This is a genomic window from Trinickia sp. NRRL B-1857 (assembly GCF_050470685.1).
GTDB lineage: Bacteria > Pseudomonadota > Gammaproteobacteria > Burkholderiales > Burkholderiaceae > Trinickia.
On record NZ_JBFLUK010000001.1, the window covers coordinates 917,790 to 1,379,162 of the forward strand.

Here is a 461,373-nt window from a genome sequence, read left to right on the forward strand (position 1 = left end):
GGACCGCCGCCGCGCGCGGCAGCCCCCACCTAAGGGGCCGCCCGCGGCTTGCGTCACGCTTCGCGGCTCATGCGCGCCGGCTCGTGGCCGCTCGCCGCCTTCAGGTCGCGAATCGCTTGGAGAAAGCGCTGTTCGATGTCTTCCACTTCGGCTTGATCGAGCTTCAAATCGCGCCGCATGACCCACGACACTTCTTTCTTGCGCGCTTCGGTCATGACGGAGAACAGTTTGTCGACGATCGCCTGGTCGCCCGTCGAGGCCGCCAGTTTCGCCAAATCGTACGTATCGGTCGCGCTGACCGCGTCGAACAGCGTGCGGTGATCCACGAACTCGATGTCCTCCAGCGATTTGATCTCTCCGCTGCCGCGTGCGCGTTTGGCGAAGTAGCTCACGCCCTTTTCCTCGACGTAGTGGAGCACCTTCGTTTTGCGGAAGGCGAACACATCCTCGGCGATCTCGTCGTGCGACAGCTTGTTGAGCAACATCTTGCGCTCGACGCCGACCAACGCTTCTAGATCGGCGAGCTCGATCAGCTCCAATTCGCTATTGATCGCGATGTCGAGATCCTGGTCGGCCACTTGCTGAGCCCGCTCGGTAATGCGCAACGGATCGAACGTCACCACGTGGCGGTTCGAAGCGGGATCGCCGCCGAGGCGGGAATTGCCGCTCAGATGTTCCGCGCGCCCCGTCCCCAACGAAACGAGGTTCAGCTTTTCCATGCGGCCGAGCATCGTCATGACGTGCGGCCGCGAATGGCCCGCGATCGCGCGGCATTTCTTGATGACCTCGGGCAACGGCACCGCCACTTCGTCGGGCTGGCCGCGACGCATGCGTCCGTCCATCGAATCGGCGTTGTCCACGTTCGCCATCAACGCGAGCACGTGCGCATACGACACGACACCCGGCAGGAAGTCGGCATGGGTGTAGGTGGCGAGCAGATCGTCTTTTTTGCGGCCGCGGCGGATCGTCGTCCGCACGATGTGCCGCAATAGCGGCGACGCGCGCTCTAGTTCTTCTTCGACCATGCTCGCGTGCACGACGGTCAACTGGCAAAACGACAACGCCTTAGCCGTATGCGCCCGCGGTTCGGCTTGAAGCAGCACCGCTTCGCCGAAAAACTCGCCCTTGCCGATCGTCGCGAGCACGACCTTCTTGTCGTCGCAGCGCGTCGACAATTCGACCTTGCCCTCGGTGATGACGTAAAGGACGGCCTCCCCGGCGAAACCTTCGGAATAGATGACTTCACCAGGCGCGGCCGTACGCGTCCAGGACGTTCGTTGCTGATTCAAGGTACTTTCCCCGTAGCGATTCTTGTTTGCTCTCGACCCGCAGTGCGAAGCGGGCGAGACAGCGAGCCGCGTTCGATCGGCTCATGCTCGCGTTAACGACTTCTCAGCCAGGATTCTTTAGATTTCGACGCCGATTTGTGCGTTGTTTTCGGATCAGGTAAACGCGCATCGACGCGATGCGCACACCGGTGCAATGATCTGACGGATCGGCCCCCGTTTGCGGCCGACCGAGCGCATCGCGTTGATTTGGATCAAGAGGCGATGGGCGTTCCGGGGCTCGTCGACCATGCATGCGCGAGGCCCCGCGAACGTTCGCGTCCGGCGCGTTTAGATCCGCATCAATGATGCGCGTGGGCACGCGCGGCGCGGGTGCGAGCGGCTTTCTTCGCGGCGGCCGAGCGTACGGCGGCGCCCTTCGTTTTTGCGGCCTTTTTCGCGGCGGCGGAACGGCTGGCGGCTGGGCGTTTAGCCGCAGCCGATTTCGCCTGTTTCGACACCGCCTCGTGCGACGCGCCGCGCCCGCTTTCGCGTTGCAAAACGGCCGTCGTAGTGCGCGAGCGTTTAGCCTTCGTCTCTTTGTTCGCTGACGGGCGCGCCTTGCCCTGCCCCGCGGCAGTATCTTTCTCGGCTTTCTTCCGTGTCGCCTCGCTCGCCGCGCCCTTGTTCGGCGGCTTCAACTCGACGCCGGCGCGCCGTGCCTTGGACAAGCCGATCGCGACGGCCTGTTTCGCGGAGCGCACACCGTGCTTGCCGGCACGCACGCGGTCGATTTCCTCTTTGACGAATTCCCCCGCTTGCGTCGACGGGGACTTGCCGGCGCGCTTGTCCGCTTCTGCGCGCGCGAGCGTTTTGCGTTCTGGCATGAGGCACCTCCTATACAAGATGGCAAAGATGGCTGACGGCCAAGCTCATCGCTTGCTTCATTCCAGCGGCCGCAAGGTGCATGCCTACCGCGCTTGCGCGCGATCGATCTCCAATAAAAAACTGCCCGCGCGCGAAAAAAACGCGCGTGGGCAGCGGTGACGACCGGCGATGCGAAGCGGTTACTGCTGACGCTGACGTTGTTGCAGGTACTGCTTGACGTCGCTCATCGTGACGCGTCCGCTATGGCTCGTGTCGATCTCGTTGAAGTGATTGGCGATATAGCCGAGCCCGTTCGCTTGCGCTTGGGACTTCGTAATCGCCGCGCCGTTGCTGAACACGGTGTTGGCGCCTAGACGCGCGTCGAGCCGCGCCTGTGCCTGCTGTTGAAGTTCGCTGCCCGTGGTGGGCATAACCGCCGTGACCCGCTTGCTCGGGAAATACGGGCCGTCCACGCCGCTGCCGCGATGCGGCAACTGCACGGGCGCGACCGATTGCAGCGTCGCGCCGTGGGCCGCGCTCGCCAGCACGCCAAGCGCGATCCAAGGGGTAAGGCGTCTTAGCATATCGATAGGTGACATGATCCGCTCACAAGTAAAAGGTAGCCGAAGTAACGAGCGTTCGCCAGTTACCGAGTCGTGGTTTGGGCGGCCGCCAGCGTCGGCGTGCCCGCCGGGCTTTCGTCGCTCCACGGCGGCGGCAACATCCACAACCCGAGCGCGGTAGGCGCCGGCCGGCCCGCGTAGAAGTCACGCAGATCGGCTTTCATCTTCGGACGCGCATGATCGTCGAGGTAGATCATGTGCCCACCGGGATAGAACGTCACCTGCAAGTTCGGATTCAAGCCTTGCACCGTCTGCAACCGCGCGAGTTGCTTTTCCGTGCTGAAGAACGGCGTAGCCAAATCGTGATACCCGTTCAACGCCATCACCTTCAACTGCGGATTGAGCTCGATCGCCGCCAACAAGTCGGGCACCGTATCGGGCAGCGGCTGGCCGTCATGCGAGAAATCCCAGACGTTGATGATGTTGTCGTTCAGCGGCAGGTACGTCGCGTTCGGCGCGTTATAGCCCAAGTACGTCGGCATCTGAACCGCGAGGGCCGTCGTGAACGGCTGCGAAATCAGAATGTCGGACGGGTCGCCGTCCGTTTGCAGCCTCGGATCCGAGTTCGGCAGCGAGACGCGGCCGTCGTAACGGCCGATCGTCGTCCCCGGCAGCAACATCGAATTGAACGGGTTCACATTGAAGTAGCCCGTCAAAGACTGCATCGACAAACCCGACGCCCACGTCCACGAAGCCAGCGTCGGCGCGCTCGGGAACACCGGCGGGCCGAGGAAATCGGGCACGCCCAATTGGCTCAGCACCCACGACTGCGCGTATTGCTTGAACGCATGATAGTGCGTCGAGGCGAACAGCTCCGATTGGAACGCGAACAGCGCGGGATCGGGCTGGATGCTCGGCATCGCCAGTTGATTGAAGTAAGCCGATACCGCGGCATAACCCGGGTAGTAACCGCTTAGCGTGTCCGTATCGAGCTTGAGCGCGTTCATATCGATCGTATTGCCGCTCAGAATCGCCACGGCCTCGATCGCATCGGCAAAATAGTTCAGGATCGACGATTGCAGCATGATCCCCGTCAGCGGCACGCCGGCCGATTCGAGCGAGAGCGCGAGCATGTCGGTGCGCGGTGTGCCGTACGATTCGCCGTACAAGTACAGCGGCGCACTCGTGCGGTGGTTCACCGCGATATAGCGACGGATGAAGTCGCGCATGACGCTCACGTCGGGATCGCTGCCCCAGAATTTTTGATTCTTGTTCGGCGCGATCGCTTCCGACAGACCGGTCCCCGGCGGATCGATGAAGACCATGTCGGTCGTATCGATCAAGCTCTGCTCGTTATTGACGAGCGGGAAGTTCGGCCAATTGGTCATGAGCGGGTCGGGCGTCGCCACGCGTGTGGGCGCGAACGAGCCGAGCCGCAACCAAATCGACGATGAGCCGGGGCCGCCGTTATAGAAGAACGTGACCGGACGCGGCTTGCCGTTCGTGCTCGGTGCCGTGTAGGCGACATACGACATCGTCGCCTCGGCATTGCCGCCGAGATCGGATGCCGTCAAGTGTCCTGTCGTGGTCGTGTAGTAGACGGTTTTCTTGCCGGACGTCCACGTGTGATGCATGACCGCCGCTTTTTCCGATACGAGCGACGGGTCGAGGCTATCGGTCGCGTTGCCCGAATAGGCGACCGGGTCCGTATAAGGCTGATCGGTCGAGCAATTCTGCATTGGCTGACCTTGCGCATTGGCGACGGGCGAAGCCGCCGCCGTGGCCGCCTGCTGCGCGTTCGCGCTCGTCACGGCGGACGAGCCGCCGTCACCGCCGCCGCAGCCGGCCAACACAAGCACCGCCGCCGCGATCGCACCGAGCCATAGACCGCCGCGCGCATGACGCGGGGCTACCTGGATACCACTCCTATCTCGCATCTTCATTGTTGTCCTTGGTGTTTGAGTTGCCGTTTCTCGATGACCGGGCCGTCTCTCGCACGCCGTTTTGCGACACGCAATGCACGACAACGGTCGACATCCAGCCCTCTTCTCGATCACGACCAAGAGCCTGACTATCAAACCGAACGAAATAATTACCGTTTGAAACGAACTGCCGATGGAGCTTTTTTACTGCCGGATTTCGGAGGGTAATTCGAATGAAAATGTGCCGACGACATCGGCGGTAAGAAACTATGCGCGAATAATATGCTTGTCAAGGCACGGCGCGCGAATCGGCACGGACGGCCGTGGCGCACGCCTTTTTCGACTACGAGTGATCGCGGGAACTTTTTTTATTTTATTTAGCAATCCATATATCCATTGAGTTCGCACCATTAGTAAGGCAAACGTCAATTAAGATATAAAGATCGTTCTATTCAATGCGCCCGAAACTTTCTAATTCATTTCAATTGGACGTGCGACTTCAGAAAAAACGGCCAACCGAGTCGAGGGACATTACCTAGGGCGCGCGGCACGTGGATTGCGCGCCGTCTTCATCGTCAGTACTCCTACGGAAACGCCACGATCATGCCCCAGAACGAAACGCGCAGCGTAGCGTCTGCCGACACCGCGCGCGGATAGCGAGGCGCTCACGCCAGCGCCGCGACTCCCTCTGCGACCGCGCGCGCGTCGGTCGGGCGTACGACCCGCGCCACCTCGACCCCGTCGCGCAAGAAAATGAGCGTAGGCCAGAGTTTGACTTTGAACGAGCGTCCGAGCGGACGCCCGGGGCCGTCCTCTATCTTCAGGTGATTGAGATTGAGCTGCGGCGCGCGCGCAAGCGCCTCGGCGATATGACGCTGCGCGCCCTGGCAGTACCCGCACCAATCCGTGCCGAATTCGAGCACTGCCGCCCCCATAAGCGCATCCACCTCGGCGCGCGTCGGCGCCGTCTTTGCGTAACCGTTCTCTTGCGTCATGACTGTCCCTTTCCAACTCAACTGCCGCGATCCACGCCGGGCCGCCTATCGCGCCACCGGCGCACGCAGCGTTCGTCGCGCTATCTCTATCGTTGCGAGCAGGCATTGTGCCCCAGTGCTCGGCATGGCGCTTGCGGCCCCGTCCCAAAGCGGTATTCGCATCCTTTGAACACTGGAGGCCACGATGAAATTGAAAGATAAGCGCGCGCTCGTCACGGGCGCCGATTCGGGCATCGGACAAGCCATCGCCGACATTTTCGCGCGAGAAGGCGCCGACGTCGCCGTCGTCTATCACACCGATCGCGACGGCGCGGAGCAAACCCGCCGGCGCGTCGAAGCCGCGGGACGCCGAGCCCTCGTCATGCAAGGCGACGTCGGCGATCCGGCCAGCGTCCAACGCTGCTTCGACGAAGCCGTGCGCGAGTTGGGCGGACTCGACATTCTCGTCAACAACGCGGGCGTCGGCGCAAACGCGGCACCGGTGGCTGAGATCGACGATGCCGAACTCGAGCGCGTGTTGCGGACCGATTTAATGGGGCCGCTCTTTTGCTGCCGCGCATTCGTCAAACTCCGTAAGCAAAGCGGCGGCGGAGGACGCATCGTCACCATTTCCTCCGTCGCTCAACATTTGCCGACACCGGACAGCGCGCCTTACGGCATGGCCAAAGCCGGTGTGGGCTCGTTGACGCGCAGCCTTTCGCGCGAAGTGGCGGAAGACAAAATCAACGTCAACAACATCGCCCCCGGGCTCATTCAAACACCGATGACCCAGAGCCGGCTCGACGATCCGGCCAAGCGCGACAAGTCGTTCGGCGTGATTCCTTGGCATCGCGCCGGACAGCCGGAGGAAATCGCACGCGTCGCGCTATTTCTCGCTAGCGACGATGGCGATTACGTTACTGGGCAAACATGGACGATCGACGGCGGCCTCAGTATGCAATGGGGCGGCGCGTAATCCTGCCACTCGGGGCACGCGCGATGCTGGACCGGAAACGGACTCGCCCCCGCGTTCGCGGCGGGCGCAATCGAACCGCGATTCACCGGAGACTCCCATGAAGAGCTTGTTGAACAGCATCGCGACGCTCGCCGCGGGCGCGGCAGTCATGTACTACCTCGATCCGCAGATGGGACGGCGGCGTCGAGCGACGCTGCGCGACAAACTCCGCTCAGGTAAGCGCAGCGCGACGAATTTCGCCGGCACGCAAGCAAAGCGCACCGCCGATCAAACGCGCGGCCTCTATGCCAAGGCGCAGGCGCGAATGGACGGAGGCGGCGAGCCGGTCGGCGACACCATCTTGGCCGAGCGCGTCAGAAGCCAACTCGGCCACCTAACGAGCCGCCCGGGTGCCATCGACGTCACCGCCAGCGGCGGTTGCGTCGGACTGTCCGGGCATATCCTCGCCGCCGAGCATACGCCGCTCGTGCAGACCATCAGCGCGATCTCCGGCGTGGACGAAATCGACGACCGCCTCGTCGTACACGATCGGCCCGGCAACATTCCAGAGCTACAAGGCGGCGTGCACAGCCAAGGTTGAACACACGCTCGGCTTGCTGCGATTTAACTTATTCGAGGAGGACCTCTGCCATGCGTCTATCCGCCAGCGATCCCACTACCCCGCCGATCCCCGATCAGCCAGTGATCCCCGACGCACCGAACCCCGGCTCGCCCGACGACGTTCCCGACGTCGGCACGCCCGAGCCCGAGCCGGATCAACAACCGGGCCGAACCGGCAATTGACCGGCGAAATAGCACAGCGACCGATTACGGTCCGTGGTGCGTGAAGAACGTGTCGCGTTCGAGCACGATGAGCGCGGCACGCTTGTGCGGGAAGTCGAACTCCTTAAGCGTATAGGCTCCCAGCCGATGCATATACGCGATGTGGCGCGTGTTGTCGATGCGCGGTTCGCCGACGATTCGCTGCGTGCGGGGATCGTCGAGGAACATGTAATGCAGCACGCCGTTGAACCACGCGTGCAGTTTGCCCGGTCCGTGCGCATCGCGCTCCCCGACCAACAGATGCAGCCCGCGGTCGAAGTCATGCGCATCGTAAAACGGCGCGATGCGGTCTTCCTTCGCCCAATACACCTCGAAATAGGCGAAGGGGCGATCGTCGAAGCATCCGATGAGCGGGTGGACATGCGCGTCGGCGCATTGCGCTTCCAGATAAGCGGCGTGTTCCTCGCGCGTACCGCGCAGTCCCCAAAACCGCGCGACGCGCTCCGAGTTCATCCACCTATGAAACCGCTCGGTATCTTCGCTCACGTCCACTGTGCGCAATGAAAACGTCGAGGCGAGTGCCGGCAGGTAGCGCCGATAGACGGTCCCCGTCGGCTTGGGCGGTCGCGACGGGTAGCGGCGCCCGCCCTGCGTCACGTAGCGGAGCGCCGCACCGCCCGAGGACGGCGCCGTCAGCCACGGCGACGGATGTTGCCAGAACGTCGCACGCGAAGTCGAAACGAGCAGCGTGTCACCATCGCGCGTAACACGGTCGGCCACTCCGGCACGTACGGCCCGCATCGCAAACGACGCAAGCCGCTTTTCCGCATCCGTTGCCCCATGCGTTGCTGCATCCTCGCACCGCAAAGCGATCGTTGCCGTTTTGCGATCTCGCTCGGCGCCGAACCACTCGGCCAAGCTCGGCAGCAAAGCGGCCGGATCGTCGCACGGCGGGTACGGTAAGCGGATCGCGCTCGCGTGGACGGTGTCATGCATAGCTGCCGGCTCGTTCATCGAAATTCCTCTCCTCGTTACCAGTCGTAGCGCGCCGTAGCGATAACGGTACGGCCGTTGCCGTAAAAGCAGGCGGCATCGCTCTGGCACCCCGTCACATAGCGCCGGTTGAAAAGATTCGTCGCATTGACCGCGAAGCGCCAATTGCGTACGTCGTAATGGATAGCCGCGTCGAATAGCGTGTACGCCGGCACCTGCAAAGCGTTGTCGGCACCGCCCGCGGCCCCGCTCGTGTAGCGCACGCCGGCACCCAGTCCCAAGCCGGAGAGCGGCCCGGTGTGCCAAGTCCAGTCGCCCCACACCGAAGCCGTTTCGCGCGGCAGCGGGATCGCGACGGGCCATTTGTCCAACGAAACATCGTTCGCCTCGACGTTCTTGACGTCCTGATAGGCATAGGCCGCCGCCACGGTCAGATCGCGCGTCACATTGCCCACGGCGCTGAACTCGATGCCGCGCGAGCGCACGCGGCCCGTCTGCACGCTGTTCACGTGCGTCGGATCGTTCGGATCGGGCGTGAGCACGTTGGTCTGGTCGATCTGATAGACGGCCGCCGTCAACATCAAGTTTTTCGCCGTAGGCTTCCAGCGCAACCCCGCTTCGATCTGCTTGCCGCGCGTCGGCGCGAACGGCGTCCCACCCGCCGTCACGCCGATGGTCGGGTTGAACGATGTCGCGTAGCTCACGTAGGGAGAAAGGCCGTAATCGCCGAGGAAGACGAAGCCCACGCGGCCCGAGAACGCCGTGTTGCGTTGGCTTTGCTCGGTGCCGGCGACGACGTTGTCGGTACGGGTACGGCTGATGTCCTCGCGCCCGCCGATCGTCACGACCACGCGCGGCGTCAATTTGATCTGGTCTTGGGCGTACAGGCCGAAGCTATCGAGCGTGCTGCGCACGTCGGTGGGCCCGAACGAGGTGGGCCCCGAGAAAATCGCCGACGACACCGGCGTATACACCGGGTTGTACATGTTCAAGCTCGGCGCCAACGCTGCCTGCTCGCTGTCGGTCGACAACTGCCGGCTATACGAGAATCCGAATAGCACCGTGTGCGCGATCGATCCCGTCCGGAACTGCGCCTGCGCCTCGTTCACGAGATCGAACCGCGTGTAGTTGGGCTGGAACAACCCCGCATAACGCGTCAGCGTCGCCTGCGTCGGATCGGACGTGTCGAGCCCGCCGCCGTACACGGTCTCGTTGTTTAGCGACAAATGCGCATAGCGCGCGTTTTGGCGCAGCGTCCAGACGTCGTTCAACCGCTTCTCGAAGGCATAGCCGACCGACCATTGCCGCTTGTCGTATCGCGAGAACGACGGATCGCCCGTGTAGAGATCGCGCGAAATCGCGCCGTTCGGATTGTTCAAAATCGTGCCGACGGCCGGCAAGAAGTTGTCGGATACATCGGTGCTGTCGTGCAGGTAGGTGGCCGAAAGCGTCAGCGAGGTATCGGCATCGGGCCGCCATTGCACCGACGGCGCGAGCATCAAACGCTGGTCTGCGTTAGGCCCGGTCGGCATATTGCCGTCGCGCCCCACGCCGACGAACCGATACGTCAGCGTTCCATCGCGATTGAGTTTGCCGCCGAGATCGAGGCCGATTTGTTTGCGCGCGTCGTTGCCCACTTGGACCTCGATCTCGTGGATCGGCTCGCTAGTGGGCTTTTTCGTTTGCACGTCGACGAGCGAACCCGGATCGCCTTGGCCGTAGAGGACCGACGTCGGACCGCGCAGGACGGTCACGGTATCGATTTGATACGGATCGACGCGCCAAGCGGCGAGGTTCATCGTGCTCGGCACGGGCAAGCCGTCTACGTAGACGTTCGGTGTAAAGCCGCGCAGCGCCGTGTACCAGTCCGAACGCGTACTCGCGCCGTAAGACGAAAAGCCCGGAACATACCGCAATGCCTCGTTGATCGAGCGCGCGCCTTGCGCCTCGATTTGGGCCGAGGTCACCACGTTCACCGTTTGCGGAATCTCCTCGAGCGGCGTGTCGGTTCTCGTCGCCGTGCTCGTACGACGAGCGACGAAGCCGCGCACGCTATCTTGCGCGCTCGAACCACGCACGCGCACGGCCGGCAATGTACCGCCCTTCGTGACGGGGCCCGCATTGTTCGCCCCGTTCAACTGATTCGGCTGGGCCGATGTCCCCGGCGCCGTTTGGACGCTCACGCCGCCCGCTCGCTCGTCTTGTCCTTGCGCGGATTGCGCATGCGCGTAACTTTGCGCCCCCGCCCACAATGCGGCACTCGCGGCCACAGCAATCGCTCGCCGTTCCTTGCCGTCAAACCACTCCATCGATGACTCCGTTCTTTTCACTAGTTGGTGCCGCGCAGCGCTCCCGCCGCAACGACGGTCGATTACAGAGCGAAGGCCTCGCGGCTGTCGCTCACACCCGTTGCGCGCTTGCGCGCGAATGTCTTTCGTCGTTCGGTACCCGGCCGTCGCTTGCAACAGCGAACCGGCGATCTCGTCCGCCCGGCAGGCGAGGACCGACAGCAGCGTGTCGCTGAGCCCGTGCGTATCCTCGCAACACCCTTGCAAGTAAATGCGCGGCTGGAAGTGCTCGCCCGTTTGCAAGCGGTACTCGCGCGTCACGTCGCAGCTTGCAGGCGAAGCGCCGAGCGCATCGGCCAGTCCTTCCAAGAGCGCCCAATGACCGTCGCGTCGATAACCCGTAGCCAGCACGACGGCATCGAAGCGTTCGACCGATCGCTCGGCATCTACTGCGCTGCGCAGGAGCAACTCGATTTCGCCGCCCGCGCTTGCGCTCGAATCGATGCGTCGCGCCGAGTCGATCGATGCATTGGCGATCAATCGGTGGCGCGCGTCCCCACGTACGCGCTGCATATAGAAGAGTTCATAGATCGATTCGATCAGCGGGCGATCCACGACCGAATAGTTCGTACTCCTGAACGCATCGAGCGTCGCGCGTCGGGCGTCGCGCGGTTGCGCGTAGACGATGTCGGTAAAGGACGGATTGAAGATCTCGTTGACGAACGGACTATCGTCGGCGGGCCGCAGCGCGGGCGCGCGCATGATCAATGTGGCGTCCACGTGAGGGAAACGGCGCGTCAAATCGACGAATACCTCGGCGGCACTCTGACCGCCGCCGATCACGGCCACCCGTTTGCGCACGGCCCCGTCGCCCACCAAGCGGCCGATCGAGGACAGGTAAGCCGACGAATGCACGAGCGCCGGATCGCGCCGCGACGCGAGCGAGGCGAACGGCGCAGGCACCGCCGGCGCTCCGCCGATCCCGATCGACAGCGCATGCGCGTTGCGGGCCCGCGCTTGCCCCGATGCATCGGTCGAATGCACGCGCAAGTGCGTGACGACACGACGATCGACAGGATCGAGGATGGGTTCGATCGACGTGACGTTCTCTCCGTAGCCGACCAGATGATCGAAGCCGCGTGCCACCCAGCGCAGATAGTCTTCGAATTCGACGCGCGTCGGATAGAACTGCTTCAAGTTGACGAAGTCCTGCAAGCGTCCCTGCTCGAACAGGTAGTTCACGAACGTGAAACGGCTCGTCGGATCGCGCAGCATCGCAAGATCTTTTAGAAACGAAATCTGCATGCGGCTATCGTCGAGCAGCATGCCGCGATGCCAGCCGAACTCGGGCTGACGTTCGAGGAACGTCGTTCGCAACGGCGTTGCCCTCTCTTCTTGCGCCAAGCGCACGGCCAAGGCGAGATTGGATGGACCGAAGCCGACGCCGATGAGGTCGTACGCCTCGTCTCGTTTGGTCATGACAGTTCTCCTAGTCAAGATGTTTTTCCGTCAGATGGGCCGCGCATCGAAGAAGGACTCGCGGAGGGTGCGCATTAATAGCGCGCGCTTATGCGGAAAATCGAACGGCCGCACTGCGGCGAAGCCGTGCTCGCGCAGATAAGCGATCATGCGAACGTTGTCGTGGCGCGGCTCGCAGACCACCGCTTGCGTACGCGGATCGTCGAGAAACAGGTAATGCACGAGCGACGGCAGCCACGCGGCTACGCACCGCGCCCCGCGCCAACGCGTTTCACCGACGAGCATGTGCAAGCCGCGATCGTGTTCGCCGGGCTCGGCGAAGGGCGAGATCCGATCCTCCTTGGCCCAATACGCCTCGAAATAGCCGAACGGCTCGTCGTCGAAAGCGCCGATCAACGGATGCACATGGGGCGACGCCAATTGACGTTCGAGGTAAGCACGGTGCGCATCCAGTTCGCCCGCCTCTCCCCAGAACAGATTCACGCGAGGCTCGTTCAGCCAGCCGTGGAGCAAGGCCAGATCGGACTCGATCGAGGCGGTTCGCAGCGTGAAACGGTGGCCGAATGCGGGAAGCTCGCGGGTATAGACGATGCCGTCGCGGTAAGGCGCGCGGCGCGGATGGCGAACGCCGCCGGTCATCTCGTAGCTGAGCGCCGTCGGCGGTAGCTGAGCGGCCTGGGTCAGCCATAGGTCGGGCTGCTGCGACCATGTCTCGCGTAGACATAGCCCATCCGAGGTCAATACGCCGCAACGGCGCAACGCATCGAGTGCGCGAGGGCTTAAGCGCTCTGTGTCGAGGCGCACTGCGCGGCACGCACGATCGGCCGCGAATGCCCCCGCTAATGCGGCCAACAGCGCCGGATGCTGTATCGCATGGTCCGCCGCGTCAGCCCAAGTCAGTTGGGCAAGTCCGCCTTGCGGTTGCCACCGCGCGTTCAACACAGTCGCTTCCGCCGATCTCTCGCTTCCCGTAGCGACGGTTCGATTCACGGTAAGCGTCTCGCCGGCCCATGAGACGGCGAGTTCAGGCGTGCCTTCCATCCCCGAAAACACGATCGATAGGTTCGCTTCGGACAACCGATCTTTCTTATTCATTGCTGTTCCATGTGTGCCGAGCCCACCGTCGAAGCGGCGAGAATCGCCTTCGTCACACGCGCCGCCGGTTGGTCGGCCAGTTGCTCGACGGCGACCGTGTAAACCTTTGCGAGACGCCGTGCAAAAACCGCATCGACTCGCTCGTGAGCAAACGACAATGCACCGCGCAAATTTCCTTGGGTGTCTTCGGCAATATCGAGCTCGAGTTCGAAGAGCATGCGGCGGCGTATGTCGTTGAACGGTGCCGCTCGAACGGCGCCCCATTGCATCGGCTCGGCCTCGGCTCGGACGTAGTTGAAAAGCGCCGCCAGCAGCGGATGGCCGTCGCCGCCCTCCTCGCGCATCGCACCCAGCACCGTCGTGAGCGGCGTCGCCATATGTTCGTAGGCCGAGAGCGTCGCGTCGCGCACCGCCGCCACGACATCGCGCAGCGTCGCGTCCTCGCGCATCCGAGTGCGCACGATCAACGTTTCGACGAACAGGCCCATCTCGTCTCTATTGCCGGCGTCTCGATTCGACGCGAGCACGCCCACGGGCTGATCGAGCACGGCTAGCTCGCGTGCCAACGCGATGTTCAGCGCCGCATGCATGAGCATCGGCAACGTCGCTTTGGCGGCTTGCGCGCACGCCCTTGCGCGATCCACGACCGCGCGATCGAATGCGAAGGCGATACGCGTCGCGGCCCAGCCCCCCATCGATTCGACTGATACGGGCTGTGTCGGCTGCGGTAGCCGCAACGGCGCGGCGTCGAGCAACTGCCCGCGCCAATAGGCTATGTCGCGTTCCGTGGATTCGCCCGTATCGGGCGCGGTGCTCGTTAGGCCGGCGACCGGACCCGCATCCGGTACCGTGCGTGCGATCGCTGCCCCCTCGATACCGACGCAATAGGCTTCTCGCAACGCGTCGAGCCACAGTGCGATCGACTGACCGTCGGCGCAAACGTGATGAACGACCAGCGACAAAACATGGTCGTCATCGTCGAGACAGATCAAGCGTGCCCGCCACAGCGGTGCCCCGTTCATTGCGAAGGGACGCAATGCATCTTCATCCGTCCAACGCCGTGCGTACGCCACTCGGTCTTGTTCGTGACCCTGCCCGCGTAGATCGTCGAAGACGAACTCGACGGACGCCGACGCCGCCACGACGAGCCGCGGATGCGCTGCATCGACAATGCCCGTGCGCAAAGCCAAAAATCGTCGAGCAGTCGTTTCGAGCGTCTGTTGCAATGCCGAAACATCGAACGGCCCGGCTAGCCTCATCGCCACCGCGATGTGATGCGAGGCCGTCGTGGGCGCGGCACGCCATAGGAACCAAAGCGCGGACTGCGCATGGGAGAGGCGTCCGTCCTGCTCCGGCTGTCGAACCGCATGCGCCGTAGAAGAGTCCGATTCGACGCCTCGCTCGCTAGCCACGCGCGACGCCGCCGCCTTCACCCGCAGCGCGTATGCGGTAAGCGTCGGCGCCTCGAACAGCGCCCGCACGGGCACGTCCTTGCCGAGCCGCTCGGCCACGCGCGCCGCGACTGCAACCGCTTTCAGCGAATGGCCGCCGACGGCGAAGAATTCGTCGTCTCGACCGATGCGATGAGTACCGAGCACCTCGCACCAGATCTGAGCGAGCGCCGTTTCGATACCGGGCGCCGGCGCCTCGAAGCGTCGCTCGCGCGCCTCGGGCGCCGGCAGCGCGGCCCGATCGATCTTGCCGTTGGGCGTGCGCGGCAGCCGCCCCAAGACAAGCACGCGCGACGGCACCATGTAATCGGGCACGACGCCCCGCAGGTAAGCGCATAGCATGTCGCCGTCCACCAGCGATGCGGCACCGAGCGGCTCGACATACGCCAAGAGCTGAGCGTCGCCCGCAGTACCGCGGACAAGCGCAATCGCATCGCGCACGCTCGGATGAGCGATCAACCGCGACTCGATCTCGCCGAGTTCGATGCGCAAACCGCGCAGCTTGACCTGATGATCGATGCGGCCGATGAACTCGAACACGCCGTCGGCGCGGCGACGCACGAGGTCGCCCGTCCGATACAAACGCGTCCCCGGCTCGCCGAACGGATCGGGCACGAAGCGCTCTGCGGTTAGCGCCGCGCGGGCGTGATAACCGCGGGCAACGCCGAAGCCGCCGAGATAGAGTTCGCCGACCGCCCCGATCGGCAATAGGCCCATGCCGGCATCGAGCACGTGCGCCGTGCGTGCACCGACGGGCGTGCCGACCGGCAGATAAGCCGACCCCTCGGTGACCGGCGCCTCGTCGCCGCTGTCGATCATCCACAGGAGCGGCGTGACCACCGTTTCCGTCGGGCCATAACCGTTGACGATACGCACGCGCGGGAACGCTGCGCGTAACGTCGCGCAGGCTTCGAGCGACGTGGCCTCGCCGCCGACGGTCAGCGACCGCAACGAAGCCGGGGCACCATGACGCGCTGCCCATTGCGCGAGTTGCAACGCATAGCCCGGGGTGAACGCGGCGACCGTGATCGATTCGCGCGCAATCGTCGAAAGCGTCTGCTGCGGCGACCACAGTGCATCGTCGCTAAGACGCACCTGAGCGCCCGCGGCAAGCGGCGCCATCCAACATTCGTGTGCGCCATCGAAATTGATCGACGCGACGTGCAGCACGCGATCGCCGTCGCGCATCCCGTAACGAGCGGCAATCGCCTCGCAGTGCATGGCGATCGCCCCGTGTTCGACGACCACCCCCTTGGGCGTGCCCGTCGAGCCCGATGTGTAAATCAAATACGCCGCTTGCCGCGGATGCGGTATGGCGTTCACGACAACCTCGTCGTCCATCGATACGTCGCACTGCGCCATATCGTCGAGCAACCATAAGCGCATCCGCGGGCGCAACGGCAACTTGGCCGCGTGCTCGGTCTGCGTCACGACAAAATCGATTCGCGCGTCGTCGACGATATGCGCGGTGCGGTCGATCGGATGCGAAGGATCGAGTGGAACGAACGCCGCGCCCGCCTTCAAAATCGCAAGCAAAGCCACGATCAGCTCGACCGAGCGCCCCAGCGCGATACCCACGCGCACTTCGGGGCCTACGCCGGCTCGCATCAATTGCCGGGCAAGCGCGTTGGCCCGCGATTCGAGCGCGGCGCGCGTCAACCTCACCGAGGAATCGGCGAGGGCCCACGCCTGCGGCTCGGCTTTTGCGAGCGCGGCGAGCCGAGCGTGAATCGGCACGAACGCCGACGCTTGCACCGCGACTTGCTCCGAGATGGGTGCCGCAGCGCCGTTACATCCATCGATTTCGCGCCGGTCTTCGTCCGTCAGCCATTCGAGATCGCCGATCGCGGTCTCGGGTGCCGCAAGCGCATTCGTCAACCAATGCGTATACCGGCTGGCGAAGCGCTCGATCGTTCGCGCATCGAAAAGGTCTACCGCATAGACGAAGGCCGCATCGAAGGCGTCGTCCTCGCGAGCCTCGAAACCCATCGCCAAGTCGAACTTCGCGTAGCACAGGTCGGTGGGCAGCGACATTGCACGCGCGCGTCCGAACCGAGGCAGCGGCTGCGCCGCGCCGTAGGTCGCCATCATTTGAAACAACGGATGGTGGCTCGCATGACGAGTTGCGCCCAACGCCTCGATAACCTGATCGAGCGGCACCTCTTCATACGACTGCGCATCGACGAGTGCGCGCTGAACCTGATCGACGAGCACATCGAATCGGCCCCGCGGCACCACATCCACCGGCACGACCACCGTATTGACGAAACAGCCGACCAGGCCGACCGTTTCCGCGCGGGCCCGATTCGCCGCGGGCACACCGATCTGGATGCGCCGCTCACCGCACGCTCGGGCGATCAGCGCCTGCAATGCGGCGAGCAAGACCGCGAAGGGCGTCGCTCGTCGAGCTTGGGCTAACGCACGCACACGTTGCCCCAAGGTGGCGTCGAGCACGAAGTGGTGGCGCGCGCCTTGCGCGTCGCGCTGCATCGGCCGCGGACGAGAACCGGGCAGCGAAAGCGCGCCGGCCGCCGGATCCAGGCACTGCCGCCAAAACGCCAACTGACGTTCGCTCTCGCCCGCTTCGAGCCACTGCCTTTGCCATTGCGCGTAGTCCGCGTACGAAATCGGTAGCGCAGGCAGCAAAGACGATACGGACGCATCGCCGTTCGACGCGAGCAATGCCGCGTAGAGCGACGACAACTCGCTAAGCACGATATCGACCGACCAGCCGTCGGCCGCGATGTGATGGATCGTCACCACGAGCCAATGCAAGTTCGGCGAAAGGGCGATCAAGTGTGCGCGAAGCAACGGGCCGCGCGCGAGATCGAAAGGTTCGGCCTCTTCCGCGCGAGCGATGTCAGCCGCAGCGCGCGCGGCATACTCCGCACGCTGACCGCTCACGTCGCTCATGTGCCACGGACACAGGGCGCATTCCACGACATGCTGCTCTAGCCCGCCGCCGGGCGACTCCACAAAGCGTGTGCGCAACGCCTCATGGCGTGCGATCAACGCATCGAATGCACGCTGCAATGCGCCACGATCAAGTTCTCCGTCCAGTTGCAGACGCAAGGCGATGTGATAGGCCGCCGGCTCGTCGATCAAGCGCGCATGCAGCCAAATTCGCGTCTGCGCATACGACGCGCGCGAGACAGCCGGCACCACGCCGGCCGGGATCGGCAGCAAGCGAAAGTCGATGCCCGCATCGCGCAACTTGCCGACGAAGCGTGCGCGCTGTTCGGTCGGCAGCCGAGCGAATCGCTGCGCGAGTGAGGACAGCTCGGCCTCGGAAGGCATTGGCCGAAGCGGCGGCGTATTGTTTGATAGTGAATTCGTCATCGAATACCCTCGCCTCAACTCGCTTCGAGTTCGTCGAGCAATGCGCCGATCGTTGCGTACGCATCGCCTTGCCCTTGCCGTTCGCGCGCGGACAACTCGGCGTCGATCAAAGCCGCGCACCGTTCGAGCGTGCGGGCCTCGAACAGCGCACGCAGCGGCAAGGCCAACGACCACCGGCGATTCGTCCTTGCATGCGCGGCCGCTGCGAGCAGCGAATGTCCGCCCAGCAAGAAGAAGTCGTCGTGTCGGCCGATTCGGTCTAGGCGCAGCACTTGCGCCCAAATCTCGGCCAGCACCCTCTCGGTCTCGCTGGCCGGCGCGGCGAATTCGGCCTCGGTGGCCGGCGACGGCAAAGCCGCCCGATCGCATTTGCCGTTCGGCGTAAGCGGAAGCGCGTCGAGTTCGATCAAATGCGCGGGGACCATGTAGGCGGGCAAATGCGCTTGCAGCCTTGCGAAGACATCGTCTCGGTCGAGCCGAGTCGATGCCGCACGTACGACATAGCCGATCAGTTGTTCCTCGCGCACGATCACGACGGCATCGTCGATGCCGGGCTGCGCGCGCAACACTGCCTCGATTTCACCCGGCTCGATGCGCTGTCCGCGCAATTTCACTTGCTGATCGGCGCGCCCCAGATACTCGAGTGCACCGTCCGGTCTACGCGTCGCGAGATCGCCCGTGCGATACAGTCGTCCGCCCGCCGAGAACGGGTCGGGAACGAAGCGCTCCGCCGTTAGGGCCGGTCTGCGGTGATAACCGCGCGCCAGCCCCGCGCCGCCGAGATACAACTCGCCGACCGCCCCTTGCGGCACCGGCTGCAACGCTGCATCGAGTACGTGGAGCTGCGTGTTGGCGATCGGGATTCCGATCGGCACGTTCGCGGTGCCGGACGACGAAGCCGCATCGCAGGTCCAATGCGAGACGTCGATCGCAGCCTCTGTCGGACCGTAAAGGTTATGGACGACGGCGTGCGGCATCAATGCGTTCGCCTTCGCGACGAGTTCGCCGGGCAGCGCTTCCCCGCTCGACGCGATCCGTACGAGCGAGCTGCAATGCGACGCCGCGCCGAACGATTCGAGGTGCGATAGAAATGCGGCAAGCATCGACGGCACGAAGTGGATCGTCGTGACGCCGAGCGTTTCGATCTCGTCGATGAGTCGCGCCGGCTCTCGATGGGCGCCGGGCGCCGCGAGCGCCAAGGTCGCGCCGGCCGAGAGCGGCCAGAGAAATTCCCAAACCGACACGTCGAAGCCGAACGACGTCTTTTGCAGCACGACGTCGTTGCGCGTTAGCGCATAGGCCTGCTGCATCCAAGCGATCCGATTCGCGAGTGCTCGATGCGTGTTGCCGGCGCCTTTCGGGTGCCCTGTCGAGCCCGACGTATAGATCAGGTAGGCGAGTTCGTCGGTGGCGGTCTCGGCCGCATCGATGCGCAACGGCCCGGCAGGCTCCGGCGACGACAGCGGCAAATCGAGCGCATCGACGCAATACAGCGCGACGCCGCCATCGGCCGCGGCCGGCGCCACGCGATCGAGCAACGCGCGCTGTGTCACGACGCATGGGGGCCGCGCGTCATCGAGCATGTAGGCGATTCGCGCCGGCGGATAGTCGGAATCGATCGGCAGCCATGCCGCACCGGTTTTCATGACGGCAAGCAAAGCGACGACCATCTCCGCCGAACGCGTCAGGCAAAGCGCGATCGGCGTATCGGGCTTCGCGCCGGCCGCACGCAACGAAGCCGCCACGCGATTCGCGCGCGCGTCGAGTTCCGCGTACGTCATGCGCCGCGGCGGCTCGCCGGGAGGCGCCTCTTCATCGCGCCAGCGCAATGCCGTGGCGTTCGGATGCGCGGCCGCCTGCCGCTCGAACTGACGATGTAACGGTGCGCGTTGCCGCTCGGGCCATACGCGCGACGTCGCGTTGCATCGAGCAAGCCGCGCGAGATCGTCCTCGGCCGCAATGCACACGCTGCCGAGCGGCGCTTGCGCATCGGCCACGAATGCCTCGATGCATCGAACGAACGCGCCATGCAGCGCTTGAACGCGTTCGTCGGTGAGCCGCGCGCGATCGAATCCATAGTCGATCGCAAGCCGATCGCCCGCTTGCACGACGAGCGTGAGGGCGAAGTCCGTCGCATCCACGTTACGCGTATCAGAAAAGCGCAACGCGTCGGCGCCTAGGCTCGACCAAGCTTCGTCGACGGGGTAGTTCTCGAAGACGATCAACGTATCGAACAAGGCGGAACCGGTACGGCCGGCCCAGCGTTGAATCTCGAACAACGGCGTATGCGCATGCTCCGCGCATGCCGCACTTTCGCGTTGCAGGGCCGACAGCCAATCGGCGATTCGTACGTTCGGCGCCGGCGTGGCGACGACCGGCACTGTGTTGATAAACAAGCCTAGCGTGGCGTCCACCTCGGGCAACGCCTCGGGACGGCCGGCCACCGTCGCGCCGAAGGCGACGGTACGCTGATTCGTCATGCGTTGCAGCGTCAGCGCCCAAGCGGCCTGCACGACGGTGTTCAGCGTCACATGCGAGCGCCGGGCGCACGCAACGACCGCTTCGGTGACCGACAGGTCCAGTTGCGCATGCCATCTTCCATAGCGGCTATCGACGGACGATGAAACGACCGGGGCGGCCACGAGCGTCGGGCCGTCCAGACGCGCCAACCGCTCGCACCAGAACGCCCGGTCGCTCGCCTCGTCACGCCCGGCGAGCCAAGCGATGAAATCGCGATAGCGCGTGCCACGTCCCGTCCGAAACTTCGGGGCTTGCGTCCCTTGTGCATACTCGCGCAGCACTTGCGCGAACAAGCTGGCCGTGCTCCATCCGTCCAGCAGCAAATGATGGCGCGTCCAGACGAGCCGCCACACGCACTCGTCGATCCGGATCAAAGTCAGGCGCATCAGCGGCGCGGCGGACAGCGCGAACCCGCGCGCGCGATCCGCCGTCAGCCATTGCTCGAAATCGGCGTGTGGAGCATCGCGCCAGTCGAGCACTTCAACCGGCAGTACCGCACGCCGATGCACGACCTGAAGCGGGGGGTCGATCTCGGACAGAAAGCTCGTGCGCAAAATGTCGTGCCGGCTAATCGTCCGCTCGAATGCGGCCGCCAAGGGCTCGACGTCTGGCGCGTCGAGCGTGGCGACGAGTTGGTTCACATAGGTCGATTGCTCGGGCGCCAGCAGCGATTGAAACAAGATGCCCTGCTGCATCGGCGAAAGCGGGTAGACGTCGTCGATGGCGCGCCAGTCCAACCGCGTGGAGTCGATCGTCGCCTGCGTCAGGCCGGCATGCTGCGCCAGCGGAAAATCGCCGGGTGTCGCACCTCCGCCTTCGGCCGCTACCCGATTGCGACAAGCTTGCACGAGCGACGCCAGCGCCTGCTCGAAACGTCCGGCCAGCGCGTCGATACAGTCGCTGTCGAACACCTCGGCGCTATAAACCCAATGGATGCACAGCATGCGGGTTTCGTCGACGAATGCATGCACGGCTAGCGCGTTAGCCATCGGCCCTGCGGGATCGCGCTCGCAGCCGACGCCGCCGAAGCGCGCCGCAAAGCGCTCGCCTCGCACGGCTTCGAACCGGCCCAAATAGTTGAATGTGACGCGCGGCCGCGGCAAAGCCGCCAACTGGGCGCGCGTTGCCTCGTCGCCGAGATGGCGCAACACACCGAAGCCCAAGCCACGATTCGGCACGGCACGCATCGCGTCCTTGACTGCCGTCAGCGTTTGAACGAGCGAGGCACCGATCGGCAAAGCCATCGGATAGTGGCTGGTCAACCACCCGAGCGTGCGGCTCGCATCGACGTCATCGAACAACGCCTCGCGCCCGTGGCCCTCGAGTTCGACGAGGCATGACCCGCTCGAGCCTTCGTCGCCGAGCGCATGAGCCAATGCGGTCAGCAAGAGGTCTTGCGTCTGCGTGCGCCAGGCTAGATTGGCGTCGGTCAGCAATGCTTGGGTCAATTGGGCCCCCAAGCCGCGCACGAGCGTACGCGCCGTCTCGTTGCTCGGCCGCGTCGTATCGCCCGCCGTGGCCCACGGCTCGCGCGCGCCGCGCGGCAACGCCGCGACCTTATCGCGCAGCATGAGCCAGTATTCGAGTTCCTGCGCGAACGCAGGCGTTGCGCGCTTCAGACGGGCAGCCCACGCCGGCGCGCCGGTCGACGATGCCGGCAGACGCACAGCAACGTGATCCAGTGCCGCCTCGTACGCCGTAGACAGATCCTCAAGAACGATGCGCCAAGAAACGCCGTCGACGATCAAATGATGAATCGCGACGAACACCCGTAGGCCGCCGTCGGCCAGCGTCGCGACGAGCGCGCGCACGAGCGGGCCGCGCGCCAGATCGATCCCGCGCTGGAGCGCATCGAAACGCGCCAACGCATCTTCATGGTCGCGCGCGTCTTGAACCGAGAGCGGCAGCACATCGAATGCGCTAGCTTCGTACCAGGTGCGCCATCCGCTGCCCTGACGCGATCCCTTGGCGAAGCGCAGGCGAAACACGTCGTGGTGCGACAACACGCTGCCGAGCGCCTGCGCGAACGCATCGACGTCGAACATGCCCTGCGGCTCGAGTTCGACCGACTGATTCCAATGATGCGGTTGCGGGACATCGAGCGCGAAAAAGCGGTGCTGCGCCGGTGTCCATTGCGCGACTTCGGCGCCTGTGCGCTCGTTCGTCGGGACCTTGGCAGCCGCGTTGCCGTCGCTCGACCGGCTCGAATTCAGCACGGCCACGTCGGCCAGTTGCGCAAGCGTGGGATGATCGAACAGTTGTTTCGGGGTGAAGCGGATCCCGGCTTTGCGCGAACGTGCGATGACCTGCAAAGCGATGATCGAATCGCCGCCGAGGGAGAAGAAATTCTCGTCTCGACCCACGCGATCGAGGCGCAAGACGTCCTTCCACACCTGTGCGAGCGCACTTTGCACCCCCTCTCGCGGCGTGTCGAACGAGCTGGCGTTCTCGCGCGCCGGGGCTTTGGCGAGTTCGCGCAAGCACGCTCGATCGACCTTGCCGTTAGGCGTCACGGGCAACGTATCCAAAACGACGATCGATGCCGGCACCATATAGTCGGGCAAACGCTCGGCCAAGCGCGCGCGAAGCTGCGCTCCGTCGATCTCGCGTACGTCTCCAGGTCCGGCGTAGTCGAGCGCCGCGAACGCTACGAGGCGAGTGCCTCGCTCATCTTGCACGGCCAGCGTTTCGGCTTGCATGACCGCTTCGATTTCGACGAGGGCGGCGCTCACTTCGGCGGGCTCGACGCGATAGCCGCGAATTTTGACTTGATCGTCGAGCCGGCCGGCCCATTCGATAACGCCGTCGGCCCCGATCCGGGCACGGTCGCCCGTACGGTAGAGGCGTGCACCCGCTCCGCCGGTGGGGTCCGGCACGAAGCGTTCCGCTGTGGCCGAGGGACGCGACGCGTAACCGCGCGCGAGCCCCGGGCCGCCAAGGAACAATTCGCCGTACGCTCCCGGGGGAACGGGCGCCCCCGAAGCATCGAGCACGCAAGCCCGGACGTTCGGCAATGGCCGCCCCGTCGGTACGAAAGCCCGTCCGGGATGTCCCTTGCCCGCCTCGAATTCGAGCGTCAGCGCACCGACCGTCGCCTCGGTCGGTCCGTAATGATTGACGATCCGGCAGCCCGGTTTGAGCTCGCGGATCTGTATGGCGAGCGCCTGCGGCAACGGCTCGCCGCCGACGACGAGCGCATGGCTCGGCAACGCATCGGCAGGACGCTGCGCCTCGAGTAGCGCACGCAAGTGACTCGGCACGATTTTGAGTACGCCGACATCGCGGCTACGCATCGCATGCGCGAATCGATCGGCGTCGAACGCGCAACTGGGCGACAGCAAATGCAACGTGCGGCCCGCGCACAGCGCGCCGAACAGCGTCGTATGGCCGAGGTCGGCCGCGACCGTCGAGACCATCGCCATGCTCGCGCCGGGTTCGAAATCGAGCGAGGCCAGCATGCCTTGGACATAATCGGCCAGCGCGCGGTGCGATACGATCACTCCCTTCGGCGCGCCGGTGGAGCCCGACGTGAAAATCACATATGCCGCTCGATCGGCGTTGCTCGCCTTCGTGTTCAAAACGTACGATCGCGCGCTTCGCCGCCCCTGTGCCTCCAAATCCGACAGGCGGATCGACGCCACCGGCAGGCTTAGCCATGAAGGCAAAGACTCTGCAACGATCAAGCAATGAGGCGAACACGCGGCGACGCACTGCGCCACGCGCGCGAGCGGTGCCGCCGGATCGAGGGGCACCGCCGCCGCACCGGCCTTCATCGTACCGAGCAACGCGACGACGAAATCGACGGATCGCTCGATGCCGAGCCCAACCGCGCATTCGTCGCCGATGCCGCGTTCGCGCAGCGCCTGCGCCACGGCCGACGAAGCCGCGTCGAGACCGGCGAACGTCAATTCGCCCAGGTCGTCCGACACAGCCATGCGCTCCGGCGTCTGCGCCACATGGTGAGCAAATGCGTCAAGGACGCAGACGAATTCGAATGCCGACGAAGGCCCCCTCAACATCACCGAAGCCGGATCGCCATGGCACTCGAGCGCCGCAACGGGCGTCGACGGCGCGCGCACCGCGTGTTCGACGAGTGCGACGAAGCTCTCGAGCCAGTTACGGCCCGTGACGTCGTCGATGCAATCGGTGGCCCACGCCGCGACGAGCTCGATGCCGGCTGGATCGTCGGTGAAATCGATCGCGAAATCGAAACGCGCGGCGTGGTCGGGTCCCGGCGTTAGGCGCGCCGTCGCGCCGGGCAAGTCCACGCGCTCGTCGTAGACGAATTGCTGGGCGAATTTCACGCGCAGCCAATCGGTGCCGCGCCGCACCGGCGGTGCGACCGCATCCAATACCTCATCGAACGGTACGTCGCAATGCTCGTAGGCACGCAGCGTCGTCTCGCGAACCTGCGCGAGCAAGGCCGAGAACGCCGCGCGCGGGACGACGCCGGCCCGCAGCGCAACCGTATTGACGAACAGCCCCACGAGCGACGCCAAATCGGCCTGGCGACGATTCGCCACGGGCGCCGCGACGACGATATCGGTCGTCCCCGTCAATCGATACAGCCATGCGTGCAGCGCTGACAACAAGACGATGAACGTCGAGGCGTGCGTTTCGCGCGCGATCGAACGGATGGTGCGCGAAACGATGGGACTGAGCCGACGCGTCGCCCGCGCGCCGCGCAGCGATCGTTCGGCGGGGAGCGCGCGATCGACAGGCAGCGCCAGTGCGCCCGGCGCATCGGCAAGCGCGCCGCGCCAGTATGCGAGTTGACCGGCTCGTGCGCCACCGTCCAGCCAGCGAATCTGCCGACGAGTAAAATCGGCGTACCTCAGCGGCAACGCAGGCCACGCCGGCTCGCTGCCCTCGCAAAACGCGCGGTATGCTTGGGCCAGTTCGCCGAAGACGATCCGCGACGACCAGCCGTCGCCGATCGCATGGTGCAGCGTCAGCATCAGGCAATGCCGATGCTCGCTCATCGTCACGAGCGCAGCACGCAACAACGGCCCGCCCGTAAGGTCGAACGGCAGGTCGGCCCACTCGTCGGCCATCGCGCGGGCACGTGCCTCGCGTTCGCTCTCGTCGACGCCGCGCAAATCGATACATTCGATCGGCAAGTCGCGATGCGCGTACACGCGCTGCACGACGTTGCCGTCTTCGTCCTCGGCGAGCGTCGTCCGCCACACATCGTATCGCCGCACGAGCGCCGCGACGGCGCGCGATAGCGCTGTGAGGTCGATGCGTCCTTCGATATGCCAGTGTGCCGCGATGTGATACGCGTGAGCGGCATTGCCGATGCGTGCCAGAACCCAAAAACGCCGCTGGGCAAGCGATGCGGGATGCTCGACGTAGGCACCGTGATAGGCGTCGCTTTCGCTTTCGTCATGTTCAGCGCCGACAGCGGAAGGCTCTTCAACTAGACTCGAATGCTGCTTCGCTTCATTACTCGCGCTCGATGCAACGAGGGTCGTCAGTTGCTCGAGCGTGCGGTCGTCGAATAAGACGGTAAGGGGCAATCGCACGCCCCACTCGGCCTCAATTGCGCTTTGCACCTGCATCACGCCGATCGAGTCGCCGCCGCGCAGGATGAATCGATCGTCAAGCCCGATCGCCGCACCCCCGACGATCGCGTGCCAAATGCGCGCGAGCGTCACGGCCGTGGTTTCGCTCGGCGCGCGATATGCGACATTCGGGGACCGCGTATGAGCGAGCGCGAGCAGCGCTTGCCGATCGAGCTTGCCGCTCAGCGCCCGTGGCAGCGTATCGAGTGCGATCGTACGCGCAGGCATCCATGCTTGCGGCAGGCGGTTGGCCAAGTAAGCACGCAATTGCGCATCGTCGATCGGCGCCTGCGCAGCGAAGAATGCAATCAAGCGCACGTCTCCGTTCGACTTGTCCGAAAGAACGGCCGCGTCGCGAACGTTCGGATAAGCGAGCAACGCCTGCTCGATTTCGCCTGGCTCGACGCGAATGCCACGAACTTGCACTTGGTCGTCGAGGCGACCGAGATAATCGAAGGCCCCATCCTCGCGCGACCGCGCGAGGTCGCCCGTGCGATAGACACGGGCGCCCGCGATACCGGCCTCGTCGGGAACAAAACGTTCGGCTGTCAGTGCCGGCCGGCCGTGATAACCGCGCGCCAAGCAGACGCCGCCAAGCAGCAGTTCGCCCGCCTGCCCTTCGCCATCGGCACCCGCCGCGACGCGGGCCGACCTGGGCCCGATGGGACGCCCGATCGGCAACGAGGCGGAACCCAGATCTTCGACGACCTCATTCGCGTCGATCGGCCATAGCATCGGCGAGATCACCGTTTCGGTCGGACCGTATCCGTTGATGAAACGAACGCCCGGAAACGTCGCTCGCACCCGTTCGAAGCGGTCCCCCGCCATCGCCTCGCCGCCGAACGCGAGCACGCGTAGCGCGCTTGGCACGCCCGACTTCGCCGCCGCATCGGCGAACGCTTGCAGGTACGCCGGCGGAAATGCGGCGACGGTCACGCGTTCGCGCGCCATGAGTTGCAATACCGCCCGCGGTTCGAGCGGGCCGCGCCCCGTGATGACGATGCTCGCGCCCGCGGCCAACGGTGCGAGCCAATATTCATGGGCGAGATCGAAGCTCACCGATGCGAAATGCAATACGCGATCGGACTCGTAGATCGGATAGGCGGCAATGACCGCGTCGCAATGCGCCGCAAGGGGACCCTGCTCGACGACGACGGCCTTCGGGGTGCCGGTCGAGCCCGACGTGTAAATCAAGTAAGCCGCCGTATGCGGATGTGTTTCGTCCATCGCGATCGGCGTCACCGTCGCGTCGAGCGCGCAGCCGACACCGATGCAAGGCACCCCACCCAAGAACGCGCCCTCATCGCCCGATCCCACAATGCAGAGTCGGACGTCGGCATCGCGCGCCATCCACTGCAAACGCTCGACCGGCAGGCTCGGATCGAGCGGCACGAACGCGCCGCCGGCTTTAAGCACGGCGAGCAACGCCACGATGAGATCGCAGGAACGCTCGACGCACACGGCCACGCGCGTTTCGATGCCCACGCCGTGCGAACGCAAGACGGTAGCGAGGCGCGCGGCGCGCAGATCGAGTTCGCCCCGGCTCATACGCGCCGTGTTCGGGTCGAACGAGGCGAGCGCGGGCGCATCGGGGTCGAGACGCGCGAGGCGATGCAAGCGATGGTGCAATGCGGTCGGGAAGGTCGTCATGGGCATCAAGTCCCTCGGTTGGTCCAGTGCGCCGCCTCGAGCCGCGGGCATGGACGAACCGATACGACTCGTCGAGCGCGGCGTTTGCGGCAGCTTCAGACCAATGACGTTTCTCGATCGCAAATTTTTAGGGCCAACGCGCGGCGTCGGCCTTTTTCTCGACCGCCCGCCGTTCGCCTTCGGGTCTGTCCGGCGCCCAAGCGCGAATCGAGTAAAACTTCTTGCCGCTCAATCGTCTATCGATGGACACGCCTCGCGTGACGTCCCGATCCCAACTCGTGAGCCATCGATGACTGCCCATCTTCTCGCACCGCCCTTAGACGCCCCGGCTCCATCGCGACCGGCAACGCAACTGCTGCTCACGTTGCTGCGTCAATCGCGCGGAACGTTCGCGTGCGCGTTGCTCGCCTGTATCGCCAACGGCGCCGCCAGCGTGCTGCTCGTCGCGACGCTCGAACAAGCGCTCGCGACGCCCTCTTCCGGCATGCAACGGCTCGCCCTTGCATTCGCCGTTTGCGCTTGCGTCGCCCTGGCCTCGCGCGTCACGTCGGGCATGCTGTTCGCGCGTTTGTCGCAAGACACGATCGGCAATCTCCGCGCTCACGTCGCCGGGCGTGTCGCCCACGCCGAGTTGCGCGAACTCGAGCGGATGGGCGCCGCGCCCATTCAATCGATCCTGACCGACGACGCCACCAATGTCTCCATGCTTTTTTTCGCGTTGCCCAATCTGGTGATGCACGGCTCGATCGTCCTCGGCTGCCTCGCTTACCTTGCCTACTTGTCCTGGCCCGTATGCCTGCTGGCCGTCTCCGCCATTGCGATCGGCTCGCTCGGCTACCGCCTCGGCGATACGCGTGCGCTCGCCGCACTGGAGCGGGCCGGCCATGCGCAGGATCGCCTGTTCGATCATTTGGGTGCGTTGTTTACCGGCGCGAAGGAGTTGCGGCTGCATCGCGAGCGTAGCCGCCGCTTCCTCGACGACCGACTGGGCACGGCCATCGACGAAGTGCGCCACGCGCGGCGCCGTGCCTTTGCCGCTTATGCGGCCGGTGTCGGTTGGATCGTCTTCTTGTTTTATGTTTTCCTCGGTGTCGCGGCATTCATGCCTTCGTTCGGCGCCCACGCCGATGCCCGCGAGGCCGCGAGCTACGTCATCGTATTCTTGTTCATGCTGGTGCCGCTCGACGGCTTGCTGAACAACATCCCCACGCTCAACGCCGCGCGCCTTTCGCTCGCGCGCATCGAATCGGTTTTGGCCGGCTTTCAAGCACCGCACCGGCTAACGGAGGCTGACGCCGTCAAGGGAGCACCACCCGGTCCGGCGTCGTTTCGAAGCCTCGCGTTATGCAACGTGACCCACGCCTATATGCACGAACGCGAGGAGCGTCTATTTCGCCTCGGCCCGATCGACCTGAGCTTCATGCCCGGCGAGATCGTCTTCATCGTCGGCGGCAACGGGAGCGGCAAGACAACGCTCGCCAAGCTGATCGCCGGCTTGTACGAACCGGAGACGGGCACCGTAGAGGTCGACGGCGTATGCGTCGATGCGGCATCTCGCCCCGCCTATCGCGAGCGCTTTTCCGCGGTGTTCAACGACTTCCATTTGTTCGACACGCTGCTTGGCATCGGCGATTCGAACGGCGCGCACCGCACCGAAATCGACGCCCGGGCCAATGCGTTGCTGGCCAAGCTCGCGCTCGACCATAAAGTACGCGTCGAGCACGGCGCGTTTTCGACGCGCGCGCTATCGACGGGTCAACGCAAACGGCTTGCACTCGTCGTCGCGTACCTCGAAGACCGTCCGTTCTATCTATTCGACGAATGGGCGGCCGATCAGGATCCGTCGTTCAAGGCGGTGTTCTACGAACAGTTGCTGCCCGAGCTGCGCGCGCGAGGTAAGACGGTCGTCGTCGTCACGCACGACGACCGCTACTTCGGGAATGCAGACCGCATCGTCAAGCTCGAAAACGGCGCGGTCGTCAGCGAGGCGAGGCCGTAGCGGCCCCCTGCGCTTTGCCGTCGGGGGCCGGCAGGGCCAATAACGCATCGGTCAACGTGTTGGCCAACCGCAGCGCCGACATCGGCCCGCCGAACCCCCATACATTGCGTTCGATCAGCGCCACCCGCCCATTGCGCCGTGCGGGCACGTAACGCCAAACGGGCGATGAAAGTTTGTCCGCGAGCGTCGAGTCGGCCCCCGTTGCGCTGACGAGCAGCACGCTGGAGCCGCTGCGCCCAAGCAAGTCTTCGGAGCTCACGTAGCGCGTGCCTTCGCGCGTCGCCTGGGCCGGCCATAGCGCGAGGCCGAGTTCGCGCGCGACACCGCCCGCCATGCTGTTACCGGTGTAGGCCCAGTAGCGATCGGCGAGTCCGAGTTCTTGCAACAATACGAACGATTCGCCGCTACGGCCCGCGGCCGCCAAGCGCCGGCGATCGTTCGCCAGGCCTCCGTCCAATGCGTGCTCTACCGCGCTCGCGCGCGCTTCACGCCCGGTTATGCAACCGATCGTATCGAAGATCCGGCGCGACCATTCGAGTTGCGTGGTTTGCGTCGCGTTCGGTTGTCCGTCGGGATTGAAGCGAAACAGCACCGTCGGCGCAATGGATTGCAACGCCCCAAAAATCGGCGAATGCCGAAACCCTACGCCGATGATGAGATCGGGCGAAAGCGCCGCGATCGCCTCGAGACTCGGCTCTTGCCGCGTGCCGACATCGGGCACGGAACGAAAACGTTCGACGTCGTAGCCGATCCACACCGGGTAGTAGGCGGTATCGACCATGCCGACCGGGGTCATCTCGAGCGAGGCCAGCGCCTCGGCAAACATGAATTCGAGTACGACGATGCGCACGGGGCGTGCGGGCAGTTGAGCGCTCGCTTGTACGATCGTCGGATTGGCGGCGATCGGTCCGCACGTCGACACCGTTCCCGCTTGCGCACCGCTCGCCCATCGAGGCAAGCCCACGCAGGCAAGCGCCGCGCAAGCGATTACCGTCAGCGTCGCGCGCCGACGCGTGCGCTGCAAGCGGCGCGGCTTCAATCGATCGCCGTCTGTTCGGCGATCTGTTCGTCGTTCATCGTCAGCAGCAATGGGCAGCTCGCGCACAGTTGTCGTTCTCCGGGAATCTCATAGCGCAGGCAGCAAACGCGGCGTGCGCGAAACGGCGTAGGCAGTAGCGCCGATCGGGGCGTCATCGGACGCACGCTCTCACGCAGCGGATTGCGCTCATCCTCGACGAGGCAGGGCGAACCGAAGATCCAAGCGGCATCGCGCGACGCTTGCTCGCCGTCCGCATCGTCGCAATACGCGTCGAGCAACGCATCGATCAGATTTCCCACGTTGCCCCAAAGCACGCGGGGCGCGATATGGGCGAGCTCGGCGAGGATATCGACGACGACGCGCAGGTGCGCATGCACGAACGAGCGGTAGCGCGGCGCAGGCTCGTTCGTCATGGCCGATAGCGCATCGCTCGGCAGGTACAGCGCGACCGGCATGCCGTCCGCCAGTGCGACCGTGCATCGATCGGCCGGCATCTCGAGCGGGCGTCGCAGCGTCACCGCGGCCGCGATCGCCGCCGGCGCCGCCAAACGAAAATAGAATTTGCTCCACTGCGACAGCAAGGCGCGCCCGTGGTGCGCCGCATCGCCGGCGTATCGCTCGGCCATCGCATCGAGCAGCCGATCGCCCTGGCCGGCCAGTTCATCGACTTTCACATAGACGAGATCGGCATCGAACGCATCATCGCGACGCGGTGCCGTATCCGGCATGCCGAGCCACACGTGCCCGAGCAATCGCGTCAGCGGCGAACCTTCGACGAGCGCCGCGAAGGGCTGGCACGGTGCGGCCTTCATCAACCGGCCCCCGCGCGCTGGCGCCGCGCTTGAACGACTAGCAAGGCCAGCAGATAGGGGGCGCCGATCATCGCCGTCAATGCGCCGGCCGGAATCTCGCGCGGCGAGAGGAGCATACGCGCGCCGATATCGGCCGCCACGGTAATCAGTGCGCCGAATGCGACGGCGAGCAGGAGCCGCGCACGGTGCGTGCGGGCGCCGAGTAGCGAAGCCGCATGCGGCGCCATCAACCCCACGAAACCGATGGGGCCGACGGCCGCCACTGCCGCGCTCGCGAGAAGCGTTGCAACGACGAGCGCGCCCAGACGGACCCACGAAGTGGGCACGCCGAGCGCCGCCGCTTGCTCGTCGCCGAGCGCGAGCAGATCGAGTGGCCGCGCCAGCAGACCGGCGAGCACGACTGCCGCCACGCCCCACGGCAACAATGCGAGGGCATCGTCGAGCCCGCGCCCGTAAGTACCGCCGACGAGCCAGACGACGAAGCGCGCCGGTTGCATGCTCGTTTGGGCGATCAGCCATTGCGCGAGCGTCGTCGCGAGCGTGCCGAGCACGAGCCCCGACAACGCGACCGGGAGCGGCGCGTAACGCGTACGTCGATTGAGCGCGAGCACCAACATAAGCGTCGCCATCGCCCCCGTCAGCGAAGCCGCCAGCGTACCGACATGTCCGACGCGCTCATCGGCCGCCATCGCGATGAGCACGGCAAGCGAGGCGCCCTGCGTCACGCCGAGCACTTCCGGCCCCGCGAGCGGATTGCGCACGACGCTTTGCATGAGCACCCCGCTAGCCGCCAGCAGTGCGCCCGCAAGCAGCGCACATGCGGCACGCGGCATCCGGAGCACGAGCAGCGCGCGCGCGAATTCATCATGGCCGGCGAAACCGGCCCACGCACGTGCCGGATTCACGACGACGGGCCCTATTGCCCCAGCTGCCGCGAGCGCGGCCATGGCGAGCGCCAGGAGCCCGAACGACGTGAGCGGCCAGCGCAGCGCCGGCACGCGCCGCGACCAGCGCTCGATGAAAGCGGGCGCGCGCAACGCCGCGCCGGCTACCCCGCCCGCGCGTGCCGACCAGCTTTCGCCGCCGCGCAGGATCAAAGCGAGCATGAGGGGCGCACCGACGAGCGCGACGGCGACGCCCGTCGAAAGCGTGCCGTCCAGATCGAATGCGAATACGGCTGCGTCGGTGACCGAGACGACGAGCCCGCCGACGAGCGCCGAGCATAGGGCCAGCGGACCGATACGAACGGCGCGCAGGCCCGGCCAGCGCCGAACGAGATTGGGTGCGACGAGACCGACGTAGGACATCGGCCCCGCGATGGCGACGGCCACGCTCGTGAAACCCGCCGCCGCGACGAGCGCGCCGAATCGCACCGCATCGACGCGTACGCCGAGCATCGTGGCCGTCTGTTCACCGAGCGATAAAACATTGAGCGAACGGGCAAGCAACGGCATCAAAGCGAGCGGCGGCGCAAGCCAAACGAGCGCGTATACGAGCCCTTGCGCGCCGGGTTGATAAAGACTTCCGTTCGACCACAGGACGAGGCCCGCGATGCTTTGCTCCGACCAAGCCAGCACAAGCGTCGTGATTGCCGAAAACAGCAACGCGCAGACACTGCCGGCCAACAAGAGCCGCAGCGGCGTAGCGCGCCAGCCGCCCGCGGCAGCCGCCACGGCACCCGCCGCGACGAGTCCCGAGCAGAGCAGCACGACAGGCGTCGCGACACCCGAGAGGGCCGGCCAGAGCATGACGAGCAACAGTCCGAGCTGTGCCCCGCCCGTCACGCCCAGCACATCCGGTGATGCGAGCGCGTTGCGGGCGAGGGCTTGAAAGACCGCGCCGGCCGCGCCGAACGACGCCCCCGCGGCGAATGCCGCCAACACGCGCGGACCGTGCAGTTCGAACAGCATCACGCGCGCGAGCGCGAGCGCATCGCTATGAGCGGAGCCGGACGCATGCGATCCAACGCTCGCGTGCCAGTACCGTGCGAGATCGGGGGCAAGCCGAACCATATCGACGATCGCGACGATCGCGACAATCGCGACCAAAGCAGCCGGCACCGACACGCGGCGCGCACCGCTCTCGCTTCTCGCCGCGGCACCGCCGCCGAGCATGCCACTGGGCAAGCGCGCGTTCATGCAGCCACCTCGGCGCCCGCCGCCCGATCGCCTGCTAGCGCCGGTACGCAGAACGGCACGCCCGTTTGCGGGTGTGCGAGGCGCAACATCGGCACGTCGAACGCCGCTTCGAGATGGATCGGCTTCATGATCTCGTCGGGCGTGCCCTGCGCGACGATGCGGCCTTCGCGCATGAGGACGATTTCGTCGCTGAACGCGGCGGCTTGATTCAAATCGTGCAGCACCCAAACGAGCGTCAGACCGCGCTCGCGATTGAGCCGCCGCAATTGACCGAGTACCTCTAGCTGATGCCGGATATCGAGGTAGGTCGTGGGTTCGTCGAGCAAGACGATCGGCGCGCCCTGCGCGAGCGCCATCGCGATCCAAGCGCGTTGCCGCTCGCCGCCCGACAGCGCGGCGAGATCGCGCGCCGCGTACTTGCCAAGGCCGGTCGCGTCCAACGCTTCGTCCACGGCCTTGCGATCGTCTTTCGTGGGCCCACGCAACCACTTGCCGTGCGCGAATCGGCCGTAGGCCACGAGCTCGCGCACCGACAATCCCACCGGTACTTCGTTGAACTGAGAGAGCATCGTGAGCGTACGCGCAAGATCGCGGCGCCGATACGATGCGAGCGGCCTGCCGGCCACCTCGATGCGGCCGCCGAGCTCACCCTGCAAACCGGCGAGCGTGCGCAGCAACGTGCTCTTGCCGCAGCCGTTGGGACCGCACAACGCCGTCACCCGATGCGCGGGCAGTTCGACGTCGAGTCCGTCGAAGACGACCCGGCCGCCATAGCCCGCGCTAAGCGCGCGTGCCGAGATGGCCGCGCGCGTCATCGGCCTGCGCCGGCCGCAGCCGGGATGGCGCGCGCCTCGGCGAGCGCGCGGACCGCTTGCGCCGCGGCGGCGCGCTCGGTCTCGCTCGCGCGATGATTGCGCGCCATGGCGACGACGACCTTGCGCGGCCCGGAGAACGGCGCGCGCGCATGCGCGCACAGCATGTTGTCGAGCATCAGGACATCGCCTTCGGCCCAAGGAAATACGATTTGCCGCTCGTCCATTACGGCGCGAATCTGCGCAAGCGCTTCGGCCTCGAGTGGCGTACCGTCGCCGTAAAAGACGTTGCGCGGCACGTTCTCGATGCCCACCGTCTCGATCAACGCCTCCTGAACGGGCGCATCGAGCGCCGACAGATGGAACAGGTGCGCCTGATTGAACCAGATCAGTTCGCCCGTATTCGGATGAACGGCCACGGCTTGGCATCGTTCGCGCGTACGCAAGAGCCATTCGCCATCGGTATCCTCGCGCCATTCGCACTCGATCCCGCGCTGATCGCACTGGCGCTGCACGCTACCGCGATCGTCGGTGCCGAATGCACGCTGCCAAGGCAGATCGACGCCTTGCCCGAAATTGCGTACGTACAGCAGCTCGCGCCGGGCGAACCGTTCGACGAGCGCCGGATCGAGCGCGCGCACGATGGCGCGGCTATCGGCGATCGGAGTCTGCCCGCCCGCTTGCGCCGCCGTGACGCAATGAAACCAAATGCGCAGGGGCCACTCGCGCGTGTAAGACTGCTCGTTGTGCAGGGGGATGGCGCGATGCGCCGGGTATTCGGTCGACGTATAGACGGCCCCTTCCACGCGGCTACGCGGCGTCGACGCGAAGGCGTAATCGACGAGCGGCGCGCCGAACGATGCCGCGAAGCGCTGAAAACCATCGACCGAAGGCGGCCCGAAGCCGGTCAGCAGAACGCCTCCCGCGCGTTCGAGGCACTCGTCGATCGCGGCGCGCAAGGCGCCGGCCGCCTCGTCGAGCGTTAGCGCGCCCTGCTCGCGCGGCGAAATCACAGTCGGCAAGCCGGGCTCGATGCGCAAATCCTCGGCGCTCGCAACGCGTATTGTCATAAGCTCTCCGCAAGAGGAATCAGGTCGAACGCCGCGACGCTCAGGCGTCTTGGTGGGCCGCGTCCATATGCCGGCGCAGGCTCGCGGGCCGCATGTCGGTCCAGACGGTTTCGATATGGTCGAGGCAGGCGGCCTTAGGGCCGCGCACGCCGATCTCGCGCCAGCCGGCCGGCACGGTGCGGAACGTCGGCCAAATCGAGTACTGCTCTTCATCGTTGACGACCACCGAGTATTCGATGTCGTCGTCGTTCGCGGAAGTGGACGAATTCATGGCTTTCGAGGTTCTGAGCAAACGTTGAGGGATAGACCGAGCGAAACGCCGCCTCGCTCGGGTTGAGCGCAGCCGTTCACGACGCCGGCGTGCCTAGGTGATTGACGTTCGAGGCGCGCCTTTTTTTAGTCGGCATGGATCGATCGCCGTTGCCTTCGACGCAATCGGCGCAATGACGCGCCGCATCGCGCACCATGAAATGCACCAGGGTTTGCGAAACGCCGAGCGCCCGCGCTGTTTCTTGCAGCGTCTCTTCCCGCAAGCGCACGCGCTCGAAGGCGCAGCGCGTACGCTCGGGAAGCTCGGCGAGGGCATCGAAAGCACTGCGCAGCGCGTCGCGCGTGAGCAGCGCCGCTTCGGGCGAAGGCTCGGGCGAGGCGACGTCGAGCCCCTCCTCCTCGCCGGCATACCAAACGTTTTCAAGCGACTGCCGGCGGCAGGCATCGATCGAGGCGTTGCGCACCATGCGCATGACGTATGCGAGCGGCTGACGAATGTCTTCTTGATTCCGAAATCCCGTCAGCTTGATGAAGACGTCATGCACGACGTCCTCCGCGCGGCTTATGCAGCCGACGAACGAGCGGGCGAATTGGATCAACGAAGCGCGGTGCGAGACGAGCACGTCGAGCAGCGCCCCGCCGCACCGCACGGCCGCCGGGCAAGCCCCGCAGACACCCGGACGATCGCCGTCGTCCGCGGCGCCCCGCCAGCTCACGTGCGCCTCAGCCCATGCGTTTGACATCGGTTCCCTCCATCGGTCGTCGGTCGAATGGCCGGAACTTTAACGTAAACGCGAATCATTCTCAATATTATTCCGCATAACCAGCACGGGATCCGGCAGGCGGGCTCGACGAGTGCACCGTGAAACGCCCCGATCGTTCGTTTCAGCGCGGCGGTGAATAAGGAAAGACGACGATCAGGACGATCCGCAGAAAGGCCCAAGCGAAAAAGAGCGCGCCAACAACGGCTAACGCCGCGACACGGGGCGTCCATTGCATGCGCCATGGCCGCGGCGACCGCACCGATTGCATACACCTGCGCATCCAGTGCAGCGTTGCGCCCCATGCCTCGATGAGCGCGGCCTTGCGCAACGTATCCGACATACGTGCCTCGCAACAAGCGTTTTCGGGCTCATTATTCTTAGCGCATTTAGCAAAATCAAGAACGCAATTTCGTTTAGGTCGTATTCGGTTTGGGTTTTATCGGAGCCATCGATTTATTCTCATATTCGAAGAATCGATCGGCATACGAAAGCGTCCGCCGGCGCCGGAGCCGGCTTCATGAACTAAGCTCTTTACAATAGTTTTGATCGAGGCCTTGTCGCGGCCAATAAGATTCAAGCACCGCGGGGCCGTCGAAGTCGGATCGTCTCGTTCCTTTATATCCACCTGATTCGGAGTCCTAACTATGCGGGCATTGCAACGCTATGTCGCCGAGTTGATCGGCACCTTCTGGCTGGTCTTGTGCGGCTGCGGCAGTGCGCTCATCGCCGCGAATTTTCATGCCTCCGCCGACAGCGGCGGCATCGGCTTGGTTGGCGTTTCGCTCGCATTCGGGCTCGCGGTCGCGACCATGATTTATGCCATCGGCCCGGTCTCCGGCGGCCACATGAACCCGGCCGTCACGATCGGGCTGACCGTTGCGGGGCGATTCGAATCGAAACACGTCGTGCCCTACGTCGCGGCGCAAGTGATCGGGGCGATCGCGGCGGCTTTCGTCCTCAAATTCATCGTCAGCGGTGCACCCGGTTTCGATGCGGCCGCGAGCGGCTTCGCATCGAACGGTTTCGGCGATCGCTCGCCCGGCCACTATTCGATGCAGGCCGCATTTCTATGCGAAGCGGTGATGACCGCCTTCTTCGTATTCGTCGTGCTCGGCGTGACCGACAAACGCGCCCCGGCCGGTTTCGCGGGGCTCATTATCGGTTTGTGCCTCACGTTGATCCATCTGATAACGATTCCCGTCACCGGAACCTCCGTCAATGCGGCGCGTTCGACCGGCCCGGCGATCGTCGCCGGCGGCGCCGCGCTCGATCAGCTTTGGCTGTTCTGGCTGGCACCGACCATCGGCGCCATCGTTGCGGCCGTCGTCTATCCGCTCATCGTCAGCGACACCGAGGCCACGCCGAAGGCTCGGCCAGCCGCGACCCTCGGCAGCGACGAGCAAGGGGTCGCCGCGCGCGGAGATTGACAGCCGCACGCCGATGCGCCATCCTTAGCCGCATGAACTGCCGCCAACCGCTCATCGTCATCATTATTCCCGCCATTCCAAGAATGGTGGGTTAGCGCGCGCAAAGCAGACACGAAAACCCGCCCAACAGGCGGGTTTTTTATTTCCGCCTCATGGGCTTCCTTGCAATACCTAGCGAAACAAGGAGCCTCCCATGCAGACCTCGCTCGCCCCGCGCGCCGTCGATTCGCCCAAACGTCCCGACACGTTGGCCGACTATCTTCAGAAAATCCTGACCGCCCGCGTCTACGACGTTGCACGCCAGACCGACCTGCAACACGCGCCGCGTCTATCCGCCCGGCTCGGCAACACCGTCTTGCTCAAGCGCGAGGATCAACAAAGCGTCTTTTCGTTCAAGCTGCGCGGGGCCTACAACAAGATGGCGCACCTCTCGCGCGAGGCGCTGGAGCGCGGCGTCGTGACGGCCTCGGCCGGCAATCACGCGCAGGGGGTCGCGCTATCGGCAGCCAAACTCGGCGTGCGCGCGATCATCGTCGTGCCGCAAACGGCACCGCGCATCAAAGTCGACGCCGTTCGCGCTCACGGCGGACCGACGGTCGAAGTGATGCTCGTCGGCGAGTCGTATAGCGAGGCCTACACCTACGCCAAACAACTCCAGCATCAGCAAGATCTCACGTTCATCCCGGCGTTCGACGATCCCTATGTCATCGCCGGCCAAGGTACCGTCGCGATGGAAATCGCACGGCAACACCAAGGGCCGATCCACGCGATCTTCGTGCCGATCGGCGGAGGCAGTCTCGCAGCGGGCGTAGCTGCCTATATGAAGGCCGTGCGGCCCGACGTACGCATCGTCGGCGTGCAGACCGAGGATTCTTGCGCCATGGCGCAATCGCTGGCTGCCGGGCGGCGCATCGAACTCGACGAGGTGGGACTGTTCTCCGACGGCACCGCCGTCAAACTCGTGGGCGAGGAAACCTTCCGGCTGTGCAGCGCCTACCTCGACGAGGTCGTCACGGTCGATACCGATGCGCTGTGCGCTGCGATCAAAGATGTCTTTCAAGACACCCGCAGCTTGCTCGAGCCTGCCGGCGCGATGGCCGTCGCGGGCGCGAAGCTGTACGCGCAGCGCACGGGCGTCGCCGGCGAAACGCTCGTCGCCCTCACCTCCGGCGCCAATATGAATTTCGATCGGATGCGCTTCGTCGCCGAACGCGCCGACGTGGGCGAAGCGCGCGAGGCGCTGTTCGCCGTCACCCTGCCCGAGCGGCAGGGTAGCTTCAAGCGCTTTTGCGAGCTCGTCGGCGAGCGGGACGTCACCGAGTTCAACTATCGCATCGCCGACGAGAACCGCGCTCATCTGTTCGTCGGCCTGCAAATCGCGCACCGCGGCGAATCGGTGCAGCTCGCCGGCGCGTTCGAGGCGGGCGGGTTTCCGACCGTCGATCTAACGGGCGACGAACTCGCCAAACAGCACGTGCGCTATATGGTCGGCGGCCGCTCGCCGCTGGCGCACGAAGAGCGCCTGTTTCGCTTCGAATTTCCCGAACGGCCCGGCGCGCTAATGAAGTTCCTGAACTCGATGGCGCCGCACTGGAATATCAGCCTCTTCCACTATCGCAACCAAGGCGCCGATCAAAGCTCGATTCTCGTCGGCATGCAAGTGCCGGCCGGCGAGCGCGACGCTTTCGCGCGCTTTCTTTCGTCGCTCGGCTACCCACATCGCGAGGAAACCGAGAACCGCGCTTATCGCATGTTCCTTTCCTGAAGCGGTTCGCGCAGGAAATCGACGAACGCGGCCTTCGAAGGCATGTGCGGCCCGTTCGCGATGCAGTCTAAGACGCGTGAGCCGCCTCGCCCGCGAGGTGAAAGACGCTGACCGCGGACTCGAGCGATTGCGTTTGCTGGCGCAGTCCCATCGATGCCGCCGCCGATTGCTCGACGAGCGCCGCGTTGCGCTGCGTGATCTCCGAGACCTGCCCGACGGCTTCGTTGATTTGCGCGATCTGCGCGCTTTGTCCGCGGCTCGCCAGCACGATCTCGTCCAACGTGGTCGTGAGTCGCGTGACGAACTGCTCGACGGTGCCCATCGTTTCGCCGGCCCGGCTTGCCGTTTGCGTAGCCGTCGTCACCGTATCGAGCGAGCTCTCCACGAGATCCTTGATTTCCCTAGCCGCCCCCGCCGCGCGCTGGGCGAGATTGCGCACTTCGGTTGCGACGACCGCGAAGCCGCGGCCGTATTGCCCGGCCCGCGCCGCCTCGACCGAAGCGTTCAGCGCGATGATGTTCGTTTGAAACGCGATGCCGTCGATCAGCGAAGTGATCTCGGCGATCTTGCGCGAATGATCGCGAACCTGCGCCATGACCTCCACGGTTTTTTGCACCTCGCGCGCCGCGGTTTCGGCCGACTCGGCTGTTTCATGGCCCGTCGCGTTCGCCCGCTCCGCGCCGACCGCGTTGCGCTCCGCCGTTTCGGTGATCTCGGCGAGGCTCGCCGTCGTCTGCTCGATCGCGCTCGCTTGCTCGTCGGTCCGGTTCGCGAGATCGGTCGTGCCGTTCACGAATTCCTGCGTCGCACGCTCGATCACATCGATCGACACTTTCGCGTCGATCAAAATACCGATGAGCTTCGCGTTCATCTGATTGAGCATGCGCGCCAATCGCCGCGCCTGCGCATCGCCACGCTCCGGAAACAGCGCTCGAATATGGCCGCACAGCACGTTCAGCGCGCTGTCGTTGAGCGCCTTGAGCGGCATCAGCACTTCGCGCATTAAATAAAAGCCGGTCACGGCCGCCATGGCGATGCCGAACATGCCCAGCGCCACACTAAGCGCCTGCCTGGAGACGCCCGGCACGAACGAATACGTCGTCGCGATCGATTGCAGCGCAAAGAGCGTCATCAACAGCGCCATCACGCCCCACAGACGCAGCGCGACCGGCAAGCCCAAGACGCGATCGATCGCACCGCGCACGCCCGTGCGCACCACTTCGCCCCCGGCCAGCCGCACGCGCTGGTCATTAGGATTACTAAGCATCTCGTAAAGATGCTCGGCCTGCTCGATTTGTTCGTCGGTGGGCTTGGTGCGTACGGCCATGTACCCGACCTTGCTGCCCTTCTCGAACACCGGCGTGACGTTGGCGACGACCCAATACGCCTGGCCGTTCTTGCGCCGGTTCTTCAGGAGGCCGGTCCAGGGTTGATCGTGCTCGATCGTATTCCATAGATCGCGGAATACTTCGCTCGGCATGTCGGGATGGCGGACGATGTTCTGCGCTTGTCCCGTCAGCTCTTCGCGCGTATAGCCGCTACTCTTGACGAATGCTTCGTTGACGTAGACGATGCGCCCCGTCGTATCAGTGCGGGAGATCGTCACGTCACGTTCGGACAAGTGATAATCCGCGCCAGCCGTAGCCAGGTTCTCGGTCATGTTGATGGACGGTTTGATAAACCCTCCCACGATACGACAAACCCCTACTGCGTCAGTTTGACGTATGTCAAGCTGACGCGCGGCAGGCATTAGCAAACGTTAAACCGTGGAGACGAAACAACGCGGCGCGGCGACACACGCACTCGCTTGCGGCACGCGCCCGGCCTTCGGGCACTCGCGCCGGGTCAGCGCGGGAGGCGGTAGAAGAAAAAGACCGTGCTGCCGGCAAAGATGCCGAACAGCGAAAGGCCCATTGCCATGGCGAGATCCATGATGGCTCCGGAACGTTTTTGCGGTTGACGCTTCAGCGGACGGCGGCGGCGCACGCGGCGGCCCGCGTCGAGCACGGGTCGCGCCACGGCTGAAAAAGACAAAATATCCGCAGGCGAAGCCATTATGCGCTCGGGCCTGCCCGCCCGGAAGCGGCAATTTCCCCAGCAGGGTTTTTCCGGACGCGAACCCGAGGCACAATCGCATGTCGCCCGCGGCGAAGGCACGGGCATCCCGCCACCCTTTGAACCTCACCGAATACCGCCCCTCATGACCGATTCCTTGCAGCCCGACCTCGTCGACATCGCGCACGGCGCTTCGCGCCTTCAGCTTGCACCGCAATTGGGCGGGCGGCTACTGAGCTGGCGCATCGGCGACGAAACCGTCATTCATTGGCCGGAAGGGGCCGATTGGAGCAACGTGCCGCGCGTGCGCGGGGGGAATCCGTTGCTCTTCCCGTTCCTCGGGCGGCATCGTGTCGATGGCCGCATCGGCGAGTGGCGCGACGCGCAAGGCGTCGTGCGCACATTGCCGATGCACGGCTTTGCGCGCGACTTGCCGTTCGCATGCGAAGTGGATGCCGACGGCCACGGCGTGCGCATGACGCTGACCGATACGGAGACCACGCGCACGCAATATCCGTTCGCCTTCCGCTTCGAAGCCGCGTACCGGCTTGCCGACACCCACACGCTCGAGGTGACGCTCAGCACGGCGAATCTCGGGGATGCCCCGCTGCCCTACTACGCCGGCCATCACTTCTACTTCGCCTTACCGCACACGCTGCGTGGCGAAACGACGCTCGAGTTGCCGCCGACGGAACGCCGCCGGCAACTCGAAGACGGATCGATCGGCGCACCCGAGGCCGGCGCCGTTCGCTATAAGCTCGACGATCGGCTCATCCACGATCGTTTCCATTGCCTGCAAGGCATCCCCGCCACGCCCGTGCGGCTCGACTGCCCGGCGCTGCGCCGGCGCATCGAAATCGACCTCGACTGCGAAGGCTCGGTGCCGTGGTACGCGGTTACGACGTGGACCGAAGCCGACAACTCCGATTTTTATTGCGTCGAACCTTGGCTGGGCCTACCCGATGCGATCCACAACGGCCTCGGGCTACGCTGGCTCGAACCGGGCCGCGTCGAATCGGCGACGCTCGTCATTCGCGTGGCCGAGCTCGACTAAGCGCCCGGCGCGCCGTCGTCGCAGGTCCGATTCGCCGTTTTACGCACATTCGTAAGCTGAGCGCCGTTACAATCGGACGTTTTGTCCGCCGCGCCGCCCTCTCGGCGCGGCGGCGCGTTTAGAGCGTCAAGCGAGGTTCAATGTTGCGCAAAACAATGATGCGGCTCGCATGCGTGCCGCTGGGGGCGGTGCTGGCCGCATGCGGATCGGCGCCGGTCGGGCCCGGGTACTATCGGGTCGAGCGTGGCGACACGGTCACTAAGATCGCGCGCGCCAACCACGAGTCGGTGCAAAGCATCGTCCGCTGGAACAACCTATCGAACCCCGATGCGATCGAAGTGGGTCAGGTGCTGCGCGTCGCTCCGCCCGGCGCTACGCGCACGGCGAGCGCACCGATGCGCACGGCCCCAAGCTCGGCTCCCGCCACTTCCGGTACCGGCGCCGCATCGCGCGCCGCGCCCGCCACCGTCGCCCCCGCCAACGGCATCTCGCTCGTATGGCCCACAACGGGCACGGTCATCCACGGTTTCGACGGCGTCACCTATAAGGGTATCGACATCGCCAACGCGGCCGGTACGCCGATCGTCGCCGCCGCGCCGGGCACGGTCGTGTACGCGGGCAACGGCTTGCGCGGTTACGGCAACTTGCTGATCGTCAAGCACGAAGGCGATTTCTTGACGGCCTACGCGCACAATCGAACGCTGTTCGTGAAGGAAGGCGAACGCGTCACCCAAGGCCAAAAGATCGCGGAGATGGGAGATACCGATAACGACCGCGTGGCGCTGCACTTCGAATTGCGCTACGGCGGACGATCGATCGATCCTTCGCGTTATCTGCCGTCGCGTTAAAGTAAAGCCGAAGTTGCGGCGCACCCCGAAAAAAAGAGGCCCGGACGAGCCGGGCCAACGGGGGTTCGGCGCAGTGAGGCAAAGGACCGGTTCGCCATGCGCCGATTACAAATTTACCGATTTCGCAATACATCCACAATGGATTTATTGCGAAAAGAGCGGTAATTGGCACATAGTGCAGAGATAATGTCATAGAAATAGGGCTTCGCTCGCGAATTGGCCGTCGCGTCGTTAGTAAAAACCCGGAGCGCCGAGCGGGACGCGCCGAGCGACGGGGATGAGCAAGCGAAATTGCAATTGCCTTTGGTCGGCTGATTTACTGCCAATCAGCTGACATAATCGATCGACTTGCAATTGTTCTGCATTTTTGTCGATTTTTTTATCGGCGAATTAGTTGGGTCGACCGAAGATAAGACGATAGAAGGAGACACGGCATGCTTACCCGAACCAACCACTACGAAACGCTCGTCGCCGATTTTGCATGGCGGATCCCCGCACGCTACAACATCGGCGTCGACGTCTGCGATAAGTGGGCCGACGGCTCGCACCGCCTGGCGCTCGTCTATGAGCGGCGCGACGGGACGGTACTGCGCTACAGCTTCGACGAGCTCAAGGCTCTGTCCAATCAACTGGCGCATAGCTTCGCGCGCCACGGCGTGACACGCGGCGAGCGCGTGGGCATCTTCCTGCCCCAGGCACCCGAAACGGCGCTCGCGCATCTGGCGGCCTACAAGCTCGGGGCGATCGCCGTACCGCTGTTCGCGCTGTTCGGCGTCGAGGCCTTGCAGTACCGCCTGTCGAATAGCGGCGCCGTCGCGCTCGTCACCGATACCGCGGGCTTGAAGAAGATCGACGAGATCCGCGATTCGCTGCCCCAGTTGAAGACGATCTATTGCATCGACGGCGACGAGCAGGCGTTGCAAGCGGCGGGCGTCCTGCCGTTTTGGTCCGCGCTCGAGCATGAAACGCGTGTGCTCGAACCGCTCGATACGAGCGCCGACGACCCGGCCGTCATCATCTATACGTCCGGTACCACGGGGAAGCCGAAAGGCGCATTGCACGCGCATCGCGTGCTGCTCGGGCATCTGCCCGGCGTCGAGATGCCGCAAGCGTTTTTCCCGGAACATGCCGGGCTCATGTGGACGCCGGCTGACTGGGCTTGGATCGGCGGGCTGCTCGACGTGCTGCTGCCCGCTTGGCATCACGGTATCCCCGTACTGGCCCGTAGGTTCGAAAAGTTCGATGCCGAAGCGGCCTTCGAGTTGATGGCGCGCCACCGGGTCACCCACGCATTCCTGCCGCCGACGGCGCTCAAACTGCTGCGTACCGTCGAGCGCCCGCGCGAGCGATATACGCTGTCGCTCGTCGCCGTCTCGAGCGGTGGCGAATCGCTTGGCGAAGAGTTGATCGAATGGGGCCGCGCCGCGCTCGGCGTCACGCTCAACGAGTTTTACGGGCAGACGGAATGCAACGTCGTCGTCAGCTCGTGCAGTGAGCTGTTCGAGCCGCGCATCGGTTCGATCGGCAAGGCCGTGCCGGGGCATCGCGTCGAAATCGTCGACGACGCCGGCAACGTGTTGCCGATCGGCACCGAAGGCAACATCGGCATCCATGCACCCGATCCGGTCATGTTCCTCGGCTATTGGCGCAATCCCGAAGCTACCCGCGAGAAATTCGCTGGCGAATTTCTCGTCACGGGCGATATCGGCGTGATGGATGCGGACGGCTTCATTCGCTTCGTCGGACGTAACGACGACGTCATCACGAGTGCCGGCTACCGGATCGGGCCGGGCCCGATCGAAGACTGCCTGCTCGGGCATCCGGCCGTGCGCATGGCCGCCGTGATCGGCGTGCCCGACGCGACGCGTACCGAAATCGTCAAGGCGTTCATCGTCCTGAACCCCGGATACGAAGCCGGCGATGCCCTCGTGCGCGATATTCAGGAACATGTACGCACCCGGCTGGCAGCGCATGAATATCCTCGGGCCGTGGCCTTCGTCGAGAGCTTGCCCATGACGGCCACGGGCAAGATCGTGCGCCGGGAGCTGCGCGCGCTCGGCTGACGCGCGCCGGCATACACGCGATCGCCGGGAGGCATACGTTAAGCCATCCGGCGCAGCACGCGATCGCGCAAGAAGAAATGATGGTAGAGCGCCGCAGCGACGTGCAGGCCGATCACCACGAGCATGACCCACGCGAAGACTCGATGCGCGTCGCCGAGCGTATGGCCGATCGTCGAGCCCTTCGGCGACAATGCCGGCAAATCGATACCGAACAGCGTAACCTGCCAGCCGCGCGAGGATGCGTTGGCCCATCCCATGAGCGGCTGGACAATCAACAGAAGATAGAGCAAACCGTGCGTCAGATAGGCGACGCCGCGCGTGAAGGGCGTGCCGTCGACGACGTCGGGTTCCTTGCGCACCATGCGCCATATCACGCGCACGATCATGACGGCGATGATGAACGCGCCCAGATCCAGGTGGACGACGATCAACCCCTCGGGGCGCGTCCCGCGATGGATTCCGGGCATCGTCCAAGCGACGATGTACTGCGCGATAAGCAAGAGCACAACGAGCCAATGAAGCAGGCGGGCAAACGGGTCGTATTTCGAAACAGCGACGGGGCCGGACATGATTACCTCGTGATCGGACGAAATCGAAAGCGCGCGGGGATTGTAACGCTCGGTGCCTTTGCCACGGGCCGCGGCGCGCGAGCCGACGCACCCGCGGGTGGGCTTCCATGGTTTATAGTGACGACCCCGAGCATGAACCCTGCCATCGCCATGACGTCCCCCGAGCGCCCCGCCGATACCGGCCATAGCCCGCTTTACCTCAAGTTGCTCGCCGAAACGGCGCAGATTGCCTGGCCCGAACTCGAGCGCTTTTTTGCGCGCGGCATGCTGCTGCTCGTCGCGCGCGATATGGATCTCGTGACGGTGGCGACGGCGATCGCCGAGGACGATTCCGCTCAGGTGACCGGTTGGCTCAGCGCCGGGCTCGTGCAACGCATGCAAGCTCAGACGGCCGCCGATTTCGCGGCGCGCGATCCGAACCTTTGGGCCGTCGTCGTCTCGCCCTGGGTGTGCGTGCAAGAGCGCGACTGATACTGCCCTCGCCCCGGTCACTCAATTCGCCCATTTCGTGCAGCGTGTCCTAGTATGTAGGTGCGCGAGTTCACGAAATCGCGAAAGGAGGCTGCCATGGACGCTGAATCGATCGCCGGCCTGGTCGGGCTAGCCGTCGGACTGCTCGTGCTGCTTGCACTGACGATTTTCGAATCCCGCTCGTACAAGCGCGAGCACAACGGCGAAGGGATGATTCATCACTGGCTGTCCGAGCATCACATGCTCGGCTGGCACCGCACGAAGCACTGACGCCACACGTCGCGTCGTACGCCACTGACGCAAGCCGACGCTGCGCGTCGGCCTGCTTCCCGCGCGAGCCGTATCGCGCGGCGGTTAAGTGCGCGCGAATTTGCGCAACGCCACCTGCTCCAACGCCAGCGTCGCAGGCAATTCGTCATGCAGAAAATCTACCCAGGTGCGGATTTTTGCGTCGAGGTATTGCCGGGACGGATACAGCGCGTAGATATTGAGCGGCATCGACGTGTACTCGGGCAATATCCAGACCAATTCGCCGCTTTCGAGCCAACGCATCGCCGCGTAGGTCGGCAAGACCGCGACCCCCATTCCCTCGCGAACGGCCACGGCCATCGAATCCGCGCTGTTCACCTGAAAGGTCGGCGCCGAGACCGTAATCGTCTCCGTGCCCTTCGGGCCGTCGAAATTCCATCGATCGAATACCGACGCCGGCGTCACGATCCGTAGGCAAGCATGATGGGCAAGATCGGCCGGCGTGCGCGGCACGCCGCGCCGCTCCAAATAGGAGGGCGATGCGCAGGCGATGCTGAAGACGCTACCGAGCCGCTGCGAGATGAGCCCGGAATCGGGAAGGTCGTAGCCGATCACGACCGAGACGTCGAAACCTTCGTCGAGCAGGTCCGGAAATCGCTGCGCAAGCGTCAAATCGACGGAGACGTCGGGGTAGCGCTCTTGATAGCGCCCGACCGCGGGCACGATGTAGCGCGTGCCGAAACTCGCCATCGAATGCAATCGAAGCTTGCCCGAGGGGCGCGCGTGTGCGTCGCTCGCTTCGGCTTCGGCCTGTTCGACATAAGCAAGAATTTGCTGGCAGCGCTGCAAGTAGCGCTCGCCCGCCTCGGTCAGCGCGATGCGCCGCGTCGTACGGTTCAGCAACCGCGTATGCAGATGCGCTTCCAGATCCGACACGGCGCGCGAGGCATATGCAGTGGTCGTGTTCAAGTGTTGCGCAGCCGCGGTAAAACTGCCCGACTCCACTACGCGCGCGAATACGCGCATATTTTGAAGCGTGTCCATACCCACCCCTTTGTCCCTGTGCGCCGCGATTGTTGCATATCCCGCAACACCGATTATCTCAAAAGTGGTAAGAATGCCTTACATCCTTACGGCTTATTCGACAATCGACCAAAAAATATAATTGGTTGCACTCAATAACGTCGCCGAAGGGAGAAAATCGTGCGATTGCCGTTCGGCAAGTGGTGTGCCGCAAGCGCATTTCTTGCAGCGTCGATAATAATAGCCGGCTGTGCGAGCAGCCGCGGCATTGCGCCGCAACAATCGCCGATGGATCCGGCCAAGCTCGATGTCGGCGCGGCCGTGAAAGCGGCCGATCTTAGCGCACGCTGGCCCGACGCCAACTGGTGGCGCGCCTACGCGGACCCGCAACTCGATTCGCTGGTCGCCGCGGCGATCGACGGCAATCCGTCGCTTGCCGCCGCCGACGCGCGCGTGCGCGAAGCGCAATCGCTCGCGGGCGTGACCGCGGCCGCGCTGGCGCCGCACGTGACGGGCAATTTGTCGATGACGCGCCAACATTGGGCCGACAACCCGCTCTACTACGGCCCCGGCGAACTCGCCGACCAGAACACCTGGAACAACACCGGCACGCTCGGGTTCTCGTACCGGCTCGACCTTTGGGGCGGCGACGAACGCGCACACGAACGCTCGCTCAACGCCGCACAAGAGCGCGTGGCGAATCGGCGTGCCGCGCAGCTCGAGCTTGAGGTCAATCTCGTGCGTGCCTACGTCGACTTTTCGAAACAATACGCGCTGCTCGACATCGCGACCGATACGCTCGCGCGTCAACAACAGCTCGCGGCGCTGGCGCAGCGGCGGCTCGCAGGGGGCATCGGCACGCAACTGGAAGTGAGCCAAGCGCAGGCGCCGCTGCCCGAATACGAGCGCCGGATCGAAGCCTTGCGCGAAGCGATCGAACTCGATCGCAACGAGCTTGCCGCCCTGACGGGCAAGGGGCCCGGTGCCGGCGCCGCCTTGAGCCGCCCGGCGCTTGCGCTCGATGCGCCGGTCGCCCTGCCCTCGGCGCTGCCCGCGGAGCTGATCGGACATCGGCCCGACGTCGTCGCGGCACGCTGGGCCATCGCCGGCGCTGCGCGCGGGATCGACGTCGCGCACGCCGCGTTCTATCCCAACATCGATCTCATGGCATCGCTCGGCGGTTTTGCTGCCGGCGGCCCGTTGTTCCAATTCCTGCACGCGGCCAACGGCGCCTGGACTGCCGGGCCGGCGCTCTCTCTGCCGATCTTCGAGGGCGGCGCCCTGCGGGCTCGACTCGGCGCGGCGGCGGCGGGCTACGACGAGGCCGTCGATCACTATGACGCGACGGTCGTGTCGGCACTCAAGCAAATCGCCGACCAAGTCGTGCAGTTGCATTCGCTCGCCGTGCAGCAAGGCGATGCCGAGCGTTCGGCCAGCGTCGCCGAACGCAGCTTTCGGCTCGCGCAGGTCGGCTACAAGCGAGGCCTGAACGACTATGTCAATGTCGTCGTCAGCGAAACGCAATGGCTCGGCGCGCAACAAGGCGTCGCTCAGGTGCGGGCCGCACGGCTCGCAGCCTACGCGTCGCTGATGGGCGCCCTCGGCGGCGGGCTCACGGTGCCCGCCGACGGGCCCGAGGCCGAGGCGATGCAACCGGCGCCGCATATCGCGCTCGGCGATCAACTGCTCAAGCATCTCGCACCGAGCGGCGGTCACGCCGCGGCCGCTCGCGAGGCCGGCGAGCCGACCGCCTCGTCGCGCTAGGACGATCGTCATGTCCGATCCCGCCTTGCCTTCGCTACGCTCGCTGCCCGCCCTTCAGGCCGCGTTCTTGGATTGGGCCCGCACGGACGGGTTGACCTGGATCTACCTGTTCAAGGCGCTCGTCGCCGCGTTTCTCGCGCTCGGCATCGCCATGCGGCTCGATTTACCCCAGCCTCGCACCGCGATGACGACCGTATTCATCGTCATGCAGCCGCAAAGCGGCGCCATCCTAGCCAAGAGCTTTTACCGGATCGGGGGCACGCTCGTCGGGCTCGTCGCGACACTCTTGCTCGTAGCCGTGTTCGCGCCGCAACGCGAACTCTTTCTCGGCGCGCTGGCGCTGTGGACCGGCATCTGCACGGCCGGCGCCGCACGCAACCGCAATTTCCGCTCGTACGGCTTTTTGCTCGCCGGTTACACGGCCGCATTGATCGGGATCCCCGCGGCACAGCATCCGGACACCGCGTTCCTATCCGCACTCACGCGCGCGGCGGAAGTGACGCTCGGCGTCGTATGCGCGGGCCTCGTCGGCGCGCTCGTTTTCCCGCAACAAGCGAGCACGCAAATGCGCACGACGGTGCGCGCGCGCTTTTCGGCGTTCGTCGAATATGTCGCGGCGGCGCTGTCGGGGCAAGTCGATCGCGCGCAAATCGAACGGCAAAACGCACGCTTTTTGGCGGAGATCGTCGGCTTCGAGGCCATGCGCAGCATCGCCGTCTTCGAAGGGCCGGAGTCGCGCGGCCGCGGCGGGCGGCTCGCCAGGCTGAACAGCGAGTTCATGACGGCTTCGACGCGCTTTCATGCGCTGCATCAGTTGATGAATCGCCTGCGCGGCGCCGGCGCGACGCAAGCCGTCGATGCGTTGGAGCCGTACTTCAAGGAACTCGCCCCGCTGCTGCATACGGCTGGCGAACCCGTGCTGACTTCGCGCGACGCCGCCGGCTCGGCGCGCAAACTCGAAGCGTTCAAAGCCGCGCTACCGCGGCGCGTGCGCGACCAACGTGCGGTGCTTGCCGACGAGCCGGAATTTCCGCTGCTCGACTTCGACACCGCGGCGGAATTGCTCTACCGCTTCGTCGACGATATGCACGCGTACGCGCTCACGTACGCATCGCTTGCCGCCTCGACGCACGAGCGCGAACGTACGCCCGAGCGCTACGAACCGAAGACCAATGGCGTGCTGACGTTCGTGGCGGGCGTGCGCGGGGCGGTCGTGATGGCGATGCTCAGCGCGTTTTGGATTGCATCGGCGTGGCCGAACGGCTCGATGCTCGTGCTCAATGCCGCCGCTGTATGCGCCCTTGCCTCGTCCTCCCCGCGCCCGACGCGCATGGCTTACCAGATGGCGCTCGGAACGAGCCTGGCGGCGCTGATCGGGTTCATCGTCGTATTCGGCGTGTACCCCTACATCGACGGTTTCCCGCTACTGTGCGTCGCCCTCGCGCCCGCGCTCGCACTCGGCATTGCGTTGACGATACGGCCGAAGCTCGCGGGGATCGGTGCCGGCTATTGCATCTTCTTTTGCGTACTCGCCGGCCCCGACAACCTCGTGCATTACGATCCGGCGGGCTACGCGAACGACGCCGTCGCGCTCATTTTGTCGATGATCGCGAGCGCGCTCGCCTTCGCGGTGTTGCTGCCCCCGTCGACGCCGTGGCTGCGCCGGCATCTGCTCTCGGACTTGCGGCGCCAGGTCGTCTGGGCCTGCCAAGCGCCGCTCGCGCGCGTGCGCTCGCGCTTCGAGAGCCGCGCCCGCGATCTCGCATTTCAAGCGCATGCCTTGTTGGAACACGATCCGTCCGAGCAACGGCGCGCCCTCGCTTGGCTGATCGCCGTGTTGGAAGTCGGGCACGCCGTCATCGATTTGCGCCGCGAACTGGCCGCCCTGCCCAGCGATGCGCGCTATGCGCGCACGATGCCCTGGCGCCGCGCCATCACGCACTCGTCCAAGGCCGTCACCGCACTCTTCGCACGCCCGACGGATGCGCGCCTGGACGCCGCGCTTGCCGCCAATTTCGACGCGATCGCCGCCACCCAGCAGGCGCTCGCGACGTTCGCGCCACCGCGCGAGGACAGACACCGTCTACAACGCATCCTGAGCTACCTGCACTTCGTGCGCACGGCGCTCATCGACCCTCAATCGCCGCTCGCGCGCTATGCGGGCGAGTCTCGGCGCGATACCGCGGCGCCGGCCTGAAGGAGCTCTCACATGTCTCGCGAGATCGCCGTTCTCGGCGCTTATATTCCCGGGCTCATCCCGCTTTGCCTCGCCGGGGCGGCGCTGGCCTGGCTGGCCGATCGCCTGCTGGCGCAGATCGGCCTGTACCGTTTCGTCTGGCACCCCGCGCTCTTTCGTGCGAGCCTGCTCGCTTGCATCTGCGGCGCGCTCGGGCTTGCCGTCTACCGTTGATTCTTTTTTTCGCCGATCGCTTTTTCAACCCGCAATCATGACGCTTCGACAACTCATCGGTTTCATCGCCACAGCCCTGCTGCTCGTGCTCGCGCTGGCGATCGGCCAGCGGCTCTGGGTCCATTACATGGATGAACCGTGGACGCGCGACGGCCGCGTGCGCGCGCAGATCGTCAACATTGCGCCCGACGTCTCCGGCGCCATCGTCGAGCTCCCGGTCGCCGACAACATGTTCGTCAAGAAAGGCCAAGTGCTCATGCGGATCGACCCGTCGCATTATCAAGTGGCCGTCGAGCAAGCCGAGGCCGCCGTGGCCGCGCGCCGCGCCGAGTGGCAAATGCGCCGCGCCGACGCCCAGCGGCGAGCCGATATGGACAGCTTGGTGGTGTCGAGGGAAAACCGCGAAAACGCCTCGAGCGCGGCAACCGCCGCGCAGGCGCAATATCAGCAAGCCGTGGCAGCGCTCGACGCGGCCAAGCTAAACCTGGCGCGCACGACCGTCGTATCGCCCGTCGACGGCTATGTCACGAACTTGCAGGTGTTCCGCGGCGATTATGCGACCGCCGGCACGCCCAAGCTCGCGATCGTCGACAGCCATTCGTTCTGGGTTTACGGCTACTTCGAGGAAACGAAACTGCCGCGCGTGAAAGTCGGCGACAAGGCGGAAATTCGGTTGATGAGCGGCGGCTCGCTTCAGGGCCACGTGGAAAGCATCTCCCGCGGTATTTACGACCGCGACAATCCGCAGAGCCGCGAACTCGTCGCCGACGTGAACCCGACGTTCAACTGGGTCCGGCTCGCCCAGCGCGTGCCCGTACGGATTCATATCGACAGCGTGCCCGATGGCATCGTGCTCGCCGCCGGTACCACCTGCACGGTGGTCGTCACGCCTTCGGCCCGTCCCGAGACGAAGACCGCGCACCCGGCGTCGAACACGCAACGCTAAACGCGCTAAACACCCCGCGACACCTCGGGGCGGCGAGACCGGTCGCCGCCATGAAAATGGGCCGCTTGCGCGGCCCATTTCGTTCCATCGTCCAAACTTAAGCGTCAGTGTCCGGCGCGCAGCTTGAACTGGCCGACCAGACGCTTGAGCGCCTTGGCCTGATCGTCTAGCGAGCGGGCGGCGGCGGTCGCCTCCTCGACGAGCGCGGCGTTCTGCTGAGTGCCGGCATCCATCTGTGTCACGGCGCGGTTCACTTCCTCGATGCCCGCGCTTTGCTCGGAGGAAGCCGCCGATATCTCGCCCATGATGTCGGTCACGCGCTTGACCGCCTTGACCACCTCGTCCATCGTCTGCCCCGCATCGCTGGCGAGACTGGAGCCGTTCGCGACGCGCTCGAGCGAGGTGTTGATGAGCGTCTTGATTTCCTTGGCCGCCGCCGCGCTGCGCTGCGCGAGCGAGCGCACTTCGCCGGCCACGACCGCGAAGCCGCGGCCCTGTTCGCCGGCGCGCGCCGCTTCCACCGCCGCGTTCAGCGCCAAGATGTTGGTCTGGAACGCGATGCCGTCGATGACGCCGATGATGTCGCCGATGCTCTTCGCGCTGTCGTTGATCTCGCCCATCGTCGTAACGACGCGCGATACGACGTCACCGCAGGTGGACGCGATTTCCGACGCGTTGTTCGCCAGCGTGCTCGCTTGCTTGGCGTTATCGGCGTTTTGCTTCACGGTCGAGGTGAGCTCTTCCATGCTCGTTGCGGTGCGCTCGAGCGAGACTGCTTGCTGTTCCGTACGTTGCGACAAGTCGAGGTTGCCCATGGAGATCTCGCCCGCGGCCGACGAAATCGCTTCGGCACTGGCGGCGATCTCGCCGACCGTGGCGGCGAGACCCGTTTGCATCTCCGTGAGGGCGTACAGCACGCTCGAGTTGTCCTTCTTGCCGAGCCGGATATGGTTCGACAGATCGCCGGCTGCGATATGGCTCGCGATTTCCTTGGCGTAGGCCGGTTCGCCGCCCAGTTGGCGCGTCAGACGCCGCACGACCCACTCGCTGACCACGAACGCCACGATAATCAGCCCGACCGTCATAACGGCGATCATGACGAACGACGATTTGAAGATGAAGGCCGAGGCGCTGATCGTCGCCTTCGCCGCGGTACCGCGGCGCTCCACGAGCTCGTCGACGAGCTTTTCGAGCTTGCCCGTCTCGACGAGCAGCGACACGTCTTGCATCCCGACTTGCCAATTCATTTGCGACAGATCGAGCGACTGCGCTTTCACGAGGGTCACGAACGTACGCAGATGGCCGGCCCATGCGCCTACCGCCTGCGCGAACTTCTTTTGCTCGGCGATGCCGTCGGCGTCGGAAGCGTCCGTGTATTTCTGTAGCGTATCGAGTTCGCCGTTGATCGCGGAGAGCCCCTTCTCGACGTCTTCGCCAAGTTCGTCGCGCTCCTTAGCCGTCGTCGCCGTCAGCAGCATTTTTTGCGCGCGGCTCGCGCGCAACACATTCGCGCGCACTTCCTCGACGGCGCGGCTCGCGACGTGTCCCTGTTCGTAGATCGACTTAGTGGAGCCGTTCAAACGCTCGATCTGCATCAGCGAGAACACGCCGATCATGAGCGTACCGACAAGCACGATCGCGAATGCTAACCGCAGCGAGGCTTTGACCGACAACGAATTGAGCCTCGACTTCGCCGCGCGCTTTTGGGACCGACCTCCCGCCCCGGTGCCGTCCGCAACGAACCCCGCGCTCGAACGCCTGCCCAGCGAAACTGCCTTCATATGAAATCCCCTTCTTTTAATCACTCGCCGCCGTGGGTTGGACGACGCAAACCTTAGATGACCTTCTCGGGTCAACGGCATCGCGCACGCACTTCTTTAGTGCGCGATCCCTATGTAAAACCCGGTATCGGCCGCTCATGGCGCGCCGACGGCTCGATGCCGACGCCTTTATAACCTGACAAAAAGACAAAGCGGCGAAAAGCGTCGGCGCGCGCGACCATCGGTCCATGTCCGCCCCGGGGCGAAGGTGGGACGGTTTCGCGGCGCCGACCATCCGGCTTGGTATCGGCATCTGGGCGGTTGCGGCACTGCATGTCTCATTTGCGACAAAAATTGTCCGCTTATTGCTTTCAAGACAAATTACACTCAAAGCACATATCCACTGACAAGTCGATTTCCGCGCGCCGCCCTCCGCGGTGCGCGCTGTTTTTCTTTTTTCTAAAGTGCCCACGATGCAAACGAGTATTCAGAAAAATACCCTTGCCGGGGACCCGGCAACGGCGATACCCCCCGCCGCTCACGCGGCGGCCGGCGCGGTTTCCCGCACCGCCTATACCGTGCTCGGCGCGATCAGTTTCTCGCATCTGCTCAACGACATGATCCAGTCGTTGATCCTTGCGATCTATCCGATGCTGAAGCAGAACTTTTCGCTGTCGTTCGCGCAAATCGGGTTGATCACGCTCACTTATCAGATCACGGCCTCGCTACTGCAACCGCTCATCGGGCTCTACACCGATAAGCGCCCGCAGCCCTACTCCCTCCCGATAGGAATGGGCTTCACGCTATCCGGGCTCGTGCTGATGTCGATGGCGCCGAACTTCGGGGTTCTGCTCGTCGCCGCCGCGCTCGTCGGCTGCGGCTCGTCGGTGTTTCACCCGGAATCGTCGCGCGTGGCGCGCATGGCGTCCGGCGGACGCTACGGGCTCGCGCAATCGCTCTTCCAAGTGGGCGGAAACGCTGGATCGTCGCTCGGGCCGCTCCTCGCGGCGCTCATCGTCATTCCGCACGGTCAACGCAGCATCGCCTGGTTCTCCGTGGCCGCGCTAGTTGCGATCGTCGTGCTGTTCAATATCGGCCGCTGGTACAGCCGGCACCCGGCCACGAAGAAAAAGCCAGGCATGCGGGCCGCGCATCCGTCGCTGCCCAAGTCGCGTGTCGCGCTCGCCGTCGGCGTGCTCGTGCTGCTCGTGTTCTCGAAGTACTTCTACCTTGCGAGCTTGAACAGCTACTTCACGTTCTATCTGATCGACAAGTTCCATCTGTCAGTCCAGGCCGCCCAGATTCACCTGTTCGTGTTCCTGGCCGCGGTTGCCGCCGGTACGATCATCGGCGGCCCGATCGGCGATCGGATCGGCCGCAAGTACGTCATTTGGGCGTCGATCCTCGGCGTTGCGCCGTTCACGTTGATGCTCCCGTACGCCAACCTGTTCTGGACGGGCGTGCTCACGGTCATCATCGGCGTCGTGCTCGCCTCCGCGTTCTCGGCAATCATCGTGTATGCGCAAGAGCTCATTCCCGGCAACGTCGGCATGGTCGCGGGGCTCTTCTTCGGCTTCGCATTCGGCCTCGGCGGCGTAGGTGCGGCCGTGCTCGGCGATTTGGCCGACGCCACGAGCATCGCTTTCGTCTACAAGGTCTGTTCGTTCCTCCCGCTGATCGGCGTCCTGACGATGTTCCTGCCCAATATCGAACAAAAACGCGTAGCGCACGCCTAACCCGCATCGATACCCCGCCCGTGCGCGGGGTTCTTTTTGTCCGAAATCTGCGCCGCGCGAGCCGCTAGGATCTCGAACCGATTACTTTGCGAGCTTCTTTTCCTCCTCGCAAAGGAGTCGCCGATGATCCGATTCGAGCGATGCCGAAGCTTTCGCACCGCATCGAAACGCTCGTTGGCCGCGCGCTACGCGGCCCTCGGCCTTGCCGTTGCAGCCTGTGCCGGCTGCTCCGGCGGCGGCGATCGTCATAGCGCCGGCGCGCCGGTCGCTTCGTCTTCCGCCCCCGAGCGGGCCGATCCATTACTGCCGTTGCAGTGGCATCTCGTGAACACGGGCCAAATCGGCGATCCGGCGCTGCGGCTACGCGGCTCGCCCGGGGTCGATCTGAACGTCGCGCCCGCTTGGCGGCGCGGTTTCGACGGGCGGGGCGTGACCGTTGCCGTCGTCGATAACGGCATTGAAATCGGGCATGAAGACTTGCGCCCGAACATCGCGCCGGGACTCGGCTTCAACTATCGAACCGGCACCCTCGACCCAACCCCGCCCGACCGCAGCGCCTCGCACGGCACCATGGTCGCCGGCGTCATTGCCGCGGCGCGCAACGGCACCGGCGGCGTCGGCGTAGCCCCGGGCGCCAAGCTCGCCGGCCTGAACATGCTCTCCACGCAATATGCTTCGGACGCCGTCGATGCGCTCGGCCGCGGGATTGCCGACAACAGCATCGCGATATCCAACAATAGCTGGGGACCGGACAGCCTTGGCATGCCAGGCCCTATCGATGCCATGTTGGCCGCGATCGTTCGCAAGGGGGTGGACCAAGGCCGCGCCGGAAAAGGCATCGTCTACGTATTCGCCGCCGGCAACAGCGATCTGGACCCGCTCGAGTTCTTGGAATCGAGCGAGGGCACGCCACGCTATACCTCGAGCAACTTCTACGGGCACCGGCCCGCGCAATCGTTGATCGTCTGCGCCGTCAACGCGAACGGCCTCGCTTCATCGTATTCTGCCTACGGCTCGAACCTACTCGTGTGCGCGCCGAGCAGCGAGTCGGCCGACCTCGCCGGCGTACCGCCCACCCCAGGGATCACCACCACCGAGCCATACGGGCGCTATAGCCATACCTTCGGCGGCACGTCAGCCGCGGCGCCCGCCGTGTCGGGCGTAGTAGCGCTCATGCTGCAAGCGAACCCGAACCTGACTTGGCGCGACGTGCGCCTGATTCTCGCGCGCACCGCGCGCATCTTGCCGTCGATGGAGCGTGACCCGAACGCGCAGTGGGTTCGGACAGGTGCGATCAACGCGCACACGGGCAAGCCCTACCGCTACAGCACGCGCTACGGCTTCGGATTAGTGGATGCGAGCGCGGCGGTCTCTTACGCCGAGCGATTCGTGTCGGTGGGCGGCTCATCGCAGGCATTTTGGGCACGGAACTGCAACGTGTCGTTTCGCGAGGGCGGCTCGGCAGGCAGCAGCGAAGCCTCGTCGCGCACCGTCGCGCAAACGCTACCGATTCGATGCGGCGGCCAAACCGTCGAATTTCTGGAAGCCGACATCACGCTGGAACACCCGAACTTCCGCGCGCTACGCGTGACGCTCGAGTCCCCGCTCGGCACGGAAATCGTGCTGAGCCCCGAATACCCGCGGTGCGAGAGGACCTTCCAATTGCGCGGCGAATCGGGTGATTTTTGCGGCACGGCAAGCTTCGGCCATCGATACCGTACGCACGCGGTGACGGCACTCGACGAGCCCGCAAGCGGCGACTGGTTGCTTCGCATCGAGGACACCGCCGGGACGGGCGTACCGGTACGCCTACGCAGCGCCCTCCTTCAGATCACCTAGTCATCCACGTCCATGCGAAAACACGCTTTGTTCACGGCCTGCGCCGCCGCTTTGCTGTGCTCGAACTCATCCGCCTCGTCGGCGCCGCAAGCACACGCGCCAGAACGCTACTGGTACGACGGGGAGACCAAAAGGCCGCTGTATCGCCAGCCGCCATTCGAGCGAAAACACGCACGGCATATTCAAGGAGCGAACGATTCGCTCGCGGCTCGGACACGGGCACAGGCACGGGCACAGGCGACATCGGACGAGAGAGGCGAACAAGCGTTGAACGTCTACACCACCGAACCGCATCCGGGCAAAGGACGGCTCATGACGCAAGCACCGGGCATCCTATTCCTCGTGGCCGACGGCGTCAGTGCGGACCGCGTACACGCTTGGTTGCACGTGCGCGGCTTTCGCGCGGCGCCCATTGCCGATGGAATGGCTCACAAGGTCGGCGCGGTCACGGGAGACAGCGCACTCGAACTGGCGAATGCGCTGTATGAAAGCGGCCTCGTCCAATACGCTCAACCCAACTGGGTGATGGACGTCGGCGCTGCCCGCTAGCTCGCCAGCCCGCGAGCATCAAGGATCAAGCATCGAGCGATGCCGCCGCGCCTTCGGAACTGAATGAACGGCTCAGGCGCGAACGCCAGCCAAAACCGAATAAGCACTCAGGAAACGGCGCAGCACGCCCGAGGAATAGGCGCCCGCGATATCGGTCAAGAAATTCGTAAACGAAGCCGTCGCATGATCGTCGGCCGTATCGGAAATCGTGCGGACGATCGCACAAGGCACGCCGTGCTCGTAGCAGACCTGTGCCATCGCCGCCCCTTCCATCTCGACGGCCATGGCCTCGGGCAACGCATCGGCCAACGCGCGAACTTCGCTCGCGCTCGAGACGAAGCGGTCTCCGCTGATGATCAGCCCGCGATGCACGCGCGGCGCTTGAAAGCCGAAGCGCTCGGCAAGTGCCGGGCCTTCGTCGGCCACGAACGCCTCGCAGGCGGCAGTGAGCGCATCGGCCAACGGCGTGTGGGCGGGAAAGTGCGCGCGCTCGAGCAGCGGCACCTCGTAGCGGGGAAACAGCGGCGAGGCATCGATATCGTGCTGCAACAGCGAATCGGCGACGACGATGTCGCCCACGCGCACATCACGCCCCACGCCACCCGCCACGCCGGCAAACACCATGGCATCGACACCGAACGCATGAATGAGCGCGCTCGCGGTGGCGGCGGCCGCAACTTTGCCGACGCGAGCCAGCGTGACGACGCACGGTACGCCATGCGCATTGCCGACGTGATAGTCGCGCCGCCCCAAGGTAATGGTGCGCACCTCGCCCTCGGCTCGCATCGCCTCCACGAGATCACCTAGTTCTTGCGGCAGCGCCGCCAATACCGCTAGGCGGCGCACAGCGCTGCCGCCATTGCCGCCGTTATCGTTTTGTTCAACCATGCTCATCGGTTTCTTCTTGGGAATAAGGTCACTCGATCACTTGGAGCTTAGCGACCGACAGAGCCAGCCATTTCTCGCCGTGCCGCTTGAATCGCACTTGCGCGCGCGCATCGGCTCCATTGCCTTCGAGCGCCGTGATCGCGCCCTCGCCGAACTTCGTATGGAACACTTGCTGACCGACACGGAAACCCGTGTCCGCTGCGCGCTGCTCGTTCGCGAATGCCGGCAACGGTGCGGATTCGAAACTCGCGGAAGGGCCGCCGCGGTCAGGACGCGCGAACCAATCGCGCCCCCACCCGGCGTTGTCCGACCGGCCGCCCCAGCGCGATCCCGCCTCGGCCTTCGGCGTCAGCCACTTGAGCGTGGCTTCGGGCAACTCGTCGAAGAAGCGCGACCGCACGTTGTAACGCGTCTGCCCGTGCAACATGCGGCTTTGCGCCAACGAGAGGTAGAGCCGCTCCTTCGCACGCGTGATCGCGACGTACATGAGCCGGCGCTCTTCCTCCAGCCCGTCGCTTTCCTTGGCGCTGTTTTCGTGCGGGAACAGTCCCTCTTCGAGCCCGGTGATGAAGACGGCCGTGAACTCGAGCCCCTTCGCCGCGTGCACCGTCATCAATTGCACGGCGTCCTGTCCCGCTTGCGCCTGGCTCTCGCCGGCCTCGAGCGAAGCGTGCGACAAAAAACCCGCAAGCGGCGTCATCGTATCGGGGTTTTGCGCCGGATCGCCGATGCTCGCGGCATCGAGCACGACCGTTTCGTCATCGAGGGAAGAAGCCGCAAGCTCGGGCGCCGCCGTCGCGCCGGGCGCCAAGCGGACCGAGCGCGCGGGCGTATCGAGGCCGTAGCCCTCTTCGCTCACGAACGCCGTGGCCGCGTTGACGAGTTCCTGCAAGTTCTCGAGACGATCCTGGCCTTCTCGCTCGTTCTGATAAAACTCGGCCAAGCCGCTCACGCGCACCACGTATTCGACCGTTTCGGGCAAGCTCATCCGCTCCGTCTCGACGCGCATCTTCGCGACGAGATTCGCGAACGAGCCGAGGCTCGTACCGGCTTTGCCCGTTACGTAAGGAATCGCGGCCGCCATCGAGCAGCCGTAGAGACGCGCCGCGTCGGCCAACTGCTCGATCGAGCGCGCGCCGATGCCGCGCGTCGGGAAGTTGACCACGCGCGCGAACGCCGTATCGTCGTTCGGGTTGTCGATGAGGCGCAGATAGGCGAGCGCGTGCTTGACTTCCTGCCGCTCGAAAAAGCGCAGACCGCCGTAGACGCGATAAGCGATGCCGGCGCTCACGAGCGCGTGTTCGATCGTGCGCGACTGCGCGTTGCTGCGATAAAGCACCGCGATCTCGCCGCGCGTGAGCCCGGTGTTGATCAGCGCGCGAATTTCCTCGACGATCCAACCGGCCTCCTGCGAATCGGTCGCAGCCTCGTAGACGCGTACGGGCTCGCCATGTCCCGCGTCCGTCCGCAAGTTCTTGCCGAGCCGCCGCGAATTGTGCGCGATCAGCGCATTCGCCGTATCGAGGATGTACCCGTGCGAGCGATAGTTCTGCTCGAGCTTGATCAAGTTGCGGACGTTGAACTCACGTTCGAAGTCGAGCATGTTGCCGACGTTCGCACCGCGAAACGCGTAGATCGATTGATCGTCGTCGCCCACCGCGAAAATGGCGTTGCTTTGCCCCGCCAGCAGCTTGAGCCAGGCGTATTGCAGCTTGTTCGTATCTTGGAACTCGTCGACGAGAATCTGCTTGAAGCGAGCTTGATAATGCGCCCGCAGCGGCGCGTTATGCGCCAGCAATTCGTAGCAGCGCAGCAGCAGTTCGGGAAAGTCGACGACGCCCTCGCGCTGGCACTGCTGTTCGTACGCCCGGTACAGCTCCACGAATTTCAGGTTGAAGCTGTCGGTCGCATCGACTTGATCGGGGCGCAGGCCCTGCTCCTTCGCATTGTTGATGAAGTATTGCAGGTTCTTCGCCGGGTATTTTTCGTCGTCGACATTGAGGCCCTTCATCAGGCGCTTGATCGCCGATAGCTGGTCGGCCGTATCGAGGATCTGGAACGTCGCGGGCAGCCCGGCATCGCGATGGTGGGCCCGCAGCATGCGGTTGCACAGACCGTGGAACGTGCCGATCCACATGCCGCGCGTGTCGATCGGCAGCAGCGCCGACAGCCGGCTCATCATCTCGCGCGCAGCTTTGTTCGTGAAGGTCACGGCGAGCACCGTGGCCGGCGACGCGTAGCCTTGCTGGATCAGCCATGCGATGCGCGTGATGAGCACGCGCGTCTTGCCGCTACCCGCGCCCGCCAGGATCAATGCCGGTTCGTTCGGCAGCGTGACGGCTGCGTATTGTTCGGGATTCAGATTGGCGAGCAGTTCTGGCATGGAGGAAGCGGTTCTCAAGCGGGCGGACGGAGCGAAGGAGCGTGTAATGGCCGGATGCGGCCGCATGCGGCAACGCTTTGCGAGCCCAACATTATAAGGCCGCGCGCAGCAGGCATCGCCCCTCCCCTTATAATTGACGGTTTCGGACTTGCAAACCCGAGCCGGCTGTGGCGGGCGCGCAGGTTCCTACCCCGATCATCCACATCACCTCAGGCATTTTTCGGCGGATTTCCAACCATGACCGACACCACGCTGGCGAAAAGTTTCGAGCCCCAGACGATCGAGGCCCAATGGGGCCCCGAATGGGAAAAACGCGGCTACGCACAGCCGACCTTCGCGCCCGACCCGGCGCGGCCTGACGAGGCGCAATCGAACTTCTCGATCCAACTGCCGCCGCCGAACGTCACCGGCACGCTGCACATGGGGCACGCGTTCAACCAAACCATCATGGACGGCCTCACGCGCTATCACCGCATGCGCGGCGCAAACACGCTGTGGCTGCCGGGCACCGATCACGCGGGCATCGCCACGCAAATCGTCGTCGAACGCCAACTCGACCAGCAAGGCGTCTCGCGCCACGATCTCGGCCGTGAAAAATTCGTCGAACGCGTCTGGGAATGGAAGGAGCACTCGGGCTCGACGATCACGAACCAAGTCCGGCGCCTCGGCGCATCGATCGATTGGTCGCGCGAGTACTTCACCATGGACGAGAAGATGTCCAAGGTCGTCAGCGACGTGTTCGTACGGCTTTTCGAGCAGGGCCTGATCTACCGAGGCAAGCGCCTCGTCAATTGGGATCCGAAGCTGATGACGGCCGTCTCCGACCTCGAAGTGGCGAGCGAAGAGGAAAGCGGCCATCTCTGGCACATCCGCTATCCGCTCGCCGACGGCAGTGGCCATCTGACGGTCGCGACGACGCGTCCCGAAACGATGCTCGGCGACGTGGCCGTCATGGTCCACCCCGAGGACGAGCGTTATGCGAGCCTGATCGGCCGCATGGTCAAGCTGCCGCTTTGCGATCGCGAAATTCCCGTGATCGCCGACGACTACGTCGAGCGCGAATTCGGCACGGGCGTCGTCAAAGTCACGCCCGCGCACGATTTCAACGACTACCAAGTCGGCCAGCGCCATGGTTTGCCGCAAATCGAGATCCTCACGCTCGAAGCGAAGATCAACGATAACGCCCCGGCGACCTATCGCGGCCTCGATCGCTTCGAGGCGCGCAAGCGCGTCGTCGCCGACCTCGAGGCACTCGGTCTGCTCGAATCGGTTAAAGACCACCGTCTCATGGTGCCGCGCGGCGACCGCACGGGCGTGGTGCTCGAGCCGATGCTGACCGATCAATGGTTCGTCGCGATGAGCAAGGCGGCGCCCGAAGGCACGTTCCATCCGGGCAAGTCGATCGCGCAAGTCGCGCTCGACGTCGTGCGCAACGGCGAGATCGCGTTCGTCCCCGAGAACTGGACGACGACCTACTACCAGTGGCTCGAGAACATCCAAGACTGGTGTATTTCGCGGCAACTGTGGTGGGGCCATCAAATCCCCGCCTGGTACGGCGAAAACGGAGAAGTGTTCGTCGCGCGCGACGAGGCGCTGGCGCGCGAACAAGCGCAAGCGGCCGGCTACACGGGCGCGCTCAAGCGCGACGAGGACGTGCTCGACACGTGGTTCTCGTCCGCGCTCGTACCCTTCTCCTCGCTCGGCTGGCCGAACGAAACGAAGGAGCTCGCGGCGTTCTTGCCGTCGTCCGTGCTCGTCACGGGCTTCGACATCATCTTCTTCTGGGTCGCGCGGATGATCATGATGACGACGCACTTCACCGGCAAGGTACCGTTTCACACGGTGTACGTGCACGGGCTCGTGCGCGACCATGAAGGCCAGAAGATGTCCAAGAGCAAGGGCAACACGCTCGACCCGATCGACATCGTCGACGGCATCGATCTGGAAACGCTCGTCGCCAAGCGCACGACGGGTCTCATGAACCCGAAGCAAGCCGCGACGATCGAGAAAAAAACGCGAAAAGAATTCCCTGAAGGGATTCCGGCGTTCGGTACCGACGCCCTGCGCTTCACGATGGCGTCGATGGCCACGCTCGGGCGCAACGTCAACTTCGATCTCGCGCGCTGCGAGGGCTATCGCAATTTCTGCAATAAGCTGTGGAATGCCACGCGCTTCGTGCTGATGAATTGCGAAGGGCACGACTGCGGCTTTTCGAAGCCCGGCGCTTGCGCACCCGGCGATTGCGGCCCCGGCGGCTACACGGACTTTTCGCAAGCGGACCGCTGGATCGTCTCGCTGATGCAGCGCGTGGCCGCCGAAGTCGAAAAGGGCTTTGCCGACTATCGCTTCGACAACGTCGCGAACACGATCTACAAGTTCGTCTGGGACGAGTACTGCGACTGGTACCTTGAACTTGCGAAGGTGCAGATCCAGAACGGCACGCCCGAGCAGCAACGCGCCACGCGCCGCACGCTGCTGCGTGTGCTCGAAACCGTGCTGCGGCTCGCGCACCCGGTTATTCCGTTCATCACGGAAGCGCTTTGGCAGAAAGTGGCGCCGTTGACCGATGCCTACCCGCCGGGCGCCGCGAGCGGCGAAGCGTCGATTATGGTGCAACCCTACCCGCGCAGCGAAGAGAAAAAAATCGACGAAAATGCCGAGCAATGGGCGTCGGATTTGAAAGCGGCGATCGACGCTTGCAGAAATTTGCGCGGTGAAATGAACCTATCGCCCGCAACGAAGGTCCCTTTGCTGGTGCACGGCGATGCGGGTCAATGGCAGACGTTCGCACCTTACGCACAAGCGCTCGCGCGTTTGTCGGAAGTGCGCATCATGGCCGACGAAGCCACGCTCGACGCGCAATCGCAAGGCGCGCCGATCGCCATCGTCGGCGGCGGCAAGCTCGCTTTGCTCGTCGAAATCGACGTCGCGGCGGAACGCGAACGGTTGGGCAAGGAAATTGCTCGGCTCGACGCGGAAATCGTCAAGTGCGCGGCGAAGCTCGGAAACGAGGCTTTTGTCGCAAAAGCACCGGCTATCGTCGTAGAGCAAGAGCAGAAAAGGCTGTCACAATACCGGGACACCATTGCCAAGCTCAGCGCGCAACTGGCGCGCCTGCCCGCTTGACCATTTGCATCGATTGGGCACGTGGTCCCACCAGTACAAATAGGGTAACGCCATGCTAAAAGTCACCAAGGCAGTCTTTCCCGTAGCGGGCCTCGGCACGCGCTTTCTTCCGGCCACCAAGGCAAGCCCGAAGGAAATGCTGCCGATCGTCGACAAACCGTTGATTCAATACGCGGTCGAAGAAGCGATGGCCGCCGGCATCACCGAAATGATCTTCGTGACGGGGCGCAGCAAGCGCGCGATCGAGGATCACTTCGACAAGTCGTACGAAATCGAGGCCGAGCTCGAGGCGCGCGGCAAGGAGAAGCTGCTCGAACTCGTGCGCAGCATCAAGCCGAGCCATGTCGATTGCTTCTACGTGCGCCAACCCGAGGCGCTCGGGCTGGGTCATGCGGTGCTGTGCGCCGAGAAGCTCGTTGGCGACAATCCGTTCGCCGTCATCCTCGCGGACGACTTGCTCTACGCCGAGCCGCCCGTCATGAAGCAGATGATCGACGTGTTCGATCACTACCATAGCTCGGTCATCGGCGTGGAAGAAATCCCGCCGCAAGATACGCGCTCGTACGGCATCGTCGACGGCAAGGAGTGGGAAGACGCAATCATCAAGATGTCGGGCATCGTCGAAAAACCGGCGCCCGAAATCGCGCCGTCGAACCTGGGCGTCGTGGGCCGCTACGTGCTCAAGCCGCGCATTTTCGATCATCTGCGCGCGCTCAAGCCCGGCGCGGGCGGCGAAATCCAACTGACCGACGGCATTCAATCGCTGCTCGGCGACGAACAAGTGCTCGCCTATAAGTATCACGGCACGCGTTTCGATTGCGGCAGCAAGCTCGGTTATCTGAAGGCGACCGTCGAGTTCGCCTTGCGCCACCCGGAAGTGGCCGAGGATTTCGAGCACTATCTGCGTACGCGCTCGCCGGTGATGGATAGCTAAAGCGACGCGAAGCGATTGAGGGAAAAGGGGCTACAGCCGGTATCGGCTGTAGCCCCTAAATTTTTTTTGTGGGCGCCGGTCATCGACGCGGCCCAGTCCGATTCGATCGTTCGCGCGGTTGTGGACGAAAGAGTCCGGCAGTCGGTGTTCTGCACCACTCCGATTTCAAAGGCGCGTGCGCGCGGACATACGCGTGTAGGATTCCTCATCCACCGGAAGCGTCCCGTCTACTGACGGTGCTCGTAGTGGTCCCTCAGGATGCGCATCGCGAAACTCGCGATGCTGCTTGTAGATCCTGTTGCTCGCTTCGCCGACGATTTCGATGTTGCGGACCACAGCATCAATCAGAAGCTGATTCGCCCGAAAATCAGCCTTCGACATATCGCCAACGTAGGACTCGACGATCGATGGCTTCCACAATATGGCCGAGATAATCCGGCAGGCGAGGTGCCTTGTTGCTCATACCGGTTGCGCCTGGGCGAGCACTCGCGCCCGGAAGTTATCCGGCAGAGCATTCGGCGTCAGCACGTCTACCGCGACGCCGAGCAAATCGGCCAGCTTGTAACGAATGATCCCAACGTTAATCAATGACATACCCGGCAACGGCTCGACCAACAGATCGAGATCGCTTTCGTCCGTATCCTCACCACGCAGCACCGAGCCGAACACGCGCGCGTTCGACGCGCGATTGTCTTCCACGATCCTGCAAATCTCCGCGCGATACGCGTTCAGTGCGATAGAAGGCTTCACGAAAAGCTCCTGTTGATGGACTCGTCACATACTCCCACTGGGGGAATCTCAAGCCCTTTTTGCGTCCCACTCGAAAATGTCGCGGATATAGGCCCAAACCACCTTGGGCGTGTTGCGAAAATCGCTTGCCCCTGCCGGCGCAAGCCACTTGTCGAGCGTTTTTCTGGCACGCTGATCCGTTGTGCAAACCTCGGCAGGGCTAACCCAAACCGCTGAATCAGGTCCCTCAAGTACGCGTGCTGCGAAAGCATTGAGGACTGCTTCGCCACCATCAAATCACCCCGCTTACGATGGCCAACAGCCGCACTGGATCGCCTTCTATGAGTTTCTTAACGGCAGACAGCGACGAGACCCCATGTCGCGCCACGAGCCGATACGCGAGGTAGTCGTCAATAGCGCGGCAAGTCTTTGCGTTCGCCCACACCAAGGGGCGAGGGTTCCCGTTAAAAGCGATTTCGGCGCGAACGGCAGAGTCGACGCGCACCGCCCCTCGTCAACGATTAGCTGCCTCAGACCGTCGACCATGCGGTGCGCAGGCAGATCCACAGTGCCGCGCAATCGGCCCGGACGAGCATCGTAGACGCAGACAGTCGTTCAGTTAGCGTTCCGATCCCAATCGAAATCGAATACGGATGTGGAGGCGAAATCGATCTGTCGTCTCAAGATCCCATGCAGACTCCAGGCCTCCGCGGAAATGTTTCCGATCCTCTCTTGAAGCCCTCTTATCTCGGCCCGCTCACGCTCAAATTGGCTAGCGCGCCGGCCCAGTTGCTCGTCAAGCTGAGTTAAGTTCGCGAGAAGGTGGTTGGCATTGACGGCCAAATCATGGACCACGGGCCTCGTCTCTTGAGCCACATGGGGATCGGTTCTTCCAAGCACTGCCCTTTCCCGCCGATATTCCTGCATCACATCGGGCCATTGCTGTCGGATAGCGAGTGCCTTTTGTTCTATCTCCGCGGCCGTTCCCCGATGCCTCGCGATCAATTCGTTCACCTCCGCAGGCTCGGGCGTGCGCACGGTCAAGGTGCCCGGCGAGACAAAGGGATTCAGTTGCAGCGTCGTCGGTCTAGCCGCTCGGGGACGCTGCGCAGCGCCTGAAGCGCTGTCGTCGCTTGAGCGACTCGCCTCGCCGCTCGTTGAAGGCGTACTTTTGGTTGCCTCTTGTGTCGCTCGCTGCGACGTCTGGGCGGCTAGCGACGAGGCTGCCTCCCCGGCAGCTTCGCGGGTATTTTCCCCAGCGGTCTCCGATACATCCTTCAACAGGCCGCTCCACATATGCCCGCTACGATCGCTGCGGTTGATAGGATCGGCTGCGCAATAAGCGTACGGATGGATGCCGCCGGCTCCGAACGGGCTCCAGCTATCGGGGGCAGCAAAGCGCATGAGCCAAGGCAGATACCAGCGATATCCGTTGCCGAGCGGTATGGCAAACGTCGCACAATCCCTATATACGCCGGTAAAACCGGCAAGATCACTCGGATTCATGGCCTTGGCCTCGCTATTGTAGGAACGACAATGCAGTACCAGGACTCGAATCGTAGGGACGCGGACTCGGTTCGTCAAAGTCGAATCGACGCATTGATCGAATGCAGTCTTAGATGCTGGCGCTATAAGCGCGAACGGCCCGCAATGGGCCGTTCTTGACTCGACAAGCCGAGCTTAAAAGCGGTGGGCCGAATCCCTCTTCGCGGCGTGCCATCATTGCCAAGCACATTCCGGGAAATCGATGCGAAAGGCGCCCCTCGCCGCACACGAAGGCGAGACGCGATATTCGCCTGCGGAAACGGCCACGACGCGCAAACGAAAGCGCATGCCGTCTGAGGAGGAGAAAGATCAACGCGCGCGCTCAGCGCCGGCGCATCAAAAAGACGAACGTTTTATCCTGCGTCGAAGTCTCGACGATTTCGTTGCCCGTTTGTTTGGCGAATGCGGCGAAGTCGCGCTGCGAGCCCGGATCGGTCGCCAGTACCTTCAAAATCTGGCCGCTGGTCATATCGGCCAAGGCCTTTTTGGCGCGCAAAATCGGCAGCGGACAGGTGAGCCCGCGCGCATCGACTTCCTTATGAATTTCCATCGACAATCGGCCTTTGCAGTAAAGCGCCCCGCTTGCGCTTGGGCGGGGCGCAACCGAGCGCACCGTGCCTAGCCAAAAGACGCAAAAGAAAGGAATTTTACCCTAGCCGCTGGCGCCGCGCTCCGTGGCGCCAGCGCGCGCGGATACCCCCGCCGTGCCCCCTCCAACCCCGCAACGCCGACGATCGGTAGTCGCTGCGCCCGGTCCGCGAAATTCGCCCGGTTGCACTACGAGTGCAACCGTCCTGCGCGCGCCATAGACGATAAATACTTCGTGAAACCGCGCTTTGGATGAGCCGGCAAACCGACCGGGTCTTGCCGCGCTGATCGACCGTTTCACTCGAAAGTATCGGAGCACCCCATGAGGATCGCTATCGACGGCGGCGACGGCACGTTGCCGCAATCGGCGCAATATCCCGCGCCGACCGCGCAACAACCGAAGCCGGCACGAACGGACCCGCCGAACGACTCGACGTCGCCAACCGGCTCCACCACGTCGGCGAACGGCTCGGGCATCGCGCCGCTCCCGCCCAGCGATTCGACTACGGACAACGAAATCGACGTCAAATCCGGCGACACGATCTGGGCGATCTACCGCCAACTCGGCTTGTTCGCCAATTCGAACGATCCCGATCCGATCATCGCCAAGAATTTGCCCGCTACGCCATGGCTCGATCCGAGCGCATTCGGCGATCGCCCGGGCAACCCGGCCAACGCGGTCAAAGACATGCAGATCGGCTCGACGGTCACGGTGCTCGACGGCAAACGGCTCGACTTTCTCTCGGCCGAGCGCAGCGCCTTGCAGAGCTACGAATCGATGAACGGCAAGTTCAAACTGTTCGATTCGCAAGACCGTCAAGATGCGTTCGATTCGATCGTCGCGCCCGTGCAGAGCGAAATCGAATATGCGACGCTCCTCACGCCCGTGCCGACGCAAGCCGATCTCGATCGAATCGCGAACACCATCAAACAGCGCGCGCCCGACGATGTGCACCTCGCGAGCGCCGTCGAGGCGGCGGTCGGCAATATCCAAACGGAGCTCAAAGATTGGGGCCGCACGCCCGATCAACTCGGCAAGATCATCGCCGATGCCAAAGCGGGCAACGCGAAGCAGCTCAGCGCCGATATGCAACAGCAACTCGTTGCCGTGGGCCAGGCGACGCTCGACAGCACGGGGGGCGACGCGGCGCAAGCCGAGACGGCCATGCGGGCACGCGTCGGCGTGTACGCGACTTATCTCGGCGCACAGAACAGCGCGCTGGTGGGCAACGCCTCGAACGCCGCCGAGCAACAACTCTTCGTCAACGCGCCCGCGCAGCGCATCGTCGGCGCCTACAACACCGCGTTAGCGAAAGGCGGCAAGGATGCGGCGGCCAAAGCCGCGGCGGCCGCCGCGCACCAATTGCGCATCGAGCTCGATCCGAACGCGAAGCTGCCGGGAAAAGTCGCGCAAATCGCGGCCGACCCGCAGGTGCAGGACATCATGCGCAAGATCGCCGACAACATCGCCGACGGGGTGCGCCAGTTCGGGGGAGAGACGAATACGATGCGCGACACGGTGCTCGATTTTTCGGCCGCGATGCAGAGCACGTTCGACAGCGACGACCCTTCGATTGGGATGTCGCAAGGTAAAGACACCGTCGACAAGATGGCAGGCTATTTGATGGACGCCATCGACAAAGGCGAAACAATGCCGGGCGTGACCTTGATGGAGCGCGGCAAACCGCTCGTCGATTGGCTCGCGCTCGGACTCGGCAAGGACGGCAGCGCGGCGTTGCCGGCCGCACTCGCGGCGAAAGGCAACGCCACCGGCAACGTGCTCTTCTCCAAGGCCGGCTATGCGGCACTGGCCGAAGGCATCGACTCATACAAGAGCATGTATCTGGACCCGCTGCAAACGCAGGCCGCCCAACTGCTCGTACCGATCGAGCGCGGCCCGGCCAGCAACGAGTGGGGCGGCCTGCAATCGGATAGCGACAAAAACGCGACGGTACAAGCGCTCAAGAACGGGCCGCTGGCCGGCGATCTTAAGGGCATCGTCGACGGCCAGACGAAGGCCATGCAGTACTACGCCAAATTCCAGGGCGTGCTCGACCGCTACGGCAACGCGCTCGGCGGCGAAGGCTACGACTCGCCCGTGGGCACCAACGCCTGGTGGGATTCTCGTTCGAACAGCGTCAAGAGCACGATCGATTCGTTCGTCAAAGGCGCCGGCCTCGACCCCGCCAAGATCCAAGCCACCAGTGTGCCGCTCACGCAATTTTGGTGGCAATCGCGCGTGGCGACGGGCTCGATGAAATTCTTCACGCAGCAGTTGGCCAAATCGGGACTGCCGAGCTCGGCCACCGCGGACGACGGATCGCAAGTGCTCAACGCGCTGTTCGGAAACAGCAAGACGGGAGGGGCCGGCATCGCGCCGCGGCTCATGACCGGCTTCATGTCGGGACTGTTCTACGGCAATTCGCTCGTCGCCGCGAGCGCGGCCACGCAGCAGGCACCGGGCGCGAGCCCATGGGCACAACGCCTCTCGACGATCGACAACGAAGGGTTCGCCGCGCTGTACAGCACGCTCAGCGTCTCGCAGATGATGAACTTCGTAGCACCGAACTGGAAAGAGAGCGTATTCGGTCTGACCACGACCGGTGCGGCTGCGACCCCGCAGCGCAAAGTGCTCGAGGCGGCGCTCGCGAAGGTGATGGCGTCAAGCATGTCCGACGGCAGCAAGCAGATGACCTCGGCCGCATTGAAAACGGCGCTGAGCGGCACCGGCGACCTGGCCGGCGCCGCCGTGGCATGGCTCGGGCTCATCCCCCAGATCATGGAAGACAAGACGACCAACCCCGCGCACGACGTCGCATACGGGCTAGCCGGCGTCGCCGACCTCGGCACCTATTTGGCTCGCTCGGCAATTCAAGGGGCCGGCGAATTGGGGCTAGAGGATGTAGCCGGCGCCACATTCGCGGGCTTGACGGCCGATGGCTGGACCGGTGTGGGGGTCGTTATCAACATCGGCGCCGCGGGTATTCAATTTCTCGCGAACCAGGACGACATCATCCACCAGGGCGATTCCGTCAAACAGTATCTGGAGGTACAAGGCGTGCCGGACAATCTGGCCGATCCGTTCGCACGGCACTTGATGAACGATCATTTCGGCGCGACGAGCGCCGGTCCTTTCCTGACCGCCTATTTCAAGGCCAAAGGCAAGACGAACGCAGACATGATCGCCTGGATGAAGTCGGTCAAGAACGGCGACGTCGCCGATCAGATCGCTACGTTTGCCAAGGAACAAGACATCTACAAGCACGACAAGAGTGGCAACGCGATATTGACGTCCGATCAGTTGGCCGGCTTCGATGCGTTCTTGGAACAAGACATCGGCGCGGGCGGCTTTCAACCGGGCGCAAAGGTGCATCCGTAAGCCTTGGATCGCGCGAGGCGGCGATCTATCGATCCCCGCGCTCCTTCAAAGCATGCGACCCTACAGGACGACCGGCAATCCGCTCGTGCACGCCTGCCTCAGTGCATTGCCGATGCGTGTCGCTTCGAGCGCATCGGCAAGCGTCGCGCCGGCCGGCTCTGTGCTCGCCACGCCAGCCAAACGCCCCGCCACCGCCTGCACGAACGCATACGCCTCATGCAGGAACGCGTCCTCGAAACGGTCGAAGAACGTCGGCGTACTCTCGCTGCGCACGCCGAGCGTGTCGTAGATTTGCACGCGATTGCGGCGCGGATCGTGGCCGATCGACAGCGCCCCACCCGTGCCGATCACTTCGCTTTGCGTGTCGTTGCCATGGGCCATCGTCCGCGACGCATAAAACACCGCAAGTCGGCCGCCCTCGAATTCGACCACGCCCACGCCGTTGTCCACGTCGCCGCACGCGCGTAACCCCTCATGCAGTGCGATCGTACCCGTGGCATACGCACGCGTGGCCCGCGCGCCGCCGAAAAACCAGCGCGCCACGTCAATATCGTGAACGGTGCAATCGAGAAAGATGCCGCCCGAGGTCGGCGCAAATCGCACGAAAAACCCTTCGGGATCGTTTTGGTCGGTCGTTTGCGAACGCACCATGAAAGGCCGGCCGATCGTACCGGCGGCGGCCTTCTCATAGGCATCGCGATAGCTCGGATCGAACCGTCGCATGAAGCCGATCGTCGCCTCCAAATGCGGATGTTCGCGCGCTACGGCCAGCACGCGCTCGCATTCGGCCACGTCGAGCGAGAGCGGCTTCTCGCAAAACACGTGCTTACCGGCTCGCAGCGCCGCGACGATTTGATCGGCATGCAACGAAGACGGCGTGACGAGCCAGACGGCATCGATTTCGCGATCGGCCAGCAATGCTTCGTAGTCCGTATAAAGGCGCGGTTCGTTCAGCGTGTCGCGCGCCCAGCCGAGTTCTTCGTCGACCGGGCTGCACGCCGCCGCCAATACCGCCCCCGGCACGCGGTAGGCCAGGTTCGTCGCATGCCGTTTGCCTAGCCGGCCCAATCCCGCGATGCCGATCCTGACCGGCCCGCGCTTTGCCATCGTCGTCACTTGTCTCGCTCCTTGCAGGTCTTTTTCAGGTCGCGGGCTCGCCGGTCGCGACGCGCCCGCGCCATCTATCTCGCCACCTTATTCGCCTACGGTCACGACGCGCCCTTCCCGCCACGAACGCGTCGCCGCCTCCGCCAATTCGAGCGCTTTGACGCCGTCGGCAATCGTCGTCCGCACGGGCGCGCCTTGCGTCACGGCATCGAAGAAATGCGCGATCTCAGTGGCATACGCCGCGCGATAGCGCTCCAGGAAGAACGCCTCGGGCAGGTCGCTCGATACCGCGCTCGCCGTGTAGGACACCACCTCGGTCGGCCGTACGTTGCCGGCTTGCAGCATGCCCGCGCTGCCGAGCACTTCGAACCGCTGATCGTAGCCGTACGCCGCACGACGCGTCGTATTGATCTGGCATAGACGTCCGCGCTTCGTGCGGATCGTGACGGCGGTCGAATCGACGTCGCCGGCATCGAGGATGGCCGGATCGGTCAAGCAGCTACCGTTCGCGTGGACGGTCAGCGCTTCGTCGTCGAGGATCCAGCGGAAGATGTCGAAGTCGTGGATCAACATGTCCTTGAAGATGCCGCCGGAGCGGCGGATGTACTCGACGGGGGGCGCCCCCGGATCCCGGCTCGTTACGACGAGCATTTCGGGCGTGCCGATCTCGCCCGCATCGATACGCGCTTTGACGGCGGAAAAAGTCGGATCGAAGCGGCGCTGAAAACCGATCATGCAGACGACGCCCGCTTGCTCCACGGCACGTGCGCAGGCACGCGCGCGTTCGAGTTCGAGGTCGACGGGCTTTTCGCAGAAGATATGTTTGCCTGCCGCGGCCGAGCGTTCGATCAAATCGGCGTGCGTATCGGTGCTCGAGCAAATCACGCTCGCGCCCACGCTCGAATCGGCCAGCGCGACATCGGCCTCCACCACCGTCGCGCCGTATTGCGCGGCGAGCTCGGCCGCCGCAACGCGGTTCACATCCACGACGTACTTGAGCCGTGCGCCGGGATGGCTCGCGAGATTGCCCGCGTGAATGCGGCCGATGCGGCCCGCGCCGAAAACCGCGACGTCGATCGCGCCGCTCTTGGTGTCAGTCATCGTATCCTCCTGTGTCCTTGGATTCTTCAACATTCAATTCGAGCCGGTACGCAAGCGCCACGAACAGCGCCTGGCACAGACAAATCGTGCTCGTCAGCGCGCGAAACGCGAACGCGCTGCCTTCCTTCACGAACAATTGCGCGCTCGCGTAGCGTGCGAGCGGCGACAGACGGCTATCGGTGATGACAAGCGTCTGCGCTTGATGGTGATGTGCGATACGCAAGCAGTACTGGGTTTCGCGCCCGTACGGCTCGAAGCTGATGGCGATCACGACGTCGCCCTTCTTCACGCTGCGCATTTGCTCGCGGAACATCCCGCCGAAGCCCGAAACCAGATGCACGCGCTTGGCCGTGTGCTGCAACGCATAGACGATGTAGCTCGCCACGGCGAACGAGCGCCGCACGCCGATCACATAAATGTTTTCGGCGTGCTGGAGCATCGAGACGGCGGCCTCGAACTGCTCGTCGTCGAGCGTCGCTTCGAGTTCGTCGAGGCCGTTGCGGCACGCCGCCACGAACTCGCGCGCCACATTGCCGCCCGACAGACGCCCGGGCTTCTCGTCGATGAGCTTGCGAATGCGCTGCTTGTACGTTTGCCCCGAAGGATTCTGGCCGGCATACGCCTGCTTGAACACTTCCTGCAAATCCGAAAACCCCGAAAAGCCAAAACGCTGAGCAAAGCGCACGACCGCGGACGGATGCACGCCGCAGCTCGCGGCGATATCGCTCGTGCGGTCCACCATCACGCTTGCGCGGTGCTGCTCGAGATACGAAGCCACGCTTTTGAGTTGCCTCGGCAGCGAGTCGTACGACTCGGCCACGCGCTGCATGAGCTCGTCGACGCTCGGCAGCGCTGCGCTAGTGTCTTCCTGCATGACGCTGTGTCCTTTTTTAAGCGGGTAGCGGCACGCCGCCTACCCCGCGACCCCGCCCTCCCGACGATGCCGATTATAGGCACGGTCGACATGAAATGGAATGGATTTTCCATTTTTCATTGCAATGAAATTTTCTTTGCAATCGTAGACAAGTTGGCCTAATCTGTTTCGTGAGCGATGCGGCAAACGCCGTCGTCGCTCCCAACGACATAACTTCGAATAGGTGGAGACAAATGAGACTTTGCACCCGCAAGGCCGCTCTGAGGACGTTCGCGGCGGCATTCACATCCGCGCTCGCATTCGCGTTCGGTCCGTTCGCTGTCCAGTCGGCGCACGCGGCGGACGCGCACTTCGTGCTGATCAGCCACGCGCCCGATTCGGACTCGTGGTGGAACACGATCAAGAACGCCATCAAGCAGGCGGACGAGGACTTCAACGTCGAGACCGACTACCGCAATCCGCCGAACGGCGATTTGTCGGACATGGCGCGCCTGATCGAACAAGCGGCGGCGCACAACTACGACGGCGTAGCCACGACGGTCGCCGATTTCGACGTACTCAAAAGCTCCATCAAGAAGGTCACGGACAAGAAAATCCCGCTCGTGACGATCAACTCCGGCACGCTCGAGCAAAGCAAGCAACTCGGCGCGATCATGCACATCGGCCAGCCCGAATACGTCGCGGGCCATGCGGCCGGCGAGAAGGCCAAGGCAGCCGGCATCAAATCGTTCCTCTGCGTGAATCACTACGCGACGAATCCGGCGTCGTTCGAACGCTGCCGCGGCTTTGCCGAAGCGCTCGGCGTCGACTTCAAGTCGTCCACGCTCGATGCGGGTCAAGATCCGAACGGCGTGAAATCGAAGGTTCAAGCCTATCTGCGCAATCATGCGAATACGGGTGCCGTGCTCGCGCTGGGGCCCCTTTCCGCCGATCCGACGATCCGCGCGCTGAAGGATATGGGCCTGGCCGGCAAGATCTGGTTCGCGACCTTCGATTTCGATAACGACATCGCCGGTGCGATCAAGGACGGCACGATTCAATTCGCGATCGATCAGCAGCCCTATCTGCAAGGTTATCTGGCCGTCGCCGTGCTCGCGATCGTGAAGCAAAACCACACCACCGATCCGCTCAAGATCGAAAAGGCGCTGCAAGGCAATCCGAAGTTCCAAAAGCGGCTCGAAACGTACGGTCTCCAACCCGTCTATCAGCCCGATACGATCCTTTCCGGTCCGGGCTTCATCACGAAAGCCAACATCGAGAAAGTCCAGAAATATGCGGGGCAGTACCGCTGATTCTCGCGAGCACCCATCGCTCGCGGTTTGAAAGAGCGGCCTTTGCAATCAAGAAGCTATAGAGCATGACAGTGCGGCGCGGACCGAGCGGTTCGCCCCGCACTGCCCAAGGAGACATTCGATGGGCGTCGCCGATCACTTCCACGCCAACCTACGCAAGCAGTCGCAGCCGAACCCGCCGGGCGGATCCGGCTCGCTCGACGAACGCGTGCGCCGCGAATCGCGGCTCAAGCAGTTCCTTTCCCGCCCCGAGTTCGCCTCGCTCGCCGGCACCGTCATGGTGTTCCTCGTCTTCGCGATCGGCGCCGGCAACTCCGGCATGTTCAATCTCGACGGCATCATGAATTGGTCGCAAGTCGCGGCCTATCTGGGCCTCATCGCCGTCGGCGCATGCCTTCTGATGATCGCCGGCGAATTCGATTTGTCGATCGGTTCGATGATCGGCTTCGCGGGCATGATGGTCGCCCTGCCGACCATGTATTTCCACTGGCCCATCGAACTGGCGATCGTGTTCGCGTTCGCGGGCTCGATGCTGCTCGGCGCGCTCAACGGCTACCTCGTCATGCGCACGCGGCTGCCTTCGTTCATCGTCACACTCGCCTTCATGTTCATCTTGCGCGGGTTGACGCTGGCTTTGTCGGTCATGTTCGCCGACCGCACGATCATCTCGGGGGTGGGCGACGTCGCCGCTCAAAGCCCGCTGGCCCACGCCCTGTTCCAAGGCGTCGCGTTCCATGGCTTGTTCCGCTGGCTCGGCCACATGGGCCTCGTCAAACTGCTCGATTCGGGCGAACCGCTCGTGCCGGGCGTGCCGAAAGTCATCGTCTGGTGGCTCGCGCTCGCGGCGGTGTGCGCCTTCACGCTCGCCAAAACACGTCTGGGCAACTGGATCTTCGCCGTCGGCGGCGATGCGAACGCGGCCAAGAACGTCGGCGTCCCCGTGCGGCGCGTCAAGATTCGCCTGTTCGTCCTGACCGCCTTCTGCGCGTGCCTGTTCGCCGTGCTGCAAGTGTGCGACATCGGCTCGGCGGCTGCCGACCGCGGCTTGCAGAAGGAATTCGAAGCGATCATCGCGGCCGTCATCGGCGGCACGCTGCTCACGGGCGGCTACGGATCGGTCGTCGGCGCGTGCTTCGGCTCGCTGATCTTCGGCGTCGTGCAAATCGGCATCACCTATACGAGCATCGACTCCGACTGGTTCCGCGTGTTCCTCGGCCTCATGCTGCTCTTCGCCGTGCTCTTCAACCACTATGTGCGCAGCCGCGTCGCGCAATCGCGTTGATCGACGGAGAAAACGATGACTTCCGCTACCCCCATGCAAGATCGAAACGACGACATCATCCTCGCGCTCGAGAACGTCAGCCGCTACTTCGGCACGGTGATCGCGCTCAAAGACGTCACGCTGCGGCTGCGTCGCGGCGAGGTGCACTGCCTGCTCGGCGACAACGGCGCCGGCAAATCGACGCTGATCAAGACGCTCGCCGGCGTGCACCAGCCGAGCGAAGGCCAATACCTCGTCGACGGCCAACCCGTCCAGTTCGCCTCGCCCAAGGATGCGCTCGACTTAGGGATTGCCACCGTCTATCAAGATCTCGCGCTCGTGCCGCTGCTCTCGGTTGCGCGCAACTTCTTCATGGGCCGCGAGCCTAGCAAGAAGCTGTTCGGTCTCATCAATGTCCTCGACATCGAGACCGCTGCAACGACGGCGCGCGAGAAACTCGCCGAGATGGGCATCAACGTGCGCGATCCGCATCAGCCGATCGGCACGATGTCGGGCGGCGAGCGTCAATGTCTGGCGATCGCTCGCGCGATCCACTTCGGCGCGCGCGTGTTGATCCTCGACGAGCCCACGGCCGCGCTCGGGGTCAAACAAAGCTTCAACGTGCTCAAGCTCATTCACAAGGCGCGCGAGCGCGGCATTTCCGTCATCTTCATCACACACAATGTGCACCACGCCTACCCGATCGGCGATTCGTTCACGTTGCTCAATCGCGGCCGTTCGATGGGCACGTTCACGAAGGACACGATCAGCAAGGAAGCCGTCCTCGACATGATGGCCGGCGGCGCGGAAATGCAGAAAATGATTGCCGAGCTCGACGGCGCAACGATCTAACGCGGTTCACGACGCTCACTGAAGGATTCCTTTCATGGCTGCCTCTCCTACCTCTAACATGACCACCAGCCGCTTCGCGCCGGACCGAGGGCGCGACATCATCTGCCTCGGCCGCCTCGCGGTCGATCTGTATGCCCAACAAATCGGCGCGCGGTTGGAGGACGTCACGAGCTTCGCCAAATATCTCGGCGGCTCTTCAGCCAACATCGCCTTCGGCTGCGCACGGCTCGGACTCGCCTCGGCCATGCTCGCGCGCGTCGGCAACGATCACATGGGGCGCTTCCTGACGGAGACGCTCGAGCGCGAAGGCTGCGACGTCAGCCATACGCACACCGATCTCGATCGGCTCACCGCCCTCGTATTGCTCGGCATCAAAGATCGCGACACCTTTCCGCTGATCTTTCATCGTGAGAATTGCGCCGATATGGCCATCGATGAAAACGACTTCGACGAAGCGTTCATCGCATCGAGCAAGGCGCTGCTCATCACCGGCACGCATTTTTCGACGGAGCGCGTGAATCGCGCCAGCCGCCGCGCGCTCGACTATGCGCGCCGCAATCAAGTACGCACTATCCTCGACATCGACTATCGGCCCGTGCTGTGGGGGCTGACGGGCAAAGCCGACGGCGAAACGCGCTTCATCGCCGACGAAAGCGTGACATCGCATCTGCAACGGATCTTGCCGCTGTTCGACCTCGTCATCGGCACCGAGGAGGAATTCCGTATCGCGGGCGGCAAGCACGAACTCGTCGATGCGCTGGCGATGGTTCGCGCCGTAACGCCGGCAACGCTCGTCGTCAAGCGCGGGCCGCTCGGCTGCACGATCATCGAGGGCAAGGTCCCCGCTTCGCTCGACGATGCGCCCACCGAACACGGCATTCAGGTGGAAGTGCTCAATGTGCTCGGCGCCGGCGATGCGTTCGCCTCCGGTTTCCTTTCCGAATGGCTGCGCGATGCGCCGCTCGCTCAGTGCGCGCGCACCGCCAACCTGTGCGGCGCGCTCGTCGTGTCGCGCCACGCCTGCGCCCCGGCCATGCCGACGCCGGCGGAACTCGACTATGTACGCGCCGCGCTGGCGCGCGACCCGGCAAGCATGCAGCGGCCCGACCTCGATGCCAAGCTCGCGCGCCTGCACCGCGTGAGCGTGCCGCGGCCGGTGCACGAAGAAGTACTCGGCTTCGCATTCGATCACCGCAATCAATTCTTCGAGCTCGTGCAGCAAACCGGCGCGAGCATGGAGCGCATCTCGGCGCTCAAACAGCTATTCGTCGAGGCGGTGGCGCAGACCGAACACGCGCTTTCGCTGCAAGGACGCATCGGCGTGCTCATCGACGATCGGTACGGCCAGGACGCCTTGAATGCCGCAACCGGACGCGGTTGGTGGATCGGACGCCCCGTGGAATTGCCCGGCTCGCTGCCGCTCGTGTTCCAGCACGGACGCTCGATCGGCACCGCCCTCGTGGCATGGCCGCACGAGCATGTCGTCAAATGCCTCGTCCAATATCACCCCGATGCGCCCATCGGCGAACGTGTGGAGCAAGAAGCGCAACTGCGCGCGCTCTATGACGCCGTGCAGGCAAGCGGGCACGAGCTGCTGCTCGAAGTGATCCCGCCCAAGCGCGACACCCTCCCCGCAGCTGCCGATACCGTCTATCGCGCGCTCAAGCGGCTCTATAACCTCGGCATTCAACCGGAATGGTGGAAGCTCGCGCCGCTTCCCGCCGACCAATGGGAGGCGATCGATGCGCTCATCGCCGAACGCGATCCGTACTGCCGTGGCGTGGTGCTGCTCGGGCTGTCGGCCGCCGTCGACGCATTGACCGAAGGCTTCCGCCCGGCCGCCGCGTCGAAAACATGCAAAGGGTTTACCGTCGGACGCACGATTTTCCACGAGCCGAGCCGTGCCTGGCTCGCCGGCGAGATCGACGATGCAGCGCTCGTCGCGCAGGTTCGAGGCACGTTCGAAACCCTGATCGGCGCCTGGCGCGCAGCGCGCCATGAAGCGGGCATCGCAACGCAGTCGCACGCGACGCGGCGGGAGGCGGCGTGATGAACGTACGACACGCGCAACCTTCGGCCGGCGCCTCGCTTTCCGGCCAAGACGACGCCGCATCTTCGACGATTCGATTGACGGCTGCTCAAGCGCTGGTGCGCTATTTGGCAGCGCAACACGTCGTGGACGAAGACGGCGTATCGACGGTGCCGATGTTCGGCGGCGTCTTCGCGATCTTCGGCCACGGCAACGTCGCGGGCATCGGCGAAGCGCTCTATCAACATCGCGACGTGCTGCCGACCTATCGCGCTCACAACGAGCAAGCGATGGCGCATAGCGCGATCGCTTACGCGAAAGCGCACTTTAGACGCCGCATGATGGCCGTGACGACGTCGATCGGCCCCGGCGCGACGAACCTCGTCACCGCCGCGGCGCTCGCGCACGTCAATCGGTTGCCCGTCCTGCTGCTGCCCGGCGACGTATTCGTCTCGCGCGCGCCCGATCCCGTCTTGCAGCAGGTGGAAGACTTTCAAGACGGCGGGGTGTCCGCCAACGACACGCTCAAGCCGGTCTCGCGCTACTTCGATCGCATCGTGCATCCGGCGCAATTGCTGAGCGCATTGCCGCGCGCGATCCGCGTGCTGACCGACGCGGCACTGGCCGGCCCCGTCACGCTCGCCCTGCCGCAGGACGTGCAAGCGATGGCCTACGACTATCCGCGCGCATTCTTCGAACCGCGTATCGTCCGCTTTCATGCGCCGACGCCCGGAGAAGAGGAGCTCGAAGCAGCGGTGCAAGCGCTGCGCGGAGCCTCGCAGCCTGTCATCGTCGCCGGCGGCGGCGTGCTGTATAGCCGCGGCGGCACCGAAGCGCTGCGTGCATTCGCCGAACGCCACGGAATTGCCGTCGGTGAGACGCAAGCGGGCAAAGGCGCACTTGCTTGGGATCATCCGCTCAATGCCGGTGCGGTCGGCGTCACGGGTGCGAGCGCGATCAATGCGCTGGCACACGTTGCCGATTGCGTGATCGCGGTCGGCACCCGGTTGCAGGACTTCACGACGGGCTCGAATACCCTCTTCACGCAAGCGCACGTCGTCGGCATCAACGCCAACGCCTTCGACGCGCTGAAACACCGTGCGACAACGGTGCTCTCCGACGCACGAGCCGCACTCGACGCGCTCAGCGAGCGGCTAGGCGGCTGGCAGGCGAATCCGGCTTGGACGGAACGCGCACGCGCCCTGTCGAGCGCTTGGCGCGAGACGGTAACGTCCCGCACCCATGCTTCGCCGACGGCCGGCGCGTTGCCCTATGACGCCGACGTGATCGGCGCCGTGCAACGCTCCAACCCGCGCTCGACGCAACAAGACATCGCCGTGTGCGCGGCCGGCACCCTACCGGCGGAGCTGCACAAGCTTTGGCGCGCCAGCCGACCGGGCGGCTATCACGTCGAGTACGGCTATTCCTGCATGGGCTATGAAATCGCAGGCGGGCTTGGCGCGAAACTCGCGCGTCCCGAACGCGAGGTGATCGTCTTCGTCGGAGACGGCAGCTATCTCATGATGAACAGCGAAATCGCGACCTCGGTCATGCTCGGCGCGAAGCTCATCGTCGTCGTGCTCGACAACCGCGGCTACGGCTGCATCAACCGTCTTCAGCAAGCCTGTGGCGGCGCGCCGTTCAACAACCTGCTCGACGATTGCCTACAAGGCCCGCTCGGGGCGCCGAACATCGATTTCGCCGCTCATGCGCGTTCGCTGGGCGCGCTGGCCGAGCACGCGGCCGACATCGGCGAATTCGAGGCGGCGCTGGTCCGCGCGCGCGCCGCAGATCGCACGTCCGTTATCGTCATCGACACCGATCCGGCCCGCACGACGGACGACGGCGGCTGGTGGTGGGAAGTTGCCGTACCCGAAGTTTCGATGCGCGAGAGCGTGCGTCAAGCGCGCGCCGTCTACGAGGCGAAGGTTGCGGAGCGTGACGGGATGCATGGGACCGAGGACGAGCATGGTCACGCCGGTTGAACGAATCGAACGCGACGATACCTCGGCCTCGCAAACGAACATCGACATCGACATCGCACCAACAAGCGAACAAAGGAACGCAGCATGACCGATTTTCAAGTGCGCATCGGCGTCAATCCGCTCTCTTGGATGAACGACGACCTGCCCTCGCTCGGCGGAGAAACGCCGCTTTCCGTCGCGCTGACCGAAGGACGCCAGATCGGCTACGAAGGCTTCGAGCTCGGCAATAAATTCCCACGCGAGCCCGCCGCATTGAAGGCGCTTCTCGCGCAATACGACCTCGCGCTCGTCTCCGGCTGGTACTCGGGGCGTCTGGCCGAACGCAGCGCCGATGAAGAAATCGAAGCCGTCGGCCCGCACCTCGAATTGCTGGCCAAGAACGGGGCGAACGTCATGGTCTACGGCGAAGTGGCGCAGACCATTCAAGGCGCCCCCTTGCCGCTTTATCAGCGCCCGCGCTTTTTCACCGAGGCGCAATGGGACGCCTACGCCGAGCGCCTCGATCGCTTCGCGCGGTACACGCTCTCGCATGGCGTACGCGTGGCCTACCACCATCACATGGGCGCTTACGTCGAAACGCCGGCCGACGTCGATAACCTCATGAAGCGCACGAGCGATGCCGTCGGGCTGCTGCTCGACACGGGCCACATCACGTTCGCGGGCGGCGATCCGCTTGCGACGCTCGAAGCCTACGCATCGCGCATTTGCCACGTTCATTGCAAAGACGTGCGCCTTGATGTCGTCAAACTCGCGCGCAATCGCGATTGGAGCTTCCTCGAAGCCGTCATCAACGGCGCCTTCACGGTGCCCGGCGACGGCGGAGTCGACTTTGCCGCCGTCATCGGCGCACTAAAGCGCCACGGCTATCGCGGCTGGCTCGTCGTCGAAGCCGAGCAAGACCCGGCCGTCGCGCCGAGCTTCGAATACGCGCAGCTCGGCTATCGAACGCTGCGCAAGCTCGTCGATGCGGCGAATGCGCCCGCGGGCGCGGTGGAGGTCGTATGAGTCTGCTGGTCAAGGCCCAGCGCGAGGGCATGACGATCGCGCGCGTGACGCCGGAAACGGCCGGCTGGCGCTATGTCGGCTTCGTCGCTTATCGGCTCGCGCAGGACGAATTGTTCTACATCGACGAACACGCGCGCGAATCGTGCATCGTCGTGCTCTCGGGCACGGTCACGATCGAAGCCGGCGGCGAGCGCTATACGAGTGTCGGGGCCCGCGACAGCGTGTTCGAAGACACGGCCCCGTACGCGCTCTATGTGCCGCCGCGCGTGCGGGCGACCGTGCGCGCCGAGCGCGATGCCGAAATCGGCGTCGCCAGCGCGCCGGCCGAAGGCCGTTACCCTACTCGCCTCATCGAGCCGTCGCAGATGAAACGCTCCGTCCGCGGCAAAGGCGCGAACACACGGTACGTCTGCGACATCCTTCCGCAAACGGAGCCGGCCGAATCGCTGCTCGTCGTCGAGGTGCGCACGCCGAGCGGGCATTCGTCGAGCTATCCGCCGCATAAGCACGACGCCGATCACATTCCGCACGAAAGCGCGCTCGAAGAGACGTACTACCATCGGCTCAATCCGCCGCAAGGCTTCGCGTTCCAGCGCGTCTATACCGATGCGCGCGACCTCGACGAATCGATGGCGGTCGAGGATCGCGACGTCGTCATGGTCCCGCGCGGCTATCATCCCGTGGTCGTGCCGTACGGCTACGACTCGTACTACCTGAACGTGATGGCGGGACCGCAACGCGTCTGGCACTTCAAGAACGACCCCGCGCACGATTGGATCGCTCAGCGCGATGCCGGTTAATTGCCGATACGGCGGCCCGGCTCGCCCTTGACTCGGCCGGCGCCGCCGAGCGCGATCCACTCTTCCACGATCGCCGCATCGAGTGCGTCCGCGGCGCCGTCGTAGACGATCCGCCCATGCCCCATCACCGCGACGCGATCGGCCACCGCCGCCGCAAGCGTCAAGCGCTGTTCGATCAACAAGACGGCCCCCCCGCGTGCCCGCAGTTCCGTCAAGCAGAGTCGAACGGCTTCGACGGCGGCCGGAGCGAGTCCTTCGGTCGGTTCGTCGACGATGAGCAAGCTCGGCTCGCCCAATAGCGCACGCGCCAGCACCAGCATTTGCTGCTCGCCGCCCGACAGTGCCCCCGCGGGCGTCGAGCGGCGTTGCGCCAGCATCGGAAACCGCGCGAACGAGTCCGAGAGCCGCTCTCGCATACGGCGACCCTGGCCCGGTTTGACGCCGAGCCGCAGATTGTCTTCGACCGATAGCGTCGGAAAGACCTCGCGCTGTTCGGCCACGTAGCCGATCCCGCGCCGAGCGATCTCGAACGTGGGAAGCGCGCTCACCTCCTCGCCCGCGAATCGAATCGAACCGCTGCGCCGCACGAGACCGGCGAGCGCCTTCGCGAACGTCGAGCGGCCCGAACCGTTGCGCCCGCAAAGCAAGACGATCTCGCCCGCATCGACACGCAAATCCACGCCGTGCAGAACCTGCGCCTCGCCGTACCAAGCGCACACCGAGCGCGCATCGAGCAGTATCTTCACGGACGCTCCTTCGCGTGCTGCACGCCGAGATAGGCTTCGCGCACGCGCGCGTCGGCGCGGATTTCATCGGGTGTTCCCGTCGCCACGATCCGGCCTTGCACGAGCACCGACACGCGATCGGCCAGCGCATAGACGGCATCCATGTCGTGCTCGATCACGAGCACCGTCTTGCCTGCGCTTACGCCTTGCAGCCACGCGATGACGTGCGCCGCTTCGTCACGGTTCATACCGGCCGTCGGCTCGTCGAGCAGCAGCGTGCGTGCACCGCTCGCCCAAGCGATGCCGAGGTCGAGCCTGCGTTGGGCTCCGTATTCGAGTGCACCCGCGGGTGTTTGCGCCACCCGCTCCAGCGCTAAATCGGAGAGGACCTGCCAGACACGTTCGTCGATTTCGGGCGAGCGGCGCCACCAGCGCATCCAGTTAGAAAGTGGCGCCGATTTGCCCGCCTGCGTATGTACGGCAACCTCGCCGCACCATAGTGCGCAGCGCACGTTTTCGAACACCGTCTGGCGCGCGAAGACGCGCGTCGTTTGGAAGCTGCGGCCGAGTCCGGCGCGTGCGAGGCGGTGGGGGCTATGCCCGGTCACTTCCTCTTCGTCGAGCCAGATGCGCCCCACATCGGGCCTGAACGTTCCGCCAATGACGTTGAACAGCGTCGACTTTCCCGCGCCGTTCGGCCCGATCAGCGCATGCCGCTCGCCTGCCGCGACCGCCAGATCGACGCCGTTCAAGACGCGCGTCGCACCGAAGCGCCGCGCGATACCTTCGAGCCGCAAAGCGTAAGCCGCCGTCATGATTGCTTCGCCTTTTCCTTGCGACGCAGGCACAAACGCAAAGCGGCGTAAGCGCCGGCCCCGATCGCGGCGAGCATCGCAAGCGTCGTCCATGTCGCCGGCGAGCCGAGGTCGAATGCGACCGATCGAATCCGCCAGACGCCGCCCGCGTCGGCCGCGAAGCGGCGCGCGTAAAGCGACTCGACACCGATGACGAGCGCCCCGATCCACGCCGCCCCCGCGATCGCGCCAAGCGTGTAGGCCAGCGCGAGCAAGCGGGCCCCGTAGCGACGCACACGTGCACGATGCCGTGCCCACCATCCGCTAATGCCTTGCGGCAACCACAAGACGGCGCCGACGAAAGACAAACCCAAATACACCGGCCACGCGCGCGTCACGCTTGCCAGCGCAACGCTGAGCCCCGTCAAGACGAGCGCGCCGATCACCGGCCCGAAAAACGTCGCGGATCCGCCGATCACCGTGGCGATGAGCACGGCCCCCGAGCGCGTCATGGCGACGCTTTCCGAGGAGGCCAACTCGACATCGATGAGCGTCAGCGTGCCGGCGATACCCGCGAAAAACGCCGCGAACACGAACATGGCGAGGCGAATGCGGCGAGGATCGATGCCGAGCGCCGCGACGCGCAGCGCATTGTCGCGCACGGCATTGGCCATTCGTGCGAGCGGCGTGCGCGTGAGCGCGAACATCGCGGCGATCGAGAGCGCCGCCCAACTCGCAATCAATCCATAGGCTTGGCGTTCGGGCCCGAAGGCGATACCGAATGCCGGCGCGGCGCCGCGATCGATCGCGACGCCGGCCGCGCCGCCGAATCCCTCGGGCAGCGACCATACGGCGGCCGCCACCAGTTCGCCGATGCCGAGCGTGATCATGGCGAAGGCCGTCCCTGCCCGCCGCGTCGCGATCAGCCCAAAGATCAAGCCGAAGGCCGCGCCGGCCGCGCCGCCCGCAAGCGGCAACCAGGGCAAGGCGATGCCGCCGCGGTTGAACAGATGTGCGGCGACGAACGCGCCGAGACCCGCGAAGGCGGCGTGACCGAACGAAAGCAACCCGGTCTCGCCGAGCAGCAAGTTGTACGAGAGCGCGAACACGATCATCGCGGCGGCTTGGGCGAAGTAGGCAAGCAGCCAGCTTTCGCGTACGACGATGAGCGGCAGCGCGAGCAATACGGCCAGCGCCGCCCACGGCACCATGGGGACGCCCGCACCGCTTCGCGCAATAGGGGAGATTGGATCACGCATCGTCTTCGCGCTTTCCGAAGAGCCCGCGCGGGCGGCACGCCAATACCGCCACGAGCAGCAAGTAGGGAATGAGCGGCGCGACTTGCGCCATCGAGAGCGCGGCCCATACCGGTGGCAGCCGTACTCCGCCGAACGATGCAATCGTCCCGAGCGATGCGGTACTGCCGACCGCCCAAGTCTGCACGCACCCGATCAATAACGACGCGGCGAACGCCCCGCCGAGCGATCCGAGGCCGCCCACGATGACGACGACGAACACGATCGATCCGACCGCCTCGGCCATGCCCGGCTCCACGACGGCGAGCGGTGCGCCGATCACGCCGGCGAGCGCCGCGAGCCCGGTGCCGACCGCGAACACGAGCGTCCCGATGCGCGCCACGTCGTGCCCAAGCGCCTGCGCGGCGGCCGGATGTGTGAGCGCCGCGCGCAGCACGAGGCCGGTGCGCGACAGGCGCAAGAGCCCGTATAGCGCCGCGAGCGTCGCCACGGAGACCGTCATGACGAACGCGCGATAACGCGAGAACGCCGCATCGCCGAGCATGAGCAGCGGCCCGTCGAGCACCGCGGGCAACGCAATGGAGACGCTACCGAGACCCCATGCGAGCTTCACGAGTTCAGCGAGCAGATAGGCGGCGCCGAAGGTCAGCAGCAACTCGTGCAACGGCCCGCTCGTACGCGCCCGGCGCAGCAGCGTACGCTCGAGCGCCGCGCCCGCGAAACCCACGGCGATCGGCGCGCCGACGAGCGCAACCCCGAACCCGGCGTGGGCGGCAAGGCTGTACCCGAGATAGGCGCCGAGCATGTAAAAGCTAGCATGCGCGAAGTTCAACACGCCTAGCATGCTGAAGATGAGCGTCAACCCGGCCGATAGCATGAACAGCAGCAATCCGTAGCTGACGCCGCTGAGCGTGGAGACGGCAAATGCCTGCACGTTAGGCTTGCTCCTCGTCCGCTTCGCTCGCGTCGACGAGGAGCGCTTCGAGCGCCGAACGCAGCGCCTCGGGCAACGCGCTAACCGGACGCCGGCTCGCCCGATCGACGTAGACATGCACGAAATGCCCTTGCGCGGCGGCCTGCGGCTCGCCTTGCTTGAACAAGCCGACTTCGTAGCGCACGCTCGACGTGCCGATACGCGCCACGCGCAGTCCCGCTTCCACTTGCTCGGGAAAGACGAGCGGCGAAAAGTAGTTGCATTGCGTTTCGACGACGAGACCGATCGTCGTACCGTGCTCGACGTCGAGCACCCCGGCGCGAATCAAGTACTCGTTCACGACCGTATCGAAGTAGCTGTAGTAGACGACGTTGTTCACGTGCCCGTAGACGTCGTTGTCCATCCAGCGCGTGGTGATCGGCAGGAAGTGACGAAAGCCTTGCCTGTCCGACGCTCCAACCTTACGCCCTCCAACGCGACTCGCGTTGCTCTCCATAGATACCTCGTTGCGGTCATCCAAGAACGCGATCATAACCAGACAGTGAACCGAGTTCCAACCGTCCGCGAGTTGACGGTCAACCGCCAATCGTGCGCCGTCGCGATTTCGTTGCATATGGCGAGGCCGAGCCCCGCGCCCTCGTACTCTACGCCGGGCGCGCGCCAAAATCGCGTAAACAGAAACGGAAGATAGTCTTCGCGGATACCGGGCCCTTCGTCGCAGATGGCGATCGATGCGCCGTCGAGCGTCAGCAACACGATACCGTCGACCGGCGAGACATTGATTGCGTTTTCGACGATGTTCTTGAGCAGGATGAACAACGCGCCTTTGTCGGCCCGGATTTCGGGCGGCGCGCCGCTGTCCTCGATTGAGAGCCTGACCTGCTTGGCATCCGCCCGGCGGGTCAGATATTCGACCACGTCGTGCGCCAAATCGGCGGGGTTCACCTCGGCAAAAGCGAAATTCTGCGCCTCGCTGACTTCGGCGAGATGCAATAACTGTCGCACTTGCCGCGACATTAAATCGATCTCTCGAAACAAGAGCGCCTTGGCTTCGATCTCCGGCTGCAACTCGATCTGTCCGCGGATCAAGGTCAGCGGCGTTTGCAGCTCATGCGCCGCCGCCGCAAGAAACTGCTGCTGAACGGCGAAACCCTTCTCCAATCGCGCAAGCGCCTCGTTGAATGCGTTGATGAGCGGTTTGATCTCGCTCGGGACGCCTTCGGCCGATAGGCGCGTTTTCAGATGACGCGGCGTAATCCGAGCAGCCGCACGCGATGCCTCTCGCAAAGGCCGGAGCACTCGGTAGATGGTGAGCGGGAGCACCAAACCGAAAATGACGATCGCCACAAGAAGCACGATCTTGACCATGGCCGGAATCGGTTTGACCTTCAGCCCGATTTCCGCTTCGACGAAACGAGCGCTTGTCGCCGTCTGCACGTAGAACGAGGCGCGGCCCCGCGCAATTCGCCGCGTCGCGATGAAAAACGCCCGTCCATCGACGGACGCGCGAACGATCTTGCCGTCGGCATCGGGAACGCCGACGTTCGTCAGCCAGGGCCCGCCTTTTTCCGCACCGGTCGACGCCAGCACGATGTTCCCTCTTCCGTCCAGCACACGGTATTGGAGTTCGGAGGACACCACCTGGAACAGCCACGCCTCGGGCTCAGGCAACTGCACGGAAACGGGCGTGTCCGCGTTGTCGAAGCGAAGCGCGGCGATCACATTGCGCACGGTTTCGATTTGCTCGTGCCGGCCCAGCGTCTGCTCCGGATAGCGGTCGAACACGAAAATGAGCAGCCCGGCTAGCGCGGTAAGGCCGGCGCCGAGCGCCACCACGGTCGTCACCCAGAGCCGCGCCGACAAACTTCCAATCCAATGATCGAGCATCACACTCTCGCGTAGGCGCGGATCGCGCACGTAGCCGCCGCGGACGTTGCCGTCATCGCGCGACGGTCTCCTCGAGCGCGAAGCCCACCCCGCGCACGTTCGTCAAGCGTACCTGGGTATCGAGCACCGCAAGCTTCTTTCGCAATCGATGGACGGTCACTTCGAGCGCATTCGGCGTGACGGCTTCGCCAAGGCCCCAAGCGGCATGCTCGAGCGCCGCGTGTCGAACGATTCGCCCGGCTGCTTGGACCAGACAGAGCATGATCTGCAACTCGGCGGGCGCGAGCACGACCGAAAACGCACCGCAACGCAGTTGCTGAAGCATCGGATCGACGGTGAGATCGGCGAACGATTCCACGAGCGCCGTCAAGGCCGTCGGACGCCGCATCAAGGTACGCACCCTGGCAACGAGTTCGCTCATCGCGAACGGCTTCGTCACGTAGTCGTCTGCACCGCTTTCGAGGCCGTCCACACGATCGTGCAACGCATCGCGCGCCGTCAACATGAGACACGGCGCCGTCTGCCCCGCGGCACGCAACGTCCGCAGGAACGTCAACCCGTCGCCGTCGGGCAATCCGCGATCGACGATGAGCACGGCGTACTCGGCTTGGCGCAAACCATAGGTCGCCTCCGAGAGGGTTCGAAAAAGATCCGCTTCGATCCCCACCGCGGCAAGCGCACGAGCCACCATCTCGGCAAGACGCGCATGATCTTCGACGATTGCAACTCGCGACATAAGGCGATGGTCACTTGAACCGATAGAGGTATCCGAGCTTGACTTCGGGGATGAATCGCTTGCCGACGAGCGGACTATCCGTGATGCCGCTGCCGAGGTGCGATACGCCGACGTCGAGGAGAACGGTTTGATGTCGAGTCAGCGTGTAATCCACGCTGGCGCCAAGCGTCGTGTTCCAAGTGGCCTTTCCGGCGTAGGCCGGCCGTCCCGCGGTCGCTTCCGACGCCAGCACGCCGTAATAATAATCGACGTACTTCGCGCTGAGCCAATCGACACCCACATGCGGCGTCAACGTCACGTCGCCGAAGTCGAACGATTTACGGTAGTCCACGCTGGCCTGCTCGCCTTTATTGCCGCCCACGAGGTAGTCGGCGGATAGCGTGCCGAACGCGGTGCGCCAGGCAAGCGCGGGACCATACCAAAACGCGTTGCCGTTGCGGTCTTGCATGCCGTTAAGAATCGGCGTGTCGGATTGCTTGTACCCGTCTCCAAGCGAGAATTTTCCTCGCAGCGCCGCGCTCACGCCATACCAGCTTCCCACTTTGACGTCGATCGTCGTGCCGAAAACGTGCACCCACTTGTCGTCAAAAGAGACGATCGGAAGCGGATCGACCTTCGAACCATATCCCTTATAAGGCGACTCGGCGACGCCCACACCCGCGCCGAGCCCCCAGCGCGTCACGTTCGTCGCATTGCTGAGGATCGTGAAGCCTTGATCCGAGGTATCGCCGCGGCCGACGTCGCCACCTTCTGCGCGCGCCGTCCCGGCAAAGAGCGCAAATAGAGCCACCGGCACGAACAAACGCACAGCCAAAGCAGATGTTTTCAATTTCGCTTCCAGGAGGTCATTGGACAGGCGCGACTTTAAAGTGGCCCGACTTACCGGTTACTTACCGGCCCAACGACCTTCGAGAAGCATGCGCCGCGACACCCGGCGTCTAAAGTGGGTGTCGCCCACCCTTCGCTTTACTGCCCTGCCTTCTCGACGAACTCGAACGGCAGACCTTTTCGGCGCATCCAATCGCCGAGGGCTTGTCCGGTCCCCGAGCGCCACGGACGCAACTTCGCCGGCTCGACGAGGCGATACTCGAGCAATTCCGGCGAAAGCTTCACCGAGCCCTCGGCTTTCACGTGATAGGCGATGATGAGCTCGTTCTTGCGGATGAATTCGTAGACGCCGACGAGCTCGGTCTCGCGCACGTGCAGCGACGTTTCCTCGAGCACCTCGCGCGCAATCCCCGCTTCCGGCGTCTCGTCTTTTTCCAAGAATCCCGTGATCAAGGCGAACACGCCCTCGGCCCATGCGGCGTTGCGTGCGAGCAGGATCTTGCCCTCGTACTCGACGACGGCGGCCACGACGGGCACGGGGTTGTTCCAATGCACGTAACCGCATTCGTCGTCGGGGCAGACGCGGCGCAGCCGGCCGCCCTCCTCGACGGCGTCGGGCCGCTCGACGAGCGCGCTCGCGCAGTGTGGACAGAATCGGTAGTCGCTCATAGTGTGTAGATACGCTGCGGGCAAGGGGCGCCGGATGGCTCAAAACGCGCTCATTCTAGCGGCTTTGCCCCTCTTGCAGCGACGACCCGCGCCGCACGACCGCGGTGCGCGTTTATCCGTTCAGCGCGACTTCGCCGCCAGCATCGCCAACCCCGCGGCGCCCAGGATCAGCACACCCGCCGCGAGCCACAGCGCCGGCGTAAAAGACCCTGTATGCGCCGCGATCGGCGCGGCCACGAGCGGTCCGGCGATCTGCCCGATACCGTAGGCCGCCGTCGCGTAGCCCATGAGCCCCGCCGCGTGCTCGCCGTGCAACCGACGCGCCTCGCGCATGGCGAACAACGTGATTGCCGTGAACGGCAAACCGATCAACATGCTGCCGATCGCAAAGCCCAAAGCCGTCGGCAGCACGATGCCCAGCACGATCCCGGCAGCCTGCACAACATAGCTCACCGCGAGCAGCATCCGGTTGTCCCAGCGAGCGGGCAAACGCGCGGCGAAAAGCGAACCGGGAATCAGCGCCGCGCCGAACATCGGCCAGAAGAGATCGGGCCAACGCGATCCCGGCAAGGCATGACGAGCGATGACGGGTAAGAACGTGGCCGTGATGATGTAACCGAAACCCGGCATACCGTAGAGCACGACGAGTCCGATACTTTGCATCCGGCGCTCGCGCGCGCCGATCGGCGCGGCAGAACCCGTCCCGGCCGCAGCCGATGGGCTCGCGGACTGCTTCTCGCTGGGTACGCGCGCCGCGTCGCTTCGCGAACCGGCTCCGGCCGCAGACGGCGCAAGCGTGCGCCAAACCGCGGCCGTTGCCGCAACGCACAGTACGCCGAAGACGATCCAGCCGGCTTTCGCGCCGAGGCTCGCCGCGGCGCTGACGATAAGGCCCGTCGCCACGATGCCGATGCCGGGCCCCGTATAGATCACACCGCCCCAAGCGGGCGCACCGAGCTTCGCGAGCCGTGCGAGCCCCCACTGAGAAGCGAAGACGAACGTCCAAGCACTGACGACGCCGGCCGAAAACCGAATCGCCATCCAGACCGGAAAACTATCGATGAGCCCCATCGCGAGCGTGAGCACGGCCGTCGCCACGAGCCCGGCACGCACCATTCTCGCGTGCTCCACCGGCAAAAACGCGCACGTCAACGCGCCGAGGAAATACCCCGCGTAATTGGCCGAGGCCAGCAGACCGCCTGCGCGCAGATCGAGCGCACCGGCATGCAGCATGAGCGGCAACAGCGGCGTGAACGCGAAGCGCCCGATACCTAGGGCCGCCGCCAGCGTGATCATGCAGGCAAGCGCGACGCGCCCGGGGTGTGCCGTCTCGCCGCCACGGCGCCATGCGGCCGCGCCCGTCGAATCGAAGTGAGCCATGAACTATCCCATTACCGACAAATTGAGCACCGGCTATCGACGAGCACTTTTCGGGCATGCGCCGCGTCGCCGAGAGCCGGTACGGACCGGCCCGCCCTAATGGAAGATTAGCGCCAAGCAAGCATCACGAAAAATGAATAATATTGATGCAATCCATCCCCTGGAGAGAATTATGGATTTGGCCGCCCTGACGATATTTCGGGCCGTGGTGCGGGAAAACGGCGTGACGCGGGCTGCCGCGAAACTGAACCGCGTTCAGTCGAACGTGACCATGCGCATCAAGCAGCTTGAAGAGCAGCTCGACACGCAATTGTTCGTCCGCGAGGGACGGCGGCTCGTACTGACGCCTGCCGGACGAACGCTGCTCCCTTACGCCGAGCGACTGCTCGCGCTGGCCGACGAAGCGCGCCATGCGCTGCGAGAAGATCGCCCGCGCGGCAAACTCGCATTGGGGGCGATGGAAAGTACGGCGGCGAGCCGCCTGCCGCGGATACTGGCCACCTATCACCAGCACTGGCCCGAAGTGGAGCTCGAGCTCGCCACCGGTACGACGGGTTGCCTGATCGACCGCGTACGCGAATTCGAGATCGACGCGGCGCTCATTGCGACGCCGCCTGACGCATCGGTGCTTACGGACGAGTTCGATTCCGTCCCCGTTTTCGACGAGCAGTTGGTCATGGTGACGCCGCGCGGCCACCGGGCGATCCGGGCGGCAAACGACGTCGCGCTCTCCACGCTGGTCGCCTTCGAGCGCGGCTGCGCTTACCGCGGTTATGTGGAGCGATGGTATGCCGAGCACGGTCTACGGCCGGCGCGCACGCTCGAGTTGGGCTCGTATCACGCGATTATCGCTTGCGTGGCAGCGGGTGCCGGCGTGGCGGTGGCGCCGCGCTCGGTCCTCGACTTGCTGCCGGGCGGCGCGCGGGAAGTGGCGATCCATCCGCTGGGGCCGCTCGGCGCCGTGCCGACGCTGCTGATTTGGCGGCGCGGCCACGACTCGGCTGCGCTGCGCGCGTTGCGCGACGCGCTGCTGGCCGACGCGCGTGCCGCGACCGGCTCGAACGAGCAGGCGGAGCGCGCGAACGATGGCGAAGCGCACGACGCTACGGCTGTGTCCGGCTGATCAGCTCGCTAGCTTCTTAAACGTTTCGAGCACGGCTTCGCCCTTGAACGGCTTGACGATCCATCCCTTGACCCCTGCCGCCTTGCCGCGCTCCTTCATGGCGGGGCTGCTTTCGGTGGTCAGCATAATGACGTTGACCGAGCCCATCGCGAGTTCGCCACGCATTTTTTCGACCATCGTCAGGCCGTCCATGTTGGGCATGTTGACGTCGCTGATTACGAGCCGCACGCCCGGGTTCGACTTCATCTTGGCGAGCCCGTCCTTGCCGTCGACGGCCGTGTCAACGTCCAGACCGCTCTTACGCAGAAAGCCGGCCACTTCGTCGCGCACGGTGCTCGAATCGTCCACCACCAGAATCTTTGCCATCTGTAGTCTCTCGAATTGATGTTGATTTAAAACATTAGAAAAGCTCGAGTTCGCCGGCTTCGATCATCGCGTCGACGTCGACGCCGGATCCCGGACACGCCTCGGGCGACCAACTCAAGCTGAAGATGAATCGCTGATCGAGCGCGACGGATGCGCCCGTCGTTTCGTCGGTCAGCCGATACTTGAAACAAAGCTGCGGGTTGTCGGTGCCGAACGAGATGTAGCGATGCTTGTGATTGACGAGCAGCGGCACTTGCACTTGGGCACGCGCGAGCGGCTCGGGCACGCCGAGGAAGCGGTCTTTGAATGCGCCCCAGATCAAATTCGTGAGTTCGCCGAGCAACTCGTTCAAATCGCGAAACTCCACATTGCCGTCGTGCGCAAGTGCGCTGCCGCGTACGACGGCCGCCAGCGGCGCCTCCTCCGTTTGCATCAGCATGTACCCTCGGCACCATGCGCTCTCCAGTGCGATGAGACTGAACAGCTCGCCGAAGATGATGCGGTCGCGCACGATACAAGGCGTTTCCCAACTCACGCTCAAATGCTTGAACATGCCGGCCAGACGCGTCTCCGTGATCTCGGAGATACCGCGCACGAGCGCATTCGGATAGTCGAGGCTAAACAAGTATTCGTCGATCGCCGCAACGAGCGGCGCCGTGTCGTCAGCGCGATAGGTGGCGCAGACGACATCCGCCAACGCGGGCGGCAAGCCGTCGCGCCCCTCTCGCTCCGTGCGCCGCAAGATGATCGGCAGTTCGGGGCGCAAAGCGTCGATGCGGGTCGCCGCTGCCGCGCTTTCGTCCGGCGAGCCGCCGTAGTCTTCGGCAAGCAACACGGCGCCCAGATCGATGTTGGAGCGCAGCACGCTCGTCAGCCGGCTCTTGCGCGCTTTGAGCCCGATGAGATTGTGCTCGTCGCAAAAGCGCCGGATCGCCGCGAGTTGAGCGGGCGAATCCTCGAGCACGAGCACTTTGCTAACGGGCTTATTCATATTCATGTGCAGCTACCTTCTTGATGCCGGACGTTTTAGAACAGCTCGAGTTCGCCGGCGCTTTCTTGCATATCGGCTACCTGGGCAACGAAATCGAGCGAGCCTTGCGCACACACGCACAGCGTCGCTCGCAGCCGGGCCGCGCTCTCGATCGTGATGTCGTAGACGGCGATGGACTGCGGATCGAGCTCGCTCAGATAGCCCATGCAATCGCTCGATAACGCGTAGGGCGTCGACATGCCGAGGTCGGGGAAATGCTCGACGAGCTGCTGATTGATCGCGCCGCAGCACAAGTTGCCGATTTCCATCGCGCTTTCGCGCAGCGAACGGTCGGCGCCTTGGACTGCGTAATAGCCGCGGGTGGCTTCGTCGTCGGCGAACTGCAATAGCAGCACGATGCGAAAGTCGATCGACGCGATCGTCAGTACGATGATTTCGGGGCTCGGGCCGATTTCACCGCGCGCCGCCACGGGCACGATCTCGCATGCATGTCCCGCGTCGACGGTCAAACGCGTGCGCGCCGATTGGAAGAAGATGCGCTCGAGGCTGTCCTGCGCCGCGTGGGTGATCACGTCGCCTTCCGTCCAAGCTTCGATTCGAACTGCGCCGCAAGCGCCTCGACGCTCGCAAGTGCAGCCGTGATCATCTTTCCGCCCGCTTGAATGTCCTGGAAGGTCGCGGTGGTCACGAGATCGTTGCGATCGAGGCTATCGCGATAGCTCTTGGACAGCTCCTGCGATCGCGTGGCGAGCGCGCGCACTTCGCCCGCGACGATCGAAAACCCGCGCCCTGCCGCACCTGCGCGCGCCGCTTCGATCGACGCATTGAGCGACACCATCAACACGTGATTGACGATGCGCGCGAGCTCGTGATTCTTGTTGTGCATGTCCTGGTTTTGGGACATCAGCGAGATCATCTGCTCGTGCCAGCGCTCGAACGTGACCGAGAACTGCTTGAGCCGCGCTGCCTGCTCCTCGATCTTCTTCGCATGCGCCAGCAAATCTTCGCGGTGCGCCTGCGCCGACTCGAGCGCGGCCCGCGCTTCGCCAAGCTGTTCCGATTCGCGTGCGAGCGTGTCCGTCAGACGACCGTTCTCGCCCGCGAGCGCCGCGAGGCGCGCCTCATGCGCGGCGAGCGCCGCGGCCGCCTGCGAACGCGCCTGCTCGTGCGACTCGGTAAGACGGGCGGTCGCTTCGTCTTGCCTACGCGCGGCTTTGGCGCTCGCGCGCCTAGCACCGATCCATGCGGCGAGCGCCGCAAGCGCCACGGCGGCGACCGCCGCCACCGCCCACATCCAATCCGTTAGAACCACAGCTTTCCCCGACTCGAACTGCTTGTCTTGCTCGCTTCATTCATACGCAACGTCCAGCTCGATTATGCGAGCGCGTCGTCGCGCGCCGCCTTCGTATCGTGTCCCACGGGTGCGCCGAGACTGTCCACGGCCCACGATTCGGGCAGATGTACGATCGTTTGGAAGCGGCGGAAATCGGCGCCGCGTCGATCGTCGGTGAAGCGCAGTTCGATGCGGCCGTGCTCGCGTTCGAGCATCTCCTTCACGGCATCCATGCCCACGCCACGACCCGACACCTCCGTGACCGCCTTCGCCGTAGAGAAACCCGCGCGGAAGATGAAACGCGCCACGGTTTCGTCGTCGATCGCTTCGTCGGACGCCATCCACCCCCGCTCGGCGGCGATCGCACGAATCCTTGCCAACGCAAGGCCCCGGCCGTCATCGCTGAGCGTCAACTGCAACGCACCCGCATCGACGCCGACTTCGATCTCGATCGTCCCGGCCTCGCCCTTGCCCGCGGCCGCCCGCTCGCCGGCGGGCTCGATACCGTGATCGACACTGTTGCGCAGCAAGTGCGTGAAGACGTCGCGCAGTGCGGCGCCCGCGTGCCGGCGCAGACGATAACCGTTGTCGTCGATGACGACCGTCGGTGCGCTCTTACCGAGTTCCTTGGCGAGCGAAGGCAACGACTCCAACGGCCCCGACAGCGCTTCGCCGAAGCTTTCGGTATCGAGCAAGCGCAGCGTGCGGCGCACGGCGTTGCGCATCGCGACGAGCCCGGCGATATCGCCGTCGCTCACCGACTCCACGAGATTCAAGCTCTCGTCGATATGCGAGCGATCCACGACCATGTATCGGCCGCCTTGCGCACGATGCGCGGTCGCACCCGGCCCTTTTCGGCCCAGATTGACTTCGTTGATCGTGGCGTAGTGCTCGACGGCTTGCTTCACGCGCGCCAATTCGGCGATCGACGCTTCGCGGTCCCACGCTTCCCCGGCGCCGAGGCGGCGCAATTCGTCATAACGCTGCTCGGCCTCGTGAACGATGCTTGTCAGATGACGCAAACCGTATGTACGGGCATTGCCCTTGATCGTATGCATGTTGCGGAAGAGCTCTGCCACGGCCGATTCGTCGGCATGTTCGTGCTGCCCGATGATCCGCTCGTTCTCGTGAATGAAGCCCTTGGCGCTCTCCACGAACTGATGGAATTTTTCCTGGCTGACGGCCAGAATCTCGCCGATCATCTCGAGCTGGCGCTTTTGCTCGGTCGATTCGGCCGTCAAGCGTCGCAACTCGGTCACGTCGCGCACGCACAGCATCAAGCGCATGACCGTATCGGTTTCGTCGGTGATCGCCGACCAGCTCAAGTCGAGCGTCTTGACACGCCCGTCGGCCATCGTCTTCGCGACCTCGTTCACGAGCAGGTGCTCGTTGAACGAGAAGTTCATGGCGTCTTCGCCGATACAGGCGTGAATCGCGGCTTCGACCTGGGAGCGCGTATCGGCATCGAGGCTCGTATCGCCGAACACGAGCGACATCACGTCGCGCCCCGCGATCTCCTCGGTCTCGAAGATGGCTTCCAAGTAGGCCGAATATTCGCCGTGCACGAGCCCGTGATCGACCACCGTCAAAATGCCCTGCTGCATGTTCTGCAACATCGCTTGAATGTCTGCCGTCTTTTGCTTGAGCTGTAGAGAGCTTTGCTCGATCTTCTCGATCATGTCGTTGAACGCGACGATCGAACGTCCGATTTCGTCCATGCGCGTAACGGGGACGCGGCGCGCGAAGTCCTGGCTCGATGCGATCTCGCTCATTTCCGCCTGCATCCGCGTGAGCGGCCGGGTGATCTGGCGATAGAGCAACATGCCGACGATCGTCAAAAGCGCAATGGCCGCGGCTGTCGCGCCGCCGATGGCGGTCGTCGTCGTCGCGAGCATGCCGTTCAGCGCACCGATCGCGCCATCCTTCTGCCGATTCTTCTCGATACGCATCGTCTCGACGATGCCTTCCAGCTCGTTACGGTATTCGCCGACGTCCGCGAACAGGAACGCTTGCGCGAGCGCGTCCTTGCCCGACGCCTTCATCTGCACCGTCTGATCGATCGCGGAGAAATAGTTCGAGAGGCTTTCTCTCGCCTGCGTGACGAGGCCCTTTTGCGCGTGGCTCGCGGCGGCCTTCGCCTGCACTTCGAGCGATTGGCGCAGTGCGGCTTCCTTCGTCTTCAGTTGTTCTTGGGCCTGCGAGACCATGTTCGCGTCGGGCGCGTAGACAAGCGTCATCGTGGCAAGCTGGACGTCCTTGACTTCGGAGACGAGGTCCGCGGAAGCCAGTGCGCTCGGCACGACGCCTTGCGTGACCGCGCGCACTTCGCCGGCGCTGCGCCGCGCTTGATAGGTGGCATAGCCGCCGATCGCCGCCAACGCGACGAACATAAGCAGCACCAACAAAGTGATGCGATGGCGAATCGTCATTTCGAACCCCGATGCGTGGTGTGTCGCGCGAGCCCTCGCCGCGCTAAACGTTCTTTGTAGTGACTCTTTAATTCTTTTGGCGTGATTATCGGGGTTTCCCTATGACGGATTGATGACCGGCGCAAAGGTGCCGAGTACGTGACGCGTAGGAGAGCCACGTCGCTCGTACGAGCATGCAAGGGAACGAAACGAGCGAGACGCGCCGCTTGGAAGGCACGGCGGATGAGACAGGTGGATGCACCAATGAAAAAGCCGCCCGCAGTGCTCGAACGAGACTGTGGGCGGCCGGAAGGGATCGCAGCGGTGGCGCCGGATCCCGAATACGATTTGGCGGCGGCCGAGCTAACGCCCAGCCGCATCGCTCACGCGATTACAGTTGCCCCTGCACCCAATCCTTCACACCAGCCAACGCGGCCGGCAGCTTCGCGGGTTCGGTACCGCCGGCTTGCGCCATATCGGGACGTCCGCCGCCCTTGCCGCCCACCTGCTGCGCAACGAAGTTGACGAGTTCGCCGGCCTTGACCTTCTTGCTGGCATCGGCCGTCACACCGGCGATCAGACTCACCTTGCCGCCGTCGACCGCGGCCAACACGATCGCCGCATGCTTGAGCTTGTCCTTGAGCTTGTCGACCGTCTCGCGCAACGTCTTCGCATCGGCGCCTTCGAGCGTCGCGGCGAGCACCTGCACACCAGCCACATCGACCGCTTGCGCCGCCAATTCGTCGCCTTGGCTCGACGCGAGCTTCGACTTCAGCGAGGCCAGCTCCTTCTCGAGCGACTTCACTTGATCCTGCACTTGCGCGACGCGCTGCGTGAGCTCCGACGGCTGCGCCTTCAAGGCGGCAGCCACTGCGTTGACGCGGCTTTCGAGCCCCTGTACGTAACGCACGGCGTTATCGCCCGTGATCGCCTCGACGCGGCGGATGCCGGCGGCCACGCCCGTTTCGGCGACGATCTTGAACAAGCCGATGTCGCCCGTTCGATGCACGTGCGTGCCGCCGCACAGTTCGCGCGAGAAACCGAGATCGAGCACGCGCACTTCGTCGCCGTACTTCTCGCCGAAGAGGGCCATGGCGCCGCCCTTCACGGCTTCGTCGTACGGCATCACACGGACGATACCCGGCGCGTTCGCCAGGACCTCGGCATTGACGATGTCTTCGACACGCCGCACTTCATCGTCCGTCATCGGCGCGTTGTGCGCGAAGTCGAAACGCGTCTTCTCGTCGTCGACGAGCGAGCCCTTCTGCTGCACATGACCGCCCAGCACTTCGCGCAGCGCCTTGTGCATCAAGTGCGTCGCCGAGTGATTGCGGGCCGTGCGGGCACGGCGGATGGCGTCGATTTCAGCCTTCACCACGTCGCCCACTTTCAAGGTGCCCTGCTCAAGCAGGCCGTGATGGCCGATGACGTCGGCCTGCACCTTCAGCGTATCGGCCACGGCGAAGCGCACGCTCGCGTTCGCGAGCACGCCCGTATCGCCCACCTGACCGCCGGATTCCGCATAGAACGGCGTGTGATCGAGCACGATAACGGCGTCTTGGCCCGGCTTCACTTCATTGACGGCCGTGCCCTCGACATAAAGCGCAACCACCTTCGCGTCGTCGAAAATCGACTCTTCGTAGCCGTGGAACGTCGTTTTCGCGCCCGAGTATTCGAGCCCTTGCGCCGCCTTGAACTTGCCCGCCGCCCGCGCTTGCTCCCGCTGACGCGACATCGCTTCGTCGAATGCGGGCTCGTCGACCGTCATTTCGCGCTCGCGGCAAACGTCGGCCGTAAGATCGAGCGGGAAGCCGTAGGTATCGTGCAGCTTGAACGCCAACTCGCCCGAAAGAACCTTGCCGCCCTTCGCGTCGAGTTCGGCCAGCGCCGTATCCAAAATCGACATGCCGTGTTCGATCGTCTCGAAGAAACGCTCTTCTTCCTGACGCAGCACGTCGGTGACGCGTGCTTGCGCGTCGGCCAGTTCGGGATAGGCCGAGCCCATTTGCGCAACCAGATCCGCCACGAGCTTGTGGAAGAACGCATGCTTGCAGCCGAGCTTGTAGCCGTGGCGGATCGCGCGGCGCACGATCCGGCGCAGCACGTAGCCGCGTCCTTCGTTGCCCGGAATGACGCCGTCGACGATCAAGAACGAGCATGCGCGAATGTGGTCGGCGATGACCTTCAGCGAATTGTTCGTGAGATCGGCCACGCCCGTCTCGCGCCCTGCTGCCGCGATCAGCGCCTGGAACAGATCGATCTCGTAGTTGCTATGCACGTGCTGAAGCACGGCCGCGATCCGCTCGAGCCCCATGCCCGTATCGACGCACGGCTTCGGCAGCGGCGTCATATTGCCCTGGGCATCGCGGTTGAATTGCATGAACACGAGATTCCAAATCTCGATGTAGCGGTCGCCGTCTTCCTCGGGCGATCCCGGGGGGCCGCCCCAGACATCCGGTCCGTGGTCGTAGAAGATCTCCGAACACGGACCGCACGGACCGGTATCGGCCATCTGCCAGAAGTTGTCGGACGCATAGCGCGCGCCTTTGTTGTCGCCGATGCGGATGATGCGCTCGGTCGGCACGCCGACTTCCTTGGCCCAGATGTCGTAGGCTTCGTCGTCTTCTTGATAGACGGTCACCCAGAGCTTTTCCTTCGGCAGCTTGTAGGCGGTCGTCAACAGCTCCCACGCGTAATGAATCGCGTCGCGCTTGAAGTAGTCGCCGAACGAGAAATTGCCGAGCATCTCGAAGAACGTATGGTGCCGCGCCGTGTAGCCGACGTTTTCGAGGTCGTTATGCTTGCCGCCGGCGCGCACGCTGCGCTGGGCCGTCGTGGCACGCGAGTACGGACGCGACTCCGCGCCGAGGAAGACGTCTTTGAACTGCACCATTCCCGAATTGGTGAAGAGCAGTGTCGGGTCGTTACCGGGCACGAGGCTCGACGAACGGACGATCGTATGGCCCTTCGATTCGAAGAACTTGAGGAATTTCTCGCGGATTTCGGCGGCTTTCATAGAAAACTGAGGGGGACGGTCTCGACTGGAAACCGGCCGCGCCTGACCTGCTCGGCCGCTTTCCCCTAAACGGCTCATTATACGGAATTGTCGCGGTATCGCCCCTGATTGACTGGTTTGGGGGAACACGAGCGGGCCGCGGCGCCCGAGCGGCTTGGGGCGCTCGCCGAAAACCGCTTAACATGCTGGCGACGCCCGCCGCCCGGCCGGCGTCGACCCGATCGAGGAGACAACGTAAGAATGGGAGCGCTCAGCCATCTCCGCGTGCTCGACTTGACCCGCGTGCTCGCGGGCCCATGGTGCGCGCAAACGCTAGCCGACCTCGGCGCCGACGTCATCAAGCTCGAGCGGCCCGGCGCGGGCGACGACACGCGCCATTGGGGCCCCCCGTACTTGAAAACGCCGGACGGCGCCGACACGCGCGAAGCGGCCTATTACCTATGCGCGAACCGGAACAAACGCTCGATCACGGTCGACATCGCCACGCCCGAAGGGCAAAAGATCGTGCGCGAACTCGCCGCCACGAGCGACGTCGTGCTCGAGAACTATAAGGTCGGGCAATTGAAGAAGTACGGCCTCGACTACGAATCGCTGAAAGCGATCAAACCCGACCTCGTCTACTGCTCCGTGACGGGCTTCGGTCAAACCGGGCCGCTCGCCGAGCGCGCCGGGTACGATTTCATCGTCCAAGGCATGGGCGGCTTCATGAGCATCACGGGCGAGCGCGATACCCTGCCCGGCGGCGGCCCGCAAAAAGCCGGCGTCGCGATCGCCGATCTGATGACGGGGATGTACGCCACCGTCGCCGTGCTGGCGGCGCTCGCCCACCGCGATCGCACCGGCGAAGGCCAGGCGATCGACATGGCTCTGCTCGACGTTCAAGTGGCCATGCTCGCCAACGTCGCCTCCAACTACCTGATCGGCGGCAAAGCCCCGCAACGCTGGGGTAACGCGCATCAAAACATCGTGCCGTACCAAGCGTTCCAGACGAGCGACAGCTGGATCATCGTTGCGGTGGGCAACGACGGGCAATTCCGCAAGTTCGTCGAAGTGGGCGGCCGCCCGGAACTGGCGGATGACGAGCGCTTCGCGACGAATCCCGAGCGCGTGCGTTACCGCGATGTGCTTGTGCCGATCGTCGCCGACATGGTCAGAACGCGGTCCAAACGCGAATGGATCGAAGCGCTCGAGGCTGCCGGCGTCCCTTGCGGGCCGATCAACGACCTCGGCGAAGTCTTCGACGATGCCCAGGTACAAGCCCGCGGCCTGCGAGTAGAAGCGCAGCATCCGAGCGGCGCGACGGCCCCGCTCGTGCGCAATCCGATCCGCATGAGCGCGACGCCTCCCGAGGTGCGCAGCGCGCCGCCGACGCTCGGCGAGCACACCGAGGCGGTCTTGCGAGACGTGCTGGGCTACGGCGAAGCGGCGATTGCGCAATTGCGCGGCAAATCGGTGATTTGAGCCCGGCGATACGGGCGCATTGCGCCCGCCGCCTGCGACGGCGGTTCGGTCAGGCCGGCAAAGACGCGAGCAAACGCCGTCCTTCGTCCCAATCGCCGAGGCCGCTGTCCGCATTGATATGACCGCGCGGGCCGATTTCGACGAAGCGGCTACCCCAGGCGCGGGCGCAGCGCTCGGCAAATGCGAGCGAGCCGTACGGATCGTCGCTGCTCGCCACGACGATCGAGGGGAACGGCAACGGCGCGAGCGCCGGCTCCTCGTAACCCGTCGCATCGCGCGGAAATGCCGTGCCGACCGGATCGGGCGGAGCGACGAGCAGCGCGCCGGCGATTTTCGCTAACTGGTCCGGGCCGGCGCAATGCAGGGCCCAATGAGCAGCGGTCAAACACCCGAGGCTGTGCGCCGCGAAGCAAAGCGGCCCTTGCGGCTCGGCCGCGACGGCGGCATCGAGCGCATCGCACCACGCGTGGCGCACGGGATGATCCCAGTCGGGCATCGCGACGCGCACGAAAGACGCATCGCTCGCTTCCCAACGGGTTTGCCAATGGCCGGTGCCCGAATTCGCGTATCCGGGCAGGATGAAAGTCTTGATTCGATTCATGAAGCTTCGACGCTTGGCGTTCGCGCAAACGCCTGTGCGCAGTACGGCGAACGGTATGAAGGTTGGCGCGTAGTATAAGGCGTTGCGTCGCGCCGCCCCGAAACCCGAGATCGTGGCAAAAGCCGAAGCCGCTCGTCAGGTCTCAAGGCGAGACTTCATGGGGAGTCGAGCCGAGAACGGGCCAACCGCGTCGTGGCGACAACGCGGCGCGGGCGGCCCGTGCACGATCAATGCCCGGCGCCGATGATGCCGCCGACGGCCGCACCCGCGATGGTGCCGATCGGACCGCCCGTCAGGACATAACCGATGGCGCCGCCGGCCGTCGCCCCGATGGCGGCGTGCTTCTGGGAGCGCGACATCGAGGAACAGGCGGCGAGGCTCGTCACGACGAGGGCGACGACGGAAAGCTTGGCGAGCGACGAAATCTTCATGGGGCGATGCGGATAGACGAAAAAAACCGGGCGGCCGAAGAGACTTTGGCGACTTTGGCGCGCTATACGGGTCGAATCGTAGAAGAGCCGCCTATGCGCGAGCAAAGCGTTTTACCTCCTGTTACAGCGCGCAACACATGCCGCGCGCGCACCGCGCCGTGGCGTCTCGGGCCAGACGGCCCGTCGTTTAGGTAGAATGATCGGATTGCCGCGGGCGCGCCCCGTGTACTTTCCGCCGATTTCCGACATTCGCATGAACAACGAACGCAACGACGCTGCGGCGGCTTCGCCGTCTAATTTCATCCGCAACATCATCGACGACGACAACCGTACGAGCAAATGGGGTAGCCGCGTCGAAACGCGGTTCCCCCCCGAGCCGAACGGCTATCTTCATGTCGGCCATGCGAAGAGCATCTGCCTGAATTTCGGTGTCGCCCGCGACTACGGCGGCGTCTGCCACTTGCGCTTCGACGATACGAATCCGGAAAAAGAAAGCATGGAGTACGCCGATTCGATCGTCGACGCCGTGCGTTGGCTCGGCTTCGATTGGGAGAAGGACGGCACCTCGCACCAATACTTCGCGAGCGACTACTACGGCAAGCTCTACGAGTACGCCGAGCTTCTGATCCAGCGCGGCAAGGCTTACGTCGATAGCCAAAGCGCCGATGACATGCGCACGAATCGCGGCTCGCTGACCGAACCGGGCAAGAACTCGCCGTTCCGCGATCGCGCGCCGGAAGAAAGCCTCGATTTGTTCCGCCGCATGAAGGCGGGCGAGTTTCAGGAAGGCGAGCACGTGCTGCGCGCGAAGATCGACATGGCTTCGCCCAATATGACGATGCGCGACCCGGTGCTCTATCGGATCCGCTTCGCGCACCACTACCGGACGGGCGATGCCTGGTGCGTGTATCCGATGTACGACTACGCGCACTGCATCTCGGACGCGATCGAGAACATCACGCACTCGCTGTGCACGCTCGAATTCGAAGACCATCGTCCGCTGTACGACTGGGTACTGAACGAGTTGGCGGAGGCCGGCGTCTTCACGCGCCCGCTCCCGCAGCAAATCGAGTTTTCGCGGCTCAACCTGACCTACGCGATCACGAGCAAGCGCAAGCTGTTGCAACTCGTCACGGAAGGCCATGTGCAAGGCTGGGACGATCCGCGCATGCCGACGATCGTCGGCGTACGTCGCCGCGGCTTCACGCCCGAGGGCATCAAGCTGTTTTGCGAGCGTATCGGCGTGACGAAGGTGGACTCGTGGATCGACATGAGCGTCTTCGAAGGCGCGCTGCGCGACGACCTCGACGATAAAGCGCCGCGCACGGTGGCCGTGCTCGATCCGCTGAAGCTCGTCATCGACAACTTCCCGGCCGATCTCGCCGAACCGTGCACGGCGCCCGTGCATCCGCACCACCCCGAGCGCGGTCAACGCAATTTCCCGATCACGCGCGAGTTGTGGATCGAGCGCGAGGATTTCATGGAAGTGCCGCCCAAAGGGTATTTCCGGCTCTTCCCCGGCAACAAGGTGCGGCTGCGTTACGGCTACGTGATCGAATGCACGGGTGCCGAGAAGGACGCGCAAGGCAATATCGTCGCCGTGCATTGCAACTACTTCCCGGACAGCAAATCGGGCACCGAAGGCGCGAACAACTACAAGGTGAAGGGCAACATCCACTGGGTCAGCGCACGACACGCGGTCCCGGCCGAAGTGCGCCTCTACGACCGCCTGTTCAAGGAAGCGCAGCCCGATGCGGGCGGCCGCAACTTCCTCGAAGCGCTCAATCCCGATTCGAAGCGTATCGTGCAGGCGTATTTGGAGCCCGGCGCCGAGGCGTTGCAACCCGAGGATCGCTGCCAGTTCGAGCGCCATGGATACTTCGTCGCCGACCGCTACGATTCGAAACCGGGGCAACCCGTCTTCAACCGTATCGTGGGCCTGCGCGACAGCTGGGGCAAGTAAGCGAAAATAAGCGGTAGACGGCGCGGCACTGCCGCGCCGTGTTACAGCGTTCGATGCAGTTCGGCCAACGAAAGCGCCGTGTCGAAGAGCCGCGCTAAGCTGCGGCTCGCGTAGCGCCCCACGTCGGCGGGCGCTACCCAAATAAATCCATCCATTTCGGGAATCGGCGTGCCGTCTCGCCGGCTCGGAAACATCGACGTGCATTCGCAACACGCGAGATCGACCTCGCCGTCCTCGATTCGCGCCGCGAACAAATGCAGGTCCTTGTCGTGCCGATACGCGAATCGGCCCAGATCGGTCAGCCTCTCGGGTGCAAGAACGATCCCCGTCTCTTCCCACAGTTCGCGCAGCGCGGCCTCGATCGGCGCCTCCCCCTCCTCGCCTTGCCCCTTGGGGATATCCCAATGAGACGTATCGGTCGCGTGCGCCAGAAAAACATCGCCCCGGCGATCGAGCATCACAACGCCGCACGAAACGGTTCGCGCGTTCATCGGCTGGGCTCCAAGCGAATGGCGCACGCCGTGTTCCGGCGGCAGGACGGATCGAATTTCACATGAATCTCGCGCGGGTCTATGCGCTCGCCATGATATACGCGAGCAGACCATGCGCGCGAGGGCCGCACCGATGGCGCGGCGCCCGGCGAACTCAAGGCACGTAGAGCTCGGCCGTGTTCCAGTACTGTTGCGACGACACGTTGTCCCACCCGCCGACGACGAGTACCGTCCCATCCGCGAGCGTCGTCGCCGCGCCCCCGATACGGATCGAATTCATCGGCTTGATCGTAGCCGCGCTCGAATTGGCCGGGTTGGCCGGATCGAACGTATAGATCTCGGCCGTATCGGTGCCCAGTGTCCCCGTATCCACCCCGCCTCCGGCAATGAGCAGACTGTTGCCGTTCAACTGCGCCGACATCATATTGGTGCGCGGTGCAACGAGTCCCGGCACGCTGGTCCATGTCTGCGCGGCCGCATCGTATAGATCCACCGTATCCACCGGTCTGCGACTCGGCCCCATGCCGCCGAACACGAGCGCGGTGCTCGGCGACACCAACCACGCGGCGTATTGAGACCGCGCGCCGTTCGACATGTTGTCCGTGCTCCACGCGTTCCAGGGATTCGACAACGTTTGAGCGATCGACACGGCGGCCAGGCCTCGCGCCGTCCTGGCCGTTCCGGCCGGCACGACAATCCGATCGCCGTCTTGCATCGGCAGCGCGGTCGCAAACATAGTCGCCTGCCCGAGCGCGGGACCCTGGCTCCAACTGCCGTTCGCACCGCTCGACGGCGAATAGACGTCCGTCAAGTTCGTGATCACGATCGAATTCGATGTCGAGATATCTCCGCCGGTTACGACGACGTTTCCGTCGCTCGTGAGCGCGATGGCCCCTTCCGCGTGCGGACTGCTCATCGGCGGAGCCGGCTGCCAAGCTGCGTCCGGGTCGGTAGCCGCCGGGTCGAACGTATCGGCCGAGGCCAACGGCCCGTTCGCCCCCCGTCCGCCGACGACGAGCACTTTGCCGTTCGGCAGCAACGTGGCCAAGGGCGAGAAGCGCGGCGCGCTCATTTGGCCTGCCGGCGAGAAGCGGCCGGTATTCGGATCGTAGATCTCCGCGCTGGCGAGCGACGATTGGCTCGCGCTTCTGCCGCCCATGACCAACACACGCCCATCGGGCAGCGCAAGTTGCGCGAACGCATAGCGCTGGGTCGACATCGTGCCCGGCACCGGTGTCCAGGTGCCCGGCTCCACCACTCGGAACGTCACCTGCGTGGACGCCTTGCCGCCGGGTCCGATAGCCTCGATCGTATAGGTGCGGTCCGTACCGGTCGTCGCGAGCGGCGTGCCGGAAATATCGCCGGTCGCCGGATCGACGGTAAGCCCTGCCGGCAGCGGCTGCGCCGGTGCGTAGGTCTCCACCACGCCGCCGTCATGGTAGGCAGTATTGGCGAAGATCGGCCGCCCTTTAGCGTAGACAGCCCAGGCCCGTTGATAGTGAAACCCGGTAGGCGCCGGGGGCACAGGCGGAGGCGGCAGCGGCGGCACGACCGGCGGTTCGGACGGTTCCGGCACCACGGGCGGCTCGGGTAGCGGAGGCACGATGTTGCCCTGCACGGCGATCGTTAGATGCTCGATCGCCGTCGGCGCGTCGCTCTGCATACGGTTCGGCAAACCGAAGCCCGTCACCGTATAGTCTCGCGCATCGCTCGCTTCGATGGGCGTCCCGCTGATCGTCCCTTGTTCCGTCGAAAAATTCAGACCCGCCGGTAGCGCGGGATCGATGGTGTAGCGAACGACGACGCCGGTCGGATGCGGTCTATTGTCCGCGATGGGTTCGCGCACGTCGTAGACGGCCGAGGTTTCCGTGTAGTTCAAGGCGATCGGCGGTACGGGTTTGTCCGCGACGGTAATGCGCAAGATGGCTTGCACCGAACCGTCCAAGGCGGCGCCCGTCACGATGTAATCGGTCGCATCGCTAGTCGCCTGCGGCGTGCCGCTGACGACGCCGGTTACGGTGTCGAGCGACAACCCTACCGGCAAATCCGGAGAGACCGAATAGCTCGCGATCGCGCCGCCCGAATTGCGCGGCACGTTATCGGGAATCGGTTCTCCGACGACGTATGAAGGCGTACTGTCGCTGTACTGAAGATCCGAGGGCGGAACTGACCCTTGCAGTGCCGAGACGCTTGCACCCCCGCCGCCTGAGCCATGACACGCCGCCAATGACAGGCTACTTAGTAGTACTAATAAAAACAGAAACCGTCGAAGCATGGATTTACCCCTCTGTTGCCGCGTTGGACGCGCCGTGCCGCCCGGATCGACAAAGTCACCCGGGCGCAGTGCTAGGCGCATCGATACGCGACAACGCGCACCTGCGGCCTTTGCTAATCGCTTGTATGTTCGCGCAACAGCAGGCGGTGCCGGGAGCCGAAAATTCTGCATTTTTGAGATGCGCGGCTCCCGCCCGGGGCACAATGCCATTCGTCCGTCGGCGCGGAAGGCCTCATTCGCTCACGGCATCCTCGTCACTGCCGACACGGGACGGGTCGAATTGAAGGGCGATCCAATCGGACGGCCTGTCCGGGACCGTCGTCACGATGGGCAATGAAAAGACTCGTGAGAAGAGCGATGCGGGGGACCCGTCTTTAGATCGGCTAACGGTGTATTGCGCGACGAATTCGCCGGTTTGACCGGCCGGGCCGGTGCCGAATCCGGTCAAATCGTCTTCGTTTAAAACGAGGATGAAACCGGTGGTTAGGTCGGCGGCACCGACGTTGTACTTGACGATCGGAAACTCGACCTTCGGAAACTGCGTGCCTTGGTAGTACCCGGAAACGAACACGTTCAGCGTCACGCGCTGGCCGGCCTCGATACCCTGATACGGCGGCACGCGAATTTGCAATCCGCCCGAAATCGTCGAATCGTCGATGACCCTGACGCCGCCCTGCACCAGCGCGGGCGGCGGTAACGTTCCGCCCTGTGCCGGAGCGGGAATTCGGGCCCTGCCCTCGACTTTGAAATAGACCAAACGCGAGTCCTCGCCGTTACCGTACGAATCGCCGCGGACGCAGCCCGCAGCATTAAACGTGTCGCCCGATACGAAACGCCAACTCGGGATCTCGATCGGGTCGCCGTTCAGCGGCGAACCTTGTCGATAAACGATCGTCGCGATGTCCTCGTTGAGCCAGATCGCGACTTTGCTCGGCTGGCGGGCGCTGACGGGCAACGTGACCGGGACGGTGTCCGGATATTTGTCGAGATCGAGTACGTTGCCGACCAGCGGCAGTCCCAAGGAACCGTCGTCGCCGAGCCCCAAATCGACGGCCGTAAACACGACCTGGTTCTGAAACTCGGTGGAGTTGAGCGCCGGCGCGAACGTCATGATCGTCGTCTTGGCGTTGGCAAATAGGATCGTCGCCTGGCCGAAGTCGTTAGTGGAGGCGGGATAGCCCGCCTCATAGGACGGCGTGGACACCCACTCTAGCGGCTTGAGGGTGCCGAGCAACGTGCGTTCGCGCGCCAGGGTCGCGGCGTTCGGCTCCATCCGCCATGCGAACCGCAGCCCCCGAATCGGCCGGCTTTGCTCGTCCAAGATAGTCGTCGTCGAAACGATGAACTGATCGCTGCTCGGCTGGCTGGTCTGCAACAGCGGATGCGCGAACTTCTGCACGAAGCTCGAAGCTACGCGCGGCCGAACGCAGGCGTAGAGCGTCGACACATGGCGCGGGACCTCGCGCGGATCGTTGGGGTGCGGCGCGGCCCACCACGCGGAAACAGTCAAAAAATCGGGGAGCTTGGGGGATGCCCCCACCCGAATACGTTTCACCGCCACCCCGTCGTCGTCCGTGTAGGTGACCGAATCCGATTCGAGCCGAACCGAAGGATACTCGGCCGGCACCGACCATCCAACCGCTTGGTTGCGCATCGGCGTACCGTCGGCCGATACCAGTCGGACCTTGACGGGGTTATAGCCGACGTCCAATAGCAGCGGCGTGAACGGCAGGCGCTCGACGAACGTCAGCCCGGGCAATGCCGGCTCGTCTTGCGCCGAAATCGGAAACCACGGCGAGCTCGCGAGCATCGTATCGCCGCGGTACGGCGTAACCGATATCGAATAATCGAAACCGGACGAGAACGTATAAGGGAACCCGGCCACGCGGCTCGCTCCATCTTCCACATAAAACGAGCCGATCGACCTTTCGCCGATCCGCACGCCCTGCACCGAGAGTACGAAGCCGGTTGCGCGATCCTCGTCGGAGGTGATCCATCGGACCGTAATGAATCCCCGTGCGTCGTAACTCGCCTTCATCACCCTGCTAATCAACGGATCGCTCATTGCGTCACCTTGCCGGTACCCGGCGTTGCCGACGGGCGAAGCGCAGCTGCCCGCCAATTGTCGAAATCGACGCGCTCAAGTCCACCCAAGCGATACTCGGGCAGTCGCGTCGCAGCCTCGCGTTTCGTTTGTTCGAGCGCGCCTTGCTCGCGGTTGTCGCCAACGACGATCCCGTTGGCGTAGAACAGGGCCTCTTCACGCGCAATCGCCTCGCCGTCCGGGCGCTCGAGCGTCAGGTTGTAGACCGGGTAAGCCGTGCCGGTCACATGCTCGACGGCGAACGGCTGAGGGCGCGGCGCGCTTGCGCCAGGCGTCCACAACACATGCAAGGCCTCGGCCGGGTCCGCTGCGCGCGTCCTCAGCAAATCCTCAGCCTCGACGAGCCGCGGCCTGGATCCCGCCATCGATCGTCCCCCGTCGAGCGCGATCGGATGCGTCTCGGTCACATAGAGCGGCTCCTCGCCGGGTTGAGCGGTGGCGATCTTTACGAATCGCGTATCGGTGCCCGTGGTGACCCCTCGCACTTTCTCTGGCCCGTGCGGACTCGCGACGAGATCGCCGATCCGTACTTGCTCGATAGCCTTGCGGGTACCGTCGGCCATCGTGACCTGGGTGCCGCCCTTGAGACAACCAAGTTGGAACACGAGTTGAGGGACCTTTAGCTCGTTGAGCGTGCTCGCCGGCAGTCGACTCAGAAAGGCTGCGTACACCTCGTAGGCCGGCGCGCCCGCACGATCGAGCGTCTTCACGTGGATCTTGAGCAGGAAGTCCCACAGCGAATTGTTGGCGACCTGCTGCCAGCAGATGTTGCCGAGATCGGCGGGATCGCCCCTGCCGTTAGCGCTCTTGCTCGGCGGCGGCCAATTGAACGAGAGGGTCTTTCGATCGCCGCTGACGGAAAAGTGCGAGAGTAGCGTCTTGCCCTCGATCGGGATGACCGGGCACGCTCCCCCCGTCGCAGGAGGAATGACGGTCAACTCGCCGTAGATGTTCGGCTGGGCCGCATCGCTCGCGTCGAACAACGCGAGCGGATCGTTGTAGACGACGTTGCCGACGACATACACCTGCACGTGCGCGTCGTTGTTGTGCACGCCCGGCATCATCGGACCGTAATCGCAGGCGTTCGGGTACTCGGCCGTTTTATTCGCCCGGTTGATGCAGATGATGATCGGCCGATTGACATCGTTGCCGTACTGAACGCTCGGATCTTTGAGATCCATCGACTTAGGCATGCCATGCACAGGGCCGCTGAGCATGACGAGGCACGGCGAATACGTGTGCGCGGCGCTTCTATAGGAGAACGTGCCGAACACGTTGATGGGACCGCCTGAAGGGTTATTCCCCGGCTTTTTCTCGGTCTGGAAGATTTGCAGATGAGGGTCGAGGCACTGTCCGACCGTACAGCCGCCCGTCGCTTTGGTGAATCCCTCGTCGGTCCCACTCGAGAGCACCCTCTCCCATTTCGCGTCGTAGACGTCGATCATGTCGAGCACATAGGTCGCAGGATCGACCACGGTATCGAGCGCTCTCGCGCTCACGGTCTTGAAATCGGGTGTCGCATCGATATCGAGAATGTCGCGAAAGTCACCTACCTGAGCGGCCGGAACATTCGCGCCTTGCGTCGGCAATTGACAATCGCTCACGCGCACCGGCGAACCGCTCTTGCTTTCGCCTCGTTGCGTTTCGATCGCCCGGTCGAACTGCGCAAAAAGCGCCGGCCGGCTGCTGCGCGTAATACCGTGCATGCGCAATAGAGCGAAATAGGCCAGCCGCTGCTCGGAATCGGTCAAATCGATAGGCGCGCGTCCCGACGGTCCCGCCTTCTTTCGCAACTGCTCGAAGGCCGCACGCTCTTGCGCAGTCATCTGCGCGGTAACGTGCTCCGCCGGGGCCCGGGCTCTCGTTTGCGAACTCGCGCCCTGCTGGGCTTGGGCGAGCGCCGATTGAACCATGCCTACCGCGAAGAGCATCCAAACCGCGATCATCCATCTGCGAATCATCGTGCCTCCAGAGGAGCTCGAACAGCATGTGGCGAACCGGCGGTGAGCACCGCCGGCGCGGATCCGTCCCGGCCTTTTTGCGGCTCGCGGCCTATGGGCGCCACGGCCATGGCGCGACGCTTACGAGGGTCGCGCCATCAAACACCGTGGGTCATATCGACGTCACGAGCGGCCAGCCCGCTTGAGCGTATTGCGAATACCTGCGCAGCGAAGCGAGTTTTTCTTCTTCGATTCCGTCCGGGCCGGCGCTTTCTTTCAAACGCTGATAAAGGATGGGGTCGACGATGAAGTAATCCATCATCAGGTTGCTCGGCCGCCCTCGTGCGTTGCTCGAGAACCCCCAGAGCGCGGTCGCTTCGACTTCGAGCGCCACGACACCCGCCTCGGTGGTGAAGGTCGCCGTGGTCAACGTCTGCTTATCGATCTCGACGGAATTGACCGAATCGTAGCCATTGGCATAGAGCGACAGATAACCTCTCCAGCCCACGGGAACCTTGGATCCGGAAAAATCGATGACGACCGTGAGCTTGTTTTTCCAGATCACGGACAGGTTCACCGTGGTCACGCGCGGAAGCAACGGCATCGGTGCGTTTCTATCCGTAATCGTCGGATCGGGCTCATTGGAGATGCGATTGATATTTTTTATATTGAACTGATTTGCCACACTGAGAATTTGATTGGCGGCCGACGATTCCGACTCCACCAAATAACTCAACTGTGCTTGATCGCCCGGCTCGGTACCGTCGATCGTCTTTTGCTTGAAGGCGATCTTCGGCAATTCGTAGCCCGCGGTGACGAGTTCGTGCATCGTCAACTCATAGGGGCTCACCGGCCTGCCGTTCACGAGCACGACGACGGCGGCTGCCGGCGAAACGCCATTCGGCACCGAGCCGAGTTCGACGTGCGTGGTGGCGAGCCCGGCAAGATCCAACGTCGAACCGAATGTCGTGCGCAAGGGCGGCAAGTCCCCGATATAAACGTACGGATCGACTGTCACGAGTTTGAAGCGGCGCTCCTGCCCCGAGTTCGGAACCGTGACGGTCAAGGGAAAGATGCCCACGCCTCGACTTGCGATTCTGCCGTCTATCGTGCCGAAATGAGGTGCGGTCATCGGGTTGAACGGACTCGTCACATACTCGGCGAACGTCGTCGGATCGCCTTGTCGGCCCGTCTGGGTAACATCCGCTCCATCGGCTGCAAAAAACGACACGTTCCCTCGGTCGGAGCTCACGCGCACCTTGATGCCGCCCACGCGCGCCGGCTCGCCGCTCCAACTCGAATACCGTACTTCCATACTGCCGTTCTCGGTGATACGCCCGCCGCGAACCGCGAAATCGTCGTCGGAGACGACGGTGGGAACGCCGACGCTTCGAATACCGAACACATAGTCCACGGAGGCATCGCGCACCTGAACGTTATGTTCGTCGATGACGTTCAATCTAACAGGCACATCCGGCCGCGGATCTTTCGGACCGTCTTGATAGATGAGCGAGAACTGTCCTCGTCCCTCTTGATCGAGCGTCACGCTCGCAAAGTCTTCGTGATCGATACGAAGCTTTGGATCGCGCACTTGAGGAATGACAAATACCGTCGAGTTTTTAAATTCCGGCACCCGCATTTTGCATATGTACTCGCGCCTCACGAATAGAAAACTCGCCTCCGGAGGATCGAATTCTGGCATTTCGTCGTCGGACTCTGCAATAGTGGAATTCATGCATCCCTCTTGAATGGTCAAGCGATAAAAGACAGTTAGTCAACCTAGGGCAAGATCTCAATATGACAGCGACCTCACGTTCATCCTAGTAAACAAACATGAACTTATTTTTGATAAGCAAGCGATTAAATGAAAACCCCATAGATAGCGCGCTTCAACAAAAAAATACTAAGCCGACTTTTTTCACCGTTCAAGAAATTGGAAGCAATAGCGCCGCGCTTTTCCCTCTACGCTTGCGCCGATCCCAAGATGCAGCACGCAAATGATTTTGCGCACGCGACTGCGCATAACGCGCGTTACGTCTCACTTATCGGGTTGACGTCGCTGCTCGGGCGCGCCCCAGTGTCGGTTGCGTACGAAGCTTGTAGCGCCCGCTCGATTGCGCGGCGCAGCGCAAGCAACGGCGCATCGGTAACACCGCCCTCCTCCAACGCACGTTGAAGGCCGGCCGCCGCTTGCGCCGTCGGCGCAAGACCGAACCATGCAGCCGTACCCGCGATGGCATGTGCAAGCTCGCGCATCTCATCGCGATCGGTGTTCGACGACAGCGTGCTCAAGGCGGCCAGATCGGCGGTCAGCGTGCGCAGCAGCTCGGGCCGGAGTTCGTCGTGAGACGTAGTCGAGGCGATCGTTTGAGCGTCGACATCAAGGCGGTGGCGCGCCAACAAGTCGCGCAGCTGCCCGAGCGAAAGCGGCTTGATGCACAGTTCGTCGGCGCCGGCTCGCATACAGGCGATACGCTGCTGCGGTGTCGCATCGGCCGTCAGCGCGATGAGTACGGTCCGGTGCACGCGTCCCGATTCGCGCTGCCGAATGCGCGCGATCAACTCGGCACCACCCAAGATCGGCATAGCACAGTCGGTGATGACCATCGCGTAGTCGTTCCTCTCGCATGCACTCAATGCCTGCACGCCGTTCTCGGCGAGATCGCAATCGAGCACGTGCAATCGTGCGAGTTGGCGCTTGAGCACTTCCCGATTGATGAGGCGATCCTCGACGAGCAAAATGCGCGGACCGCGACCCGCGTTATTCCGGTCCCCGTCCGCAGCAACTGGGCGAGGACCCGGCGCAAGCGGAGGTGGACACAGGATGCTGGGATCGATCGGCAGGCTCAACGTCACAGCGAACGTCGAGCCCACCCCCAACTCGCTTTCGAGCGCGATGGTGCCGCCCATCCGCTCGATCAAACGCTTGCATATCGCAAGGCCCAGACCCGTTCCACCATAACCGCTTCCGAGCGTGGCACGCGCCTGAGCAAACGGCGCGAACAATCGACCCTGATCGTCGGGGCCGATGCCGATACCGGTGTCGACGACGCGAATCGATATCGTCTGCCGGTCGTCGGATTCGCCGAGGACATCGACGAACAACGACACCCCGCCATGCGCTGTAAACTTCGCAGCATTGCCCAGCAAATTGAGCAGCACCTGGCCCAGCCTGCGCGCGTCACCGAGATGACGTGCGGCGCAAGCAGGCGAGATGTCGAGGCGCATCGTCAAGCCCTTGCGCTCGAGCTGCGGCGTAACGAGGCCGACGGCGTACCGCGCGATCTCCTCCAAGCTCATCGACGCGTACTCGAGCGACAGCTCGCCGTGCTCGCTTTTCGCGAAGTCGAGGATATCGTTGAGAATCAAGAGCAACGACTCCCCGGCATTGCCGGCCATGCCGATAAGCTCGCGATCGTCGGGGGGCAAACCGTCGTGATCGAGCAACTGCAAGATGCCGACGATCCCGCTCATTGGAAGTCGAATTTCATGGCTGACGGTGGCGATCAACAATTCGCGCGCGCGCGCCTGCTCCTCGGCGTCTTGCTTCGCCGCCATCAACGCTGCCTGCGCCTCTTTCGGCTGCGTGATGTCGTGTAGATATCCACTCCACTGCGTACCGCCGTCGTCGCACGTCCTCGGGACCGCTTCCACATGGAACCAGGCTTGCCCGGCATCGCGCCGCAGCAGCATGAATTCGGTTCGCACCGGCTCCTTGGTGATGGCCGAGCGTAGAAATAGCCGTACTAGACGATGCTGCGAAGCGGCGTCGAGCGCGCGCACGAACGCATCGAATACGCCCGTCGTTTCCCCGTCCTGGGCTTCGCCGACGAGTTCGTCCGCGCGCCGGTTCGCGAAGACAAGCGCGAAATTCGGGCGCCGTTCGCGCAGAAAGGACAGTTGGAAGACGACCGACGGCAAGGTCTGGGTCAGCTCGACGAGACGCCGTTTCAACTCGAGTTCACGGCGCTCGGTCCGCCGCAAATCGGAGACGTCGACGAAGGCATACAGCATGGCAGGCCGGTCATCGTCGATCGTGCACGGGCGAGCCCAATACACCGCCTCGTGCATTTGCCCGTCGGGGCCACGATAGCGAAGCTCGCCTTGCGCCGGCTGTCCGGTGCCGACGCTCGTGCGCGCCATGACCGTGAGCGCGTCGGGATCTCGGTGCGTTTCGCGTAGCAGTATCTCGGCGCCTACACCGACGGCCTCCTCGTAGGCGGGATTGACCGCAATGAATCGCTCTTGCGCGTCCTTGACGCACACCGGGATAGGCACCGTGTTCATGAGCAGCGTCGTAAAGCGCGTCTCGGAAACGAGCTCGCGTTCAGTCCGGCGCCGCTCGCGCACCTCTTCGCGCAGCCGGGTCAGGTTGAACCATAGAACCGCCAGAAACAGCATCGTCAGCGTGCCGACCGGCGCCAGAATCAGCCATAAGGTGCGCGGAGCCACGCCGAAGGTAAAGCGCGTCGACAGCCATGTATTTTGAATGTATTCGCGCTCCGTCTCCGGTACCGCAGTTAAGACGCGGTCGATGAGCGGCAACAACGGCGCGAACCGCGGCGCAACACCGAACGACAGCTCTTGGATTTGATCGGCCGGTGCGGCGACCCGCAAGATCCCGGCATAGCGTCCACGCACGATCCGATCGACGACGCCGAGGTTGCCGATATAGCCAAACGCTCGCCCTTGCGCTACGGCCTTTAGTCCCTCCTCGGCGGATCCCACGGTCACCGCACGCAATCTCGGCAAGCCCGCAAATCGCACGCGAACCGTCTGGACATCGCCCACAACGGCCACCTCGGCACCTTCGAGATCGTCTAGCCCGGCAATGAACGGCGCGGTCTCACGCGTAACGATGACGAGGGGATAGCGCACATAGGGCATGGATAGTCCGAAGCCGGGCGCCAGTCCATCGAACGCAGACGCCGCAATAACGATATCGATCTTTCCCGCGTTGGCGAGCCGGACGGTTTCCGCCCACGAGCGAGTAGGCACGACATCGATACGAAGATGTAGCGTGTTGCGAAGAAAGGCGAGATAGTCGGCCGAGATGCCGTCGATATGCCCTTGCGCATCGACGAACGCCATAGGCGACCATAGCGGGTCGACGCCGACCCGCAGTGGAGGTAGCGAGTCGAGATACGTTTTTTCGGCGTGCGAGAGCGGAATCCTAGATCGCCACGATGCGGTTGGCGGCGCGCTGCTGGCCGATTGTCGCGAACAGCCGTACAGCGCACCCGCGAGCAGCAACCACATCAAGAACAGACGCCCGATGCAGCCCACGCTCGGACGCATTGCGATTTTCAAAATGGGCAACTATCGATCGCTAGCCAGTACTCGAGCAATTCCTGGCTAGTCGAAAGCCCGAGCTTATGTTGCGCCCGCATTTTATGCGCGCTGACCGTTTTGACGCTTCGATTGAGCCGCTGAGCGATTTGTCCGGCCGTCAGCTTCTCGTGAGCAAACAGACGCACGACATCGAGTTCGGCTGCCGTCAACGTCGCTTCCTTTCCGATACGCGTTCCGACGAGACTCATATTCGCCAACAGGGCTTCTATACCGGGGCTAACGTATGGTCGGCCTTGCCCCGCCGCGACGAGCGCACTATGCAATTCGTTGATTCCACCCGCTTTCTCGACGATCGCGCTGACGTTTTTCGCGAGCAGTTTATTCAGGATGGCTGCATTGCGCATCGCGGTGACGACGACAATGGGTGTGCCGGGACGAATGCGCTGCAAGCGGTCGATCAAGGGAATACCGTCTCGCGTGAGCGTGCCGGGCATCGACAAATCCGTGACGATGGCATCGAACTCCCGCTCCTTGACGAGCGAGATCAACTCGTCGGAGTTCGACGCTTCCGCGGCGACTTGCGCTATATGACCGGTCTCGATAGCGAGACGAATACCGTATCGGACAATCCCGTGATCTTCCGCCAATATGATCTGCAATGGTGTGTTCACGATGCTTCCATCATCAATCGTCCACCGTGACAGGTTACGTCTCGCACGCCAGACATTTGTGCGCACCGCTTCGCGACAATCTCGAGGCAGGCAACGCGTTTTCGGCATGCATCGAGAAATTGTAGCCACGCTAGACCAAGATGGAATTGTAGGGACGCCGTCCAGCTCCACTCATGAGAAACTTCTCGAATATTGGAACTGGCGCAAGACGTTTCCCATTAATTCAGCATTCGATTAACCTGTCTTCCCCGCTTTCATTTTTTTATTCATTCATGCCTGGGTGCGCCTGGGCATCGTCGGCGGGTTGTCCGTTCGTGAGCAGGGCCGCGCTAAGCGACGCAAAAAGCGCATCGAACGCGATTTCCCAATGTCCGTGTTCCGTTGCGAGACGGCATTGGCCGGGTTGCAACGTGTCGTCGATTTGAACCGGCCACGGATAACGCCCCCCCACAGCCCGGTAGATCGATTCGTCGGCCGCGCATAAGCAAAGGCTTGCAGCGGGCATCGGTCCGGCTGCCTCGTTTAATCGATCGCACACGATCCGCAATCGCTGCGCTGCCGGCAGTTCGGCGCCAATCCGCGTCAGCGCACCGGCGAGCACCTGATCGAGCGTCGCCTCGAAGTCGTCGATCAACGCGCGCCGTGCAAGCCGGTAAGCGTCTTCGAGCGCCGCCGCCCGTTCCACGAATGAGCGATCGGCGTCGCGTTCGAGCGCCAGGCGCCTCGCGGCCGACCTCGCAGTGCGCACTTTCTCGATTCGACGGCTATCCTTGACGATCGAGAACGCCGTGCGCCGCGCGCGGCTGATGACCGCTTCGATATCGCGCCATCGCGCGATGTCCTTCGCTCGGTGGACGGGAAAATCCGCTCTGTCGATCTGCTCGCCGCCGACTAGGATCCGGCGGGCGGTAAAGCTCATGGTTCACCTCGCGACAACGATTCGGCGGCGGCCTGCCGCACGACCGCCCCGCCGATCGTAAGACATCGACCCACATCGACCCGCTCGATCGCGACGGCGCGTGTGTGCGATAGAAAACGCGCAGGATCGGGATCGTCCGACGGTCTCGGCGGCACGAGCATCGCAACGCGCGACTCCACGAGCGGCCAATCTTGCCGCGCCATGAGACTCAACACATGGACGCCTTGCTCGCTGGCGTCGAACGGATTTTGCGTGCCTGCAACGGCGGTCGAGTCGATGCAATTGACCTCACGGTATTTCAACGCGAGCGCCAACCATCGATCAACCGGTGCTCGGCACAACAGCGCGCTTGACACGCCGGCACGGAGCAAAGCGATATGGCCAAGTGCTGCTGCCACACCTTGCAGTATGGGAGGCGGGGCTTGCATGATGGTCAACCATCTCGAATCGGCGGGTGGCCGCCACTCCCGAGCCAAGCCGAAGGACGACCCCCAAGCGCTGTACAGGAGTCTCGCTTCATGGCAATCGAGCTCGCGCGCCGGCCCACCGTATAGACTGCGCCAAGCCGGCGCCGCCCAACGCCACGACTCAGTCCAGAACAACGGAGGGCGGTTACCCGCTTCTGGCGACATCGTCCGCACTCCCGTCGACCGTGCGGCGCCGCAAGCGCCGGAGCCCTCGATCAAGAAAAAAACCGACGGCCATCGAACCGGCGACCAGCAACGCTAGTTGCAACGCCGTACGGACGCTTGACCTCGCCGACCCTACCGGCGCCGTGGGATGGGCAATCACGACGCGTTGCTCGGGCACCAGCATAACGGTGACGTGCCGATCGTCTTCGGCGGCCAGCCCCGGAACCCCGTTCTTGACGAGCCGCGCCATACCCGGCACGAGCGGCGACAAGTCGACGTCGGCACTGTGCTTGACGAGCACGGAGGCGGACGCGGAAGCGAGCGACGCCCCGGGCGCCGGACGCTCGGGCGGCACGACACTCACGCGGGCCGCAATGACGCCGTCGATCTCCATGAGCGTCGACTCCAACTCGCGCTCGATCGCGTGAATGTGGCGAGCGCGCTCCTCCAATTGAGTGGGCGCGATCCCGCGCTTACCGAGCGCTTCGTCGACACTCGGCCGAGCGCTTCGTAACAAACCGGCTTCACGCAGCGCGCGCATGGCACGCGGAAAGTCCGCACTCTCCACTGAAAGCATCACACCGGATTTCTCCGGCTTACGATCGACGAGGATTCCATGACTGGCCAACGCTGCTGCAATTTCGCTCGCCCGGCGCGCATCGGGCGCTAGCTGTAACTCGACACGCTTTTCGCAGCCGGACAGCGCGACGACGACGGCGAGCACCGGCAACCCGGCGCTGACGGCACGACGCACCGCGCCTCTCACCTCGATTTTCATGCCGGCATGTTCACGTCGCCGTCACCAATTGACGTAGCGCACCGGCCGTCAGACCGACGAGCTTCGCGCCCCACATGACGCCCATATTGTAGGAAGCTGTCGCACGAGCCTGGCGATGCATCGATATCGCCAACTCGGGCGTATCGATGCCCGAGGCCCAGGCTCCAGCCATTTGCGCCGATAACGTCTGAGCCTCCACACGGTGGCGCCCGAGCGTATCGAGCTGCCGCGCGAGTGCCCCGAGCGCGGGCCCGCCCATGTTGGACGGCGCCTTAAGCGTTTCCGCCCCCAGGGGCGCCGGAAACACATTCGTCAAATCGACGGTGGCCATTGCCGCCGCAAACGAGCCACGATCGAATCCTGCCGGCGATTCGGGCAACCCCTTGTTTAAAGACGCCACGCTCGCCGCGCCGACCGCCCAAGCCACGCCGTTCATGGGCGCAACTGCTGCCCGATACCGCGCAGCGCATTGATGAGTTCCGTCTTCGCTCGACCGTCGATATGCGCCAATGCCGACTCGGCATCCACTCGCCGCTTTTCGAGCGCAAATGAAATGCCGGTTTGAGCGGCCCATTGCGCCGCCCGCTGCTGGCTCGCCGCATGCGCGACATAGCCTCCCAAAACTTCATTCATGGTTTTGCCTCTGGACGCGAGTGCGGCACGTGCGCGCCGCACTCTCCCATCTAATTCAACACGTTAAAAGTGAATGCCTTGTGCTGCCTTGATACTCGCGTTTTGCACCTTCGCTCCAGAATCGAGATGGCCGCTTGCGATGCTGTTGGCCGTGTCGGCCATCATCTTTTGGATGTTGGCCTCGGTCTGCATTTCCATCGCCCTCAACTGCGCCGCTTCCTGTCGTTTCAGGACACGCTCCATCTGATTCACACCGACGCCGCTCGGTGAGCCCGCCGCACCCGATGCTGCCTCGCCGGACGACCCGGAAAATGCCGAGACGACCGAGGTGGCAAGCGTTGCAAGCGCACCCACCGCGTTAATTGCGGGAACTATGGCTGCTATGGTCATGATTGCGACTCCTTCGCTGACGTTCGAACTTCCGATCTTCCGAAAGGCGAGACGTCGCCCGCCGGAATTGGGAGCTTAGTAACGACGATCGCGAGCCGGTTCCATCCAGGGCGAAGTCGCGTTGTTATCGGTCACGCGAAAAAGGGGGAGGCATACCGAGGGTTATGTCGTCCTATTTTCGAGCCCATCAGACTCGAAAGCACCACGTTGCCGGAATCATGCGGGAATCGTTACGGCATGAGTCACTCGATCCCAAGATGAGCTCGACGCACTTGAATCCGCCCTCTTCGCCCGCCGCGGCGGATCAGTCCGTCCAGTTCGACGACTGGTATCGCGCACACGGTCGCGCGATATATCGATTCATCGCACGCCGCGTACGCAGCGCCGAAGACGCCGCCGACATCCTGCAATCGACCTACCTAGGGGCGTGGGAAAACCGCGCGTCGTACCGCGGCACCGCACAGCCGAAGACATGGCTGACTGCGATCGCGCTCAACGTCGTGCGCAACCATGTGAGTCGCGCATCCGATTACCGCTTCGTCATCGAATCGCTCGACGATCACGAGCACGAACTGCTCGACACGCGAGCCCCCGAGCGTTGCGTCTCCGTCCGGCAAACGTTCTCGCGCTTCCTCGAGTTCGCGCAGTCCCTATCGCCGGAACAGCAGCGCATGCTCGAGTTGCTGTTCGTCGAGAACGTGAGCTATGTCGAGGTGGCGGCCGCGCTCGGTATTCCGGTGGGTACCGTTCGCTCCCGGCTATCGCGCTTGCGTTCGAAGTTGGAGAGGCACTTCGAGCACGCGGGCGCGCTATGACCGATCGGATGCGTACGGTCGCGCCCTCATGGGCGTCGCCCACGGGCGTCGTCGAATGGCCACGCCCATGCTTTGGTCCCTTGTTCGTTCACTCGCCAATCCCCGAATGACCCTCGAACCCAATGAAATCCAATTGCGCAATGCGCTTCGTCACGCCGATCAAGTACGGCGCAAGATGTCGCCCGACCGTCCCGCCGAATGGCAAACGTACGTCGAGGCGCTGCGTGGCGTGTCCTTGGCCAATTGGAGCGCCACCACAGACCTTCAGATGAAGTTCGCATTGTTGCGTACGGTCATCAACGAGATTCGGTGATCGGTATGTTCGCGCGCGTTTGCTTGCGCCTGCCGTTGCTCGCCGCACTGGTACTTCTTACGGCATCGGGCAGCGCCCTGGCCGGCGCCGAGGTGAGCGCAAGCCTCGCAGCACCGTATGCAGTCGAAGCATCTCAGCAAACCATCGTGACGGTGCTCGAGCGCTTCGCGGCCGATCACGGATTGACGATCCGTATTGCCGCGGATACGAAAATGAGCGGCGATTGGAAAACGGCCAAGCTCGACGGATGGATGCGTGCGCCCACGGGGCGGGCGTTTCTCGAGCAACTGTCTCACGCCCATCATTTTTCTTGGTTCGTGGCCGAACGCACGCTCTATCTGAGTGCGGCGAACGACGCCGCCGTGCAACGCGTCGAGCTGGGCGGCATGCCCGCCGACCGCGCGCGCGCCGCCCTCGAGGAAGTCGGCATCTATGACGCCCGCTTCGGATGGGGCGAACTGTCGGGCCAAGACGCCGTGCTCGTCGGCGGCCCAAGCGCCTATCGGGCAATCGTTCGTCGTTTCATGACGAACCAGGCGCGCACGGGCGAGCCGTCAGCAGAGCAGGAGCCGATGATTTTCCCGCTACGTTTCGCTCGAGCCGTCGACGCCGCACCCACCCATACCGGAGCCGCGGTTGGCGCTGGCGCCGCCACGCTGCTGCGGCAACTGCTTGCGCCCGAGCCCCCGGCCGCGCAGCCCAGGTTCGCCCTCCCAGCGCAAACCGATCTTCCTCCGTTGCCGAACGCGCCGTCGCCCGTTTCCCCCATCGGGGCTTGGACAGGATTCGCCGCCGCCATGCCCTCCTCTCCTTTGCCGGCTTCTCTCACGCACACATCGAGAGGGGCCTTATCCGACGCGGCCGAAATAAGGATCGTCGCCGACGAAGGAACAAACTCGGTCATCGTCTGGGCCGATCGTCGGTGGCGTAGCCGAATCGCGCAAATCATCGATGCCCTCGATCGACCTTCGTCGCTCGTCTCGATGGACGTCTTCGTCATCGAGACGGACCTCGCGACCGTCGCCGCGCTCGATGCGGCGAGCCACGGAGGGCGCGAAGCGGCGGCACCGAGCTTCGACGAAGCGATCGCCACGGCACTGGCGGACCGCCGAGCGCGCCTGCTCAATCGCCAAACGCTCGTCGGCCGGTTCAACTCGCACAGCACACTCGCGATCGGCGGCGAAGCATCGCAAACGGCCACCGCACCCGATCAAGCCGTGAGCGAGCAGCGCAACGGCCGGAGCGGCAATGACGGCGATCGTCTCGACCTCGCGGCGCGCCTCGTGCCGTCGATAGGGGCGGCCGCACCCGCCGTCGTCGTCGATATCGATCTGCTCATGGCGCAGCCCACGGGGCTACCGGGGCAAACATGGGCAAATACGAGTAGCGTGAAGTTGGATACCGCGGTCACGCTAGAAAGCGGAGCGCCGCCGCGCTTGGTGGCGAGCTATCCCGTTGCCTCGGCACGCGCCGAACAACGTGCTATTTTCATTGGTGCGAAGGCGTTATGAGCGGGAACACGCGGCTCCGCCATGCTTGAACTTCGCGTCCTAACCGGTCTTCACCGCGGGGCCGCCCTTCCGCTCGAAGGCGACACGATCCGTATCGGCAGCGCAGCCGAGAACGATATCGTGCTGCTCGATCCGGGCATGCCGGCACTAGCATGCGCGATCTATCGCCCGCGAAGTTCAAGTTGGCTATACCGCATCTATAGCGCCGCTTGCTCGGACGACGAAGCGACGGCGAACGGAACCCCGCTCACTGCCGGCGCGCGTTGGTTCGCAGGGCCGGTTCTCATCGGATGCGAAAGCGAAGGCTCGCCTTGGCCCGCCGAGGCTGCACCGATTGACCCTCACGGTCGATACGGGAAAGGGCTCCCACGCTTTAGAACGAAACTGGCGGCGGCGGCCGGCGTCGCCATCGCATCTACGGCCGCTGTCGCCTTACTCGCAATCCCGGGCGAGCCCCCCGCCTCAACCGGTGCCCCACAAGTCGTCCCGCCAGCGGCAACCTCCCCCGATCAGGCAAGCGGGACCGTGCGCATCGCTCGCGGCGCCCTCTATCCGAACGAGGCGGTTCGTCGGGCGCCTTTCTCGATCCGCAGCGCGAGCACGGGGCCCTACGGCTTCGTCGTGACCGATGACGACCACATTCTGGTTCCGGGCAGCCGCTGGCGCGCCTTCACGCTCGTGAGGATCGACGCCAACCGTGCGATCTTCACGGGACCCTATCGCGCAGAGCTGACATGGTGACCGATCAAGCGGCCGCTTCGCGCCCTTGCATAGCGACCGAGGCGCGTGGGCGTCTGGCCACGTGGGCGTCTCGCGCGCGCGATCGATTGGGCCAGGCGCACGCCGTAGCCTGCTACGGGCGCGTGGAGCAAGTCGGCACCATGCTCGTCGTCGCTAGCTTGCCGCGTTGCGCCATCGGTGACCTATGCGAGCTGCTCGTGCCTAACACGGCCGACGCTCCCGTCCTTGCCGAAGTCGTCGGTTTCGAAGGAAAACGCGCCTTGCTCGCCCCCCTTGGGCCGACCGAAGGCATTGCTTCCCATTCGCTCGTCCGTGCGCTCGGAGCGCCGCATAGCGTGCGCGTAGGGCCACATCTGCTCGGCGCGGTCCTCGACGCGTTCGGTCGCGTCATGCAACGGAGCGCTGAGTCGTTGGCTGCCGATTATTCGACGGTGCGCGTGCTCGCGGAGGCGCCTTGCGCCACGCGGCGCCCGCCTATCGACCGGCACATCGTCACGGGGGTACGCGCGATCGATGCCCTGCTGACGCTGGCGCGCGGACAACGCGTGGGCATCTTCGCCGAGCCCGGTTGCGGCAAGAGCACATTGCTCGGCGCTTTGGCGCGCGGCATCGACGCCGATATCGTCGTACTTGGGCTGGTCGGCGAGCGCGGGCGCGAATTGAACGAGTTCATCGGGCGCGAGCTCGGTCCGCAGCGGATGCGCCGCGCCGTCGTCGTGTGCGCAACGTCCGACGCACCGGCGATGGCACGTGCGCGCGCGGCGTTCACGGCAACAGCGATCGCGGAGGGGTTTTGCAATAGCGGCAAGCACGTCCTCTTGCTCATCGATTCGCTGACGCGCTTCGCCCGCGCTCAGCGCGAGATCGGCCTTGCGTCGAACGAGCCGCCGGGTCGTTTAGGGTATCCGCCCTCGGTCTTTTCCTCGTTGCCGCGTTTGATCGAACGCGCCGGCAACCGAGCGGGCGGTGCAATCACCGGCATCTATACGGTCTTGACCGAAACCGAACACGCCGATCCGATCGCCGACGAGGCGCGCTCGCTCCTTGACGCGCACATCGTCCTATCGCGCAAGCAGGCCGAGCGTGGCGAGTTCCCCGCCATCGACATCATCGAGAGTCTTAGCCGTCTCATGTCCGTTGTCGCGAGCGACGCGCACCGGCGTGACGCCGAACACGCACGGACGCTGTTGTCGCGCCACCGAGCGCTCGAATGGTTGATTACGCTGGGCGAGTATGAGCCGGGCCACGATCGCGCCGCTGACGAAGCCGTCGCACGCTACCCCGAACTCGTCGAGCTCATCAAACAAGACCTCCGTACCTCCGCCCCCTGGGAGACAACGCTTGAACAACTCCATGACTGTGTCCGCGGCATATAAATCTCGCGGCGCGTTCGATCGTCAGCTTTACCGGCTACCCGCCGAAGAACCACCCGCGTTGCGCCCACCGCTCGCGTATCCGATCTTGGCGGCGGTATGGGATATTCGTTGCGAGCGCGCCGCTCGCAACCTCGCTCACGCCGAGCGCTACCTGCGTTGCCTACGCCATGAGCAATCCCAGGCCGAAGCCCAATTGGCACGATCGAGCGAATGCGCGAACGAACTCGAACGCGATTGGCATCGCGTGCACAAAGATCGCCAGATGTTATGTCGCGATATCGAGTTCGCGCGCGCAGTGCAGTCGGGCTACGACCGTCTCGTACAGGACCAGGCGCAAGCGCTCGCCGAATACGCGAGAGACGTGGATTCGGCAAGCAAAGCGCTCATTCAGGCACGGCAACGACACGGGACGAGCACCCGCAAAGTCGAAAAATTGCGAATCTTGAGGCAGCGCTTCGACGCTCTGGATCTCGCATGATTCCCCTCGCCACCACGCCAACCGGTCGCCAGCTAGTGTCCGCGCCCGTTGCACGCCCCGTGTCGGAAGCATCGCGCCACATCGGCCCCCACGAACCATCGAGCACGCAATGGGCATACAACGTGGCGCTCGCGTGTGCAAAGGCCACGGTACCGCCGATCCCATTTCGGCAAGGCGGCATCGCAGTCGGCACGACGTACCGGACCACGCTTGCGATACCGGATCTGGGCTACGTCGGCATGACCGTCACGCATGAAAGCTCGCATCTCGTGATTCGGTTGAGCTGCACCTCGAACACAAGCTACGCATGGCTGACGATGAGAAAGCATCGGCTCGAATCCAGCCTGACTCATGTATTCGGCCGAGCCACACATGTCGAACTCGACCATGACGCAAAACGGTGAACTCGGCGAATCACACGCGGCGCCGCGGCGAAGCGCGCCGGTTCGCTTGCGCCGCATCGACGCCGTCGCTAAAACGCGCCAACGCCTCACGCAACCGCATCGCGCACAGTGCCCGTTAGCAGACGGTACTTTCGCCGAGTTGCAGATTCGCGAAAGCGTTCAAAGCACGGGGCAAGGCTTACCGCTTACCACACGCTTCGGCCCCATCATCGCCTTCGAGTACGCTCCCCTGCTTCTCGCTTTTACGGGCGTGGATACGACGCATTGCGCGACGCCATCCGCACACGCTGCGCTTGCACGCTACGCGTTCGCGGCGTTGCCGCCCACGTTCCGGGACGCCCTCGGCGATCCAACCGCCGGCACGGCCCCGGGGTGCGCGCCAATAACCGCCCCCCTCTTGAGCGTCGCCCTGTCGGTCCGCCTGCCCTCCATCGGACTCTCGATGCGACTCGCAATGACGGCTGCAACGTTGGACGCTCTGCTCGATAGCGAGTCGTGGACACGGCTTCCGCAACCCGCCGCCGCGCCCGCATGGCTTCGCCCCCTGGAAGCGCAAATCAGGCTAACCGCAGGCGATTCGATCGTGCCGATTGCCACGTTCGACAGCCTCGCGCACGGCGACGTCGTTCGGCTCACGACAACCCCGTTCGATGTAACAGGTCGCGCGACGCTCAAGCTCGGCGCCCACCTGCTGCGGCTCCGCTGGATCGATTCCTCCCGTTGTTTCGAAGTCGAAGATATGACGCATACGCCCAATCCCCTACACGAAGAACCTCGTGACCACGCTCCCCAAACAACCACTTCGTTTGCGCCGATCGATCCGGCCGCCATTCCGATTCGGCTTTCGTTCTTGCTCGGCACGCTGCGGTTGACGATCGGCGAAATCGCGAACGTGCGCCAGGGATCGCTGCTGCAATTGAGAGACGGAATGCCTCCGCAAGTCGTCATCGAAGCGAACGGGCAGCCGATCGGCGCTGGCGAACTCGTCGATTTGGATGGCAAGCTTGCAGTCGAAGTCACGCGATGGCCTCGCGCCTGCGGGCCCGCCGCAACGTCATGATCCTCGAGCACAATCCCTTCGCCCTGCTTGCGCTGCTCGGACTGCTGTCGCTGTTACCGCTGGTCGCGATCGCCACCACGTCATACCTCAAGCTCTCGATCGTCCTCGTTTTGGTTCGTAACGCGCTCGGCGTCCAGCAAGCGCCGACGACGCTCGCCCTCAACGCAATCGCACTCGTCGGAACGCTATTCGTCATGTCGCCGACCCTATCGGCGTGCATGGCGCAAGCGCAGGGGCTGACGCAGGCCCCTGCATCGGGCGCATCGCAAATCGAGGCGGGGCTGAAGATCGTCGAACCGCTAAAGCAGTTCGTGCTGCGCAACGGTCGCCCGCAAGAGCGCGATCGCTTCCTCGACATGGCACGACAGACATGGCCCGAGCCCGCCCATCGCGCGGCGAAAGCGGACGATTGGAGCATCGCCGTGCCCGCATTCGTCGTATCGGAACTTCAATCGGCATTCGAGATCGGGCTGTTGCTCTTTGTTCCGTTCGTGGTCATCGACATTCTCGTATCGAACATCCTGCTCGCCATGGGGATGCAAATGGTGCCGCCGATGATCGTCGCATTGCCGATCAAGCTGCTCCTGTTCGTGCTGGCCGACGGTTGGGGCAAACTCCTGCACGCGCTCGTGCTGTCCTATCGCGGATGAGGCCATGCCCGAATCGCTGATGTTGCTTCAGCATGCGCTGCTCTTCGCATTCAAGGTCTCCGTCGCGCTATCGCTCGCCGCCGGCTGCGCGGGGATCGTGATCTCGCTCGTCCTGTCGGTGTTTCAGATTCAGGACCAAACGCTGCCGTTCGCGGTCAAATTGGTCGTGGTCGGCGCCGCGCTCGCGATCACGAGCCACGCTATCGGCGCCGAACTCCTTCGATTGATCGACCAGGCGTTCGACCTTGCGAGCGTCGTACGGACGTGATCGGAGTACGCATGACCGGTACGATGGAAGCTGCCTTGCCGTTCTTAGCCGCTCTCGCGCTCTGCTCGATGCGATGGCTACCCGCGATCTTGTTGGTTCCGGTTTTCGGTGGCCATGCATTGAGCGGAATCGCTCGCGCCACCGTTATGCTCGCGCTGGCATTGCCGTCGACGTCCGGCGTTGCCACCGTCCTGGTGCTGGCACCGCTTCCCCTCACGCAATGGCTCGCGTTGGCGTTGAAGGAAGCGGGGCTCGGCATCGTCGTCGCAAGCCTCGTGGCGGTTCCGTTTTGGGCAATCGAGGCGGCGGGGACTTACCTCGACTATCAGCGCGGCGGCAATCCGCAAGCACTCAACCCGGCCGTATCGGTCGATGCGTCGGTTCTGGGCGGAATCCTTCAGCAAGCGCTGATCGTGTTTCTCATTTATAGCGGGGGGCTAGGCTCCGTCATCGAGATCGTCTCGACGAGCTACGCGCTCTGGCCCGTGCTCGCCAAACTACCCGCTCTCGGTCCGCATGCATGGGCGCCGTTCGGCAGGCTGCTTGCCGCAACGATGCAATTCGCGCTCACGCTCGCAGCGCCCTACCTGCTCGCGCTCGGGGCCATCGAGGCGTGCTTCGCGATTCTCTCGCGCGTCAATCCGAAATTCCCCGCGTATGTCGCGGCGCTGCCGTTCAAGAGCGTCGTCGTCATCATGCTCGTCGCGATCACCCTCCCTCGCTTGCTCACGGCCGCCCACGACCTCGTCGGCGAGCATGGGCTGCAAGTGCATCAGGTACTACGCGAGACAATCCCCGCCGATCGGGCGAGGGGCGACCCGCGTCTTCCAACGACCGCTCCCCACTCGCTCACTATCCACAACCAGGAGGAAGCTCGGTGAGCGATAAGCCGTTGCCTCCCACCGAAAAGCGTCTACGCGACGCACGCGCCGAAGGCAACGTCGCGCGCAGCGAAATCTTCGCTGGGTTCATCGGCTGCCTGCTCGCGACCGAGGCAGCGTTCGCGGTGCTCGACATCGGCATCGATCGCTGGCTCATACTGCAAGCGGCGCTATTCGCCGCGCTCGCCGAGCCCGATCGCATCCAAGCATGCCTGCGCCTGCTGCCGTATTGCGTCGCAATGATCGCCGCTTTCATCGGCCTATTCGTCGTCATCTCCGTCGCTGCCGCGCTCCTCGCCGCCTGGGTCAGCGGTAGCCTCAGCTTCGCGCCGAAGACGATCAAACCCTCGTTCAAGCGCTTCGATGCCCTGCGCCACATCAAAGGGCTCTTCGGCATGAAAAACCTCACGGCCGTCGCGCTGGCACTGACGTCGGCCGCGCTTGTCGGCACACTCGCCTATGCGTTGTCGTGCGCGCGATTGCCCTTCATCGGCGCGATGATCGAATGGCAATCGATCTCGTTCGACTTGCGTACAGGCACGGCCGCGCTACACGCCTTCGTCAGAGGCCTGCTGGCGGCGTTAGCCGTTCCGGCCGTCGTCTCGCTCGTTCTCGCCAAACGCCAACACCGTCGAGGCCTGCGCATGACGCATCGCGATCTCAGGGATGAACTCAAGCAAACGTCAGGCGACCCGGGGACGCGAGCCCGGCAGCGCGCCTCGATCACCGAGGCGCTGTTCGCCGCGGCGCCGCGCACGCGCGGACCGAACGGCCGTCGAGCGCTCGTGACCAATCCCGAACACGTTGCCGTCCTGCTCGACTACGGAGGCGACGATGCCGATCCACCGACGATCGCGGCCAAAGCAACCGACGACGACGCGATAAGGATGACGAACGATGCATTGCTCGAACGCGTGACGGTCTTTCGCTTTCGCAAGCTAGCGCGACATCTCTATCGCCGCGGCGACGTACAAGCCGCCATTCCGGACGATTGCTACCAAGCCGTTGCGATCATCTTTCGCATTGTCGAAGAGATCGAAGCGCTCGGCGAGCGGCCCAATACCCCGATCGAAATCGACGATGTCGCTTTCGATTCTCCCTAGACCGTTAAGCGTGGGGCATGCCCTCCCGAGCAAGCGCATCGCCAGCAGGCTGAGCGGTCGGCAACGACAAGCTGCCAAGGACATGCACGCGCTGCGTCGATGCAAGCTCGGCATAAGAGAGGACGTGCGTCTCGGGCAATTCATCGGCCAGCAATCGACGTAGGGGATGCCGCAAAGCTTGCGCCGTCAGCAAGACCGGCGGCGTCGTTTTCTGCGCCCCCGCCTCGCTCAGGGCGCGAACCTGGCGGGCGAGCTCGCGTGCTAAATCGGGCTCGACCGCCAGCGCGACACCGAGCGGGCCGTCCGTCGAGGCGTCGCGCAACCGCGCTTCGAGCGCTCGTTCAAGCAAGCACGCGTGCAATACGCCGCCGTGCGCGAACTCGTCGCAGATCTGCTCGCCCAACGCGACACGCACATGCTCCGCCAGCGCCGCGGCCTCCGGTTCGCGCGGGGCCCACACGATGAGCGTCTCGGCGATTTCTCGCACGTTTCTGAGCGACACGCGCTCGATGACGAGCAGCTTCATGACCTGCGCAAAGCGCGGCAGCGTCAATGCCTGCGCGAGCTCCTTGGCCATGGCGGGCATCTCGCGCTGCAACCAATTGAACACGAGCTGCGCTTCATGAATGCCGACGAAGCGCCCGGCGTGCCGTTGCAACAGCCGGCGTATCAACAATGAAAAGTAGCCGACGGCGTCGAGCGCCATTCGCCGCTCGCTGCCTTGTTCCGGCATCCGGTGCGGCTCGATCCACACCGCCCCCTCGATCAACGGGAACGACTGCGCGACGCCATGCGTTTGCAAGATGCCGCCCGTATCGTCTTGCAAACGCATGCAGACCCGGTCCCAATGCAACACGCCCGAGGCCACGACCACCTCGTGAATCGCGATTTCATACGCGTTCGCCGCTAGTCGCTCGACGTGCTCGATTTCGATGACCGGCACCGTCATACCGTAACGCATGACCAACTCATTGCGTACGCGTCGGATCGCGCGCGTCAGCGCATCGCGATGCCGTTCGGTGCGCTCGGGGTCTTCGCCGGCCGTATGCGACGAGAAGGAAACGACAATGGGCCGTAGCGGCACGATTTGCCGTACGTCGACGTCGTCGGGGACCGCCGTGGAATCGGGTGGCTTCGCGGGAGCAAGCGCGCCGGCCCGCGCTCGCGTATCCCGCCGCAGGCGCGTCACGCCGATCGCGATCATCGTCAACGCCAGTAGCACGAACATCGGCCACGGCATGCCGGGCACGACCGCGAACACGGCCATCACGAACGAGGCAAGCAGCCACGCCGCGGGCGCGCCGATCAATTGGCGCGCGATCTGCTCGCCCACGGTCGACGCCGGCGACGCGGCATCGTCGCCGCCGCGCGTGATCAGGACGGCTGCGGCGATCGCAATCAGCAAGGCTGGAATTTGAGCGATCAGCGCATTGCCGATGGTCAGAATCGAATAGCGCTCGAGCGCTTCGTCGAACGACAACCCGCGACGCGCCACGCCAATGGCGATACCTGCCGTCAGGTTCACCACGACGATCGCCAAACCCGCGATCGCGTCGCCCTTGACGAATCGCATCGCGCCGTCCATCGCGCCATGCATGCGGCTTTCGCGCGCGAGCTCTTCTCGAAGGTATTGCGCCGTTTCGGGACGCGTGAAGCCCGCCCGCAAATCGGCGTCGATCGCCATCTGGCGTCCCGGTATCGCGTCGAGCGTAAAGCGGGCGCCCACTTCCGCAACGCGCTCCGCGCCTTTGGTCACCACTAGAAATTGAACGATCGCAATGATCGAAAAAACGATCAATCCGACGACAAGATCGTCGCCCGCCACGAACCGGCCGAACGTATCGACGATATCGCCGGCATCGGCGTGCAGCAATATCGATCGGCTCGTACTGACTTCGATGCCGAGCCGAAACAGCGTCGTCAGCAGCAGTACGACTGGGAAGCTCGAAAACGAGACGGCACTCGGCAGATAGAGTGCAAGCGAGATCAGCAATACGGCGGCGGCGATATTGACGGCAATCAGCGCGTCGATGACCCATGCGGGCAGCGGCAAGATCATCATTGCCATCACGAGTGCGATCATAACCGCCGCCACCGCGTCGCCGCGCGCACCGACCCGAGCGAGCCAACGTGCGGGACGCCCGCCCAATGCGTGCCGCAGCCGCTGAATCGGCCACGATCTCGCCACCGAGGAAATACCCTTCATAAGCCCGGCCGATGAGGAAAGAATGCGTTGAGTAACCGATCTCGCAACGACGGTTCCAGCGCGCGGCCGACGCTAAAAGCCCGACGGGCAGCGAAACGCGTGCAACGCCGACACCGCGAACGGATTGACCACGCTCGACGCGGCGAGATCGAGCACCACGCTGCGTCCGTCGAGGGCAAACGTCAATACGAACCGATCGGCGGCACGTGTCTCGAGCCGGCCGAGATCCATGAGCCGGAAGAGCGCCCACGCGCCGTGCGTCTCGAAGCCATGGCGACCGTCCGCGCTCGCCGGCGCGAACTCGATGCGCGCGGCGGCCGCTCCGGCGCGGTCGGGCCATTGAAAGCGCGTCGCGCGCGGCGGGTCGTGTGCGTAATCCAACGTTTGAGCGCCGTCGGCGAGGACGAAGCGCGTCAAGCCGGCGTCCATGGCGCGCGGCGTCAGTGTGAAGCGCACGTCCATCGTCTTGTTCGGCCCGGAAAAGAAAGCCTCTCGAATATGCTCCGCGCGCTCGAGTTCGCGCAACGCGGCAATCGACATGCCCGGTGGCGCGACGTTCGGCCGCCAGACCCAAGGCGTCGCCGTAGTATCCACGTACGGTTTCAAATACGTCTGGAAGAAGGCATCGAGCAGGCCGCCGGAGGCGAACAAGTGCGCAAAATCGTCCGGTGTCACGTCGTCGCCGCCGCTGGGGAAGAACGGATAGCGACCATCGATCGCCGCATGGCAGAACGTCCCCACCTCCGAGCGCCATTGCTCGTCGATCCGGCCGCGTTGCGCCGACTGGGCCGAGGTCGTTCCCTCGCGCGCCAGCGAACCCAACATATCGCCCAGCGGCTCCGGCAACGTCACTGCGCTTTGGGTGAGTCGTTCGAGTACGTCGTCGGGGGGCATGGGCAAGCCGCTCGCATGCGCGGCATCGGCCGCGCGAAGATAGACGGCCACTTCTTTGAGCTGCGACTGAACCTCGCCGAGCGCGCTTGACCCGCCCTCGCCCGACGCCGCGACGAGCCGATGCAACGCCGCGAAATGATCGTCGACGATCGAGGCCGATGTCACACCGCCCGACGCGGGCTCGCTCGCCGGCGCCGTTGCCGCGCCTTGCAACCATTGGCGGACCCGGCGCTCGACGATACCGCCGCTTGCCGACGCCACGCGCGCCGGCTCGGCGTTCAAGCTCGTCGTCGTCGTTTCCTTTGCGGCGCGCGCGAGCAATGCTCGCAACGGCGAGTCGCGGCCCGCCAGCAGCGATACGAGCGCGGCGGCTTCGTCCGAATGCGGCAACGGCCGCAACCCAACGTCGTCGATGACCGCATCCCAGGCTTGGACGTAACCGGCAAAGTAAAGACGGTCGACGCTCGCGGCCAACTCGCCGGGTCGCACCGCAGCGGGACGCGGCCGGTTGAGCACCCAGTCGTCGCTGCGGCCCTGCGCGAGTATCGCGTCGCGCACACCGAAGTAACGACGCAGGCCCGCCAAGGTATAAGCGCCCGGTACGCCGTCGCTAAGACGCGCCCCGCTCTTGCGATAAAAGACCAAGGCCGCCGCGGGACCGGCCATGTCGGCCACCGACAGCGGCTCGGGCACAGCCGCGCGAAGGGCCGGCATCACTGCATCGAATAGACGCTGCGCCCGAGGCTGCTCGATCAGACGTGCGCGAACGTCGGCGATCAGCTTGCCGTCGAGCGGCACGCCGGGAGACTGCTTCGCGGTGTCGGCCCACGCCGCGCAGTGTGCGAGCCATGCTGTGCGTTCGCTCGACGAGAGGTCGGCCCGCGATGCGTCGTCCGCGATCCAAGCGAGGACGCTCGCTTCGTCGTAAGCCGATTTTTGGCCCAGCATCAAATAGGCGCGCAACGTATCGAATTGCTTCGACGGCGTCTCGCTCGTGCCGCGCAGCGATGCTTTCATGCGCTCGACGAGATACGGCTGGACCGTTTCGCGGAGCACGGTCGCATAGGCGGTCCTGCACGCCGCCTCCAAATGCACCTCGCGGACCAAACCGAGGCCGACGAGCCAGGCTCCGCCCGGACTTTGCCAAGCCTCGCCGCAAGGCAAGCCGCGAGCCCGATCGAGCAATGCCAGCATTTCCCGAGGCGACCGAAGATCGACGCCGGCTCGCGCAGCGCTCACCAGTGCCGCGGCGGAAGGCGCCGTGGCGGCGACGGCGGCACTGCCTTGCCGGTAAGCCACGATGAGCCCGGCTGCGGCACAAGCGAGCAACACGGCACATGCCGCCGCCATGACACGGGCCACAACGACACGCTGATGCGGCATCGCATGACGAGAGCGGGCAAGGCCACCTTCACAAAACACCACTTCACGAAAAAATCCGTCGACGAAGCAGGCGCGACCGCTGCCAGCCGCTACCGGCGACGCCTGCAAGGCGGGGGACATGGAGGCCGCTGCGGCCGATTTCCTCGGAACGGCGCAGAAATGCACGCCGCGCAGCAACGGCGTTTCGGGAGAACCCGGAGACGCTTCGAAGGCATCGCGCAGGAACTCGCTAAGCGGTGTAGCCAACGCTTTGAACGTTTCGGGAAACCCGAGCGTCATGGCGGCGCCCGAAGCATCCGAACGCACCGGCATGCGCACGACGACCTGCGCCCGCGCCCCGCGCGTCAACGATTCGAATGCCTGCAAGAACCCCGTCGTCCACGCATCGCCGAGCACATTGGCACGCAATGGAAGGACAAGCCCGAGCGGGCTCGCCCGCGCTTGATCCGACAAATCTCCGGCAAATGATTCGAAGCCGGTCAAGCGATCGCATTGCGTGACGAGTACGTACACGGGCACCCGTCGTTTCCAAAGACGCTGACATTCGCCGATGCACGCGCGCACGCTGTCGGCGTAGCCAAGGCGCCATGCGTCGTCGCCGTCTATCAACTTGCGCGCCGAGACGGCAATAACGATACCGTTCGCCGGACACCCCCGGCGCACGCGCCGCATCCTACGAATCAACGCGTGCCAGAGCGTTCGGCTTTCGCCATCGCCGATCGTCGCTTCGAAAAAGACGGCGTCTTTGCCGAACCAGCCGCGTACCGGTGCGTCCTCGTGCGCGTCGACGGCCCGTGTTGCGCGATCTTCGGCGCGCTGCCCCAAAGCGCGCGCGAGCGTCGATTTTCCGGCACCACGCTCGCCTACCACGAGATACCACGGCAGGCGATGGACGCTATGTGCGCCCCACCGCCATGCCGGCCCTCCCGCGCGAACCCAACGCAACGCGGCCGCCACGATCGCGCGCGCCTCCACGCGCGATCGGTTCTCCAATGAGCAGCGGACGGGCCGCTCGTGCGCTCGCGCGGTTCGGGCCGCGCGGGCCTCGTAGGATTTTCGCCGAACGATGCGCACTTCACGAAAGAACCGTAAGGTACGCCGCACGGCAAGCCAAATCGCCGCCGCAAGCAGACATCCACCGATCAGCTTCAGGCGCGCCGAGGTCGTCGCGAACGGCGACCGCCCGTCGAACCCCAAGCGCGGCGCTTGGAACCATATGACGGCGACGGCCGCGCCCCCAAGGACGAGCGCGACGACGGTGCGCGTGGGCACGTATCTCTTTAGTGTTTCTATCATTCTTGGCAGCCTCGCGAACGTGACAGACAAGACGACGATCGCTCGGTCATAGCGCAGCCCCGTTCGCAATGATCGTAATGACGACCCGCCGATTGCGCGCCCGATTCGCCGGCGAGTCGTTCGGCGCCACGGGTTCCGACGCGCCGCGCCCTTGCGCGAGAAAGCGTTCCGGCGCATCGGCTTGCTCCCGCAACAGATTCACGACCTCGGTCGCGCGTGCGAGCGAAAGTTGCCAATTGGTCGGCTTTCCGCGCGAAGGGGCTTCGTCGTCGGTGTGTCCCGCTACGACGATTCTCGCGTCGAATCCGCGCAGCGCAACGCCGACCCGCCGCAGCAAAGCCACACGGCCGAGCAGCACGTGTGCGCTGCCTGACGCAAACAGCGCGTCGCTGCCGAGCGTGAGGACCGCGCGATCGGCGGCGGAATCGAGCACGATGCGCCCGGCGGAAAGATCGTCCGCCAAACGTCGAGCCAGCATGTCCGCGAGCGGGTTGTCCGCGGGTGTCGAGGCCGGTGCGGGGACACTAGCCGGGACAACCGCGACGCGCGTCAACGTATCGATCACCGGCCTCGCCTGCGCGTGTTGTCGTGCTTCGAGCAACACTGTCAGCGACGCGAATGCGGCGAGCGACAGCGCGACGACCGCCCCGCATAAACGCCACCGGCCGCCTCCGCGCCAAAGGTGTTCGCACCCGATGACCGGCCCCGGCCACGCGGGCGGTATGGCGCGCTGTGCGAGGATGAGTCTTCGCAGATCGGTGCGCATCGATTCGAGTCGAGCGGCGCCCCCTTCGAGCAGGCGGTAGCGGCCCTCCATGCCGAGCGCGAGCATGACGTAGATCAGCTCCAGCACGTCGCGATGCGTGCGCGCGTCCTGCGAAAGGTCGTGCAGCAGCGAGAAGAAGCGCTCGCCCCCCGAGGTCTCGCCATGAAACAGCATGAGCAAACTCCGGCTCGCCCACGCTCCGCCTCCGCCCGCCGGCGTCGCGGCAACGATCTCGTCGACGAACGTGCACACGCAGTAACGGGCCGCCATCCGCCCGCGTTCGTCGATCTGCCCATCGGCGAGCGCCTCGTCGAACGCCTCCACCATCGCGCACAACCGGTCGCGCAGCGGCTCCAGCGCCTCTTCGAATTGACGCAAGCGCAGCGTACAGGCGAGCTCCAGTAGCGGTCGAGCCGCCTCGAGCAGCGCGTTGTGCTCGCCGAGCGCTGGGATCGGCGGCACGACGACAGGATCGATCCGCTCGCGCGTCATTGACGAATCGCCCATAGCTGTAGCTCCAAACCAGGCAAGGTGCCCGCAACGTGCATCGCGAGCGCGCCGGAGGACGCCAACTGCGGCCACAGCGGATCGTGGGCGTCGAGCGCGAAATAGCATCGCTGCGCATGGAACGGCAACTGCCGCGGCGCAGCGGGCAACGGACGCAACCCGATACCCGGCAACTGCAAATTCACCAGGTCGTCGATGGTCTCGAGCGGCCCAATTTTCAGATGCTGCGGCAAGACCGCCGCGAGCGTATCGGCGGCCATATCGGCGCACGCGGTCAGAACGAAACCGCTGCTGGCGAATAGGCTCGAGTCCGCGACGCGCGCAACATGCAGGCCGAACGCCCGCGCCTCGAGGCCGATTGCGACCGCTTGCGGATTCATCGCGTGGCTTAACGCCTCACGCACGGTCTCGATCAGCGGCGCGAAGGTTGCGGCGAGTGCATCGTGCCGGTACGGACCGCGTTCGAGGGGCCGCACCGAGCCGCGCGTCAGTCCCGGCAGTTCTCCGGCGAGCGGCAGCAACGCGCAGTAGAGCGTCTCGGGATGAATGCCCTCGCTCTGCGCCCAGTGCGCAAGCAACGGCTCGAAGCGATTGACGAGTTGCAGCAATAGAAAGTCGGCCAACTCGGCCACCGCGCCGATACCCGGTTGTGCGAGGCGTGTCGACAGCATTTGCGCACGCTGCCGTAACAATCCGACGAGTTCGTCGACGAATGCGGACAATGGCGGAGCCACGCGATAATCGAGGCAGGGTGGGATATACGCGGTGTCGAGAACGAGTCGATGATCGGCCCGGCGCTCGACGATCCGCGCTACGCCGATGGCGGTGAACGCGTCGCCGACTTCATCGGCGAACGCAAGACGCAGATGTACACGTGCTACCTGCACGAGCGCGCGTTCTCCTGTGCGTGTATGGCAATCGTCGACGGCATATTCGGCCCGCCGGTACCTTGCATACGAAACCCGATCTCCAGCCGCGCCGGTCTCGTCCGAGTCTTCTTCCACCTCCGGCACGCCCGGCCTGGCAACTGCCAGTGCCAAGACCACGGTCGCCTCGCGCCGGCTCTCCGGCACATCGATCGGCAACGGCAAATCGCCGTTTTCGGGTAGCGAGAACGGCGTCCCATCGGGCATGACACCCTCGCAAGCGCGCAGGGCGAGCTTGCCGAGCGCCAGTTGCCCAGCGTCGAGCTCAAGTACCGAAAAGCCCCATTCGTGCGGCCCCCTCGGCGCGCAGCGCGCACCGACGAGCCAGTGCGTGTACCTATCGTGCTGTTGCAGATGCTGTTGCTGCAACAGCATCCCTTCCGACCACACGACCCTATCGTTACAAAGCATTCGTTTCCCCGAGAATCGTCCAAGTCTTGCACTCGTTTCGATGGATAGGCACGAAGTCCCGATCGCCTTCTTGCGCGCATCTCATTCGCCTGTGCGGCCCATCGATTGCGATAGCTTCTGCCAGAGCGGCTTGATAAACCGCCAAATAGCCCCCTCGTCACGTGCCGGCACGCGTTGGGGGGTCGCGCTCAGTGATATGCGCTCGCCGTCGAAAGCAGCGGCGACCGCAACAAAGCGCGATGCCGTCGGATTTACATCGACGATCGCCCGCCACTCGGCCTTGTCGATACGCTGATAAGCCGCCACTACGGCGAGCGAGCGAGTGCCGGCGTCGAGCGGCTCGACGAAGCGGATACGTTCGCCCGGGCGCAACACGATCACGCTACGCGCAAGCGCCGATCGGCCGAGCACGGCTTGATCGTGGTCATAGAGTTCGAAGAACGTGGCGCGATCGAATGCATCGCGCGCCGAGAGCGCATACAGACGCACGACGAGCGGCGCCGGCCGCGCATGCGCGTCGAGATTGACAGACGACGATGCGCTCAAGGTCCATTGCGCCTGGGCTTGTTCGTGCGCGTGTTCTTGGGTACCGTCACGCGCCGTGTACGCGCATGACGTCAGCAACAGCGCGGCGGCGGCGCACGGCACGGCGATACGCAGATGTCTCATCTCGCTCCGGAGCCGTCGTCGGCTTTTTGGGGTGTGCTCGGTGCCTCAGGCGAACCGCCGGGCGCCGACCCTGCCGCGCCGCCGCTATTCAACCCGACGATCGGACCGCTCACTTGCACGCCGGCGGGCGTGATCGTGACGAAGCTGCCTCCGCACTTGAGCGTCAGCATCGCACCCGCTTCGATGACCACGCTCGCGCCGCCTTTGAGATGAACGATCTCGCCCTGAATGGCGTAGTTCACGCCGGCCGCTTGCACGATATCGACACCCGCCGACAGCGTTGCGCTCGCGCCCACTTTCACGCGCTGGCCGTGATCGACCGTCAGGTCTTGAGCGCCCACCTTGACGCGTTGCCGGCCCTCGACGATCGCGTGCGAATCCTTCCCGACCCAAGCAAGCGAATCGCGCTTCACATAGGTGTCCGCGCGTCCGCCCGTATAGAGCAAGAGCTGTAGGTTCTTATCGTCGAACCGCAACTCGTTGCGCTCCCCATCGCCGGCCAACGACGCGCTGCGAATCGTCGAGATCGATTCGTGCGCGGGCAACGCATAGGGCGGCGGATTGGCGCTGTTGTAAAGCGCGCCGACGACGATCGGACAATCGGGGTTGCCGTCGATGAACTCGACGATGACCTCCTGCCCCACACGCGGCATAAACACCATGCCCCAATTGCGGCCGGCCCATCCTTGCGCCACGCGTACCCAGCAACGATGCAGACGTTTGTCGGCCGAAGGCGGGTCGAGCTGCTCCCAGTGGAACTGCACTTTGACGCAACCGTGCTGCTCGGTCGCCATTTCGTCGCCGTCGGGAGCGACCACGCATGCGCTTTGCACGCCCGCCTGCGGACGAGGCGTCACGCGTGCAGCTCGAAACGGGTAACGGCTCGGCAACGCGTCGAACGTGCAATGGAAAACGGGCGCCTCGCGCTGCGCGGCGTTGGGACTGGGTATATGATCGCCGACGCGAATTCGGTAGTGCGCCTGCGTGACGAGGTAGGCGCCGTTCTGGTCCGCACGCGGGTGGCCGGTCAACGTGATGAGCCGGCCCGAGGCGATCGCCCGCGCCGTCGCCGCTCCGGTCGCACATGCGCTTGCCGCCTGCGATGCATCGATGCGTGCCTGCGCCAAGCGGCGCCCATCGTCCTGCGAGCGGTAGTGCGTCTCGTATTCGGCCTTCACGTAGCGGCGTTCGCCTGCATCGGCCGATGCGCGCGCAACGAGCGCCTGCTGCTGTGCGCTCGCCTTCGCATTCTTGAAGTCGAACGCGGTCAGCTCGGCCGTGCCGGTCGTCAAACGCTGCTCGAAACGCCAGCGATAAATCGATTCCGAAAGCGGCCATGCGTCCATCCGCACGTCGGAAAACGGAATCGCTCCGCTATGGGCCGGCGTGCTCGGCGCATCGGCCAGCACCACCCGGTCGCGCCCATCTTCGTGTTCGAAAAAGTAATAGATGCCGTCGCGCTCGAGCAGGCGGCTCACGAAATCGAAGTCGCTCTCGTTGTACTGGGCGCAATGGTCGAGCGTCGGGTAGCGGCCAGCGCACGTGTTTCTGAAGTCGACGCCGTAGTCGGCCAACACAGTCTCGACGATCTCGAGCACCGTACGCCCGTGAAAGAAGCGGCAATGCGTGCCGCACGTCAGCAGCCACATCGTCGGCCTAACGATCGCCTCGTAGCGAACGAGCCCATGCCGGCCTTCGCCCGCGCCCGGCTCGACGATCGAGAAGCCGGCGACGATGCCGTTGAATTCGCGCACGCGCTCCTTAGCGTCCAATGAAATGGACAAACGCGTACCGAGCAGCGCGTCCGCCCCGAGATCGGCCCGCTCGCTAAGCAGCACGGTGCGCATTTCGAACAGGCGCGAGATCGCGTCGGAGCCGCTAGCCGACGACAGGACCAGCGTATCGTCGCCCAGCGCGGTGGTGACCCGCGCAGCACGCTGTGCTTGGAGTGAAGGGGGCATCGAATACCTCGCGTTAGCTCGTTACGGCACGAGCGTGTGGACCGTGCCGGCCAATGCGACGACGATGCTGCCGCCGAACGCGCAAAGGCAGACGCTGGCGTTCGTCAGCGCCGGCAGGCCGCCGATCAGCACCGTCGGGGCACCGGGCAGCCACGGCGCCTCGGTTTGCGGCAGGCACGGCGCCGGCGTCAGAACGCCCATCGCCGCCGCCGTCGCGGCCGCGACGGCGGGATTCGCAGGTGACGTGCACAGACCGAACGTCGGAATATTGACGAGCGGCGCGTGATCCATGATCGTCGCCGCGGGGCGCGATTCGATTAAGACGCGCGCCTGAGGCAAGACCACGAGCGCGGTAGGCGCCGCGCCGAACGAGCACGTCAGTTCGGCGCCGGCGACGACGGGTTGCGACATATCGGACTCCTTTCTCGCGAAATGTCACGGCTCGATGCGGCAGCCGAATTCGCCGTCTTCGACGGACAGCGTCATCCGCGCAGGCTTATCTTGTTGCGCTCGCCGACACAGCAAGGCTTGGCCGATTTCGGGCAAGATAGCCTCGGCGATCGCCGCGTCGATAAGCCGGGCGCCGCTTTCGCGCTCGGCGCACCGATCGACGATCGCAGCCACGACCGCCTCGTCGTAGGCAAGCGTCGCGCCATGCTCCGTCCGCACTTGTTCGCGCAGCCGCTCGAGCTGCGCTCGCACGATCGAGAACAACGTTTCGTCCGAAAGCGGCAAGTAGGGGATCGTGGTCATACGCGCCAGCAGCGCCGCCGGAAATACCGAGAGCAACGCGTCGCGCAGAGGCGAGCGCAGCGCGTCGAGGGCGGCGGCCGCTGCCCCACCCGCTTCATGCCACGCCTGCAAGATGCGCTCGTCACCCAGGTTCGTCGTAAGCAGAATCAGCGTGTTGCGAAAATCCACGATGCGACCCTGCCCGTCCTCCATCCAGCCTTTGTCGAATACTTGATAGAACAGCGCATGGACGTCGCGGTGCGCCTTCTCGATCTCGTCGAGCAGCACGACGCAGTACGGCTTACGCCGAACGGCATCGGTCAACGCGCCGCCTTCGCCGTAACCGACGTAGCCGGGCGGCGCGCCTTTCAGCGTCGAAACCGAATGCGCCTCCTGATACTCGCTCATGTTGAACGTAATGAGATTGCGCTCGCCGCCATAGATTGCCTCGGCCAGCGCTTGCGCTGTTTCCGTCTTGCCGACGCCGGACGGCCCCGCGAGCAGGAAGACGCCGAGCGGTCGCCCCGGCCGCTGCAACCCCGCACGCGCGGATCGCACGCGTCGCGCGATCCGCGCCGTGGCGTGGGCTTGGCCGACGATCCGTTCATCGAGACGCGCGGCCAAGCCGAGGACAGTATCGACTTCGTCGCGAAGCATGCGGCGCACGGGAATGCCGGTCCAATCTTGAACCACGGATGCAACGGCTTGCTGGTCGACGTTCGCCACGACGAGCGGCGTTTCCCCTTGTTGCTCACACAGTTCCGATTCGAGGCGCGCAAGCTCGGCGCGGCGCGCGTCGTCCGGGCCGCTTGCATCGTCGAGCGCCGCGCGCAACGACAGCACATCGGCAACTCGGCGTGCCTGGCTTTGCCAGCGCCGCTCAAGCTCGGCCGCTTCCTCCCGCTGCTCACCAAGCGCTTGTTCGATCTGCGTCACGCGCATCGGCTCGCCACGGCCGAGCGCTCGCTCGCGCGATACGGCGCGATACTCCGCTGTGAGCGTTGCGACGCGCTCGCGCGCATGATCGAGCAGCGGCGGAACGGCATCGCGACTGGCTGCGACACGCGCGCAAACCGTATCGAGCAAACTCACCGCTTTATCGGGCAATTGCCGGTCGTTGATATAGCGATGACTGAGCGCAACGGCAGCATGTAACGCCTCCTCCAGTACCAGCACGCCATGATGCGCCTCCATCGCCGGCGCAACCGCCCGCAACATGGCGAGCGCGCGCGCCTCGTCGGGCTCGGCGATCGATACGGGCTGGAAACGCCGCGTGAGCGCCGGATCTTTTTCAATGTGACGTTTGTATTCGGCCCAAGTGGTGGCGGCGATCGTGCGCAACGAGCCGCGCGCCAACGCGGGCTTGAGCAGATTCGCCGCATCGCCGGTGCCCGCGGTGCCGCCGGCGCCGACCAACGTATGCGCTTCGTCGATGAACAGAATCACGGGCGGTTGCGCCGCCTGGACTTGTTCGACGATCTGCCACAACCGCGCTTCGAACTCGCCCTTCGCGCCCGCGCCGGCCTGTAGCAATCCGATATCGAGCGAGCGCAGCGAAACCCCACGCAGCGCCTCGGGCACCTCGCCCGCGACGATTCGCTGAGCTAGCCCTTCGACGATCGCGGTCTTGCCGACCCCGGCATCGCCCGTCAACAGCGGGTTGTTTTGTCGACGTCGCAGCAAGATATCGATGACCTGGCGAATCTCCTCATGCCGCCCCACGACGGCATCGAGCTTGCCGTCGCGGGCCAGCGCAGTCAGATCGACGGTGTAGCGCGCGAGCGCGTCCGATTCGGGCAAGGTTGCGTCGCGCGTATCGGTCGCTGCTTCCGGCGAGGTTGCCGCGACGTGCTCGAAAGCGCGCGCGCACGCGCCCTCGTCGAGCCGCGCGAGCGAGGGCGCGTGCGCGGTCAACATGCGCCGAAGCGTCGGCGTGGCGACGATGCCGATCAGCAGATGGCCCGTGCGGACCTGCTGAGCGCCGTACATGAGCGATGCATAAATCCAGCCGCGCTCCGCCGCTTCCAGCACGTCGTTCGACAAGTCGATCGTTTGTCCGGCACGGCTCGGCAACCGATCGAGCGAGCGCTCCAGTTCATGTCCGAGCAAGGTGGTGTCGATATCGAAAAACGACGCGATACGCCGTAAGTCGGAATCGTCATGCCGGACGATTTGCAGGACCCAGTGCGCCAATTCCACGCGCCCATGGCCGCGGGCCTTGCCCAACGCGGTGCCGCTTTCGACGGCTCGATAGGCCAGCGCCCCCAATCTGCCGAACAGTGCGGCGCGACTCAGTTCAGTCATGAAGCTTGTTCCTTACTCAGTGTCCTAACTAGTTCGATATCGCCGCGAAAGCGCAACGCGGGAGCGGCCCCGACCGAGCGCGTCGATCCGAGCCACGTATGCCGCGCAAGCCGCGTCTTCGCGCCGAGACGCATAGCCGGCGCGGCATCGTGCGTGAGCCTCAATTCGAGTTCGAAATCCTGCGTGGGCCCGGCATAGAGGCGAACCCATTGCGCCATGCGCCGCAGCCGAGCCGTACCGGGCTGGAGACGTTCGCATTGCGCGGCGCTTAGCGGGCCGATGACGACGCGAAACTTCTGCTGCCGGTCCCATACGCGGCGCCCCAATACGTATCCGGCGCCAAGCGTGCCGCGATGGCGCGGGCCGAGCCGCACGCCCGCCGTTTCGGGTAGCGGCAGCCATTGCCCGACGAACGACTCGATACGCACCGGTACGTCGAACTCGTCAGACAGCAACGCCGCGAGACCGGACGCATGGCGACGGCGGTCGCCCAGCAATCCCGCCGCACCGAGCCGCGCGCCGTCCCCGATGGCCGAGTGCGGCTCCGAGCCGGCCTCCTCGAGGCCGAGGCCGCACACGCTGCGCACGTAGGTGGCAAACCGGTCGTCGCCCGCGCGATCCAAACCGATGACCGGTTGCGCGTCGGCCCAAGCGCGGTATAGCAAGCTCGACATCCGGTGCTGAAACATGTCGAGAAAGCGCTCGAACGTGCGGTCTTGCCGATGGAGCGCGCGCGCGCGAACGTATTCGGTCAAGTGCAGCGGCATCGGCCCATCGGGTCCGAGCAGCCCGAAATCCAATGCCAGGCGCGCCGGCCGGGTGCTATCGCCCGGTTCGTATGACATCACCTGCGCCGAACTGAAACGCAAATGCGCGTCATGCCCGAGGCGAATCGGCTCGAGCGCCGCCTTGTTGCCGCGGCCCAAGCGGGCATGTCCGGGGTGGGCGCACTCGATCAGCCGCAACGCCTGGAACGATTGGAATTGCTTGGCATCCCGAAGCAATCTTTCGAGGCGAATCAAAGGATCTCGCATCGCCCCGCCTTCGCCGGATACCGGGTAACGATCGATCGCGCGGGCGTGCACACCACGGTCTCGGCGAATTGATTGATCGGCATGTACTCCGCGAGCGCCACGGCCAGCACTGTCCCGAGCAGCGAAGCGCGCGCACCGGCTTGGGCACGCTCGTCGAACGTCAGCACGATTTCCAGACCTCGCCCATAACAAACCGGCCCAGGCAGCGGCAGGCGCCGCGTGATCGTTTTCGCGCTCGCCTTTTGCAACGAAGCGATTTGGTGCCGTCCCACCGCATCGTCGGCGGGACACAACGCGGCCAGCCATTGCCGCAACGCGCGGGCATCGTCCGCGCCCGATGACGGCGCGGCGCCGTTCGCCCCGCCCGAGCCTACGCCGGCAAGCAATGGGAGGCGGCTCGTCGAAAGCATGTCGAGCAAATGCCATAGGTTCGCCGGCTCAGCAAGCGCCGGCCGCGGAGCCGTAGGCCCCGCCAGACAACGAATGTGCTCCACCGCTTGCAATTCGCTATCACCCGTGAAGTCGGTCGCGCCGACGCCTACCGGCATCGATAACGGCAAATCTCGATTCGTGCAAAGTACGTCCGCGCCGAGCTGCCGCAAATCGGCCCGATACGGGGCCTCGTTCGGCGTCACGAGAGCCGCGAACACCTCCGTGCCCGCATAGCGCGAGCGCGCGCCGCGCATGCGCTCGCTCGACGAAAGCAAACGCGGGGCTCGACGCATTTGGAAATAGCCCGGCGCGCGCCCCCCCTCGCCCGGGTCGCGCGCTCGATAAAACGGGGCGAACCTTTGCGGTGCGGCATCCCCCGCCGCATAGCCGTCGATTCCTTCGATCGAAAAGACTTCGAAATCGAGCGGCCGCGTTCGATCGACGACGACGTGGTGCTCGAACCGCCGCTCATCGATCGCAATCCGGTCCGCACGACGCGGAAACAAGTTGATGGCCGGCGTGCAATGCAGCGCGAAGCTCGATGCGTCGACGCTCGTTTGCAATGTCGCGTCATACGCGTCGAGCAACAGCAGGACCTCGAACATGACCTTATCGGCGTCGCCGCCTTCGCCTATCACCGCGGCGAGTTCGTCCAAATGCGCCAACTCGACGAACGCATATCGCTCGGGAAACGCAAAATATTCGCGCAGCACACGGCATCCGCGATAGGTGGCGCTTGGCGCGGATAACAGCGCCTCCGCATCGTCGAATCCTTTCGCCTGCACGCAACGCAACGGAAGCGGCACATAGCGGGCAGTTCGACCGTTCCCGATACGCAAGGCGGCCGCCGCGCAATGACCCGCCATCCGCAGATGGAGCAGTTCCGCCACGCCCTCGCTGCCGCGCAGATAAAGCGGCACGCGATCGAGCAATCGCGTCGTCGCCTGCGCCGCCGGTCCCCACTCGAAGCGCAGCGTCAGCACCGCCTTCGGCGCGGCGTCCAGCCGAGGCATCCAACCCTGCGGCAGGCAATCGAATCCGCGATAGTCGGCATGCGCAAGTCGCAGCGGCAACAGCGTCAATGCGTGCGCGGTCCGATACTCGCAACGCGTCGTCCCGTCGCGATCGAGCTGGCTCGACAGTGCCGTACCACGCGGCACGGCGATGCCGCGCGCGAGCGCCGGATGCGTGCGATCGGGCTCGACTTGGACGACGGCCATAGACGGTGTCGGTGCGAGCAGGCCCGGATAAATCATCTCGGCAAGGTGCTGCGTGAACCGCGGAAACTGCGCGTCCATCTGCATGCGGACCCGCGCGGCCAGAAAGCTGAACCCCTCCAGCAGCCGTTCGACATACGGGTCGGCGCACTCGAACGCGTCGAGTCCCAGACGCGAGGCGACTTTCGGAAACGCTTGCGCGAACTCCCCACCGAGCTCGCGTAGATGGCGCAATTCGTCCTCGTAATACGCCAGCAACGCGTCGTTCATGCCGCACTCACCGACACGCCCGAGTCGGCCCCCTCGATGATGCGCGCCTGTCCCGACTCCAGATCGAGCTCGGTCCTGAAGTAGAGCCGTTCGGGATACGGCTGCGCCCACAGATCGGCCTCCACGAGAAACGCGACTTGCGCGTGCATCGATGCTTGATCGGTTTCGAACGGGACAACCCGCAACGTCCCCGCAACGATGCGGGGCTCGAAGCGCGTAATCGTGCGTTCGATTTCCTGCCCCAATGCGCAGACGTTCAGGCTTGAGCGCACCGTTCCCGTGACGTCGCGCAATCCGTAGTTGAGGACCGAAGCCGCCGCGAGCGGGTGGGCATCGAGCGAGGCGCACCCATACAAAGCATGCGCGTTGAGCAAACTCGACAGATCGCGCAAAACACTCGCGCGCAACTGCTTCGTCGTCATGACGCGTCGCTCGCGCGGCTCGGCGCGCTCATGGGGCGCATCGTCGGACAATCGATCGAGCAACGCCGGCTGCAAGCGGTCTCGGCTCGTGAGTTCTGCCATGGGAAGTCGAAGCGTTGCAATCGCGGATGATGCGAGCGGCGCCGAGCAAGGGCCGGCGCCGCTCGCCGCCAGTGTTTTACGACACCTTCTTCGTCAGGACGTCGAAGCCGGTCTTGCCCTTCGAAACAAGCGCACCCGTCGCCGTGTTCTGCGAGAAATACTCGCGCTCGATCTTCTCGAACGTCAGCTCCAGGTGCTCGCTCGTACCTTCCGCGTGGTACGTATGGATGCGCGCGTTCGTCAGCGTGACGACGACGAACGGCTTAGGCGAGTTTTCACCGTCGGCCTTATAGTCCTTCAACGTCACGGTCCCGATCGGCTTGCCGCTATAGAATTGCGCCTCGATCTTCGGTGTCGATCCGCATACCATCTTGGTCACGCTGACGGGCGAGACGTAGGCTGCGCCGCTTCCCGACAAACCAGGCCCGCGCCCTTCCATCGGAATAGCCGCATCGAACGAAAAACTGAGCACGTCCATTTCATTGCTGGCACCGTCGACTTGCGATTCACCGTCAATGCCGGTCATCTTCATCGTCTTGACGATATTGTCGTAACTCATTAGGACTCCTATTGATGCATCAAAACTTCCCGCGCCGCATGCGCAACATGCATATGAAGCGACGGGTCCGGAAACTTAAGCGAAATTCACTCGCCGCCGACAACCGGCAGCTTGCTCACGAGCCGCAGCGACACGGTCAAACCCTCGAGCTGATAGTGCGGCTTCAAATAAAAGCGCGAGGTGTAATAGCCGGGGCTTCCGGGCACCTCTTCGACGACGACCGACGCGTCGGCTAGCGGCTTCGACGCTTTCGTTGCCTCGGAGGAGTGGCTCGGCATACCGTCGACATAGGTCATGACCCATTGATACAGCCACCGCTGCATCTCGTCTTTGGTTTTGAACGATCCGATCTTGTCGCGGGCGATGCACTTCAAGTAATGAGCAAAACGGCTACACGCGAAGAGGTAAGGCAAGCGTGCCGCCAACATCGCATTGGCCGTTGCCTCCGGGTCGTCGTACTCGGCGCTCTTGTGCAGCGACTGCGCGCCGATGAACGCGGCCATGCCCGAGTGCTTCATATGGACGAGCGGCAAAAAGCCTGCTTTCGAGAGTTCCGCTTCGCGGCGATCGCTGATGCCGATCTCGGTCGGACACTTGGCGTCCACGCCGCCGTCGTCGGTCGGAAAGACATGCACGGGCAGGCCTTGCACTGCCCCGCCCGACTCGACGCCGCGAATGCGCGAGCACCAGCCGTAATCCTTGAACGAACGGTTGATGTTCGCGGCCATCGCATAGGCCGCGTTTGCCCACGTGTAGCGGCTGCTGTCGCCTTCGGCCGTATCTTCCTCGAACGCGAACGCATCGACGGGATTGCTGGCGGCGCCATACGGCGCGCGCGCCAAAAAGCGCGGCAGCGCGAGGCCGATATAGCGCGAGTCCTCCGACTCGCGCAACGCCCTCCATGCCGCGTGCTCCGGCGTTTGGAAGAGCTTGGCGATGTCGCGGGGATTGGCGAGTTCCTGCCATGACTCCATCAACATCACGGCCGGCGAGGCGCCCGAAATGAAAGGCGCATGCGCCGCGGCACAGATCTTGGCCATTTGCGCAAGCAGATCGACGTCCGGGCCGCTGTTGTCGAAATAGTAGTCGGCCACAAGCGCGCCGAACGGATGTCCGCCGAATTGCCCATACTCTTCTTCGTAAAGCTTTTTAAAGAGCGGACTTTGATCCCACGCGGAGCCTTTGTATTTCTTGAGCGTCTTGTACAGCTCGGCTTTCGAAATGTTCATGACGCGCAGTTTCAACTGCTCGTCGGTCTCCGTATTGCTGACGAGATAGTGCAGACCGCGCCAAGCGCTTTCGACCCGCTGAAACGCCGAACAATGCAGGATTTCGTTGATCTGCTCGGTCAGCTTCAGATCGATCGCCGCGATCAAGGCTTCGACCGTGCCGGTCACATCGGCCGAGATGCAGGCCGTATCGACCAACGCTTGCTCGGCCAGCGTTCGCACGGCCTGCTCGACTGCCACTTGGGCGTCGTCCGTTCTCGGTTTGAACGCCTTGTGCAGCAGCGCGCCGAAATCGTCATGGTCGACGGACTCCGCCACGACGTGTCCGCTGGCCGCCGCCGGTTGCATCTGGGTGGCTGCTCTGAGCTCTGACATGGTGAGTGATCCTCAATGCGTGAATTAGGTGCCGGGCAGCGCATCGGTACCGGTTGCGGTATCGGATGCAGCAGCCTCGGTTTCGGCGGTGGCGTTGGGGCTGGCGCATAGCGTGTGCATCAACGCTGGATCGGCCAGCACCTGCGCGACGAGCGCTTCGGCATCGACCTTGCCGTCCATGTAGGTCAGCAGATTCGCCAAATGTGCGCGCGCTTCGAGCAGACGTCGAAGCGGCTCGACGCGGCCTGCAAGCGCGGCCGGCGAAAAGTCGTCCATCGATTCGAAGGTCAGGTCGATTCCGAGCTGGCCCTCGCCCGTCAGCGTGTTCGGGATCATTGCGGCGACGCGAGGCTTCATCGCCTTCAGACGCTCATCGAAATTCTCGCTATCGATCTCGAGAAACTGCCGTTCCGCGACGGGTAGTTGCGGCAGCGTCGATTGACCGGACAACTCGGCCATGACGCCCATCACGAACGGAAGGTTGACCTTCTTTTGCGCGCCGTACACCTCGACGTCGTATTCGATTTGCACGCGCGGTGCACGCGTGCGGCCCAAGAACTTTTGGCTGCTTTCGTTAGTCATGCAAACGACCTCTCCTCTGGTTCGCTCAAACAAAAAATGCCGGCTCGATCACGATTGCGCCGAACCCGCCCAGTGCCTCGCTTGTTCGATGCCGGCCGGCGTTAGATCGGCCACGAGATCGGTAAAGCGCATTCCCACGAGCGAGCGAGCGCGATGCAACAAAATCGGAACGGGACTGGACGGCTCGGCAATGGCGTAATACGCGCACAGGCGCTCGAGCGTGCGGATGACGTCGTCGCGATCCGCGATCCGGCCGGTGTCGCGCTGCACCGGCACACTCGACGACGGCTCGCCCGTCGCGCCCTCGAGCGCCGCTCGAGCCGGGTGCCGCGCGAGTTGCATACCGACGGCCCGCTTCGCATGCCCGAGCACAAGTTCGAGCGCCGCTAACGTCACGGCGCAGCGATGGCCAACCCGCTCGTTCAGTTGCGCATCGATGCGCTTGAGCGACGACTCGGCATTAGCGAGCGCATCGTGGATGGCCGTCACCTCATCGATCGATGCGGCCGCGAATGCGGCATCGATCGGTGCCGTGGCGATCGGCGGTGAATCCGAGCTCGATTCCTCCGCCGCCCGCTCGATGTCGTCCAGACTCACTGGGCCATGCCCCGTGGAAACGATTAGCGGCGCCACTTTCAGGTCACGCACGAAGCCGGTCTTTTCGTCGAGCGAAAGCAACGTATTGATCCGTGCGGTCGGATCGAGATCGTCATCGGTGTCGAGCTGCGGATGCAACGCGTCCCAGTAGCGCGCGAGCAGGCCTTCGATCAAGGCGAGGCCCTCCGCAATCGCCGCGGCGCCGTGGAGCGCGACAAGCGAGCGCGTGAGCCATACGGCCAAGCGCAAGTCGCGGCTTTGAGTCATCAAATCGAGCGTCGCCGCCTTGACGCGCCGCCAGTCCGCCTCGACAGCGGCGACGTGCATGCTGCCGTACTGCACCTCGGGGCTGCCCTCGAGTGCGCGTGCGGCCTCGAGGAAGGCCGGCGAATATTCGAGGTCGGGGCCGCAAGGGGATCCGGCATCGATCGGTTGCAGCAGCAGCGGGACGTCGATGAGAGTCATGTCGAGTCGTGGAAATCAAGCGATCGAAGCATGCGGCGGATACGAGGTGCGATCTGAATCGGGCCGCTACCGCCGGGCTTCTAACAAGGACTCAATTGTTGGCCTTATCGCGCAGACCCTCATCCTGAAAATTCTTAGTCTTAGGACGAGATAACCGTTTGCAAGTACAGATCCTCCGCCGTCGCATTGCGCATCGCCGACGTCTGGCGTGCGATGAGTTGCGCCTCTGCCGCGACGTCGCCCGATCCCACGAGTGCGGAGACGAGTTGGCGCGGATAGTTGAAACCGGCCTCCTTCAAGACGCGATCGGTCAGGTAGACTGCCGCGCCACGGTTCGCGTCGGCGAGCGCCTTCGGTACCTTGCCGAGCCCGGTCACCGCGCAGATCATCTGGTATGCGAGCTTACGCTCGAGCTCGACCTCTTTTAGTCCCGATGCCGTGAGATAACGCAAGCCGTCATTGACGACATAGATCTTTTTTGCGGGTTCGACGACGCCATGCGCACGACCGCCCGGCGAAAGCGCCTGAAAATCGATATCGCCTTCGAGCACGAACTTCCATGGGTCGGCACGCGAGGCTTCGTTCACCGGCATCTTGTCGAACATGCGTCGGAACGTGACGCTCCGGTGGTAAAGGCGGCCGTAAAAGTCGGTGATGACCAGGGCGTCCCCGGCGAACTCGGGCGTCATCGTCCGGTTTTGCACGTAAAAGCCGAAGTTCTCATCGAACTTCTCTTTGAACGTGCTCCACGAGAGGAACACTTCATCGTCCACGGCCTCGATCTCGTCGAGCGCGGCCTTCGTACCGGCAACCGTCAGACGCGACGAGACCGGCGCGCCCGCAACACGGGTCTCGGCTGCGATGGCGCCGCGCTTGGCGTCGACAAGCGTATCCAAATATCCGTTCTCTTTCGCGGCGAGGCGTGCGGCCTGCTTTGCGTTGTACTCGACGGTTTGGTCCACCGGCGTATCCGTCGTCGCGTTGCTGCGGCGATACATGACTTGCTCGGGAATTTCGTAGCCGGCCTCGCTCAAAATCTTATCGGTCAGATAAACGACCGGCCCGCGATTGCGTAAGTCGAATGCGCGCTCCGGATCTCGCCCCCCCGTCAATGCGTGAATCATTTCGTGCAGATAGGCTTGCTCCCGCGTCATCGTTTGCGAGCCGCCGGCGGACATATACGGCATCGCGGCGATGTCGGCATCGTTCGGCATATAGATGCGCTTGTGCTCGAAGTCCGTATAGGCCTTGCGCGGCGAACCGAGCGGCCCGGCCTCGCCTATCACGAACTCCCACTTCTTCCAGCCGTTCGCCGTTGCATTGCTCGCCCGCGAGTCCAATACCGCGTGTCGATTGAACAGCCGTCGGAACGTTCCGCTCGATTCGTAGAGATCGTCGTAAAACGACCTCGCATCGAACCGCGACGTGTTGGCCGGGGGGGCGCGCAAGACGAACGAGTCGGAAAAACAGATATCGAATTCGCGCAGCGCCATATCGTCGGCACGCTCGAGCAGCGCGGCCACGCCTTGGACGGTCATTCGATCTTGCGTCCACGCGCCGCGTGCCGTCGGTTCGCCGAGTCGAGGATGCGCCTCGCGCACATAGCCCTTCCCTGTGCGAGGATCGATGTCGATAGCCGGCGCGTCGGGGACCCGTTGGCGCGTACGCCAATCGACCTCGAAGAAGGCATCGCCGTCGCGAGCGATCGGTATGATTCGATCCTCGAGGTCGAGATGCACGACGTCGTAGTTGCGCCAGCGTATGCTGCGGTTCTCGCGTGCTTGTCGTGCGAGGTCGCGCAAGGGTTCGGGAACATTGGCGTCGGGCCGCGAGATGTGCACCGGATCGGCGCTCATGACGAGCATCTCATGATGGCCCGCGACATTGAACTGCGACGCGTCGACGCGTCCAAGCACGCGTCGCAGCCTCGGCACGACCGGATGCGTTGCCCGCGAGCGTCCGCCCCCTGCCCCTGTCGACAGATCGAACAGGTCGGCACCTAGAAAGAACAATCCGAAGGCGGCGCGCGCCGCATCGCGATGGCGCACGCCCTCCTCGATGTTATAGACGGGCCCGAGGATCGGCACGGTATTGATCCACGTCTCGAACCCTCGCACGAGCGCCCGGTGCGATTCCGTTTCGACGGCCAGGTTGCCGGCGATTTCGTTCGCGACCCGGCCCACCGTCTCGGGCGATACCGGCATCGACTTCCCGCGCAGGCGCTCCTTGGCCGCGGCTACGACCCACGGCTGCATAGACAGTCGTTCGTTGAAGGCCACCTCTTCGCGCTGGAGTTCGTCGCGCGGCGTGAGGTGGGTACGATCGGGCAGCACCATCGAGGACCCGATCAAACCCACCCAATCGGCCCTATCGAGAAATTCGTCGGCGAGATCGCCGAATGCGTTTTTGATCAGGTTCGGATTGTCGCCCGAGATCGCATAGTGCCGGCCATCGAATATCGCCGCGTCGCTCATGCCCGCGCGGCGCAAAACAGCGATCGCCGCTTGGCGTCGATCGAACGCCGGCGGCGCGCCGTAGGCGAGGAGCAACCGCTCGTTCGCATACTCGATGACGGCAGCCGCGCGCGCGTCGAAATCCCCGCCGACGAGCCGATTAGGCGTAAGCACCCCCGTCTCCTTGACCTGCCGTGCGAAGCCGGCGATCGGGCTGCTGTCGTCGTCGGCGGCCACCCTCAACGCTTCGAACAACGCCAAGAACGCCTGTGACCGGCGTGCCGGATCGACATCCTTCCAACTGCCTCCCAGCGGGGCCCATGCCGACAAAAAGCGGCCCACCCATTCGGCGGGTTGGCTGTCGCCGTTTACCATCGAATCCAGCACGCGGTCATTGACCTGGTTTTCGTAGAGCAAATTCAACTGCTCGTTCGAAAGCACTTCGAATCCGCTAGCGCGAGCCAGATGCGCCGCGAACAGCAAACGCGGATGATAGGGATAGGCGTTGCCGCCGATCCACTCGCTTTCTTGTTTCGCGAAAGCGCTAACGACGTCCGCCTCTTTGCCGTATTCCTTGGCGGCGGCCTCGTTGTATTGCTCGATTCGCAACAGCGCCGTCGCCATGGAGTGAGCCGGTGAGCCGATCGCAAACTTCGTCGATTCGCTCATTTCCTCGAACTTGCGCGCGAGCAACGTCCTTCGCTCGCCTTTCGTCAGCGAAGCCAGTGTAGGAGCTGACCAGACTTCTTCTTGGTCGATAAGATCGTCGAACGATTTGCCGCGTGCGTTACGCAACGCGAAACCGTCGAAGTAAGGCACCGTTTGTTTGAAGGACGGACTCGGCACGAACAGCGCGTCCAGCGCACGGCGTATCGGATAGTCGGTGCCTAGTGCGCGCATAAAGGCAGCGCGCAGTTCCGCCAAGGTCGCGCAGGGCCGATCGTTCGATGTGGCCGTGCCCGAAGTGTCAACGGGCACTTGCGGCCGTTGCAATCGCTCATAGAGAACAGCCGCTTCGTCCAACACCGCTTCATCGGCCAAAAGCGACGGATCGAGCGTAGTCGTGAACGCATCGGGGATCACGCGCCGGCGATGGTGCGCCACGGCGCACAGCAAATCGCTCGGGCGGTCGGCATAGCGCCGAGCCTTGCTTTCATCGACCCATGCCGACAACGCGACGTTCAACCGTTCCAGGATCGCTGCGTCCCGCGACGCAACGGTCGACGCTGTCGGCGCGGACGATAAGCCCGCGCCGGCCGTCAGCGCGAGCCCATCGGCCAATGCGCGGCGCAATCGCCGCTCGATCGTCGACGCAGCCGCCCTATGTGCCGCTTCGTCTTGACCTTGCGCGACGCCCTCGGGTGCTTGTCGTGTCGGCGTGCCCGCATTCGACCAGCGTCCTTCGTCAACGGCACGATCGCCGCCAAGCGTCGTCTCGGCGCGTTCGATATCGATCGAACCGCGCTGAACCGAACCGCTCGTCGGCCACCTGACTACCATCCCCATAGCTATGCTCCGCTTCGAAAGTTCGACCGATGTCGGACGATCTTTCAAAAACGGGCGGATATCCTCGCGCGGCAGCGATTCCCGGACTACGTTACAGAAAGGTAAGCGGCTCGCCCCACCGCTGCGCGGCAACGAGCTTGCATCTCACCGCGGCTCGTGCGCTTTCGAGCGTTCGTCGATCAATGCGCGTCTGAGCGCGACGAGCGTCGAGCAAGCGGCTGGCATCGCTAGCCCGATCAGCGACGGATCGCCCAGACGCAGCGCGCGCTCCGCGCAACTAAGCGGTTCGAGCGCGCATTCATCGCTTACAAAAAACGCGGCCGTGCCGGTTAGCCTATGCAACGCCTGAGCCGCAGGCTCCCACTGTTCGTGCTCGAGCGCGCCGTCCAATGCGAGACGTTGGCAATCGAATTCGTCCAGCGCGACGGCAAGCAGCGTACGCAAACCTGCCTCGCCGTACAGCGCCGCCAACTCGGATAGGTCAAGCGGGCACTGTTCGTGCGTTTCGCGCATCTCGCCTACGCGCCGGTTATACGTCGACATCGACCGTCTCTCCCCACTTTTCCAACATGGCGGCAAGCTTGACCCGCGTGATCGGCTTGGCAAGGTAGTCGTCCATTCCGGCTTCGCGGCAGGCGCGCACGTCATCGGAGGTCGCGTTCGCGCTGATGGCGACGATCGTTGTGCGCGGCAGACGCTCGCCTTGCGTGTTGCGGATATTGCGCGCGACGGTGTAGCCGTCCAAGCCCGGCATGTGACAATCGAGCAACACGATGGCCGGCCGCATGCGGCGCCAGCATTCGTAACCTTGTATGCCGTCGGCGGCCTGCATGGCGCTGACGCCGAGCGCGCGAAGTTGTCTCACCACGATGTCTCGATTGACGTCGTTGTCTTCGATGACGAGTACCCTACCGATCGTGCGCGGCGCCTCATGCCCATCCGATAACGCGGCCATGCCGTTTTCGCCGAGGTCGAGGACAGCCGATGAGCGACTGTCCGTGCCGATTCGCTCGACGGCCGGCACACTCGACGCTTCAGCCCGACCGAGCGCCGCGCAGACGGCTTCGACGAAATCGCCGACGAAGCGCACGAGCCGTTGCCGCCCATCGCGTGAGCTCACCACGACGGCGCCTGCCGGATCGGTCGATACCTCGAAGTCGCACTCGCGTCCGCGCGCGACGCAACGAACGCCCATTTTCGCGAGGGAAGCCCGAACGGCCTGATGCATCGCCGGCACCGGCATACTCAAGTTCGCGCGCGCCGGGGCGACGCAGGGCCAAACGCGCAGATCCCCGCCCCAGCGAATCGGCAACCGGACACGCACGTGCGTCCCCTCGCCGACCCGGCTCTCGATATCGATCGTGCCGTCCATGAGGTCGACGAGCCGTTTGACGATCGACAACCCGAGACCCGTCCCGCCGTAACGCCGCGTCGTCGTGCTGTCTTGCTGGGTGAAGGGCGCGAACAGACGCGCGCGATACGCTTCCGAAATACCGGCACCCGTATCGACGACCGACACGATAAGCCACGGCCGTCCACGCACGCTCTTGCGCCGCACCTCCAGCACGACATGGCCTTTGTCGGTAAAGCGAATCGCGTTACTGAGCAGGTTCGTCATGATTTGATTGACACGCACTTCATCGCCGACGAGTTGCCGGTCGAAATGCGGCATGGCCGCCAGATAGAGCCCGAGCCCCTTGCGCGCCGCCAACGGCGCATGCAATTCCGCCGCCGCGGCAGCCAGCGCGCAGACATCGTAGGGCGCCGTCTCGAGCGTCAATGCGCCTTGCTCGATCTTCAAATAGTCGAGCGTGTCGTCGACGACGCGAAGCATCAGCCGCGCGGAATGCTGTGCGATATCGAGATAACGTCGCGGCTCCTCGGGCAACTGCATCGTATCGAGCACGTCTAACACGCCGACGACGCCGTTCATCGGCGTACGGATCTCATGGCTCATCATCGCGACGAACGCCGACTTCGCCCGATCGGCCGCGAGGGCTTGCTCGCGCGCCGCGATCGCCTCCGTCCGAGCGGCCACGGCCGCCGCGCGCGCCGCTTGCGTACGCCGATAGGCCCATGCGAGCGAGCCGATGACGACCAGCGCGATGGCGGCGGCGCTCGATGCAAGCCCGATAACGGCGCGCTTCTCGTAGCCCAATACGATCGTCAGCGGCCTGGCTCGGCTGGCCAGGCGGGCAAGTTCGCGCGGGCTATAGGATGCGAGATACCGATCGAGCATCGCGGCGAGCGGACGATCGGCCGGCTTGACGGCGAAACCGATCCGCTCGACGCCGGCCGTGGCGGGATCGATCGTTAGCTTATGGGGCGCGTAGCGGTCGCCCAGCTCTTCAGCCGCGATCGCGTTGACGAGCGCCGCATCGGCGTTGCCGGCGAGTACGGCCCGCAGCGCATCGGCCGCGGTCGTCCTTGGCACGAGTTCGGCTTCGGCGAGTAACGGCTCGGGCACGACGCGGCGCATCCGCCAGGGCGTCGTTGCAATGCGGCTCGCCTGCGTATCGTCGGGCTCCGCCCGTACGAACGACCAGGGGAAGCTGTCGTACGGGCGCGTCGTCACAAGCGCGTTCGTCGAGGGACCGGGGCCGAGCGGAAACGACGATACGAGATCGACGACACCGTCCCTAAGGGCTCGCGCAGGCTCATGCGCGGCATCGAGCAGTACGGGTTCGAATCGAAGACCTGCCGCTTGGGCGAACTGCTTGAGCAACGTGGCACCGAACCCTTGCCATCGGCCTTGGTCGTCGATGAAATCATAGGGACGGCCCAGCCGCTGAACGCCAACCCGCACTACGGGGTGCCGACTCGCCCACTCGCGCTCGGCATCGGTCATGCGCAGTGGCGCAGCCATCGCGCTGCGCGACGACGCGCCGAGCACCGGTTGAATCTCCATTTCGCTGAACGTCGACGGCGCGATGGCGGCCAGCCCCTCAGCGATCGTCGCCGTCAAAAGCGCGTCGTCCCGGCGCGATGCCAGACACAGAGCAACCGAAACGGGCAGCGCGACCGGCGTCAGCGTGCCGATTCCGCGCATGGCAAGGGCCTCGACATTCAGCGGATGGATGCCGACGAAGGCATCCGCGCGGCCGCTCGCGACAGCCTCGAGAGCGGCCGCGCGCTCGGGCATCGGTTGGACAGGGATACTAGCGAGCTTGGCATGCAAGGTCGCGACGCCGAGGCCCGCGTCCGCAACGACCACGCGCTTTCCGTTCAAATCGGAAAGCGCTTGAAGCGGGCCGTGCCCGCGTGGCAGCACGGCGCCGATTCGCAATGCCGCGTAGGGCTGGGACAGGATTGCTGCGCCTTCCGGCGCCGGATCGTCGCAGGCCACCGGTACGACGTCGATCTCGCCCGTCCGCAGCGCGGACCAAGCATCGCCGACGGACGATACGGCCCGATACTCGAGCCGTACCGCATGGGCGCGGGCGATCGCTCGCAAGACATCCGCGTTGAGGCCATGCCGCACGCCCGCATGATCGACGTAGTCGAGCGCCGCCATATCGCCGCCATATGCACCGACGCGCCACACACTCGGATTGCCTTGCTTCGCGTCCAGAGAGCCAGATAGGCAGGCGGCTGCCATCAAGCCGATCAGTTGCCGGGTCAATCCGGACGATCGGGACCCGACTTGCACGACACGACGCACGAAACGCACGCCCACGCCCATCGCGGCCTCCCTGCGCTCAATACCGGAACTTCTCTTTAAGAAACAGCGCGAGGCCCAGATCGTCGGCAACGCGCAGTTTGCGCATCGCACTGCGTTTATGCGTGCTGACGGTCTTTTTACTGCGCCGCAGCCTCGCAGCCGTTTGCGTCACAGACAACCCTTCGGCAATGTGCCGCAGGATTTCGATTTCGGCCGCAGACAACATGTCCTCGCGCGCATGCGGGATCAATGCCTCGACGCGGCCTTCGCGCATGACGAAGAATTTGCGCGGCGAGGCGACGGCATTGCGGATTGCCTCGGCGATAAGCGGAAGCGGAGTCGACTTTTCGAGAAATGCGTTGGCGCCCGCGCGATGGCATACGCATTCCGCATCGCTTGCCCGCGCGGCCGATAGGACGACGATGGCGAGCGGCGGTGCCTCGACGCGCAACCGTTTGACGAAGGTAGCGCCGTCGAGTCGATCGCCGGGAAGGTAAAAATCGACAAGCGCCACATCGCACGCGCCACGTTCGAGGACGGTGAATAGGTCGTCGATCGTCGAGACGTTCGCAACGAGTTCGAAATCTGCGTGATCGCGCAGATAGGTTGCCACACCGAGCGCGACGATCGGATGGTCATCGAGCACCGCGATACGAATTCGATGCCTGGGACGGGACAACAATAAGACTTGCCGGGGAGTCATGCGTTTCATCCTCGCTATTGCCATTGCGACGTGAAGAGACCGCCGCTCTAATGTATTAAGTCATTGGGCGGGTACGAATTAATGCACGAATAAGCCGAGTAATTATTCCGCCATGTGTTAGGCGATCAATCGCGAATTATCTTCAGGAAAATTCTTAATCAATTCGACGTGACGTGAAATTCACACCACCGGACCGCGAGGCCTCTCAACCTTGGCGTTTCCCGCCACACGCGTACACGGCTCGCTCGATTCTAGCTTAAGCGAACGACGCCAACAACGCTGAAAGACATGCATTTTGTCTGAAATACGCGGAACCAAGCCACGCACCTTCTTTTAGTCCTAAAATCTCACCAAAATAATCTCACGCAGCCAATTTGTGCTTATCAAATAACGATGCAAATCAAATAGCCGCGAGAAAAATCTGAATTTCAATTTGCGTAGAACGCGATGTACAGGATCGACTTATGCGGCCGAACGCGGATGTGAGCTGGAAAGATCGGAACGTGAGCGAGCGAGTGGCCGCAAGGCACCGCATGAGTGTTGCGACTTCGACATGAAGACCGCTGGCCGGCGAGGCCCGGCGCTAGAAGGGAGGCACACTGATACGACTGAATCGACAGCATCCGGCTAGAGCCAGCCTTCGCAAGCCGATATCGCACGCGGCACGCCTCCGGCGCGTACGCCGGAAACGCTACCCGAAACGCTACCCGAAACCGATCTCGGACCCGACCAAGCACCCTTACGCAACGCGTCCGACGTTCGGGCTGGCCAAAGACCGCCCGATAGATGATCCGACGAAGGCGGCTATCGCATGCGCTGCCGGACGCCGCTTGTCAGTGAAACAGCTTGGCCGTCGCGAATACGAGGCCCGTTAAAGCGATGGCCGTTCCGATGAACCATTTCAACAGCGTCGATTCCAGTGTCGTAACGTCGTTTTTCGTTGCTAGATGAAGCAGGCCTGCTTCGACGTGGGCCATGCGCTCGCGGATATCGGTCGTCATTTGTTCAAGCTCGGTGAGGCGTGCGTGAAATGACGGATGATCGCCGGTAAGGACGTGCAAGGGTACGGGGGAGTTGGGAAATCGGACAGATGGCTGGGGACGACGCTGGTCTCGCGCATTCGACATCATTGGGGTAGCTCGCTCGGATTCGTTCGGGGCGCGGCACGAGATCGCCCTCGCGCCGCCGTACCGCCAACGCCGTGCGCGATTGCCGCGTATTGCGGGCGCCAACGTTCACGCCCACACAAGCATCATCGACGATCGGGCCAAAGCGAAAAAGTCGGCCGAACGGCTAATTCGGCACTTCGCGCAGGTGCCGGCATGCGCCATGCATAGACTCAATGCCGCCCCCAATGAGCAAGGATGAGCAATGAAACCCATCTTGAAAATTTCGCTGGTCGTACTGGTGGCCGTTTTGGCCGGCAACCGGATTACCGATTTTCTGTGCGGGGCCCGGCCTAAACAGCAGCGCCTGCCGTTGTGACGAGCCGCGCACCGGCGTGAAACGATCCGGCGCGCGGCATCGTCAACGCGAGACCGCTCAGGCAAGCACCGCGTTAGGCGAGCCTGGCGGCATTGCCCACATGCTGCCAGGCCCGAAATTCCAGCCGGCGAACGATGATGGTATGCCCATCAGCGCCGTGGTGAGGCCGTCGAATAGTGCGATTTGAGTCAGATTCGAGAGCGTGCGATAACTCATAACCGATGTCGTACGTGTAGCGCGCTTGCGCCATTGTATCCAAAAGGATACAATGAAAACTGACCCCGCTCCAATCTTGACCTTGAACAAGATCAACGCCACCGAAGAATTTACCGATTGGGTCAACGCTCTTACAGACGTCAAAGCACGCGCCGCGATCTACCTGCGGATCAAGCGCGCCGAGTTGGGCAACTTCGGCGAGTACAAGGTTCTGGCGGAAGGTGTGTCGGAAATGAAGGTCAACGTTGGACCAGGCTACGGAGTCTATTTCGCGCGCGAAGGTCGTGTGACCTACCTACTTCTGTGCGGAGGCGATAAATCGACACAGAAAGTAGACATTAAGCGCGCCAGGGTCATTTGGAAGGCAATCAAGGAGCAAACATGAGCAAGGGCAAGGACAAGATCAAGATCGCCCGCTTCGACTTGTCGGAGCAGCTAGACAGCGAGGAAGTCATCGCCGCTTACCTCAGTGCCGCGCTAGAGGAAGGCGATCCGGATCTGCTTATGGCGGCGATCGCTGATGTCGCCAAAGCCCGCGGCATTGCCAGAGTGGCAGCCGACGCAGGTGTTGGACGGGAAAGCCTGTACAAGACGCTAGCGCCGGGCTCGAAGCCGAAACTTGAAACCGTCTTCAAGTTAATGCATGCGCTCGGCGTCAAGCTCACTGCTACACCGGAGACGGCGCACGCCTAACGCTCGTCACGGAGAAGTGCGGCATCGCGCGCTCGGCGGCTGGGAAGCCGGCGCCGCAAGGGTCGGCTGATACGATTGCGAAAAAACAAGCAACGGGGAATCACATGCGCGCTCCTTATCTGTTTGCCGCAGTTGCTGTCATCGCTGGCTGCACGACAATCTCCGACGTCACACCGGCCGGCGACGGCAACTACACGGTGACGACGCAAGTGCAAGGTGGGATGACGCCTTGGGGCGAGGTCAAGGCGTCGAGCCTGAAGCGTGCCGACAAATACTGCCGGCAACAAGGCAAGCAGATGCATCCGATCGAGATGAAAACTCACGGCGTTCGCGGATGGACGCCGCAGGAAGCGGATCTGACGTTCTCTTGCGTGGCGGGATGAGCCTCAGTTACAGCCGTACGCCGTGCAGTAATGGCTGTACGATTGTCCCTGTGAATTCGTGCCGTTAATGAGGCGAGTCCCGTTTCCGAAATTCGTGATGTTCTCGTTCCAACTCGCGCCGTTGGCAGCCGTGCCATTGATAATTGTGCGATTGCCGTAGGTGTTGGCGGTTTCGTTCCAAGAGCTACCAGTCTGCGCGTTGTACCCATTGAGCATGGTGGTATTGCCAAATCGATTCACCTGGTACGAGTTGCCGTTGTTGTCCGTGCAAGTCTGCATTGTCGGGCCGCCGAAACAGTTCGCAGATGCGGATACACTAAAGCTCGCAGCGAGCATAGCCGCCGCCGAGAGAAGTATGCGGTTCATAAAATCCCCGTGTGGTCTTGGTCTCCTATGCGATTCATCATATGTTGCAACTGCCAAGACGCAACGGGGAGCAAACCATTAGTGAGTGACCCGTATTACCGCTCGGTGACAGCGACATCCCACATAGCAAGCTTCGCACGCCGTTTCTCGTGAACCGGCTCTAGGCCGCCGCCGATCTGATCTTTGATGGCGGCCCGCTTCTTTCCTAGCGGCCGGCAGCGACACGGTCGGATACACGCCGACGGCATGCATCCGCTTTTGCCATCGACTGGATATTTCAACCGCCAGCACTTGGCGCCGCTCGGCTCGACATGGAGATCCATGCATTGGCCATCGGCCATCCTTGTACGCCTTCTCGCGAAGCTTTGCGGCGCGGACCGCGGCACCAGTCAGGGGCACCGGCAAAGTGGCAGTATCTCAACGCCACTTTGGGTGAAAACGTACCCGCGGCCGACAGGAGGCAATCGCAAAACCTGGCCAACAATGGGAAGCAAAACGGCCACAAGCCCTTGACCGGCTTGGGATTTCGGTAGACCACAGGAAACGTTAGGAGCTTAATTGGCCCCCCCACGAGGAATCGAACCTCGATTTCAGGTTTAGAAGACCCGTGTTCTATCCGTTGAACTATGGGGAGGCGAAGGCGTGATTGTACGATGCTGCGCACCGCCGAGCGATGCGTCCGGTCACGCCGGGCCGGGGGGCGGAATTATACTCGATCCCCCCGATGCGAGATCAAACCGGTTGGCCGTGCGTCACGAACCAAGCGAAGCAAGCCAAGCCGGCGAGTATGCAATACACGCCGAACGAAGCCAAGCGGCCACGCCCTTCGAAATAACGCATCAAGAAGCGCACGCTCAAATACGCCGCAATCGCAGTCAGAACGCCGCCCAGCAGCGCATCGCCGAGCTGCCCCGGCGCGTGGAACAATTTGGGAATTTCCAACAGCCCAGCCGCGAAAATAATCGGCGTGCCCAGCAAGAAAGCGAATTCGGCGGCGCTCTCGGCCGTCAGACCCGCCGCGTTGCCGGCGATCATGGTCAACCCGCTGCGCGAAAAACCGGGAATCAGCGCGCCGACCTGAGCAAGACCGACGAGAAACGCCTGTTTGAACGTCAGTTTCTCAGGCGGCCGGTGTGCCCGCGAGCGCTGAAGACGATCGCCGAGCCAAAGCAACAAGCCGTTCACGACGAGCGCCAGCGCCACGATCCGCAGATCGTGAAAAATCCGCTCGAGCCGCTTTTCCAGCACAAGACCCACGAGCCCTGCCGGAATCGTCCCGATAATGAGCGCCCACATCATGTGGCCCTCTTCGCTGCGCCGGCCGGCCAACGAACCGAACCAGCCCGAGATCAGCGCAACCCAGCGTTTGCGGAAATACCACAGCAGAGCAAGCGCCGTGCCCAAATGCAGCGCGACCAGGAACGGAATCAGTTGCGGCGCATGCTTGTCGATGTGCACGCCCATTAGCGCAGGCGCCAGCAGCGTGTGTCCCAAGCTGCTGACGGGGAACAGTTCGGTGACGCCCTGTAGGACGCTTAGAAAAAACAAAAACCAAAGGCTCACGCGTCGATCCTTTCTTTCTTCAGGTTAGGGGAAATGAAGAACATTCCAGGCGGTAGCCGGCCGGCCAGCGCCCGATCGCGACCGATTATGCCTAGCCATGGAACCTGAGCCAAGCTAAGAAAACATTTTTTTCAGCCCAAATACCGCGCAAAACGGTCATGTCTCAGTCATAATCGACACGGATAATCGTTGCGATGTAAACGTTTTCAGGCCCAGTACTACCGGACTGCATAGACAGCAATGAAACATACGATCAAGGATGTAGCCGCATACGCCGGCTTTTCCATCGCGACGGTGTCTCGCGCGATCAATGCGCCTCATACGGTGAACCGGGTCACGCTCGCGAAGATCCGCGAAGCGATCGAGGCGCTCCAGTTCAGCCCGAGCCCCCTCGGCCGGCAGCTGCGCGGGGAACGCACGCGCCTGATCGGCGTCGTGCTGCCCACGCTCGCGAATCCGGTGTTCGCCGAATGCCTGCAAGGCATCGACGAGCTCGCGGCCGCGCAGGGCTATCGGCTCATGCTGATGACGACGCAATACGACGCCGCGCGCGAACGCCATGCGATCGAGACACTGCTCGCCCAACGCGTCGAGGGTCTCATCCTCACCGTGGCCGATGCCGATACGCATCCGCTGCTCGACGAACTCGATCGCGACGGCAAGCTGTACGTGCTCATGCACAACGACACGGTGCGGCGCCCGTCGGTCTCCGTCGATAACCGGCGCGCTGCCTACGACGGCGTGCGGATGCTGATCGAACACGGTCACGAGCGCGTACTTATGTTGGCGGGTACGCTCGCCGAGTCCGATCGTGCGCGCCTGCGCTACCGCGGCTACGCCGAAGCCATGAGCCAGGCCGGACTCACCCCCGCCCCCGCGCTCGAAGTCGACTTCAATGCCGACGAACTCGCCCCTTCGGTACTTGCGCACCTCACCGCGGGCGCGGCGCGCCCCACGGCGCTCTTCTGTAGCAACGACCTGCTCGCGATGGTCGTCATGCGCGGCCTGCGCCGCGCGCGCTACGACGTGCCCGGCGATATGTCGATCCTCGGCTTCGACGGGCTCGCGATGGGCGAATTGCTGTCGCCGCCGCTCGCTAGCATCGGCACCCCGAACCGGGAAATCGGCTGCGCCGCCTGGCGGCGCCTGATGGCCCGCATCGAAGGCGCCGACGACGGCGAATCGCTCTCCCTCACGTTGCCTCACATGTTGCGCACAGGCGCGACGGTCGCCGCGCTTTCGGGCGCATCGGACGCCGCCAAATCCGCGCATCCCGCCGCCTAAACGGCGGGGCATCCACTCGTATCAAGCGCCGGCCCTCTAGGGCCGCCGCCGCATTTCTACGACGTCCCGATCCGCCCTTTATCGTCCCGCAAGGAGACCTCAAGTGACACGTCGCTCATTCAGCCTTCGCATTCGCGTGGCTCGTCTAGCCGCAATCGCCGGTGCGCTCGTCGCGCTTGCCGGCACGTTCGCCCCGACGGCGCACGCCCAGCAAACGGCCATCTGCTACAACTGCCCGCCGGAATGGGCCGATTGGGCGAGCGAATTGAAGGCGATCCAAGACAAGACCGGCATCCGCGTGCCGTCCGACAACAAGAACTCGGGCCAAGCCATCGCCCAATTGATCGCGGAGCAAAAAAGCCCTGTGGCGGACGTCGTCTACCTCGGCGTGTCCTCGGCGTTTCAAGCGAAGGACAAGGGCGTCATTCAGCCGTATAAACCGGCGCACTGGGACGACATCCCCTCGGACCTGAAAGACCCGCAAGGCTATTGGTTCGCGATCCACTCGGGTACGCTCGGCTTCTTCGTCAACAAGGACGCGCTCGAAGGCAAGCCCGTCCCCCGCTCCTGGGCCGATTTGCTGAAACCTGAATACAAAGGCATGGTCGGCTACCTCGATCCGTCGAGCGCGTTCGTCGGCTATGCCGGCGCCGTCGCCGTGAACCAGGCGCTCGGCGGCTCGCTCGAGAACTTCAAACCGGGCCTCGACTGGTTCGCCAAGCTCAAGGCCAATCAGCCGATCGTGCCCAAGCAAACGGCCTATGCGCGCGTGCTCTCGGGCGAAATCCCGATCCTGCTCGACTACGACTTCGATGCCTATCGCGCGAAGTACAAGGATCACGCCAATGTCGAATTCGTGATTCCGACCGAAGGCACGATCTCCGTCCCTTATGTGATGAGCCTCGTCAAGGGCGCGCCGCACGAGGCGAACGGCAAGAAGGTGCTCGACTTCGTACTGTCGGACGAAGGACAGAAAATCTGGGCGAACGCCTATTTGCGCCCGGTACGCGCCAGCGCAATGAGTCAGGAAGCCGCCGCGAAGTTCTTGCCCGCGAGCGACTACGCGCGCGCCAAACCGGTCGATTTCGCCAAAATGGCCGAGAAGCAGCAAGCATTCGGCGAACAATATCTGAAGGTCGTGCACTAATCGCGCACAAGCCAACCGGCACGCGGGTTACGCATCATCGGAGGGCGTAGGAGCGCGCGGGGCATCGCGCTCCCGCGCCCTCGCGCGATCCGTCCATCTCCTCACCGCCTCTCGAGAAGCGGGCATCACCATGCATGACATCACGTTTCCGCTACGTTGGCGCATCGCTTTGATCGCGCCGGCGCTCGCCGTTTTCATCGCTTTTTGGCTACTACCGATGGCCGTGCTCGTTCAAGTGAGCGGCAACGGTCACGCCTTCGCCACCTATCGCGCCCTGCTCACGAACGGGCGATACATGGACAGCCTCATCGCGACGGTCGCACTCTCCGCCGCCGTCACGTTCGCCACGCTCGTGCTATCCGTCATCTCGGGCCTGCTGCTTGCACGCCGCGAATTTGCCGGCAAACGCACGCTCGTCGCCTTGCTCACGTTTCCGCTCGCCTTCCCGGGCGTGGTCGTCGGCTTCATGGTGATCATGCTCGCCGGCCGGCAGGGCCTCATCGGTTCGCTCTCGCAAAAGCTCACCGGCGATCGCTGGGTGTTCGCCTATTCGATGACGGGACTCTTTCTCGGCTACCTGTACTTTTCCATTCCGCGCGTGATCGTCACCGTCATGGCCTCCGCCACGAAGCTCGATCCTTCGCTCGAGGAGGCGGCCCGCTCGCTCGGCGCCTCGCCTTGGCAAATCATGCGCGACGTCGTCTTGCCGGGGCTCGCGCCGGGCCTCGTCGCGGCCGGTGCGATCTGCTTCGCGACGGCGATGGGCGCCTTCGGCACTGCCTTCACGCTCGCCACCGATATCGACGTCCTGCCGATGACGATCTACACGGAGTTCACGTTGAACGCGAACATGATCACGGCGGCGGGGCTGTCGGTGATACTCGGTATCGTTACGTGGCTCGTCCTCGCGATCGCGCGCAGCGCGACGGGCTCGGCCGTTGCCGCCACCGCGTGAGGTCCGGAATGAATCGACTCGCAAATACCGCCCTCGCCGATCGTCGGCCTTCCGCGTTCGCTCGGTCTTTAGCGCCGCGCACGCTGCTCGCACTCGGGCAATGGCTGGTCACGTTCGGCTTATGCGCGTTTCTCGTGGTGCCCGTCGTCATGTCGGTTTTGGCAGGGCTCACCGTCAATTACTTTCGCGGTCTATCGAGTGGGCTCACGCTGCGCTGGCTCGCGCAAGTCTGGGAGCAGTATCACGGCTCGGTGTTCCTCTCGCTCGAAGTCGCGGCGGCCACGCTCGCCGTCACGCTGGTCACCGGGGTACCGGCCGCCTACGCGCTCGCACGCAGCAAAACGCGGTGGGCGCGCCTCGTCGAAGAACTCCTCGTACTGCCCATCGCCCTTCCCGGCCTCGCCTCGGCGCTCGCGCTCATCGTGGTCTACGGCGGGTTCACGGCGTTTCGCATGAGCATTGCGTTCATCGTCGTCGGCCATGTGGTGTTCACGCTCCCGTTCATGGTGCGATCCGTCGCGGCCGTCGCGGCGAGCGCCGACTTGCGCACGCTCGAGGAAGGCGCCGCGAGTCTCGGCGCCACATTCGCGCAGCGCTTTTTCACGGTCGTACTGCCGAACCTGAAGCCCGGCATCGTTGCCGGCGCGCTGGCAGTCGTCACGCTGTCGATCGGCGAATTCAATCTGACGTGGATGCTGCACACGCCCGAGACCAAAACGCTGCCCGTCGGGCTCGCCGATACTTATGCATCGCTGCGCATCGAGGTCGGCAGCGCCTACACGATTCTATTTTTCGCCATGACGATGCCGCTGCTCGTCGCGATGCAGCGCTTAGGCGGCGGCCAGGTAGAACTCATGCGCCGCGCCGACGCGGCACGCCAACTCAAAGGCAAAGCCGACTAATTTTCGCTCGACTCATCACGATGAACTTCACCCCCGTTCCCATCGCGCTCACGCAATGCGCGAAGACATTTCACGGCACGCGCGTGCTCGAGCCGCTGGACCTTGCCATCGGCGCCGGCGAAACGCTCGTTTTACTCGGACCGTCAGGCTGCGGAAAAACCACGACGCTACGTATCATCGCAGGGCTCGAATCGCCCGATGCCGGCGGCACCGTTCGCTTCGGCGACGATGACGTCACGCATCTGCCGATCGAGCGGCGCCAAGTCGGCATGGTGTTTCAAAGCTATGCGCTGTTTCCGAATCTGACCGTTCGCGGCAACGTCGGCTACGGCCTGAAGATTGCCAAGGCCGAACCGGCCTTCGCGCGCCGGCGCGTCGACGAATTGCTCGCGCTGATGCGGCTCGAAGCGCATGCGGACAAGCCGATTCACCAGCTCTCGGGCGGCCAGCGGCAACGCGTGGCGCTCGCGCGGGCACTCGCCCGCGAACCGCGCGTGCTGTTGCTCGACGAGCCCCTTACGGCACTCGATGCGCGCCTACGTGATACGCTGCGACACGAGATGAATACGCTGCTGCGCGGGCTCGGCGTCACGACCGTCTACGTGACGCACGATCAAGCCGAGGCGATGGAGCTGGGCGACCGCATCGTCGTCATGAGCGCGGGGCGTATCGAACAGATCGGCACGCCGCGCGAGATTTATTATCGCCCGGCCAATCGCGCCGTTGCCCAATTCGTGGGCACGATCAACCGGCTCGTGGGTTACCAACCCGCTGCCGCCGCCGCGACCGAATCCGAAATTTTTTTCCGGCCGGAGGACGGGCGGCTCGTCGATCCGCAAGCGGCATCGCTACGCGGTATCGTCGAAACCGTCGCGTTTCTCGGCGAGCGCACGCGCGTGACGGTGGCGGGCGCCGCGCCGGAACCGCTTGTCATCGACGTCGCAGGGCGCAGCGAGTGGGCGCCGGGCGCGGCGGTCGGCATCGAAATTGCGCCCGAAGGATTGATTTCGTTACCTTGACGACTACCTCAATCGACAATAAGAAACATAGACCAAGGACTCACACATGCTACTCGCACAGATCAGCGATCTTCATATCAAGCGCCCAGGCGCGCTGGCCTATCGGCGCGTCGATACGGCGGCTTATCTCGAACGCTGCGTCGCCCGATTGATCGCGCTCGAGCCGAAGCCGGACGCGCTCGTCATCACGGGCGACCTCGTCGATTTGGGCACGCTCGTAGAGTACGAGGCACTGAAAAAGCTGCTCGCGCCGCTCACGATGCCCGTGTACCTGCTCGTCGGCAATCACGACGAGCGCCAGGCGCTGCGCGCAGTGTTTGCCGATCACGCGTATTTGCACACGGGTGGCGAATTCGTTCATTACGCCGTCGACGTGGGGCCGCTACGGCTCATCGCGCTCGATTCGCAAATGCCGCGGCAAGGCGGCGGCCATTTGTGCGAGACGCGGCTCGCGTGGCTCGACGCGCAACTGGCCGCATCGCAAGGCAAGCCGGTCGTGCTCGCACTGCATCATCCGCCGTTCGTCTCGGGCATCGGACACATGGACCGCCAACGACTCGACCCGGCCTCGGCGGAGCAGCTTGCCGCCATCGTCAGCCGTTATCCGAACGTCGAACGCGTGATCTGCGGCCACGTGCACCGCCCGATCTTCACGCGCTTCGCGGGAACGATCGCGGCCGCGGTGCCCGCACCGGCTCACCAAGTCGCGCTCGACCTGCGAAAAGACGCGCCCTCGGCATTCAGGCTCGAGCCGCCCGCCTTCGCGCTGCATCAGTACGCCCCCGAAACGGGCGTCGTCACGCATCACGCTTATGTCGACGAAGGCGAAGGCCCGTTTCCGTTCTACGAAACGGACGGCACGCTGATCGACTAATCGATGAATCACGCCAGCCGTGCCGACGACGCCGGCCCCTACTCGCGTGCACTATTGCTGCTACTCGCGACGATCGCGGGCGTCTCGGTCGCCAACATCTACTACAACCAGCCTCTGCTCGATCGCTTTCGCGAGACGTTTTCGCTTGACGCCTCATGGGTGGGCGCCGTGCCGGCAGCGACGCAACTCGGTTACGCCGCCGGCATGTTCTTTCTCGCGCCGCTCGGCGATCGGTTCAACCGCAAAAAGCTGATCCTGCTGCAAACAGCGGGGCTTGCGCTCGCGTTGACGGCGGCGGCCGCCGCGCCGTCGCTCGCCGTGCTCGCCACGACGAGTTTGGCCATCGGCGTGCTTTCGACGATCGCTCAGCAAGCGGTGCCTTTCGCCGCGGAACTCGCGCCTCCGGCGCAGCGCGGTCACGCGGTCGGCACCGTGATGAGCGGATTGTTGCTCGGCATCTTGCTCGCACGGACGGCAGCCGGTTTCATCGCACAGTACTTCGGATGGCGAACGGTATTTTGCGCGTCGGTCGGCGCGCTCGCGCTACTCGCACTCGTCGTGATTGCACGCTTGCCCAATAGCCGCCCCACCTCGAACTTGCCCTATGGCAAGCTGCTCGGGTCGATGTGGCATCTCGCGCTCGAGCTGCGCGGACTGCGTGACGCCTCGATCACCGGTGCAGCGCTATTCGCGGCATTCAGCGCGTTCTGGTCGGTCCTCACGCTGCTGCTCGCAGGCGCGCCGTTTCATCTCGGGCCACAGGCCGCAGGCCTGTTCGGCATTGTCGGCGCAGCCGGTGCGCTCGCCGCGCCCATCGCGGGGCGTTTCTCCGATAAGCGGGGGCCGCACGCGGTCATCACGCTCTCGATCGGGCTCGTCGCGCTCGCCTTCGTCATTTTTGCGTTTTCTTCGGCAAGCATCGCCGGTCTCGTGGTTGGGGTCGTCGTGCTGGATATCGGCGTGCAAGCCGCTCAGATTTCAAATCAATCGCGTATCTACGCGCTCAAGCCGGAGGCGCGCAGCCGCGTCAATACCGTGTTCATGGTTTGCTATTTCATCGGAGGAGCGAGCGGATCGGCCGTCGGGGCCTATGCGTGGCGCGCATTCGGGTGGACGGGCGTTTGCGCCGCGGGCGTTCTCTTCGCCTGCCTGGCTGCGGCTCGACATCTGACGGCACCGGCCGCAACGGCGGGCGCACCGCACTAGCGTGCGGTCCGGACGGGAAGGCGCGCACTCGTCGCCCCCTCCCGCCACCCTCGCTTCATATTTGGCCGCACGCCGGCGTTACTGCCCCGTCAGCGCGTTGGTCAATTCGAGCGCAGGCTGCGACGTGTTCCCGCCTTGAGCCACCAGCAAGTGAATCTGACCCGGTTGCAACGTGCTGGCCACGCCGCCCGCCGGAACCGTCGAGATGAGCCAGTCGGCGTTGTTCGCTAGACTAAATTGAGCAGACTCGTAGATCGGCGTCGATGTCCCAGCCACGGTCACAATCGCCATATAGGCGCCGCCGGAAAGATAGAGCGAGTCCTGGCCGCTAGCCGGCACGGCGTTGCCGTACGAGACACCGGCCATGGTCGGACTGACGCCCGACACGCTCGTCGTCCCGGGCGGCACGATGTACACGTCGACGTCGGTAGCATTAGGCGAAGCGTTGAACGAACGCACGCGTGCATCGTTAGACAGCAAGCCTTTGTCGAAAGGGTCGTCGATCAAACCGATACCGTAGCCGTTGCTTGCCGCGATGCTGGGCAGTGCGATGACGGTATATTCGTGGCCGTTCGAAACATTCGCGAATGTCCCGCTAGCCAGCGCGGCGCTCGCGGCCGTTCCCGTCAAGCCGTAGCTCACTTGCGTGCTACCCGTGCCGATGTTCGCGAAATTCGTCACACCTTTATATGGAACGTTTGTCTGTCCCGATAGCGTCGAGCCGTTGACGAACAAATCGAGATTCGGAGCCGCAGCGCCGTTGGGCGCAATCGGTACCGCATTCACGAAATGCACCTCGGGATTTTGCAATCCCACTTCCTTGCCGACGTCGTTCGAGCTGCCGCCGCAACCCGCGAACAACGCCGCGACGCACGCAGCAGCAACCAAACTACGAACCGTCTTCATGTACCACCTCCGAAATTTACAGCTTGGCAGACCATGCCAAGCGTCAATCGAGTACCTCCGAATCGCGGCTTGCGCGTTCGTGGCCTTTTAGGGAGCAAACCCTATGCCGTCCAATTGACTCTGATTCGACTACGCCGGGCCGCGCGCGCAGCACCGTGCGGCAAGCCCAGCCACGCGATTAGAGCCACGCCTCCAGCGTCGAAAGCACCGCGGCGCGCTATCGTTCGCACGCATCCACTTTTACGAATCTGCCCATGCCTTATCCACATTTGCTGTCCGAGTTGGATCTCGGCTTCACGAAGCTCAAGAACCGAGTCGTCATGGGCTCGATGCATACAGGCTTGGAAGATCGGTTTTGGCATTACCCGGCCCTCGCCGAGTACTATCGCGAGCGCGCCAAGGGCGGTGTCGGCCTCATCATTACGGGCGGCATTTCACCGAATCGGGAAGGCTGGCTGCTTCCGTTCGGCGGCACGCTAAATTCGGTATTGGATCTGCACAATCACCGGAAACTCACGCGGGCCGTGCACGAGGAAGGCGGCAAGATCGCCATGCAAATCTTGCACGCGGGCCGCTACGGCTATCACCCTTTCGTCGTCAGCGCATCCGCCATCCGCTCGCCGATCTCTAAGTTCGCGCCGCGCGCCCTCACGCCAGCCGGGATCGAGCGCACCGTGCGCGCCTATGCGCGCACTGCAAAGCTCGCGCAGCGCGCCGGCTACGACGGCGTCGAAATCATGGGCAGCGAAGGCTATTTGCTGAACCAGTTCTTGTGCCGCCGCACGAATCATCGGACCGATAGCTACGGGGGCAGCATCGAAAACCGGATGCGCTTGGCGCTCGACGTCGTGCGGCGCATCCGGGCGGCGTGCGGCGAGCATTTCATCGTCATCTATCGGCTTTCGTTGATCGATCTCGTCGATGGCGGGAACACGTGGGACGAGACCGTACAAGTCGCACGCGGGCTCGAAGCGGCCGGCGTGACGCTGATCAATACCGGGATCGGTTGGCACGAAGCACGCGTGCCGACGATCGTGACGTCGGTGCCGCGCGCCGCCTTCGCGCCGCTGACGGCTCGCTTGCGCGAAGCCGTGCGCGTGCCCGTCATCGCCTCGAACCGAATCAACACGCCCGAGCTCGCGGAATCGCTGATCGCGCAAGGCAATGCAGATCTCGTGTCGATGGCGCGCCCGTTATTGGCCGATCCGCAGTTCGTCCTCAAGGCAAGCGAGAACCGCGCCGACGAAATCAATACCTGCATCGCTTGCAATCAGGCATGTCTGGACCATACGTTCCGCAACGAGCGCGCGAGCTGCCTCGTTAATCCGCGCGCTGCGCACGAAACCGAACTCGTCTACCGCCCTACCGCGCGGGCACGCTCGCTCGCTGTCGTCGGCGCAGGGCCGGCAGGCTTATCGGCTGCGTGCGTGGCGGCGGCGCGCGGTCACCGCGTGACGCTGTTCGATGCGAGCGAAACGATCGGCGGACAGTTCAATCTCGCGCGCCGCATTCCCGGAAAAGAGGAATTCGCCGAAACGCTGCGTTACTTCGGCAGCCAATTGCGCAAGCACGGCGTCGACGTTCGGCTCGGCACGCGCGTGGACGCGGCGCTACTCGCCGGCTCGCCCTATGACGAAGTCATCGTGGCGACCGGCATCGTGCCGCGACGCCCCGCGATCCCCGGCATCGACTCCGCCAATGTGCTGTCGTACGTCGACGTGCTGCGCGGCGCGCCGGTCGGCCGCACGGTCGCCGTCATCGGCGCGGGCGGGATCGGCTTCGATGTCAGCGAGTTCCTCTTGCATCGCACCGGCGATCCGCTGCCGCAACCGCGTGACGCCTGGTGCGCAGAATGGAACGTCGATCTGAGCGTCACCGAGCCCGGCGGCCTTGCGCAAACGCGGCACGAGCAAGCGCCCGAACGCCAAATCTGGCTCTTGCAGCGCAAGAAAGGCAAGCTCGGCGCGGGCCTCGGAAAGACGTCGGGATGGGTTCACCGCGCGACGCTCGTGCGGCAAGGCGTGAAGATGCTCGATGGCGTCGCCTACCTCGAGATCGCGCCGCGCGGACTGAAAATCGAGCGCGACGGCGCGGAGCAATGGCTCGACGTGGAGACGATCGTCGTGTGTGCCGGGCAAGAATCGCTGCGCGAACTCGTGCCGGCCTCGCAGGACGCCGGCGGTCCCCGCTTTCATGTCATCGGCGGCGCCTCGGTTGCCAGCGAGCTCGACGCGGAGCGCGCCATTCGCGAGGGCGCACAATTGGCCGCGACACTGTGAAGGCGAGCGCCTGCGGCGCTAATACCGACGTTTGCTAGTTCGCGCGTCGCCGGTCGAACCAAAACGAAAGCGCAACGCTGGCGAGAATGACGATCGTCGATAGCCACGTTGCACCGGTGACGGGCTCGCCCAGCGTGAGCGCCCCGAGCCCCACGGCCACGATCGGATTGACGTACATGCAGCTGCTGGCGACGATTGGGCTCGTGTGCCGGATCAAAAAGCCGTAGGCGACATACGCGGCCATCGTCGCGACGAACATCAAGTACAAGAACGCGAACAGCGGACCGAAGCCGAGCGAGGCGACGCGCTCGCCGCCCGCCACGGCGATCAGCGTCGATATCGCACCGCCCAGCCCGATTTGCAGCGCGGTGGAAATAAATAAATCGGTCGGCAGCGCGAGCCGGCTCGCGAGATGCGCGCCGGCAGCCCAAAACAAGGCGGCGCATAGGATGACGATCGTGCCGCTCGTCGACGAACTCGACGTGTCCCCTCGGTTCAGTATGAAGATACCGAGCAACCCGAGCGCGACGGCCACCCACTCCCCTTTGGCGATAGGCCGGCCGGCGATCGCCGAAATGATCGTGGCGAACAGCGGGACGGTCGCCACCATCACCGCCGCCGTGCCCGTGCCGACGCTACGCATGCCGAATGCGAGCAATCCGCTGGAAAAGCCGACGAGCATCGTCCCCACAATGCCGGCGTTGCGCGTTTCCATGAGCGTGGGCCAAACGAATGGGCGCCGGGTGGCGAGGGCAAACAAGCCGATGCCCGCGATCAGGTTGCGCAGCCCCGACAACAAGAGCGGCGGAAACGATTCGAGCGCGACGTGCACGGCCAGATAGGCCGAGCCCCACGCCAGATAGACAATGGCGAGCGCAAGGGCGATTCGTCCGCCATGCGTACGCGGCAACCGCAAGCGCGAGACGATCTCGTGCTGCACGGCGCGGGCGAAACGGGCTAGGCGGGGCGGCATTTCAGTCGACGGCCTTCGGGAACGGACGCGAGCGCAACGGGATTTCGCGCAAACGTCGTCATTATGCAACGGTCTTCCCCGAAAAGCGGGTCGCCATGGGGCCGAGGGGATGCGCGCAGGGGCGCCGCCGGTTTCGCGTAGCAACGAGCGTGCGCGGGAAGCCCTCGCGCTGCCCGCCGAAGATCCCGGTTGCCGGTTGCCAAAGCCGGGCCGCCCGGTGTATCTTCTGCGGTGCTAACGCGGGGGTCCTGCGTCGTGCCGTCGCACTCGGTACGCGCGGGTGAGAAATACCCTTTGAACCTGATCTGGATAATGCCAGCGCAGGGAAGCGTAGAAGCTTCGCGGCTTCTCACGCCTTTCTCTCATCCGCTCGACCTTCCTGTCGTCTCCTGCATTAGCGCCCTAAGTCAGGAGATTCGCATGAGTGCCAACCCGAAGTTCATTTCGTCCGAAGCGCGCGTCGATGCAGCCGCCGTCGCCCCGTTGCCGAATTCCCAAAAGATTTACGTGACGGGCTCGCGCCCAGATATCCGCGTGCCGATGCGGGAAATCACGCAAGCCGATACGCCGACCGGTTTCGGCGGCGAGAAGAACCCGCCGATCTACGTCTACGACACCTCGGGGCCCTACACCGACCCGCAAGCGCAAATCGACATCCGTTCGGGCCTGCCCGCGCTGCGTCAGCGCTGGATCGAGGAACGTGCCGACACGGAGCCGCTGTCGGGTCTCACAAGCCAATACGGGCGCGAGCGCGCCGCCGATCCGGCCACGGCCTCGCTGCGCTTCCCGGGCTTGCACCGCACGCCGCGCCGCGCGAAGGCAGGCAGCAACGTCACGCAGATGCACTACGCGCGCCGCGGCATCATCACGCCGGAAATGGAGTTCATCGCGATCCGCGAGAACCAGCGCCGCGCCGAGTACATCGAAAGCCTGCGCGCGAGCGGCCCGAACGGCGCCAAGCTCGCACAGATGATGGGCCGCCAGCATCCGGGCCAAGCCTTCGGCGCAGCCGCATTCGGGGCGAACGCCTTGCAGGAAATCACGCCCGAGTTCGTGCGCGAAGAAGTGGCGCGCGGCCGCGCGATCATTCCGGCGAACATCAACCACCCCGAAAGCGAACCGATGATCATCGGCCGCAACTTCCTCGTGAAGATCAACGCGAATATCGGCAACTCGGCCGTGACGTCGTCGATCGGCGAGGAAGTCGACAAAATGACCTGGTCCATCCGCTGGGGCGGCGACACGGTCATGGATTTGTCGACGGGCAAGCACATCCACGAAACGCGCGAATGGATCATCCGCAATAGCCCGGTGCCGATCGGAACGGTGCCGATCTATCAAGCGCTCGAGAAGGTGAACGGCAAGGCCGAAGACCTGACCTGGGAAATCTTCCGCGACACGCTGATCGAGCAGGCCGAACAAGGCGTCGATTACTTCACGATCCACGCGGGCGTGCTGCTGCGCTACGTGCCGCTGACGGCCAACCGCATGACGGGCATCGTCTCGCGCGGCGGCTCGATCATGGCCAAATGGTGTCTCGCGCATCACAAGGAAAGCTTCCTGTACGAGCACTTCGAGGAAATCTGCGAAATCATGAAGGCCTACGACGTGAGCTTCTCGCTCGGCGACGGCCTGCGTCCCGGCTCGATTTACGATGCCAACGACGAAGCGCAGCTCGGCGAGTTGAAAACGCTCGGCGAACTCACGCAGATCGCGTGGAAGCACGACGTGCAGGTCATGATCGAGGGCCCCGGCCACGTGCCGATGCAGCTCATCAAGGAAAACATGGACTTGCAGTTGGAATGGTGCGACGAGGCGCCCTTCTACACGCTCGGACCGCTGACGACCGACATCGCCCCCGGCTACGACCACATCACCTCGGGCATCGGCGCCGCGATGATCGGCTGGTTCGGCACGGCCATGCTCTGCTACGTGACGCCGAAGGAACACCTTGGGCTGCCGAACAAGGACGACGTCAAGGAAGGCATCATCACCTACAAGCTCGCGGCGCACGCGGCCGACCTGGCCAAGGGGCACCCGGGCGCGCAGGTGCGCGACAACGCGCTGTCGAAGGCTCGCTTCGAATTCCGCTGGGAAGATCAGTTCAATCTCGGTCTCGACCCGGACAAGGCACGCGAATTCCACGACGAAACGCTGCCGAAGGATTCGGCGAAAGTCGCGCACTTCTGCTCGATGTGCGGTCCGCATTTCTGCTCGATGAAGATCACGCAGGACGTACGCGATTTCGCCGCAGCACAAGGCGTCTCCGACGAAGCCGCCCTCGCGAAGGGCATGGAGGAGAAGGCGGTCGAGTTCGTGAAGAGCGGCGCTCAGATCTATACGCGGCAATGACCTAACGCCGCAATACGAAGACGGGCGGCGCACCTCGCGGCGCGCTCGCCTTTGACGACTCGCATGAGGGGCGCTTTTGCGCCCCTTTTTCATTGTGCGCTCGGCGAACGTTCGGGCGGTCCGTCTGCCATCAAATCCTGCCAACGATCTTCCGATTCTTGCCGTTTCATCTCGCGCTGAAATATCCGCCTAGAAGCCGGTGATACCATGCATTTCACTTAAGAATCACATTCCAACAACGCCTATCATTCCGCCCCGAGATCGCCCATGAAACCCAGTCACATCGTCCAATTGCTTGTCCTTGCCGCGCTATGGGGCGCGTCGTTTCTATTTATTCGGGTCGGCGTCGCCGAATTCGGAGTCGCGCCGCTCATGGCACTGCGCGTCTCGATCGGCGCGATCGTGCTCCTGATCATGCTCGCGCTGCGCGGTACGCCACGCGCATCGATCGCGACGCTGCGCGAGCGCGCGGTGCCACTTTTCGTCGTCGGCGTACTCAACTCGGCCGCGCCGTTCTGCTTGTTCGCCTTCGCCGAGCTCACCCTTTCCGCGGGGACGACCTCGGTCATCAACGCCACGACGCCGCTATGGGGCGCACTCGTCGCCTTCGTCTGGCTGAAGGACCGGCTGACGCCGTTGCGCACGCTCGGCATGCTGATCGGCTTCTCGGGCGTGGTTTCGCTCGTCTGGGGCCAAATCGACACGCCCCACGGCGCGCTCGCCCCGTCGGCCACGACACAGGCGCTCGCGGCGCTCGCCGCCACCGGCGCAGCGATGTTTTACGGTATTGCGGCCAGCTATACGAAGCGCCACCTGACCGGCGTCGATTCGCTGACGATCGCAACGGGTAGCATGATCGGCGGCAGCCTCGCGCTGATTCCGTTCGCGATCGCTTCTTGGCCCGCCGGCCCGATCTCGCTGCATGCCTGGGGTGCCGTGCTGAGCCTCGGCGTCGCGTGCACGGGCATCGCCTATCTCATCTTCTTCCACCTCATCAACGTCGCGGGGCCGGCGCGGGCCATCACGGTCACGTTCGTCATTCCCGTGTTCGGCATCCTCTGGGGCGCCTTGTTCCTGAACGAGCAGGTCAATGCCGGCATGCTGGAAGGCTGCGCGATCGTGTTGGTCGGCACCGCGCTCGCAACGGGCGTCGTCAAGCGCATCCCTGGCCTGCGGCAACGGCAGGCTTAAGCCCCCCTCCGGGCGCATCGATCCGCGCCCGGACCGCTCCCCCATCGCTCTTCCCTGCGCTGAATAGTACGGCGCACCACATCCGGTGCGCCCCCCCACGCCCATCTTCCCCGAATCGTCTGTCATCGAACGTTGGCCGCCATCGGCGCGGTTTTACGCTGGGCTCGTTTTCTTCTGCCCACACTGCGCTACACTGGCCTTTCGTCATATGGACTTTCCGCGACATGCCCGATCCTTTCGCTCGCTGCCGTTGGCGCGGCTTGCCGTACGCGACCGGCACGACCTCTTTCCGCGTCTGGCACGGCGCCCGCCGCGTTCGGCCCGGGCACGTGGGCGTGCGTCGCTTGCCATGTCGTCCAGACGGGATCTGACGCTCGCCGGCATTTTGCCGCATCTGGCCCGCGACAGCGGCGGGTGGCATGTCGTCTATCAAGGCGTTACGCTGCGCAGCGCCTTTCAACCGATCGTCTCGATTACGCATAAACGCGTCGTCGGCTACGAAGCGCTGCTGCGCGCCACGGATGCCGACGGCGAGCCGATCGCCCCCGATCAACTCTTCGCCAGAGCCAAAGCTACCGGGCCGGCGCTCGCGCTCGAGCGGCTTGCCCGCAGCGTGCACTTCGCCAACTTCGCCGAGCAAAACGTCGAAACCGGTTGGCTCTTCGTCAACGCGTTGCCGCAGCTACTGCGCGTCGGCCCAAGCCATCGCGTATTCACCGACGAGCTTTGCGATCACTTCGGCATCCCCCACCACCGGCTCGTCGTGGAGATGATCGAGCAGCCCAGCACCGACGAGGCCAGCTTCGATCGCATGGTCGAGGCCATGCGCGAACGCGACTTGTTGATCGCGATCGACGATTTCGGCACCGGCTTTTCGAACTTCGATCGCATCTGGCGCGTGCGCCCCGATATCGTCAAGCTCGACCGTTCGCTCGTCGCCCGCGTCGCGGGGCCGAGCGGCGACCACCAATTCGCGGCCCAACTCGTGACGATGCTGCACCGCGCCGGCACGATGGTGCTTGGCGAAGGCATCGAATCGGAAGACGAATTGATGACCTTGATGGAAGCCGACGTCGATTTCGTGCAAGGCTTTTGGCTAGGCAAGCCGCACGGCTCCATTACGCAGGCCTGCACCAGCGCCCCCGCGCGAATCGACGCGATGTGGCAGCGCTTTCATGCGCGCTCGGCGAGCGTGCCCGGCATGCCCGTCGAATTCGGCAGCGTCGAGGAAGCCGTGCTCGGCGGCGCACGCGCCTATAAGGCCACCGACGACCTGTCGTTCGCCGCGCGGCACACGTTTCGCAGCCCTTGGGCGCGCCGGGTGTTCGTCGTCGATCGTTACGGCAATCAACGGCAACCGTCGATCGCCTCCGAGCCGCAAGCTCAATCGCCGCGTCTCGCTCCGCTCTTTCCCGATACGGCAAGCAATTGGTCGCGGCGCGCCTACTTCAAGCGCGCCCTCGCCGCGCCGGGACGCGTCGCCGTCATGGGGCCACACTACTCGCTCACCGAAGGCAAGGATTGCTATACGGCGGCTGTCACCGTCGAGCGAGCGGGCCAACTGGAAGTCTTTTGCGTCGACTTCGTCGCGAGCGTTCAGTCGCCCCTTCGCGGCGACGAATGAACGTTCGAAGGCACCGCGCCACCCTTGCGCCTACCGCGAGCGAGCCGCCGCGCGTTATTCGACAATGCGCCCACGCCCCGCTTTTACGCTCGAGCGACGCGTCTTGGTGTCGAGGCGACGTGCCGTCGAGGCGCGCGTCGGGCGCGTCGGAATGCGCGGACGGCGCGTCACGCTCACGCTCGCGATCAACTCCTCGAGCCGCGCGAGCGCTGCCGTCCGGTTCATCTCCTGCGTCCGATACTCTTGCGCCTTGATGACGACGACGCCCTCGCGCGTGATTCGGCGGTCCTCGAGCGCGAGCAACCGCATTTTGAGCGTATCGGGCAACGACGATGCGCGGATATCGAAGCGCAGATGAATCGCGCTCGATACTTTGTTGACGTTTTGACCGCCCGCGCCTTGCGCGCGAACCGCCGTCAGCTCGACCTCCTCGGGCAATACTTGGTACCGCAATGTCATCGTGCCTCCTGCATCCGGGCGAATAAGCCGGAATCGCGCCGCGTGGGCGTGGCGATCGCCTCGGCCAATACATCGCGCGCCCCCACAATCCTGACCGTCTTACGGGCGCGTGTAATCGCCGTGTAGACGAGTTCGCGCGCGAGCACGCGGCTTTTCGATGCGGGCAAAATCAGCGCCGCGTGATCGAATTCCGAGCCTTGCGATTTATGGACGGTCAGCGCGAACGCCGTATCGTGCGGCGGCAGCGCGGCCGGCGTCACAGCTCGCACGCCGCCGTCGGCGGTACGGAAGTACACGCGCAGTTGCCCTTCGCGCGTAGGCAGCGCAATACCGATGTCGCCGTTGAACAAACCCAACGCGTAATCGTTGCGGGCAACCATGACGGCGCGACCGGCGAACCAATTCGTGCCGACCATGAGCGGCACGCGGGCCGATCGGCGCACGTACTCGGCCATCTGCACGTTCAACGCTTCGACGCCGCGCGCGCCGAGTCGCGTCGCGCATAGGATCCGGAAAGCATTCAGCGCGTCGAACAACGGCACGCAATCGGGTTGCGGCTCGGCAAGCGCCGCTTTCAAGGCTTGTATATACGGCGCGAATCCCTGCGCCAACCGTTCGAGCGTCCGGCTCGCGACCGACGCCCCCGTGTCTTCGTCGAGCACCGCCGGCGCCTCGGACTGCGCCTGCACGTGCGGCTCGAGCGCACTGAACAAGTCCGGCTCGGCCGGCGCCCGCACATTCAGCGCATCGAGCGCCGCTTCGACGTCCCCGCGCCGGACCGCCAACGACAAACGGCCGATCGCCGAGTCCAGCCCGAAACGATAGTTGCGCTCGAGCCAAACGACACAATCGACGAGCGGAGCATCGCCCGCATCGTCGTCATACCCGGCGTCACGGCGTGTCGCCAGGTTCGTCTCGTCGATGGGCGCCGTGCCGGCCTCCCAGCCGTGCGGCTCGGCAAGATCGGGCACATCCGCTTCCGTGTGCACGCCGTCGCCCGCGTATCCGACGTCGGGTTCATCGAGTCCCGTCCAGGTCAGCGCGTCGTCGATCGAGCCACGCAGATCAAGCTCGTCGAACAACGGAAAAGCCTCGTCGCCGTCCGGCAGCAAATCGGGAGCCGACGTATCGACACCCGCCTCGGCGCTTGGCTCGAGACGGGGCAGCGCTGCTCGCACGCGCGCGCTGTCCACGCCGGTGGCATGCGCGACACGGGCAATACCGGCCTCGCTAAACGACGGCTTCGCGCTCAGTTCGGCGAACACCGCCCCCGCTTCGACGGCCGCGAGCTGATCTTTGTCGCCAAGGAGCACGAGACGCGTCTCGGGCGATAGCGCATCGAAGAGCTGCGCCGCTAGCGCGACGTCGATCATCGATGCTTCGTCGACGACGAGCACGTCGTACGGCAGCGGATTATCGGGACCGTAGCGCGCACGCATCCCTTGCCCGAGGCCGAGCAGCCGGTGCAGCGTCTGAGCGCTGCGCGGCAGGCGGGCCGCGATCTCGCCCGGCAGGCTCGACGCGCGCGCGAACAGCGCTTCTTGCATCCGCTGGGCAGCCTTGCCCGTCGGCGCGGCGAGCGCGATCGTCAACGTGGGATGCGCATCGAGCAGACAGGCCAACATGGCGACGACGGTCGTCGTCTTGCCGGTGCCGGGGCCGCCGCTCACCACGGTGAGCCGGCTCGAGAGCGACAACGCGGCGGCGGCCCGCTGCCAATCGACGTCGCTCGCATCGGGCGGCCCGAAAAAGCGGGCGAGCCGTTCGGCAACGGTAGCGGCGTCAGTGTCGATGGCGCTTTTCGCACCGCGCCCCGACGCATGCCCGACAACGGCGCGCGCCAGCCGGCGCTCGTCGTCGTAGTAGCGCGCAAGGTAGAGCCGGCCGTCGCGATCGACGACGAGCGGTCGCAGCGCCGTGGCATCCTCCGAGCCGTCCGAGACGACGCCGCTCGCTCGGAGCCCCGCCGACGCGGCTTGGAACGTGTCGCCGTAGCGCTCGGCGAGCCGGGCAAGCGACACGCAAACATGCCCCGCACCGGTCGCGCGGCTCGCCGCGAAAGCGGCGCGACGTGCCCAAGTCACGGCAGCCGGGCTGGCACCGAGCCGCGCGGCGAGCGCGGCGATGCGGCGCGCGAAGCCCTCGGCCAGCGCGGCGCCGAATTCCCCGCCCTCGCGAGCGAGCACCGGCCGCGAGGATTGAGCGGCAGTGCTCATCGGAACCTCCGAAGTAATGGGGCGGTCATGACATCCGCCCTTCGCTCATCAAGGCATCGAGCGCCTCGATCAATTCGCGCGTGGGCCGGCGCGCATGGACGCCGGAAGGCAACGTCCCGTCGCGCCAGGTCGGCCGCACGCCCCGCACGAAGAGGTAGCTGTAGCCGCCGATGTGAGCGTCGTAGTCGTAGCTCGGACGACGCGCCTTCAAGTAGCGATGCAGCGCGAGCACATAGAGCAGCGCCTGCAAATGATAGGCGTGGTGCGCCATCGCGTCTTCGAGCGCGGCCGCGCCGTACTCGGCGGGCGATGTGCCGAGATAGTTCGACTTCCAATCGATGACCCAAAACCGACCCTCGTGCTCGACCACCATATCGATGAACCCTTTGATATAACCGGCCAGCGTCCCGGTCTCCAGCGCCACGTCCGGGTAGCCATGGCGCGCGAGCAAGCTTCGTAGCGCCGACAGCTCGAGCGCCGGCGAGACGAACAGGAACGGCCATTCGGTCAGCCGACGCGCGGGATCGAGTGCCGCGAGCGTCATCCCGGGCGCAATTTCGGCCGCGGTGACGTCGGCGATGAGCCGCGCCATCATCGCAGGCAGGCGCGCGGCTGTCTCGGCATCGGCGGCGACGGGCCGCTCGCGCAATGCACGTTCGATCGCTAGCGGCCAGCTCGACGGATCGGAGAAGTCCGCCAATTCGAACATCCGATGCAGACATTCGCCGGCCGCGGCGCCGCGCGGAAACGAGAGAATGTCGTCGGCATCCAGCCGCTGCGCCGCCCCGAGCGACGCCGCAGCCGATACCGGCAGCCAAGCCGGCTCGGCCGCCGCTTGCGCCTGCGCGGCGGCCAGCGCGTCGTGATCGGGCCTCGGCTCGTCGTCGATCGTCTCGCTCGCGTGCCGCGCGCCGGCCGCGGCCAGCGAACTGAAGCTCGCGATACGCCACGATTCGGTCAGCGGGCGATGCGCGGTACGCGCCGCCAGTTGCCCCGCCGACGACGCTTCGCGCGCAAGGGGAATTCGCCTTGCCGGAGCCGGCAGCGGCGCGAGCGTGATCGTCCCGTCGGCCAGCGACGCCCATGCCGCCTCGACCACCGCCTCCTCGGGCGGATCGCCGAACCACGCGTCAAAGGACCGGCCATCGCCGGCCACAAGCCAATTGAGCACGCTGCGACGCGACTCCTTCGTCGAGCGCGACGAGAGATAGACGCCCGCAACGAGGTAGCAGCGATGCACGGCCCGCGTCAGCGCCACGTAGACGAGCCGCGCCCGCTCCGCCGCCTCCTCGCGCGCGGCTTCGGATTCGGCGCGCTCGGCGTCCGCGCCTTCGCAGCCGTAATGAAGCACGGCGCGCGAACCCGATTGCGCGTCGTCGTGATACTCGCTCGCGTCGGGCAAGCCCGTGCTCGCGCCGGCCATGCGGGCGCCGTCGCCCAGGAACGGACAAAAGACGACGGCATATTCGAGACCCTTCGACTTGTGCACGGTCACGATCTGCACGAGATCGCGATCCGATTCGAGCCGCAGTTGCGCTTCCTCGCCGCCGCCGCGAGCACGCTCGGCCGCGAGCCAGCGCAGGGTCGGCGCAATGCCGGGATGCACGGCCGCCCTTGCCTGCGCAAGCTCGGCCAAATGATTGACGTCGGTGAGTCGCCGTTCGCCATCGCGGCCCGCGATCAGCCGCTCGCCGATCGCGAGTTCGCGCATCATCGTTCGCCACATCGTCGCAAAGCCGCGTTCGAGCCAGAGCGACCGGTAACGCGCAAACCGCTCCACCCACGCCGTCGCCTCGTCGGCATGCGCCTGGGCCGGTGCGTCGGCAAGTTGCGCCAGCCGTGCGAGCGCCTCGGCGTCGAGCCCGAACCAATCGGCCGAGAGCGCCGCACGCAAGCGCCGTAAGTCGCCGGGCGAGTCGACTGCCGCCAGCACGCGTTCGAGCTGCTCCGCGTCGAGCGTGGCGAACACCGACGATTGCGCGAGTTCGACGCTGCCCACGCCCCAAGCCGCGAGGACGCGCTTCATCAAGCTGCCTTGCTTATGCGTGCGCACGAGTACCGCGATGTCGGCCGGCGCCAGCAGCCCATCGCCGAGCGCCACGCTGCCCTCGCGCGCCCCGCGCAACAGTCGCACGATCTCTTGCGCACACGCTTCGGCCGCTTGCCGCTGCGCATCGCGCTTGACGAGCGTCGCATCGCCCGAGGGCAACATCCACACGCGCAATGCGCCGTCGGCATGCTGCTCGCGCGCGGGATCGGCCTCGTCGACGAGCGGCAAGCGCGCACGGTCGGCCGCCTGTACGCTCGTGTAGTCGAGCCCTTCGAGCACGAACGCGCGCGGGTTCGCGGAAAAAATCCGATTGCAAGCGGCGACGAGCGGCGGCGTCGAACGTTGGTTCACGGCAAGCGTGTAACGCGCCGTGGCCGCATGCCGAGCGGCCAGATACGTATGGAGATCGGCCGCCCGGAAGCTATAGATCGCCTGCTTCGGATCTCCGACGAGAAACAGCGGCCCCGGTTGCCCATCGCTACCGGGACCGGCGAAGATCCGCTCGAAAATCGCGAATTGGAGCGGATCGGTATCCTGGAATTCGTCGATGAGCGCGGCCGGATATCTCGCGCGCAGCGTCTGCGCGAGCCACGGGTGCTCGAGCAGCGCGCCGTGCAGGTTCGCGAGCAAGTCGTCGAACGACGCAACGCGGCGCGTGCGTTTCATCGCGGCGAGCGAACGCGGCCCCTCTTCGAGCCACAACGCGAGCAAGGCGAGCCAGCGCGTTCGATGGGCCGCGTCGGCGGCGTCCGCTGCGCGAGCGAGCGTGTCGGCCAGCGCGAAGAACGGATGCTCGGGCGGCGTCATCTTGACCTTGGTCGCCTTCGCGAGCGCTGTGGCGGTCAGCTTCAACGCGTCTTTCGCGGGGGCGGCATACGGATCGCCGTCGGCGAAGTAGCGGCTCCATGCATCGAGCGCCGCGCGCACGGCCTCGGGCTTGTGCGACGTCTGCTTAAGCGCCGACTGCGCGCCGTCGAGCAGTCGCTCGATCGATTCGCGCTCCTCGCGCCAAACGTCGAAAGCGGCGTCGAAACGTTCTCGCGCATCGTCGCCGTCCTGCCCTTCGAGCGACGGGGCATCGGTGCCCGACGCCCCCCAGCGCAACTGGGCAAGCGGCTTTTTCAGGCGTCGCGCGAGCTGCGCATCGAGCTCGAGCGGGCTCGCGCCACGCGCGACGAGCCACGCTGCAAACGCCGGATATGCCGCCGCAACCGGTTCGACGCGCTCGCGCCAGAACTCGGCGGCCAACTCGAAACGCAGCGACGCATCGTCGGCTTGCATCTCGAACGCGAACGGCATCGCCGCCGCGAACGGCGCCTCTTGCAATGCGCGCTGGCAAAACGCGTGGATCGTATGAATCGCCGCTTGATCGAACGTGGAGAGCGCGCGCCGAACGCGCTTGCCGGCCATGTCGCGGTCGAGCCCGTCCTTACCGAGCGTCGTCGAGAGGAGCTCGGCGACGAAAGGATCGCCGCCGTCGTCGGCTGTCTCGATGGCGCGGGCCAGTTCCGCAAGACGGCCGCGGATCCGCTCTTGCAGCTCGGCGGTGGCGGCTTTCGTGAAAGTGACGACGAGAATCTGATCCGCGTTTAGGTCTAGTTCGAGCAGCAGCCGAACGTACAGCGCGCAGATATTCCAAGTCTTGCCCGTACCGGCCGAGGCCTCGATCTGATTGACCCCGGCGAGCGCGCATCGGAAAACGTCGAGCGGCGCCGCCGCGCGCTCCGGCGACGACGAAGTGGCGGCGAGGCGATCGTGCACGCTCATGCTTGCACCCCCGTCAGATGCGCGATCAAAGGCTCGAAGACGATGCCCGCGACGGCACCGAACGCCTCGTCGAGCGCGAGGTCGACGCCTCGCCAAGCGATCGTGAGCGCCGGGTCGTCGGATTCGCCGCGCACGCGGTCGCTGATCCATGCCGCGAGCGCGTCCGAATCGCCGCCGTTTGCTTTGGCCCACGCGCTCTTCGGGAAAAACCGCAGCGGCAGCCGGCGCCCGGCCATGTAGAGCGCCACGAGCGGTGCCAGTTGCTCGAGCGGTGCGTCGACTCGCGTAAAGGCGAAGCGCTCGGTAGCCCCATACCACACCGTACGGCATGGGCCCTCGGGCGCGGCCGCGCAGTATGCGAGGTGCGCGAGCCAGGCGTTCAGGTATTCGCGAGCGCTCGGGCTCGCATACCGGTACAGCACCTGGCCGGCGTCGGTCACGCGGTTCAAGGTTCCCTGTAGTTGCACCGGGTGCATCTCCCGCACCCCCTCGCGCAGCGCCGCTTCGTACTCGCCGAAGAGCGCCGTGCCGTCCGTTTCGGGCCAGCGCGGACGCACCTGAAGCGTGAACGGCAACCGCGTCGCCCCCTGTGCCAGCGCCGCGCGCACGCTGCCCGCGAGGCGGCCGAGCGCGCCGAGTTCGCGCCGTTTGAGCACGTCGCCCGTCGCGCCCGCCGGCAACTCGGGGCTCGTTTGGGCGACGCGCCATGCACGCGCACGCGCTTGGTCGTCGTCACGCTCGATGAGCCTCGGCAACAATCGATCGGCAAGCGCATCGCGTCCCGCGTAATCGAGTTCGAACGGCTCGACCTCCAGCAACTCGCCTTGCGTCTTTTCGAGCACGACACCCAGACGCTCACGGAGCAGTGCGCGCGCGGGGTGCTGCCAGAAGCGCTGGAAGTCGGCGTACGCAACCGGGCCGGACGGCTCCGGCGGCAACGGCGCGGCAAAAAACGGCGGCGCCACGGGTGCGGCATCGGCGGCAAGCTGCGAGGCGAGACGGGCACGCTCGGCGTCGTAGGTGAAAAGCGCCGGCCGGCCTTCGAAGTAAGTCGATGCGAACGGCTGCAACGGATGGTCGACGACGAACGAGCGGCGCGCCGCTTCGAGTTCGGCCGGCGTCGCATCGGCGCCCGCCTTCGCCCGCGCCAAATGATCGAGCAATTCGTCGACGAGCGAGGCCGGCGGCAGCGGCGCGTTGTCGCGAATACTGCGACCGGTATAGCTGACGAACAACCGGTCGCGCGCAGCGAGCAAAAGATCGAGAAACAGATTGCGCTCGTCGGCGCGACGCTGACGGTCGCCCAATTGCGGCAACACCGCCATCAAGTCGAATTCGTCGGCCCGCGCGAGACTCGGCAAGACGCCATCGTCCATTCCGATCAAGCAGATCGCGCGATACGGCAGCCCGCGCAGGCTCGTCAGCGAAGAAAACGTCACGCCGCCCCAAGGCACGCCGCCATGCGCCGCGTCGTCGAGCGCCACGGTGAGCGCCGCGCGCACGACGGCGGCCGGCGCAAGCGCGTCGCGCGCGCCGTCGCGCATCGCCTCGAGGGCCCTTTCGACCGCCTCGCGCACGTTCGCGAGTGCGTCGGCATAAGGCGGCGACGCATCGAACAAGCGCGCCAGCGCATCGGCCAATAGCGCGCTCCAGCCGTCGCAGGTCAGCGTCTCGCGCGAGCGGCGAACGAAGCCGTACAAGTCATCGACAAAGCGGGCAAGGCGCCCGAGCAACTGCGCATCCGCGCCGCGCGCGCCGGCCACCGGCAGCCATGCATCGACGGGCGCGCCGTCATCGGGCATCGCGTACCCGAGGAACAGCCGCGTGAGCGCATCGGCGAAGGTGTGGCGCGCGCCCGTCACCGCATGCGCGCCATGCTCGTCCTCACCCGCCGGCGCCTCGTTCGCGAGACCGCGCCGAGCGCCCGCCGCCGCGAGCCATGCTTGCACCGTGTCGAGCGAAAGCGCATCGATGCCGTAGCGCGCCGCCACCGCGTCCACACGCAACCATTCGACGAGCTCGGGCGCGGCGACCCCGCGTTCGGCCAAGGAGAGCCAGTCGAGCAAAACGCGAGCGATCGGGTTCGCCTGCGACGGCGGCAGGCCCGTAATGCGATAAGGGATGCGGCCACGCTCGTCGCTGCGCGTCGTACCGAATACCGCATCGATGATCGGTGCGGCCGTCGCGAGATCGGGGCAGACGACGAGGACGTCCGACGGCCGCAGCCCCGGCAACGCTTCGCCGCGGGCCGCCTTCGCGTCGTCGAACCAACCGAGCAGCCGATCATGCAGGACTTCGAGTTGACGCGACAAGCTATGGCAGACATGAACCTCGATGCCGCACGCACGCTCGCCGGCTTCGGGCTCGCCATCGCGCGGTTCCGGCTCGAGATCGAGCATCGCGTTTTGCACCCGCGCGAGCCAGTGCTCGGATTCGTTGCGCGCGAAGCGGGTCGCCTCGCTCGATGCAGCCCCTTCCGTCAACTCGTGCAGCAAATGCAACTGCGCTTGCGTCTGCCGGCCCCACTCCGCGAGCAGCGGGTGGCCTACCTCGTGGAAGTCGAGCGTATCGGCTGCCTCTAGCGCGAGCGCGCGCTTTTCGGTGACGATGTCGAACCAAAACTGCCGGCACGGATTGAGGACGTACATCCGCACGTCGATCCAGCGTGAGAGCTCGCGCAGCAGCGCGATATAGAGCGGGGCGATCGTGGGCAGCGCGAACACGCTGACGACGCGCGGCCAACCCGCGCGCATGACTGCGTCGAGATCGAGCGTGCGGACGAGTTCGAGGAAACGGTGAGCGGGCGGCGCGGCCTGCGCGATGTCCGGCGCGCCGCTCGCCTCGGCGAGCTCGGCCAGCACGGCACGCCAAAGCGCCGCCTGCCAGCGCTCGTCTTCGCGAGCGGCGGGCGTCGCCCGCGAGGCCGCCGAAGGCGCGTGGCCGCCGTCGAAGATCGACTGTCCGTTCTGCCAGCGCGCAAGCCATTCGGGGCGGTACGTCAGATAGTGGTCGAATACGGTCGCCACGCGCCGCGCGAGTTCGAAGCGCATCGGGGCATCGGCCGCCTCGAGATAGGTGCGCAACCTAGGCGAGGCGAGCCAGAACGTCCCCTCGGTCGTCATATCGTCTTGCGCGTCTTGCCCGCCCTCGCCCGCTTCAGAGCCCTTCCCGCCTTGCTCGAACAACCGATAGCACCGCCAGGCCAGCCGCTCGACGCCGAGCGGCGAATGCGCGGGCACATCGATCACGCCGCCGATTTGCGTCCAAAGCCATTGAGCGAGGAAGCTGAAGTTCACGTTCGCGCAGATGCCGCGACGCGAAGCAAGCTCGAGCTCGAGCCGGCGCCGCACGGCCGCGCTCGGCACGACGATCTCCTCGTTGGTCCATGGATCGGCGGGCATGGCGGCGAGGTCTTCGACGAGCGCTTGAACGAGCGTTTCGTACCGGTTCGAATAGAAAAGCTGGAGCATGAACCCTTGATCGATGAGCCTGCGCCGCGCGCGCGAACGCGGGCCGCCGGCGAAAAACGTCAGGATATCAAAGCCGCCGCCAGCACAGTTCGGGGCCGATGCACGATTCGCCGACAAGCCCTTCGTTGTGCGCCGGGTGGCCATGCCCGGCGTTCGCGAAATACGTTAGACTTTCACGCCAGCCCTCCCCGGCTCTTCCTGCTGCCCGCCTCGAGATCGATGCGCTACTCGAAAGAAATCGAAAAATTTCTCTATAGCCAATATTTTTTCGGTGGACTGCGCGCGGCCATCGGCGTGTCGTTGCCGGCTATCTTGTGCCTCGTCGTCTTTCACAAGGCCGACCTAGGCTTCACGATCGCGACGGGCGCCCTCGGCGCCTGCGTCGTCGATATGCCGGGGCCGCTCAAATACAAGCACAACGAGATGCTCATATGCAGCGTGCTCGGATTTCTCTCGGCACTCGCCACGGGGCTCGCGACCGTTAACATCTTCGCGCTGTGGGGCACGATCGTCTCGCTGACCTTCGTGCTGTCGCTGACCGTGGTCTACGGCAACCGTTGGCCCCAGATCAGCTTCGCGACGTTGTTCATGATGGTGATGACGCTCGAGGAGCATTTCACGCCGTTGCAAGCGCTCATCAATGCGAGTTGGATCTTGCTGGGCGGCCTCTGGTACACCTACTGGGCTACCTTGATTTCGCAGTGGCAAGCGCATCGCATGGAGAAGCAGGCGTTGGCGGAAAACGTCTTCGCGTGTGCCGATTACCTGCTTGCGCGAGCCGATTTCTACGACGTCGACGCAAACCTCGACGAATGCTACGACCGGCTCGTCGAGAAACAAACGGCGGCTGTTGAAATGCAGGATGCCGCTCGCGCCATCATTTTGCGCAACTTACCCAAGCTTAGGCGCGGCAAGCTCGACCCGCTCCGCGTCACGCTTTTCAATCTATTTATCAATACCGTGGATCTGCACGAGCTGTTCGTCGGCGCGCATACCGACTATCCGCTCATGCGCAGCACGTTCGGCAACGCCGACCTCATGCTGTTCTTCCGCGACTTGATCCGCAAGGCGGCCAGCGATCTCGAGGAGATCGGCTTGGCCGTATTGCAAAACCGGCTCCCCGATTCACGCGTGAACGTGAAGGCGGAGATGCGCGCGATCGAGTACGAGATCGAGCTCATGCGCAAGCAAGGGCTGCCCGAGCGCAACCCGGAGGCCTACGCGGCGGCATCCGCCTCGTTCCGGCGCATCTGGAGCGGGGTACGGCAGATCGACAAAATGAAAAAAAACCTCGGCAGCCAAACGGCGAATCTGAAAACCGAGGTACGCATCGACCACACGTTGATGCGTTTTCTATCGAATCGTCGCGTTCCGCTCCGGCAAATTTTCTCGAACTTGACGATGGCCTCGCCGAGCTTTCGTCATGCCCTGCGCGTGACGATCGCCGTCGCGTCGGGTTTTTGGCTCGGGCGCTTGCTGCCGCTCACGAACGCCTACTGGATCGTGATGACGACGCTCATCATCATGAAGCCCGGCTACTCGCTCACCAAGCAACGCAATACGCAGCGGATCGTCGGCACGGCGATCGGCTGCGCGGCGAGCCTCGCCTTGATCTGGTTCGTCAAGGCGCCGGTCGTGCTGCTCGTCTTCATGTTCGCCTCGATGGTGATGAGCTACAGCCTGCTGCTGTTCAACTATGCGGCGAGCGTCGTATTTACGTCGTCGTATGTGTTGCTGCTCTTTCATCTGCTCGCGCCCGGCAACATGCGCATCATCGGCGAGCGCGCGATCGATACGTTTGTCGGCTGCGCGCTCGCGATCGCCGCAAGCCATTTGTTCCCCTACTGGGAATATCGGCTGATGGGCAAGCTCGTCACGGAGGTGCTCGCCGCAACGCGTCAATATTTGGAAAGTGCTTGGTGGTGGGGCAACGCGCCGCGTGCAGGCGCCACGCCCACCGCAGCGCGGACCGGTACGAGCGCCGAAACGAGCGGCACGGACGAACGCGACTTCCGCTATCGCTTGGCACGCAAGAACGTTCACATTGCGTTCGCGAATCTGGCGCAGGCATTCCGCCGGATGATGCTCGAGCCGAAGGCGCACCAGCGCTTCGTACCCGAACTCAACGACCTGCTCGTGCAAAGCCACGTGCTGGCCGCGCATATTACGGCGGCCGCCCCGCTGCTGCGCGGCATGGCCGAGCGCGAGCCCGACGGCTCGCAGGCGCTACAGCGGGCGCTGTCGACGGTACGCGAAAACTTGACGCGCGCGCAAACAGGCGAGGCCCCGCCCGTCGATCAAGCGGAAACGACGAAACAGCTCACGCGCGAACTCGATGCGATGGTCGTCGACATCGAACGCGCCGGCACGCAACCGGCTGAGTTCATCGGCGAAATCAAACTGCTCGCGCTCCAATGCAAGCAAATGCTCACCGCCTCGTTCCTCATTCGCAAGGATGCGGGCGTCATTCGGCTGCCGACGGAGGCCTGACGCCCGTGCGCGGCACGATCACGGCTCGCCCGCGGCCGAACGACGTTATTGCGATGCGCCGGACGCGCTGGCGGCCACGGCCGGAGATGCCGCCGGCGCATTTTGCTCGTCGTACTCGCGCTTGCCCTTGATCGCATTGAAAAGGAATGTGGCAATCCCGATCAGTACGACGACGACGATGATGACGGCGACGCGGGTCGTCGGGTTCGATTTGTTCGAATGGCGAGGATCGTTCATGGATGAATGGGCCGCGGCGCGTCGACGACGAGCCGGCAAGCAAAAATAGCGAGACGAAAGCCGGCATTCTACGCGCATCGCCGCAGGCGTTACCTGACCGGCAGTGCCGTCGAGTACTTGATCTGTTCCATGGCGAAGCTCGAGCTGACGTCGAAGAGCGGCACCGCGCGAATCAAGAGCTTATAGACGCGATCGAAGTCGTCGATATCGGAGACGACGATGCGCAGCAGGTAATCGGTCTCGCCGCTCATCCGATAGGCCTCCACCACCTCCGGAATATCGCGTACGACCTGCACGAACTGCCGCGCCCACTCCTCCGTATGCTGGTTCGTGCGCACGGCGACGAATACGGTCGTGCCGACGCCGAGCTTGCGCGCGTCGCACAGCGCCACTTGCGCTCGGATGACGCCCTCCTCCTTCAACCGCTGAACGCGCTTCCAGCACGGCGTCTGCGAGAGATTGACGCGGCTCGCGAGTTCCGCGATCGGCAGCGTCGCGTCGGCTTGCAACAACTCGACGAGCTTACGATCGATAGCATCCATTCCCATTTCGATCCCCTGATGGAATTTTTTTCTACGTTTACTTGAGATCGTGGAATTATAGGGAAACTATTTTTACGCATAATCCGATATAAATGGGGCCTCGATTCAACCGGGCAACGGCCCATTCACCATGAACGTCCGCTCCGCCGCGCATGAAGCCCTTTCGCTGCCGTTGCCCGAACCCGCACTGAGCGGACGCCGACAGGCGTCGTCCGGCCTCAGTGCGCCAAGCTAGGCGATCAATACGCGACGGTCGCGATGCGACGCACGAAGCGCCCTTGCTCGATCTCGTCCACGAACGCGGCCGCATAATCCTCAGCCGATATCTTGCTCGCGCCGTTCGCATCGGCGATGAGCGAGTCGGCGCCCGTGCGGAACGTGCCGGTCTTCGTGCCCGGCGCGATCATGGCTGCCGGCGCGAAGAACGTCCAATCGACATCGCTGACCGTGCGATAGAGTCCGAGCGCCTCGCGATGTGCGAGCGCAACGGCTTTGTAGATGTCCGGGAATCCTTCGGTATCGACGAGTTGCTTGCCCGGCGCCACCTCCAGCGACCCTGCCCCGCCGACGGCCACGAGTCGTTTGACGCCCGAGATACGTGCGAGCTCGATCAGCGCGCGCGTGGCGTCGATCACTTTGGCCGGGTCTCCTTGAGCCGGACCGTAGGCGCTCGCGATGGCATCGAAACCGGCGATCTGCTTCGCATTGGCCGACGCATCGAACAGATCGCCGGGAAGCACCTTCAGTTGCGGCAAGCCGTCGATGGGCTTCGGCTGGCGGGCGATCGCGGTCACTTCATGGCCGCGCGCGAGTGCTTCGGCCGCGATGCGCGAACCGATCATCCCCGTTGCGCCGAAAAGCGCGATTTTCAAACGTTGTTGCATGATTAGGCTCCTATTCAGCTCAATGTGTAACCTTGTTAGTTACATTTATCGATCAAAAAAAGAGAGGCGATGCCTCTCGCTACCTGCCACGGCCGCTATTGCCGCTATTGCCCCGTGGGCCTCGCACCTGTCGTACCGATCGCACTTTCGGCCTCGATGACCCCTGCCGTGACATCCGCCAACGTGCGCGCCCCGAGCGACGCCTCCATGGCGTGCTGAGCGTCGTCGACGATGCCGACCAGCACGTGCTGAATATGCCGGCCGACCATGCATGCGGGGTTCGGCGATACGCGGTGCAAGCCGAACAACCTCGCCTCATCCACGGCGCGGTAAACATCCACCAGCCGAATCTGCGCCGGCGGACGCGCCAGCAATGCACCGCCCCCGGCCCCGAGCTGCGACGTGGTGAGCCCGGCTTGCGCCAGCATCGACAACAGCCGGCGAATCAGCGCCGGGTTCGTATTGACGCTACCGGCGATGATGTCCGAGGACAACGGCTCGCCTTGCTGCAACGACAGCAGCGCCAAAATATGGACGGCATAGGCGAAACGACTGCTGGTGTTCATCGCTGGAGTTCGGCGTCAAAACTGTAACCATCATAATTACATTTCAGACCCGATGCAACCCCCGGCTTATCGAGCCCATGCAGCGATGCCGCGGGCATCATCGTCACGCTCGAGGAGTACACTGCCCGGTTCGTAGTTCCGTTGTCGTCTAATCCCCCCTCACTGGACAAGGAGCAGGCCATGGCCGCGAAGAAGATTCTATTTCTAACGGGCGATTTCGCAGAAGATTACGAGACGATGGTGCCGTTCCAGGCCCTACAAGCAATCGGTCATACCGTCGATGCCGTCTGTCCCGGCAAGCGGGCCGGCCAGAAGATCAAGACGGCGATTCACGATTTCGAAGGCGACCAAACCTATACCGAGAAACCCGGGCATCAATTCACGCTGAACGCGACCTTCGAGGAAATCGACGCAAACAGCTATGACGCGCTCGCGATCGCCGGCGGCCGCGCCCCCGAATACCTGCGCCTCGACGCGAAAGTCATCGAGCTCGTGCGCGATTTCGCGCGCCGGGAAAAGCCGATCGCCGCCATTTGCCACGGCGCGCAACTGCTCGCAGCCGCGGAAGTGATTCGCGGCAAGCGCATTTCGGCGTACCCGGCCTGCGCGCCTGAAGTGCGGCTCGCGGGCGCCGAGTACGCCGACATTCCGGTCGACGCGGCCGTCACGGATGCGCCGTTCGTCACGGCGCCCGCTTGGCCGGCCCATCCCGAATGGCTGCGCCAGTTCCTGGCTTTGCTCGGAACGCGAATCGAGCTTTAAACGTCGCCGACGAACGGGGTCGTGCGGCCCGCCAACGCGGCGACCACGACCACCAGTTCGAGCGGATCGACGGGCTTGGCCAAATGCGTCTGATACCCGGCGAGCAACGCACGGCGCCGATCTTCGCTGCGGGCGAAGGCCGTCAGCGCCGCGGCCGGGGTGCTGCGCCCGCGCTGTCCCTCCGACGTGCGCAGCCGCCGAATGAATTCGTAGCCGTCCACGCCGGGCAACCCGATATCGCTGACGATGACGTCGGGTGCCTCGACCGCGCACGCATCCAACGCTTCGGAGGCGGAAGCGAACGCGAGCGTTGTCGCGCCGCGCTCTTGCAATACGCGTTCGACGAGTTCGCGTGCGTCCGGCTCGTCCTCCAATACCAGCACGCGCAAGCCGGCCAACGCAGGCGGCGCATGGAGCTCCAGCGCGTCGGCGTCATGCTCGCGCGCCGGCTCCGCCGCGGTGGCGGGCAGCGTGACGACGAACGTCGCGCCGCAGCCGGGACCGTCGCTGCACGCCACGATGCGCCCGCCGTGCATATCGACTAACTGACGCGCGATCGAAAGCCCGAGCCCGAGGCCGCCGTGCTGACGTGCAATGCCCGCGTCTTCCTGGCAAAACCGTTCGAATACGTGCGGCAGAAATTCGGGTTTGATGCCCTGCCCGTTATCGGCGACGATCAGATCGATTTCGCCATCGCGCCGCTGTAGCTTGACCTCGACGCAACCGCCCCGCCCCGTGAATTTGACGGCATTGGAAAGCAGGTTCCAGACGATCTGCTGCAAGCGGGAAGGATCGCCGAGGACCGCGCCGACTGGTTCGAGCAACGACACGAAGCGAATGTCCTTCGCCTGCGCCGCGGGATCGACGGAGCGAATGACGTACTCGACCACATCGACCAAATCGACGCGCTCGGCCTCGAGCCGAAGCTTGCCGGCAAGAATGCGCGAGAAATCGAGCAGGTCGTCGACCATGCGCGCTTGTGCACGTGCATTGCGATCGATGACGTCGAGGCCTTTGCGCAACGACTCCGATACGCTCGCGTCGCGCAGGAGAAATTGGGTCCAACCGACGATCGCGTTGAGCGGGGTGCGCAACTCGTGCGAGAGCGTCGCGACGAACTCGTCCTTCATCCGCGAGGCGCGTTCGGCTTCGGCCCGCGCCACGCGTTCCGCCGCGAGCAGCGCCTCGCGCTCTTCCGCCAGTGCCCGAAAATGCGCTTCGCGCTCCTGCGAGCGCTGCGCCTGCGCCAGCTCGCGCTCGATGCGCCGCTCGCGCAAAACACGCTCGATCGCTTCGGGCAAATACTCCAGATAGCCCTCGCTCTTGGGCACCACGTCGGCTACGCCTGAGCGCAACGCTTCGATCACGCGCGCTTCGTCGGTGAAGCCGGTGCAAAGAATGGCGGGCAGCGCGAGCCCCCCGGCGCGTAGCGCGCGCAGGAAATCGAGCCCGGTCTCGGCGCTGCCGAGCGCGTAGTCGACGACGATGACATCGGGCGCTTCGGCGTCGAGCGCTTGGCGCGCCGCGGCGGTGCTCGCCGCCGTGCTCACGCGGTAACCGGCGCGCGCGAGCGAACGCGCCGCGAGGCGCAACAGCCCTTCGTCGTCGTCGATGAACAGCGCGTGAGCGCTCATCGAGTCGCCGCGGGTAGCTTCACCACCTGCAAGAAGAATCCAAGACGGCGGACGGCTTCGATAAAGGCGTCGTATTCAACGGGCTTCGTGACGTAGACATTGCAGCCTAGTTCGTAGCACCGCTCGATTTCGCGCGGATCGTCCGTCGTCGTCAAGACGATGACGGGCAGCGAGGCCGTACGGCGATCGGCCTTCAGGCGCCGCAGCACCTCCAAGCCGTCGATGCGCGGCATTTTCAGATCGAGCAGGATCACCGACGGCGGCAAATCCTCGCGCAAGAACTGCGAAGGCTCGCTGAAAAAGTAATCGAGCGCTTGTTGGCCGTCTGCGAAACGCGTGAAACCGTTGGTCAAGCCGGCACGCCTCAAGTTTCGCTCGATCAGCGTGGCGTGGCCATCGTCGTCTTCGATCAGGATGATGCTCACCGATTGACCGATATGCGACTGGCCCGTATGAGGCTGACCGGTGTGAGGCTGGCCCGCGGACCCTATGGGGTTATGCATTGTTACTTCCTCGATTCGTTATGCGGCGACGACCTGCTTGGCCGCCTCCGGTAGCGATAGATAGAACGTCGTGCCCTCGCCTTCGGTCGACTCCGCCCAAACGCGGCCGCCATGGCGTTCGACCATGCGGCGCACGAGCGCGAGACCGATGCCTTCGCCGGCGGCGATATTGCCGTGCAACCGCTGGAAAGCGTTGAACAGGCGAGGCATCGCGCCGGCCGGGATGCCCAGGCCGTTGTCCTTCACGTAAAAGATACGCAACGAGCGCACGCCGCCGGGCGGTGCGGGCAACGCGCCGATCTCGATCCGGCCCGGGCGATCGGAATCGAGATAGTTGATGGCGTTGCCGATCAAGTTCGCGAAAATCTGCTCGAGCGCCGTGGGGTCGCCCCATACCGGCGGCAATTCGTCCACGACGATCTCGGCATGGCAAGCGCGAATCGACGCCTGCATCGCGTCGAGCACATGACGCACGACGGATGCGACATCGACCTCTTGGCGCCGGTATTCGACACGTCCGACGCGCGAGAGGCGCAGCAGCGAATCGATGATATGCGCCGCGCGCAATACGGCGCTTTGCAAGTAGCGCAATGCCTCGCCGATGTCTTCGTCGATCAGCCGCTCGATGCGTTCGCGCTCGGCGGCTTCGAGCGACGATGCGCGCACCGCTTCGCGCAGATCGTCGCATGCGTGCGTGAGTTCTTTGGAGAAACCTTGCAGGTTCACGAGCGGTGCGCGCAAATCGTGCGACACGCTATAGATGAACATCTCGTTTTCCTGCGTTTGCTGATGCAGCGTTTCGTTCGTGCGGGCCAATTCGTCGGCCCGCCGCGACAAATCGCTTTGGAAACGTGCTTGCAGCCGTTCGGACTCCAGCAGCCGCCGGCTCGTGTCGTGCAAGATCTCGTCCAGTTGCGCGATTTCGTCGTTGCCTGGCGACGGCGGCCCGAGCGGCGCGCTCTGCGCGAGCCGCGCCGCGTTGTCGGACAGCCGCGCGAGGCGCCCGCGCAATCCGCGCGTGAATAGGAACACGGCCAGCGCGGTCATGACGAGCGAGCCCAGCACGACGGCCGCCGTCAATTGCTGTTGCTGCGCGAGCGCTTGCGCCGCCTGGGCCGAGCGCACGGCGTCCATCCGCAGCTCTTCGTTCTGGAACGCCGTGAGTTGAGCCCGGAAGCGATCGACGACGTCGACGCTCGTTTGACTGCGGAACCGGTCCAGCAGGTCGTTGCGGCGTCCGGTGCGCAGCAAATCTTGCACGCGATCGGACCATTGCCGATAGGCTTGCACGGTTTGGCGAATCTGCGCCGCACGCTCGACCTGGACAGGGTTGTCCGCCACCAAATCGACGAGATGGTCGATTCGGCGATCGAGGTCGATCCACAGCGTCATGGGCGTTGCGGAATCGCGTTGACTCTTGAGCACGGCGCCGCGCATGCGAACCGATTCGATCAGCACGGGCTCGAGAATCGCGTTGGTCTGACGCAGCACATCCTTGCTATGCAACGCCCATTGCTCGGCCTGCTGCGCGTCGTTCTGCGCCTTCACGAGCCCGGAGAGCAACGCGAGCTCGACCGCCGTCGGAATGGCGATCAACAACAAGCCTTTGGTGGTCAGTCTCATTCGCGGTGGAATCGTTTCGGGTGCCCGGCCGGTCGAGCACCGGCGATTGACGCATTATGTCGGCGTTTTTAGCGAATGACAAAGCCGTCGTTAAGTTTTGAGCCGATACCCCGTTTTGAAAATCCATGCCACGATACCGGTGAAAATCGCCAGAAAAACGGCGGTCATGGCAAGACTGACCCCGACATGCACGTCGGCGATGCCGTAAAAGCTCCACCTAAAACCGCTGATCAGATAGACGACGGGGTTGGCGAGCGCAATCGTGCGCCAAACGGGCGGCAAAATTCCGATCGAATAGAAACTACCCCCGAGGAACGTCAGCGGCGTCACGATAAGCAGCGGCACGACCTGGAGCTTTTCGAAGCCGTCGGCCCAGATTCCGATCACGAATCCGAATAGGCTGAACGTCACGGAGGTCAGCACGAGGAACACGATCATCCAGAACGGGTGGTCGATGCGCAGCGGCACGAAAAACGCCGCGGTGATCATGATGATGAGCCCGAGCATGATGGATTTGGTCGCGGCTGCCCCGACGTAGCTCAGCACCATTTCGAAGTACGAGACCGGCGCCGTCAGCAGTTCATATATCGTGCCCGTAAATTTCGGAAAATAAATGGCGAACGAAGCGTTACTGATACTTTGCGTGAGCAGCGAGAGCATGACGAGCCCCGGCACGATGAACGCGCCGTAGCTGATACCGTCGATCTCGCGAATGCGCGAACCGATCGCCGCGCCGAACACGACGAAATAAAGCGAAGTAGAAATAACGGGCGATATGACGCTTTGCATCAGCGTGCGCCAGGTGCGCGCCATTTCGAAGCGATATATTGCGCGCATTGCGTGGAAGTTCATGAACGCTCCTTGACGAGATCGACGAAGATGTCTTCGAGCGAACTTTGCGTCGTTTGCAAATCTTTGAAGAGAACGCGCGCGTCGTCCAAATCCTTGAGCAGCTTGACGATACCGGCACGCTCCGATTGGGTGTCGTCGTACGTATAGGTCAGCGCACCGCCGTCGGCCGACAGCTCCAGCGCGTAGTCGGCCAGTTGCGGCGGCACCTGCGCGATCGGCGTCGCGAGTTGCAGCGTCAGTTGCTTCTTGCCGAGCTTGCGCAACAGCTGCGTCTTTTCCTCGACGAGCACGATTTCGCCGCGATTGATGATGCCGATGCGATCGGCCATCTCCTCGGCCTCGTCGATGTAGTGCGTCGTCAGGATGATCGTCACCCCGGTTTCCTTGAGCGAACGCATCAATTGCCACATGTCGCGCCGCAATTCCACATCGACCCCAGCGGTGGGCTCGTCCAGGAACAGCACTTGCGGCTCGTGCGCGAGGGCCTTCGCAATCAGGACGCGCCGTTTCATCCCGCCCGACAGCGTCATGATCGGGTTGTTGCGTTTGTCCCACAGCGAGAGCGCGCGCAGCACCTTCTCCAGATGAGCTGCGTCCGCCGATTTGCCGAAGAGGCCGCGGCTGAACGCCACCGTCGCCCACACGGTCTCGAACGCGTTCGTTGTGAGTTCCTGCGGGACGAGACCGATCATCGCGCGCGCCCGGCGATAGTCCTTGAGGATGTCGTGCCCGTCGACGAGGACGGTGCCTTCGCTCGGATTGACGAGCCCGCATACGGTGCCGATGAGCGTCGTCTTACCGGCCCCGTTAGGCCCGAGCAGCGCGAAGATCTCGCCGCGGTGGATCTCCAGATTCACACGCTTGAGCGCTTGGAAGCCCGAAGCGTAAGTCTTCGATAGGTTTGAAATAGATAGGATCGTTTGCATTCGTGTGCCGTCCGTGGGACCGAATCCGGCGCTGCGCGCCGGGTTCGGATCGACGCTGACGATAGCAGAACGGCGCAAGCCCTGCCGGCGAGCACAACGAAACGCATTGCGCCGGCCGCTGTCGAACGACAGCGACCCCACTGGATGCGGCGCGGCCGGTCGAATGCACGAAAAAAAAGGCGCCACGTGACCGTGGCGCCTTAAAGAAGTTCTAGCCATTCCGAGGGCCGTGCTAGAACCTGAGAGACGGTATTTCGAAACTGAGATCTCTGCGTGAACCGTAAGTTCGCTCGATCCGCACCAGCTAAGATGCGTCGCTTCGAAATGAGATTCCATTCTTTCCTTTTCGGCTGACGAAGTCAAGATAATTTTTTCCGAAAAGTTAACAGGTACCCCGGAATCGGTATCGATTTCAGTCTATGAAATAAGTAAAAATTACTTGCTTCACGGCGGTGAGATGCTCGCGTAGACTGAACGAAACGTCAGACGTGAAACCCAATTTCAAAAAACTGTCACAGGCCAATAGTGGCGATCTCACCTTCCAGCACCGACACCCGCCCGCGCGCAGCCAAGCCCAATGAAGGCGCCGGCGACGAAATCATCGCGCTCTCGCGCGGTTTGACGCTGTTGCGTCGCGTCGCCTCGGCCGACGCCCCCATCAGCAATCGGGAACTGGCCGAACTCACCGGCATTCCGAAGCCCACGGTCTCGCGTATCACCGCTACGCTCGTCGGGGCGGGTTTTCTCTTTCAGTTGCAAGACAGCGAGCGATTCGTGCTGACGGCGTCCGTGCTCGAATTGAGCAATGGCTTTTTGCGTAATTTCGACATCCGCGCTCGCGCGCGGCCGCTCTTGATCGATCTCGCCGAGCGCACGTCGCTGTCCGTGCATCTCATGGCGCGCGACCGGCTCGATATGGTCGTCATCGAAACCGTTCGTCCACGCTCCGCCGTGCTCGTGTCGCGGCTCGAGGTCGGCTCGCGCGTGGACTTGGCGCGTACGGCCGTCGGCCGCGCCTATTTGGCAGCACTCTCGGAAACCGAGCGGCGCGAAGTGGTGGCCGGGCTGCAAGCCGCCTCGGGCGACGATTGGCCGCATATCCACGCGCGCCTGGCCACCTCGCTGGAGGAAACCCGGACGCTCGGTTTCTCGATTTCGACGGGCGAATGGTATTCGGAGCTCAACGCAATTGCGGCGGGCTTCGTCGGGCCTTCGGGCGTGCGCTACGCCGTCAATTGCGGCGGCGCCGCGCATTTGTGTCCGCGCGAATGGCTGATCGATCATGCCGCGCCGGTGCTGACCGAATGCATCGAGCGCATCGTTCAGGAAATCGGCGGCGGCCCGCACCAGCGGCTCGGAGACTGAGCCGGGGCCGTCGCTCGCGGCGCGGTACGCGCGCCCGCACGTCAATGGCGAGTGTAACGCTCGTAAAAAACCGAAAAATGCGCCACTAGACTCCTCAAGGCGGCGAGACGTAGCATCTTGCATCGACGCGCTTGCGCAACTGCCGGCCGCGACTACTCGCACGATGCGGGCCGCTCGCCGCACCGCGCCCCTCGCGCCGTGCCGGCATGCACGCTGCGCCTCCCCACCCCACGCCGTATTGGCATTGCCGCTAGAAAAATACTCCGATGGCCGAACAAGAGAACCGCCCCTTAGCGCACGAGAACGGCGCACGTCAGCCTCTAGAGACGAACCCGTCTGTCCGTCGTCGCGCAACGCGGCGCCGTATTGCGATCGTCGTCATCGTCTTGCTCGTGCTGATCGCGCTCGTCTGGTGGCGGCCTTGGACTCACCCGAGCGGCGGCGGCGCGGGACCGGCGGCACGAGGCCGCGCCTCCCCCGCAGGGATGGCAAACATGCCCCAACCGGTCCACGTGGCGGCGGCCGCCGCCGGCGATATGCCGAACGTATTGACCGCACTCGGCACGGTCACGCCGCTCGCGACGGTGACGGTCAAGACGCAGCTCTCGGGCACGCTCCAGAGCGTCGCCTTCAAGGAAGGGCAACTCGTGAAGGCAGGCGAGCTGCTTGCCCAGATCGACCCGCGCCCCTATCAAATTTCGCTCGAAAACGCCGAGGGTGCGCTCGCAAAGGACACCGCGCTGCTGCAAACGGCACGCCTCGATTTGAAGCGCTATCGTACGCTGCTCGCGCAGGACTCCATCGCGTCCCAACAAGTGGATACGCAGGCATCGCTCGTGAAACAGTACGAGGGGCAAGTGCAATCGGACCACGCGAGCATCGACACCTACAAGCTCGATCTCACCTACGCGCGCATTACGGCGCCCGTCTCGGGTCGGGTCGGTCTACGTCAAGTCGATCCGGGCAATTACGTGACGCCGTCCGATGCGAACGGCATCGTCGTCATCACGCAGTTGCAGCCGATCAGCGTCATCTTCACGACTTCCGAAGACAATCTGCCCGCCATCCTCAAGCAAATGCACGCGGGCGCGAAGCTTTCGACGACCGCCTACGACCGCAACAATACGATGCCGCTCGAAACCGGCTATCTCGACACGATCGACAACCAGATCGATACCTCGACGGGCACCGTCAAGTTGCGCGCGCTCTTTCCGAACGCCTCGCAAATGCTGTTTCCGAATCAGTTCGTGAACGCGCGTCTATTGATCGATACCATCCGTCAAGCGGTAATCGTACCGAGTTCGGCCGTGCTCAACGGCTCGAACGGGCCGTTCGCCTACGTCGTTAAAGCCGACAACACCGTGACCGTTCGGCCGGTGAAGGTCGGCCCCGTCGACGGCGAGCGCACGAGTATCGCCTCGGGGCTTGCCATCGGCGAGCGCGTGGTCACCGACGGCTCCGACCGCCTGCGCGAAGGCGCGAAGATCACGGTTGCGCCCGATGCGGCCACCGTGCTGCGCGCCGCCTCGGGTGCGACGTCGGCCTCGGGCGCGCACGCGCATCGCCGCAAAAGCGCGTCCGGCGCGGCAAGCGCGCAGTAACGGCTCGCACACACTCGTATGAATCCGTCTCGCGCCTTTATCCTGCGCCCTGTCGGCACGGCTTTGCTGATGGCGGCGATCATGCTCGTCGGTCTCGTCGCGCTGCGCTTTCTGCCGATCTCCGCGCTGCCCGAAGTCGACTATCCGACGATTCAAGTCCAAACGTTCTACCCCGGCGCGAGCCCCGAGGTCATGACCTCGGCGGTCACCGCGCCGCTCGAGCGGCAGTTCGGCCAAATGCCCTCGCTCAATCAGATGTCGTCGCAAAGCTCGGCGGGCGCCTCCGTCATCACGCTACAGTTCAGTCTCGATCTGCCGCTGGACATCGCCGAGCAAGAGGTGCAGGCGGCCATCAACGCGGCGGGCAACCTGCTGCCCGCCGACCTGCCCGCGCCGCCGATCTACGCCAAGGTCAATCCGGCCGACGCGCCGATCCTCACGCTTGCGATCACCTCGAAAACAACCCCGCTCACCGATATCGAGGACCTTGCCGATACGCGGCTCGCCGAAAAGATTTCGCAGGTGGCCGGCGTGGGCCTCGTCAGCATCAGCGGCGGCCAGCGGCCGGCGGTGCGTATCCAGGCCAACCCGCTCGCGCTCGCGTCGTACGGCCTGAACCTCGACGATTTGCGCTCGAGCATCGCGAATCTGAACGTCAATACGCCGAAGGGCAACTTCGACGGACCGACGCGCAACTTCACGATCAACGCGAACGATCAGCTCACCGACGCGGCAGCCTATAACGACGCGATCGTCGCGTACAAGAACGGCCGCCCCGTCATGCTCACCGACGTCGCCAAGATCGTCGACGGCGCGCAAAACACGAAGCTCGGCGCATGGGTCGGTATGGACGGCAAGGTCACGCCCGCGATCTTGCTCAACATCCAACGTCAACCGGGCGCGAACGTCATCCAAGTCGTGGACAGCGTCAAGGCGCTGTTGCCGCAGCTACAAGCCTCGCTGCCCGCCGCCGTCAACGTGGCCGTCGTCACCGACCGCACGACGACGATCCGCGCGTCCGTGCGCGACGTCCAATTCGAGCTCGCAATGTCGGTCGTGCTCGTCGTGCTCGTGATGTACCTGTTTCTCGCCAACGTCTACGCGACGATCATCCCGAGCTTGTCGGTGCCGCTCTCGCTGATCGGCACGCTCGCCGTGATGTATCTATGCGGCTTCTCGCTCGACAATCTTTCGTTGATGGCGCTCACGATCGCAACGGGCTTCGTCGTCGACGACGCGATCGTCATGATCGAAAACATCGCCCGCTACGTCGAGCAAGGCGACACGGCGCTCGAGGCCGCGCTCAAGGGTTCGCGGCAAATCGGGTTCACGATCATTTCGCTGACGGTCTCGCTGATCGCCGTGCTGATTCCACTGCTGTTCATGGGCGACGTGGTGGGCCGGCTCTTTCACGAATTCGCGATCACGTTGGCGGTGACGATCGTCATTTCGGCCGTCGTCTCGCTGACGCTCGTGCCGATGATGTGCGCGAAATTGCTCAAGCACACGCCGCCGCTCGAAAGCCATCGTTTCGAAGCCAAGGCGCACGCCGCCATCGACGCCATCATCGCCCGCTATGCCGTCGCGCTGCGTTGGGTGCTCGCGCGCGAGCGCGCGACGCTCGTCGTGGCCGTCTTGACGCTGGTACTGACGGCCTTGCTTTACGTGCTGATACCGAAGGGCTTTTTCCCGGTACAAGATACGGGCGTGATTCAGGCCATCACGCAAGCGCCGCAATCGATCTCCTACGCGGCGATGGCCGAGCGCCAGCAAGCGTTGGCCGATGCGATCCTCAAGGATCCGAACGTCGAAAGTCTGACCTCGTTCATCGGCGTGGACGGCACGAACATCACGCTCAACAGCGGCCGCATGCTGATCAACTTGAAGCCGCATAGCGACCGCTCCGAAAGCGCGACCGACATCATCAGGGACATCGAGCGCGAAACCGCGAACGTCGCCGGCGTCACGTTGTACTTGCAGCCCGTTCAGGATCTGACGATCAACTCGACCGTCAGCGCGACGCAGTATCAGTTCATGCTGACCGACCCCAATCCCGACGAGTTCGCCAATTGGGTGCCCAAGCTCGTCGAACGCCTCAAACAAGCGCCGGAGCTCGCCGATGTCGCCACCGATCTGCAACAAAGCGGTCGATCGGTCTACGTCCAAATCGATCGGGCGACGGCCGCCCGCTTCGGCATCACCCCGGCAACGGTCGACAATGCGCTGTACGACGCGTTCGGTCAGCGCATCATTTCGACGATTTTCACGCAGTCGAACCAGTATCGCGTGATTCTCGAAACCGACCCGCGGATGCAGCATTACACCGATGCGCTCAAATCGATCTACCTGCCGTCCTCGCAGGGCACGGGCCAGCAAGTGCCGTTGAGCGCGATCGCGACCTTCACGGAACGCCCCGCCCCGCTGTTGGTGTCGCACTTGGGCCAGTTTCCGGCTACGACCGTCTCGTTCAATCTCGCGCCGGGCGCCTCGCTCGGCGCGGCGGTGAAGGCGATCGAGCAGGCACAGCACGACGTCGAGTTGCCCGCCTCGTTCCAAACGCGCTTCCAAGGCGCGGCGCTGGCGTTCCAAGCGTCCCTCTCCAACGAGCTCTTCTTGATTCTCGCCGCCATCGTGACGATGTATATCGTGCTCGGCGTGCTGTACGAAAGCTTCATCCATCCGATCACGATTCTGTCGACGCTGCCTTCGGCCGGCGTGGGCGCCCTGCTCGCGCTGATCGTGTCGGGGCACGACCTCGACATCATCGGCATCATCGGGATCGTGCTGCTGATCGGCATCGTCAAAAAGAACGCGATCATGATGATCGACTTCGCGCTGGAAGCCGAACGCGAGCAAGGCAAGAGCGCGCACGAGGCGATCTATCAAGCATGCCTGCTGCGCTTCCGGCCGATCCTCATGACGACGATGGCGGCGCTGCTCGGTGCACTGCCGCTCATGCTCGGCACGGGCGTGGGCTCGGAGCTGCGTCATCCGCTCGGTATCGCGATCGCCGGCGGCCTCGTGGTCAGTCAGTTGCTCACGCTGTTCACGACGCCTGTCATCTACCTCGGCTTCGATTCGCTTGCGCGCCGCGTGCGCACGCGCTTCGGTGCGAACGAGCGTCAAACCGGCGCCGGCGACGCGGGAGCTTGACATGACTGGCCGATACGCTTTCGCCCGTCCGCCGCGCCTTTCGTTCGCCGGTGATGAGGGGCCGGCGCGATGAACCTCTCGCGCCCTTTCATCTCGCGCCCGGTCGCCACGACGCTGCTTGCGATCGGCATTGCGCTGGCCGGCGTATTCGCGTTCGCAAGGCTACCCGTCGCGCCGCTGCCGCAGGTCGACTTTCCGACGATCGCGGTGCAGGCCCAGTTGCCCGGCGCGAGCCCGGAAACCGTCGCGACGAGCGTTGCGAGCCCGCTCGAGCGCCATCTCGGGCAAATCGCCGACGTGACCGAGATGACGTCGATGAGCGGCGTCGGCCAAACGCGGATCACGCTCCAATTCGGCTTGAATCGCGATATCGACGGCGCCGCGCGCGACGTCCAAGCCGCGATCAACGCAGCGCGCGCCGATTTGCCGACGAGCCTGCGCAGCAATCCGACGTACCACAAGATGAATCCGGCCGATGCGCCGATCCTGGTGCTTTCGCTGACCTCGAAGACAATACCGGCCGGGCAGCTCTACGACGCTGCGTCCACCGTCTTGCAGCAAGCGCTCTCGCAAGTGCAAGGCATCGGCGAAGTGGACGTGAGCGGCTCGGCCAATCCGGCCGTGCGCGTCGAGCTCGAGCCGCAAGCGTTGTTCCATTACGGCATCGGGCTCGAGGACGTGCGCGCGGCGCTGGCCGCCGCCAATGCGAATAGTCCGAAGGGTTCGATCGATTTCGGCGAAAACCGCGTTCAGATCTATACCAACGACCAAGCGAGAGCCGCCGCGCAGTACAAGGATCTCGTCATCGCCTATCGCAACGGCGCCGCGATCAAATTGTCGGACGTCGCCAGCGTCGAGGATTCGGTGGAAGACCTGCGCAACCTCGGCCTCATGAACGGCCAGCGCTCGGTGCTCGTCATCCTCTACCGGCAGCCGGGCGCCAACATCGTCTCGACGATCGACCGCGTGCTGGCCATGTTGCCGCAACTGCGCGCATCGGTGCCGGCCGCGATCGACATCACGCCCGTGGCCGATCGCTCGACAACGATACGCGCCTCGCTGAAGGACACGGAGCGCACGCTGATCGTCGCGGTGCTGCTCGTCGTCACCGTCGTGTTTCTGTTTTTGCGCAACTGGCGCGCGACCTTGATTCCGAGCGTGGCGGTGCCGATTTCGATCATCGGCACGTTCGCCGCGATGTACCTGCTGAACTACTCGATCGATAACCTCTCGTTGATGGCGTTGATCGTGGCAACCGGGTTCGTCGTCGACGACGCGATCGTCGTGCTCGAGAACATCTCGCGTCATATCGAGGAAGGGACGCCGCGCATGCGCGCCGCCTATCTCGGCGCCCGCGAAGTAGGCTTCACCGTCACATCGATCAGTATCTCGCTCGTCGCCGTCTTCCTGCCGATCTTGCTGATGGGCGGCATTATCGGGCGCCTGTTTCGCGAGTTCGCCGTGACGCTGTCGCTCGCGATCGCCGTATCCCTCGCCGTTTCGCTGACCGTCACGCCGATGATGTGTTCGCGTTTGCTGGCCGACGGCGCGCACCGGCCCAAGGACGGCCCGCTTGCGCAGCGTCTCGAACGCGCATTCGCCCGCCTGCAAAGCGGCTATGCGCGCTCGCTCGGCTGGGCGCTCAGGCACCCCGCGCTCGTACTCGCGATTCTCATTGCCACGGTGGTGCTCAACGGCTTCCTGTACGTCGTCGTTCCGAAGGGCTTTTTCCCGCAGCAAGATACTGGGCGTCTCGTCGGCGGCATCCAAGCCGATCAGTCCACCTCGTTCCAAGCGATGAAGGTCAAGTTCGGCGAGATGATGTCGATCGTGCAGCACAACCCGAACGTCGAGAACGTCATCGGATTCACCGGCGGGCGGCAGACGAATTCGGGCTTCATGTTCGTCACGCTGAAGCCGAAAACGGTGCGCCGCGCATCGGCCGATCAAGTCATCGCTCAGCTACGCAAACCGCTCGCGCAGGTGGCCGGCGCGCAGACGTTCTTGCAGGCCGTGCAGGACATCCGCGCGGGCGGACGCCAATCGAACGCGCAATATCAATACACGCTGCTCGGCGATTCGAGCGCCGAGGTCTACAAGTGGGCACCGCGCCTCACCGAGGCGCTCAAGCACCGGCCCGAGCTCGCCGATGTCAACTCCGACCAGCAGCAAGGCGGGCTGGAAGCCTACGTGACGGTCAATCGGCAAAGCGCCGCGCGACTGAAAATCACCCCCTCGCAGATCGATAACACGCTTTACGACGCGTTCGGCCAACGGCAAGTCTCGACGATCTACAATCCGCTGAACCAATACCACGTCGTCATGGAGGTCGCGCCGCGTTATTGGCAAGACCCCTCGATGCTCGATCAAATCTTTATCAGCACGGCAGGCGGCAGCGCGAGCGGATCGCAGTCGACCAATGCGGTCGCCGGCACGTTCACCGCCGCGGCGAGAAGCGCCACGAGCGGGACGAGCGCGAACGCCAGCGCCGCCACGATCGCGGCCGATACGGCGCGCAACTTGGCCACCAATTCGATCGCGGCTAGCGGCAAGACGAGCGCATCGACGGGGTCGGCCGTCTCCACGTCGAAGGAAACGATGATTCCGCTATCGGCCGTCGCTTCGTTCGGCCCCGGCAGCACGCCGATCGCGGTCAATCACCAAGGCCCGTTCGTTGCCTCGACGATTTCGTTCAATCTGCCCGTCGGCAAATCGCTGTCGGACGCCACGCGGGCCATCAACGAGACGGCTGCGGCGATCGGCATGCCGGCGACCGTGCACGGCAGTTTCTCGGGCACGGCGCAGGCATTCCAAAAGTCGACGAGCGACATGCCGATCCTGATTCTCGCGGCGCTTGCGGCCGTCTACATCGTGCTCGGCATGCTCTACGAGAGTTACATCCATCCGGTGACGATTCTCTCCACGCTGCCCTCGGCCGGCGTGGGCGCCCTGCTCGCGCTGCTGCTGTTTCACTCGGAGTTCAGCATCATCGCGCTCATCGGCGTCATCTTGCTCATCGGCATCGTGAAAAAGAACGCGATCATGATGGTCGACTTCGCGATCGAGGCATCGCGCCAAGGGATGTCCTCGTTCGATGCCATTCATCGCGCGTGTCTGCTGCGCTTTCGTCCGATCATGATGACGACGTGTGCCGCACTGCTCGGCGCGTTACCGCTCGCGTTCGGACGCGGCGAAGGCGCCGAGTTGCGCTCGCCGCTCGGGATCTCCATCGTCGGCGGGTTGCTCGTCAGCCAGGTGCTGACGCTTTATACGACGCCCGTCGTCTACCTCTACATGGACCGTCTGAGGGTATGGCGCGAGCGGCGCCGACGCGACGGCACGCCTCAAGTAAGCAGTTGAAACAATTGTGAACGGACTCGTTATGGCACTCGCGCAAGCGATGGCCTAGCCTTGTAGGTGATGCGCCCAAGTCTTCACGGGCGCTTCGAACCGAACAAGGAGTCCATCGTGCGGCGTTTGAACGCTTCGCTCGCTCTCGCGGCCGCGGCCTGTCTAGGCATGAGCGGTGCCGCGCAGGCGGCGCATTGGCGCGTCGGGGTTTATTGGGGCATGCCAGGCCCGTATTACTACCCCTACCCGGCCCCCGTGGTGCCGGCGCCTTATTACTACGCGCCTTATCCGGCTTATGCGCCTCCCGTCATGGTCGCGCCCGACGTCCCCGACACCACGTACATCGAACGTCCGCAACCGGGGGCGGACGGCCAATCGCAAGACGGACCGCCGCAAGGCAGCTGGTGGTATTGCGACAAGACCAAGACCTACTACCCGTACGTCAAACAATGTGCGAGCGGCTGGCGAGAAGTGCCGGCCACCCCGCCAGCACCCGAGCGGTGATGCGATGAACGAATCCCTTATCGGACACGCCAAGCGGCGTGCGAAATGGCTCCCGCTCGCGGCCCTCGCGGGCCTTGGCGCCTGCACGGTCATGCCGACCGGGCCGAGCATCATGGCGCTGCCCGGGACCGGCAAAAGCTTCGACCAATTTAGAGCCGACGATTACAACTGCCGCCAGTACGCGCTCGGTCAAGTCGGCGGCGTCAGCGCCAATCAAGCGGCGACGGCGGCCGGCGTCGGCAGCGCGGCGCTCGGCACGGCCGTGGGCGCGGCGGCGGGCGCGGCGCTCGGCGGCGGACGCGGCGCGGCCGTCGGGGCCGGCGCGGGCCTGTTGACCGGCAGCGCGATCGGCATGGGCACCGCCCAAGGCTCGGCGTACGACATTCAGCGACGCTACGACTATGCCTACGTCCAATGCATGTACGCGGCGGGCGAACGGGTCCCGATGCCCGCGGGCTACGATAACGGCTACGACACGCGACGCTACTACACGCCACCGCCCCCGCCGCCCCCCGGTTATTGAGGCGCGAATTCGGCGCTAACCGCCGGCCCCGAGCGAAACGTCGAGCGTTCCGTCGGGCCGCATCCGCACCCGTCCGTGTGCGACGTCGCGCCGATAGTCATAGAGGTCGAACCGCATGCTCTTGCGGCTACCGCCGTGAATCAGCGTACGCGCATTGACGGCAAGCGAATCGAACATCTTGACGTCGCCGCCTTCGATCCAAACGTAGCTGCCCTGCGCATGGCCCGGCGGATGCGCAACGGCCGCATCGGGGTCACGCGCGAACTTCAGCACGAGGCCTTCGTCGGTCACCTTTGCCCTCTCCAAGCGACCCGCAAGCATGGGCGGCGGGAACACCGTGTACTGATCGAAGACGAGCCGATCGCCCGTCAATTTCGCGCCCTTGCGTTCGAGCGGCGTCAGTGACGCAAGCGGAATCTTCAGCGCATGCAGCAAGCCGCCCTGCGGCACGCCGAGCACCGCCACGCGGCTCGGCGTATAGGCGAGGTGCCGTTCGTCGAGCACGTCGATCGCGCCCGTCATCGACAAAGGCAACCACACGCCGGGCACATGATTCCAAAGCTTGATGCCGCCTGTCACCCGGAGCGCGCCGTCGTGCGCGCTCATCGACACGGCATTGAGCGAGCGCGGCGAGTAATCGAGCAAATAGTCGTTGAAGAGCGCGGCCATCGCGGGCCACGGTTCGACCACCTCGCCGCCGACGATTCTGATCTCGTACTGATTCGGATCGTCGAGATCGACCGGCTCGCCCGCCTGTTTGGGCACCATCTGCACATCGAGCGAGCGGACATGAAAACCGATATTCCCCGTCACGAAGAAGTCGACGTCGGACAAATGCGCGCAGGTCGGCGCGCGCGGCGATGCGCGCTCGTTCGCCGCTTGTGCCGCGCTCGCCGGGTGCCACGAAGCATGCACTTTCACCGGTGCATTGCTTGACACCGGCGCCGCACTCGTTGCGTCCGCAACGATTTCGCCGGCACCGCCATTCGCCGCCGGTGCCGCGCGCCAGATCGCCCTCGCCTTCGCGAGCGCCTGCTGCTGGGTGACGAAGAAGGAATCGTTGTAACGCGCCGAGGCAAGGCCGGGCGATACCGCCGCCGGCATGGCGGCGGACGGAACGAACACGTCGAGCGCGCCGCTCGGCTGAAAGGTCATGTACCCCGCGGACAGTTGATCGCGGTAGCGATATAGATCGAATACGAAGGGACCCCGCGCATCGAGCGGATGCAGCGCAAGGTCGAGATTCATCGGCATCGAGCGCATGAATTTCACATCACCGCCGACGAGCAACATGCCGCGCTCGGGCATCCGCGCGGGCCAGTCGATCGATTTGACCGTCCCGTCGTCGAGCGAAAGCGTCACGCCGTCAGGCGCCACATCGACGCCGACGATCGTCATCGACAGCACGGGCGGCGGCATGAGGCGAGCCGCGCGCAAGACGATGTCGTTGCCTCCCAGCCGCGCGATCGGCGTGTCGATCGTAAGCAAATCGGCCATACGCACATGCGCTGCATGCATGAGCCGATCGGCGTCGACGCCCGCGACGCTGACATGCGTGGCATGAAAGACGAGCGTGCCCGGCGCACCGAGCGTCAGTTGTCCGGCGAGCGCAAACGGCACCCAAGCGCCGCGCCACATGCGCCCCGTCACGCGTAACTCGCCCATACCGGGGCTCACGCGCACATCGCGCAGCGGCGCGCCTGCGTAATCGAATAAGTACTCGCCGAACACGGCGGTCAAGCGGTCGGCATCGAGCGTGACTTCGCCGCGATGAACGTCGATCGCGACGCTCGTCGGATCGTCGAAGACGATGGGCTCGCCGCGACGCGTCGGGGTCATCGTGGCCGCCATCGAGCCAATAACGAAGCCCAAGTCGCCCGTCACGCGAAAATCGACGCCGCGCGCGAACAGCATCGTCGCGCCGATCCCGGAATCGCGCAGCGTCGCCTCGCGCATGCGTGCGAGGGACATGCCGCTTGCCGCCGGCACGCGCAGCCGCTCCTTTTCCTCTTGCTCGAGTTGCCGCGCCTTCAGCGCTTCGATGCGCGGCGGCGGCCCCTGCTCGGCAAGCGCCGTGTCGCCGCAACCGGCGAGCGAGGCAAGCGAGGCGAGCGCCGAGGCCAACGCGGCAATGCCGGCCGCGCGCAGGCAGATACCGATGCGCGCTCGCCCGCGCGCCGATCGCCCCTGTCGTTCGAACATGCCGTCCCCTCCCAGGCAGTCGAACCACGCACCGAATCGCGTGCCGGCGCGGTGGCGAACTGCTCGTTTTCGACGCTTCGATTGTCGTGCTTTATCTGCGCTGCACCGTATCGAAATCGTAGAGGCTCGTCACCAAACGCGGCCGCCGCGAAAAGGCGCTTGCGGGCGCCGCGCCACGCCGAACGTCAAACGCGGGAGAGAAGCAATCCGGCCGCGCGACTATTGCCGCGGATGCTGCTTAGCCCACTCCTGGACGGCGCTCATCGTGTTTTTTACGTGGTTCTCGGGCGATAAGCTCGTGTATTCGTAAATGATCGTGCCATCCGGCGCGATGACGTACGAGACGCGATTGGCCATCGTCTTCACGAGCGGCATGGCGGCGTCATAAGAATCGATGATGTGCCGCTCGGGGTCGGCCGCCACCGGGAATTTGCTGCGGCACTCGCTCACGGAAAACTTCTTGAGGGTCGCAATATCGTCATGCGAGACGCCGATCACCGTTGCACCGTAGCGCTTGTATTCGTCGACGGCATCGGCGAACTCGTGCGCCTCGATCGTGCATCCTTTCGTGAATGCGGCCGGATAGAAATAAAGGACGACCGGGCCTTTCTTCAACGCGTCGGCGAGCGAATACGAATAAGCGTTGCCGCCGAGCGATGCTTGCGTCGTGAATGCGGGTGCCTTGTCGCCCACCTTGAGAACGGCCGACGCATCGAACGAACAAACGGAAAGGACCGCGCCAAGTGCTGCCGCGCACAGGGCGCGGTTCATGCTTCGCTTCATCACGATTCCTCGGTTCAGGGTTGGCGCGCGCAGCCCGCCCCTTACGAAATGCAAGGGCACGGCATGGACCCGTTGGAGGGATTCTCGCGACGCACGCCGTGCTATTGAACCATGACCGCGCATTTGGCGCTGACAACTGCCCGGCAAGCATGCGCGGTCGGCCCGCCCCGGGTCACGCCGCTTCCTGGTGCGCCTGCGCCCACCCTGCGGCTTCGAGATTGATCTCGGCGAAGGCCGACGACGTCAGCGCACCCAATTCCGGATGAATCCGCGCGAGCTCGCGAGCCACGCGTTCGTGAGCGCCTGTCTCGGCCGCCTCCGCGATCGAGAGCAGCGCACCGAGCAATCCGGCGCGATGCACGATCGCATCGCTGATCTCGGCGACGAGCCCGATTTGCACAAGCGAAGCGCTCGGCGCGGCATCGCCGAGCAATACGTGCACGAGCGAAAACACGCCCGTCATGAACGCGCTATCGCCGAAACGTTCGCTATCGGGCCGCACGTGCGCCGCCGCCAATTCCATGAAGCGCGAACGGGCACCCACAAGTTGGGTCAACGGATCGCAGCGCCACGGCAATTCGCCGTTCGATGCGTAAAGGAGCAATTGCGCCCAGCGCGCGATTTGCCGCGTCCCGGCCGCGAGAATCGCCTCGCGCACCGAGGCAATGCGCCGCCCTAGCCCGTAAGCGCTCGAATTGACGAGCCGCAAGAGCTGCATGACGACGTCGGGGCTGCGCTTGAGCTCCTGCTCGAGCTCGCTGAGCGGCGCCTCCGACGCGATCAGCGCGAGCATACGCAGCAACGATTGCCGCGACGGATCGCCACGTCGTGCCGAAAGAACTTGGGGGCGTGCGAAAAAATACCCTTGAAAAAGATCGAAGCCGAGCGCCTGTGCGAGCGCGTAATCGTCCTGCGTCTCGACCTTTTCGGCGATCAGCGTTTTGCCTTGCCCTTTTACGGTCTCCGCCAGGGCCGGCAACCGCTCGCGATCGATCGAGAGAAAATCGACTTTGACGATGTCCACATGCGGCAATAAGGCGACCAGGGCGTCCGACAAATCGGTGATATCGTCGAGCGCCACCTTGAAACCGGCACGGCGCAAATTGTCGATGCGCTCGATCAGCGGCGAGTCGACGCAGACGGTTTCCAGCACTTCCAGAACGAAGCGTTCGGGCGGCAGCACCATGACCGAGTCGTCGAACAACATCTCCCGGCACATGTTCACATAGCCGCGATGCGGCCCGAGCGTCGCGGATACGCCCATGCTGCACATCGTGTTGACGACGACGCGTGCGGTCGCTCGAGCATCGTTGCAGATACGAGCGCGATTCACCTCGCTCTCGCGAAACAACAGCTCATAGGCCTCGAGGCCCCCGCCCCGCGCAACGATCGGCTGACGCCCGAGGTACAGACACTCGATTTCGCATTGGGCGCGTGCATCGCAAACGGGCGGCGCATCCGTGCGTACGATCGATATTTCGGCCATAACTGATCCAGCTTGGTGTAGAACAAACGAGCGCGCAACGACCGGACAGCGCCGTCGCGGCGGCTCGCAAGCAGGGCCCGGACGGATGTCCGGCGAGTGCGCGCCCCATCGCGCCGCCCGGTGCCTAGGATGGGGCCGGATCCTACCGGTTCCCTGCAAGGCGTGGCTCCATTGTCCACAAAATATGTCGCGAAAGCATGTCGGGGCCAATCCCGAGTCGCATTTCGACCAAATTGGCCGCATTGTCCCTAAAGAATTCTTACGCGCCGCCGATAATGAGTCCTGATAGGAGGTATGGCGAGGACAGGCGCGCGCAGCGCTTTCCGACGCCCTCGGTCCGATCGACATCAGTCGCCAGCGAGAACGAATGGAAGCAAAATTGACCGGCGCATCGCGCCGCAGCGCATGGCGCGCGGCTCTTGACCTGTTGCGTGGCCGCGCAGGTAGAGCGCGCACGCACGCCTTCGATTCCGGTGGCGAGCACGACGCACTGACGTTGCAACTCGAAAAAACCCTGGGCGCGGTCGATTTCCTGGCGCACGTCGACAAGCATTTACGCTTTCTTTACGTCTCCGACGCCAGCCTCCGCTTCATCGGATACCGGCGCGAGTACCTGCAAACGGTCACGCTGCACGAACTCGTGCCGAGCGGCGAGATTCAAGCGCTCGATGCGCTGATGGCCCGAGCCGCCGAAAGCGGCCGCGTCGAGCGCACGACCTTGCACTTGATGAAATCGTTGACATACCCGATCGCGGTCGAATTGCGGGTGGTCGCCAGTTCCCACGCGGGCACGGCGGGCTTTGCGATCAGCGCATTCGACGTTTCGGCGTGGCGCGCCAACGAGGAACGGCTCACTTACGAGCTGCACAGCGATCGCATGACCGGCCTCGCGAACGCGCTGGCGCTCGCAGCCGCGGTGAAACGCGCGCAGGAGCAAGCCGATGCGAACGGCACGGGCACCGCTTTGCTGCTCGTCGATCTCGACGATTACCAGCGCGTGAACCGGGCGCTCGGCTACGACGCCGGCGACACGCTGCTGCGCGAGACGGCCCGGCGGCTCGAGGCGCTCGTGACCGCGGACGAAACGCTCGCACGCGTGACGAGCGACGAATTCGCCGTCCTGGTGCGCGCAAATACGCGCGAATTGGCCGCCCAGCAGGCCGAGGCGCTAGGCCGGCGCCTCATGACCGCGGTCCAGCAGCCCTATGCGGTGGACGGCCAGCCGGTTCACCTCTCGGCCAGCGTAGGCGTGGCGCTCTATCCGGATCCCGCACACGACAGCGACGCCTCCGGCTATTACGACCAGTTGCTGCGCCGGGCCGACCAAGCGCTCTCGCAAGCCAAGGCATCGGGCAGCAATACGCTCGCGTTTCACACGGCGCATGCCGATCCGGCCGACGCCGAGCGCCTCAAACTGGAAGCCGACTTATACGACGGCGTGCGCAACGGCGAGTTTTCGCTCCATTTCCAACCGATCACGAGCAGCCAGAGCCGCGGCGTCGTCGGCGTGGAGGCGCTGATCCGCTGGCATCACCCGGTGCACGGGTTCGTCCCGCCGTCCACGTTCATTCCGCTGGCCGAATCGATCGGCCTCATCAATTACCTCGGCAACTGGGTCCTAAAAATCGCCTGCATGCAATTGATGCAGTGGGACGCCCAAGGCATCATTTTGCAGTATGTGGCCGTGAACGTGTCCCCGCAGCAGTTCCGCGACCCGCGTTTCACGCAAAACGTGCGCGACGCGCTGGCCTTGACGGGCGTCGATCCGAGCCGGCTCGTGTTCGAAATCACCGAATCTCTGTTGATGCAGGATCCGGCCCATGCAAAGGTTCTGCTCGAGGATTTGACGACGATCGGGATTCGCTTTGCCGTCGACGATTTCGGGACCGGCTATTCGTCGCTGGCATATCTGCAACGTTTTCCGCTCGCGAAGCTTAAGATCGACCGCAGTTTCGTCGAGAACCTGCTAACCTCTCGCAACGATCAAGCGATTGTGTCCGCGGTGGTCGGCCTTGCGCAAACGCTTGAACTGGAACTCGTCGCCGAGGGGGTCGAGACGGAAGCGCAGCGCGAGCTGCTGACCTCGATGGGCTGCGATCATATTCAGGGTTGGCTGGTTTGCAAGGCTTTGCCGTCCGACGAGTTGGCGAAACGCTTCGAGGACCGAGTGCTCCATTTGCACGAGGCGGCGTGAGCCCCGGCGCGGCACATATAGACAGATATCCGTATGGTTCGAACGAGATTCACATGGTAAAGGCGGCGCTGCTCGATAAGCTGTGGGCGCGTATGAGCGAACGCGGCGACTTCCCGATGCTGTCGCAATCGTTACGCACGACGATGGCCGCCATGAAGAACGACGACCTCGATTTCACGGGGCTCGTGCAAGTCGTGCTGTCGGATTTCGCCCTCACGCAAAAAGTACTGCGGCTCGCGAATTCGGCCATGTACATGGCATTCGGCGGCAACATCACGACCGTCACGCGCGCGCTCATGGTGCTCGGCATGGACGCCGTCGGCCACCTCGTCGTCGGGCTCAAGCTCGTCGATCACTTTCATCACAGCGCGCCGCATCGCATCGACGCGAAGCTGGAGCTCAATCGCACCATGCTCTCGGGCTGCGTGGCTCGCAAACTCACCGAGCAAGGCGACCTGCGGGCGGGCGAGGAAGCCGTCGTATGCACGCTGATGCGGCAGGTCGGCAAGCTGCTCGTCGTGTTCTACCTCGAGAACGAATGGGAGCAGATTCGGCAAAAAGCGGCTAGCTCGGAACTGGACGAGACGCAAGCATGCGCCGCGGTGCTCGGCGTGAGTTTCGAGGAACTCGGGCAAGAAGCGGCCATACGGTGGCGTTTGCCCGATACGATCCGCGCGGGCATGGGCACCTACGAGCCCGATGCCAAGGAGCCGCCGCAGGTGCATTGGCTGCGCGCGGTCACGAATTATTCGACCGAGGTGGCGGGCGTATTGAGCGCGGCCGACATGCCCGAGCATACCCGCGAAGCACAGATCGCCGAATTGGCGCGGCGCTACGGCCGCGCGCTCGGTAGCGAGCCCGAAGAGTTGACGCAGATGACCGTTTCGCTCGCGCGCGAGGAAGCCGGTGAAGGCTTCATGCGCGAAATCGACGAGCTGCGCGCGAACGCGGACGCCATCGCACGAGCAAGCGTCAACGCGGAAGCTCGGATCGCGGCGGGTCTCGAGGATTTGCGCGCGCTCCCCTCGGAAAACGCGCTCGCGCCCGTGCTGGCGCTCGCGTCCGAAACGGTATTGGCGGGCTTGAGCTTTACGCGCACCGTCGTTTTCGTGCGCCAGAGCTCCGGCTTTTACAAGGCGCGCCTCGGCTTCGGCCGCGACGTCGAACGCGCCCTGCCCGCGCTGTTTTTCAAGGAAGCCTTCGAACCGGACGTCTTTCACCTCGCGATCGCCAACTCGGTCGGCATCTTTATCGAAAACGCGCGCGATCCGAAGATGATGGCGCGCTTGCCGATGTGGTATCGCAATGCGTTCGACGATGCGCGGTCATTCGTTCTGCTGCCGGTCACCGCGCATCAATCGACCGTCGCACTGCTCTACGGCGATTGGTCGCTGTCGCAGGAAACCCGCAAGGTCTCGCAGACGCAAATGAGCGCACTCAACGAGTTGGCGCGCGAGTTGGGACGTTTCTTCGCCCACGCGCCCGCACGCGAACTCGAAACGCTCTGAGCATCCCATCGTTGCCGCGCCACGCGGCAACGATGGCGGATCCCCACGGGGCGTGCTGCCCCGCCCGCCTCACTCCTCGATTCGCTCGAGTCCCTCGTTTTCCTTGCTTTGATCGGCCGTGCTGGCCCATGCGGCCGCGGTGATCGCGATTTGGGCCAATTCGCACGACGTGAGCGGCGCAAGCGCGGCGCTTGCGCGATCGAGCGCTTCCCAATCGCCGTGCTCGAGCGCTTCGATGGCGCCGAGCAGCGTGCCGAGCTGTCCTTCGCGGTGCAAAATCGCCGCCCGGATGTGACTCGCAAGCGTCAGCGCTTCGAGCGTGTTTTCGAGCGTGTCGCCGAACACCGCATCGACGAGCGAAAACACCCCCGTCAGAAATGCGCCGTCGACCACCTTGCGGTTCGCATGCGCCACGCGCGCCGATGCGAGTTCCATGAAGCGGGCCCGCGTAGCCGCGAGCTGAACGAGCGGGTCTTGCTCGAGCGGAACCTTTCGGCCGTCCGCGTAAAGCAACAATTGAGTCCAGCGCGCGATCCGATTCGTGCCCGTCGCGTTGATCGCGTCGCGCAACGTCGCGACCTTACGGCCGATGCTCGCCTCGCCCGAGTTGGCAAGTCGCATCAAATGCATGACGAGAACCGGGTTCAGCTTCAGTTCGCCTTCGAGCTGCGCGACGCTCGGATCCGACGACAGCAGGCGCAGCAAATTCAGCAACGCTTGGCGCGGCGCATTTACGCGGCGCCCGCTCTGTTTGCAACCGCGCGCGAAGAAATAGCCTTGAAACAAGTCGAAGTGCAGCGCCTTGGCCTGTTCGAACGCCTCGTGCGTTTCGATATTGAGTGCGATCAAGAGCTTACCGGCCGACTTCAATGCCTTCGTCAGCCGCGCCAACAATTCGTGATCGAATTGCGCCGGATCGATCTTGATCGCGTACGCGTAAGGGAGCAGCTTCGCAAACGTTTCATCGGGTTTGCGCAAGTCGTCGATCACGAACCGGTAGCGCCGCGCGTGCAGCGTCACAAGGCGCGCGATCAACTCCGAGTCGACGCCGAGGTCGGGCGATATTTCGAGGTAGAAACGATCGGGCGCAAGCCGCGCGATCGCGTCGGAGAACAGCAACGGACGACTGAGGTTCAGATAGCCTTGCTGCCCCGAAAGCGCCGTGCGGACATCGCTCGCGCCGAGCGCGTCGAGCAAATGCGCGGCGGCCGCATCTATCGCTTTTCGGACATCGGATTCGTCGCCTGCCTCGACCGGCAACTCGCGCAAGTGCAATTCGAAGCCGCGCAGCAGACCTTCGGCATCGAGAATCGGCGCCCTTGCGGGATATCGCACGTGGCCGGCGCGGGCCGAATCCGATTTGACTTCGGCACCCACCGGGCGCTGCGCCGAGTCGGTCATCGTCCCCATCGCCCCTCTCCTTTCTTTTTCTTACGATTTAGCGGCGCGACGCTGGTCTGGACGTCTTGTTCTCCGCGCAGGTTGGGGGCGATTATAACCGTAAAGTCGTGACCGAAAATCGAGGCCCCGCACCATGCGCAGCGCAGTTTTCGCCGCACCGCCCATGGCACGCACCCTCATCCGTCGACGACTACTTCAGGACCACCTTGACGTCGAAATACTTGGCGGCGATTTTCTCGATCGTGCCGTCGGCCTTGAGCGCTTTTAGTGCGCCGTTCAGTTGAGCGAGCAAAGCCTTATCGCCCTTGCGCACGCCGTAGCCGACGCCCGAGCCGAGCAGCTTCTCATCCGATACCGTGGGACCCGCGAAGTCGAAACCCGCGCCTTGCGGACGCTTGAGGAACCCCTTCGACGCAGCCTCGGAATCCTGGAAGGCGGCGTCGAGCCGGCCCGAGGCGAGATCGGCATAAACCTGATCTTGCGTTTGGTAGGAAACGACGTCGATACCGGCCGGCGCCCATTTGGCCTTCGCATACGTTTCTTGGATCGTGCCTTGCAGCACGCCCACGTGTTTGCCCTTGAGCGAGGCGACGGTCGGCAGCAGGCCGCTGCCCTTCTTGGCGATCAGTTGATTCGGAATCGTGTAGATCGGATCCGTGAAGTCGATCGCCTGCTTGCGCTGATCGGTAATCGTCATGTCCGAGTTGATCGCATCGAACTTGCGCGCTTGCAAGGCGGGAATGAGGCCGTCGAAGTCGTTTTCGACCCATACGCACTTGACGCTCAGCTTGGCACATACGGCGTTGCCGACGTCGACGTCGAAGCCTTGCAGCTGACCCGATGCGCTCTTCGATTCGAACGGCGCATACGATGCCTCGAGACCGAAGCGCAACTGCTTGAGATCCGCCGCGCGGACGCTGCCGGCCGCAGCCACTGCCGTCGCCGCGATGAGTGCGAGCGACACCTTCTTGCGCAAGTTCAATTTCATCAGGTTGATCCTAGACAGAGTTGATACCGAGGTGGAACCAGGCGCGCATCGTCGCCGCGCCAAAATTGCCCTTCAAATGCCCGCGGCGCGGTTGATGCAGCGCACAAGGCAGATGGGACCGGCATTGTACGGGTATCGCGCGCCGCGACGCGCGCAGGGCGGCATGCCGGGTCGGCGGGCACCGGCGGGTACGGACGGTAGTCCTCGACGCAAAGATGCAATTGCGTGTCGCGCGGGGGCAAGTCGCCGGCAGCGCCGATGCCGAATGCGGAATGTCGAATGCCGCCCCGGCAACGCTCGCCTGGCCGCGCTGCGCCTTTGACCCATATCAACGGTTGCGCCCGTGCGCTCGCCACAATCGATTTGCATAAGCGATCGCCGCCGTCGCGGCGTATCGCTAGATCGCATGGTGGAGACGCACGATCATGAACTGGCTGGCCGAATATTTCGCGCAGCGCGCAACCCCGCTCACATTGTCGCTATCGGCTCATCCGCCGCTCGCGATCGGCCCCGACGGGCCCGTCACGCAACCGCTTTATGCATTGCCTTACCCGGGTGCCGAACTCGTCTTCGTCCCCGGCGCGATGCTCGAACAAGGCGGCCACAACTATGAGATGCCCGCGCGCTACGAGACGAGCGGCCATCTGTCGACGCATGCGATCGGCTTACCCCCGAATGCGCCGTGCCCACCGTTCTTCAGCCGCGTCGCGATCTATGCGCCCTCGGCGTTCAACCCGGATTTTCTCGTCTCGGTGAACGACGTCTTTTCGTTCGTCCCCGTCTTCGCCCAAGACGGCAGCCCAGGATTCTTCGGCACCGCATTCGAATTGACCGAAGCCGCGGGCGCCGCGTCGCGGCTGCGCCTGCCCTGGACATTCGAAGGCTATATCAGCATCTAAACGCGGCCCGCGGGGTCGAACGCTCCGCCGTTGGGTGTGCGTCCGTCTGCCGCAACGTCCGAAAGGTCCCTCCATGGAAGCGCTCACGAACGCCCCGACCGTCCTTTGGTTCGGCGAGATCCGTGCCACCGACGTCGCGCGAGTCGGCGGCAAGAATGCCTCGCTCGGCGAGATGGTGGCGACGCTGGCCGATGAAGGCGTCAGCGTGCCGCCCGGCTTCGCCACGACCGCCGATGCCTATTGGCGCTTCATCGACGCCAATGCATTGCGCGATCCGATCGCGGCCACGCTGAACGCGTATGCGGCCGCCAAACTCACGCTCGCGCAAGCCGGCGAGGCGATCCGCCGGTGCATCGCGCAGGGCGAATGGCCCGTCGAAGTCGCCACGGCGATCACGCTTGCGTATCGACAACTATCCGAGCAAGCCGGCGAAGACGACATCGACGTCGCCGTACGCTCGAGCGCGACGGCCGAAGACTTACCCGATGCCAGTTTCGCCGGCCAACAAGAAACGTTCTTGCACGTGCGCGGAGAGCGTGCGCTGCTCGCCGCCTGCCGCCGTTGCTACGCCTCGCTCTTTACCGATCGCGCTATCAGCTACCGCGAAGCGAAGCACTTCGATCATCTACGCGTCGCGCTATCGATCGGCGTGCAACGCATGGTCCGCTCCGATTTAGGCTCGGCCGGCGTGATGTTTTCGATCGATACGGAAACGGGCTGCGACAAAATCGTCGTCATCGATGCGTCGTGGGGATTGGGGGAAAACGTCGTGCAAGGCGCCGTCGACCCGGACGAATACGAGGTCTTCAAACCGCTGCTCTCGGAGCGTACGCTGCGCCCGATCATCGAGAAAAAGTTGGGCGGCAAGGCGCAAAAGATGGTCTATGCGCACGAGGGCGAGCGTACGACGAAGAACGTCCCCACCTCGAAAGCCGAACGCGCACGCTTCGTCCTCGCCGACGACGAGATCGTCTCGCTTGCGCGCTGCGCCTGTGCCATCGAACGACACTACGGTCGACCGATGGACATGGAATGGGCGAAAGACGGCGCGAGCGGCGAGATGTTCATCGTCCAGGCACGGCCCGAAACCGTGCAATCGCGCCGTGAGGCCAGCGCGATCAAGACGTACCGTCTCAAGCAAGCCGGCCCGCGCTTGCTCACCGGCGTTGCCGTAGGCGAGGCCATCGCCAGCGGCCTCGTTTGCGTGATCGAGCATCCGCGCGAGGCCGAACGTTTCGTCGACGGGGCGATCCTCGTCACGCATACGACCGATCCCGACTGGGTACCGTTGATGCGACGCGCCGGCGCCATCGTCACCGACCACGGCGGACGCACCTCGCATGCGGCGATCGTCAGCCGCGAACTAGGCCTGCCCGCGATCGTCGGCACGGGCAACGCAACGCATCTTTTGCACGACCAGCAAGAAATCACCGTGTCGTGCGCGCAAGGCAGCGACGGCTTCGTCTACGCGGGCCGAGCCGAATTCGACATCGAATCCATCGACTTCAGCCAACTCCCGCAGACGAAGACTCAGGTCATGCTGAACCTCGCGAATCCGGCCGCGGCGCTGCGCTGGTGGCGACTGCCCGCCGACGGCGTGGGGCTCGCGCGCATGGAATTCGTCGTCGGCAATGCCATCAAGGTCCATCCGATGGCCCTCGTACGTTACGACTCGCTGCCGGACGACGACACCAAACGCACGATCGCCGCGCTCACGGCCGGTTATGCCGAGCGCACCGAATATTTCGTCGATCGGCTCGCGCGCGGGCTCGCCCGCATCGCAGCCGTCCAATATCCGCACCCGGTGATCGTGCGCCTGAGCGACTTCAAGACCAACGAGTATGCGAATCTAATCGGCGGCGCCGCGTTCGAGCCGCACGAAGAAAATCCGATGCTCGGTTTTCGCGGTGCCTCCCGCTACGATTCGCCTCGCTATCGCGAAGGCTTCGCGCTCGAATGCCGCGCGATCGAGCGCCTCAGAGGCGAACTCGGTTTCGACAACGTCATCGTCATGGTGCCGTTTTGCCGCTCGCCGAAAGAAGCCGATCGCGTACTCGCCGTGATGGCCGAGCATGGCCTCGCTCGAGGGGAGCACGGCTTGCAGGTCTATGTCATGTGCGAGATACCGTCGAACGTGATCTTGGCGCAGGCGTTCGCGCAGCGTTTCGACGGTTTCTCGATCGGCAGCAACGACCTCACGCAACTGACGCTCGGCGTAGATCGCGACTCGGCCGAGCTCGCCGCATTGTTCGACGAAGAAGACGACGCCGTGAAATGGATGATCGCGCGCGTAATCGAATCGGCGCATCGCGCGGGCGCCAAGGTCGGCTTATGCGGTCAGGCGCCGAGCGACCGGCCGGCGTTCGCGCAATTTCTCGTCGAATGCGGGATCGATTCGATCTCGGTGACGCCTGATAGCTTCGTCGCGGTCAAACGGCGCGTCGCGCAAGCCGAGGCCCTATGCTTGGCGCGCGTACGAACGACCGAGGAAGACAGAAGGGACGAGTAAGAGGAGAAAGCGGGGAAGCGGATAACGAGTCGGTGCGTAGGGGTATGCTCAGAGCACGCGAACGCAACACATTGCAGGGCGCGTTTCGGTCGGGGGGAAGACACACCAGGACCCGTCGCCGTGACGAAACAGGAAAATCGAGCGCACGCCATCCGGTGCGCGCATTTCGACGCAGACGTAGCGAGCGCGGTTGCCGACCATCCGGCCGGTGCGAAGCACGCGTGCGGGAGACGCGATCGTCGGCGCAAGCCATTTGTCCACCAACGCCCGTAGCGAAATCTTTTCGGCACCCATCGCTCGTCTCCTGACTCGTTGCCTGGCGCTGCGCGGATAACGACGGCGACGCCCTTGAGCACAGTATCGACAACGGACTCGAAGATCGAAATCAGCGCCTGCCGAGAATCGCGTCAAGCGTTGCCAACGCTTGTCGGAGTTGGACTACAAGCGATTGCGATGCGCACGAAGCCGCGCCCATCCGGCCCCTTGACTGCCGTCAAACGCACGTTCGCACGAACGCCTATGCTGAAAGACAATCGATGCTCGCAGGGAGAGTGCCATGTCCGCAAAGACCTTCGTCGCGCTCGTCGCCGCCGCGATGTTGGCGGCTCAAGTACCCGCTCAGGAACGGCCTCTCGGACACGAATCGGCCGTTGGCCCACATACGGGGGCCCATGCACCGGGCCAGGGTGCGCCGGCTCAAGCCGCGCCCGGCGGCGCGCCGCCCCCTGGGGCCGTAGGCCGTCCCGCGCCGAACAGGATGCCGGGCAACGCGCCCCGTAGCCCCGCATTCGGTCGGCAGCCGGGCAGCCCCGCACCCGCCCCCGCGATGCGGCCGAACCCAGGCCCGGCAGGGGCACCGCGCTTCGATCAGCAGCATGCGCAGCATATGGCGACGCACGTCGTGCCCGGCAGACCGATTGAGCAAGCGCCGCGCGCATTCGGCGCCGTCCCGGCCCCCTATCGCGGCGATATGCACCGCTTCGTCGACCAAGACGCACACGTATGGCGTACGGGCCGCTGGCATCATTCGCATCACGACGGCCGGATCGGCTGGTGGTGGGTCGTAGGCGGGCTTTGGTACTTCTATCCGCAGCCCATCTACCCGTACCCGGATCCGTTCGTGCCCGGCGACGTGGCTTATGCCCCCGGCGGGATGGGGCCCTATTGGTATTACTGCCAGTCGGCCGGACAGTACTACCCGTACGTGACCTATTGTCCCGAGGGATGGGTGCCTGTCGTGCCCGATCAGTAGCGCACTCGTTGCGATCGCCCCCCCCCAAGCGCACCATTCATGCCGCCCCGCGAAACCGCGCAACCGATCAGCGGTTCGGTCCTCGCCGACCGCTACCTCGCCCCGGGGGAGCGCGATTGCCGCGACGTGTTCCGGCGCGTCGCGCGAGCCTTGGCCTTCGTTGAGGCCGAGCCGCTACGCAACCGCATCGCGAGCCGGTTTTACCGCAACATGCTGCGCGGCGCCATCGGCGCCGGCCGCATTATGGCCAATGCCGGCACAGCCCATCGCGGGACAATGGTCAATTGTTTCGTCCAGCCTTTGTGTGCGCCGGGAAGTCGCATCGCTCGTGCCCGCGATTTGGAGCAAGCGTTGGCCGATGCGCGCGCCACGCTCTCGATGGGCGGTGGCGTGGGCTACGATTTTTCGCCCGTAGCGCCCGTGTTCGCCGAACGCGGCGACGTCGATCGCGCGACGAATGGCGATCCGAAGAGCACTCGTCGCGATAACGCGCCGGGGGTATGCTCGGTCATCGACCGTTTCGACGATGCGTGCCGGCGGCTAACGTTCGAAGGTGCGCGGCGCGGCGCGCAAATGGCGGTGCTGCGTTGCGATCATCCCGATCTCGTCGCCTTCGTGCGCGCCAAGCGAGGTAGAACGCGCTGGCATACGTTCAACGTTTCGGTAGCCGTCACCGACGCATTCATGCACGCCGTCGCGAACGACGCCCCGTGGACGCTTTCGCATCGCGCCAAGCCGACCCATCTCGCCGACGCACCTTCGCAGCGCCCCGACGGCACGTTCGCCTACGCGCAAGTCGGCGCGCGCGCCTTGTGGCGGGAGATCGTCGAATGCGCGCGCGACAGCGCCGAGCCGGGGCTCTTGTTCATCGATACGATCAACGCATGCAACGACCTCGCGCCCATCGAAACGATTGCGGCCACGAACCCCTGCGGCGAGCAGCCGCTGCCGGCGTGGGGAAGCTGCGTGCTAGGGCCGATCGATCTGTCGCGGCTCGTGCGTCACCCGTTCGGCGCACAGGGCGAACCCGTTTTCGACTACGCGCGCCTCGCCTCGCTCGTACGGACACAAGTGCGCTTGTTGGACAACGTCGTCACGGCCACACGATGGCCCTTGGCCGCGCAAGAGCGAGAAGCGCTTTCGAAGCGGCGCATCGGCGTGGGCGTCACCGGGCTCGCCGACGCGCTCGCAATGCTGCGCCTGCCGTACGACACACCGGCCGCCCGCACGGTAGCCGCTCGCATCGCCGCATGCATGCGCGATGAGGCCTACATGGCGTCGTGCGCACTCGCGGCCGAACGCGGCCCTTACCCGTTATTCGATGCCGAGCGTCATCTCGCGCCCGGCAGCTTCGGCTCGCGCCTGCCCGAGCGCGTGCGCGACGCGATTGCGCGCGACGGCTTGCGCAACAGTCATTTGCTTTCGTTCGCGCCCACCGGCAGCGTGAGTCTTGCATTCGCCGACAACTGTTCGAACGGTATCGAGCCCGCGTACGACTGGGTGTATTGCCGAGCGATCCGGTTGGGCGGCCACGAGCCGAGCGTCCATCGCGTCGAAAACCATGCGCGGCGCCTTTTCCATGCGATCCACGGTACGCACGCGCCCTTGCCCGCATACTTCCGCCGCGCGGCCGACATCCATGCGCGGGACCATGTCGCGATGCTGGCCGCCTTGCAGCCGTTCGTCGACGCGGCCATTTCGAAGACCGTCACGATCGCCTCGGACAGCGCGCACGACGACGTCGGCGCCCTGCTCTTTTCGGCCTGGCGGGCCGGGCTTAAGGGCATTACGGTATTTCGCCCGGACCCGAAGCTCGACGCGGTCATGCAAGCGCAGACGCCGCGCTGCGCCATCTGCTGAGACGGCGCGCGCGGCGTCTAACCGCTCCAACGAAACTTCAGTTGATTTGCAGATGCTTTTTCGCCGCCGTCGCTTTCTTCGGCAACGTCAACGACAGCACGCCGTCTTGGTAAGACGCCGCCGCGGCTGCTTCGTCGATATCGCTATCGAGCGAGAAAGAACGGCTGATCATGCCCGAGTAGCGCTCGCTGCGAATTACACGCTCGCCTTCCTTGAGCTCCTTGTTGCGCTCCGCTTTGGCGCTGATCGAAACCACGTTGCCGTCGATCTTCACATCGATGTCCTTCTTGTCGACTCCCGGCATCTCCGCTTTGACCGTATAGGCCGTATCCGTTTCGGTGACGTCGACCTTGACGTCCGCGAGCGGCATATCGCCGTTATGCAAGGCCAACGAACGCATGGGCCGGAAAAAGCCTTGGAACAGATCGGGAATCGATTCGATCGAGAACGGATCGTAACGCGTGACATTGCTCATTGCATTGGCTCCTAAAAGGTATGAGGACATTCGAGGGGGTGCATACCTACGCACCACGCACTTCGCCTACTCACTCTAGGACGCGCCGCACAAGCGCCATTGATTTGCGTCAACAGGCCCGCATGGGGGAGCGCGGGCACGTTGCACCTCGATCGCGCAGGCAGCGACAGAGCAATACCCATTAGTTGAGACGATTCATTGCACCGACCGCCGACTCAACCTCGGGCGTTCGTTCGCTCTGCTACGCTGAATCGAAACAACTCATCATTCCTTTGAAGGTTTTCGGCAAGCGATCCTCACGTTCGCGCCGTCAATCGGCACGAAAAACTAAATCCCGACATTCGCGAAAGTGGATACGACTCATCGAAACACGATGAAGGTCTTCTCGCCTCACACACCGAAAGGATGACCATGATGAATTCGATCGAACCAAAAACAAGCGTTAGAGAAAAACTCAAATTGCTTTGCTTGATTCTTGCTCTTGCTTGCTGCACCAACGCCATTGCGGATCCGATCGAGGACGAAGAGGCCGACGATACGCCCACCCCCGAATCGGTCGTCGAATCTCAAGCCCAAACGATCAATCATAGCTTATCGTTTGACAGCAATCCCAAAGCTGCAACCATAAAAACGGGCATCAAGAAATATAAAACATCGAAGACGACGTATCGAGATAAAATTTTCAGAGACGGCACCAACCGAGAAGTCATCTTTCGCGGATGGAATATCTCCGGCATGTCGAAGCTACTCGAAAGCAAGTTGCTGCCGTTCAAATCCGACAAGGATGCCGAGGCCAGCATTTCCAGCATGGCCAACATGGCGGCGCCAAACGTCATACGGTTCTTAATTTCTTGGGAAGCGATCAATCCCAGTCAAAACATAATCGACTACACCTATCTTGATAGCGCGATCAGTCAGATGAAAATTGCGATCGCGCACAACATATACGTATTACTTGACTATCACCAAGACGTATTCTCTCGATATTTATTCCAAAAGGACTCTTGGTACACCGGAAACGGCGCCCCCGCCTGGGTCGTCCCGAACTATCCCAATGAATACTGCGGGCTCGTCTGTACGAGCTGGGCGCAGATGAATCTTACGGATGAAGCCATACGCCTAGCGGCCAGAAATTTCTGGAACAATGCCAAATTCACCACGAAAATCAACAAGACAGACAATCTCCAAACCGCCTTTTTATGGCAAATGCAGCAGTCGTTGACCTACATAAAATCCAAGTTATCCAAGGACGAGTTCGCCTATATCTTAGGGGTCGACCCGTGGAACGAGCCGATCGACGGCGGCATGGAAGGCCTCACGCCAAAAGAATGGGAAAACACGAAGCTTTGGCCATTTTATGAAAACGCGAAGAAGACGCTCGACGAGGCCGGCTGGAAGAAGAAACTCGTCTTCGCGGAGCCGTTGGTATTTTGGAACTCGACGGCGGGGGTTATCGCCCCGGCAACCGGCGGCCAGTTACTCGACAAAAAACCGGGGCCACGCTACGTTTTCAACGCACATTTCTATGACGCGGGCCGTCAAGCAGCCGATTTTCGCAACGTCGATAACGCGAGCTATCTCTTTCATTTCGATCAGATCCGCACCGAGGCCCGTTTCCGGCACAACGCGGCGTTCGTCAGCGAATTCGGCGCGTCCTTGAACGGCACCGGAAGAATGGACACTGTCCGTACGATCCATGCCATGTACCAAGGACTGGAAGCCAGCGATGCGATCAACGGCCGAACCCGATATGTGGATTTCTATTCGCTACCGCTATCGGGCACGGAGTGGCAATGGGATCATTACTACGATAAGCACGCGGAATACCAAAATCAGAATCCCGACAAATTGATCACCAAAGCCGACGGGTGGAACGGCGAGAATTTCTCGGTAGCGCAAGGTTTCTCGAGCGGCTACAACGTCGACGCCAAGTTGGTCGAGCGCGCCTATCCGCGCAAGACTCAAGGCGACCTGATGAGCTTTTACTACAACGACATGTCGCAGGATGCTTCGAACAAGCCGTTGAACTGGGCGGGGCTCCGGCCCGTCGTAGGCGGCACGATTTGGCTGAGAAACAGCCAGTTCGTGCTGACGGTCTGGCGAGGGCGACGCTCGAAGGCCCCGACTGAAATCGTGCTACCCCGAACCTGGAAGGCGACCGATCTGGCCGTGGTGACCGACTCGCAGCTACACGTTGGCGATCTGGTTTCCGGGGCGGCATTCACTCAAACGGCGAATGAAGTCGACCTCGAACCCGATACGATCAGCAAACAGGCGAATCGACTGCTGATTTGGGACGATACGACACCGTTGCATGACAATAAAACGATTCATTTCGCGCTTGCGATCAATCAAGACGCCTCGGGAGATCCGCCGCTCGCGACCACGGATCTCACGAAGTTGCAGACGAGTCTGATCGCGGCGCTATGCAATCAGAAAACCGGCGTCGTCTATATGCTCGGCACCATGATCGACTCCGCCTATCCGCCCGAATGACGCGTTCGCGGACCGCGCCGCTTACGGTTCGAGCCCCGCGAGCGTCTCTTGCGTCGTTTCCACGACGGTCAGGCCGGCGCGCAAGCCCGGCTTTACCGAGCGGTTCGGGAACACGATTCGCTCCTCGTCGTGCGTCACGATGTATCGGTAGTCGCCGTCGCGTGCAAGCACGGCGCCTTTGCCGAACGGCGTGAAGTTCGAGACGTCGTCCGACATGAAAAGCTCGAACGCATCGCTGTGCTTCGTGATCTGGCCGATGACGGTAAACACGCGCGGCATCGGCCTCGCATCCGGCCCCTTCCGGCCGGATACCAACGCGCGTACGGCATCGTCGGCGCCGGCGAAGCGCTCGAGATCGTTCTCGCCGAAGGGCCTTACCTTGCCGAGTTCGAGCGTGCACGCTCGGGCCCCGAACGATTCGGCGGTGAAATGGGTATAGGTGTTGCCTTTCGCCGTATGCAGCAAAACGGCTTCGATACGTGCCTTCGCGAGCCATTCGAACATGGCGCGCGAAGGCGGCTTACCCGTATGCGGCAGCAGCGCGAAGCGCTCGAATACCGATGCCCGAATCGCCGTATGCATGTCGATATGCCAGCGCAAACGCGTATCGCTCGGGGCGCCGGCGAAAAATCGCTCGGCCGCCGCTTCGAGCGCTCGTGCTCGCGGCGCCTCGCGACTCTCGTCCAACTGCGCATGCCGTCCGCAAAACAGCCGGTTTAAATCGTCGTCGAGATAACGAACGCCCGCCCGCATCGCGGCGACGTTGCCGAGCACGATGCCCAACCGGCAGGCGAGCGGCAAATCGCCGCGCGCGATATCGGCGAGCATCCGCGAAAGCAACTCGATCGGCGCGGTCTCGTCGCCATGGACGCCGGCCGAGACGAGGACACTGGGCAATGCCTGCGCATCGAGCTCGGCGCTCGGTGCGAGTTCGATCACGCCCGGCTCGAACCAGCGAAACCGCACACGGCCGCTTGCGGTCTCGCCTTGCGTCTCGCCGGCCGCGGGGCGCTCATCCGATAGCGTGAACGCAAGAAAATCGGCGAGCATCGCCAGCTCAGCGCTGGAAGTCATAGAGCGAACCAAGGCCGAGGATTTGCGTCAACTCGTCCAGCGCCGTGCGCGATTCCACGAGCAAGTTCGGATCGGCGAGATCGCTCGGCGCAAGCCGATCGCGATAGTGTTTGCCGATCCAAGCGTCGAGCCGCGCAAACAACGCGTCGTCGATCCATACGCCCGGGGCCACCGCCCCGCGCTCCGTCTCGTTCAGCACCACGCGCAGCCGCAAGCAAGCGGGGCCGCCTCCGTTTTTCATGCTCTCGCGCAGATCGAACACGAGCACGTCGCTGATCGGACCCGATCCGCTCGCCAGATCGTCGAGATAAGCGGCCACATGCGGGTTCTCGCGGCACTCCTGCGGCACGACCAGAACGTCGCGACCGTCGGGTCGCGTCAGCAATTGGCTGTTGAACAAATACGAGGTGACGGCATCGCTCACGCTCACGCGCGCGTCCGGCACCTCGATCACGCTCAGTTGCCCGCCGGCGAGCGCAAGCTGTGTGCGCAGCTGATCGCAGACCGCGCTTTGTTCGACGAACGCGCGCTCATGACAAAACAACGTCTGCCGGTTGCCCACCGCGATGACGTCGTTGTGGAAGACGCCGGCGTCGATGACATCGGGGCTTTGCTGCGCGTAGACGGTGCCCGCATCCGAGAGCCCGTGACGCTGCGCAACGGCGCGGCTCGCTTCGAACGTTTGACGAGCCGGAAACCGGACGGGCTCGGGGCCGCGCCGATATTCGCTGCGTCCGTAGACGAAGAATTCGACGCCGCGTTCGCCGTATTGCGAGCAAAACCGCGTATGGTTCGCCGCGCCTTCATCGCCGAGTGCGGGGGTGCCCGGCAGCGCCTCGTGCACGACGAAGCGCGCGGGATCGGCGAAGATCGCCGAGAGCGTACGGCGCGTCGCCTCATGCTCGATCGCGCGATGCAGCTTGCTCGTAAGATTCGCCGGCGTGAAATGCACGCGGCCGTCTTGCGTATCGGCAGACGGACTGACGGTTGCCGCGTTGGCGGTCCACATCGCGGATGCCGAGCTCGCCGCAGCCAGCAACTCGGGCGCTTCCTTCGCCGCGCGCTCGATCACCTTGTGCTCGGAGCCGGAGAAGCCGAGTTCGCGCAAGAGCCGCAGCGAGGGCCGCTCTTGCGGCGGCAAGACGCCTTGCAGAAAGCCGAGATCGGCTAGCTGCTTCATCTTGCGCAACCCTTGCTTGGCGGCGGCGAGCGGATTGGCGACCGATTTCTCGTTCGTCTGCGACGCCACATTGCCGAACGACAGTCCCGCGTAGTTGTGCGTCGGACCTACGAGTCCGTCGAAATTGGCTTCCCGTGCTTGCATCGTCGATCCTTCATCGATTCTTAGAATTGAAGACCCGGCGATACGCTCGCGGGCATCGTAAGTTGCGCGCTTTCGACCGACGCCATCGGATAGGCGCAGTAGTCGGCCGCGTAAAAAGCGCTCGGCCGATGGTTGCCCGACCGGCCCGTGCCGCCGAACGGCGCTGCCGAGGACGCTCCGTTCGTCGGCCGATTCCAGTTGACGATCCCCGCGCGAATCGTGCGATGAAACTGCGTCCAGCGCGTCTCGTCATCGGCGAGCAGCCCCGCCGAGAGACCGTAGACCGTATCGTTCGCGCGCGCGATCGCTTCGTCGAAATCGGCGTAGCGCACAATTTGCGCCAGCGGACCGAAGTGCTCTTCGTCGGGCAACTCAAGCACCTGCGTGACATCAAGGATCGCCGGGCTAACAAAGCCCAAACGCTCGTCGCGCTGTTCCATGGGCAAGAGCGCGCGCGCGCCCGCCTCGACAAGCCGCTTTTGCGCGGCGACGAGCCTTTGCGCCGCACGTGCCGACACGACGGCTCCCATGAACGGCTGCGGCTCGGCATCGTAAAGACCGTAGGCGATGCGCGCGGTGACCTCGGTCAAGCGCGCAACGAAGCGATCGCCGAATGCGTCGCGCGGGACGAAGATCCGGCGCGCGCATGTGCAGCGTTGACCCGCGGACAAATACGCCGACTGAATCGTATGGTGCACGGCGGCGTCGAGATCCTCCACATCGGCCACGATCAGGGGATTGTTGCCGCCCATCTCGAGCGCGAGCACGATCTCGGGCCGGCCGCCGAACTGCTTGTGCAACAGCGTGCCGGTGTCGGAGCTGCCCGTGAAGAAGAGCCCATCGATCTGCCGATGATTGGCCAGCGCCACGCCGGTGTCCTTCTCGCCTTGCACGAGATTGAGCACGCCCGCCGGCAGGCCCGCGTCGCGCCATACCTCGACGGTTGCGCGCGCCACGTCCGGGGCAAGCTCCGACGGCTTGAACACCACTGTGTTGCCGGCGATGAGCGCCGGCACGATATGGCCGTTCGGCAAGTGCCCGGGAAAGTTGTACGGGCCGAATACGGCCACGACGCCATGCGGACGATGCCGCAGCACAGCCGTGCCGTCCGCCATCGCCATACGCTTCTCGCCCGTACGTTCGTGATAGGCCGTAATCGAGATGCCGACCTTGGCCGCCATCGCCGCGACTTCGGTACGCGCTTCCCAGAGCGGCTTACCCGTTTCGCGCCCGATCGCGTCGGCAATGCTTTCCTTACGTTCGTTCAAGAGCGCCGCGAAGCGCTGGACGATTTCGATACGCGCCTCGAGCGGCAGCGCGGACCACGCGCCGAACGCGCGGCGCGCGCTCGCCACGGCACGATCGACGTCGCTTGCCGAGGCGCTCTTGCCTTCCCAGACCACCGCATTCGTTCCAGGATTGCGCGACGCGAAAGCCGGGCCGCCGGCCTCGCACCATTGTCCGTCGATAAAAAGTTCGCTCATGTTCTATCGGTCCTTACTGATTCTTCTTGCCTAGCGCCAATACGCGCACGTGATCGCCTTCGCTCACTTCGAGCGCGGCGGCGTCCTCGGCCGATAGGCGCATGACACCATCCGTGATCGACCCCGGCGCGACGCCGACGCGAAAGCCGCACATCGACGTGTTCGAGACCAGCGAGCGCGCCCCCTCGCCGCCCGGCTCGCCGCCCAGAGGTCCGACGACAACCGGCGCGACCTGGCTTTCCCGCACCGTTCGCAGATCGTTGATGTGGCATTCGAGCACCGGACCCGCGTCGAAAATGTCGACGTGGTTTTGATACCGCAGCCCCTCGGCTTCGAGCATCTTGCGCGCCGGCGCCGTGTCGCGATGGGTGAGTCCGATCACCGCTTGCGCCTCGCTCGGCAGCAAATCGGCATAGACGGGATAGCGCGGCATCAGCTCGGCAAGGAACGACTTGCGTCCATGCGCGCTCAGATAATCGGCCGCGTTGAAATCGATCTGATAAAAATGCGAGCCGACCGCGCGCCAGAACGGCGAGGTGCCGTCGGCATCGAAATGGCCGCGCAGCTCGGCGCAGAGCCGTTCGGGAAAATGCTCGCGGAACTGCGCCATGAACATGAAGCGCGAGCGCGACAGCAAGCCGCCCACGCCGTGCGCGCGATAACGCGGCGAGAGGAACAGCGAACAGACTTCGGCATAGCCCGTAAGGTCGTGCGAGATGTTCAGCAGCGACATCTTGGTCCAGACGCCGAGCTCTTGGCTTGCATGCACGACCGTGCTTACGCGGTAGTTATAAAAGGGCTGCTCGAGTCCGACTTGCACTTCGATGCCGCACACGCCCGCCACGTCGCGCGTCGCGGTGTCTTCCATGACGAAGAAATAACCTGCTTCATGCGGCGCCGCCTGCCCTTGCATGGTTCGCTGCGCGCGCACGATGCGCGCGGAAAGCGCGTCGCGATCGGGCTTGAAGGTCGTCAGGCCAGGGCCCGTTTCCCCCGCGAGCGAGACGAGCGCATCGAGGTCGTCAGTCTTGACGGCACGAACGACGATCATCGCCGATCTCCGGTAAGTTTCGATGGGTCGGTCGCAAGCGATCCGAGGTACGCGTCCGCATCCGCCGGCTCGGCATCCCCTGCCGCACGGTGCAGCGGCACGCAGCGCACGGTATCGCCGTGCACGACGTCGAGCGCCGCACGCACGGGCCCTGTCAGCGATGCATCAGGCGAGCGCGCGTCCGGCAGATCGGCAAGCACGCAGCGGAAATCGCCTTCGCGGTGGCTCGAGACGAGGTAGGCGCGCGAGCGCTCGACGTGTTTGCCGCCGGCTTCGCGAACCATGCGCGTTTCGCTCGACGTCACGCAAGCGCTGCGATCGATCTGGGCGGTCAACACCGGGCCGGCATCGAAGATATCGACGAAACGATCGGGCTCGAAGCCTTCCTCGAGATGGATGTCGTACGAGAGCAGCGCCTTCGCATTCGGCTCGCCGACGACGCGCTGCGCTTGCTCGGGCAACAGCGGCACGTAAAGCGGATACGTGGGCATGACTTCGGCGATGAACGTGCGGCTACGCCCACCGGAGGCGATCTCGATCTGCGCGAAGTCGCGGCCGAAGAACCTGCGGCCCACGGCCTCCCAGAACGGCGACGTCCCCGCGTCGTCGGTCACGCCAAGCAGCAGCGAGAACACTTCGGGCGTGAAGCGCCGGCGATTGGCGGCCACATACATCATCCGCGCGCGCGAGAGCAGATGCGCGGCGGCATCGCCCGCGCCCGTCGCCGAGCGATCGATATAGAAACCGGCAAGCCGGCTCTTTCCCGTCAATTCATGCGACATCGTCAGCGCGTGAATCTTGCGATTGACGTGCAACTCGCGCGACGCATGAATCAGCGCGTCGTTGCGGAAGACGTAAAACGGCTCGGCATAGCCGGCCGCCGCAACAATGCTGGCGGTGCCGAGCAGCTTGCCCGTTGCGCCGTCCTCGAGCACGAAGAGATAGAACTCCTCGCCCGGGAAATCGACATCGGCGCGAAACGAGTCTTCCGACAACGCGACGCGCGCTTCGAGCTCGTGCCGGTCGTGCGGCAACGAGTGCAGCACGGGCCGCGCGGCATGCGCCATGTGCAAGAGCGCATCTAGGTCGGAAAGCCTGCCTGGGCGGACGAAGAGCATGGTGGTTTCCTTGGGCGTTGCGCGATCAGCGGGCCTGCGCATCCGCCGTAGCGCCGACGACTTCTTCGATCGCCTTGACGAGCCGCACGAAGCCTTCGTTCAGATCGTCTTCGGAGATGACGAGCGACGGCGCAAAGCGCAGCACGTTCGGGCCGGCAATCAGCAGCATCGCGCCGTGCGCGGCCGCCGCGTTGACGAAATCCTTCGCGCGGCCTTCGTAGGCCGCAGTCAATTCCGCGCCGATCAAAAGCCCCTTGCCGCGCACTTCCTTGAAAAGATTGAAGCGCGCGTTGATCTCGGCGAGCTTGGCCCTGATTTGCGCGCCGCGTTGCTTGACGCCTTCGAGCAGGGCCGGATCGCTGACGAGTTCGACGACCTTGTCGGCCACGGCCGCGCCGAGCGGATTGCCGCCGTACGTCGTGCCGTGCACGCCGACCTTGAAGTGCGCCGCAATCTCCTTCGTCGTCAGCATCGCGCCGATCGGGAAACCATTGCCGAGCGCCTTAGCCGTCGTCAGGATGTCGGGCGTCACGCCCGTGTCCATATACGCGTAGAAGAAGCCCGTACGGCCCACGCCCGTCTGGACTTCGTCGAAAATCAACAGCGCGCCGTGCGCATCGCACGCCTCGCGCAGCGCGCGCAAGAACGCCGGATCGGCCGGAATCACGCCACCCTCGCCCTGCATCGGCTCGACGATCACGGCACAGGTCTTCGCACCGATCGCGGCGCGCGCCGCTTCGATATCGTTGTACGGCAGATGAACGATGCCGGCCGGCACGGGGCCGAAACCTTCGGCATATTTGGGCTGACCGCCCACGCTGACCGTGAAGAACGTGCGGCCGTGGAACGACTGTTTGAACGAAACGATCTCGATCTTTTCCGGGCCATGGCGCTCGATGGCCACGCGGCGCGCGAGCTTAAGCGCGGCTTCGTTCGCTTCGGCGCCCGAATTGGCGAAAAACGCGCGGTCGGCGAACGTCAGCGATTCGAGGCGCTTGGCCAAACGCAACACCGGCTCGTTCGTATAGGCGTTGCTCACGTGCCAAAGCTTCTCGCCTTGTTCATGCAGGACGCGCACGAGTTCGGGATGAGCGTGCCCCAAGCCCGTCACGGCGATGCCGCCCGTAAAATCGACATAGTCGCGGCCCTGCGTATCCCAGACGCGCGAACCTAGGCCGCGAGCCGGCACGAAAGACGCGGGCGAAAATACCGGCACCATGACTTCGTCGAAAGTCTGGCGGTTCACTGCGAAATCGTTCATGGCGGGTCCTCTACGGGGTAGGTGGGCGCCCTTCGACCCTTTGCTCAGCACGGGGTCACTTACCAGGGCAATAAACGTTAGTTTAGAAAACGATCGTCACGGCGTCTTGCGTGGGGGCGACGCGATTTATCGCGTTCGTCAGGCACGATCGGGCGGCTCGATCAGCGCGCCCGCGCGAGGCTCGCCTGCATAAGCCACGCCCGCTCCATGCTGTTTGGCGATCCAATTGCGGCGCTCCTCGCGCGGCGTCACGCCGAAGCGCTCGCGGTATGCGTTCGAAAAGTGCGCCGCCGACGAAAACCCGCAAGCGAGGCTCACCTGCACGATCGATTTACTCGTGCGCTGCAATTGCATGCGCGCCTTCGCGAGCCGCAACCCCAGGTAATACTTCGACGGCATCGAGCCGAGGTACTGGCGAAACAACCGCTCGAGCTGGCGGCGCGACACGCCGACGAGGTTCGCGATGTCGTCGGTCGTCAGCGGATCCTCGATGTTCGCCTCCATGAGCTGAAGCGCGTCGTTCAAACGCGGATGCCGCTCGCCCGGCGCCGTGACGTAGGGGATGCGCTGGCGCTCTTCGCCCGAGCGCAACACGCCTACGCCGAGCGCGTCGGCGATGCGCTCGGCGAGTTCCGGGCCATGCTCGCGCGCGATCATCGCCAGCATGAAGTCGACGCTCGCCAAGCCGCCCGCGCAGGTCGCGCGATCGCGGTCGATTTCGAAGATCTGTTGGGTGACGATCGAGCGCTCGAATTGCTCGGCGAATTGCTGATACGTTTCCCAGTTCACGCTGACGCGGTAACCCGAGAGCTGCCCCGCCATTGCCAGCCACCAGACGCCGTGGTGGATGCCCGTGACGAGCGGCGTGCGCTGCCCGACCCGGGCCAGCGAGGCCAGAAACAGCCGGTAGTCGGCAAATTGCTGAAAGCGCTCGGCGAGCACGATGAGCCAATCGCAAGACAGGCCGTCGCCGAACGCGTCGTCCGCCGGCAGCGTCGCCCCGCCCGCGAGCGGCACGGCGCGCCCGTCCCAGGACAGCGTGCGCCAGCGGTACAACGCACGGCCATCGATCTCGTTGGCCAGCCGCAGCGCATCGACGATCGGTGCGATGCCCGACATCGATACGGGCGGTAGCGCCACGATCGCAACTTGCGTCGTCCTTGCCGGACCGGCTTGCGCGCGCGCCACCATTTAGCCCTCGCGCTTGATCGAAGCATCGGCCACGCGGGCCGCACGCCGTTCGTTCGCCCTGCCTTGCATGCCGTTACTTCAAGCTGCCCGACAGGAATTGCTTCAAGCGTTCGCTGTTCGGTTGGGCCAGCACGACCGCCGGATCGCCCTCTTCCTCCGTGCGCCCTTGATGCAAGAACATCACATGATTGGAGACGTTGCGCGCAAAGCCCATTTCATGGGTGACGACGATCATCGTGCGGCCTTCCTCGGCCAGTTTTTGCATGACCTTCAAGACCTCGCCGACAAGTTCGGGATCGAGCGCCGAGGTGGGCTCGTCGAAGAGCATGACATCGGGGTTCATGGCCAACGCCCGCGCAATCGCCACGCGCTGCTGCTGCCCGCCCGAAAGATGCGACGGATACTGCTTTTCGAGGCGCGGCGCGAGACCGACCTTCTCCAGATACATCCGGGCGCGCTCCTCGGCTTCGCGCTTGGAGAGCCCGAGCACGTGCACGGGTGCCTCGATCACGTTTTCGAGCACGTTCATATGCGCCCAGAGATTGAAGTGCTGAAACACCATCGACAGCTTCGTGCGGATACGCTGCAACTGCTTCTGATCGGCCACCTCGAGGTTGCCCGAGCGATCCGCCTTGGTGCGTACGGTCTCGCCGTCGACGACGATGCTGCCCGCGTTGGGCCGCTCCAAGAAATTGATGCAGCGCAGGAACGTGCTCTTGCCCGAGCCGCTCGCGCCGATGATGCTGATGACGTCGCCCGCTTTGGCCTCGAGCGTGACGCCCTTGAGCACCTCGTTGTCGCCGTAGCGCTTATGGATGTCGAGCGCCGCAAGTTTGGCGGCGGCGGATTGAGAAGTCGCTTGGAGCACCGTGCTCTCCCGTATGAATCGATGGCGTTTGATCAATGCCGGCCTCAGTGCCGGCCGACGGCCAAGTAAGCAAGCCAGTGCCGCTCGGCCCGCCGGAACGCCGCGACGAGTGCGAACGATACCGCAAGATAGATCAGCGCGGCGACTCCGAAGGCCTGGAACGACATGTAAGTGGCCGAATTGGCGTCGCGCGCGACCTTCAGCACGTCGGGCACCGTGGCCGTGAATGCCACCGTCGTCGCATGCAGCATCAGGATGACTTCGTTACTGTACAACGGCAGGGCGCGGCGCAGCGCCGACGGCAAAATGATGCGCCGGTACATCGTCCAGCGGTTCATTCCGTAGGCGCGGGCCGCTTCCACCTCGCCGTGCGAGATCGCGCGAATCGCCCCGGCGAAGATCTCGGTCGTGTAAGCCCCCGTATTCAAACCGAAAGCGAGAATCGCGCAATGCAAGCCGCTGCGGAAAAACTCGTTCAGCAGTTCATGAGAACGGATGAATTGCAGGCTATAGACGCCGCTGTAGATGAGCAGCAGTTGCACGTAAAGCGGCGTGCCGCGAAACACGTAGGTATAGCAGCGCACCGGCATGGAAAGCCAGCGGTTCTTGGACACGCGCGCCACCGCCAGCGGCAAGGCCATGCAAAAGCCGATGACGAGCGATGCGACGAGCAGCCATAGCGTGACGGCCAGGCCCGAGAGCCCCTGTCCGTCGTAGTAGAGAAACGCACGGCCGTATTGGGAGAGGATTTCGATCATGGGCTGGGCTCGTCAATCAAAGTTCGGCGTGCCGCACGCCGATGGAATAGCGCTTGTCGAGCCACAGCAGCACGACGTTCGATACCGTCGTGATCGCCAGATAAATCAGCGCCGCGACCAGAATGAAGAAGAACATATTGAAGGTGCTCTTGCCGGCGTCTTGCGCCGCCTTGACGACGTCGGCGAGACCGATGATCGACACGAGCGCCGTCGCCTTCACGAGCACCTGCCAGTTGTTGCCGATGCCCGGCAGCGCGAAGCGCATCATCTGCGGAAACAAGATGCGCGCGAACACGCGCGCGCCGCTCATGCCGTAAGCGCTGCCCGCCTCGAGCTGACCGCGCGGCACGGCCAGAAAGGCACCGCGAAAGGTCTCGGTGAAGTAGGCGCCGTAAATGAAGCCGAGCGTCAGCACGCCGGCGACGAACGGATCGATGTCGATCTGATCCATGCCGAGGGCGTCCGTCATCTGATTGACGGCGATTTGAATGCTGTAAAAGAGCAGCAGCATCAAGACGAGATCGGGCACGGAACGAATGAGCGTCGTATAAAGCGTTGCCGCGCCCGACACCACGCGATTGCGCGAAAGCTTCGCGACCGCGCCGACGAGCCCGAGCAACACGGACACGGCGAGCGAGAGCACCGACAATTCGATCGTCTTGATCGCGCCAGCGAGAAGGATCGGGCCGAAGCCATAGAGGAACACGGGCGTCTCCGTCTTGGAATGTGATTGCCGACTGGCGCGGATAGTCGCAAGCGAAATTTCTTTGTTCAAATGCGGCCGTCCGACTTATTGCAGCGCAACATGACCGAGATGCCGCCGAAAAGACCTGTTGATGCGACGCCGCGGGATGCCGGTACACGTCTGGACGCCGACCCGGCCGGGGCAATTGCGCAAGTTTCGCGTCGCTTTTTCGATATTCGGGGCCGCCCCGCACATCCGCAATTTGGACGAGCGCCTGCCTCGGCTCGGCGTGCGCCAGGATTCGGGGGCCCAAAAAAACAGAACCGGCCGTCACTCTCGTGAACGGCCGGCAATCATCATGGCGCGCGACGCAAGATCGTCGGCAAAAACCCGGGCACCGGCAGAACGACGTCGTCCCTGTGCACTGCGTCTTTGGCTTGCGTCCGCCCGCCCGTGCTATGCACATGGCGTCCGTTCGCCCCCCGTAGCCGGCGCGGCGCTGCGTCGTTTGACCTTCAATCGGTGTCGATGTAATTCGATATCACGTGTCCGGTTGGCTTAAATGTAGGACGAGAGGCGACCTAAATGCAAAGCGTGTTTACGCGCATAGGGAACATCTGTACCTCACCCGCCACGGCATTGTGCGTTATAGAACCGACATCGATCGGACCGGTTATGCGAATGGGCGCGTTTTTTCGGCGCATCGAACGAAGAAACCAGACCCAATAACCTAGCGTTTTACTGGCTCAAATGGGACGCTTTCGTTTCCACCCACCGAGCAAGAAATGGCATAGGAGAGACGAAAAATGATCTCGCGCAAAAGACACCGATTCATAGGATTTCCCTCTTCACTCAAAATTCGTTGGTCGATGGCGCTAGTGGCGGCGATATTCGCGGGCAGTTCGATTGCGAGCCAGCTGAGCGAGCGCGTGATCAAGTTCGACAACAGCCGGGGGACGGAAACGTTGGAGTTCCGTGAGCACCTGCGCCAACGGCAATGCGTGGCCACCGTCGAACCGGACTTTTTTACCGTGGCCCCAGGCGAAACCGCGGAGGTTCGCATGGATGTCAGGGACAGCCAATCTTCGGGTTGTCTGGGCGAACCCAAGCATGTCTTGTGGGATGTCGCCTCGCCCGAACAAGCCGGCCGCCCGATCGTTTATAAGGTGCTCTTCAGTGTAGAGCCGAAGATGGACGGCGACGGACGCGTCCGGATCGCTAGCACCAAGCTTTCCAGACCAGGAACCCCATACGCGGCAACCTGCGGCGATCACGCTTGTCTGGATGAATGGGTCCCCCAATCCGGCAACGACAACACGGTTTTCCTTTACCCAAGAAATTGAGCGCGTGACCGGCTCGCAAGTATTTTTAGGAGAACTCGCAAGATGACTTCATTAAAAAAACCGTTCCTATTCGAACGCCCTATACAGCGGCAGTCGCGTTTTGCGGCAGCATCGATTTTTGCCGCCCTTGCCCTTGCCCTTGCCCTTGCCGTTGCCCTTGCCCTTACTTCAACCGGATCACAAGCTGAAAGCAACGCAAATCCGGCGGATCAGGCCGCGAGCAATATCACTCAATCGGAGCAACAGGAGTCGCGCATATTCGATAAAAATCCGAATAGTCACACGATCAAGCTAGATAATACAAAGGGAACCCATACATTGATGCTCCGCGAAAAATTCCTTTCTCCCCAATGCATCACTGGTGTCGGGGCGAATTTCACATCGCTGCCGCCGGGCTCGATCGGCCAGATTCATGTGACGGAGGATGACGGTATCCTATCAGGATGTCGTAACGTGTTCGAAGACAAGCACGTCACCCTACAATTCGACGCCACCCGAGCCGGCGCACCCGCACTTCGCTACCACATCCAGTTCGGCGTACAGGATGTCCCCGAAGTTCACGGAAAAGTGGAAATTGCGGAGCGGCACGTACGTATTCTGAGCTCCGATTTCGACAAACCGGGCACGCCGTATAAAGCCACCTGCGGTCGCCTTGAATGCCTGAACGAGTGGGCGCTCGATTACGACGACAAGATCGCGGCCATTTATTTTTATCCGAATGGCACGCCCAATCCGCAAGATGACAAGGTCGCAATCTCGCCCGCTAGCGAATGACTTCCTCTGAACGCGGCGTCATAACGGATTGAAAACGCCGCAACTGTCGATATGCGCCGTTTCGCCCGACGCAATCGGATCGCGCACTGTTCTGGAGTCGATTCGGCGACGGTCCTACCGACTCGAAAGCCGCCAATACCCTGCGCATTCTCACATCGTGAATATCGCTCGATACAGCGACGCGGTACTTGCCATCATCGATTAGCGCCAAATGTATAACTCTCCATGCGCGACATATCGTTAGGCAACGCACCGCCGAGTAGCGTCACAATGGAGAGCCCAAATGATCGAGCAAGAAAAAAAGCAAGCATTGAAACGCACACTCAGGGATCGGGTGTTGCAAGCGACAATATTCGCGATGACCGCGCTCGCAATCGCCCCGACACCGCTAAGAGCCGAGGATTCACCCTCTCCCAATGCTGACGTGGCGTCTCGATCCGATTCGACCGTATCGAAGAAAGAGCCGAAACAAAAAGCAGCGGAGTATACGGTCACCATCGATAACAGCAACGGATCGTACAAATTGCTATTCGACCGGGAAGTATTCGAATGCATGACGGACCCGGGCCCCCCGACGTTCACCGTCGAGCCGCACGGAACAAAAATCTTCACGATCGTCGATAAAAACGCCGCAGCCACGCCCTGTTTCGGCGGAGCCAAGTTTGTCGTGTGGCAAGTCAATACCTACGGCCCCACTGGCGGAAAGGTGTACACCGTCGACTTCCGCCATCAAAACAACGGTTTCTTTTTTTCGAAATGGCAAACGATGATTAGCGCGACGACCGGATCGCCCGGAACGGTCGGCGCAGCGACTTGCGGCGGACACAATTGCCTCAATACATGGGCCGATCAGCCGGGCGACTCGCCCATCACCATCACGATGGCCAAGGACGATTAAACGCATCGACGTAACCCACACTAGGGCCACCGTGGCCCGATCGACAAAAGGCCACACGATGATTGCGCACCGGAATGATGGATTTTCACCGCTCACCCGAGAGAACCGCACTGTTGGCGCGGTGCTCGGCGTCGCCGTTTCTCTACTACTGACCGCGATACCCGTTGGCGCGGCGCACGCAGCGACAGCCGCCGACCGCGCTCTGGCAACGCCCTCCGCTCAAACACGGCAGTCGACCGCGCCTGGGCATGGCAAGAGCGCAGACTTCGTGGACACCGTCACCTTCGACAACCAGGGGGCCTACACCCTGACCATCTCGACCGGGGCGAAAACCTGCATTCGGTCGGTCGACCCCGAGAAGGTTGTCGTCCAACCGCATAGCAAGCAGGTGGTCAAAGTCACGGAGAGCAACCTCGACGACCGCACCACCCAGTGCGGCGGCTTCTCGAAAAGTCTCGTGTGGAACGCGAGCGTCGCTTGGGGCGGAAGCCAGCCCGGCCAGTACGCTTTTCAGCTCACCGACCACGTTTGGTATGGCATCGGAAGCCTCATGATCGGTAGCCCGGCTTCCTATCTGCCGGGCACTCCGGAGGCAGCGACGTGCACCATGTCCGCGGATCCTAACGGCAAGCCACGCAACTGCTTTAATCAGGCGGTAGCCCAATTCGGCCTTACGACGATCACGATTTCCTTTCCATAGATCGGAAAACCCGCCCGAACCGTGCAACCGCCAAGCCGCGCGTTGCGCGGCCTTATCCTTATCCCATCAGCGGACGAGATTGACGTCCCGCGCCGAGTGCGTTCGGCGAACGCTACGCCGCGCGACGACAATCTCGGCCCATTGCCAAGACAGCAGCGCGGCGCAGCCGAAGATCACTTCACGCATCCGCTTCACGAGCGCAAGCGAAAGACCCACCTCGCGGTCGATGCCGAACATCTGCGCAAGCAGGACGACGGCGACTTCCTGGACGCCTAGGCCGGCCGGCACCATAAACGCGGCGTGCCGTACGGCTTGAGTCAGGGCTTCGATCGCGATCGCACCACCCGCCGATACGGGGTGACCGAGTAGCGCCAAGGCCCAATAGGTTTCGAGCGCTCCGATGAGATAGCCGAGAAATTGCCAGATGAACGCCTTAACGAGTGTGCCGGCACGCGTCATCAGCGCGTCGATTTCGGCATCGAGCTTCGCGCCGTCGATGCCTTGCAACAGCCGGTGTTCGCTCCCGAGCGCGTTCGCCGCGAATCGTTCGATCGCATGGAAAACGCCGCCGCGGCGCAGCAGCAAAGCCGTCACGATCGGCAACGGCAGCGAAAGCACGAGCGCAAGCGCGATCGTCCTCGCATGATCGCCGCCCGTCGCGGCCAGAATCAGAATGACGCCTAGCGCGGAGAACGCATATTGCACGGCGATCGTCACCAGTACCTCGACGATTACCGAAGCGCTGACGACGCTCGCATCGCGCACGCGCCAGCGAGCCAACCGAATACCCACGATTTCACCGCCCACCGCCAGGACGGGCAGCAGCCGGCTCACGGCCTCGCGGACGGTGGCCACCCACCAGAGAAACGCAAGCGATGCACGACCGCGCAGCAGAATGCGCCAGCCGTACGCATCGAGCAGCAACGGCACGGCGTGAAACGGCACCAGCCAAAGCAGCGCGAAACCGGCCTGCGCGATGACGTGCATGACGTCGGCGGCGCCGTCGCGCACTACGAGCGCAAGCAAGAGCGCGATCCCGATAGGCCAACCGGCCCATTTCAGCCATTTCGTCATCGCGACGCCCCTTCTCGCGCGGCATCGCCACGATTGCGCGCATCGGCCATGCCTTGTCCGTCGCCTTTGCCTTTGAAGACATCGGCAAACCCGCCGCAAACGAGCCCAGCCTTGGCGATTGCCTCGGCCACGCGCGGCGAAAGCAGCGCATTGAGTTCGTCGACGTGACGATACGTTTGCATCGAAGCCGTGATGGGGCCTTCGCCCGCTTCCGCCGGATGGCTGTAAATTTCGCCCACTCCGTCGGCCGGCATCCGCGCAAGCGCATCGAGCATCGCGGCCTCGTCCATCCCGCCGGTATGCTCGATACCGACCACATAGTCGTTGTAAGCGATCCCGGCGCGCGCAAGACGCGCGCGCATGAGGCCAATCCAAGGCTTGAGCCAGACAGGCGCGTTCGCTTCGAACGGCAGGCGCACGGCGCGCAGGCCGAACGCTCGCCCGATCGACAGCACGAGCGAGAGGACGGTCGGATGCAAATGGAAGTGTTTGTGGGCGTTGACGTGATCAAGCGGCAGGCCCGTCGCGGCGAACGCCTCGAATTGCGCGCGGATCTCGCGGGCGAGATCGCGGCGTACGGACGGCAGGAAGAAGAAACGGAAGCCGTCGCGCACCATGTCATCGCCGAACCGGCCATCGGGCCCGACGAGCGCAGGAATCTGCGCCGGTGGCGAAGCCGCCAGCCCGTCAGCCAGCACAAGATGCAGGCCGACGCGCAAACTCGGCAACGCGCGCGCGCGCTCGACGGCGTCTTGCGCGGCAGGCGCGCTGACCATCAAGCTCGCGGCCTTAAGCACACCCTCTCGGTGCGCACGCTCGATGCCCGCGTTCACTCGCGGATGCAGCCCAAAATCATCCGCGGTAACGATGAGAGCGCGTCGGCCCGAGCGTGTCACCTTCTTACGCCTCGTGCGCGCGCAGGAAGCGGAAGAATTCCACGCCTTCGCGCAAACGGCGCTTCATCATGTCCCAGCTCGTCAGCATCTCGCGCAAGATCTCCCAAATCTTCGAGGGACGGAAGTAGAACTGGCGATAGAACTGCTCGAGATGGTGATAGATCTCGTCGCGCGACAAGTGCGGATAACCGATCGCAGCAAGCTGCACACCTTCCTTGCTCACGAGGTTGATCGTCTTGTTCTCTTCCATCCATCCGTTGTCGACGGCTTGCTTGTAAAGCGTCGTACCCGGATACGGCGCGGCCAGCGAAACCTGAATCGTGTGCGGATTGATTTCCTTCGCGTACTCGATCGTCTTCTTGATGGTTTCCTGCGTTTCGCCCGGCAAGCCCAGAATGAACGTGCCGTGGATCTTGATGCCGAGCTTCTTGCAGTCCGCGCTGAAGCGGCGCGCGAAGTCCGTGCGCACGCCCTTCTTGATGTTCACGAGAATCTGGTCGTCGCCCGATTCGAAGCCGACGAGCAACAGGCGCAGGCCGTTTTCCTTCAGGACCTTGAGCGTCTTGTACGGCACGTTCGCCTTCGCGTTGCACGACCACGTCATGCCGAGCTTGCCGAGGCCGATCGCGATCGCTTCCGCGCGCGGCAGGTCGTCGGTGAACGTATCGTCGTCGAACATCAGTTCCTTGACTTCGGGCATGTTGTCGCGAATCCACTTCGCTTCCTCGATCACGTTCTCGACCGAGCGCGTGCGATAGCGGTGGCCGCTGACCGTCTGCGGCCACAGGCAGAACGTGCAGCGCGACTTGCAGCCGCGACCCGTATAGATCGAGACGTACGGGTAGTTCAGGTAGCCGATGAAGTAGTTGTCGATCTTCAGATCGCGCTTGTAGATCGGCGCGACGAACGGCAGCTCGTCCATGTTTTCGAGGATCGGACGCGCTTCGTTATGCTCGATCGAGCCGTCCTTGCCACGCCACGACAGGCCCTTGATCTCGGCGAACGGCTTGCCTTCGGCCAGTTCCTTGCAGGTGAAGTCGAACTCCTCGCGGCAGACGAAATCGATCGCCTCGGTTGCCGTGAGCGAGTTGTGCGGATCGACCATCACCTTCGCGCCCACCATACCGACGAGCACCGACGGCTTGCGCTTCTTGACGTCTTCGGCGAAGAGCGCATCGGTCGGGAACGAGGGCGTGCTCGTGTGGATGATGATGAGATCGTAGTCGTCGCAAATCTTCAACGTTTCTTCGACGGACAGGCCGTCTGCCGGCGCGTCGAGCACGCGGCTGCCCGGCACGAGAGCCGCGGGCTGCGCGAGCCAGGTCGGATACCAGAACGAGCGGATTTCGCGCTTGGCTTGGTAGCGCGAACCGGCACCGCCATCGAAGCCGTCATACGACGGGGCCTGCAAGAACAGCGTTTTCATGGATGAAGCTCCGGCAACCTATAGGTGAAGCAAATGTTGTGAGGACGACGGGCCGCGCCAGAGGCGCCGTCGACGAAATACGAATACGGTCCCGCTCAAGGCCCGTCGGATCCTTCCGCCACGCGGGCGACGACCGGCATGCGCGCGCCGCGCCAGACGACATGCGAACCGAACGCCGCCACGAACCATTGCGCGGCGAGCAACGCGTCGCGCAGCGGCACGAGCGGCAAGTCGCGCCAGAACTCGCCGCGCGCGCGCGAGGCGCGGGCATGCAAGCCGACACGCGCGACGAGGCCGAGCACCGTCGACGCCATCAGTACCACCCCGCTCACGCCCGCGTGGCCGTGCAGGGCGAGCAGCGCCCCCGCCAGGATCCAGGGGGACGTGAACGTAATGAACAAGAACGCGAAACCGAGCGGATTGATCGAGCGAATCGTGCGCAGCCAGCGCGTTTCGCGCAACCACAGCGCGCTGAAATCGGGCTCGATGACGTCGGTATCGACGATGACTTCCGACAGGACCGTCGTCATACCGCGTTCACGCGTGTATTCGGCGAGCCAATAGTCGTCGGCCAGACAGTCCTTGAGCGCGTCGAAGCCGCCGATCTCGGCGAGCACGCTCGAACGCAGCGCGAGAGTCGCGCCGAAACCGAAACTGCGCGAACCGCCGGCGTGCGCGATGCGCACCGAAGGCGCGAACCACTCGTTGATGAATTGGGCGCCGATGCGCGTCCAGAATCCACCGACGCTTTTCGCGTGATACAGGCACGTGACGATGCCCACTTCCGGGTCGGCCAGCGGCGCGGTCACGGCGTGCAGGTAATCGCGCGTCACGGCGATATCGCTATCGGCCAAAACGATCAGCGGATGCTTGGCCCGCGCCGCCAGATTGATCAGATTGCTGACCTTCAAATTGTGTCCGTGCACGCGCGAATCGACGACGAGTGCGATGTCTCGCTCGGGATACGCCGCTTGCAAACGGCGCACGACGGCGATCGCCGGATCGGCCGACGAGGACACGCCGAATAGCAACTGATAGCAAGGGTGCGCCTGCTCGCAGAACGTCGAAAGGTTTTCGTAAAGACGCGGCTCGGCGCCGCAGAGCGGCTTGAGCACGCTCACGGCTTCCGTGCTCCGCCGCGGGGCGAAGCCGCCCGTGCGCACGTTCGCTCCGCGCTTGACGAGCGAGCGCGCAGACGGCAGCGCCAGCGCAGCCACGACGACATAAGCCGTCGCGATGCAGCACAAGGCGATGAGCAACCAGTCCCAGAGCGTGGCGGGAGAAAAAGTCATCGCGCGCCGCCTTGACCGGCCGCGCGCGCCGTTACGGCGCCGCCCTGCGGCGCATGCGCGCGGCGCGGGGACAACCCGTTCGATGAGACGCTTGCTGGCACGTTCGCTACTCCTTCGTTCTTCTCGACGTGCGGCGCCAAGCCTTGCCGCGGCTTGCGCGCCACCCGCTTTCGTGTCGCGTGAATGTTCGCGTGCCGTACATGAAGACAACGGACTTCGGCGCCCCCCGGGAACCGGTGTGCGAAAGGCTGCGGGCCGGCTCGAGGACCGTGCGCAATGCGCTTAACTTGTCTGATGCGAGGCGAAACGAACACGAAGCGCGCTGAAGCGACACGCCTTGGGCGCAGTCGATGCGGCCCGAGGAAAGCCGTCAGCTCGCTTGTAAACTTCGGAAACAGGCAATTGTAGCAGTGCGTGCGGGAAAACGCTTACGAGCCGGCTCCCCGCGGCCCCATTTCGTCGGATGCAAGCAACGCCGACGCCTTCATTGCCGCTGCCGGTTTGTCGCCAATTTTGGAATCTTGGGCCCACCTGACGGGCAATCGGGCGCGCTACGTGCTAATAGCGCCCGATGACGCGACGCAACAACTCATGTATCTTGCAAATATCGGGCAGCGCGCGGCGCCGCGCCGCATCGCCGGAACCAGTTGCACAGCCGATTGGAGCCGTCGCGCTTCACGCGAGCGAACTCATCATGAAAAACGTCTTGAGCATTCAACCGCACGTCGTCTTCGGCCATGCGGGCAACAGCGCAGCCGTCTTTCCGATGCAACGGCTGGGCGTCAACGTCTGGCCGCTCGACACGATGCAGTTTTCGAATCACATGCAGTACGGTCATTGGGCCGGCAGCGCCATCGACCCGCCGCAGATGGCCGACCTCGTCGAGGGGATCGGGGCGATCGGCATGCTGCGGCGCTGCGATGCGATCGTCTCGGGGTACCTCGGCTCGAAGGCGCATGCGCAAGCCGTCATCGACATCGTACGTACGGTGAAGGCGAGTAACCCCGAAGCGTGGCACTTCTGCACGCCCGTCATCGGGGCGGGTGCCGGCGCAAGCGTCGACGAATACTTGCTGGAAACGATGCCGACGATCGCCGACGGGCTTTCCCCGACCCACGACGCGCTGCAAAAGCTCGTCGGACGGACGATCGAAACCGTCGACGAGGCGCTGCGCGCTTGCCGCGAGATCATTCGCGGCGGCCCGCAAGTGATTCTCGTGAAGCAGCTCGTCGACCGCAACAGCCCGGCCGACCGCGTCAATTTGCTCGTCGTGACCAAGAGCGAAGCCTGGATGACCCAGCATCCGCGCTACCCCTTCGCGCGGCAGCCGGTGGGCGTGGGCGAGCTCACGAGCGCCACGTTCGTGGCGCGCCGCTTAAGCGGCGACTCGTTGCGCACGGCCTTCGAACACGCCGTTTCGGCCGTGCACGCGGTGCTCAAAGCGACGTACGCCGCGGGCCGCTACGAGCTCGAACTCATCGCCGCGCAAGACGACATCGCCAAACCGCGCGAGTGGCTGGGGGCATGGTCGATCGACGCGGGCTGAATCGACACGCCCCGCGCCGAACACCATCCCCCGTCAGTCGAGCCGGAACTGCGCGACCGCGCCGGCGAGGTTGACCGCCTGCGTCTGCAATGCGGACGCCGCGGCGGCCGATTGCTCGACGAGCGCCGCGTTTTGCTGAACCATCTCGTCGAGCTGCGACACGGCGCGGTTGACCTCTTGAATGCCGCGCGTCTGCTCGTCCGCCGCGTTCGTGATCTCGGACATGATCGTCGTCACGCTCGACACGTTCGAGACGATCTCCGTCATCGTGTCGCCCGCGCGCTTGACCTGGCTCGAGCCTGACGAGACGCTATCGATCGTCGATTCGATCAGCGACTTGATCTCCTTGGCCGCCTGCGCGCTGCGCTGTGCCAAGCTGCGCACCTCGCCCGCCACCACGGCGAAACCGCGTCCCTGCTCGCCCGCGCGAGCCGCCTCCACCGCCGCGTTCAACGCGAGGATGTTGGTCTGGAACGCGATCCCGTCGATCACGCCGATGATGTCGCCGATCTTGCCCGAGGCCGATTCGATCGTGCCCATCGTCGTCACGACTTCGGAGACGACCTGGCCGCCGCGCGACGCGACCGTCGAAGCCGATGCGGCCATGTCGTTCGCTTGCCGCGCCGAGCTGGCCGACTGCGTGACCGTGGAGGTGATCTCCTCCATCGAGGCCGCCGTTTCCTGCAAGCTCGCCGCCGCCGATTCGGTGCGGCCGGAGAGGTCCAGGTTGCCCGCTGCGATCTCGTCGGCCGCCGTGCGGACCGATTCGCTGGTATCGCGAATTTGACGCATGACGTCGCGCAACTTGTCCACGAACGAGTTGAACGAACGCGCGATCTGGGCCACTTCGTCGCGGCCGTCGGACGGCAAACGTTGCGTCAGATCGCCGGTGCCCGAGCCGATCGCATCCATCGCGTCGCGCACTTGCGACAAACGCTTGAACGCCTTCGCGGTGACCGCCGATACGATCAGCGCGGCGAGCACGACGATGATGACCAGCGCGATCGCCGAGGTCGTCAGGAACGAGCGGATGCCGGCGGTCGCGTCGGTCTTGTCGAGTGCGACGATAACGGTCCAATCGGTACCGGGCACGTTCACGCCGCGCAGCAGCATCGAGCGGCCGTCCGCCGTCGTCTCGAGCGGTTCGGCGGCGCCGGCGAGCGATGCAATGCTCGCGGTGCTCATGCTCGGCATGAGCGTCGAGATCGGTTTGAGCGTGAGCTTCGCGTCGGGGTGCGCGACGATGTCCCCCGCGCCGTCGACGAGCACGCCGAAACTATTCGGCGTCGGGTGAATCGCTTTGACGTTGGCGATCACGCTATCCATCGCGACGTCGCCCGAGACGACGGCCTTGAGCGAACCGTCGCGAATGATCGGCACGGCGAACGCGACGACGAGCTTGCCCGTGCCCGCATCGACATAAGGCGGCGTGACCACGGGCTTGCCCGCCGCGGCCGCCTGCTTATACCAAGGGCGAGCCGTCGGATCGTAGCCGGGCGGAATGCCCGTTGCATCGCCGAACTTGGCGCTCTTGTCGGCATAGCCCGCATAGACGTTCGAAAAACCGCCCGCGGCCATGGCCTGCTTGAATTCCGGGGCAGGATCGGCTGCGCCGAGCGTGATGTCTTGGAGTGCCTGGATGGCGGCCGTCTTAGTCGCGACCCATTCGCCGATGCCGGCGTTATGGCCGTTCGCCAGTGCGACTAAGTTGTTATTGATCGAGTCGTTTTCGTGGGAATCGACTACAAAGAAGTTCAGTGCCGCATTGACGACCAACGAGCCGACGACGATGGCGAGACAGGCTGCGAGCACACGCGCGCGAATTGAAGCAAACATTCAAACGATTCCTTCAGACGAATTAGCTGCGAGGACTCGTGATCCTCCGTACAGGTAAACGGCATGCCGCGGCGCAAACTTGACGCCGAGCACCTTAGGGATTGTTCGGAGTGCTATTTAATTCTTATCGCTCGCTGCGGCGCAAAAATGCGACAAATAGGATGAATCCGCATAAGCGACCGGGCGTAATAGTCCCGATTGATCGGGTTCATTGGCTGTGCCGAAATGCGCACAGGAATCGTCGCGAAAGGTCAAGACGGAGCGTTATTGGCTCCATATAGTCCTCTCGAATGATCGCAGCGGCGCTTCTTACGTCGAGCGGTTCGATCAACACATGCGCTTGCAGGAGGTGCCCGCCACACGCCGTACCAAGACGAACAAGAGCCGTGCACCGGCCGCCGCCTCGATCAAGCCTAGCGCTGCGCGACAGGCAAGCGAGCGAACCGGCATGCACGCCAAAGCAGTCACTTCAGCTTGCCGACAAAGGAAACAACATGCGTTTTGCGAAGACCCTCAGCCCTATCGCAGTTGCAGTTGGTGCACTTCTCGCGCTCGCCCCGCTCGCCTCTCGCGCGGATACCGTCGTCAAAATCGGCTTTGCCGCTCCGCTCACGGGGCCTAATGCGAGTTATGGCAAAGATCTCGAAAACGGCGTCAAAATGGCCCTGGACGATGCCAAAGCCCAAGGCGTTAAAATCGCCGGTCAACCCGTCTCGTTCGAACTCGTATCGGAAGACGATCAAGCCGACCCCCGCGTAGGCGTCCAGGTCGCGCAAAAGCTTGTCGACGAGGGCGTATCGGTCGTCGTCGGCCACTTCAATTCCGGCACGACGATTCCCGCATCGGAACTCTACGAAAAAGCCGGCATTCCCGACATCGATCCGGCCGCCACCAATCCGATGATTAGCGGACGCGGCTATAAGAACGTGTTCATGGTGATTTCGAGCGATGCGCAAAACGCGGGCACCGCCGGCGTGTATGCGGTCGAGACGACCAAGGCCAAACGCATTGCCGTCATCGACGATCGCACCGCGTTCGGTCAAGGCGAAGCGGACGAGTTCGTGAAAGCCGCGAAGGCGCACGGCGGCAATATCGTCGATCGCGAATACACGACGAACCAGGCAACGGACTTCAAGACGCAGCTCACGAACATCAAGGCCAAGAATCCCGATCTCATCTTCGTCGGGGCGCTCAATCCGCAAGCCGCCGGCATCATGAAGCAAATGACGCAGCTCGGCATCAAGGCGCAGTTCGTGGGCGGCGGCGGCGTGAAGGACGTCGACTTCATCAAGCTCGCGGGCGACAGCGCCGAGGGCGCGATGGCCTGGGAATACGGACGTCCGCTCGACAGCACGCCGGTCGGCGCGAAGTTTGCGGATCGCTTCAAGCAAAAGTTCGGCGTCGACGTGCTCTCGTATGCGCCGTTCGGCTATGACGCGGCCTGGGCCGCCATCAAGGCCATGCAAGCGGCCGGCTCGACCAAGCCCGATGCCTACCGTCCGAAGCTGCAAAGCATTGGGTTCGACGGCATCACGGGGCACATCGCGTTCAACCCCGACGGCTCGCTGAAGAACGGCTCCTCGACCATGTACCAAGTGAAAGGCGGCCAATTCGTGACGATCGTGACGAAGGGCGGCTCCTAACCCTCGATACCCCGTTACGCTCGTTCGGCGCGGCGCCCGCGGGCGCCGCGTCTTTTTCGCAATTCGTTTTGGAGTCCTAATGGTTTCGAAGATCGTAGTGGTGGGAGGCGGCGTCATCGGCAGCGCGGTGGCCTACTTTCTGCGCAACGCCGACCCGAGCGTCGCGGTGACGGTGCTCGAGCGCGACCCAACCTACGCGCGCGCCTCCTCGGCACTCTCGGCCGCCTCGATCCGCCAACAGTTTTCGACGCCCTTATCCGTGCAGATGTCGCTCTACGGGATCGAATTTCTCCGCTCGATCGGCGAGCGGCTGGCCGTCGATGGGCACAGTCCGTCGATCGATCTGCACGAAGGCGGCTATCTATTTCTCGCCACGCCCGCCGGCGAGACGATCTTGCGCGAGAACCACGCGCTGCAAACGTCGCTCGGCGCCGATATCCGCTACTTGCCGCGCGCGGCCCTGCAAGACACGTTCCCGTGGCTGAACACCGAAGATCTCGTCGCCGGTACCTACGGCGTGTCGGGCGAAGGCTGGTTCGACGGCTACGGACTCGTGCAGGCGTTGCGCAAGAAAGCGCAATCGCTCGGCGCGCGCTACCTTGCCACCGAAGTGACGGGTCTCCGGCGCGAAGGCCGGCGCGTGAGCGAAGTCGTTACGGCAAACGGCGATACGCTCGAATGCGATGTGCTCGTCAACGCGGCGGGGCCTTGGGCGCGCCGTGTCGCCGATATGCTCGGCATCGCTTTGCCCGTCTACGCGCGCCGGCGCAGCATCTTCAACGTCAGCTCGCCGGCCAAGCTCGAGCGTTGTCCCCTGCTGATCGACCCGACGGGCGTTTATTTCCGCCCGGAAGGCGGCACCTATATTTGCGGAACGTCGCCGAGCGCCGATCACGACCCGGACGATCTGCCGCTCGACGAGGTCGATCACGCGCTGTTCGACGACGTGATCTGGCCGACGCTCGCGCACCGTGTGCCGCAGTTCGAAGCGCTGCGCGTCGAGCATGCTTGGTCGGGCTACTATGAATACAACGTGTTCGATCACAACGCGATCATCGGGTACCACCCCGACATCGACAATTGCGTTTTCGCGAACGGCTTCAGCGGTCACGGCTTGCAACAAGGCCCCGCGACCGGCCGCGGCGTGGCCGAGCTCATCTTGCAAGGACGGTTCGTCTCGCTCGATCTGTCTCCTCTCGGCTTCGACCGGGTTTTGAACAACCGCCCCGTCGTCGAACGCAACGTCGTGTAGTCGCCCCGCCGCGCCGTGATCGAACGATCAGCCGGCGCGGCGCCCCGCTTCGCTATGCAGCCACGCTCGCAGCGCTTCGATCGCCTCGCGTTTAGGGCTGTCCGCCCGCCAGACCACGAAGTGCGCGTAGATATCGGTCACGCGCCGCTTCCATAAGCGGACGAGACGCCCTTCGCGTAGCGCTTGCGCAACGAGCGAAGCCCGCGCGAGCGCAATCCCCTGCCCCTGCTCCGCCGCATCGAGCAGCCCGCGCGCGTCGTCGAACCGCGGCGCGCCGCGCGGTTCGGTCAAATCGAGCCCCACCGCTTGAAACCAAGGCTCCCACGGCTGCGCCCGATGCTTGAGCAGCGTGCAATGCGCGAGATCCGCGAAGCGCCGAGGCGCCGCGCCGTTACGGTAAACCGGACTCATCACCGGGAAGATCTCTTCTTCCATAAAACGCTCGGCCTGCACGCCCGGCCACGCACCAGGACCGTAACGCAATGCGACGTCCACGCCGTCGCGGCGGTCGAGTCGCGCGAGCGCCGCCTCCTTGCGTAGCACCAGTTCGATATGCGGGTACTTGCGCTTGAATCGATCGAGCCGCGGCGTCAGCCAACGATCGGCGAACGGCGGCAGCACGCTTACGGTCAACCGAACCGATTCGCGCATGCGGCCGCGCGCGCGGCTCGCCCCATGGGTCAGGGGATCGAACGCGCGCTCGAGCACGTTCAAGCCTTGCCGGATTTGCAACGCGAGTTCATGCGCACGCGGCGTAGGTACCGCACCCGAACGCTCGCGCGCGAAGAGCGGCGTACCGAGTCTCGCTTCGAGCGCGCGAACATGTTGGCTAACCGCGCCTTGGGTCAACGCGAGTTCGTCGGCCGCGCGCGTGAAGCTCGCGAGCCTTACCGCGGCCTCGAATGCGCGCAACGTTTGAAGCGGTGGGAGATGGGGACGTTTGTGCATGAGGCATTAGTACCACTAATGCTTGATGCCCACAATTAATCGTTTGTCCACGACAGGCGCCGCTCGCTAGACTGCGCCACGTACCTAAACCAGATACTTCCGACATGGACTATCGACTCTATTACTCCCCCGGCGCCTGCTCGCTTGCCGTACACGTCGTGCTCGAAGAGATCGGCGCGCCTTATGCGTTGGAAGAGGTTTCCGTCGCCCGCTCGGAAAATCGGCAGGCTCGCTATCTTGCGATCAACCCTAAAGGCTTCGTCCCCGCGCTCGACATCGCCGGCGAATCGCGCGTTCTTACGGAATTGCCGGCCATTCTCGTCTACCTGGCCAAGCGACACCCCAAAGCCGGTCTGCTGCCGAACACGAACGCCGTCGACGAAGCGCGCGCGCTCGAGTGGCTGTCGTGGCTCGCAGGATGGGTGCATGGCGTGGGCTACGCCGAGCTCTGGCGACCGGAACGGTTCAGCGCCGCCGATTCCGCTCCGCATGAGACGCTGCGCGCAAACGGCCGCCGCATCGTCCAAGAGGCCTACGTCAAGATCGAAGAGACGCTCGGAGACGGACGCATGTGGGCGATGCCGAGCGGCTATTGCATCGTCGATCCCTTTCTGCTCGTGTTGTATCGCTGGGGCAATCGCATCGGCATGCCGATGCGCGAGCAGTACCCTGCATGGACCGCCCATGCCGAACACATGGTCGAGCGCGCGGCGGTACGGCGCGCGCTGGAGCGAGAGGGTGTCGCGATAGAGTAACGAGCCGTTACGTCCAAGGTCATTCACCCTGACATCCGCGCAAGCCGCCCACCGGCAAAAACGGGGCGGCTTGCGTGCGCACCTTACACCGTGTCAACCGCTCGCCTTGCGAGCGTCACATTCCTTTCGCGCATACGTCATCGTCGACCGGTATCGTCGACGACACAAACGATCCGTCGATCGAATCAAAGACGCGAAGAGGCCGAAGGCCCGCCCCACCACATCGCTACGCTTCCAATCCCCGCAGTCGGCTGTCAGTCAACGGAGATTCGCAATGAAGCGATACAACAAGCTCAGAGGTGGTAATCCGATTAACCCGCTTGCGCGCGCCGGTATCACGCTCGGCACGCTCTCGCTCGCAGCGGCCGGCGCGCTCCTGCCCGCGCTCGCCGAAAGTCAGCCGCACGATCCATCGACGGCAACCGTCACGCCGATCAAGCACGTGATCGTCATCGTCGGCGAGAACCGCACCTTCGACCAGGTCTTCGGCGCATTCAAGCCGCGCGCCGGTCAGCGCGTATCGAACCTGCTGTCGAGAGGCATCATTACCGCCGACGGCAAACCTGGCCCCCACTTCGCGCTCGCCGCGCAAAACACCGCGCAAGCCGTCGATCCGATGCGTTTCGACATGAGCCCTGGCGGCAAGCAGCCCTATCCGGTCCTACCCGCTCCGAACACGGGCTCGGCGCCGACCGCCGCGAGCGACACCAACGCCCCGCCGTTCGCCACGCTTGCCGCCGCGCAAGCGTTCGAAGGCGCCGTGCTCGAGGCGCGCGATGTCGCACAACTGACGACGGGCGCCACGGGCCTTGCCCACCACGTGCCCGATACGCGCTTCGGCGCAAACACGTTCGCGCTGCCTAACGGCCCGTACCAGATCTCGCGTGTCGGCCCCGACTACGACCAGTACATGGCGAGCCCCGTGCATCGCTTCTATCAGAACTGGCAGCAATCCGATTGCAGCGCGGCGCACGCGACCGAAGCGAATCCGAGCGGCTGCGCCATGGACTTGTTCGCCTGGGTGGAAACGTCGGTCGGCGCCGGCGCCAACGGCAAGCCGCAGCCGGCCAACTTCACGGACCAAACCACCGGCGAAGGCTCGACGGCGCTCGGCTACTACAACGTCAACACGGGCGACATGCCCTACTTCACGGAACTCGCGCGTCGCTACACCATCAGCGATAACTATCACCAGCCCGTCATGGGCGGCACGGGCGCGAACAGCATCATGATCGGCACGGCCGATGCCCTGTACTACACGGACGGGCACGGCCATATGGCCATGCCGCCGTCCAATCAAATCGAAGACCCGCGGCCGGCTCCCGGCACCAACAACTGGTATGCGCAAGACGGCTACTCGGGCGGTTCGTATAGCAATTGCTCCGACCCGCGCGCGCCCGGCGTCGGTGCCGTCAGAAGCTATCTGGATTCGCTGCCGTACCGCCCGAACGCGAATTGCGCGCCCGGCGCCTACTACCTGCTCAACAACTACAACCCAGGCTATAACGGCGACGGGACGGTCAATACCAACGCGTTCACGATCCCGCCGTCGCCCGTCCGCACGATCGGCGATACGTTGCTCGCAAAAGGTGTCTCGTGGAAATACTACGGCGAGGGCTGGAATTCGTTCGTCGCCAATTCGCCGACGAGCACCTACTGCAACATCTGCAACCCGTTTCTCTACGAAACGGCGATCATGACGAAGCCTGAAATCGTCAAGGCCCACTTGCAAGACGCGACCGATCTGTACGCCGATATCGCGCGCGGGACGCTACCGGCCGTCTCGTTCGTGAAGCCGGGCGGCTTGCTCGACGGCCACCCGTCTTCGTCGAAATACGGCTTGTTCGAGGCGTTCTCGCGCAAGATCGTCGATGCGGTACGCAACAATCCGAAGCTGTGGGCATCGACGGCGATATTCATCACGAACGACGAAGGCGGCGGCTACTACGATTCGGGCTATATCCAGCCGGTCGACTTCTTCGGCGACGGTCCACGGATTCCGCTGATCGTCGTGTCGCCGTACTCGCGCGGCGGCCGCGTCGTGCACCAATACGCCGATCACGTCTCGCTCGTGAAGTTCATCGAACGCAATTGGCAACTCGCGCCGATCACCCAGCGCAGCCGCGACAACTTGCCGAACCCTGTGCAGTCGTCCGCCAATCCGTATGTGCCGGTCAATGCGCCTGCGATCGGCGATCTATTCGATGCGTTCCGCTTCGACCGTCGACACCATGGTGACGGTGACGGCGATGGCGACGACGGCGACGAGCACAATCAAGGGGGCCTGGGCTGGTCGCCGTTCTAAAGACCGGCCCGCGCGACTCGATGCAATAAACCGATAGACAATCCGCCCGGCGCGAGACGATGCGTGCCGGGCGGCATCGACGATCGCGGCAATCAGCGCACGGCGTGCGCCGTCTTCGCCTGTACGACGATTTGCGCGGACGTATCGCGTTCGATGCGCAGCAGCGCATCGCGCATCGCGTCGAACGCTTGCGGACTGCACACTTGTTTTCCGAACCGCGCCTCTAACCGGCGCGAAATCTGCACCGCGCGCGACACGGGATCGAAGACATAGTGCGCCGCGTATCCGATCGGGCCAGCATCGATCGTGACGTCCGACGGCATATAGACGAGCGTCAAATCTCGCGGCAACGTCACGACACCTTCCTCCGAAAACGCGCCATCCATGCAGACGTACGATTGCGTCCGCACCGATTCGGCGAGCCAGCCTTCGACTTGCGATGCGATACCGCCCGCGAAGCTCGACAAAGCCGGAAAGGCACTGGTGCCATTGGACCAAACCAGATGCTCGATCGCGCCGGTCATCGTCACATCGAACGGACCGCTCGACGCATTCACGTCGCCGGTTTCGACCGTGGCCGTGGCGCGCAGCCCCGTTTGCCGCAGCCGCTCGCGAGCAATCAAAACGGCACGTGCGGGCGTCGCACGGCGAAATACGTTGCGCTCGAGTTCGGCCGTAAAGCCCCCGTCCTCGACCCGATAGCCGTAATGCGCATCGCCGCTCTCGCCGATATCGATCGCCAGACGCGCCCGCCGTTCGCGCGCCTGGGTCGCCGGGGTACGCGTCAATACGCCGTCGTCGACGAGCAATGCCGGCCGGTCCATGACGCTCGGCGGCAAAAATCCGAACGCGATGCCGCCGCCCGCCGTGGTATCCGCGAATCGATCGAGCGCGGCAATCCATACGATGACGTGATTGATCGCTCCGGCGCCGTAGCCCGGCACGGAAGGCAGCGTGTAGACCGCGCCCGAGCCCAATAACGCCGGCTCGCTGCGAATTCCTACCGCCGCGAGCAAGGCGCCGTATAACGCCACATGGTCTTTGCAATCGCCATAGCGATGATGAAGGATGTCGACGACCCGATGCGGTTTTGCCGCCGTCTCGCCGAGAAAAAGCGCGACGTAGCGGATATTGGCCCGGACCCAATCGTATAGGCGCGCCGCCTTCGTCCAGTCATCCGGCGCGCCACGCGTGAGCGCTTGTGCAAGTGCGACGACTTCCGGATCGCTCGCACTCGGATCCTTGGCGTTATCCCGGTATCGCTCGGCAAATGCCGCATAGCTCGGCAGCGTCGTTACCATCAGCCGGTCGCCGTCGTTCGCCGCCCCGACCGCCCCTTGCTCGGCCCGCGCAAACGGACCGTGCCGATAGTCGAACTCGTAGCGCGTGCGCTCGCCGCTCGTGACGGGCTCGCGCGCCACATAGCCGCGCGCATCGAAGTAAAGCGGCATATCGGCCGGCAGGTCGAAAACGAGCCGCTGATCGAGCACGCTCTCGGGGGCCGGTACGGCGAAGTATTCGAACATGCCGGCCTGCGCCGCCTTGCGCGATTTGCTGAACGTCAGATGCGTGCGCCAGAGCGGCTCGATACCGGGGAAGATCACGGTTCGCAAGACACCGTCTTCGAACGTCGGCGCGCCGGCCGCGCGCGGCTCCTCTATATCGCGAATCGCATCGGGGCCGACCGGATGCACGCCGCCGTGCGGATCGATCGACTCGGCAGACAGCGCGTCGATCCGCTCGATGTCCTTGTTGAACCATACGTAGCGCTGCGCGATGTCGTCGATGCCGGCGACGGTATCGGCCCGCAGCGTGGCGTCGTCGTGTTCGACGACGGAGCCGTCATGCGCGACGATGAAAACATGCAGATCGGATTCGATCGTGACCGGGCTCGACTCGCTCGTCTTGGCCGTATCGGGCGCCGCATACGCGAAGACGCCCCCGAGCGAGACCGCCCACGCGCACAAAGAGACCGCCAAGCACCGCATGCGCCGTCGTTCGCGAGGCGGCGGGCCAACGCGATGCAGGCGCACACTCATCGCTGCCAACGCTTGCGATACGCACGCGGCGCGACGCCGAACTCCGCCCGAAACGCACGGTTGAAATTCGACAAATCGGCAAAGCCGCAAGCAAACGCGATGTCAACCACCTTGTCGGGGTCATCGGCCAGCGATTGCGCGGCATGGCGCAAACGCGCACGAAGAACGTATTGATGCGGCGTCACGCCGGTCGCGCGCTCGAACGTGCGTAAGAAATGATACGGGCTGAGTCCCGCGTGCTCGGCAAGCCGGTGCACGCCGAGCGCGGTGTCGGGTGCGTCATCGATCCACTTGAGCGTATCGACGACACGCGCCAGCGCACCGCGCGGCAACGGTTTCGGCTCGACCGAGCGAGCGCCGTCGAAATGCCGCAGCACGCGCGCCGCCAAGCTCAATGCCATTTCATCCCACGGCACGTCGGGGCCATTCGCCGAAGCGGCGACCCCAGCGCCGGCGGTGGCAACGTACGATGCCAGCTCGCGCGTCGGCTCGATGCGTGCGCCGGCGAATGACGGCGCGCGGCCCGCATACCCTGCATCGGCGAATAGGCGCTCGAAGAATTCCGGCCGATAGTGAAAGGCGATGCAACGATCGCCGGCGCGATGACGGTGGCCGCACTCGAAGCATTCGCCGGCGTTGCCGAGCAAGACGGCGCCGGGCGTCATCAACGCATGCCCCGTCGCGCAGCGGTATTCGAACGCGCCGGCCACGACGAGCGCAATGCAAAACGCGCCGTGGCGCTCCTCGAAGGCCGCATCGCCGGGACCGCAGGTGCACAGCACGTCGGCCACCGAATACCCCTCGCCGCTCGCGACGATCCGAGAGGCCGTCGCTCCCTTCGATGCTTCGCGTGCCCGGCGCGCGAGCGCGTGCTCCAGATCCAGCGCAATTTTTGCCAAGTTTCGCCTCGCTGCACGCCTTACCGTACTCGGACATACCCGGCGTGCGTGAGCGCCGGTCCATGACCCTTCACACGGAGATCGACATGAACCCCATCGGAAGCGGCGCCTCGGGAGCGTTCCTTTCGGCCCTGGCCTCGCCCGGCCGTTCGCCGCGAATCGACGAAGCCGACGACGTCTACGGCTGGCTCGTCGGCAGCTGGGCGCTGCAAGTCCTCCATTACCGCGGGTACGACGTGCGCGGCGAGGACCTGACCGGCGAGATGCATGCCTGCTGGGTGCTGGAGGGACGCGCTGTCCAAGATACTTGGATTATGCCCGCTCGCGAGGATCGACGCGCGGGGCGCATGGCGCGCGATCCTCAAAACGATATGTATGGGTCGACACTGCGTGCATGGGACCCTGCGATACGCGCATGGCGCATCGCATGGAACAACCCGGCGGGCGGACATCGAGAAGCGCAGATCGGCCGGCGCATCGGCGCCGACATCGTACAAACGGGCTCGCGCGCCGACGGCCAAGCGACGCGCTGGCGCTTCACGGAGATCACCGCCGATCGCTTTCATTGGATCGGCGAAGCACTCGATCCCGATGGCGAGACCTGGCGGCTCGAAGGCGAATTCATCGCCACTCGCATCGGCGCGTAAGCGTGCGTCATGCGCGGCGACGCACGCCTTCGTCCAAGGCGCGGAGCAACGACAGCCCGATGACCTGCGCCGCTTGCTCGATCTGCGCCGGGCTGGGGCAGCTCGGCGCGATACGCAAATGCCGATCGCGCGGATCGTCCCCATAGGGAAACGCCGCACCGGCGGGCGTCAATACGACGCCCGCTTGGGCAGCCAATTCGACCGTCCGCTTCGCGTAGCCGTCCGGCGTGAAGAGACTGACGAAATAGCCGCCTTTCGGTTTGGTCCAGGAAACATCGGCCACCTCTCCCAGCAACGCTTGCAGCGACGCCTCGAGCGCCGCGAACTTCGGCTGCAAGATCGCCCGATGCCGGTCCATCAGCCCCGCAAGCGTCGCCCGGTCGCGCAGATAGCGCACGTGCCGCAACTGGTTCATCTTGTCGGGCCCGATCGTACGGACCGACACGCAACGTTGCCACCAATCGACATTGCGCGGCGACGAAGCGAAGAGAGCCAACCCGGCGCCGGCCAACGTCACCTTCGATGTCGACGCGAACATCAACGCCCGATCGGGATGACCGGCACGCACGCACTCGCCGATGATGTCGGGACTCGCATAACGTTCTTCGGTTAGGTGATGAAAGCGGTAGGCGTCGTCCCAAAACAAGCGGAAATCGCTCGCGGCCGCGGGCATTCGGGCCAAACGCCGCACGACTTCGGGCGAGTAGATCGCACCGGTCGGGTTGCTATAGAGTGGAACGCACCACATACCTTTGATTGCCGGGTCCGCCGCGACGAGCGCTTCGACGCGCGCCATATCGGGCCCGTCGTCGTTCATCGGCACGGCGATCATGCGAATGCCGAGGGCCTCGCAAATCGCGAAATGCCGGTCGTACCCGGGCACCGGGCATAGGAACGCCACTTCGTCGGCAAGGCGCCAAGGCTCCCCCGAGTTGATGCCGCGCAACATGGCGAAGGCGATCGCATCGTGCATGAGTTCGAGACTGGAATTGCCGGCGACGACCACCTGGCTCGGATCGAGCCCGAGCAATTGACCGCCTAGCTCACGCGCCTCGGGCAAACCGAGTCCATGGCCGTAATTGCGGCAATCGATGCCGTCGCGCGAAAGGTAACCGGCCGCCGCCGCGTCGTCGATCAGCGCCTGCGAAAGATCGAGCTGATCGGCAGCAGGCTTGCCGCGCGTCATGTCGATAGCCAAGCGTCGCGCTTTGAGCGCTTCGTAAGTCGTCGTCATCGTTCGTGTTTTGTCGGAAATGAATGGGGACCGGCCAGTCGCGAACGAGTATGCCGGCTAGGCTGCCTTCAGACAAACGCGTTATATTGATCCGCATCTTCAGTTTTTCTGATGGCGAATTTTCGATGAAGACACTCGATATAGACGTGCTGACGATGGTCGTTGCCGTGGCCGACGCGGGCAGCTTCGTGCGCGGCGCCGCCTCCGTACACCGTTCGCAATCGGCCGTCAGCATGCGGATCAAAGCGCTCGAACAGGCGCTCGGCAAGCCGGTTTTCGAGCGGCGCGCGCGCAGTGTCGTGCCGACGCCCGAAGGCTTGATACTCGTCGATTACGCCCGGCGCATGCTTGCGCTGCGCGACGAAGCCTGGGCCGCCCTCGTGCATCCGCAGGTCAAGGGGCGCGTGGTCATCGGCGTGCCCGACGACTATGCCTCGTCGCTCTTGCCGCCCGTGCTGCGCAAGTTCTCCGCCACGTACCCGAAGGTCGAGATACAGGTGATCGGTCTGCCCAGCCATGCGCTGGCGCCGCTCGTGACCGAGAACAAAGTCGATCTCGCTTGCATGACGCGCATGCATGGACTGCGCGGCAAACGGGTCCGGCTGGAACCGACGGTGTGGGCCGGCGCTCCGCGCGGCGCCGCGCTCTGGCGTGAGCGTCCGTTGCCGATCGCCGTATTCGCGGCGGGCAGTGTCGCGCGCGAAAACGCGATTCGCGCGCTCAAGCGAGAACGGATCGCCTACCGCACGTCGTATGAAAGCCCTAGCCTGCTCGGCTTATTCAGCATGGTCGAAGCGGGCTTAGCCGTCGCGCCGATCGCCCGGTGCGCGATGCCGGAGCATTTCGTCGAATTGGGCCGCGCGCACGGACTGCCGGCGCTGCCGCCGCTTGAAATCGTGCTCGCGCGCAGCGCGGGATCGGGCCGCCCCGAATGCGACTTCCTCGCGGAGCAGATATTGGAAGAGCTAAGTGCGTGATCGTCGGGCGAGGCAACGCTTCGGGCGAAGCGTCCCCGCGAGCGTCAGAACAACGAACGCTGGCGCTGTTGCGCCATCGAGATGACGTTTAGTTCGTCGAGGCGCTTGCGCGCTTTGGCGAGGTCGTGCACCAATTGCCGTTGGAGCCATGTTTCGGCGCCGCCGCCGAACGCTTTGTCGAGACGCAGCGCCATTTCCGGCGAAATGCCTGCCTTGCCGCTGAGCAAATTCGTCAGCGCCTGGCGGCTCACACCGAGCACCGTCGCGCCCTCCGTCACGCTCAAATTGAAGCGATCGAGGCAAAGTTGGCGCACGATCGCGCCCGGGTGACTGTTGTCGGTATCGGCCATGGCCCGAAACCATAGCGGCGCAGCATCGATCCGTCAATCGACAAGTGCCGATTGTCTACCGGACGCATCGCCGCGGCTTCAAGCGGGTTGACAGGCGCGCGGCGTTACGCTCAGCGAAGGGGTAAGTCAAACGCGAGATAGACGATCGAGTGCTTCGTCCAGCAGCGTCTCGAGCAACGGCTCGACGCGCGCAGCCAGCGTCTCGTCGTAGGCATGCGGCCGCGTTTCTTGCATATAGGTAATCTGAGACAGCTCGAGTTGCACCGCATGGATGCCTTGGTCGGGCCGGCCGTAGTAACGCGTGATGTAGCCGCCTTTGAAGCGGCCGTTCGCCGCGGCCGTATAGCCGCCGTGGCGGCCGACGCACTCGGCCAACGCTTGTGCCATCCCGGGGGCGGCACTCGCGCCGTTTGCCGTGCCGAAATTGAAATCGGGCAAGCGCCCCTCGAAGAAGCGCGGCACGTGCGAACGGATGGAATGCGCCTCCCACAGCAGTACCGCGCCATGCCGCGCCTTCAGTTCGGCGAGCGTGCTCGCGAGCGCATCGTGATAGGGCTGCCAAAATTGGGCCACGCGACGCGAAACTTCGGCCTGAGTCGGCTCGCCGCCCGGATGGTAGAGCGGCGCTTTCTCGAACGTATCGATCGGCAAGAGACCCGTCGTGTCCTGCCCCGGGTAGAGATTCTCATTGTCGGGCGGCCGATTGAGATCGACGACGTAACGCGCGTGCGACGGCACGATCAAGGATGCCCCGCGGCGCGCCGCAAACGCATAGAGGCGTTCGAGGTGCCAGTCGCAGTCGTCGACGTAGCGGGCGACGTCGGTCATCGTCGCCGAAATATCGGCCGGAACGTGCGTGCCGACGTGCGGCATCGAAATCAGAACCGGCAAGGTGCCGGGTCGGACGGAAAACACGGCGGGGTCGAGCGTAGCGTTCATGGAGATATCGGTCGAATTCAAATCAACGCCCAAGACGAGTGTCCTTGAGTCCTTCGCTTCATACGTTACGCCTGCAAACCCGCGACGGCTTCGCGATAAGCCGCATAGGCCGGTGCTTCGTCTCGATGCCGGCCCTCGCGCACGACGCAGCGCCCGCCCGTGTGCACTTCGGCGATCGGCGCATCGCCATGTTCGCAGAATACGACGGCGGCGAGCCAATCGTTGGGTCGACGCCCATCGAGGCTCGGGTGGGCGGGATCCAATACGAGCCAGTCGGCGCGCCGCCCGGCCTGTAGGGCGCCGATGGCGCGGCCGCTGGCCCGTGCGCCGCCGGCCAATGCCGCGTCGACGAGACGCTCGGCCACCTGCGGCCGCGTGGCCGACGCCAGCACGTTGCGTTGTCGCAGCGCGAGACGCTGCCCGTATTCGAGCAGTCGCAACTCCGAACGCCAATCGACCGCGATATGACTGTCCGAGCCCACGCCGATTAAGCCGCCGGCATCGAGATATCGCTGCGCCGGAAAAATTCCGTCGCCCAAGTTCGCTTCCGTGGTCGGACACAGACCCGCCACGGCGCCGCTCGCGGCCAACGCCGCCGCTTCGGCATCATCCACGTGCGTCGCATGAACGAGGCACCATCGCGCGTCGACGTTGAAATGATCGAGGAGCCAAGCGACGGGCCGCGCGCCTGTGGCGGCAAGGCACTCGTCGACCTCGCCCGTCTGCTCCGCGATGTGGATATGGACGGGCGCGCCCGGAAGTTGGGCATCGAGCCCATCGAGCAGTGCGTGCAATGAAGGCTGCGATACCGCGCGCAACGAATGCGGCGCGACGCCGTACGCCAGTGCGCCATGCTCGGGCCGGGCACGGCGCAGCGTCAGCAACAACTCGAGCAACGATTGCGGCGTATTGATGAAGCGCCGCTGATCGGGGCGCGGCTCGCGCTTACCAAACCCGCTGTATTCGTAGAGCACGGGCAACATCGTCATCCCGATCCCGGCCTGCGAGGCGGCATCGACGACGCGCTGCCCTAGTTCGGCAACCTGTTCATAGCGGCTGCCGTCGAGCGCGTGATGCACGTAGTGAAACTCGCACACGGACGTATAGCCGGCCTTGAGCATTTCGATATAGAGCCACCGTGCGATCGCCTCCAGCGCGGCGGGCGTGATGCGCGCCGCGAGCCGATACATCAGATCGCGCCAACTCCAAAAGTTATCGCCCGCTTGCGCGCGGTATTCGGCAAGTCCGGCCATCGCGCGTTGGAACGCATGCGAATGCAGATTCGGCATGCCGGGCATGAGCGGCCCATTCGCGCGCGCGACTCCCGGCGGTACCGGCGAATCGGGCGTCACGGCCGTCAACATGCCCTCGTCGTTCCATTCGAGCAGCACGTCGCGCCGCCAACCCTGCGGCAAATACGCATGCGCGGCGAACAATGCATTGCCGTCGGTCGTCACTTCACGCTCCTTTCGAACCCTTCGAACGAATCGGCTTGTCCTTCGGTACGCCCCGTCCACGGCGAAACGGGCGCCGTATAAACCGTGGCGCCCGCGCGTACGACGCGAGCCGCCAACGGGCGGCCGATCCAGTAGGCCAGCTCGGCCAGCGTACCGACCGGCCAGACGACGAAATCGGCGGCCCGGCCCGGCGCGAGTTCGCCATGCCGTTCGCTTTGCCCCAATGCGCGTGCCGCATGCCGGGTGACCCCTTGCAGGACTTCAGGCACCGTGAGGCGAAACAGCGTGCAACCGAGATTGAGCATCGCGAGCAACGAGGTGGCCGGCGACGTGCCGGGATTGCAATCGGTCGCGAGCGCGATCGGCACGCCGTGCCGGCGCAGCAAGTCGATCGGCGGCGGTTGCGTCTCGCGGATGAAGTAATAGGCACCCGGCAGCAGCACCGCGACGGTCCCCGCCTCTTTCATCGCTTGCACGCCGGCCTCGTCGAGAAATTCGAGGTGATCGGCCGAGAGCGCACGATAGCGCGCGGCAAGCGCCGTGCCGCCCGATAGACTCAATTGCTCCGCGTGCATCTTCACGGGCAGACCCCGGCGTACGGCGGCCTCGAACACGCGCTCGCTTTGCGCGAGCGTGAATCCGATGCGTTCGCAGAACACATCGACCGCATCGACGAGCCCTTCGTCGGCCAGCGCGGGCAGCATCCGCTCGCACACTTCGTCGATATAGGCATCCGCGCGGCCCGCGTATTCGGGCGGCAACGCATGGGCGCCGAGGAACGTCGTGTACACCGAGACGGGGTAACGCCGGGCCAGCGCGCGCGCAGCGCGCAGCATCTTGCGCTCGCTCGCCGCGTCGAGCCCGTAACCGGATTTGATCTCGATCGCGCCTACGCCTTCGGCCAACAACGGCTCCAGGCGGGCGCCGGCCGATGCGATCAACGTCTCCTCGTCGGCCTCGCGCGTCGCGCGCACCGTCGAGACGATCCCGCCACCGCGCTTGGCGATCTCTTCGTAGCTCGCCCCCGCGAGCCGCAATGCAAACTCGTCGGCGCGATCGCCGCCGAACACGAGATGCGTGTGGCAATCGACGAGGCTCGGCGTCACCCAGGCGCCGCCCAGATCCTCGCTCGGCCAAGCGGCGAATTCGCGCGGCAGATCGCGCGCAGCGCCTTGCCACGCGATGATGCCGTCACGCACGGCTAACGCGGCGTCCGCGATCGACTCGCTCGTGTCCCCTCTCGGACATAAATCGAAATGCCGCCAAACCCGCTCGCTCATAATGACCTTGGAATATCGGCAACTGCCCGTTATAAGTATTGCAACAGCACAGCCAGCGCGGCACCCTCGCCCGTCACGTCGCAGTGCAGCGCCCGCGGCGCATCGAGCACGAGCGTATCCATCGCCCCGAGCGTCGCTTGCTCGGAAACGGCGCGCCGGGCACCGAACTGAGCGGAGTCGAGACGCACGTCGAGCTCGCCGTGCGCGCAAAACACGAGCGCGGCGTCGGCATCAAGCTTATGCACGCCCGAGCCTCGCCATACTTGCAGCTCGGCGCGCGCGCGATCGCGGCGCACCATCAGATTGAAATCGCGCGTAGCCCCGTCGACGAGCTCGGCGTGCAGCGACGCTTCGCCGTCGAACCTCGCTACCGCAAGCGGCTCCGTCAGCGCGTGCGTAGGACCTGCGCGTTCGCACAAACGCATGCCCGCGCCGGCAAGCAGCACGAGCGTCCGATCGATGCCCGCAAACGTCGAGAACGGTCCCGGCTGCGCGACGTCGGCCACGCTGACGCGCCAGACGAAGGTGTCCAAACTCGCCCCGACGGGGTATGCCGCGACCTCGCGTGTCATACCGCCACCGTTCTTCCAAGGCGTGGCCGCAAGCGCGCGCGCGCGGACGATCCGCAGCGGCAGGCGCGAGCGAGCGAGCCCCGCCGTCTGCGTTCGGATGCCCATGCGTGTCAGCGTCCGAGCATCGGCAGCTTCAGACCGACTTCGCGCGCCGTCTCTCGCGCCAGGTCGTATCCGGCATCGGCGTGGCGCATGATGCCCGTCGCGGGATCGTTGAAGAGCACGCGCTCGATGCGCCGGGCCGCCGCATCGGTACCGTCGCAGACGATGACCACGCCCGCGTGCTGGCTGAAGCCCATGCCCACGCCGCCGCCGTGGTGAATCGATACCCAGGTCGCGCCGCCGGCCGTATTGAGCAGCGCATTGAGCAGCGGCCAATCGGACACGGCGTCGGAGCCGTCCTTCATCGCTTCCGTCTCGCGATTGGGGCTCGCCACGGAGCCCGTATCGAGGTGATCGCGACCGATCACGATCGGCGCTTTAAGCTCGCCGCGCTTGACCATTTCGTTGAAGGCGAGACCCAACCGGTAGCGATCCTTGACGCCGACCCAGCAGATGCGTGCCGGCAATCCTTGGAAGGCGATGCGCTCGCGCGCCATGTCGAGCCAATTGTGCAGATGCGGATCGTCGGGAATCAACTCCTTGACCTTCGCATCCGTCTTGTAGATGTCTTCCGGATCGCCCGAGAGCGCCACCCAGCGGAACGGGCCCTTGCCTTCGCAAAACAGCGGCCGTACGTACGCCGGTACGAAACCGGGGAAGTCGAATGCGTTTGCGACGCCCATATCGAGCGCCATCTGCCGGATGTTGTTGCCGTAATCGAGCGTCGCCGCGCCGCGCGCTTGCAACGTCAACATGGCCTGCACCTGGCGCGCCATCGATTGCTTCGCCGGTACGACGATGCTTTGCGGATCCGTCTTTTGCCGCTCGCGCCATTGCTCGACGTTCCAGCCCTGGGGCAGATAGCCGTTGATCGGATCGTGCGCGCTCGTTTGATCGGTCACGCAATCGGGCGTGATGCCGCGCGCCACGCACGCCTCGAACACGTCGGCCGCGTTACCCACGAGGCCGACCGAGACGCTCTTGCCGCTCGCGCTCGCCTCCTCGACGATCGCCAGTGCTTCGTCGAGCGTCTTCGCCTTGCGGTCGACGTAGCGCGTCTTCAAACGGAAATCGATCCGCGTCTCGTCGCATTCGACCGCGATCATCGAAAAGCCCGCCATCGTCGCGGCCAGCGGCTGCGCCCCACCCATCCCACCGAGGCCGCCCGTCAGAATCCAGCGGCCCTTCGCCTCACCGTTGAAGTGTTGATTGGCGACCGCATAGAACGTTTCGTACGTCCCTTGGACGATCCCTTGGCTGCCGATATAAATCCAGCTGCCCGCCGTCATCTGGCCGTACATCATGAGCCCCTTGCGATCGAGTTCGTGGAAGTGATCCCACGTGGCCCAATGCGGGACGAGGTTCGAGTTCGCGAGCAATACGCGCGGCGCGTCGGGATGCGTGCGGAATACCCCGACGGGCTTGCCCGATTGGATCAAGAGTGTCTCGTCCTCTTCGAGATCCTTCAGCGAAGCGAGGATCTGGTCGAAACAATCCCAATTGCGCGCGGCGCGGCCGATGCCGCCGTAGACGACCAGCGCATGCGGATGCTCGGCCACCTCGGCGTCGAGGTTGTTCTGGATCATGCGATAAGCCGCTTCGGTCAGCCAGCTCTTGCATGTCTTCTCGGCGCCGCGCGGCGCGCGGATCGTGCGCGTCGGATCGAGACGCGGGTCGAAAGGTTTCGGATCGTTCATGAGAGTCCTCGGTTATACGGCTTTCGTGCGGCTCAAAAATGTCCGGTGAAGCGGTACCGGCTGCCGGGGTGCCAAAGGTCGGCCACCGACGCAACTTGTTCGCGCGACCAGGTGCGCCGATGCAGCACGAGACACGGCTCAGTCTCGTCCATGCGCAACTGCGCGCGCGTATCGGGTTCGGGTTGCGCGGCTTCGATCCGGTACTCCACGCGCTGCAACGGAGCGACGCGCGTCAGATACTGATTCGGCGTCACGCGCGAAAAGTCCTGCAAGGCATATTCGGGCGCAACGGCCGGATTAACCCAGCGCGCCTCGAGTTGCACCGGCTCGTCGTTCTCGAAATGCAATACGCGCGAATGGAAGACCGGACTGCCGGGCGCGACCTGCATTTCGTCGGCCAGCGCCTCGCTCGCCACCGTGGCATCGAGTTCGAGCACCTTCGCGTGATAGCGATGGCCGCGTGCGGCGATTTCATCGGAAATGCTGCGGATCGCAACGAGCGTCGATTCGTACTTGGGCCTCGCGACGAACGTACCGGCGCCCTGGACCCGCGTGAGGACCTGCTCGGCCGTCAGTTCGCGCAGCGCGCGATTCACGGTCATGCGCGCCACTTTGAACTCGCGCGCGAGCTCGTTTTCCGAGGGCACCTGATCGCCTTCCGCCCACTCGCCCGAGTGAATCCGAGCGAGGATGAAGTCTTTGATGCCCTGATACGCCGGTGCATTCACGGCCTTGACGCTGTCCATACTCAAGCGTGAGCGCTCGCTTCGGAGGCGAACGACAGCGGGCTGGCCTTTGCGATCGTGCCGTTCATGACAAGCCCGGCAATGCTGGCGATGTCGGGGGCGAAGTACCGGTCCAGATCGTAATGCGGCACATGCTCGCGCAGGGTCTGCATCACGCGTTGCAACGCGCCGCTCGTGCGGTGCGGCGCACGCAGATCCACGCCTTGCGCGGCGGCAAGCAACTCGATGGCGAGGATGTTGGCCGTGTTTTCGGCGATATCGGCCAGCTTGCGCGCGGCGAAGGTCGCCATCGACACGTGGTCTTCCTGATTGGCCGAGGTGGGCAGCGAATCGACCGACGCCGGGTGCGCGAGCGTTTTGTTCTCCGACGCCAATGCGGCGGCCGTCACGTGCGCGATCATGAAGCCCGAATTGACGCCGCCGTCTTTGACGAGGAACGGCGGCAGGCCCGACAGCGTCGCGTCGATCAGCAGTGCGATGCGGCGCTCGGCCAGCGCGCCGATTTCGGCGGCGGCCAACGCGAGGTTGTCGGCCGCGAACGCCACGGGCTCGGCGTGGAAATTCCCGCCGGAGAGCACTTCGCCCGTATCGGGAAAGACGAGCGGGTTGTCCGAGACGGCATTGGCCTCGATCAACAGTACGTCGGCCGCGTGGCGCATCTGGTCGAGACATGCGCCCATCACCTGCGGTTGGCAACGCAGGCTGTACGGGTCTTGCACCTTATCGCAATCGCGATGCGACAAGTTGATCCCCGAACCGTCGAGCAGCGCGCGGTACGCGGCCGCGGCTTCGATTTGGCCTCGGTGACCGCGCAAGGCGTGAATGCGTGCATCGAACGGCTTGACGGAACCCGCGGCCGCATCGACGGACAGCGCCCCGGCAACGAGTGCCGTGCGAAACAGATCCTCGATCGCGAACAGGTTGTAGAGGGCGAGCGCCGTCGACGCCTGCGTGCCGTTCAACAGCGCAAGGCCTTCCTTCGCTTGCAGCGATAGCGGCGCCAGGCCCGCAAGCTTGAGCCCATCGGCCGCGCTCATGCGTTCGCCGCGGGCCGTGACCTCGCCGATGCCGAGCAACACGGCCGACATATGCGCGAGCGGCGACAGATCGCCCGATGCGCCCACCGACCCTTTGACGGGAATGATCGGCAAGATGTCGGCGTTGAACAACGTCACGAGCGCATCCATCACTTCGCCGCGGATACCCGAGTGGCCCCGGCCGAGGCTCGAGAGCTTCAACGCCATCAAGAGCCGCACGACGGGCTCGGACATCGGCGCGCCTACGCCCACCGCGTGCGACAGCACCAGATTGCGTTGCAGCAGCTCGAGTTGATCGTGCGGGATGTGGGTGCTGGCCAATCGGCCGAAACCGGTATTGATGCCGTATGCCGGTTCGCCTTTAGCCGCGATATCCGCGACCGCTTTGGCGCCGGCATCGATGACGGCGCGGCTGGCGGGATCGAGCGTCAACGTGACACGTTCGCGTGCAATGCGGCGCAACTGGGGAAGCGTCAAGTGGCCCGGCGTAAGAATCATCATGGAAGGCATCCTGTGTCGACTGTGCTGTTTGTCTGTTCTGCCCGGGCAGGACGGCAGGCGGATCGCCCACCTCATGCCCCGATCTGACAGCGAGTCTAGTGTCGCCATCTTGTATAGACAAGTTGTTTTTAAAAATCTCGAACTAGGGATAACCATTAGACAGATAGGCGGTACAGATTGGCTCCGAATGCCTCAATCCGCCTACTTTTCAAGGATGCGGCGGCCGATGCGGGGAGAGGTCCGGCCCTAGAGAGAGGGCGCCGATCTTGTCTAGACAAATCAGTCCAAACCGCGTGTGCCGGCGATTTTTTCAATGCTCGACAGCTCGGCGCTTCGTACCTCGTTGGTCGAGTTCAGCTGCGGTGCGCCTCCCGTCGATGCTCGCGGGACGCAACACCGAGCGGCCATTGCAAGTGGGTACGCCTCATGCTTCATCCAGAGCGGGGCCCATCGCGAAGCCTGTCGCGTTGGGCGCGAGACCGCGCCATCGGAGGCGGCGGGCGCGCAAGCCCCGGCATCACCGAGCGATTCTTTCGACGAATATGAACAAGACGCAAGGACAACCACCGCGACTCGACCTTATCGAACTCGCACGCGAATCGGGCATGGCGGTATTGCTCGATGCGCGGATCGGCCGCGAGCAATACGTAAGCGTGAGCGGATCGCTCGCGGCACTTGCGCGCTTCGCAGACGCGGTCCGAGGCGATGCGGATGCCGACGAGTCAGGCGACGACGAACGTTGATGCGATTTCGACAAAAGCGCCCGCGACGCGCGGGCGGCATCGTGTAGCACCTCGCGCCGGCCGACGACGCGCGAGCGTCCGCGAATTTCACTCGCGCGCGGCTAGAGCATCGCTTCGATCGGCCAAAATCTCGCACTTTCTTCCCCACTCGATAGGCACCGAATCCCTTCACCGAAGGGCGTTCGACATGCGCCTACCAAATGTGCCAGTTACGGTTTCGCATAAGAATGGCTTAAATCCGGCACGATCCGATGCACTTGTTGCGAGCGCATCTAAATGGGGAATTGCCGATGAAAAAAACCGCCTCAAGCGAGCGACGAATCCACCGCGCGCTCCGCTCGCGCCGGCTGTTCGCCGGCGCTACGACGCACCGACACGCGTTCGCCCGTTGTAGCCTGCGCAAGCGAAGCGGTCTCGAGCCATTGCAGCACAATAGGCCATAGGCGCGTCTGGAATCGGCTATGGAAAAAGGCGAAATGTCCAATCGCATCCGCATCGAACGCGCTCGGTTCGAGACGCAGGTGCGTGCGCGTCTCGCAGCCTTCGAAGTAGGCGAGCAAACGCTCGATCGCGGGTATCGTGCCGAACGGATCGTCCGTGGTACTGATGGCGAGCAGCGGCGCGCGCAAGGCGGCGAATTGCCCAACGAGCTCGGCAACGCGTTCGTCGTCGAGCGCGAACGGACGCGCGCGGTAGGTGTCCTCGAGGCGGGCGCGACTCCTTGCCCAAGAACGCGCCACACCGCGAGGCGTGTCCTCCATCCAGCGCAGACGCTGCGCCGGAACGTAGCCGAAGAACGCAGCGAGCGCAGGCATGGCGATATGCCATTTGAGCAACATGGCAAGGCGATGCTCGCGCGCGTAATCGCGCCAATAGGCGTATTGGGCACCCATCGTCACCGCGCGACGAATGGTCGTGTTCGATGGGGCCATGCCGATCAGGCAACCGCCGATGCTATGCGCGACGACGTCGATCGGTTGTCCGGCGAAGCGCGTGGCGGCGAAGCGCAGCGCCGCTTCGAAATCGAGCGCGCCCCAGTCGATCCAGTTCGCCTCGAAACCGGCGAGCTTGGCGGGGCGCGATTCGCCGATGCCGCGATAGTCGTAGACCAGCACATCGCGGCCATGCGCGAAGAGGTAATCGGCGAAGCGGAAGTAGTAGCGGCACCGGACCGAGGTGGCCGAATTGACGACGACGACCGGACGCTCGCCGCAGCCGGCCTGCCATACGAAACCGCTGATCGGCGTACCGTCGGGCGCGTCGAACGTGACCTTACGGGGCACGCTCGCCTCTGCTCGCTCCTGATTCATCGTTTCTCCCTATGCCGTACTCGAAGTTTCGCACATGGACGATTCGTCGCCCATGGCTGTCAGTTCCCATTTGATCCGATGCCCCGCTTCGAATCAATTTACTTTCCTGTCACTTTCGCATGAGGTAGACGCATGGCAACGCCTCTCGTTCGACTTGCCCCGCTCGATCTAATCCGCGGCTTTGTCGCTGTCGGCCGCCGTATGAGCGTTACGCTCGCGGCGGAGGATCTGTGTCTCACGCAATCCGCCGTCAGCCGGCAGATTCATTCGCTTGAAGATGCGCTCGGCGTATCGCTGTTTCATCGCGGCTATCGTTCGATTTCCTTTACGCCGGCCGGCGAGCGCCTGTTCCGCACCGCCGACGGCGTCGTGCGCCAGTTGCAAGACGCATTCGAGGCGATCACGCGACCGACCGAGAAGCAGCCCGTGACGATCACCGCCAGCATCGGGGTGACGGCATTGTGGCTGCTCCCGCGACTGTCGGAGTTGCAGCAACGCTATCCCGCGCTCGACGTGCGTGTGGCCGCCAACGACAAGCTGCTGGACTTGCGCACCGAAAGCATCGACCTCGCGATTCGCTATGCGAGCGTGGCCGATGCCCCTGCCGGCGCCATGCGCCTGTTCGACGAAACGATCATGGCGGTCGCCAGCCCCTCGCTCGGCGTCACGCGTGTCGACGCCGATACCCTCGCCCACCATGTCCTGATCGAATTCGACGGCCTACGCCGGCCGCTACTGCGCTGGTCGGACCATTTGGGCGCCTTGGGCCTCGGCGAAATCAAGCCGCGCAGCATGCTGCACTTGAATCACTACGACCAGGTCGTGCAAGCGGCACTGGCAGGTCAAGGCATCGCGCTCGGACGCGCGGCGCTCGTCGAACCGCTGATCGCCGAAGGCAAGCTCGTGGCCATCGACACGGGCAAGGGCAAGCCCAGCGGATACGCGTACTGGCTCGTGCAGGCGGAAGCGGCTGCGCGCCAGGACGTGCGCGACGTCGCGCAGTGGATCGTCGAACAGGCGCGCAGTACGGCCGAACCGATCGTCAGCACGAGCCACCATGCGCGGCCCACCGGCGCGCCGGCCACCCAGTCGGCCGAGCACGCCGAGGGCAATGCGCTGGCGATGGAGGCAGCGTTGCCGGCCGGCGAGCGTGTCGCTCTGTCCTAGGACACGAGAGAGGCGCTGTTTACAACCTACCATTTATGGTAGTTGTCGCTTGGAAGCTCGGCGGGTGAAATCGACGGCATTCGAGTACGGCGTGCCCTGACGCACGTCGTATCCGTTTCCGGAGGTGACACCCGATGCGCATGCCTTTGCTGCAAATCGAATCGCTCGCCGCCGGTTACGGCAAAGGCGAGGTAATCGACGACATCTCGTTCGCGCTGTTCGCGGGCAGCCTCGCCTACGTGCTAGGGCCTCGCGGCGCGGGTAAAACGACGTTGTTCATGGCGATCGCGGGCATCGTCAGGCCCAAGCGCGGCGTCATACGCTTCGACGGCGAAGATCTGCGCCGCAAGCGTCCCACCGAGCTACTCGCTCGCGGCATCGCCTACGTGCCGCACAATCGATTGCTTTTCAGTTCGCTCTCGGTTCGGGAAAACCTGCTGGCTGCGGTCTGGCGCGATACCGACCGGCCGCGCGTCGAGGAGCAGGCCGAGCGACTGGCGCAGCGGCTGCCCTTCCTGAAGACGCGCGAGCATCAAAGCGCGGGCCGCCTAACCGACGGCGAGCGGCAGCTTCTCGCGATCGCCCGCGCGCTGATGTCTCGGCCGCGCCTGCTCCTGTTGGACGACCCGTTCGACGCCCTGACGCCCGCCGAAGCGGAACAAGTCGCCGGGCTTGGCGCCGAGCTCGCCGGCGAGGGGACGGCTGTGGTAATTGCGCAACGCAATGCCGAGCCCGCGCCCTGCTCGGGGGTGACCGCCTATGAGCTCGACGGCGGGCGTTTGTGCCACTCCCAAACGCTCGTCGGGCCGTCCCGTCCGAGCTTAACCACGGCATCGTGAAGGCCGATCGGTGCGACGCACGCCGGCGCGGCAGCGTCATTAGCCGAGGCCGGCGCTCGTTGATTTATTTCGAACGATTACAGGCACCCGCAGTGAACGGGACGGGTCTAGGTTTGCCCCCGCCTTCACCGACTACTGCACGCCCGTTCAATTTATTCCAATTAAGTAGCCGCGATCGGCATGAGCAATATGCAATCTGTCGCGCGCTCATTAACTCGATCGTATCGAATCGCATAGTTGCAAACTTTCACGACTTTAACCACGGAAAGAAAATTAACGAAACACCGTTTCGCGGCGCGAATGTATTGCCCAACGACAATTGTCGTCAGGCAACCCTATGCGGAGAACTTACAGCATCGTCGACATGCCTGAAACCGATTTCAACGATTAGACAGACAAGTCATTGCAATAAGCCGAGCATCGCGGCGCGAACGACTGCGGCCGTTTTGTTCGTCGTCTTCAACTTCGTGACGGCATTCTTGACGTGAAAATTCACCGTATCGACCGAGATCACGAGGATCTTCGAGATCTCGCCCGAGGTCTTGCCGTCGGCGGCCCATTTGAGCACCTCGACCTCTCGGTCGGTGAGCCCGCGTTCCGGATCGGACATCAACGTCGGCATCAACACGCGTTTGAGCGAGAGATGCGCCGTGCTGACGAGCCAACGCATCTTCACTTCGTTCTCGGCAAGCTCGACGGGCGTGAGCGGATCGTTCGAACGCGCGAGCGTGAGCATGCCGCCCACGCCGCAGCTATCGAACGCCGATTGAGCCCAGCCGTGACGCAAGCCGTACGACTGCGCCTCATGCCAGAACTCGGGCACCCCGCTGAACAGCGCATCGCTCCAGACGATGGGGGATTGCGACCGGCGTGCGTGCTGCACGGTCGGGTCGATGTCCAAATAACGCGCTTCTTGATACCGCTTCTTCCACGCTTCCGGGTAGTTGCTCAGCCACCGCATCTTCGGCTTGGACAACGGCCACGGCGCGCGCAGCCCGTACGAGCAGAACTCGAAGCCCAAACCGCTTGCCGCGGCCTCGATCTTGCTGAAGATCTCCGCATCGGAGCTCGTGTGATTCAATTCGTGCAACAGTTCCTCGGCCCAGCTTTTCATTTATGCCTCCTTGTCGTCGCGCAAGCCGTGCGAACGACCCGCGCGATACCGAAACGGCCGCGCCCGGCGGCCGGAGCATCGACATCCCGGCAAACATCCCCCGCAGCCCGGCGCAAACCGGGCCGCGTCTCTCGTATGAGACGCATGCCAAAGGCTCTTCTTTATTTCAATGCTGATACTGCGATTTGCAGCGGCTGGATTTCCACGATTTCACATCGCGCGACGCTTGTTCGGCAAACGAACGACGCGATGAAAATTGCGGACGAGGAACGGTGCCCGCCGCAGGCATACTGCGCCTGACGGTTAATCTCGCCGAGACCTCCTCGGATTGCATAAACCCCCGCTGCGGTTTTAGTCGACGCTCGCCCGCGTCGATTAAAACGAGCGTAATCATCTCACATTTTTGGCCAACGAAAATCGAACCAAAGCTCGTTTAAGCATTAAACGTTTTTGACGGGAAATTAATACCGAAAGCAATGCTGCATTGCGGCCGGAGCGTCATATTTACGCGCAATAGCGGGTGCACATAATGTACAAATGCACCGTCGATGCACCTTCGTTGGGCCGCCGAGAAGCAATGAATGAGGCGCGCGCGACCCATCGCCGGGCCTGCGCGTTGCTGATAAGGTCGGTAGAAGGACGCCGGTGCTAGCACGCGGCTCGAACGCGACAAAAAACATTCGTGCGGCAGAGCACATCATGCGGCCTCCACAGGCGTTCGGCTCGTGATTAAACTAGTACGAGCGTCGCCAGTGCGATGGCGACGCCGCCCACGGAGCCTCATCATGAATCGGCCGATCGCTCGTCTGCCCTTGCGCTACATCTCGACGATGTCGCCCGGCGCACGATGGAAATGGCTCACGTTCGTCGGCATCGCCGCGCTCGTCGGGCTCCTGGCCTACTTCATCTCGCTCGAGATGCAGACTTCGCGGCTGCAAGCCGCCTATTTTGCGCGTCTAGGTCGACAGGTAACGTTTTCAACCGAGCCGGGCCCGAGTCCCGCAATCCGCTTCCCGTCTCCGGGCGGCCCCTATGACCTACGGCTCGGCTACGCGCGTCTGCCCGACTTCGAAGCCAGATTGCGCGCGCGCGGTTACGTCGTGACGAGCCAGGCCAGGGATTCGTCGATGATGACGTCGCTCGCCGACCGTGGTTTTTTCATGCCATACGCGGAAAAGGACCAGGCCGGTCTACGCTTGTTCGATGAGCAAGGCACGCCGCTGTTCGCCGCGCGCTACCCTGCGCTCGCCTACGCCGACTTCGATTCGATTCCGCCGGTCGTCGTCAATGCGCTGACGTTCATCGAAGATCGTTATCTGCTCGACACGAGCCAACCCGATCGCAATCCGGCCATCGACTGGGGCCGATTCGCGCGGGCGCTCACCGATCAGGCGCTGCGGGTCGTGAACCGCCATCAATTGACCCCAGGGGGCAGCACGCTCGCCACGCAAACCGAAAAGTTCCGCCACTCGCCGGGCGGCCGCACGGCTACCCCGCCCGAGAAGCTGCGCCAAATCGCATCGGCATCGATTCGCGCGTATCTCGGCGGCGAAAACACCACGGCCGCGCGCAAACAGATCGTCGTCCGTTACTTGAATACAGTCCCGCTCGCCGCGCGTGCGGGCGTGGGCGAGGTCCAAGGGCTCGGCGACGGCCTGACGGCCTGGTACGGGCGCGACTTCGCCGAAGTCAACCGATTGCTGTCGCAGATCACGAGCGAAACGGGCAACGGTCCGGCCGCACCGGGCGTATTGGCGGCCGAAGCGCTCGCGTTCAAGCAAGCCCTGTCGCTGCTGATCGCGCAGCGGGCGCCGTCGTTTTATCTGGTTCGCAACCGGCCCGCGCTCGAGCGGCTGACCGACAGCTACGTGCGCGTACTCGCGGCCAACGGCGTGATTTCGGCGCCGCTGCGCGATGCAGCCCTCGCCGCTTCGCTCGATGCTCACAAGGGTGCGCCGCCGCAGCCGGCGGCATCGTTCGTCGCACGCAAGGCCGTCACGCTCGTGCGCTCGCGTTTGCAGCAAGCGCTCGGCCTCGACAGCTTTTACGACCTCGACCGGTTGGACCTGACCGTGCACTCCACGCTGAACGACTCGGTGGAGCGTGCGGTCGCCGACAAGCTCGAGGCCGCGGCCACGGTCGACGGCGCGAAAGCCGCAGGGTTATACGGCTTCGAAATGCTGCGCCCCGGCGACGATCCGTCGAAGATCTCGTTCAGTTTCGCGCTCTTCGAACACGAGAAGGACGGTCATGACGTCGTACGCGTTCAAACGGATAGCGTGAACCAGCCGTTCGACATCAACGGCGGGGCTCGGCTCAATCTGGGCTCGACCGCGAAACTACGGACAGTCATCACCTACCTGCAAATCGTATCGACGCTGCATGCGCGTTATGCCGACCTGAGCACCGTGCAATTGAAGCACGTCAACGTGGACCCGCTCGATGGGCTCTCGCGTTGGGCCGTGGACTATCTGGCGCACACGAGCGATCGGTCTTTGCCCGCCATGCTGGAGGCGGCCGTCGAACGTAAATATTCCGCCAGTCCCGGCGAAACGTTCTACACGGGCGGCGGCGCACAAACGTTCTCGAATTTCGACAAGGCCGAAAACGGACGCATCCTCACAGTGCGCGAAGCGTTCCAGCATTCGGTCAACCTCGTCTTCGTGCGGCTCATGCGCGACATCGTTCACTATGAGATGGTCCAAAGCGCCGGCCCGTCCGCCCATTGGTTCGACGATCCCGCGCTACGCCGTCGGTACCTGGACGCCTTCGTCGATCAGGAAAGTCTCGTCTATCTACACCGGTTCTTCGTGAAGTATCACGGCAAGAGCGCCGACGAGGCGATCGACACGCTCGTCGCCGACATGCGCAAGAGCCCGCCGAAACTCGCAACGGCGTTGCGCAGCGTGGCGCCGGGCGAACCGTTCCCGTGGTTTGCGGGCCGTATGCGCGACGCGCTTAAGCATACGGCCAGCGCGTCGATTTCCGATGACGATCTTGCGAAGCTTTACGAGAAGTACGCCATCGATAAATTCAACTTGAACGATCGCGGCTACATCTCGGGTGTGCATCCCATCGCGCTTTGGATGCTCGCGTATATGCGCACACATCCGAATGCGACGGAGGACGAACTGCGCAAGGCCAGCCGGGACGCACGCATCACCTCGTACAAATGGCTCTTCAAGACACGCCATCATCTGACGCAGGATCGTCGCATTCGTCACATGGTCGAGTTGCAAGCCTACGATGCGATCGGCAAGTCTTGGCGGGCGCTCGGCTATCCCTTCGAGACGATCACGCCGTCGTTCGCCGCTTCCATCGGCGCGTCCGGCGACCGCCCCGACGCCTTGGCGCACCTGATCGGGATCGTCGCGAACGAAGGCAAGTCCGATCGCGCGCAAAGCATCGACACGTTGACGTTCGCCGAGGGCACGCCGTTCGAAACGCGGTTCGGCCGTGCGCCGAGCCCGGCGAATCAAGCGATCTCGCCCGATATCGTCACGGTCGTGCGCAGCTTGCTGCACGACGTCGTCAACGGCGGCACGGGCGCGCGCCTGTCGACCGGGCTGCCGCTCGGCGACGGACGGACGCTGCCGGTGTACGGCAAAACCGGGACCGGCGACCAACGCTTCGGCGTCTACGCACGCGGCGGCCGGCTCATCGAATCGCGCAAGGTCAATCGTACCGCCGTGTTCGTGTTCGTCATCGGCGACCGGTTCTACGGCACGCTCACGGCCTATGCGCACGAGCCGTATGCCGCGCGCTACGACTATACGAGCGCAATGGCGGTTCAACTGCTCAAGTCCCTCGGTCCTTCGCTTGCCCCCGTGCTCGCGGAGGACGGCGACGTAAAGGCGCAAGCCTCCGCCGCGGACACCCGCGACGCCGGCGCGGCACAGGCTTTCTGATCGCCCGCAAACCGCATTTCCCTTCTTTGTGCTCCGTCCCCCGCGCATCGCGCGGGGCGGGCACGTGCGTTGCGGATAGAGCGATGTCGCACGTGCGGCACACCCTAAAGAGGCAACCCCCTGATAGGAGAGCTCACATGAACAAGGACCAAGTAAAGGGCGTAGCGGAAAAGATGAAGGGCAAGGTGAACCAAGCTGTCGGGAACGTGACGAACGACCCGGCTCAACAAGCCAAGGGCGACCTACAGGAAGCCGCAGGCGAGGTTCGCAAGGGTTACGGTGATGCGAAGGAAAACCTGAAGGACGAGCTCAACCGTGACCGTGACGTGAAAAAGCATCACTGATAGCGACCGTTGGGCGCGCACGCGATGTGCGCGCTCGCTGGCGGGGCGGCCCGGGCAGTCAGCCGGTCCGCCCCGCTTTTCTTGCCTGCTCCAGCACGAAATCGATGAATGCGCCTGCCGCCCGCGTCTGATGTCGATCCGGCATGTAAAGCAGGTACATATGCGTGCCGAAGATACTAAGCCGCCAAGCGTCGAGCGTCGTCACGACCTCGCCGCGCCGAATATCGTCTTGCACCACATAATCGGGCACGATGCCGACGCCCAAGCCCGCTAGGACCGCCTGACGCAAAAAGAGAAAATTTTCGGAAATCAGCGTCGGTTCGAGCAGCACCTCGTGACGCTCCTCGCCGAGATAAGCCGCGACGCGCAATTGACGGCCGACGACGGTTGCCGTAATGAGCGGCGTCGTGCGCAGCGCATCGAGCTCGGTCGGCAAGCCGTATTCGTCCGCATAGGCCCGCGAGGCGCAAGCCACGTAGCGGACGGCGCCCATATCGCGTGCGACGAGATTCTGCGGCGGCTCCGACATGACGCGCACGGCGATATCGACTTCATCGCGCAGCAAATCCTCCACGCGATTTTCGAACATGACGTCGAGCACGATGCCGGGATGCAGCCGCTTGAATTGCAGCAGCCAATCGGCCATCACGAGCTGCCCGTAGCCGCTCGGCACGGACAGGCGGACGCGACCCTGCGGCGTTCGTCCGAGCGTCTCGACGGTCTCTTGCGCCGCCTCGAGCGCCCGCCGGATCGCACGCCCGTGCTCGACGAGGCGCAGCCCCGCCTCGGTCGGCTCCACGCGCCGCGTCGTACGCCGGACCAACTGAAGGCCGAGCGTGCGCTCGAACTGATTCAGGTGGTAGCTGACATTGGCGCGCGTCATCTTCAACCGGCGCGCCGCCTCGCTGAGGTTGCCTGCCTCCAGGATTTCGACGAGCAAAGAGAGCGAATTCAGATCCATGGTTTCCAAGGCGACGGAAGGCGCACGATTCAATGTCAAGGAAATTTTTACAGTCTGTCAATTGAAGCTTTAATTGTCAATTGCGGCTATCCGATCAACAATCGCACGATCGTCCACCTTCGCTGTGCGCCCGCTATGACACTCTCTCAACAAGCCCCAGTCGTCTCCCGAACGCTGCACGGCAACGTGCTCGTCGTCACCATCGATCATCCGCCCGTCAACGCGTTGAGCGTCGATGTGCGTCGCGGCCTGGCTGACGCGATCGATGCTGCGCAAGCCGATGCTGCCGTCGGGGCGGTGCTGATCGTCGGCGCCGGCCGCAATTTCATCGCGGGGGCCGACATCCGCGAGTTCGGCAAACCGCCGTTGCCGCCCTTCCTGCCTTCGGTCTGCAACAGCATCGAAGCGTGCAACAAGCCCGTCGTTGCCGCCATTCACGGTGCGGCGCTCGGCGGCGGTCTCGAAATCGCGCTCGCCGCGCACTATCGGCTCGCCGTGCGCGGCGCCAAATTGGGACTGCCCGAAGTGCAGCTCGGGTTGCTGCCGGGTGCCGGCGGCACGCAGCGCGCACCTCGGCTCATCGGCGCGGCCCGCGCGCTCGATCTCATGCTCTCGGGCCGTCACGCGCGCGCCGAGGAAGCGCTTTCGATGGGTCTCGTCGATCGCATCGGGACGACCGACGACGTGCTCGGCGAGGGACTGGCCTACACGCGCGAATTGCTGGCGGCCAAGGCCGGCGTGCGGCCCACGCGCGCCGCGGGCGCGCTAGCCGATACCCAGGCGAGCCGCGAAGCCATCGATGCGGCGCGTCGAGACACGGCCGCCCGGTCGCGCGGACTGTTTTCGCCGATGAAGATCGTCGACGCCGTCGAAGCCGCGTTGACGCTCCCGTTCGACGAAGGCCTCGCGCTCGAGCGTCAACTGTTCATGCAGTGTCTCGAGAGTCCACAGCGCGCGGGCCTCGTCCATGCGTTCTTCGCCGAACGGGAAGTCGCCAAGGCGCCGGAAACGAAGGCCGCCTCGCCGCGCTCGATTGCGGCGGTCGGCATCGTCGGCGGCGGTACGATGGGCGCCGGCATCGCGGTGGCCGTACTCGACGCGGGGTTGCCCGTGACGATGATCGAGCGCGACGAAGCGGCGCTCGCGCGCGGCCGCGCGCATATCGAGCGCGTCTACGACGGCCTGCTCGCGAAAGGCCGGATCAAGGCCGAGGTCAAAGACGCGGCCCTTGCGCGCTTCACCGGCAGCACCGCGTACGAAGCCCTCGCGAACGTCGATCTCGTGATCGAAGCCGTCTTCGAGGACATGGCCGTGAAAAAAGCCGTCTTCGTCGAGCTCGACAAAGTCTGCAAGCCCGGCACGATTCTCGCGACGAATACGTCGTATCTCGACATCGACGAAATCGCCGGCGCGACTTCGCGCCCCTTTGACGTCGTCGGCCTGCACTTTTTCTCGCCGGCCAACATCATGAAGTTGCTCGAGATCGTCGTGCCGGCCCGCGTCGGCGCGGATGTCGTCGCCACCGCATTCGAGCTTGCCAAGCAAGTGCGCAAGGTACCGGTGCGAGCCGGCGTATGCGACGGCTTCATCGGCAATCGCCTGCTCGCGGTCTATCGCACGGCCGCCGATTATTTGACGGAGGACGGCGCCTCGCCCTACCAAATCGACCGTGCCATGCGCGAGTTCGGCTATCCGATGGGCCCGTATCAGGTCGTCGACCTGGCCGGCGGCGACATCGGCTGGGCCGCCCGCAAGCGACGCGCTCCGACGCGCGATCCACGCATGCGCTATGTCGAGATCGCCGACCGTCTCTGCGAGCGCGGCTGGTTCGGTCAGAAGACCGGACGCGGCTTCTATCTGTATAGGGAAGGCGCGCGTACCGGCACGCCCGATCCCGAGGTCGAAGCGATCATCGATAGCGAACGCACGCGTGTCGGCATCTCGCCGCGCAGCTTCACGGACGAGGAAATCGTGCGCCGCCTCATGTGCGCCGTCATCAACGAAGCCGCCAACGTCGTGCGCGAAGGCATTGCATTGCGCCCGCTCGATGTCGACGTCGCGTTGATCTACGGCTACGGCTTTCCGCGCTACCGCGGCGGCCCGATGAAATACGCGGACATGCTCGGGCTGCCGAACGTGTTGGCCGAACTCACGCGTTTGTCGCAAGAAGACGCGTTCTTCTGGCAACCGTCGCCGCTCATCGTCGAGCTCGTCGAGCGCGGCGCCGATTTCGCAAGCTTGAACGGCACGGCATCCTGACTTACCGCACGGGACGCGCGGCATCGCGCGCCCGTTACTCTCACTCGATCGTCAGCGAGGGCTTGAGCGATGGATCTGAGTTTCACGGCAGAACAAGAAGCATTTCGCCGCGAAGTACGGCGCTTTCTCGAAGAACGATTGCCCACGCGCACCGCGCACAAGGTGAAGCAAGGCCTTAGGCTGACCCGCGAAGACATGGCCGAGTGGCATGCGATTCTCAATGCGCAAGGCTGGTTCGCCAATCACTGGCCGCGCGAGTACGGCGGCACCGGTTGGAGCGCGGTCGAACGCTTCATTTTCGAGAACGAATGCGCGCTGGCCGGCGCGCCGCGCATCGTGCCGTTCGGCGTGAACATGCTGGCTCCCGTGCTGATCAAGTACGGCAGCGAAGCGCAAAAGCGCTACTACTTGCCGCGCATCCTCGACGGCACCGACTGGTGGTGCCAAGGCTACTCGGAGCCCGGCGCCGGCTCCGATCTCGCGTCGCTGACCACGCGCGCGGTACGCGGGGTCGACGCACAGGGCGAGCACTACATCGTCAACGGCCAGAAGACATGGACGACGCTCGGCCACTACGCGAACATGATGTTCTGTCTCGTGCGCACCGCGAGCGACGTTCGCAAACAAGAAGGCATCAGCTTCTTGCTGATCGATATGCGCACGCCCGGCATCGAGGTGCGCCCGATCGTCACGCTCGACGGCGAACACGAAGTCAACGAAGTATTCTTGACCGACGTACGCGTGCCGGCCGAAAACCTCATCGGCGAGGAGAACCGCGGCTGGACGTACGCCAAGTATCTGCTCACGTACGAACGCACGAACATCGCGGGCGTCGGCTTCTCGGTCGCGGCGCTCGAACGCCTCGAACAAGCGGCGGCCAAGATCATGCACGACGGGCGACCTCTCGCTAGCGACCCGCTATTCGCCGCTCGCATGGCACGCGTGGCGATCGATCTCGAGAACATGAAGACGACGAATCTGCGCACGATCGCCGCCGCCGCGGGCGGGGGCGCGCCCGGCGCGCAAAGCTCCATGCTCAAAGTGCGCGGGACCGAGATCCGCCAGGAGATCGCCTCGCTCATGCGCCGTGCATTGGGACCCTACGCCGAGCCGTTCGTCGACGAAGCGTTCGACGAGGATTACGATGGCCCCCCACTCGGCGCCGTCGATGCGCCGGACGCCGCGAAGAGCGACTTCAACAACTACAAGTTGTCGATCTTCGGCGGATCGAACGAGATTCAGAAGAACATCATCGCGAAAGCGATCCTTGAACTCTGAGAGGCGAGCTGATGAATTTCGAGTTGACCGACGAGCAACGGATGCTCGCAGACACGCTCTCGCGCTTCGTCGCCGAGCAATACGCATTCGCCACACGCGAGCGGATCGCCGCTTCGCCCGAGGGCTTCGACCGCGCGATGTGGAGGCGCTTCGGCGAACTGGGCGCGATAGGCGCCCTATTCGCCCCTGAGCACGGGGGCTTCGGCGGCACCGGCGATGACATCGCCGTGGTTTTCGAGCATCTTGGGCGAGGCCTCGTGCTCGAGCCGTTCCTCGGCGCACTCGTTGCCGGCCACGCGATCACGCTTGCCGGCAACGCCGAGCAACGGGCATGGCTGGAACGGTTGATCGAGGGCGAAGCCGTGGCCGCGTTCGCGCACGGCGAACCCGATTCGCGCTACGAACTTGCCCGCGTCGCGACGACGGCAACGCGCGCGGACGACGGCTGGCGTCTGAACGGCACGAAAGCGGTCGTGCTGTTCGGCGAGGCGGCCGATGGCGTACTCGTCTCGGCGCGCACGAGCGGCGCCGTCGATAGCGAGAGCGGAATTTCGCTGTTCTGGGTCCCGCGCGAGACGCCTGGGGTCACGGGGCGCGGCTATCCGCTCATCGACGGCGGGCGCGGTGCCGAATTACTCTTACGCGACGTGATGCTACCCGCGAACGCGCTCGTCGGTAAGCAAGACGAGGGCCTCCCGACGCTCGAAGCCGCCCTCGGCCGAGGCGTGCTCGCCTTATCGGCGCAAGGCTTGGGCGCGATGGAGACGGCCTTCGGCGCGACGCTCGAGTACCTGCGCACGCGTCGCCAGTTCGGCGTGCCGATCGGCAGTTTCCAGGCCTTGCAACACCGCATGGCCGATCTGGCGATCGATCTCGAACAATCGCGCTCGGCCGTCATCAACGCGTCGGCCGCGCTTGATGGGCCGCGCGTTGCGCGAGAGCGCGCGTTATCGGCGGCCAAGTACACGGTCGGGCGGATCGGCTCGCGCCTCTCGCGCGAAGCCGTGCAATTGCACGGCGGTATCGGCATGACGTGGGAGTTGCCGCTCGCACATTACGCGAAACGGCTCGTCATGATCGATCATCAGCTAGGCGACGAAGATCATCATTTGGCGCGCTACATCGCGCTCGGCCGTGCACCGAGCGATGAAATCGAAGCGAACGCGATCACGAACAGTTGACCCACGAGCAGGCAATGGCCGAATCGATCAAAGGCGGGGCTCCGGCTCTGCCGCTTACCGGTATCCGTGTACTCGATTTGTCGCGCGTGCTCGCCGGCCCATCGTGCGCGATGGCGCTGGCCGACCTCGGCGCCGAGGTCATCAAGGTCGAGCATCCGAGGCGCGGCGACGATACACGCGATTGGGGCTCGCGCATCGGTCAAACCGAGACGTGCTACTACAACAGCGTCAACCGCAACAAACGGTCGCTGACGCTCGATTTGCAGACCGAGCAAGGCGCACGGCTCGCACGCGAGCTGGCGCTCAAAAGCGATGTCGTCATCGAGAATTTCAAACTAGGCGGCACGCGCAAGTTCGGCCTCGACTACGAGACGCTGAGCGAGCTGCATCCCGCGCTCGTGTACTGCTCGATTTCGGGCTACGGCAGCGGTAGCCCCGAAGCGGCGCGCCCGGGCTACGACCTCGTCATTCAAGGCGAAGCAGGCTTGATGGCGCTGAACGGCGAACCGACTCAGCCGCCATTGAAATTCGGCGTGGCCGTCGTCGATCTGGTCACCGGCATGTATGCGACGCAAGCGGTGCTCGCGGCGTTGTTCGATCGGCAGCGCAGCGGCCGCGGCCGCCACGTCGAGATGGCGCTGTTCGATTGCGGTGTGGCGATCACCTCCTATTACGGGCTCGAAGCACTGCTCGCGGGGGAAGATCCGCCGCGCTACGGCAACGCGCATCCATCGATCATTCCGTACGGCGTCTTCGACGCGCAAGACGGACCGATCGTCGTTACAGTCGGCACCAACGCGCAGTTCGAACGGTTTTGCCGCGACGTCATCGAACGGCCCGACTTGGCCGAAGACGATCGTTTTCGCACGAACGTCTCGCGCGGCAAGCACCGCGACACGCTGGTCGCGGAACTCACGGGCGAATTGGCGAAGCGCCCTCGCGCAGTGCTGCTCGATCGGCTGGCGTCCGCAGGTATTCCTTGCGGCGAAGTCATGGGGCTACACGAGGCCTTGACTTCGCCGCGCGCAGTCGCCGCCCAGCTCGTTACCGAACAAGCGCATCCGATCGCGAAGACGGAGCACGTCCTCGCGCCGCCGTATCGGCTCGACGGCGAGCGCTTACCGGTTCGGCTTGCGCCGCCCGTGCTCGGCGAAGCCACCGGGGACGTGCTGCGTTCGGTGCTCGGGCTCGACGATGAGACGATCGACCGGCTCAAAGCGGAAGGCGTCGTCTAACGTCTTCCCACGGCGCGGCGTATTCTGTCGCCCGCGCCCGGGCCGTCACGCGGCCCCTTTCTCTCGCGTTGCGCGATAGGCGCGCAACGCCTCTCCCGTGGCTGCATCGGCAGGAAAGAACGCCTCGATCGCGAGTTCCGACAACGTCACATCGACGGGCGAACCGAACACGGTCGTCGTGCTGAAAAACGACAATAGGCCGATATCGGTGCGCAATCGAAACGGTACGACGACATCCGACAAAGGCGCCGGCTCACGGCTAGGCTCCGGATCGGCGCCCGCCGGTGCCGGATACGCAGCGAGCTCCTCGACAAGCGCCGCGAGTGTCGCATCGCCGCTTGCTTGAGCCTGCCGCTCCACCCGCTGCAATACATGCGCGCGCCAACCTGCCCAATCGACGATATGGGGCGCCAGGCCGTCCGGATGCAGCGACAGCCGCAGCACATTGACGGGCGCATCGAGCAAGCGCGGATCGGCACGCGCGACGAGCGGCGCCAACGCGCCGTTGGCGGCCACCTTCGTCCAGTGCCGATCGATCGCGAGCGCCGGATACGGCTCATGTCCCTGCAAGACGAGTTGGACCGCCTCGCGCGCCGCATCGAGATGCGGATCGTTCAGCTGGCGCTCGGCGTAGAGCGGTGCGTAGCCCGCGGCGACGAGCAAAGCATTGCGCGCTCGCAGCGGCACGTCGAGCTGCTCGGCCAAATGCATGAGCATCTCGCGGCTCGGTTGGGCGCGACCCGACTCGACGAAGCTGAGATGACGCGTCGAGATCTGGGCCTCCGTCGCCAAGACGAGCTGGCTCATACGGCGACGCTGACGCCACTCGCGCAGCAAATCGCCCACCGGGCGGTTCGGTCGGTGGGCGACGGGGCGAGAAGCGCGCGAAGGCGTAAAGGTCTGGTCCATGACCGCGATCATAGCGAAACGCCGCGCCCTTTCCATTACCTCGTAGGTAATCGCCGCCGACCGCGCCCTCGTGCGCTGCCGGCTTAGCCCTAGGCCGCCATAGACGCTTTTCATCGGCCGCTACGGCACTGCCTTCGATAAGGAAATCGTTATTTCTTCGTTGGCCTGGCCTTGGGGGGCTGACTAGACTGACCCTTCTCAGTCGCCGCGGGCAGCACGACCGGCACCTCTTTCATCCATTTGCCGACGCATTCCATGATTCGCTCCTCACATCGTCACGGCGCCTTCTTTTCCGGCGCACGGGCCGCCTTCGTCGCACTGCTGCTGGGCGCGTTCGCGATATCCGCTCACGCCGCCACAACCCTTCGAATCGGCTGGCAAAAAGGCAGCGATCTCTCGGTCATCAAAGCGAGAGGCGTGTTCGAACGTACGCTGGAACAACGCGGGATCGCCGTGCGCTGGATCGAGTTTCCGGCCGGCCCGCAAATGCTCGAGGCGCTGAATGTCGGCGGGATCGACCTAGGCGTCGTCGGAGAGACGCCGCCCGTCTTTGCGCAGGCCGCCAGCGACAATTTGCTTTACGTCGGGGTCGAGCCGCCCGCCCCTACCGGCGAAGCGCTTCTCGTGCCGAAATCGTCGGCGATCAAAACGCTCGCCGACCTCAAAGGCAAACGCATTGCCTTCAATCGCGGTTCGAACGTCCATTACCTGCTCGTGCGCCTGCTAGAGAAAGCCCATCTGAGCTACGACGACGTCAAGGTGACCTACCTCACCCCCTCCGACGGCTTCGCCGCATTCGAGAATGGCAATGTCGATGCTTGGGTGATCTGGGATCCGTACGCATCCGCCGCGGTGGTGAAGCTCGATGCGCGCGTGCTCGCCGACGCAAGCGGCGGCGTCGCCGACAACCACCAGTTCTACACCGCGTCACGTTCGTTCGCGCAAGCCCACGCCGATGCGCTGAAATTCGCGCTCGCCCGTATCGACGACGAAAGCCGTTGGATCGGCGCTCATCGAAAAGAGGCCGCCCAGATCGTCGCGCCGCAGATCGGCCTGCCGATCGACATCGCCGAGCGCTCGCTCAGCCACGCGTCGTACGGGGTAACCCCGCTCGACGCCGACGTCGTCGCGAGTCAGCAGCGAATCGCCGATACGTTCTTCCGTTTGAAGCTCATACCGAAGCAGATCGATATCGCGACCGCCGTCTGGCATTAGAGGACGCGGGGTGCGCTTGCGATCGCTTCATCACGAGCAGTGAAATTCAAAGCAGAAAGCGTTCGTTACGGAACGAGACGGGTAACCCATAAACTGATTCGCATCGAATAAACGTTAGGAGTACGAATGAAGGTATTTTGGTTTATTCCGACGCATGGCGACAGTCGCTATCTTGGGACGTCCGAGGGCGCTCGCGCTGCGAACTATGACTACTTCCGGCAGATCGCGGTAGCGGCCGATACTCTCGGGTACGAAGGCGTACTGTTGCCGACCGGCCGCTCGTGCGAAGACGCATGGGTCGTCGCATCGAGTTTGATACCGGCGACCCAGCGACTCAAATTCCTCGTGGCGATCCGCCCCGGCCTGACCTCCCCCGGCTTATCGGCGCGCATGGCGGCAACCTTCGACCGGCTGTCCGCCGGACGTCTCTTGATCAATGTCGTAACGGGTGGCGACGCAGCGGAATTGGCCGGCGACGGCGTCTTCGTCGATCACGATACGCGCTACGAGATTACCGACGAGTTCTTGCACATTTGGCGCGATCTGATCGCGGGCGCGCATGAAGGAAAGAGCATCGATCGCGACGGACGGCATCTGAGCACGAAAGGCGGGAAGCTGCTTTATCCGAGCGTGCAGCGCCCGCATCCCCCGCTTTGGTTCGGCGGGTCGTCGCCGGCGGCTCATCGGATCGCCGCCGAGCATATCGATACCTACCTCACATGGGGCGAGCCGCCCGCGGCGGTCGCCGAGAAAATCGCCGAGGTGCGCGCGCTCGCCGCGGCCCGTGGGAGGACGGTGAAGTTCGGCATTCGATTGCATGTCATCGCCCGCGAGACGGAACAAGAAGCCTGGCAGGATGCCGAGCGGCTTATCAGCCGCTTAGACGACGCCACGATCGCACGCGCGCAGCAGGCTTTCGCAAACATGGATTCGGAGGGTCAGCGCCGGATGGCCGCACTGCATGGCGGCCGGCGCGGCTCGCGCGAAACGCTCGAGGTCTATCCGAATCTATGGGCAGGCGTCGGCCTTGTGCGCGGCGGCGCAGGAACGGCACTCGTCGGCAGTGCGGTGCAAGTCGCCCAGCGCATGCGCGAGTATGCGCAACTCGGGATCGAGACCTTCATCTTGTCCGGCTATCCGCATCTCGAGGAATCGTATCGATTCGCGGAGCTCGTCTTTCCGCTGATCGGCGTCGGCGACGGCCGCTCGACATCGAACGGGCCGCTGTCCGGTCCCTTCGGCGAAGTCGTCGGCAACAGCTACCTGCCGCAAGCGAGCCAAAGCTGAAGGAGAGCAAGACGTGACGAGAACTCGATCGATCCTTCTCGCGCTCGGCAGCGTCCGCCTTGACCAGAGCGCGCATCGCGTTGCGCGCGCAACGGCGCCGTGGCTCCTGCCAGCGGCGCTCCTCGTGTGTTGGGAGGCGGCGGCGCGTTCGGGAATGCTGTCGGCGCGCGTACTGCCGGAGCCCATTGCCGTCTTACGTGCCGCATGGGCGCTTATGCGCTCGGGCGTCATGTGGGACGACGTCAAAGTGAGCGCGGGCCGTGCACTCGGTGGGCTGGCCATCGGCGGCGGCGTCGGCCTCATGCTTGGGCTGCTCACCGGACTGTCGAAAACCGCCGATGTCGTGCTCGATTCGACGATCCAAATGATCCGCAACATCCCGGTACTCGCGACGATCCCGCTCGTGATTTTGTGGTTCGGCATCGACGAGAGCGCCAAGCTCTTTCTCGTCGCGCTCGGTGTGTTCTTCCCGATCTATATCAACACCTATCACGGGATCCGTGCCGTCGACGCGGGCCTCGTCGAGATGGCGAAAAGCTATGGGTTAAAGGGCTTCGCGCTGTATCGCGACGTCATCGTCCCGGGCGCCCTACCGTCGATCTTGGTCGGCGTGCGGTTCGCGCTCGGCCTCATGTGGGTGATGCTGATCGTCGCCGAGACCGTCTCCGCTCAGGAAGGTATCGGATATATGACGATGAACGCGCGCGAGTTCATGCAGACCGACGTCGTCGTGGTCGGCATCCTGCTTTACGCGGTGCTTGGCAAGCTCGCCGATGTACTCGCGAAAGGACTCGAGCGCGTGCTATTGCGTTGGCACCCGGCCTACCTAGCGGGAGAAGCAGCATGACAGGAACGATTTTGGCCGCGTCCTTCGGCGCGATCGCGGGCGCCGACCTTGAATCCGAACTCGTATCGCCGAGGCCCGCCAAGGTCCGCGAGACAATCGACGCCACCTCCACCGCCCGGCGGCGTACGACCGAGCACGAGCTTCCCGCTTCCGTCGCCGTCGAACTACGCGGCGTCGGCAAGCGCTATGGCGATCGAGTCGTCTTGGACGGCATCGACCTATCGATCGCGCGCGGCAGCTTCGTCGCGATCGTCGGTCGTAGCGGATGCGGAAAATCCACGCTACTGCGCATCGTCGCGGGGTTGGAGACGACCAGCGCGGGCACGATCATGAAGTCCGGCGAACGGGGCGGCACGCTCGATACGCGAATCATGTATCAAGACGCACGCCTGCTGCCATGGAAATCGGTACTCGATAACGTCATGCTCGGGCTCGGGCGCGCCTCGCGCGACGATGCGCGCGGCGCGCTCGCCGACGTGGGTCTGCTCGCACGCGCGAACGACTGGCCGATGCAACTCTCCGGCGGCCAGCGGCAGCGCATCGCGCTTGCTCGTGCGCTCGTGCATCGGCCGCAGTTGCTGCTACTCGACGAGCCGCTGGGCGCGCTCGATGCGTTGACCCGCATCGAGATGCATGCGCTTATCGAACGCTTGCGCGTGGAACACCGGTTTACAGCGCTGCTTGTGACACACGACGTGCAAGAAGCCGTTGCGCTGGGCGATCGCATCATCCTGCTGGAACGCGGTCGGGTCACGTGGGACGAGCCTGTCGATTTAGTCAAACCGAGGACCCGCGTTTCGCCGCGCTTCGCGCAAATCGAAGACCGCGTTCTTTCTCGGTTGCTTGGGGACCGCCAAGCAACCGAGAACGCACCTCATCGTTGCATGGAGGCGTTCGATCTCCATCGATAAAAGACCAAGGAAACGCCCCTAACCCCTCTTTCGAACGATTGATATGACGATTCTCGCCATCTCCGGTAGCCCTTCTCCCGATTCCCGAACGCAACTGGTCCTCTCTCATGTGCTCTCGCTTCTTGCACAACGAGGTCTTGCGACCGAGTTGCTTGCACTACCGACCCTCTCCGGCGAGGCGCTGATCCGTGCCGATACCACGGCGCCGTCGATCGAAGACGCGCTCTCCAAGGTCGCTCGCGCTCGCGTGGTCATCGTCGGCACACCGATTTATAAAGCCGCGTACACCGGGTTGCTCAAAGCGTTTCTCGACCTGTTGCCGCAAGACGGCTTCGACGGCAAAATCGCATTGCCCGTGGCCACGGGCGGAAGCCTCGCGCATTTGCTCGCGCTCGATTACGCGCTACGCCCGGTCCTCCAGGCACTCGGCACCGAAGCCGTTTTGCCTTCGGTCTTTGCGCTCGATCGGGAAGTCGTCCGTCGTCCGGAAGGCGGCGCCGTATTCGAGGAACCGCTGCGCGCCCGGCTGAGTGCATCCGCGGAGCGAATCGCCTCGTTCACCGAGCGCTTTTTTCCCGTCCCCTACCCTACCGCGAACGCGTTGCGCGACACGACGCCCACGACAATCGCCGCCTAAGCGCGATCATCGACGGGGCCTAAGACGGCCCTGTCGATGACGACCATCAAAGGAGCGCCCCGCCCGGCTCAAGGCAGATCGAGCGCATGTGCGTGACTATGACGAAACGTGGCCGCGGCATGCCGTTCGGGCAGCCGATCGCCTTCACCGAAGAGCTTGCGCCGCAGCGTGCCGGTTTCGTAGCGCGTCTTGTACAGTCCTCGCGATTGCAATTCGGGAACGACGAGATCGACGAAATCCTCGTAGCTTTCGGGTACAACCGTGCGCGCCAGATTGAAACCGTCGACGTCCGCCTCCTCGACCCACCGCTGCAACTCATGGGCGACCTGTGCCGGGTTGCCGACGATCGCCGGATAGCGGCCACCGAGTTCGAACATGTCGAGCAACTGCTTGCGCGTCCAACCGTGCTGCCCGGCCGTGCGCGATGCCGACTCGATCGCTTTCGTCGCCTTCGTGTAGTCGATCGTCTCGTCCAACCCATAGCGAGCGTAATCGACGCCCGTGCTCGCGGCGAAGTGCGCGAGCCCCGCTTCCCGATTGGCGTAGCGCAAGTAGTCGGCGTACTTCTCGCGTGCCTCGCGCTCGGTGCGCCCCGTCACCACGGCCGCACCGACGAATACCTTGACGTCGTCGGGCCGCCTGCCGGCGCGGGCCAACTGTTCGCGCAACGCTTTAACCGTCTCGCGCCCCACGTCTCGATTCGGCGGAGAAATGAATACGCACTCCGCGTGCCGAGCCGCGAAGCGCTGTCCACGCCCGGAGCTGCCGGCCTGAAACAGGACGGGCGTACGTTGCGGCGAAGGCTCGGCGAGGTGATAACCCTCCACGTTGTAATAGCGGCCCGCATGGCTAATCTTGTGCACGCGAGCCGGATCGGCGTAGACACGAGCCGCCTTGTCGCGCAAGACCGCATCGTCCTCCCAGCTGCCCTCCCAAAGCTTGTAGAGGACATCGAGGTATTCGTCTGCACGGTCGTAACGCTCATCGTGCGCCAACTGCTCGTCGTATCCCATGGCGCGCGCCGCGCTGTCCAAATATCCCGTAACGATGTTCCACCCGATCCGTCCGCGCGTCAGGTGATCGAGCGTGGAAAACCGGCGCGCAAGCAAGTACGGCGCCTCGTACGTGAGATTGACCGTCACGCCGAAGCCGAGATGGTCGGTCGCGGCGGCCATCGCCGGCACGAGCAACGTCGGGTCGTTCACCGGAAGCTGGATCGACTCGCGCAACGTCACGTCGACGTTGCCTTGATAGATATCGTAGACGCCGACGATATCCGCAAGAAAGAGCCCATCGAATAGGCCGCGTTCCAGCGTTCGAGCTAACTCGGTCCAATGCGAGAGCGACAGGTATTCGCTCGAACGATCGCGCGGATGCGTCCATAAGCCATGGTTGATGTGTCCCACGCAATTCATATCGAACGCGTTGAGCGCAATCTTTTTGCGTGCCATCAAATCGCCCCATGCCGCGGCGGCAGCGTGTCGTTCAGATGAAAATTGCCGATCGCGTGATATTTCCAGCGCACGGGATCGTGCAGCGTATGCGTACGCGCGTTGCGCCAAAACCGATCAAGACCGAGGTCGTCGAGCGTTGCCGCGGTACCCGCAAGTTCGAACAAGCGCGAACCCGCATCGAGCGAAACGACGGTCGTTGCCGCGCGCGCCTCCGCCACGGCGATCGACGCCTGCGCAACACTGCGCTCGCCGGGCGCCGCCTGTGCGGCATCGACGAATCGCCCGGCGCGACGTACCAGCACCTCAGCCGCACGCAACCGTGTAGCCAAATCGCCGATTTGCGCGATCGTCAGCGGATCGTCGGCCGCTCGCTGCACCCGAGCGTCGACCCACGGCCTTGCGTGATTGCGAACGAAATCGAGCGTCGCCGCAAAGGCGCCGCGTGCTTGACCTAGATCGATGGCCGCGTGCAGCAACTGCGCGAACGGACCGATCGTGGTCGGCCGATCGAAAGACGCTTGGAACGGCACCACCCACTCCGGACGCACACGTACGTGCTCAAAGCGCACCGACCCGCTGCCGGTGACGCGTTGACCGAAGCCGTCCCAGTCGTCGGTCACCGTGACGCCTTGCAGATCGTGCGGCACGAACGCCAAATACGCCACGTCGCGGCCGCCTTCGTCAGCCACCACATGCGTCGGAATCCACTGCGCGAACAGCGCGCCCGTGCAGTAGAACTTTTGGCCGTCGACGAACCAACCGTCCTCGGACCGCACGAGCCGCGTTCGACGCTTGAAGTCCTTGTGTCCGATCTCGGCCAACGCGTTACCGAAACGTGCGCCCGCGCGCACGAGCTCGTAGAAAAACGCCTGCTGTTCAGCGCTCGCGCCGACACGCAACACTTCGAGCGCATAGAAATGATTTTGGGGGATTTGCCCGAGCGAGCCGTCTGCTTCCGACACAAGCGCGATGACCTCGGCGAGCGTCCCACTTCTCACCGCCGGACCGCCATAGGCGCGCGGCACCGTGATGCCCCATAAGCCACTTGCGACAAACGCATCGAGCTCGTCCCAGGGCAGTTGACGCAGACGGTCGCGCTCGGCGGCACCCGGCGCGAAGCGAGCGGCGATGCCGCGGGCCACATCGAGCGCGTGCTCATCGTTCGTGATTTCATCGGGCAAAGCCCCGGGGGCGCGCTCGATCACCTCACCCAGAGCGAAGGGGTGTTCGTTCGACACAATCGATGTCATCTTCAATTCCATGCATGACGCGCCGGCAGTGCGCGATTGACGTGGTAGTTGCCGATCAAATGCTGTTTCCAGCGCACGGGATCGTGCAGCGTGTGCGTACGCGCATTGCGCCAATGACGATCGAGGTTGTGCGCCGCCCGCGTGGACGAAGAGCCGGCCCACTCGAATAGCTTTTCGCTCGCGTCGAGCGCCGCGCGTGTCGTCAGAATCTTCGCTTCGGCGACGGCGACCGACGCACGTGCCGCGGCATCGGCATCGATCGGGCGACCGCGCGTTGCATCGAGCACGCTCGCCGCCTCCAACAACACTTCGCGGGCAGCGTGAACGTCGATCACCAGGCGGCCCACGTCCGCAATCAAATGCGGGTCGTCGCTTGCGCGCTCGACGCCCGCGTCGACCCAAGGCCGGGCACGCTCACGGACGAAAGCGAGTGCATCGGCAAGCGCGGCTTGTGCAATCCCGAGATCGATGGCGGCCTGGATCAGCTGCGAGTTCGCGCCCGTGATTCCGGGTGCGTTCGCCAACGTCCAAACGGGCAAGACGTCGTCGGCATCGACAAGGACATCCTGGAACACGACCGTGCCGCTTGCCGTCGTTCGTTGGCCAAGCGCGTTCCAATCGTCGATCACGGCGAGCCCCGTTGCGTTGCGCGGTAACCATACCTGGACCGCACGGCCTTCTTCATCGAGCGCGCGGGTCGGTACGCGATGAGCGAACAGCGCCCCGGTGGAATAAAAGCGGCGCCCATCGAGACGCAGCCCCTGCGGCGTGTCGCGCAATCTCGTCGTGCCATCGAGAATCGTCGGCGCTTGCGCCGAACGGCGCTCCGGGCCGGCATTGCCGAACCGGTATCCGGCAAGCGCCTCGCCATAGAAACGGGCTTTCTGACTCGGAGAACCGATTTCGCGCAATATCCCAAGGACACCGAAATGATTTTGGGGAATTTGACCCAGCGACGGATCGGCCGCGCTGATGATGACGAATACATGCGCAAGCGTTGCGTAGGAGACGTCGGCTCCGCCGAACTCGCGCGGCACCGTGATCCCACCGAGTCCGCTCTCGGACCACAGGTCTAATTCATCCCACGGGAGCACGCGTTCGCGATCGCGCTGCGATGCGCCCGGCGCGAATCGATCGGCCAATGCGTGTGCGGCTTCGATCGCCTCGGCATCCGTGGAAAGACGCCGCACGCGCAGCGGGTCCGGTGCGCGCGGCCTCGAAGCGTTGTTGATTTCAGTCGTATGGGTCGGCATGAATAAGGACAAGAAAACGGAAAGGACTGGAGCGCATGCGCGTAGGCACGCAAAGCGATTGGCGCACCTCGTATACGCGGCGCCTGCCTTGAGATCGAATGAAACAGCGATATTGTCGAAAGCTTCGAAGGGAATGCGAACGAAGACTTTCGACTAAGCAAAGTCGTTACGTAGGGATTAGCTATCGAGATATTCGTATTTGCAGCGGGATTGCGCCGATGGTTAGCATGACCCTTCGACTCAATACCCGAGTAAGAATCATGAATAAAAGAACGACGCTACGTGTTATCGCCGCCCTGCTGCTCGCGGGTGGATCTTTCATCAAGCCGCTCGATTCGCTAGCCTCCGAGCACTCAGTACGCGTCGGCATCATGTCGGGCGAAGACGAGGACGTTTGGCGCGTCGTGGCGGACAATGCCGCGAAGCGCGGGCTATCCGTCAAGGTAACGACGTTCAACGACTACACGCAACCCAACGCAGCGCTGACCCAACACGACCTCGACGCCAATTCTTTCCAGCACAAGCCCTACCTCGACGCGCAAGTTGCCTCGCGAGGTTATGACATCGTCCCCGTGGGCTATACGTATGTTCAACCGATTGGACTGTATTCGCGCAAAGTCGGCGCTGTCGCGGCGCTGCCGGACGGCGCGAAGATCGGCGTACCGAACGACCCAAGCAACGAGGGCCGCTCGCTCCTGTTGCTGCAAGCGCTAGGCCTCATCAAGCTTAAAGCCGACACGGGGCTGTTACCCACGGTGGCCAGCATTGCGGAGAATCCGAAGCATATTCGGATCAAGGAACTGGATGCCGGCATTGTCGGCCGCGCAATCGGCGATCTCGATGCCGCAGTCGTCAACACCGACTGGGCCATCAAAGCCGGAATCAAAATTCCGCAGGAGCGCATCGCGCAAGAACAATTGCCCGGTAATCCGTATCGGAACTTCATTGCGGTCAACGCGAAAGACCGCGACGCGCCGTGGGTGAAAACGCTCGTTCAAAGTTATCAGCAGCCGAACGTCGCCAAGGCGATCTTGCAGGTCTATCACGGCGCGACGTTGCCCGCTTGGCAGCAGCCCTAATGCGTGATGCGCTCGATTGCGCACCGGCCGCCCCCTACTTTCGATCAGGATCCTGCACCATGAGATCGTTGCCGTTCATTCATCGATTCGCGTTCTTGACAATCTTTGCCGGCGCAGCGCTCAACGCCCGCGCCGCCGACTTCACGGTCGCCTACCAAACCTCGGTGTCGCCTGCCGTCGTCGCCCAAGCCGACGGAGCCTATGAAAAGGCGACACATAGCCAGATCGATTGGCGCAGGTTCGACGACGGAGCATCCGTCGTCGCCGCGCTCGCTTCGGGCAGCGTGCAGTTCGGCTATCTCGGCTCGAGCCCCGACGCCGCCGCAGCCAGCCGCAAATTGCCGATCGAAACATTTCTGATCGCCGCGCGACTCGTGAACAGCGAAGTGCTTGTTACGCGCAACGGCGCCGGCATACTCAGGCCGGCCGATCTCGTCGGCAAAAAAGTCGCGACGCCTTTCGTCTCCACGAGCCATTACTCGCTACTGGCCGCACTCGAACATTGGCACATCGATCCCAAGACAGTACAAATTCTCAACCTCAACCCGCCCGCGATCGGCGCCGCATGGCGCCGCGGCGACATCGACGCCGCGTACGTATGGGACCCCGCGCTCGGCGTCGCTAAGGAGACCGGCAGCGTGCTCGTGACATCGGGCGAGGTGGGACGATTCGGCGCGCCGACGTTCGATGTTTGGGTCGTACGCAAAGACTACGCCGAGGCTCACCCGGACGTCGTCAAAGCGTTCGCAAGAACGACGCTGCTTGCTTATGAAAACTATCGACACGATCCGCGAGCGTGGCTCGCCAATTCGGCTCACGTCGATGCCGTTGCACGTATCACCGGCGCCCGCCAATCGGACATCCCGGGGCTACTCGAAGGCAATGAGTTCCCCACCCTCGCGCAGCAGCAAAGCGCACTCGGCGCGCCGACCGTAAACGCACTCGCCAGCACGGCGCGCTTTCTGAAGGCGCAAGGCAAGATCGATGACGTGCTCGTCGACTATGCCCCGTATGTGAACGCCAGCTACTTGCCGGCATCGCTCCATTAAGCCAGACGGGAAAACGTCGACCATGGTCACACTCGTGCTCGATCGCGTCACGGCACAACACCCGGGCGCGCCCGACCCCGTGCTGCGCGATATCTCGCTGAGCCTATCGGACGACCAACTGCTCGTCGTCCTGGGCCCATCGGGCAGCGGTAAGACGACGCTGCTTAACCTGATCGCGGGCTTCGCCAAGCCCGCGAGTGGCTCCATTACGCTCGACGGCCGTGCGATTACGGCCCCCGGGGCAGAGCGCGGCGTCGTATTCCAGCACGACGTACTGCTCCCATGGCAGGACGTTCTGAGCAACGTCGCATTCGGCCTGCAACTGGCTGGGGTGCCCCGGGAAGAGCGGGAGCGGCAAGCAGCGCAGTGGCTGGGCCGCGTCGGCCTCGCCGGTTTCGGGCGCCGGCCCGTCTGGACATTGTCCGGCGGACAAAAGCAACGCGTCGGACTGGCACGGGCGCTTGCCACGGAGCCTAGATTGCTGCTACTTGACGAACCGTTCGGCGCACTGGATGCGTTCACTCGCGAGCAAATGCAAACGCTGCTGCTCACGCTTTGGCGCACGAGCCGCAAGCCCGCCCTGCTCATCACGCACGACATCGAAGAAGCGGTCTTTCTCGCGACAGACCTCGTGCTGCTTGCCGCTCATCCCGGGCGAATCCTCGAGCGACGCTCGTTGGACTTTGCACGACGTTATGCCGCTGGCGAGGATGCGCGCTCGATTAAATCCGATCCATCGTTCATCGCGATGCGCGAGCACATCCTCGAGCGCGTTTTCGCGGAACGGATAAGCGGGAGCCATGTATGAGTCGTACCTCGATCGATCCGCCGCACGTATTCGGCGATGGCAACACGCGTTTTAGCCGTGAGGGTGACGTATCCGAGCGGCCGCGTATCCGGCTCCGGGTGAGCGGCCTTCCAACGACGGCGATCAGCGCGGCCACCGTCGCCACACTTGTTTTGCTGTGGTGGCTGTCGACTCGTTTCGGATGGATCGCGCCGCTGTTTCTGCCGTCTCCGGCGCAGGTGTTGCATGCGCTCGTGGTCGTTAGTACGCACGGCTATATGGACGCCACGCTCGGGCAACATTTATGGGCGAGCCTCCAACGTATTCTTGCTGCGTTTGGCGGCGCGCTCGTGACCGCGATTCCATGCGGCGTTCTGATCGGTCGTAGCCGGATGGCACGTGGGGTGCTCGATCCGCTCATCGAGTTCTACCGTCCTATTCCGCCCCTCGCCTACCTGCCGCTGATCGTCATTTGGTTCGGCATCGGCGAATTCGCCAAAGCGCTTCTGATCTATCTGGCGATCTTCGCACCGATCGCCATCTCAACCGCGAACGGCGTGCGCAACGTCGATGTCGCGAAACTGCGGGCGGCGCAGGCACTTGGCGCTAGCGGTGCGCAATTGATTCGGCATGTGGTGTTGCCTCACGCGCTACCGGACGTTTTGTCGGGGACGCGGATCGGGTTGGGCGTGGGCTGGTCCACGCTCGTCGCGGCCGAATTGATCGCCGCTACACGTGGTCTCGGCTTCATGGTGCAATCGGCGTCGCAATATCTAGCGACCGATGTCGTGCTTGTCGGCATCCTCGTGATCGCGGTCATCGCGTTTGTGCTCGAACTAGGCTTGAGGGCGCTGCAACGACGTCTTGCGCCTTGGAGCGGGCGGTAGGTGTGATGGATGCCGGCAAGCGTGCGGCCCCCAAGCTTTGTATCTGTGCTCCAGCGCCATACTTCGATTCCTTCGTACTTCGAATAGCCGTAAGCACCCGGTGAAGGCATCCCGGGCGCAAAGCGCTGGCGATCAAGCTGCGGCAGGTACCCAACGATGCGGTAGAAGCGCGGCGATGTCGTCGGCTCGATGAGTGGGCAATCGATTGAGGACGTCTTTCAGATAGACGTAGGGATCGTGGCCGTTGAGCTGCGCGGATCGAATGAGGCTCATGATCGCCGCAGCGCGTTGTCCGGCGCGCAACGAACCGGCAAACAACCAGTTCGACCGACTGATGGCCCAAGGACGGATCTGGTTCTCGAGCCAGTTGTTATCAATGGGCACGTGCCCGTCGTCCAGATAACGCGTGAACGCCTCCCAACGCCTGAGGCTGTAGTCGAGTGCCCTGGCGATCGCCGATCCCTCAGAGACGAGTTTGCGTTGGGCGAGCATCCATTGATGTAACGCATCGGCGATCGGCCGAGCGCGTTCTTGGCGCACTTCACGTCTGTGATCGGGAGTGAGTTCTGCGACATCGCGCTCGACCGCGTAAAGTTCGCCGTAGTATTTCAGCGCCTGCTCGGCGATTGCACTCTTGTTGCTGGCGTGCAGCTCAAAGAATTTGCGTCTTGCATGGGCAACACATGCGATCTCGGTGATGCCCAACTCGAATCCGGCTTTGTAGCCGCTGTGATCGTCACATACAAGCTTGCCGCGCCAGTTGCCGAGGAACTTGCGAGCATGTTCGCCCGCGCGGCTATCGGCGAACTCGTAGACGACGGCGCGCACGTCGGTGAACTGCGTCGTGGCGTATGCCCATACATACGCGCGCTGTGTCTTTCCTTTGCCGGGAACGAGCATTTGCACCGGCGTCTCGTCGGCGTGCAGCACGTCGTGCTGGAGAAGCACCTCCCGAAGCGCGTCGACCAGCGGCTGCAATCGCACACCGCAAACGCCAACCCACTCGCCCAGCGTTGACTGGGGGATGGCAAGACCCGCGCGTTCAAAGATGCGTTCTTGACGGTACAACGGTAAGTGATCGCCGTACTTCGCGACCAACACCTGGGCGAGCAACCCGACGGTGGCAATGCCCTTGTCGATCACATGGGGCGCAACGGGTGCCTGAATCAGCGTCTCGCATGCCTTGCAGGCCCATTTACCGCGGATGTGACGTTCGACCGTGAACACGCCCGGCGTATAGTCCAGCTTCTCGCTGATGTCCTCGCCGATACGCACGCGCTGGCAACCGCAGGCGCACGTGATGTCGTCGGGTTCATGGTGGATGTCGGTGCGCGGCAAGCGTGCTGGCAACGGCGCACGCTTGGGCTGCTGGCGCTGCTTGTCCTCGGGCGGCTTCGACTTCAACTGCTCGAGCTCGATTTCCAGCGCGGCCAGGTCGGCGTCGATGGCTTCGTTCAGCAAGCTCATCTGCTCGACGTTCAGTTGCTCGCTGCGCTTGCCGAATTGCAGGCGCCTGAGCGTAGCAATCTCGTGCGTGAGCTGGTCGATGCGCGTCTGGCGGTAGCGCAGCTCCCGCTCGTTCTCGCCAACCTGAGCCATCAACTGCGCAGCCAGCGTGCGCAGTTCGTCGGGACTCATAGCGTCGAGATTGGCGGGTAGGTTCATGCGGGCAGTCTGCCAGAACCCACCGCGCCGCGGAAGCAAGCCAGTTTACGGCTTTAGGGACATTACACGACCGTGATCGCGTGATCGTGGGCAAGCGTGCGCCAGGGCAGCCCCATCACCAGCGCCTGCAATTGCTCGGAGTTGAGCGCGGTGGCGATCATCAGGTCCCCATTCGTCCAGATGAACCGCCCCTTGTTCAGACGCCGAGCGGCCAGCCAGATACCCAAGCCGTCATAGACGAGCACCTTCATGCGCGTCGAGTTCTTGTTGGCGAACAAGTACGCGTGATGCGGGCGTGCCGAGCCGAAGACCTTGACGACACGTGCGAGGATCGTCTCGGTGCCGGCGCGCATATCCAGCGGTTCGGTCGCCAGCCAAATCGCCTCGATGCGAATCACCGCAGCCAACCTTGCAACCACGCAGCGCAGTCGCTGGCGGCCGACAATGGCCAACGCACCGTGACCACCGTCGCTCCACGGCGCACTTCCACCTCGATTGCGCCCGGCGCCGGCGCAACGCTCGGCGGCGCCGCGAGTTGTAGCGGAACAAATTCCGCGGGTGACACATTAGTTGAATGACTGGCCTGTGTAGCCCCGTGCCGCTTGGCTTGCCGGGTGATCCATGTGCGAACCAAATTGGCATTGAGACGATAGTGCAGCGCCACCGCCGCGATTGACACGTGCGGCTGCATCGCCGCGCGCATCACTTCCGCCTTGAATTCTTTGCTATGCCGGCGGCGCCGCACCGGCTGCACTGCGACTTCGCGATTCGCTACGAGTTCTTCCATCGTGTACACCTGTCCATTAAAAGTTGTTAATGGACACGATGCTCGCGTCAGAACACTCGAGCTTCAAGGCGACTTTGCCGGGTGCTTACGAATAGCCAAGCCCAATATGCATCGAGTCCGGCATTGCTGGGCTCGATGTTCAAGGAAGCATAAAAACCCATTGCGATCTAAGCATGTTGAGCAACGCAGAAAACGCAAAGCTAAGAGCGACTAATAGTAAGAAACTGGCGGCCGGCTCTTTATATTGCGACCAAGCCGTCAACGCCACACCGAGAAGCAGCGTTGACTTTAACCAGTAAAAAAACTTCTCCCGCGTCGACCTCAAATCTCTGCGGCCAAACATTGACCACGTCATCGCAAGAGATGCAAGCGAGATAACGATCACTCCAGCGTCCAGAGTCATTGATCACCCCTCTTGAATTGATTAATCAAGTTCTGATAACCCCACCAAGGATTCGAGGTAGGATCGAAGAGAGGGTCAACTGAGCGGCCCAGGCCTATCGAATTCCCAAGCGGAACACCAGCCTGCTTTGCAGCGAAGGCCGGCGCAAGTTTCGTTCCCCCAAGAACTGCCTTTTCAAACCAGGCATTTGCTTCACCTACCCAAAGATGCAAATTCGCCCCGTATATCCCACCAATCGCACCACCGTATAGACCGCCGATGGCTCTCGGCAGAGCTAAGCGGCTTATCGGTTGCAAAGTTAAACAAGGCGCTGGTCCCAAGACCGGACTCAACTGCCTGTTAAACCGATCGATATTTCACAGCGCATACAAACGATTAGCCATCGGCCCTCCCACTGTCATCCGAGATCAGATAGCTGCGTCGGGCTTTCTGATAGCTGTCGTCGAATGGTCGAATGCCCAACATATGCGCATTGGTTGATAGTCCTCCCAAAGCCATGAAGGCGAACCCCAGTAGGAATGCCACGACCCTAATTGAGTTGGGAAACACATCGAATGCCAGACCACCAGTAGCGATCCCCGCGCCCCCAAGGAACATCGCGACTCTGAACCATTCGGAAAAATTTCCATTCTCAATCAATTTCATTCGTTTCTCCCTGTAGGGATAGCGACGGCGCGCCATCGCCCATTGATCCAGCTACGAATCCGCTCTGAGAACGGCATGGTCTTCGCGGACGCCACTGCTTCGTTGATAATCGGCGCAGCCAAAGGCACCCTGTCGGAAGCTACCTTCGCGCCCAAAGTCAGTGCCCCTCCGTAGGCGTATTCGCCCATATCGGGCCTCGCCACCTGCGCGATGGCATCGGCGGTCAAACCCATTACAGTCGCACCATACGACACCGCGGCAAGACCAGGCGCGTACGGTGAGGGAACGCTTGCTGCCGCAGCAGTTATCGAGCTCAATCGTCCAGCATTTTTCGAAACCATCGACATCGAGTCCGCCGTCGTGTTCCTCGCAAATTCAACATCGGCTTTGTTCAAGTCGATAAAAGGCCCGGTGAGCGCGAATCCCCAATCATTGTTTTTGGGACGATCGTACGTGTAAATGCTAGGCACTTGATCCGGCGAAGCCGAGTGATTGTTGGCCAAGATGAAGTTCTGCAACTCTGGATCCGCCTGGGCTGTAACCTGCGTCAAGATCGGCTTGCCGTCGACCGTCACTCCGCCAGAGATCCATTTTGCGCCAGCGTCAGTGGGAGCCTCGCCAATCAACGTAGTGGGAGCCCCTGATTCGTGCTCGCCGTTGACGGACACATTCATGATGCGCTGTTGATCTTCGATTCGATCCTGCGAGTATTTGGCACCGCTTTTCTCAGTCAACTGCTTTGCGAGCTTCTTCTCATCGTCACCCAACTGCCGATTAAACCGATCCGTCGCCGCCCCCATCAACGCTCCGGTCGATCCGCCTACCACCGCCGCAGCTCCGCCAGCCAACAAATTCGAAGCCACATTCCCGAGCAACTGATCGACGTCGTCATTACCCGTCGGCCCGGCTTCTCGAATCGAGCGCGCAACTTCCTTCAAATGAGGTGCGAGCTTCGCCGACAAACCCGCCCCTACCGCTCCGCCGACCGCCCCCGTCCCACCGCCCGTCAATCCCCCTGTCAGCGCACCACCCGCAAGGTGCAACGCCACACGGTAAGCACCGCCCTCTCCCCAGTTCTTCGCTTCTTGCGAATGGCTCTCCTTCAGCTTCGGATCAGCCTCTCGCTTAGCCGCGTCCAACGCACTCGCTCGCCTGGCGTCCGCATAAGCCCCGATCTGCTTGGCGACCGTTTCCGCCGACGCTTGCGCCGCACCAATCAAATCCGACTGAGTGCTCAGCACGTTCTGCAAATCAGGCAGCGCCTCAACCTCGCCATTCAGCCCCATCGCATCTCGATTCAGCAGCGCTATATCTTGTTTCTGCCTCGCCTCGTTCCCGATCGTGATCCTGCCACCACTAATCGCACTCCTCGTACTTGCTTGACTACCATGGCTTTCACTAACTCGAAGCGGCAGCCCGCCGCCCACATTTTTGCCCGTGCTCGCTCCATGGGTCGCGTAGTCGTTCCCGCCGTCTCCGACACCACCACCTGCGCCGACTCCGACGCTGCTTGCGTCATATCCCGAGCTGTTGTGGACATCCGCGAACGATAGCGTGCCGGTACTCAATCGGTTCTCTTCCGGCGCGGCGACGCTCGCGATGTACGCCCCCTTCAGGTCCGTATTGCCTTTCACCGTAATATCGAATCCGCGATCGCCTGCCTGAATACCGGACTGCTCGCTCACACCGGCGTAACTGCCGCTCGCACGGCCGTTCTGAATACTGAAGCTCGCGCTCCCGCCACCCTGACTGACGCTGAAACCACCACCGACACTTCGCTGCTGCGCGACGCTACGCACCGTGTCTTGTACCGACGCGATATTTAGATTCCCGCCAACGGCCGCGATGACCTTCCTCGCGCTAAGGTTCGCACCGACGATGTCAGTATCTCCACCGCTCACGATCGTCGCGGTGTTTCGCGCGGCAATTTGTGTATTGTTCTGCATCGTCGCATCGGAATTCGCGTACCCGTCGGCTCGGGACATAGCAGCCGATACGCCCCAGCCGTTCGTGCCGAACGATACGCCCACACTTGCGCTCTGCGACTCGTTTGTGCTGCGAACACGCTCGGTGTCGGTCGAGCTAACGAGATTGATCTTGTTGGACGCATTCAACAACACATCGTTGCCTGCAACCCTCGATCCTTCGATGGTTATGTTTCCTTGACCTGAATCCGTCTCGCCCGCCGCCACAAAAGCAACGCGACCTCCAGCCTTGATATGACTACCGTTGTGCTGCGTACTCTCGTGCGTGTATGTCGACTTGCTGCGGGACGAGCCAAAGCTCAGTTCGATCTTCCCTTCCGGCTTTCCACCCCCGGCAAGCGCACCTGTCATGCCCCCTGCCGCGCCCACCAGATCCGCCATGCCGCCCGCAGCCGCAATAGCGTGCAGCGCCGCAGCCCGGCCATCTTCGCTCTTACCCGCACCGTGCGCCTGCTGATTGACGTTCTGCATCGCGTCGGTCACCGTCGACTTGACCGCCAAGGTGAAACCCGAGCTTTTTACCTCATGGGTTTCGTGTCGATGCCGATCCGTTTTGGATGCATCGATCCTCACTTCCTTACCGACACCGGCCACATCTTGCTCGGCGACAACATCCGCCCCCGTCACGTGAAGCTTATTGCCCGCGTGCAGCGAAACACTTCCCTCGATACTACCGATCAAGCTCCCGCGCGAGCCTTTCTCCTTTTCGAGGCTCGTATCGATGGTTTGATTCGTACCGTAGGAAATTCCCGGGCCCGCCGTGCCGAGCCCAGACTTTTTCACATCCCTGAAGTGGTACTCGCTCGAGGCTGTTTCCGCCGTCGTGATCGTCAGGTCCTGCCCAGCTTCCAACAAGACATCGCCCGTCCCTGCGATCGTCGCTGCTCTTGCGATGAAATTATTCCCGGCGGCCACAGCAACCGTGTTACCCGACAAAATGGTCCCGATCGCGTCCGTATAGCTGCTGGCGTCTATCGTGTGTGTCGACTTCGACGACAATATCCCGCTTTCCTTCCTCGAATGTTCGTCGTACGCACTCGCACTGCGTTCGCCGGCGTGCAAGTTGATGTCTCGCCCCGCGACGGCACTGACGTTTCCCTGCGCACTGACGCTCGCCGCGGTCGCAGCGAAATCCCGACCAGCCACGATGCCGACGTCTCCCCCGGAATCGATCGCTGTACCGACCTCGATCGACCGGCTATGTTCCGCTCGATTCTTCTCGTCCCACCGCACGTGGTCGTCATGGCTTGCTCGCAGGGCTAACAGCGTCACGTCACGTTGTGCCGTCAGTGAAACGTCGCCCGACGAAACCACTTGTGCCGCATTCAGATTAAGATCGCGCCCCGCCCGCACCGACAATGTCCCAGCATTGATATGCGATAGTCGATCGATTTCGTTTGCCGATCCGTTTGCCGTGGTCGCCGATTGCATCGTGCCGGCGAGGCTCACGTCGCGCCCAGCTGACAAATCGATGTTATTTCCCTGGACCGTTCCGCCTCGGTTAGTCAGGTCTCGCTTCGCCTCGACCTGCACGGTCCGCCCCGCCACGGCCCCAACGTTCGTGATCGAATCAGCCGTAATGACTGTGATCGTCCGACTCAAGATCGTGCCCGAGTTGACAAGCGCCGTTTGGTTGTTCAAAGCGACGCTCTCTCCCGCGACGATCGCCCCCGTACCGGTCACGTCCGCTGCATTCGCCCGGAAATAGACCTGCGGCACCAGAACGGTTTGTAAAGATCCATCGGGCAATTCGACGGAGCGATTGACGAGCCATACGATGTCTTCAGTCAGCGCGGCCATCTGAGCATCGGTCAAAGCGGTACCCACGTTCATCCCGAATCGCTGGGCCGCCCTCACTCCGTTGGCCATGAGCGCCTGATAGGCCGCCTGATTGTCGGTGTAATTGCCTATGAATCGTTGTCCCGTCGCTTGAACGATCTGCTGCTGAACCAATTGCTGTTCGTAGAAACCGTCACCCAAGCGTTTTTGCACCGTACTGGGATCGACAGTGAGCGCCGCGATCATTTTCTCGCTCGATAACCACCCCTTGTTGTTAGTAAAGCGCGAATCCGTTTCGATCAAATGCCGACTGCCCGGATCCGATACGACCTGATACAAGGCGTTGCTTGGCAGCTTGACGTTTGGCTCCACGGTGCGAATTTCGATCGGCCCAAGTTTGACGTGTGCGATAGCGGTGGACGATCTCTTCGGTTCGAGCAAAGCGCCCCCGTCGATCGATCCGCTTACGCCAAGCCGCTCGAGGCTTCCCACAGATCGCGCGTCGGCGCCGCTCCCTTGAACATCGGACAAGCCAACCGTGATCGTGGTATCGGCCGCAATACGTTTGACAGGGTCTCGATTCGTCGGTGTAACCGCCGTAATAGGCAAATCGATTTCCTTCGGCGGGAGCGGCGCCGCGTAGTACTGAGACGAATGTTTGCGTTCATCGCCACGAAATGCACCGCCCGATTCGACCCACGTGCCGATGGCCGTCCCCACTCCCTCAAAGGTTTCCAAACCCTTGGGCTGACTATTGTCTTGAATCGCCTCTTTCAGATAGGCGTGACCGCCGGCCAATAACTGACTCTTATCATTGACACCGGAGCGCGCGGAAATTGTCATCCCGCCTCCGGACATGATCGTGCCCGGCTGCGTGGCGGTTACGATGTCTTTCGTGGATTTCACGTCGAGGTCGTAGATCGTCCAAGTCGGAATAGTGCGGCTCGCCACATCCCGGTTGTAGTCAGCTACCGCGCGGCCCAATGCGCCATACGACCGTGTCAGACTCTCGTACCATTGCCTGAACGAGGCGCAGCTATCGGCCACAGCCGTTAGACAAGTTTGCCTCTCCGGCAACAGCGAACCGCCCCTCTGAGATTGCACGATCGGTACGTCCAACGTGTACCACTCCGGCCCTAAGCGCCGATGCTGGAGCCAAGAATGCACGGAGAAATCGCCGGTTTTGATATACGAAGTATTAGGCGGAGAAGGTGGCGGCTCGATGCCGAATTTTGCCCACATCTCCGCAGGCACCGACCGAAACAAACCAGCCGGTTCCGACTCGCTCGCAGTGGCACTGAACCGATCGACAGGCGCCGGTAGACTCGGGTAGTAGACGTTATCGATCTTTCCGGCCACGCCGTTTATCGTGTAACGAGCAAACTCATCCGACGGGTATCGGCCGGACGGAAGAAGCAAGAATTTTTGGTCGTCGTCTAACGCCCATCGGTAGTCCGCGCCAGGCTTCGCTTCCTGAGTGTTGGGCTGATAGAAGTGCACGCTCGAAGGATCGATCCGCTCCGTCGAGCCGGCGATCGTATACCAAAGCTGTTTGCCCGCATCCGTCGTTATCCGTTCGGTCTGAAAGTTCGCATTGAGATTCTCGAACCGGTTCGCGGCAATTTCTACGCGACCGCCCGCATCGATCACAGCACCCTTGTTCGTGAAGCGATCCGACCACGTGTCGGAGACTCCGCCGTTCTCATCGAGGCTTGCAGCCGATCGCATATCGTTCGATGCATAGATCAAGCTGCCACCAAGATTTTCGATAAGTTTGGCTCCGATATCGATGTTTCCGCGAGACGCAATCGCAGCGGCCGTGCCGTTTCGGTCTACATCGTTACGTACCGTCCGTGCGCCGATCGAGACCGAATCGCCGTAGAGCCGACCTCGGTTCGCCACCGTATCGATCGCATCGACACGCGTGCGGCCACCGTCGATCAGGCCTTCGTTCGTCAGCGACTGCGAGGCACGAACAGTGGTCCGAAGATCACCCGCGATTTCTCCACCCACTTGATTGTCGATATTCTGACCGGATACGCCAACGACACCCCGAGCAGTCAAGGCTCCTCCGTTGGTCACATTATCGGCTCCGACATTCAGATCGCCGCCCGCGAGGATCCGCCCGAAGTTCGTCAGCTGGCCAGCCACCTCGATGCCTACATCGCCGCGCGATTCGATGCGACCATCGTTCATCAGCGCGATGGACGATAGCTCGATGGCCTCACCACCGTTGATCTCACCGACTGTGTTTGTGACCGTCCCGCTGGCTATGGCCGTAACTCGACCCGACGAACCGATCTCGCCCCCTGAGTTTTCGATAGTTTTGGCACGCACCTTCGTCGTTTCACCCGAACGGATGGCACCCGCAACGTTGTCGATGTCGCCGCTTGCCGTCAGTGACACCGTCGCACCCTCGATGCCGGCCTGCAACGGCTCAAGCATCGATGCCGGCGATAGCCTTGTCGCCCTCGTCTGCGCGTTCACGATTGCGTCGCCCGTCACCGTCAATGCCTGTCCGGCATGGACGGCACCGCCCGTGTTGTCGACTCTTGCACCATCGATCGCCACATCGGCATCGCCGCCGATTTGACCGGCGACGTTCGATATCTCGCCCGCGCTTTCCATGCGGAGCTGGCCCAGCGACAAGATCGCGCCGCGATCGTTCGATATCGACTCCCCCGTCAAATACGCCGCATCCGACGATGAAATCAAGCCGCCGTCATTTTTCAGGACACCGGTGGCGAGCGTCGCCCCCTGGACAATCACTCGCCCGCCACCAGCGGCTCCTTCGGAGGTACTGTTATCGAATACGGCGGCGCGTGTATCGAGTTTGGCCGAGCCGCGTACATGAATGAGCCCCGAGCGATTGTCCCATCGACCCGATTCGCTCTCTAGCTGACCAAGTGCGGCAATCACACCCAGCGCGTTGACAACAGTTTCGTCACCCGTCTTCAGAGTAACGTCCGCGCCCGATACGGTTCCCGCGGTGTTGTCTAAGCCCGCGCTGATCAGCTCGACATCACCGCCTCCCCAGATTTTTCCCTGTATGTTTCCGATCGCCTCTGCCGACGTCGCGGTCAACGCTGCGCCCGCAACGAGCGCCCCGTTTCCATTGGACACACTGTCTTTAGCGCGCACGATCAAGTCGGCGACCGATCCGATTTCCCCGGACTCGTTATTCAAGGACTCAACATCTAACTCCACTTGACGGCCATGCATCGTACCGTCGCGATTGTCTAGCCTAGCGGCTTTGACCGATAGATCGCCGGCCGAAGCGACAAACCCTCTTGCCATGCTCGCATCGTCTTCGAAGCGAAGCACCGCCGCTCCGGATATCGCTACGATGTGCCCTGCCACGTTGCTCGCAAGGGAGCGCGCCGCGACGTCGAGGGCATCGCCCGAGACGACCCGACCGTGATCGTTCGATAACGTTCCCTCGTCGACCACCACCTTCAGCCGCTGTCCTGACAGTATCGTCCCGCGATCGTTGTTAGTATCGAAGTCAATGCGAACGTCAGCGTCGCCCCGAGCTGTACCAATCTCGCCGTGACGATTGCTCGCTAATCGACCGGCGTCTAACGATAATCCATCCGCCCCAATGATGCGGCCGCGGTCGTTGAACAAACCGGCCCGCGCGGACAGGTGAAGCACATCCACTGTTGTTCCGATGTTTCCGTCGGTATTCACTAGGGTCGCCGAACGGATCTTCGCCCCGTGCCGACCTGCTAGCATCCCCCCGGTGTTATCAACGTCGCCCACGTTCACCGTCAGCATGTCGCCGGCGACCATTCCGTCCCGGTTCGACACCCGTCTAGCCTCGATGTCCGCCTCGCCAGCGACGAGGAGCATGCCGCCATCGTTGATCAGGGCACCGTTGGATTTCAGCGTCGCATTAAGCGCATGGGCCGTTGCATCCCGCATCGTCAATGCCTCGGCACCATTCACATTTAGTGCGCTCCCCGCAGATACGGTTCCAGTATCGAGAGACACAAACGCACCAGTCACGTTGACGTTGTCACCGGCCGCGAGCAAGCCCTCGCTCGATAGCGTCCCGCCGGTGAGAGAGATGCTACCCGGTCCGGAAAGTACGCTGCTAGCATCTATGCCAGCGAGAATGTCCCCACCGTTTCTGACCTCGTCGGCCACAATATCGACATTGAATTGCGCCGCGACGACGCCTTCGTTCCGGAAGGTTGCAGCCGTATCAAGGTGAACGGTCTCGCTGCTTACGATCGCCCCGCGGTTCGTCAGATTCGGGGTTTCGATACGCGTGTTCCGGGCCGCCTGTGTACGCCCAACGGCTTCGATCGTGACATCTCCTTTGGACGAGACTTCGATATCGCCACTCAGCGAGTCGATAACGCCGGAGCTGCGTACGCCAACGCCCGCCTCGGTGCCGATCAGACGCACACTGTTGGCGTACATTCCACCCAGTGCCAGTACATCGATCGCGACACTCGGCGTCTCTCCCTCGCCGGGTTGAACGGTCGCCGCGCCATTAGCGTAGGCGACTTCATTAGCGCCTGCCGTCGCGCGAATGGTGTCTGCCCAAATTTGTCCATTGATCCGCATCGCTCGCGCGATCAGATCGATTGCGCTGCCCCGAGCGTCCAGTCCCGAGCCATCGATCGCAAGTCGCCCCTTAACGACATCGAACCCGGCAAGCGATCCGTCCGCATTGAAAGAAGGCCGCCCAGTCGTCAGCGATATGCGTGGAATATTGATGAACCCACAGCCCGCGCAGGTTATCCCCGCGGGGTTGGCGACGATCAAGTTGGCGCGATGACCGGCAATCTCGGTCATCCCCAACAAGCGCGTCGGATTACCCGTCGTCACTTGGTTGATGATCAAGCGGGCAGGCGCATTGCCCATCAACGGATTGCCTGGCACCCAACCGGCGATCTGGGTCTGCGTGCTTCGCGGCGTGTTGACAATGACCGCACCTTGAGTCCCGACGTTATAGTGCGCGAAGTTGTTCAGCGATACGCCGGCTTGGTTGGGTGCCACGATATTGACCAACGGCACGCCGGAGGCGGAGACGCCTACCACGGGATGAATCGAGCCGCTACGATCGGGAATCATCGGTAACGTCGCTTGCGCCTCGGCAGCGATCGGCATCATCGCGAACGCGCATAACGCAGCGAATGCAACTACACGAACGACGAACCACAGATGCATGGCTCGGTCGCTCGACGCAGACAGATCGACGTTGCGCGTACGTGAGCGAGTCGCAACTGGACGCACCCGTAGATGCTCGCCCACCGGCACCCATATCCCGAGCGTAGATTTGAACACCAATCGATAGATTCCGGAATTCACGGTACGCCTTTATCGTCAGGCAACGAATCGGAGTGGGCGGCGCATGGACATTACCCTTGCGCCCCTTGAGCGCGTATTAAAGGCAACTCAATACGGCCATGCCGTTGATCAAGCCCACGGTAGGCGCATGCACACCGTATGAGACGACGAGATAAGGTTTGGATGCGTCGGGGCCCAGGAACGTGGTGTACAGCGACGAGCGAGATGCTCGCGATGTGTACATAGAGCCCAACGGGGTGACCGTACTGAACGTTTGATCGAGATCGCCGCCGATTGAATACTGCAACGTCAAAGCCCCTCGGTTTTCGATGAGCCCCACCGAATTGCGCATGCCGGCTACGATCGCCGTCGCGCCCTTCAGGACGCCGGGCGCGGTGTTTCCATCGCTTGCTGTCGGACGGGTCGCGGCCACCAACGTGCAATTCGTTCCCGTCAGTGGAAGTTTGACGTCGACTGGTGCACCGACGGCCCATGTTCGGCCTTGATTGATGTTGTACGTATGTCCCGACGAATCGCTGCCAGCCGTCCAACGGCCAATGGCGAATTGACCATTCCCGGCGATGTCGGTCACGGTCCCAGTCGATAAACTGAGATCCTGCGCGCCCCAAGGCAGCTTCGTGTACACGCCCGGCGCATATTCTTTCAACGCGGAAGGAGAATACCCGCGACCGGTAAGCCGGACGGTACCCGGCGGAAATGCACCGTCGGCTCCCCAAGTAACCGGTGGTGTGACCACATTGAGGGTCTTCAAATCGCTCGATAGTGAAGTTGACGTTCCTTCGACCTTGATCGCCGCTGAGTTCGAACCACTGGCCGCTTCCACCTTCATCGAGGCGTCGGCCGCGTCTGCGCCGCCTTTCCCGCCACCGCCACATGCACTCAAGGCGAGTGCAGCCAACATGGCTCCCACCGCCGACGTCTTCCCATATCCACGTTGTTGTATCCAGTTTTCCATACTTCACTTTCGCCGTAGTCGAGTTGTCACTCATTAAAAATGGCGCGGAGTGCCGCGCCGCTTAGGTACACCTATTGATGTCAAAACAATGCGCCGATCTGAAATAGGAATGTCGGGGACCCGCTGATTCCGGCCGGCCTCGATAAGGGCCACCCCACTGAAAGGTCGTAAATGAAGGCCGCGCCCAGAGGATTTTTCGGTGCAACTTGTCCTCGTGCGCCAAGTACGGCGCCCATCAAGGTTTGACCGGTCAAAAAATCGGCGGCACGGCCTCTCACTCGCCCAAGATCGACGCCGGCGTAAATGGATTGCGTTCCAATAGCCGCCGGCAGATACCAGTCCAGTTCGTTTGAAATCGACCACCCACTCTCTGCGGCTAGCGTCATCTGCTGATTGAAGCCACGTACGGAATAGCGTGTGCCGATCGTGAAATAGTCAGCCGGCGAAAGCGGCGTACGCGCGTTTTGGGTATTCCAGTCAAACCGATAGGAAAGCGATTGGTTACTCACTTCGAATGGAAGCTGGACGCCGACGCTCGCCAAACCGATTTCCGTTTTGCCATCGAAATCGGGCTCGTCGAGGACCATGCCGGGTCTATTCGATAACCCGGGAAGCGATGCTCGCCATGCAATTGCTGCGTCCATGACGACGCGGCCAACGTATTGACGGTGCGATAGCCCGAGCTCGTAGCCCATGACGTCGCGCGTTTGGGCAGGGAGCTCGACACCGTCGTATGTATTGCGGTTAATTCGACGATATACGTCGCCGTGCAATTCCGTGCGCGCACTCGCATTTCGGAAAATCACACCAGATAGCCCAGCCTGCAATTGAGACTGCACACCGTTGTATTGGACGGGCCCGTCAAACGCTGGAACCGTTTGTTTGTATCGCGATCGGCTTGCACCTACAGAAAACATCGCATAGCCGATCGGCACGCTGTAGTTCGCGGCAATCGACCGGGTTCCCTCGCCCGGCGCACCGAAGTTCGCGTTCGTCGCGCCGGCGATCTGCAATTGATCAAATAGATACAAGGGCGAATCGTAGGTCAGCGATCCTGATAGCCCCGTTTTTCCAGTCGAGTTCAAACCCGCGTTATCGATGCCCAACACCATATGCCACTGCTTTCCCGCTCCCGGATGCAAAACGAGTTCGGATTCGCCCTCGCGCGCGCCCGGTGCGATGTCGAATGTCGCATCCGACTGAGACCGCAGCCGGCGTAGATTCTCGAGCGCTTGGTCGATGTCGCGCTGGTTCAGCAACTTACCGGGTACGGTTGGCAATGCCGTACGCAACCAACCGATTGCAGCCCCATCGGTTCTGATTTCGGCCAAGCGCCCAGGTACGACCGCGAGCATCAACGTTCCGGATTGCAACGACTGAGTCGGTACGAGAACGCGCGAAGTCAAATAGCCGCGGTCTATCAATGCATTGTTGGCGGCATCCTGGATCTGCTTCAACGCGATCTTGCCGATGCACTGACCGACAACTGGCTGCACGAAGCGCGCGAGCCATTCGAATGTGCTGTCGTCGAGTACGAGTCGCTCGATCTCGAAACACGGACTGTCGACGGCAAGGCTTGCGATGCTGATCGTCGCGGCGCTTTCGCCGGCCGGCGACATGACAATCGGGCGGGGGTTCAACTCCCTCGCCGCCTCGAGTTGCTGTTGCTGGAGCCGTTGAATTTGGGCTCCAGGGGGGATCTCGGACGATGGCGCATCTTGCGCAAACGCCGGCATGCTTAGCAATGCCGCAGCCCACGCGAACGCTACATCTCGAATTCGCATCCATCTCGTCATCAAGCGCACACGCGACCGCCACTCACCAAAACCGCGAATCTACATTCGCGGCGTTGGCGACCGTCGAGGCGGCGCCACAATTCAGACCTAGAGAAACGCGAACGCCGAGCGCCATCGCTGAACGCGCACTAAAGCAAGCAGATCCATTACCTCACGCGTAATCGACGCGCCTCGCGCGATATCCGATGCTTCGTCTCAGGCGCTCGCCGGCCCAAGCTAGTACGCCAAGCCTGTGAACGCGCCGGAAGACATACGGCCTACACCGTCAGCCCAGCCACCTCGTTTTGGAGAAAACCATGACTGCCCACCTCGATCTAGTGGACCGCTATTTCGCTGCTTGGAACGAAACGGATGCCTTGCGCCGCCGCGAGTTGATCGCGCGGACCTGGGCTCACGATGCCTCCTACGTCGACCCGCTGCTCGCGGGCAAGGGACACGACGGTATCGACGCGATGATCGCGGCCGTCCACGAGCGCTTTCCGGGGCATGAATTTCGGCTTAGCACCAAGGTGGACGGATTCGGCCAGTACGTGCGGTTTTCCTGGCACCTCGTCGCGCCGGGCGGCGATGCGATCGTGAAGGGCTCGGACTTCGGCGTGGTCGATGCGCAAGGAAGATTCGAAAGCGTCACCGGGTTCCTCGACGCGGTACCCGAAACCGCTTAGCGCATTCGATGCCGACAGCGGGGCGATCGCCCCGCCTCGGCGTCAATCGCCGACCGAGATATTGAGCGTCTCTTTGATTTCTTCCATGACGACGTAGCTTTTCGACTGCACGGCGCCCGGCAACTGCAACAAGATGTCGCCGAGCAGCTTGCGGTAATCGGCCATCTCGCCGATGCGCGCCTTGATCAGATAGTCGAATTCGCCCGATACCAAATGGCATTCGAGCACCTCGGGGATCTTGTTCACCTCGCGCCGGAACTGATCGAACATGTTCCCGCTCTTGTTGCCGAGCGTGATCTCGACGAACACGAGCAGCGCCGCGCCGAGTTGGGCCGGGTCCACGCGGGCGTAGTAGCCCGTGATCACATGGTCGCGCTCCATACGCTTCACCCGCTCGATGCACGGCGTGACGGTCAAGCCGACGCGCTCCGCGAGATCCTTCATCGCGATGCGCCCGTCTTCCTGCAACACCTTCAGAATCTTGCGATCGAGCTTATCGAGCTTACGGATCGGCTGACGTTCCGTTCTCATGATGTTTCCACCAAAAACTCAAAAATTACAGAAACAAAAACTGCTTTTGTCGCAATAGTATAGCGCCATAAACTGGATTGATCGGTATTTGGGAGTAGCTATGCGAGTCGTGATCTTGGGTAGTGGCGTCGTCGGCGTAACGAGCGCCTATTATCTGGCGCGAGCCGGCCATGAAGTCACGGTCGTCGATCGTGAAGCGGGACCGGCGCTCGACACGAGCTTCGCGAACGCCGGCCAGATCTCGCCCGGTTACGCGGCGCCGTGGGCCGCTCCCGGCGTACCGCTCAAAGCAGTGAAGTGGATGTTCCAGAAGCACGCGCCTCTCGCAATCCGTCTGGACGGCACGCAGTTCCAATTGCGCTGGATGTGGCAGATGCTGCAAAACTGCACCGCCGAGCGCTATGCCGTCAATAAAGGCCGGATGGTGCGCCTCGCCGAATACAGTCGCGACTGTTTGCAGGCGTTGCGCGCCGATACCGGCATCCAATACGAAGGCCGCACGGGCGGCACGCTGCAAGTGTTTCGCACGCAGCAGCAGCTCGACGGCGCACAAAAAGACATTGCCGTGCTGAAGGACGCCAACGTGCCGTACGAGCTCTTGAGCCCCACCGAGCTCGCACGTGCCGAACCGGCGCTGGCCGCCGTCTCGCATAAGCTCACGGGCGGCCTGCGGCTGCCCGGCGACGAAACGGGCGATTGCCAGTTGTTCACCACGCGCTTGGCCGCACTCGCGGAATCGCTCGGCGTCAAGTTCCGGTTCAACACGCCGATCGACGCGCTCGAAATGGCCGGCGGCCGCATCGCCGGCGTACGCTGCGGGGCCGAGACACTACGCGCCGATGCGTATGTCGTCGCGCTCGGCTCCTACTCGACGCAGTTCCTCTCGGGCGTCGTGAAAATCCCCGTGTACCCGCTCAAGGGCTACTCGATCACGGCGCCGATCGTCGATGCGGCTAAAGCACCGGTATCGACGGTGCTGGACGAAACGTACAAGATCGCGATCACCCGTTTCGACGACCGCATTCGCGTCGGCGGCATGGCCGAGATCGTCGGCTTCGACAAGAAGCTGCGTCAAGCGCGCCGCGAAACGCTCGAGATGTGCGTCAACGACCTGTTCCCCGGCGGCGGCGATACGCGCCAGGCGTCGTTCTGGACGGGTCTGCGCCCGATGACGCCGGACGGCACCCCGGTTGTCGGCCGCACGCCGGTATCGAATCTGTTCTTGAACACGGGGCACGGCACGCTCGGCTGGACGATGTCGTGCGGCTCGGGCCAGTTGCTTGCCGATCTCATCTCGGGTCGCCGCCCGGCCATTCAATCGGACGACCTCTCCGTTCATCGCTACCTCGGCGAGCTCGGCAGCGCTCCGCAACCCGCTTACGCGTAACGGCTCACGCATACCCTCAGTAGCCGGAAGCAGCACGAACGGCGCCCCAACCGGGCGCCGTTTGTTTTGCGTGCTCGCGTTTCAACGAGCGGCGCGATCGATGAGCGCACCCGCAGGTATGAGATTAGATAGCAAAAGGGGCACAGCTCTTTGAGCCGCGCCCCTTCGGGTGCTACCTTCATTCGCCGAATTTTTCGGCGACCCTCGCTCAGCCCAATGCGTTCACGAGTTCCGGTACGAGCGTGAACAGATCGCCGACGAGGCCGTAATCGGCCACGCTGAAGATCGGCGCTTCGGGATCCTTGTTGATCGCGACGATCACCTTCGAATCCTTCATCCCGGCCAAGTGCTGAATCGCACCCGAAATGCCGACGGCCACGTACAACTGCGGCGCGACGATCTTGCCCGTCTGCCCCACTTGGTAGTCGTTCGGCACGTAGCCCGCATCGACGGCCGCGCGCGAAGCGCCCAGCGCCGCACCGAGCTTGTCGGCCAACGGCTCGAGCACCTTCGTATAGTTCTCGCCGCTGCCGAGACCCCGGCCGCCCGAAACGATGATATTCGCGCTCGTCAGTTCCGGACGATCGAGCTTCGTCACTTCGCGGTTCACGAACTGCGAAACGCCGCGGTCGGCCGCCGCTTCGATCTTCTCGACCGACGCGCTGCCGCCTTCGCTTGCAACGGCGTCGAAGCCCGTCGCACGCACGGTGATCACCTTGATTGGATCGCTCGATTGAACCGTCGCGATCGCGTTGCCTGCATAGATCGGACGCTCGAACGTATCGGCCGATACGACAGCCGTGATTTCGCTGATCTGAGCGACATCGAGCTTGGCCGCCACGCGCGGCGCCACGTTCTTGCCGTACGCCGTAGCCGGCGCAACGATATGCGAATAATCCTTAGCCACGTTCAGCACGGTGGCTTCGACGTTTTCCGCGAGGCCCTCGGCCAGTTGCGGTGCGTCTGCGAGCAGCACCTTTGCCACGCCTGCAATCTTCGCCGCGGCGTCGGCCGCGCCTTGCGCGTTGTGGCCCGCGATCAGCACGTGCACGTCGCCGCCGATTTTTTGCGCGGCAGCCACGGTGTTCAGCGTCGCGCCCTTGATGGACGCGTTGTCGTGTTCAGCAATAACCAGAATCGTCATGTCTTTCGCTCCCCTCACAGCACCTTGGCTTCGGTCTTCAGCTTCTCGACCAGCGTCTGCACGTCCGGCACCATCACGCCGGCGCTACGCTTGGGCGGCTCTGCTACCTTCAGCGTCTTCAAGCGGGGAGCGACGTCCACGCCCAGGTCTTCGGGTTTGATCGTTTCCAACGGCTTTTTCTTCGCCTTCATGATGTTGGGCAGCGTCACGTAACGCGGCTCGTTCAGGCGCAGATCCGTCGTCACGACAGCGGGCAGCGTGAGCGTCAGCGTTTCCGCGCCGCCGTCCACTTCGCGAGCGACCGTCGCCTTGCCGTCCGCCACCGTGACCTTCGAGGCGAACGTCGCTTGCGGCAAGTTGGCGAGCGCGGCCAACATCTGGCCCGTTTGGTTCGAATCGTCGTCGATCGCTTGTTTGCCGAGAATCACGAGCTGCGGCTGCTCTTTGTCGACGAGCGCCTTCAACAGCTTAGCAACAGCCAGCGGTTGCAGGTCTTCGTTCGATTCGATCAGGATCGCGCGATCGGCACCGATCGCGAGCGCCGTGCGCAGCGTTTCTTGCGCTTGCGCCACGCCGGCCGATACCGCCACCACTTCCGTGGCCACGCCCGCTTCCTTCAGACGAACCGCCTCTTCCACGGCGATTTCGTCGAACGGGTTCATCGACATCTTCACATTCGCAATGTCGACGCCCGTGCCGTCCGACTTCACCCGGACCTTGACGTTGTAGTCGACCACGCGCTTGACAGGCACCAAAATTTTCATGCACACGCTCCAAAGTTACGAATACGTCAACCCAGCGGCCATTATAGCGACAGCCCATGCTGCAACCGCACTAACCGACGGTTCGGCAAAGCCCCAATGGGCAAAATGGGTAGCCCATGCGGGGCTGGCCCATGCCGGGCTGCCCCACTGAACTCAGTACCCCGGGGATGCCGCGAACGCGCCGCGGCGGCGCATTTCACAATAACGAACGATCGTTTTATTTTAAAGAGGAAGCGCGCCGTGCGCCAGGCCGGGTTTCGACCAACGCCTCTAACGCTCCCCGCTCATCGATGGCTCAAACGGCGGACGATCCAATCGCCGAACGACTGCACGAGCTGCACGAACACGATCAGAATCGCGACGACCGCCACCATGACCTCGGGCAAGAACCGCTGATACCCGTAGCGGATCCCCAAATCGCCCAATCCGCCGCCGCCGATCGCACCCGCCATGGCCGAGTAGCCTACGAGCGAGACGAACGTGATCGTCAGGCCGGCGACGATGCCGGGCAAGGCTTCGGGCAACAAGACTTTGAAGACGATCTGACGCGTGCTCGCGCCGAGCGCCTCGGCCGTTTCGATGAGCCCGCGATCGACCTCGCGCAACGCCGTCTCGACGAGCCGCGCGAAGAACGGCGCACAGGCGATCGTCAGCGGGACGACGGCGGCCGCGGTGCCGATCGAGGTGCCCACGATCAGCCGCGTGAACGGAATCACCGCCACGAGCAAGATGATGAACGGCGTCGAGCGTACGGCGTTGACGGTCAGGCCCATCGCGCGGTTCGCCGCCACGTTTTGGAGCACGCCGCCGCGATCCGTCAGAAACAGCAGCACGCCGAGCGGCAAGCCGACAAGCGCGCCGACCACCCCCGAGATGCCGACCATGATCAGCGTTTCCCAGAACGACTGAGCGAACATCGAGAACATTTCATCAAACATGCGAGAGCTCCTCGACGACGACGCCTTGCTCGCGCAGGAAATGAAGCGCGGCGGTCAATTGCCCGTGCTCGCCGCCGGCGAGTACGGCGAGCGAACCGAACGCCTGCCCTTGGATCTCATCGACCTGCCCATGCAGGATGTTGAAGTCGAGCGCATAGCGGCGAATCGTCTCCGAGAGGATCGGGCGATCGACGCCGGCGCCGGCGAATGCGAGCCGCAGCAATTGCCCCTCGCCGGCCTTCAGTTGTTCGGCTACGCGCGCCTTCACGGCACTCGGCAACTCGTGCGCAATGACGTCGCCCAGCAATGCGCGCGTGACGGCGTGACGCGGCTTCAGAAAGACGTCGATAACCTCGCCCTCTTCCACCACGCGTCCCGCGTCGAGCACGGCCACGCGATCGCAGACGTCCTTGATCACTTCCATTTGATGGGTGATGAGGACGATCGTCAGATTGAGTTCGCGATTGATGCGTTTGAGCAGTTCGAGAATCGAGCGCGTCGTTTCGGGATCGAGCGCCGAGGTAGCCTCGTCCGAGAGCAGCACCTTGGGCCGGCTCGCCAGCGCGCGCGCAATGCCGACGCGCTGCTTTTGCCCGCCGCTGATGCGCGCCGGATAGCGATCCTTCAACGTACTCAAGCCGACGAGTTCGAGCAGCGGCAAAACCGTCGCTTCGATTTCGGCCCGCTTCATGCCGGCCAGCTCGAGCGGCAATGCAACGTTATCGAAGACCGTTCGCGAGTTCAGCAAATTGAAATGCTGGAACACCATGCCGATTTCGCGGCGGGCCTCGCGCAATTGCTGAGCGCTCAGGGTATTCAACTGCTTGCCGTCGACGATGACTTCGCCGGCACTCGGCCGAGCGAGCAAATTGATCGTGCGCACGAGCGTGCTCTTGCCCGCGCCGCTACGGCCGATGATGCCGAAGATCTGGCCCGCCGGAATACTCAGATTGATGTCGTGCAGCGCATCGACCCAGCCGCTTGGGCCGGCGAAACGCTGCGAAATATGGCGTAGTTCGATCATGAAAAAACGAAACGGCGGGAACCGCGCCGACCCCGGGTCCTGCCGGGTCGCCGCATTCGCCGCCGTTGCAGCATGGGAGTAAGAATGACGACGTGCGATTTTATCGCGTCGCACAAATAGCGTTTAATAATTAATTTCCAGGTCTTCATGACTGAAGGCTATTAGAGGCGCTCGACCTCGCGGGTACGCCTTCCTAGCGCTGACGAGCGGCTATGATCCAGCGCAAACGACACCAGAATGGAGACGCGCCATGTCCACGACGACAGCGCCGCAAGACGAATTCGGCTCAGCCGCGACTAAACGCCGCACCACAGCCGAGCTTCCACAGCCGGAGGGTTCCGTGCGTGCTGCCGACGGCGTCGAACTCGCGCTCTATCGGTGGCCCAGTACCGTGCCGACGCGCGCAACGGTCGCGCTTGTCCACGGGCTAGCCGAACATGCGGGCCGCTATACGGCGCTTGCGGGCCGCCTCGGCGCGGCGGGAATCGAACTCGTGGCGATCGACTTGCGCGGTCATGGGCATTCGCCGGGCGAGCGCACCTGGGTGGAGCGTTTCGACGCCTATCTGGACGATGCCCGCGCGTTGCTCGACGCGGCGTCGCGTCCCGGCACGCCGCTGTTTTTGATGGGGCACAGCATGGGAGGCACGATCGCGACGTTGTTTGCGATCGAGCGCCTAGATGCCTTCGCCAAAGCGCGGCACCCGCTCGCCGGTCTCGTTCTCTCGAGCCCGGCGCTCGCACCCGGCAAGGACGTCCCGCGCTGGATGCTGTCGGCAAGCCGCATCGTGAGCCGCCTATGGCCGCGCTACAAGGCGATGAAGATCGAGCCCGCGCTGCTCTCTCGCGATCCGCTCGTGGTGCAGGCCAATCGCACGGATCCGCTCGTCCATCATGGCGCCGTCCCCGCGCGAACCGGCGAGCAGATCCTCGCCGCCATGGCGCGTATCGAACAAGGGCGCGCCTCGCTGCGGTTGCCGGTGCTCGTCTACCACGGAACGGCCGATAAGCTGACGGAGCCCGAGGGCAGCCGGGCGTTCGCCGCGCACGTCGGCTGCACCGACCGCACGCTTACGCTCTACGAGGGCGCCTATCACGAGACGATGAACGATCTCGATCGCGACCGCGTGATCGATGCGTTGATCAAGTGGGTCCTCGCGCACGCCTAACGGCCGATCATGCCTTCCAGGACGGCGCGCGCTTTTCGACGAAGGCTTGCATGCCTTCCTGCGCAGCCGGGTCGATCGCGTTGCAGGAGATCGTTTGGACCGCCATTTGATAGGCCGCCTCGATCCCCATCTCCAATTGCCGGTAAAAGAGCGACTTGCCCATGCCTACGGCAGCGGCCGGCTTATCGCATATGCGCTTGGCAAGAGCCGCCACGTCGTTATCGAGCGCGTCAAGCGGCGTCATATGGTTAATGAGCCCGAGTTCGCGCGCCTTGGCCGCATCGATGAAGTCGCCGGTCATCAGCATCTCGAACGCGGCTTTGCGCGGGATGTTGCGCGAGAGCGGCACGGCGGGCGTGGCGCAGAACAGTCCGTAATGAATACCCGACGTGGCAAACCGTGCCGTATCGGCCGCGACGGCCAAATCGCACATGGCGACGAGCTGGCAACCCGCCGCCGTCGCAATGCCTTGCACGCGAGCGATGACAGGCTGAGGCATGCGCTGAATCGTCATCATGAGCGCCGAGCAGCGCGCGAAGAGCTTCCGATAGAAGTCGAGCTCGGGCGTCGCCTGCAACTCTTTCATATCGTGCCCCGCGCAATACGCCCGCCCCTGCGCCGCCAGCACGACGACTCGCGCGTCGGACTGCGCGATTTGCGTGAGCGCGGTTTTCAGCTCGTCGATCGCTTGCTCGGACAATGCGTTGAACGCATCGGGCCGATTGAGCGTGACGCGCACGACGCCGGGCAGTCCATAAGCGGCTTGCTCGACCAATAGCGTGGGGGAAGAAGGAGACGACGAAACGGAGGAATTCATGATCTGTTGACTGCAAAAAGCGGTGAGCGGCCGCATGGTTTCCGATGGACGATTCGACGCGGCCAAGTCCGGCAAATCGATACGGCCGGTATCAAATCCCGGCGAGCGCGCGAATGTGCGCGACCACGCTACGTCCGAGCGCGGATAAGTTGTAGCCGCCTTCGAGGCAACTGACGATCCGTCCGCGTGCGTGGCGCTCGGCAATGGCGCGTATTTGCTGCGTGATCCACGTATAGTCGTTTTCGACGAGCCCCATGTTGCCGAGATCGTCTTCGCGATGGGCGTCGAACCCGGCCGAGACGAAAATCATCTCGGGCTTGAATGCCTCGAGCCGCGGCAGCCAGATCATATCGATGGCCTCGCGTACGGCCGACCCGGGCGTACGGGCGGGCATCGGCAAATTGACCATGTTGGGCGCTTGATTGTCGGCGCCGCTGAACGGATAGAACGGGTGCTGGAAGAAGCTGCACATCAGCACGCGCTCGTCGCCCGCGAACGCCGCCTCGGTCCCGTTACCGTGATGCACGTCGAAATCGATGACGGCAACACGCGCAAGGCCGTGCACTTCTAGCGCGCGGCGTGCGGCGATCGCCACGTTGTTGAAGAAGCAAAATCCCATTGCACGAGCGGGCTCCGCATGATGCCCGGGGGGACGCACGCCGCAAAACGCGTTCTCATAGCGCCCCTCGATCACCGCATCGGTCGCCGCGACGGCGGCCCCGGCCGCACGCAGCGCCGCTTGCCACGTGTGCGGATTCATCGCCGTATCGGGATCGATCCACGCGTACCCTTCCTGCGGCGCGCTGCGCTCGATGAACTCGATGTGCGCACGCGTATGGACGCGCGCGAGCTCGTCGATGTCGGCAAGCGGCGCGCTTTCGCGTTCGATCAATTCGGATATGCGGCTCGAGATCAATTGATCCTCGATCGCGGCAAGTCGCTCCGGACATTCCGGATGCCCCGGCCCCATCTCATGCAATGAACAATCGGGGTGTGAATAGAAGGCGGTCGCCATGATCGTTCGTATGCCGCGTGGCGCGGCGTGTCTCCTCAGTTGCTTCGTCGGCCCTCGATTCGGCCAGCGATCGAGCTACGTTACCACAGCCGGCCGCCGGCAATCCGTCCAATTCCGCTCAGAGGCTGTTGCGCGCGACACGATTGCGGGCCGCCGATCCCCGGCATGTAGGGCGTAACGGCACGATTCTCGGCGCGGCGGTTCCGCGTGCGGCAGCCGTTCGTTATACTGCGCCGAACCCTTGCCATTGCCCTCCTATGACCGGTCAATACGCTTCACCCGCAGCAAAACGGCGACGCCTCGCCGTGTTCGTCGCCCTGGCGCTCGGCGCCGCGGTTTCCTGGCAGGGCGCCTGCGCCCAGAGCACGTTGCCGGCCAAGCATGCACCCGGCCTCGCTCAAAACCAGGCACCGCAGGCACCGCAAGCAACGCCGCCGGGCTCCACCTTCGAAGAGGAAATCGTTCCGCAGCGCTACGCCGATAACGCCGACGTCAATGCGTTTATCGACGACATGGTGGCGCGTTACGACTTCGACCCTACGGCGCTGCACGCACTGTTCGCCGGCGTCAGTTACTCCGCGACGGCCGTTAAGCTCGTGACGCCCGCGCCCAAGCCGTTCCCGAAGAACTGGCGGGTCTATCAGGCGCGCTTTCTCGATCCGGTGCGGATCAATGCGGGCGTGAAGTTTTGGCGGCAAAACCGCGCAACGCTGCAACGCGCTTATGAACAATTCGGCGTGCCGCCCGAGGTTGTCGTCGGCATCATCGGCGTAGAGACGATGTACGGTCGCTACATGGGCAACTTCCGCGCACTCGATGCGCTGACGACGCTTGCGTTCGACTACCCGAATACGCCGAACCGCGCCGAGCGCGAGATGACGTTCCGCAAGAACCTCGAGGACTATCTCGTTTGGACGCGCGACGCCCAGCTCGATCCGACCACGGTGTTCGGTTCGTACACCGGCGCGATCGGCATCCCGCAGTTCCTGCCGAGCAGCATCGTCAAATACGCGGTCGACTACGAAGGCAATCACCACATCGATTTGCGCGCGAGCGAAGCCGACGCGATCGGCAGCGTCGCGAATTACCTCGCGCAAAACGGCTGGGAAAACGGCCGCCCCGTGGTATGGCATATCGCCGTGGACGCGGGCAGCATCGGGATCGCGCAGGCTGCGGCCGACGGCCAACCGGAGCCGCATTGGCCGCTCGCGCAGATGCTGCGCGCCGGCATGAAACTCGACGAGCCCAATTTCGATCTGGCCGCGGAAGACAGCACGCCCGTGACGGTCATCGACTTGCCGACTCCGTCCCAGCCTACCCAGTACATGCTGGGGCTGCAAAACTTCTACGTGCTCACTCGCTACAACCGCAGCTTCTTCTACGCGCTCGCGGTCTACGAACTCGGACAACGCGTGAAGGCCCGCATCGAGGCCGAGGACGGCGTGAAGCAAACGTCGGCGCCGGTAACGTCTGCAACGCCGCAGAGTACGCCCGCCCCGACGGCCGCACCCGCGCCGTCCGCGATCGCACCCGGTCAACCGGCAACCGAAAACGCCGCGCCGGCGCCAGCGCAATCGCCGTCGCAGCAAACGCCGCTCGAACCGCCGCGGCCGCAGTGAACGTCATGGGTCGACGGCGGGCCGCCCCGCCGTTGCACCCGCGACGGCCCTCCGTTCAGAAAGTCAAACTGGCGCTTGTCGGCGCAACCGACACGCCGTAATTGCAAGGCGGCGCGCTGTCCTGCAACAAGCCGCTCGCCTGCCAACCCGGGCGGCGGATCCGCTTATCGTAAACATCGAGTAGCGAGACCGACGTAAAGTCGACAAAACCGTTGGCCGAATACTGATCGCATGCACTGACGCCGTAGACTTCGACAACGCCCGCGAATGCCCAATCGAAGGTCTGGCCGAAGCTGCTCGTTTGTTTAAGCGTCGATTGACGGCCGTTCGTTTTGTCGACGGTCGCGACGTTCCATGTCGAACACATCTTGCCCGCCGCGCAATCCCCGCTGACGGTGCCGACGATCGTATCGCCCGTCCCTACGCCCTCGGGATTGCTGTAATTCACATTGCCCGAAGTGCAGCAATTCCAACTCGATATCGTCCACGCGTGGTCGTTAAAGCCGTTCCAGCCGAGTACGGGCTGCAAGATCGTGACCACGTTTTCGTAGTCTTCGAGTCCGGGGAAGTAATAGAGCACTTGGCCGGCGTCCGAACTCGGCCCGGACGGCACGAGCCATTTGGCTGCGATACCGCCGAACGGCGCCTTGTCGTTGAACCAGCTCGCCTCGAGCCAACCGTCCGCCGAGGGGGACGTCCCGGCCAGTCCAGGCACGGGCAAGCCCGCCGACGACGCCGTGCCGGCCGGCGCGATTCGCGCGCCTTGGGTCGCATAGCTAGGATAGGCGCACGCACGTACCGGTATGGTCGTACCATCGGCGCGTTCGATGCGTCCATCGCCGAGTAGTACTTGGTCGCGGCCGACCGGATGCACGCACGACGGATGAAAGAAACCGAACGGCGTGACGACGTACCCTTGGGGCACGCCACGAGGCGCATGGGCCGCAAGCGTCGGAGTCGGAGTCGAAGTCGGGTTTGGCCCTGCACCGCTCGCGGCCGACGGCTCACCGGCCCACGCATGAGTAAGTAGCGCGCCGAACAACACGGCGCCAAGCATAAAAAAAGCGGCGACGGCGCCCATTCGCGCTGTCGCCGCTTCGAGGTAGCGTTTTTGCATGTCCTTCTCCTGTCGAGCAGCGGAGCGCTTGCTCCGGCCGACGGAACTATAGGGCCCATCGAACGCTTAGCCTAGCCGTTCAATCGGCTAGGCATCGTCATGCAAGAACGCGCACGCGGCTTGCGCGTGCGCGATGCCCTCTCATCGCTATCTCTATTCGCGGCACGATGCTGCCGCATGCGAAGTCGTCAGGCCGGAAATACGCCCGTCGACAGGTAGCGATCGCCGCGATCGCAGACGATGAAAACGATCGTGGCGTTCTCGACTTGCCGCGCCACCCGCAAGGCCACTTCGCAAGCACCGCCCGAGGAAATCCCGCAGAAGATACCCTCGACCGATGCCATGCGACGTGCCATCGCCTCGGCAGCGGCTTGCGATACGCTCTCGGTCCGATCGACGCGCGTGCGGTCGAAGATCTTCGGCAAATACGCCTCGGGCCATTTGCGGATGCCCGGGATACGCGAGCCTTCCTCGGGCTGCGCGCCGATGATTTCGATCGCGGCGTTTTGCTCCTTCAGATACCGCGATACGCCCATGATCGTCCCCGTCGTACCCATCGACGAGACGAAGTGCGTGACACGGCCTTCGGTATCGCGCCAAATTTCGGGGCCCGTAGCTTCGTAATGCGCAACCGGATTGTCGGGGTTGGCGAACTGATCCAAGATGATGCCGCGGCCGTCCCGCTGCATCTGTTCGGCGAGGTCGCGCGCATACTCCATGCCGCCTTTCACGGGCGTCAGCACGATCTCGGCGCCGTATGCCGCCATGCTCTGGCGCCGCTCGACGGACAGGTCTTCCGGCATCAGCAACACCATTTTGTAGCCCCGGATCGCCGCCGCCATCGCGAGCGCGATGCCCGTATTGCCGCTCGTCGCCTCGATCAGCGTATCGCCCGGCTTGATGCGCCCGCGCGCTTCGGCTTTCGCGATCATCGAAAGCGCCGGCCGATCCTTCACCGAACCCGCGGGATTGTTGCCTTCCAGCTTCGCAAGCACGACGTTGTTGCGGCTGCGAATTTCATCGTCGGCCAAGCGGACGAGCTGGACAAGCGGCGTATTGCCGATCGTGTCTTCGATGGTTTTGTAGGACATGTGCGTGTACGCGCTGCGCGCCGTTCCGTTGAGCGATATCGATTCGTTCGATTGTAAAGCACCGCGCAAGCCATCGCCCGGTAGGGTCTTTTTCGGCGCATATCGCCGGCACCGCCGCCAAGCAAAAAACCCGCGACGCGTCGCGGGAAACCGTCGACGAAACATGACGGCTGAAGGAGCCTGCAAGCATGCGATGTTGCCCGCCCGCGCTTGCCCGGCGGGCCTCATCCGAACGGAGGCAAACGGATCAGGTTGGCGCGTTCGGTCACGCCGCAACCCGCCCCGAATCCGCATTCATCGCGTCGCTGACGGTCAAGCCCTCGGCACGCAGGCGCTCCACCGCCTGCCCGCCCAAGCCTTTGACGCGTTGGCCGAGATCGTCGGCGTCTTTAAACGGCCCGCCCGCGGCGCGCTCATCGACGATCGCCCGCGCCCGGGCGGGGCCGATGCCTTTGATCGCACGCAGCGCCGCTTCGTCGGCCGTGTTGACGTCGACATCCGCTGCATGAGCCAAAAGAAACGGAAACGCGGCGGCAAGGGCCACCGCGAACGAGAGAATGCGCTTGAACATGTTGCCTCCAGATGCAAAAGCCGGCCGGCGAGGACCGACCGTGAGGCTCCAAGTCTAAGAATCGCGCGCCGTGCCTTACAGTTGGCCGGATAGCCAACGCACGTAGCGATCGACGCCTTCTTGAACCGTCAGGAACGGCGCGTCGTAGCCGGCCGCGCGCAAACGCGTGGGATCGGCTTGCGTGAAGCACTGGTATTTGCCGCGCAGCGCATCGGGGAACGGCACGTATTCGATGAGCCCGCGCTGCACCATCTCGGCGAGCGAAAGCGGCGGCTGATTCTCGAGCGCGCGCAGCGTATTGACGACCGAGGTCGCGATATCGTTGAACGGCTGGGCGCGGCCCGTACCCAAGTTGAAGATGCCCGACTTTTCCGGATGGTCGAAAAAGAACAGATTCACCTTGGCCACGTCTTCGACCGACACGAAGTCGCGCGTTTGTTCGCCGGCCGGATAGCCGTTGTATTCGCCGAACAGCTTGACCTTGCCTTCGGCACGGAACTGATTGAAGTTGTGGAACGCGACCGACGCCATCCGCCCTTTATGGGCTTCGCGCGGCCCGTACACGTTGAAATAGCGAAAACCGGCGATCTGGCTTTTAGCACTCGGCATCACGCGGCGAACGACCTGATCGAACAAAAACTTCGAGTAGCCGTATACGTTCAGCGGCGCCTCCACTTCGCGCTCCTCGACGAAACGCGTCGAGCCGCCGTAGATCGCCGCCGACGAGGCATAAAGAAACTGCGCGCCTTGCGCCAGGCAAGCGTCCAACACCGCACGGCTATAACGGAAGTTGTTCTCCATCATGTAGCGGCCGTCGGTCTCCATCGTGTCCGAGCAAGCCCCTTCATGAAACACGGCTCGGACCTTGCCGAAATCGCCGCGAGCGAAACGTTCGACGAACTCCGTCTTGTCGAGGTAATCGTCGATCTCGCAAGCGACGAGGTTCTTGAATTTGTCGGCACGCGTGAGGTTGTCGACGGCGATGATGCGCGTTTCGCCGCGCGCGTTCAGCGCGCCAACGAGATTGGCGCCGATGAAGCCGGCGGCTCCGGTAACGATGACAGTCATGATCGTATTGGCGTTGATTCGATAACGATGATAGGCGGCCGATGCGGGTGCGGGCGAGCGCGGCTCGCGCTAACGCGCATCCGGCGGGAACAGTTCGTCATAATCGACGGTGGCCGTGCCGAGCTTGCCGACGACGATGCCCGCGGCGCGATTGGCCAGCGCCACGGCATCGACGAGCGGAAGCTGCGCGGCGAGCATGACGGCCAACGTGGCGATGACGGTATCGCCCGCGCCCGAGACGTCATAGACCTCGCGTGCAACGGCCGGCGCGGTGAGCGTGCTGCCATCCGCGGTGAACAGCGTCATGCCCTCTTCCGAGCGCGTGAGCAGGAGCGCATCGATGTCGAGCGATGCACGCAGCGCGGCCACGCGTGCATGCAAGTCCTCCTCCGACTTCCACTGCCCCACCACCTCGCGCAATTCCGCGCGATTCGGCGTGATCAACGTCGCGCCGCGATAGCGCTCCCAATCGTCGCCCTTCGGATCGACGAGCACCGGTTTACCGGCAGCCCGAGCCTTCGCGATCATCTGCGTCACGTGCGTGAGACCGCCTTTGGCGTAGTCGGACATCAAGATCACGTCGTGCTGCGCGAGCAGCGCATCGAAGCGCGCCAAGCCCGCCAGCAACGCTTCGTGCGCGGGCGTGTTCTCGAAATCGACGCGCAGCAATTGCTGCTGACGCGAAAGCACGCGCAGCTTGATCGTCGTCGACAGTTCGGGATCGCGCTCCAAATGCGGCGCCACGCCACTGTCCTTGAGCAGCTCGACGATACGTTCGCCCGGCTCGTCGCGCCCGACGACGCACAGCAGCCCCGCCTTCGCGCCGAGCGCCGCCGCATTGCGCGCGACGTTCGCCGCGCCGCCGAGGCGATCCTCTTGCCGCTGCACATGCACGACGGGCACGGGAGCTTCGGGCGAAATGCGATTGACGTCGCCGAACCAGTAGCGATCGAGCATGACGTCGCCCACGATCAGTACGCGCGCGTTGGCGAGCCGTTCGCGCGGCACGGGCGCAACCTGCACGGGCCGCGCCGCGCTATCGCGCACGTCCGGCTCGCGCGTCGAATCAGCCGCGCGCATCGGTTCGGGTATCGAGTTGGACATAAGGACGTCCGATTGCGTAATAGTCGATGCCCAATTCGGCCATCGCCAGAGGTTCGTAAAGGTTGCGGCCGTCGAAAATCACAGGCGTCTTCAGCACCGACTTCAAGTGCGCAAAATCGGGGCTCTTGAATTCCTTCCATTCGGTCACGATGACGAGCGCATCGGCGCCGACCAGCGTTTCGTCTTGGGTAGCCACGAACGTCAAGCGTGCCAGCGCGTCGGGCGAGTCGGCGAGATCGAGCGCAAATACGCGCCGCGCTTCGTTGATCGCAACCGGGTCGTAGGCGCGCACCCGAGCACCGCGCGCGAGCAATGCCGCGATCAGCCGCCGGCTCGGGGCCTCGCGCATATCGTCCGTGTTCGGCTTGAATGCGAGCCCCCATAGCGCGAACGTACGGTCCGTCAGATCGTCGCCCAACCGCGCCACGATCTTTTCCACGAGCACTTCCTTCTGCTCGTGATTGACCGCTTCGACGGCTTCGAGAATCCGCAACTGCTGGCCGTTCTCGCCGGCCGTGCGCACGAGCGCTTGCACGTCCTTCGGAAAGCACGAACCGCCGTAACCGACGCCCGCATAGAGGAAGTGATAGCCGATGCGCGGATCGGAGCCGATGCCGCGACGCACCTGCTCGATATCGGCGCCGACCCGATCGGCCAAGTTCGACATTTCGTTCATGAACGAAATGCGCGTGGCCAGCATCGCGTTGGCCGCGTATTTCGTGAACTCCGCCGAGCGAACGTCCATATAAAGCGTGCGCTCATGATTGCGGTTGAACGGCGCGTACAAGCGCTTCATTTTTTCGCGTGCGATCTGGCCGGCCGCGTCGTCGTCGATGCCGATCACGATGCGGTCGGGCCGCATGAAGTCGTCGACGGCGGCCCCTTCCTTCAGAAACTCAGGGTTCGAGACCACGGAGAAACCATGCGACATGCCGGCGTTCAACCCGCGCGCTTCGAGCTCCGAGGCGATCACGCCACGCACGCGCTCGGCGGTCCCGACAGGCACCGTCGACTTATCCACGACGACCTTGAAACCGTTCGAATAGCGGCCAATGTTGCGCGCCGCTTCTAGCACGTATTGCAGATCGGCCGAGCCGTCCTCGTCGGGCGGCGTGCCCACCGCAATGAATTGCACGTCGCCATGCTCGACGCTGGCCTTCACGTCTGTCGAAAACGTGATGCGGCCGTGGGCGCGCGTGCGCGCGATCATCTCTTGCAAGCCGGGCTCGTGAATCGGCACGCCGCCGCTATTGAGGATGTCGATCTTGCGCTGGTCGACATCGAGACAAAAAACGTCGTTGCCGATTTCCGCCAGGCATGCGCCCGTCACGAGGCCGACGTAGCCCGTGCCGATGATGGTGATTTTCATACGCGTTCCACAAGTTGGTGCCAGCTCAACACCGGCGCTCGGCCGCCGGCGGAATCACGTGCGCTCGCGCACGCGTACCGCCCGCCGCCGGGGTATCCATGAAGCCTCTCGCGCGGCTCGTTACGTCGAACGGCGCGAGGACGGACGCGATCAAGCCTGCGCCGCCCCGATCGGCTCGACTCGCCGCGGCGCATACGTTTCCCAGCCGCTGCAACCGGGGCATTGCCAGTAAAACAGGCGCACCCGGTAGCCGCAATTTTGGCATGTGTAACGTGGCAAATTTTTGGTGCGCTGCTTGATCAGCGTACGCATCAACTCGAGCTCGCCACGGCGCGGCTCCTCGGCCGCTTCGATTTGCGCATCGAGCAAGCGTGTCATCCCGGCCAAGTTCGGCGTCGCGCGCATCTGCGCACGCGCGAGGGCGTGCGCCGTATCGGCGCCGCATAGTTGGGCGACGTGCGGATAAGCGATATCGAGCAAATCGCTCGTCCCGTATTGCTCGACGTAGCCCGTCAGCAGCGCGGCGCCCTCCTGCGGGCGCGAAATCGCGGCGTACGCTTTCATCAGCTTTTCGGCAACGAGCGGAAGGTACGATGCGTCTTGCGACTCGACCCGTCGCCACGCTTCGATCGCGGCCGCTTGGTCGCCGCGCGCGGCCGCTACGTCGCCCGTGAGAATCGTCGCGCGTACGTTGCCGGGATTTACCTTCAGCGCGAGCTCGAGCTGCTCGGCGGCGCCGGGCGCATCCTTGCGCTGCAACGCCTCTTGCGCGAGTTCGCAATGAAATTGCGAGATCTCCTTGACCATGCGATCGGCGCCCATCGTCTCGAGCCGGTCGGCCGCATCGATTGCCTTGGCCCATTCCTTCTCGATCTCATAGATCGAGAGCAGCGCACGCTGCGCATCGCGCGCGTACTCGCCCGCGTCGAGGCGCCCCAGCGCCTCTTCGGCGCGATCGAGCAGCCCAGCCTTCAGAAAGTCTTGGCCGAGTTCGAACAGCGCATGATCGCGTTCGCTGACGGGAAGGTCGGCGCGGCTCAGCAAGTTCTGATGGATACGGATCGCGCGGTCGGTCTCGCCGCGCCGGCGGAACAGGTTACCGAGCGCGAAGTGCAGTTCGATCGTTTCCGGGTCGAGCTTCACGACCTCGATGAAGGCATCGATCGCCTGATCCGGCTGTTCGTTGAGCAGAAAATTCAAGCCGCGAAAATACGAGCGCGGCAAGTTGGCGCTTTCGGACAGCAGCGCCTTGAGGTCGTAGCGCGAGGTCATCCATCCAAGCGCGAACGCTACGGGGACGACGAGCAGCCACCAAAAATCGAGATCCATGCGAAGGTCGGTAAAGCGAGAAGAAAAGCGCGCGTGCGCTTAGATGACGGGCGGCATCGGCGGCTCGACGGGAACAACCGGCGCCTGCTCCCGCGCGGCGCGCAACTCGCGCCGCAAGCGTCCGCTCTCCAGCTTGAGCCGGACGACGGCCGGCAGCGCCGAGACGAGACCGGCGAACAGTCCCACCGCAAAAAACGCCAAACCGATCAAGATCAACGGCGCTTGCCATGTATATCCGGCGAAGTTCACCGTAGCGTTTTGCGTGTTGGCGAGCGCGAGCACGAGCAGCACCACGAACACGAGCACACGGATCAACCAGACGATAAATTTCATAGACGCTCTCTCGACGGCAACTGCGATTGTCGTGCGGGCACGGCCACGCCCAGTTCGACGGCCGGACCCCATAGCCGAAGCTGGGACGACCCAAGCCGGATGGCCCAACAAAAGTGCCCGTATTGTAATGGAAAGGATGACGAGCCGGCCGCGGCGCCGGGACGCCGCGTGCTGGCGCCACGCATGGTTCATGCCGTATCGGTGAATCGAGCGGTCGCCGTTTCGCTATGACGACGCGCTAGCTTGATGCCCGAATCCGATCGCGCAACGGCGCCGCATCATGGTGGGACTTGCACCCACAAGACTGCGCCCATACTGGGCGCACCAATGAAAAAAGCGCCCGAAGGCGCTCTTTCAAAATCGTTTTGCCGGTTTTCGCTGTCGGCGTTGGCGTCGACGACGATACCCAACGGCTTTGCTTTGCGCCGCCCGAACGGGCGAACGCAGCGCATTTAGAGGGCATCGTCCGTGCGGTCGACCGTCAACGGCTCACCGGCCCGGCCGTCCACCCGCTCGCGCAACTCCTTACCAGGCTTGAAGTGCGGCACGTGCTTTTCGGGCACGAGCACCTTCTCCCCCGATTTCGGATTGCGCCCGACGCGGGACGGGCGACGGTTCAGACCGAAGCTGCCGAAGCCGCGAATTTCAATGCGGTGCCCTTTGGCCAAGGCCTCGGACATCGCATCGAGCATCGTTTTGACCGCGAAATCCGCATCCTTGAGGACAAGTTGCGGAAATCGCGCTGCCAACTGGGCGACCAATTCCGATTTGGTCATACTGCGGCAGACCTCTCAAAGGCTTACTGATTCTGGCCGTCGAGCTTGGCCTTGAGCAGCGCGCCAAGGTTCGTCGTACCCGACGCTGCCGAACTCGTGTCGGCCGCCAGGCCGCGCATCGCTTCTTGCTGCTCAGCCGAATCCTTGGCCTTGATCGACAGGTTGATGCCACGCGACTTGCGATCGATGTTGATGATCATCGCGTTGACCTTGTCGCCTTCCTTCAGCACGTTGCGAGCATCTTCCACGCGGTCTTGCGCGATTTCCGAAGCACGCAGGTAGCCTTCGACGTCAGCCGACAGGGCAACCACAGCACCCTTCGCGTCCACCGCCTTCACCGTACCGTCGACGATCGAACCCTTGTCGTTCATTGCAACGAAGTTGCTGAACGGGTCGCCTTCGAGCTGCTTGATACCGAGCGAGATGCGTTCCTTCTCGACATCGATGCCGAGCACGACCGCTTCCACTTCGTCGCCCTTCTTGTACTTGCGGACGGCTTCTTCGCCGGCTTCGCTCCACGACAGATCCGACAGGTGGACCAGGCCGTCGATGCCGCCGGGCAGACCGATGAACACGCCGAAGTCGGTGATCGACTTGATGGCGCCCGTGATCTTGTCGCCCTTCTTGAAGTTGCGGCTGAAGTCATCCCACGGATTCGGCTTGCATTGCTTCATGCCGAGGCTGATACGACGACGGTCTTCGTCGATCTCGAGCACCATGACTTCGACTTCGTCGCCGAGCTGAACAACCTTCGACGGAGCGACGTTCTTGTTCGTCCAGTCCATTTCCGAAACGTGCACCAGACCTTCGATGCCCGATTCGACTTCGACGAACGCGCCGTAGTCGGTGATGTTCGTGACCTTGCCGAACAGACGCGTGCCCGACGGGTAGCGGCGCGAGATGCCTTCCCACGGATCGTCGCCCAGTTGCTTGATGCCGAGCGAAACGCGGTTCTTCTCTTGGTCGAACTTGAGGATCTTGGCCGTAACTTCTTGGCCGACCGACAGCACTTCGCTCGGGTGACGCACGCGGCGCCATGCGATGTCCGTGATGTGCAGCAGACCGTCGATACCGCCGAGGTCGACGAACGCACCGTAATCGGTGATGTTCTTGACCACGCCGTTCACGATCGCGCCTTCCTTCAGCGTTTCGAGCAGCTTCGCGCGCTCTTCGCCTTGCGTCGCTTCGATGACGGCACGGCGCGACAGCACGACGTTGTTACGCTTGCGGTCGAGCTTGATGACGCGGAATTCGAGCGTCTTGCCTTCGTACGGCGTCGTGTCCTTGACGGGACGCGTGTCGACGAGCGAACCCGGCAGGAACGCGCGGATGCCGTTGACCATGACGGTCATGCCGCCCTTGACCTTGCCCGTGATCGTGCCGGTCACGAGTTCGTTGTTGTCGAGTGCCTTTTCCAGCGACAGCCACGAAGCGAGACGCTTGGCCTTGTCGCGCGACAGGATCGTGTCGCCATAACCGTTTTCGAGCGCGTCGATCGCGACCGAAACGAAGTCGCCCGCCTGCACTTCTACCTCGCCCGCGTCGTTCAGGAACTCTTCGAGCGGGATATAGGCTTCGGACTTGAGACCTGCATTGACGACCACGAAGTTGTGGTCGACACGCACGACTTCGGCGGAGATCACTTCGCCGGCGCGCATGTCTTGCTTGGTCAGCGACTCTTCGAAAAGGGCCGCGAAAGATTCGGTGTTCGGGTTGGAGGTTTGCAGGTCGGACATAAAAATCGTAGTTGCATGGCTTCGCGGGTGTCAGTGCCGGCGAAATGCCGCCGGTCACGCTGCGACGTCGTTGCGAACGCCATACGGGGTTAAGGGTTAATCCCACGCTCGAGGCACCACGGGCGCCTCAAGCACCTACCGCACCCGATACCAATTCACCACTTCGCCGACCGCTTGGTCGATCGAAAGCGCCGAGGTATCGAGCAGCTTTGCATCTGCCGCAGGCTTGAGCGGCGCGGCGGCGCGGTTACTGTCGCGTTCGTCGCGCTCACGCAAATCCCGGAGCAAGTTATCTATATTAGCAGAAAACCCTTTTTGGATCAATTGCTTATACCGTCTGGCCGCGCGAGCCTCGACGCTGGCCGTCAGAAACACTTTCAAGACGGCATCGGGGAAGATCACGGTGCCCATGTCGCGACCGTCGGCCACGAGTCCGGGCTCCTTGCGAAACGCCCGCTGGCGCGCCACCAGCGCGGCCCGCACGTTCTGGTGGACGGCGATCGCGGAGGCCCGGTTGCCGATTTCCTCGGCCCGGATTTCGCTCGAGACGTCCACGCCGTCCAGTTGCGCGCAGCCCTCCCGGAACGTGATGTGCAGGTCGCCCACGAGAGCGGCCAAGGCCGTATCGTCGTCGGGCGCGACGCCGTAGCGAACGCTGGCCAGGGCGGCGAGCCGATACAGCGCCCCGCTATCGAGCAAGTGGAAGCCGAGCTGGGCGGCGACGAGCGCCGCGACGGTCCCCTTGCCGGAAGCGGTGGGACCGTCGATTGCGATGACGGGCGTTTGGTGAAACGGGCGAGTCGGTTTCATCTAGGCAAAAGGTCGAACATCAAACGCAGGCGAGCGTTTTGAAGCGGTCGAAATAATCGGGAAAAGTCTTGCCGACGCACTTCGGGTCGTTGATTCGCACCGGCACGCCACCGAGCGAAACGAGCGAGAAGCACATCGCCATACGGTGATCGTCGTAGGTATCGATCGCCGCGTTCGGCATGAGCTCGGCCGGCGGCGTCACGATGAGGAAATCCGGGCCCTCCTCGATCGTTGCGCCGACCTTGCGCAACTCGGTCGCCATCGCGGCGATCCGGTCCGTCTCCTTCACGCGCCAACTGCCGATGTTGCGCAACTTCGTCGTGCCGCGCGCGAACAGCGCACACACGGCAATCGTCATCGCGGCATCGGGAATCAAATTGAAATCCATGTCGACGGCTTCGAGCTGGCCATGATCGTGGCCGACACCGCGCACCTCGATCCAATCCTCGGCCATCGTGACGTTAGCGCCCATGGCCGTCAGTGCGTCGGCGAACGCGACGTCGCCTTGAATGCTCGCGCGGCCCACGCCGACGACGCGCACCGGTCCCCCAGCGAGCGCCCCCGCGGCGAGGAAATAGGACGCCGACGAGGCATCGCCTTCCACCATGATCGCGCCCGGCGAGCGATAGCGGCCGCCGGCCGGGATCGTGAAGCGCTGCCAGCCTTCGCGCGCAACCGTCACGCCGAAGCGCTCCATCAACTTCATCGTAATTTCGATGTACGGCTTCGAAATGAGCTCGCCCTCGACTTCGACGACGATCGCGCCGCTTTTGGCATGGACGAGCGGCAGCGTCATCAAGAGCGCCGTCAGGAACTGGCTCGAGACGTCGCCGCGCACGCGGATCGGCTCGTCGACAGCGATTTGCCCGCCATGGATGGCGAGCGGCGGATAGCCTTCGTTTGCCTCGTAATCGATCTGCGCGCCGATTTGGCGCAGACCGTCGACGAGATCGCCGATGGGCCGCTCATGCATCCGCGGCACGCCATGCACGCGGTATTCGCCGCCGTTGACGGCCAGCGCGGCCGTCAACGGGCGGATCGCCGTGCCGGCATTGCCGAGAAAGAGGTCGGCCGTTTTGGCGGGAAACGCGCCGCCCGCACCTTGTACGACGCAGACGTCGGCATCGCGCGTGAATTTCACGCCGAGCGCGGCCAGCGCATCGAGCATGACTCGCGTGTCGTCGGAATCGAGCAGATTCGAGATCGTCGTCTCACCTTCGGCCAGCGCGGCCAGCAAGAGCACGCGGTTCGAAATGCTCTTCGAGCCGGGCAGGCGGATCGTGCCTTGCGCCCGGGAGTAGGGTCCGAGATCGAGGTAATCCATGAGGGTTCCTTTTATTTCGGGACGAGATGACCGCCCGCGCGGCCGCCGCGTTCCTGCCATTGCGTGCGTGCTTCGCGTGAGCGGGCGAAAACGGCTTCGAGCGCGGCGCCGTCGCCCGCGACGATGGCGGCGCGCAGCGCGGCGAGCACCGCGGTGTAGCTATCCAACTCGTCGACCAATGCGTCACGGTTGGCCAGACAGACGTCGCGCCACATTTCGGGACTCGATGCCGCGATACGCGTGAAGTCGCGGAATCCGCCGGCGGCGAACGAAAACTTCAGCGCCGCGTCCGGCGCGCTCAAGATAAGCTCGACGAGCGCGAACGACAGCAAGTGCGGCAAGTGACTGACGGAGGCGAACACGCGGTCGTGCTGCTCGTGGCTCATCGTGCTCACGAGTGCGCCGGTCGCGCGCCAGAGCGCATCGATGCGAGCGACGTCGTCGGGCCGATTTTCCGGCAGCGGACAGAGTACGACATTGCGGCCCACGTAAAGATCGGGCAACGCGGCTTCGACGCCGCTCGATTCGCGCCCCGCGATCGGATGACCCGGGACGAACTGCGACACGCGCTCGCCTAGCGCAGTGCGCGCGGCTGCAACGACATCCGATTTGGTGCTGCCGGCGTCGGTCACGATCGTGCGCGTGTCGAGAAACGGGGCGATGCGCGCAAGCAGCCGCTCGGTCTGTGCGACGGGCGCCGCGACGAGCACGAGGTCCGCGCCCGCGAGTGCGGCCGAGAGCTCGGCGTCGTCGTCGAGCGAGGCGACGTCGTCGACGACGCCGAGCTCACGGGCACGCTCGGCCGAGGCCAACGTCCGGCCCACGCCGACGATCCGTCCGCCGTGCGCCGCGCCCGCGCGCTCGCGCATCGCGCGCGCCAGCGAGCCGCCGATGAGGCCCACGCCGAAAATCACGAGTTTGTCGAAGGTGAACGTGGTCACGAATGGCTCAAAAACGAAAAAATTTGCGCACGCGTACGGCGCGCGCAAGATGCATGGCGCGGCTCACGCCTGCGCCAGCGCTTGTTCAAGTGCGGCGAGGAACGCCTCGTTTTCGTCGGGAAGACCGATCGTCACGCGCAACCACTGCGGTAGCCCGTAGCTGCCGACCGGACGCACGATGACGCCTTGCTTGAGGAGCGCAAGGTTGACGCGCGCACCGGCGCCGTCGTCGCTTCCCACGCGCACGAGCACGAAATTGCCGAACGATGGCACGTACTCGAGCCCGAGTTTATCGAACGCCTGCGTCAAGCGCCGGTAGCCCTCGGCGTTCAGCGCGGCCGTCTTTTCGAGGAAGGCCGTATCGCCGAGCGCCGCGATCGCCGCGGCCTGCGCCATCGTGTTGACGTTGAACGGCTGGCGCAGCCGGTTGAGCAGATCGGTCAACTCCGGTTGCGCGATCGCGAATCCGACCCGCAGCCCCGCGAGGCCGAACGCCTTCGAAAACGTGCGCGAGACGACGAGATTCGGATAACGGCGTACCCACGCTATCGAGTCGTAGCGCAGCTCGGCCGGCAGGTACTCCGTGTACGCCTCGTCGAGCACCACGACGACACGCCTCGGCACCTTCTCGAGAAATGCCTCGAGCGCCGGCCCCTCGATGAACGTCCCGGTCGGATTGTTCGGGTTGGCGATGAACACGAGGCGCGTGTCCTCGTCGATGGCCGCGAGCATTGCGTCGAGATCGTGGCCGTGCCGCACCGCGGGAACGACGATCGCTCGTGCGCCGAGCCCTTGCGTGGCCAGCGCATAAACCGCGAACGAGTATTGCGCATAGACGACCGATTGTCCCTTTTCGACGAACGCGTGCGCGGCGATCTCGAGGATGTCGTTGCTGCCGTTGCCGAGCGTGATCCATTCCGCGGGCACTTCGTAGCGCGCCGCAAGTGCGGCCTTCAGCTCGAACGCGTTCGAATCGGGATAGCGGCCGAGCTCTTGAGCGGCGCGCGCCATCGCAGCCTTGGCCGAGTCGGGCATGCCGAGCGGATTTTCGTTCGATGCCAGCTTCACGATGCGCGCCTCATCGAGCCCGAATTCGCGTGCGACTTCCGAGATCGGCTTGCCGGCAACGTAGGGGGCGATTTGGCGCACGTAGGAAGGGCCGTATTGCATCGTCATGAGTCTCTCCAAAGCGGACAGCACGAATTCGTAGGACCGATGGATGCCGATGCGCGAGCGCATCCATCGTCGCGGGTCGAGCGGATCGCGCCGGTCGCGGACATGCGCGACATCAGCGCGAGCGCGGATACGAACCGAGGATCTTGAGGAACGCGGCCTTCTTCCCGAGCTCGGCGAGCGCGTGAGCGACGGGCGAATCCTCGCGATGACCTTCGACGTCGATATAGAAGTAGTACTCCCACGTACCGGCGCGAGCGGGACGCGACTCGAACCGCGTCATCGACACACCGTGCCGCGCCAACGGCTCGAGCAGCTTGAACACCGCGCCCGGCTCGTTCTTCACCGATACGATCAACGAAGTCTGGTCATGTCCGCTGCGGCCCGCCGGCGTATGGCCGATCATCACGAAGCGGGTTCGATTGTGAGGATCGTCTTGAATCAACGGGCTCGCGACCTGCAAGCCGTAGAACGCCGCCGCGCGGTCGCTCGCGATCGCGGCAATGCTCGGATCGAGCGATGCCATGCGCGCCGCTTCCGCGTTGCTCGAGACGGCTTGCCGCTCGATATGCGGCAAGTTCGCCGTCAGCCAGCGTTGACATTGCGCAAGCGCTTGCGGATGCGCGCAAACGCGCGAGATGCCCGTGAGCGCGCCGCTTTGCGTCAGCAAGTTGTGCCGAATCGCCAAGGCGAGTTCGCCGCCGATCAGCAATTGCGATTCGAGCAGGAGGTCGAGCGTGCGCGACACCGCCCCTTCGCTCGAGTTCTCGACGGGCACGACGCCGAACTGCGCGCCGCCCGCCTCGACGCTACGAAATACCTCGTCGATCGACGGGCACGGCAGCCCCTGGATCGAATGGCCGAAGTATTCATACATCGCCTCTTCGCTATAGGTACCGGCCGGGCCGAGATACGCCGCGGTGACCGGCTGCTCGAGCGAGCGGCTCGCCGCCATGATCTCGCGCCAAATCGCGCTGATGTGATCGCCCTCGAGCGGACCTTCGCTCAACGCCTGCAAGCGCGAAATCACCTGCTGCTCGCGCTCGGGGCGGAACACCGGTGCGTTGTAGTGCTTCTTGACCTCGCCCACTTCGAGGGCGATCGCCGCGCGTTGATTGAGCAGCGCGATGACCTGCGCGTCGATCGCATCGATCGCATCGCGCAGCGGTTTCAACTTTGAATTAAGTTCGTCGTCCATGCGTAAAACGGCCGTATCGAAAACGGGCGGCGTCGCACGCGCGCCCTACCCTGCGCGGTTAGGCGCGAGTGCGTTCGAAATCCTTCATGTACTCGACGAGCGCTTTAACGCCCTCGAGCGGCACCGCGTTGTAAATCGACGCCCGCATGCCGCCGACGGACTTGTGGCCCTTAAGCTGCATCAGCCCGCGCGCTTTCGCGCCGGCCAGGAAATCATCATTGCGCGATTCGTCCACGAGGAAGAACGGTACGTTCATTCGCGAACGCGATTCGCGCTCCACTTTGTTGACATAGAAGCTGCTCGCATCGATCGTCTCGTACAGCAGCTTCGACTTTTCGAGGTTGCGCGCCTCGATTTCCTGCAATCCGCCCTGCCGCTTCAGCCACTTGAAGACGAGGCCCGCGATATAAATCGCATACGTGGGCGGCGTGTTGTACATCGAATTGTTCTCGGCGACGATGCGCCACTCGAACGCCGACGGGCAAATCGACAGCGCACGGTCGAGCAAGTCCTCGCGCACGACGACGATCGTCAAACCCGCCATACCGATGTTCTTCTGCGCCCCGCCGTACATGACGCCGTACTTGGCGACGTCGAGCGGGCGCGACAAGACATGCGAGGAGACGTCCGCCACGAGCGGGACGTCGCCAAGCTCGGGAATATCGAAGGTCTCGACGCCGTGAATCGTCTCGTTCGTGCAAAGGTGCACGTAGGCGGGATCGTCGGACAATTGCCACTCGGCACGCTTGGGCGCGCGCGTGAATCCGTTCGCCGTCTCGCCGCTCGCGGCCAGATGCGGCTTGCAGTACTTGGCGGCTTCCTTGAACGTTTTTTGCGACCACGATCCGGTCACGACGAAATCGGCGACGTCGCGCTTGCCGAGCATGTTCATCGGCACGATCGCGTTTTCGCCGAGACCGCCGCCTTGCAAGAACAAGACTCGGTGACTCGCGGGCGCCTGAAGCAACTCGCGCAGGTCGGTGAGCGCTTCTTCGTGAATCGACATGAACTCGCGGCCGCGATGACTCATTTCCATCACGCTCATGCCGCTGCCATGCCAATCGAGCATTTCATCGGCCGCTTGACGCAACACCTCTTCGGGCAACGCCGCCGGACCAGCCGAGAAATTGAAGACGCGCATCGTGAGAACCCCCGAGGAAGATTGAACGGATGGGCGCAAACGAGCGGAGGCGCATGGCCGCCGTCGAATTCGCCGGACTCAAGTCAGAAATAGATAATGGCCGTTCGCGCATCGCGCGCAAACGGCCATTATCGCACCGCCGATCGAAAACCGCTTGCACGAGGCCCGGCAAGCGGGCCTGCGCGCCAAGCCCTCACGGGCTTGAACGCGGTTTACTTGCCGGGCTTGACCGCGGCCACTTCCTTATCGGCTTGCGTGCGCGTAGCCTGGATCGACTGCGGCATGTACTTCTGCATCAGGCTGCCGACGACATCGCGGCCAACCTGGTCTTGCACCTGGATGAACTTGCGGCCCGTCGAGCTCTTGTAGAACTTCGTCAGATCTTTGAGTTCGTCCGTCGAGTAATACTTCGCGTATGCGTCGTATTGCGCTTGCATTGCGTCTTGGCGGAAACCGTCGGTCGAGAAGACTTGACCTGCCGAATCCACGAGCTTGGGCACTGCGTTCTTTTGCAGCGCCGGCACGGCGGCTTGCTTCTGCTTGTCGTTCAGCGTCTTGTTCTCCGACAACGCTTCCGACAGGATTTCCGGCACGTATTGCTTCGCCTGCATCTGAGCGCTGTTACCGATCGCACCGACGAGCTTTTGCGCGTCGATCGCTTCCAGCAGCTCCTTGATCGCAGCTTGCTTGGCCGGATCGACCGGCGCGGCGGCCGTGGCAGTCGAAGCCGCGGGCGCTTGGCTTTGGAGGGCTTGCGCCATCGCGAAAGTCGGCACGAAAGCAGCCAGCAGCATCCATTGCTTGAATCGTCGTTGCATCATCACTCCCTCTAAAAAATGAATCGTTCGCGCGCGCAGCCTCGCGGCGGCTTTGTCGGATCCGCCCTCGTGAACCACGACGGACCCGCCTACCTATAACGCGATCGCTCGCGCGCTTCGTTGTCTTTCGTCAAACCGCGGGCCCGGCCGACTACTGCGCGGCGTCCTCGCCCGCTTCGTCGTCCGATGCGGCGCCGTCGGCATCCCCATCGACATCGGGATCGGGATCGGCTTCCGCAATCTGTTGCAGGCCAGACAGTTTCGTACCCTCGTCAAGGCTGATGAGTGTAACACCCTGAGTCGCCCGGCCCATCTCGCGGATCTCCGAAACACGTGTGCGAATCAACACACCCGTCGTCGTGATCAACATGATCTGGTCTTCGGGGTCGACGAGCGTGGCGGCTACCACCTTGCCGTTACGCTCCGACGTCTGGATCGCGATCATACCCTTCGTGCCGCGCCCGTGCCGCGTGTACTCCGTGATCGGCGTACGTTTGCCGTAGCCGTTCTCGGTCGCCGTCAGCACGGACTGCGTTTCGCTGCCGGCCACGAGCATGGCGATGACCTGCTGCCCGTCTTCCAGCTGCATGCCGCGTACGCCGCGCGCCTCACGGCCCATCGGACGGACGTCGTTCTCGTCGAAGCGCACGGCCTTGCCGGCATCGGAGAAGAGCATGACGTCGTGCTGACCGTCGGTGATGTCGGCGCCGATGAGGTAATCGCCCTCGTCCAGACCGACGGCAATGATACCTTTGCGCAATGGTCTGCTGAAAGCTTCGAGCGGCGTCTTCTTGACCGTGCCGAGGGCCGTGGCCATGAAAACGAATTTGTCGGCGGAAAACTCCTTCACCGGCAGCACGACGTTGATCTTCTCGCCTTCCTGCAACGGGAACATGTTCACGATCGGACGGCCGCGTGCGTTACGCGAGCCTTGCGGCACTTCGTAGACCTTGACCCAGTAGACGCGGCCGCGGTTCGAGAAGCACAGAATGTGATCGTGCGTGTTCGCGATGAACAGCGTATCGATCCAGTCGTCTTCCTTCATCTGCGTGGCCTGCTTGCCGCGCCCGCCGCGCTTTTGCGCCCGGTATTCGGACAGCGGCTGCGACTTGACGTAGCCGCTGTGCGACATCGTCACGACCATGTCCTGCGGCGTAATCAGATCTTCGGTGTTCAGCTCGGTGGCGTTCAGCTCGATCTTCGAGCGGCGCGCGTCGCCGAACTCGGCCTTCACGGCCGTCAACTCGTCGCCGATGATCGCCGTGATGCGCTCCGGCCGCGCCAGAATGTCGAGCAGATCGGCGATCTGAGCCATGACTTCGCGGTATTCGCCGATGATCTTGTCTTGCTCGAGGCCCGTCAGGCGCTGCAAGCGCATCTGCAAGATCTCCTGCGCCTGCGTATCGGACAGCTTGTAAAGGCCATCCCCCTGCATGCCGAACGCCGGATTCAAGCCTTCCGGGCGGTACGCTTCGCGCCCGCCGGCGGCGGCGTTCTCCGACTCGGCGCGGGACAGCATGTCGCGCACGAGCGAGGAATCCCACGGGCGCGCCATGAGCTCTTGCTTGGCGATCGGCGGCGTCGGCGCGGCCTTGATGATCGCGATGAACTCGTCGATGTTCGCGAGCGCCACGGCCAGGCCTTCGAGCACGTGGCCGCGTTCGCGCGCTTTGCGCAGTTCGTATACAGTGCGCCGCGTCAGTACCTCGCGCCGGTGCGAGAGGAATGCGTCCAGCATTTCCCGCAGATTCAGCAGCTTCGGCTGGCCGTCGACGAGCGCGACCATGTTCATACCGAACGTATCTTGCAGCTGGGTCGCCTTGTACAGATTGTTCAGGACGACCTCGGGCACTTCGCCGCGCTTCAGTTCGATAACGACGCGCATGCCGCTCTTATCCGATTCGTCGCGGATATCGGAGATGCCCTCGAGCTTCTTCTCGTTGACGAGTTCGGCGATCCGCTCGAGCAGCGAGCGCTTGTTCACCTGATACGGCAACTCGTCGACGATGATCGCCATGCGTTGACCGCGGTCGATCTCCTCGAAGTGCGTAGCGGCCCGCATGACGACGCGGCCGCGCCCCGTGCGGTACCCGTCGCGCACGCCCGCCACGCCGTAGATGATGCCGGCCGTGGGGAAATCGGGCGCCGGGATGATCTCGATCAGCTCGTCGATCGTTGCCTGCGGATTGTTCAGAAGATGGTGGCAGGCGTCGACGACTTCGCTCAGATTGTGCGGCGGAATGTTCGTCGCCATCCCGACGGCGATCCCCGACGAGCCGTTGATCAGCAAGTTCGGGATGCGCGCCGGCAGAATCAGCGGCTCGCTTTCGCTGCCGTCGTAGTTTGGACCGAAATCGACCGTTTCCTTGTCGATGTCGGACAGCAGCTCATGGCCGATCTTGGCCATGCGGATTTCGGTGTACCGCATCGCGGCGGCATTGTCGCCGTCGATGGAACCGAAATTGCCCTGCCCGTCGACGAGCATGTAGCGCAGCGAAAAGAACTGCGCCATACGCACGATCGTGTCGTAGACCGCGACGTCGCCGTGGGGGTGGTATTTACCGATGACATCGCCCACGATACGCGCCGACTTCTTATAGGCGCGGTTCCAGTCGTTGTTCAGCTCGTGCATCGCGTACAGGACGCGGCGGTGCACCGGCTTGAGGCCGTCCCGAACGTCGGGAAGCGCACGCCCCACAATCACGCTCATCGCGTAATCGAGATACGAACGGCGCATTTCCTCCTCGAGGGAGATCGGCAGAGTCTCTTTGGCGAATTGATCCATTATCCGTATCGTTTTCGGGCGCGAGCGGAGCGAAAACAGCACAGCGCGCCCACTCCCGCGGGCCCGGCAGGAGGCGCCGGGCATCACGCGATTCTAACATGGCCGCCATCGCCGCCCGAGATATACGGCATGTACTCCCCTACGGCCGCACGCGAGAACCGCCCAGGCGCCGCGCATTCTTGCTACCCGCAGCGGCGATTGTTTCGCGCAAGCTGGCACGGGACGTGCAGCCGCCGATCGCCCGCAAAGCCGCGCCCCGCCTTCCTGTTGCTCAAGCACCACAATCGAAAGAGGCGGTTGGAGACGGCGGGATTTTTTTTTCGTAAGAAGGGAACGATATGGCAAAATGCCAACGCACTTGGTTAGACACTGCTCGAAGTGTCCACAGGGTCGAGCGTTTTTTGTACCGCACCAATGTTATACTTCGAGCAATGTATGACTTGTCTTCGTCATCCAGGCTCGCAGTAAACCTGCGGTAATCTCAATTTCGAGAGGAGAAATATGAATAAATTTTCAAAGCTCGCGTTCATTGCAGCTACCGCAGTTGTGGCTGCATCCGCATCGGCCCAATCGGTGCCGGCGTCGCGACAAGCTACGAACGACAACTGGGTGAACGGCACCGGCGAATACGTGTGGATGAACGGCACGAACGAGCTTTGCTGGCGCGATGCGTTCTGGACGCCGGCCACGGCCAACGCCAAGTGTGACGGCGCGCTCGTCGCGCAAGCCCCGACGCCGCCGGCTCCGGTCGCTCCGGTTGCTCCGGCGATCACGAGCCAAAAGGTGACGTACCAAGCCGACACGCTGTTCGACTTCGACAAGGCAATCCTGAAGCCGGCTGGCAAGTCGAAGCTCGACGAATTGGCTTCGAAGCTCGAAGGCATGAACCTGGAAGTCGTCGTTGCGACGGGCTACACGGACAAGATCGGTTCGGACAAGTACAACGACCGTCTGTCGCTGCGCCGTGCGCAAGCTGTGAAGGCTTACTTGGTCAGCAAGGGCGTGCCCGCCAACAAGATCTACACGGAAGGCAAGGGCAAGCGTAATCCGGTCAAGACGGACTGCGCGCAGAAGAACCGCAAGGCGCTCATCGCTTGCCTGGCACCGAACCGTCGCGTGGAAGTGGAAGTTGTCGGCACGAGCAGCAAGCCGGCCGGCCAATAAGCCACCGCTCCCGCTTCAAGAAAAACCCCGCTTCGGCGGGGTTTTTTTCTGGCGGCACCGGTTGCGCCGCGCCCTGTTTTGCGGCAGCGCGCAACCCTCGATATACTCAGCCTAATTCCCGGTCTACCCCTCTCGCAACGTTATGACGAATGCCGATCCCCACGAGCTACGGAAATTTAGCGACCTTGCACACCGCTGGTGGGATCCAAATGCAGAATTCAAACCGCTCCATGAACTGAATCCCGTCAGGCTCGGCTGGATCGACGCCCATGCGCATCTGCCCGGCAAGCGCGTACTCGACGTCGGCTGCGGCGGCGGCATTTTGTCCGAGTCGATGGCAACGCTCGGCGCGCAGGTCAAAGGCATCGATCTCTCGAACCAGGCGCTTGGCGTCGCAGATCTGCATAGCCTCGAGAGCGGCGTGACCGTCGAATACGAGGAGATCGCGGCCGAAGCGCTCGCGGCCCGCGAGCCCGGCAGCTACGACGTTGTTACGTGCATGGAGATGCTCGAGCACGTGCCCGATCCGGCGGCGATCGTCAAAGCCTGCGCGACACTCGTCAAACCCAACGGCTGGGTGTTTTTTTCGACGCTCAACCGGAACGTAAAGTCTTATCTATTGGCCGTCATCGGCGCCGAATACATCGCCCAGATGCTCCCCAAGGGCACGCATGATTACGCGCGCTTCATTCGTCCGTCCGAGCTTGCGGGCTTCGCGCGCGCCGCCGGATTGCACGCCGTTGAAGTCAAGGGGATTACGTACCGTCCGCTCGGCAAGCACTTTTCGCTTTCGGACGATACGAGCGTCAATTATCTGTTCGCCTGCCGCCGCGACGCCTAAGCCGCGGGCAAGCACCGGCGCACGCCGCGCTTGCCCCTATTCGACCCTTTCGCCCGCCCTCGACTTCTCCGATTTATGAGCCATACGATCTCGCCCAGCGACCAACCGAACGATGCGCCGAACCTCGCGCAATGCCGCGCCGCGCTGTTCGATCTCGATGGCACGCTTGCCGATACCGCGCCCGACCTCGTGGCCGCCGTCAATAAGATGCGGCGTGACCGGGGGCTTGAATTGGTTCCGGTGGAGCGGCTGCGGCCGTTGGCCTCGGCTGGCGCGCGAGGCTTGATCGGCGGTGCCTTCGGTATCGGTCCCGAGCATCGCGAATTCGCGCCGATGCGCGAGGAATTCCTCGCCAATTACGAAGCCGACTTGTGCATCGAAACGACGCTGTTCCCGGGCATTGCCCAATTGCTTGAAGCGCTCGATGCGCGCGGCATTCGCTGGGGCATCGTCACCAACAAGGTCGGGCGGCTTACTGTGCCGCTCGTCGAGCAACTGGGGCTCTTGGCGCGCGCGGGCTGCGTCGTGAGCGGCGATACGACGCCCCACTCGAAGCCGCACCCCGCCCCGCTGCTGCACGCCGCCGAAGCTCTCGCCTTGCTGCCCGCGCAAATCGTCTACATTGGCGACGACCTGCGCGACATCCAAGCGGGCTTCGCGGCCGGGATGGCCACCGTGGCCGCGGCATACGGATACTGCGGCGACGATTTGCCCCCTGCCATGTGGCATGCGCAACATATCGTCGATTCGCCGGAGCAATTGGCGAATCTGCTCGGCATGCTGAGCTGAACATTCGTTTCGGGCTTAGTCAGCAAGGGCTGCCGCCTTTCGTTCACCTTTATTGCTGCTGCGCCCTTGATTTCCGGGCGCGGGGCGCCACCTTGTGTTCTGTGAGATAATCACGCAAACCCCGGGGCCGACCTGGTTTCGACAAGGGTTATGAAGCAGTCAGGGCATGCCGAGGACCCGTCACCTCGTTAATCAATGGGAAAAACGTAACTGCAAACGACGAAACGTTCGCACTGGCAGCCTAAGGGCCGCCGTCCTCTGCCTAGCTCACTGACGGGCTAGCGTCGCAAGACCGGTAGCAATACCGCCAGAGGTCATACACGTCAGTTAAGCCTTGGTGGCGTCACGACGCCAAGGTCGAAAATTTAGTGAATCGCCGTTGCGCAGCGTGTTCGTCCGCGTCGCCACGGTTAAATCAAAAGACAGAACTACGCATGTAGAACTGGGTGTGGACTGCTCTTGGACGCGGGTTCGATTCCCGCCGGCTCCACCAAACATCCCATACGCGCTTCTCCGAAGCTCTCCTCGAAGCCCCGCCCGATGACCATCGGCGGGGCTTTTGTTGCTATAGTGCCAAAAATTTTCCGCATTTTTCCGCGAGCAGCCGCACCAAAGCGGGGGTGTCGCTGGCGGTACATCGGCACGCATCGGAAGCCGATACCCCCAAACGGCGGGAACGCACGCCAGACAAAGGGAAGCACACGATGCCGCTCACCGACGTCCAGATCAAAAATGCCACGCCGTGCGAGAAGCCCTACCGCATGGCCGACGGGTTCGGGATGTACCTTCAGGTCAACCCGACGGCACTCTCGCCGCGGCCTACCGTATGAGGGGTGTCGACAACGAGACGGCGACGCCGCACGGATGGCGCGCCGACGGCCCGGACGCTGGCGGTCGAGAAGCTAGGCTTTCCCGTCGAAATCGTCGAAATGCAGCTTGCGCACGACGTTCGGGACGTCCACGGCCGGGCGTATAACCGGACGCATTGGCTCGACAAGCGCCGCGAGCTCATGCAGGCGTGGGCGGACTACCTCGACAGGCTCCGGGCGGACAAAACCTCGTAAAAAAGCAGGTCTTCTTGACGGAGTCCCACAGTGGGACTAATATTCGGCATGAACATCGTCTCCAAACAGACCTATCTGAACTACTGCGAAGAGTACCCTCGAGCGGCGGAATTCTTGAAAGCGTGGTATCTGGAGGCATCGGCGGCAGAGTGGTCGAGCCCGCAGGATGTAAAGGACCGGTACGCGAACGTCAGCATCATTGCGAACAACTGCGTCGTCTTCAACATCAAGGGTAACGACTATCGGCTGATCGCCGGCATTAACTACAGTTTTCGGGCGCTGTACATCAAGTTCTTCGGCACGCATGCCGAATACGACAAGGTCGATGCAGCAACCGTCGAACTGAGGAGGAAATAATCGTGGATATCCGACCGATTCACACACAAGAGGACTACGACGCGGCGCTAGATGACCTGTCCGCTCTGTTCGACGCTGGCCCCGAAGCCGGAACGCCAGACAGCGACCGCATGGAAATCTTGATCGCAATCGTCAGTGTCTACGAGGATAAGCACTTCCGCATCCCGCTGCCCGATCCGATTGAGGCGATCAAGTTTCGGATGGAGCAGCAGGGTCTTACTGTCGCCGACCTAGTTCCGTACATCGGGCCGAAGCACCGCGTCTACGAGGTTCTGAACGGCACGCGCGCGCTGACGCTGCCGATGATTCGCCGCCTGCATGAGGGCCTTGGAATTCCAGCCGAATCCCTGATCGGACACTCGCATGAGGAACCCGAACGCGAGCTTGCTCACGCGTGACGCGACGAAGGCAGGCACTACAAGGGCAGGCACAGCGCCTGCCCTTTTTCTTTGGGGCCGTAGTATTGCCCCCAGCCCAAACAACCCGCGATTCGATTCCTCTACAAGATCGACGACGCGCCAACACCCAAACGGACCCACTACTCACGGCCGTTTGCTTTTGCCCCTAAGGTTTCATTCCGCGTCGGACGGGCATTGCAGATTGCAGCCGTCCGGATCGCCGTTATCCCCCTTCTTGCGCATCTTCGACGTGCGCGTCTGGTACTTCTTCGACGGGGCCGACGCGGCGAACTCCAATTGCGGATGCGCTTGGAGCTTGAATTCGTCCTGCAAGATTCCACCGGGCACGCCGGGCGTGTTTTGCGCGAATGCGAACGATCCCACCGCGAACAACATGCCGGCCGCCGCGGCGCCAGCGCATAAATTGAAAAGCGATTTCATAACGATTGCCGCGCCGATGGGCGCTGTCCAGATCAGAAGAATGGGAGAACCATAAGCGTAACGCAGAACCGAACCGGCTTGCAGCCAACACTGTTACCGCGGTAAACGGATTCGCTCGTCGGCAAGCCGCTTGGATTCGCCGTCGAATCAACCGGCGTCGGTTGCACCGGAGATCCCCGCGCCGCGCAGGCCCGCGGTCACATCGATCAGTTCGCCGCAATGCGTCGGGTCGTAGCCCTCGAGCGTGGCGACGCCGGCGCGGAACTCTTCGCTGCGCAACACCGCGAGGGCCGCCGCCAGAGGCTGAGCCGTCAAACGCGCGCGATCGCAGGCGAAGTAATAATCCTCTTCGATGATCGGCACGAAATCGAGCCCGAAGTGATGCGCGGCCGGAGCGACGCCGAAGCCGGCGTCGGCCATGCCGCTCGCAACGAACGCGGCGATCGCGCTGTGCGTCAACTCGGTGGAGGCATAACCGTTGATCCGTTCGGGATCGATCCCAACGCTGTTCAATGCAAGGTCGAGCAACAGCCGCGTACCGGAGCCAGGCTGACGATTGACGAAGCGCACATCGGGCCGCGCAAGGTCGTCCAAACCGCGCACGCCTTTGGGGTTGCCCTTGGTCAGAAAGAGCCCTTGCTTACGCGCGGTCAAATAAACGAGCACATGGCGCCGAGGGTCCAGCGCGCGCCGGTAGATATCGGCGCATAGCTCGCGAAACGCGCCGCGCGGGAGATGAAAGCCGGCTAAGTCGCACTCGCCGCGCGCCAAAGCCGCGACGGCCTCCGCGCTTTCCCGGTATTTGATATCGACCGCATTCGGCGCTTGCGTACCGAGCCGCGTCACGAGCGCCGCCACGGCATATCCATGCGACGCATGAATACGCGTCGTACCGCCCGCGCCCAATTGCCGGTTCAATTCGGCCGACACCTCGCTCGCGAACTGCGTCAACGCCCCATCCAGCCGCTCCGTGCACGCCCGCTGCGCTTGCACGACCGCCCTTCCCAATGCCGACAGCGCCGAACCTTTGCCGCGCTCCTTTGCAATCAGCTCGCCGCCGAGCCGCGCCTCGAGCGCGCGCAACAGCCCCCAAGCATGGCGGTAGGACAGCCGCCTCTCGCCGGCAGCCTGAGCAATGCTGCCCGTTTCATCGATCAGCGCCAGCAGCGGCACGATGTCCGTCAGGCTTGCTTCGCGGCCCGCGCTGTCGCGTACGATCAATTCCGTGACGCATTTGATCTCAATCATTTATGCTGTCCGACTTCCTATTGCAGAACCCATTTCCCGCGCCTATTGTTCAGGAACAACGGCTAGAGCCGAGCATATATGCACGCTATATGACGAGCAAGTGCATATTGATGAGTCTAAGAGGAGCCCCACCTTGGAACACGCCAGCGCCGCGGCGCCGGACGAACTCGTTCGCCGGCACGTCTCGCCGGGCGCATCGCTCATTGCGGTGCTGCACGCCATTCAAGACGAGGCGGGCTTCGTCCCGCCTGACGCTGTCGCGCCGCTCGCGCGCGCCTTCAACCTTTCCCGCGCCGAAGTTCATGGGGTAATTACGTATTACCACCACTTCCACACCCAGCCGCCGGCGCCGGTCACCGTCGCCGTCTGCCGTGCCGAGGCGTGCCGCTCGATGGGTACCGAAGCGCTCGTTCGGCATATCGAAGGCCGCACGCACTGCCGCTTCGATGCGGCTCACGAGGCGGGCAACGCCGACGTCGAGCTCGAATCGGTCTACTGCCTCGGCCAATGCGCGCTGTCTCCCTCGATGACGATCAACGGCACGCTGCATGTCAAGGTGACGCCGAGCAAGTTCGACGCGTTGTTCGAGGCGGCCCGCGCCAATGCATCGGCCGTCGCCCATTCCGTGGGGGATGCATGAGCACGCGCATATACGTTCCCCGCGATTCGTCTGCACTCGCGCAAGGCGCCGATGCAATCGCCGATGCCATCGTCCAGGAAGCGGCCCGCCGCTCGCTCGATATCGAACTCGTGCGCAACGGCTCGCGCGGTCTGCTTTGGCTCGAACCGCTCGTCGAAGTCCAAACGGAAGCGGGACGCGTCGGCTACGGCAACGTCGAGGCAAGCGACGTCGCCTCGCTATTTGATTCCGGATGGTTGACCGGCGCCGCGCATGTACGCTCCGTGGGCATCGTCGACGACATGCCTTATTTGAAGCGCCAGCAGCGATTGACCTTCGCGCGCTTGGGCCTGACCGATCCGCTTTCGATCGACGAATACGTGGCCCACGGCGGACTAGAAGGGCTCAAGGCGGCCCTCGCGATGAGCCCCGAAGCCGCCTGCGAGACGGTGCTCGAATCGGGCCTGCGCGGCCGCGGCGGCGCTGCGTTTCCGGCCGGCATCAAATGGCGTACGGTACGCGAGGCCAAAGCCGCGCAAAAATACATCGTCTGCAATGCGGACGAAGGCGACTCGGGCACGTTCTCCGATCGCCTCTCGATGGAAGGCGATCCGTTCGCGCTGATCGAAGGCATGATCATCGCAGGCATCGCAACGGGCGCCACGCGCGGCTACATCTACGTGCGCAGCGAATATCCGCATGCCATTGCCACGTTGAACGCCGCGATCGCGCATGCTCGCGCGGCCGGCTGGCTCGGCGAGACGGTACTCGACCATCCGCACTGCTTCGAACTCGAGGTGGCCAAGGGCGCCGGCTCGTATGTCTGCGGCGAGGAAACGGCACTGCTCGAATCGCTCGAGGGCAAGCGCGGCGTCGTGCGTGCCAAGCCGCCCGTACCCGCGCTCTCGGGCCTCTTCGGCCAACCCACCGTCGTCAATAACGTGATTACGCTGGCAACGGTACCGATCATTTTTGCTCGGGGCGCCTCGTACTATCGCGATTTCGGCATGGGCCGCTCGCGCGGTACGCTGCCCTTCCAATTGGCCGGCAACATCAAACGAGGCGGCCTCGTCGAACTCGCGTTCGGCGTGACGCTGCGCGAACTCGTGGAGACGTTCGGCGGCGGCACCGCAAGCGGCCGTCCCGTGCGCGCCGTTCAAGTCGGCGGCCCGCTCGGCACCTACCTTCCCGAAAGCCAGTGGGACATTCCGATGGACTACGAGGCCTACGCGCAAGTGGGCGCGGTCATCGGACACGGCGGGCTCGTCGTGCACGACGACACCTCGAACCTGGCCGAACTGGCGCAGTATGCGATGCACTTTTGCGCTGTCGAATCGTGCGGCAAATGCACGCCCTGCCGGATCGGATCGACGCGCGGCGTCGAGGTCATCGCCCGCATCCGCGAGGGCGATACTTCCGAAAAGCAAATCCACTTGCTGCGCGATCTATGCGACACGATGGTCGCGGGCTCGCTCTGCGCGATGGGCGGCATGACGCCGTATCCCGTACTGTCCGCGCTGGACCATTTCCCTGAAGACTTCGGTCTTCGCCCCGCTGCGCCGAAAGCGGCAGCGGCCTGATTTGACGGAGCTCTAGATGTCTCACGCGTCCGCCCAAGCCCCTTGCCCCCCGACGAACTCCGGTGGGTGCGGTTCAGCCCACTGCGCATGCCGCGCGAATGCCGCGGCGCCGCAGGGCGACACCGATTACGGTACCCCGCGCAGGCACGCCGACACCGACGTCACGCTCGAAATCGACGGCCGCGGCATCACCGTGCCGGCCGGCACCTCGGTCATGCGTGCCGCGATCGAAGCGGGCATCAACGTGCCCAAGCTCTGCGCGACCGATTCGCTCGAGCCGTTCGGCTCGTGCCGTCTCTGTCTCGTCGAAATCGAGGGCAAGCGCGGTTATCCCGCTTCGTGCACGACGCCCGTCGAAGCCGGCATGCGCGTGCGCACGCAAAGCGATCGGCTGCAAGCGCTGCGCCGCAACGTGATGGAGCTCTACATCTCCGATCACCCGCTCGATTGCCTGACCTGCCCCGCCAACGGCGACTGCGAATTGCAGGACATGGCGGGCGTCGTCGGTTTGCGCGAGGTGCGTTACGGCTTCGACGGCGCGAATCACTTGAACGACGTGAAGGACGAATCGAATCCGTATTTCACATACGATCCGTCCAAGTGCATCGTCTGCAATCGCTGCGTTCGCGCATGCGAGGAAACGCAAGGCACGTTCGCCCTCACGATCGCCGCCCGCGGTTTCGAATCGCGCGTCGCGGCGAGCCAGAGCCAGCCGTTCATGGACTCCGAGTGCGTCTCATGCGGCGCTTGCGTAGCCGCATGCCCGACTGCGACGCTCGTCGAGAAAAGCATCACCTTCGCGGGCCAGCCCGAACATTCGGTCGTGACGACCTGCGCCTACTGCGGCGTCGGCTGCTCGTTCAAAGCCGAGATGAAAGGCTCGCAAGTCGTACGCATGACCCCGCACAAGAACGGTCAAGCGAACGAAGGCCATGCTTGCGTGAAAGGCCGCTTCGCCTGGGGCTACGCCACGCACAAGGATCGCATCACGAAGCCGATGATTCGCGCGAAGATCACCGATCCGTGGCGCGAGGTGACGTGGGAAGAAGCGATCGCCTACGCGGCGTCGGAGTTTCGGCGCGTGCAGGCGAAGTACGGACGCGATTCGGTCGGCGGCATTACCTCCTCGCGCTGCACGAACGAGGAAACGTACCTCGTGCAAAAGCTCGTGCGCGCCGCGTTCGGCAACAACAACGTGGATACCTGCGCGCGCGTCTGCCATTCGCCGACGGGCTACGGCCTGAAAACGACGATCGGCGAATCGGCAGGCACGCAGACGTTCGCCTCCGTCGAACTCGCCGATGTGATCATGGTCATCGGCGCGAATCCGACCGACGGGCACCCGGTCTTCGGCTCGCGCCTGAAGCGGCGTCTGCGCGAGGGTGCAAGGCTCATCGTCGCCGATCCGCGGCGCATCGATTTGGTCGACGGCCCGCACGTGAAGGCCGACTTCCATCTGCAACTGCGTCCCGGCACGAACGTCGCGCTCGTCAACGCGCTCGCCCATACGATCGTCACCGAAGGTCTTTTGAACGAGGCGTTCATCGCCGAGCGCTGCGAGCCTCTTGCATTCGAACAGTGGCGCGCCTTCGTCTCGCAGCCCGAGAACTCGCCCGAGGCGACCGAGGAAGTCACCGGCGTGCCGGCGCAGCAAGTACGCGAAGCGGCGCGTTTGTACGCGACCGGCGGCAACGCCGCGATCTATTACGGCCTCGGCGTGACCGAACATGCGCAGGGCTCGACGATGGTCATGGGCATCGCGAACTTGGCCATGGCAACGGGCAACATCGGCCGCGAAGGCGTCGGCGTAAATCCATTGCGCGGCCAAAACAACGTCCAAGGCTCGTGCGACATGGGTTCGTTCCCGCATGAGCTGCCGGGCTACCGCCACATCGGCGGCGACGAAGTGCGTCATCAGTTCGAAGCGGCCTGGGGCGTCACGCTGCAACCCGAACCGGGCCTGCGCATTCCGAACATGTTCGACGCGGCGCTCGACGGCAGCTTCAAGGGCTTATATTGCCAGGGCGAAGACATCGTCCAATCGGATCCCGATACGCAGCATGTGGCCGCCGCACTGACGTCGATGGAATGCATCGTCGTGCAGGACATTTTCTTGAACGAGACGGCGAAGTACGCGCACGTGTTCCTGCCGGGCTCGTCGTTCCTCGAAAAAGACGGGACGTTCACGAACGCGGAACGCCGGATTTCACGCGTCCGACGCGTCATGCCGCCGCTTGCGCGCTATGCCGATTGGGAAGTCACGCTCATGCTGGCGCGCGCGCTCGGCTACGAGATGGACTACGCCCATCCGTCGGAGATCATGGACGAAATCGCGCGGCTCACGCCGACGTTCAGCGGCGTGTCCTACGCCTTGCTCGACCGCCTCGGCAGCGTCCAATGGCCCTGCAACGAACAGGCGCCGGAAGGCACGCCGACGATGCACGTCGACGCGTTCGTGCGCGGCAAAGGCAAATTCGTCATCACGCAATTCGTCGCATCGCGCGAGAAAGTGACGCGGCGTTACCCGCTGTTGCTGACGACGGGGCGTATCCTTTCGCAATACAACGTCGGCGCCCAAACGCGGCGGACGGAGAACTCGCGCTGGCATGAGGAAGACCGGCTCGAGATCCATCCGCACGACGCCCAGGACAGGGGTATCAAGACGGGCGACTGGGTCGGCATCGAATCGCGCGCGGGACAGACGGTGCAACGGGCGCTCGTCAGCGAGCGGATGCAGCCCGGCGTCGTCTATACGACGTTCCATTTCCCCGAGTCGGGGGCAAACGTCATCACGACGGACAGCTCCGATTGGGCGACGAACTGCCCCGAGTACAAGGTCACGGCCGTGCAGGTGCAGCCGGTGCAGCAACCGTCGCAGTGGCAGCAGCACTACGAACGCTTCAACGAAACGCAGCTCGAGTTGCTGCGCGGGCGTTCGCTGGCCGATGCGGCGAGCGGCAAATGAGTAAGTGAGTACATGAGTACGATGCGAAGCAACACTAACCCGACGAACGACGGCGAGCGGCGATGAACATCGAGCATTTGATCGAGATGGCGAATCAGATCGGCGAATTTTTCGCGTCGATGCCCGATCGCGACGAAGCGCTGGTGGGAATCGCCGATCACATCCGGCGCTTTTGGGAGCCGCGTATGCGCCGGGCGATCCTCACATCGCTCGACGATCCCGCCGCAAGCGCGGCGATGTCTCCGATCGTGTGCGAAGCGCTTATGCGCGCACGCGAAACGTTGACGCCGCACGCGGTCGCGTAAAGGCCGCGACAAGCGCGGCCGCCTCGAGTCCCCGTTCGAGATGCGGCGGGCCAGCCGGCCTCCCCGATCAGCTCGCCTTGAACCAAGTCTCGCAGTGCCGCGCAAGCGCGCTCGTATCCGAAGCGGGCCGACCGCGCGCGCCGATATACCCGTCGGGTCGTACGAGATAAAACGCCGGACGCGTGCGGCCGTACGTCAACGTGAGCGACGCGCTCTCGTCGTTGCCCGCATCGGTCACGCGCCATATACGCACCGCCCCCGGCAGCGCCGCCTCGATGGTCGCGCTCAAGCGATCGAGCTCGGGATCCGGCTTGAGCTTGGGCGCGGCGAGCGCCGTCGTGGGCTCCTCACCGCTCGGCGTCTCGACGAGGATAAACAGCGAAAAGAACCCCGGATCGTGCAGATCGTAGAGGCGCCCCGTGCCCGGCGCTTGCCCGAGCGGCCCGTCGACGACATGAACGAGCGCATCGGGTGCGCGTTCCCCGGCCCGCGGCCCACCGTCCAGGACGCGTTCGAGCGTAAGCGGACTGCGCCGGTACTGAATCGCCAATTCGCTCACCATCAGCCGCGCCGCATCGCGCAACGGCCCGAAGGCGGCCAGCACGGGCATCACGCACTCGCGCAAGAGCTTGAGCGGGCCGCGCTCGGCTTCCGCCAATTGGGTGATGAATGCGGTTTGGCGCAACACGTCGCGCTCGATCGGATGGCGCTCGACCTGATAGGTGTCGAGCAGCGCATCGCCCGCGCAGCCGGACACTATGCAGGCCAGCTTCCAGCCCAAATTCAGCGCCTCTTGAATACCGGTATTCATCCCCTGCGCGCCGGCCGGGCTGTGGACATGGGCCGCGTCGCCGGCGAGAAACACGCGCTGCATACGCAGCCGCTCGACCATGCGGCTATTGATGTGAAAATAACTGGACCAGCCGAGCTCCGAGAGCATCAACGGATGATGCGCACGCCGCTCGGCGACCGCGCGGCATAACTCGAGCGACGGCGTGGAATTCGCATCGATCGAAGCTGCGACATGGCCATCCGCGTGCATGCGCACGGCATCTTGCATTGTCGCTTGCGTAACGGCACCGGCACCGGCGCCGGCGTGCGCCTCGCCGGTCGCCTCCGGCTGTCCTGCGCCGTTCATCGCGACCGAGGCATTGTCGGCAATGAAACGATGACGCCCTCCTCCCATCGGAATAACCGCGGCCAGTCCGTCGGCCGAGGCGAACAGGTGGAATTCGTCGTCCGACAAATCGGACACGATTTGCAGATCGGCGAGCAAGAACGTCTGCTCGAGCGTCTGGCCGGCAAAGCTCAAGCCGAGTAAATGGCGCACAGTGCTATGCGCACCGTCCGCACCGACGACATACGCGGCGTGGCAGAGCTCCTGCCGGCCGCCTGGATGCGCAAGCTCCACCTCGACTTGCGTCGCGTCCTGCCGCAGCCCAACGAGTTCGACGCCGCGTTCCACCGCGACACCGAGCCTCGCAAGGTGTTCGGTCATCACCCGCTCCGTCTGCGATTGGTCCAAGCAGAGCAGATAGGGATAGCGCGTGTGCAGCGGGTCGAAATCGAGCCGGGCAAGCCGCGCGCCGTTCGAATAGAGGTTAGCGGCGCGCAACCGGTGTCCGATCTCGAGGATCGGGTCGACGAGCCGGTGCTGCTCGAATAGCTCCAACGTACGAGCCTGAATTCCGATCGCCCGCGAATGCGTCGCCGCTTGCGGCGCGCGATCGATTAAACGCACGTTGATGCGTGCGCGAGCCAAACTCATCGCGCAGGCGAGCCCGGTCGGCCCAGCCCCTACGATCAGCACCGGCAGCGCATTGACGTTGACGGCGGCCATTCTTATCCTCCCGGCAAATCACGAGATCTCGCCAAGTGTACGCCGCCCGCTCGGGATCGGGGTTCGAACTCGGAGCCTAGATCTCACGGGTATTCGGTCATGGCCGTCGCTTGCCGCCGAGCAGATCGGTCGCCCGAGTATGGGACAATGCCTCGTTTGCGCCATTGCCAGCCGTCATGGATCCCTTTTTCGCGCGCGCCTATGCGGCGCATCGTGACGGACGACTCGCCGACGCCGAGCGCGATTACCGCGCCGCGATCGACGCCGACCCCGTCCACACCGACGCCCTCCACCTGCTGGGCGTGCTCCGTCATCAGCAAGGCCGCCACGACGAAGCGGCGGAACTCGTCGGCCGAGCCGTGGCGCTACGGCCCAACGATGCGGGCCTGCAATTGAATCTCGGCAATGCGTTGAAGGCGATGGGCAAGCTCGACGGGGCGATCGAGCGCTTTCGCAATGCGCTCTCGCTCGCGCCGGATTTCGCGCTTGCCCATTACAACCTCGGGAACGCGTACGCGCTCGCGGGTCGTCATGCAGATGCCGTCGACGCATTCGAGCGATCGTTGCGCTTGCAACCGAACGACGCGTCGATTTATAACAACCTGGGCAACGCCTTACATGCGCTCGGCCGCGCCGAAGAAGCGATCGCCGCATTTTCACGGGCCCTCGCACTACGGCCGGGACACGCGGGCGCCCACAACAATCTCGGCATGGCGCTTGCGGCGCTCGGACGCACCGAGCAGGCGATCGCCGAATTTCAGGCGGCGCTGGCGGCGCAACCCACCTACGTCGCGGCGCACTTCAACCTCGGCAATACGCTCGACGCCGTGGGACGCCACGCGGATGCGGGCATCGCCTTCGAAGCCGCGCTGGCATTGCAGAGCCAGTTTCCTCCCGCATTACTCGGTTTAGGCAATGCGCTTGCTGCGCAAGGCCGCCATACCGACGCGATCGCCCGGTTCGAACGCGCGGTCGGCCTCGATCCGCAACTCGCGCTCGCGTGGCTCGGCCTGGGCAATGCCCACCATGCGCTCGGCTCGCACGATGCGGCGCTGCGCGCATTCGATCAAGCGCTGCGGCTGCGGCCCGAGCTCGCGTCGGCTCAGCTCAATCGCGCGCTGACGCTGCTCACGCTCGGCGATCTCGCTCGGGGTTTACCGGCTTACGAATCGCGGCTCGCGATCGCGGCAGCGGCGGCCGGCGAACCGCAAGGCACGGGTGCGCCCTCCGCCGTACGTTGGCGCGGAGAGCCGGCCGCCGATCGGACGCTCCTCATCGAGGCTGAACAGGGCTTCGGCGACACCTTGCAGTTCATTCGGTTCGTACCGCTCGCGCGCGAACGCGTGGGCCGGGTCGTACTGACGGTGCAGCGCGAACTCGAGCCGCTCGTCGCGCCGCTGGCGAAGGCTTGGCGTATCGCGTTGGCCATCGCGGGTGAAGCGAAGCCTCAAGCCGACTTGTACTGCCCGCTCTTGAGCTTGCCGCTTGCACTCGGCACGACACTAGACACGTTGCCCGCCCCGAGCCGCTATCTCGACGTGCCGGCCGCCTATCGCCGCCGCTGGCGCGGTTCGTTGGGCGGTCACGCGAAGATCAAGGTCGGGCTCGCTTGGTCGGGCCGCATCCAGGCGCAGGAAAATCGCGCGATGCCCGTGGCCATGCTCGCGCCGCTCTTCGCGCTCGAGGGCATCGATTGGCTCGTATTGCAGCCCAATTTGAGCGAAGACGACAAGCGCGCGCTCGACACGTTTGCGCGCACGGCCTCGATTCATCGGCTCGATACGCGCATCGGCGACTTCGCCGATACGGCCGCCGTCGTCGATCGGCTCGACGCGATCGTCTCGATCGACACGTCGATCGCCCACTTGGCCGGCGCGCTAGGAAAGCCGCTTTGGCTCATGCTGCCGTTCGCGGCCGATTGGCGCTGGTTCACCCATACTGACCGCAGTCCCTGGTATCCGAGCGCACGGCTCGTGCGGCAACCGTCGCCGGGGCAATGGGAGAGCGTCGTCGACACGGTCGCGCAAGCGCTATCGAACGCGCTGCTCGGCCGATAAAGCAAACGCGGCGCGAAGACGTATCCGTCCGCGCGCCGCGTCGTTGTCGCCGAGCGGCCGTTCGGGCCGCTCGATGGCGTCAAAATCAGACCGCCTTGTACTGCTCGCGCGCCTGAGGCGTGCGATAAAGGAACAGCGTCGCCACGAGTCCGCAAATCGCCGCGACGCCCATCCACAGACCGGGCGCGGCTTTGTTGCCCGTCTCGTGAATCAGCAGCGTCGAAATCGCCGGCGTGAAGCCGCCGATCGTCGTGGCTAGGCTATAGGCCAACGAGAACCCGGCCGTTCGCACGGCGCGCGGCATCACTTCGGTCAGCGCCACGACCATCGCGCCGTTGTAGCTGCCGTACAAGAACGAGAGCCACAGTTCGACCGCGAGCAATCGCCCGAACGACGGCTGCGCCACGAGCCATTGCGCGGCCGGATACGCGGTCAAGATCGTGAGCACGGTGAAGACGATCAACACGGGCCGGCGGCCGACGCGATCCGACACCGCACCCATCACGGGCAGCCAAACGAGGTTCGACAAGCCGATGCAGACCGTCACGACCAGGGTATCGATCGACGAAAGCTTGAGCACTTCCCTCCCGAACGTGGGCGTATAAGCCGTGATCAGGTAGAACGAGACCGTGGTCATGAGCACCATGCCCATCCCCCCGAGCACGACGCCCCAATTCTGGGCGAGCGAAGCGAACACTTCGCCGATGGACGGACGGTGCCGCATCTCGAGAAATTCGTCGGTTTCCTTCAGCGAGCGGCGGATCAGGAATAGGAACGGCACGATCAAGCAGCCGATCAGGAACGGCACGCGCCATCCCCAAGCGCCCATCTGCTCGGCCGGCAGCAGGTCGTGCAAGATGACGCCGAGCAGCGCCGCGAAGACGACGGCTACCTGCTGGCTGCCCGACTGCCACGAGCAATAAAAGCCCTTATGGCCCTTCGTCGCGATCTCCGATAGATAGACGGAGACGCCGCCCAATTCGACGCCGGCGGAAAAGCCTTGCAGCAGCCGCCCGAGCAGGACGAGCACCGGCGCGAGCATGCCGATCGTCGCGTATCCCGGCACGGCCGCCACCGCGAGCGTGCCGAACGCCATCAGCGAAAGCGTGAGGATGAGGCCCTTGCGCCGGCCGTGACGATCGATGTAGGCGCCGAGTACGAGCGCGCCGAGCGGCCGCATCATGAAACCCACGCCGAACACGGACAGCGAGAGCATCAGCGAGACGAAATCGTTGCCGCTCGGGAAGTAGGTCTTGGCGATCGCATGCGCGTAATAGCCATAGACCATGAAGTCGTACATCTCGAGGAAATTGCCGCTGACGACGCGAAAGACGGTACGGGCCTTCGATTCGGCGGGCGATGCGGGGGAAACGCTGGACATGACTCTCTCTACGAAGCCGTTGTGCGCAAGCCGATTAGCCGCGCAAGCGAACGACGAAAAAACGAAGGATCAGACGGGGTTGAAACGATCGAACGGCGGGGCTCGCGCGAGAGCACGGCACCCCGGCCGCCCGTTGCGCCGCCATCATACCGCGACAGACAAGTCGGTTCGGTATTCGTATGACGATGCATGAATTCGTCAGTGCGCGCCGCCGCGTTCGCGGATCTGCGGCCAAGCGAGCTTCATGTAGTAAAGCATCGACCAGATCGTCAAGACCGCCGCGAGGTAAATGAGCCAGAGCCCCCATACGCGCGTATCGATCGTGAGCGTACCACCGAGCGGCACGTCGCCGTAGTAAAGGAGCATGGGAATGGCCACCATTTGGCATGCCGTCTTGAACTTGCCGAGCTGGTTGACGGCCACGCTCTTCGAGGCGCCGATCCGAGCCATCCACTCGCGCAATGCCGAAATGGCGATTTCGCGGCCGACGATGACGAGCGCGATTGCGGCTTGAATACGCGTCAGTTGCACGAGCACGAGCAACGCCGCGGTCACCATGAGCTTATCGGCCACCGGATCCAAGAACGCGCCGAACGCCGACGTCTGGTTCCACTTGCGCGCCAAAAAGCCGTCGAACCAATCGGTCAGCGCGGCCAGCACGAAAATCGCCGCCGCGGCGATGTTGCGCTCGGCGCCGCTCATCATCGTATCGGGCATGTAGAACACGCCGACGACGAGCGGAATCAGCACGATCCGCAGCCATGTCAGAAAGATCGGAAAGTTGAACGGCATGGGCGAATGGCAAGCCTAGAAAGTGAGAGAGCGGATCAAGGAGACGCCATTGTGCCGTGTCGCCGAACCCGCCACAAGCCGACGAGCGCAGCCGGGCCGGGCCCGGCGCCGCGCAGGCTCAATGCAGTTGCCGATAGATCTGTTCCGCGAGCGAGCGCGAGATCCCTTCGACGCTCGCCAAATCCTCGACGCTCGCCGCCACCACGCCGCGCAAGCCGCCGAAGCGCGCCAGCAGACGCTGGCGCCGTTTGGCGCCGACGCCTTCGAGCTCCTCCAGCCGCGAGGTTTGGCGCGCCTTCGCGCGTTTGGCGCGCATGCCCGTGATGGCGAAGCGGTGCGCTTCGTCGCGGATCTGCGCGACGAGCATCAGCGCGGCGCTTTCCTTGCCGAGTTCGAGCGCCGGCCGGCCGTCCGCGAATACGAGCGTTTCCAATCCGACCTTGCGGCCCTCGCCCTTGGCGACCCCAACCAGCATCGAACGATCGAGCCCGAGTTCGGTGAAGACTTGGCGGGCCACTTCGACCTGCCCTTTCCCGCCGTCGATCAGCACGATATTCGGCAAGACGCCGCCGGTCGCGACCGTCTCCGCCGAATCTGCCGCCAATTCCGGATCGGCCGCCGTCTCGGCTTCAAGCGCCTGCGCCCTATCGTCGGCATTGCGAGCGGCCAACAGCGCGAGCTTCTCGTAGCGGCGCGTGAGCACTTGGCGCATGGCCGCATAATCGTCGCCCGGCGTGATGCCCGAGATGTTGTACCGGCGGTACTCGCCGGATTGCATCTTGTGATCGCGATAGACGACGCACGACGCCTGCGTCGCTTCGCCCATCGTATGGCTGATGTCGAAGCATTCGATACGCAGATGCGCGAGGTCGTCGCACTCCATGCCGAGCACCTCCGCCAATGCGCGCGTGCGCGATTGCTGCGAGCCGCGCTCCGACAAGAGCCGCGCGAGCGCCAGCCGTGCGTTTTGCTCGGCCATCCCGAGCCAGACGCGCCTTTGCCCCTGCGGTTGACGGACGAACACGACCTTGTGCCCGGCCTGCTCGGCCAGAAGATCGACGAGCTCCCGGTTGGCCGGGGCATGGCTCACGACGAGCACGGGCGGAATTCGATTGCCGAGATAATGCTGCGCGATGAACGCCTCGAGCACTTCGGCTTCGATTCCGGTCTCGACAGACTCCGGCTCGGACGGCTCGTTCTGTTCGGCCGAAGGCGCCGGTTCCGTCGAATCGCTTCCCTCCGTGGACACTTCAGCGCCCTCGAGCGGCTGTGTCTGCCGAGGCGGCACAGCCTCCGGCCGTTCGGAAGCCGTCGGTTCGGCGGCAGCCTGCGCCTCGCTCGGATCAGCCGCTTCGCCGGACTCGTCCGCGAGGTCCACGTCATCCGCACCGAATGCGGTTTCGACGTGCGTCGGAAAATAGGCCTTATCGCCGAGATGACGCCCACCGCGCACCATGGCGAGATTGACGCACACGCGCCCGCCGAGCGCGACGACGGCAAGGATGTCGACATCGCTGTCGCCGCCGACTTCGATCGCCTGCTGATGGAGCACGGTGGACAGCGAACTCATTTGATTACGCACCGCGGCGGCTTGCTCGAACTTGAGCTCGGACGCGAACGCGTGCATCTTGACTTCGAGCTCCTTCATGACCTCGTTTTGGCGGCCGAGCAAGAAGCGCGATGCGTTCGAGACGTCGCGCGCGTAGTCCTCTTCGCTGATCGCGCCCACGCACGGCGCCGTGCAACGGCCGATCTGATGCAAGAGGCAAGGCCGCGTCCGGTTGTTGAACACGGAATCCTCGCAGGTGCGCAACTGAAAAACGCGCTGCAAGATCTGAATGCTTTCGCGCACGGCCCACGCACTCGGAAACGGACCGAAATACTGGTCCTTCTTGTCCACCGCGCCGCGGTAGTACGCCATCCGCGGAAACGTATGTCCCGTGAGCTTCAAGTAGGGATACGACTTGTCGTCGCGAAACAGGATGTTGTAGCGCGGGGCGAGCGCCTTGATCAGGTTGTTTTCGAGCAGCAGCGCCTCGGCTTCCGAACGCGTGACCGTCGTTTCGATCCGAGCAATACGCGTAATCATCATCGCGATGCGCGGCGAAACCTGCGTCTTCGTAAAGTAGCTCGAGACGCGCTTCTTCAGATCGCGCGCCTTGCCGACGTAGAGCACATTCTCCTGCGCGTCGTAATAACGGTACACGCCCGGCAGATGCGGCAATTGGGCAAGGAACTTTTTCGGTTCGAAAGGCGGATTTTGAGCGTCGGATTCGGTCATGCGCGTCAGATGCGAAACGCCGCGCTCGGCTAAGCGGCGGCGTGCTTTAGAATCGCCAGTTTAGACCATTTGCCCGTGCGCTCGCGCCGTCGCACCGCACGGGCAGCGCCTCGCCGCCTAGCACCACCCGGCCTGTCGTCCAAGCGCCGTGCCCGCTCCCGGCCCCCTCTCGTCCCCGATTGCGCCATGCCCTCGACCACCACCGACCACCCCGCGCCGCCCGCCGCCGATACGCTGTCGTGCGACCTTTTTTGCGCCGTCATCGACAACTTCGGCGACGTCGGCGTCTGCTGGCGTCTGGCCCGGCAGCTCGCCTCCGAGTACGGCTGGCAGGTGCGATTGCTCGTGGACGATCTGCATACGTTCGCGCGTCTTTGCCCGTCGCTCGATGCGACCCTCACGCGCCAGCGCATCGACGGCATCGTCATCGAGCATTGGCACGAGCCGGCGCATGCCGGCGATGCGCTCGCCGTGGCCGATATCGTCATCGAAGCCTTCGCGTGCGAACTGCCGCAGGCTTATGTCGCTGCGATGGCCCGGCGCCAGCGCAGCCCCGTCTGGCTCAATCTCGAATACTTGAGCGCCGAGGACTGGGTGGCCGAGTACCACCTGAAGCCCTCGCCGCACATGCGCTATCCGCTGACGAAAACATTCTTTTTTCCCGGTCTCGGCCCAGGCACGGGCGGGGTCATCAAGGAACGATCGCTCGACGACGCACGCACGGCCTTCGAGTCTTCGCCATCGCTACGCGACGCATGGTGGCGGCAAACGATCGGAGCCGCCCAACCTGCGCCCGATGCGACGGTCATCTCGCTGTTTTGCTACGAAAACCCGGCCGTCGACAGCTTGCTCGAACAATGGCGCGATGCGGCCGAGCCCATCGTCCTGCTCGTTCCCGAAGGACGCGTTTCGGGCGCACTCGCCCGCTTCTTCGGTCTGCCGTCATTCGGTGCCGGCGAGCACGCCGAGCGCGGCGCCTTACGCGCGCATTCGCTGGCATTTCGCCCCCAGCCCGAATTCGACGCCTTGTTGTGGGCGAGCCACTTGAACTTCGTCCGCGGGGAAGATTCGTTCGTGCGGGCGCAATGGGCACGCCGCCCGTTCGTTTGGCACATCTACCCGCAAGCGGACGCGGCGCACCTGCCCAAACTCGATGCCGCGCTCGCACATTACGCGCGCGAGATGGCACCGGCGGCACGCGCGGCACTCGGTCGCTTCTCGCACGCGTGGAATGGGGCCGGAACGCCCGACTGGGCCGAATTCTGGCGACATCGCCACGCCTACGAAACGCGGGCAGCGAGCTGGGCGATCGAGCTCGCCGCGGTCGGCGACCTCGCCGCGAACCTAGCCGAGTTCGCAAAATCTCAGTTAAAATAAACGGTTATCCAACGGCGTAGCGTGCCTAGTCGAATTGGGTCCAAATCAGGGCTCCGAATCGAAAGTCGGGAAGCCGAATCGTTTAGATCGGGTTTAGATCGGCGGGCGCTACTTGAACGATCGATGTCGATGCCGTTGAGCAACAGATCAGCCACTTTATTCGCACAGGATCGTTTTATGAAGATTGCACAGGAACTGCGCACCGGCAACGTCGTGATGATTGGCAGCGACGCCATGGTTGTGCAAAAGACCGAATACAACAAGTCGGGCCGCAACGCCGCCGTGGTCAAAATGAAGTTGAAGAATCTGCTGACGGGCGCCGGCATGGAATCCGTGTATAAGGCGGATGACAAGTTCGACGTCGTGGTGCTCGACCGCAGGGAAGTGACGTACTCGTATTTCGCCGATCCGATGTATGTCTTCATGGACGCCGACTACAACCAGTTCGAAGTCGAAGCCGAGATGATGGGCAACGCGCTCAACTACCTCGAAGACGGTATGCCGTGCGAAGTCGTCTTCTACAACGAGAAGGCGATCTCGGTCGAGCTGCCGACCACGCTCGTGCGCGAAATCACGTACACGGAGCCGGCGGTCAAGGGCGATACGTCGTCGGGCAAGGTGCTCAAGACGGCCAAGCTCAATACCGGTTTCGAATTGCAAGTCCCGTTGTTCTGCAATATCGGCGACAAGATCGAAATCGACACGCGCACTGACGAATATCGCAGCCGCGCATAAGCGTTTTTCGGCTATAGGGCGCCGGTTGTGCGCCCTATACGGAACGTTATGCCGACTGAAAGCGCCCCAAGGGGCGCTTTTTTTTTCGTATGAGTGGTGTATGGTTAAGCAAACTTTACCGGTCGTTTTTTCACTATAACGCGGCCGGGACTGCCGCTCTTTCCGGGTGGCCGTCACAAGTCCTTGTTCTATAAAGGAGAACGATCTGGCACGCCAAATGCTTTGCCCAATCGGTAGCCCGTGCGCCGTCGAAATGCGTTTGTCGTGGATGGCGTCATTCCTTCTTGGCGCCGACGGGCTCTCGACTTCCTAATTGACTACGCCAGCCATGCCACACGCCCTGATTGTCGAAGACGATCCCAATAGCTTGTCCGGTCTCAATGCGATCGTCGCTGCGGACGGTTTTTCCGTCGACACCGCCGCCTCGCTTGCCGAGGCGCGCGCCGCACTGACTCGCTTCATTCCGGATGTCGTATTGATCGACCTGAATCTGCCCGACGGCAGCGGGCTCGATTTGCTGCATAACCTGCCGGCCCAGCCGGACGGCGTGGTACCGGTGATCGTCATGACCGGCAACGCAACGGTGGAAAGCGCGATCGAAGGGTTGCGCCACGGCATTTGGGATTACCTGCTCAAGCCCGTCAATATTCCCCGGCTGCGCTCCCTGCTCGCGCGTATCCCGCGTCCGTACGAGTTGACCGAAGAAGTGCAAGCGCTGCGTTCGACGTTGCGCCGGCTGGGCCGCTTCGGTCCGATGATCGGCCGCAGCGATGCAATTGCCCATGTCTACGATGCGATCGAGCGCCTTGCACCGACGGAATCGGCCGTGCTCATTTGCGGCGAGGCGGGGACAGGCAAGGAGATCGCCGCGCGCACGCTGCACGATATGAGCCGGCGCCGCAAAGGTGCGTTCGTCACGTTCGACTGCCGCGCATTTGCGCGAGATGGGGGCGCCGAACGCGGGCTGGACAGCATGCTGTTCGGTCAGGAAAGCGCCATGCCGTCGATCGAACGTCGCGAACCCGGCTTGTTCGAACAAGCGGCGGGCGGGACCTTGTTCCTCGACGAAATCGCCGAACTCCCGTTGCCTCAGCAAGAAGCGCTGCTGCGTGCGCTCGACTCGCAGACGTATATGCGCGTGGGCGGCAGCAATCAAGTGAGCGTGGATTGCCGCATCGTCGCGGCCACGCGCAAGCCCGCTCGCGATGCCGTCGCGCAGGGCGTGCTACGCGAGGATCTTTGGCTGCGTTTGGATGCGGCCTCGATCGCCCTGCCGCCGCTACGCGAACGCGGCGACGACGCCGTACTGCTCGCCGAGGCACTGGTCGACGAGTTGAACCGCGAGATCAACGCGAGCGGACTTGCCACGGTCAACAAACGCATCGGCCCCAACCTCGTTCGCGAATGTCTGACCTACGATTGGCCCGGCAACGTGCGGGAGCTGCACGAACGTGTGCGCCGCGCCTATAACGCATCGGGCGAGACCGTGGATTCGCTGCGCGCCGACGAGGCGAACGGATCCGGCGGTCGTAGGCTCAACGGCGGCAGCGTTCAAGTCACGGTCGGCACGCCGCTCTCCGACGTCGAAGACTTGTTGATTCGGGCGACGCTCGACGCCGTCGGCGGCACGCGCCATCGCGCGGCCACGCTGCTCGGCATCAGCCCGAAGACGCTCTACAACAAGCTGCAACGCATGAAGATGGCGTAACGCTCCGCCTCAGGCGAAGGCGCTCTCCAGCAGCGCTTTCGCGTCGCGATACACCGGCCGCTCGATCAGCTTGCGCCAATTCGGCGCCTTGCCGCGCGCGCGCAACTGCTTCAAGCGCTGCGCGCTTTCTTTCGATGGCTTAAACGTCAGCTCGTTCAGAACGCGCTCGGCGGCCTCCGGCTGGTTGCATACGAGCACCATGTCGCAGCCGGCCTCGAGCGCCGCTTGGGCCGCTTGCGTCAACGTGCCGCCCGCGCGCGCCGCCTCCATCGACAAGTCGTCGCTGAAAATCGCGCCCTTGAAACCGATCCGTTCGCGCAAGATCTCTTGCAGCCAGATCCGCGAGAAGCCCGCGGGTTTATCGTCGATCTTCGAATAGATCACGTGCGCCGGGATCACCGAGGCGAGCGCCATGCCGAGCCAATCGTAAGGCGCGGCGTCGTCAGCCAAGATCTCCTCGAGCGAGCGCTCGTCGACGGGCAGCGCGACGTGCGAGTCGGCGCTCGCGTAGCCGTGCCCCGGAAAGTGCTTGCCGCAGTTGGCCATGCCCGCGAGCGCAAGCCCGTGGTTCAAACTCTTCGCGAGCAACGTCACCACGCGCGGGTCGCGATGGAAAGCGCGATCGCCGATGACCGCCGAACGGCCGTAATCGAGATCGAGCACCGGCGTAAAGCTCATGTCGATACCGCACGCGCGCAGCTCCGCCGCGAGCACGTAGCCGGTGGCCGTCGCCACCTTCGTGGCATGCAGCACGTCGCGATCCCAAAGCTCGCCCAAGCGCCGCATCGCTGGCAGCACCGTGAAGCCGTCGGTGCGGAAGCGCTGCACACGCCCGCCCTCGTGGTCGACGGCGATCAACAGGTCCTCGCGCACGTCGCGAATCGCATCGGTCAGCGCGATCAGTTGGCCGCGATTTTCGTAATGGCGCCCAAACAGAATGACACCGCCCGTCATGGGGTGAGCGAGGCGCCGGACGTCGTCGTCGGTCAGCACTTGCCCCTTGACGTCGATCATCACGGGGCCGGGAGGGTTTTTCATCGAATCGAGGAGCATGTCAGAGAAAAAGGAACAGAAAGATCAAGCCGCCGTCGAGTCCGATTCGGCGATGACGAACGACACGGCGTAGTCGCGCTCGTCGCTGATCGTCACGCGCGCCGTGATGCCGCGCTTAGCGAGCCAATCGGCCAACTCGCCCGACGCTTTGAGCAAGGGCTGGCCGCTCGGTTCGTTCAGCGTTTGCAGCGCGCGCCAAGTCATCGGCCAGTGCATGCCGAGGCCGATCGCTTTAGAGAACGCTTCCTTGGCCGAAAAGCGAGTCGCGAGGAACGCGAGTCCCCTCGCCTCCGAGCGCGCCTTGCGCGCATGGTAGACACGCAGTTCGTCCGGGCCCAGCACCTTCTGTGCGAAGCGCCCGTTCGTGCGTGTCATCACGGCCGCGACACGGCTCAACTGGACGACGTCGGTACCGATACCGTAGATGGCCATACGTCGCGCAGGACGATCAGCGCTTCGCGGCGAGACGCGCGGCCACCATGATGGCCTTCATCTCGCGCACGGCATTGTCCCAGCCCGCGAAAATCGCATGCGCCACGATCGCGTGACCGATGTTCAATTCGACGATGCCTTCGATCGCGGCGATCTGCTGCACATTCGTATAGTGCAAGCCGTGCCCCGCATTGACCTTGAGCCCCAGCGACACGCCGAGCTCCACGCCGCGGACGATGCGCTCGTACTCGCGCTGCTGTTCGGCTTCGTCGTGGGCGTCGGCATAACGGCCCGTGTGCAATTCGACGACCGGCGCTCCGGCTTCCTGCGCCGCTCGGATTTGCGCCTCGTCGGCATCGATGAACAGCGAAACGCGCGAGCCGACGTCGGCCAATTGCCGGCAGGCAGCGCGAACGGGCTCGAAATGACCGGCCACGTCGAGACCGCCTTCCGTCGTCAACTCCTCGCGCTTTTCCGGTACCAGGCAGACATCGTGCGGACGCACGTCGCACGCGATATCGAGCATCTCTTTCGTGACCGCGCATTCGAGGTTCATCCGCGTCGTCAGCTGCGGGCGCAACGCACGCACGTCCGCATCGACGATATGGCGCCGGTCCTCGCGCAAATGCAGCGTGATGGCGTCGGCCCCGGCGGCCTCCGCTTGCAGCGCGGCGCGAACCGGGTCCGGATAACGCGTGCCGCGCGCGTTGCGCAGCGTAGCCACGTGGTCGATGTTGACGCCGAGATCGATGACGTTCGGCGACGTCAGGAAGAAGCTCATAGGTTCTGCAAATCGAGAAGGATCTGGCGAGTCGCGAGCGGCGTGCCGCCAAGATAGGTGTTGAGCAAAAAGCGCATCAGCGTCTTGCTTTGCGCGACGGTCTGTGCACGATGGTAATCGTCGCGCTCCATATCAAGCAACGTCTGCCCCGAGACGACCGGCCAATGGGCGGGCAGCTCGCTTGCCGCCTCGCGTACGCCGCGTTCGGGATCGAAGACGTAGCGCCCCTCGGCCACGACGGCTTTGCGCGCCACGGTCCGGTCGAGCGCCATCGCATAGCCCGTCTCGCGCAGCAGCACGCGTTCGAACGAGCGAAGCACCTGGACGGGCGGCTCGTCGTGCGCGAGCCGAGTCAGGGTGACGACGTAATGATGGAATAGTCGAGGATGCGAATCCTCGCGCGCGCAAAACTTCACGAGCAGCTCGTTCACGTAGAACCCGCATAGCAAGGCATCGCCGCACAGCGGCAACATGCCGCCGACCCATTCCGCCCCGGTCAGCGTGCGCATTTCGGACTTGCCCGACCAGGACATCGATAGCGGCTGAAACGTCTGCAACACACCGCGCAGCGCCGAATGCGGGCGCTTCGCGCCTTTCGCGACGAGGGCCAGGCGGCCGTGGTCGCGCGAAAAGACGTCGATGATGAGACTGGTTTCGCGGTAGGGATAGCTGTGCAGGACGAAGGCCGGCTGCTCGGCGATGCGGTTCGACGGCTCGCGCGGCGCGCGGCGCGCGGGGGCGCGCTGACCTTCGTCGTCGGAATGCGTGGGCGCGCCGCCCTCGGCGTGCGCACGCCGGGCCGGGCGCCGCTCCTTGCCGGCCGCGGCTGCCGAACGCGTGCGCTTGGCGTCGACGCGCCCTCGAGCCGCCTCGCCTTGCTCGGCGTCGTCGTCGGACGCGGCAAGCGTTACCGGCGCGTCGTGAATCTCGTCATTCGTACCCATAGGCACGCAGCCCGGCTTCGTTATCGGCCCAACCGCTCTTCACCTTAATGAAGGTTTCTAGATAAACGGGGCCGTCGAAGAGCTTTTCCATGTCGAGCCGCGCCTCGGTGCTGATTTGTTTGAGCTTGGCGCCCTTATGGCCGATGATCATCGCCTTATGTGCGTCGCGCTCGACGAGGATCGTCGCGAACACGCGGCGCAACCGCCCTTCGGTCTCGAATTTGTCGATGAGGACCGTGCTCGTGTACGGCAATTCGTCGCCGGTCCAACGGAACACCTTCTCCCGCAAGATCTCGGCCGCGAGAAAACGCTCGCTGCGGTCGGTCAGATCGTCTTCGCCGTACATCGGCACCCCTTCGGGCAGATACGGCTTGACCGTGTCGAGCAAACGCTTGACGTCGTCCGTATGTTTGGCCGAAAGCGGAACGATTTCCTTGAACTCGCGCAACGCGCTGATCCGTTGGAAGAACGGATAGAGCGTCTTCTTGTCGTTTACGCGATCGAGCTTGTTCGCGATGAGCAGCGTGGGCGCGGATGGCGGAATCAAATCGAGCACCTTCTGGTCGTCGGGCCCGAAGCGTCCCGCCTCGATTACGAACAGCACGGCATCGACGGCCGTCAGCGTCGACGTAACGGCGCGATTGAGCGAACGATTGAGCGCCCCGCTGTGCTGGGTCTGAAAGCCCGGCGTATCGACGAAGATGAACTGTGCGTCCTCGAACGTATGGATACCCGTAATGCGGTGACGCGTCGTCTGCGCCTTGCGCGAAGTGATGCTGATTTTTTGCCCGACGAGCGCGTTCATCAACGTCGATTTGCCGACGTTCGGCCGGCCGACAATGGCGACCATGCCGCAGCGAAAGCCGGAGGGGTTGGGGGTATCGATCATGCGAGGCAGGCGTTTCGAAAAGTGGCGGCGCGGCGCACAAGGCGCGCCGCGAACGCGAATGAGGTCATGAATGGTCGGGTTCGGGCGCGCGCGGACGCGTCGCACCTGCGATGTCCGAGACAAGTTCGGCTTCGCCGCCGCGCGGGCCGGTGCCAGGGCTTTGGGGGCCGTCGACCTTTGCGCCGCCCGGTTCGGGCTTGGCCGCGGCCGCTGTCTCTTGCTTGCCCGCGGACGCCACTTCGGGCTTGCCCGGCGCTTCGCTCTTCGCGCTAGCATCCTGGCCGCGCCCCTGCGCTTTATGTTCGACGTGCGCGGCGCGAATCATCGCCGGCGGCACGTTCGCGGGGCGTTCGCCGCCTTCGGCTACGCCGGGCGGCTTCGCAGCTTCGCCGCGTTGCCCTTTCTCGGCCCGCCGCTCGGGCGCTCGCAGATCGAGCGCCGCTTGGATGCCCTTGACGCCGGGCACCACTTCGGGCTCGCCGTGTTTGCCGGCCCTCGCGCCCCGGGAGCGCTTCGGTTTGACTTCGAGCGCCGGCTGGACGGCCATGACTTCGTCGAGCGCCTTTTTCGCCGCGGCCTGTTCGGCAGCACGCCGGCTTGCACCCGAGCCCGACACCTTCACGTCCAGCTTAGGCACCGAACATTCCACTTCGAACTGCTGATTGTGCGCAGCGCCATGCGTCGCGACAACCGTATATGTCGGCAACGCGATCTTGTGACCCTGCAAGTATTCCTGAAGCAGCGTCTTCGAGTCCTTGCCGAGGGTGCGCGGATCGATATGGTCGAGGATCGGCACGTAAAGCCGCTTGATGACCGTCTGCGCCGCGTCGAACCCACCGTCGAGAAAAATCGCGCCGAGGATGGCTTCGAATGCATCGGCAAGAATCGACGGCCGCCGGAAACCGCCGCTGCGCAGCTCGCCCTCCCCGAGGCGCAGGCTTTCGGAGATATTAAGGGCCTGAGCAATTTCGTAGAGCGACTGCTGTTTGACGAGGTTGGCGCGAACGCGCGACAGGTCGCCTTCGTCCAGTTTGCCGAATCGCTGATACAAAAGCGCGGCCACCGCGCAATTTAGAACGGAATCGCCCAGAAATTCGAGCCGTTCATTGTGCGAGGCACTGTGACTGCGGTGGGTTAACGCCTGGCGCAACAATTCCGCATTGCGAAATTCGTAGCGCAACCGGCTTTCGAGCGGAGATAGCGGCATGTGCAGAGTATAACGCGCGCGCCTCGCCCGTCGGTCTGACGGGGCGAGGCGCGAAAAAACGTGGCAAACCGAATGGGCGAGAATCGCACCGCCGGCAAGCGACGCGTTTAGTGGAACGTGCCGATGCGCTTCAGATTACCGAAGTTCATCCAAACGAAGAACGCGCGGCCGACGATGTTGCGATCGGGCACGAAGCCCCAGTAGCGGCTGTCCGCGCTGTTATCGCGGTTATCGCCCATCATGAAGTAGTGGCCGGCCGGCACCTTGCAGACCACGCCTTCGCTGTTGTACGAACAGTTGTCGCGATAGGGATAGTCTTCCGCACCGATCACGAACGGCGGCACCGCAGGGTTATTCAGAATCCCGTGCTTGCGTCCGAGCAGATCTTCTTCGAACTGCTTCGCATAGCCGATCCGCTCTTCGTCGAAGTAGTCGGGCAGCGGCGTTTCGGCGACCGGCTTGCCGTTGATCGTCAGGCGCTTGTTCTCGTAGGCGATCGTATCGCCGGGCAGGCCGACGACCCGTTTGATGTAATCGACCGACTCATCCTTCGGATAGCGAAACACCACGACGTCGCCGCGCGAAAGCGGCGAGCCTTGCGTGATCTTCGTATTGACGATCGGCAAGCGCAGACCGTAGTCGAACTTGTTCACGAGGATGAAATCGCCGACGAGCAGCGTGGGCACCATCGAGCCGGACGGAATCTTGAACGGCTCGACCACGAACGAGCGCACGAGGAAGACGATCAGAATGACCGGAAAGAAGCTCGCCGTGTACTCGAGCCACCACGGCTGGCGCAGCTTTTCGTCGCGCAGGCGGGCGCGCGTTTGCGGTGCGTTTTCATCGGCGAAGCGCTCGCCGATGCGCGCTTGCTGCTGATCGAAATCGGCGACGGCGGCCTCGGCGGCGCGCCGGCGCTGCGGCAAAAACACCAGTTTATCGGCAACCCACGCGATACCCGTCAAAACGACGAGCACAAAAAGAATCAGCGCAAAGTCCATGTAAGAGAGGTCCTGTTATTTGTCTTCGACGCGCAAGATCGCGAGGAAAGCCTCTTGCGGAATCTCGACGGACCCGACTTGCTTCATTCGCTTCTTGCCTTCCTTTTGCTTTTCCAACAGCTTCTTTTTACGCGTGATGTCGCCCCCGTAGCACTTCGCCAACACGTTCTTGCGCAGCGCCTTGATGTTTTCACGCGCAATGATGTGCGCCCCGATCGCCGCTTGAATCGCGACGTCGTACATCTGGCGCGGAATGATTTCGCGCATCTTCGCCGCGACTTCGCGGCCGCGGTATTGCGATTGCGACCGGTGCACGATGACCGACAACGCATCGACCTTGTCGCCGTTGATGAGCATATCGACCTTGACGACGTCGGACGCGCGATATTCCTTGAACTCGTAATCCATCGACGCGTAGCCGCGCGACACCGATTTGAGGCGATCGAAGAAGTCGAGCACGATCTCGGCCATCGGGATTTCGTAGGTCAACTGGACCTGACGGCCGTGATACTGCATGTTGATCTGGTTGCCGCGCTTTTGCGTGCACAGCGTGATGACCGAACCCACGTAATCCTGCGGCATGTACAGGTTCACGGTGACGATCGGCTCGCGGATCTCTTCGATTTTCGACGGATCGGGCATCTTGGCCGGATTCTCGACCATGATGATCGAGCCGTCGCCCTGGACCACTTCATAGACCACGGTCGGCGCCGTGGTGATGAGGTCCATGTCGAATTCGCGCTCGAGCCGCTCCTGCACGATCTCCATGTGCAATAGGCCCAGGAAACCGCAGCGGAAACCGAAGCCGAGCGCCTGCGACACTTCCGGTTCGTATTGCAGCGAGGCGTCGTTGAGCTTGAGCTTTTCGAGGGACTCGCGCAGTGCGTCGTACTGATTCGCTTCGACGGGATACAAGCCCGCGAACACCTGCGGCTTCACTTCCTTGAAGCCCGGAAGCGGCTCCCCCGCCGGGCGCGTGGCCAGCGTGACCGTATCGCCCACCTTCGCGGCCGTCAACTCCTTGATACCGGCGATGATGAAGCCCACCTGCCCCGCCGACAGCGTTTCCAAGTTCTTCGACTTCGGCGTGAATACGCCGATGTGCTCGACCGGGTACTGCGCGCCCGTGGCCATCAACTTGATCTTGTCCTTCGGGCGCAGCGTGCCGTTCACGATGCGCACGAGCATGACGACGCCGACGTAGTTGTCGAACCACGAATCGATGATGAGCGCTTGCAGCGGCGCTTCCGTGTCGCCCTTCGGCGGCGGCACCTTCGCGATCAGCGATTCCAAGACGTCCTCGACGCCGAGCCCCGTCTTCGCGCTACAGCGCACGGCATCCATGGCGTCGATACCGATGACGTCTTCGATCTCGGTAATCGCGTTTTCGGGATTGGCGGCCGGCAGATCGATCTTGTTGAGCACGGGCACGACTTCGACGCCGAGTTCGATCGCCGTATAGCAGTTGGCCACGGTCTGCGCTTCGACGCCCTGGCTCGCGTCGACGACGAGCAGCGCGCCCTCGCAAGCCGACAGCGAACGGCTCACTTCGTACGAGAAGTCGACGTGGCCCGGCGTATCGATCAGGTTCAGGTTATAGACCTTGCCGTCGCGCGCGCGGTAGTGCAGCGCAGCCGTTTGCGCCTTGATCGTGATACCGCGCTCGCGCTCGAGATCCATCGAGTCGAGTACCTGCGATTCCATTTCGCGGTCGGACAAGCCGCCGCACAGTTGGATGATGCGATCGGCGAGCGTCGACTTGCCATGGTCGATGTGCGCAATGATCGAAAAGTTGCGTATGTGATCCATTCAGTGCCGATCAAGCGAAAAAGGCGCGCTCGGACGATTGCGGAGCACGCCTTGTAAGTATGTGAAAAAACGGCCTATTTTAGCCGAAATGGCCTGCTCACGGCGGATTTCGCCGCGGCGGCCGCGCACCGGTGCGAGGGCCGGGCAATCTTGAGCGCTTTCGTACCCAGCCGGCGTTGCCGCGCAAGCAAGCGCCGATTGCATCGGGCTCACGCGCCGGGCGGTGTCAGCGCCGCCCGTACGCGCTCGCCGTCTAGCCGATAGTGGCAAAGCTCGACGCTTTCGCACACGAGGACGGGCACGAGTTCGTCGTAACGTTCGACGAGCGCGGGATCGGCGTCCACGTCGATCACCTCGAGCGTAGCGCCGAATTCACGTAGCAGGGGCTCGAGCGCCTCGCGCATCTGCTCGCACAAATGGCACCAAGTCCGCGAATAAAGCGTCAAATGCCGGGCGGGCAAGGCGGTCATTTCCCTTGTACGCGGGGCTTGATCGGCACGAACTGCGTGTTCTCGCCGCGACGCACGAGTACCGCGACCATCTTGTGCGAATCGAGATGCGCCACGACCTGCTCGAACTGCTTCGCGCTCGAAATATCCGTATCGCCCACCCGCAAAATGATGTCGCCCTTCTGAAGCCCAACGCGCGCGGCCGGACCGTCGACGGCTTCCACCTCGACGCCGCCGGTGCGCAGCTTCAGCGATTTCATCTGGCTGGCCGACAAATCGGACACCGTCACCCCAAGCGAATTCGACGGGTGCGGCTTCGGCGCGGGGCTCTGCTGCTCGTCAGCCTTGGCGGTTTTCTCGGGCTGCGTCTGCACGACCGTGATCGGCACCTCGCGCGACTGGCCCTTGCGCCAGAACGTCACCGTGGCATGACTGCCCGGCTTCGTGTCGCCGACCATGCGCGGCAGGTCCGTATCGGTGTCGACCGCCGTGCCGTTGAATTTGAGGATGATGTCGCCCGGTTGCAGGCCGGCTTTGTCCGCCGGACCGCCCGGCTCGACGCTGCTGACGAGGGCGCCTTGTGCACGAGGCAATCCGAGCGATTCGGCCACGTCCTTCGTCACCTCGCCGATCGAGATCGCGATCCGGCCGCGCACGACCTTGCCCGTCGTCTCAAGCTGATCGGCCACGCGCATCGCTTCGTCGATCGGAATCGCGAACGCAATCCCCATGAATCCGCCCGTGCGGCTGTAAATCTGCGAGTTGATGCCGATCACGTCGCCTTGCATGTTGATCAGCGGTCCGCCCGAGTTGCCGGGGTTCACAGCAGCGTCCGTTTGGATGAACGGCAGGTAATCGCCCGTCTCGCGCCCCTTGGCGCTCACGATACCGGCCGTCACGGTGTTGTCGAGGCCAAACGGCGAGCCGATCGCCACGACCCACTCGCCGACGCGCACCTTGTTCGAATCGCCGATCGTCACCGTCGGCAGATTCGTCGCGTCGATTTTCACGACGGCGATATCGGTGCGGTCGTCCACGCCGATCAGCTTCGCCTTGAATTCGCGCTTATCGGTCAACGTGACGTAGATGTTGTCGGCGTCGTCCACCACGTGGGCGTTCGTCATGACATAGCCATCGGCCGAGAGGATGAACCCCGAGCCCACGCCCGCGCTCTTTTCATCGTCGTTGTTGTCCGATTGATCCGGACTGCCGCCTCGGTCGCCCCGGTCACCCTGGTCGCCGCCGTGCGGCGTCTGCGGCAACGGGATGCCGAAAAACCGCCGGAAGAATTCCGACATGTCCCCGTCGCCCGTACCGGGCGGCGAGGGGCGCTGGCTGGACGGCCCGCTCGATAGCGTCGTAGTGGTGCGGATATTGACCACGGCCGGCCCGACCTTGTCGACGAGGTCGGTGAAATCGGGCAGGTTCGCGGCCGGCACAGCCGATTGCGCATGGGGCGCAAACGAGAGGCAGGCCATAGCCGCGGCGGCCGCGAGGAATTTGCGCACCGAGAGATTCGTCATAACAGGGAAAGCCGAAGCGTTACTTGGTAGCCTTGTATTCTATGGCAGACGCGAAGCGTTGCAGCGTGGCTTGCGGCACTTCCCCGAGCACTGTTATCCAATAATCGCGATAACGTGTGACAAGCACGTGCGTCGCCCCGGTGCTTCCCGCCCCTTCTTTGCGGGAATTGCCTTCGGCCGGCTCGACGAATACGGAAATAGTGGACAACCCATCGGAGAAGACCGCTTGATCGACGGGGATCGGCGCCGCTTTCGGATCTCGGGCGGCCATCAAGCGACGCAATTCGCGGATGGGATGAAAGCCCGGAACGTCAGGGGTCATGCGCCAACCCTGCGCCTTCATATCGACGGGCGAAACGGGCGGACGCACGAGCGTCCAGCCGTTCGTTCCGCGAATGCCCGCGGCGATGGCGGCCTTTTGCGCGGGCACGCCCACACGCACTTGCGTGAACGCGACTTGTGCGAGCACCTGCCCCGTCGGGTCGAGCGTCTGCACGCGCAGCAACAACCCCGACTTCGCATCGGCCCAAAGCTTATAGGTGAAGCGGTAGGCGTCCTTCGGGTCGAGTTCGATAACCTGCGCATCGAGCCCCGCGACGCGATCGGCGCCGAGCATCTTGGCGTCGTAGACGGACAGCACTTGCGCCCCGCTTTCGCTGATCAGCGCCGGGAACGAATCCCTGTTTAGCCGCTTCTCGACGACACAAATGTGGCGGTCGGGTACGAACGTATAGAGATCGTCGTCGTGACGCAGGAGTTTGCGCGGCTGGCCGTCGAGGCTTTCGACCGACTCGTATTCACCGTCGGCGTGCGTGGCGTAATGGGAGATCCGAGAGGATTGGACGAAGTTGCCGTGCTGAAAAACGAAAACCCCTTCGTAGCTTTCGTGCCGCGCCGCGTCCTGGATTCGATCGAGCCAACCCGCCGCCTGCTGGCGCTCCGGAGTCTCGGTTTGCGCACGGACGGCATGCGGGGACAGCGAAAACAGGGCGGCCGCGAAAAGCAGCCACGCCGCCCATTGCCGCGGGGCGGCGGCGCGCATCGAGCGCAATGTCAGCATCGGGTTAGCGGCCTTGCGAGGTCTGGACCGCGGCGCGAATCAGCGGCATCGAGCCCACGGCCATCGGCTGCTGCGCGAATTGCTGATGCGCTTCCAAATATTGATCCAATTGCGCGTCCCGGATGATGTTGCCGTCCGCGGCGCCCGGCACGTTCGTCATCGCGACCGACTGCACGCCGTCGCCGTTCGTGCTGGTCGCGGCCGTCTGCACGGTGGCTTGGGAGCCGAACCCGTGCCACTGCGGAATGACGACCCAGCTCAGCATCGCGGCGGCCGCGGCAACGGCCAGCGCCGGTGCGACGCGGCGCCGCAGAACGGCGGACGCACCGCGGCGCGAGGCGGCCTGGGCGGGAACCAGGATGTGCGGCTCGGCTTCGAGCCGCGCGGCAAAACCGGCCAGGAACGTGTCGCTCTTCGCCGGATGAACGGCCAGATCGTCGGAACGCAATGCGTCGCCGATCAAGTGATATGCCGACCAAGTGGAGCGATCGACATGATCGAACTCGGTCAGCAGCTCATCGAATGATGCGGGGGCGTCGAGCCCTTCCCCGTCGACGAATGCCGACAAACGCTCGCTGCGCGAGCTTCCCTGCGATTGCATCGAGACCGACCCCATGACGCTCCCCATCTTACATACACCCCGTAGTAATCCGACCGTACCCAGTTATTTCTGCTGTGCGCCGCCGCGAGGCCCGACAAACGACTACCAGCGCTTGCCTTCCGGCGTGCCTAGTAGCGGACGCAATTTTGCCGCAATTGCCTCGCGAGCGCGGAAAATCCGCGAACGAACCGTGCCGATCGGACAATCCATCATCTCGGCGATCTCCTCATAGCTCAGGCCCTCGATTTCACGAAGGGTAATGGCCACGCGAAGCTCTTCGGGCAACAGCGCCATCGCGGCATTGACCGTCTGCGCGATCTGCTTGCTCATCAACAACGACTCAGGCGTGTTGATATCCCTTAGTTGATCGGCGTCCGAGAAAGTTTCCGCCTCTTCGGCGTTTGCTTCCGTCGATGTGGGAGCGCGGCGGCTCTGGGTTGCGAGATAGTTCTTCGCCGTGTTGACCGCGATGCGATAAAGCCACGTGTAAAACGCCGACTCGCCGCGAAATTGGGGCAACGCCCGGTAGGCCTTGATAAATGCGTCTTGCGCGACGTCCTCGACTTCGGCGGGGTCGCGCACGAGCCGCGAGATCAGCCGGATGATCTTGCGATGGTATTTCGAGACCAGGAGTTCAAACGCGGCTTTGTCGCCTTGCTGCACGCGCTCGACCAGAACCTGATCGATTTCTTTTTCGCTCACCTGTTGGGTCCGTTTACTTGGAGGGATGCGTCGCGGACGGCTATTGTAGCGTCCCTATCATCGCTCCATGCTCAGTGTGTAACGGCTGTTACCGCCGTTACATTCGGCCCGCTCGCCGGCCGAGCTTAGCCCGATGCCTTAGTAGGCGGCATGCCGAGCGCGCACCGCCAGCGCCCGAAAAGCCGCCGCATCCACCGCGTCGGCCGCGACGACGAACGTGCTCGCGCGGCGCGCCTCGGTACCCGCCACAGCCAAGACGAGCAGGCGTTCGGCCCATTGTGAGATACCGACGATGCGCCCCTGAAAGAGGCGCCGTCCCGCACGGTCGTATCCGGCCACGCCGTCCGGCATCAACACCAACTGCACGGGTTGCCGGCGCTCGTAGCGCACGAACGAGGCGCCGAGCGCGGCAACTGCCGCTGCCGCAAGCCAGAGCGCGTCGATCGCGCCCAGATGCGCGGCGGCGGTCGAATGAACGGCTGCGACGCACACGCATCCGAACGAGAGCGCGGCAAGCCGCACCGTGCGCGAGCGCCGCAGCATCACTCGCCGCGGCGCTCCCCGATCGAGATCGAGGTCAGGATCAGTCAACGGACCGCCAGGCTCAGATACGCTTGAACACCAGCGTGCCGTTCGTCCCGCCGAAGCCGAACGAGTTCTTCAGCGCCACGTCGATCTTCATCTCCCGCGCCTGGTTCGCGCAGTAGTCGAGATCGCACTGCGGATCTTGGTTGAAGATGTTGATCGTCGGCGGCGACACTTGGTGGTGAATCGCGAGCACCGTGAACACCGACTCCAGCCCGCCCGAACCGCCGAGCAAGTGACCCGTCATCGACTTCGTGGAATTGACGACGACCTTCTTCGCATGATCGCCGAGCGCGCGCTTGATACCCGTCGTTTCCGCGAGATCGCCAAGCGGTGTCGACGTGCCGTGCGCGTTGACGTAGTTCACTTCATCGGCATTGACGCTCGCGTTACGCAGCGCAGCGCTCATGCAGCGGCGAGCGCCGTCGCCGTCTTCGAGCGGCGCCGTCATGTGATACGCATCGGCGCTCATCCCGTAGCCGCCGACTTCGGCGTAGATCTTCGCACCGCGCGCTTTCGCATGCTCGTACTCTTCGAGCACCATCACGCCCGCGCCCTCGCCGAGGACGAAACCATCGCGATCGGCATCCCACGGACGGCTTGCCGTTGCGGGGTCGTCATTGCGCTGCGACAGTGCGCGCGCCGCGGCGAAACCGCCGATGCCGAGGGGCGACACCGTCGCCTCCGCGCCGCCGGCCAGCATCACGTCGGCATCGCCGTACTCGATCAAGCGCGCCGCTTCGCCGATACAGTGCAAGCCCGTGGTACAGGCCGTCACGATCGCGAGGTTCGGGCCCTTCATGCCGAACTGCATCGAGAGGTGGCCCGAGATCATGTTGATGATCGACGCGGGAACGAAGAACGGCGAAATCCGGCGCGGGCCGCGATTGAGCAGTTCCGTCTGCGTGACTTCGATCATCGGCAGACCGCCGATGCCCGAGCCCACCACGACACCTGCGCGCTCGGCGTTGGCGTCGGTAATTTCCAATCCGCTGTCTCGCATCGCCTGCATGCCGGCCGCCATGCCGTAATGGATAAACGTATCCATATGGCGGGCTTCTTTCGCGGACATGTAGTCTTCGACGTTGAAGCCTTTCACTTCACCGGCGAATCGCGTCGAGAAGTTCGTTGCGTCGAACTTCGTGATGGTCGCGATACCGGACTTGCCGGCGACCAGATTAGCCCAGCCGTCGGCAACATTATTGCCGACAGGCGACACCAGACCCAGGCCTGTAACAACAACACGGCGACGGCTCACGGTAACCCCTTTTCCATAAATGACAAAAGCAAAAGCCACAGCGGCCACAGGAAACCGACCCTGTGAGCCCTGTGGCTATAAATTCGGCACCAGCATCGGAATCCGACGTCAGAACGCGTCAAACCGCGGCTAGCGTACAGCGCGAGGCGATCAGGCCTTAAGCCTTGACGTTTGCGCGTGCGTAGTCGATCGCTTGCTGGACCGTCGTGATCTTCTCGGCTTCCTCGTCCGGAATTTCCATGCCGAACTCGTCTTCCAGCGCCATCACGAGCTCGACCGTGTCGAGAGAGTCCGCACCGAGGTCGTTCACGAACGAAGCTTCGTTCTTGATTTCAGCTTCCGCGACGCCCAGTTGTTCCGCGACGATCTTCTTGACGCGCTGTTCGATGTTGTCCATTACCCCTCCGAGGGAAAAAGTTCAAAAATCCAAGTGCGCGCATTTTATCAGGTTTGCCTGGTCAAAAAAGCGCGCTCAAGGCAAGGCTTGGCGCCCCGTGGGAGCACTACGCTTCCACCGTCGGCGCGGATGTTAAACGAAATCCGTTAAGACATGTACATGCCGCCGTTCACATGCAGCGTCGTGCCGGTGATATAACCGGCTTGCGGCGAAGCAAGGAACGCAACGGCATGGCCGATATCCTCGGGGCTGCCCAGACGGCCGAGCGGAATCTGCGTTTTCAGCGCGGCCTGCTGCTCTTCGGGCAGCACCTTCGTCATATCGGTATCGATGAAGCCCGGAGCGACGCAATTGACCGTAATGCCGCGGCTGCCGATTTCGCGCGCGAGCGCGCGCGTCATGCCTGCCACGCCGGCCTTGGCCGCCGCATAGTTGACCTGCCCCGGGTTGCCGGCCGAACCGACGACCGACGTGATGTTGATGATGCGCCCGCCGCGCGCCTTCATCATCGGGCGCAGCACGGCGCGCGACAGACGGAACACGGCCTTCAGGTTCGTATCGATCACGGCGTCCCACTCGTCGTCTTTCATACGCATCGCGAGTTGGTCGCGCGTGATACCCGCATTGTTGACGAGCACGTTCAGCGCGCCGAATTCCTTCACGAGCGAATCGATCGTGGCATCGACCGTTTGCGCGTCGTTGACTTCGAGCACGATGCCGCGTCCCGCCAGACCTTCGGCCGCAAGCGCTTCGGTGATCCCGGCCGCACCGGACTCGCTCGTCGCGGTACCGATGACAGTCGCGCCCTGCCGCGCGAGCACGAGCGCAATCGCCCTGCCGATGCCGCGCGATGCGCCCGTCACGAGCGCTACTTGTTTATCGAGAGCTTTTTCCATGATGGTTCGGATGATCGGTTAAACGGGCAGCGCGCTCGACCGGCACGCCGCGCGATAGGCGGCGATACGCGGCGGCATGCACGCCCGAACGCTTGCGCGCTATGCGCTAAGCAGCTTCAAGGTTTCTTCGAGCGAGGCGGGATCGGTGATCGCCGCGCCCACGAGGCTGCCGTCGATCCGCTTGGTCAAGCCCGCGAGCACTTTACCCGGGCCGCATTCGACCACGTGCGTCACGCCGTCCTTGGCCATCGCCTGCACGCATTCGACCCAGCGCACCGCGCCGGCTGCCTGGCGGACGAGCGCGTCCTTGATCGCGGCCGGCTCCGATACCACGGCGACGTCGACGTTGTTGACGACGGGAATCCGCGGCACTTTGACCTCGACGCTCGCGAGATACTCGCGCAACTGATTCGAGGCCGGCATGAGCAGCGACGAATGGAACGGCGCGGAAACGGGAAGCGGCAGCGCCCGCTTGGCGCCCTTCGTCTTCGCGATCTCGCACGCTTTTTCGACGGCGGCCTTATGCCCCGCGATCACGACTTGCGCCGGCGCGTTGAAGTTGACGGCCTCGACGACGGCGCCGCTTTCACGGGCCGCGTCGCTGCAAACCGCGCGGACGGTGTCGTCGTCCAAACCGAGAATAGCCGCCATGCCGCCGACGCCGACGGGCACCGCCGTTTGCATCGCTTGCGCGCGAAAGCGCACGAGCGGCACCGCGTCGCGAAACGCGAGCGCGCCCGATGCGACCAGCGCCGTGTACTCGCCCAAGCTGTGACCCGCGACAAGCGCGGGCTCGGCGCCGCCGGCTTCGCGAAATGCGCGGTAGATCGCATAGGCGGCCGTCAGCATGACCGGCTGCGTGTTCGTCGTGAGATTCAGTTCTTCGGCCGGTCCTTCGGCAATCAGCTTGCCGAGGTCCTGACCGAGCGCGTCGGACGCTTCCTGGAGCGTTTCGCGCACGACTGCGCGATCGGCGAATGCGTTAAGCATGCCGACCGATTGCGATCCCTGCCCAGGAAAAACGAACGCAAATTTCATATCGTCCCCAAATGTGAAGCTTTGTGCGTGCTGCGCGCGCGTGCTAGCCGGCCGGCGCTAGGCCGACCGCATCGCTCGCCCGTGCCGATCAATAACGGATGACGGAGGCGCCCCAGGTAAAGCCGCCGCCGACGCCTTCGATGAGCACGTTCTGGCCGCGCTTGATGCGCCCGTCGCGAACCGCGAGATCGAACGCGAGCGGAATCGAGGCCGCCGACGTATTGCCGTGCTCGCCGACCGTCACGACCATGCGCTCTTGCGGCAAGCCGAGCTTGCGGCACGTGTGCGACATGATACGGATATTGGCTTGGTGCGGAATCAGCCAATCGACCTGGTCGGGCGACATATCGGCCTTCTGGAGCGCTTCGAGCGCCACTTTCTCGAGCACGTTGACGGCCAATTTGAAGACCGCCTGCCCATCCATATGCAGAAAGGCACTGCCCGCGACGATGCCGCCGTTGACATGGCCCGGCGTGCAAAGGATGTTCGCGTAGCTGCCGTCGGCGTGAAGCGCACTCGCGATCACACCCGGTTCGTCCGACGCTTGCAGAATCACCGCGCCGGCGCCGTCGCCGAACAGCACGCACGTCGTGCGGTCGTTGAAATCGAGAATGCGAGAGAAGGTTTCCGCGCCGACGATGAGCGCCGTGCGGTGCTGCCCGCTACGGATCAAGGCGTCGACCGTCGCCACCGCGTAAGCGAAACCCGAGCAGACGGCCTGGATGTCGAAAGCGGCGCCGCCGTTCTTGATCTGCAATTTGTCTTGCAGCAAGCAAGCCACGCTCGGAAACACGAAATCGGGCGTTGACGTGGCAACGACGATCAAATCGATCGTCTGCGGATCGATATCGGCCGACTCGATCGCGCGCTGTGCGGCGATGAGCGCGAGATCGCTCGTCGTGACGTCGGGATCGGCGAAATGGCGTGCATGGATGCCCGTGCGAGCGACGATCCATTCGTCGCTCGTCTCGATGCCTCGCTTGGCGAGGCGATCGGCGAGCTCTTGATTCGTGACGCGGCCGGGCGGCAAGTAACTGCCGGTTCCCAGCACGCGGGAGTAGAGATTCGATTGAGCCATTTATGCTTTCGAAGATACCGCGGCGTCGGGCTCGGCCGGACGGCCGGCGAGATTCGCGTGACCGGCGCCACCGCCGTCGCGCGCTGCTTGCGCGAGCGGATATGCGTTCTCTTCCATCGCTCGCGCCAGGCGTTCGAGGACGCCATTTTTGACCGCATCATACCCGCGTTTGATAGCCCACTCAAACGCGTAAGCATCGGCGGAGCCATGGCTCTTGATGACGAGCCCGCGCAAACCGAGCAGCGCCGCACCGTTGTATTGACGGTGATCGACGCGCTTCTTGAATCGCATGAGCACCGGCAGCGCCAAGAACGCCATCAGTTTCGTGAGCAACGAACGTCCGAATTCCTCGCGGATGATCTCGGAGAGCATCTGCGCCAATCCTTCCGACGTTTTGAGCGCGACGTTGCCGACGAAACCGTCGCAGACGATGACATCGGCCGTACCTTTATAGATGTCGTTGCCTTCGACGTTGCCGCGGAAATTGAGGGTGCTCGCGCGCAGCAGTTCTCCCGCGCGCTTGATGGTGTCGTTGCCCTTGATGACCTCTTCGCCGATATTCAGCAGGCCGATCGTGGGACGCTCCTTACCCTCGAGCGCCGAGACGAGCGCGTGGCCCATCTCCGCGAATTGCAGCAGATGCTGCGGCTCGCAATCGACGTTCGCGCCGAGGTCGAGCATCATCGTATAGCCGTGCGAATTCGGCAGCGCCGAGGCGATGGCGGGACGTTCGATGCCGGCTAACGTCTTGAGGACGTAGCGGGACACCGCCATCAATGCGCCGGTATTACCTGCGGAAATGCAGGCTTGCGCCACCTCGTCCTTGACGAGGTTGAGCGCGACGCGCATCGACGAATCCTTCTTCTTGCGCAACGCCACTTCGACGGGATCGTCCATTGCGACGACCTCCGACGCGGGCACGACCGTCAGGGCAGGATTATCGAGCGCCTTGCATTTCTTCAGTTGAGCACGAATCGGCGCTTCGAGGCCGACAAGCATCAACTGCGCATCGGCGTGCGCGCGTACGAAGCTGACGGCAGCGGGAACGGTCACGGACGGGCCGTGGTCGCCTCCCATGCAATCTATCGTGAGCTTTATAGTCATGGACTGCGACGAATTTCAGGCGCTATGCGTGGAACCGCGGCCTCGGTTGGAACCGGCCGCGAAGCATGGGACCAGAGTAAGTGCTCTGCTTGAGGATGAGGTGAGTGCCGAAACACCAACGCCGTCCGATCGCTGAAGCGCTAACGCTGATCGACTGCGAAGCATGAGGCCGGAGTGAGGGCTTTGGCCGGCGCCCAAGCAGGTGCGAACGCGCCCACTCGACCGAGCCGTTGAAGCATCGACTCCGGTCGGCCGCAAGGGACGAGACCACATCGAGCACCTAAGCGCCGATTGCGATCGACACAAAAAAACGGCAGTTGAATGCCGCCTTTTGTTCGAACCGGAGAGTTTCACGCAAGCCACTCGCCGTGCACAGGATCGCCGATTAGGCGAACGCCGCGCGTCGACGCGCTTAGTCGTTCTTCGTCTTAACGACTTTCTTGCCGCGATAGTAGCCGTTCGGGCTGATGTGGTGACGCATATGCACTTCACCCGTGCTCGGCTCGACGGCGAGGGGCGTCGTCGTCAGGAAATCGTGCGAGCGGTGCATGCCGCGCTTCGACGGCGACTTCTTGTTTTGCTGAACTGCCATGATAACTCCTAAAAATTTTCGAGATTCTAACACAGCCCGACAGGCGTAACGCCACTGGCCGAACGGCCGGCGCGCCGGATCGCGCTATTCGTGCAACGGCTCAATGCTTCTTGCCGCCCTCATCCTCGCTTGCGCGCTTGAGTGCTTCGAGCGCGGCAAACGGATTGGGCTTGCCCGCGTCGCCCTGCTCGGCGGCACCGGACGTCGGATCCTCGCTATCGCTTTCGCTTTCGTCTTCGCTCAGATCGCTCGCGTGCTCGCCGGCTGCACCCGAGACGAGGCTCTCGTGCACCAGCGGGCAAACGTCGTGTTTCGGCACGAGCGGCAGCGACAGCAACAACTCTTCCTCGATCAGCTCGACGAGATCGAATTGGCGCGAGCCCACGATCACGTCGAGTTCGTCTTCGTCGAGCGGAAACTCTTCGGCTTGCTCTTCGGTGACCACGAGGCGATACGTCGCATCGACGTCGAACGATTGCTCGTACGGCGAAAGGCAACGCTGGCATTCGAGCCAAGCCACCCCGTGCAAGGCGAGCCGCAAATACGGCTGCGCCGCTTCGGTACCGTCGTCCTGCAACTCGGGCTGCGTCGAACCCTCGGCCTGCCACGTGAACAAGGTCTCGCGATCTGGCGCGTCCGCCGGGACTTCGTTTAACATGCGCGGCAACTGCGAGACGCGCAGCGCGCCGGCGGCTTGGCGACCGCTACGCGCGAATTCGAAGACATCGAACGCATGCGGATCGATGAGCCCGCCAGCCTTGCCGGTATCTTGGGACATGGTTCGCTCCTCGCTCCTCGCGGCACCGACCCATCGGTACGCGCTTGTAACCCGCTTGTGACTCGCTTGTGACCTAACTAGCAACCTGCCATCTGCTTGACTGCGTGCCCACGGCGCCCAATGGACACCGTGAAAAGCCGGAGAGTATATTTGATTTACCTTTTGCAGTCAATCACTTAAAGATCAACCCAAGTCGCCCGCGCGCCGATCCGGCGGCTCGCCCCGAACATCTTCCACGTTCCGCTCACCGAACCATGCACGATCCCAGCGCCCAGCCGCCCCGGCTGATCCTCGCCTCCAGCTCGCCTTATCGCCGCGCCCTGCTCGAGCGGTTGCGCATTGCCTTCGACGTCTGCGTCCCGGCACTCGACGAAACGCCGCTCGCCGCGGAAACCCCCGCGGCGACGGCGCTGCGCCTCGCCCAGGCCAAAGCGCGTGCCGTCGCGGCGCGCGAGGCGGGCTCAGGGCCCGTGCTCGTCATCGGTTCGGATCAAGTCGCCACGTTCGACGGCCTGCAAATCGGCAAACCGGGCACCCATGAAAAGGCGCTCGAGCAACTGCGGATGATGCGCAACCGCGTCGTCCAATTTCATAGCGCACTGTGCCTGTTCGACAGCGCGCGCGATATCGCGCTCACCGAAGACGTCGTCACCGAAGTGCGGTTTCGCGATTTGCCCGATGCCGAACTCGACGCCTACCTGCGGGCCGAAACGCCTTACGACGTTGCCGGCAGCGCGAAGTCCGAAGGCCTCGGCATCGCGCTGCTCGATTCGATCGAATCGGACGATCCGACCGCACTTGTCGGCCTGCCGCTGATCGCCCTTACGCGGATGCTGCGCGAAGCCGGCTACCCCTTGTTCGCGGGGGCGCGATGAGCGGCGTCCTCTATTTGATTCCGAATGCGCTCGGCGACGGCGACGCCGACGCGCTCGCGACGGTTCTGCCCGCCAGCGTGCTGGCACGCACGGCATCGCTCGGCTACTTCGTCGGCGAGAACGCGAAAAGCACGCGCGCGTTTCTGAAACGTGTGGGCGTTGCTCGACCGATCCAAGAAATCGAGATTCGCGAACTGAACATCAACACGCCGCCCGCCGAAATCGAACGGCTGCTCGCGCCGATTCTCGCGGGCGCCGACGGCGGACTCGTCTCGGAAGCAGGTTGCCCGGCAGTGGCCGATCCCGGCGCACTGCTCGTGCGGCGCGCGCATGAGCGCGGCGTGAAGGTCGTACCGCTCGTCGGCCCGAGCTCGATCTTGCTCGCGCTAATGGCCTCCGGGCTCGACGGTCAGCGCTTCACGTTCCACGGCTATTTGCCCGTCGATGCGGGCGAGCGCGCCAAAACGCTGCGCGAGCTCGAGCAGCGCTCGCGCAAGGGGCGCGAAACCCAGATTTTTATCGAAACGCCCTACCGCAATCGCGCGTTGCTCGAGACGATGGTGGCGAGCTGCGCGCCCTCGACATGGATTACTGTGGCCGTCGACCTGACGCTCGAATCGGAGCGGATCGCCACGCGAACGGCCGGCGACTGGAAGAAGCACGCCGGCGCGTTCGAGATGCACAAACGGCCGGCCATCTTTCTCATGCTCGCGAACTGATCGCACGGCGGCGGGGCCGCGGCGCCGTTAAGCTCCGTTAAGCGCCGGCTAGCGCAGCTTCCAGCCGCCCAGCACGAGCGCGTGTACCGCGCCCTCGCCGACCGCCGCACCGAATTTGCGCGCGATGCGATCCGAAATACTTTCTTTCTCGGTGTAATCGATGATGTCGGGTGCCTTGATGACGTCGCGCGCCACGTAACCCGTGTCGCCAAAGCCGTCCGCCAGCCCGAGTTCGACGCTCTTTTGGCCGGTCCAGAACAATCCGGAGAAGATGTCGGGCGTTTCGTGCAGGCGCTTGCCGCGCCCTTGCCGCACGGCATCGATGAATTGCTGATGGATCTGATCGAGCATGGCTTGCGCGTGCTCGTCCATCGCCGGCGTATCGGGCGAGAACGGATCGAAGAAGCCCTTGTTCGCGCCCGACGTATGCAGCCGGCGCTGCACGCCGAGTTTATCCATGAGCCCCGTGAATCCGAAGCCGTCCATCAGCACGCCGATCGAGCCGACGATGCTGGCGTGGTCCACATAGATCTTGTCGGCCGCAACCGCAATGTAATAGCCGCCCGACGCGCACATGTCGCCCACCACTACGTAGAGCGGCTTAGCCGGATACTTCGCGCGCAAGCGCCGAATTTCCGCATTGATGATGCCGGCTTGCACGGGCGAGCCGCCGGGACTATTGATATAGAGAATGACGCCAGCCGAATCGGCGTCGGCGAAGGCGCGCCGCAGCGAGCGGTCGATGTCCTTCGCGTTGGCGTTCTTGTCGGCGGCGATTTCGCCTTCGAGCGAGACCAGTGCCGTATGGCGGCCCCGCGCGACCGGCTTTTCATGCGATGCGCCGTAGATCCCGGCAACGATCAGCAGCAAGACGGCTAGGAAGGCAAAACGGAAAAAAATCTTCCACCGCCGCGCCGACCTTTGCTCGTTGATCGCGGCGAGCGCGATTCGCTCGAGCGCCGCGCGCTCCCAGTTCGTTTCGCGCGCCGCGTCGCTTGGCCGGCGCTGCGGCTCGAGGGGCTGCTGGGATTCCGGCGTGTGTTGGTCGGCCATATCTATTCGGTTGTTAGTTTTATTGAGGAAGTTCTACCACGTCACGATTCGGCATCGCCCGGCGCGCTCTGTAGCTCGGCGTCGGGCAGCCAGAAGACGGCGCGCCCCTCGGGCGTATCGCGCTCTTCGACTCGCACCGGCCTTAGCCGGGCCCCGCGGCACGGACCGCCGACGCAGCGCCCGGAGTCCGGGGCATAAATCGCGCCATGCGTGGCGCACATCAAGTATAAGCCCGACGATTCGAAGAACTGGCCCTCGACCCAATCGAGCTCCATCGGCACGTGCGCGCAGCGGTTCAGGTAGCCGTAGACGTTGCCGTCGTAACGGATAAAGAAAACGACCGCGTCGCCATCGAGATAGCGCGCGGCACGCCGCACGCCCGCACCGCCATCGACGAGATCGGCTGCCGCGCACACGCGCACGGATGCCGGCTCGCCCGCGCTCATGCGTGCTCCCGCAGCCAATCGCCGAGCGCGCCGACGCTCTCGGCGACGAAACGCGGCTCGAGTTTGACGAGCGCATCGACCGGATGCGCGCCGTAAGTCACGGCCACGCCCGCCGCGCCCGCGTTGGTAGCCATTTGCAGATCGTGCGTCGTATCGCCGATCATGACCGTTCGCTCAAGATCCTGCCCCAATTCGCGCGTGAGCTCGTGGAGCATCGCCGGATGCGGCTTCGAGAATGTTTCGTCCGCGCAGCGCGTACCGTCGAAGACGCTCGTGAGCCGGACTTCGTCGAGCGCCCGGTTGAGCCCGACGCGGCTCTTGCCCGTGGCGACGGCCAGTAGATAGCCTTGTCCGCGCAATTCGTCGAGCAGCTCGCGCACGCCCGCGAACAGCTCCGTGTGCGCATCCTTAATTAGATAGTGGAAACGGTAGCGCTCGGCCAGACGCGGATAGTCCGCCGGATCGAGCGAAGGCGCCGCGATTTGCAGCGCATCGCGCAAACCGAGACCAATGACATAGCGCGCGGCGTCATCGGCGGGCACCGGCAGTCCAAGGTCGCGGCACGCGGCCTGGATACTGCGCGCGATATGCGCCGTCGAATCCATCAACGTGCCGTCCCAATCGAAGACGATGAGGTCAAATTGCTGTCGGGGCATCGGGTTGCGTCTCGTTGCGCAGGTCAGTGAGTTGATCGAGGAAGCGCCGGCATTCGTCCGGCAGCGGGGCGGCAAGCTCCATCGGCTCGCCGGTGATCGGATGCGTGAGACGCAACCGGTAAGCATGCAGAAACATCCGCTTGAGCGAGGGACGCGCATTCGCGCGCGCGAGCGCCTTGTTCAGTGCGAAGTCTCCATATTTGGCATCGCCGACGATGGGCAGCCCGAGATGCGCCAAATGAACGCGGATCTGATGGGTACGGCCCGTCTTCAGTTCGGCCTCGAGAAGCGCGTACTCGGGCCAACGCTCGATCAGGTTGAATACCGTATGCGACGGCGCGCCGTCCGGCTGCACGCGCACGCGCCGCTCGCCTTCCGGCGTCAGGTATTTGTAAAGCGGCTCCTTGACGGCCCGCCGCCGCCCCCAATCGCTCGCCCATTGCCCGTGCACGCAGGCGTAATAACGCTTGTCCATCCGGTTTTCACGGATCTGCTCGTGCAACCCGACCAGCGCGGCGCGCTTTTTCGCCAGCAACAAGACACCGGACGTCTCGCGATCGAGCCGGTGCACGAGTTCAAGGAACTTACCAAGCGGGCGCGCCCCGCGCATCTGCTCGATCACCCCGAAGGCAATTCCGCTGCCGCCGTGAACGGCGACGCCGGCCGGCTTGTTGATCGCCAGCACGTACTCGTCTTCGTACAGGATCTCGAAATTCGCGGGCGGCGGCGGCGCCATGAGCCCCGGATCGAACGCTTCGCTCTGGGCCACGCGCACCGGCGGCACGCGCACGACATCGCCGGGTTCGAGCCGGTATTTGGCATCGACACGGCGCTTGTTGACCCGCACTTCCCCGCTGCGCAAGATTCGGTAGATGTGACTTTTCGGCACCCCCTTACAGACGCGCAACAAAAAATTGTCGATGCGCTGCCCGGCGACTGCGTCGTCCACCTGTATCATCGAGACCTGGTCGGGTGCGACCGATTTCTGGGATATTTTGCCTAACTCATTCATTCTGAATATAATTTGCCCAGCCATCCGTGCGTGCCGCGCATTTTTTTGCGGCTCTTCGCCCGGATTGTGCAGGGAGAAGCAAGAACCTGTTATTTTACTTGCTTGGCTGCACCCAAGGGCCGGTTGCTCGCCCTGAATTAAGAAGCAACGAGTTGCACGCACGGCATCCATCGCGGCAGGGACGTCGCCCATAGGCGCGTTCGGTCCGGTCGGCGCCGACGGTAACGGAATTTTGGTAAAAAAGAATTCATCTGGTGAGCCTTGGTCGTGACGCGCGTTTGTCGAGCGAAACCAGGCTCCCGATTGCGAAAACTACGGCGAGCGCCCCTATGCGTTCCGCGTGAAGCGGGACGCACGGCGACGTCAAAAATTGGCGAGACACGCCCGCGCGGCGGTCGAGCATGCATCGGGCTTCGCGCCGCCACACGCGGCGCAGCGTTCACCGGTCCGGCACGAGCATCGAACGGTGCGCCGGATTGTTGCGAGGATCGCCCGGGCACTCGGCACGCGCCCTCGTGTCGCGCCGTTATTTGAAGCCGTGTTCGCATGCGCCCATGCGGCTTGCGGCCCTCGTCGGCCAAACGCGAGTCCTCTCAGGCAATTCTCCCCGCCATCATTCCCGCTCCTGCGTGCTTGTGAAAACACAATAAGGACGCGGCGCGCCTTATCGTGCGTCGTCCGGCCGGCTCCACGCCGGCGGGGCGCGCATGGCGACGCCGCTCTGGAGCCGTTCAATGAAACGCATGTTGTTCAACGCGACGCAGCAGGAAGAGCTGCGCGTCGCCATCGTCGATGGGCAAAAACTCATCGACATCGACATCGAAACCGCCGGCCGCGAACAGCGCAAAGGCAACATCTACAAGGGGATCGTGACGCGCATCGAGCCGTCGCTCGAGGCGTGCTTCGTCAACTACGGGGAAGATCGCCACGGCTTTCTGCCCTTCAAGGAAGTTGCCCGTCAGTACTTCAAAGAAGGCATCGACATGCGCTCCGCGCGCATTCAAGACGCCTTGCGCGAAGGCCAAGAACTCATCGTTCAGGTTGAAAAGGAAGAGCGCGGCAACAAGGGCGCGGCCCTGACGACGTTCATCTCGCTCGCCGGCCGCTATCTCGTTTTGATGCCGAACAACCCGCGCGGCGGCGGCGTATCGCGCCGAATCGAGGGCGACGATCGCCAAGAACTGCGCGAAACGATGTCGCAACTGCAATTGCCCGACGGCATGAGCATCATCGCGCGCACGGCCGGCATCGGCCGCAGCGCCGAAGAGTTGCAGTGGGATCTGAACTATCTGATGCAGTTGTGGCGTGCCATCGAGGCCGCCTCGCAAAGCGGCCAGAGCGGCCAGCCGATGCTGATTTATCTCGAGTCGAGCCTCGTCATCCGGGCGATTCGCGACTACTTCCAGCCCGACATCGGCGAAATCCTCATCGACACCACCGAAATCCATGATCAGGCGCGCGCCTTCATGGATATCGTGATGCCCGATAACGTCGGCAAGGTGAAGCGCTACCACGACGACGTGCCCCTCTTCTCCCGCTTCCAAATCGAGCATCAGATCGAAACGGCGTACTCGCGCACGGTGCCGCTGCCCTCGGGCGGCGCGATCGTCATCGATCACACGGAAGCGCTCGTCGCGATCGACGTGAACTCGGCTCGCGCCACGAAGGGCGCCGACATCGAGGAAACGGCCACGCGCACGAACCTCGAAGCTGCCGACGAAGTAGCGCGCCAGTTACGTCTGCGCGACCTCGGCGGCCTGATCGTGATCGATTTCATCGACATGGAATCGGCCAAGAGCCAGCGCGAAGTCGAGCAGCGCCTGAAAGATGCGCTCAAGCACGACCGTGCCCGCGTGCAGATGGGCAAGATCTCGCGCTTCGGCCTCATGGAGCTCTCGCGCCAGCGCCTGCGCCCCGCCCTGTCCGAAGGCAGCCACGTGACCTGCCCGCGCTGCAACGGCACCGGCCACATTCGCGATACGGAATCGTCCGCCCTGCAAGTGCTGCGGATCATTCAAGAAGAAGCGATGAAGGAAAACACCGCGGCGATCCACTGCCAGGTGCCCGTCGAAGTCACGGCCTTCCTGCTCAACGAAAAGCGCCAGGAAATCAACAAGATCGAGTCGCGCTTCAAAGTGGGCGTCGTTCTCATTCCGAACAAGCATCTCGACACGCCGCACTACAAGCTCGAACGTCTGCGCCACGACGATGCGCGCCTCGACGAGCCGCGCGCCTCGTGGAAGATGGCCGAGGAAGCGGCCCGCGAGCTCGAATCGGAGACGGCCTACAGCAAGCGCAGCGAAGATGTGAAGCCGAAGCAAGAAGCGGCCGTCAAGGGCATCACGCCCGAGCGGCCCGCGCCTAGCGCACCCGCGCGCGTACAACCGGCGGCCGCTCCGGCCGCTGCCCCGGCGAGCACCGGTGGATTCTTCGGCTGGATCAAGAGCCTGTTCGGCGCCCAACCGCAAACGCCGGCCCCCGCCCCCGCCGAGACCGCTCAACCGGCACGTCCGGCACGCGGCGAGCGCACGGAACGCGGCTCGGATCGCAATAACCGCAACCGCCGCGGCGCGGGCGGCCGCGAAGGTGCGGCCCGTACCGAATCGGGCGCCGGCGGCCGTACGGGTCAGCAGCAACCGTCGCAACGCCCGGCGCGCGAACAGCGCGAACCGCGTGAGGGTCGCGAAGGTCGCGGCGAGGCGCGCGAACGCGGTCAAGAGCGCAATGAAGCCGCCGAAACGAGCGCACGCGGCGAACGACGCGAGCGTGGCGAACGCGGTGAGCGTCTCGAGCGTGTGGAACGCGGCGAACGCGCGGAGCGTGGCGAACGCCAGGAACGCGGCGAGCGGCAAGAACGTGCGGAGCGCGGCGAACGAGCCGATCGAGGCGAACGTCAGGAACGTGGCGAGCGCGGCGAACGTCGCAAGCCGCAACCCGAGGTAGCGGCCGAAGCCATGGCCCGTACCGAAGCGCAGGCCATCGAAGGCGCAGTCGCAGCGGGCGTTCCGGCCGCTGAGTTGGAAGGTGCCGCGCGAGACGGCGAGGAACGCCGCCGCCGCCGTCGCGGTCGTCGCGGTGGCCGTCGCGAGCGCGAGGAAGAAGGCGTGAACGCAACACTGGCCGCCGACGTAGCCGAAGCCGAAGGCACCGCGGCAGCCGTGCCGCCGCAAGCGGCGACGCTCGAGGAGGCTCCCGCTGCTGCCCGTACCGACGAGGCCGCCAAGCCGGCGCAAGCCGAGCCGCAAGCTGCGGCACGCATCGAGCAAGCCGTGGCGATGCCTGTGCCGATGCATGAGCCCATCGCCACGCCGCTGCCCGAGGCGCCGGCCGTCGCGCCCGCCGTCGAGGCAACGCCGGCCCCGAGCGAGCCGAGCAGCGCACCGGTCGAACTTCCGGCCGCCGTCCCCGCCGCGCCCGCCGCGCCGGCACCGGTTGTCGCGGAGCCCGAATCGGCCATCGCTCACATCATCGAGGCCGCGCCGGCGCCCGAGCCGGTCGTGGAAGCTACGCCTGTCGTATCGGCCGAGCCGGTCGCGAGCGCAGCATCCGCGCCCGTCGAAGCCGCCAGCGCCGTGACGGAAGTCGTGCAACGGCCCGCGGCGATGGAAGCCGTCGCAACGCCGAGCCCGCGTGCGAACGGCCTCGCGGCCGCCGACTTGCGCCCCATGCTCGAATCGGCCGGTCTCGTTTGGGTCGACACCGACGCGGAAAAGCTGCGTGCGGCACAGGAAGCCGCCGCGCAAGCGCCGGCCCCGCAGCGCGTAGCGCGTGAGCGCAAGCCGCTGCCGCCCGTCGACTCGACCCCGATGCAGCAAGTCGAGACGCACAAAGAAGCCTAAATCCACAGGGCACGGTCGAGGCGCTTCGGCGCCCGGCCCTGTGACGAGCCCGCCCACTGTGGCGGGCTTTTTTTCGTCCGATTTTTGATATACGTCAGATGCTGAGCCGTTATCCGCATCGTCGGGGGGGCCATGCCTACCTGCTGCGCGGGGTTCGGCTAGAATGGGTCTCTGCTCGTTTTCCGCATCGTCATGTCCCGTCGCATCATTCCCGTCGCCGACGTCAGCGCAATACCCAGTGTCGCCGGCGCGCCGCTCCCCGCGCGCGGGATGCTAGCCGACACCTTCTCGCGGCCGCTGCGCGATCTGCGCATATCCGTCACCGATCGCTGCAACTTCCGTTGCGTCTACTGCATGCCGCGAGCCGTCTTCGGCAACGACTATCCGTTCTTGCCGCATAGCGCGCTGCTGACGTTCGAGGAGATCGAACGGCTCGCGCAAGTGTTCGTCGCGCATGGCGTCGATAAGATCCGGCTGACCGGCGGCGAACCGTTGCTCCGTAAGAACATCGAGCGGCTCATCGAGCGGCTGGCCGCCTTGAGTACGCCCGACGGCCGCCCGCTCGACCTCACCTTGACCACGAACGGCTCGCTGCTCGCTCGTAAAGCGCGCGATCTGAAAGACGCGGGTTTGACGCGAGTGACCGTCAGCCTCGATGCGCTCGACGACACGCTGTTCAAGCGCATGAACGACGCCGACTTCGCGCCGAGCGCCGTGCTCGACGGGATCGCGGCCGCTCAGGCCGTCGGACTTGCGCCGATTAAGGTCAACATGGTCGTCAAGCGGGGCACCAACGAGGGCGAAATTTTGCCGATGGCGCGGCACTTCAAAGGCTCCGGCACCGTGCTGCGCTTCATCGAATATATGGATGTCGGCACGTCCAACGGCTGGAATATGACAGAAGTGTTGCCGTCGGCCGACGTCGTCGCCCGCATCGCCGAGCACTTTCCGCTCGTGCCGCTCGAAGCGCATACGCCCGCGGAAACCGCGCAGCGTTGGCGCTATGCGGACGGCAGCGGTGAAATCGGCGTCATCTCCAGCGTTACCCGCGCATTTTGCGGCACCTGCACGCGCGCGCGGCTTTCGACGGAAGGCAAACTCTATCTCTGCCTATTCGCGTCCACGGGCCACGATCTGCGCGCGCTCGTACGCGGCGGCGCCACCGACGAGGAAATCGCCACGGCCATCGGCCGGATTTGGCAAGCGCGCGACGACCGGTATTCGCAGTTACGGGGCAACGCCGCCGCGCCGGCGCTCGCCAATCAGGCGCGCGTCGAAATGTCGTACATCGGCGGCTGACGCCACGCCGACCACCGATGGACCCTCGCTCGCGTATGCGCATCACCGGCCTCGTGCTTTCCGGCGGCCAAGGCACCCGGATGGGCGGGCTCGATAAGGGCCTGCAATTGCTTGCCGGCGAGCCGCTGGCATCGCACGTCCTGAACCGCATCGCAGCACAAGTCGACACGGTCCTCATCAGCGCGAATCGCCATCTCGACGACTATGCGCGCTTAGGCTCGGCGCATCACGCCCGTATCGTCGCCGACGCTTCCGGCGATTTCCCCGGGCCACTCGCCGGCCTGCTTGCGGGACTGCGAGCCAGCTCGACCGAGCTCGTGCTGTGCGCGCCCTGCGACACGCCTTGCTTGCCGACCGACCTAGCCGCCCGGCTGCTGGCCGCACTCGACGCCGAGCATGCCGACGTCGCCGTGGCCGGAACCCGCGATGCCGCGGGCCGCATCATGCTGCACCCCGTCGTTGCATTAGTGCGCACCACGCTGAGCGACGATCTGGCTGCTTACTTGATGAATGGCGAGCGCAAAGTTCGCACGTGGTACGCACGCCACAAGCACGTCGAAGTGCCCTTTCCCGACGAGCGCGCGTTTTACAATGCCAACTCTTTGCATGAGCTCGCCGATCTCGAACGAACGATCGGCGCTCGCCTCGGGCGCGATAGATAAACCGGGCATTAGGCCCGCGCGGCGCGCGCCGCGCCCCATCTTCGATGACGACTCCCAACGACACATCCGGCTCATCTTCCTCGCCGACAGCCCAGCCGCTGCCGCTCGAGACAGCACGCGCGTTCATTCGCGACGCGGTCACGCCCATCGAAGCGATCGAGTACGTGGCCCTACGTGCGGCGCTGAACCGCGTCCTCGCGCAGGACATCGTCTCGCCCATCGACGTACCCGCGCACGATAACGCCGCCATGGACGGCTACGCGTTCGCGCACGGCGCCCTATCGTCGCTCGTCGTGGCGGGCGAGGCGCGCGCCGGCCATCCGTTCGACCGAACCTGCGGCGCGGGCGAGTGTGTCCGCATCATGACGGGCGCACCGATGCCGGCGGGCTGCGATACGGTCGTCCCGCAAGAACTCGTCACCCGGACCGGCGCCAATATCGCGTTCGATGCGCAAACCATCGCACCGGGCGCGAACTGCCGCCGTGCCGGCGAGGACCTGGCGCGCGGACGTGCCGCGCTCAAAGCCGGCCGCATCGTGCGCCCCGCCGACCTCGGTCTGCTGGCCTCGCTCGGCGTCGCCGAAGTTGCCGTGCGCCGGCGCGTGCGTGTAGCCTTCTTCTCGACCGGAGACGAACTGCGCTCCGTCGGCGAGCCGCTCGATACGGGCTGCGTCTACGATAGCAATCGCTATACGCTGCATGCGATGCTCGCGCGCCTCGACGTCGAAGCGCTCGATCTCGGCGTCGTCCGCGACGAACCCGATGCGATCGAGGCCGCGTTGCGCAGCGCCGCCAAGAGCGCCGACGTCGTATTGACCTCCGGCGGCGTTTCGGTGGGCGATGCCGACTTCACCGCACGCATGACGGCTACATTCGGCGACGTCGCGTTTTGGCAGCTCGCGATGCGGCCCGGGCGGCCGCTCGCCTTCGGCCGCCTATGGCCCGACGGACGCGGCGCGGGTGGCACAAGCGCGCTGTTTTTCGGATTGCCCGGCAATCCGGTCGCGGTCATGGTTTCGTTCTATCAGCTCGTCCACGACGCACTCGTCGCAATGTCGGGCGCAATCGCCCCAAGGCCGCTACAATTTGCCGCCGCGAGCAGCGCGCCGATCAAAAAGCGCCCCGGGCGTACGGAATTCCTACGAGCCGTCGCGACACGCGACAAAACGGGCACTTGGAGCGTAACGCCCACCCGCTCGCAAGGCTCGGGCGTGCTGAGCTCGATGAGCGAGGCCAACTGCTTCATCGTGCTGGCTCACGGCCAAGGCGACGTTTCGGTCGGCGAGCCCGTCGACATCATGCCCTTCGAAGGGCTCATTTAAACGGCACGCAACGTTAGCGGCCTATTTTCCGGATAGCACATCGTCTCTTAACGAGGCTTGGACCATGAAAAAACAAATTCTTTCGATCGCGCCCGGACAGACCGCGAAGGCGCTCATCCTCGTTTATGTGATTTTCAGTACGCCGATCGTGTTGCTCGGTACGCTCGTGGCCTATTTCCGCCAAGGATCCGCCGAGACGGGAACCATCTTCTTCAGCGCCGTACTGCTCAATGCGATCCTCGGCTTCGTGCTGCTCTGGATCGCCTGCCATGTCTACAACTGGGTGGCCCAGCGTTTCGGCGGCATCGAAATCGTCTTGTCCGACGTTCCTGAAGAGGCCTAAGACATGACCGACATCATTCGCGAAGCTACGCCGCTCGACGTGAGCGGCATGCTGGGCCTCATGCACGAGCTCGCCGAGTACGAAAAGCTCACGCATCTGTTTGAGGCAACCGAGGAAGCGCTGGCCGAAGCGCTGTTCGGCCAACACCCGGCCGCCGAAGCGATCGTCGCCGAGCGGGCAGGCAAAATCGTCGGATACGCGCTCTACTTTCAGAATTTCTCGACCTTCCTCGGCCGGCGCGGCCTTTATCTCGAAGATCTCTACGTGCAGCCCGCGCTGCGCGGTAGCGGGCTCGGTACCGCGCTGTTGCGGCGCGTCGCCGCGCTCGCCGTTGCGCGCAAGTGCGGACGCTTCGAGTGGTCGGTCCTCGATTGGAACCAAAGCGCGATCGATTTCTACACGAAGATGGGCGCGACAGTCATGCCCGATTGGCGCATCGTCCGCGTGACCGACGATGCATTGACGAAGCTCGCCGCCGCGGCCTAAGCCCGCTAAGCGTTCGAGAACGCCCGGGCAGCCGCGAGTGCTGCCCGATGCGGTTTTCCCGGTTTTCCCGGTTTGATCGATTTCCCCGACGGCGCTTAGACGTCCGGCTCCTGCACGCCCGCGTAAGCATCGCCGAGCAGTCCTTCCGTCTGATCGCCCGGGAGCGCCTCGACTTCCCTCAGTTTTGTGCTCATGACTCGCGTGCGCCGCTCGGCCGCTTCGATCGAGCGCGTCACCGTTTCGAGTTGCGATTTGGTCTTCGCGAGGACGTCGCCGAACTTGCCGAACTCCGTCTTCACCGCACCCAATACCTGCCACACCTCGCTCGAACGCTTCTCGATCGCCAGCGTGCGGAAGCCCATCTGCAAGCTATTCAAGAGCGCCGTCAGCGTCGTGGGCCCGGCGATCGTGACGCGATAGTCGCGCTGCAATTGGTCGGTAAGCCCCGGCCGGCGCAAGACTTCGGCGTAGAGCCCTTCGGTCGGCAGGAACAACAGCGCAAAATCCGTCGTGTGCGGCGGCGCCACGTATTTTTCGGCGATCGTGCGCGCCTCGCCGCGGATGCGTGCCTCCAAGGCCCGCGACGCTTCCTCGACCGCCACCGGATCGGCGCGCTCTTGCGCATCGATCAAGCGTTCGTAGTCTTCGCGCGGAAATTTCGCGTCGATCGGCAGCCATACGGGCACCGCCACGCCTTGGCCGTTGTTCCCGGCGGCCTTGCCCGGCAGCTTGATCGCGAATTCGACTCGCTCCGTGCTCTTGGGCACCGTCGCCACGTTCTTTGCATACTGATCGGGCGTCAGAATCTGCTCGAGCAACGCCTCGAGTTGCACTTCGCCCCACGTGCCGCGCGTCTTGACGTTCGTTAGGACTTTCTTCAAATCGCCCACGCCGGCCGCCAACGACTGCATTTCGCCCAGCCCGCGGTGGACCTGCTCGAGCCGGTCCGAGACGAGCTTGAACGATTCGCCGAGGCGCTGTTCGAGCGTCGCATGCAGCTTTTCGTCGACGGTGCGGCGCATCTCCTCGAGCTTCGTCGCATTGTTCGCTTCGATGTCCTTGAGCCGCGCCTCTAGCGTTGCGCGCACTTCCGTGAACCGGCGGTCGTTCGCTTCGATGAGCTGGGCAAGTTGTTGCGCGAGCGTATCGCCGAAACGCTTGAGCGCCGACGCCTGCTCGTCACGCGATTCGTGCGCGTGCCGCTGTAGGCTGTCGCGCATCGCGTCGAGTTGCGTGGCGTTCGTTTCGGTCAGTTGCGCCAATCGCTTGGCGAACCCGTCGATCTGCTGATTCTGGACGGTGGCGACGCTAGTCAACTGCGCGGCGAGCGTCTGCTGAAACTGCGCGAAACCGCCGCCGAGCTCGGCACGGGAAAGACGCGAGGTTTCCGCAAGCTCGCCTCGCAACTCCCGCTCGAGCCGCTCATACGCGCGAACCTGCGTTTGTCCTGCCGTTTCGATGGATTGGCCGAGTTCGCCAAACGCTGCACGATCGTTCGCCCGGCTCGCACTCTTGATCGCCATCGCCAAGGCGACGGCCAGCAGCAGAACGGCGAAGGCAAGCGCCGCAATAAGAATCGTCGTCATGAACGCGTGCGTCCTAATACTTCGGGGTTGATCGGATTCGGCGGCCGACCGGCGTGCGGCCCCATACCCAAGGCTGCGATGAGATTGTCGGCCGCGAGATTGGCCATCGCGCGGCGCGTGGATTCCGTCGCGCTCGCGATATGCGGCGTAAGGACCACGCTCGGTGCCGTCAGCAGGCGCGGATGCACGCTCGGCTCGCCCTCGAAGACGTCGAGCCCGGCGCTTGCGATGCGGCGCTCGTGCAATGCGTCGGCCAAGGCGGCGTCGTCGACGATACCGCCTCGCGCGATGTTCGTCAGCGTCGCACTGGGCTTCATCAACGCGAGTTCGGCCGCGCCGATCGTATGATGGCTTTGCGCACTGTACGGCACCACGAGGACGACGTGATCGGCTTGGCGCAGCAAGTCTTCCTTCGATCGATATTCAGCGCCGAGTTCGGCCTCGATCTCAGGCGCGACGCGCGAACGGTTGTGATAGACGACGCGCATCGAAAAGCCGCGTGCCCGGCGCGCGAGCGCCTGACCGATTCGTCCCATGCCGATGATGCCGAGCGTCGAACCGTAGACATCGACGCCGAGAAAACCGTCGTAGCGCCAAGCCCCCCATTTGCCGGCGCGCAGCCAATGCTCGCTTTCGGTAACGCGCCGCGCCGCCGCCATCATCAGCGCCCAACCGAAATCGGCCGTGGCCTCGTTCAGGACGTCGGGCGTATTCGTAGCGATGACGTTCGCGCGATTGAACGCTTCGACGTCGAAGTTGTTGTAGCCCACGGCCATGTTCGCCACCGCGCGCAACCGCGGGGCCGCCGCGAAGATCGTCGCGCCGATCGGATCCCCGGCGGTCAGTGCACCGTCCTTATCGGCGAGCCGGCGAGCGAGCTCGTCGGGGGCGAGTGCCGGGCCATCGTTCCAATCGACGTCGAAGTATTGCCTTAGGCGTTCGACGACGTCGGGAAAGATCGGGCGCGCGACCAAGATCTTCTGCATGGAGTGTCTCCTTCCGCAATCAAAAAAACAGCCACGTCGTGACGAGGAACACCGGAACGAGCACGGTGACCGACCAGCCGAGGTAGCCGAAGAAACTGGGCATGCGCACGCCGCGCGATTCGGCAATCGCTTTGACCATGAAGTTCGGTGCGTTGCCGATATAACTATTCGCGCCCATGAACACGGCGCCCGCGGAAATGGCCGCGAGCGTCGTGGCGCCCGTCGTCATCAACACCTGCGCATCGCCGCCCACCAGATTGAAAAAGACGAGATAGGTCGGCGCATTGTCGAGAAACGACGACAGGATACCCGTCGCCCAGAAATACATCGCGTCGATCGGGCGGCCGTCGGCGCCCGTCACCAGATGCAGCACTTGAGCGAACGCGCCGTGTTCGCCCGCGCGCAGCATCATGACTACAGGAGCGATCGTGACGAAGATCGCCCCGAAGATCTTCGCCACTTCTTGCATCGGCGCCCAGTTGAATGCATTGCCCGTGCGCGCCGTACGCGGCGTAATGGCGAGCGAGACGAGCGTCAAAACGACGAGCGCGCCGTCGCGCACCGCGTCTTGCAGTGCAAGCGGCGCCCCGCCGACGTCGAACACGATGCCCGGTTTCCACAACCCACTCATCAGGACGAGACCGATGACGAGAGCGAGCAGCACGAAATTTCGCTTGCCTTCGATGGCGATGCCGAGCGAATCGGGCGACGGGTCGAGGCTCGCGTCGCGCTCCTCGCCGGGGCGCCGATAGTAGTAGGTATCGAGCGCGTAGAAGAGCGCCAGCAACACGGCACAAATAAAGAGCATCGGCAGCGCGAGATGGCGCGTGGTCCAAAAAAAGCTCACACCGTTCAAGAAACCGAGAAACAACGGCGGATCGCCGAGCGGCGACAGCGAACCGCCCGCATTCGCGACCAGGAAGATGAAAAAGACGAACACATGCGCCACGTGCCGGCGGTTGTCGTTGGCGCGAAGCAGCGGCCGGATCAGCAGCATGGCAGCGCCGGTCGTGCCCATGACGCTTGCAAGGGCGGTGCCGAGTGCCAGCAGGGCTGCGTTCACTCGCGGCGATCCGTGGAGCGCGCCGCGCACGCAAATCCCGCCCGCAATGGTATAGAGCGCCGTCAATAAGACGATGAACGGGACGTATTCGGTAATGACCGCATGAGCGAGCGCATGGACCGCGGCGCCCGCGCCGAACGCAAACGCGAAAGGCCCAAGAAAAGCGATGGCCCACGCTGCCGCGATCTTGCCGAAATGGCGATGCCAAAACACCGGCGCGATCAGCGGAAAGAGCGCGATCGAGAGCAAGATGCCCGCGAACGGTACGGCCCAGAGCGGCCCGAGTAGCGCGCCGTCAGGCATCGAATCTGTCGTCGCGGCCGACGCGCATGAGGACCACCCCGCGATCGTTGCCGCAAATGCACCTGCCGCCGCCTTGCTTGCGCAAGCGGCTCGTCCTTCAAACATGACCTTCCTTTCGATTGGTGGAACCGCCGGCCGCAGTTGCGCCGGCACTGGCGTTAGCCGCCCCGCACGACGATCGTGTGTACGCGATACGGGCCGTGCGCCCCGAGCACGATGGTTTGCTCGATGTCGCCGGTGCGCGAAGGCCCCGACACGAAATTGACGGCGCGCGGCAACTCACCGCGCTCTAGACGCATCAGCGCGAACGCCTCTTCGTGGCCGCCCACGATGCGCGACGCCGGCACGACGGCGATATGCGTTTCAGGCAGCAACGCCATCGACGCTTCCGTCTCGGGCCCGGACAGCAGCACGAGCGAGCCCGTTTCCGCCGTTGCGCAAAAACACCCGGTGATGCCGACGAGATCGCCATTCGCGGGCTTGCGAAACTCGACCGCAAGCCCTGCCTGCTCCCACGGCAACGATTGCAGCGTCGCCCAAGCGACAGCCTGCGGGGCTACACCGAGTTCGGCCAAATAGCGCGCCGCGGCGGCGGGAACATCGTCGAGCGATTCGACGATATCGACCGTACTCGCCATCAGCCGCGCCTCGTCGACGAAGCGCGCGGTCAACCCCTCGCGATCGGCCGGCAGCTCGGGCCGCGGGCCCGCAGGATGGCGCGCGAGGTAATCGGCGGCAGCCTCGCGCTCGGAAGGCTCGGGCTCGGCCGAACGCCCGGACGCCGCGCGAATCCGCGCGAGTATGTTGCGCCGCGCCGCCGATGTGTCCATTGCATTCCTCATCTTCAAGCCGAATGAATGGACGATTATACGGGCCTTCTTTTTTGGGATACATCGGCCGTCAGGCCAAACGACACACCTCAGTCGGGACGGTCGTCGACGTGCGCCTCGATGCCGAAGACCTGGCGCAAATAAGCCAGATACGCCTTGTCGTCGCACATGTTCTTACCCGGCGAATCGGACAGCTTGGCGACCGGTTGTCCGTTGCAGCGAACCATTTTGATGACGATCTGCAAGGGACTATAGCCGAGGTCGTTCGTGAGATTGGTGCCCACGCCGAACGCGAGGCGGCAGCGGCCCCTGAACCGTTCGTACAGTTGGAGGACTTTCGGGATGTCGAGCGCGTCTGAGAACACCAGCACTTTGGTGCGCGGGTCGCATCGGTTCTCTTCGTAGTGCCGCAGCAACTGCTCGCCCCACTCGAACGGATCGCCCGAATCGTGGCGCGCGCCATCGAAGAGCTTACAAAAGTACATATCGAAGTCGTTCAAAAACGCCTTCATCCCATACACGTCCGAGAGCGCAATGCCGAGGTCGCCGCGGTACTCTTTCGCCCAGACTTCGAAGCCGTACGTCTGCGAATCGCGCAGCCGCGGGCCCAAAGCTTGGCAGGCCTGCAAATACTCGTGAGCCATGGTGCCGAGCGGCGTAAGACTGTGCTTCTTCGCGTAAAACACGTTGCTCGTGCCGGCGAACTGCTCGCCGATCCCATCCATCAGCGTCAGGATCACCTCTTCGTGCCAGCGTTTCGAGAAACGCCGGCGCGTGCCGTAGTCGGCGATCTTGCAGTCGGCGAACTCCGGACGAGCGCCGAGCAGCGCGATCTTCTCGCCGAGGCGTTCGCGCCCGATCGCATAGTCGGGTTGACGCTGCGTATTGCGGAAGTAGACTTCGTTGACGATCGCGAGCACCGGAATCTCGAACAAGATCGTATGCAGCCACGGACCTTTGATCGAAATCTCGATCTCGCCCGGACGCTTGGCCGACTCCTCGATCGAGATGTACTTCTCGTTCAAATGGAATAACGCGAGGAAGTCGACGAAGTCGCTCTTGATGAAGCGCATCCGGCGCAGGTAGTCGAGTTCGTCGTCGGCAAAGCGCAACTCGCACAGCTGACGCACTTCGTCGCGGATCTCCGCCACGTAAGGCGCCAGGTTCACATTCGGCGTGCGGCAGCGAAAGCGATACTCCACGTTGGCCGCGGGAAACTGATGCAAGACGACCTGCATCATCGTGAACTTGTAGAGATCCGTGTCGAGCAGCGAAGTGATGATCATAGTGTCGGCCGAGGCGCGCGAATCGGCGGCACGCCCCTGCGCCGCCCGTCTCCGAGCAATCGCCGCATGTTACCGCAACGGCGCTTGCCAGGCGTGCGGCCGCGATTCGAACGCAGCCTACGCGTAGCTTGCATCCCATAAACTAATCACGAATCGATCTAAGCGGCATTAAGACCCTTGGCGCGTCGGGGGCGGGACGTTCAGTTACAATACAACGCTTGCTAATTTGCATATTCCCCAGATACTTGCAGGAGTTTGAATGACTCACGTTGTGACCGAAAGCTGCATCAAGTGCCGCTATACCGACTGCGTCGACGTCTGCCCGGTGGACTGCTTTCGCGAAGGTCCCAACTTCCTCGCGATCGACCCCGATGAATGCATCGACTGTGCCGTGTGCGTTGCCGAGTGCCCGGTGAACGCGATCTACGCCGAGGAAGACGTGCCTGGCGATCAACAGCAATTCACGCCGTTGAACGCCGAATTGGCCAAGATCTGGCCGAGCATTACGAAGACGAAGTCTCCGTTGCCCGAAGCCGACCAATTCAAGGACATCCAGGAAAAGCTGCAATACCTCGAGCGCTAACGGCGGCTAACGGCCGCGGCGCCGCTCTCGCCCCGCTTCGGCGGCGCGGGCGGTCTGCCGGTTGTCGCTAAGAATCCTCAAGGGTATTGACAGGGCGAGAGACGGTACATAAAATCTCGCTTCTCTGCTGTTGTTGTTCCCCGATAGCTCAGTCGGTAGAGCGCCGGACTGTTAATCCGTAGGTCCCTGGTTCGAGCCCAGGTCGGGGAGCCAAAGAATGAATGGAAAAGCCCGTTCGTCATAACGGGCTTTTTTACGCAGTATCGCCGCAGTACCGTTTTTCGTAGCACGTTGTTCCCCGATAGCTCAGTCGGTAGAGCGCCGGACTGTTAATCCGTAGGTCCCTGGTTCGAGCCCAGGTCGGGGAGCCAAAAGCTTCAGCGAAAGGGCCCGTCGTTCAAGCGACGGGCCCTTTTTGCATGGGTCGTCCGGTCGTCGATCGGCCCTCCGAGCTAGACGCTGTCGCTCACCCATTGTGATACCGTTCGCTTTGGGCCGCACCGCCTCTCGCGGCGCGGCAAAACGTCGCAAACTCGCCATGATCCGCTTCGCCCGTTCGCCGTTTCACGTTCTCGCCGGTACATGCCTTGCGCTCGTTTGCGCGGCACCGCTCGCGCACAGCGAGGAAATCGGCAGCGTCAATACGAATTTCCACATCACGGGCTCCGATCGCGTCGTCGTCGAAGCCTACGACGATCCGGACGTCGCCGGCGTCACCTGCTTCGTCTCGCGCGCACGCACGGGCGGCATCAAGGGCACGCTCGGCATCGCCGAAGATCCCACCGAGGCTTCGATCGCCTGCCGCCAAGTCGGCCCGATCAAGTTCGACGGCCCCGTGAAACGTCAAGCCGACGTATTCACCGAACGCATGTCGTTCATCTTCAAGGCGCTACACGTGGTGCGCATCGTCGATACCAAGCGCAATGCGCTCGTTTATTTGACCTATAGCGATCGCATCGTCTCGGGCAGCGCGAAAAACAGCGTCAGCGCCGTGCCGTTGCCGGCCGGCACGACGGTGCCGTTGCGCTGAAGCGCACCGCTCGCGCGACGCTCACATTGCCGAGATGCCGATCCATGGATGAGCCCCGCTTCCGCGATTGCGCGCGCTATTGGCGCTCGCCGCTCGTGCCGGGAGCCGAAATGCTCACGGCCGAATATCGCGAACACGAGTTCTCGCCCCATTGGCACGAGGCCTACGCGATCCCGGTCATCGAGGCCGGGGCCGAGTCGTTCGCGTATCAAGGCGCGCAGCATATCGCCGAAGCCGGCACCGTACCCGTGATCAATCCCGGCGAAGTTCATACCGGATCGCGCGCCATGGAAGTGGGTTGGCGCTATCGCGTGTTTTACCTGCCGGTGGATTTCATGACGGAACTCGCCGGCGACATCGCCGGCGCGCCGCAGCTCGCCCCCTGGTTCCCGGTGGACGTTATCCGAGACCCCGACCTCGCGGCTCGGATTGCCTACGCCCATCGTCTGCTCGAAGGCTTAGGCGGTTCGCCCGGCCCCGCCATGCCGCACGGCGATCCGCTTGCGGCCGAAACCGCCCTCATCGATGCGATGTCGACGCTGATCGTACGCCATGGACAACATCACGGCGATCGACGCCCAACGCAGGCCGATCCGCCGCGCGTCGCACTGATGAAAGAACGGCTTGCAGCCGACTTGACCGCCCCGCTCAGCCTGACCGAGCTCGCAGAGCAGGTCGGATTGTCCGCGTTTCACGCGGCGCGGCTCTTCACGCAAGCCACGCGAATGCCGCCTCACGCCTGGCGCAATCAGTTGCGGCTGCAACGCGCGCTTGGGCCGTTGCGAGAAGGCGTGGCCGTGGCCGATGTCGCCGCCGACTGCGGCTTCACCGATCAAAGCCACTTCACCCGGCATTTCCGCCGCATGTTCGGCGTGCCGCCGGGACGTTGGCAAGCGGCTAACGCCGGCGCCCGCTAAGCGCCCGATCCGCCGAAGCAAGAACGTACAAGCCTGCCCCGCACGCGGGCGATATTGTGGGCGCAAGTAGGAGGACTTTCCCTTGAAACCACGCGCCCCGCTCAACGAATTCCTAGACGGCGCCCGCGACATGATCCCCATGGTCGTCGGCGGTGCACCGTTCGGCGTCATCTTCGGCACGCTCGTCACCGCCGGCCCGCTCAATCCGTGGCACGGTCAGATCATGTCGCTCGCCGTGTTCGCCGGCTCGGCCCAGTTCATCGCCATCGGATTGATCGCGGCACACGCCAGTTTCGCGGTCATTTGGGCGACGACCCTCATTGTGAATCTGCGTCACGTGCTCTATAGCGCGACGTTAGCACCCTATGTCGCCCGCCTTCCGGTACGTTGGCGGCTCGTCTTGGGCGGCTTGCTGACCGATGAGGTGTTCGCCGTCTCTTACGCGCACTATCGCAATCAACCGCCGGGGCAAATCGGGCCGCATTATTTTCTCGGCGCGGGCGTCACCATGTACCTGAGTTGGCAAATCGCGACCCTAGCCGGGCTGCTGTTCGGTGCGGCCTTCCCGCGCTTGCAGTCGCTCGGGCTCGATTTCGCGATGGCGGCCACATTCATCGCGATTGTCGTGCCGCAACTCGTCTCTCTCCGCTACATCGCCGCCGCCGCCACCGCCGGCATCGTGGCGCTCGCCTGTGCCGGCTTGCCGTACAAGCTCGGATTGCTGGCCGCCGTCGCAGCGGGTGTGGTCGTAGGCGTCGTTTTATCGCGTCCATGGTCGCCCGCAAGCGGCGGAACGGGCCATGGCCGGGCACGCCAGCCCAACGACAGCCGGGAGCCGGTGGACAGCGTCGAGCGCAGCGCCGCCGATCGTCCGGATCGGGCCGTGGAGATCGCATCGTGAACTACGTCGTATTGATCCTCGGCATGGCCGTCATCACGTTCGCCATCCGTTCCACGGTCTTTTTGCTCGGCGAGCGCATTGTCTTCCCACCGCTCGTGCGTACCGCGCTCGGCTTCGTCCCCGTCACGGTGCTCACGGCGATCATCGTTCCGATGGCCGTCACGCCCCACGGCGGTGCACCGGAGCTGACCTGGCGCAATCCGCAACTCGTGGGCGCCCTTGCCGCCTGCGTCGTATCCGCCGTGACGCGCAGGCCGCTCGTGACCATCGCGGTCGGACTCGCGGTTTTCTTCGTCTGGCAAGGCTTCGTCTTGCACTAGTGCCGGGTTCTCGCGCCGTCCGGATCGGCGCGAGAGGCATTCCTCGGTAGATTTCGCACACCGCCCCCTCAAGTTCTTCGCCGGACCGCCGTTAATCAGACGAAGCGCGTTTCTTGGCCGCGCGGCGCGGGGCCGCGCCGTATCGATGGTGCCTGGACGCGCGCATGCGAAAACCGTTAAGTGCGCCGGCCGGAAGAGCAGGCCCGCCAGTTTGGGGGCACACGTGCCGGTTCGACCGTAGGGCGCCCGCGCGAGAACGCCGCGATGGCGTCGGGGACGCGCGATCAGGACAAGCCATGGGCCAAATCACCCTTTCTCTTCGCGAAGAGACCATCTCTTCGCTTCAAAAGGACTTCGAAGCCTTTATGCGGGTATCGCTCAAGCTCGACCCGCAATTCGCGACGCCGTCGTTCGAAGACTTCCTACGAGCGAAGCTGCTCGACAACATGGTGCCGCTCACCGAGCACGCCGTGCAACGCATGCTGCAAGGCGGTCAGTACGCCTGGGCCAAGCGCACGCTCGAGAAAGAATTCCCGGACGTCGTCGCCATCCTCATGCGTCAAGCCGAGGAGTTCGGCTTTAGCTTCGCCGTGCGTTCCGAATGGACGTCCGAGGAAGTGGCGAAGGCCTCGCGCGACTGGGCGGCAGCCATCGTGAAGGAAGCGGGCGGCGACGCAGCGCTCGTCGATCCGCTCTCGGCGCAGATCAAATCGACGGCGCGCGACATTCAATCGCTCGAAGAAAAAATGCAGACGCCGGCCTGGCGGCTCGCGGAATCGCTACGTCAACGCGTGTACGAGGCGAAGATCGCTTGCGAAACGAGCGTCGGCAGCACCGCGCGCGAAAAGCTCGGCGAGTTGCGCGGCTTGCTGAAACTCGGGCTCGCGCACGGCTCGTTCCAAAAGCAAGAAGCGCAGCAAATCATGGAGTATCTGCGGCTGCTCAAGCCCGAGATCTTCGTCGAAGAGCCGTACGACATCTTTTCGCGGATGGCCGCCTGGATGCGCAACTTCTTCATGCAGCCGAACCGCCCCGGTCAACCCCGCATCGAGCAGCGCCGGCCCCGCTAACGACCCGCGATATCAGTCCCACATCGACTTCAGCTGCGCCGCGATGTCGATGCGCGCCTTCGCGGCCGCGGCAAGGCCGGCTTGCGTAGGCGGCGACACGTTTGCCACCGGCGGCCACGCCTGCATATCGAACAGCGCCAATAACGACTCGGGAATGAAGCGCGTGCGCGACGCCCAGACATGGCGGTCGCCGAGCGCGTTCTGGTTGTGCACGTAAAAGCGCTGCGGCATGACGATATGCAGATCCTCTTTCGCCCGCGTCATCGCCACATACAGTAGGCGCCGCTCCTCCTCGATCTCCTCTTGGCTGCCCGTGCCGAGATCCGACGGAATACAGCCGTCCACGCCGTTCAGCACGAACACGTTGCGCCACTCCTGGCCTTTGGCCGAGTGGATCGTCGAGAGGATCAGATAGTCCTCGTCGACGAGCGGCACGCCCGATTCTTTGCTCGTCGCATCGGGCGGATCGAGCGTCAGCTCGGTCAGGAAACGCTCGCGCGTCGGAAACGTCGCCGCCAAGCTCTCCATCTGCAAGATATCGGCATGGCGCGTCATGGCATCGTCGTGATTGCGCTCCAGATGCGGCTCATACCAACGCCGTACGAGTTCGAATTCGGCCGGCCATGAAGTGAGCGCGGCACTGACGGTCTCCATGAGCGCGGCGAACGCAGGCCAATCGCCGGCCGCACGCGCCGGCGGCTCGTAGGCACCGACGGCCGCCGCGAGCTTGCCGGCCACGGCAACGGCATCGAGCACGCGCGCCGCCGTCGCGGGTCCGACGCCGGGCATCAATTGCAGTACGCGAAAGCCCGCGACGCGGTCGCGCGGGTTCTGCGCCCAACGCAGCACCGCGAGTACGTCTTTGACATGGATGGAGTCGAGAAACCGCAGCCCGCCGAACTTCACGAACGGAATATTGCGCCGCGCCAGTTCGAGTTCGAGCGCGGCGCTGTGATGCGCGGCACGAAACAGTACGGCCTGCGACTTGAGCTTCATCCCCGTTTCGCGCGCTTGCAGCACCACCTCGGCGACATAGCGCGCCTGCTCCACCTCCCCCGCCACCGATACGAGCCGCGGCCGCTGCGCCGAATTCTTATCGGTCCATAGATCTTTCGTGAAGCGCTCCGTCGCCAATCCGATGACGGCATTCGACGCAGCAAGAATGGGGACGGTCGAACGGTAGTTGCGCTCGAGCGTTACGCGCGCGGCGGCGGGCGCGAAATGATCGGGAAAATCGAGGATGTTGCGCACCGTCGCGCCGCGGAACGAATAAATCGACTGCGCATCGTCGCCCACCACGGTCAGCCCTCGCCCGTCGGGCTTCATCGAAAGCAAGATCGCCGCTTGCAGGCGATTCGTGTCCTGATATTCGTCGACGAGCACGTGGTCGAATCGCTGCGATAGATCGGCGGCGATAGCCGGCTCCGCCGCCATACGCGACCAATAGAGCAGCAAGTCGTCATAGTCGAGCACGTTCTGCTCTTGCTTGGCCGCAACGTAGGCCGCAAAGAGCGCGCGCAGCTGCGGCTCCCATTCGCTGCACCACGGGAACGCCTGCTCGAGCACCTGGGACAGCGTCGCGCCCGTATTGACGACGCGCGAGTAGATCGCCAAGCACGTCCCTTTGACGGGGAAGCGGCGTTCCTTGGCCGAAAGACCCAATTCGTGCCGCACGACATTCATTAAATCGGCGCAATCCTCGCGATCGTTGATCGTGAACGCGGGAGACAAGCCGATCGACTCCGCGTACTCGCGCAGCAACCGCGCACCGACGCCGTGGAACGTACCCGTCCACGTCAGCGCCTGCGCCAAATCGGCGCGCGTACCGAGCGCTTGCGCGGCGATGCGGGTTGCGCGCCGCGTCATATCCTCGGCTGCACGCCGCGAAAACGTCAGCAGCAGCACTCGCCTCGGATCCGCCCCTTTAACCAACAGGTGCGCGACGCGATGCGCGAGCGTGTTGGTCTTGCCCGAGCCGGCGCCCGCTATGACGAGCAGCGGCGCACCGGGACTTGCGCCGTCGCCGACGCCATGCTCGACCGCGGCACGTTGCGCGTCGTTCAACTTTTCAAGATAAGGGGCGGCCGGCGAGCGAATACCCGGCTCGGCGGCGGCGGAAATTGGGGACACGGCGAGACTATCGATCGTTCGAATCGGCGGGCGCCGGCGCTGTAAAGCTCTACGGTCGGCGACGACGCGCACTGTATGGGCTTGTCCCCGGCAATGCGTTTTGACGGGAAAACCAAGTCGCTAGCCTATCAGGTTTTCCGGAGCCTATAGCGTCGAGACGCTTCCCGCGCCTGCTCGCGTGGCTTATGATGCCAGCCCTAATCGCTCTCGCGCCGCATGCCGGTTATCGCCATGGCCAATCTCAATTTCACGCTTACGGGTGATCACGTCGAACTGCACAACTTGCTGAAGCTGATGGGCTTGGCAGATAGCGGCGGCTCCGCAAAAGTGCTCGTGGCATCGGGCGAAGTCAAGGTCGACGGGCGGGTCGAGTTGCGCAAAACGTGCAAGATCCGCGCAGGACAAGTCGTGATGCTGGGCGATACGCGCATTGCCGTGCACGAGCCGCGCTGACGGCGGAGCACTCGGGACCGTCATTTCATTCACTACGGCTTAGCGCCATCGACAGGCGAGCCAGGAAGCAATAAGCTCTTCCTTTCCGAAGATAACAACATGGGCCGTGCGCGCGATGCGCTGACGGCCCCGTCGCGCCTCCTCGATTCGCCATGTCAGAGTCCACGTTTGCCCGGGCCGCCGCCGAGCCGGCCCCGCCGCCGTTTTCTCGCCACGCCGCCGATACCGCCCGCCTGGCCGCTCCGCTCGCCATCGCTCAGTTGTCGCAGATGGCGATGGGCGTCACGGATACGATCTTGCTCGGTTCGTTGAGCGCCGACGCCCTGGCCGCCGGCGGTCTCGGCGCCGGGATCTTCTTCGTGATCGTCACGCTGCTGCAAGGCGTACTCAGTTCGGTGAGCGTCACCGTCGCCAATGCGCGCGGCGCGCAGGCCGACCACCGCGTGCCGCACATCTATTGGACGGGGCTCGCGCTGTCGGTGCTGTTGTCGGTGCCCGCCTTCGTGCTGCTCTCGTTCGCCCATCCGATCCTGCTCGCATTCGGCGAACCGGCCACGTTGGCGCGCGATGTCGGCGCGTACACCGGCGTGCTGCGTTTCGCCTCGCTCGGCAGCTTGATCGGCGTGGGCATGATGCGCTCGTTCTTACCGGCCATCGGCGCGGCCAAGCGCCTGCTCTGGGTCGCTCTGATCGGCGTCGGATTCAACGGCGTGCTGAACTACGGGCTCATTCACGGAGCCTGGGGCCTGCCGCGCCTAGGCATGCTCGGTTCGGCCACGGCCACGACGATTACCGTCTGGCTCAGTGCGATCACACTCGTCGCCTTGCTGCACGGGCGCCCCCGGTTCAAGCATTTCGTAGTCGCCAAACGGCCGACGATGCCGCTCATGAGCGAATTGTTCGCGATCGGTTGGCCGGTGGCGATCACCTATGGCGTCGAGTCGATGCTGTTTCTCTGCACTGGCCTGTTCATCGGTCTCATGGGGGAAAAGCCGCTCGCCGCGCACCAAGTCGCGATGAGCGTAAGCTCCGTGACGTTCATGGTGCCGCTCGCGATCGGCCAAGCAGCGAACGTACGCGTGGGTTACTGGATGGGCGCGGGCAACCCCGTGGCGGCGCGCCACGCCGGGTTCGTCGCGCTCGGGCTCGGCGTCGCCTATATGTCGATGACGGGGCTCCTATTCATCGTCGCGCCGAAGGCCATCATCGGCTTGTATCTGAATCTCAACGACCCGGCCAATACACAGACCGTCGCGACCGCCGCCTCGCTACTCGGCGTTGCCGCCGTGTTTCAAATCGTCGACGGCATGCAAACGATCGGCTCGGGCTGTCTGCGCGGGCTCAAGGACACGCGCATACCGATGCTCGCGGCCGCATTCGGCTATTGGGGCGTCGGCTTTCCCACAGGGTACTGGCTCGCATTTCATGCCGGGCTGGGGCCGCGCGGCCTTTGGTGGGGGCTGGCCGCCGGTCTCGCCAGCGTCGCGGTGCTGATGACGCTGCGCTTCGATCGACGTACACGCCACGCGCCGGGCGCATAGGTCCTGTTAGACGCTTACGGCCGCCGGCTAGCGCGCTCGACCCTCCAAGGGCGATCGGCTTAGAGCCGTTGACACTCGGCCTGCTGCGCAAGCGGGCCGTGTTCTTTTGCCGACGCGCGCCGGATCGGGCACGCGACGTGCTCAGCCGGCGTCCGGGCATGCAGATGCCTAACGGGTAACGAGCGCCGCGTTCACACTACAATGCGGTTATTCGTGCCGGGACGATCCCGCTTCGTCCGGCCGGTCCGTCAGCGAAGGAAGACTCCGACGTGTTCGATGAGTATTGGCCGCGGCTTCGCGCCGCAAGGGATGGGTCCGCGCGTCGCCGCGCCGCCCGCGCCCGACATCGTGAGGGTACGCGGGATGCGGCTCGTCTCGATGCGGTCGCGATCGTGCGCCGGTTCATGCTGCTGCTCACGGCTTGCCTCGCCGCAGCCTGCTCCACCTTGCCGCCCGCAACTTCGCTGGAGCGTCCCGCGACACACGCTTTGTCCAACCCGGAGGCGACACCGCTGGGCCAAGCACTCGCGCCGCTCGTCGCCGCGCACGCCGGCCAATCCGGCTTTCGTCTGTTGACCGACGGCACCGATGCGCTGCAAATGCGCATCGCGCTCGCCCGCGCCGCCACGAAAACCCTCGATCTCCAGTACTACATCGCCACGGAAGACACGACGGGCCGGCTTCTTTTGGCCGCCGCGCTCTATGCGGCCGATCGCGGCGTGCGTGTCCGCCTGCTCGTCGACGACCTGAATTTCAAGGATACGCGGCGCTTAATGGCCGCACTGTCTACGCACCCGCGGATCGAAGTGCGCGTCTTCAATCCGTTCGGCAGCGAGCGGGCGAGCGTCTTCAGCCGCACCGAAACGTTCCTGACGCGTATCGATCGCTTCACGCGCCGCATGCATAACAAAGCGATGATCGCCGACGGCGAGGTGGCGATCGTCGGCGGACGCAATCTCGGCGACGAATATTTCAGCGCGAGCCCCAAACTTCAGTTCCGCGATTTGGATGTCCTGGCCGCAGGCCCCATCGTCAAAGATGTTTCGCAAAGCTTCGACGCGTATTGGAACAGCGCGGGCGCCTATCCGCTCAAGGACGTCGACAAGCACAGCTATGCCGACAGCGATTTGAGCGCGGCGCGCACCCAATTGCGCCAGCATTGGCGTACCGAGGCGCAGGCCGTCGGCGCCAAACCCCTGCGCGCCGCGCCGCTACGCAAGCAAATCGCGCAGGAGCAGATGGGCCTCGTATGGGCACCGGCGACATTTCGCGTGGACTCCCCGCGCAAGATCACCGAACCCGACGACGACTACCGCAGCCCGCCGATGCACACGCTCGCCGAACGACTGCGGGGGGCGCAGCACGAAGTGCTGTTGCTATCGCCCTATTTCGTCCCGCACGACGCGGGCGTCAAGCTGCTCGCCGGGCTCACCGAGCGCGGCGTGCGAGTCGCCGTCGTGACGAACTCGATGGCGTCGACCGATGCCGTTGCCGTTCAAGCCGGCTATAGCCCATACCGCATTCCGTTGCTGAAAAACGGCGTCGAGCTCTACGAGTTCCAACCGCTGCAACGGACGCATTCGCGCCTGTTCGCCGGTTCGCAATCGCGCGCGAGCCTTCATGCGAAGGCTTATGTCATCGACCGGCGCACGCTTGTGATCGGATCGTTGAATTTCGATCCGCGATCCGCGCATCTAAACAGCGAACTCGCGCTCGTCATCGACAGCCCTGTCATCGCAGATCAAGCGGCCAAACTGATCGAGCAAGCGATGTCGCCCACCGTCAGCTATCGCGTCAGGCTCGCCACGCCCAGTGAAGAGACGACGCTCCACGCCTCGAACGAACCCGATTCGGGCCTCGTATGGAGCGGCGAACAAGAGGACGCGAACGGTCCGCACATGCATACCTGGGCACTCGACCCCGAGGCCGGGTTCGTACGCAATCTCCTCACGGGACTATTCTTGTTGTTGCCGGTCGACTCGCAACTGTAGCGGTAAGCGCTACGCATTCGCGCCTTGCCGTCGCGGGCCGAACCCATCCAACCGCACCTTCTTGTATCGGAGCCGAAGCATCATGACCGAAGACCATCGCATGGAGCGCGACACGTTTGGCGAGATCGCCGTGCCGGCCGCGCGCTTGTGGGGCGCGCAGACACAACGCTCGCTGCTGAACTTCAAAATCTCGACCGAAAAACAATCGCCCGAACTCATTACCGCGCTCGCGATCATCAAGCGCGCGGCCGCCGAGGTGAATCTCGAGTTGGGCGTACTCGCCGAAGACAAAGCGCGCGCCATCATGCAAGCGGCCGACGAGGTCATCGAAGGCCGTCATGCCGGCGAATTTCCGCTGGCCGTTTGGCAGACCGGCTCGGGCACGCAGACCAACATGAACTTGAACGAGGTCATCGCGAATCGCGCGAGCGAGTTGCTGGGCGGTGAACGCGGAGAAGCACGAAAGGTTCATCCCAACGACGACGTCAACCGCGGCCAATCGTCGAACGATGTGTTCCCGACGGCGATGCACGTAGCGGCGGCAAACGCCATCGTCACCCATCTGCTGCCGGCGCTCGCCGCGTTGCGCAAAACGTTGGACGACAAATCGCATGCCTTCGCCGACATCGTCAAGATCGGCCGCACGCACTTGCAAGATGCAACGCCGCTCACGCTGGGCCAAGAGTTCTCCGGGTACGCGGCGCAACTCGCGCACGGTATCGCGCATCTGCAATCGACGCTGCCGCATTTGTACGAGTTGGCTCAGGGCGGCACCGCTGTGGGCACGGGGCTGAACGCGCATCCGCAATTCGCCGAGCGCGTCGCGGCGGCGATCGGCCGGTTGACGGGCCTGCCGTTCGTCAGCGCGCCCAACAAATTCGAAGTGATGGCGGCGGCCGATGCGCTCGTCTTCGCGCACGGTGGGCTCAAGACGGTGGCCGCAAGTCTCATGAAGATTGCGAACGACGTGCGCTGGCTTGCGAGCGGACCGCGTTGCGGCTTGGGCGAGATCTCGATCCCCGAAAACGAACCGGGCAGCTCGATCATGCCGGGGAAGGTCAATCCGACCCAATCCGAGGCCGTGACGATGCTCTGCTGCCAGGTGTTCGGCAACGACGTCGCGATCAATATCGGCGGGGCGAGCGGTAACTTCGAGCTGAACGTTTTCCGTCCGATGATCGCGCACAACGTTCTTCAATCGATCCGCCTACTCGCCGACGGCGCGCAAAGCTTTTGCGATCATTGCGCCGTCGGCATAGAGCCGAATCGCACACGCATCGATACGCTGCTAAACGAATCGCTGATGCTCGTGACGGCGCTCAATCCGCACATCGGTTATGACAAGGCCGCGCAGATCGCGAAGAAAGCGCACAAGGAAGGTACAACGCTGAAGGCAGCCGCACTGGCGCTCGGGTATGTGACGGAAGCGCAGTTCGATGAGTGGGTGCGGCCGGAGGATATGACGGGGCGGGGCGGCTGACGGCACGAGCGGCCGCTCGCCCTTCCCTGGGAAGCAGACGACGGCGCTCGTGAGTACGATCCCATCAAGGATCCCATCAACGAGCGCCCACCTCGTTAAATAATGCCCTTCGCCATTTCCTCGGGCTTGAGATCGACGATCGCATCGAGTGCCGCCTTAACGTCCATCGCATACTTGGCAACGCGTTTTTGCTCGTCCGTTCTCGGCTCGAACGGGGGCACGGGAATCGGCGTGCCGTTCTCGTCGACGGCAACGAATACGACGAGACAATCGGTCGTCAAGCGCAATTGCCCGCTCTTCGGATCGCCGGCATGCACGGTCACGTGGATATGCATGCTCGTACGCCCCGTCGCAACGACGCGCGCCCGCAATTCCACGAGATTGCCGACCAGAATCGGCCGGCGAAAGCGAATATTGCCCACGCTGACCGTCACGCAATAGCGGCCCGACCAGACGGCCGCGCAAGCGTACGCCGTCTCGTCGATCCATTTCATCAGTGCGCCGCCGTGAACCTTGCCGCCGAAATTGACGGAAGTCGGCTCGGCGAGGAAACGAAACGTGGTTTCCGAACGGTCCAAGGGGGTCGAGGGCGTGCTCATCGTGGCTCCGGTGGTGCGCGTTCGCGCAGCTAGAAAGGAGCCGATTATAAGGGTGCATTATTCGCCCCGCGCACCCTTTCTCACGCGTGCACGGCCCTAGGCCGCCGTGCCGAGCGGCGCGAAACGCTCGCGGTAGCTAAGCGGCGGCACGCCGAAGCGTCTAACGAATGCCCGCCGCAGATTTTGCTCGGTGCCGAAGCCGCAATCGAGCGCAATCCGCTTCATCGGCCGGCGCGATTGCGCAAGCGAACTCGCCGCCGCCTCCAGCCGCAGCGCCTCCACGGTCCTGGCCGGCGTCCGCCCGACCGCCTCGACATACCGGCGTGCGAACGTCCGCGGCGACATGCGCACGTGCTCGGCCAGCCGCTCGACCGACAAGTCGTCGCGCAAATTGGTCACCATCCAGGCATGCAACGCGTCGAACTCGCCCGTCGGACACTGTTGCGCGTCGAGCGTGGCGCTGAATTGAGACTGTCCGCCAGGGCGCTTCATAAACACCACGAGGCGACGCGCCGCTTGTATCGCGAGCGCATGACCGAAGTCTTCTTCGATCAAGGCGAGCGCGAGATCGATACCGGCCGTGACGCCGGCGGAGGTCCATACGGCTCGGCCGTCGCGCACGTCGCGGATGAAAATCGGGTCGGCGTCGACACGCACGGCCGGAAAGCGGCGCGCGAGTTCGTCGGCGCTGCGCCAGTGGGTGGTCGCCCGTCGCCCCTCCAACAAACCGGCCGCGGCCAGATAAAACGCACCGACGCACACCGAACAAATGCGCCGGATACGCGGCGCCATCCGCTCGAGCCACTTCACGAGTTGCACATCGAGCACCATTCGATCGGCCACGAACGTCCCCGCGACGATAACCGTATCGATCGATTCGTCCTCCAAGTCCTCGAGCCGCTCGGCGACGATAGGCAAACCGACGTGCGTCTCCAATATCCCGCCTTCGATCGACGCGACACGCATTCGGTAGGCAACGCGCTCGTCGCCCACGGATTTGCGCGCTTCGCGCATCTCGAGCTCGGCTCGCCAAAATGCCTCCATCGGGCCGCAGGCGTCGAGGAGCACCAGATGCGGCGCCACCGCGAATACGATTTGGCGAACAGGAAGCGGTGTCGTCGATTTCATTAGGAGTCCTGATAGACGAAAAGAATGCGGCGCATCGCCTGCTTCACGACACGCCCGCGCAAGCGCCGGCGCTTGCGCGCGAACGCGACCATCCATATACGATCGTCGCGCACGCGGCCAGCACCAAGGCCGGAAACACGCAGGCGCAGATCGTGGACCAGCCGAAGCGTGCCAGCAACTGCCCGGCCGACAACGAGGCGAGCGCGGTGCAAGCAAACGTGGTGAACTCGCTCGTCGCCTGGGTTTTGGCGCGCTCGCTCGGGCGGTACGACTGCGCAAGCAATGTCGTGCCGCCCACGAACATGAAGTTCCAGCCGACGCCGAGGCACGCAAGCGCCGCGTAAAAATGCGGCAAATCCGTGGACGACAGCGCAATCGCGCCGCAGGCCGCCGACAAAGCGATGCCCGCGCCGATGATGCGCAGCACGCCGAATCGGGCAATCAAGCGCGCGGCAAATAGCGAAGGCGCGTACATGCCGACGAGATGCCATTCGATGATGCGGGCGCCGTCGCCGATCGTATGACCGCAAGCGACGGCGGCAATCGGCGTGGCCGTCATGACGAACATCATGACCATGTAGCCGAGCGCATTGTTGGCGAGCGCAGCCATGAAAATCGGCTGCGTGACGATTCGCCAAAGCGGACGCGCGCCGGTCTCGCCGATTTGGCCCGGCATCGCCGCCGAAGGCGTGGCCGAGACCGGGCCCGCGTTGCGATAGCCGACGAATACGAGCGCCATCGATGCGAGCCCCAGACCGGTCACGAGCGCATACGAACCCGCGAATGTCACGGGTGCGAGCCAATCGCGGCTCCATGCGGCGAGCGCCGGCCCGAGCACGGCGGCGACGACGCCGCCCGTGAGCACCGTCGAAATTGCGCGGCTTTTGGCATGGGCATCGACGGCGTCCGCGGCGGCAAGGCGGTAGTACTGAGCGAACGCTTGGAATATGCCGACCGTGGCAGTCCCGCAGCAAAACAGCCAAAAGCTATGAATGAAGATCGCGTGGACGGAAATCGCGCCGCCCGCCGCACCGACTGCCGCGCCCAATGCGAAACCGGCACGGCGACCGATGCGAGCCATCAAAAACGACGCGAAGATCGTCGTAAGCGCAGCGGCTACCGTGATCAACGAGAACGGCAGCGTTGCAAGCGCCTTGTCGTCGGCAAGCATATAGCCGACGAGCCCCGTCAAAGTCAGGTCGATCGAAACGGACGAGGTATACAACGCCTGACAAAGTGCCAGTACGCGGGCGTTGCGGCGGCCGGCGCGTTCGCGGCCGAGTTCGAGGGACGAGACAGCGTGCATCGGTAAGCCTTGGCGTGATGAGGACAGTGCCCATCCTCACCCGGACCGAAATGGCAGAAATGACAATGATGCATCACTTTCTGCCAATCGTACTCAATCCGCCCTTACTTACGAAACGTGATGCCCTGATCGATCGTGCCGTACATCGTAATGCTGCCGCCCGGGTTCGCACTCGGGGCTCCGTTTTGCGCACATCCGATGCATATCCATGCGGCCAACACGGCCGCCCACCAACCTTTCATCGCGTCCTCGCCGGGAAGCAGCGTAAAGCGGCATTCTAGCGCGACGCCCTTGCGTCCACGGCCCCAGCCGACGCCGAGAATCGACATTTCATGTAACGCCGAAGCATCGAATGCATCAGGCGATTACAGTAGAGCCATTCCCGATTTTCTCCTTCGACGAGGCAATCCGATGGTCACTACTTCGCCCCATGCCGAGCGCGATACCGCCCATTTCCCGGGCCTTTCTCGCATCGGCGCACTGCTCGCCGATGCCGGCCGCGCGGCTATGCTCTGGTCCCTCATGGACGGCAGCGCAAGGCCGGCCGGCGAATTGACGATTATCGCGGGGCTCTCGCCCTCCGCAGCAAGCGGTCATTTGGCCAAGCTGGCCGAAAGCGGCCTCGTCGCGCTCGAGGTCCGCGGCCGCCATCGCTACTATCGCATCGCGACCCCGGAGGTCGCGGCCGCCATCGAGGCGCTCGCGCATTTGGCGCAGGCGAGCGCACCCGCGCGTCCGGCGCCCGTCGCCGCGCGTACCGTACCCGTCGCCATGCGCTACGCCCGCACTTGCTACGACCACATGGCCGGCGAGTTGGCCGTACGCGTATTCGATCACTTGCTCGCGCGAGGATGGCTCGTCGACGAAGGCGGCGACGTCGAAGCCACCGACGAAGGCGCGGCCGTGCTGGCCGGCTGGGGCGTCGATGTCGGCGCGCAGCGCAAGCGCAAACGCCGTTTCGCCTGCACCTGCTTGGACTGGAGCGAGCGTCGCGCGCATCTAGGCGGCGCGCTCGGCGCGGCGCTGCTCGATCATTGGACGCGGCAATGCTGGGTCGAGCACGCCCAGGAACCGCGCGTGCTCCGGATCACGCCCGCCGGCCGGCAACAGTTCGACGCCTTGCTGTCCGCCTGACCGAAAAACGTCGAAGTCATTTTTCGTTACAGGCCGGAACGCGCGGCTACAAAACGGAGCGCATTGATACACGCAGTAGCGCTACAGTGCAGTCACGGAAGTAGCCCGATCCGGCACCAAAACGAGACCACCATGACTACCCACGCCCGTTCATCGCTCGTAACGTTTCGACGTATCGCCGGCTTGACTCTGCTGGCGCTTGCTCCGCTCACGCTCGCCGCACGCGCCGCGTTCGCGCAGGTACCGCCTGCGCCGGGCGGTGCGCCTGCCGGCCAATCCGCGGATCCGCCCGGACGCGTCGCACGCCTGAACTACACGGCGGGCACCGTAACGACCGAACCCGCCGGCGCCAGCGACTGGTCTTACGCATCGGTCAATCGTCCGTTGACCACGGGCGACCAGCTTTGGAACGACGCTAACGCACGCTCGGAATTGCACATCGGCTCGACCGCCGTGCGGCTCGGCTCGTCCACGAGTCTCGATATCATGAACCTCGATGATGCCAATGCCCAACTCAAAGTTGCACAGGGCACGCTATCGACGCGCGTCCGGTCGATACCGAGTGGATCGACCTACGAGATCGATACGCCCAACGTCGCGCTCGGCGTGACGCGCCCAGGCGACTATCGCGTCGATGTGGCTCCCGACGGCAGCACGACCACGGTCACGGTCCGAGGCGGTGCAGTCACGGCTTACGGTCAGAACGGCCAGGTGCCTATCGAGGCCGGCCAGCAGATCACCTTCACGGGAACGAACCTGCAAGAGGCTTCCGTTGCGCAGGCGCCCTCGCCCGACAATTTCGACGAGTGGGCTGCAAACCGGGACGGCGCCGAGGAGCGCTCGGTCTCGGCCCGCTACGTCTCGCGCGACATGCCCGGCTACGAGGATCTGGATTCGAACGGTACGTGGAGCGACGATCCGCAGTACGGAGCGGTCTGGGTGCCGAATCAGGAGCCTGCCGGCTGGGCGCCTTATCACGACGGCCACTGGGCGTGGATCGCGCCCTGGGGCTGGACGTGGATCGATGACGCGCCGTGGGGTTTTGCGCCTTATCACTACGGACGTTGGGCATACCTGCATTCGTCCTGGTGCTGGGTGCCGGGGCCGCTCGTCGTCAGCGCGCCGCCCGTCTATGCGCCGGCGCTTGTCGCCTTCGTCGGCGGCGGGGGCGGGGGCGGGTTTAGCTGGGGCGTCAGCCTATCGATCGGCGGCGCCGCGACCGCGGGGCTCGCGTGGTTCCCGCTCGGCCCCGGCGAAGTCTGGCACCCGGGCTGGGGCGGCTGGAGTCCCCATTACTATCAGCGGGTCAATCAAACGGTCATCGTCAACAACAACGTCAACATCAACAAGACCGTCAACATCACCAACATCCACAATACGTACATCAACTACCACGCACCGGGCGCCGTAACGGCGGTGCCGGCAACCGCATTCGTGAACGGCAAGCCGGTGGCGCACTTCGCGCAGCACGTCGACCCTCGCCAGTGGCATAACGTCAAATTCAACCCGGGCGCCGCCGGCGTGGCGCCCGTCAAGCAAAGCTTCGCGTCGGGGCTGCGGCCGGCGACTTATCGTCCGCCGCAAGCGATCGCATCGCGCGCTGTCGTCGCGACGCATACGCCGCCGACCCCCGCGGTCTTCCACGACCCGCTCGCCGCTCATCTCGCGCAAGCGGGAGGCAAGGTACCCGGCGCCGGAGCGCCGGTCGTGCGACCCTCCGCCCAGGGACCGATCGTCGGTCACTCGCAGCTGATGCCCGCGCAAGCCGTGCATGTCGTCGATACGCACTCGCCCGTGATCACACCGACGCACGGCCCGGCAAATGCCGAACAACCGCACGCGCCCCAACCCGGAGCCGGCGCACAGCCGCGCGTCGAAGCGGGACCAGGTCAACCGCCCCACGCCCCGGCCCCAGTCGAGCACGCGCAGCCCAATAACGGCATACCGCGTCCGCCGGCCGCGAACAATCAACCGCAGCACGGTGCGCAACCGAGTGAACGGCCCGCGCCGGCTTGGACGCAACCGCACGCGCCCATCACGGGGCAGCACATGCCGATGAACGAGCAGCCGCACACGCCGGCTCAGGCTCAACCTCATGCGGAGCAGGCGCAACCGCAGACACAGCCTCACCTCGAACAGTCGCATGCGCAACCGCAGCCGCAACCTCACGTCGAGCAACCGCGTCCGCAACCGCAGCCGCAGCCTCACTACGAGCAGCCACGTCCGCAACCGCAGCCGCACGTAGAACAACCACGTCCGCAACCGCAACCTCACTACGAGCAGCCGCGTCCGCAACCGCAACCGCAGCCGCAACCTCACTACGAGCAGCCACGTCCGCAACCGCAGCCTCACTACGAGCAGCCCCACCCGCAACCGCAGCCGCGGCCCGCTCCGGCCCAGCACGAACAGCACGAGCAGCACGAGCAGCAACACGCGGCCATGCCGTCGCACGCCGGCCACGAACGTCATCAAGGCTGACGGCCAAGGGCGGTAAACGCCAACAAGCCCGCGGTATCGCACTACGCGGCGCCCGAGTCGGGGATTAGATCCCACTCGGCGCGCCGCCCGATGCGATACCGCGGGCTCTTTCTTTTACGCTTGAATCAAAGCGCTAGTCGCGCTCAAACGGCCATGGGTGCCGTCAGCGGTTCGTGATGGCGATAACCGGCCAACGAGAAATCGCCGGGCTCGACTCGTTCAAGCCACTCGGGCTCATAGACCCCGGTGCGCGCGTATTCGGGCACGCGATCGGCGATGACGAGACGCGGGCTTTCGTACGGCTCTCGCTCGAGTTGACGTTGCAGCATATCGAGCTGGTTTTCATAGATGTGCGCGTCGCCGATGAAATACGTAAACCAACGCGGCGTATAGCCCGTCAAGCGCCCGACGAGCGACAGCAACGCCGCACCCTCGGCCAGATTGAACGGCGTACCGAGACCGACGTCGTTGCTGCGGATATACAAGCACAGCGAGATTTCGCGCCGCGCGACATTCGGCAGGAACTGATAAAGCAAATGGCACGCGGGCAGCGCGATCTGATCGAGCAGCGCCGGATTCCAACCGTGAAAGAGAATGCGGCGATCGGCGGGGTTGCTCATGATCGTGTCGAGGCACTGCCGCAATTGATCGATGGCCTTGTAGAGCAGCACCTTTTGCACGCCCTCTTCCTCGAACTGCGTGACGATCCGGTAGCCGCGCGCTTGTGCATCGGCCACGCACTCATGCTGCGACGCTTCGACGACTTTATAGCCCGGCCACTTGCGCCACTGCACGCCGTAGACGTCGCCCAGATCGTCCGTCCCCTCGCGGTACGGATTGGCGAGCCACTGCGCGTTTTCGTTGGCGTTCGCGTCCCACACTTTGCATCCGAGCGCCCGAAAATCGGCTGCGCTACGCGAAGCACGCAAAAAGCCGATCATCTCGCCGATCGCGGACTTGAACGCCAGTTTCTTCGTCGTAACGGCGGGAAAGCCCTCTTGCAAATCGAAGCGCAGCATCGCACCCGGCATCGTGATCGTGCGGATGCCGGTGCGGTTTTCCTGCCAACTGCCCGTCTCGAGAATGGTGCGGACAAGGTCGAGGTACTGTTTCATGCGCGTCAATCCTTCGGCTCGTGGCGCGCGGCCGCTCTCGCGCCGCGCAAACCGCGATTTTACCAAGTGCCGCGATTTCCGACTTGAGCCCGGGCCGCCGCGCGCGAGCTCATCGAATGCTCAGTGCGTCATCCGATGATCGCCCGGCTCGACGTGCACGTCGCGCATCCCGTGAGCGCTGAGCAGGCGATAGAGCGTCACGCGGGAGATACCGAGCTCCTGCGCCGCATCGCCGAGCCTGCCGCGATGACGCAGCAATGCCGATTCGATCGCCTGCCGCTCGGCCGCTTCGCGCGCCTGCGCGAGCGAGACGGGCGCAATGTCGATGTACTCGGCGAGTTCGAGATCTTGCGCCGAAATCAGTCGCCCTTCCGACATCACGATCGCCCGCCGCACGCGGTTGATCAGTTCTCGCACGTTGCCGGGCCACGCATAGTTATGGAGCGCCGCGATCGCATCGGCCGAAAAACCGCGCAGACGGCGCGCCCCGTCTTTTCGGTATCGCTCGAGCATATGGTGGGCGAGCAATTCGATGTCTTTGCCGCGTGCGCGCAGCGGCGGCTCGTCGATTTGCAGCACGCATAGCCGGTGATAGAGATCGGCCCGAAAACGCCCTTCGTTCATGGCGCGTTGCATGTCGATGTGCGTAGCGGAAATCACGCGTACGTCGATATCGATCGACTCTTGACCGCCCAATCGTTCGATACGCCCGGCTTGCAGAAAACGCAGCAAGCTTGCTTGGCTCTCGAGCGGCAAATCGCCGATCTCATCGAGAAACAACGTGCCGCCATGCGCCGCTTCGATGCGGCCGATCTTGCGTTGATTTGCCCCCGTGAACGCGCCGCGCTCATATCCAAAGAGCTCGGACTGGAGCAAATGCGGCGGGATAGCGCCGCAGTTGATCGCGACGAAGGGCGCCGCGCGCCGCTGCGACCGTTCGTGAATCGCGACGGCCGTCAATTCTTTGCCCGTACCCGATTCGCCCGAGACGAACACAGGCGCGTCGGTCATCGCCACTTTGCGGATCGCGCGAAAAAGCAGGCGCATGGCATCGCACGCTCCCACCATTTCGCCGTCACCCGTAACCGCGGGCGCCGCCTGCTCGTCGGGCGCCCCGAGAACGACCATGCCATAGGCATGCCCAACGGAATCGACGATGCGCGGGGCCTCATAGGGCATCGTGACGTAGTCGTAGCAGTAGTCGCGCACGAGGCGGCGCAGCGTGCTTTCCTGCATTTGCCCGGGTGCCGCGGCCGCGACCCAGGCAACGTTAGGCATCGTCAAGCACGGTTCGAGCGCGACGATTTCGTGCGAATCGAAGCGGCTCGACAGATCGAGCAACCCGCCGGCCGCCGCATCGCCGCGCAATGCCCGTCGCGCATCGCGGGCACTGGCTGCGACCTCCACTTGCCAGCCGCGCGCATTGAATTGCGCGCTCAATTGCGCGTTGACGTCGCGAGTGACATACACCAGGTGTCGATTTGCGGGTTCCATTGTTCAGACCTCTTATTGGTGAACGCGAAGCAACCCACCTCCCCCGGACAATGCGCCGGCGAATGCTTACCGTGGCTTTCCCGCGATGCAAAAGCCGCGCTCCCAGTCCTGTGGCCCTGTTGCCCCGCCCGAGCAATGGAATTATTAATAGCAATTGCTATCGGATCGGCGCTTTTATCGACATGAAACTGTTCCAACAGCTTACTATACGGGCCGTCGTCGAGGCAGCCGCGCACGCCGTAAAAATTGAAACAGCGCACCGCCACGTAGACGCCTAGCGGTTTCACGCCGATTTCGGATCTCATCTTAAACATCGATTCGTGGCGGTTTTGCGACATCGCATTTCCGACGACGAATCGCCTCCCGCACGCCGATTCGACCACACCGTTTCAGCACTGAAACGGATTTCGGCGTTTCCTCTCCCCCTGCACGCGTCAATCGATCCCAGCGCCAATCCCTGCAAGGGTTTTCCGTCGATGGCACAGCTCTCGCGTAATGGAGCGCACCACGGAGAGACGCCATGCCACAACTTCAGGTCCTTTCGCTTCGTTCCCGCGCGGTCATCGCGGCGCTCGGCATTGCGCTCGCATCGCTCGCGGCACATACGCAAGCGTACGCCGACACGCTCGGCGACGAAGCGCTTCTCGCCGGCGCGGCGGCCCTCGACGACAGCGCCCTTGCGCGTCAAAGGGGCACAGGGCCCGGCCTTATGAACGTGGGCGCACCGATGCTCGCGCTGCACGGTGCACCGTCGGTCACGCTGTGGGACGAGATCGCGCCGCCGGCGCCCGTACCGGTGCCAGCCGATTCGGCCCACGTCGCGCAAACCAACACCGTCAGTTATTTCCGTCAGTAGCGCAGCAACCGCATCGCCTTCGCCGGGAGAACGACATGACTTTCACTCACCTCGCCTCGCAACGACGCCTTGCGCAAGCGGCACTGCGGCAAAGCATCGTGCTCGCGCTGGCGGCCGCCGCAACGCTCGCTCATGCGCAAGCGAACGGCAACACGGGCGACATCATCGTCGAACGCCAGGTCATGCCGCGCGACGCGTTCAAGGCGCTGCCCCATGACGAAAATCCCGTGGCCGTGCGCGCCACGACGTTCCCCGCACCGGCGTTCGATTCGACGGTCGGCACGCTGGTGTCCGATGCGGATCTGACTCAGGCGCATGGGTCGCAAGGCATCACGGGCGCCGCGATGGGCGGTGGCACGGCCAGCTTGCAAGTGTTGACGAAGCTGTTGGGCGGCTCGGCGACCGGCAGCAACGTAGCGATGGGCCCCGGCGGACTTGCGCCGACGACCACGGGCGTGGGCGGGACCATCTCGATGTCGGTGACGGGCGCGCTGGCGCCGTTGACTTCGGCGCTATCCGCCGTCGGGGGGATGAAATGAACGTGCCCTTCTCTGTCCGCCGCGCCGCCACGGCCGCCGCGCTCGCCAGGTGCCTTACAGCACTGAGCGCACTGAGCACACTAGCCGCGCCGATAGCCGCACGGGCGCAGGAGGCGACTACGGTGACCGGCAACGCGACGATCTCGGCCGGCGCATTCGCGGGTTCGAAGGGCGTCGTCACGGTCAACGAAGCGGCCGGCCTAAACAACGCACAGAGCAACCAAGCCGCGATCGTCGCGGCACCGAACGGCGTCGCCGATAACGGTCTCGCCCAGCGCGCGGCGGCGAATGCGCGCGTACCGAGCGCCAAGGCCGGGATCGAGGACGGCGCATTTTCCAACGTGTCCGGCGTCGTGATGGTGAACCAGACGGCGGGCGCGGCCAATCTCCAACGCAACAGCGTCGTCATCGGCGCTGCCGCGACAGGAGTGGAGAGCGTTTCGGACAGCGTGCTGTCCGCGGCCTCTCCTAAGCAAGGACGTATGGATGCAACGGCGATGGCTCAAGGCGAGCGCGCGGTGCACATCGGCAACGATGTGCTCAAGAACGCGAGCGGCATCGCGCAAATCAACCAGACGGCCGGCGCCGGTAATGCCACGGCGAACAGTTTTGTGCTCCGTCCCCCGGCGGGCACTTTTTTCTAACGCAGCACCTTCTCGTATCGGAGCGTCATCATGAAGCGCACACTTATCGCAGCGGCAGTGCTGGCAGCAGCGTCGGGCACCGCGTTCGCACATCAAGTCAAAGACCCGTACATCTTCAACGCGACGAGCGTGACCCAAAACGTCGGCATCGAAGGCTTCGTTCGCCTGTTCGGCTGCGTATCGGTCTCGAGCACCGTCGGCGCGGTCGTGAACAACAATCAAGCCGTCGTCGCGAACGTCACGCTGGACCCGACGGCGCAAAGCTACATGATGGGCGCGGTCACGACGACGTTCGACAATCGCTCTACGTCGGTAAAGGGCAGCGGCTACTCCGTCGGCGTCAGTTCGAGCAGCGAATCGGGCTCGAAGTCGTTCGCTCAAGCCTTCCAGGAATCGTCGGCTTATGCGTACAAGAACCAAAGCAGCTCGATTTCGGGTGGCGGCTACGAGTACAGCAACCAAAAATCGAGCAGCGCCAGCAGCGAGTCGCATAATGCCCAAGACGCGAGCGGCACGTTGACGGCAAGCGGCTCGGCGAGCCTGAACTACAAATACAGCTTCGACAACGACCATCACCACGACGATAGCCACGGCTACGGCAACGTCAGCGGGAACGCCTCGCTCAATCTGAACGGATTCGAAAGTACCGCGAGCGACAACTACGCCTCGTCGAAGAGCCAAAGCGCGAACAGCGGATCGGGTCAAGGCGCGGCGTGGAAGTTCAATGCCGATCAGGGCTCGGGGGGACAAGCGTTCGCCGAACAATCGTCGGGCGGTGCCGCATGGAGCGAGACGCATAACAAGAGCCACTCCGCCGCATGGGCCTATGCCAACTCGAAAGACACGACGGACGTGACGGTCTCGGGTTCGGTCACGAACTACATCAACACGCAAGCCCCGGGCAATCTCACGGCCACGACAGGCTCGGGTGCGGGTAGCGGCGCATCGGGCAACATCGGCATGAACGTCGCCGAAGGCGTCGACAACGCGCAAAGCAACGATGCATCGCTCGCGTCGGTCGATCAAGGCAATGTGTTCGGCAACGCACAGATCTTCAGCACGCAGTCGTCCGGCGGGCAAGCGACGATCAACAACTTCATGCTCAACGCCTCGCTCGGCGACGGTTCGCTGAGCGGCGTCTCGGGCAATGTGGGCGTGAACATCGCCGCGGGTGTCGGCAACGTGCAGAACAACAGCCTGGCCGCGTCGACGACGAACCTGAAGGACGGTGCGATCCCGCTCGCCGTCGCGATGGTCGCCACCGACGACAACAGCCAGTCGGCGAACCTCGGGTTCCAAGGCACGATCAGCGGCACCGCCATGATCGGCGCCAATGCGTTGCAAAACGCCACGGGCAACATCGGCGTGAATATCGCCGGCGGCGCGGGCAACTTGCAACACAACGGACTCGCGATCGCGGCGACCAACATCACCGGCCATTGAGCGCCCCCATCGAGGCACGAGCGGTTACGCGCACCGCTTGCGTCTCGACGGTAGGAAGCGCTCACGCATACCGGCCGCCAACAGGCGGTCGGTATGCGCCTCACGAGGGGAAGCAGCATGCCAGCCCACGCCCGATTCGTGGCATTGCGAACTTTCGTCGCGCTCCTAAGCGCTGCGATATGTGCGCCGAGCAACGCTCAATCGACCATCGATACGTCTAACCTTACCGGCGTACCCCTTATCAAAACGGTGCGCTCCATGCGGGATATTCGATACGGCCATATCGTCAGTCAGCGCTACGACTACAGCTGCGGCTCCGCCGCGCTCGCCACGCTGCTCAAGTACGGCTATGGCATCGATATTCCGGAGCCCGAATTGATTCAACGCATGATGGCGTTTTCGACACCGGAGGTCGTCGTCAAAAACGGCTTTTCGATGCTCGACATGAAGCACTTCGTCGAAACGATCGGCCTGCGCGGCCGCGGCTTTCGCGTCAACCTCGACGCGCTCTATCACCTGCAAATCCCCGTGCTCGTGCTGATGAACATCGGCGGCTACGAGCATTTCGTCATCGTCAAGCATGCGGAGAACGGGCGTGTGTTCATCGCCGACCCCGCACTCGGCAATCGCATCGTGCTCGACAAGGATTTCGTCGCGAGCTGGAACGGGCTCGTGTTCGCGGTCCTCGGCAAGCCGTTCAAGGAGAACTCCGAGCTGTTGCAGGACAACGTGTCGTTGGCGTTGAAGCTGCGCGAGCGAGCGCTCGACGCGAGCACGGCCACGACACCCTTCGTGGATTACGGATTGTCTAAGGCAGACTGGTTCTGACACCCCATGAAGCACTTCTTGATTTCACCGCTCAAGCTTGCGCTCGCATTAACCGCATGCGGGCTCATCAGTGCCACGCACGCCGCCGAGCGGCTCGCCGCACCGCCCGAGTTTCTCTCTGCGCAGGCAGGCGCTAGCGCCGACGGCATCCGTTGGCAGCCCGTCGGCGACGAGGTCCTCTCGCGTCAAACCGGCAAAGCGCCGGGCGGCGAGATGGTGTCCGGCTTGGTGCTCGATCTGATGTCGCAATGGCAAATGCCGGGCGGCGCATCGGCAACCGCGCACGGCAAGCTCACGATTACGAGCAACGCCGACAACTCGCTATCGGCGCAGGTGACGACCTCGGCGCAAGCGAGCGACGGCGCATCCCACGGCAACCACTACGGCAGCGTCAATGGCAATGGCAATGCAGGCGCAAACGTAAGCGCGAACCCGAATACCAATGCCGCCGTCGCAGGCAATGCCGGTGCGTCGAATAACACGCCGCCGTCATCGCCCACGACGGCGGTAGCCGGCAACGGAGCGAACCCGCAGGCGAGTGCCACCGGCGGGCAAAACGTCTCCGTCAGCGGTGTCTCTCAAGTGACGCAGGTCGCCGGCAACGGCAATACGAGTTCGAACTCGGCCGTGATCGACTTCAACGGTTCGAGTTCGTCGACGAACGGCGCAGGCGCTCCAAACGGTATGCCGAGCGTGAATACCGCGAGCGCATCGGCGACGAGTGCGTCGGGTCACGTGAAGGCTGACGTGACGTTCGCAAGCGGCGGCGTGGCGCTGACGTTGCAAACGCCGGCCGGCGTAGCCACCCAGACGATCACGCCCGCGGGTATTCAGGGCGGCGGCTCCATCGCTCAATTGGTTCAGGTGGCGGGCAACGCGCAAGCGGTCGTGAATCAACTGCAACTGAGCGTTCAAACGCAGGCGATGCCGGGCGCGCTGCTCAGGCAGTTGGGCGTATTGGACGCGTTGCGCAACTCGGCCCTACCAAGGCACTGACGAGACGAACGCGTGCGTGAGCGTTGGATGAAGGGATCGGAGAACGAGCGATTCGAGCGATTGAAGCAATAGGCAATCGATATAAACCGGCGTGAAAGGCGATAAGCAGCAGATCGCGCGCAATGCCGAAGCAAGACCGGGGGAACCACCATGTCGAACCATACATCGAGGGGCACGCTATGCGTGCAGCGCGCCGGCCGCACGCGGCTCGCGGCAATACCGGCTGCGATCATCGCGCTTGGCCTGCCGCATCTTGCATCGGCACAAGCGCTCGCGGAGCAATCGCTCGACGAGCGGCTGACCACGCTCATGCGCGTGGTCGACGAACAGCAACGGCAAATCCATTCGCTCGAAGCGCAAGTCACGCAACTTGAAATGGCGCAGCGCGGCCGTGGTCTCGCGGGTGCGGCCGACGGCGACGGCGCATCGGTGCCGCCGCCGGGCGCCGACGGTCTGCCGGTGCAGTTGCCGCCGCTCGCTCAGGTGGCCCAAGTGGCCCCGGGCTCCGCCGGCCCGACAAGCGGCGCCTCGACCGCGACCGGCGTGCCGACGTCGCCCGCGATCCCCGCGCCGGCCGGCGTCGAGCAAGGCAGCGCGATCGGCACGACGCAAAAGGCCGCGCAGCCCGTGCGAACCGAAGCCGAGAACGCGGTCGTCCAACGCGAGCATGCACCGCTATTCGATCGCAAGCTCACGCTCGATTGGGGTATCAGCGACACCTATTACGATCGGCGTCAGTTGCAGCTATCGGGCTTTCTCGCACTCGATGCGATCTTCCTCGGCAACATCAATCTGGGCGAGACGAAATCGCATCAAGTGATGGCCGATCTCGACGCCCGCTACGGGTTGACCGATCGCATCAGCTTCGACGTCGACGTGCCTTACGTCTATCGCCATAGCGATTTCATCGTGGGCGGCGCCGGCGGCGCGGCGAGCGCGCTGTCGGATGCCTCGGGCAACTCGAGCGCCATCGGCGACGTCAACTTCGGTCTTTACTACCAGTTCCTCAAAGAAAGCGGGAGTTGGCCCGACGTCGTCGGCAGTTTGCGCGTGAAAGCCCCGACGGGTACGTCGCCGTTCGGCATCAAGCTCGTTCAAGTCGACCCGAACAACACAAGCCTCGTCGCACCCACGAAGCTGCCCACCGGCACCGGCTTTTGGAACATCACGGCGGGCGTATCGGTGCTGAAGACATACGACCCGGTCGTGCTGTTCGGCAGCGCGTCCTACACCTACAACGTCGCGCGCTCGTTCTCGGATATCTCGTCCGTCCAAGGCCAATCCCAACCGGCGAAGGTCAAGCTCGGCGACGTGTTCCAGTGGGGGGCGGGTGTCGCGCTCGCGTTCTCCGAAAAGGATTCGGCCAGCGTCTCCTACACGATGGCGGTCGAGCCTCAAAGCGAAACCCAGGCGCCCGGCCAAGGCTGGCAAAAAGTGCCCGGCAGCGAGACGGTCGCCGCCGCTGTGAATTTCGGTCTGAACCACGTGGTGAACAAGCACTTGACGATCAACGGATCGGTGTCGATCGGCCTGACGCCCGATGCGCCGAACTTCGTCGTCGGCGTGCGGTTCCCGTACACCTTTTGATGCTTGACCATACGGGGGCATCGTGCGCGATACATCTCATCTGACATCGGTCGGCGCGGTCGGCACCAGTGGACCGGCCTTATCGCTTGCCGGAGGCAAGCGCAGCGGCGAGTACGCACGCACGGTGGACGAGCGGATGCTCGTGTATTTTTCGCGCGCTCCCGACCAAGACCTCGTCGATCAATTGAAAGAGCGCGGATGGACGGTATCGCTCGCGCGCACCCCAAGCGATTGTGCGCGCTTGATTCGGCTCGACGTGCCTTGCGCCGGCATCGTGGATTTGTCGCGTTTCAATGCGCGAGAGCTCGCCGCGCTGGAGTCCGCCTTGCGTCAGCCGCTCGTCGCTTGGGTTGCCCTCGCGAGCCCCGACCGGCTCGAAGAACCCGATGCAAAACGTCTTATCCGTAGCTATTGCTTCGGCTATCTGAAGCTGCCCGCCACCGCCTCGACAATCGACTATCTGCTCGGCCATGCATTCGGTATGGTGACGCTCGGCGATATGGATCTTGCCGCGGGCATGGCGAGCGTGGGCGACGACGAGATGGTCGGCACCTGCGATGCGATGCAGCAGCTATTTCGCACGATCCGCAAAGTCGCGAACACCGACGCCGCCGTGTTCATCGCCGGCGAATCGGGCACCGGCAAGGAATTGACTGCCGTCGCGATCCACGAACGCTCGCCGCGCCGCAAGGAGCCGTTCGTCGCGATCAACTGCGGTGCGATCCCGCAGCACTTGCTGCAATCGGAGTTATTCGGCTACGAGCGCGGTGCCTTCACGGGCGCGAATCAACGCAAAATCGGACGCGTCGAAGCGGCCAACGGCGGGACGCTGTTTCTCGACGAAATCGGCGACTTGCCCTTGGAAAGCCAAGCGAGCCTGCTGCGCTTCCTCCAGGAGGGCAAGATCGAACGGCTCGGCGGGCGCGAATCGATCGCGGTCGACGTGCGCGTGATCTCGGCCACGCACGTCGATCTCGAAGGCGCGATGCGCGACGGCCGGTTCCGGGCGGACCTGTTCCATCGCCTGTGCGTGCTGCGTATCGACGAGCCGCCGCTGCGCTCGCGCGGCAAAGACATCGAAATCCTGGCGCAACACGTCTTGCACAAGTTCAAGACCGACAGCGCGCGTCGCATTCGCGGGTTTGCGCCGTCGGCGATCGAGGCCATGCACAAATACAATTGGCCCGGCAACGTTCGAGAACTCATCAATCGCGTGAGGCGCGCGATCGTGATGGCCGAGGGCAAGCTCATCGGCGCGGAGGATCTCGATCTGGCGCAGTTCACCGAACAGCAATCGATGACGCTTGCTCAAGCGCGCGAGGCCGCGGAAAAGCGCGCGATCGAAGCGGCCTTGCTGCGCCACCGGCATCGGCTCAACGAAGCGGCGACCGATCTGGGCATTTCTCGCGTCACGCTCTACCGGCTGATGGGCTCACACGGTTTGAGGGATCCTGCGGCATCGGAGGAAAGAGCCAACGAGATCGACGAATCTAGCGTGGACGGATCGGGCAAAACGGCAACGGACTGAAGCAAGACGCTAAGCGATCGGCCAAGCGCAGTCGACGCACTGCGCAGGTCGCGTAGAATCGGCGGTTCAATTCACCGCTTTTTCGCGCTTCATCGCTTTCGAACATGACGACATTGACGATCATCGTCGCCCGCGCCCGCAATGGCGTGATCGGCCGCGACAACCAACTGCCGTGGCACTTGCCCGAAGATCTCGGCTTTTTCAAGCGCACGACGATGGGCGCGCCAATCATCATGGGACGCAAGACGCACGAGTCGATCGGCCGCCCGCTGCCGGGACGGCGCAATATCGTCGTGACGCGCGATGCGACGCGAAAGTTCGAAGGTTGCGAGGTGGCGACGAGCATCGACGAAGCGCTGGCGCTCGCCGCCAAGGACGGTGCGCCGGAAGCGTTCCTGATCGGCGGCACGCAGCTCTATGCCGAGGGCATCGGCTGCGCCGACAAACTAATCATTACCGAGATCGATGCCGACGTTGAAGGCGATGCGACGTTTCCGGCGCCCGATCCTGCGCGGTGGGAAGCGGTGTCGCGCGAGCCGCATCACGCGGAAGCGTTCGCCTACATGCGCGTCGTGTATCGACGGACCGGTCGCGAACGCAGCTAACGCGTTCGCTGTGGAGCGCCACATACGATCGGCCAACTAAGATTCCCTTGGCAGCGGCTGGCAGCAGCGCAGATGGGGCAGGACATCGGTGCCGGCCGCCCCGGTAGGACGCCGGATCAACCATCCACAAAGCTGAGCCAGTCCGTTTCCGCATTGGACGCCTCAATCGTGAATTTCCCCGAATTCCCGAATTGATCGTGGATCACAAAAATCGGCGCATCACAATCCGCCGCAGTGCCGGCCGGAACACCAGCTTTATACTTATAAGCAGCCAACGTTACGCAGTTGCCGCCGCGATTATATGGCAATGTGTCCATCTTATTTTGCCAGTTTGGAGCACAGACCTAAGTTACCCTTATCCGTGTAGTATTGCGTAGATAACAATTCTTTCCACCACAAATCGCCTATTTATCGATCGCCGGCAAATAACTAAGTAATGAGAATATGCTCGGCGCGTTCGCTCACTTTATCGATTTTGCTGCGTCATAAGTCATGCCGGACACCCACATCATGGCGCGGGCGCGGGCGCGGGCGCGGGCACGAATTCGTTAGGCAAACCCCATTCACGCCTATTCTCCGCTATCCATGTAATTACTCGAGTGCGCTCAACATCCCAGAGCGGCAAGATCACGCCTTGATCATCGACCATCACAATGTTGCGGCGGATGACATGAAACAATTCGGCGGAAGGTGTTGGGTCCTGCCAATGCCTAATACGATCGAATTGATCGTCGAGTGAACGATTGAATGGTGTGTCCTCGTCGTAAATACCTCGCCGCCCTAACTGGGCGGCCGCTGCATCGAGATCGTCCCTCACTATATTGAACGGTGCCGTCTCGGGGAAACTCGGCGCCTCCTTAGTCGGAAGAACATTCTCAGTATCAGGTCCGATCGGGCCGGAACTATGGGTGTATTCCATCGTGGGAAATTCGGTGCCGGCTGCATCGATTCCGCCCATTTCGCCAAGGCTACCGACATCGCCCACTTCCCCCACAGCTCCTGTCCCGCTAAACAAATCGCCCACGCCGTCGCCGGCAAAGCTCTCTGCGCCCAACACGGCCAATGTGGACCAGGATGTCGAAAGGCCGGTGGTAGTGTGAAGGAAGCCGACGGCGGTGTTCGTGAGCCAACCCGCACCTTGAATGGCCGCTCCAAAGGGGGTCGCGCCAAAGAACTTAGATCCGATGATGGGAGCAGCCAGCTTTTCCAAGCGAGCCACTGGATTATATTTGTCCGGCAAGAAACTCAATATGCCGCCCTTGGTGGTGAAATTATACAAACGGTCACCCGCCGCATTGAAAAAGGTCGATAACCATGGCGCATGCTTGCCAACGAAATCACCGATACCGTGGTCGACGCTCTTAATCCAATGGGTGAGAAAGAAATGCCCAGACGGATCGAAGCGATTAATCGGGTCGCCGCCGCAGTAAGCATACGGATTGAAGCCGCCCTTACCGAAAGGACTATACGCTGCCGCGTCGGGCTGGGCAAAACGCATCAGCCCCGGCAAATAGGCGCGGTAGCCGTTGCCTAGCATGTAGCCGGGCAATACCGGGTCGCGGTACTGGCCGGTGTAGCCTCCCTGTATGGCACATGCCTTGGGATGATCTTCGCCATAAGCGCTATAAGCGTGGTCCTCACTGCTAGCGCCATTGCTCGCAGTCAGGACCGAGCCCTGGCTGTCTGACACCAGCAGCCAGACGCCGCCGTCGCTGTGTTGTTCGATGTATTGCGACGGGCACCCGACCGGCGAGCACAACATCCGAGTCGTGCTCGCGTCTTGCTCCAGATTAACCAGTGCACCATGCAGGTAGTAAAAATAGGTAGTCGAGCCGCTTGTGACCTGGCTATATCTACGATTGTGCGCATCGTAGCGGTATTGGGCCGACTCGCGAACGGCATTAGTAGTCTGTTGGAGCCGGCCGAGCTCATCGTACAGGTCAAAGGTGTTGCCGATGCCATCGTCGATAGTTCGCCCCGCACCGTCATACCGTACCGTGGCTCGGCTCCCGTCATGCGCGGGATACGAAGCATGGGTATTTGAATACGCCGATAGCACATAAGGCACGATCGGATCACCGTCGTACCAGAAGCGCGCGATATTGCTCTCGCCTTTCGGGAAAGAACTCACGACCTGCGTGACGTTACCGAATGGATCCAACGTATACGTCTGAGCGCATAGGATATTGCCATATCGGTCCGTGGGGCTGCCCACCGAACTCTTCCAGGTGGTCAAACGATTACGCTTGTCATAGCCGTAAGTTTCCTTGCGATAGGTGTTCCCCGCGTGGGTGATAGTGCGTGAAGTACACAGGTTGGCCTCATTCCAAATTTGCGTGACAGTCCAGGTGGGGCTGTTCTCCGCGTCACCATCCTGCCAAACGGTTCGCCCCACCTCTCGCCCGTAGTCGTCTAGCGTCAGGGCCGTGCGCCACTTGCGGGCGCTCGTCAAATCGAAGGTCTGCCATTCGGTCAGGCGACCAGCCGGATCGTAGTGCAGCGTCACCTTCATCTTGTCGTCGCTCACCTCGCTCACGCGGCCAAAGGAATCGTGCTTGGTGATGCGCGTCGCACCGTCCACGTGCGTGTACTTGTAACGCTTGCCTCCCACCGAGTATTGCTCGTGCGTCATCGTCCGTGACTTTCCGTCGAAGCTCGTAATCTCGCTTTTCGCACGCCCGGACGGATGATGGGTGTACTGCACGCTGGAGCTGCCCGTGCTCACGGCTGTCTCGCTTGCGCCAGTTAGCATCCCGGTTTTAGGGTCATAGGCGTAGGTCTGTGTGATTGCAACGGGGCCGTCCTGTGACGGATATGCCTTCACAGTCTCGAGCGCGCCATGCAGTTCTCGAATATACGAGTACCGTCGCACGGTACCGTCGGGCGCGCACACCTGCGTGGCGCGGACATCCATCAACTGACTGTCGGCATTTGGCGCATCGTACTGATACTTCCATGACACCCGCCCAGTGTCGGCCGATACGATGCGGTTCAGCCCGTCGAACGCGCGCTTGCCCATGGAAGTTTCCGCCACCTGTAGCGCCGAGTTCGTCACGGTGATTTCAACCGCTTGGGGTGCCGGCGAATCCGCTCGGTAGTGACGCTTGACGACGGTGCCGTCAGGCAGTGCTGTCTCGATCCTTCGGCCCCATGGGTCGTACTTGTAGGTGGTGACCCCACCCAATGCGTCGGTCGCGGCAGCCAAGCGGTTGAGCCCGTCGTAGGACATCGTGCATACGCTATATGGCTTGGCCTTGCTGATATCGGCGCCGGCCGCATAACGAGCCATCTGCAAAGGCTTGCCGCCGGCGCTATACGTGACCACCGACTGTCCCGTGGTAACTTCTGCGTCTTGGCTTTTGCCGCCGCGCGTGGTGACGATGGTACGAGCGATCGGGTCGACGCTCGTGCTATGCCAACGGCCGGAGCTCTCGTCTATTCGGCACAGCCGTCCCCACTCGTCGTACTGGTAAACGTCAGTCCCGCAATAGCTCTCTTGCGGGTCGAGCAGACAGTCCGTTCGAGTAACTGACACCAGGCGGCCGCATTGGTCGAACGTTTGTGAACCAAGTTTACAATTCGCGTCCTCGACGGCGTCGTCGACGCTGTTAATCGCGGTATACAAGCATCGCCCCATTGCATCGAAGCCACCGCATATCTTGTTGCCGTTGATATCCTCAGTAATGATTTGAAAGGCTTCGTCGACGCCGTCGGTGAAAACGAGCTCCGAGGTCATCGTGCTCTCATGCGCAGTGCCAACGGCCCGAGTACGCGCCGTCAGATACCCGAGCGCGTTATAGGCGAAGGACGTGGTGATACCTTGCGCATTGGTGCTTCGCCAGACACGGCCAGTGAAAGGCGAACCGCTCCGCCAGGTGCTGACCTTCAGACCATCGTGCGTCAATACCGCGGTGGTATAGCGCAATGAGCCTATCCATACCGGGTCGTCTTCGCATGCAAACGTGCGCGTGGTCACATAGCGCTTGCCGCTGCCGTCGTTGGGATAGTGAGTATGGGTCGTTTGGGTCAGTCGCCCGAGATTGGCGCTGTCCTTGGCATAGTCGAAGGTGCGCTCTGACAGCAACTTACCGCCGCTGGAGTGCGATTCATAGCATTTCCTGATAACCATGATGACGTACTCCGTGGAATCTCTGACGACTGCGCCACAAAGTCCTCCCTCACGCCATAGAGCCCTGTTCTAGGATCTACTCCGCTCGACATCGCGCTAGCGAAATTTCCAACATGACTGAAAAAAATCGGCACTTGGCTCATAAGCGCTCTTCATACGCTTGTCTTCGGCAAGAATGACTAAGACTACGCGACTCGATCGCCGCATCGCCAAATCTCCCTTCAGTTAAAGGTGCTACGGCGGCACGGGCGTTGCGCTCTCTCACCTTAGATCAAGCAAGCATCAGATCAACCAACAATTCCGCGCTATTCGCCGAATTCGTCCACAATTTGAGCGGATGTGCCCCAAAGCAACTGGGATATACAAGAGGCTATCGGCGCCCGGTGCGACTTCTAGCCCGCAAAGAAAAACCGCGGACTGATCGTGCAGCGGTCCGCGGCTTCTTTTTTGCTCTTCCGCACGGGCTCCCCTCAGCGGGATCTATCGTCGCGACGCTTGCCGAGCAAGTTCTTCGCGCACGCCCATCGTGCCTCCAACGTCTACGCCGTTACTGCCCCGCGATCGTCATCCGCTCGATCAGCACGGAGCCGGTTTGCTTCGTGCCGCGCACGATCGAATCGGCGCCGATCGCGACGATATTGCGGAACATTTCCTGAAGCGTCCCGGCCACGGTGATCTCTTCGACCGGGTATTGGATCTCGCCGTTCTCTACCCAGAAGCCCGACGCCCCACGCGAATAGTCGCCCGTCACGTAGTTGACGCCCTGCCCCATGAGCTCGGTCAGAAGCAACCCCGTGCCGAGCTTCTTGAGCATCGCCTTGAAATCGTCCTCGGGGCGCGTCTCGCTGCTCGTCAGCGTGAGATTGTGCGAGCCGCCCGCGTTACCGGTCGTCTGCATACCGAGCTTACGGGCCGAATACGTCGACAGGAAATACCCTTCGACGACCCCGTCCTTCACGACCGAGCGCTGCTTCGTGCGCACGCCCTCTTCGTCGAACGGCGCGCTGCCCATCGCGCCCGGCACGTGCGGGTCTTCAACGATCTGCACATGCGGCCCGAAGACGCTCTTGCCGAGACTATCCAACAGGAACGTGGTTTTGCGATACAACGCGCCGCCGCTCGTCGCTTGCACGAATGCGCCGAGCAGACCGGCCGCGAGCGGCGCCTCGAACAGCACGGGCACCTTGCGCGTATCGAGCCGGCGCGCGCCGAGCCGGGCAAGCGCGCGCTGCGCTGCGTAACGGCCGATCGCCTCGGGGTCGGCCAGCGAGTGCGCGTCGCGCTTGGACGAGTACCAATCGTCGCGCTGCATGTTGCGGCCGCTACCGGCGATCGGCGCGCAGGCCACGTAGTGACGCGAGTACGGATAGCCGGACAGGAAACCGCGCGTTGTGGCGAGCACGAATTGAGAATGCTGCGCCGACACGCTCGCGCCTTCCGAATTGCGAATCTGCGGCCCCGTGGCGAAAGCCGCATCCTCGGCCCGGCGGGCGATTTCGACGGCCTCGTCGGCCGACAAATGCCACGGGTGATACAAATCGAGATCGCGCGGGGCCGTTTCCAAGAGTTCGGCTTCCGCGAGCCCGGCGCAATCGTCCTCGGCCGTAAACCGCGCGATGTTGTAAGCGGCGGCCACCGTATCGCGCAGGGCCTCTTTCGAGAAATCCGACGTGCTCGCATTGCCGCGCTTAGCGCCGATGAACACGGTCACGCCCACCATCTTGTCGCGATTGTGTTCGATCGTTTCGACCTCGCCGCGACGCACGGAGACCGATAGCCCGTCGCCCTCGGAGATTTCCGTGGCAGCGTCCGTTGCGCCGAGCGATTTCGCGTGCTTGAGGATGTCGGACGCGATCTCCTTCAATTCATCTTGGGTGTGCGGGAAAAAGCGTTGTGAGGTTTCCGTATCCGCTGCCATCGTGAGTGCCGTCCGGTGAAAAGCTGTCTGTTGAGCATGGCTCGGGTCGCCGCCGTCGAATCCGCCGCGCGCGAGGCCTACCCGATCGTTCGCATCCCGCGATCATAGCAAGGCTTGGGCGGATGGTCGCGAAGACGCGTCGAACATGGCCGCAAAGGGCTGCTCCTCCTCACCGCCCCGCCGGCTCGCCGCGCGAGCCGGATACCGCTCTCGCGCACGCTACAATATCGGCTATGACACGCAAAACCCGCATCCAACCGATCGAGCACGACGATTCCGCCGATCAAGATCCCGCCTACGATCGTCCCAGCAAATCGCAACTGAAGCGAGAAATGCACGCGCTGCAAGTGTTGGGCGTCGATCTCGTCGAATTGCCGAAAGACGCGCTCAAACGCATGCCGATGCCCGAAAACCTGGCCGATGCCGTGCGCGAAGCGCGCCGCATCACGGACCACGAAGGCAAACGACGCCAAGTCCAGTACATCGGGCGCGTAATGCGCACGCTGACGGAAAACGAAATCGCGGCCCTGCGTACGGCGCTGGATACGCACCGCGGCGTGAACAAGGCCGAAACGGCGCGGCTGCACTGGATCGAGCAGACGCGCGAACGGCTCATCGCAGACGACGACGCATTCACGGCATTCTTGCGCGAGCACCCGGGCGTCGACGCCCAGGAAGGCCGCACGTTGATCCGAAACGCGCGCAGGGAAGCGCAGCAAAGCAAGCCCCCGCGCTACTTCCGCGAGCTGTTCCAGTGGATCAAGAACGCCGGCGGCGGTGCGGCCGAGGACGCCGATACGGACGACTCAACCGACGACGAAGATACCGATGCCTAAGCCCACGCGCAGCCACCCGGACGAAATCGTCATCGGGCTCGTATCGATCAGCGACCGCGCCTCGAGCGGAGTATACGAAGACAAGGGGCTGCCGGCGCTGGAAGCATGGCTCGGCCAGGCGCTGGCCTCGCCCTGGCGCGTGGAAAAGCGGCTCATCGCCGACGAACCGGCGCAAATCTCGGCCACGCTGATCGAACTCGTGGATAACCAAGGCTGCGATCTGGTGCTGACGACGGGCGGTACCGGCCCGGCGCGGCGCGACGTCACGCCCGAGGCTACGCTTGCCGTCGCCACCAAGGAAATGCCGGGCTTCGGCGAGCAAATGCGGCAAATCAGCCTCAATTTCGTGCCGACCGCCATTTTGTCGCGCCAAGTCGCCGTGATTCGGGAAACGGCCGATCATGCGGCGCTGATCGTCAACTTGCCGGGTCAGCCGAGGTCGATTCAGGAGACGCTGGAAGGGCTGCGCGACGACTCGGGCGCCGTGAAAGTACCCGGTATTTTCGCGGCGGTGCCGTATTGCATCGACTTGATCGGCGGGCCGTACGTGAGCACTCACGACTCGGTCGTCGCGGCTTTCCGCCCGAAGAACGCCCGGCGCGCACCGCCCGCGTGAAAGGCGCTCGAGCGGCCGAGCGGCTGCCGGCTACCGCCGGCAGTCAGTCGTCAGCCGTTAGTTGCCTTCGACGCTGGCCGGGCTGGACGCGACGAGGAAATGCTGGCGGTAGTACTTGAGTTCGTCGATCGACTCGTGGATGTCGGCCAGCGCCGTGTGCATTGCGCGCTTTTGGAAGCCCTTGTAGATGGCCGGCTGCCAGCGGCGGCACAATTCCTTGAGCGTGCTGACGTCGAGATTGCGGTAATGAAAAAACCGCTCGAGTTCGGGCATCCAGCGCGCCATGAACCGCCGATCCTGACATATCGAATTTCCGCACATCGGCGATTTGCCGGGCGGGACATAATTGCCGAGGAAGGCGCGAATCTGCTCGGTGGCCTCAGCTTCCGTCACCGTCGACGCACGCACGCGATCGATGAGACCCGACCGGCCATGCGTGTTCTTGTTCCATTCGTCCATCTTGTCGAGCGTTTCGTCGCTCTGATGAATGGCGAGCACCGGGCCCTCGACGACTTTCTCGAGGGTCGAGTTCGTCACCACGACGGCGATTTCGATGATGCGGTCGGTGTCGGGCTCGAGCCCCGTCATTTCCATATCGAGCCAAACGAGGTTCATCTCGCTGCGCGCGAGCGTCGGCTCTCCGACGGGTTCAAGTAAGTCAGTCATGAAGGCAATCCGGTGATAGGTACTAAACGAAGCAAAGAAACGGCGAACGCAAAACGGGGAAATCGGCAATGCGCGCCTTGCGCGAGGTCGAGCACGCTCGCCCGATCCCGCGAAACTTTATAATTCTCGCATAGATAACTTGGACTTCCCGATGCCCGCTCTCGACTTCACCGTTCTGTTCGCCGTCATGGTGGTCGCGATGGTTGCCACGAAATTGTGGCTGGCCTCACGACAAATCCGCTTCGTCGCGGCGCACCGAGACGCGGTGCCTAGACAATTCATCGATACGATCCCCATCGCGGCCCATCGGCGGGCCGCCGACTACACGGTGGTGCGCACGCGCCTGTCGATGCTCGAGATCATCGTCGGGGCCGCCGTGCTGATCGGGCTCACGTTGCTCGGCGGCGTGCAAGCGCTCGATCGCGCAATCGTCGGATGGCTTGGCGAGGGTTATGCGGGCCAGATCGCTCTCGTCGCGGCCGTGTTCGTCGTCACGAGCGTGATCGACCTACCCTTCGACTACTACCGGCAGTTCGTCGTCGAGGAACGATTCGGCTTCAATCGGATGACGCGAGCCATTTTCTTCGCCGATCTCGCCAAGGGCGCCGCGCTCGGCGCCGCATTCGGTGTGCCGCTGCTCTTTGTCGTCCTCTGGCTCATGGGCCGGGCCGGCGGCTTGTGGTGGTTGTGGGCGTGGGCGGTTATCGTCGTCTTTCAGTTGCTCGTCCTCGTGCTCTATCCGACGGTGATCGCGCCGCTCTTCAACAAGTTCGAGCCGCTCAGCGACGAAGCGCTCGCCCACCGAATCGAAGCGCTGATGAAACGCTGTGGCTTTGCGGCAAAGGGCTTGTTCGTGATGGACGGCAGCCGCCGTTCCGCGCACGGCAACGCTTACTTCACAGGTTTCGGCGCCGGCAAGCGGATCGTCTTTTTCGATACGCTGCTCGCTCGGCTGACGGGTGGCGAAATCGAAGCGGTACTCGCGCACGAGCTGGGTCATTTCAAGCGCCGTCACGTGACCAAGCGCATGCTCGTGACGTTCGCGATCACGTTGGGGCTGTTCGCGCTGCTCGGCTGGCTCAGCGGGCGCACGTGGTTCTACGAAGGGCTTGGCGTGCGGCCTTCGATGACGGGCAGCAACGACGCGCTCGCGCTCGTGCTGTTCTTCCTCGCACTGCCGGTGTTCATGTTCTTCGTCACGCCGCTCGGCGCTCTGACCTCGCGCAAACACGAATTCGAAGCGGACGCCTTCGCGGCCAGCCAGACCGATGCGCAAGAACTCGTCAACGCGCTCGTCAAGCTGTATGAGGACAATGCCTCCACGCTCACGCCCGATCCCCTCTACACGGCCTTTTACTACTCGCATCCGCCGGCCTCGCAGCGGATCGAGCGACTGCTGCGGCACGCATGAGCTCGCGTCCCGCTAAAGCCGCCAAGCGCACCGGTGCCGCGCGCTCGCAGGGGCTCGTCATCGCCGCGCACGGGCGCCACTATCTCGTTGCGCCGGAACACGAACCGCACGCGCTCTTGCAGTGCTTCCCACGCGGCAAGAAAAGCGAAGTCGCCGTGGGCGATCGCGTCGTCTATGAGCCGACGTCGGCGGATCAAGGCGTCATCGTCGAGATCGGCGAGCGGCGCAATCTGCTTTACCGCTCGGATCAATACAAATCGAAGCTCTTTGCCGCGAACCTCGATCAGTTGCTGATCGTCCTCGCCACAGAGCCGCATTTCAGTGAGGATCTGCTCGGGCGTGCGCTCGTCGCGGCCGAAGCCAACGAACTGACGCCGGTCATCGTCCTGAACAAGACGGACGTCAGCGAAGCGCTACCGGCCGCGCGGGAACGGCTGGCACCCTACCGCGCGCTCGGCTACGACGTGCTCGAGTTGTCGATCAAGGCACGCCCCGACGAAGCCCGTACGATCCTGCATGAGCGATTGCACGGCCACGCGACGCTGCTGCTCGGTCAGTCGGGAATGGGCAAATCGACGCTCGTGAACTTGATCGTGCCCGATGCCGACGTCGCCACACGCGAAATCTCGACGGCGCTCAATAGCGGGCGCCATACGACCACGTTCACGCGGTTGTATCCGTTGCCGGACGGCGGTGCGCTCATCGATTCGCCGGGTTTTCAGGAGTTCGGGCTCCATCACTTGACCGAGGGCCGGCTCGAGCGTGCGTTTCCGGAATTCCGTCCGCTCCTGGCGCACTGCCGTTTCTACAATTGCCACCATCTGCACGAACCGGGCTGTGCGATTCTGGACGCGCTGGCCGAAGGGCGGATCGCACGCGAGCGGCACGGGCTCTATGCGCAGCTTGTGCATGAAGCCAGTCAGATCGTTCGATAGCGGCCCCGCATCGAACGATCCAACCGACGCGCCCGCCTATGCTGAAACT

377 protein-coding genes, 3 tRNA genes, 1 other RNA gene, 2 pseudogenes and 1 riboswitch (1 of these 384 cut by a window edge) are annotated in these 461,373 nt (G+C 63.8%); of the genes and pseudogenes, 157 read left to right on the forward strand and 226 right to left on the reverse strand.

The window, feature by feature from the left end:
* Nucleotides 1-53 precede the first annotated feature (53 nt).
* The 5 genes from AB1286_RS04070 to AB1286_RS04090 all read right to left on the reverse strand — a co-directional run bounded on the left by AB1286_RS04070 (nucleotide 54) and on the right by AB1286_RS04090 (nucleotide 5,612).
* On the reverse strand, nucleotides 54-1,289 hold the full coding sequence (locus tag AB1286_RS04070; RefSeq protein ID WP_430362056.1) for a Crp/Fnr family transcriptional regulator: 1,236 nt from the start codon (nucleotides 1,287-1,289) through the stop codon (nucleotides 54-56).
* Between the two features lie 338 nt (nucleotides 1,290-1,627).
* Complete coding sequence (locus AB1286_RS04075; RefSeq protein ID WP_430362057.1) at nucleotides 1,628-2,152, reverse strand: DUF6496 domain-containing protein; 525 nt, start codon at nucleotides 2,150-2,152, stop codon at nucleotides 1,628-1,630.
* 180 nt (nucleotides 2,153-2,332) lie between these two features.
* On the reverse strand, nucleotides 2,333-2,731 hold the full coding sequence (locus AB1286_RS04080; RefSeq protein WP_430362058.1) for a 2-oxoglutarate dehydrogenase: 399 nt from the start codon (nucleotides 2,729-2,731) through the stop codon (nucleotides 2,333-2,335).
* Nucleotides 2,732-2,778: 47 nt separating this feature from the next.
* Entirely contained in the window at nucleotides 2,779-4,632 is a 1,854-nt protein-coding gene (locus AB1286_RS04085; protein ID WP_430362059.1) for a S10 family serine carboxypeptidase-like protein, read from the reverse strand.
* Between the two features lie 650 nt (nucleotides 4,633-5,282).
* Entirely contained in the window at nucleotides 5,283-5,612 is a 330-nt protein-coding gene (locus tag AB1286_RS04090; protein ID WP_430362060.1) for a thioredoxin family protein, read from the reverse strand.
* 184 nt (nucleotides 5,613-5,796) lie between these two features.
* Here AB1286_RS04090 and AB1286_RS04095 point away from each other — a divergent pair, with 184 nt between their 5' ends.
* The 3 genes from AB1286_RS04095 to AB1286_RS04105 all read left to right on the forward strand — a co-directional run bounded on the left by AB1286_RS04095 (nucleotide 5,797) and on the right by AB1286_RS04105 (nucleotide 7,350).
* Complete coding sequence (locus AB1286_RS04095) at nucleotides 5,797-6,567, forward strand: SDR family NAD(P)-dependent oxidoreductase (RefSeq protein ID WP_430362061.1); 771 nt, start codon at nucleotides 5,797-5,799, stop codon at nucleotides 6,565-6,567.
* A 97-nt stretch (nucleotides 6,568-6,664) separates the two neighbouring features.
* Nucleotides 6,665-7,147 (forward strand): BON domain-containing protein, encoded by a 483-nt coding sequence (locus AB1286_RS04100; protein ID WP_430362062.1) that lies wholly within the window; start codon nucleotides 6,665-6,667, stop codon nucleotides 7,145-7,147.
* A gap of 50 nt (nucleotides 7,148-7,197) precedes the next feature.
* On the forward strand, nucleotides 7,198-7,350 hold the full coding sequence (locus AB1286_RS04105; protein WP_430362063.1) for a hypothetical protein: 153 nt from the start codon (nucleotides 7,198-7,200) through the stop codon (nucleotides 7,348-7,350).
* 24 nt (nucleotides 7,351-7,374) lie between these two features.
* On the opposite strand, the gene AB1286_RS04110 is transcribed toward AB1286_RS04105, so the two are convergent.
* From AB1286_RS04110 to AB1286_RS04135, 6 genes and pseudogenes are all read right to left on the reverse strand, one after another.
* The gene (locus AB1286_RS04110; RefSeq protein WP_430362064.1) at nucleotides 7,375-8,325 is read right to left on the reverse strand and encodes a GNAT family N-acetyltransferase; all 951 of its coding nucleotides are present in this window, start codon (nucleotides 8,323-8,325) and stop codon (nucleotides 7,375-7,377) included.
* A gap of 35 nt (nucleotides 8,326-8,360) precedes the next feature.
* Nucleotides 8,361-10,631 carry a TonB-dependent siderophore receptor gene (locus AB1286_RS04115; RefSeq protein ID WP_430364980.1) on the reverse strand — a complete coding sequence of 757 codons (2,271 nt, stop codon included), beginning with the start codon at nucleotides 10,629-10,631 and terminating at the stop codon, nucleotides 8,361-8,363.
* A gap of 378 nt (nucleotides 10,632-11,009) precedes the next feature.
* Nucleotides 11,010-12,089, reverse strand: a pseudogene (locus AB1286_RS04120) (lysine N(6)-hydroxylase/L-ornithine N(5)-oxygenase family protein); the annotation flags it as partial.
* Between the two features lie 30 nt (nucleotides 12,090-12,119).
* Nucleotides 12,120-13,184, reverse strand: coding sequence for a GNAT family N-acetyltransferase (locus tag AB1286_RS04125; protein WP_430362065.1), 1,065 nt, complete (start codon nucleotides 13,182-13,184; stop codon nucleotides 12,120-12,122).
* On the reverse strand, nucleotides 13,181-17,932 hold the full coding sequence (locus tag AB1286_RS04130) for an amino acid adenylation domain-containing protein (protein ID WP_430362066.1): 4,752 nt from the start codon (nucleotides 17,930-17,932) through the stop codon (nucleotides 13,181-13,183). Before AB1286_RS04130 ends, AB1286_RS04125 begins: the two co-directional genes overlap by 4 nt.
* A 56-nt stretch (nucleotides 17,933-17,988) precedes the next feature.
* A complete protein-coding gene (locus tag AB1286_RS04135) occupies nucleotides 17,989-27,708 on the reverse strand; it encodes an amino acid adenylation domain-containing protein (protein WP_430364981.1) in 9,720 nt (3,239 codons plus the stop codon).
* Nucleotides 27,709-27,997: 289 nt separating this feature from the next.
* On the opposite strand from AB1286_RS04135, the gene AB1286_RS04140 reads away from it, so the two are divergent.
* Nucleotides 27,998-29,707: a cyclic peptide export ABC transporter gene (locus AB1286_RS04140; RefSeq protein WP_430362067.1), complete on the forward strand. Its 1,710-nt coding sequence runs from the start codon at nucleotides 27,998-28,000 to the stop codon at nucleotides 29,705-29,707.
* On the opposite strand, the gene AB1286_RS04145 is transcribed toward AB1286_RS04140, so the two are convergent.
* The 8 genes from AB1286_RS04145 to AB1286_RS04180 all read right to left on the reverse strand — a co-directional run bounded on the left by AB1286_RS04145 (nucleotide 29,688) and on the right by AB1286_RS04180 (nucleotide 36,952).
* Nucleotides 29,688-30,731, reverse strand: coding sequence for an ABC transporter substrate-binding protein (locus AB1286_RS04145; RefSeq protein WP_430364982.1), 1,044 nt, complete (start codon nucleotides 30,729-30,731; stop codon nucleotides 29,688-29,690). The genes AB1286_RS04140 and AB1286_RS04145 overlap by 20 nt on opposite strands.
* Before the next feature lie 11 nt (nucleotides 30,732-30,742).
* Nucleotides 30,743-31,558, reverse strand: coding sequence for a siderophore-iron reductase FhuF (fhuF, locus tag AB1286_RS04150; RefSeq protein WP_430362068.1), 816 nt, complete (start codon nucleotides 31,556-31,558; stop codon nucleotides 30,743-30,745).
* Nucleotides 31,558-33,696, reverse strand: coding sequence for an iron ABC transporter permease (locus tag AB1286_RS04155; RefSeq protein ID WP_430362069.1), 2,139 nt, complete (start codon nucleotides 33,694-33,696; stop codon nucleotides 31,558-31,560). The genes fhuF and AB1286_RS04155 overlap by 1 nt, the downstream gene beginning before the upstream one ends.
* Nucleotides 33,693-34,511: an ABC transporter ATP-binding protein gene (locus tag AB1286_RS04160; protein WP_430362070.1), complete on the reverse strand. Its 819-nt coding sequence runs from the start codon at nucleotides 34,509-34,511 to the stop codon at nucleotides 33,693-33,695. The genes AB1286_RS04155 and AB1286_RS04160 overlap by 4 nt, the downstream gene beginning before the upstream one ends.
* Nucleotides 34,508-35,578, reverse strand: coding sequence for a TauD/TfdA family dioxygenase (locus tag AB1286_RS04165; RefSeq protein WP_430362071.1), 1,071 nt, complete (start codon nucleotides 35,576-35,578; stop codon nucleotides 34,508-34,510). The genes AB1286_RS04160 and AB1286_RS04165 overlap by 4 nt, the downstream gene beginning before the upstream one ends.
* Nucleotides 35,579-35,618: 40 nt before the next feature.
* On the reverse strand, nucleotides 35,619-35,849 hold the full coding sequence (locus AB1286_RS04170; RefSeq protein ID WP_430362072.1) for an MbtH family protein: 231 nt from the start codon (nucleotides 35,847-35,849) through the stop codon (nucleotides 35,619-35,621).
* Between the two features lie 76 nt (nucleotides 35,850-35,925).
* Nucleotides 35,926-36,591 (reverse strand): RNA polymerase factor sigma-70, encoded by a 666-nt coding sequence (locus AB1286_RS04175; protein ID WP_430362073.1) that lies wholly within the window; start codon nucleotides 36,589-36,591, stop codon nucleotides 35,926-35,928.
* Between the two features lie 142 nt (nucleotides 36,592-36,733).
* Nucleotides 36,734-36,952: a hypothetical protein gene (locus AB1286_RS04180; RefSeq protein WP_430362074.1), complete on the reverse strand. Its 219-nt coding sequence runs from the start codon at nucleotides 36,950-36,952 to the stop codon at nucleotides 36,734-36,736.
* Nucleotides 36,953-37,256: 304 nt separating this feature from the next.
* On the opposite strand from AB1286_RS04180, the gene aqpZ reads away from it, so the two are divergent.
* Entirely contained in the window at nucleotides 37,257-38,039 is a 783-nt protein-coding gene (gene aqpZ / locus AB1286_RS04185) for an aquaporin Z (protein WP_430362075.1), read from the forward strand.
* 193 nt (nucleotides 38,040-38,232) lie between these two features.
* Entirely contained in the window at nucleotides 38,233-39,804 is a 1,572-nt protein-coding gene (gene ilvA, locus AB1286_RS04190) for a threonine ammonia-lyase, biosynthetic (RefSeq protein ID WP_430362076.1), read from the forward strand.
* A gap of 67 nt (nucleotides 39,805-39,871) precedes the next feature.
* On the opposite strand, the gene AB1286_RS04195 is transcribed toward ilvA, so the two are convergent.
* Together AB1286_RS04195 and AB1286_RS04200 are read right to left on the reverse strand one after the other, a co-directional pair.
* Nucleotides 39,872-41,464 carry a methyl-accepting chemotaxis protein gene (locus AB1286_RS04195; RefSeq protein WP_430362077.1) on the reverse strand — a complete coding sequence of 531 codons (1,593 nt, stop codon included), beginning with the start codon at nucleotides 41,462-41,464 and terminating at the stop codon, nucleotides 39,872-39,874.
* A gap of 185 nt (nucleotides 41,465-41,649) precedes the next feature.
* On the reverse strand, nucleotides 41,650-41,859 hold the full coding sequence (locus tag AB1286_RS04200; protein WP_430362078.1) for a hypothetical protein: 210 nt from the start codon (nucleotides 41,857-41,859) through the stop codon (nucleotides 41,650-41,652).
* Between the two features lie 145 nt (nucleotides 41,860-42,004).
* On the opposite strand from AB1286_RS04200, the gene AB1286_RS04205 reads away from it, so the two are divergent.
* The 3 genes from AB1286_RS04205 to AB1286_RS04215 all read left to right on the forward strand — a co-directional run bounded on the left by AB1286_RS04205 (nucleotide 42,005) and on the right by AB1286_RS04215 (nucleotide 45,824).
* Nucleotides 42,005-42,913 carry an aldose epimerase gene (locus AB1286_RS04205; protein ID WP_430362079.1) on the forward strand — a complete coding sequence of 303 codons (909 nt, stop codon included), beginning with the start codon at nucleotides 42,005-42,007 and terminating at the stop codon, nucleotides 42,911-42,913.
* Between the two features lie 140 nt (nucleotides 42,914-43,053).
* Nucleotides 43,054-43,761 carry a peptidoglycan DD-metalloendopeptidase family protein gene (locus AB1286_RS04210; RefSeq protein WP_430362080.1) on the forward strand — a complete coding sequence of 236 codons (708 nt, stop codon included), beginning with the start codon at nucleotides 43,054-43,056 and terminating at the stop codon, nucleotides 43,759-43,761.
* A gap of 434 nt (nucleotides 43,762-44,195) precedes the next feature.
* On the forward strand, nucleotides 44,196-45,824 hold the full coding sequence (locus tag AB1286_RS04215) for an acyl-CoA synthetase (RefSeq protein WP_430362081.1): 1,629 nt from the start codon (nucleotides 44,196-44,198) through the stop codon (nucleotides 45,822-45,824).
* Nucleotides 45,825-45,862: 38 nt separating this feature from the next.
* Here AB1286_RS04215 and AB1286_RS04220 read toward each other — a convergent pair whose 3' ends face one another.
* Nucleotides 45,863-46,393 carry a cytochrome b gene (locus AB1286_RS04220; protein WP_430362082.1) on the reverse strand — a complete coding sequence of 177 codons (531 nt, stop codon included), beginning with the start codon at nucleotides 46,391-46,393 and terminating at the stop codon, nucleotides 45,863-45,865.
* Between the two features lie 132 nt (nucleotides 46,394-46,525).
* On the opposite strand from AB1286_RS04220, the gene AB1286_RS04225 reads away from it, so the two are divergent.
* A complete protein-coding gene (locus tag AB1286_RS04225) occupies nucleotides 46,526-46,864 on the forward strand; it encodes a DUF2288 domain-containing protein (protein ID WP_430362083.1) in 339 nt (112 codons plus the stop codon).
* A 96-nt stretch (nucleotides 46,865-46,960) separates the two neighbouring features.
* Nucleotides 46,961-47,134 carry a hypothetical protein gene (locus AB1286_RS04230; protein WP_430362084.1) on the forward strand — a complete coding sequence of 58 codons (174 nt, stop codon included), beginning with the start codon at nucleotides 46,961-46,963 and terminating at the stop codon, nucleotides 47,132-47,134.
* Between the two features lie 84 nt (nucleotides 47,135-47,218).
* On the opposite strand, the gene AB1286_RS04235 is transcribed toward AB1286_RS04230, so the two are convergent.
* Nucleotides 47,219-48,157: a LysR family transcriptional regulator gene (locus tag AB1286_RS04235; protein WP_430362085.1), complete on the reverse strand. Its 939-nt coding sequence runs from the start codon at nucleotides 48,155-48,157 to the stop codon at nucleotides 47,219-47,221.
* Between the two features lie 159 nt (nucleotides 48,158-48,316).
* Between AB1286_RS04235 and AB1286_RS04240 the strand changes: the two genes are divergently transcribed.
* The 4 genes from AB1286_RS04240 to AB1286_RS04255 are packed head-to-tail and all read left to right on the forward strand — an operon-like array spanning nucleotide 48,317 to nucleotide 53,256.
* Nucleotides 48,317-49,900 (forward strand): efflux transporter outer membrane subunit, encoded by a 1,584-nt coding sequence (locus tag AB1286_RS04240; RefSeq protein WP_430362086.1) that lies wholly within the window; start codon nucleotides 48,317-48,319, stop codon nucleotides 49,898-49,900.
* A gap of 10 nt (nucleotides 49,901-49,910) precedes the next feature.
* Complete coding sequence (locus tag AB1286_RS04245; RefSeq protein ID WP_430362087.1) at nucleotides 49,911-52,097, forward strand: FUSC family protein; 2,187 nt, start codon at nucleotides 49,911-49,913, stop codon at nucleotides 52,095-52,097.
* Between the two features lie 12 nt (nucleotides 52,098-52,109).
* Nucleotides 52,110-52,310 carry a DUF1656 domain-containing protein gene (locus tag AB1286_RS04250; RefSeq protein ID WP_430362088.1) on the forward strand — a complete coding sequence of 67 codons (201 nt, stop codon included), beginning with the start codon at nucleotides 52,110-52,112 and terminating at the stop codon, nucleotides 52,308-52,310.
* Nucleotides 52,311-52,347: 37 nt separating this feature from the next.
* On the forward strand, nucleotides 52,348-53,256 hold the full coding sequence (locus tag AB1286_RS04255; RefSeq protein ID WP_430362089.1) for an efflux RND transporter periplasmic adaptor subunit: 909 nt from the start codon (nucleotides 52,348-52,350) through the stop codon (nucleotides 53,254-53,256).
* Nucleotides 53,257-53,360: 104 nt separating this feature from the next.
* On the opposite strand, the gene AB1286_RS04260 is transcribed toward AB1286_RS04255, so the two are convergent.
* On the reverse strand, nucleotides 53,361-55,037 hold the full coding sequence (locus AB1286_RS04260; RefSeq protein WP_430362090.1) for a methyl-accepting chemotaxis protein: 1,677 nt from the start codon (nucleotides 55,035-55,037) through the stop codon (nucleotides 53,361-53,363).
* A 452-nt stretch (nucleotides 55,038-55,489) separates the two neighbouring features.
* Here AB1286_RS04260 and AB1286_RS04265 point away from each other — a divergent pair, with 452 nt between their 5' ends.
* From AB1286_RS04265 to AB1286_RS04275, 3 genes are all read left to right on the forward strand, one after another.
* Nucleotides 55,490-56,752 (forward strand): MFS transporter, encoded by a 1,263-nt coding sequence (locus tag AB1286_RS04265; protein ID WP_430362091.1) that lies wholly within the window; start codon nucleotides 55,490-55,492, stop codon nucleotides 56,750-56,752.
* Between the two features lie 123 nt (nucleotides 56,753-56,875).
* Entirely contained in the window at nucleotides 56,876-58,591 is a 1,716-nt protein-coding gene (locus AB1286_RS04270; RefSeq protein WP_430362092.1) for a S8 family serine peptidase, read from the forward strand.
* A gap of 267 nt (nucleotides 58,592-58,858) precedes the next feature.
* Nucleotides 58,859-59,140, forward strand: coding sequence for a hypothetical protein (locus AB1286_RS04275; RefSeq protein ID WP_430362093.1), 282 nt, complete (start codon nucleotides 58,859-58,861; stop codon nucleotides 59,138-59,140).
* 72 nt (nucleotides 59,141-59,212) lie between these two features.
* Here the strand turns inward: AB1286_RS04275 and AB1286_RS04280 are convergent, their stop codons facing one another.
* Complete coding sequence (locus AB1286_RS04280; protein WP_430362094.1) at nucleotides 59,213-60,034, reverse strand: 5'-methylthioadenosine/adenosylhomocysteine nucleosidase; 822 nt, start codon at nucleotides 60,032-60,034, stop codon at nucleotides 59,213-59,215.
* A gap of 22 nt (nucleotides 60,035-60,056) precedes the next feature.
* Nucleotides 60,057-62,411, reverse strand: coding sequence for a UvrD-helicase domain-containing protein (locus AB1286_RS04285; RefSeq protein WP_430362095.1), 2,355 nt, complete (start codon nucleotides 62,409-62,411; stop codon nucleotides 60,057-60,059).
* Nucleotides 62,412-62,648: 237 nt separating this feature from the next.
* Here AB1286_RS04285 and AB1286_RS04290 point away from each other — a divergent pair, with 237 nt between their 5' ends.
* Together AB1286_RS04290 and galU are read left to right on the forward strand one after the other, a co-directional pair.
* A complete protein-coding gene (locus tag AB1286_RS04290; RefSeq protein WP_430362096.1) occupies nucleotides 62,649-65,537 on the forward strand; it encodes a valine--tRNA ligase in 2,889 nt (962 codons plus the stop codon).
* A gap of 52 nt (nucleotides 65,538-65,589) precedes the next feature.
* Nucleotides 65,590-66,471: a UTP--glucose-1-phosphate uridylyltransferase GalU gene (galU, locus tag AB1286_RS04295; protein WP_116141407.1), complete on the forward strand. Its 882-nt coding sequence runs from the start codon at nucleotides 65,590-65,592 to the stop codon at nucleotides 66,469-66,471.
* Between the two features lie 165 nt (nucleotides 66,472-66,636).
* On the opposite strand, the gene AB1286_RS04300 is transcribed toward galU, so the two are convergent.
* The 4 genes from AB1286_RS04300 to AB1286_RS04315 all read right to left on the reverse strand — a co-directional run bounded on the left by AB1286_RS04300 (nucleotide 66,637) and on the right by AB1286_RS04315 (nucleotide 69,295).
* Nucleotides 66,637-66,891 carry a HepT-like ribonuclease domain-containing protein gene (locus tag AB1286_RS04300; RefSeq protein WP_430362097.1) on the reverse strand — a complete coding sequence of 85 codons (255 nt, stop codon included), beginning with the start codon at nucleotides 66,889-66,891 and terminating at the stop codon, nucleotides 66,637-66,639.
* A 39-nt stretch (nucleotides 66,892-66,930) separates the two neighbouring features.
* On the reverse strand, nucleotides 66,931-67,221 hold the full coding sequence (locus tag AB1286_RS04305) for a nucleotidyltransferase family protein (protein WP_430362098.1): 291 nt from the start codon (nucleotides 67,219-67,221) through the stop codon (nucleotides 66,931-66,933).
* A gap of 594 nt (nucleotides 67,222-67,815) precedes the next feature.
* Nucleotides 67,816-68,706: an RHS repeat-associated core domain-containing protein gene (locus AB1286_RS04310; protein WP_430362099.1), complete on the reverse strand. Its 891-nt coding sequence runs from the start codon at nucleotides 68,704-68,706 to the stop codon at nucleotides 67,816-67,818.
* A 361-nt stretch (nucleotides 68,707-69,067) separates the two neighbouring features.
* Nucleotides 69,068-69,295, reverse strand: coding sequence for a sulfurtransferase TusA family protein (locus tag AB1286_RS04315; protein ID WP_116141572.1), 228 nt, complete (start codon nucleotides 69,293-69,295; stop codon nucleotides 69,068-69,070).
* Between the two features lie 360 nt (nucleotides 69,296-69,655).
* Between AB1286_RS04315 and AB1286_RS04320 the strand changes: the two genes are divergently transcribed.
* Nucleotides 69,656-72,712 carry a hypothetical protein gene (locus AB1286_RS04320; RefSeq protein WP_430362100.1) on the forward strand — a complete coding sequence of 1,019 codons (3,057 nt, stop codon included), beginning with the start codon at nucleotides 69,656-69,658 and terminating at the stop codon, nucleotides 72,710-72,712.
* A gap of 60 nt (nucleotides 72,713-72,772) precedes the next feature.
* Here AB1286_RS04320 and AB1286_RS04325 read toward each other — a convergent pair whose 3' ends face one another.
* The 3 genes from AB1286_RS04325 to AB1286_RS04335 all read right to left on the reverse strand — a co-directional run bounded on the left by AB1286_RS04325 (nucleotide 72,773) and on the right by AB1286_RS04335 (nucleotide 75,794).
* Nucleotides 72,773-73,819 carry a Gfo/Idh/MocA family oxidoreductase gene (locus AB1286_RS04325; protein WP_430364983.1) on the reverse strand — a complete coding sequence of 349 codons (1,047 nt, stop codon included), beginning with the start codon at nucleotides 73,817-73,819 and terminating at the stop codon, nucleotides 72,773-72,775.
* 87 nt (nucleotides 73,820-73,906) lie between these two features.
* Complete coding sequence (gene iolG, locus AB1286_RS04330) at nucleotides 73,907-74,920, reverse strand: inositol 2-dehydrogenase (RefSeq protein ID WP_430362101.1); 1,014 nt, start codon at nucleotides 74,918-74,920, stop codon at nucleotides 73,907-73,909.
* The gene (locus tag AB1286_RS04335; protein ID WP_430362102.1) at nucleotides 74,913-75,794 is read right to left on the reverse strand and encodes a MurR/RpiR family transcriptional regulator; all 882 of its coding nucleotides are present in this window, start codon (nucleotides 75,792-75,794) and stop codon (nucleotides 74,913-74,915) included. Before AB1286_RS04335 ends, iolG begins: the two co-directional genes overlap by 8 nt.
* 233 nt (nucleotides 75,795-76,027) lie before the next feature.
* Between AB1286_RS04335 and AB1286_RS04340 the strand changes: the two genes are divergently transcribed.
* From AB1286_RS04340 to iolB, 7 genes are all read left to right on the forward strand, one after another.
* Nucleotides 76,028-77,086: a sugar ABC transporter substrate-binding protein gene (locus tag AB1286_RS04340; protein WP_430362103.1), complete on the forward strand. Its 1,059-nt coding sequence runs from the start codon at nucleotides 76,028-76,030 to the stop codon at nucleotides 77,084-77,086.
* A gap of 121 nt (nucleotides 77,087-77,207) precedes the next feature.
* On the forward strand, nucleotides 77,208-78,368 hold the full coding sequence (locus AB1286_RS04345) for an ABC transporter permease (protein WP_430362104.1): 1,161 nt from the start codon (nucleotides 77,208-77,210) through the stop codon (nucleotides 78,366-78,368).
* Nucleotides 78,369-78,383: 15 nt separating this feature from the next.
* The gene (locus AB1286_RS04350; RefSeq protein WP_430362105.1) at nucleotides 78,384-79,199 is read left to right on the forward strand and encodes an ATP-binding cassette domain-containing protein; all 816 of its coding nucleotides are present in this window, start codon (nucleotides 78,384-78,386) and stop codon (nucleotides 79,197-79,199) included.
* Between the two features lie 34 nt (nucleotides 79,200-79,233).
* Nucleotides 79,234-81,249, forward strand: coding sequence for a bifunctional 5-dehydro-2-deoxygluconokinase/5-dehydro-2-deoxyphosphogluconate aldolase (locus AB1286_RS04355; RefSeq protein ID WP_430362106.1), 2,016 nt, complete (start codon nucleotides 79,234-79,236; stop codon nucleotides 81,247-81,249).
* Complete coding sequence (iolD, locus tag AB1286_RS04360; protein ID WP_430362107.1) at nucleotides 81,249-83,213, forward strand: 3D-(3,5/4)-trihydroxycyclohexane-1,2-dione acylhydrolase (decyclizing); 1,965 nt, start codon at nucleotides 81,249-81,251, stop codon at nucleotides 83,211-83,213. Before AB1286_RS04355 ends, iolD begins: the two co-directional genes overlap by 1 nt.
* An 84-nt stretch (nucleotides 83,214-83,297) precedes the next feature.
* Complete coding sequence (gene iolE, locus AB1286_RS04365; protein WP_430362108.1) at nucleotides 83,298-84,218, forward strand: myo-inosose-2 dehydratase; 921 nt, start codon at nucleotides 83,298-83,300, stop codon at nucleotides 84,216-84,218.
* Nucleotides 84,215-85,018 (forward strand): 5-deoxy-glucuronate isomerase, encoded by an 804-nt coding sequence (gene iolB / locus AB1286_RS04370; RefSeq protein WP_430362109.1) that lies wholly within the window; start codon nucleotides 84,215-84,217, stop codon nucleotides 85,016-85,018. The genes iolE and iolB overlap by 4 nt, the downstream gene beginning before the upstream one ends.
* Here iolB and AB1286_RS04375 read toward each other — a convergent pair.
* The 10 genes from AB1286_RS04375 to AB1286_RS04420 all read right to left on the reverse strand — a co-directional run bounded on the left by AB1286_RS04375 (nucleotide 85,015) and on the right by AB1286_RS04420 (nucleotide 94,227).
* The gene (locus AB1286_RS04375) at nucleotides 85,015-85,764 is read right to left on the reverse strand and encodes an ABC transporter ATP-binding protein (protein WP_430362110.1); all 750 of its coding nucleotides are present in this window, start codon (nucleotides 85,762-85,764) and stop codon (nucleotides 85,015-85,017) included. The two genes, iolB and AB1286_RS04375, sit on opposite strands and share 4 nt — an antisense overlap.
* Complete coding sequence (locus tag AB1286_RS04380) at nucleotides 85,761-86,558, reverse strand: ABC transporter ATP-binding protein (protein ID WP_430362111.1); 798 nt, start codon at nucleotides 86,556-86,558, stop codon at nucleotides 85,761-85,763. The genes AB1286_RS04375 and AB1286_RS04380 overlap by 4 nt, the downstream gene beginning before the upstream one ends.
* On the reverse strand, nucleotides 86,555-87,796 hold the full coding sequence (locus tag AB1286_RS04385) for a branched-chain amino acid ABC transporter permease (RefSeq protein ID WP_430362112.1): 1,242 nt from the start codon (nucleotides 87,794-87,796) through the stop codon (nucleotides 86,555-86,557). Before AB1286_RS04385 ends, AB1286_RS04380 begins: the two co-directional genes overlap by 4 nt.
* Nucleotides 87,789-88,670, reverse strand: coding sequence for a branched-chain amino acid ABC transporter permease (locus AB1286_RS04390; RefSeq protein WP_430364984.1), 882 nt, complete (start codon nucleotides 88,668-88,670; stop codon nucleotides 87,789-87,791). The genes AB1286_RS04385 and AB1286_RS04390 overlap by 8 nt, the downstream gene beginning before the upstream one ends.
* Nucleotides 88,671-88,728: 58 nt before the next feature.
* Complete coding sequence (locus AB1286_RS04395; RefSeq protein ID WP_430362113.1) at nucleotides 88,729-89,223, reverse strand: acyl-CoA thioesterase; 495 nt, start codon at nucleotides 89,221-89,223, stop codon at nucleotides 88,729-88,731.
* Nucleotides 89,224-89,255: 32 nt separating this feature from the next.
* Nucleotides 89,256-90,614: a sensor histidine kinase gene (locus tag AB1286_RS04400; RefSeq protein ID WP_430362114.1), complete on the reverse strand. Its 1,359-nt coding sequence runs from the start codon at nucleotides 90,612-90,614 to the stop codon at nucleotides 89,256-89,258.
* A gap of 52 nt (nucleotides 90,615-90,666) precedes the next feature.
* Nucleotides 90,667-91,350 carry a response regulator transcription factor gene (locus AB1286_RS04405; protein ID WP_430362115.1) on the reverse strand — a complete coding sequence of 228 codons (684 nt, stop codon included), beginning with the start codon at nucleotides 91,348-91,350 and terminating at the stop codon, nucleotides 90,667-90,669.
* Nucleotides 91,351-91,360: 10 nt separating this feature from the next.
* The gene (locus tag AB1286_RS04410; RefSeq protein WP_430362116.1) at nucleotides 91,361-92,179 is read right to left on the reverse strand and encodes a MipA/OmpV family protein; all 819 of its coding nucleotides are present in this window, start codon (nucleotides 92,177-92,179) and stop codon (nucleotides 91,361-91,363) included.
* Between the two features lie 137 nt (nucleotides 92,180-92,316).
* On the reverse strand, nucleotides 92,317-92,847 hold the full coding sequence (locus AB1286_RS04415) for an NUDIX domain-containing protein (protein WP_430362117.1): 531 nt from the start codon (nucleotides 92,845-92,847) through the stop codon (nucleotides 92,317-92,319).
* A gap of 120 nt (nucleotides 92,848-92,967) precedes the next feature.
* Nucleotides 92,968-94,227, reverse strand: a complete 1,260-nt coding sequence (locus AB1286_RS04420) for a YbfB/YjiJ family MFS transporter (RefSeq protein ID WP_430362118.1) — start codon at nucleotides 94,225-94,227, stop codon at nucleotides 92,968-92,970.
* Nucleotides 94,228-94,399: 172 nt separating this feature from the next.
* Between AB1286_RS04420 and AB1286_RS04425 the strand changes: the two genes are divergently transcribed.
* Entirely contained in the window at nucleotides 94,400-95,350 is a 951-nt protein-coding gene (locus AB1286_RS04425; RefSeq protein WP_430362119.1) for a LysR substrate-binding domain-containing protein, read from the forward strand.
* Here the strand turns inward: AB1286_RS04425 and AB1286_RS04430 are convergent, their stop codons facing one another.
* The 6 genes from AB1286_RS04430 to alaS form a co-directional block, all read right to left on the reverse strand.
* Nucleotides 95,351-95,716 (reverse strand): response regulator, encoded by a 366-nt coding sequence (locus AB1286_RS04430; protein ID WP_430362120.1) that lies wholly within the window; start codon nucleotides 95,714-95,716, stop codon nucleotides 95,351-95,353.
* A 34-nt stretch (nucleotides 95,717-95,750) separates the two neighbouring features.
* Entirely contained in the window at nucleotides 95,751-96,713 is a 963-nt protein-coding gene (locus tag AB1286_RS04435; protein WP_430362121.1) for a chemotaxis protein CheX, read from the reverse strand.
* A gap of 29 nt (nucleotides 96,714-96,742) precedes the next feature.
* A complete protein-coding gene (locus AB1286_RS04440) occupies nucleotides 96,743-97,279 on the reverse strand; it encodes a hypothetical protein (protein WP_430362122.1) in 537 nt (178 codons plus the stop codon).
* Nucleotides 97,276-98,001 (reverse strand): methyl-accepting chemotaxis protein, encoded by a 726-nt coding sequence (locus tag AB1286_RS04445; protein ID WP_430364985.1) that lies wholly within the window; start codon nucleotides 97,999-98,001, stop codon nucleotides 97,276-97,278. Before AB1286_RS04445 ends, AB1286_RS04440 begins: the two co-directional genes overlap by 4 nt.
* A gap of 80 nt (nucleotides 98,002-98,081) precedes the next feature.
* Nucleotides 98,082-100,469 carry an ATP-binding protein gene (locus tag AB1286_RS04450; protein WP_430362123.1) on the reverse strand — a complete coding sequence of 796 codons (2,388 nt, stop codon included), beginning with the start codon at nucleotides 100,467-100,469 and terminating at the stop codon, nucleotides 98,082-98,084.
* Between the two features lie 370 nt (nucleotides 100,470-100,839).
* A complete protein-coding gene (gene alaS, locus AB1286_RS04455) occupies nucleotides 100,840-103,464 on the reverse strand; it encodes an alanine--tRNA ligase (RefSeq protein WP_430362124.1) in 2,625 nt (874 codons plus the stop codon).
* A gap of 240 nt (nucleotides 103,465-103,704) precedes the next feature.
* Here alaS and AB1286_RS04460 point away from each other — a divergent pair, with 240 nt between their 5' ends.
* Nucleotides 103,705-104,925 carry a CaiB/BaiF CoA transferase family protein gene (locus AB1286_RS04460; RefSeq protein ID WP_430362125.1) on the forward strand — a complete coding sequence of 407 codons (1,221 nt, stop codon included), beginning with the start codon at nucleotides 103,705-103,707 and terminating at the stop codon, nucleotides 104,923-104,925.
* Nucleotides 104,926-104,974: 49 nt separating this feature from the next.
* On the opposite strand, the gene AB1286_RS04465 is transcribed toward AB1286_RS04460, so the two are convergent.
* Nucleotides 104,975-105,526 (reverse strand): RBBP9/YdeN family alpha/beta hydrolase, encoded by a 552-nt coding sequence (locus AB1286_RS04465; RefSeq protein ID WP_430362126.1) that lies wholly within the window; start codon nucleotides 105,524-105,526, stop codon nucleotides 104,975-104,977.
* A gap of 227 nt (nucleotides 105,527-105,753) precedes the next feature.
* Entirely contained in the window at nucleotides 105,754-105,957 is a 204-nt protein-coding gene (locus AB1286_RS04470; protein WP_102645383.1) for an ornithine carbamoyltransferase, read from the reverse strand.
* Nucleotides 105,958-106,210: 253 nt separating this feature from the next.
* Between AB1286_RS04470 and AB1286_RS04475 the strand changes: the two genes are divergently transcribed.
* The gene (locus AB1286_RS04475; RefSeq protein ID WP_430362127.1) at nucleotides 106,211-107,920 is read left to right on the forward strand and encodes a glutamine--tRNA ligase/YqeY domain fusion protein; all 1,710 of its coding nucleotides are present in this window, start codon (nucleotides 106,211-106,213) and stop codon (nucleotides 107,918-107,920) included.
* Nucleotides 107,921-107,961: 41 nt separating this feature from the next.
* Here the strand turns inward: AB1286_RS04475 and AB1286_RS04480 are convergent, their stop codons facing one another.
* The 13 genes from AB1286_RS04480 to AB1286_RS04540 form a co-directional block, all read right to left on the reverse strand.
* Entirely contained in the window at nucleotides 107,962-108,411 is a 450-nt protein-coding gene (locus AB1286_RS04480; RefSeq protein ID WP_430362128.1) for an NUDIX hydrolase, read from the reverse strand.
* Nucleotides 108,412-108,565: 154 nt separating this feature from the next.
* On the reverse strand, nucleotides 108,566-110,506 hold the full coding sequence (locus AB1286_RS04485; protein WP_430362129.1) for a Kelch repeat-containing protein: 1,941 nt from the start codon (nucleotides 110,504-110,506) through the stop codon (nucleotides 108,566-108,568).
* Nucleotides 110,507-110,918: 412 nt separating this feature from the next.
* Nucleotides 110,919-112,751 (reverse strand): hypothetical protein, encoded by a 1,833-nt coding sequence (locus tag AB1286_RS04490; protein ID WP_430362130.1) that lies wholly within the window; start codon nucleotides 112,749-112,751, stop codon nucleotides 110,919-110,921.
* On the reverse strand, nucleotides 112,748-114,751 hold the full coding sequence (locus AB1286_RS04495; RefSeq protein ID WP_430362131.1) for a hypothetical protein: 2,004 nt from the start codon (nucleotides 114,749-114,751) through the stop codon (nucleotides 112,748-112,750). Before AB1286_RS04495 ends, AB1286_RS04490 begins: the two co-directional genes overlap by 4 nt.
* A 151-nt stretch (nucleotides 114,752-114,902) precedes the next feature.
* Nucleotides 114,903-116,465 (reverse strand): hypothetical protein, encoded by a 1,563-nt coding sequence (locus AB1286_RS04500; protein WP_430362132.1) that lies wholly within the window; start codon nucleotides 116,463-116,465, stop codon nucleotides 114,903-114,905.
* A 296-nt stretch (nucleotides 116,466-116,761) separates the two neighbouring features.
* Nucleotides 116,762-120,049, reverse strand: a complete 3,288-nt coding sequence (locus AB1286_RS04505; RefSeq protein ID WP_430362133.1) for an ATP-binding protein — start codon at nucleotides 120,047-120,049, stop codon at nucleotides 116,762-116,764.
* Nucleotides 120,037-120,693 (reverse strand): response regulator, encoded by a 657-nt coding sequence (locus tag AB1286_RS04510; RefSeq protein ID WP_430362134.1) that lies wholly within the window; start codon nucleotides 120,691-120,693, stop codon nucleotides 120,037-120,039. The genes AB1286_RS04505 and AB1286_RS04510 overlap by 13 nt, the downstream gene beginning before the upstream one ends.
* 262 nt (nucleotides 120,694-120,955) lie before the next feature.
* A complete protein-coding gene (locus AB1286_RS04515; RefSeq protein ID WP_430362135.1) occupies nucleotides 120,956-121,612 on the reverse strand; it encodes an HrpE/YscL family type III secretion apparatus protein in 657 nt (218 codons plus the stop codon).
* Nucleotides 121,609-122,040 carry a hypothetical protein gene (locus AB1286_RS04520; RefSeq protein ID WP_430362136.1) on the reverse strand — a complete coding sequence of 144 codons (432 nt, stop codon included), beginning with the start codon at nucleotides 122,038-122,040 and terminating at the stop codon, nucleotides 121,609-121,611. Before AB1286_RS04520 ends, AB1286_RS04515 begins: the two co-directional genes overlap by 4 nt.
* Nucleotides 122,041-122,224: 184 nt before the next feature.
* Nucleotides 122,225-123,022: an EscJ/YscJ/HrcJ family type III secretion inner membrane ring protein gene (locus tag AB1286_RS04525; protein WP_430362137.1), complete on the reverse strand. Its 798-nt coding sequence runs from the start codon at nucleotides 123,020-123,022 to the stop codon at nucleotides 122,225-122,227.
* 10 nt (nucleotides 123,023-123,032) lie between these two features.
* Entirely contained in the window at nucleotides 123,033-123,458 is a 426-nt protein-coding gene (locus tag AB1286_RS04530) for a hypothetical protein (RefSeq protein WP_430362138.1), read from the reverse strand.
* Nucleotides 123,455-123,655: a hypothetical protein gene (locus AB1286_RS04535; RefSeq protein WP_430362139.1), complete on the reverse strand. Its 201-nt coding sequence runs from the start codon at nucleotides 123,653-123,655 to the stop codon at nucleotides 123,455-123,457. The genes AB1286_RS04530 and AB1286_RS04535 overlap by 4 nt, the downstream gene beginning before the upstream one ends.
* A gap of 63 nt (nucleotides 123,656-123,718) precedes the next feature.
* On the reverse strand, nucleotides 123,719-124,045 hold the full coding sequence (locus AB1286_RS04540; protein ID WP_430362140.1) for a hypothetical protein: 327 nt from the start codon (nucleotides 124,043-124,045) through the stop codon (nucleotides 123,719-123,721).
* A gap of 257 nt (nucleotides 124,046-124,302) precedes the next feature.
* Between AB1286_RS04540 and AB1286_RS04545 the strand changes: the two genes are divergently transcribed.
* The 12 genes and pseudogenes from AB1286_RS04545 (at nucleotide 124,303) to AB1286_RS04600 (ending at nucleotide 133,645) form a co-directional block, all read left to right on the forward strand.
* Nucleotides 124,303-124,860 carry an RNA polymerase sigma factor gene (locus AB1286_RS04545; RefSeq protein WP_430362141.1) on the forward strand — a complete coding sequence of 186 codons (558 nt, stop codon included), beginning with the start codon at nucleotides 124,303-124,305 and terminating at the stop codon, nucleotides 124,858-124,860.
* Nucleotides 124,861-124,966: 106 nt separating this feature from the next.
* Nucleotides 124,967-125,173, forward strand: a complete 207-nt coding sequence (locus tag AB1286_RS04550) for a hypothetical protein (protein ID WP_430362142.1) — start codon at nucleotides 124,967-124,969, stop codon at nucleotides 125,171-125,173.
* 5 nt (nucleotides 125,174-125,178) lie between these two features.
* Entirely contained in the window at nucleotides 125,179-126,684 is a 1,506-nt protein-coding gene (locus AB1286_RS04555) for a secretin N-terminal domain-containing protein (protein WP_430364986.1), read from the forward strand.
* A gap of 21 nt (nucleotides 126,685-126,705) precedes the next feature.
* Nucleotides 126,706-126,909, forward strand: a pseudogene (locus AB1286_RS04560) (FHA domain-containing protein); the annotation flags it as partial.
* A 509-nt stretch (nucleotides 126,910-127,418) separates the two neighbouring features.
* Nucleotides 127,419-128,801, forward strand: coding sequence for a FliI/YscN family ATPase (locus tag AB1286_RS04565; protein ID WP_430362143.1), 1,383 nt, complete (start codon nucleotides 127,419-127,421; stop codon nucleotides 128,799-128,801).
* Nucleotides 128,767-129,279: a hypothetical protein gene (locus AB1286_RS04570; protein WP_430362144.1), complete on the forward strand. Its 513-nt coding sequence runs from the start codon at nucleotides 128,767-128,769 to the stop codon at nucleotides 129,277-129,279. The genes AB1286_RS04565 and AB1286_RS04570 overlap by 35 nt, the downstream gene beginning before the upstream one ends.
* Entirely contained in the window at nucleotides 129,276-129,683 is a 408-nt protein-coding gene (locus AB1286_RS04575; RefSeq protein ID WP_430362145.1) for a hypothetical protein, read from the forward strand. The genes AB1286_RS04570 and AB1286_RS04575 overlap by 4 nt, the downstream gene beginning before the upstream one ends.
* A complete protein-coding gene (gene sctQ, locus AB1286_RS04580) occupies nucleotides 129,652-130,743 on the forward strand; it encodes a type III secretion system cytoplasmic ring protein SctQ (RefSeq protein WP_430362146.1) in 1,092 nt (363 codons plus the stop codon). Before AB1286_RS04575 ends, sctQ begins: the two co-directional genes overlap by 32 nt.
* Complete coding sequence (gene sctR / locus AB1286_RS04585; protein WP_430362147.1) at nucleotides 130,707-131,393, forward strand: type III secretion system export apparatus subunit SctR; 687 nt, start codon at nucleotides 130,707-130,709, stop codon at nucleotides 131,391-131,393. Before sctQ ends, sctR begins: the two co-directional genes overlap by 37 nt.
* A gap of 4 nt (nucleotides 131,394-131,397) precedes the next feature.
* Nucleotides 131,398-131,661, forward strand: a complete 264-nt coding sequence (locus AB1286_RS04590; protein ID WP_430362148.1) for an EscS/YscS/HrcS family type III secretion system export apparatus protein — start codon at nucleotides 131,398-131,400, stop codon at nucleotides 131,659-131,661.
* An 11-nt stretch (nucleotides 131,662-131,672) separates the two neighbouring features.
* Nucleotides 131,673-132,542 (forward strand): type III secretion system export apparatus subunit SctT, encoded by an 870-nt coding sequence (sctT, locus tag AB1286_RS04595; RefSeq protein ID WP_430362149.1) that lies wholly within the window; start codon nucleotides 131,673-131,675, stop codon nucleotides 132,540-132,542.
* A complete protein-coding gene (locus AB1286_RS04600) occupies nucleotides 132,539-133,645 on the forward strand; it encodes an EscU/YscU/HrcU family type III secretion system export apparatus switch protein (protein ID WP_430362150.1) in 1,107 nt (368 codons plus the stop codon). Before sctT ends, AB1286_RS04600 begins: the two co-directional genes overlap by 4 nt.
* A 4-nt stretch (nucleotides 133,646-133,649) precedes the next feature.
* On the opposite strand, the gene AB1286_RS04605 is transcribed toward AB1286_RS04600, so the two are convergent.
* From AB1286_RS04605 to AB1286_RS04705, 21 genes are all read right to left on the reverse strand, one after another.
* Nucleotides 133,650-135,851 carry an FHIPEP family type III secretion protein gene (locus AB1286_RS04605; RefSeq protein WP_430362151.1) on the reverse strand — a complete coding sequence of 734 codons (2,202 nt, stop codon included), beginning with the start codon at nucleotides 135,849-135,851 and terminating at the stop codon, nucleotides 133,650-133,652.
* Nucleotides 135,852-135,923: 72 nt separating this feature from the next.
* Entirely contained in the window at nucleotides 135,924-139,400 is a 3,477-nt protein-coding gene (gene tssM, locus AB1286_RS04610) for a type VI secretion system membrane subunit TssM (protein WP_430362152.1), read from the reverse strand.
* Between the two features lie 70 nt (nucleotides 139,401-139,470).
* Nucleotides 139,471-140,697 carry a type IVB secretion system protein IcmH/DotU gene (gene icmH, locus AB1286_RS04615; RefSeq protein WP_430362153.1) on the reverse strand — a complete coding sequence of 409 codons (1,227 nt, stop codon included), beginning with the start codon at nucleotides 140,695-140,697 and terminating at the stop codon, nucleotides 139,471-139,473.
* Nucleotides 140,679-142,013, reverse strand: a complete 1,335-nt coding sequence (tssK, locus tag AB1286_RS04620; protein ID WP_430362154.1) for a type VI secretion system baseplate subunit TssK — start codon at nucleotides 142,011-142,013, stop codon at nucleotides 140,679-140,681. Before tssK ends, icmH begins: the two co-directional genes overlap by 19 nt.
* A gap of 102 nt (nucleotides 142,014-142,115) precedes the next feature.
* Complete coding sequence (gene tssJ / locus AB1286_RS04625; protein ID WP_430362155.1) at nucleotides 142,116-142,703, reverse strand: type VI secretion system lipoprotein TssJ; 588 nt, start codon at nucleotides 142,701-142,703, stop codon at nucleotides 142,116-142,118.
* On the reverse strand, nucleotides 142,700-144,664 hold the full coding sequence (locus AB1286_RS04630; protein ID WP_430362156.1) for a type VI secretion system Vgr family protein: 1,965 nt from the start codon (nucleotides 144,662-144,664) through the stop codon (nucleotides 142,700-142,702). Before AB1286_RS04630 ends, tssJ begins: the two co-directional genes overlap by 4 nt.
* A gap of 21 nt (nucleotides 144,665-144,685) precedes the next feature.
* Complete coding sequence (locus AB1286_RS04635; RefSeq protein WP_430362157.1) at nucleotides 144,686-145,075, reverse strand: DUF4280 domain-containing protein; 390 nt, start codon at nucleotides 145,073-145,075, stop codon at nucleotides 144,686-144,688.
* A 24-nt stretch (nucleotides 145,076-145,099) separates the two neighbouring features.
* Entirely contained in the window at nucleotides 145,100-147,700 is a 2,601-nt protein-coding gene (tssH, locus tag AB1286_RS04640) for a type VI secretion system ATPase TssH (protein WP_430362158.1), read from the reverse strand.
* Nucleotides 147,697-148,734 (reverse strand): type VI secretion system baseplate subunit TssG, encoded by a 1,038-nt coding sequence (tssG, locus tag AB1286_RS04645; protein WP_430362159.1) that lies wholly within the window; start codon nucleotides 148,732-148,734, stop codon nucleotides 147,697-147,699. Before tssG ends, tssH begins: the two co-directional genes overlap by 4 nt.
* On the reverse strand, nucleotides 148,719-150,653 hold the full coding sequence (gene tssF, locus AB1286_RS04650) for a type VI secretion system baseplate subunit TssF (RefSeq protein WP_430362160.1): 1,935 nt from the start codon (nucleotides 150,651-150,653) through the stop codon (nucleotides 148,719-148,721). The genes tssG and tssF overlap by 16 nt, the downstream gene beginning before the upstream one ends.
* Nucleotides 150,650-151,177, reverse strand: a complete 528-nt coding sequence (gene tssE / locus AB1286_RS04655) for a type VI secretion system baseplate subunit TssE (protein ID WP_430362161.1) — start codon at nucleotides 151,175-151,177, stop codon at nucleotides 150,650-150,652. Before tssE ends, tssF begins: the two co-directional genes overlap by 4 nt.
* A gap of 76 nt (nucleotides 151,178-151,253) precedes the next feature.
* Nucleotides 151,254-151,736 (reverse strand): type VI secretion system tube protein Hcp, encoded by a 483-nt coding sequence (locus AB1286_RS04660; protein WP_430362162.1) that lies wholly within the window; start codon nucleotides 151,734-151,736, stop codon nucleotides 151,254-151,256.
* Between the two features lie 86 nt (nucleotides 151,737-151,822).
* Nucleotides 151,823-153,340 carry a type VI secretion system contractile sheath large subunit gene (gene tssC / locus AB1286_RS04665; protein ID WP_430362163.1) on the reverse strand — a complete coding sequence of 506 codons (1,518 nt, stop codon included), beginning with the start codon at nucleotides 153,338-153,340 and terminating at the stop codon, nucleotides 151,823-151,825.
* 24 nt (nucleotides 153,341-153,364) lie between these two features.
* On the reverse strand, nucleotides 153,365-153,922 hold the full coding sequence (gene tssB / locus AB1286_RS04670) for a type VI secretion system contractile sheath small subunit (RefSeq protein ID WP_430362164.1): 558 nt from the start codon (nucleotides 153,920-153,922) through the stop codon (nucleotides 153,365-153,367).
* A gap of 48 nt (nucleotides 153,923-153,970) precedes the next feature.
* On the reverse strand, nucleotides 153,971-154,984 hold the full coding sequence (gene tssA / locus AB1286_RS04675; RefSeq protein WP_430362165.1) for a type VI secretion system protein TssA: 1,014 nt from the start codon (nucleotides 154,982-154,984) through the stop codon (nucleotides 153,971-153,973).
* 140 nt (nucleotides 154,985-155,124) lie between these two features.
* Complete coding sequence (locus tag AB1286_RS04680; RefSeq protein ID WP_430362166.1) at nucleotides 155,125-158,943, reverse strand: PipA/GogA/GtgA family type III secretion system effector; 3,819 nt, start codon at nucleotides 158,941-158,943, stop codon at nucleotides 155,125-155,127.
* A 144-nt stretch (nucleotides 158,944-159,087) separates the two neighbouring features.
* A complete protein-coding gene (locus AB1286_RS04685) occupies nucleotides 159,088-159,486 on the reverse strand; it encodes a hypothetical protein (RefSeq protein WP_430362167.1) in 399 nt (132 codons plus the stop codon).
* Nucleotides 159,473-162,625: an ATP-binding protein gene (locus AB1286_RS04690; RefSeq protein ID WP_430362168.1), complete on the reverse strand. Its 3,153-nt coding sequence runs from the start codon at nucleotides 162,623-162,625 to the stop codon at nucleotides 159,473-159,475. Before AB1286_RS04690 ends, AB1286_RS04685 begins: the two co-directional genes overlap by 14 nt.
* A 16-nt stretch (nucleotides 162,626-162,641) precedes the next feature.
* Nucleotides 162,642-163,307, reverse strand: a complete 666-nt coding sequence (locus AB1286_RS04695) for a response regulator transcription factor (RefSeq protein WP_430362169.1) — start codon at nucleotides 163,305-163,307, stop codon at nucleotides 162,642-162,644.
* An 833-nt stretch (nucleotides 163,308-164,140) separates the two neighbouring features.
* On the reverse strand, nucleotides 164,141-164,308 hold the full coding sequence (locus AB1286_RS04700) for a hypothetical protein (protein WP_430362170.1): 168 nt from the start codon (nucleotides 164,306-164,308) through the stop codon (nucleotides 164,141-164,143).
* A gap of 541 nt (nucleotides 164,309-164,849) precedes the next feature.
* Nucleotides 164,850-165,008 carry a hypothetical protein gene (locus tag AB1286_RS04705; protein ID WP_430362171.1) on the reverse strand — a complete coding sequence of 53 codons (159 nt, stop codon included), beginning with the start codon at nucleotides 165,006-165,008 and terminating at the stop codon, nucleotides 164,850-164,852.
* Nucleotides 165,009-165,060: 52 nt separating this feature from the next.
* On the opposite strand from AB1286_RS04705, the gene AB1286_RS04710 reads away from it, so the two are divergent.
* The 3 genes from AB1286_RS04710 to AB1286_RS04720 all read left to right on the forward strand — a co-directional run bounded on the left by AB1286_RS04710 (nucleotide 165,061) and on the right by AB1286_RS04720 (nucleotide 166,084).
* Nucleotides 165,061-165,393, forward strand: a complete 333-nt coding sequence (locus tag AB1286_RS04710) for a type II toxin-antitoxin system RelE/ParE family toxin (protein WP_430362172.1) — start codon at nucleotides 165,061-165,063, stop codon at nucleotides 165,391-165,393.
* Entirely contained in the window at nucleotides 165,390-165,701 is a 312-nt protein-coding gene (locus tag AB1286_RS04715; RefSeq protein WP_430362173.1) for an addiction module antidote protein, read from the forward strand. The genes AB1286_RS04710 and AB1286_RS04715 overlap by 4 nt, the downstream gene beginning before the upstream one ends.
* A 104-nt stretch (nucleotides 165,702-165,805) precedes the next feature.
* Nucleotides 165,806-166,084, forward strand: coding sequence for a hypothetical protein (locus AB1286_RS04720; RefSeq protein WP_430362174.1), 279 nt, complete (start codon nucleotides 165,806-165,808; stop codon nucleotides 166,082-166,084).
* Between the two features lie 3 nt (nucleotides 166,085-166,087).
* Here AB1286_RS04720 and AB1286_RS04725 read toward each other — a convergent pair whose 3' ends face one another.
* From AB1286_RS04725 to AB1286_RS04735, 3 genes are all read right to left on the reverse strand, one after another.
* A complete protein-coding gene (locus AB1286_RS04725; RefSeq protein WP_430362175.1) occupies nucleotides 166,088-166,363 on the reverse strand; it encodes a hypothetical protein in 276 nt (91 codons plus the stop codon).
* 646 nt (nucleotides 166,364-167,009) lie between these two features.
* Nucleotides 167,010-167,084, reverse strand: a tRNA-Arg gene (locus AB1286_RS04730).
* A gap of 98 nt (nucleotides 167,085-167,182) precedes the next feature.
* A complete protein-coding gene (locus tag AB1286_RS04735) occupies nucleotides 167,183-168,013 on the reverse strand; it encodes an undecaprenyl-diphosphate phosphatase (RefSeq protein ID WP_430362176.1) in 831 nt (276 codons plus the stop codon).
* A 240-nt stretch (nucleotides 168,014-168,253) separates the two neighbouring features.
* Here AB1286_RS04735 and AB1286_RS04740 point away from each other — a divergent pair, with 240 nt between their 5' ends.
* From AB1286_RS04740 to AB1286_RS04770, 7 genes are all read left to right on the forward strand, one after another.
* A complete protein-coding gene (locus tag AB1286_RS04740) occupies nucleotides 168,254-169,297 on the forward strand; it encodes a substrate-binding domain-containing protein (protein ID WP_430362177.1) in 1,044 nt (347 codons plus the stop codon).
* A 103-nt stretch (nucleotides 169,298-169,400) separates the two neighbouring features.
* Nucleotides 169,401-170,444 carry an ABC transporter substrate-binding protein gene (locus AB1286_RS04745; RefSeq protein WP_430362178.1) on the forward strand — a complete coding sequence of 348 codons (1,044 nt, stop codon included), beginning with the start codon at nucleotides 169,401-169,403 and terminating at the stop codon, nucleotides 170,442-170,444.
* Between the two features lie 130 nt (nucleotides 170,445-170,574).
* Complete coding sequence (locus AB1286_RS04750) at nucleotides 170,575-171,399, forward strand: ABC transporter permease (RefSeq protein ID WP_430362179.1); 825 nt, start codon at nucleotides 170,575-170,577, stop codon at nucleotides 171,397-171,399.
* 8 nt (nucleotides 171,400-171,407) lie between these two features.
* Nucleotides 171,408-172,301 (forward strand): ABC transporter permease, encoded by an 894-nt coding sequence (locus AB1286_RS04755; RefSeq protein ID WP_430362180.1) that lies wholly within the window; start codon nucleotides 171,408-171,410, stop codon nucleotides 172,299-172,301.
* Between the two features lie 20 nt (nucleotides 172,302-172,321).
* Nucleotides 172,322-173,320 (forward strand): ABC transporter ATP-binding protein, encoded by a 999-nt coding sequence (locus AB1286_RS04760; protein ID WP_430362181.1) that lies wholly within the window; start codon nucleotides 172,322-172,324, stop codon nucleotides 173,318-173,320.
* A 46-nt stretch (nucleotides 173,321-173,366) separates the two neighbouring features.
* Nucleotides 173,367-174,194, forward strand: a complete 828-nt coding sequence (locus AB1286_RS04765; RefSeq protein WP_430362182.1) for a phosphodiesterase — start codon at nucleotides 173,367-173,369, stop codon at nucleotides 174,192-174,194.
* A 3-nt stretch (nucleotides 174,195-174,197) separates the two neighbouring features.
* Entirely contained in the window at nucleotides 174,198-175,400 is a 1,203-nt protein-coding gene (locus AB1286_RS04770; RefSeq protein ID WP_430362183.1) for an MFS transporter, read from the forward strand.
* Between the two features lie 78 nt (nucleotides 175,401-175,478).
* On the opposite strand, the gene AB1286_RS04775 is transcribed toward AB1286_RS04770, so the two are convergent.
* Nucleotides 175,479-176,306 (reverse strand): DUF4397 domain-containing protein, encoded by an 828-nt coding sequence (locus tag AB1286_RS04775; RefSeq protein WP_430362184.1) that lies wholly within the window; start codon nucleotides 176,304-176,306, stop codon nucleotides 175,479-175,481.
* A 254-nt stretch (nucleotides 176,307-176,560) separates the two neighbouring features.
* Between AB1286_RS04775 and AB1286_RS04780 the strand changes: the two genes are divergently transcribed.
* Nucleotides 176,561-178,585 (forward strand): FAD-dependent oxidoreductase, encoded by a 2,025-nt coding sequence (locus AB1286_RS04780; RefSeq protein WP_430362185.1) that lies wholly within the window; start codon nucleotides 176,561-176,563, stop codon nucleotides 178,583-178,585.
* Between the two features lie 34 nt (nucleotides 178,586-178,619).
* On the opposite strand, the gene AB1286_RS04785 is transcribed toward AB1286_RS04780, so the two are convergent.
* Nucleotides 178,620-179,558 (reverse strand): EamA family transporter, encoded by a 939-nt coding sequence (locus AB1286_RS04785; protein ID WP_430362186.1) that lies wholly within the window; start codon nucleotides 179,556-179,558, stop codon nucleotides 178,620-178,622.
* A 231-nt stretch (nucleotides 179,559-179,789) separates the two neighbouring features.
* Nucleotides 179,790-179,903, forward strand: a riboswitch (TPP riboswitch).
* Nucleotides 179,904-179,978: 75 nt separating this feature from the next.
* Between AB1286_RS04785 and thiC the strand changes: the two genes are divergently transcribed.
* The 3 genes from thiC to AB1286_RS04800 all read left to right on the forward strand — a co-directional run bounded on the left by thiC (nucleotide 179,979) and on the right by AB1286_RS04800 (nucleotide 184,725).
* Nucleotides 179,979-181,910, forward strand: a complete 1,932-nt coding sequence (gene thiC / locus AB1286_RS04790; protein WP_430362187.1) for a phosphomethylpyrimidine synthase ThiC — start codon at nucleotides 179,979-179,981, stop codon at nucleotides 181,908-181,910.
* 267 nt (nucleotides 181,911-182,177) lie between these two features.
* Entirely contained in the window at nucleotides 182,178-183,101 is a 924-nt protein-coding gene (locus AB1286_RS04795) for a DMT family transporter (RefSeq protein ID WP_430362188.1), read from the forward strand.
* Between the two features lie 349 nt (nucleotides 183,102-183,450).
* A complete protein-coding gene (locus AB1286_RS04800; protein WP_430362189.1) occupies nucleotides 183,451-184,725 on the forward strand; it encodes an EAL domain-containing protein in 1,275 nt (424 codons plus the stop codon).
* A 54-nt stretch (nucleotides 184,726-184,779) separates the two neighbouring features.
* Here the strand turns inward: AB1286_RS04800 and arfB are convergent, their stop codons facing one another.
* Genes arfB through recC form a run of 4 tightly spaced genes read right to left on the reverse strand, consistent with a single transcriptional unit; the run spans nucleotide 184,780 to nucleotide 194,687 of the window.
* Nucleotides 184,780-185,184 carry an alternative ribosome rescue aminoacyl-tRNA hydrolase ArfB gene (gene arfB / locus AB1286_RS04805; protein ID WP_430362190.1) on the reverse strand — a complete coding sequence of 135 codons (405 nt, stop codon included), beginning with the start codon at nucleotides 185,182-185,184 and terminating at the stop codon, nucleotides 184,780-184,782.
* On the reverse strand, nucleotides 185,181-187,400 hold the full coding sequence (locus AB1286_RS04810; protein WP_430362191.1) for an AAA family ATPase: 2,220 nt from the start codon (nucleotides 187,398-187,400) through the stop codon (nucleotides 185,181-185,183). The genes arfB and AB1286_RS04810 overlap by 4 nt, the downstream gene beginning before the upstream one ends.
* A 25-nt stretch (nucleotides 187,401-187,425) precedes the next feature.
* Nucleotides 187,426-191,217, reverse strand: coding sequence for an exodeoxyribonuclease V subunit beta (recB, locus tag AB1286_RS04815; RefSeq protein WP_430362192.1), 3,792 nt, complete (start codon nucleotides 191,215-191,217; stop codon nucleotides 187,426-187,428).
* Nucleotides 191,214-194,687, reverse strand: a complete 3,474-nt coding sequence (gene recC / locus AB1286_RS04820) for an exodeoxyribonuclease V subunit gamma (protein WP_430362193.1) — start codon at nucleotides 194,685-194,687, stop codon at nucleotides 191,214-191,216. Before recC ends, recB begins: the two co-directional genes overlap by 4 nt.
* Before the next feature lie 219 nt (nucleotides 194,688-194,906).
* Between recC and AB1286_RS04825 the strand changes: the two genes are divergently transcribed.
* On the forward strand, nucleotides 194,907-197,177 hold the full coding sequence (locus tag AB1286_RS04825) for an FUSC family protein (RefSeq protein WP_430362194.1): 2,271 nt from the start codon (nucleotides 194,907-194,909) through the stop codon (nucleotides 197,175-197,177).
* Between the two features lie 45 nt (nucleotides 197,178-197,222).
* Here the strand turns inward: AB1286_RS04825 and AB1286_RS04830 are convergent, their stop codons facing one another.
* From AB1286_RS04830 to AB1286_RS04845, 4 genes are all read right to left on the reverse strand, one after another.
* A complete protein-coding gene (locus AB1286_RS04830; protein WP_430362195.1) occupies nucleotides 197,223-197,414 on the reverse strand; it encodes a hypothetical protein in 192 nt (63 codons plus the stop codon).
* 89 nt (nucleotides 197,415-197,503) lie between these two features.
* A complete protein-coding gene (locus AB1286_RS04835) occupies nucleotides 197,504-197,956 on the reverse strand; it encodes an Lrp/AsnC family transcriptional regulator (RefSeq protein ID WP_430362196.1) in 453 nt (150 codons plus the stop codon).
* Nucleotides 197,957-198,195: 239 nt separating this feature from the next.
* Nucleotides 198,196-198,840, reverse strand: a complete 645-nt coding sequence (locus AB1286_RS04840; RefSeq protein WP_430362197.1) for an NAD(P)-dependent oxidoreductase — start codon at nucleotides 198,838-198,840, stop codon at nucleotides 198,196-198,198.
* 104 nt (nucleotides 198,841-198,944) lie between these two features.
* Nucleotides 198,945-199,406: an Rrf2 family transcriptional regulator gene (locus tag AB1286_RS04845; RefSeq protein ID WP_430362198.1), complete on the reverse strand. Its 462-nt coding sequence runs from the start codon at nucleotides 199,404-199,406 to the stop codon at nucleotides 198,945-198,947.
* 180 nt (nucleotides 199,407-199,586) lie between these two features.
* Here AB1286_RS04845 and AB1286_RS04850 point away from each other — a divergent pair, with 180 nt between their 5' ends.
* Nucleotides 199,587-200,168, forward strand: a complete 582-nt coding sequence (locus tag AB1286_RS04850; protein ID WP_430362199.1) for a DJ-1/PfpI family protein — start codon at nucleotides 199,587-199,589, stop codon at nucleotides 200,166-200,168.
* On the opposite strand, the gene AB1286_RS04855 is transcribed toward AB1286_RS04850, so the two are convergent.
* From AB1286_RS04855 to AB1286_RS04875, 5 genes are all read right to left on the reverse strand, one after another.
* Complete coding sequence (locus tag AB1286_RS04855) at nucleotides 200,165-201,802, reverse strand: ATP-binding response regulator (protein ID WP_430362200.1); 1,638 nt, start codon at nucleotides 201,800-201,802, stop codon at nucleotides 200,165-200,167. The two genes, AB1286_RS04850 and AB1286_RS04855, sit on opposite strands and share 4 nt — an antisense overlap.
* Entirely contained in the window at nucleotides 201,799-202,305 is a 507-nt protein-coding gene (locus tag AB1286_RS04860; protein WP_430362201.1) for a response regulator, read from the reverse strand. Before AB1286_RS04860 ends, AB1286_RS04855 begins: the two co-directional genes overlap by 4 nt.
* Before the next feature lie 18 nt (nucleotides 202,306-202,323).
* Entirely contained in the window at nucleotides 202,324-203,928 is a 1,605-nt protein-coding gene (locus AB1286_RS04865; RefSeq protein ID WP_430362202.1) for a sensor histidine kinase, read from the reverse strand.
* A gap of 90 nt (nucleotides 203,929-204,018) precedes the next feature.
* Nucleotides 204,019-204,780: an ABC transporter permease gene (locus AB1286_RS04870; protein WP_430362203.1), complete on the reverse strand. Its 762-nt coding sequence runs from the start codon at nucleotides 204,778-204,780 to the stop codon at nucleotides 204,019-204,021.
* Nucleotides 204,777-205,706, reverse strand: a complete 930-nt coding sequence (locus AB1286_RS04875; protein ID WP_430362204.1) for an ATP-binding cassette domain-containing protein — start codon at nucleotides 205,704-205,706, stop codon at nucleotides 204,777-204,779. Before AB1286_RS04875 ends, AB1286_RS04870 begins: the two co-directional genes overlap by 4 nt.
* Nucleotides 205,707-206,237: 531 nt before the next feature.
* On the opposite strand from AB1286_RS04875, the gene AB1286_RS04880 reads away from it, so the two are divergent.
* The 6 genes from AB1286_RS04880 (at nucleotide 206,238) to AB1286_RS04905 (ending at nucleotide 216,203) form a co-directional block, all read left to right on the forward strand.
* Nucleotides 206,238-207,071 (forward strand): IclR family transcriptional regulator, encoded by an 834-nt coding sequence (locus tag AB1286_RS04880; RefSeq protein WP_430364987.1) that lies wholly within the window; start codon nucleotides 206,238-206,240, stop codon nucleotides 207,069-207,071.
* A 266-nt stretch (nucleotides 207,072-207,337) separates the two neighbouring features.
* Complete coding sequence (locus tag AB1286_RS04885; RefSeq protein WP_430362205.1) at nucleotides 207,338-208,672, forward strand: MdtA/MuxA family multidrug efflux RND transporter periplasmic adaptor subunit; 1,335 nt, start codon at nucleotides 207,338-207,340, stop codon at nucleotides 208,670-208,672.
* 18 nt (nucleotides 208,673-208,690) lie between these two features.
* Entirely contained in the window at nucleotides 208,691-211,825 is a 3,135-nt protein-coding gene (locus AB1286_RS04890; protein ID WP_430362206.1) for an MdtB/MuxB family multidrug efflux RND transporter permease subunit, read from the forward strand.
* 69 nt (nucleotides 211,826-211,894) lie between these two features.
* On the forward strand, nucleotides 211,895-215,185 hold the full coding sequence (locus AB1286_RS04895; protein ID WP_430362207.1) for an efflux RND transporter permease subunit: 3,291 nt from the start codon (nucleotides 211,895-211,897) through the stop codon (nucleotides 215,183-215,185).
* Nucleotides 215,186-215,293: 108 nt separating this feature from the next.
* Nucleotides 215,294-215,680 carry a hypothetical protein gene (locus tag AB1286_RS04900; protein ID WP_430362208.1) on the forward strand — a complete coding sequence of 129 codons (387 nt, stop codon included), beginning with the start codon at nucleotides 215,294-215,296 and terminating at the stop codon, nucleotides 215,678-215,680.
* A gap of 4 nt (nucleotides 215,681-215,684) precedes the next feature.
* On the forward strand, nucleotides 215,685-216,203 hold the full coding sequence (locus tag AB1286_RS04905; protein WP_430362209.1) for a hypothetical protein: 519 nt from the start codon (nucleotides 215,685-215,687) through the stop codon (nucleotides 216,201-216,203).
* Nucleotides 216,204-216,218: 15 nt separating this feature from the next.
* Here AB1286_RS04905 and AB1286_RS04910 read toward each other — a convergent pair whose 3' ends face one another.
* From AB1286_RS04910 to AB1286_RS04920, 3 genes are all read right to left on the reverse strand, one after another.
* A complete protein-coding gene (locus tag AB1286_RS04910; protein ID WP_430362210.1) occupies nucleotides 216,219-218,405 on the reverse strand; it encodes a hypothetical protein in 2,187 nt (728 codons plus the stop codon).
* 219 nt (nucleotides 218,406-218,624) lie between these two features.
* A complete protein-coding gene (locus AB1286_RS04915) occupies nucleotides 218,625-219,188 on the reverse strand; it encodes a peroxiredoxin (protein WP_430362211.1) in 564 nt (187 codons plus the stop codon).
* Between the two features lie 172 nt (nucleotides 219,189-219,360).
* Nucleotides 219,361-220,674, reverse strand: coding sequence for an EAL and HDOD domain-containing protein (locus AB1286_RS04920; RefSeq protein WP_430362212.1), 1,314 nt, complete (start codon nucleotides 220,672-220,674; stop codon nucleotides 219,361-219,363).
* A gap of 367 nt (nucleotides 220,675-221,041) precedes the next feature.
* Between AB1286_RS04920 and AB1286_RS04925 the strand changes: the two genes are divergently transcribed.
* Both AB1286_RS04925 and AB1286_RS04930 read left to right on the forward strand, forming a co-directional pair.
* Nucleotides 221,042-222,868: a putative bifunctional diguanylate cyclase/phosphodiesterase gene (locus AB1286_RS04925; RefSeq protein WP_430362213.1), complete on the forward strand. Its 1,827-nt coding sequence runs from the start codon at nucleotides 221,042-221,044 to the stop codon at nucleotides 222,866-222,868.
* A 53-nt stretch (nucleotides 222,869-222,921) separates the two neighbouring features.
* Nucleotides 222,922-224,376 carry an HDOD domain-containing protein gene (locus AB1286_RS04930; protein ID WP_430362214.1) on the forward strand — a complete coding sequence of 485 codons (1,455 nt, stop codon included), beginning with the start codon at nucleotides 222,922-222,924 and terminating at the stop codon, nucleotides 224,374-224,376.
* Between the two features lie 69 nt (nucleotides 224,377-224,445).
* On the opposite strand, the gene AB1286_RS04935 is transcribed toward AB1286_RS04930, so the two are convergent.
* Together AB1286_RS04935 and AB1286_RS04940 are read right to left on the reverse strand one after the other, a co-directional pair.
* Nucleotides 224,446-225,786 (reverse strand): EAL and HDOD domain-containing protein, encoded by a 1,341-nt coding sequence (locus AB1286_RS04935; RefSeq protein ID WP_430362215.1) that lies wholly within the window; start codon nucleotides 225,784-225,786, stop codon nucleotides 224,446-224,448.
* A gap of 181 nt (nucleotides 225,787-225,967) precedes the next feature.
* On the reverse strand, nucleotides 225,968-226,765 hold the full coding sequence (locus AB1286_RS04940) for an ABC transporter substrate-binding protein (protein ID WP_430362216.1): 798 nt from the start codon (nucleotides 226,763-226,765) through the stop codon (nucleotides 225,968-225,970).
* A 425-nt stretch (nucleotides 226,766-227,190) separates the two neighbouring features.
* On the opposite strand from AB1286_RS04940, the gene AB1286_RS04945 reads away from it, so the two are divergent.
* Both AB1286_RS04945 and ppsA read left to right on the forward strand, forming a co-directional pair.
* On the forward strand, nucleotides 227,191-227,664 hold the full coding sequence (locus AB1286_RS04945; RefSeq protein ID WP_430362217.1) for a hypothetical protein: 474 nt from the start codon (nucleotides 227,191-227,193) through the stop codon (nucleotides 227,662-227,664).
* A 73-nt stretch (nucleotides 227,665-227,737) separates the two neighbouring features.
* Complete coding sequence (gene ppsA / locus AB1286_RS04950; RefSeq protein WP_430362218.1) at nucleotides 227,738-230,173, forward strand: phosphoenolpyruvate synthase; 2,436 nt, start codon at nucleotides 227,738-227,740, stop codon at nucleotides 230,171-230,173.
* A 48-nt stretch (nucleotides 230,174-230,221) separates the two neighbouring features.
* Here the strand turns inward: ppsA and AB1286_RS04955 are convergent, their stop codons facing one another.
* On the reverse strand, nucleotides 230,222-230,467 hold the full coding sequence (locus AB1286_RS04955; RefSeq protein WP_430362219.1) for a hypothetical protein: 246 nt from the start codon (nucleotides 230,465-230,467) through the stop codon (nucleotides 230,222-230,224).
* A gap of 262 nt (nucleotides 230,468-230,729) precedes the next feature.
* Between AB1286_RS04955 and AB1286_RS04960 the strand changes: the two genes are divergently transcribed.
* Nucleotides 230,730-231,425 (forward strand): hypothetical protein, encoded by a 696-nt coding sequence (locus AB1286_RS04960; RefSeq protein ID WP_430362220.1) that lies wholly within the window; start codon nucleotides 230,730-230,732, stop codon nucleotides 231,423-231,425.
* Nucleotides 231,426-231,464: 39 nt separating this feature from the next.
* Nucleotides 231,465-233,285 carry an adenosylcobalamin-dependent ribonucleoside-diphosphate reductase gene (locus tag AB1286_RS04965; RefSeq protein WP_430362221.1) on the forward strand — a complete coding sequence of 607 codons (1,821 nt, stop codon included), beginning with the start codon at nucleotides 231,465-231,467 and terminating at the stop codon, nucleotides 233,283-233,285.
* Nucleotides 233,286-233,322: 37 nt separating this feature from the next.
* On the opposite strand, the gene AB1286_RS04970 is transcribed toward AB1286_RS04965, so the two are convergent.
* A complete protein-coding gene (locus tag AB1286_RS04970) occupies nucleotides 233,323-233,760 on the reverse strand; it encodes an Hsp20/alpha crystallin family protein (RefSeq protein ID WP_430362222.1) in 438 nt (145 codons plus the stop codon).
* A gap of 414 nt (nucleotides 233,761-234,174) precedes the next feature.
* Between AB1286_RS04970 and AB1286_RS04975 the strand changes: the two genes are divergently transcribed.
* Nucleotides 234,175-236,256 carry a cellulase family glycosylhydrolase gene (locus AB1286_RS04975; RefSeq protein ID WP_430362223.1) on the forward strand — a complete coding sequence of 694 codons (2,082 nt, stop codon included), beginning with the start codon at nucleotides 234,175-234,177 and terminating at the stop codon, nucleotides 236,254-236,256.
* Nucleotides 236,257-236,277: 21 nt separating this feature from the next.
* Here the strand turns inward: AB1286_RS04975 and astE are convergent, their stop codons facing one another.
* The 10 genes from astE to AB1286_RS05025 form a co-directional block, all read right to left on the reverse strand.
* Nucleotides 236,278-237,330, reverse strand: coding sequence for a succinylglutamate desuccinylase (gene astE, locus AB1286_RS04980; RefSeq protein WP_430362224.1), 1,053 nt, complete (start codon nucleotides 237,328-237,330; stop codon nucleotides 236,278-236,280).
* A complete protein-coding gene (gene astB / locus AB1286_RS04985) occupies nucleotides 237,314-238,654 on the reverse strand; it encodes an N-succinylarginine dihydrolase (RefSeq protein WP_430362225.1) in 1,341 nt (446 codons plus the stop codon). Before astB ends, astE begins: the two co-directional genes overlap by 17 nt.
* Before the next feature lie 20 nt (nucleotides 238,655-238,674).
* The gene (gene astD / locus AB1286_RS04990) at nucleotides 238,675-240,138 is read right to left on the reverse strand and encodes a succinylglutamate-semialdehyde dehydrogenase (RefSeq protein ID WP_430362226.1); all 1,464 of its coding nucleotides are present in this window, start codon (nucleotides 240,136-240,138) and stop codon (nucleotides 238,675-238,677) included.
* 13 nt (nucleotides 240,139-240,151) lie between these two features.
* Nucleotides 240,152-241,189, reverse strand: a complete 1,038-nt coding sequence (gene astA / locus AB1286_RS04995; protein ID WP_430362227.1) for an arginine N-succinyltransferase — start codon at nucleotides 241,187-241,189, stop codon at nucleotides 240,152-240,154.
* Complete coding sequence (gene aruF, locus AB1286_RS05000) at nucleotides 241,186-242,307, reverse strand: arginine/ornithine succinyltransferase subunit alpha (protein WP_430362228.1); 1,122 nt, start codon at nucleotides 242,305-242,307, stop codon at nucleotides 241,186-241,188. Before aruF ends, astA begins: the two co-directional genes overlap by 4 nt.
* A gap of 25 nt (nucleotides 242,308-242,332) precedes the next feature.
* The gene (locus AB1286_RS05005) at nucleotides 242,333-243,568 is read right to left on the reverse strand and encodes an aspartate aminotransferase family protein (RefSeq protein WP_430362229.1); all 1,236 of its coding nucleotides are present in this window, start codon (nucleotides 243,566-243,568) and stop codon (nucleotides 242,333-242,335) included.
* A 138-nt stretch (nucleotides 243,569-243,706) separates the two neighbouring features.
* Nucleotides 243,707-244,759: a GlxA family transcriptional regulator gene (locus tag AB1286_RS05010; protein WP_430362230.1), complete on the reverse strand. Its 1,053-nt coding sequence runs from the start codon at nucleotides 244,757-244,759 to the stop codon at nucleotides 243,707-243,709.
* 73 nt (nucleotides 244,760-244,832) lie between these two features.
* On the reverse strand, nucleotides 244,833-245,627 hold the full coding sequence (locus AB1286_RS05015; protein WP_430362231.1) for an ABC transporter ATP-binding protein: 795 nt from the start codon (nucleotides 245,625-245,627) through the stop codon (nucleotides 244,833-244,835).
* Nucleotides 245,628-245,671: 44 nt separating this feature from the next.
* Nucleotides 245,672-246,385: an ABC transporter permease gene (locus AB1286_RS05020; RefSeq protein ID WP_430362232.1), complete on the reverse strand. Its 714-nt coding sequence runs from the start codon at nucleotides 246,383-246,385 to the stop codon at nucleotides 245,672-245,674.
* Nucleotides 246,386-246,401: 16 nt separating this feature from the next.
* Nucleotides 246,402-247,091: an ABC transporter permease gene (locus AB1286_RS05025; protein ID WP_430362233.1), complete on the reverse strand. Its 690-nt coding sequence runs from the start codon at nucleotides 247,089-247,091 to the stop codon at nucleotides 246,402-246,404.
* Nucleotides 247,092-247,876: 785 nt separating this feature from the next.
* Between AB1286_RS05025 and AB1286_RS05030 the strand changes: the two genes are divergently transcribed.
* The 4 genes from AB1286_RS05030 to AB1286_RS05045 all read left to right on the forward strand — a co-directional run bounded on the left by AB1286_RS05030 (nucleotide 247,877) and on the right by AB1286_RS05045 (nucleotide 250,785).
* Complete coding sequence (locus AB1286_RS05030) at nucleotides 247,877-248,413, forward strand: hypothetical protein (RefSeq protein WP_430362234.1); 537 nt, start codon at nucleotides 247,877-247,879, stop codon at nucleotides 248,411-248,413.
* A gap of 42 nt (nucleotides 248,414-248,455) precedes the next feature.
* Nucleotides 248,456-249,187, forward strand: a complete 732-nt coding sequence (locus AB1286_RS05035) for a hypothetical protein (protein ID WP_430362235.1) — start codon at nucleotides 248,456-248,458, stop codon at nucleotides 249,185-249,187.
* A 283-nt stretch (nucleotides 249,188-249,470) separates the two neighbouring features.
* Nucleotides 249,471-250,085, forward strand: a complete 615-nt coding sequence (locus AB1286_RS05040; RefSeq protein ID WP_430362236.1) for a hypothetical protein — start codon at nucleotides 249,471-249,473, stop codon at nucleotides 250,083-250,085.
* Between the two features lie 58 nt (nucleotides 250,086-250,143).
* On the forward strand, nucleotides 250,144-250,785 hold the full coding sequence (locus tag AB1286_RS05045) for a hypothetical protein (RefSeq protein ID WP_430362237.1): 642 nt from the start codon (nucleotides 250,144-250,146) through the stop codon (nucleotides 250,783-250,785).
* A 66-nt stretch (nucleotides 250,786-250,851) separates the two neighbouring features.
* Here the strand turns inward: AB1286_RS05045 and AB1286_RS05050 are convergent, their stop codons facing one another.
* From AB1286_RS05050 to hpnI, 4 genes are all read right to left on the reverse strand, one after another.
* The gene (locus AB1286_RS05050) at nucleotides 250,852-251,859 is read right to left on the reverse strand and encodes a lysylphosphatidylglycerol synthase domain-containing protein (RefSeq protein ID WP_430362238.1); all 1,008 of its coding nucleotides are present in this window, start codon (nucleotides 251,857-251,859) and stop codon (nucleotides 250,852-250,854) included.
* Entirely contained in the window at nucleotides 251,856-252,755 is a 900-nt protein-coding gene (gene hpnK, locus AB1286_RS05055) for a hopanoid biosynthesis-associated protein HpnK (RefSeq protein ID WP_430362239.1), read from the reverse strand. Before hpnK ends, AB1286_RS05050 begins: the two co-directional genes overlap by 4 nt.
* A gap of 4 nt (nucleotides 252,756-252,759) precedes the next feature.
* Complete coding sequence (gene hpnJ, locus AB1286_RS05060; protein ID WP_430362240.1) at nucleotides 252,760-254,181, reverse strand: hopanoid biosynthesis associated radical SAM protein HpnJ; 1,422 nt, start codon at nucleotides 254,179-254,181, stop codon at nucleotides 252,760-252,762.
* A 95-nt stretch (nucleotides 254,182-254,276) separates the two neighbouring features.
* Nucleotides 254,277-255,473, reverse strand: a complete 1,197-nt coding sequence (gene hpnI / locus AB1286_RS05065; RefSeq protein ID WP_430362241.1) for a bacteriohopanetetrol glucosamine biosynthesis glycosyltransferase HpnI — start codon at nucleotides 255,471-255,473, stop codon at nucleotides 254,277-254,279.
* Nucleotides 255,474-256,167: 694 nt separating this feature from the next.
* Between hpnI and pdxY the strand changes: the two genes are divergently transcribed.
* Nucleotides 256,168-257,019: a pyridoxal kinase PdxY gene (gene pdxY / locus AB1286_RS05070; RefSeq protein WP_430362242.1), complete on the forward strand. Its 852-nt coding sequence runs from the start codon at nucleotides 256,168-256,170 to the stop codon at nucleotides 257,017-257,019.
* A gap of 33 nt (nucleotides 257,020-257,052) precedes the next feature.
* Here the strand turns inward: pdxY and AB1286_RS05075 are convergent, their stop codons facing one another.
* A complete protein-coding gene (locus tag AB1286_RS05075; protein WP_430362243.1) occupies nucleotides 257,053-258,855 on the reverse strand; it encodes a methyl-accepting chemotaxis protein in 1,803 nt (600 codons plus the stop codon).
* A gap of 494 nt (nucleotides 258,856-259,349) precedes the next feature.
* Between AB1286_RS05075 and AB1286_RS05080 the strand changes: the two genes are divergently transcribed.
* Both AB1286_RS05080 and AB1286_RS05085 read left to right on the forward strand, forming a co-directional pair.
* Nucleotides 259,350-260,498 (forward strand): branched-chain amino acid ABC transporter substrate-binding protein, encoded by a 1,149-nt coding sequence (locus AB1286_RS05080; RefSeq protein WP_430362244.1) that lies wholly within the window; start codon nucleotides 259,350-259,352, stop codon nucleotides 260,496-260,498.
* A 79-nt stretch (nucleotides 260,499-260,577) separates the two neighbouring features.
* Entirely contained in the window at nucleotides 260,578-261,750 is a 1,173-nt protein-coding gene (locus tag AB1286_RS05085) for an NAD(P)/FAD-dependent oxidoreductase (RefSeq protein WP_430362245.1), read from the forward strand.
* Between the two features lie 27 nt (nucleotides 261,751-261,777).
* Here the strand turns inward: AB1286_RS05085 and AB1286_RS05090 are convergent, their stop codons facing one another.
* Nucleotides 261,778-262,698, reverse strand: a complete 921-nt coding sequence (locus tag AB1286_RS05090) for a LysR substrate-binding domain-containing protein (protein ID WP_430362246.1) — start codon at nucleotides 262,696-262,698, stop codon at nucleotides 261,778-261,780.
* A 104-nt stretch (nucleotides 262,699-262,802) separates the two neighbouring features.
* Here AB1286_RS05090 and AB1286_RS05095 point away from each other — a divergent pair, with 104 nt between their 5' ends.
* The gene (locus AB1286_RS05095; RefSeq protein ID WP_430362247.1) at nucleotides 262,803-263,453 is read left to right on the forward strand and encodes a glutathione S-transferase family protein; all 651 of its coding nucleotides are present in this window, start codon (nucleotides 262,803-262,805) and stop codon (nucleotides 263,451-263,453) included.
* 274 nt (nucleotides 263,454-263,727) lie between these two features.
* The gene (locus tag AB1286_RS05100; protein WP_430362248.1) at nucleotides 263,728-265,758 is read left to right on the forward strand and encodes an alkaline phosphatase family protein; all 2,031 of its coding nucleotides are present in this window, start codon (nucleotides 263,728-263,730) and stop codon (nucleotides 265,756-265,758) included.
* 92 nt (nucleotides 265,759-265,850) lie between these two features.
* On the opposite strand, the gene AB1286_RS05105 is transcribed toward AB1286_RS05100, so the two are convergent.
* Nucleotides 265,851-267,746 carry a DUF3857 domain-containing transglutaminase family protein gene (locus AB1286_RS05105; RefSeq protein ID WP_430362249.1) on the reverse strand — a complete coding sequence of 632 codons (1,896 nt, stop codon included), beginning with the start codon at nucleotides 267,744-267,746 and terminating at the stop codon, nucleotides 265,851-265,853.
* A gap of 47 nt (nucleotides 267,747-267,793) precedes the next feature.
* Entirely contained in the window at nucleotides 267,794-268,696 is a 903-nt protein-coding gene (locus AB1286_RS05110; RefSeq protein WP_430362250.1) for a helix-turn-helix transcriptional regulator, read from the reverse strand.
* 86 nt (nucleotides 268,697-268,782) lie between these two features.
* On the opposite strand from AB1286_RS05110, the gene AB1286_RS05115 reads away from it, so the two are divergent.
* Entirely contained in the window at nucleotides 268,783-269,343 is a 561-nt protein-coding gene (locus AB1286_RS05115; protein ID WP_430362251.1) for a hypothetical protein, read from the forward strand.
* 7 nt (nucleotides 269,344-269,350) lie between these two features.
* Here AB1286_RS05115 and AB1286_RS05120 read toward each other — a convergent pair whose 3' ends face one another.
* Entirely contained in the window at nucleotides 269,351-270,598 is a 1,248-nt protein-coding gene (locus tag AB1286_RS05120; protein ID WP_430364988.1) for an aminotransferase class I/II-fold pyridoxal phosphate-dependent enzyme, read from the reverse strand.
* 104 nt (nucleotides 270,599-270,702) lie between these two features.
* On the opposite strand from AB1286_RS05120, the gene AB1286_RS05125 reads away from it, so the two are divergent.
* Nucleotides 270,703-271,554, forward strand: coding sequence for a LysR substrate-binding domain-containing protein (locus AB1286_RS05125; RefSeq protein WP_430362252.1), 852 nt, complete (start codon nucleotides 270,703-270,705; stop codon nucleotides 271,552-271,554).
* 44 nt (nucleotides 271,555-271,598) lie between these two features.
* Here the strand turns inward: AB1286_RS05125 and AB1286_RS05130 are convergent, their stop codons facing one another.
* The 8 genes from AB1286_RS05130 to hutH all read right to left on the reverse strand — a co-directional run bounded on the left by AB1286_RS05130 (nucleotide 271,599) and on the right by hutH (nucleotide 280,235).
* Nucleotides 271,599-271,904 carry a HigA family addiction module antitoxin gene (locus tag AB1286_RS05130; RefSeq protein ID WP_430362253.1) on the reverse strand — a complete coding sequence of 102 codons (306 nt, stop codon included), beginning with the start codon at nucleotides 271,902-271,904 and terminating at the stop codon, nucleotides 271,599-271,601.
* 126 nt (nucleotides 271,905-272,030) lie between these two features.
* Nucleotides 272,031-272,843, reverse strand: coding sequence for an N-formylglutamate deformylase (hutG, locus tag AB1286_RS05135; protein ID WP_430362254.1), 813 nt, complete (start codon nucleotides 272,841-272,843; stop codon nucleotides 272,031-272,033).
* Between the two features lie 65 nt (nucleotides 272,844-272,908).
* The gene (locus AB1286_RS05140) at nucleotides 272,909-274,300 is read right to left on the reverse strand and encodes a formimidoylglutamate deiminase (protein WP_430362255.1); all 1,392 of its coding nucleotides are present in this window, start codon (nucleotides 274,298-274,300) and stop codon (nucleotides 272,909-272,911) included.
* Nucleotides 274,297-275,580: an imidazolonepropionase gene (gene hutI / locus AB1286_RS05145; RefSeq protein ID WP_430362256.1), complete on the reverse strand. Its 1,284-nt coding sequence runs from the start codon at nucleotides 275,578-275,580 to the stop codon at nucleotides 274,297-274,299. Before hutI ends, AB1286_RS05140 begins: the two co-directional genes overlap by 4 nt.
* A gap of 29 nt (nucleotides 275,581-275,609) precedes the next feature.
* On the reverse strand, nucleotides 275,610-276,257 hold the full coding sequence (locus tag AB1286_RS05150) for a HutD/Ves family protein (RefSeq protein ID WP_430362257.1): 648 nt from the start codon (nucleotides 276,255-276,257) through the stop codon (nucleotides 275,610-275,612).
* Between the two features lie 5 nt (nucleotides 276,258-276,262).
* Nucleotides 276,263-277,951 carry a urocanate hydratase gene (hutU, locus tag AB1286_RS05155; protein WP_430362258.1) on the reverse strand — a complete coding sequence of 563 codons (1,689 nt, stop codon included), beginning with the start codon at nucleotides 277,949-277,951 and terminating at the stop codon, nucleotides 276,263-276,265.
* Nucleotides 277,952-277,983: 32 nt separating this feature from the next.
* A complete protein-coding gene (gene hutC, locus AB1286_RS05160; RefSeq protein WP_430364989.1) occupies nucleotides 277,984-278,679 on the reverse strand; it encodes a histidine utilization repressor in 696 nt (231 codons plus the stop codon).
* A 20-nt stretch (nucleotides 278,680-278,699) separates the two neighbouring features.
* Complete coding sequence (gene hutH / locus AB1286_RS05165; RefSeq protein WP_430362259.1) at nucleotides 278,700-280,235, reverse strand: histidine ammonia-lyase; 1,536 nt, start codon at nucleotides 280,233-280,235, stop codon at nucleotides 278,700-278,702.
* A 542-nt stretch (nucleotides 280,236-280,777) separates the two neighbouring features.
* Between hutH and AB1286_RS05170 the strand changes: the two genes are divergently transcribed.
* The gene (locus AB1286_RS05170) at nucleotides 280,778-280,978 is read left to right on the forward strand and encodes a hypothetical protein (protein ID WP_430362260.1); all 201 of its coding nucleotides are present in this window, start codon (nucleotides 280,778-280,780) and stop codon (nucleotides 280,976-280,978) included.
* A gap of 305 nt (nucleotides 280,979-281,283) precedes the next feature.
* On the opposite strand, the gene AB1286_RS05175 is transcribed toward AB1286_RS05170, so the two are convergent.
* The gene (locus AB1286_RS05175; protein ID WP_430362261.1) at nucleotides 281,284-282,288 is read right to left on the reverse strand and encodes an alpha/beta hydrolase family protein; all 1,005 of its coding nucleotides are present in this window, start codon (nucleotides 282,286-282,288) and stop codon (nucleotides 281,284-281,286) included.
* A 132-nt stretch (nucleotides 282,289-282,420) separates the two neighbouring features.
* Between AB1286_RS05175 and AB1286_RS05180 the strand changes: the two genes are divergently transcribed.
* Both AB1286_RS05180 and AB1286_RS05185 read left to right on the forward strand, forming a co-directional pair.
* Entirely contained in the window at nucleotides 282,421-283,455 is a 1,035-nt protein-coding gene (locus tag AB1286_RS05180) for a LysR substrate-binding domain-containing protein (protein ID WP_430362262.1), read from the forward strand.
* 134 nt (nucleotides 283,456-283,589) lie between these two features.
* A complete protein-coding gene (locus tag AB1286_RS05185; RefSeq protein WP_430362263.1) occupies nucleotides 283,590-284,294 on the forward strand; it encodes an ATP-binding cassette domain-containing protein in 705 nt (234 codons plus the stop codon).
* 400 nt (nucleotides 284,295-284,694) lie between these two features.
* Here AB1286_RS05185 and AB1286_RS05190 read toward each other — a convergent pair whose 3' ends face one another.
* Entirely contained in the window at nucleotides 284,695-285,408 is a 714-nt protein-coding gene (locus AB1286_RS05190; protein ID WP_430362264.1) for an autoinducer binding domain-containing protein, read from the reverse strand.
* 785 nt (nucleotides 285,409-286,193) lie between these two features.
* Between AB1286_RS05190 and AB1286_RS05195 the strand changes: the two genes are divergently transcribed.
* Both AB1286_RS05195 and AB1286_RS05200 read left to right on the forward strand, forming a co-directional pair.
* Nucleotides 286,194-289,316 carry a transglycosylase domain-containing protein gene (locus AB1286_RS05195; RefSeq protein WP_430362265.1) on the forward strand — a complete coding sequence of 1,041 codons (3,123 nt, stop codon included), beginning with the start codon at nucleotides 286,194-286,196 and terminating at the stop codon, nucleotides 289,314-289,316.
* 137 nt (nucleotides 289,317-289,453) lie between these two features.
* Nucleotides 289,454-289,660, forward strand: a complete 207-nt coding sequence (locus tag AB1286_RS05200) for a CsbD family protein (protein WP_430362266.1) — start codon at nucleotides 289,454-289,456, stop codon at nucleotides 289,658-289,660.
* 58 nt (nucleotides 289,661-289,718) lie between these two features.
* On the opposite strand, the gene AB1286_RS05205 is transcribed toward AB1286_RS05200, so the two are convergent.
* On the reverse strand, nucleotides 289,719-290,621 hold the full coding sequence (locus AB1286_RS05205; RefSeq protein WP_430362267.1) for a LysR family transcriptional regulator: 903 nt from the start codon (nucleotides 290,619-290,621) through the stop codon (nucleotides 289,719-289,721).
* Between the two features lie 135 nt (nucleotides 290,622-290,756).
* Here AB1286_RS05205 and AB1286_RS05210 point away from each other — a divergent pair, with 135 nt between their 5' ends.
* From AB1286_RS05210 to AB1286_RS05225, 4 genes are all read left to right on the forward strand, one after another.
* A complete protein-coding gene (locus tag AB1286_RS05210; protein WP_430362268.1) occupies nucleotides 290,757-292,880 on the forward strand; it encodes a 3-hydroxyacyl-CoA dehydrogenase NAD-binding domain-containing protein in 2,124 nt (707 codons plus the stop codon).
* A gap of 69 nt (nucleotides 292,881-292,949) precedes the next feature.
* Nucleotides 292,950-294,158, forward strand: a complete 1,209-nt coding sequence (locus AB1286_RS05215) for an acyl-CoA dehydrogenase family protein (RefSeq protein ID WP_430362269.1) — start codon at nucleotides 292,950-292,952, stop codon at nucleotides 294,156-294,158.
* Nucleotides 294,159-294,169: 11 nt separating this feature from the next.
* Entirely contained in the window at nucleotides 294,170-295,339 is a 1,170-nt protein-coding gene (locus tag AB1286_RS05220) for an acyl-CoA dehydrogenase family protein (RefSeq protein ID WP_430362270.1), read from the forward strand.
* Nucleotides 295,340-295,353: 14 nt separating this feature from the next.
* The gene (locus AB1286_RS05225) at nucleotides 295,354-296,574 is read left to right on the forward strand and encodes a CaiB/BaiF CoA transferase family protein (RefSeq protein WP_430362271.1); all 1,221 of its coding nucleotides are present in this window, start codon (nucleotides 295,354-295,356) and stop codon (nucleotides 296,572-296,574) included.
* A 45-nt stretch (nucleotides 296,575-296,619) separates the two neighbouring features.
* Here AB1286_RS05225 and AB1286_RS05230 read toward each other — a convergent pair whose 3' ends face one another.
* Entirely contained in the window at nucleotides 296,620-297,483 is an 864-nt protein-coding gene (locus AB1286_RS05230; RefSeq protein ID WP_430362272.1) for a helix-turn-helix domain-containing protein, read from the reverse strand.
* 255 nt (nucleotides 297,484-297,738) lie between these two features.
* Between AB1286_RS05230 and AB1286_RS05235 the strand changes: the two genes are divergently transcribed.
* The 5 genes from AB1286_RS05235 (at nucleotide 297,739) to ssuE (ending at nucleotide 302,380) form a co-directional block, all read left to right on the forward strand.
* Complete coding sequence (locus AB1286_RS05235; protein WP_430362273.1) at nucleotides 297,739-298,698, forward strand: sulfonate ABC transporter substrate-binding protein; 960 nt, start codon at nucleotides 297,739-297,741, stop codon at nucleotides 298,696-298,698.
* 126 nt (nucleotides 298,699-298,824) lie between these two features.
* Complete coding sequence (ssuD, locus tag AB1286_RS05240) at nucleotides 298,825-299,985, forward strand: FMNH2-dependent alkanesulfonate monooxygenase (protein ID WP_430362274.1); 1,161 nt, start codon at nucleotides 298,825-298,827, stop codon at nucleotides 299,983-299,985.
* Nucleotides 299,986-300,016: 31 nt separating this feature from the next.
* Nucleotides 300,017-300,832: an aliphatic sulfonate ABC transporter permease SsuC gene (gene ssuC / locus AB1286_RS05245; RefSeq protein ID WP_430364990.1), complete on the forward strand. Its 816-nt coding sequence runs from the start codon at nucleotides 300,017-300,019 to the stop codon at nucleotides 300,830-300,832.
* The gene (locus tag AB1286_RS05250; RefSeq protein ID WP_430362275.1) at nucleotides 300,829-301,743 is read left to right on the forward strand and encodes an ATP-binding cassette domain-containing protein; all 915 of its coding nucleotides are present in this window, start codon (nucleotides 300,829-300,831) and stop codon (nucleotides 301,741-301,743) included. Before ssuC ends, AB1286_RS05250 begins: the two co-directional genes overlap by 4 nt.
* 43 nt (nucleotides 301,744-301,786) lie before the next feature.
* Nucleotides 301,787-302,380 (forward strand): NADPH-dependent FMN reductase, encoded by a 594-nt coding sequence (gene ssuE, locus AB1286_RS05255; protein ID WP_430362276.1) that lies wholly within the window; start codon nucleotides 301,787-301,789, stop codon nucleotides 302,378-302,380.
* Nucleotides 302,381-302,448: 68 nt separating this feature from the next.
* Here ssuE and AB1286_RS05260 read toward each other — a convergent pair whose 3' ends face one another.
* From AB1286_RS05260 to AB1286_RS05270, 3 genes are read right to left on the reverse strand one after another with little or no spacing between them, the layout of a single operon-like run.
* The gene (locus AB1286_RS05260) at nucleotides 302,449-303,831 is read right to left on the reverse strand and encodes an LLM class flavin-dependent oxidoreductase (RefSeq protein WP_430362277.1); all 1,383 of its coding nucleotides are present in this window, start codon (nucleotides 303,829-303,831) and stop codon (nucleotides 302,449-302,451) included.
* Entirely contained in the window at nucleotides 303,831-305,084 is a 1,254-nt protein-coding gene (locus AB1286_RS05265; RefSeq protein ID WP_430362278.1) for an SfnB family sulfur acquisition oxidoreductase, read from the reverse strand. Before AB1286_RS05265 ends, AB1286_RS05260 begins: the two co-directional genes overlap by 1 nt.
* A 2-nt stretch (nucleotides 305,085-305,086) precedes the next feature.
* On the reverse strand, nucleotides 305,087-306,337 hold the full coding sequence (locus AB1286_RS05270) for an SfnB family sulfur acquisition oxidoreductase (RefSeq protein ID WP_430362279.1): 1,251 nt from the start codon (nucleotides 306,335-306,337) through the stop codon (nucleotides 305,087-305,089).
* 260 nt (nucleotides 306,338-306,597) lie between these two features.
* Here AB1286_RS05270 and AB1286_RS05275 point away from each other — a divergent pair, with 260 nt between their 5' ends.
* From AB1286_RS05275 to tauC, 4 genes are read left to right on the forward strand one after another with little or no spacing between them, the layout of a single operon-like run.
* Entirely contained in the window at nucleotides 306,598-307,416 is an 819-nt protein-coding gene (locus tag AB1286_RS05275; RefSeq protein ID WP_430362280.1) for a MetQ/NlpA family lipoprotein, read from the forward strand.
* A 59-nt stretch (nucleotides 307,417-307,475) separates the two neighbouring features.
* A complete protein-coding gene (gene tauA / locus AB1286_RS05280) occupies nucleotides 307,476-308,465 on the forward strand; it encodes a taurine ABC transporter substrate-binding protein (RefSeq protein WP_430362281.1) in 990 nt (329 codons plus the stop codon).
* Nucleotides 308,466-308,487: 22 nt separating this feature from the next.
* Nucleotides 308,488-309,273: a taurine ABC transporter ATP-binding subunit gene (tauB, locus tag AB1286_RS05285; protein WP_430362282.1), complete on the forward strand. Its 786-nt coding sequence runs from the start codon at nucleotides 308,488-308,490 to the stop codon at nucleotides 309,271-309,273.
* Complete coding sequence (gene tauC, locus AB1286_RS05290) at nucleotides 309,270-310,139, forward strand: taurine ABC transporter permease TauC (protein ID WP_430362283.1); 870 nt, start codon at nucleotides 309,270-309,272, stop codon at nucleotides 310,137-310,139. The genes tauB and tauC overlap by 4 nt, the downstream gene beginning before the upstream one ends.
* Nucleotides 310,140-310,271: 132 nt before the next feature.
* Here the strand turns inward: tauC and tnpC are convergent, their stop codons facing one another.
* From tnpC to AB1286_RS05330, 8 genes are all read right to left on the reverse strand, one after another.
* Entirely contained in the window at nucleotides 310,272-311,804 is a 1,533-nt protein-coding gene (gene tnpC / locus AB1286_RS05295; RefSeq protein WP_430361781.1) for an IS66 family transposase, read from the reverse strand.
* Between the two features lie 62 nt (nucleotides 311,805-311,866).
* A complete protein-coding gene (gene tnpB, locus AB1286_RS05300; protein ID WP_430361780.1) occupies nucleotides 311,867-312,202 on the reverse strand; it encodes an IS66 family insertion sequence element accessory protein TnpB in 336 nt (111 codons plus the stop codon).
* Complete coding sequence (gene tnpA / locus AB1286_RS05305) at nucleotides 312,199-312,591, reverse strand: IS66-like element accessory protein TnpA (protein WP_430361779.1); 393 nt, start codon at nucleotides 312,589-312,591, stop codon at nucleotides 312,199-312,201. The genes tnpB and tnpA overlap by 4 nt, the downstream gene beginning before the upstream one ends.
* Nucleotides 312,592-312,730: 139 nt before the next feature.
* On the reverse strand, nucleotides 312,731-312,994 hold the full coding sequence (locus tag AB1286_RS05310) for a hypothetical protein (RefSeq protein ID WP_430362284.1): 264 nt from the start codon (nucleotides 312,992-312,994) through the stop codon (nucleotides 312,731-312,733).
* A gap of 375 nt (nucleotides 312,995-313,369) precedes the next feature.
* Nucleotides 313,370-313,639: a hypothetical protein gene (locus tag AB1286_RS05315; protein WP_430362285.1), complete on the reverse strand. Its 270-nt coding sequence runs from the start codon at nucleotides 313,637-313,639 to the stop codon at nucleotides 313,370-313,372.
* Nucleotides 313,636-322,584 carry a hemagglutinin repeat-containing protein gene (locus tag AB1286_RS05320; protein WP_430364991.1) on the reverse strand — a complete coding sequence of 2,983 codons (8,949 nt, stop codon included), beginning with the start codon at nucleotides 322,582-322,584 and terminating at the stop codon, nucleotides 313,636-313,638. The genes AB1286_RS05315 and AB1286_RS05320 overlap by 4 nt, the downstream gene beginning before the upstream one ends.
* 217 nt (nucleotides 322,585-322,801) lie before the next feature.
* Entirely contained in the window at nucleotides 322,802-323,680 is an 879-nt protein-coding gene (locus tag AB1286_RS05325) for a hypothetical protein (protein ID WP_430362286.1), read from the reverse strand.
* 80 nt (nucleotides 323,681-323,760) lie between these two features.
* The gene (locus AB1286_RS05330; protein ID WP_430362287.1) at nucleotides 323,761-325,464 is read right to left on the reverse strand and encodes a ShlB/FhaC/HecB family hemolysin secretion/activation protein; all 1,704 of its coding nucleotides are present in this window, start codon (nucleotides 325,462-325,464) and stop codon (nucleotides 323,761-323,763) included.
* A 308-nt stretch (nucleotides 325,465-325,772) separates the two neighbouring features.
* Between AB1286_RS05330 and AB1286_RS05335 the strand changes: the two genes are divergently transcribed.
* Entirely contained in the window at nucleotides 325,773-326,141 is a 369-nt protein-coding gene (locus tag AB1286_RS05335; RefSeq protein ID WP_430362288.1) for a nuclear transport factor 2 family protein, read from the forward strand.
* Nucleotides 326,142-326,183: 42 nt separating this feature from the next.
* Here the strand turns inward: AB1286_RS05335 and AB1286_RS05340 are convergent, their stop codons facing one another.
* Entirely contained in the window at nucleotides 326,184-326,672 is a 489-nt protein-coding gene (locus AB1286_RS05340) for an Lrp/AsnC ligand binding domain-containing protein (protein WP_430362289.1), read from the reverse strand.
* 100 nt (nucleotides 326,673-326,772) lie between these two features.
* Here AB1286_RS05340 and AB1286_RS05345 point away from each other — a divergent pair, with 100 nt between their 5' ends.
* A complete protein-coding gene (locus AB1286_RS05345) occupies nucleotides 326,773-328,059 on the forward strand; it encodes a D-amino acid dehydrogenase (protein ID WP_430362290.1) in 1,287 nt (428 codons plus the stop codon).
* Between the two features lie 208 nt (nucleotides 328,060-328,267).
* Here AB1286_RS05345 and AB1286_RS05350 read toward each other — a convergent pair whose 3' ends face one another.
* From AB1286_RS05350 to AB1286_RS05365, 4 genes are all read right to left on the reverse strand, one after another.
* Nucleotides 328,268-329,203: an electron transfer flavoprotein subunit alpha/FixB family protein gene (locus tag AB1286_RS05350; RefSeq protein ID WP_430362291.1), complete on the reverse strand. Its 936-nt coding sequence runs from the start codon at nucleotides 329,201-329,203 to the stop codon at nucleotides 328,268-328,270.
* A gap of 14 nt (nucleotides 329,204-329,217) precedes the next feature.
* A complete protein-coding gene (locus AB1286_RS05355) occupies nucleotides 329,218-329,967 on the reverse strand; it encodes an electron transfer flavoprotein subunit beta/FixA family protein (RefSeq protein ID WP_116136501.1) in 750 nt (249 codons plus the stop codon).
* 284 nt (nucleotides 329,968-330,251) lie between these two features.
* Nucleotides 330,252-330,905 carry a methionine ABC transporter permease gene (locus AB1286_RS05360; protein WP_430362292.1) on the reverse strand — a complete coding sequence of 218 codons (654 nt, stop codon included), beginning with the start codon at nucleotides 330,903-330,905 and terminating at the stop codon, nucleotides 330,252-330,254.
* On the reverse strand, nucleotides 330,898-331,929 hold the full coding sequence (locus tag AB1286_RS05365) for a methionine ABC transporter ATP-binding protein (RefSeq protein WP_430362293.1): 1,032 nt from the start codon (nucleotides 331,927-331,929) through the stop codon (nucleotides 330,898-330,900). Before AB1286_RS05365 ends, AB1286_RS05360 begins: the two co-directional genes overlap by 8 nt.
* A gap of 340 nt (nucleotides 331,930-332,269) precedes the next feature.
* Here AB1286_RS05365 and AB1286_RS05370 point away from each other — a divergent pair, with 340 nt between their 5' ends.
* Entirely contained in the window at nucleotides 332,270-333,097 is an 828-nt protein-coding gene (locus AB1286_RS05370) for a lysophospholipase (protein WP_430364992.1), read from the forward strand.
* A gap of 7 nt (nucleotides 333,098-333,104) precedes the next feature.
* Here AB1286_RS05370 and AB1286_RS05375 read toward each other — a convergent pair whose 3' ends face one another.
* Together AB1286_RS05375 and AB1286_RS05380 are read right to left on the reverse strand one after the other, a co-directional pair.
* Nucleotides 333,105-333,914 carry an enoyl-CoA hydratase gene (locus AB1286_RS05375; protein WP_430362294.1) on the reverse strand — a complete coding sequence of 270 codons (810 nt, stop codon included), beginning with the start codon at nucleotides 333,912-333,914 and terminating at the stop codon, nucleotides 333,105-333,107.
* Nucleotides 333,915-334,005: 91 nt separating this feature from the next.
* The gene (locus AB1286_RS05380) at nucleotides 334,006-334,929 is read right to left on the reverse strand and encodes a histone deacetylase family protein (RefSeq protein WP_430362295.1); all 924 of its coding nucleotides are present in this window, start codon (nucleotides 334,927-334,929) and stop codon (nucleotides 334,006-334,008) included.
* Nucleotides 334,930-335,186: 257 nt separating this feature from the next.
* On the opposite strand from AB1286_RS05380, the gene mltB reads away from it, so the two are divergent.
* Nucleotides 335,187-336,548, forward strand: coding sequence for a lytic murein transglycosylase B (gene mltB / locus AB1286_RS05385; protein WP_430362296.1), 1,362 nt, complete (start codon nucleotides 335,187-335,189; stop codon nucleotides 336,546-336,548).
* 55 nt (nucleotides 336,549-336,603) lie between these two features.
* On the opposite strand, the gene AB1286_RS05390 is transcribed toward mltB, so the two are convergent.
* The 18 genes from AB1286_RS05390 to gyrA form a co-directional block, all read right to left on the reverse strand.
* Entirely contained in the window at nucleotides 336,604-337,665 is a 1,062-nt protein-coding gene (locus tag AB1286_RS05390; RefSeq protein ID WP_430362297.1) for a hypothetical protein, read from the reverse strand.
* Between the two features lie 188 nt (nucleotides 337,666-337,853).
* Complete coding sequence (cysM, locus tag AB1286_RS05395) at nucleotides 337,854-338,756, reverse strand: cysteine synthase CysM (RefSeq protein WP_430362298.1); 903 nt, start codon at nucleotides 338,754-338,756, stop codon at nucleotides 337,854-337,856.
* Nucleotides 338,757-339,021: 265 nt separating this feature from the next.
* Complete coding sequence (locus AB1286_RS05400; RefSeq protein WP_430362299.1) at nucleotides 339,022-339,327, reverse strand: ComEA family DNA-binding protein; 306 nt, start codon at nucleotides 339,325-339,327, stop codon at nucleotides 339,022-339,024.
* A 75-nt stretch (nucleotides 339,328-339,402) separates the two neighbouring features.
* On the reverse strand, nucleotides 339,403-340,395 hold the full coding sequence (rfaD, locus tag AB1286_RS05405) for an ADP-glyceromanno-heptose 6-epimerase (RefSeq protein WP_430362300.1): 993 nt from the start codon (nucleotides 340,393-340,395) through the stop codon (nucleotides 339,403-339,405).
* 69 nt (nucleotides 340,396-340,464) lie between these two features.
* Nucleotides 340,465-341,475 (reverse strand): D-glycero-beta-D-manno-heptose-7-phosphate kinase, encoded by a 1,011-nt coding sequence (gene rfaE1, locus AB1286_RS05410; protein WP_430364993.1) that lies wholly within the window; start codon nucleotides 341,473-341,475, stop codon nucleotides 340,465-340,467.
* Entirely contained in the window at nucleotides 341,462-342,868 is a 1,407-nt protein-coding gene (locus AB1286_RS05415; protein WP_430362301.1) for a UDP-glucose dehydrogenase family protein, read from the reverse strand. The genes rfaE1 and AB1286_RS05415 overlap by 14 nt, the downstream gene beginning before the upstream one ends.
* Before the next feature lie 150 nt (nucleotides 342,869-343,018).
* The gene (gene lapB / locus AB1286_RS05420) at nucleotides 343,019-344,197 is read right to left on the reverse strand and encodes a lipopolysaccharide assembly protein LapB (protein WP_430362302.1); all 1,179 of its coding nucleotides are present in this window, start codon (nucleotides 344,195-344,197) and stop codon (nucleotides 343,019-343,021) included.
* A 39-nt stretch (nucleotides 344,198-344,236) separates the two neighbouring features.
* Entirely contained in the window at nucleotides 344,237-344,530 is a 294-nt protein-coding gene (locus AB1286_RS05425; RefSeq protein ID WP_430362303.1) for a lipopolysaccharide assembly protein LapA domain-containing protein, read from the reverse strand.
* 452 nt (nucleotides 344,531-344,982) lie between these two features.
* On the reverse strand, nucleotides 344,983-345,306 hold the full coding sequence (locus AB1286_RS05430; protein ID WP_116136487.1) for an integration host factor subunit beta: 324 nt from the start codon (nucleotides 345,304-345,306) through the stop codon (nucleotides 344,983-344,985).
* A gap of 23 nt (nucleotides 345,307-345,329) precedes the next feature.
* Nucleotides 345,330-347,042 (reverse strand): 30S ribosomal protein S1, encoded by a 1,713-nt coding sequence (gene rpsA, locus AB1286_RS05435; RefSeq protein ID WP_430362304.1) that lies wholly within the window; start codon nucleotides 347,040-347,042, stop codon nucleotides 345,330-345,332.
* A gap of 135 nt (nucleotides 347,043-347,177) precedes the next feature.
* A complete protein-coding gene (gene cmk, locus AB1286_RS05440) occupies nucleotides 347,178-347,852 on the reverse strand; it encodes a (d)CMP kinase (protein WP_430362305.1) in 675 nt (224 codons plus the stop codon).
* Nucleotides 347,853-347,871: 19 nt separating this feature from the next.
* On the reverse strand, nucleotides 347,872-349,176 hold the full coding sequence (gene aroA / locus AB1286_RS05445; RefSeq protein ID WP_430362306.1) for a 3-phosphoshikimate 1-carboxyvinyltransferase: 1,305 nt from the start codon (nucleotides 349,174-349,176) through the stop codon (nucleotides 347,872-347,874).
* Between the two features lie 11 nt (nucleotides 349,177-349,187).
* On the reverse strand, nucleotides 349,188-350,117 hold the full coding sequence (locus AB1286_RS05450) for a prephenate dehydrogenase (protein WP_430362307.1): 930 nt from the start codon (nucleotides 350,115-350,117) through the stop codon (nucleotides 349,188-349,190).
* Nucleotides 350,118-350,180: 63 nt separating this feature from the next.
* On the reverse strand, nucleotides 350,181-351,293 hold the full coding sequence (hisC, locus tag AB1286_RS05455; RefSeq protein ID WP_430362308.1) for a histidinol-phosphate transaminase: 1,113 nt from the start codon (nucleotides 351,291-351,293) through the stop codon (nucleotides 350,181-350,183).
* Between the two features lie 112 nt (nucleotides 351,294-351,405).
* A complete protein-coding gene (pheA, locus tag AB1286_RS05460; RefSeq protein ID WP_430362309.1) occupies nucleotides 351,406-352,488 on the reverse strand; it encodes a prephenate dehydratase in 1,083 nt (360 codons plus the stop codon).
* A gap of 58 nt (nucleotides 352,489-352,546) precedes the next feature.
* Entirely contained in the window at nucleotides 352,547-353,629 is a 1,083-nt protein-coding gene (serC, locus tag AB1286_RS05465; protein WP_430362310.1) for a 3-phosphoserine/phosphohydroxythreonine transaminase, read from the reverse strand.
* Nucleotides 353,630-353,841: 212 nt separating this feature from the next.
* On the reverse strand, nucleotides 353,842-354,447 hold the full coding sequence (locus AB1286_RS05470; RefSeq protein ID WP_430364994.1) for a DUF2059 domain-containing protein: 606 nt from the start codon (nucleotides 354,445-354,447) through the stop codon (nucleotides 353,842-353,844).
* 151 nt (nucleotides 354,448-354,598) lie between these two features.
* Nucleotides 354,599-357,232, reverse strand: coding sequence for a DNA gyrase subunit A (gyrA, locus tag AB1286_RS05475; protein ID WP_430362311.1), 2,634 nt, complete (start codon nucleotides 357,230-357,232; stop codon nucleotides 354,599-354,601).
* 501 nt (nucleotides 357,233-357,733) lie between these two features.
* On the opposite strand from gyrA, the gene ompA reads away from it, so the two are divergent.
* From ompA to AB1286_RS05515, 8 genes are all read left to right on the forward strand, one after another.
* On the forward strand, nucleotides 357,734-358,396 hold the full coding sequence (ompA, locus tag AB1286_RS05480) for an outer membrane protein OmpA (RefSeq protein WP_430362312.1): 663 nt from the start codon (nucleotides 357,734-357,736) through the stop codon (nucleotides 358,394-358,396).
* A 142-nt stretch (nucleotides 358,397-358,538) separates the two neighbouring features.
* Nucleotides 358,539-359,237 (forward strand): bifunctional 2-polyprenyl-6-hydroxyphenol methylase/3-demethylubiquinol 3-O-methyltransferase UbiG, encoded by a 699-nt coding sequence (gene ubiG / locus AB1286_RS05485; RefSeq protein WP_430362313.1) that lies wholly within the window; start codon nucleotides 358,539-358,541, stop codon nucleotides 359,235-359,237.
* Between the two features lie 75 nt (nucleotides 359,238-359,312).
* Nucleotides 359,313-360,026, forward strand: coding sequence for an HAD-IA family hydrolase (locus AB1286_RS05490; protein WP_430362314.1), 714 nt, complete (start codon nucleotides 359,313-359,315; stop codon nucleotides 360,024-360,026).
* Between the two features lie 123 nt (nucleotides 360,027-360,149).
* Nucleotides 360,150-360,519, forward strand: a transfer-messenger RNA (tmRNA) gene (gene ssrA / locus AB1286_RS05495).
* Nucleotides 360,520-360,730: 211 nt separating this feature from the next.
* Nucleotides 360,731-360,856, forward strand: a complete 126-nt coding sequence (locus AB1286_RS05500) for an Arm DNA-binding domain-containing protein (RefSeq protein WP_430362315.1) — start codon at nucleotides 360,731-360,733, stop codon at nucleotides 360,854-360,856.
* A 3-nt stretch (nucleotides 360,857-360,859) separates the two neighbouring features.
* Nucleotides 360,860-361,090 carry a hypothetical protein gene (locus AB1286_RS05505; protein WP_430362316.1) on the forward strand — a complete coding sequence of 77 codons (231 nt, stop codon included), beginning with the start codon at nucleotides 360,860-360,862 and terminating at the stop codon, nucleotides 361,088-361,090.
* 30 nt (nucleotides 361,091-361,120) lie between these two features.
* Nucleotides 361,121-361,447, forward strand: coding sequence for a type II toxin-antitoxin system HigB family toxin (locus tag AB1286_RS05510; RefSeq protein ID WP_430362317.1), 327 nt, complete (start codon nucleotides 361,121-361,123; stop codon nucleotides 361,445-361,447).
* 2 nt (nucleotides 361,448-361,449) lie between these two features.
* The gene (locus AB1286_RS05515; protein WP_430362318.1) at nucleotides 361,450-361,845 is read left to right on the forward strand and encodes a helix-turn-helix domain-containing protein; all 396 of its coding nucleotides are present in this window, start codon (nucleotides 361,450-361,452) and stop codon (nucleotides 361,843-361,845) included.
* 174 nt (nucleotides 361,846-362,019) lie between these two features.
* Here the strand turns inward: AB1286_RS05515 and AB1286_RS05520 are convergent, their stop codons facing one another.
* Complete coding sequence (locus AB1286_RS05520; RefSeq protein WP_430362319.1) at nucleotides 362,020-362,286, reverse strand: hypothetical protein; 267 nt, start codon at nucleotides 362,284-362,286, stop codon at nucleotides 362,020-362,022.
* A gap of 147 nt (nucleotides 362,287-362,433) precedes the next feature.
* Nucleotides 362,434-363,534 (reverse strand): substrate-binding domain-containing protein, encoded by a 1,101-nt coding sequence (locus AB1286_RS05525; protein WP_430362320.1) that lies wholly within the window; start codon nucleotides 363,532-363,534, stop codon nucleotides 362,434-362,436.
* Between the two features lie 133 nt (nucleotides 363,535-363,667).
* Between AB1286_RS05525 and AB1286_RS05530 the strand changes: the two genes are divergently transcribed.
* The 4 genes from AB1286_RS05530 to AB1286_RS05545 all read left to right on the forward strand — a co-directional run bounded on the left by AB1286_RS05530 (nucleotide 363,668) and on the right by AB1286_RS05545 (nucleotide 369,003).
* Nucleotides 363,668-364,174 (forward strand): NAD(P)H-dependent oxidoreductase subunit E, encoded by a 507-nt coding sequence (locus AB1286_RS05530; RefSeq protein WP_430362321.1) that lies wholly within the window; start codon nucleotides 363,668-363,670, stop codon nucleotides 364,172-364,174.
* On the forward strand, nucleotides 364,171-365,733 hold the full coding sequence (locus tag AB1286_RS05535) for a formate dehydrogenase beta subunit (RefSeq protein WP_430362322.1): 1,563 nt from the start codon (nucleotides 364,171-364,173) through the stop codon (nucleotides 365,731-365,733). The genes AB1286_RS05530 and AB1286_RS05535 overlap by 4 nt, the downstream gene beginning before the upstream one ends.
* A gap of 16 nt (nucleotides 365,734-365,749) precedes the next feature.
* Nucleotides 365,750-368,698, forward strand: coding sequence for a formate dehydrogenase subunit alpha (gene fdhF / locus AB1286_RS05540; RefSeq protein ID WP_430362323.1), 2,949 nt, complete (start codon nucleotides 365,750-365,752; stop codon nucleotides 368,696-368,698).
* Nucleotides 368,699-368,760: 62 nt separating this feature from the next.
* A complete protein-coding gene (locus tag AB1286_RS05545) occupies nucleotides 368,761-369,003 on the forward strand; it encodes a formate dehydrogenase subunit delta (RefSeq protein WP_430362324.1) in 243 nt (80 codons plus the stop codon).
* A 67-nt stretch (nucleotides 369,004-369,070) separates the two neighbouring features.
* Here the strand turns inward: AB1286_RS05545 and AB1286_RS05550 are convergent, their stop codons facing one another.
* The gene (locus AB1286_RS05550; RefSeq protein ID WP_430362325.1) at nucleotides 369,071-370,843 is read right to left on the reverse strand and encodes an FAD-dependent oxidoreductase; all 1,773 of its coding nucleotides are present in this window, start codon (nucleotides 370,841-370,843) and stop codon (nucleotides 369,071-369,073) included.
* Between the two features lie 176 nt (nucleotides 370,844-371,019).
* Here AB1286_RS05550 and AB1286_RS05555 point away from each other — a divergent pair, with 176 nt between their 5' ends.
* The gene (locus AB1286_RS05555; RefSeq protein ID WP_430362326.1) at nucleotides 371,020-372,900 is read left to right on the forward strand and encodes a tetratricopeptide repeat protein; all 1,881 of its coding nucleotides are present in this window, start codon (nucleotides 371,020-371,022) and stop codon (nucleotides 372,898-372,900) included.
* A gap of 85 nt (nucleotides 372,901-372,985) precedes the next feature.
* Here AB1286_RS05555 and AB1286_RS05560 read toward each other — a convergent pair whose 3' ends face one another.
* From AB1286_RS05560 to uvrC, 3 genes are all read right to left on the reverse strand, one after another.
* Nucleotides 372,986-374,281 (reverse strand): MFS transporter, encoded by a 1,296-nt coding sequence (locus AB1286_RS05560; RefSeq protein ID WP_430362327.1) that lies wholly within the window; start codon nucleotides 374,279-374,281, stop codon nucleotides 372,986-372,988.
* Between the two features lie 198 nt (nucleotides 374,282-374,479).
* The gene (gene pgsA, locus AB1286_RS05565; protein WP_430362328.1) at nucleotides 374,480-375,073 is read right to left on the reverse strand and encodes a CDP-diacylglycerol--glycerol-3-phosphate 3-phosphatidyltransferase; all 594 of its coding nucleotides are present in this window, start codon (nucleotides 375,071-375,073) and stop codon (nucleotides 374,480-374,482) included.
* Between the two features lie 118 nt (nucleotides 375,074-375,191).
* Nucleotides 375,192-377,354: an excinuclease ABC subunit UvrC gene (gene uvrC / locus AB1286_RS05570; RefSeq protein ID WP_430362329.1), complete on the reverse strand. Its 2,163-nt coding sequence runs from the start codon at nucleotides 377,352-377,354 to the stop codon at nucleotides 375,192-375,194.
* A gap of 186 nt (nucleotides 377,355-377,540) precedes the next feature.
* On the opposite strand from uvrC, the gene earP reads away from it, so the two are divergent.
* The 3 genes from earP (at nucleotide 377,541) to AB1286_RS05585 (ending at nucleotide 381,174) form a co-directional block, all read left to right on the forward strand.
* Nucleotides 377,541-378,731, forward strand: a complete 1,191-nt coding sequence (gene earP / locus AB1286_RS05575) for an elongation factor P maturation arginine rhamnosyltransferase EarP (RefSeq protein WP_430362330.1) — start codon at nucleotides 377,541-377,543, stop codon at nucleotides 378,729-378,731.
* 177 nt (nucleotides 378,732-378,908) lie between these two features.
* On the forward strand, nucleotides 378,909-379,466 hold the full coding sequence (gene efp, locus AB1286_RS05580) for an elongation factor P (RefSeq protein ID WP_430362331.1): 558 nt from the start codon (nucleotides 378,909-378,911) through the stop codon (nucleotides 379,464-379,466).
* A 328-nt stretch (nucleotides 379,467-379,794) separates the two neighbouring features.
* Nucleotides 379,795-381,174: a sigma-54-dependent transcriptional regulator gene (locus AB1286_RS05585; protein ID WP_430362332.1), complete on the forward strand. Its 1,380-nt coding sequence runs from the start codon at nucleotides 379,795-379,797 to the stop codon at nucleotides 381,172-381,174.
* A 9-nt stretch (nucleotides 381,175-381,183) separates the two neighbouring features.
* Here the strand turns inward: AB1286_RS05585 and nagZ are convergent, their stop codons facing one another.
* From nagZ to AB1286_RS05695, 22 genes are all read right to left on the reverse strand, one after another.
* Complete coding sequence (gene nagZ, locus AB1286_RS05590) at nucleotides 381,184-382,212, reverse strand: beta-N-acetylhexosaminidase (protein ID WP_430362333.1); 1,029 nt, start codon at nucleotides 382,210-382,212, stop codon at nucleotides 381,184-381,186.
* 39 nt (nucleotides 382,213-382,251) lie between these two features.
* Entirely contained in the window at nucleotides 382,252-382,659 is a 408-nt protein-coding gene (gene acpS, locus AB1286_RS05595; RefSeq protein WP_430362334.1) for a holo-ACP synthase, read from the reverse strand.
* Between the two features lie 16 nt (nucleotides 382,660-382,675).
* Complete coding sequence (gene pdxJ / locus AB1286_RS05600; RefSeq protein WP_430362335.1) at nucleotides 382,676-383,440, reverse strand: pyridoxine 5'-phosphate synthase; 765 nt, start codon at nucleotides 383,438-383,440, stop codon at nucleotides 382,676-382,678.
* Complete coding sequence (gene recO / locus AB1286_RS05605) at nucleotides 383,437-384,384, reverse strand: DNA repair protein RecO (RefSeq protein WP_430362336.1); 948 nt, start codon at nucleotides 384,382-384,384, stop codon at nucleotides 383,437-383,439. Before recO ends, pdxJ begins: the two co-directional genes overlap by 4 nt.
* On the reverse strand, nucleotides 384,371-385,234 hold the full coding sequence (gene era, locus AB1286_RS05610; RefSeq protein WP_430364995.1) for a GTPase Era: 864 nt from the start codon (nucleotides 385,232-385,234) through the stop codon (nucleotides 384,371-384,373). The genes recO and era overlap by 14 nt, the downstream gene beginning before the upstream one ends.
* 103 nt (nucleotides 385,235-385,337) lie before the next feature.
* Entirely contained in the window at nucleotides 385,338-386,480 is a 1,143-nt protein-coding gene (gene rnc / locus AB1286_RS05615) for a ribonuclease III (RefSeq protein WP_430362337.1), read from the reverse strand.
* A gap of 107 nt (nucleotides 386,481-386,587) precedes the next feature.
* Nucleotides 386,588-387,481: a signal peptidase I gene (lepB, locus tag AB1286_RS05620; protein ID WP_430362338.1), complete on the reverse strand. Its 894-nt coding sequence runs from the start codon at nucleotides 387,479-387,481 to the stop codon at nucleotides 386,588-386,590.
* Nucleotides 387,482-387,496: 15 nt separating this feature from the next.
* Nucleotides 387,497-389,290 (reverse strand): translation elongation factor 4, encoded by a 1,794-nt coding sequence (lepA, locus tag AB1286_RS05625; protein WP_430362339.1) that lies wholly within the window; start codon nucleotides 389,288-389,290, stop codon nucleotides 387,497-387,499.
* 209 nt (nucleotides 389,291-389,499) lie between these two features.
* Nucleotides 389,500-389,760: a glutaredoxin family protein gene (locus AB1286_RS05630; RefSeq protein WP_430362340.1), complete on the reverse strand. Its 261-nt coding sequence runs from the start codon at nucleotides 389,758-389,760 to the stop codon at nucleotides 389,500-389,502.
* Nucleotides 389,757-391,262 carry a DegQ family serine endoprotease gene (locus AB1286_RS05635; RefSeq protein WP_430362341.1) on the reverse strand — a complete coding sequence of 502 codons (1,506 nt, stop codon included), beginning with the start codon at nucleotides 391,260-391,262 and terminating at the stop codon, nucleotides 389,757-389,759. The genes AB1286_RS05630 and AB1286_RS05635 overlap by 4 nt, the downstream gene beginning before the upstream one ends.
* Nucleotides 391,263-391,281: 19 nt before the next feature.
* Nucleotides 391,282-392,322, reverse strand: coding sequence for a MucB/RseB C-terminal domain-containing protein (locus AB1286_RS05640; protein WP_430362342.1), 1,041 nt, complete (start codon nucleotides 392,320-392,322; stop codon nucleotides 391,282-391,284).
* A gap of 4 nt (nucleotides 392,323-392,326) precedes the next feature.
* Nucleotides 392,327-392,938 carry a sigma-E factor negative regulatory protein gene (locus AB1286_RS05645; protein WP_430362343.1) on the reverse strand — a complete coding sequence of 204 codons (612 nt, stop codon included), beginning with the start codon at nucleotides 392,936-392,938 and terminating at the stop codon, nucleotides 392,327-392,329.
* Nucleotides 392,939-393,025: 87 nt separating this feature from the next.
* On the reverse strand, nucleotides 393,026-393,625 hold the full coding sequence (rpoE, locus tag AB1286_RS05650; RefSeq protein WP_102646011.1) for an RNA polymerase sigma factor RpoE: 600 nt from the start codon (nucleotides 393,623-393,625) through the stop codon (nucleotides 393,026-393,028).
* Between the two features lie 138 nt (nucleotides 393,626-393,763).
* A complete protein-coding gene (locus AB1286_RS05655) occupies nucleotides 393,764-394,216 on the reverse strand; it encodes a protein YgfX (RefSeq protein WP_430362344.1) in 453 nt (150 codons plus the stop codon).
* A gap of 13 nt (nucleotides 394,217-394,229) precedes the next feature.
* Nucleotides 394,230-395,468 (reverse strand): beta-ketoacyl-ACP synthase II, encoded by a 1,239-nt coding sequence (gene fabF / locus AB1286_RS05660; RefSeq protein ID WP_430362345.1) that lies wholly within the window; start codon nucleotides 395,466-395,468, stop codon nucleotides 394,230-394,232.
* 157 nt (nucleotides 395,469-395,625) lie between these two features.
* Nucleotides 395,626-395,865 (reverse strand): acyl carrier protein, encoded by a 240-nt coding sequence (gene acpP / locus AB1286_RS05665; protein ID WP_004197638.1) that lies wholly within the window; start codon nucleotides 395,863-395,865, stop codon nucleotides 395,626-395,628.
* Nucleotides 395,866-396,011: 146 nt separating this feature from the next.
* A complete protein-coding gene (gene fabG / locus AB1286_RS05670) occupies nucleotides 396,012-396,761 on the reverse strand; it encodes a 3-oxoacyl-ACP reductase FabG (protein ID WP_430362346.1) in 750 nt (249 codons plus the stop codon).
* Nucleotides 396,762-396,860: 99 nt separating this feature from the next.
* On the reverse strand, nucleotides 396,861-397,799 hold the full coding sequence (gene fabD, locus AB1286_RS05675) for an ACP S-malonyltransferase (protein ID WP_430362347.1): 939 nt from the start codon (nucleotides 397,797-397,799) through the stop codon (nucleotides 396,861-396,863).
* 88 nt (nucleotides 397,800-397,887) lie between these two features.
* Nucleotides 397,888-398,877 carry a beta-ketoacyl-ACP synthase III gene (locus AB1286_RS05680; RefSeq protein ID WP_430362348.1) on the reverse strand — a complete coding sequence of 330 codons (990 nt, stop codon included), beginning with the start codon at nucleotides 398,875-398,877 and terminating at the stop codon, nucleotides 397,888-397,890.
* The gene (gene plsX / locus AB1286_RS05685; protein ID WP_430362349.1) at nucleotides 398,878-399,981 is read right to left on the reverse strand and encodes a phosphate acyltransferase PlsX; all 1,104 of its coding nucleotides are present in this window, start codon (nucleotides 399,979-399,981) and stop codon (nucleotides 398,878-398,880) included. It abuts the gene before it with no gap.
* 412 nt (nucleotides 399,982-400,393) lie between these two features.
* Entirely contained in the window at nucleotides 400,394-400,573 is a 180-nt protein-coding gene (gene rpmF / locus AB1286_RS05690; protein ID WP_010105341.1) for a 50S ribosomal protein L32, read from the reverse strand.
* Between the two features lie 100 nt (nucleotides 400,574-400,673).
* Nucleotides 400,674-401,351 carry a DUF177 domain-containing protein gene (locus AB1286_RS05695; protein WP_430362350.1) on the reverse strand — a complete coding sequence of 226 codons (678 nt, stop codon included), beginning with the start codon at nucleotides 401,349-401,351 and terminating at the stop codon, nucleotides 400,674-400,676.
* 254 nt (nucleotides 401,352-401,605) lie between these two features.
* Here AB1286_RS05695 and AB1286_RS05700 point away from each other — a divergent pair, with 254 nt between their 5' ends.
* A complete protein-coding gene (locus tag AB1286_RS05700) occupies nucleotides 401,606-402,226 on the forward strand; it encodes a Maf-like protein (RefSeq protein ID WP_430362351.1) in 621 nt (206 codons plus the stop codon).
* Entirely contained in the window at nucleotides 402,223-402,945 is a 723-nt protein-coding gene (locus AB1286_RS05705) for an SAM-dependent methyltransferase (RefSeq protein WP_430362352.1), read from the forward strand. Before AB1286_RS05700 ends, AB1286_RS05705 begins: the two co-directional genes overlap by 4 nt.
* 48 nt (nucleotides 402,946-402,993) lie before the next feature.
* Here AB1286_RS05705 and AB1286_RS05710 read toward each other — a convergent pair whose 3' ends face one another.
* From AB1286_RS05710 to AB1286_RS05725, 4 genes are read right to left on the reverse strand one after another with little or no spacing between them, the layout of a single operon-like run.
* Nucleotides 402,994-403,998 carry a S49 family peptidase gene (locus AB1286_RS05710; protein ID WP_430362353.1) on the reverse strand — a complete coding sequence of 335 codons (1,005 nt, stop codon included), beginning with the start codon at nucleotides 403,996-403,998 and terminating at the stop codon, nucleotides 402,994-402,996.
* Nucleotides 403,999-404,039: 41 nt separating this feature from the next.
* Complete coding sequence (locus AB1286_RS05715) at nucleotides 404,040-404,444, reverse strand: Rieske (2Fe-2S) protein (protein WP_430362354.1); 405 nt, start codon at nucleotides 404,442-404,444, stop codon at nucleotides 404,040-404,042.
* Nucleotides 404,441-405,100: an HAD-IIIA family hydrolase gene (locus AB1286_RS05720; protein ID WP_430362355.1), complete on the reverse strand. Its 660-nt coding sequence runs from the start codon at nucleotides 405,098-405,100 to the stop codon at nucleotides 404,441-404,443. The genes AB1286_RS05715 and AB1286_RS05720 overlap by 4 nt, the downstream gene beginning before the upstream one ends.
* A complete protein-coding gene (locus AB1286_RS05725; protein ID WP_430362356.1) occupies nucleotides 405,081-406,112 on the reverse strand; it encodes an RluA family pseudouridine synthase in 1,032 nt (343 codons plus the stop codon). Before AB1286_RS05725 ends, AB1286_RS05720 begins: the two co-directional genes overlap by 20 nt.
* A gap of 734 nt (nucleotides 406,113-406,846) precedes the next feature.
* On the opposite strand from AB1286_RS05725, the gene AB1286_RS05730 reads away from it, so the two are divergent.
* The 6 genes from AB1286_RS05730 (at nucleotide 406,847) to AB1286_RS05755 (ending at nucleotide 414,063) form a co-directional block, all read left to right on the forward strand.
* Nucleotides 406,847-409,951, forward strand: a complete 3,105-nt coding sequence (locus tag AB1286_RS05730; protein WP_430362357.1) for an Rne/Rng family ribonuclease — start codon at nucleotides 406,847-406,849, stop codon at nucleotides 409,949-409,951.
* A gap of 192 nt (nucleotides 409,952-410,143) precedes the next feature.
* Nucleotides 410,144-411,250, forward strand: coding sequence for a GTP 3',8-cyclase MoaA (gene moaA / locus AB1286_RS05735; RefSeq protein WP_430362358.1), 1,107 nt, complete (start codon nucleotides 410,144-410,146; stop codon nucleotides 411,248-411,250).
* Nucleotides 411,251-411,267: 17 nt separating this feature from the next.
* On the forward strand, nucleotides 411,268-411,912 hold the full coding sequence (gene mobA / locus AB1286_RS05740) for a molybdenum cofactor guanylyltransferase MobA (protein WP_430362359.1): 645 nt from the start codon (nucleotides 411,268-411,270) through the stop codon (nucleotides 411,910-411,912).
* A gap of 44 nt (nucleotides 411,913-411,956) precedes the next feature.
* Entirely contained in the window at nucleotides 411,957-413,234 is a 1,278-nt protein-coding gene (gene moeA, locus AB1286_RS05745; RefSeq protein WP_430362360.1) for a molybdopterin molybdotransferase MoeA, read from the forward strand.
* A gap of 64 nt (nucleotides 413,235-413,298) precedes the next feature.
* Nucleotides 413,299-413,577: a hypothetical protein gene (locus tag AB1286_RS05750; RefSeq protein WP_102646027.1), complete on the forward strand. Its 279-nt coding sequence runs from the start codon at nucleotides 413,299-413,301 to the stop codon at nucleotides 413,575-413,577.
* A 3-nt stretch (nucleotides 413,578-413,580) separates the two neighbouring features.
* Entirely contained in the window at nucleotides 413,581-414,063 is a 483-nt protein-coding gene (locus AB1286_RS05755; RefSeq protein ID WP_430362361.1) for an N-acetyltransferase family protein, read from the forward strand.
* A 95-nt stretch (nucleotides 414,064-414,158) separates the two neighbouring features.
* On the opposite strand, the gene rmuC is transcribed toward AB1286_RS05755, so the two are convergent.
* The 5 genes from rmuC to pncB form a co-directional block, all read right to left on the reverse strand.
* Nucleotides 414,159-415,649, reverse strand: coding sequence for a DNA recombination protein RmuC (gene rmuC / locus AB1286_RS05760; protein WP_430362362.1), 1,491 nt, complete (start codon nucleotides 415,647-415,649; stop codon nucleotides 414,159-414,161).
* Complete coding sequence (locus AB1286_RS05765) at nucleotides 415,646-416,635, reverse strand: 2-hydroxyacid dehydrogenase (RefSeq protein WP_430362363.1); 990 nt, start codon at nucleotides 416,633-416,635, stop codon at nucleotides 415,646-415,648. The genes rmuC and AB1286_RS05765 overlap by 4 nt, the downstream gene beginning before the upstream one ends.
* A gap of 19 nt (nucleotides 416,636-416,654) precedes the next feature.
* On the reverse strand, nucleotides 416,655-418,106 hold the full coding sequence (locus tag AB1286_RS05770) for a sodium:proton antiporter (protein WP_430362364.1): 1,452 nt from the start codon (nucleotides 418,104-418,106) through the stop codon (nucleotides 416,655-416,657).
* Nucleotides 418,107-418,159: 53 nt separating this feature from the next.
* A complete protein-coding gene (locus AB1286_RS05775; RefSeq protein WP_430362365.1) occupies nucleotides 418,160-418,831 on the reverse strand; it encodes a LutC/YkgG family protein in 672 nt (223 codons plus the stop codon).
* 89 nt (nucleotides 418,832-418,920) lie between these two features.
* The gene (gene pncB, locus AB1286_RS05780) at nucleotides 418,921-420,117 is read right to left on the reverse strand and encodes a nicotinate phosphoribosyltransferase (protein WP_430362366.1); all 1,197 of its coding nucleotides are present in this window, start codon (nucleotides 420,115-420,117) and stop codon (nucleotides 418,921-418,923) included.
* Between the two features lie 259 nt (nucleotides 420,118-420,376).
* On the opposite strand from pncB, the gene fdxA reads away from it, so the two are divergent.
* From fdxA to AB1286_RS05820, 8 genes are all read left to right on the forward strand, one after another.
* Nucleotides 420,377-420,700 carry a ferredoxin FdxA gene (fdxA, locus tag AB1286_RS05785; RefSeq protein WP_430362367.1) on the forward strand — a complete coding sequence of 108 codons (324 nt, stop codon included), beginning with the start codon at nucleotides 420,377-420,379 and terminating at the stop codon, nucleotides 420,698-420,700.
* 137 nt (nucleotides 420,701-420,837) lie between these two features.
* Nucleotides 420,838-420,913: transfer RNA gene (locus AB1286_RS05790), tRNA-Asn, on the forward strand.
* Nucleotides 420,914-420,995: 82 nt separating this feature from the next.
* Nucleotides 420,996-421,071, forward strand: a tRNA-Asn gene (locus tag AB1286_RS05795).
* A gap of 167 nt (nucleotides 421,072-421,238) precedes the next feature.
* Nucleotides 421,239-421,730: a CreA family protein gene (locus tag AB1286_RS05800; protein WP_430362368.1), complete on the forward strand. Its 492-nt coding sequence runs from the start codon at nucleotides 421,239-421,241 to the stop codon at nucleotides 421,728-421,730.
* 44 nt (nucleotides 421,731-421,774) lie between these two features.
* Nucleotides 421,775-422,647 (forward strand): AraC family transcriptional regulator, encoded by an 873-nt coding sequence (locus tag AB1286_RS05805; RefSeq protein WP_430362369.1) that lies wholly within the window; start codon nucleotides 421,775-421,777, stop codon nucleotides 422,645-422,647.
* 130 nt (nucleotides 422,648-422,777) lie between these two features.
* Nucleotides 422,778-423,548, forward strand: a complete 771-nt coding sequence (locus AB1286_RS05810) for an AzlC family ABC transporter permease (RefSeq protein ID WP_430364996.1) — start codon at nucleotides 422,778-422,780, stop codon at nucleotides 423,546-423,548.
* A complete protein-coding gene (locus AB1286_RS05815) occupies nucleotides 423,545-423,868 on the forward strand; it encodes an AzlD domain-containing protein (RefSeq protein ID WP_430362370.1) in 324 nt (107 codons plus the stop codon). Before AB1286_RS05810 ends, AB1286_RS05815 begins: the two co-directional genes overlap by 4 nt.
* 296 nt (nucleotides 423,869-424,164) lie before the next feature.
* Nucleotides 424,165-424,938, forward strand: coding sequence for a DUF4088 domain-containing protein (locus AB1286_RS05820; RefSeq protein ID WP_430362371.1), 774 nt, complete (start codon nucleotides 424,165-424,167; stop codon nucleotides 424,936-424,938).
* A 12-nt stretch (nucleotides 424,939-424,950) separates the two neighbouring features.
* Here AB1286_RS05820 and AB1286_RS05825 read toward each other — a convergent pair whose 3' ends face one another.
* Nucleotides 424,951-427,068, reverse strand: coding sequence for an ATP-dependent helicase (locus AB1286_RS05825; protein WP_430362372.1), 2,118 nt, complete (start codon nucleotides 427,066-427,068; stop codon nucleotides 424,951-424,953).
* Between the two features lie 231 nt (nucleotides 427,069-427,299).
* Here AB1286_RS05825 and AB1286_RS05830 point away from each other — a divergent pair, with 231 nt between their 5' ends.
* The 4 genes from AB1286_RS05830 (at nucleotide 427,300) to fumC (ending at nucleotide 432,533) form a co-directional block, all read left to right on the forward strand.
* The gene (locus tag AB1286_RS05830; RefSeq protein WP_430362373.1) at nucleotides 427,300-427,521 is read left to right on the forward strand and encodes an RNA-binding S4 domain-containing protein; all 222 of its coding nucleotides are present in this window, start codon (nucleotides 427,300-427,302) and stop codon (nucleotides 427,519-427,521) included.
* Nucleotides 427,522-427,673: 152 nt separating this feature from the next.
* Entirely contained in the window at nucleotides 427,674-429,062 is a 1,389-nt protein-coding gene (locus tag AB1286_RS05835; protein WP_430362374.1) for an MATE family efflux transporter, read from the forward strand.
* A gap of 404 nt (nucleotides 429,063-429,466) precedes the next feature.
* The gene (locus AB1286_RS05840) at nucleotides 429,467-431,053 is read left to right on the forward strand and encodes a phospholipase D family protein (protein WP_430362375.1); all 1,587 of its coding nucleotides are present in this window, start codon (nucleotides 429,467-429,469) and stop codon (nucleotides 431,051-431,053) included.
* 82 nt (nucleotides 431,054-431,135) lie between these two features.
* Entirely contained in the window at nucleotides 431,136-432,533 is a 1,398-nt protein-coding gene (fumC, locus tag AB1286_RS05845; RefSeq protein ID WP_430362376.1) for a class II fumarate hydratase, read from the forward strand.
* A gap of 95 nt (nucleotides 432,534-432,628) precedes the next feature.
* On the opposite strand, the gene AB1286_RS05850 is transcribed toward fumC, so the two are convergent.
* The 4 genes from AB1286_RS05850 to AB1286_RS05865 form a co-directional block, all read right to left on the reverse strand.
* The gene (locus AB1286_RS05850; protein WP_430362377.1) at nucleotides 432,629-433,132 is read right to left on the reverse strand and encodes an acyl-CoA thioesterase; all 504 of its coding nucleotides are present in this window, start codon (nucleotides 433,130-433,132) and stop codon (nucleotides 432,629-432,631) included.
* 96 nt (nucleotides 433,133-433,228) lie between these two features.
* A complete protein-coding gene (locus AB1286_RS05855) occupies nucleotides 433,229-434,260 on the reverse strand; it encodes a GlxA family transcriptional regulator (protein ID WP_430362378.1) in 1,032 nt (343 codons plus the stop codon).
* 43 nt (nucleotides 434,261-434,303) lie between these two features.
* Nucleotides 434,304-435,566 (reverse strand): MFS transporter, encoded by a 1,263-nt coding sequence (locus tag AB1286_RS05860; RefSeq protein WP_430362379.1) that lies wholly within the window; start codon nucleotides 435,564-435,566, stop codon nucleotides 434,304-434,306.
* 104 nt (nucleotides 435,567-435,670) lie between these two features.
* Complete coding sequence (locus AB1286_RS05865) at nucleotides 435,671-435,895, reverse strand: hypothetical protein (RefSeq protein ID WP_430365139.1); 225 nt, start codon at nucleotides 435,893-435,895, stop codon at nucleotides 435,671-435,673.
* 82 nt (nucleotides 435,896-435,977) lie between these two features.
* Between AB1286_RS05865 and AB1286_RS05870 the strand changes: the two genes are divergently transcribed.
* Both AB1286_RS05870 and AB1286_RS05875 read left to right on the forward strand, forming a co-directional pair.
* On the forward strand, nucleotides 435,978-436,700 hold the full coding sequence (locus tag AB1286_RS05870) for an ArsR/SmtB family transcription factor (RefSeq protein WP_430362380.1): 723 nt from the start codon (nucleotides 435,978-435,980) through the stop codon (nucleotides 436,698-436,700).
* 132 nt (nucleotides 436,701-436,832) lie between these two features.
* Entirely contained in the window at nucleotides 436,833-439,178 is a 2,346-nt protein-coding gene (locus tag AB1286_RS05875; protein ID WP_430362381.1) for a DUF6600 domain-containing protein, read from the forward strand.
* Nucleotides 439,179-439,321: 143 nt separating this feature from the next.
* Here AB1286_RS05875 and AB1286_RS05880 read toward each other — a convergent pair whose 3' ends face one another.
* The 3 genes from AB1286_RS05880 to AB1286_RS05890 all read right to left on the reverse strand — a co-directional run bounded on the left by AB1286_RS05880 (nucleotide 439,322) and on the right by AB1286_RS05890 (nucleotide 442,125).
* On the reverse strand, nucleotides 439,322-440,293 hold the full coding sequence (locus tag AB1286_RS05880) for a thymidylate synthase (RefSeq protein ID WP_430362382.1): 972 nt from the start codon (nucleotides 440,291-440,293) through the stop codon (nucleotides 439,322-439,324).
* Nucleotides 440,294-440,413: 120 nt separating this feature from the next.
* Entirely contained in the window at nucleotides 440,414-441,787 is a 1,374-nt protein-coding gene (locus tag AB1286_RS05885) for a sigma 54-interacting transcriptional regulator (protein WP_430362383.1), read from the reverse strand.
* Nucleotides 441,730-442,125 carry a hypothetical protein gene (locus AB1286_RS05890; protein ID WP_430362384.1) on the reverse strand — a complete coding sequence of 132 codons (396 nt, stop codon included), beginning with the start codon at nucleotides 442,123-442,125 and terminating at the stop codon, nucleotides 441,730-441,732. Before AB1286_RS05890 ends, AB1286_RS05885 begins: the two co-directional genes overlap by 58 nt.
* A 182-nt stretch (nucleotides 442,126-442,307) precedes the next feature.
* Here AB1286_RS05890 and AB1286_RS05895 point away from each other — a divergent pair, with 182 nt between their 5' ends.
* The 9 genes from AB1286_RS05895 to AB1286_RS05935 all read left to right on the forward strand — a co-directional run bounded on the left by AB1286_RS05895 (nucleotide 442,308) and on the right by AB1286_RS05935 (nucleotide 450,813).
* Nucleotides 442,308-442,643, forward strand: coding sequence for a hypothetical protein (locus tag AB1286_RS05895; RefSeq protein ID WP_430362385.1), 336 nt, complete (start codon nucleotides 442,308-442,310; stop codon nucleotides 442,641-442,643).
* A 35-nt stretch (nucleotides 442,644-442,678) separates the two neighbouring features.
* The gene (locus AB1286_RS05900) at nucleotides 442,679-443,182 is read left to right on the forward strand and encodes a hypothetical protein (RefSeq protein WP_430362386.1); all 504 of its coding nucleotides are present in this window, start codon (nucleotides 442,679-442,681) and stop codon (nucleotides 443,180-443,182) included.
* On the forward strand, nucleotides 443,179-443,826 hold the full coding sequence (locus AB1286_RS05905) for a hypothetical protein (protein ID WP_430362387.1): 648 nt from the start codon (nucleotides 443,179-443,181) through the stop codon (nucleotides 443,824-443,826). Before AB1286_RS05900 ends, AB1286_RS05905 begins: the two co-directional genes overlap by 4 nt.
* A 30-nt stretch (nucleotides 443,827-443,856) precedes the next feature.
* Nucleotides 443,857-445,269: a hypothetical protein gene (locus tag AB1286_RS05910; RefSeq protein ID WP_430362388.1), complete on the forward strand. Its 1,413-nt coding sequence runs from the start codon at nucleotides 443,857-443,859 to the stop codon at nucleotides 445,267-445,269.
* A 117-nt stretch (nucleotides 445,270-445,386) separates the two neighbouring features.
* Entirely contained in the window at nucleotides 445,387-446,097 is a 711-nt protein-coding gene (locus tag AB1286_RS05915) for a C39 family peptidase (protein ID WP_430362389.1), read from the forward strand.
* Nucleotides 446,098-446,103: 6 nt separating this feature from the next.
* Nucleotides 446,104-447,093, forward strand: coding sequence for a peptidase C39 (locus AB1286_RS05920; protein ID WP_430362390.1), 990 nt, complete (start codon nucleotides 446,104-446,106; stop codon nucleotides 447,091-447,093).
* A 150-nt stretch (nucleotides 447,094-447,243) separates the two neighbouring features.
* Nucleotides 447,244-448,680 carry a hypothetical protein gene (locus tag AB1286_RS05925; RefSeq protein ID WP_430362391.1) on the forward strand — a complete coding sequence of 479 codons (1,437 nt, stop codon included), beginning with the start codon at nucleotides 447,244-447,246 and terminating at the stop codon, nucleotides 448,678-448,680.
* 136 nt (nucleotides 448,681-448,816) lie between these two features.
* Nucleotides 448,817-450,208: a sigma 54-interacting transcriptional regulator gene (locus AB1286_RS05930; RefSeq protein ID WP_430364997.1), complete on the forward strand. Its 1,392-nt coding sequence runs from the start codon at nucleotides 448,817-448,819 to the stop codon at nucleotides 450,206-450,208.
* Between the two features lie 104 nt (nucleotides 450,209-450,312).
* The gene (locus AB1286_RS05935; protein ID WP_430362392.1) at nucleotides 450,313-450,813 is read left to right on the forward strand and encodes a dihydrofolate reductase; all 501 of its coding nucleotides are present in this window, start codon (nucleotides 450,313-450,315) and stop codon (nucleotides 450,811-450,813) included.
* Nucleotides 450,814-450,929: 116 nt separating this feature from the next.
* On the opposite strand, the gene AB1286_RS05940 is transcribed toward AB1286_RS05935, so the two are convergent.
* The 3 genes from AB1286_RS05940 to pmbA all read right to left on the reverse strand — a co-directional run bounded on the left by AB1286_RS05940 (nucleotide 450,930) and on the right by pmbA (nucleotide 456,860).
* Nucleotides 450,930-451,130 carry a hypothetical protein gene (locus AB1286_RS05940; protein WP_430362393.1) on the reverse strand — a complete coding sequence of 67 codons (201 nt, stop codon included), beginning with the start codon at nucleotides 451,128-451,130 and terminating at the stop codon, nucleotides 450,930-450,932.
* A gap of 191 nt (nucleotides 451,131-451,321) precedes the next feature.
* Nucleotides 451,322-454,942: an RHS repeat-associated core domain-containing protein gene (locus AB1286_RS05945; protein WP_430362394.1), complete on the reverse strand. Its 3,621-nt coding sequence runs from the start codon at nucleotides 454,940-454,942 to the stop codon at nucleotides 451,322-451,324.
* A 547-nt stretch (nucleotides 454,943-455,489) separates the two neighbouring features.
* Nucleotides 455,490-456,860 (reverse strand): metalloprotease PmbA, encoded by a 1,371-nt coding sequence (gene pmbA, locus AB1286_RS05950; protein ID WP_430362395.1) that lies wholly within the window; start codon nucleotides 456,858-456,860, stop codon nucleotides 455,490-455,492.
* Nucleotides 456,861-457,093: 233 nt separating this feature from the next.
* Between pmbA and yjgA the strand changes: the two genes are divergently transcribed.
* Both yjgA and mog read left to right on the forward strand, forming a co-directional pair.
* Nucleotides 457,094-457,696, forward strand: coding sequence for a ribosome biogenesis factor YjgA (yjgA, locus tag AB1286_RS05955; RefSeq protein ID WP_430362396.1), 603 nt, complete (start codon nucleotides 457,094-457,096; stop codon nucleotides 457,694-457,696).
* A complete protein-coding gene (mog, locus tag AB1286_RS05960; RefSeq protein ID WP_430362397.1) occupies nucleotides 457,689-458,312 on the forward strand; it encodes a molybdopterin adenylyltransferase in 624 nt (207 codons plus the stop codon). Before yjgA ends, mog begins: the two co-directional genes overlap by 8 nt.
* A gap of 57 nt (nucleotides 458,313-458,369) precedes the next feature.
* On the opposite strand, the gene orn is transcribed toward mog, so the two are convergent.
* On the reverse strand, nucleotides 458,370-458,978 hold the full coding sequence (gene orn / locus AB1286_RS05965) for an oligoribonuclease (RefSeq protein ID WP_430362398.1): 609 nt from the start codon (nucleotides 458,976-458,978) through the stop codon (nucleotides 458,370-458,372).
* Nucleotides 458,979-459,129: 151 nt separating this feature from the next.
* Between orn and AB1286_RS05970 the strand changes: the two genes are divergently transcribed.
* The 3 genes in view from AB1286_RS05970 to AB1286_RS05980 are tightly spaced (at most 41 nt apart) and all read left to right on the forward strand, a layout consistent with a single transcriptional unit that may run on beyond the window.
* Entirely contained in the window at nucleotides 459,130-460,389 is a 1,260-nt protein-coding gene (locus AB1286_RS05970) for a M48 family metallopeptidase (protein WP_430362399.1), read from the forward strand.
* Nucleotides 460,386-461,324 (forward strand): ribosome small subunit-dependent GTPase A, encoded by a 939-nt coding sequence (gene rsgA, locus AB1286_RS05975; RefSeq protein ID WP_430362400.1) that lies wholly within the window; start codon nucleotides 460,386-460,388, stop codon nucleotides 461,322-461,324. Before AB1286_RS05970 ends, rsgA begins: the two co-directional genes overlap by 4 nt.
* 41 nt (nucleotides 461,325-461,365) lie before the next feature.
* Nucleotides 461,366-461,373: the 5' end (the start) of a DUF2007 domain-containing protein gene (locus AB1286_RS05980; protein ID WP_430364998.1), read on the forward strand. It continues 307 nt past the right edge of the window; only the first 8 of its 315 coding nucleotides appear in the window; its start codon is at nucleotides 461,366-461,368; its stop codon lies off the right edge, out of view.

What these genes read in the sequence shown, in the direction of transcription:
- AB1286_RS04075 (WP_430362057.1), bottom strand. Translation starts at nt 2,152, where the DNA reads ATGCCAGAACGCAAAACGCTCGCGCGCGCAGAAGCGGACAAGCGCGCC.
- AB1286_RS04080 (WP_430362058.1), bottom strand. Translation starts at nt 2,731, where the DNA reads ATGTCACCTATCGATATGCTAAGACGCCTTACCCCTTGGATCGCGCTT.
- AB1286_RS04085 (WP_430362059.1), bottom strand. Translation starts at nt 4,632, where the DNA reads ATGCGAGATAGGAGTGGTATCCAGGTAGCCCCGCGTCATGCGCGCGGC.
- AB1286_RS04090 (WP_430362060.1), bottom strand. Translation starts at nt 5,612, where the DNA reads ATGACGCAAGAGAACGGTTACGCAAAGACGGCGCCGACGCGCGCCGAG.
- AB1286_RS04095 (WP_430362061.1), top strand. Translation starts at nt 5,797, where the DNA reads ATGAAATTGAAAGATAAGCGCGCGCTCGTCACGGGCGCCGATTCGGGC.
- AB1286_RS04100 (WP_430362062.1), top strand. Translation starts at nt 6,665, where the DNA reads ATGAAGAGCTTGTTGAACAGCATCGCGACGCTCGCCGCGGGCGCGGCA.
- AB1286_RS04105 (WP_430362063.1), top strand. Translation starts at nt 7,198, where the DNA reads ATGCGTCTATCCGCCAGCGATCCCACTACCCCGCCGATCCCCGATCAG.
- AB1286_RS04110 (WP_430362064.1), bottom strand. Translation starts at nt 8,325, where the DNA reads ATGCATGACACCGTCCACGCGAGCGCGATCCGCTTACCGTACCCGCCG.
- AB1286_RS04115 (WP_430364980.1), bottom strand. Translation starts at nt 10,631, where the DNA reads ATGGAGTGGTTTGACGGCAAGGAACGGCGAGCGATTGCTGTGGCCGCG.
- AB1286_RS04125 (WP_430362065.1), bottom strand. Translation starts at nt 13,184, where the DNA reads ATGAATAAGAAAGATCGGTTGTCCGAAGCGAACCTATCGATCGTGTTT.
- AB1286_RS04130 (WP_430362066.1), bottom strand. Translation starts at nt 17,932, where the DNA reads ATGCCTTCCGAGGCCGAGCTGTCCTCACTCGCGCAGCGATTCGCTCGG.
- AB1286_RS04135 (WP_430364981.1), bottom strand. Translation starts at nt 27,708, where the DNA reads ATGACGACCTTCCCGACCGCATTGCACCATCGCTTGCATCGCCTCGCG.
- AB1286_RS04140 (WP_430362067.1), top strand. Translation starts at nt 27,998, where the DNA reads ATGACTGCCCATCTTCTCGCACCGCCCTTAGACGCCCCGGCTCCATCG.
- fhuF (WP_430362068.1), bottom strand. Translation starts at nt 31,558, where the DNA reads ATGAAGGCCGCACCGTGCCAGCCCTTCGCGGCGCTCGTCGAAGGTTCG.
- AB1286_RS04155 (WP_430362069.1), bottom strand. Translation starts at nt 33,696, where the DNA reads ATGAACGCGCGCTTGCCCAGTGGCATGCTCGGCGGCGGTGCCGCGGCG.
- AB1286_RS04160 (WP_430362070.1), bottom strand. Translation starts at nt 34,511, where the DNA reads ATGACGCGCGCGGCCATCTCGGCACGCGCGCTTAGCGCGGGCTATGGC.
- AB1286_RS04165 (WP_430362071.1), bottom strand. Translation starts at nt 35,578, where the DNA reads ATGACAATACGCGTTGCGAGCGCCGAGGATTTGCGCATCGAGCCCGGC.
- AB1286_RS04170 (WP_430362072.1), bottom strand. Translation starts at nt 35,849, where the DNA reads ATGAATTCGTCCACTTCCGCGAACGACGACGACATCGAATACTCGGTG.
- AB1286_RS04175 (WP_430362073.1), bottom strand. Translation starts at nt 36,591, where the DNA reads ATGTCAAACGCATGGGCTGAGGCGCACGTGAGCTGGCGGGGCGCCGCG.
- AB1286_RS04180 (WP_430362074.1), bottom strand. Translation starts at nt 36,952, where the DNA reads ATGTCGGATACGTTGCGCAAGGCCGCGCTCATCGAGGCATGGGGCGCA.
- aqpZ (WP_430362075.1), top strand. Translation starts at nt 37,257, where the DNA reads ATGCGGGCATTGCAACGCTATGTCGCCGAGTTGATCGGCACCTTCTGG.
- ilvA (WP_430362076.1), top strand. Translation starts at nt 38,233, where the DNA reads ATGCAGACCTCGCTCGCCCCGCGCGCCGTCGATTCGCCCAAACGTCCC.
- AB1286_RS04195 (WP_430362077.1), bottom strand. Translation starts at nt 41,464, where the DNA reads ATGACCGAGAACCTGGCTACGGCTGGCGCGGATTATCACTTGTCCGAA.
- AB1286_RS04200 (WP_430362078.1), bottom strand. Translation starts at nt 41,859, where the DNA reads ATGGCTTCGCCTGCGGATATTTTGTCTTTTTCAGCCGTGGCGCGACCC.
- AB1286_RS04205 (WP_430362079.1), top strand. Translation starts at nt 42,005, where the DNA reads ATGACCGATTCCTTGCAGCCCGACCTCGTCGACATCGCGCACGGCGCT.
- AB1286_RS04210 (WP_430362080.1), top strand. Translation starts at nt 43,054, where the DNA reads ATGTTGCGCAAAACAATGATGCGGCTCGCATGCGTGCCGCTGGGGGCG.
- AB1286_RS04215 (WP_430362081.1), top strand. Translation starts at nt 44,196, where the DNA reads ATGCTTACCCGAACCAACCACTACGAAACGCTCGTCGCCGATTTTGCA.
- AB1286_RS04220 (WP_430362082.1), bottom strand. Translation starts at nt 46,393, where the DNA reads ATGTCCGGCCCCGTCGCTGTTTCGAAATACGACCCGTTTGCCCGCCTG.
- AB1286_RS04225 (WP_430362083.1), top strand. Translation starts at nt 46,526, where the DNA reads ATGAACCCTGCCATCGCCATGACGTCCCCCGAGCGCCCCGCCGATACC.
- AB1286_RS04230 (WP_430362084.1), top strand. Translation starts at nt 46,961, where the DNA reads ATGGACGCTGAATCGATCGCCGGCCTGGTCGGGCTAGCCGTCGGACTG.
- AB1286_RS04235 (WP_430362085.1), bottom strand. Translation starts at nt 48,157, where the DNA reads ATGGACACGCTTCAAAATATGCGCGTATTCGCGCGCGTAGTGGAGTCG.
- AB1286_RS04245 (WP_430362087.1), top strand. Translation starts at nt 49,911, where the DNA reads ATGTCCGATCCCGCCTTGCCTTCGCTACGCTCGCTGCCCGCCCTTCAG.
- AB1286_RS04250 (WP_430362088.1), top strand. Translation starts at nt 52,110, where the DNA reads ATGTCTCGCGAGATCGCCGTTCTCGGCGCTTATATTCCCGGGCTCATC.
- AB1286_RS04255 (WP_430362089.1), top strand. Translation starts at nt 52,348, where the DNA reads ATGACGCTTCGACAACTCATCGGTTTCATCGCCACAGCCCTGCTGCTC.
- AB1286_RS04260 (WP_430362090.1), bottom strand. Translation starts at nt 55,037, where the DNA reads ATGAAGGCAGTTTCGCTGGGCAGGCGTTCGAGCGCGGGGTTCGTTGCG.
- AB1286_RS04265 (WP_430362091.1), top strand. Translation starts at nt 55,490, where the DNA reads ATGCAAACGAGTATTCAGAAAAATACCCTTGCCGGGGACCCGGCAACG.
- AB1286_RS04270 (WP_430362092.1), top strand. Translation starts at nt 56,876, where the DNA reads ATGATCCGATTCGAGCGATGCCGAAGCTTTCGCACCGCATCGAAACGC.
- AB1286_RS04280 (WP_430362094.1), bottom strand. Translation starts at nt 60,034, where the DNA reads ATGAGCATGGTTGAACAAAACGATAACGGCGGCAATGGCGGCAGCGCT.
- AB1286_RS04285 (WP_430362095.1), bottom strand. Translation starts at nt 62,411, where the DNA reads ATGCCAGAACTGCTCGCCAATCTGAATCCCGAACAATACGCAGCCGTC.
- AB1286_RS04290 (WP_430362096.1), top strand. Translation starts at nt 62,649, where the DNA reads ATGACCGACACCACGCTGGCGAAAAGTTTCGAGCCCCAGACGATCGAG.
- galU (WP_116141407.1), top strand. Translation starts at nt 65,590, where the DNA reads ATGCTAAAAGTCACCAAGGCAGTCTTTCCCGTAGCGGGCCTCGGCACG.
- AB1286_RS04310 (WP_430362099.1), bottom strand. Translation starts at nt 68,706, where the DNA reads ATGAATCCGAGTGATCTTGCCGGTTTTACCGGCGTATATAGGGATTGT.
- AB1286_RS04315 (WP_116141572.1), bottom strand. Translation starts at nt 69,295, where the DNA reads ATGGAAATTCATAAGGAAGTCGATGCGCGCGGGCTCACCTGTCCGCTG.
- AB1286_RS04320 (WP_430362100.1), top strand. Translation starts at nt 69,656, where the DNA reads ATGAGGATCGCTATCGACGGCGGCGACGGCACGTTGCCGCAATCGGCG.
- AB1286_RS04325 (WP_430364983.1), bottom strand. Translation starts at nt 73,819, where the DNA reads ATGGCAAAGCGCGGGCCGGTCAGGATCGGCATCGCGGGATTGGGCCGG.
- iolG (WP_430362101.1), bottom strand. Translation starts at nt 74,920, where the DNA reads ATGACTGACACCAAGAGCGGCGCGATCGACGTCGCGGTTTTCGGCGCG.
- AB1286_RS04335 (WP_430362102.1), bottom strand. Translation starts at nt 75,794, where the DNA reads ATGCAGGAAGACACTAGCGCAGCGCTGCCGAGCGTCGACGAGCTCATG.
- AB1286_RS04340 (WP_430362103.1), top strand. Translation starts at nt 76,028, where the DNA reads ATGAGACTTTGCACCCGCAAGGCCGCTCTGAGGACGTTCGCGGCGGCA.
- AB1286_RS04345 (WP_430362104.1), top strand. Translation starts at nt 77,208, where the DNA reads ATGGGCGTCGCCGATCACTTCCACGCCAACCTACGCAAGCAGTCGCAG.
- AB1286_RS04350 (WP_430362105.1), top strand. Translation starts at nt 78,384, where the DNA reads ATGACTTCCGCTACCCCCATGCAAGATCGAAACGACGACATCATCCTC.
- AB1286_RS04355 (WP_430362106.1), top strand. Translation starts at nt 79,234, where the DNA reads ATGGCTGCCTCTCCTACCTCTAACATGACCACCAGCCGCTTCGCGCCG.
- iolD (WP_430362107.1), top strand. Translation starts at nt 81,249, where the DNA reads ATGAACGTACGACACGCGCAACCTTCGGCCGGCGCCTCGCTTTCCGGC.
- iolE (WP_430362108.1), top strand. Translation starts at nt 83,298, where the DNA reads ATGACCGATTTTCAAGTGCGCATCGGCGTCAATCCGCTCTCTTGGATG.
- iolB (WP_430362109.1), top strand. Translation starts at nt 84,215, where the DNA reads ATGAGTCTGCTGGTCAAGGCCCAGCGCGAGGGCATGACGATCGCGCGC.
- AB1286_RS04380 (WP_430362111.1), bottom strand. Translation starts at nt 86,558, where the DNA reads ATGACGGCGGCTTACGCTTTGCGGCTCGAAGGTATCGCGCGGCGCTTC.
- AB1286_RS04385 (WP_430362112.1), bottom strand. Translation starts at nt 87,796, where the DNA reads ATGCGTGATCCAATCTCCCCTATTGCGCGAAGCGGTGCGGGCGTCCCC.
- AB1286_RS04390 (WP_430364984.1), bottom strand. Translation starts at nt 88,670, where the DNA reads ATGCTATCGGCCGGGTTGACGCTCATCTTCAGCATGCTAGGCGTGTTG.
- AB1286_RS04395 (WP_430362113.1), bottom strand. Translation starts at nt 89,223, where the DNA reads ATGGAGAGCAACGCGAGTCGCGTTGGAGGGCGTAAGGTTGGAGCGTCG.
- AB1286_RS04400 (WP_430362114.1), bottom strand. Translation starts at nt 90,614, where the DNA reads ATGCTCGATCATTGGATTGGAAGTTTGTCGGCGCGGCTCTGGGTGACG.
- AB1286_RS04405 (WP_430362115.1), bottom strand. Translation starts at nt 91,350, where the DNA reads ATGTCGCGAGTTGCAATCGTCGAAGATCATGCGCGTCTTGCCGAGATG.
- AB1286_RS04415 (WP_430362117.1), bottom strand. Translation starts at nt 92,847, where the DNA reads ATGAGCGACTACCGATTCTGTCCACACTGCGCGAGCGCGCTCGTCGAG.
- AB1286_RS04420 (WP_430362118.1), bottom strand. Translation starts at nt 94,227, where the DNA reads ATGGCTCACTTCGATTCGACGGGCGCGGCCGCATGGCGCCGTGGCGGC.
- AB1286_RS04425 (WP_430362119.1), top strand. Translation starts at nt 94,400, where the DNA reads ATGGATTTGGCCGCCCTGACGATATTTCGGGCCGTGGTGCGGGAAAAC.
- AB1286_RS04430 (WP_430362120.1), bottom strand. Translation starts at nt 95,716, where the DNA reads ATGGCAAAGATTCTGGTGGTGGACGATTCGAGCACCGTGCGCGACGAA.
- AB1286_RS04435 (WP_430362121.1), bottom strand. Translation starts at nt 96,713, where the DNA reads ATGAATATGAATAAGCCCGTTAGCAAAGTGCTCGTGCTCGAGGATTCG.
- AB1286_RS04445 (WP_430364985.1), bottom strand. Translation starts at nt 98,001, where the DNA reads ATGTGGGCGGTGGCGGCGGTCGCCGCCGTGGCGCTTGCGGCGCTCGCC.
- AB1286_RS04450 (WP_430362123.1), bottom strand. Translation starts at nt 100,469, where the DNA reads ATGACGATTCGCCATCGCATCACTTTGTTGGTGCTGCTTATGTTCGTC.
- alaS (WP_430362124.1), bottom strand. Translation starts at nt 103,464, where the DNA reads ATGAAAGCCGCCGAAATCCGCGAGAAATTCCTCAAGTTCTTCGAATCG.
- AB1286_RS04460 (WP_430362125.1), top strand. Translation starts at nt 103,705, where the DNA reads ATGGGAGCGCTCAGCCATCTCCGCGTGCTCGACTTGACCCGCGTGCTC.
- AB1286_RS04465 (WP_430362126.1), bottom strand. Translation starts at nt 105,526, where the DNA reads ATGAATCGAATCAAGACTTTCATCCTGCCCGGATACGCGAATTCGGGC.
- AB1286_RS04470 (WP_102645383.1), bottom strand. Translation starts at nt 105,957, where the DNA reads ATGAAGATTTCGTCGCTCGCCAAGCTTTCCGTCGTCGCCCTCGTCGTG.
- AB1286_RS04475 (WP_430362127.1), top strand. Translation starts at nt 106,211, where the DNA reads ATGAACAACGAACGCAACGACGCTGCGGCGGCTTCGCCGTCTAATTTC.
- AB1286_RS04480 (WP_430362128.1), bottom strand. Translation starts at nt 108,411, where the DNA reads ATGAACGCGCGAACCGTTTCGTGCGGCGTTGTGATGCTCGATCGCCGG.
- AB1286_RS04490 (WP_430362130.1), bottom strand. Translation starts at nt 112,751, where the DNA reads ATGAGCGATCCGTTGATTAGCAGGGTGATGAAGGCGAGTTACGACGCA.
- AB1286_RS04495 (WP_430362131.1), bottom strand. Translation starts at nt 114,751, where the DNA reads ATGATTCGCAGATGGATGATCGCGGTTTGGATGCTCTTCGCGGTAGGC.
- AB1286_RS04500 (WP_430362132.1), bottom strand. Translation starts at nt 116,465, where the DNA reads ATGAATTCCACTATTGCAGAGTCCGACGACGAAATGCCAGAATTCGAT.
- AB1286_RS04515 (WP_430362135.1), bottom strand. Translation starts at nt 121,612, where the DNA reads ATGAGCTTTACCGCCCGCCGGATCCTAGTCGGCGGCGAGCAGATCGAC.
- AB1286_RS04520 (WP_430362136.1), bottom strand. Translation starts at nt 122,040, where the DNA reads ATGCAAGCCCCGCCTCCCATACTGCAAGGTGTGGCAGCAGCACTTGGC.
- AB1286_RS04525 (WP_430362137.1), bottom strand. Translation starts at nt 123,022, where the DNA reads ATGAAAATCGAGGTGAGAGGCGCGGTGCGTCGTGCCGTCAGCGCCGGG.
- AB1286_RS04530 (WP_430362138.1), bottom strand. Translation starts at nt 123,458, where the DNA reads ATGAACGGCGTGGCTTGGGCGGTCGGCGCGGCGAGCGTGGCGTCTTTA.
- AB1286_RS04535 (WP_430362139.1), bottom strand. Translation starts at nt 123,655, where the DNA reads ATGAATGAAGTTTTGGGAGGCTATGTCGCGCATGCGGCGAGCCAGCAG.
- AB1286_RS04540 (WP_430362140.1), bottom strand. Translation starts at nt 124,045, where the DNA reads ATGACCATAGCAGCCATAGTTCCCGCAATTAACGCGGTGGGTGCGCTT.
- AB1286_RS04545 (WP_430362141.1), top strand. Translation starts at nt 124,303, where the DNA reads ATGAGCTCGACGCACTTGAATCCGCCCTCTTCGCCCGCCGCGGCGGAT.
- AB1286_RS04550 (WP_430362142.1), top strand. Translation starts at nt 124,967, where the DNA reads ATGACCCTCGAACCCAATGAAATCCAATTGCGCAATGCGCTTCGTCAC.
- AB1286_RS04555 (WP_430364986.1), top strand. Translation starts at nt 125,179, where the DNA reads ATGTTCGCGCGCGTTTGCTTGCGCCTGCCGTTGCTCGCCGCACTGGTA.
- AB1286_RS04565 (WP_430362143.1), top strand. Translation starts at nt 127,419, where the DNA reads ATGGTGACCGATCAAGCGGCCGCTTCGCGCCCTTGCATAGCGACCGAG.
- AB1286_RS04575 (WP_430362145.1), top strand. Translation starts at nt 129,276, where the DNA reads ATGATTCCCCTCGCCACCACGCCAACCGGTCGCCAGCTAGTGTCCGCG.
- sctQ (WP_430362146.1), top strand. Translation starts at nt 129,652, where the DNA reads ATGTCGAACTCGACCATGACGCAAAACGGTGAACTCGGCGAATCACAC.
- sctR (WP_430362147.1), top strand. Translation starts at nt 130,707, where the DNA reads ATGGCCTCGCGCCTGCGGGCCCGCCGCAACGTCATGATCCTCGAGCAC.
- AB1286_RS04590 (WP_430362148.1), top strand. Translation starts at nt 131,398, where the DNA reads ATGCCCGAATCGCTGATGTTGCTTCAGCATGCGCTGCTCTTCGCATTC.
- sctT (WP_430362149.1), top strand. Translation starts at nt 131,673, where the DNA reads ATGACCGGTACGATGGAAGCTGCCTTGCCGTTCTTAGCCGCTCTCGCG.
- AB1286_RS04605 (WP_430362151.1), bottom strand. Translation starts at nt 135,851, where the DNA reads ATGAAGGGTATTTCCTCGGTGGCGAGATCGTGGCCGATTCAGCGGCTG.
- icmH (WP_430362153.1), bottom strand. Translation starts at nt 140,697, where the DNA reads ATGGGCGATTCGTCAATGACGCGCGAGCGGATCGATCCTGTCGTCGTG.
- tssJ (WP_430362155.1), bottom strand. Translation starts at nt 142,703, where the DNA reads ATGAGACATCTGCGTATCGCCGTGCCGTGCGCCGCCGCCGCGCTGTTG.
- AB1286_RS04630 (WP_430362156.1), bottom strand. Translation starts at nt 144,664, where the DNA reads ATGCCCCCTTCACTCCAAGCACAGCGTGCTGCGCGGGTCACCACCGCG.
- AB1286_RS04635 (WP_430362157.1), bottom strand. Translation starts at nt 145,075, where the DNA reads ATGTCGCAACCCGTCGTCGCCGGCGCCGAACTGACGTGCTCGTTCGGC.
- tssH (WP_430362158.1), bottom strand. Translation starts at nt 147,700, where the DNA reads ATGACTGAACTGAGTCGCGCCGCACTGTTCGGCAGATTGGGGGCGCTG.
- tssG (WP_430362159.1), bottom strand. Translation starts at nt 148,734, where the DNA reads ATGCGAGATCCTTTGATTCGCCTCGAAAGATTGCTTCGGGATGCCAAG.
- tssF (WP_430362160.1), bottom strand. Translation starts at nt 150,653, where the DNA reads ATGAACGACGCGTTGCTGGCGTATTACGAGGACGAATTGCGCCATCTA.
- tssE (WP_430362161.1), bottom strand. Translation starts at nt 151,177, where the DNA reads ATGGCAGAACTCACGAGCCGAGACCGCTTGCAGCCGGCGTTGCTCGAT.
- AB1286_RS04660 (WP_430362162.1), bottom strand. Translation starts at nt 151,736, where the DNA reads ATGAGTTACGACAATATCGTCAAGACGATGAAGATGACCGGCATTGAC.
- tssC (WP_430362163.1), bottom strand. Translation starts at nt 153,340, where the DNA reads ATGTCAGAGCTCAGAGCAGCCACCCAGATGCAACCGGCGGCGGCCAGC.
- tssB (WP_430362164.1), bottom strand. Translation starts at nt 153,922, where the DNA reads ATGACTAACGAAAGCAGCCAAAAGTTCTTGGGCCGCACGCGTGCACCG.
- tssA (WP_430362165.1), bottom strand. Translation starts at nt 154,984, where the DNA reads ATGACTCTCATCGACGTCCCGCTGCTGCTGCAACCGATCGATGCCGGA.
- AB1286_RS04680 (WP_430362166.1), bottom strand. Translation starts at nt 158,943, where the DNA reads ATGGGGATGGTAGTCAGGTGGCCGACGAGCGGTTCGGTTCAGCGCGGT.
- AB1286_RS04685 (WP_430362167.1), bottom strand. Translation starts at nt 159,486, where the DNA reads ATGTCGACGTATAACCGGCGCGTAGGCGAGATGCGCGAAACGCACGAA.
- AB1286_RS04690 (WP_430362168.1), bottom strand. Translation starts at nt 162,625, where the DNA reads ATGGGCGTGGGCGTGCGTTTCGTGCGTCGTGTCGTGCAAGTCGGGTCC.
- AB1286_RS04695 (WP_430362169.1), bottom strand. Translation starts at nt 163,307, where the DNA reads ATGACTCCCCGGCAAGTCTTATTGTTGTCCCGTCCCAGGCATCGAATT.
- AB1286_RS04700 (WP_430362170.1), bottom strand. Translation starts at nt 164,308, where the DNA reads ATGACGACCGATATCCGCGAGCGCATGGCCCACGTCGAAGCAGGCCTG.
- AB1286_RS04705 (WP_430362171.1), bottom strand. Translation starts at nt 165,008, where the DNA reads ATGAGTTATCGCACGCTCTCGAATCTGACTCAAATCGCACTATTCGAC.
- AB1286_RS04710 (WP_430362172.1), top strand. Translation starts at nt 165,061, where the DNA reads ATGAAAACTGACCCCGCTCCAATCTTGACCTTGAACAAGATCAACGCC.
- AB1286_RS04715 (WP_430362173.1), top strand. Translation starts at nt 165,390, where the DNA reads ATGAGCAAGGGCAAGGACAAGATCAAGATCGCCCGCTTCGACTTGTCG.
- AB1286_RS04720 (WP_430362174.1), top strand. Translation starts at nt 165,806, where the DNA reads ATGCGCGCTCCTTATCTGTTTGCCGCAGTTGCTGTCATCGCTGGCTGC.
- AB1286_RS04725 (WP_430362175.1), bottom strand. Translation starts at nt 166,363, where the DNA reads ATGCAGACTTGCACGGACAACAACGGCAACTCGTACCAGGTGAATCGA.
- AB1286_RS04740 (WP_430362177.1), top strand. Translation starts at nt 168,254, where the DNA reads ATGAAACATACGATCAAGGATGTAGCCGCATACGCCGGCTTTTCCATC.
- AB1286_RS04750 (WP_430362179.1), top strand. Translation starts at nt 170,575, where the DNA reads ATGCATGACATCACGTTTCCGCTACGTTGGCGCATCGCTTTGATCGCG.
- AB1286_RS04755 (WP_430362180.1), top strand. Translation starts at nt 171,408, where the DNA reads ATGAATCGACTCGCAAATACCGCCCTCGCCGATCGTCGGCCTTCCGCG.
- AB1286_RS04760 (WP_430362181.1), top strand. Translation starts at nt 172,322, where the DNA reads ATGAACTTCACCCCCGTTCCCATCGCGCTCACGCAATGCGCGAAGACA.
- AB1286_RS04765 (WP_430362182.1), top strand. Translation starts at nt 173,367, where the DNA reads ATGCTACTCGCACAGATCAGCGATCTTCATATCAAGCGCCCAGGCGCG.
- AB1286_RS04770 (WP_430362183.1), top strand. Translation starts at nt 174,198, where the DNA reads ATGAATCACGCCAGCCGTGCCGACGACGCCGGCCCCTACTCGCGTGCA.
- AB1286_RS04775 (WP_430362184.1), bottom strand. Translation starts at nt 176,306, where the DNA reads ATGAAGACGGTTCGTAGTTTGGTTGCTGCTGCGTGCGTCGCGGCGTTG.
- AB1286_RS04780 (WP_430362185.1), top strand. Translation starts at nt 176,561, where the DNA reads ATGCCTTATCCACATTTGCTGTCCGAGTTGGATCTCGGCTTCACGAAG.
- AB1286_RS04785 (WP_430362186.1), bottom strand. Translation starts at nt 179,558, where the DNA reads ATGCCGCCCCGCCTAGCCCGTTTCGCCCGCGCCGTGCAGCACGAGATC.
- thiC (WP_430362187.1), top strand. Translation starts at nt 179,979, where the DNA reads ATGAGTGCCAACCCGAAGTTCATTTCGTCCGAAGCGCGCGTCGATGCA.
- AB1286_RS04795 (WP_430362188.1), top strand. Translation starts at nt 182,178, where the DNA reads ATGAAACCCAGTCACATCGTCCAATTGCTTGTCCTTGCCGCGCTATGG.
- AB1286_RS04800 (WP_430362189.1), top strand. Translation starts at nt 183,451, where the DNA reads ATGTCGTCCAGACGGGATCTGACGCTCGCCGGCATTTTGCCGCATCTG.
- arfB (WP_430362190.1), bottom strand. Translation starts at nt 185,184, where the DNA reads ATGACATTGCGGTACCAAGTATTGCCCGAGGAGGTCGAGCTGACGGCG.
- AB1286_RS04810 (WP_430362191.1), bottom strand. Translation starts at nt 187,400, where the DNA reads ATGAGCACTGCCGCTCAATCCTCGCGGCCGGTGCTCGCTCGCGAGGGC.
- recB (WP_430362192.1), bottom strand. Translation starts at nt 191,217, where the DNA reads ATGAGCGTGCACGATCGCCTCGCCGCCACTTCGTCGTCGCCGGAGCGC.
- recC (WP_430362193.1), bottom strand. Translation starts at nt 194,687, where the DNA reads ATGCTCCAGCTTTTCTATTCGAACCGGTACGAAACGCTCGTTCAAGCG.
- AB1286_RS04825 (WP_430362194.1), top strand. Translation starts at nt 194,907, where the DNA reads ATGCGCTACTCGAAAGAAATCGAAAAATTTCTCTATAGCCAATATTTT.
- AB1286_RS04830 (WP_430362195.1), bottom strand. Translation starts at nt 197,414, where the DNA reads ATGAACGATCCTCGCCATTCGAACAAATCGAACCCGACGACCCGCGTC.
- AB1286_RS04835 (WP_430362196.1), bottom strand. Translation starts at nt 197,956, where the DNA reads ATGGATGCTATCGATCGTAAGCTCGTCGAGTTGTTGCAAGCCGACGCG.
- AB1286_RS04840 (WP_430362197.1), bottom strand. Translation starts at nt 198,840, where the DNA reads ATGCAACAACGTTTGAAAATCGCGCTTTTCGGCGCAACGGGGATGATC.
- AB1286_RS04845 (WP_430362198.1), bottom strand. Translation starts at nt 199,406, where the DNA reads ATGAACACCAGCAGTCGTTTCGCCTATGCCGTCCATATTTTGGCGCTG.
- AB1286_RS04850 (WP_430362199.1), top strand. Translation starts at nt 199,587, where the DNA reads ATGGCCGCGAAGAAGATTCTATTTCTAACGGGCGATTTCGCAGAAGAT.
- AB1286_RS04855 (WP_430362200.1), bottom strand. Translation starts at nt 201,802, where the DNA reads ATGAGCGCTCACGCGCTGTTCATCGACGACGACGAAGGGCTGTTGCGC.
- AB1286_RS04860 (WP_430362201.1), bottom strand. Translation starts at nt 202,305, where the DNA reads ATGCATAACCCCATAGGGTCCGCGGGCCAGCCTCACACCGGTCAGCCT.
- AB1286_RS04865 (WP_430362202.1), bottom strand. Translation starts at nt 203,928, where the DNA reads ATGAGACTGACCACCAAAGGCTTGTTGTTGATCGCCATTCCGACGGCG.
- AB1286_RS04870 (WP_430362203.1), bottom strand. Translation starts at nt 204,780, where the DNA reads ATGAACTTCCACGCAATGCGCGCAATATATCGCTTCGAAATGGCGCGC.
- AB1286_RS04875 (WP_430362204.1), bottom strand. Translation starts at nt 205,706, where the DNA reads ATGCAAACGATCCTATCTATTTCAAACCTATCGAAGACTTACGCTTCG.
- AB1286_RS04885 (WP_430362205.1), top strand. Translation starts at nt 207,338, where the DNA reads ATGGCCGAACAAGAGAACCGCCCCTTAGCGCACGAGAACGGCGCACGT.
- AB1286_RS04890 (WP_430362206.1), top strand. Translation starts at nt 208,691, where the DNA reads ATGAATCCGTCTCGCGCCTTTATCCTGCGCCCTGTCGGCACGGCTTTG.
- AB1286_RS04895 (WP_430362207.1), top strand. Translation starts at nt 211,895, where the DNA reads ATGAACCTCTCGCGCCCTTTCATCTCGCGCCCGGTCGCCACGACGCTG.
- AB1286_RS04905 (WP_430362209.1), top strand. Translation starts at nt 215,685, where the DNA reads ATGAACGAATCCCTTATCGGACACGCCAAGCGGCGTGCGAAATGGCTC.
- AB1286_RS04910 (WP_430362210.1), bottom strand. Translation starts at nt 218,405, where the DNA reads ATGTTCGAACGACAGGGGCGATCGGCGCGCGGGCGAGCGCGCATCGGT.
- AB1286_RS04915 (WP_430362211.1), bottom strand. Translation starts at nt 219,188, where the DNA reads ATGAAGCGAAGCATGAACCGCGCCCTGTGCGCGGCAGCACTTGGCGCG.
- AB1286_RS04920 (WP_430362212.1), bottom strand. Translation starts at nt 220,674, where the DNA reads ATGGCCGAAATATCGATCGTACGCACGGATGCGCCGCCCGTTTGCGAT.
- AB1286_RS04925 (WP_430362213.1), top strand. Translation starts at nt 221,042, where the DNA reads ATGGAAGCAAAATTGACCGGCGCATCGCGCCGCAGCGCATGGCGCGCG.
- AB1286_RS04930 (WP_430362214.1), top strand. Translation starts at nt 222,922, where the DNA reads ATGGTAAAGGCGGCGCTGCTCGATAAGCTGTGGGCGCGTATGAGCGAA.
- AB1286_RS04935 (WP_430362215.1), bottom strand. Translation starts at nt 225,786, where the DNA reads ATGGGGACGATGACCGACTCGGCGCAGCGCCCGGTGGGTGCCGAAGTC.
- AB1286_RS04940 (WP_430362216.1), bottom strand. Translation starts at nt 226,765, where the DNA reads ATGAAATTGAACTTGCGCAAGAAGGTGTCGCTCGCACTCATCGCGGCG.
- AB1286_RS04945 (WP_430362217.1), top strand. Translation starts at nt 227,191, where the DNA reads ATGAACTGGCTGGCCGAATATTTCGCGCAGCGCGCAACCCCGCTCACA.
- ppsA (WP_430362218.1), top strand. Translation starts at nt 227,738, where the DNA reads ATGGAAGCGCTCACGAACGCCCCGACCGTCCTTTGGTTCGGCGAGATC.
- AB1286_RS04955 (WP_430362219.1), bottom strand. Translation starts at nt 230,467, where the DNA reads ATGGGTGCCGAAAAGATTTCGCTACGGGCGTTGGTGGACAAATGGCTT.
- AB1286_RS04960 (WP_430362220.1), top strand. Translation starts at nt 230,730, where the DNA reads ATGTCCGCAAAGACCTTCGTCGCGCTCGTCGCCGCCGCGATGTTGGCG.
- AB1286_RS04965 (WP_430362221.1), top strand. Translation starts at nt 231,465, where the DNA reads ATGCCGCCCCGCGAAACCGCGCAACCGATCAGCGGTTCGGTCCTCGCC.
- AB1286_RS04970 (WP_430362222.1), bottom strand. Translation starts at nt 233,760, where the DNA reads ATGAGCAATGTCACGCGTTACGATCCGTTCTCGATCGAATCGATTCCC.
- AB1286_RS04975 (WP_430362223.1), top strand. Translation starts at nt 234,175, where the DNA reads ATGAATTCGATCGAACCAAAAACAAGCGTTAGAGAAAAACTCAAATTG.
- astE (WP_430362224.1), bottom strand. Translation starts at nt 237,330, where the DNA reads ATGACTTCCAGCGCTGAGCTGGCGATGCTCGCCGATTTTCTTGCGTTC.
- astB (WP_430362225.1), bottom strand. Translation starts at nt 238,654, where the DNA reads ATGCAAGCACGGGAAGCCAATTTCGACGGACTCGTAGGTCCGACGCAC.
- astD (WP_430362226.1), bottom strand. Translation starts at nt 240,138, where the DNA reads ATGAGCGAACTTTTTATCGACGGACAATGGTGCGAGGCCGGCGGCCCG.
- astA (WP_430362227.1), bottom strand. Translation starts at nt 241,189, where the DNA reads ATGATCGTCGTTCGTGCCGTCAAGACTGACGACCTCGATGCGCTCGTC.
- aruF (WP_430362228.1), bottom strand. Translation starts at nt 242,307, where the DNA reads ATGCTCTTCGTCCGCCCAGGCAGGCTTTCCGACCTAGATGCGCTCTTG.
- AB1286_RS05005 (WP_430362229.1), bottom strand. Translation starts at nt 243,568, where the DNA reads ATGAACGATTTCGCAGTGAACCGCCAGACTTTCGACGAAGTCATGGTG.
- AB1286_RS05010 (WP_430362230.1), bottom strand. Translation starts at nt 244,759, where the DNA reads ATGGTGGCGCGCGCGCAAGCCGGTCCGGCAAGGACGACGCAAGTTGCG.
- AB1286_RS05020 (WP_430362232.1), bottom strand. Translation starts at nt 246,385, where the DNA reads ATGATCGAAATCCTCTCCCAATACGGCCGTGCGTTTCTCTACTACGAC.
- AB1286_RS05030 (WP_430362234.1), top strand. Translation starts at nt 247,877, where the DNA reads ATGATCTCGCGCAAAAGACACCGATTCATAGGATTTCCCTCTTCACTC.
- AB1286_RS05035 (WP_430362235.1), top strand. Translation starts at nt 248,456, where the DNA reads ATGACTTCATTAAAAAAACCGTTCCTATTCGAACGCCCTATACAGCGG.
- AB1286_RS05040 (WP_430362236.1), top strand. Translation starts at nt 249,471, where the DNA reads ATGATCGAGCAAGAAAAAAAGCAAGCATTGAAACGCACACTCAGGGAT.
- AB1286_RS05045 (WP_430362237.1), top strand. Translation starts at nt 250,144, where the DNA reads ATGATTGCGCACCGGAATGATGGATTTTCACCGCTCACCCGAGAGAAC.
- AB1286_RS05050 (WP_430362238.1), bottom strand. Translation starts at nt 251,859, where the DNA reads ATGACGAAATGGCTGAAATGGGCCGGTTGGCCTATCGGGATCGCGCTC.
- hpnJ (WP_430362240.1), bottom strand. Translation starts at nt 254,181, where the DNA reads ATGAAAACGCTGTTCTTGCAGGCCCCGTCGTATGACGGCTTCGATGGC.
- hpnI (WP_430362241.1), bottom strand. Translation starts at nt 255,473, where the DNA reads ATGACTTTTTCTCCCGCCACGCTCTGGGACTGGTTGCTCATCGCCTTG.
- pdxY (WP_430362242.1), top strand. Translation starts at nt 256,168, where the DNA reads ATGAAAAACGTCTTGAGCATTCAACCGCACGTCGTCTTCGGCCATGCG.
- AB1286_RS05075 (WP_430362243.1), bottom strand. Translation starts at nt 258,855, where the DNA reads ATGTTTGCTTCAATTCGCGCGCGTGTGCTCGCAGCCTGTCTCGCCATC.
- AB1286_RS05080 (WP_430362244.1), top strand. Translation starts at nt 259,350, where the DNA reads ATGCGTTTTGCGAAGACCCTCAGCCCTATCGCAGTTGCAGTTGGTGCA.
- AB1286_RS05085 (WP_430362245.1), top strand. Translation starts at nt 260,578, where the DNA reads ATGGTTTCGAAGATCGTAGTGGTGGGAGGCGGCGTCATCGGCAGCGCG.
- AB1286_RS05090 (WP_430362246.1), bottom strand. Translation starts at nt 262,698, where the DNA reads ATGCACAAACGTCCCCATCTCCCACCGCTTCAAACGTTGCGCGCATTC.
- AB1286_RS05095 (WP_430362247.1), top strand. Translation starts at nt 262,803, where the DNA reads ATGGACTATCGACTCTATTACTCCCCCGGCGCCTGCTCGCTTGCCGTA.
- AB1286_RS05100 (WP_430362248.1), top strand. Translation starts at nt 263,728, where the DNA reads ATGAAGCGATACAACAAGCTCAGAGGTGGTAATCCGATTAACCCGCTT.
- AB1286_RS05105 (WP_430362249.1), bottom strand. Translation starts at nt 267,746, where the DNA reads ATGCGGTGCTTGGCGGTCTCTTTGTGCGCGTGGGCGGTCTCGCTCGGG.
- AB1286_RS05115 (WP_430362251.1), top strand. Translation starts at nt 268,783, where the DNA reads ATGAACCCCATCGGAAGCGGCGCCTCGGGAGCGTTCCTTTCGGCCCTG.
- AB1286_RS05125 (WP_430362252.1), top strand. Translation starts at nt 270,703, where the DNA reads ATGAAGACACTCGATATAGACGTGCTGACGATGGTCGTTGCCGTGGCC.
- AB1286_RS05130 (WP_430362253.1), bottom strand. Translation starts at nt 271,904, where the DNA reads ATGGCCGATACCGACAACAGTCACCCGGGCGCGATCGTGCGCCAACTT.
- hutG (WP_430362254.1), bottom strand. Translation starts at nt 272,843, where the DNA reads ATGAACGCTACGCTCGACCCCGCCGTGTTTTCCGTCCGACCCGGCACC.
- hutI (WP_430362256.1), bottom strand. Translation starts at nt 275,580, where the DNA reads ATGAGCGAGCGGGTTTGGCGGCATTTCGATTTATGTCCGAGAGGGGAC.
- AB1286_RS05150 (WP_430362257.1), bottom strand. Translation starts at nt 276,257, where the DNA reads ATGGGCATCCGAACGCAGACGGCGGGGCTCGCTCGCTCGCGCCTGCCG.
- hutU (WP_430362258.1), bottom strand. Translation starts at nt 277,951, where the DNA reads ATGAACGATCCGAAACCTTTCGACCCGCGTCTCGATCCGACGCGCACG.
- hutH (WP_430362259.1), bottom strand. Translation starts at nt 280,235, where the DNA reads ATGATGATTCTTACGCCGGGCCACTTGACGCTTCCCCAGTTGCGCCGC.
- AB1286_RS05170 (WP_430362260.1), top strand. Translation starts at nt 280,778, where the DNA reads ATGAACAAGACGCAAGGACAACCACCGCGACTCGACCTTATCGAACTC.
- AB1286_RS05175 (WP_430362261.1), bottom strand. Translation starts at nt 282,288, where the DNA reads ATGAATCAGGAGCGAGCAGAGGCGAGCGTGCCCCGTAAGGTCACGTTC.
- AB1286_RS05180 (WP_430362262.1), top strand. Translation starts at nt 282,421, where the DNA reads ATGGCAACGCCTCTCGTTCGACTTGCCCCGCTCGATCTAATCCGCGGC.
- AB1286_RS05185 (WP_430362263.1), top strand. Translation starts at nt 283,590, where the DNA reads ATGCGCATGCCTTTGCTGCAAATCGAATCGCTCGCCGCCGGTTACGGC.
- AB1286_RS05190 (WP_430362264.1), bottom strand. Translation starts at nt 285,408, where the DNA reads ATGAAAAGCTGGGCCGAGGAACTGTTGCACGAATTGAATCACACGAGC.
- AB1286_RS05195 (WP_430362265.1), top strand. Translation starts at nt 286,194, where the DNA reads ATGAATCGGCCGATCGCTCGTCTGCCCTTGCGCTACATCTCGACGATG.
- AB1286_RS05200 (WP_430362266.1), top strand. Translation starts at nt 289,454, where the DNA reads ATGAACAAGGACCAAGTAAAGGGCGTAGCGGAAAAGATGAAGGGCAAG.
- AB1286_RS05205 (WP_430362267.1), bottom strand. Translation starts at nt 290,621, where the DNA reads ATGGATCTGAATTCGCTCTCTTTGCTCGTCGAAATCCTGGAGGCAGGC.
- AB1286_RS05210 (WP_430362268.1), top strand. Translation starts at nt 290,757, where the DNA reads ATGACACTCTCTCAACAAGCCCCAGTCGTCTCCCGAACGCTGCACGGC.
- AB1286_RS05215 (WP_430362269.1), top strand. Translation starts at nt 292,950, where the DNA reads ATGGATCTGAGTTTCACGGCAGAACAAGAAGCATTTCGCCGCGAAGTA.
- AB1286_RS05220 (WP_430362270.1), top strand. Translation starts at nt 294,170, where the DNA reads ATGAATTTCGAGTTGACCGACGAGCAACGGATGCTCGCAGACACGCTC.
- AB1286_RS05225 (WP_430362271.1), top strand. Translation starts at nt 295,354, where the DNA reads ATGGCCGAATCGATCAAAGGCGGGGCTCCGGCTCTGCCGCTTACCGGT.
- AB1286_RS05230 (WP_430362272.1), bottom strand. Translation starts at nt 297,483, where the DNA reads ATGGACCAGACCTTTACGCCTTCGCGCGCTTCTCGCCCCGTCGCCCAC.
- AB1286_RS05235 (WP_430362273.1), top strand. Translation starts at nt 297,739, where the DNA reads ATGATTCGCTCCTCACATCGTCACGGCGCCTTCTTTTCCGGCGCACGG.
- ssuD (WP_430362274.1), top strand. Translation starts at nt 298,825, where the DNA reads ATGAAGGTATTTTGGTTTATTCCGACGCATGGCGACAGTCGCTATCTT.
- AB1286_RS05250 (WP_430362275.1), top strand. Translation starts at nt 300,829, where the DNA reads ATGACAGGAACGATTTTGGCCGCGTCCTTCGGCGCGATCGCGGGCGCC.
- ssuE (WP_430362276.1), top strand. Translation starts at nt 301,787, where the DNA reads ATGACGATTCTCGCCATCTCCGGTAGCCCTTCTCCCGATTCCCGAACG.
- AB1286_RS05260 (WP_430362277.1), bottom strand. Translation starts at nt 303,831, where the DNA reads ATGGCACGCAAAAAGATTGCGCTCAACGCGTTCGATATGAATTGCGTG.
- AB1286_RS05265 (WP_430362278.1), bottom strand. Translation starts at nt 305,084, where the DNA reads ATGACATCGATTGTGTCGAACGAACACCCCTTCGCTCTGGGTGAGGTG.
- AB1286_RS05270 (WP_430362279.1), bottom strand. Translation starts at nt 306,337, where the DNA reads ATGCCGACCCATACGACTGAAATCAACAACGCTTCGAGGCCGCGCGCA.
- AB1286_RS05275 (WP_430362280.1), top strand. Translation starts at nt 306,598, where the DNA reads ATGAATAAAAGAACGACGCTACGTGTTATCGCCGCCCTGCTGCTCGCG.
- tauA (WP_430362281.1), top strand. Translation starts at nt 307,476, where the DNA reads ATGAGATCGTTGCCGTTCATTCATCGATTCGCGTTCTTGACAATCTTT.
- tauB (WP_430362282.1), top strand. Translation starts at nt 308,488, where the DNA reads ATGGTCACACTCGTGCTCGATCGCGTCACGGCACAACACCCGGGCGCG.
- tauC (WP_430362283.1), top strand. Translation starts at nt 309,270, where the DNA reads ATGAGTCGTACCTCGATCGATCCGCCGCACGTATTCGGCGATGGCAAC.
- tnpC (WP_430361781.1), bottom strand. Translation starts at nt 311,804, where the DNA reads ATGAACCTACCCGCCAATCTCGACGCTATGAGTCCCGACGAACTGCGC.
- tnpA (WP_430361779.1), bottom strand. Translation starts at nt 312,591, where the DNA reads ATGGAAGAACTCGTAGCGAATCGCGAAGTCGCAGTGCAGCCGGTGCGG.
- AB1286_RS05310 (WP_430362284.1), bottom strand. Translation starts at nt 312,994, where the DNA reads ATGACTCTGGACGCTGGAGTGATCGTTATCTCGCTTGCATCTCTTGCG.
- AB1286_RS05315 (WP_430362285.1), bottom strand. Translation starts at nt 313,639, where the DNA reads ATGAAATTGATTGAGAATGGAAATTTTTCCGAATGGTTCAGAGTCGCG.
- AB1286_RS05320 (WP_430364991.1), bottom strand. Translation starts at nt 322,584, where the DNA reads ATGCATCTGTGGTTCGTCGTTCGTGTAGTTGCATTCGCTGCGTTATGC.
- AB1286_RS05325 (WP_430362286.1), bottom strand. Translation starts at nt 323,680, where the DNA reads ATGGAAAACTGGATACAACAACGTGGATATGGGAAGACGTCGGCGGTG.
- AB1286_RS05330 (WP_430362287.1), bottom strand. Translation starts at nt 325,464, where the DNA reads ATGCGAATTCGAGATGTAGCGTTCGCGTGGGCTGCGGCATTGCTAAGC.
- AB1286_RS05335 (WP_430362288.1), top strand. Translation starts at nt 325,773, where the DNA reads ATGACTGCCCACCTCGATCTAGTGGACCGCTATTTCGCTGCTTGGAAC.
- AB1286_RS05340 (WP_430362289.1), bottom strand. Translation starts at nt 326,672, where the DNA reads ATGAGAACGGAACGTCAGCCGATCCGTAAGCTCGATAAGCTCGATCGC.
- AB1286_RS05345 (WP_430362290.1), top strand. Translation starts at nt 326,773, where the DNA reads ATGCGAGTCGTGATCTTGGGTAGTGGCGTCGTCGGCGTAACGAGCGCC.
- AB1286_RS05350 (WP_430362291.1), bottom strand. Translation starts at nt 329,203, where the DNA reads ATGACGATTCTGGTTATTGCTGAACACGACAACGCGTCCATCAAGGGC.
- AB1286_RS05355 (WP_116136501.1), bottom strand. Translation starts at nt 329,967, where the DNA reads ATGAAAATTTTGGTGCCTGTCAAGCGCGTGGTCGACTACAACGTCAAG.
- AB1286_RS05360 (WP_430362292.1), bottom strand. Translation starts at nt 330,905, where the DNA reads ATGTTTGATGAAATGTTCTCGATGTTCGCTCAGTCGTTCTGGGAAACG.
- AB1286_RS05365 (WP_430362293.1), bottom strand. Translation starts at nt 331,929, where the DNA reads ATGATCGAACTACGCCATATTTCGCAGCGTTTCGCCGGCCCAAGCGGC.
- AB1286_RS05375 (WP_430362294.1), bottom strand. Translation starts at nt 333,914, where the DNA reads ATGAATTCCTCCGTTTCGTCGTCTCCTTCTTCCCCCACGCTATTGGTC.
- AB1286_RS05380 (WP_430362295.1), bottom strand. Translation starts at nt 334,929, where the DNA reads ATGGCGACCGCCTTCTATTCACACCCCGATTGTTCATTGCATGAGATG.
- mltB (WP_430362296.1), top strand. Translation starts at nt 335,187, where the DNA reads ATGACCGGTCAATACGCTTCACCCGCAGCAAAACGGCGACGCCTCGCC.
- AB1286_RS05390 (WP_430362297.1), bottom strand. Translation starts at nt 337,665, where the DNA reads ATGCAAAAACGCTACCTCGAAGCGGCGACAGCGCGAATGGGCGCCGTC.
- cysM (WP_430362298.1), bottom strand. Translation starts at nt 338,756, where the DNA reads ATGTCCTACAAAACCATCGAAGACACGATCGGCAATACGCCGCTTGTC.
- AB1286_RS05400 (WP_430362299.1), bottom strand. Translation starts at nt 339,327, where the DNA reads ATGTTCAAGCGCATTCTCTCGTTCGCGGTGGCCCTTGCCGCCGCGTTT.
- rfaD (WP_430362300.1), bottom strand. Translation starts at nt 340,395, where the DNA reads ATGACTGTCATCGTTACCGGAGCCGCCGGCTTCATCGGCGCCAATCTC.
- rfaE1 (WP_430364993.1), bottom strand. Translation starts at nt 341,475, where the DNA reads ATGCGCGCGGCTGATTCGACGCGCGAGCCGGACGTGCGCGATAGCGCG.
- AB1286_RS05415 (WP_430362301.1), bottom strand. Translation starts at nt 342,868, where the DNA reads ATGAAAATCACCATCATCGGCACGGGCTACGTCGGCCTCGTGACGGGC.
- lapB (WP_430362302.1), bottom strand. Translation starts at nt 344,197, where the DNA reads ATGGATCTCGATTTTTGGTGGCTGCTCGTCGTCCCCGTAGCGTTCGCG.
- AB1286_RS05425 (WP_430362303.1), bottom strand. Translation starts at nt 344,530, where the DNA reads ATGAAATTTATCGTCTGGTTGATCCGTGTGCTCGTGTTCGTGGTGCTG.
- AB1286_RS05430 (WP_116136487.1), bottom strand. Translation starts at nt 345,306, where the DNA reads ATGACCAAATCGGAATTGGTCGCCCAGTTGGCAGCGCGATTTCCGCAA.
- rpsA (WP_430362304.1), bottom strand. Translation starts at nt 347,042, where the DNA reads ATGTCCGACCTGCAAACCTCCAACCCGAACACCGAATCTTTCGCGGCC.
- cmk (WP_430362305.1), bottom strand. Translation starts at nt 347,852, where the DNA reads ATGAAACCGACTCGCCCGTTTCACCAAACGCCCGTCATCGCAATCGAC.
- aroA (WP_430362306.1), bottom strand. Translation starts at nt 349,176, where the DNA reads ATGGATTACCTCGATCTCGGACCCTACTCCCGGGCGCAAGGCACGATC.
- hisC (WP_430362308.1), bottom strand. Translation starts at nt 351,293, where the DNA reads ATGACGATGCAATACGGCCCTTCCTACGTGCGCCAAATCGCCCCCTAC.
- pheA (WP_430362309.1), bottom strand. Translation starts at nt 352,488, where the DNA reads ATGGACGACGAACTTAATTCAAAGTTGAAACCGCTGCGCGATGCGATC.
- serC (WP_430362310.1), bottom strand. Translation starts at nt 353,629, where the DNA reads ATGCGCGTCTTCAATTTCTCGGCTGGTCCGGCGGCGTTGCCCGAAGAG.
- AB1286_RS05470 (WP_430364994.1), bottom strand. Translation starts at nt 354,447, where the DNA reads ATGCAACGACGATTCAAGCAATGGATGCTGCTGGCTGCTTTCGTGCCG.
- gyrA (WP_430362311.1), bottom strand. Translation starts at nt 357,232, where the DNA reads ATGGATCAATTCGCCAAAGAGACTCTGCCGATCTCCCTCGAGGAGGAA.
- ompA (WP_430362312.1), top strand. Translation starts at nt 357,734, where the DNA reads ATGAATAAATTTTCAAAGCTCGCGTTCATTGCAGCTACCGCAGTTGTG.
- ubiG (WP_430362313.1), top strand. Translation starts at nt 358,539, where the DNA reads ATGACGAATGCCGATCCCCACGAGCTACGGAAATTTAGCGACCTTGCA.
- AB1286_RS05490 (WP_430362314.1), top strand. Translation starts at nt 359,313, where the DNA reads ATGAGCCATACGATCTCGCCCAGCGACCAACCGAACGATGCGCCGAAC.
- AB1286_RS05500 (WP_430362315.1), top strand. Translation starts at nt 360,731, where the DNA reads ATGCCGCTCACCGACGTCCAGATCAAAAATGCCACGCCGTGCGAGAAG.
- AB1286_RS05520 (WP_430362319.1), bottom strand. Translation starts at nt 362,286, where the DNA reads ATGAAATCGCTTTTCAATTTATGCGCTGGCGCCGCGGCGGCCGGCATG.
- AB1286_RS05525 (WP_430362320.1), bottom strand. Translation starts at nt 363,534, where the DNA reads ATGATTGAGATCAAATGCGTCACGGAATTGATCGTACGCGACAGCGCG.
- AB1286_RS05535 (WP_430362322.1), top strand. Translation starts at nt 364,171, where the DNA reads ATGAGCACGCGCATATACGTTCCCCGCGATTCGTCTGCACTCGCGCAA.
- fdhF (WP_430362323.1), top strand. Translation starts at nt 365,750, where the DNA reads ATGTCTCACGCGTCCGCCCAAGCCCCTTGCCCCCCGACGAACTCCGGT.
- AB1286_RS05545 (WP_430362324.1), top strand. Translation starts at nt 368,761, where the DNA reads ATGAACATCGAGCATTTGATCGAGATGGCGAATCAGATCGGCGAATTT.
- AB1286_RS05550 (WP_430362325.1), bottom strand. Translation starts at nt 370,843, where the DNA reads ATGGCCGCCGTCAACGTCAATGCGCTGCCGGTGCTGATCGTAGGGGCT.
- AB1286_RS05555 (WP_430362326.1), top strand. Translation starts at nt 371,020, where the DNA reads ATGGATCCCTTTTTCGCGCGCGCCTATGCGGCGCATCGTGACGGACGA.
- AB1286_RS05560 (WP_430362327.1), bottom strand. Translation starts at nt 374,281, where the DNA reads ATGTCCAGCGTTTCCCCCGCATCGCCCGCCGAATCGAAGGCCCGTACC.
- pgsA (WP_430362328.1), bottom strand. Translation starts at nt 375,073, where the DNA reads ATGCCGTTCAACTTTCCGATCTTTCTGACATGGCTGCGGATCGTGCTG.
- uvrC (WP_430362329.1), bottom strand. Translation starts at nt 377,354, where the DNA reads ATGACCGAATCCGACGCTCAAAATCCGCCTTTCGAACCGAAAAAGTTC.
- earP (WP_430362330.1), top strand. Translation starts at nt 377,541, where the DNA reads ATGCCCTCGACCACCACCGACCACCCCGCGCCGCCCGCCGCCGATACG.
- efp (WP_430362331.1), top strand. Translation starts at nt 378,909, where the DNA reads ATGAAGATTGCACAGGAACTGCGCACCGGCAACGTCGTGATGATTGGC.
- AB1286_RS05585 (WP_430362332.1), top strand. Translation starts at nt 379,795, where the DNA reads ATGCCACACGCCCTGATTGTCGAAGACGATCCCAATAGCTTGTCCGGT.
- nagZ (WP_430362333.1), bottom strand. Translation starts at nt 382,212, where the DNA reads ATGAAAAACCCTCCCGGCCCCGTGATGATCGACGTCAAGGGGCAAGTG.
- acpS (WP_430362334.1), bottom strand. Translation starts at nt 382,659, where the DNA reads ATGGCCATCTACGGTATCGGTACCGACGTCGTCCAGTTGAGCCGTGTC.
- pdxJ (WP_430362335.1), bottom strand. Translation starts at nt 383,440, where the DNA reads ATGAGCTTCTTCCTGACGTCGCCGAACGTCATCGATCTCGGCGTCAAC.
- recO (WP_430362336.1), bottom strand. Translation starts at nt 384,384, where the DNA reads ATGGGTACGAATGACGAGATTCACGACGCGCCGGTAACGCTTGCCGCG.
- era (WP_430364995.1), bottom strand. Translation starts at nt 385,234, where the DNA reads ATGGTCGCCATTGTCGGCCGGCCGAACGTCGGCAAATCGACGTTGATG.
- rnc (WP_430362337.1), bottom strand. Translation starts at nt 386,480, where the DNA reads ATGCCGCTATCTCCGCTCGAAAGCCGGTTGCGCTACGAATTTCGCAAT.
- lepB (WP_430362338.1), bottom strand. Translation starts at nt 387,481, where the DNA reads ATGGACTTTGCGCTGATTCTTTTTGTGCTCGTCGTTTTGACGGGTATC.
- lepA (WP_430362339.1), bottom strand. Translation starts at nt 389,290, where the DNA reads ATGGATCACATACGCAACTTTTCGATCATTGCGCACATCGACCATGGC.
- AB1286_RS05630 (WP_430362340.1), bottom strand. Translation starts at nt 389,760, where the DNA reads ATGACCGCCTTGCCCGCCCGGCATTTGACGCTTTATTCGCGGACTTGG.
- AB1286_RS05635 (WP_430362341.1), bottom strand. Translation starts at nt 391,262, where the DNA reads ATGACGAATCTCTCGGTGCGCAAATTCCTCGCGGCCGCCGCGGCTATG.
- AB1286_RS05640 (WP_430362342.1), bottom strand. Translation starts at nt 392,322, where the DNA reads ATGCTGACATTGCGCTCGATGCGCGCCGCCGCCCCGCGGCAATGGGCG.
- AB1286_RS05645 (WP_430362343.1), bottom strand. Translation starts at nt 392,938, where the DNA reads ATGGGGTCGGTCTCGATGCAATCGCAGGGAAGCTCGCGCAGCGAGCGT.
- acpP (WP_004197638.1), bottom strand. Translation starts at nt 395,865, where the DNA reads ATGGACAACATCGAACAGCGCGTCAAGAAGATCGTCGCGGAACAACTG.
- fabG (WP_430362346.1), bottom strand. Translation starts at nt 396,761, where the DNA reads ATGGAAAAAGCTCTCGATAAACAAGTAGCGCTCGTGACGGGCGCATCG.
- fabD (WP_430362347.1), bottom strand. Translation starts at nt 397,799, where the DNA reads ATGAAATTTGCGTTCGTTTTTCCTGGGCAGGGATCGCAATCGGTCGGC.
- AB1286_RS05680 (WP_430362348.1), bottom strand. Translation starts at nt 398,877, where the DNA reads ATGGCTCAATCGAATCTCTACTCCCGCGTGCTGGGAACCGGCAGTTAC.
- plsX (WP_430362349.1), bottom strand. Translation starts at nt 399,981, where the DNA reads ATGACTATAAAGCTCACGATAGATTGCATGGGAGGCGACCACGGCCCG.
- rpmF (WP_010105341.1), bottom strand. Translation starts at nt 400,573, where the DNA reads ATGGCAGTTCAGCAAAACAAGAAGTCGCCGTCGAAGCGCGGCATGCAC.
- AB1286_RS05695 (WP_430362350.1), bottom strand. Translation starts at nt 401,351, where the DNA reads ATGTCCCAAGATACCGGCAAGGCTGGCGGGCTCATCGATCCGCATGCG.
- AB1286_RS05700 (WP_430362351.1), top strand. Translation starts at nt 401,606, where the DNA reads ATGCACGATCCCAGCGCCCAGCCGCCCCGGCTGATCCTCGCCTCCAGC.
- AB1286_RS05705 (WP_430362352.1), top strand. Translation starts at nt 402,223, where the DNA reads ATGAGCGGCGTCCTCTATTTGATTCCGAATGCGCTCGGCGACGGCGAC.
- AB1286_RS05710 (WP_430362353.1), bottom strand. Translation starts at nt 403,998, where the DNA reads ATGGCCGACCAACACACGCCGGAATCCCAGCAGCCCCTCGAGCCGCAG.
- AB1286_RS05715 (WP_430362354.1), bottom strand. Translation starts at nt 404,444, where the DNA reads ATGAGCGCGGGCGAGCCGGCATCCGTGCGCGTGTGCGCGGCAGCCGAT.
- AB1286_RS05720 (WP_430362355.1), bottom strand. Translation starts at nt 405,100, where the DNA reads ATGCCCCGACAGCAATTTGACCTCATCGTCTTCGATTGGGACGGCACG.
- AB1286_RS05725 (WP_430362356.1), bottom strand. Translation starts at nt 406,112, where the DNA reads ATGAATGAGTTAGGCAAAATATCCCAGAAATCGGTCGCACCCGACCAG.
- AB1286_RS05730 (WP_430362357.1), top strand. Translation starts at nt 406,847, where the DNA reads ATGAAACGCATGTTGTTCAACGCGACGCAGCAGGAAGAGCTGCGCGTC.
- moaA (WP_430362358.1), top strand. Translation starts at nt 410,144, where the DNA reads ATGTCCCGTCGCATCATTCCCGTCGCCGACGTCAGCGCAATACCCAGT.
- mobA (WP_430362359.1), top strand. Translation starts at nt 411,268, where the DNA reads ATGGACCCTCGCTCGCGTATGCGCATCACCGGCCTCGTGCTTTCCGGC.
- moeA (WP_430362360.1), top strand. Translation starts at nt 411,957, where the DNA reads ATGACGACTCCCAACGACACATCCGGCTCATCTTCCTCGCCGACAGCC.
- AB1286_RS05750 (WP_102646027.1), top strand. Translation starts at nt 413,299, where the DNA reads ATGAAAAAACAAATTCTTTCGATCGCGCCCGGACAGACCGCGAAGGCG.
- AB1286_RS05755 (WP_430362361.1), top strand. Translation starts at nt 413,581, where the DNA reads ATGACCGACATCATTCGCGAAGCTACGCCGCTCGACGTGAGCGGCATG.
- rmuC (WP_430362362.1), bottom strand. Translation starts at nt 415,649, where the DNA reads ATGACGACGATTCTTATTGCGGCGCTTGCCTTCGCCGTTCTGCTGCTG.
- AB1286_RS05765 (WP_430362363.1), bottom strand. Translation starts at nt 416,635, where the DNA reads ATGCAGAAGATCTTGGTCGCGCGCCCGATCTTTCCCGACGTCGTCGAA.
- AB1286_RS05770 (WP_430362364.1), bottom strand. Translation starts at nt 418,106, where the DNA reads ATGTTTGAAGGACGAGCCGCTTGCGCAAGCAAGGCGGCGGCAGGTGCA.
- AB1286_RS05775 (WP_430362365.1), bottom strand. Translation starts at nt 418,831, where the DNA reads ATGGACACATCGGCGGCGCGGCGCAACATACTCGCGCGGATTCGCGCG.
- pncB (WP_430362366.1), bottom strand. Translation starts at nt 420,117, where the DNA reads ATGATCATCACTTCGCTGCTCGACACGGATCTCTACAAGTTCACGATG.
- fdxA (WP_430362367.1), top strand. Translation starts at nt 420,377, where the DNA reads ATGACTCACGTTGTGACCGAAAGCTGCATCAAGTGCCGCTATACCGAC.
- AB1286_RS05800 (WP_430362368.1), top strand. Translation starts at nt 421,239, where the DNA reads ATGATCCGCTTCGCCCGTTCGCCGTTTCACGTTCTCGCCGGTACATGC.
- AB1286_RS05805 (WP_430362369.1), top strand. Translation starts at nt 421,775, where the DNA reads ATGGATGAGCCCCGCTTCCGCGATTGCGCGCGCTATTGGCGCTCGCCG.
- AB1286_RS05810 (WP_430364996.1), top strand. Translation starts at nt 422,778, where the DNA reads ATGATCCCCATGGTCGTCGGCGGTGCACCGTTCGGCGTCATCTTCGGC.
- AB1286_RS05820 (WP_430362371.1), top strand. Translation starts at nt 424,165, where the DNA reads ATGGGCCAAATCACCCTTTCTCTTCGCGAAGAGACCATCTCTTCGCTT.
- AB1286_RS05830 (WP_430362373.1), top strand. Translation starts at nt 427,300, where the DNA reads ATGGCCAATCTCAATTTCACGCTTACGGGTGATCACGTCGAACTGCAC.
- AB1286_RS05835 (WP_430362374.1), top strand. Translation starts at nt 427,674, where the DNA reads ATGTCAGAGTCCACGTTTGCCCGGGCCGCCGCCGAGCCGGCCCCGCCG.
- AB1286_RS05840 (WP_430362375.1), top strand. Translation starts at nt 429,467, where the DNA reads ATGCTGCTGCTCACGGCTTGCCTCGCCGCAGCCTGCTCCACCTTGCCG.
- fumC (WP_430362376.1), top strand. Translation starts at nt 431,136, where the DNA reads ATGACCGAAGACCATCGCATGGAGCGCGACACGTTTGGCGAGATCGCC.
- AB1286_RS05850 (WP_430362377.1), bottom strand. Translation starts at nt 433,132, where the DNA reads ATGAGCACGCCCTCGACCCCCTTGGACCGTTCGGAAACCACGTTTCGT.
- AB1286_RS05855 (WP_430362378.1), bottom strand. Translation starts at nt 434,260, where the DNA reads ATGAAATCGACGACACCGCTTCCTGTTCGCCAAATCGTATTCGCGGTG.
- AB1286_RS05860 (WP_430362379.1), bottom strand. Translation starts at nt 435,566, where the DNA reads ATGCACGCTGTCTCGTCCCTCGAACTCGGCCGCGAACGCGCCGGCCGC.
- AB1286_RS05865 (WP_430365139.1), bottom strand. Translation starts at nt 435,895, where the DNA reads ATGTCGATTCTCGGCGTCGGCTGGGGCCGTGGACGCAAGGGCGTCGCG.
- AB1286_RS05870 (WP_430362380.1), top strand. Translation starts at nt 435,978, where the DNA reads ATGGTCACTACTTCGCCCCATGCCGAGCGCGATACCGCCCATTTCCCG.
- AB1286_RS05875 (WP_430362381.1), top strand. Translation starts at nt 436,833, where the DNA reads ATGACTACCCACGCCCGTTCATCGCTCGTAACGTTTCGACGTATCGCC.
- AB1286_RS05880 (WP_430362382.1), bottom strand. Translation starts at nt 440,293, where the DNA reads ATGAAACAGTACCTCGACCTTGTCCGCACCATTCTCGAGACGGGCAGT.
- AB1286_RS05885 (WP_430362383.1), bottom strand. Translation starts at nt 441,787, where the DNA reads ATGGAACCCGCAAATCGACACCTGGTGTATGTCACTCGCGACGTCAAC.
- AB1286_RS05890 (WP_430362384.1), bottom strand. Translation starts at nt 442,125, where the DNA reads ATGTCGCAAAACCGCCACGAATCGATGTTTAAGATGAGATCCGAAATC.
- AB1286_RS05895 (WP_430362385.1), top strand. Translation starts at nt 442,308, where the DNA reads ATGCCACAACTTCAGGTCCTTTCGCTTCGTTCCCGCGCGGTCATCGCG.
- AB1286_RS05900 (WP_430362386.1), top strand. Translation starts at nt 442,679, where the DNA reads ATGACTTTCACTCACCTCGCCTCGCAACGACGCCTTGCGCAAGCGGCA.
- AB1286_RS05905 (WP_430362387.1), top strand. Translation starts at nt 443,179, where the DNA reads ATGAACGTGCCCTTCTCTGTCCGCCGCGCCGCCACGGCCGCCGCGCTC.
- AB1286_RS05910 (WP_430362388.1), top strand. Translation starts at nt 443,857, where the DNA reads ATGAAGCGCACACTTATCGCAGCGGCAGTGCTGGCAGCAGCGTCGGGC.
- AB1286_RS05915 (WP_430362389.1), top strand. Translation starts at nt 445,387, where the DNA reads ATGCCAGCCCACGCCCGATTCGTGGCATTGCGAACTTTCGTCGCGCTC.
- AB1286_RS05920 (WP_430362390.1), top strand. Translation starts at nt 446,104, where the DNA reads ATGAAGCACTTCTTGATTTCACCGCTCAAGCTTGCGCTCGCATTAACC.
- AB1286_RS05925 (WP_430362391.1), top strand. Translation starts at nt 447,244, where the DNA reads ATGTCGAACCATACATCGAGGGGCACGCTATGCGTGCAGCGCGCCGGC.
- AB1286_RS05930 (WP_430364997.1), top strand. Translation starts at nt 448,817, where the DNA reads ATGCTCGTGTATTTTTCGCGCGCTCCCGACCAAGACCTCGTCGATCAA.
- AB1286_RS05935 (WP_430362392.1), top strand. Translation starts at nt 450,313, where the DNA reads ATGACGACATTGACGATCATCGTCGCCCGCGCCCGCAATGGCGTGATC.
- AB1286_RS05940 (WP_430362393.1), bottom strand. Translation starts at nt 451,130, where the DNA reads ATGGACACATTGCCATATAATCGCGGCGGCAACTGCGTAACGTTGGCT.
- AB1286_RS05945 (WP_430362394.1), bottom strand. Translation starts at nt 454,942, where the DNA reads ATGGTTATCAGGAAATGCTATGAATCGCACTCCAGCGGCGGTAAGTTG.
- pmbA (WP_430362395.1), bottom strand. Translation starts at nt 456,860, where the DNA reads ATGGCAGCGGATACGGAAACCTCACAACGCTTTTTCCCGCACACCCAA.
- yjgA (WP_430362396.1), top strand. Translation starts at nt 457,094, where the DNA reads ATGACACGCAAAACCCGCATCCAACCGATCGAGCACGACGATTCCGCC.
- mog (WP_430362397.1), top strand. Translation starts at nt 457,689, where the DNA reads ATGCCTAAGCCCACGCGCAGCCACCCGGACGAAATCGTCATCGGGCTC.
- orn (WP_430362398.1), bottom strand. Translation starts at nt 458,978, where the DNA reads ATGACTGACTTACTTGAACCCGTCGGAGAGCCGACGCTCGCGCGCAGC.
- AB1286_RS05970 (WP_430362399.1), top strand. Translation starts at nt 459,130, where the DNA reads ATGCCCGCTCTCGACTTCACCGTTCTGTTCGCCGTCATGGTGGTCGCG.
- rsgA (WP_430362400.1), top strand. Translation starts at nt 460,386, where the DNA reads ATGAGCTCGCGTCCCGCTAAAGCCGCCAAGCGCACCGGTGCCGCGCGC.